Source organism: Streptomyces sp. GDS52 (assembly GCF_052246875.1).
Taxonomy (GTDB): domain Bacteria; phylum Actinomycetota; class Actinomycetes; order Streptomycetales; family Streptomycetaceae; genus Streptomyces; species Streptomyces cathayae.
Map to the genome: position 1 here is coordinate 169,632 of NZ_CM125966.1, position 451,956 is coordinate 621,587.

The window sequence follows — 451,956 nt, forward strand, 5'->3', positions numbered from 1 at the left end:
CTCGACCGCGAGTTCGACCGCGCGTAAAGAACTGCCGGACGGCCGTCCGGCAGTCGCGCGGGCCGGTGCCGGCCTCCCTCCGGGAGGAACAGGGCACCGGCCCGCGCGGTTTTCAGCCCCTCCCGGTTACGGCGTCCGTGCCGTTCCGGTGCGTGCGCCTCCCCCGTACGTCCGTCGTCCCCGTCGGTGCGCGATCTCCCCGAGGAGGATGTCGACGGCGAGGAAGGCGGCCAGCGGGATGCCGAGCAGCGGGACGAAGTAGCCCAGCACGGCGATCACCGCCAGCAGTGGGACGAGGACGTACGGCGGCACCTGCTGCCAGGCACCGCGTGGGATCGGCCGGCCGAAGGCCGAGCCCCGGCCTCGCTGCCACCACATGCGGTAACCCCACAGGATCAGCAGGATCAGCGTGGCCGCGAGCAGCATCAGCGCGATCTGGTTGGGCGGGCCGAAGAGGGTTCCGGTGTGCAGGTCGATGCCCCAGCGGCTGAGTTTGGCGAGCACCGGGTAGTCGGCCCACCGCACGACATCGGTGACCGCGCCGGTCGCCGGTTCGACGGCGACCGCGTCCTGCTTCTCGGGCCAGCTGCGCTGCACCTGCTTCACGACGTACGCGGAGACGTCGTCGGCGGGCGGGACGATCTCCACCGGGTCGTCCAGGCGCTCGGCCCGGGCCGCCGCGAGGACCTTGTCGAGGCCGACCCCGTGCTCGGCGTCGCCCCCGTTTCCGCCCGCCGCGCCGTGCCCGGCATGTTCGCCGCCCGCGGCAGCCGACACCGCGGGCGTCTCCTGGCCGAGCGAGGCGCGCAGGTCGGCGATGGTGGCACCGGTGTAGGTGGACCAGGTCAGTCCGGTCGCGGAGAGGAAGATGAAGCCGGCCGCGGCCCAGGCTCCGATGCCGCCGTGCAGGCCCAGAGTGCGCCGCCGGCCGCTGGTGCCGCGGATCTTGCGCAGCGCCCGACGGCGGGAGAACCACAGCACCAGGCCGCCGGCGGCGATCACCCACAGCCAGCTGGCCGCGAACTCGCTGTAGAGGCGGCCCGTTTCACCGAGGTGCAGATCGCGGTGGAACTCGTCGATCCAGGTGCGCAGGGGCAGTGCGCCGGTGGAGCCGTACTGCTCCAGTGCGCCGCGCACCTCCGCGGTGTACGGGTCGACGAACACGGCGAGGGTGTGGTTCGGGTCCACTCCCGGCACGCCGGACAGCATCACCCTGGTGGTCGCGTCCGCCTCGGGTGCGGGCCGGATCGCGGAGACCGCGCCCTCGGGGTGCGCCTCGCGGGCGGCGGCCACCTGCTCGGAGATCGGCAGTGCGCGGTCGCCGACGGGGACGGTCAGCTCGTGGTCGTAGACGATCTTCTCGACCTGGAAGGACGCGGCGTACAGCAGGCCGGTGAAGGCGGCGACGAGCAGGAACGGCGCCACCACCACGCCCGCGTAGAAGTGCAGGCGCAGGATCAGGGGACGCAGGGTGGCCCAGCCGGATCCGGACCGCGCGGGGGCGGGGGGTGGGGGGGCCTCGTCCGTGGTGGTCGAGGGAGCGGTGGTCATCGGTGGGCTTCTCCCGGGGCGTCTTGGCGGCCGTGGTGCTGCTCCAGTGGTCGGGGCGGCGGGGCCGTGAGTTCCCGGGCGGCGGGCGTGACCTGCGCCACTCGGCGGAACGGGGGTGTCGTGGGCACGTGTCATCCTGGCGCGATGGGAACTGTGAACGACCGTGTGCCCCTCGCCGAGCGCGTCGAGCGACTCCTCGCCGGTGCAGGGCCGTTGCCCATCGTCGCGGCCGGTGATCCGGTTCTGCGGCAGGCGTCCGAGCCCTTCGACGGCCAGTTGGACCCCATGCTGCTGGCGCGGTTCGTCGAGGCGCTGCGGGTCACCATGCACGCGGCGCCGGGGGTCGGCCTGGCCGCGCCGCAGGTGGGGGTGGGGCTGCGGATCGCGGTGATCGAGGATCCGGCGCCCGTCCCGGAGGAGGTGCGGCTGGCGCGCGGCCGGGTGCGGCAGCCCTTCCGGGTGCTGGTCAACCCGGTCTACGCGCCGGTCGGCGGCGGGCGGGCGGCCTTCTTCGAAGGCTGCCTGAGCGTGCCCGGCTACCAGGCGGTGGTGGCGCGCCACGTCGAGGTGCGGCTGACCGGACAGGACGAGCACGGGCGGGCGGTGGACGAGGTGTTCGGCGGCTGGCCCGCGCGGATCGTGCAGCACGAGACGGACCACCTCGACGGCACGCTCTATCTCGACCGGGCCGAGCCCCGCTCGCTCTCGTCCCACCAGGCGATGGCGGAGCGCTGGGCGCAGCCGACACCGGAGACGGCCGCGCGGGCACTGGGCTTCGAACTCCCGTAGAGCCGGCTCCCGTGGAACCGGCTCCCGTAGGCCCGGTCGCCCGCCTGCGTCCCGTTCTCCCTGTGGCTCAGGCGCTGTCCCGGTACGCCTCCAGCAGTCGGAGCCACGCCTCGCTGATCGTCGGGTACGACGGGACCGCGTGCCACAGGCGGGCGACCGGGACCTGGGCGACGACCGCGACGGTCGCCGAGTGGATCAGTTCGCCCACTCCGGGGCCGACGAAGGTGACGCCGCGCAGGGTCTCGCTCTCGAGGTCGACGACCATGCGGGCGCGGCCCTTGTAGTCCTCCCCGTACAGACCGGCGCCGGCGACCGAGGACAGGTCCAGGTCGACGGCCCGGACGCGGTGCCCCGCCTGTTCCGCCTCGGCCAGGGAGAGGCCGACCGAGCCCGCCTCCGGGTCGGTGAACACCACCTGGGGTACGGCGTCGTGGTCGGCGGTGGCGGCGTGCGCGCCCCATGCCTCCGCGGCGACGGGTTCCCCGGCGGCGCGCGCGGCGATGGCGGCGCCCGCGATACGGGCCTGGTACTTGCCCTGATGGGTGAGCAGGGCACGCCGGTTGACGTCGCCGACCGCGTAGAGCCAGTCCTGGCCGGTCACACGGAGGGTGTCGTCCACGGTGAGCCAGGATCCGGGTTCCAGGCCGACGGTCTCCAGGCCGATGTCGTCGGTGCGCGGGGCGCGGCCGGTGGCGAAGAGGATCTCGTCGGCCTCGATCCGCTCCCCCGTGTCGGTGACGACCACGACGGTGCCGTTCTCCCTGGTCACCGAGGTGGCGGAGGTACCGGTGCGGAGGTCCGCGCCGGCCTCGGTGAGCGCCTCGGCGACCAGCTCTCCGGCGAAGGGTTCCATCCGGGACAGCAGGCCCTTGCCGCGTACCAGGAGCGTGACCCGGGAGCCGAGCGCCTGCCAGGCCGTGGCCATCTCGGTGGCGACGACACCGCCGCCGACCACGACCAGCCTGCCGGGCACGGCCTTGGCGCTGGTGGCCTCCCTGCTCGTCCACGGCGCGACGTCGGCGAGTCCGGGCAGCGGGGGCAGCAGCGCGCGGCTGCCGGTGCAGACGGCGACGGCGTGCCGGGCGGTGAGGACGTGCCGCGTTCCGTCGCCGGCGGTGACGGTCACCGTGCGCGGGCCGGTGATCCGCCCGACGCCGCGGTGGAGCTCGACGCCGACGCTCCGAAGCCACTGGACCTGGCCGTCGTCCTTCCAGTGCGAGGTGTACTCGTCCCGGTGGGCGAGGACCGCGCTCACGTCGAGGGGTCCCTGCGCCGACCGGCTCAGGCCGGGGGTGCGGCGGGCGTCGGCCCGCGCGAGAACGGGACGCAGCAGGGCCTTGCTGGGCATGCACGCCCAGTAGGAGCACTCGCCGCCGACCAGTTCGCTCTCGACGATCGCGGTGGTCAGTCCGGCCGCGCGGGTCCGGTCGGCGACGTTCTCCCCCACGGGCCCGGCGCCGAGCACGACGACGTCGTAGTCCGTGGACTCCGGTTCCGCCGGTCCTGTCGACCCCGTCGGTGCCGTCGATCCTGTCGGTTCCGTTTGCCTCATGGGGTCAGTCTGGTGGGTGGTGTGCAGGGTGGCCACATGGGTAGGGGCGCGGAATACGTGACCCGGTCGGCCGTGTTGTGCGGACGGCTCGCCCCGACACCAGGAAGAGGGAACACCATGAGCAGCACCGTGGAGCTCACCAAGGAGAACTTCGACCAGCTGGTCACGGAGAACGAGTTCGTTCTCATCGACTTCTGGGCGTCCTGGTGCGGGCCGTGCCGTCAGTTCGCGCCCGTGTACGAGAAGGCCGCGAAGGACAACCCTGACCTGGTGTTCGGCAAGGTGGACACGGAGGCGCAGCCGGAGCTGGCCGCGGCCTTCAGCATCCAGTCGATCCCGACGCTGATGATCGTCCGCGACCAGGTGGCCGTGTTCGCCCAGCCGGGTGCCCTGCCCGAGGCCGCGCTGACGGACGTCATCGGGCAGGCCCGGAAGCTGGACATGGACGAGGTCCGCAAGTCGATCGCCGAGCAGCAGGCGAAGGCCGGCGGCGAGGCGGGGAGCCCGGGCCAGGACCGGTGACCGACCGGCCCCGGCTCGGGTCCTTCGGACACGGTTCCTTCTGGAAACCGCCTAGAAGGGGTACTGCGCGACGTCCCCGCGCACGGTGGTCCAGCGCACCTCGGTGAACGCGTCCAGGTTGGCGTCGCCGCCGAAGCGGGATCCGGTGCCGGAGGCGGCGACGCCGCCGAAGGGGGCCACGGCCTCGTCGTTCACGGTCTGGTCGTTGATGTGCACGATCCCCGTCGGGATCCGCTCCGCCAGGTCCAGGCCGCGTGCCGTGTCGGCGGTGACGATGCCCAGCGCGAGGCCGTAGGGGCTCGCGGCGGCCAGGGCGGCGGCCTCGTCGGCGTCGCCGAAGGACCGTACGGGTGCGACGGGGCCGAACACCTCCTCCGTGTACGCGGGGGTGTCGTCGCCGGTGTCCGCGAGGACGGTGGGACGGTAGAACAGCCGGTCGTGGGTGCCGCCGGCGGCGAGTTTCGCGCCGCCGGCGGTGCTGGACTCGACCAGGGCGTGGACCTTGTCGAGTTGTCCGCGGTCGATGAGCGGGCCGAGGTGGACCTGGTCGCGGTGCGGGTCGCCGACGGCGAGCGAGTCCGCCTTGGCGGCCAGCCGTTCGACGTACTCGTCGTAGAGCGAGGCGTGCACCAGGTGGCGTCCGGTCGTCATGCAGATCTGGCCCTGGTGGAAGAACGATCCCCAGGCCGCCGTGGAGATCACCGCGTCGAGGTCGGCGTCCTCCAGCACGATCAGCGCGGAGTTGCCGCCGAGTTCCAGGTGGGCCCGCTTGAGGTGACGGCCCGCGGCCTCCCCGACGTGCCGGCCGGCGCCGGTGGAGCCGGTGAAGGAGATGACGGGGATGAGCGGGTCGGCGACGAGTGCCTGGCCGGTCTCCGCGCCGCCCGGCAGGATGTGCAGCAGCCCTTCGGGCAGTCCCGCCTCGGCGAACACCGCGGCGAGCGCCAGCCCGCCGCAGACCGCGGTGCGCGGGTCCGGTTTCAGGACGACCGCGTTGCCGAGCGCGAGGGCCGGGGCGACGGAGCGGATGGACAGGATCAGCGGCGCGTTGAACGGCGCGATGACGCCCACCACACCCACCGGCACCCGCCGGGTGTACGACAGCCGGGGTCCTTCGGTGGGCAGCACCTGACCGGGCGGGCGGGAGGCCAGGGCCGCGGCCTCGTAGCACTCCTGGGCGGCGACGTGCAGTTCGAAGTCGGCCTTGCCGGGGATGTTGCCGGCTTCCCGGACCAGCCACTCCCGCAGTTCGTCGGCGTGCGCGGCGAACAGGTCGCCGGCCTTGCGGAGCACCGCGGCACGGACGAAGTGCGGGGCCTTGGCCCACTCGGTCTGGGCGGCGCGGCCCGCTTCGGCGGCGGCTCCGACGTCCTCACCGGTGGCGAGGGTGACGGTGGCCAGCTGTTCGCCGGTGGCGGGCTCCGTGACGGTGTGGTCGGGTCCCGCGAGACGGCGGGGCTGCCAGGTCGTGGCGTCGAGCAACGGCATGGGTGAGCTCTCCGATCGGTCGCCGGCGCACCGCGCGAGCGCGAGCCCGGCTGTCCTTCCGCGTACCATTTAGTTGAGTAGGCAACATTCTAGTCGCCATCCGGACGGTCCGCTTCCCCATCGTCCGACGACGCGACCGGGACTCGCATGCGGTGCGGGCAGGCACCCGGCATGCGAACGGGCCTCAGCTGGATTCGCGCTGGACCACCGACGCCCCCAGCACCTTGTGGGCCTCGGGTGCGGCGGCGGGATCGCGCACCGCTCGGTCGACGAGTTCGGCGAGTTCCCGGCCGGGCGGCAGGTCGAGATGGACGGTGGTCAGCCGGGGCCGCAGCAGCCGGCCCAGCATGAGGTTGTCGGCGCCGACCACGGCCGTCTCCTCCGGGATGCGGACGCCGACGTCGTCCAGGGCCCGCATCAGCAGCATCGCGTACTCGTCGTTGTAGGTGAACACGGCGTCGAGGCCGAGGTCGCGCCAGCCGGCGGCGAGCCGCGCGGCGGCGCCCTCGTCGTGGGCGAGGGGCAGTTCGGTGACCGTCGCGTCGGTGCCGCGCAGCGCCGCACGCACACCGGCCAGGCGAGGCGCGGAGAACGCCCCCAGACCCGGCTCGCGCGGGACGACGACGCCGATGCGGCGCCGACCGCGGTCGAACAGATGGGCGCCCGCGCTGTGGCCGACGACGTCGTGGTCCATGAGCAGGGCGTGCGCGCCCTCGACGGACTCCGGGCCGAGGGTGATCACGGCACGCGCTCCGGAGCGTTTGAGCACGGCGACACCCCGCGGGCCGAGCCCGGAGCCGGGGACCAGCACGGCCACGGGCCGCAGTTCGGCCCAGGCACGGGCGGCCTCGTCGTCGTGCACGCCGACGGTGCCGTACTGCACGACCGTGTAGTCGAGGCGGCCGAGCGCCACCTGGAGGTCGTTGACGAACTGGCTGTAGACCGGGCCGACCGGGAAGGCCGGGGCCGGCATCAGCACCATGCGGCTGTGGCCGGCCCGTAAGCTGCGGGCCGCCGCATGCGGCACGTACCCGAGTTCCCTGGCGGCGTCGTGGACGCGGCGGCGGGTGGGCTCGCTGATCCGGACGGCCTCGGCGTTGTTCAGGACGTAGGAGACGGTCGCGCGCGAGACGCCGGCCAGTCGGGCCACGTCGGCGCTCGTGGGCACGGCACGCGGCAGTGCGGCGGATGCGGGCGTGGGTGGGTTCGGTATCTGCACCATGACGCAACGCATCTTCGCAGAAGCCCGAACGGGCCCTTCGGCCGGGGGAGTTGAGAGCGTCTCAGCACGATCCCGGCCCAGTTCAGGACGCCCCGGCCGCACGGCCGGAGCCACGCGGCCGGGGTGGCGCCGTCAAGGTGGCGCGCTCCGGTACCGTGCGGCCGCGGTACGCCGGCCCGGTCAGCCGGGGGAGGCCGTGGGACCCGTCACGCGGTCGACGAGGTCCACCCACGCGGCCTCCAGCCGCTCCATCGGCATCCCGCGCTGCTGGGTCAGGTGGTGGACCAGGGCGGGGTCGAGCGGCGCCATCAGGGTGTGGGCGAGCAGTTCGCAGTCCGCTTCGGGGACTGCCTCGCGCAGCAGCAGCGACACATGGTGGATCAGCACACGGCGGGGCGGGTTGGTGAAGCGGCGGTCGGCGCACGGTTCGGCGGCGAGCTGCAGTTCCAGTTCGTCGGCCGTGCGGCGCAGCAGGGCGAGACCGAACGCCCGCAGGCGCTCCGCGGGCGGCGCCCCCGGCCCCATCGGCGGGGGTCCGGTGAGGAAGGCGGCCTGGAACTTCTTCTCGGAGTGGTCGAGCAGCGCCGACAGCAGCCCGGTGCGGTCGCCGAAGCGCCGGAAGACCGTCCCCTTGCCCACCCGGGCCGCCGCTGCCACCGCCTCCATGGTGAGGCCGTCCGCGCCGCGCTCGGCGACGAGCAGAGCGGCGGCCTCCAGCAGCCGGGCGCGGTTGCGCGCCGCGTCGGCCCGCAGGCAGGGCTCGTCGATCTCGCCGCCGAGTTGCGGCAACTCCTGCGGCTCGACGGGCTCCTGAGGTCTCGGGGCGGGCGACGGCACGACGGACATGAAGCCAGGGTAAGGCATCGGGAAGAAACTGGACCAGGGTCCGGTTAGGGTGCTAGAAAAGAAAACGGACCTCGGTCCGGATTGTTGCGGCAGTGTTTCGTCACTCCGTCGCGTCCGACCGTCGCACCGTTTGCCCCACCCATGTCCCACCCGGTATTCCACCCCCCTCAGGAGTTCTCATGTCCGTCCGCATCCTCGCCCTCGTCGGCAGCCTCCGCGCCGGTTCGCACAACCGTCAGCTCGCCGAGGCCGCGGTGAAGCTCGCGCCCGAGGGCTCCGACGTGGTGCTCTACGAGGGTCTCGCGGAGATCCCCTTCTACAACGAGGACATCGACGTCGAGGGCAGCGTCCCCGCCGCCGCCACCCGGCTGCGCGAGGCCGTGGGCAGCGCCGACGCCCTGCTGCTCTTCACGCCCGAGTACAACGGCACGATGCCGGCCGTCCTGAAGAACGCCATCGACTGGCTGTCCCGCCCGTACGGCGCCGCCGCCCTCGGTGACAAGCCCGTCGCCGTGATCGGCACCGCCTTCGGCCAGTACGGCGGCGTCTGGGCGCAGGACGAGGCCCGCAAGGCCCTGGGGATCGCGGGCGGCAAGGTGATCGAGGACATCAAGCTCTCGATCCCGGGCTCCGTGACCCGTTTCGCCGAGGTCCGCCCCGCCGACGACGCCGAGGTCGTCGGGCAGCTGACCGAGGTCGTCGTCGCCCTCAACGGCCACGCCACCGCGCCGGCCGCCGTCTGACCGCACCCCGCACGACCTGACCTGTCCCGAAGGGGCCGGTGCCGTACCGACGACGGCGCCGGCCCCTTCGGCCGTGCGGACGGGCCGCCCGCCCCGCGCTCGGACCCCGGCCGTCGCGCGTTCCTCGTGGTGGACCGGCGTCCGCGAGCCGGTCAGCGGCGTTCCCCTGCCGCCCCGCCGGGTTGCGACGGTCTCCGCCGCGATGGACAGGGCGGTCCCCTCCGGCGTACGCGCCCCGAGGACGGGCTGCGCGCGGGGGCATCCGGACGGCGGCAGGCGCGGACGACCGGTGGCGGGCCGAGCCCGCCGTCCGACGTGACGGCCGGGCGGCCGCGCGAGCGGCCGCTCCTACGGACACCGGGATTCCCCCCTCACGGCCTCTCCCGCGTTGCGGGCTCCGGCCCCCGGTGGTCGACTGATGCCGACGACGGCACTCCGGAGGAGCAGAGCGGCGACGGGCGGCCGAGTGGGGCCTCCCGACGTCAGGACGCGGTACGGGACCGGGGGCGCCGGCGGACGACCGCTTCTGCCGCACCACGGCTTTCGCACCCGCGAGACGTGGGATCCCGGCGAGGTGTTCTCACGGCGGGGCGCCGCCGGCCGCGGTCCGGCGTGACCGCCCCGGTCCGGCCGGGACGGACCAGGGCCCCGGGGAGAACACGGCCGTGCCGGGGCCGGGCCGGATGGACACAGCCGCTCCGGGGCACGCGAAAAGGCCTCGGTCGTCCCGGTCCCGTGCCGCGCGGGACCCGGTCCTCCACCACCGGAAGACGAAAGGCTGACCCATGACAGACACCCCGCCCGCCACCACGACGGACTCCGGCGCCCCGGCGGAGAGTGACGAGCACTCGCTCACCGTAGGTCCCGGGGGGCCGATCCTGCTGCACGACGCCTACCTCATCGAGCAGATGGCGCAGTTCAACCGCGAGCGGATCCCCGAACGTCAGCCGCACGCCAAGGGAAGCGGCGCCTTCGGCCACTTCGAGGTGACCCACGACGTGAGCGCCTACACCAAGGCGGCCGTCTTCCAGCCGGGCACCCGCACCGATCTGCTCGTCCGCTTCTCGACCGTCGCGGGCGAGCGCGGCAGCCCGGACACCTGGCGCGACCCGCGCGGCTTCGCGGTGAAGTTCTACACCAGCGAGGGCAACTACGACATGGTCGGCAACGACACGCCGGTGTTCTTCATCAAGGACCCGATGAAGTTCCAGCACTTCATCCGGTCGCAGAAGCGCCGCGCGGACAACAACCTGCGCGACCACGACATGCAGTGGGACTTCTGGACCCTCTCGCCGGAATCCGCCCACCAGGTCACCTGGCTCATGGGAGACCGCGGCATCCCGCGGACGTGGCGCCACATGAACGGCTACTCCTCCCACACGTACATGTGGATCAACGCCGACGGCGAGCGGTTCTGGGTGAGGTACCACTTCAAGACGGACCAGGGCATCGAGTGCTTCACCCAGCACGAGGCCGACCAGATGGCCTCCGTCGACACCGACTACCACATGCGGGACCTCTTCGAGCACATCCGCGACGGCGATTACCCGAGCTGGACCCTGCACATGCAGGTCATGCCGTACGAGGAAGCCGCGGGCTACCGGTTCAACCCCTTCGACCTGACCAAGGTGTGGCCGCACGGCGACTACCCCCTCATCCCGGTCGGCCGCATGACACTCGACCGCAACCCGACCGACAACCACGCCGAGATCGAGCAGGCGGCCTTCCAGCCCAACAACCTGGTCCCCGGCATCGGCCCGAGCCCGGACCGCATGCTGCTGGCGCGGCTCTTCTCCTACGCCGACGCCCACCGCGCCCGGATCGGCACCAACTACCAGCAGCTCCCCGTGAACGCCCCGGTCGTCGACGTCCACACCTACTCCAAGGACGGCGCGATGGCCTACCGGAAGACGGCCGACCCGGTGTACGCGCCGAACTCCAAGGGCGGTCCCGCGGCCGACACCGAGCACTACGGCACTCCGCCCAGCTGGGAGGCCGACGGGGCCCTCATGCGCACCGCCTACGTCTCCCACCCCGAGGACGACGACTGGGGCCAGCCCGGCACCCTGGTGCGCGAGGTCATGGACGACGCCGCGCGCGACCGGCTGGTCGACAACGTCGTCGGACACCTCCTCAACGGCGTGACCGAACCCGTCCTCGAGCGGGCCTTCGAGTACTGGACGAACATCGACAAGAAGATCGGTGCCCGTATCGCCCAGGGCGTGCGGGCGAAGGCGGACGAGAAGGACCCCAAGGCCGCCGAACAGGGCAATCCGGCCCGGCGCACCCTGCAGGAAAAGGCCTGACGCCTTCGGCGAAGGACGAGTGGGCGGCTTCGGTTTCCCGTCCGTGCGGGGCGTGCGTCACACGGCGCGCGCCCCGCACCTGTGTCCGCGCCTGCGGGGTCTGCCCGACTGTTCGAACGGCCGTCAGGCGACGGCCGTCGGCGCCAGTTCCCGTAGTTCGCGCAGGGCGGCCTCGACCGCCGGGCGGGCGTGGCCGCCTCCTCGCGTGCAGGTCAGCAGTTTGCGGTGCGGGTTGCCCGTACAGCGCACCCGGGTGATCGGCAGATGCGGGGACAGCTGGGCCAGCCGCGGGATCAGGGCGACGCCCAGCCCGTGCGCGACGAGATGGGCGGTGACGTTCCAGTCGAGGGCGTGGTGGACGACGTCCGGGGTGAACCCGGCGGCGCCGCACGCCGACATCACATGCGGCCGGCAGGGACTCTCCGGCACCGGCGCGATCCACGGCTCGCGCGCCGCCTCCTCGAGGCCGGCCCGCTCCCGCCCGGCCAGCGGATGCCCCTTCGGGACCACCAGGTCGAACGGGTCGTCCAGCAGCGGCCGCTGGTCGAAGCGCGCGTCGCCGAGCGGCGGGTTCCTCGGGGTGGCCTCCACGATCGCCAGATCGGTGGCCCCCTCGAAGAGCAGGTCGAAGCTCTTCGGCACCTCCGTCTCCAGGATCCGCACCGTCAGCCGCGGATGGCGCGCGCCCAGCCGGGCCGCCATGGGCGCCAGCAGCACCGAGATCGCCACCGGGAATCCGGTCACCCGCAGCAGCCCGGCGGGGGCGCCGCGGTCGGCCCGCAGGTCCAGTTCGGCCTGCTCCCAGCGGGCCTGGATGGCGTCGGCGTGCGCGAGCAGGCTCTCGGCCGCCGGGGAGAGCCGTACCCCGCGCCCCTGTGGTTCCAGCAGGTCGACGTCCAGGTCGCGGGCGAGCTGGCGGATCTGCTGGGAGGCGGCGGACGGGGTGAAGTGCAGGGCCCGGGCAGCCGCTGTGACCGTGCCGTAGTGGGCGACCGCCCTCAGGACGTGCAGCCGGCGCAGGTCAATCATGTAGCCCACGCTTCACGGTCGAGTCCACAAAGTCAACCTGGACGTGTACGGATGTTCCGGCGCACCCTGGGCTGTGTCACGACGGCCGACCGGGCCGTGTCGTCAGGGGAGCCGCACGTTCGAGAACGCGCGGGCTCGAGGCTGCGCGGGCCCGGGGATGTGAGGAGCTGAGGAGTCATCATGACCAGCACGCCCAAAAGCACCGGCGCGACCGGCGTCGTCTGCCCGTACTGCGGATGGCCGGACGACGGCGAGCCGTTCCGGCTGGTGTTGCGGCACACCACCGCGGCGGGCAGCACCGTGTGGACCCGCTGCGGCTGCGGCTCGCTCCAGGTCCGCGTCGCCGACGACCGCGGCAGCCGCGTCGTCACCCGCAGCAGGCCGCCCGCCGACGTCCCGCCGAGCCGGGCGGGCGGGGCGTGCGGTGTGGGCGGGACGGGTCACTGAACGGGGCGCCCGTTGACAGGCCGCGCACCTCGGCCGTACTAATCGGGGAGGTGAGCGGAAGGCGTGGACGTGCAGAGACTTCCCCTGTCCGGGGTCACGGTGGTCAGTCTGGAGCAGGCCGTGGCCGCTCCGTACGCCACCCGGCAGCTCGCCGATCTCGGCGCCCGTGTGATCAAGGTGGAGCGGCCGGGCGAGGGGGACTTCGCCCGTCGCTACGACACCACCGTCCACGGTCACTCCAGCTACTTCGTGTGGCTCAACCGCTCCAAGGACTCCCTCACGCTGAACCTCAAGGATCCGCGGGGCCTGGAGATCCTGCACCGGCTCCTCGCCGGTGCCGACGTGTTCGTGCAGAACCTGGCACCGGGCGCGGCCGGCCGGCTCGGCCTGGGCACCGACGAGCTCACCCGGCGCCACCCCCGGCTGATCCCCTGCACCGTCTCCGGCTACGGCACGAGCGGTCCCTGGGCCGACCGCAAGGCGTACGACCTGCTGGTGCAGTGCCAGACGGGCCTGGTGTCACTGACCGGGACCCCGGACGGCACCGCCCGGACCGGCATCTCGGTGGCCGACATCGCCGCCGGGATGTACGCGTACAGCGGTGTCCTCACCGCGCTGTACACCCGCGCGACCACCGGCACCGTCCACCCCGTGGAGGTGTCGCTGTTCGAGGCGCTCGCCGAGTGGGTGGGCCAGCCCGCCTATTACACCCGCTACGGCGGCACCCAGCCCCCGCGGCTGGGCACCCGGCACGCCACGATCGCCCCGTACGGGACGTACCCGGCCGCCGACGGGCGTGAGGTGCTGTTCTCCGTCCAGAACGAGCGCGAGTGGGCGGCCCTGTGCACGGAGTTCCTGGGCCGCCCCGAGCTGGCCGGGGATCCCCGCTTCGTCACCGGTTCCGCCCGGGTGGCGCACCGTGAGGAACTCGACGCCGTCATCACCGAGCGCTGCGCCCGCTCCGGCGCCGAGGAGCTGCTGGAGGAGCTGGAGGCCGCCGGCATCGCCTGCGCCGGGGTCAACGACGTCGCCGCCTTCCTCGACCACCCGGTCCTCGCCGCCCGCGACCGCTGGCGCGAGGTGGCCGTGCCCGGAGCGACCGTTCAGGCCCTGCTTCCGCCGGCCGACCTCGCGGGCCTGCCGCCCCGCATGGACCCGGTGCCGGCCGTCGGCGAACACACGGAGGCGATCCTCACCGAACTGGGCCACTCCCCCGCCGACATCGACGCCCTGCGCGCGGCCGACGTCGTCTGAACGGGTGCCGTCGTCCGCGCGGGCGACAGGCAGGCCACGGCGTCCGATCCGCGCCTACGAACCGGACGCCCCCTGGCGCCGGTGCAGCGCCGTCAGCACGTCCTCGTCCGTCAGCTGGTCGAAGTCCGAGTACCACTCGCCCACGGCCATGAAGCCGACGGGCCGGTGCGGGCAGACCACCTCGTCGGCCTCGGCGCGCATCCGTTCGACACTCTCCGGGGAGCCGACCGGGACGGCCAGCACGAGCCGGGCGGGCGCCTGACGCCGTACGAACCGGAGCGCGGCACGGGCCGTGGAACCGGTCGCCAGACCGTCGTCGACGACGATCACGGTACGTCCCCGCAGCTCGGGGGCGGGCCGGCCCTGGCGGTAGAGCTGTTCACGGCGCCGCAGTTCGACACGCTCCCCCTCGACCACGGAATCGAGATCGGCCTCGCTCAGGCCCAGTGCCCGCAGGGTCGACGGATCGAACAGGGGCACCTCGTCACCGGCCATCGCACCGACGCCGACCTCCCGGTGGAAGGGGGCGCCGATCTTCCGGACGACGAGTACGTCGAGCGGCGCCTCGAGCGCCTCGGCGACCTCGTGGGCCACGGGGACGCCACCGCGGGGCAGGGCGAGGACCACGGCCTCGGGCAGCGCGCCGTCGCCCTGCATCCCGCGCAGCCTCTCGGCGAGTTCCCGGCCGGCTTCCCGCCGATCACGGAACAGCATGACGGACGCCCCTCTCCGCACCGGTCCTGGCACCGGGGGCGGCTGCCCCGGTGCGGCTCCCGCGTACCCCGTCGCGGACGGTCCGAAGCACGCTCCGCCGACGAACCTCCCGCGCCGGTGCAGGAGCGCATGACCGGGGGACGAGGGGGTACCCCGGGGCGCATGACCGGTATCGACATCGGCAGTGACGCCTTCAACGACCACACGTTCATCGCGCGGCGGCACGCCTACGAGGCGGCGAACGTCTCGCCGCCGCTGGCCTGGAGCGGCGTGCCGGACGACGCGGCGGAGCTGGTCCTGCTGTGCGAGGACCCCGACGCGCCGTCGGGGACGTTCGTGCACTGGATCGTCGTGGGCATCGACCCGCACAGCGGCGGTGTCGGCGCGGGGCAGAGTCCGCCGCGGGGCACCGCGCTGGTCAACGGCTACGGGGAGCGCGGCTGGGGCGGGCCGCATCCGCCGCCCGGGGACGACGCGCACCACTACGTCTTCCGGCTCTACGCCCTCGCCGAGCCGTGTGTGCTGCCCGACGCGCCCCGCGCGGAACAGGTGCACGAGGCGGTGGACAGGGCCCGGATCGCCGACGGCACCCTGGTGGGGCTGTACCGGCGCTGAGCCCCCGCCGGGTCTCACCGGCGGGGACCGCGGCCGGGGCTGGTGAGACGGCTCGCGGCCCGCCCGCCCCGGCCGGTCCGGTGCTCAGAGCGCTCCGGGGACTTCCTCCGTGACGCCGTTCAGCGGTGACGCCGGGTCGCTGCCGTAGGGGCGGGTGATCACTTCCAGGCCGTGTCCGGCCGGGTCGCGGAAGTACACACCGCGTCCGCCGTCGTCGCGGTTGATCCGGCGCGGGTGCCGGCCGTGCGGATCGGCCTGGACGGGGACCCCGGCGTCCACGAGCCGGCCGAGGATCGGGCCGAACTCCTCCTCGGAGACGAGGAAGGCGTAGTGCTGCACGGGAATGTCGGCGTCGATGGTCGCGAAGTCCAGTGTGACGCCGTTGGCCGTCGTCACCGGCAGGAACATTCCGGCCGGTTCGCCGACCTCCAGCCCCAGGATCCGGGCGAGGAAACGGGCGGACTTCTCCCGGTCGCGGGTCAGGACAATGGTGTGGTTCAACTCGACTGACACGGTTTCCATGCCTCCACGGGCATCCGCGGCGCCTCCATGCCTCACCCTGCCGGTGACCGACACGCGATGCCGCCCGGGGATCATAGGCAGCCCGGTCGGCCGTCGTCGAGGTGTTCTCGACGCCCCCGCCGCCTACAGGGCCTCCATGGCCTCGTCGACGTGGGCGGCCACCTGGTCCAGGAAGCGGCGCACGTCGGCTGCGGGCAGCGGGAGCGCGGCCCCACGGGGACGTTCGAAGCTGTGCAGCGCGGCTTCGACGAGGGGCCGGAAAGCGGTCCCGGAACCGGCGACCGCCTTCGCCGCCCTGCGCTTGGGAAGCCACTGGTCGGTGCGGCAGAACACCAGGGAGCGGCAGCCGTTGAGCACCCTGTTGTCCGCCAGGTGGCCCTCACCGTCGGCGTGTTCGCGGACGGAGACCCGCAGCGCGGTGAGCAGTGCGGCGCGGGGCGGCTCGGCGATCACCTCCCGGGCCGGCCTGCCGAACAGCCGGCGGCCGGCCCGGGAGGCGATGGAACGGTCGATGACGTACCAGAAGTCCGCGGACTCCCCCGGGTCGAAACTCACCTTCTCCGGCAGTTCCGCGCCGGTGTTGAGGTCCATCAGGTAACCGGCCCCGCCCTCCCCCGTCCCGGCGACGGCGTCGGAGGCGTGGACGACCAGTTCCAGCCCGGCCGCGGGACACGGCAGTGCGAAGTGGCTGAGCGTCCCGGCCAGTTCGTGCAGCGCCCGGCGGGGCAGGGACGGGTCCACCACGACCATGACGTCGACGTCACTGCGCCCGTGCAGGTAGTCGCCGAGGGCGATCGAACCGACCGCGAGGACGCTCACCAGGTGAGGGCCGCAGACGGTGCGGATGCGGTGGACCTGCTCCTCCAGATAGGGGCGGAGCTCGGCGGGCACGGGCTGCGGGAAGGCGGGAGAACCAGGAGGACCAGGAGAGGCGGGGGTACGGGCCATGCGCTCAGTCTCCCCGGCGGAAAGCGCCCCCTCGCCCCTCGCCTGCCGTGCGGCGCCCGTCGCCCGTCGCCCAACGGCAGGGCCCGGCCGTCCCTGCCGGACCCCACCGGCCCCCGGGGTACCCGTCGGGGCCGTTTTCAAGCATCGGCGGCTCATCAGGGCCGTCCGGCCCTAGCCCTGGTGGTTTCCGCCGCCGACGATGGACCGATGTTCCAGAGCGATGGCTTCCGCGCACTCGATCGCCAGGAGTGCCTGCGCCTGCTGGCCAAGGTGCCGGTGGGGCGCGTCGTATACACCCGGCAGGCGCTGCCTGCCGTCCTCCCGGTCAACTTCTCCCTGGACACGGACTCCTCCGTGCTGCTGTGCACCTCGCGGGACTCCGACCTGGTGCGCGCGATCGACGGTGTCGTGGTGGCCTTCGAGGCCGACGACTTCCAGACCGGGATACGGGCCGGCTGGAGCGTGGTGATCACCGGCCGGGCCGCCGTGGTGACCGATCCCGCCGAGCACGAGCGGCTGCTGCGGGACGGTCCCGACTCCTGGATGCCGATGCGGGACGGGGTGTTCGTACGGATCGAGGCCGGCATGGTCTCGGGGCGGGAACTCACGGGCCTGGGCGTGCGCGGCACCGCGCCGACCACCTGAGAGCCGAACCGCAGGGCCGCAGGGCCACCGGGCCACCGGCCCGGTGGCACACGGCAGTTGATCACGGCCCCGGGGGCATCCCGTACGGTACGCCTGTGACCGAGTACAGCACTGAGGAAGCCCCGGGGCGCTTCGGCCCCACCGCCACCACCGAGGCCGAGCCCGGCGAGGTGGGCCGGGTACGCACGGAATACTCGCCCGCGCACGACGGTGACCCCGATCCCGGGGAGATCGTCTGGACCTGGGTGCCCTACGAGGAGAACGACGGCCGGGGCAAGGACCGTCCGGTGCTCGTCGTCGCGCGTGAGGCGGCCGGAACCGTCCTCGCCGTGCAGTTGTCGAGCAAGCGGCGCGACGGGGACCGGGACCGGGTGCCGATCGGCAGCGGGCCGTGGGACCGGTCGGGCCGGGATTCGTGGGTCGCCGTCGACCGGGTGCTGCGGCTGCACGAGGACGGCATGCGCCGCGAGGCCTGTGCCCTGGACCGGATGCGGTTCAATCTGGTGCGTCACCGGCTGCGGGAGCGCTACGGCTGGAGCTGACCTCCGCGGTGTCCGCCGTGTCCGCGGTGTCTGCCGCGTCCGCCGCCAGGTCCGCGAACGTCCGGTCGAAGGACGTGCGGATCGTTCCCCCGCGCGTGCGGTCCAGGATCCCGAAGACCACGTGCTCGAAGGCTTCCGCGAACCGGCCGCCCGGCTCCAGCAGCGCCCGGAACGCGGCCGCCACCCCTGCGGGGTCGTTGCGGAAGACCCCGCAGCCCCAGGCGCCCAGCACCAGCCGCCGGTGACCGACCGCCGCGGCGGTCTCCAGCACCCGTTCCGCCCGGACGGCCAGGGCACCGGGCACCTCACCCGCACGCTCCGGCGCCGTCCGGAGGATGACGCCCGCGTTCGGCGCGGGCGAGGTGAGGAAGCCCGCCCGGAACGGCTTCTCGAGGAGCCGGCCGCGGTCGTCGCGGAAGACGGGCACGGCGGGTGAGTGAATCACCCGGTCGGAGTAGAACGGGTCACGGTGGGTCCGGTGGTGGTCGTAGTACTCGGGGGCCCGCAGCAGGCAGGTGTGGAGCGCGGAGGCCCGGCACAGCGCCTCCTCCTGGGCCTGCGCGCCGTTGAGGTAGCCGCCGCCGGGGGTGGGGGTACCTCCCTGCTCATGGGGGTCCCTCCCGCTCGAGCGGAGCCGAGAGTGGGGGAGAAGCTGAGAGCTTGGGGGATCGCGGAGGCGAAGTTCAGCACCGCCGGCTCCCGGCGCGGCTCGCCCGGCTCCGCGTCTTCCGCGAGCCGGCGCGCGGCCTCCAGGCTGCTCTCCCCGGTGACCTCGATCCGTGTCCTGGCCGGGGAGGCCCGCTCCGGGACCTCCTTCGGACCCCGCACCGGCTCCGGCCCGTACAGCCGGGTCCCGTCCCGGGCGGCCCGGACGGCCTCCGCGAGGCGCACCTCGCGGCCGCTCGGAGCGCGGTAGGCCCCCGCCGCCACGATCTGCCCGGTCTCGCGCGCGATGCCGCGCAGACGCGCGCTCACGCCGCGACCCCCGTACGCTCCGTGACCGCGCGCCCCGCGGCTCCCCTCACCGACATCCCCACCGGCTCCCCGTGATCTCCCCGTCGTGCCCGTACGAGCATCGTGAGCGATGCTGGTGAGGCGACGCAACGGAGTTTCGCCGCTCCCGGCACGCCCCACCGGGCGCCCTTGTGCCGAGCGTCGCGAGGGTTTTGGGTGGACGGGTTGAAGCCGGACGGGACCGAAGAACCCCGGCCGGCGACATGGAGGTATCTCAGGAGGATCCCCACATGTCCGATTCGGCAAGTGGCCATACCGAGCCACGTCCCGCCGTCACCGAAGCCGAGGTGGATGCGCTGGTCCGCGGCATCTGCTTCAAGACCGGACCGCCGCGCCGCCTCGGGGTCGAGGTGGAATGGCTCGTCCACGAGCTGCGTGCCCCGCAGCTCCCCGTGACATCCCAGCGACTCGAAGCGGCCTACGCCGCACTGCGGACCGTGCCCCTGAGTTCGGCGCTCACCGTCGAACCCGGCGGCCAGCTGGAGCTCAGCTCGCCGCCCGCCGTCTCCCTCATGGAGTGCGTCGACACCGTCCGCGCCGACCTCGACGCCGTCCGCGCGGTCCTGCGCGAGGACGGTCTCACCCTCGTCGGGCTCGGCCACGATCCCTGGCACGCACCACGCCGGTTCCTGCGCGAACCGCGCTACGACGCCATGGAGGCCTGCCTGGACCGCACCGGCCCCGCCGGCCGCGCCATGATGTGCGCCTCCGCGTCCGTACAGGTGTGTCTGGACGCCGGGTACGAGGAGCCGGGCGCCCTCGGCCATGTGCGGCGCTGGTGGCTGGCGCACCAGCTCGGTCCGGTCCTGGTCGCCGCGTTCGCCAACTCCCCGCTGGCCGGTCACCGGCCGACCGGCTGGCTGTCCACCCGGCAGCTGCGCTGGGCGCAGATCGGCACCGGTCGTGCGGGCGGTCCCGTGCTGGACTCCGATCCGCGCGCGGCCTGGGCCCGCCACGTCCTGGACGCGCCGGTGATGTGCGTACGGCGCGACGCCGGCCCGTGGGACGTGCCGAAGGGGCTGACCTTCCGTGAGTGGACCAGGTCCAGGGCGCCCAGGGCGCCGACCCGGGACGATCTCGACTACCACGTGACGACGCTGTTTCCGCCGGTCAGGCCGCGCGGTCACCTGGAGCTGCGGATGATCGACGCCCAGCCCGGTGACGACGGCTGGATCGTGCCGCTGGCCGTGACGACGGCACTGTTCGACGATCCGGAGGCCGCCGAGACCGCCTACCGGGCGGTGAAGCCGCTGGCCGAACGGACCCACGGGATGCCGGCGCCGCACAATCCGCTGTGGCGGGACGCGGCCCGCGGCGGCCTGGCCGATCCGGAGCTGCGCGAGGTGGCCGCCGCCTGCTTCGCCGCGGCGCTGCGGGCGCTGCCCCGGCTGGGCGCCACGACCCCGGTCGTGGACGCGGTGGCGGCGTACCGGGACCGCTATGTCGCCCGGGGCCGCTGCCCCGCCGACGAACTGCTCGACACCCTGCGCGGCGGTGTCGCCGCCCGCGCCGACGGCACCGCCGTGTCCGGCGCGCGCACACACCCGCAGACGCACGGAGCGCCTCCGCACGGGAAGGACACCCGCTCATGACCGACCCCGCTCCCGACTCCGAGGCCCTGCGCGAGCGCGCGGCCGCCGCGCTGATCACCGCGCGCGACCGGACCACCCTGCTGACCGGCTGTGTCGACGAACCCGAGCTGACCGCACAGCACTCGCCGCTGATGTCGCCCCTGGTGTGGGACCTCGCCCACATCGGCAACCAGGAGGAGCAGTGGCTGTTGCGGGCCGTCGCCGGGCAGGAGGCGATACGGCCCGAGATCGACAGTGTCTACGACGCCTTCGAGCACCCGCGTGCCGAGCGGCCGCGGTTGCCGCTGCTGCCTCCCGAGGAGGCCCGCCGCTACGCCTCGGACGTGCGCGGCCGGGCGCTGGACGTGCTGGAGGGCACCGCGTTCCACGGCGAGCGGCTGACCGAGGCGGGCTTCGCCTTCGGGATGATCGCGCAGCACGAACAGCAGCACGACGAGACGATGCTGATCACCCATCAGCTGCGCAAGGGGCCGCAGGCGCTGACCGCTCCGGACCCGGATCCGGTGCCGCTGTTCACCGGCCCGTCCGAAGTACTGGTTCCCGGCGGCCCGTTCACCATGGGCACCTCCGACGAGCCGTGGGCGCTGGACAACGAACGTCCGGCGCACCGGCGCGAGGTGGCGCCGTTCCACATCGACACCACCCCGGTGACCAACGCCGCCTACCAGGCGTTCATCGAGGACGGCGGCTACGACGACCCGCGCTGGTGGACCGCACAGGGCTGGGCCCACATCCGCCGGAACTCCGTCACCGCCCCGCTGTTCTGGCAGCGGGACGGCACGCCCGGCGCGGGGCGGTGGCTGCGGCGCCGCTTCGGTGTCACCGAGGCCGTACCGCCCGACGAGCCCGTGCTGCACGTGTGCTGGTACGAGGCCGACGCGTACGCGCGCTGGGCCGGGCGCCGGCTGCCCACCGAGGCCGAGTGGGAGAAGGCCGCCCGCCACGACCCGGCCGGCGGCCGCTCGGCGCGCTACCCCTGGGGCGACGCCGAGCCCGGCCCGCTCCACGCCAACCTCGGCCAGCGGCACCTGCGTCCCGCGCCCGCGGGGAGCTATCCGGCCGGTGAGTCGCCGCTCGGGGTGCGCCAGTTGATCGGTGACGTGTGGGAGTGGACGTCGAGCGACTTCCTGCCGTACCCGGGGTTCAGGGCGTTCCCGTACAAGGAGTACTCGGAGGTGTTCTTCGGGCCCGGGTACAAGGTGCTGCGCGGCGGTTCGTTCGCGGTGGACGCGGTGGCCTGCCGGGGCACCTTCCGCAACTGGGACCATCCCGTCCGGCGGCAGATCTTCTCCGGCTTCCGCACGGCACGCTCGGAGAGCGTCTGATGTGCCGTCACCTCGCCTACGTGGGGCCCGAGGAGCCGCTCGGCCGGCTCCTCGTGAGCCCGCCGCACGGGTTGTACCGCCAGTCGTGGGCGCCCCGGCGCCAGCGGTACGGAACGGTCAACGCCGATGGTTTCGGCGTGGGCTGGTACGCGCCGGGAGACCCGGTGCCGGCCCGGTACCGCAGGGCCGGACCCATCTGGGCGGACCTGTCGTTCGCCGATCTCGCCCGGGTCGTCCGCACCCCGGCGCTGCTCGCCGCCGTACGGGACGCGACCCTGTCGGGCGCGGACGGTGAGGCCGCGGCGGCCCCGTTCGCCGCGGGGACCTGGCTGTTCAGCCACAACGGTGCCGTGCGGGGCTGGCCCGGCGCGCTCGCACCGCTCGCCGGGTCCCTGCCCGCCGAGGACGTGCTGTCGCTGGAGGCCCGCAGCGACTCCGCGTTCGTGTGGGCCCTCGTGCTCGCCCGGCTGCGGGCCGGGAAACCCGAGGGGCAGGCACTGGCCGACACCGTGCTGGAGGTGGCCGCGGCGGCCCCCGGTTCCCGGCTCAACCTGCTGCTCACCCAGGGCGACACCGTCACCGCGACCGCGTGGGGCGACACCTTGTGGTACCTCGCCCGGCCGGGCGGCGGCACCGTCGTCGCCTCGGAGCCCTACGACGACGATCCGCACTGGTGCGAGGTCCCCGACCGCACGCTGCTGGCGGCGAGCCGCACCGACGTGCTGCTCACCCCGATCGAGGAGCCGGACGAGGTCCTGGCGCCCACCGACCCATCGGCACCCCTGAAGGAGCTCCGCACGTGAGTCCGTTCCTGCTCACCCGCACCCTGCCCGAGGACGCCACCGACGCGGCCCTGCGCGCCGACGTCCTCCGGGGCCTCGGCGACAGGCCGAGGACGCTGCCGCCGAAGTGGTTCTACGACGCGTACGGCAGCGAGCTGTTCGAAGAGATCACCGAGCTGCCCGAGTACTACCCGACGCGGGCCGAACGCGAGATCCTGCTCGCCCGCTCCGGTGAGATCGCCGCGGCGGCCGGCGCCCGTACCCTGGTCGAACTGGGCTCCGGATCCTCGGAGAAGACCCGCCACCTGATCGACGCTCTGACCGGGCTGCACACCTACGTCCCCGTCGACGTCAGCGAGAGCGCCCTGACCCGGGCGGGGCGGGCGCTCGTCGCCGAGCGGCCGGGCCTGGCCGTACACGCGCTGATCGCCGACTTCACCGGCCGGATGACACTGCACGACACCCCGGGCCCGCGCCTGGTGGCGTTCCTCGGGGGCACGATCGGCAATCTGCTGCCCGCCGAGCGGGCCGCGTTCCTGGCCTCCGTCCGCGCGCTGCTCGCCCCGGGGGACGCGCTGCTGCTGGGCACGGACCTGGTCAAGGACGAGAAGGTACTGGTCCGGGCGTACGACGACGAGGCCGGGGTGACGGCCGCCTTCAACAAGAACGTCCTGACCGTGATCAACCGGGAGTTGGGCGCCGACTTCGATCCGGCCGCCTTCGACCACGTGGCCGTGTGGGACGCCGAGCACGAGTGGATCGAGATGCGGCTGCGCTCGCGCGGGGCACAGACGGTGAAGGTCCCCGCGCTCGGTCTCGCCGTCGACTTCGCCGCGGGCGAGGAACTGCGCACCGAGGTCTCGGCGAAGTTCCGCAAGGAAGGGGTACGTGGTGAATTGGCCGCTGCAGGGCTGGAGTTGACGCGGTGGTGGACGGACGAGGAGGGCCGGTTCGCGCTGTCGCTCAGCGTGGCGCGCTGACGGAGGACGCCCGGTACGTGCGGGCCCGGGAGACTGACATCTCGCGCTCGCGCACCGTCTGGGGCACGGTGGAAAGACGTGTGACACAGGAGGCGTCCCGCGTACCGGTGGGAGCCGCCGTCGAGAGGAGCACCCGCATGTCGAACCACACCTACCGGGTCACCGAGATCGTCGGCACCTCGCCCGACGGCGTGGACCAGGCCGTCCGCAACGGCGTCGAGCGCGCCGCGCAGACCCTGCGCAACCTGGACTGGTTCGAGGTGACCCAGGTGCGCGGCCAGATCGAGGAGGGCCGGATCGCGCACTGGCAGGTGGGCCTGAAGGTCGGCTTCCGCCTGGACGAGACGGACTGACCCCGCCCCGGAGGGGAACGGCCCCGTCCCGGAACGGGGCCGGCACGGGCCCGTGAGGAGGCACAGGACCCTGTACGTACCCGCGGGAACGTACCCGCGGGAGGGGGAGGGCGCCAGGTCCGCTCCTTCCCCCTCCTGTGCCGCCTCCGGTTCCTCCGGCGGGGCCGTCCGGCGGGCGCTTCCCGCTGTCGGTCACACCGCCCGGCCCGGACGGGGGAATGCGGCGGCGGACCAGGTGTTGAAGCAGGTGTGACCCCGTTGATCGCCCGTACCCGCTTCTCCGTTCTCGACCGGTCCCGCATCCGTGAGGGACACACCGGTCCCGAGGCGCTGCGGGACACCGTGCGGCTGGCGCGGGAGGTGGAGCGGCTCGGCTACCACCGGTTCTGGGTCTCCGAGCACCACGGCGTGCCCGGGGTGGCCGGTTCCGCGCCGACGGTGCTGGCCGCCGCCGTCGCCGCGGCAACCGGGACGATCCGCGTGGGCACTGGCGGGGTCATGCTGCCCAACCATCAGCCACTCGTCGTGGCGGAGCAGTTCGGGGTGCTGGAGTCGCTCTTCCCGGGGCGGGTGGACATGGGCCTGGGCCGCTCGGTCGGCTTCACCGACGGGGTGCGCAGGGCCCTGGGCCGCGACAAGGACGACGCCGAGGACTTCGGCGCCCAGATCGACGAGCTGCTCGGCTGGTTCCGCGGCACCTCCCCCACCGGGGTGCGCGCCCGCCCGGCCGAGGGGCTGGCCGTGCCCCCGTTCGTGCTCGCCATGGGCGAGGGGGCGGCGATCGCCGCTCGCGCGGGCCTGCCGATGGTCATCGGCGACCTGCGCGGCCGCGACCGGATGCGCCGCGGCATCGACGACTACCGCGCGCGGTTCCGCCCGTCCGCCTGGGCGAGCGAGCCGTACGTGGTGATCTCCGGCACGGTCGCCGTGGCCGGCACGTCCGAACAGGCCCGCCGGCTGCTGATCCCGGAGGCCTGGTCGATGGCGCACTCCCGTACCCGCGGCACCTTCCCGCCGCTGCCGCCCGCCGAGCGCGTCGGGTCGCTCCTCATGACGGCCAAGGAACGCGACCTGTACGAGTCCGGGCTCAGGGGCCACCTCGCCGGTACCGAGGAGCAGGTGGCCGACGAACTGGAGAGGGTGCTGAAGGAGACGGGCGCCCAGGAGGTCCTGGTCACCACCAGCACCCACGACCGTGCGGCCCTGCTGGACTCCTACCGGCGGCTCGCCGCTGTCGCCGGTCTCCCGGGGACGGACGGCGGCGCGCGCCCCGATCCGGACGGCGGCGCGGCGCGCCGGTGAGGCGCCTCACCGGCGCGCACACGGTTCCCTCCGGTCAGCCGCGGCCGCGCCGCGGAACGTCACGGCCCCGCCGGGTCGCGTCGTCGCTCCGCAGGGTGTCGTCCGGCACTCCCTCGCTCTCGATGCGCTCCTTGCGGACCCGGCCGCGTACGGTCTCGTTCTCGGTGCGCTCCTCCATGGTCAGCCGTACCCGTTCCACGGGTACCGCCCTGGTCTCCACGACGGGACGCTCCTCGTGCAGCGTGACCTCGTACTCGGCCTCGCCGATCTCGGCGCCGGAGAGCGCGGCCGCGCGGTCGGCCTCCGTGATCGGCTCGCGCACCACGTGCACCTCCTCGTGGCGCACCGGCACGATCTTCTCGACCTCCTCCGTCACGACGTACTTGCGCAGCCTGGCCCGTCCGGTCTCGCGTCGCTCGACGCGGACGTGCATCTCCTCCTCCATGCGCGTCATGGAGTCGGCGCCCGGCCCGCCGCGCGCGGTGGTCCGGCCCGCCTTCCCGGTCGCCGCCGACGTTCCCGCGGCGCCGGCCGCCGTCGTGTTCGCCGTGCGGGCTGTTCCAGCGGCACCCGGCGTCCCCGTCCTGCCCGGCGTCGTCCTGTCCGGCGTCGTTTTGCCCGGCGTCCCGGCCTTTCCGGTCGTGCCCGCCATCCCTGCCGCGCCCGCCGCGCCGGCGGCACCCGCCGCGCCGGCCGTCCCCGCCTTGCCCATACCGGGGTGCCGGTCGCCGCGGCCCTCGCCGGAGCGCCCGGTGTCGTCGCGCAGCACACCGCTCCAGTCGATGCCGTAGTACTCGTACAGCCGGTGTTCCTCCGACTCCGACAGGTGGCCCTGGGAGTCGACGTCGACGTCGGGTGCGCCCTTGACCTTGTCCTTGAGGTACGGGACTTCGAGGTGGTCCTCCACCAGTTCGGCGTCACGGATGGGGATGAACGACTCGTTGGAGCCGAACATGCCCGTCCTGACGCTCACCCACTCGGGGCGGCCGCTCATGTCGTCGAAGAAGACGTGCTTGGCCTCACCGATCCTGTTGCCCTCGCCGTCGTAGACGGGGTGATCCAGGAGGATCTTGACCTCATCGCGGGTGATCATCTGGTCTCACCCTCCTTTCAGGGTGTCACTCCCGTCCGGATGTCCTCATCAACCCCATGGAAACTTCACATAAGGGATAAAAAGCGCTTAATTTTCGACAGCGCTCACTTCTGGTGCCCCCGTCGCACGTCCTCGACCGGATGTTCCCGCCCGCAGCCGTCGGCCGGCGGCTGCGCGGCGGCGGCCAGGGCACGGCGGTCGACATGGGTGCCGGGCGGGATCGCGGCCCGTATCTCGACCTCAGCGATCAGGCCGCGGGCCGAGACCACCCGCCACAGGGACGCGAACAGGGGGTCGTCGCCGACGAAGGCCGCGGCGGTGGCCGGCGTCCCGTGCGGGCTCCGGTAGTGGATGCGGACCGGCTGGACCGGCGCCCCGGCGTCCAGTGCCGCCTGGAAGACGGCCCGGCGGAAGGAGCCCTGCCGACGGCCGCACCAGGTGCTGCCCTCGGGGAAGGCGGCGACCGCCGCGCCCTCGCGCAGCGCCCCGGCGATCCGGGCGACCGTGTCCGGCAGGGCACGCAGGCGGTCGCGGTCGATGAACAGGACGCCCGCGCGTCCGACCAGCGGCCCGGCCACCGGCCATCGCCGTATCTCGGACTTGGCCAGCATCCGGGCCGGACGGACCGCGCTCAGCAGCGGTATGTCGAGCCAGGAGATGTGGTTGGCGACGAGGAGCAGCCCGCCGGTGGGCGGGGCGGCGCCGGTGACCTGGACCCGGACCCCGGCGGCCCGCACGATCCACCGGCACCAGCGGCCCACCGGCCCCGCCGGGATCCACCGGCCGACCGGCAGCAGCGCCACCCCGACGAGGACGAGGAGGACGACCGCCATCAGGCGCAGCACCGCCCTCGGTACGGCCGTCGCGGCCCTCGTCGGCTCCACACAGCCGCTCGGGGTGCAGGGCGCTGCGGGCAGCCAGACGCTCATCAGGCCGGCACGAGGGAGAGGAAGTGCCGCAGGTAGCGCGGGTTCACCCGGTCCATCGGCAGCAGTACGTACAGGTCGGCTACGCCGAAGTCCACGTCGTGCGCGGGCTCGCCGCAGACCCAGGCGCCGAGCCGGAGGTAGCCGCGCAGCAGGGCGGGCAGCTCGGTGCGGGCCGCGGGTGCCGCGGCCGCCCCGGGGTTCGTCCGCCACGGGAGCAGGGGTCGTACGCGGTACTCCTCGGGGGCGAGGTGCTTGCCCCGCACCCGGTCCCAGGCGGCGGAGGCGAGCGCGCCGCCGTCGGCGAGCGGTATGGAGCAGCAGCCCGCCAGCCACGTGTGCCCCCGCTCGACCATGTAGCGGGCGATGCCGGCCCAGATGAGGCCGATGACCGCGCCGTCGCGGTGGTCGGGGTGCACGCAGGAGCGGCCGACCTCGACGAGGCCCGGCCGGATCGGGTCGAGCGCGCCGAGGTCGAACTCGCTCTCGGCGTACAGGCGCCCGGCGACCGCGGCGCGCTCCGGCGGCAGCAGCCGGTAGGTGCCGACGACCTGGCCGCTCACCTCCTCGCGCACGAGCAGGTGGTCGCAGTAGGCGTCGAAGGGGTCGATGTCCAGGCCCGGCTGGGAGGTGGACAGCAGGGCGCCCAGCTCGCCGGCGAAGACGTCGTGCCGCAGTCGCTGGGCGGCACGCACGTCCTCCTCGTCGCGGGCGAGGGTGACGGTGTAGCGGATGGGTGCCGCGGGCTTCGCGGGGTGGTCTGCGGTCAGCACGCCGGTCATGGCTCTCTCCTGGTCACGCGCCGGAGCGGGAAGGGGGACTCCCCTTGTTTCTCCCTACGCCGGTTGGCGTGTACGTGACCTGAGCCGGGAGTGCGGATGTGAGGATGCTGAATGCCAGGCGTCACCCGGACAGCAGACGGGACCGGGGATGAGCACCACTCCCGGTCCCGCCCGTCCGCCCCCTGGCGAACGTTCTTCCGTTGCCCGCCGGGGCGGCTACCGGCCGGTCCCCTTGCGGGTGGCCCGCAGCCACTCCTTGTTCATCCCGGTGATGGAGGTCAGCGGGATGCCCTTCGGGCAGGCGGTGGCGCACTCGCCGGCGAGGGTGCAGCCGCCGAACCCCTCCTGGTCCATCTGGGCCACCATGTCGAGCACCCGGGTCTCCCGCTCGGGCGCGCCCTGCGGCAGCACGTTGAGGTGGTTGATCTTCGCCGAGGTGAAGAGCATCGCCGCGCCGTTCGGGCAGGCCGCGACGCAGGCGCCGCAGCCGATGCACTCGGCGTGCTCGAAGGCGAAGTCCGCGTCCGGCTTCGGCACCGGTGTGGCGTGCGCCTCGGGCGCGGAGCCGGTGGGGACGCTGACGTAGCCGCCGGCCTGGATGATCCGGTCGAACGCCGACCGGTCCACCACGAGGTCCTTCACCACCGGGAAGGCCGACGCCCGCCACGGCTCGATGTCGATGGTGTCGCCGTCCTTGAAGGACCGCATGTGCAGCTGGCAGCTGGTGGTGCGCTCGGGGCCGTGGGCGTCGCCGTTGATGACCAGCGAGCAGGCGCCGCAGATGCCCTCGCGGCAGTCGTGGTCGAAGGCGACGGGGTCCTCGCCCTTGAGGGTGAGTTCCTCGTTGAGGGTGTCGAGCATCTCCAGGAAGGACATGTCGGGCGAGATGCCGTCCACCTCGTACGTGGACATGGCGCCGTCGGCATCGGCGTTCTTCTGCCGCCAGACGCGCAGGGTGAGCTTCATGCGTAGCTCCGCTGAGTGGGGTGGACGTACTCGAAGACGAGGTCTTCCTTGTGCAGGGTGGGGGCTTCGCCGGTGCCGGTGAACTCCCAGGCGGCCGCGTAGGAGAACTCCTCGTCCTTGCGGGCCGCCTCGCCCTCGGGGCTCTGGGACTCCTCACGGAAGTGGCCGCCGCAGGACTCGGAGCGGTGCAGCGCGTCGAGGCACATCAGCTCGGCGAGCTCCAGGTAGTCGACGATGCGGTTGGCCCGCTCCAGCGACTGGTTGAACTCCTCGCCGGTGCCGGGCACCTTGATCCGCCGCCAGAACTCCTCACGGATCTGCGGGATGCGCTCCAGCGCCTTGCGCAGGCCCGCCTCGGTACGGGCCATGCCGCAGAACTCCCACATGAGTTCGCCGAGTTCGCGGTGGAAGGAGTCGGGGGTGCGGTCGCCGTCCACGGACAGCAGGAGGTTGATCCGGTCCTCGGTCTCGGCCAGCACCTCCTGCACCGCCGGATGGCCGGCGTCGACCTCGTCCTTGTGCGGGTTGCGGGCGAGGTAGTCGTTGATGGTGGAGGGGAGGACGAAGTAGCCGTCCGCCAGGCCCTGCATCAGCGCGGAGGCGCCGAGGCGGTTGGCGCCGTGGTCGGAGAAGTTGGCCTCACCGACGGCGAACAGGCCGGGGACGGTGGTCTGGAGGTCGTAGTCGACCCACAGGCCGCCCATCGTGTAGTGCACCGCGGGGTAGATCCGCATCGGCACCCGGTACGGGTCCTCGTCGGTGATCCGCTGGTACATGTCGAAGAGGTTGCCGTACTTGGCCTCCACCGCCGCCCGCCCCAGGCGCTCGATGGCGTCGGCGAAGTCCAGGTAGACGCCCTGGCCGCCGGGGCCGACACCCCGGCCCTCGTCGCAGACGTTCTTCGCGGCGCGGGAGGCGATGTCGCGGGGCACCAGGTTGCCGAAGGACGGGTAGATGCGCTCCAGGTAGTAGTCGCGCTCGTCCTCGGGGATCTTGTTCGGCGGGCGGTCGTCGCCCTTCGCCTTCGGCACCCAGATGCGGCCGTCGTTGCGCAGCGACTCGCTCATCAGCGTCAGCTTGGACTGGTGGTCGCCGGTGCGCGGGATGCAGGTGGGGTGGATCTGGGTGAAGCAGGGGTTGGCGAAGTACGCGCCGCGCCGGTGCGCCCGCCAGATCGCGGTCGCGTTGGAGTTCATCGCGTTCGTCGACAGGTAGAAGACGTTGCCGTAGCCGCCGGTCGCGAGGACGACGGCGTCGGCGAAGTGGGTGTCGATCTTCCCGGTGATCAGGTCCCGGGCGACGATCCCGCGCGCCCGGCCGTCGATGACGACGAGGTCGAGCATCTCGGTGCGCGCGTGCATCTCCACGGTGCCGGCGGCGATCTGCCGGGACAGCGCCTGGTAGGCGCCGAGGAGGAGCTGCTGGCCCGTCTGGCCGCGGGCGTAGAAGGTGCGGGAGACCTGGACGCCGCCGAAGGAGCGGGTGTCGAGCAGGCCGCCGTACTCGCGGGCGAAGGGCACGCCCTGGGCCACGCACTGGTCGATGATCTCCACGGAGATCTGCGCGAGGCGGTGCACGTTGGACTCGCGCGCCCGGAAGTCGCCGCCCTTGACGGTGTCGTAGAAGAGGCGGTGGACGGAGTCGCCGTCGTTGCGGTAGTTCTTCGCCGCGTTGATGCCGCCCTGCGCGGCGATGGAGTGGGCCCGGCGCGGGGAGTCCGTGTAGCAGAACTGGATGACGCGGTAGCCCTGCTCGGCGAGCGTGGCCCCGGCCGCGCCGCCGGCCAGGCCGGTGCCGACGACGATCACGGTCTGCTTGCGCCGGTTGGCGGGGTTGACCAGCTTGGCCTCGAAGCGGCGGGTGTCCCAGCGCTCGTGGATCGGCCCGGACGGGGCCTTGGTGTCGGCGACCGGCTCACCGGTCGCGTACTCGGTGTAAGCAGCGTAGGCAGTCATTTCAGCTCACCACTCCGGTCATGACGCCCACGGGTACGGCGACGAAGCCGATCGTGAGCAGCAGCGCGAGGACGTTGGCGGCGGCTTTGAGCGCGCGGTCGCGGGTGCGGCTGCCGACGCCGAGGGTCTGGGCGGCGCTCCAGAAGCCGTGCCGGATGTGCATTCCGAGGGCGAGCACCGCGACGATGTAGATGACGTTTCCGTACCAGGTGGAGAAGGTGTCCACGACGTTCTGGTACGGCTTGCCCGTCTCGAAACCGCCGGAGTGCACGGTGCCGGTGGTCAGGTCGAGGATGTGCCAGACGATGAAGAGGGCGAGGATGATCCCGCCCCAGCGCATGGTGCGCGTGGCGTAACTGGCCCGCGCCTTCTTGTGGACGTACTTGCTGGGGCGCGCCTTGATGTCACGGCGGCTGAGCTGGTACGCGGAGACGGCGTGGGCGACGACCGCGAGGACGAGCACGACCCGGACCAGCCACAGCGCCCACTCGTAGTGCAGGAGGGGCTCGCCCAGGGTGCGCAGCCAGTGTGCGTACTCGTTGAACTCGACGGCCCCGAAGTAGATCTTCAGGTTGCCGATCATGTGGGCGACCAGGTAGAGCAGCATGACCAGACCGCTGACGGCCATCACTGTCTTCTTGCCGACGGTCGAGTCCCACACGGTGCGCGCCATGGACGGCCGTCGGTCCGTCCGCGTTGCCAGAGCCATGCCACAAGACGCTAGGGCCAAAAGACCCTATCGGTCCAAGACATGGTCCACCTCGTTTCCATAGCCTTCACCTATGGAAGGCTACAGTGGACCCATGCAGTTCCAGCAGCTCCAGTACTTCGTGGCGGTCGCCGAGACCCGGCACTTCACCCGGGCCGCCGAAACGGTCCATGTCGCGCAGCCCTCCCTCTCGCAGCAGATCAAGGCGCTGGAGCGGGAGCTGGGGGCGGACCTGTTCCTGCGGGCGCGCGGCAACATCACGCTCACCGACGCGGGCGAGGCGCTGCTGCCGCTGGCGCGGCGCATCCTGGCCGACGCCGACACGGCCCGGCACGAGGTGCAGGAGCTGGTGCAACTGCGCAGCGGCCGGGTGCGCCTGGGGGCGACACCGAGCCTGTGCACCGGTCTGCTGCCGGACGTGCTGCGTGCCTTCCACGACCGCTACCCGGGCGTCCGGCTGCTGGTCGAGGAGAGCGGCTCCCACGACCTGGTACGGGAGCTGGCCCGCGGTGCGCTCGACCTGGCCCTGGTCGTCCTGCCCCTGCCGACCCCCTCCCCCGCCCTCACCACGGTGGAGCTGCTGCGCGAGGACCTGGTGATGGTGTCCTCGCCGGACGTCCCTCAACCCGGCCGGGGCCGGCGCACCGTGCGCGTCGCCGATCTGGAGGGCGAGCGGCTGGTGATGTTCCGGCACGGCTACGACCTGCGGGAGCTGACCGTGGCCGCGTGCCGCGCGGAGGGCTTCGAACCGGACTTCGCGGTGGAGGGCGGGGAGATGGACGCCGTGCTGGGCTTCGTGCGGGCGGGGCTGGGCGTCGCCGTGGTGCCCCGCATGGTCGCCGCGCGGTCCGGGCAGGGCCTGCGGGTCACCCCCCTGGCCCGCCCCGGCCTCCACCGCACCATCGCCCTGGCCCACCGCAGCGACGTGGCCCCGCCCCGCGCGGCCCGGGAACTGCAGCGGATGCTCCTGGAGCGGTGAGCCTGCCGACCGGTGCCGCCCCGCCGCCCACCACACCCCGGCCGTACCCCGTCACCCGGCCCCGGTACCGCTCCGCACAGGCCGCACAGGCCGCACCCGCTGCACGCCGAACCCACCCCGGGCAGCACGGGCCGGAGGTCCGACGCGGTGGGTCCGAGGCGCGGCCACCGGCCCGCCGCGGCCGCCGGCGTCAGCCCGTCGCGTCGGCCAGGGCCAGGTCGTGCAGGCGTTCCGGTGGACCGGGGCGGGCGTAGTACCAGCCCTGCGCCGTGTCACAGCCGAGTATGCGGAGCTGCTCGGCCTGCGCCCCCGTCTCCACCCCCTCCACCGTGACGGCGAGGTCGAGGCTGTGGGCCAGGGAGACGATCCCCTCGACGATCTTGAGGTCGACCGGGTCGGCCGGATACTGCTGCATGCTCTGGGTGAAGGAACGGTCCAGCTTGAGGATGCTCACCGGAAGGCGGCGCAGGTTGGCGAGGTTGGAGTAGCCGGTGCCGAAGTCGTCCAGGGCGATGTCCACGCCCATCTCCGCCAGCCGCCGCAGCGGCTTCAGCAGGTCGTCGTCCGCGCCGATCAACGCCGACTCGGTCACCTCCAGGCACAGCGCGTCCGGCTCGACACCGGTGCGCTCCAGGATGTCGACGGTGTCCTGGACCAGGCCGGGGTGGGTGAGCTGGCAGGGCGAGAGGTTCACGTTGATACGCAGCGGGCCGAGCGCCTCCGCGCCACCGTGCCGCTCCTGCCAGGCGCGGGCCTGGCGCACCGACTGCTCGAGCACCCAGCGGCCCAGCGGGACGATCAGCCCGGTGTGCTCGGCGAGCGGGATGAACCGGTCCGGGGACAGCACGCCGTGCTGCGGGTGCAGCCAGCGCACCAGTGCCTCGGCGCCCCGGACGCTGCCGTCGCCGAGGTGCACCAGTGGCTGGTACTCGATGAAGAACTCGCCCCGTTCCAGGGCGGCGGGCAGTGCCGTGGTGAGTCCGTGCCGGGTGATGGCACGGGCGTCGGACTCCGGGTCGGCCAGTTCGAAGCGGTTGCCGCCCGCCGACTTGGCCCGGTACATGGTGATGTCGGCGCTGCGCAGCACCTCCGCCGGGCTGCGTTCCCCGGTCGGCCCCTCGACGATGCCGATGCTGCCGCGCACGGTCAGGTCGCGGCCGTCGACGCCGATGGGGGCGAGCAGCGCGTTCATGATGCGGGCGGCGAGCTCGTCGACCGTGTGCTCGGTGTCGGGGCCCGTGGTCAGCGCCACGAACTCGTCGCCACCGAGCCGGGCGACCATCTCGCCGGGCGCGGTGGCGCAGGACTGGAGCCGGTCGGCGACCTCGACGAGCAGCCGGTCGCCGGCCGCGTGCCCGAGACTGTCGTTGACGGTCTTGAAGCCGTCCAGGTCGAGGTAGCACAGGCCGAAGCGCTGTCCGGGGCCGGCGCTGAGCGCCTTCTCCAGCCGCTCGAAGAAGAACGTGCGGTTGGGCAGACCGGTGAGCGCGTCGTGGGTGGCCTCGTAGCGCAGCCGGAGGTTGAGCAGCCGCCGCTCGGTGGTGTCCTCCATCAGGGCGAGCTGGTACTGCGGTTGACCGTCGGCGTCACGCAGCAGGGACACCGTCAGGTTGGTCCACAGGACCGTTCCGTCGGGCCGGTAGAACGCCTTCTCGAGGTGGTAGTGCTCACGGTCGCCGCGGACCAGCTCGTCGTAGAGGTTCCAGGTCTGCGGGGCGTCGTCGGGGTGCGTCCACTCCCTGACCCTGCGGCTGCGCAGGCCCTGCCCGGACAGGCCGAACATGCGCCGCAGGGCGCCGTTGACCTGCAGGACGTTGCCGTCGAGGTCGGCGATGCCGATTCCTATCGCCGCGCCCTCGAAGACCGCGCGGAATCTGGCCTCGGTGGCGTGCAGGGCCTGCGCCACCGCGCCCTGCGCCTTCAGCGCGGCCTGGGCGACGGCCTCCTGCTCGGCCAGCGTCCGCTCCCGCAGCGCCCGCGCGAAACCGGCGGCCATGGCGTGCTGCAGTCTGGCGCTGCGCGCCCGCAGGTCCTCGCGGTCGCCGTCCCCGCCGCAGTACAGGACGAGGTAGGCGTCCACGCAGTCCAGGGACCGGCTGAGCGCCTCCGGGTCGGTGCAGTGCACCCGGATCAGGGCGGAGCCGACCGCCTGGCCGGCATCCGGGTCGAAGGCCCTGGCCAGTAGCGCTTCACTCAACCGCCGGGCCAGCGGGAGCAGTTGTTCCTCGAACTCGGGCCGGGTCGACGACGTCGAGGCCACGGGGAAGACCGCCCGGCTCCAGATCGTCGCGAACCGGCGCAGTCTGTCCTCCGGCCCGTCCGGCTCCGCGCTCACGCGGTACGCCCCACGCCCGCGAGTCCCGAGCGCTCGTAGGGGTCCTCGCCCTCCGGTGCGGTGTCCGGCCGCCACCGCGGCATCGGCACCAGTCCGGGTTCCACCATGTCGTACCCCTCGAAGAACCGCGCGATCTCGTCACGCGAGCGCATGATCAACGGGTTGCGGATGTCCTTGTACACGTCCACCGCCCCACCGGCCCGCTCCGGAGGCAACGGGATTCCCTCGTACGAGGCATGGGTGAGGATCAGCATACTGCCGGGCGCGAGGGCCTCGCGCAGTTCGGCCACCGCCGCGTACGGGTCGTCCGCGTCCTCCACGAAGTGCAGTACGGCGACGAGCAGCAGCGCCACCGGCCGGTTCAGGTCGATCAGGCGCCCCACCTCGGAACTCGCCAGGACGTCCCGGGGCTTTCGGAGATCCCCGGCGACGACGCCCGTGCCTTCGGTGCCCTCGAGAACCGCCTCGCTGTGCGCGACGGCCACCGGGTCGTGGTCGACGTAGACCACCCGCGCGCCGGGAGCGGCCGCCTGCGCCACCTCGTGGACGTTGCCGAACGTCGGGATGCCGGAACCTATGTCCAGGAACTGGGTGACGCCCTCGCCGACCGCGAACCGTACCGCCCGGCGCAGGAACGCCCTGTTCGCCTGCATGACCTTGGGCAGCCCCGGCATGAACTCCATGGCCCTGCGGGCCGCTTCCCGGTCGACCTCGAAGTTGTGCGAACCGCCCAGGTAGTAGTCGTACATCCGGGAAACACTGGGCACCGTGATGTCGATGCTCCGTGGGGCCCAGGCGGGACGCTCCATGTATCTCTCCACAGCGTAGGCGATCCGGTGTTCGAGCCGAGGCTACTGATCGCCTGCCAAGGGAGCGACCCCAAACGGAAATTGACCGTCCGTTCCCGGTCACTGCCAGTGGCACATACCACGTTGCCGCCCGTGAGAACGTCACGAAAAGTACCGGCGGCATTCCGGAGGGTTCCGGTGTGCGGTGAACGCGGGGAGAGGACCGCCGAAATTTCCACGAGTTCCGGTGAGTCACAGCAGAACGGTCCGCCCCTCCGTGCGGCGCGGAGGGGCGGACCGGGACCGGTGGCGCCGAAGTGGACGACGCCCTGGGGAGGTTGCTACTTCTCCGGTGCGCCGACCGGCTTTCCGTCGGGGCGCACGGCGTACCAGGTGCCGCCGACACCCTGGCCGTTGGTGTCACCCGGGGCCTTGTCGCCGGCGAAGGTGTAGATCGGCCAGCAGTAGATCGTCTGCTGCTCGGCACCGTTGTCCGGGCGGGTGAACTTCATGTAGTTCTTCTTCTCGATGCCCTTGGTGTCGTTGAAGTCGACCGGCGCCACCACCGGCCACTTCTCCAGGCACGCGCCGGTGCAGGCCGAGACCGGCTTCGGCCAGGCCTCGTCCTTCGTGAAGCGGTAGACCGTCATGCCGTTCTTGTCGACGACGATCTCACCGAGCTCGGGGTCCTTGCGGGTGGACAGACCGGGCAGGTCGGCCGCCTGCGCCTTCTTGCCCTCGGGGGTCAGCCCGAACCACTTGCCGCCCACGCCCTGGCCCTTGACATCGCCGGCGTTGACGTCCTTGACGTAGTGGTAGGCGGGCCAGCCGTCGACGGTGAGCTGCTTGCTGCCGTCCGCCCGGGTGACTTCGCCCAGCAGCGACGCGTCGATGCCCTTGCCGGCCTTGGCGTCGTCGGCGAGCACCGGGGGCCAGGTCTTGGCGCAGTCGCCCTCACAGTTGGACTTGGGGGGCTGCGCGGTGTCCTGGTCGAAGCGGTAGAGCGTGAGCCCGAGTTCGTCCGTCACCAGCTCGCCGAGTTCGGCGTTGGTGGAGACACCCAGCGTGCCCACGCCACCGGCGGGGGCCTTGGACGCCTCCGCACCGGCCCCCGTGTCGATGCCCCCGAGGTCTCCGGGCACGGCCGAGGCGCCGACGTTCTGACTGCTGGCCGGCGGCGCGGTGTCCTGACCGCACGCCGTCGTCAGCGTCAGCACCGCCGCGGCGCTCACCACCAGTGAGGCGGTCCGCCAGGAGGTCTTCATCTCAACTCCAGATCATCACAAGGGTATTGCAGCGCCCTGCTGCGCCGCCGCTCGACGTGGAGTACGCATGAAGGCACCTGCCGTGTTCAACGGCGGCCCATATTTCTTCCGGAACCCGTACTTCCGCCCCGATCCGCCCCCGCGCCCCCTGCCATATCGCACGCCAGTACACCTTTCCCGACGGGTGAGCGGCCCGGAACAACCGGAAAACAATGAATTTAACTCCATCGGGTCATTCATCCGGAGCCCACGCGTGTCCCGGCCCGTCCCGGCTCATGATCTCCGTCGTGCAAGGACCTGTACCGACCCGATCCGCGCTCGCCGCACGCGCGCTGGCGATGGCGACGCTGGCCTGGGCACTCGTCGGTGCCCCTGGAGCGGCGACGGCCGACGCCTGCGCCTACGCCTCGGCGGGCCCGGGGGGAACGGAGGCGGTGGCGGTCGCCGGCAGCATGACCTGGCCGCTTCCCCCGCTCTGTTCACCCCCTGCCCCGCCGCCCACGCCCACACCTCCTCCGCCGCCGCCCGAACCCACGCCGACCCCGCCTCCGCCCGCTCCCCCGCCTCCGCCGCCTTCTCCGACGCCGAAGCCCACCCCCACGGCGAAGCCCGAACCACCGCCCCCGCCACCTCCGCGTCGGGCCCGCCCCGCGCCACCGCCCGCCCGTCCGGCCCCCGTTCCTCCCCCCACACCCACGTCCGCTCCGCCGCCGCGCCCCTCGCCGGCCCCGACCCCTTCGGCCACCCCCGCCCCCACGCCGTCTCCGTCCGCGACGCCCGTGCACTACCCGCGGTACCGGGCGGCGCCCCCGGTCAAACGGCCTTCCGGCGGCGCCACGTCGCCCCTCACCTTCGTCCTGCTCATCACCACGCCCGCCGTGGTAGCCGTCGCCGCGCTGCGGCCCCGCTGAACCCGAGCGCCCGTCCAGGGCCCGTCCCGCCGTGGAGGCACCTCTTGCCGGAATGGCTTGTTCTCACCCTCGCGATGCTGGCCGTCTGCGTCGTGGTGGTCGTCATCACTCTCGTACGTCACCGCACGGCCGCCGACGACGAGGATCCCAGCGAGACCCCGGACGTCATCGAGTACATGACGATGTGGATCGGCGTGGTGTACGCCATCGTCCTGGGTCTGGCCATCGCCGGTGTCTGGGAGGGGCGCGGCGCGGCGCAGGAGCATGTGCGGGCGGAGGCGGTGGCGCTGCACGAGATCTCGGAGCGGGTACGGATCTATCCGGCCGACGTCCGTGACCGTATTCGGGGCGATGTCAACGCCTATGTCGGACACGTCGTCACCACCGAGTGGCGTGTCATGGCCGACGACGGCCGGGTCACCGAACGCGGGACGGACCTCCTCGACCGGGTCCGCCGGGACGTCACCGACTACGAACCGCGGACGGACTTCGAGGCGCAGGCCTATCAGCCGCTCGTCGACCAGGTGTCCGCCGCCGACCAGGCGCGCGCCGCGCGGGCGGAGTCGACCGGGGAGACCATGCCGGGCGTGGTGTGGTTCGGGCTGATCGCCGGGGCCGTCATCACCATCGGAATGATCTTCGCGCTGCAGATCCGCCGCACCGGCCGGGAGCTGGTCCTCGCCGGACTGTTCTCCGCGTTGATCGCCTTCCTGCTCTTTCTGATCTGGGACTTCGACGCGCCCTTCAGCCGGGGTCTCGCCGCCTCGGCCGATCCGTTCCTCCTCCTGTTCCCCCACGTCGGAGGCTGACGGGTGCCCACCACGGCACCCGCCGTGGGGGCGTGCGCCACGCCGTGCGCGTCCCCCGGCCGCCGTAACACGGTTCCCCCGCGCGGCCCACGGCGATCCCCCGTTCGCGCGACTGCGATCGCGCGATCCGGTGCGGCTTTCTAGCGTTTCGCCCATCGAGGCGCATTTCCGGCGCCAGCGGAGCAGGTCCGCCGCCGCTCCTCGGGACCCGGAGGACTCGCCATGCACGCGATACGCGTCGCTCCCGCCGCGACGGCACGGAGGACGGCTCCGCGCGGCGGGATGACACGAGTGCAGGGCTGTGCCCGGGTCCGGGCGGGATCCGGGGCACAGCCCTGAAGTCACACGTGCGGGAAACGGCCGGCGGAAGGGCTGGGGCTCAGGTCTGCCTCTCGGCACGGCGGCGCATCCAGAAGACACCGCCGGCCGCGACCGCGGCGGTCACCAGTCCGCCGCCGATGGCGATGTCGGCCGGGGTCGCCCCGCCGGTGCTGCCGCCGAGGCCGCCGCGGACCCCGCCGAGGACGGTGAGGGCGGCCGGCCGGGTCAGGCTCCGGCCGGAGCAGTGCACGGTGATGTCGTACGAGCCGGCGCGCGCGTCGAAGTCGACGGTGGTGATGCCCTTCGCGGTGTCACCTTCCCCGTGGAGGGGCCTCAGTTCGGTCCTCGGGAAGGCGTTGGACGTCGCGTGGCCGCCGTCGGGGCAGCCGTCGACGGTGATGGTCAGCTGGCCGCCGCGGGCGATGACGCTGGGCAGGGCGACGATGTTGGACGGGCCGGCGCCCCGGCCGCCGTCCGCTACGGCGACCGGGGCGGCGAGCCCGAGGACGGCGACCGCGGCGCCCGCGGATGCCAGGGCACGTGACTTGCGCATGTGTTCCTCCGCGGAAGGCGCCCCGGGGCCGGTCCCCGGTCGATCGGCGAGAAAGCGCCTCCCGACAAAACCCTCAGTTGCACTGTCCCGGCGCGCATTTCGGCAATGGTCCGTACCGGTGAGGCAGGGCCCGGACACATGCACGCATTCGAGTATCACCGCAGGTCACGGTCTGTCAGAAGATCTCCGTTCGGCGGAACCCCGGATGGCGCACCGATGACGGCCCGGCCACCCGTTCGCCTCTCCCCCGTCGCCGGTCGCGCTCGGGGCACTTAGCGTTTCTGCCATGCGCGAGTGACGCGGCGACGGCCGTGTCGAGAGGGGAAAAGCGAATGTCTGCTTTCGAGCCGGCGGAAATCGAAGAGGAGGCGCGGCGGAAGAGGCGTGCTCCGTGGGGTGTGATAGCGCTGGTTCTGCTCACCGGCCTCGCGCTCATCCGGAACGGTTCGGGGGAGTTCGACGCGGGGCCGCCGCAACCCGCCGTGGCGGCCTCCACCAACAGCCAGGCGCCCGGTGACACCGCGGGCGGCCCGGTGACACCGCTGCCGTACTCGGTGCCGGGCCGGGTCAGGATTCCGGCGATCCAGGTCGACGCGCCGGTCATGGCGGTGGGTCTGGACGCGGAGGGGTGGATCGACGCGCCACCGCCCGAGGATCCCAATCTGGCGGGCTGGTTCACCGGCGGCGTCACCCCCGGGGAGAAGGGCACGGCGGTCGTGGTCGGGCATGTCGACAACCACCAGGGACCGACCGTCTTCTACGGGCTCGGCTCGCTGCAGAAGGGCCATCACGTCGAGATCGAGCGCAAGGACGGAAAGACCGCGGATTTCGAGGTCTACGGCGTCGAGGTCTTCGCGAAGGACGACTTTCCCGGTGACCGGGTCTACAACTCGAAAGGCACGTCGGAGTTGCGGGTCATCACCTGCGGAGGCGGCTTCACCCAGCAGAACGGGTACGACGGCAACGTCGTCGTCTTCGCCCGGCTGGCCGCGGTCCGCTGAGCGGGCCCCGCCCGAGCCGGGCGGGGCGTCCGTCCGGTGTCAGGTGTCAGGTGTACGGCCGGCGGGGCACGGTGACCCGGTAGCCGGAGTCCAGCAGCCCGGGCAGATACTCACGCAGCGCCCGCACACTCTGGGACCGCTCGCCCCCGGCGTCGTGCGAGAGCACCACGACGCCGGGGGCGGCGCCGTCCTTCACCCGGTCGACGATGGCGCGGGTGCCCGGGCGGGTCCAGTCGAGGGTGTCGACGGTCCAGGCGAGGGGTTCCATGCCGAGTTCGGCGCCGAGCCGGAACGCGGCGCGGTTCCAGGCCCCGTAGGGCGCGCGGAACCACTGGGGACGCTCGCCGTACCCGTCCTCGATGACATCGCTGGTGCGTTCCATCTCGGAGCGGATCCCGCTCCGGGAGAGAGTGGTCAGCAGGGGGTGGGACCAGGTGTGGTTGCCGACGACATGCCCCTCGTCGGACATACGGGCCAGCAGGCTCTTGTGGTAGGAGGCCATCTCCCCGCACACGAAGAACATCGCCCGTACGTCGTACGCGGCGAGCGTGTCGAGGATGTCCGGGGTGTAGCGGGGGTCGGGTCCGTCGTCGAAGGTCAGCACCATGGTGCGGCCCCGTCCGGAAACGCGCAGCAGGGGTGCGCTCCGCACCCGGGTCCTGCGGGGCACGCTCCTCGGCGAGCCGTAGCCGGTGAGGGGTCTGAGACGGTACGCGGCGGGCTCGAGCGGGCGGCCGGCGGCCAGGCCTCCGGCCGCGGGCGGGGCGGGGCCTGCCGCCTCGGTGCCGGCGCCCGGCATGAGGACTCCGGCCGTGCCGGCCGCCCCCACGACGGCGGCGCCGGCGCCGGCGAGCAGCAGTCGGCGCCGGGTGAACAACTGATCCTTCTGCATGACTCATCAGTCGCCCGCCGGGGGGCGGGCCCCTCTCCGTGGCACCGGTCCGGCGGGACGATTCCACCTGCTCGGCCCAGTACTCCGCCGGTGCCGGGTTTCGACAGCCTCCGCACCGTGACGGAGCAGCGCTCCACGCGGTTCGAACGGAGCACGGACCGACCGAAGGTGACCGTGGCCGGAGTGGACGGCTCCGACTCCTCACCCCGCGCGGCGGCCTACGCGTCCGGTCGGGCGCGGCGGCGGCACGCACTGCTCGCCGTGGTGTACGCGCGGCCGGTGGCGGTGGTGCCCTGAGTTCCGCGGTGTCAGAGGGTGCGCAGGAAGCCGAGGAGGATCTCGTTGAAGACCTCGGGCTGTTCCATGCACGCGTAGTGGCCCGCACCCTCGACGGTGGCGGCGCGGCCGTCGCGCACCTCGTGGACGAGACGCTCCGCCGCCGCGGTCAGGTCGGCGGGTTCGAGTGAGCCGTTGACCGCGAGCACCGGCACGTCGATCGTCGGCACGCGGTCCCAGGTGCCGGTGACGGGGACGCGCAGGTCCTTCTCGTCCGGGGTGTGCTTGGAGATCGTGTGCAGCGCCATCTCCCGCAGTCGGCGCGGGATGTCCGGGTCGACACCGTCGGGGCCGCGGTGCTCGCCCGCCGCGACCCGCACGAAGGCGTTCAGCCAGCCCTCGATGTCCCCGGCGCCCAGGGTGCGGGCGAACTCGGCCTGGATCCGGCGGGACCACGGATCGGTGTACTCGAACTCGCTGGTGGCCGCCCCGCAGACGACGGCCGCGCGGACCAGATCCGGGTGCTCGAGGACCGTGTCGGTCGCGATGGCCCCGCCCATCGACACGCCGACCAGGACCGCGGGCCCCGCGTCGAGATGGCGCAGCAGGGCGGCGAGGTCGTCCGCCCAGCGGAAGGGCTGCGTGGCGTTGGCGGAGGAGCCGTGGCCGCGTACGTCGGGGGCGATCACCCGGTGGTGGGCGGCGAGGGCCGGGATCTGGTCCGCGAAGAGCCGGTGGTCGACGAAGCCGGAGTGGAGCAGGACGACCGGGTCTCCCGTGCCGCTGTCGTGGTAGGCGAGGTCGCCGTCGGAGGAGGTGAAGCAGCGGAGTTCCGCAACCGTATTCATGACAACCAAGGTGTCACTTCCGGCGGAATTTGACAACCAGGATGTCATGATGAGGGGGTGGACAACACCGGGAACGACCCTGACAGGCTCCTTTCACCCGAGGAGCTCGGCCCGCGCCTGATGGAGGTGTTCGACCTGATCGGGCCGCTGTACCGACGGGTGCAGCGAACAGTGGAACAGGGTGCACAGGGTGAAGTCGTCGAGAGCCTGTCCGTCGGGGTACGCGCCGTGCTGGACCTGCTGCACAGGCACGGCCCGATGACCGTGCCCCAGATGGGCCGCGCACAGGCGATCAGCCGTCAGTTCGTGCAGCGCATGGTCAACGACGCCGCGGCCCGGGGCCTGGTGGAGAGCATCCCCAACCCCGCCCACCAGCGGTCGTCGCTGATCCGGCTCACCGGCGAGGGGCGGGCGGCGATCGCGGCCGTCGTCGCCCGGGAGCACGCCGTGCTGCGGGAGGTCGGCGGCGACCTCACGGACGCCGACGTACGGACCTGCGTGCGGGTGCTCGCACAGATGCTGACGCTGTTCGACGACGTGGACGTGAACTGACCGCCGCTCCGGCGGGACGGTCTCCTCCCCCATGACCAGCCCGTCCTTCGCCGCGCCCCGGCTCAGCACCACGTCGCGGATCCGGTCGCGTACGGAGCGCACTTCGGCACCCTTCCGGAGGGCCCGGTCGAGGTTGAGCACGCGGCCGGCGTCCACGTCGAAGAGGAGGGGGACGAACTCGGCCTTCGTCACCTCCCAGCGCCCGTCCGGACGCGGAGGCGGAGCGAAGGTGAAGCGGCCCAGCGTGGACTGGTGGCCGCGGGGGTCCGGGACACCGTCGGAGCCGGTCGCCTCACCGGAGATCTGATCGCCCGTCCCGTAGACCACCCGGGTGCCGAGGATCAGGTCGATGTCGGAGCGGACCCCGGAGAGCATCGGGCGGAAGTCGTGGCCGGTCCGTCCGGCGTCGAAGCGGGCGCGGTCGATGACCGATGCGTGCGGCAGTACGTCCCCCGAGGCGACCAGGGTGAAGCCGCGGCCTCGCGCGACCGAGGCACCCGGATGGCCGGATTCCGGTGGGTGGTGGTCCCGGGCCTGGCAGGCGGCGCCCGCGGCGAGGACGACGGTGAGGGCCAGAGCCACCTGTCCACTGCGTGCAGTCATCACTTCACCCCGGTACGGATCTCTTCGCTGTCGCGCTCTTCACTGTCGTATTTACTGACAAATGGATAAGAATCAACTTCTGGCTCACCGCTGTTCCGACACGCTGTTTCAAGCCGTCCGGCGCGCGCGAACGGCCGCCGTGACCGTTCGTCGAACCGTTCGCCGACGCGATCGACCGTCCGCCGCACGCTCCTGTGCGCGCCCTGTCCCCGGGGATCGCCGTGCGCTGCCATACCGCCATGACGGCCGGAATCACACTCACGAACGGGACGACCGCCGAGCACGAACTCGCCTCCCTGCAACGCGAGCACGGCCGGCCCCTCTTCGCACTGCTGCTGCGGCTCTGCGACGGGGACCGGCAGCGCGCCGAGGACCTCGTCCAGGAGACCCTGGTACGGGCCTGGCAGCACCCCGAGGCCCTGCGCGCCGACGACTTCGATTCCGTACGGCCCTGGCTGATGACGGTGGGACGGCGGCTCGCCATCGACGCGCGGCGGGCACGGCAGGCCCGGCCCGCCGAGGTGGGCGACGCGGTACTGGAGAACGCGCGGGTGACCTCCGACCACGCCGAGCGGGCCGCGGCGGCGCTCGACGTCCGCAAGGCTGTGAAGACACTCACTCCCGAACACCGTGAAGTCCTGGTGCTGGTGTACTTCCAGGGGGCGAGTGTGGCGGAAGCCGCGGCCGCCCTCGGCATCCCGCCCGGTACCGTGAAGTCCCGCGCGTTCTACGCGCTGCGGGCCCTGCGCCGGGTGCTTCCGGGATACGCCACCGACCTGCGCTGAAACCGACGGCCGGGTCAAGCCTCCGTAAAGCGCCTTGCCGACGACCCCGGTGGGGTAATCGGCTGTCCTCATCCGTGTTGCGGACCGGGAGCCCGAATCGGGCGACGCGCACGTACCGGAGGAAGGCTGAACGGGATGCCGCACAGAGGGCAAGAGAGCACCGACGACCTCGGAGACGGTGAACTCACCGTCCCCATGGCCTGGTTGTACGCCGAGTACATCGCCGACGAACTACTGCGCAGCGGCGACCTGATGCCGCCGACGTCCTTCGAGTTCCGGGCCGGCCGGGACGCGCTGGCGCTGACCGTCTTCCTGTCCGACGCCGGGGGCGAGCTCTCCGGCATCCGGGTGATCACCCAGCTGGAGACCTGGCTGTCGCTGACCGCGTACGACCAGCCGTGGCAGGAGTGGGTGCAGGGGCGCCTGGCGGACCTGGCCGCGGAGAGTGCTGCCGCCGGGCGGAGCACGGCGCGGCCCGATCTGGAACTCGCCCGGTCGGCCTGGCGCTGGCTGCGGGAGACGGAGCTGCTCGCGCCGGATCTGAACGCGGTGCCGGGCGGCGGCACGGGGACCGGCGAGGACGAGGGACCGAAGGTGTGGACACCGGCGTGGCAGCTCGGACTGCCGCTCGGGCACCTCGCCATCCACCTTTTCTAGCCTTCCGGTGAATCGGACCAATCCGTGAGCCCGAGGGCTCCGAATCCTTTGGTCACGATTCGGTGTGCGGCTTGAGTGAATCGACTGCCTGGTGCGTACCGGTGGGAGCAAGGAGTAACCCCACCCACACCCAACGGTACGAGGATTCGGCATGAGGTCCCTGGAACGGCATCGCGACGTCGGCGCGTACGCGCTCGGCGTGCTGGACGAGGCGGAGGCGTTCCGCTTCGAGGACCACCTCATGGAGTGCCCCAGCTGCTCTGCGCAGGTGACCGAATTCGGGGTGACGACACGGCAGTTGATGCTGTACCGGCGCTCCACGCCGCCGCTGACGCATCCGATGGCCAGGCCCGGTCCGAGGATGCTGGACCGGCTGCTGTCCCAGGTGGCGGCCCGGCGGCGGGCGGAACGCCGGCGGCTGCTGTTCGCGCTGGCCGCCTCGGTGGTGCTCGCGACGACCGCGCCGGTGTTCGCCATGATGACGAGCGGCGGTGACCGGTCACCGCGCGCGAGCATCGCGGCGACCGACGAACGGTCCGGGGTGTGGGCGGAGATCACGGCGGAGGACGAGGACTGGGGCAGTCGGCTGGAGCTGAAGGTCAAGGACGGCGCGGGTCCCCGCGTCTGCCGGCTGGTGGTGGTCGGGCAGGACGGCACCGAGGAGACCGTGACCAGCTGGAGCGTGCCCCGCCACGACGCCCGGCCCAACAGCATGACGGGCGGCTCCACCCTGCACTCGGGGCAGATCATGCGCTACGAGCTGCGTTCCTCGGACGGCGAGCACCTGGTGACGCTGACGCCCACCGACCGCTGACGCCCCTGGGCACCCGCCGGCCGCCGGCACCGGCTCGGCCGTGGCCCACCGGGCGGGCCGCGGCCTCGCGGCCCGTGTCGCCCTGGACCGGACCGGTCAGCGGGAACCACGTCCCGTGTCGCCGTCGGCGTCGTGGCCGCGGTCCCCGGCGGGGGAGGTGGTCACCGCGAACTCGCCCCAGACGCACTTGCCGCCGCCCCGTGCCTCCACGCCCCATATATCGGTGAGCGTCTCGACCAGCAGCAGCCCCCGCCCGGAGACGCCCGACGCCCCCGCCTCCCGGCGGCGCGGCAGGGCACTGGAGGAGTCCGTGACCTCCAAGCGCAGTCGCCGTTCGGCGCCGGTGAGGACCCTGAGGGTGACGACGGCGGCGCCCTCGGTGTGCATCAGCACGTTGGTGATCAGCTCGTCGGCGGCCAGTTCGATCTCGTCGGCGCGGTCCCCGGCGCCCCAGGCGCCGACCCCGGCACGGATCATGCGCCGGGCCTCGGCGAGGGCCTCGGGGTCGCCGGGGGCCACGTGCTGCTGGAGCCGCCCTCCGGAGCGCGGGCTGTCCGGCGGGCGGCGGCGCAGCAGGAGCAGGGCCACGTCGTCGTCACCACCGCGTTCCTCGGCCACGTCGATGAGCCGGTCGGCGAGGTTGCGCACGTCCTCGGGGCCGGTGGCGATGAGCGCGCAGAGTGTGTCGATGCCGTCGTCGAGGTCGGTGCCGGGCTGCTCGACCAGGCCGTCGGTGCACAGCAGCATCACGTCGCCGGGATCGAGCTCCATGGTCCCGACCGGGTACTCGAGCCTGCCGAACTCGGCGGACAGGCCGAGCGGCAGTCCGCCCGTGACGAAGACGCGCCGGCAGGAGCCGTCGGTGCGGCGGACGAGCGGGTCGATGTGGCCGGCCCGGACCACCTGGAGGACACCGGTGGACAGGTCGGCCTCGGCGTAGAGGCAGGTCGCGGAGCGGTCGGTGTCGAGTTCGTGCAGGAAGACGGAGGCGCGGGCCATCACGGTGGCCGGCGGGTGCCCCTCGGCGGCGTAGGCCCGCAGCACGATGCGCAGCTGGCCCATGACGGCGGCGGCGTGGGTGTCGTGGCCCTGGACGTCGCCGATGACGGCGCCGACCCGGCCGTTGGGCAGCGGGATCAGGTCGTACCAGTCGCCGCCGATGTCCCGGCTCAGGGAGCCTCCGATGCCGGCCGCGCGATAGCGGACGGCGATGTCGGCGCCGGGCACGCTGGGGATGGTGCGGGGCAGCATGGCCTGTTGCAGGCCCTGCGCGAGGTCCATCTCCTGCTCGTAGAACATGGCCCGCTGCAGGCTCTGGGCGATGCTGCTGCACAGGGCGACGAGGATGTTGCGCTCCTCGGGGGTGAAGCCGCGCCGGTCGCTGTAGAGCAGGCCCATGGCGCCGATCGGGCGGGTCTGGACGATGAGCGGCAGGTAGGCCGCCGAGGTGATGTGCAGGTCGGTGAGGTGCGGCCACAGCACCGGGTAGCGTTCGGCGAACTCCTCCGGCGACTCGATGAAGCGCGGGCTGAGCGTCCGTACCGCCTCGCTCATCGGGTACTGCTCGTCGATCCGGGTGACGAGGGTGCCCGGGACGGAGCTGTCGGCGGGTCCCTCGGCGACCAGCCGGATGCGGCCGGCCTCGACCAGCCCCACGACGAGACTGGTGGCGCCCAGATGGGTGAGGCCGTGGGTGTCCTTGAGGGCGTCCATGACGTCCTGCACGGTGCGGGCGTGGGCGAGTGCGGCCGTGGTGAGCTGGACGACGTTGGTCTGCTCGCGCAGGGCGTCCTCCTGGGCGACCGGCTGCCGCACCGCCTCGTCGGCGCCGAGTTCCTGGGTGGCGTCCCGGACGATGCCGATGATGCGGACGGGCCGTCCGGTGTCGTCCCGGAGGATGTAGCCGTGGGTGTGGGTCCAGCGCAGGGTGCCGTCACGGCGGCGGACCCGGAAGTAGGCGCCGTAGTTCTCGCTGCCGTCCTTCATGGCCTGCGAGATGGTGGTGTCCAGGCGGGCGGTCTCCACGGTCGGCACCCGTGGCGTCAGCGACTCGGGCCGGCCGTCGAATTCGTCGGCGCGCAGGTCGAAGAGGTTTCGGGCCTGGGCGTCCATCTGAAGCATCCCGGTGTCCAGGTCCAGGTCGAAACTGCCCATGCGGTTGAGCGCCAGGATCGGATCCGGGTGGTCCGGCCAGTCGTCCGGGAGTGACAGGGCGCTCGCTCCCCGATCAGCCATGAAAGTAACTTTGTCAGGATTCACCGGATTATTCGACCGCTGCGGACTCCGGGGCGGGCGGCGGGACAATGAGGGGGAAGGAGCGCACGGCCGTGGAGTGGTTCACCGCATCCGAGTACTGGCTGAGCCGGCTGGTCTTCCAGCGGGCGCTGGCCGGCCTGTACCTGGTCGCGTTCCTGACGGCGGCGCTGCAGTTCCGTGCGCTGATCGGAGCTCGCGGCATGCTGCCGGTGCCCCGGTACGTGGAGCGGGTGCCGTTCCGGCGGGCACCGAGCCTGTTCCACCTGTACTACTCGGACCGTTTCTTCGCGCTCTGCGCGTGGGCGGGCTGCGCGGTGTCGGTGGCGCTGCTCGCGGGGCTGGACTCCCTGCTTCCGCTGGGGGGCGGGATGCTGCTGTGGCTGGTGCCGTGGGCGCTGTATCTGTCGATCGTGAACGTGGGGCAGACCTGGTACGCGTTCGGCTGGGAGTCGCTGCTGCTCGAGGTCGGGTTCCTCGCCGTGTTCCTCGGCAACGACGAGGTGGCCCCGCCGGTCGTCGTGCTGTTCCTGCTCCGGTGGGTCCTGTTCCGGGTCGAGTTCGGCGCCGGGCTGATCAAGATGCGCGGCGACGCGTGCTGGCGGAAGCTGACCTGCCTGTACCACCATCACGAGACCCAGCCGATGCCGGGACCGCTGAGCTGGTTCTTCCACCATCTGCCGAAGCCGCTGCACCGGGCCGAGGCGGCCGCGAACCATGTCACCCAACTCGTCGTGCCGTTCCTGCTGTTCGCTCCCCAGCCGATCGCCACGGCCGCCGCCACGCTGATGATCGCCACACAGCTGTGGCTGGTGCTGTCGGGCAACTTCTCCTGGCTGAACTGGATCACGATCGTGCTGGCCCTGTCCGCGGTCGCGTTCCCCGCCGAGCCGCCGGACACGGCCGGCGCCCCGCTGTGGTACCTGGTCGTCGTCCTCGCGGTGTCCGCGCTGCTGCTCTGCCTCGGTCACCGCCCGGCGCGCAACATGCTCTCCCGCCGCCAGGTGATGAACCGCTCGTTCGACCCTCTCCACCTGGTCAACACCTACGGGGCGTTCGGCAGCGTCAGCCGGATCCGGTACGAGGTGGTGATCGAGGGCACCGCCGACGAGGCGCCCCGGGCGGACTCGCACTGGCGGGAGTACGAGTTCCGGGGCAAGCCGGGTGATCCCCGGCGCTGGCCGCGCCAGTTCGCGCCGTACCATCTGCGGCTCGACTGGCTGATGTGGTTCGCCGCGCTGTCGCCGTCCTACGCCGGCCCGTGGTTCGGCGCGCTGGTGGAACGGCTGCTGGAGAACGACCGGGACACGCTGCGGCTGCTGCGCCGCTCCCCCTTCCCGCCCGGCGCGCCGCCCCGCTACGTGCGCGCCCGGCTCTTCCGGTACCGCTACACGTCCTGGCGGGAGCTGCGGGAGACGGGGGCGTGCTGGGAGCGGACGTACGTGCGCGAGTACCTGCCGCCGACCCGGCTGGCACGGGTTCCGGGAACGCCCTGAGACGGTGCTCCGGCGGCCCGGGTGTTGCGGTGATCGGCGGCGTGCGCCTATCGTCGGCCGGGTGACTGCCGGGTCGGCCTTGGGCCACACACGAAAGACGCTCCCGGCCTCGGCGTGATCCGGGCGGGGCTGTCCCCGCTCACCCCCGGCCGAGGGCAGGGCACCGCCCGCGCCCCGCCCCCTCTCCGCGTTGCCTTCCGTTGCCTTTCGTTCCTTCCCTCTTCCCGCCGCGTCCCGCGGCGCCCCGACGGAAACCGACACCCGGAGACGTACCAGCCATGCCCGACGCACCGATCACGCCCACCGCACCCGAACCTCCCACCACAGCCGTCCAGTTGAACCACACCGCCGTATACGCCCGGGACCGCCGGCTCTCGGCGGAGTTCCTCGCCGCGATACTGGGACTGGAGGTCGGCGCCCCGTTCGGGCCGTTCCTCCCCGTGGACCTGGGCAACGGGGTGACGCTCGACTACTACGAACTGCGGGACGAGCCCATCCAGTCGCAGCACTACGCGTTCCTCGTGCCCGAGGAGCGGTTCAGCGCGATGATCGACCGCCTCGAAGCGGTCGGGGTCACCTACTACGCCGACCCGAACCACACCGAACCCGGCCGGGTCAACCATCTCTTCGGCGGCCGCGGTGCCTACTTCGAGGACCCTGACGGCCACAACCTGGAGATCCTGACCCGCCCCTACGTCCGGCCCTGACGCCACCGGCCCCGGGTACCCTCCTCAAAGGCGCCCGGGACCGGGCACAGATCTCCCCCACGGCGGCGCCGCGGTGCCGCAGTGGGGGTCAGTCGACGCTGGGCAGGATGTGGGGTTCGGCGAGGTCGTCCTCGTAGCCCGCCAGGCGGATCGGGGCCGACCGGGCCCACACGTCGAGACTGCAGAGCTGCCCGGCCGGGCGGCCCGCCCGCTCGGGGCGTTCCTTGGTCGGCTGATCGCTGGTCGTCTTCTCCGGTGTCACCGCGCACTCCTTATGTGTCGGTCACCCTCGGGACGTTTCGCGCCGGTCCTGCCGCGCCCGCGTCGCACGTCCGCTCGGGCATGAGTCGAAAGCCGTTCGGACGCGGTGGCGCCGGTGACTCGTAGGAGAGCAGGCCGTTGTGAAGCGGCGTGTCCCATGACGGACCTGTGGGTGTGGGTAGGACCCCTTTACGGCTGCCCGTCCGACTCAGGTTAACCAAATGAGCGGCCCCCTGCTCGATGGGGCTCGAAACTCGCGGCACCAATCGCCCGTCGGACTGCGCTCGACGACCCTTTACAGCCTCATTTTTCCCCATCCGTACCGCTACGGCTGGTCACCCGATCGGACTACGCGGCTGTCCACGTGGTCGAGTGTTCGAGAAAATTGCATGGCCATGACGTAGTTCAAGTCCCGTTGGCCGGTACGCAAGCTCCTCATGCTGTGCTGCCGTACGGCAAACGGCTGTCTTCCAGGAGGACCGGCGCATGGAGCTGCGCAGTGTCGAGGAGCTGATGGACCTGCTGTACGCCTGCCGGGGCACCCGGGACTCCCCGGGCCCCGGCGGCGCCCCGGTCGACACGTACGACCACGCCCTGCGGACCGCCGCGCTGCTGCGCCGGGGGCGCCCCGCCGACAAGGAGCTTCAGGTGGCGGGCCTGGTGCGGCCGGTCGGACGACTGCTGCGGCCGGGGGAGCCGGACACCCGGGCGGACCGGGCCGCGGACGCGGTGCGCGCGCTGCTCGGCGAGCGGGTCGCCGGCCTGGTCCGCGGCCGGCCCCGGCCCGGCCTTCCCGCGGAGGACGACCTCCTCGCCCTGCGCGCGGCGGACGAGGAGGCCCGCACCGCCTGTTTCGACGCCGGGGTCCTGGAGGACTGGCGCACCGTGCTGGAACTGCTGGCGGCGCGCAACTCCCGGCTGGAAGCGATGGACTGACGGGGCCTCGGCCGTCACCACCTGCCGGGTGCGTAGTCCTTGAGGAAGACGCCGTACAGGTCCTCGCCCGCCTCACCGCGCACGATGGGGTCGTAGACGCGGGCCGCGCCGTCCACCAGGTCCAGGGGTGCGTGGAAGCCGGCGTCGGCGAGGCGGATCTTGTCCGGGTGGGGGCGCTCGTCGGTGATCCAGCCGGTGTCGACGGCCGTCATCAGGATGCGGTCGTTGTCGAACATCTCCTGGGCGCTGGTGCGCGTGAGCATGTTCAGGGCCGCCTTGGCCATGTTGGTGTGCGGGTGGCCCGCGCCCTTGTAGCCGCGGTCGAAGACACCCTCCATGGCGGACACGTTCACGATGTACGTCCGCTTCGCCGACGCGGCCGCCATCGCCGGACGCAGCCTGCTGATGAGCAGGAACGGCGCCGTGGAGTTGCAGAGCTGGACCTCGAGCAGCTCGACCGGGGTGACCTCCTCGACCGTCTGCACCCAGCTGTTGGTGTCGTGCAGGTCCGGGACCAGGCCGCCGGCGTCGATCGCGGTGCCCGCCGCGATGCGGTCCAGGGAGGCCGAGCCGGAGACCAGGGCCAGGCCCGTGACGTCCTGCGCGGTGAGCGCGCCGGAGCCCGCGACGGGCAGCTCGGCCACCGCGCCGGAGCCGAAGCCCCCGATCACCTCGGCGGCGGGCAGTTCGCCGGCGGGCAGCGGCGCGGACTCGGCGGCGAGCAGCTCGCTGTAGGCCCGCGGGGAGCGCCGTACGGTCTGCGCGGCGTTGTTGATCAGGATGTCCAGCGGGCCGGCGGCGGACACCGAGTCGGCCAGCGCGACGACCTGGGCCGGGTCCCGCAGGTCGATGCCGACGATCTTCAGCCGGTCGATCCACTCGTCGCTGTCGGGCTGGGCCTTGAAGCGGCGGACGGCGTCGTTCGGGAAGCGGGTGGTGATCGTGGTGTGGGCGCCGTCGCGCAGCAGTCGCAGCGCGATGTACATGCCGATCTTGGCCCGGCCGCCGGTGAGCAGCGCGCGCTTGCCGGTGAGGTCGGTCCGGGCGTCGCGCCGGGCCCGGTTCTCGGCGGCGCACTTCTGGCAGAGCTGGTGGTAGAAGTAGTCGACCTCGACATACCGCTGCTTGCAGATGTAGCAGGACCGGGGGCGCTGGAGTATCCCCGCGATCTGGCCCTCCTCGGTACGGGACGAGGGCAGGATGCCTTCCGTCTCGTCGTCGATGCGCTCGGCGGACCCGGTGGCGGTGGCCTCGGTGACCGCCTTGTCGTGGGCCGTCTTGGCGGCCCGGCGCTCCTGGCGGCGGCGCTGCTTGACCGTGCGGTAGATGTGCGAGGTGGCACGGCGGACCTTGATCGCGTCCGGGTGGTCGACGTCCAGTGTGTCGAGTTCCGCGAGCACGTCGAGGCACACGGCCAGCCGCTCCGGGTCGATGCCGGGCCCGTACGCCACGGCGTCCCCGTGCGGCACGTGCGCCACGGCGTCCCCGTGTGTCACCGCGTCCGTGGCCCGCAGGCCGTCCTCTGTCACCGTCATCGCCGTCGCCGTTCCTGGTCTGCCGTGGCGGCGCTCCGGTCGCGCCCGCTGCCGAACGGGGGATTTTACGGAGCGCCGGGCCGCAGCACCAAACCCGCGGCGGGCGACGGGTCAGGGATCACATGCGGAGATGAGCGTCGCCACCTCCTCGAAGACGGCCCCGGCGAGCCGGTCGAGGTCGGGGACGGCGGCTCCGTCGGCGACCAGCCCGTAGTGGACGCGGCCGCGGTAGGTGGAGACGGCGACCGCGAGGGAGTGCCCGGGGGCGAGCGGCGCGAGGGGGAAGACCGCGCCGAGCGGGTCGCCGCCGAGCCGCAGGCCGAAGCCGGGCAGCGGCACGCTGGTGACCAGGACGTCGAACCAGAGCCGGGCCGCCTGGCCGACCAGGGGGCCGCCGAGCCGGTGGCCGAGCGGTGGCACGTGGTCGGCGAGCAGGGCGACGGCGCCCGCGCCCCGGTTCGGGCCCGCGTCCTTGTTGCGGTCCATGGCGGTGCGCACCAGGGCGAGGCGGGCGAGCGGTTCCGCCTCGTCGACCGGCAGGCGGAGCAGGTAGCCGGAGAGCCGGTTGCCCTGGGGGTGCGCGGTGCGCGGGCGGCGCCGGGAGACGGGGACGAGGGCACGCGGGGTAACGCCCTCACTGCCGGCGCCGCGCTCGTCGAGCCAGCGGCGCAGGGCACCGGCGACGACCGCGATCAGCACGTCGTTGACGGTGCCGCCGACGCTCTTGCGGATCCGGTGCACGTCGTCGAGGTCGAGGACCGCTCCGGCGGTGCGGCGGGTGCCGCTGGGCTCGCAGGCGAGCGCGGGCGAGGAGCGCACGTCGAGGGTGGAGCGGGCCACCGCGGCGCCGATGTCCAGGGCCCGGCCCGCGTCGGACAGGAGGCCGCGGACGAGGGCGGGCACCTCTCGCACGTCCGGGAGCAGTCCGCGGGCCGGCTCGGCCGGGCGGGGCCGCGGGGCGGGCAGGTCCATCGGGTCCATCAGGGCCGCGGCGAGGGTGAGGGCCCGCAGCCCGTCGGCGAGGGCGTGGTGGAACTTGAACAGGACGGCGAAGGAGACACCGTCCTCCCCCGGCAGCACATGGGCCTCCCAGGGCGGCCGGGTGCGCTCCAGGGGCCGCTCCATGAGCCGGCCCGCCACCGAGTGGAAGTCGGCGGTCGGGGCGTGCAGCCTGACGTGGTTCTGGGGATCGAAGCCGGGGTCGGTCTCCCGCTCGGCGCCGCCGAAGGCCAGCGGCCGGCGCAGGGCCGAGGCCACGGGGCGGTGCAGAGCCGGGAACGGGGGGCGCGCGGGCAGCGGTTGCCACACGTCGCGGATGCGCATCCGCAGTCCGGGCACGGCGGCGGCGCGGGAGGCGAGCAGATCCGCCGCGTGGGCACCGGCGGTGGGCGAACGGGCCGAGAAGACCCCGAGGGCCGCGAGGTGCATGGGGTGATCGGCGGACTCGATGTTCCAGAACGCCAGGTCGAGAGGAGCGAGCGGGTCTGCGTTCAAGGCGTGCCTCGCATGACGACGGGATGGAGCAGCAGTACACCGCCCCTGACTGATTACGGTCAAGTACGATCCCGCCACAGACAGTTAACATCAGATTACGCCTCCGCCCCTCCCGTCGGTACGACGAAAGGGGCGGACTTCACCGGGCGGACGGGGTCACGGCCGTGCGGTCGGAACCTTCCGGGACGACGTCAGAAGGGGTACCCGGAACGGCGATCGGGTCGTCTCCCGGGGGAAGGCCCGGGGTGACACCCCGGGTGCCGAACGCCACCCGGACGGGCGCGGGCCGCCGGGGGAGTCGCTCATCGCGCGGCACCCTGGGCCGGGCACCCCGCGGGCCGCGCCCGGGACGCGTCCCGGATCAGGGCGTCATGGCCGGCCTTCACCCGGGCGACGTCCGGCTTCAGCACGCGTCGGTCGTAGGTGAGCAGGCCGTTCAGTTCGCCCTCCACGTCCGAGATCTGCGTGTACACGGCGCCGTTGCTGCCCCGGCAGACCAGGGCCCGTACCTCGTCGAGCTTGGTGAGGTAGTCGTCGGTGTAGGTCTCCGGGTCGACGTCGACGTACGACTGCTGCACCGACCAGGCGTGACCGGGCACCGCCAGGCCGAGGCCGCCGTACTCGCCGGTGACCAGGGCGCGCCGCCCGTCCGGGCGGGGCGGAAGCGCCGGGCTGGGATAGCCGTGCTCGTCCATGATGTCGCCGGCGTTGCCGTCGGCGCCGAGGTTGAGCCCCGACTGGTTGTTGACCAGGCGCGACGGGTCCCAGGCCTTGGCCTGCTCGGCGACGCGGCCGACGTCGTACTGGCCCCAGCCCTCGTTGAAGGTGACCCACATGACGATCGACGGGCTGCTGATGTGCTCGTCGATCATCTGCTTCATCTCGCGCTCGTAGCGGGCGCGGGCGGACCCGTCGGGGTTCACCCCGGCCCTCATGGAGGGCATGTCCTGCCACACCATCAGCCCCAGCCGGTCGGCCCAGTGGAACCAGCGGTCCGGCTCGACCTTGATGTGCTTGCGCACCGAGTTGAACCCGAGCTCCTTGTGCACGCGCAGGTCGTACGCGAGGGCCTCGTCGGTGGGCGCGGTGTGCAGGCCGTCCGGCCAGAAGCCCTGGTCGAGGGTGGCCATCAGGAAGACGGGTTCGCCGTTGAGGACCGTGCGCGGCACCCCGTCGATCTCCTCCACGGCGATGGAGCGCATCCCGAAGTAGCTGTCGACGCGGTCGGCGCCGACGGTCACCTCCAGGTCGTACAGGAACGGGTCGTCCGGCGACCACAGGCGCGGGTTCGCGATCTTCAGGGTCAGCGGCTCCCCGGTGCGGCCGGTCGCCGTGGCGACCCTGCGCCGTCCGTCGTACGCGGTCGCCCTGACCGGCAGGCCGTCGCGGACGCCCTTCGCCTCCACGGTGAGCCGCTCGCCGGGCACGTCCGGGACCAGCTTGAGGGAGTCGACGTGGTCCCGGGTGACCGGTTCCATCCAGACCGTCTGCCAGATGCCCGAACTGGGCGTGTACCAGATGCCGCTGGGGTCCAGGCGCTGCTTGCCGAGCGGCGGGTTCTCACCGTTCGCGGCGTCGGTGGGGTCGTACACGCCGACGATGAGCTCCTGGGTGCGGCCGGGCTTCAGCGCGTCGGTGATGTCGGCGCTGAACTTGTCGTACCCGCCCTCGTGGGCGGCGACCTTCGTGCCGTTGACGTACACCTCGGACCGCCAGTCGACGGCGCCGAAGTTCAGCCGCAGCCGCTTGCCGGAGCCGATGCGCCAGTCCCGGGGGACGATGAAGGTACGGCGGTACCACATGCGGTCCTCGTGCCGCTGGATGCCGGAGAGCCGGGACTCCACCGGGTACGGGACGAGGATGCGCTCCTTCAGCGTCTTCCCGACGGGTGGCCGCTCCCCCTCCTCGGCGGCGGCGAACTGCCACTGCCCGTTGAGGTTGCGCCACTGCTCCCGGGTGAGCTGGGGACGCGGGTACTCGGGGAGGGCGTTGTCCGGGCCCACCTCGTCGGCCCACTCGGTGCTCAGTTCGTGGGTGGAGCGGTTGGGCCCGCTGCTCATGAACGCGTCCACGGGGTCGCCGCCCGTGGTGGTCAGTCCGCCCCTGCCGTCGTAACGGACGTCGGCGGTGCCGCGGGCGGTGCCCGTCTTGTTGCCGACGACGGGCTCGGCGAGCGTGACGAGCAGGGCCTTGGGGTCGGCCGGGTCCGGCTCGGCCTTCGTCAGCGGCCACTGCGCACCGCCGATGACCGCGTTGACGTGCTCGGTGAGACCGGCCGGGGGTACGGCGAGCGGACGCGGGAAGTCGAGCTTCAGGGTGCGCCCGGAGCCGAGGACGGTGGCCGCGAGGGCCCCGTCGTAGTCGAAGCCGTCCGGCAGGCGGAACGCCGACTGCGGTACGGGCTGCTTGGTGCCGCCGGGTTCGGTCCAGCGCAGGTGGAGGTTGGAGCCGCCGTAGTGCTCGAAGTACTCGACCTTGATGTCGTGGGCCTTGCCGGCGGTCAGCTCGATCGGTTCGGCACTCTGTTCGCGGTCCCAGTCGTCGACCCAGTGGTCGATGGCGAGCCGGCCGTCGATCCACAGCCGGAAGCCGTTGTCGCCGATGATCGAGAAGGTGTGCGCGCCGGTCTTCTCCGGCACGATCTTCCCGGTCCAGCGGACGCTGACGTGGTCCGACCGGCCCGTGGTGAAGTTCAGCCGCGGCTCCAGGTTGTCGAAGTCGAGGTGCGGATCGAAGGCGGTGGCCTTGAGCTCGTGGAAGTCGAAGGCGCCGGGGGCGGAGTGCGTGTAGTACTCGCCCTTCAGCCCGTGGATGTCCACCGGATCGTCCTCGGCCGCGGTCGCGGTCTGGCCGGTCGCGGTGAGCCCCGCGAGCCCCAGTGCGGCGGCCAGGAAGAGTGCGAAACGGTTTCTGAGTCGTCTGATGCGCACGGATCCTCCGTCGGTGAGGAAGGTGACGGCTCTCTGCTCGGTTCTCGGTGCTCAGTGCTCGATTGCTCAGTGCTCGGTTGCGCGGTGCGTGTTCTGTTCTGTGCGTTGCACTCGCCTGTACAACGTTGTCATGAACAGCAGTTGGCATAACAGCACGGATTCCGTCGTCCGTCCAGGGACATGACAAAGGCCCGCCGGGACCGCGAGGCGCGACGGCGCCGTGCCCCCTAAGGGGAGCCACCAGGGGACCTCCGTCGTGCGGCACCCACCCAGGGGATGACGGGGCCGTCCGCGTACTCCATCGGCAGTAGGACGCATTGGGTGCTCAGGGACGACGACGGGAACAACGGGACACGGCATCGTGTTCATCATGAAAGCCGACCGATCGCCGCGCCGGGCCGAGCACCCCGGCCTCACGCGGAGGAGCTGCCGATGAGCGCCCTCGCGTTGTCCGTGCTGCTGTCGTTCGTCTCCGCCGTGGCGTACGCGGGCGGAGCGATCGTGCAGGAGCGGGTCGCGGTGTCCTCGCCCGGCGAGCAGTACGCTCCGCTGCGGCGGCCGGGCTGGTGGGCGGCGGTCGCGCTCAACGGCCTCGGCGGCCTGCTGCACGTGGTGGCGCTCGCCTACGGCCCGCTGAGCCTCGTCCAGCCGCTGGGCGCGCTGACCATCGTGTTCGCGCTGCCCATGGCCGCGCTGTTCGTCGGCCGCAGGGCAGGCGCCACGGCGTGGCGCGGCGCCCTCATGGCGACTTTCGGTCTCGCCGGTCTGCTGTCCCTGGTCGCCGCGTCCGACGCCCAGTCCCTCGACGGCGTCCAGCGGGCGGCGGCGGCGTCGGTCACGGCCGTCGCGGTCGGCGCCCTGACGGTGGCGGCCCGGACGGTGCGCCGGCATCCCGCCGTGCGCGGCATCCTCCTCGCCGTCGCCTCCGGTGTGGCCTTCGGCATGTCCTCCGTCTTCACGAAGGCCGTGGCCGTGGACTGGACCGACGGCGTCTCGGTGACGGACGTGCCGTCCCTCGCGGTGATCGGCGTGTTCGCCGCGACCGGGCTGCTGCTGTCCCAGGCCTCCTACCGGGGCGCCGGTCTCGCGGCTCCGCTGGCCACGCTGACGGTGGTGAACCCGGTGGTGGCGGCCGCGGTCGGCATCACGATGTTCGGCGAGACCTTCCGCTACGGCACGACGGGCACGGCGCTCGCGCTGAGCTGCGGCGTGGTGGCGGCCGGCGGCCTGATCCTGCTGACGACGGAACGACTGGCGCGCGAGCAGCACCAGCCGGAGCCGGCGGGCGCCGCACGGTCCGTGCCGGCCGCCGGGTCGCCGTCCGACGCCGCCGAGGAACTGCTGCCGGCCGAACTCGCCCGGCCGGTACGGGTGCCGGCCCCGGCACCCGTACCGGCCCCCGTGGGCGCCGCCCCGGAGACCGGGACCACGGTCGCGGTCGTCGAGCCGGACCCGCCCCTGACGCTGGTCGCCTACGCACCCTTCCACGGCGGCCCGTACGTACCGATGCCTGTGCCGGACCGGCAGCGCACACGGGTCACATCTTGACGCCGCCCGCCCTCAGGTAGGTGACGGGGTCGATGTCCGATCCGAAACCGGGCCCCGTCCGCACCTCGAAGTGCAGATGCGGGCCCGAGCTGTTGCCCGTCGAACCGGAACGACCGACGCCCTGGCCCGCGGCGACCGACTGGCCGCTGCGCACGGAGATCGCCGACAGGTGGGCGTACTGGCTGTAGCGGCCGTCGGCGTGCCGGACCACCACCTGGTAGCCGAACGAGCCCTCCCACCCGGCGCTGACCACGCTGCCCGCCGCGACCGACTTCACGGGTGTGCCGGTGGGCACGGGGAAGTCGACACCGGTGTGGTAGCCCTTCGACCAGGAGGAACCCGCCTGGTGGTACGGCGTGCCCAGCGGGGCGCCGACGGGTGCCACCCGGGTGGCACCACCGGACGGGGCGGCACGGTCGGCCCGTTCCTCGGTGCGCTGCGTGGGCGCCTTCTTCTCCGCGGTCCTCTTCTCGGCGGTCTTGCTCTTCGTGGCCTTGCTCTTCGCGTCCTTCTGCTCGGACGACTTGGACGAGCTGGAGGGCTTGGAGGACTTGACCGGCCCGCGCTGCCCGGACTGCTTGGATGCCTTCCCGTCGGGCAGGGTGAGGCGCTGGCCGGGCAGGATCAGGTCGGGGTCGGTGCCGATGGTCGCGCCGTTCGCCTCGTACAGCCCGCGCCAGCCGCCCCGGACCCGCTCCTCCGACGCGATGCCGGACAGGGTGTCGCCGTGGACCACGGTGTACATCTCGGCGCGGCCCGCCCGGGACTGGGGCGTGTGCTGCGGCTTGACCTCCTCGACGGTGGAGCGTCCGGTTCCCTTCACCTCGGTCCGGTCGGCGGCCGGCCGGATGTCGGGGGTCTCGCCGCCCCGGGTCAGTCCGGCCCGCTGCGAGCAGACCGGCCAGGCGCCGGGCCCCTGCCCGTCGAGCACCTTCTCGGCGACGGCGATCTGCTGGTCCCTGGTGGCCAGATCCGCGCGCGGCGCGTACCGGGTGCCGCCGAAGGCCTCCCAGGTGGACTGGGTGAACTGGAGCCCGCCGTAGTAGCCGTTGCCGGTGTTGATGTCCCAGTCGTCGCTGGACTCGCAGGCGGCGACCCTGTCCCAGGTGTCCGCGTCGGCCGCCTGGGCCACGCCGGTGCCCAGCAGGGGCAGCGCCACCCCCGCCCCGCCCGCGGTGACGGTGAGTGAGGCACGGTTGATTCGGTTCGGCTGATACCGGCGGTGCCGGCCGCGCACGGCCATGGAGTCCCTCTCGACAACGCGTCAGGAGGGGCAAAAGTAAGCGCTGCGAACTGACGGTGACAAGACGGCTATCGGCCGTGCGGATGCGCCAAGTGGCTGGTACTTTTCGCCCGTTGCGCCCCGGTTGCCACCGTCGTGCGGCCCGCTCGCACAAAGGCGCGGGCGTGCGCCGAACACGTGTGTGCGCCGGACGGGTCCGTACGGGTCCGGATGAGTACGGAGGGGGGTCCCGCCCGTATGTGGCTGCGGGGTGTCGTGGGACCCGCGCGTGCGGGCGGGGTAGCGGCACGTCAGGATGGTCGCGACGGTCACAATGGTCGACGGCGGGGCCTGCGGGCGCCGACTGGCGGCACAGGAAAGCCCGGCAGCACCACCGACCCCCCGGCAGTACCGATACCAAGGTCACTAGGAGCCACCAATGAGCAGTTCAGCGCAGATCGGCGTCACGGGACTCGCGGTCATGGGCCGTAACCTCGCACGCAACTTCGCCCGCAACGGCTACACGGTCGCGGTGCACAACCGGACGTCGGCGCGCACGCGTGCGCTGGTGGAGGAGTTCGGGCACGAGGGCGGTTTCGTAGCGGCCGAGACGGCGAAGGAGTTCGTGGCGGCGCTGGAGCGTCCGCGGCGGCTGGTCGTCATGGTGAAGGCCGGTGAGCCGACGGACGCCGTGATCGAGGAGTTCGCCCCGCTGCTGGAGCCCGGTGACATGATCATCGACGGTGGCAACGCCCACTTCGCCGACACCCGCCGCCGGGAGAAGGCGCTGCGCGAGCAGGGCATCCACTTCGTCGGCATGGGCGTCTCCGGCGGTGAGGAGGGCGCGCTGCACGGACCGAGCATCATGCCGGGCGGCCCGAAGGAGTCGTACGACTCGCTCGGCCCGATGCTGGAGAAGATCTCCGCCAAGGCGGCCGACGGCACGCCCTGCGTGTCGCACATGGGCCCGGACGGTGCCGGGCACTTCGTGAAGATGGTGCACAACGGCATCGAGTACGCCGACATGCAGCTGATCGGTGAGGCGTACCAGTTGCTGCGCGATGTCGCCGGGTACACGCCCGCGCAGATCGCGGACATCTTCCGCACCTGGAACACCGGCCGGCTGGACTCCTACCTGATCGAGATCACCGCCGAGGTGCTCTCCCACGTGGACGCCGCCACGGGCAGGCCGTTCGTCGACGTGGTGGTCGACCAGGCGGAGCAGAAGGGCACGGGGCGCTGGACCGTGCAGATCGCGCTCGACCTGGGTGTGCCGGTGTCGGGCATCGCGGAGGCGGTGTTCGCGCGCTCGCTGTCCGGTCACGCGGCGCTGCGGGAGGCCTCGCGGGGCCTCGCCGGCCCGAAGGCCGCACCGCTCGGCGAGTCGGAGGCGGCGGCGTTCGCGGACCGGGTGGAGCAGGCGCTGTACGCGTCGAAGATCGTGTCGTACACGCAGGGCTTCCACGAGATCGCCGCGGGCAGCGAGGAGTACGACTGGGACATCGACCTCGGCGCGGTCTCCGCGCTCTGGCGCGGCGGCTGCATCATCCGGGCGGCCTTCCTGGACCGCATCCGGGCCGCCTACGACGCCCGCGCCGACCTGCCGAGCCTGCTCTCCGACGAGACGTTCGCCCGGGAGATCGCCGACGCGCAGGACGACTGGCGCGAGGTGCTGATCGCCGCGACCCGCCAGGGAGTGCCGACCCCCGGCTTCGCCGCGGCCCTCGCCTACTACGACGCCCTGCGCGCGGAGCGCCTGCCGGCCGCGCTCACCCAGGGGCAGCGCGACTACTTCGGCGCGCACACCTACCGGCGTACGGACCGCGACGGCTCGTTCCACACGCTGTGGGGCGGCGACCGCTCGGAGGTCTCGGCGTAAGCGGAGGACGGCGAGCGGGCGCCCGCCGACTTGGTCGGCGGGCGCCCGCTCGCCGTACCGGCCGTCAGGTGAGCGGCGGGCCCGGCTCCGGGGCGGGGACGGGCCCGGGGCCGGGCGGAATGGGCGAGGGCGACGGTCCGGGCGGCCCCGGCGGGGGTGGCGGCGGCCCGGGGACGGGCGGGGTCGGCCCCGGAGCGGGCGGTCCCGGGGCAGGCGGTCCCGGGGCGGGGGGCGGGGGTGTCGGTCCCGGGCCGGGGGGCGGCTCGGGGGGTGGGACCGGCTCGGGGTCCGGCCCCGGGGCGGGCCCCGGGGGGACGGGGTCCGGAGCGGGCCCGGGGGTGCCGGGGTCCGGGGTGGGGCTCGGTGGGACGGGGTCCGGGTGCGGTTGCGTCATGGCGGGTGTCCTCCGGCCAGTCGGTCGACGTCGGCTCTGGACTACTCCCCCGCCTACCCGACGGCCGCGCCCCCAGTCACTCCCCCGCAGGACGGCGCGGGGCCGACCGGCGCCCTCCCCATACCGGACACCGCCGTGTCGCCCGCCTCGAAGCGGGACCGGGCGCCGTCGGCCGGACGACCCCCGGCACGGGGGTCGTCCGGCGAGGTCAGAAGCGTCCGGGGTGCGCCGCCAGCCACGCCTTCGCCGCCCGGAGGAGCTCCGGGGAGGCCGCCGGGGCCTGGTCGGGGTGCCGTTCGGCCCACTTGACGACGTACGGGCAGAGCGGGGCGACCGCGACGCCCTCACGGGCGGCCGTGGCGTACAGCTCGCGGGCCAGAGAGCCGGCGATGCCCTTGCCCTCGTGGGCGGGTTCCACGACGGTGTGGACCGGAACGATCGCGTGCTCGGGAGCTTCGAGCACGAAGTACTCGATCCGGCCGACGACCTCGCCGTCGCCCGCCACCGCCTCCAGGCGGCCCGCCGCCCGGTCGTCGCGGATCTCGATGTCGCTCATGGACACATCACGCTCCTGCCTCTGCCTGCCACCGTCCGCGCCGGTCAGGCCGTGACGGCCTGCGGGCTGCGCTGCTGGTCCGACCCCGGCACCGGCTCGGACGGGTCGGCACCCAGGGCGACGATGCGGTTGTCGGCATCCACGTGCACCACCCGGGGTTCCAGCGCCCGCGCCTCGGCGTCGGTCACCTGAGCGTAACTGATGATGATCACCAGGTCACCGGGGTGGACGAGATGCGCCGCGGCCCCGTTGATCCCGACGACACCCGAGCCCCGCTCCCCCTCGATGACGTACGTCTCCAGCCGGGCCCCGTTGGTGACGTCGACGATGTGCACGAGCTCACCGGGCAGCAGATCGGCGGCGTCGAGCAGATCGGCGTCGATCGTCACGGACCCCACATAGTGCAGGTCGGCCTGGGTGACGGTGGCGCGGTGGATCTTGGACTTGAACAGAGTACGCAGCACTTTGGACTCCTGGAAGACGGCTCCCTGCCTGCTTTGTGCAGGTCAAGGGCGGTGTCACTCTACAACTGGCACTCGCCCGAGTCGAAGATTGTGAGGAACATCGCTTCACTTCGGTGAGCCGGCTCCCTGCCTGGGCTTCCGTACGAACCAGGCTGTTGCGGCTCGCCGAACACGCCCCTACCCGAACACTCTTCGCGGAACGCGCCAGGGACCGATGCTGACGAAACGCCGACCTACCTGACGGCGCATCGGGAGCGTGAGGGCAGGGATACGAGGTGGTCGGCGTCAGTGAGCGCCGCCGACGCGATGAGGACCGACACCCCGGGCCCCGGTGAAGTTGAGGCGCGGCTGGCGTCCAACCGGCCGCATGACTCGCAGGTGCAGCGGGGGCTGGATATGCCGGCAGCTCTGCCGAGGCTTTCGACGACGCCCACTACGGGCGCGTATCGGTCCGCCACGGACACGTCCTCGTGCGGAGCCGTACTTCCAGGGTGCGCCGCGCTTTGTCGTATCCCCCCTGGTGTCAGGGGAGGTGTCGTCTAGCGTCTGGTCTGTCGCGAAGGGATGGAGGCAGTGCTGATGAGCGGGAGCGGCGGGAAACGGAGCCGTCTTTCATCCAAGGCGGTTCTCGCCGTGTGGGTGCGCAGTGGAGGCAGGTGCATGCTGTGCAACGCGTACCTGCTGGAGGGGGCGATGTCGGGACGGACGCTTCCTTTGGGGGAGGTCGCGCACATCGTCGGGCAGAGCACTGATCCGTGCTCGCCGCGCGGCGGGGATCTGTTGGAGAAGGCGTTGCGGGATGAGGCGGACAATCTGATGCTGCTGTGTGCCCAGCAGCATATAGAGATCGATGCGAAGGCCGCGCTGGACGCCTTCACCGTCGAGTCTGCGCCGTGCGAAGCAGGAGCATGAGAACCATGTCAGGCACCTGACCGCGCTGGGGCCCGAGAGGGCCACCACGGTGGTGCGGATGGTGGGGCCGGTGCAGCACTTTGGACTCCCAGAAGACGGCTCCCTGCCAACTTTCCGCAGGTCAGGCGCTTCGTTCACTGTACATCGACATGCCTGCAACTCGAAGACTCCGCACAACGTCGCGCACCGTGGCGAGTAGCCTCCCCACCTGCGCAATCTGCGCAAGGAGACTACCGTCAAGCCGTCGACCGGATGCCTTGGCGGAAGCCTGCCCCTGTCCGATGCCGATTGGATGCCGACTCACCTGATGCGACGTCATACGCCGCACTCTCCGGCGCAAGTGGAGAACCGGGCAGTGGCAGCGAGATGCAGGATCAGGACCAACCGGCACACCCCTGACTCACGCGACGCGCCACCTCCGTACCTTTTACGCCCCTTCGTTACACCGAGGACCCCAGTGAGCCCGGGCGGATCACGACAGCGCTATCGACCAGGCGAGGCCGCAGAGCGCACGGTAGCGACAGGTCACAGCCACGACACCACCCCGGGCCGCCCTCCGCGGGCAGTTGGCGACCCACTTTCCCGATCCGTCCGTCACTCCCCGTCAAACCGGGACAGCGCCGTGGGGCCACCTCAGGAGGGCGCCGAGCCGGATCGCCACAGCAACGCGGATCGTAATGACATTCATTTTCATGTATCGTCTGCCTCGCTCACCGATCGCACCCGGAGGTCTCCTCATGGCCGTACCCAAACGCAAGATGTCGCGCAGCAACACCCGACACCGTCGCGCGCAGTGGAAGGCCACGACGCCGCAGCTGGTGACGGTCACGGTGGGCGGCGTGCCGTACCGCGTCCCTCAGCGGCTGGCCAAGGCGTACGAGCGTGGCCTGCTCCGCCCCGAGGGCTGACACCGCATGAGCCACGTCCCCTCGCGGCGCCTGCCCGTCACCGTCCTGTCGGGGTTCCTCGGCGCCGGCAAGACCACCCTGCTCAACCACGTTCTCGGTAACCGCGAGGGCCTGCGTGTCGCCGTCATCGTCAACGACATGAGCGAGGTCAATATCGACGCCGCCCTGGTGCGCGGAGGCGAGGCAGCCCTGTCGCGCACCGAGGAACGCCTAGTCGAGATGACCAACGGATGCATCTGCTGCACCCTGCGCGACGATCTGCTCGAAGAGGTGGACCGGTTGGCGCGCGAGGGACAATTCGACTACCTCCTCATCGAGTCCTCCGGCATCTCGGAGCCCATGCCGGTGGCCGCCACCTTCGCCTTCGCCCGCGACGACGGCGCCACCCTCGACGAACTGGCCCGGCTGGACACGATGGTCACGGTGGTGGACGCCGCCAACTTCCTGCCCGAGCTGGCCGGAGGCGACGAACTGGCCGCACGGGGCCTGGACCAGTACGAGGACGACGAACGCACGGTCAGCGACCTGCTGATGGACCAGATCGAGTTCGCCGACGTCATCGTCCTCAACAAGCTGGATCTCGTCGACGCCGTGTCCGCCGACCGGCTGCGCGCCACCTTGGCACGGCTTAACCCCGCCGCCCGCGTGGTGCCGGCCGTGCGGGGCCGCGTACCGGTCGGCGAGGTCCTGGGCACCGACCGCTTCGACCTGGAGCGGGCGCAGCAGGCTGCGGGCTGGGTCAGGGAGCTCAACGGCGACCATGTTCCCGAGACGGAGGAGTACGGCATCTCGTCGACGGTCTTCCGCTCCGGAACACTCTTCCACCCAGGGCGGCTGTGGTCGTTCGTGACCGAATCGCTGGACAGCGGCAGCTACGGACAGGTGCTCAGGTCCAAGGGCTTCTTCACGCTGGCCAGCCGGCCCCGTGTGACGGGACTGTGGTCCCAGGCCGGCTCGGTGGCACGCTTCGAGCCCTCCTTCGCGCGTGACACCGACAGCCCCTTCGTCCAGGAACTCGTGTTCATCGGCACCCAGCTGAACGCCGAGGCCCTGCGGGCGGCCCTGACCGGCTGCCTCATGCAGCAAGGCGAAGCCCTGCCCGCTTCCGACCCCTTCCCCGCCTGGGACACCTACGCCTTCGACGAGAGCTGCGCGCACGAGCACGACCCCCTCACCACCGTGACGGGGCACTGAAACTCCGGCGGGCGGTGGTCGCAGCCACGGCACCGTCCGGCCCGGTACACACCTGTGCCGGAGAGGCCACTCATGGACAACAGGAAGAAGCCGCGCCTGGCGACGGTGCAGGAGACCCGCCTCATACCGCTGTATGCCCGCGCCGTGAGAACCGCGAGGAACACGCACTTCTGAGGGACGCACAGGCCGAAGAGATCGTCGCCTCGATCGACTACGACTTCGGACGCTTCGGCGATCTCCCGAGCCTCACCGGCGCGCTGCTGCGCACCCTCCTCTTCGACTGGTGGGTGGCGGACTCCCTGTCCGCGCACCCCGACGCCACCGCGGTCGCGATCGGCACCGGACCCAACACGCGCCACGAACGTGTCGACAACGGCCGCGCCCGGTGGTTCGACCTCGACCTGCCCGATGGGATCGGCCCACGCGGGAACTTCTTCACGGACAGCGCCCGACGGCCTCGGCGATGGACGAGGCGTGGGCCGCGGAGGTGGCCTCGCACGCCACCGGGCCATACCTGTTCGTCGCGGAGGCCGTACTGTCCTGCCTGCACGAACCCGGCGTGCGCGAGGTCATCGACCTCCTCGCCGACCACTTCCCGGGCGCCCTGCTGGCCCCGGGCACCGCCGGCCTCGGTTTCTTCGACACTCAGGAACAGCACGACGTCCTCAGCAAGGTCATGACCCGCTTGCACTGGCACTGCCCCGCCCCGCCCAACTGGCCGACTGGTGGTCGGGGCACGAGTACCCGGCGTCACACACCCTCACCAGCCTGCCCGAGGACCTGGTAGCCCAGTCGCCACTCCCCTACCAGCAGATGGTGTCCGCCATGGCCGCGCAGCGGCTCCCCCAGGCCGAGGGCTACCGGCTCAACCTCCTGCGCCTGCCCTGACATCCACTGGCACGCTCCGCGGGAGGTCCGGCCATGACTCCGCCGAGTCACAGCCGGCGGCTCCGCCCGCTGTGCGAGCGGCGCGGCTACCAGGAGGACTTGGTGACCCCGGGCAGGAAGCCGGCGTGGGCCTGCTCACGCAGGCGGACCCGTGACAGGCCGAACTTCCGCAGGTGACCGCGCGGTCGCCCGTCCACGCTGTCCCGGTTGCGCACCCGGGTGGCGCTCGCGTTGCGGGGCTGGCGCCGCAGTTCTTCCACTGCGGCCCGGCGTTCGGCGTCGGTGGAGGACGGCCGGCGAATGACTCCCTTCAGCTCGGCACGGCGGGCCGCGTACCGCTCGACGGTCGCCTTGCGCTTCTCGTTCTGGGCGATCTTGCTCTTCTTGGCCATCAGACCTTTCCCCCTCGGGCGCGGATGCGGGCCACGGCGGCCTCGATGCCGATGCTGTCGACAGTCTTGACCGCCTTCGCGCTGAGCGTCAGCCGGACATGCCGCCCCTCGCTGGGCAGCCAGTAGCGCTTGCGCTGGATGTTGGGGTCGAAACGGCGCGAAGTGCGCCGATGCGAGTGGGAGATGGTGTTGCCGAAGCCCGGCTGAGCACCGGTCAGTTGGCAGTGGGCGGACAAGGTCGTACCTGCCTCTCATCGGGGACGACTAGTTTTCGATAATGGAAACCATTCCCATATGGTAGCGCTCATGGCACGCAACGAGGTACGTCCGATCATCAAGCTCCGCTCCACCGCGGGAACCGGCTACACGTACGTCACCCGCAAGAACCGCCGCAACGACCCCGACCGCATGGTGCTGCGCAAGCACGACCCGATCGCCCGGCGCCACGTCGACTTCCGCGAGGAACGCTGACCTCCCGCCACTCCACCACCGGCCCCCGATCCCAAGGACGCCCCATGAAGCACGGAATCCACCCCGCTTACGGCCCCGTCGTCTTCCGCGACCGTGCCGCGAACTACGCGTTCCTCACCCGCTCCACCATGACCAGTGACAAGACGATCGAGTGGGAGGACGGCAACACCTACCCGGTGGTCGACGTCGAGATCTCGAACGTCAGCCACCCCTTCTATACGGGGACCGCCCGGGTCCTGGACACCGCCGGGCGAGTCGAGCGCTTCGAACGCCGGTACGGTCGGAGCGGAGCCAACTGATGGGGGACGAGACCGGGCTGCCCGTGGTCATCGTCGCCGGGCTCCATCGCGAGGCGCGCAGGAAGGTCGTGGAGGGCCTGTTGCGCCTGGTACCCGACAGCGTCGCCCTTCACCACGACCTGTCCACAGCGGCCGACGGCACCGTCCTGCGCCAGGTGCGCGATGCTTCGGGTGAACTGACACGAGGCGAGGCCCCGTTGGTCAACGACTGCGCGTGCTGTGCGCTGCGCGAGGACCTGGTCCCCGAGCTGGAACGGCTGGCGGACGCCGGCCTCAGCCGGCTCGCCGTCGTCGAACTGTGGGACTCCGTAGAACCCAAAGGGATGGCCGAGGTCATCGTCCGGCACGGTGCCGACGCGGTGCGGCTCACCAACGTAATCACGGCGGTGGACCCGGCTCTCGTACTCCCCTGCCTCGGCAACGGCGACGACCTCGCCGAGACGGGCCTCGCGGCCGCAGCCGCCGACCATCGCACGGTCGACGACACCTGGGCCAGGCAACTGGAGTACGCCCCCGTCCTCGCCGTCGCGGACAGCGAGGACGCCGACGACGAGGACCGGGCGCTCCTCACCCAACTCCACCCCACCGCCAGGCAGGTGAGCGCCGACTCTCCGGAGCTCGCCCGACTGGCCTTCGCCGGCTTCGACGCCGAAGCCGCCGCAGCAGCCCAGCACCCCGCCTGCGCCCTACTCCCCCAGGAAGCCGACGAAGCAGGCGTCACCACCTTCGTCTGGCGTCGCCACCGCCCGTTCCACCCCGAACGCCTCTACCAGGCGCTCGAAGACCTCTGCTGCGCCGCCGCCCGCAGCCGCGGACGGTTCTGGCTCGCCGACCGCCCCGACACCCTGCTCGCCTGGGACGCCGCAGGCGGAGCCCTGTGCGTAGAGAGCGCCGGCCCATGGCTCGCCTCCCTGCCGGATGCCGCCTGGGAAATGGTCCCGCCCGTACGCCGAGCGGCCGCCGCACTGGACTGGCACCCCGAACACGGGGACCGCTGCCAGCACCTCGTCTTCACCTCACCCGGCCTGGACCGTGACGGACTCGCGCGGGTGCTGGAGTCCTGCCTACTCACCGACGCCGAGTACACCGCAGGCCCCGAAGCGTGGAAACAACTGCCATCCGCCTTCGACTCTCTGCTCGACCCCGTTGCGTAGAACAGGCCCCATCCACCCCAACACAGAAGGAGCACCATGGCCCCCCGCCAAGGTCCCCGCAAGCCGCTGAAGTCCCGTCCCAACCCGCTGGACGCGGCCGGCATCACCTACATCGACTACAAGAACACCGACCTGCTGCGGAAGTTCATCTCCGACCGCGGCAAGATCCGCAGCCGCCGCGTCACCCGCGTCACGGCCCAGCAGCAACGACAGATCACCACGGCGATCAAGAACGCCCGTGAGATGGCGCTCCTTCCGTACTCGAGCCGGTGAGAAGCGACCGCTCCCCCCTGCGCAAGCCTTTCTGCAGGGAATTCGAAAGCGCACAGAATGCACCCCTAGGAGCAGGGGTGCATTCTGCATTCCTGGGAGGGGTGTCCTTGAAACAGTCAGTGAATCTTTGCCAGTAACGGATCATGACGTTGCGTGATCGTTCAGATGGTGCGGTCGTACTCGAGCTGGAGCAGGACGAGGGCTGCGGCGGCGATCTGCGTGATCCGGCTGGGGTCGAGGCTGACCCTGCGCAGGGCCTTGAAGGTGGTCTTGAGCAGGGAGTTGGCGCGCTCGCAGACGCCGTGGATGCCGCGGATGACCTTGTTGTAGGTCTGCTGGGTCTCGGTCAGCTTGCCGCCCGCGGGCTTCTTGTGCGGGTGGCGGAAGCCGTCGCCGGCGTTCTCGTAGCCGAGGTCGACCAGGGTCGGCATGTCCAGCTCGGCGGCGATGCGGCCCAGGCCGTCGATCAGGCCGTGGCGGCGGGCGCAGGTGGTGTCGTGCTCGCGGCCGGGCCGGACCGGTGAGACCCAGATCGGCCAGCCGTCCGGGGTGGCGATGACCTGCACGTTTCCTCCGTGGTGCTGGTGCTTCCCGGACCACCACAGGTCCGCGCCGTTGGGGCCGGGGGCGGCGACGCGGTCGGTGCGGATGATGGTGCCGTCGAGGTTGAGATGCGTCAGCCCGGCCGCCTTCGCGCGCTCCAGCGCGGTCGCGAGGTCCGGTGCCCCGGCGGACAGCACGGTCAGTCCTTCGTGGAGGTAGCGGTAGGCGGTGGAGGTCGACAGTCCGTTGTCGCAGGCGAGTTGGGACAGGCGGGTGCCGTCGGTGAACCAGCGCAGGATGAGCACCGCCTGCTTGAAGCAGCCCAGTGCACGCCGTCCCTTGCGGGTCCTGGCCGCGATCCGGTGGTCGTGCAGCAGTCGGGCCAGGTGCTCGGCGGTGGACCGCTTCACATCGAGTACGGCGGTGTATGTGACACTGGTCGGCACGTAAGGCCCCTCGGTCGGATCTTTCTGTCGCAAGATCGTTCCTACCAGGGGCCTTATGCCTGCCCGGACTTGGGGATGCCACGGGCCGCAGTGCCAGCATCGCGATCACAGCGAGCAACCACCGCTTACCGGGAAGGGCTCAGTGGTCGTCCCAGTGGCCCTCGTGAGCCGCGTGACGGTGGCCGTCGTGCACGTAGTCCATGTGGTCACCGTGGGGGACCGCCACGTGCCCGCAGCCCTCACCGTGCGCGTGGGCGTGTTGGGCGTGCTCACGGTGCTCGCCCGCCTCGCACTCATCCGCGTGGCCGTCGTGCTCACGGTGCAGATGCCCATCGTGCACGTAGTCGACGTGATCACCGTGGGGGACCGCCACGTGGCCGCAGCCCTCTCCGTGCGCATGACCGTGCCCTGAATGCGGCTGATGTTGCAGGGATGTCGCCACTTCACTCATCTCCATGAATCAGACCACCGCATGTTCGCGACGGCAGCTTCCAGTATCCTTCCTGTTTTCTACCCTCGCGGAGAACGCTGCCACGAAGAACACACATCAGCAAACAGGCTGATTGCACAGCGTGCTGCCGATAATGATTTTCGATGCTTTACCGGAGGATCCGTTCCGCGGTTCGCGGTGTGCACAGTCGGATCCGGGACCTGCTGAATGGCGAACCTCAGATGTGGGACGACGCTTCGGAGCTTCTCGCAGGTTTCCCCGATCCCGCGTTCGGGGCTGGACTGGGCGGTGACTTCTGCGCCCGCGCGCAGGTATGTCTCGTCGCCCCTACCGATGAGGGTGCGCAGGACGAGGGCCGCGTTGAGAGCGTCGCCGGTGCTCCCCCGGAAGACCGCGTCGCCGTACAGGCCACGGGGTCCCTCTTCGTGGCGGGCCAGGGTCCGGAGGGCGGAGCGCTTGGAGACACCGGTGGCGGTGATCGCGGGAAGAGGGAGGCGAAGACGTCCCACGGTCCCTCGTCGGGCCGCAGCCGGCCTGTCACCCGCGAGGCGGGGTGCTGTACCGAACCGCGCGGCCGGACCGCCGTGGACTCCTCGACCGCCACGGAATCGGGCCGGCACACCACGGCCGAGTAGGCGCTCGTTCTCCGCCGGGTTCGTACCGCGGGCGCGGGTGCCGGCGAGCGCCTGGGTGCTGACGCTGCCGTTCTCCCCGACCTCCAGGACGGTCTCCGGGCTGAACCCGGCTGCCCGATAGCCGCCGAGATACAGCAAGCAGGAGCGAACAAGGGTGTTGGCCCGGCGGCCCGCGAGATAGGTCGCGGGGAAGTCCATGGGTGGTCCGGCGGGCAGCGGGACCTCCGGGAGACGACGGCCTTCTCCAGAATCCCGGCACGGATGTCCTCGACAGTTCCCGCGCTTCCATAGGCGGCGGTGCCGGCCGCGATGATCCGCTCGGTCACGTCCGGAGCGGTCCCGTCCGGTGGAAGTTGCGGGGTCGTCGGCTCCGCCGGCAGGTCGGCGACCTTGCGGAGCCACGTCCCGTCCACCGCGCGGACCACGGACCGGGCGCGCAGTGCGTCGGCGAACACCGGCTTTGGCCTGCCGTCGGTGGAAGAGGTCCAGGTGTGCCCCGCCGCCCGCGCGGTGATGCCGGTCGCGTACACGGTGAGGCTCACGGCGGAGCCCGCAGCGAAGTGCCAGGTAACCGCCTGCTGCCTCGTAGACCATGTACGGGGCGGCGAGAGCGGCTTGGGCGAGGCGGGCGGCGGTGACCGCGGGGTCGTGGCAGGGCTTCAGGGGGCTTGAGCACGCGAGTGGCGGCAGGAGTCCGCCCATGAGTCCCAGGTGTTCATCAGGCCGGTGCTCATCCTGTCGTGCCTTCCCTTCGACGCCGCGGTTGTGTCCGGTGGGCCGCTGGTGCCAGGTGCGGGGTCATGACCGTGCCGCCTCCAGCCGCCAGCGGTGGGCCCGGGCCCACCGCCGCCAGAAGGACGCGTACGTGCCGGCCACCGTGACCAGGTCGTCGTGCGTGCCTCGCGCGGTGATCTCGCCGTCCTCCGGGACCAGGATCTGGTCCGCGCGCACGACGGTGCTCAGCCGGTGCGCGATGACCAGCAGCGTCTTGTGGTCGGCCAGGGTGCGCACGGCCTCGGCAAACAGCACCTCGTTCTCCTGGCCGAGTGCGGCGGTGGCCTCGTCGAGGACGAGGATCGGAGCGTCCTTTAACGGTGCGCGGGCGATGGACACGAGCCGGCGCTGCCCGCCGGACAGCCGCGCGCCTCCCTCCCTCACCTTGGTGTCCCAGCCGTCGGGCAGCTCCGCGATCGCCCGATCGAGCCCGGGCAGATCCGCGGCTGTGGACAGTCCGCCCGGGGCGGCGTCCGGGGCCGCGATCCTGACGTTCTCCTCGATTGTGCCGTCGAAGAGGTAGACGTCCCGGAAGACGAGGGAGACATGGGCGGTTGGGTTCGTCGGCGACGATCTCACGGACCCCCACGCCGCCGATGCGGACGGTGCCCTCCGTGGTGTCCCGGAAGCGGGCGATCAGGCCGGCGACCGTGGTCTCGCCGGCGCCGGGGCCCCACCAGGGCGGTCATGCCGCGCTCGGCCAGGCGGAAGGTCACGTCGTGCAGGACCGGACGTGCCGAAGCTCCGTCGGCCGTTCCGACGTCGTAGCGGAAGCCGACCCCGGTGAACTCCACGCTCGCGTCGCAAGGTGTCTTCGGCTCGGCGGGCTGCGGGAGCGGCGGTTCGTCGAGAACGGCGCCGAGCCGTTCCAGGGTGTTGCGGGCGATGCCCATGCCCGCGCCGCCCGGGCGGCGGACGACACGCTGTCGATGAAGCGGACGAGCAGGACCAACCCCCCAGGACCGCTATCTCTTTGACTCCATATTAGGGATGATTGCCATGTGCAACACCTCGCTGCGCCACCAGAGACGTCCGGTCCATGCGAGGCCCGTTCCGTCGTTGAGACCGACCCGCACGTTGGGAGGTGGGGCGTCCTGCGCGACGCACCGGCAACGCGGTCACCAGCCCCCTGGCGCCCGACACGGCAGCGGACGGCCGTGCTGAGCGCCTTGTACGAGCGCGCCGGCTTCACCTCTAAGCAGGAACTGCACGAGGCCCTCGAAGCCAAGGGCATTACCGTCGGCCTGACCACGGTCTACCGGACCCTGCACGCCCTGAACCGCTCAGGGCAGGTCGACGTCGTGCGGGACAGGACTGGGGGACGTCTCTATCGCCCGCGGCCCGCCGACGGGCACCGTCACTACCTCGTCTGCCGCGACTGCGACTCCAGCACGGCGGTCGACGCGGACCCCGTGGAACGCTGGGCGGACAACCTGGCCGAGAGCATGGGGTTCACCGAGGTGGGACACACCATTGAACTGACCGGCGTCTGCGACCGCTGCCGCGTCGGCCCGACCGCGCGGAACCCGGCCGTGCAGGACGCCTGAGCGGCGTTTCACGTCCGGCCTGCGGCGTGGGTCCCCGTCCATCGCGCTCGCCCAACCCCCACCGTGCGCAGGCCGCTCCGGCACCACGCCCGTGTCTCGCCAAGCTGCTCCGGGCGGGCGCCGCGTGGTAGCCGCCCGCAACTCCCTGTGGGCGGTGCGTCCGGGTGATCGTGCGGTGAGGCCGAGTGGTGTGAGCACCAGGAATCACGCGTTGGTGTGAGACGGGCTCACCGATGCCGTACGCCTCGTCGCGTGGACGGTCGTGCATGTCGTCCTCGGCGGATCCACACTCGTCACCGTCGTCACGGTCGCCGGTCTCCTCGGCCCCGCGCTCGCGCTCGACCTCTACGCTCCGCCCGTCGCTGCCCGGTGGACGGTGTTCACCGCCATCGTCGTTCAGGGCCTCCCGTTCCTCCTGCTCGGCGCGCTGGTCTCAGCGGCCATCGGTGCCTTCGTGCCCGAGCGCGTCTTCACCCGGCTGTTGCCGCGCAGCCAAGCCCTCGCCGTACCCGTCGCGGGCGCCGCGGAGACCGGCACATGGGTGACCGCGACAGGCACGTGGCGTCCCGAGGGCGAACTGGGTTCCCCCTCGGCCTGGCCCCCCGGTGCTGGACGCCACGCCCGTCGAACGGGTCGCGGAGCCGTCAGACCCGTACGAGGAACGCTGACAGGGGCAGCGGACGGCGCACTCGGAATCGCACGCCTGGCAAGCTACCGGTTATGACAGCGCCTGAGGTGTCACCTACTCCCGTGATCGCACAACTCAGCCGGCCCCATGACGCCACCGCAGCCGTCCGACGGGTCCTCACCGCGTGCTGGACGGCAGTCGTCAACGCCGGAGGGGCCGTCGTCCCCATGGACTGCCCGCTCCCGCCGGTGACCGAGGCGGCGCTCCGCCCGGCGGTCGGGAGAATCACCCGTGGACTGTCCCCTGAGCACAGCAGGCTCCTCCTGGCGACCATGGACGGCGCGCTCGCGGGCTGGCTGCTGCTTCGCCGCGAGCCGCATCCTCTCGTGGCGCACTGCGGCGTGGTGAACCACGTCCAGACACATGTGCACTTCCGTGGCATGGGTGTCGGAATCGCACTGATGCGGCACGCCCAGCGCGTGGGGCGTGCCGAGGTGGGGCTGGAACGGCTGCAGCTCGGCGTACGGTCCGGTTCGGGGCTGGAAGAGTTCTACCGCAAGGCGGGCTGGACGGAGGTCGGCAGGTGGCCGGGCGCGCTGCGGGTGGCGCCCGGTGACGGCCGGGACGAGATCCTGATGAGTCTGGCTCTGTGAAATGCCTTGGCCTACCCGTTCCCCGCAACGGTCCCAAGCGGCTTTCCCGGCTGCCGTCCTCAGGTCCTGAGGGGAGCGGGGAGTCCGCGCGTGTCGCCCATGATCGCCACCAGGACGGTGCTGTCGCCGAACTGCCAGACCGGCGCGACATGGGCGAAGCCCGCCCTGCGCAGCAACTCGGCGTGGCGGTGCACCGTCACCCGCTCGTCGCCCCCGCTCCCGGCGCGGACGGCCTGGCGCCGTCCGCGTTCGTCGAACAGGTCCGCCAGTTCGGGGTCCCGGGCCGCGGCGTCCCACCAGGACCGCCAGTCCTCCTGTGCGCGGCCGCCCGTACGCTCGGACCTGCGACGGCCCACATGGGCGGTGAGGTCCGCGCACTGTGCCGCGCCCGGCGGGAAGTGGTCTCCGTTGACGAGGACGCCGCCGGGGCGGAGCAGGGACGCGAGGGAGCGGTACGTGCGCAGCAGCGTCTGCTCGGGCAGGTAGTGCAGCGCGGTCGTCGAGAGGGCGGCGTCCAGGGGACGTCGCAGTCCGAGGGCCCGGGTCCAGCCCTCCTCGCCGATGACGGTGTCGACGTAGCGGGCGGCGTCGGCATGGTGGGTGCGCCCCAGCTCCAGCAGCAGGGGGTCCATGTCGGCGGCGATGATCTCCGCGCGCGGGAAGCGGGCGGCGAGCCTGGCGGCCAGGGAGCCGGGACCGCATCCCAGGTCGAGCAGGAGAGGGTGGGCACGGCCGGCGATGGTGTGCTCGACGACGTCCGCGATCACGGTGAACCGCTCCTCGCGGTCCACCGCGTACCGTTCCTGCTGCCCTTCCCAGCGCTCCACCCAGGCCCTGGCCGTCCCCATGCTCACGCCCATCGCTCGCGCCACCTCATCCGTCTCTCGTCCATCCGTGGGCACGGACGAATCTACAGGTGGAAACGGTTATCAGTTGCCGTTCACGTCAACGACGCGAGGACAGTCAGCAGGCGGTCGATCTCCTCTGCCGTGTTGTAGGCATGCAGGCTCACCCGTACGGATCCGTCCCGCTCGTCGGTGCCGGCCTGGCAGAGGCTGTCGGCGCGCACCATGAAACCGTGGCTGAAGAGGATGAACCCGAGGTCGTCGGACGGGATGTCACGGTGGCGGAAGGTGACGATGCCGTGGCGGCGCTGGGCCGCGGGCAGTGGGGAGTGGGCGGCCAGGCTCGCCGGGCAGCCGAGGACCTCGTACGGGCCGAGTTGTCCGAGCCGGTCCGTCAGCCGGGTGGTGAGCGTGGTCGTCCAGCGCGCGATCCGCTCGACTCCGGCCGCGTCGAGCCAGTCGAGTGCGGCCCGCAGCGACACGATGCCCACCGTGTTGGGCGTGCCCTGCCAGCCGCCCGGACGGAACACGGGCCCCCGCGCGTTGCGCGCCCAGACCGCGCCTGATCCGGGCAGGGCCATCGCCTTGTGCCCGGAGAAGACCACGAAGTCCACGTCCAGCGACGGATCGTCGAGGTGCACGGGCAGGTGACCGACGCTCTGCGCCGCGTCCAGGCAGATCGGTACGTCCGGGCCTACCGCCTCGCGGATGCGGTGCACGTTCATGTCGCCGCCGTAGACGTGGTGGACGTGGGTGGCGGCCACGAAGCGGGTCCGCGGGCCGATGGCCTCGGCCAGGGCCCGGTGGTCGTAGTCGCCGGAGACCGCCTGGTACGGCAGCGCCCGTACGCGGACCTCGACACCACGCTCGGCCAGCAGCCGGCGGGCCTCGAGCCAGGGGTCGAGATTGGCCCGGTGGTCGGCGTACGGCACGAGGATCTCGTCCCCGTCCCCGAGGTACGGCACGAGCCAGTCACGGGCGACGGTACGCAAACCCTCGGTGGTGCCGCTGGTGAAGTGGACGCCACAGCGGCCCGGTTCGGGGTCGTGGAGGAACTCCTTGACCCGCTCCCGAGTCGACTCCACCAGTTCCGTGGTCCGGTTGGCCCAGGGGTAGGTGCCGCGGCCCGCGTTGGCGTTCGACGTCGTGAGGTACGTCTGGACGGCCTCCAGTACGGCACGTGGCTTCTGTGACGTGGCCGCGCTGTCGAGGTATGCCAGCTCCGGATGCGCGGTGACGATGGGGAACTGTTCCCTCACCTCCTTCTGCCAGAGCGGGTTTTCGGGCTCCCCGGCGGGAAGCGGGCGCGCCGGGCTCATTCGCGTACCAGCGGTGCGCCCGCGTCCCGCCAGGCGACGATCCCGCCGGCCAGACTGCGGACGTCCGGGTGGCCCATCCGGGACAGCACGGCAGCGTAGCGCAGTGACTTCTCGCCGACGGGACAGGCCAGCAGCACGGGTGTGCGCTTGCTGAAGGGGAGCCCGCCGCGGAGCAGGTCCTCGAACACCTCGTCGACGATGTTGACCGAGCCCTCGATGTGCAGGGCGGCGTAGGCGTGCGGGCTGCGCAGGTCGACGACGAGGGGCCGGGGATCACCCTCGGCGGACCAGCGCCGGGCGTCGTCCACGTCGATGACGCGGGCCTCCGCACGGGCCTCGGCGTTGGTGACGGCCGACGCGGAGTGCCCGCGGCCGGTCCGGCCCAGGAGCTGGGGGCGTCGCTGACGCACGTAGCTGAGATAGCTCTCGGCCCGGTCGCACACGATGAACACCGCCGTCCGGCGCTGCCCCGTCCCGTCCAGCTCGGCGTCGGCGTACCGCAGCTGCCGCACCGCCCCCTGGTAGGCGGCGCCGCCGGTCGGTCCGCTCAGCATTCCGCAGCGGCGGATCAGGGTGATCATCCCGTCGATGGCCTCGTCCGAGGTCACCGACTCGATGGTGTCGTACGTCGCCGGGTCGAACAGGCCGACCTGGTGGACCTCGTCGATGGTGCGGATGCCGGGTATGAAGTCCGACTTGTGGGCCACCAGGCCGAGGACCCTCACACGCGGGTCGTGCTCGCGCAGGACCCTGGCGACACCGGTCGACGAACCCGCCGTGCCCACGCAGGCGACGAACCAGTCCGGCACCCGGCCGTCCAGGTCCTTCACTATCTCGGGACCGGTACCCTCCGCGTGCGCCTCGACGTTGCGCGGGTTGAAGTACTGGTCGGTGTGCAGGTAGGTGCTCCCCGGATCGGAGAGGGCCCGGTGGAAGTGCGTCAGCGGGTCGTCCGTGTCGGTCGGGTCGAGGCACTCGCTGCGCCCGGGAAGTTCCTCGATCTCGGCGCCGAGGAGCAGGAGGAGCTCCTTGATCTCGGGTACCCGCATCCGGTTGGTGACGCTCTTGAACCTCGCTCCGTGCATACCGGCCAGCAGGGCCAGGGCCTTGGCCGTGTTGCCGCTGGAGAGCTCCACGACCGTTCCGTCGCCGTCGGCCGCGGCCTCCAGATGGGGCCGGGCCATGTGCCAGGCGGGCCGGTCCTTGACGGACCCGAACGGATTGAGCATCTCCAGCTTGGCGTAGAGGTCGATGTTGCGCAGACCGTGTACGGCGGGATCGATGCGCACCAGAGGCGTGTTGCCTATGGCCTCGGTGATGCTGTCGTACCTCATCCGATTGCTCCCCCCAAGGGTGTGATCGGCCAGTAGTCCTCGTCCGGGCACCAGCGCCAGGAATCGTCCCGCCGCTCCACCGCCACCGTCCGCGCGACGGGCTGGCGCTGCGCGTGATGGGCGTGGAAGTCCATGGCGTATCCGGCGGTGTTGGCGAAGGCCAGCAGATCCCCCGCCCGCGGCAGCCGGGGCAGGAAGACCAGGCGGCGGGTGAGGAGATCACCTTCCAGGCACAGATTGCCGGTGAGGTAGACGCCGACCGGCTCCCCGTCGCCCGACGCCGCTTCGCCACGCGGCAGCAGGACGGGGTCCACCAGGACCCCGTGTTCCTCCAGGCTCATGTCACCCGCGTTCATGGCGAGACGCACCAGGTACTGCCCGGCGTCCATGTCCGCGGGCCGTACGTCCAGCACCCGGGCGAGCGACAGCCCGCACTGGTCGACCAGGGAGCGACCGGGTTCGATGTACAGGTCGTGGAGGTGCTCCAGCAGGAGGGTGGCGGGCGGGCGGCCCAGCACCGGCGCAGGCAGGGAGAGAAGCTCGTCGAGGTAGCCGGGTCCGGCGGTGGGGCGGTAAGCGGGGTACAGCGCGGCGGCACCGCGCACCGTGCCGCCCTCGTTGCGCAGCCCGTATCCGTGACCGCGCCAGGTCAACGGCGGACGGACGCCGAGCACCGCCTCGGTCAGCGCGGTGGTCCACCGCTCCCATTCCTCCGCCTCGGCGACGTAGCCGACACCGAATCCGCCCCCGATGTCGAGGGCGCGCGGCGCGAGTCCCCGCGCCCGGCATTCGTCCATGAACAGCACGCACTGCTCCAGCGCCCGCGCCTTCTCCTCCACACCGGTGGTGTCCATGTGGTAGGCGGCGCCAACGAACTCCACCGCGTCCGCGTTGCGTTCGAGCGCCGACAGCAGCGCCTCCGAGTCCCGCACCGGGGTGCCGAAGCGGCTGCGCCGGGAGAGCAGCCGGGTGCCCGCTCCCCCGTGGCCGGTGGCGTGCTCGAACCCCGACAGGCGTACCAGCACGGCGACTCGGCCGAGCCCGTGCGCGCGCACCAGGCCGGAGAGACGTTCCAGTTCCCCGGGCGAGTCCAGGTTGACCGTGGCTCCGACGCGCGCGGCCAGCCAGAGGAACGCGGCGTCCTTGGGTCCGGTGGCCATGATGCGGTCGCCGGTGAACCCACAACCCAGTGCGTGCCTCAGCTCCTCCGTGGAGGCGACGTCGACGCCGACGGTGGCCGGGTCCTCCGCCGCCAGTCTCCGCAGCAGGGCGCTGGACCGGTTCGCCTTGTGCGCGAAGTACGCCCGCCCGGTGAGATGGTGGCGGCGGTAGACGGCACGGAAGCGGGCGGCGTTCTCGGCCACGGCCTCGGGGAGCAGCACGTTGAGCGGCGACCCCAGCGCGTCGACGAGCGAGTGCAGGAAGGGCCGGTCCGTCAGCAGTGAGGCGAGCGGCGGATCCACCCTCGGCCTCAGATACAAGGGCACATCCATGTGAGACCCCTCCCGGTACCGGCCGACCGCCGACGCGACGATCGTTCGGGAGTAGTCGTTTCCAGGTACACCCGCCCCTAAGCGTCACTGGTCCGGCTCCCGGGGCGAAGTCCCGTGCTCAGGAGGGGGTGGTGCTGAGGATGCGGTTGAGCGCGCTGCCGGGGCGGCTTGTGAGTTCCTCCCAGGTTCCCTCTTCCGTGATGAGGCCGCCCTCCAGGACTGCGATGCGGTCGGCGCGGCGGATGGTGGCCGGGCGGTGGGCGATGAAGATCGTCGTGCGGCTCTCCTCCTGCAGCACGGTGGCGAGTTCGGCGTCGCCGGTGTTGTCCAGGTGGGCGGTGGACTCGTCGAGCACGAGGACGCGCGGTCCGGCCAGCAGCGCGCGGGCCAGGGCGATGCGGGCCCGCTGACCGCCGGACAGCGTGGCGCCCCGCTCACCGACGGGCGTGTCCAGGGGCGCGATCCGGTCGACGCCGTACAGCCGTGCCGCCTCGGCCAGCACCCGGTCGTCGGCCTCGGGCACGGCGAGCCGCAGGTTCTCGGCGAGGGTGCCGTGGAAGAGGGGGGTGTCCTGTCCCACCAGGACCACCGCCCGCCGCAGTTCCGCGTCGTCCACCTCCCTCACGTCCACGGGCTCGCCGTCGGCGGGCAGCAGCTGGACCTCACCGGCGGACGGGTCCCAGAAGCGGGCCAGCAGGTGGGCACAGGTGGACTTGCCGGCGCCGGAAGCGCCGACGAGGGCGAGTGTCCGGCCGGGGTGGACGGTGAGGTCCACGCCGTCCAGCACGGGCCCGCCGCCGTAGTCGAACCTCACTCGGTGCAGCCGGACGCCCAGTGGTCCGGGAGGCAGGGGACGTGGTGCGGTGGGCGGCGGGGCGAGGGCGGGGGCCTTGACGGCCGCGTCGACGCGAGCGGCGGCGGCGCGAAGGGCCACGGCCTGGCTCAGGGCGCGGGCCGACTCCGCGACCGGGCCGAGGACGGACAGGGCCAGCGCCATCGCGGCCGGGACCCACGCGCCGTGCAGCCGTCCGGAGGTCACGGAATGCGCCGCCGCGGCGACCACGCCGAGGACCGCGACCACGATGAGGAGGTCGCGGACGGCGGCGGCGACGGCCTCCCAGGTGGCCTCGGCACGCTGGGCGTCGCCCACCTGCCGCCCCCGCTCCGCCAGCTTGCGGCGGCGTCCGGCCAGAGCACCGAAGGCAAGCAGTTCGCGCAGCCCGTCGGCGGTCTCCACCGTGTCGGCCGACAACGCGGCCACGGCCGTGCGGGTGCGGCCGCCGCGTACCGTGCGTGCGCGGGCGTCGGCGAAGGGCGCCGCGGCAAGCAGGGCCGCGACCGGCAGCACGGCCACCGGCAGCCACGGCTCCACCAGGGCCAGAAGCACCGATCCGCCGGTGAAGACCGTTCCCGCCGCGAGCAGCTGGGCGGTGGTGTGGGCGTAGAAGAACTCCAGCGCCTCCACGTCGGCCATGGCGGTGGCGGCGAGGTCGCCGCTGCGCCGGCCCGCGACCCGGGCGGGCGCGCTGCGGGCCAGTCCGTCGAAAACACGGACCCGCAGTGCGGCCAGCACCCGGTAGGCCAGGTCGTGCGAGAGGTCCATCTCCCGCCAGGTCGTCAGGGCCCGTACGAGAACGAGGGCGACGAGCGCGGAGACGGTGCCGGCCGCGGGTGCGCGCCCTTCGATGACGGCGGTGCCCACGGTGTGCGCGGCCAGGGTCACCAGCGCGACGAGGGAGCCCTGTTCGAGGAGCGCGGCGGCACAGGTGCGGGCCGTCATGGCGCGGTGTGCCGCGAGGGCGGGCAGCAGGGCCCGCAGCGCGCCCCGCGCGGGGACGTCCGCCCCGGTGGCGGCGGGACCGGTGACGGTGCTCATGCGGCGAGTTCCCCTCGGTGGACGCGGCCGGCCTCGACGAGCCGGGTGTAGACGCCGCCGGCCTCGACCAGGCCAGTGTGGTCGCCGACGGCGTCCACCTGTCCCGCGTCGAGGACGACGATCTGGTCGGCGTGCCGCACGGCCGCGAGCCGGTGGGCGACCACCAGGACGGTCCGCCCGCCGACCGCCTTCAGCAGCTCCCGAACAATGTCCGCCTCGCGCCGCTCGTCGACCGCGCTGGTGGCCTCGTCGAGAACGAGGACCGGGGCGTCGGACAGCAGGGCCCGGGCGAGGGCGAGCCGCTGTCGCTGACCGCCGGAGAGCGTGGCGCCCCGTTCGCCGAGGACTGTGGCGTAGCCGTCCGGGAGGGCGGCGATCTCGTCGTGGATCCCGGCAGCGCGCGCCGTCCGGGTGAGCTCGTCGTCAGTGGCGCTGGGCCGCGCAAGACGCAGGTTGTCGGCGATGGTGGCATGGAACAGGTACGTCTCCTGCGAGACCACGGCGATGCCCTGCCGCAGCGAGTCGAGCGCGCACTCGGTCGTGGGGCGCCCGTCGAGGGTGATCCGCCCTTCCTTCGGGTCGTGATGGCGCAGGAGCAGGGCCAGCAGGGTCGACTTGCCCGCGCCGGACGGCCCGACGATCGCGGTGGTCCGTCCCGCTCGCGCGGTGAAGGAGACACCGTCCAGGGCGGGTGCGGGAGCACCGTCGTAGGTGAACCGGACTTTGTGAAAACGGAGTTCGGGCGGAGTGTGCCAGTGCGCGGGCGCCGTTGCGGTGTCGGGGACCGCCGGCTCGGCCGAGCGCAGGGCCGCCAGCCCGTCGGCGGCCGACACCCCCAGGTAGCCGGCGTGCCATTCCCGGGCGAGGTCGCGGACCGGGCGGAAACACTCGGAGGCCAGCAGCAGCACCAGATAGGTGCCGGCCGCGGTGGTGGATCCGGTGACGGCCGACCAGCACGCCAGGAGCGCTGCGGCGGCGGTGCCGCCCTGAATGGCGAGGTCGGTGATGCCGGTGTCGACCAGGGACACACGCAGTTTGGCGACGGTCGCGCGGTGCAGGGCCGCGGACCGCTCCTCCAGGCGTGCGCGGGTACGTCCGACGGCGCCCGCGGCGCGCAGGGCGGGCATGCCCTGGAGGGCCTCCAGGTAGTCGGCGCCCAGTCCTTCGTAGGTGTCCCAATGCTCCTTTCCGCGGGTGGCGAGGAGCCGGTCCCAGGCGCGCGGGCCCAGCAGGGCCAGGAGCAGGGCGGGGACGAGTCCGAGGAGGGCACGGGGTTCGACCACGGCGAGGACGGCGAGGACCAGGGGTGGTACCGCGAGGGTGACCAGGAGCTGGGGCAGGTAGCGGGAGACGTAGGCGTCGACCCCTTCCACCCCCTCGACCAGGGTGGTGCGGACGGCTCCCGCCCGCGCTGTGGTCAGGTACGCGGGCCCCAGCCGGCCCAGGTGGGCGAGGAGTTCGTCGCGCAGTGCCACCCTGACCCGGGCCCCGGCGCGGGTGGCGGTGCGCCGCTGCCACACGGCGAGACCGGCGCGGCCGGTGACGACGGCGAGCACCGCGGCCAGCAGCCACGGGAGTTGGCCGGTGTCACCGCGGGCCAGGCCGGCGAGCGCGAGGGCCAGCAGCACGGCCTGCGTCAGGTGGGTGAGGGTGACGGCTCCCTGCAAGAGGGCGGCCGCGAGCAGGGGACGCCGTGCGCGCCGTGCGGCGCGGCGCAGCTCGGGGTGGACGATCATGTGGAGTTCTCCTCGTCGGCGTGGCGGGTGCCGAGGGCCAGGGCGTGCACGACCCAGTCACGGCCCGGCGCGGCGCCGAGGGCGGCGCCGAGATCCGCCTGCTGCCAGGAGCCGACGGGCCGGGCCGCCAGCCCGTGGCGCAGGGCTGCGACATGGGCCAGGTGGACGGCGAAGCCGGCTCGCAGGTGGGCGCGGCGGATGTGCGCGGTGTCGGCGTCCGTGGGGCAGCCGTGGGCGAGCAGTGCGGCGCCGGCGTCCGCGAGCCACGCCTGGCCCGCGGCCCAGGCCGCGAGCGTCGGACGGGCCTCGCCGGACGCGTAGCGCCGCAGGGTCGTGCCCTCGGGGGTCAGTTCCATGAGGCCGGGCCGAGGCGGGCCGACCGCGGCGCTCCAGCGCAACAGGCCACCGCCCCCGGCCCGTTCGGCGGTCGCCAGGACTGCCCGCAGTGCATCGCGGGGTGGGAGGCCCGGCAACGGTGGCGGGGTACTGCGGCGCGCCAGCAGGTCGGCCGGGGTGGGCGGGTCCTCAGTCTCTGCAGGGCGCCTCGGGCTCCGCCCGTCGGGCGGTGGGATGCGTACGACGGCCAGGGGGTTCTCGGCGCGTCCGTCCATCCGTACGTCGGATTCGCCCACGCCCAGGACGCGGGCCGCCAGGAGCAACGCCGCGGCGGCGTGCCCGGTGTCCAGCAGCAGGAGAGGCCAGGCCCGATGGCCGTAGTGGGACACCGTGCGCTGTGCGGTGACGGAGAGTGCGGCGGTCACGCCCGGCGGCGTGCCGTCGACGGGCGGGCCGACGTGGTGGACGCGGTGGCGCAGCGGGTCGTAGCCGTAGCGGCCGGGCGGCAGGGAGCAGCCGGTGCCCACGACCAGTTCGGTGTCCACCGGGTGCAGCGCACCGGCGGAGGGGGTGGGCCTGAGGCGTCCGGAGGTGTCCGAGGCCGCCAGGGAAAGACGCAGCAGAGTCCGCAGGTCGAGGTTCGCGGGGCCGGCCTCCGGGATCGGGCGCGGCGAGCCCGCCCAGGCCCGGACGGGTGCTCCGGCGGGTGTGTCGGGGCCGGGGCGCTCCGGGGAGCGGGCCCGGGCGAGGGCGGCGACGAGGCCCGTCGGCGGGTCCTCGCGGTGGTCTTCCACAGCGGTCCTCACATGTGCGGCGGAGGTGCCAGCGTGAAATCCTCCGGCGCGCTCGGCGCGGTCACGCGCCATCCGCGCGCGACGGCGGCCTCGGCAAGGCGCGGGCAGCCGAAGTAGCCGAAGGCGGCGGGCGCGTTGGGCAGCAGTCCGGAGACGAGGACCCGGGCGACGCGCAGCGCGGTCTCCGCCACGTCCTCGGTGGTGAGATCGAAGGTCATGACACGGTGACCGCCCCCGCGCAGCGTGCTCTCCAGCCGCTCCCGACCGCCCGGCTCGACCTCTGCGACGGATACCGTCCCGAGCGCAGGCTCGGTGAACCTCCGGGCCTCGACCGCCATCCGCTCGTCAAGCCACACCTGCACGTGTGCTCCCAGGTCCCGCACGTGCTCGAACTGCTCGCCGCACACGCCGAGGTAGCGGCCGTCGGCCCGGTGCTCCAGGTACAGCCCGCGGGCGAGCAGCCCGGCCTCGACGGCCTGGAACACCCAGCCGTCGGGGTCGGTCAGGCCCTGGGTGAAAACCCAGGTGTGGACGGCTTCCAGGACGGCTTTGCGGGCGGCCTCGGCCGGATCGTACTTGCAGGCGAACCCGGCGGCGTACAGGCCGAGGCGCGGATCGTGGACGAGCGCGGCCATGCAGGGGGCGAACTCCGAGGGCATCTCGACGATGTGGACGTCGAGCGCGGAGCCGGCGAGGTCGTCGGCGAGGCCGGGCACGCTCGCCGGGTCGATGCCCCGGGTCGGGCCGTCCAGGTGCCACCACAGTTCCAGGGCGTCGCGCTCGACGATCTCCATCAGGCCGCGCTCGACAGCGTCGTCGAGGCCCTGTCCGGTGGCGATCCCGGCGTAGTTGAGGTGGTGGGTGCGGGGCAGCTCACGCAGGCCGCCTTGGCGCCAGTTGAGGTGGGTGAGCGAGACGGGTGCCCAGACCTCGGCGTCGGTCCCGTCGGGCAGTCGTTCGGTTCCTCGTGTCCACAGCGCGGGGGTGTCGGCGGTGAGCGGGCGGTAGGGGAACTTCGCGCGGGCGTACTGCCAGGGTGCGTAGGCGGGCAGATCGGCCGGGCCGTACAGGCGCAGGCCCTTGTCCGCCAGTTCGGCGGCGGTGGCGCGCAGGGGTGCGTCCGGGTGGCCGGGCGGCGGAACGCGGTTGCCGCAGTAGCGCTCCATCCCCTCGGCTATCGCGGCGACACGGGCCTGCTCGGGGTCGCCGAAGGTGGTGCCGAGGGAGACCCGGTCGGCGGGCCACAGGCCGTGTCTGCGGGCGTCGGACACCTCGGCCGTGAGCGCGGTGTAGCGGGGCGGGGCGCCCGCGGGGTGCTCGACGGGCTTGACCTTGCGGACGATTCCGCAGACGGGGTCGACGAGCGCTTCCAGCGGCAGAGCCGTCATCGCAGGATCTCCTCGGCGGGGTCGGTGGGGGCGGGACGGGACGGGAGGACGGGCAGGTTCAGCACCACGCTGTCCGGGTCGACCTTCCGCCGGGAGGCGAGCAGCTGTGCGGCCGTCATCGGGTCGTCCCCGGTGTGGGGGTTGCGGGCGTGGGCCGGGAAGTGGTGTCCGGCGATCTCCAGGCGCAGCCGGGTACCGGCCCGGAGCCGACGTGCGAGCCGGCCGAGTCCGACGGTGAACGCGGCTTCCCGGCCGGCCGGTTCGGCACGCCGGACGATACCGACGGCGAGCCGCTCGGCGGTGCCGTCCGGTGGGAGTGCGACGAGCCTGGCGGCCCAGTCGGCGGACGGTGTGTGGGCGATGGCCCGCAGCCGCACACTGACGGGGCCGACGAGGTCGAGCGGACGCGGCGACGGCGGTGTGACCAGCAGGCAGCGGTCGGGCGGGCCATCGGCGGGGACGGTCAGGTCGTCGGACCGAACGGGCCGGGCGGGGTCGGCGGTGAAGGCGGAACCGTACAGCAGGCGCGTGCGGTGGGCACGCGGTACTCCCTCGGTGTTGGCGGGCAGCCATAGGCCGGCGCAGCCGAGCGCCAGTGCGCCGTGGCGGCCGGGGGCGAGGTCGCCGGTCAGGGCGCGGCGGGCCCAGCGCACGTACAGCTCGCCGAGGTTCAGCCGGTGGGCGGGTCCCGCGTCCGGCCCCGGAGCGGCGGTCAGCGGGTGCCCCCAGGGGCCGAGCAGCAGACGCGCCGAGGATCCGCCCCAGGCGCGCCACAGAGCGACGGTCTCCTCGGTGAAGTGGTCGTGGTGGCCGCCCACCGCGAGCAGGGGCGGCCCGGCGTGCGCCGCCCGCGCCACGATGTGCCCGCGGTCGGGCCGGCGCCACAACCCCGCCCACGAGGGCAGGGCGCGTCCCAGCCGCTCGGGCAGAGCGGTCAACGGCAGGTGGGCGAGCAGGCCGGGGTCCTCGGCGAGGGCCTTGTTCAGCGCGCTTTCGTCGGAGTCGCGCCGGTCGCCGTGGGCGGCCCACCATCCGGCGCGGGAGAACAGCCGTTCCACGCCGGACGCCTCGCGGGCTGTCTCCGCCGGGCCGAGGGCGGGCACGGCCGCGATGACGGCGTCCGGCCGGGCGTCCCCGGGCGCGTCGAGGGCGAGGACGAGGGCGCAGTGGGCGGCGTAGGAGGCGCCGGCGGCCACCAGCCGCCCATCGCTCCACGGCTGTTGCCGGATCCAGCGGACGGCCGCTGTTCCGTCCGCGGTCTCGTGCGCGTACGGGTGCCACTCCCCCGGCGACGCGAACCGCCCCCGCACGTCCTGAACGACGGCGGCGAACCCGCGGCGGGCCCAGCCGCGCGCCTCGGCCTCGTGCCGGGTCCGGTCGTAGGGGGTGCGGATCAGGACGGTCGGGAAGCGGCCGTCACCGGTTGGGAGCAGGACGTAGGTGGCGAGTTTCTCCACGGCCGTGCTGAACGCCGTCATCCGTCCTTCTTCGGCATCGGGGCGACGTCGGGCACCGGCAGCACGGGGTGCTCGGTGAGGGTCAGCGTGCGCAGGTCCACCCGTCGCAGTCGGCGCCGGGCCGGGAGGCCGGCCGCGTCGGGGGCGCCGGTGGCCCACTGGCCGAGATCGTCCGCGAGCAGCGCCGCGAGCAGCATGGCGGCGGGCGCGGCGAACCGGACCGGCGCGCCGGAGGTACGCGGTCCGCTCCAGTACGCGGCCAGCTCGCGGTGAGCGGGCGTGGCGGCGAGCCGGCGGGACCGGACGTGCGCCGAGGTGACGTCCCCGGGAGCGGCGGCCACCGGCTCGACGTACACCTGCCAGCCCTCGCGGTGGCAGCGCAGCCACGCGACACCGTGCTCCGGCAGCCGGTCGGCGGCGTCCCACAAGCCGTCCGGCACGGGTCCGTCCAGGCACCAGACGACCGCGGAGGGGTTTCCGTCGAGCAGGTCCTCGATGCCCACCGGTGAGCTGCCGGAGGCGGTCACGGCCGGAGTCGTACGGGGCCGCGCGCCCAGGGCGGCCAGTTGCACGGCGAGCGGTTCGGTCAGGACCGGGTCGCCGAGGATCCTGACATCCTGGCGAGCGGCGGGCCACTCCGGGCCCAACGGCCCTTCCGCCAGATAACCGGCTTCTTCGAACGCCCGGATCACGCGGTCCATCCCCTCGTCCACCAGGGCTGTGGTCCCCCCGGTGAGCAGGGAGAGCAAGGCGTCCTCGTCGACGTTTCCTGTCCTGACACTGAAGAACTCCCCCGCGGGGGTGCGGACGGCAAGCCCTCGCCCTGGCACGGCGACGACCTCGACACCGGGGACGAGTCGGCTACGGGACACGGTGTTCCTCCTGTCGACGGGAGCGGGGACGGGCGTGGGCCCGCCCGGAAGGCATCGGGCGGGCCCACGGTCGAGGGTGGCCAGGCCCTCGCTTACTCCTCGGTGTCCTCGAAGGGGTTCTCGACGAGTGCGTTGGAGTGGGAGGCCGAGTCGTGAGCCAGCTGACCCGGGTCGGCGATCGGCGCGAAGACCTGCTCGTTGTCCATGAACTCTCCTTCATCAGCAGGGAGATACGGCGTTCGGATGAGCGCCGTGACCTCACTCTAATGAATCTGATTTTCATATTCTAGAGCCGCGATGGGGTGATCTGGGTAACACACAGGCCATCCCCCTTCCGGATCCTCACCGACCCGGCCTGCCACCTGCAGCACCTCCGCCAGCAACCCCGGCGTGACGACCCGCTTCGGCGCTCCGTCGGCCACCACACGGCCCTCCCGCAGGGCGACGATCCGCTCGGCGAACCGGGCTGCGTGGGCCAGGTCGTGCAGCACCATCACCACCGTGAGCCCGCGTTCCTCGCGCAGACGTACCACGGTCTGCAGTACGTCGAGCTGGTGGTGCAGATCCAGGTACGTGGTCGGCTCGTCGAGCAGCAGGACCTGGGTGTCCTGCGCGAGCGCCATCGCGAGCCGGACACGTTGCCGCTCGCCGCCGGACAGCGCGTCGACGTCACGGTCGGCCCAGTCCTCCACCCCGACATCACGCAGCGCCCGGCGCACGACGGGGTCGTCGCCCTCGCGCAGCATGCCCAGCGGGCCACGTGCCGCATACCGCCCCTGACGGACGAGATGACGCACTGTCATGCCCGGCACGGCCGGAGCCGACTGGTGCAGCAAGGCTGCCCTCTGGGCCGTGGCGCGTCTTGAAAGCCGCGTGACGTCGTCCTCGCCGAGCAGCACGCGCCCTTCGTCGGGGTGCAGCAGCCCGGCGGCCAGCCGCAGCAGGGTCGACTTGCCGCAGCCGTTCAGGCCGATCAGGGCGGTCAGTTCGCCCGGCCGGACGGTCAGGTCGACGCCCCGCAGCACGGGCCGTCCGGGGTAGCCGAAGTGGACCCCCTCGACGTGGATCCCCACGGACTCGATCATGCTCTGTCCTCAATTCGACGTCAGAACGTACGGCTCGGCGTGCGGCGCACGACGAGCAGCAGCAGCGCGGCGCCGAGGCAGGCGGTGAGCGCCCCGACCGGCACCGTGAGCCGTCCGGAGTCGAGCGCCGTCGCCAGTAGCCGCGAGGACAACTGCGCGGTCGCGTCGGCCCCGCACACCACAACCGCGCCTGTCAGGGCGGCGCCGGGAAGGCTCCGGCGCAGGTCCGCACCGAAGACGGCCACGGCCAGATGCGGGACGAGCAACCCGATGAAGCCCAGCGCGCCGACGGCAGCCACGGCGCCGGCGGTCAGGGCCACCGCGCATATCAGGGCCAGGGTCCGGGCCCGGCGGGCGGAGAGACCGGCGGCGAGGGCGATGTCGTCCCCGCAGCGCAGCAGGGTCAACGGCCCGGCCAGCAGCCAGGCAGCTGTCCCCCAGAGGAGCGCCCACGGCCACAGCAGGTGCCAGTGCTCCCACACCCGGCCCTCCGTAGTGCCCACCAGCCACTGCACGACGCTGCCGAGCTCACCCGGCTCCACGAGCAGCACCATGGCGGTGAGCCCGCCGAGCACCGACGACACCAGCACCCCGTGCACGGCGGTCTGCGCGGGATCTCCGCGACCGCGGCCGGCAAGCAGCCACAGCAGCGCTGCTCCGGCGCACCCGCCCGCGCAGGCGGCGAGGACCACGGCCAGGGGCGAATCCCACCCGGCGAGCCCCAGGGCGGTCGCGGTGACGGCGCCGAGCACCGCCCCCGGGGTCACGCCCGTCACCTCCGGCCCGGCCAGGGGATTACGCAGGGCGGACTGCAGGACCAGCCCCGCCACGGCCAGACAGGCGCCCGCGCCGAGGGCCACCAACAGCCTCGGCAGACGCAGTTGGAACACGATGTGGCGTTCCGTCGCGTCACCGCCACCGTTGAGGACGTCCCAGACCACCCCCGGGGACATGCCGCGCCCGGCCACCACCTCCGCTGCGGCGCATATGACGGCCAGTGCCGCGAGGGCCGTGAAACGCCGGGTCACCGTACGTCCTCCGTTCTGATCGTCCCGAGAGGCGGCGAGGTCGGACCGCCAGGCCCGGGTTCGCCCCGGTGAGCGTGATGCGGTGCCCCGGCGGGAGGTACTTCGTCCGCCACACCCGAAGCCGTCCTCCGCGGCCCGGACAGCTGCTCGCGCACCCCGGCCGAAGCGGCCGGGGTGCGCCAGGCCGCCGCCCGGCGACGGCCACCCGACCGCATCAGTGCGACGCCGGCCGGCACCCCCAGCAGGGCCGTCCACGCACCGGCAGGCGTCTCCACGGGTGCCAACACCAGCCGGGCCGGAACATCGGCGACCACCACGACGACAGCGCCCCAGGCCGCGGACCAGGGGAGCCAGCGCACCGCTCCCGCCGCGGGATCGAACCAGCGGCTCAGATGCGGGGCGAGGAAACCCACCCAGGCGACGGGCCCGCACACGGCCGTCACCGGAGCGATCAGCACCACGGCGACGGCCAGCGCTGCCAGCCGGGCGCGCTGAGCTCTCACACCGAGTGCCTCCGCGTCCTCGTCGCCCAGCCGCAGCACGGACAGCACCGGCGCGCACAGCACGAGTGCGGGCACCGCGACGAGCAGCCACGGCCACAGGCCCGTCACGTCGTCCCACGTCCGGGCGGAGAGGGAGCCGAGCAGGTAGCGGTAGATCAGCTGGAGGTCCAACTGGTCGGCCATGACCATCAGCACGAGCAGCGCGGCCTGCAACGCGGCCGCCACCGCCGCACCGGTCAGCAGCACGGCGGACGGACTGCGGCCGATCCCGGCGACGAGCAACGTGAGCCCGCCACCCAGGGCTGCCCCGCCGATGGCCAGCAGAGGCTGGACGGCGGCGGGCAGCGAGAAGGCCAGCACCAGCGGTGCGGCCACCCCCAGCGCGGCCCCGGACGACACACCCAGCATCTCCGGCACCGCCAGCGGATTGCGCAGCGCCTCCTGGAGCACCAGCCCGGCCGCCCCCAGGCAGGCTCCGGCGACCAACGCCAGCAGCAGCCGGGGCACGCGGAGTTCACTCACGACGATCCCGGCGAGGGTGGTGTCCCCCTCCAGCACAGCGGCGACCAGCCGGTACGGGGGGACGTAGGGGGTACCGAGGCTGAGCGCGCAGACCGAGAAGACAGCCAGCAACACGACCACCAGAAGCGGTTGCCACCTCCGCGCACCGCGCAACGGCCGCTCTCCGCCCGCCGCGGGGCGATCGGCTACGGCGGGCACCGGAAGGGACGTCCTCACCGCAGCGCGGCCGTGGCCTCGTCGAGCACGATGCCCAGCGAACGGGTGCCGCGCCCCTTGGCCCACACCTCTGAGTTCACCTCGTGGACGTCACCGTTCTTCACTGCGGGAATCTTGCCCCAGAGCGGGTTTCCGGCAAGCTTCTCGGACAGTTCGCCCTCCGCGTCGCCGAAGCTCAGCGTCTCGACGAACAGCACGTCGACGTCCTTGGCGAGGATCTCTTCGAGACTGTAACTGCCCTCCACACCGCGGGACTCCCACGGGTAGTCGGCGATCTTGGGGAACAGGCTGGCGGCCACGTCACCTTCGGGCGTCGCGACGCCGAAGTTCTCGTCACTGCCGTAGATGATGAGCGCGGTCTTGTCGCTCGGGGTCTTCTCGGCGGCGGCGAGCTTCGTCCGGAAGATCCTCTCCGCCTTCTCCCCCTGGGCGGTGCGGCCGGTGAGCGCGGCGGTGTCGCGCAGGTAGCCCACGCTGTCCTGCCACGTCTCGGGCTGCATGGCCCAGAACGTGGTCGCTCCCTTCAGCGCCGGGGCGAGCTTGCCGTGGGTGTCCCCGAGGCCGATCACGAGATCGGGCTTGTGGGAGAGGATCGCCTCCACCTCCGGGGCGATGAAGCCGCCGGGGATGATGTCCACCTCCTTGGCCTTCCCCTCCCCCAGGAAGTCCGGGTGGGTGAGCACCGCGCTGTTGGTGGCCGTCGGGACGATGCCCAGTTCGGTCAGGATGTCGTCGCACAGTGCGAACAGGCAGACGATCCGCTCGGGCTCCTTCTGCAAGGAGATCCTGACGCCGTTGGTGTCGGTCAACTCCGTCGACGCCTTGATGGGTTCGACGGTCACCTCCGTCTTCGCCGCGGGCTTGGCCTTGTCGTTCGCGGACTCTTCGGAGGACGAGCCGCAGCCGACCAGGAGCGAACCCACCGCCGCTGCGGTGAGCCAACTGCGAACGAATCTCGACGGTGAGCGCAGCATCGATGCCCTCGCTTCTTTTTCAGGTACCGGAAACGCACTGAAGATACATGATAATCGTTTTCACTAGATCGGTTTCTGGAGGACTCATGCCCGCTGCCACACCCGCCCTGCTCGTCTCCGACCATGTGGCCGGAGCCGTACACCTGCTGACCGTGCCCGACGGTGCCGTAGCAGGACGCCTCACCGGCCGTCACCTTTCGGAGCACGCCGGATTCCTGGCGCTGCCGGGTGGGCGGGTGGCCTGCGTCGACGACCGCCGCGGGGAACTGCTGGTGCTCAACCCCTACGCCGAGGAACTCGTGGAACGCGCGGTTCCGGTCGCCGTGCCGGCCGAGCACCTCGCCTGCGACCCGTCCGGCCGCCGACTGGCCGTCACCACCGGCCTCGGCAAGAACAGCGAACCGTGGTCGGACCTGCTGACGGTCCTCGACCTGGCCACCGGAGAGGCCGCACGGGTGCGGACGCGCGTCGGCGAACCGGGCGTAACCGTGCTGGGCGAGACCGACCCTCTGGTCGTACTGCGGCACCGGGAGCCCGGGGCGCTGGCCGTCCACCGGTTCGCCGACCTCCTCGCGGCTCCGCCTGGCTGTCCCCTGGTCACGCCTCACGCGCTCCTGCCGCTGCCGGACGACGGACACGGGGACGCACAGGCACCCGGCTCGGAGCAGGTGTTCGCGGCCACGAGCCAGGGAGTGCACCGGGCCCGCAGAAAGGGCGACATCCTCGCTGCCGAGGCGGTCATTCCGTGGGGATCGCCCGCCCGGGGCTGGTACCTCCGGCTCGACACCCGGCGTCAGGCACTGTGGACCACGCTGCGCGGCGGTGACCCGGACCCGCTGCGCTGGCCGGAGTGGACCAACCAGGCATGGCACCACGAGCTGGGAACCGGCCGGACGCTGCTCACGGACCTCGGTGCCGGGCTCGTCTTCCGGCTGGCCCTCGCCCGGCGCCACACCGCCTTCACCCGTGTCCATCCCGACGGCGACGAGTTGGTCCTGCTCGGCGCCGACGGCGCCGCCCGCCGCTGCCTCCTGCCCGGTATGGACGGTGCTCCACGTCGCGGCGGCACCCCCTGGGAGGGCGTCCAACGTCGCGCGGTGGCCGCCTCACCGGGCTCCGACTGGATCGCCGTCACCCGGGGCGGCCACGGCGAGGTGCACATCTTCGACGCGGAGACCGGCCACGAGGCGGCGCGTCCGCGGCTGAGCACACCGCTGCATCACGGCGGCCACCTGACACTACGCGCCCGGAACGACGGTGCCGACGGTGATCCCGTGGGTCGGTGACGGGACGTGTGGGCGCGCGCGGGGTCTGCCGCGACGAGCCCCTCGGCGAACGCGTACGCGTCGATGGCGAGGGAGTCACCGCCCGTCGGCGCGGCCCTGGCACGCTGGACCAACACGTGGTCCGCATCGGGACGGCGGCGTCGGTGGGGTGCGCCTACGGCAACGATGCGAAGCTGTCCGCGTGCACGTGGACCCGTCCGCCGTCGGTGGACGTGCGCACGCAGTGCGGGTACAGCTCGTGCGGGCTCCGATGAGAGCCCGAACGCCGTCCAACCCGGCAACGGAAGGGGCAACGGCTCCTCCAACGACACGGGCGAAACAGACACGGAGACGACCGTTCATCCGGCACCGGAGCGGCCGGTGATGATGCGCCCCGGCCCGCGGTTCCTCAGACAGCGACGGCTCGATGGCCCGCATCACCACCGACGACGCCCCGGTGACACTCACAGCGCGCGACGACCTGGCCGCCGGCGCCGAGGGCACCGTCAAGGTGCTCGACGCCTCGATGGGTGCCGAGATGCGGGCACTCGACCTGCCCGACGGGGCGCTGCGTACCGAACTCGCCGCGGGTGCAGGTAACTTGACGGTCTCCGGCCCGATGGGGTAATCTCTTGTGGCGCAAGGACGGGCATACGACCGTGCGCGAGTCCGGTGCCTGGTCGGCAGCAGCAGCGTGGGCCGATCACGAACGGGTGGCGGTCGCCTCCGGCCGCCACGCGCTCGCCCTGGACACGGACGGCGCCGAGTTGTGGCGGACCGAGTCCGCCGCGTCAACCGTCACCGACCTGGCCTGGATGCGGCAGGGGAGGCGTCTGGCCGTGGCAGCGCACGGGGCCGTTCGCTGCCAAGAACGGCACACCCGCAAGCCGGTGGCCACCTACCCCTACGTCGGCTCGCACCTGGCATTGGCTGGCGCACCGACCGGCAAGTGGATCTGCAGCGGCAACCCGCGCAAGCACCCTGACACCGACCACAACTGACAACTCGACCGGCTACGCGCCGCAGCCGTCGGCTCGGGCCGGCAGCTCGCCGTCCGCACGATGGACTGCCCTGGCCCCTGCGACCAGGGCAGCATCATCGTCGTCCAGCCCTCCACCGCCGGCCGCCGTGCCGGAGCCCGCGCCGTGTGGATCGGTTTCGCCGCCCCGAGAGGCACGGGCCCGTGCACGCCGGTGAATCCCTGCGAGCCACGGGCGGCCGCGGCATCATCGCGGCCGCCCGCCTTGATGAAACCACCGCGACGTCCGTCGCTGCCACGATCCAGGCCCTGGCCGCCCCCTCCCGGCTACTGATCCTCACCACCCTGCGGCACGCGCCATGCTCCGTCGGCGACCTCGCCGCCGCCGTCGGCATGGAACAGTCCGCCGTCTCCCACCAGCTGCGCCTGCTGAGCACCCTGGGCCTGGACACCGGCCGGCGCGACGGGCGCCGCATCGTCCACACCCTCTACGACAACCACGTCGCCGCGCTCCTCGACCAGGCCGTCCACCACATCGAGCACCTGCGCCTCGGCATGCGTGACATCGATTGAGCCGACATAGCCGGCTTCCGGAGCGAAGTCCTGCCCGGGAGCGCGTGGGACGCCGGGCGGATCCCCAGTACTGACCGCCCAGGGCTTGGTGTGGGTCCCCGATGGGCTCCCTCCACATATCGCATTGGAGAAAACCGCTTCCAACAGTGGTTGGCGTCGTGGTACTCGAAGTGCATCCACAGCCTCGGGGAAGAAGCGTTGGAGACCAATCACGTCGTGCTCGCCCCCGCACGAAGGACGAGGCCGAGCAGGTTCCCGGCCCTGCCGGACTGGGGGATCGCCCGCGGCCGGACCATCCCCGATCCCGGGCTGTCCAATCTCAACGGAGCCCCTGTTGTCGTTCCGAACTCTGGCTCCGCCCACCAGGCACCGCGCACGCCGAAGAGGCGGCACCCTTGCGGCGGAGCACACACGCGTGCTCATCCACCGCTTGGCCCCGCCCGAGCGGCGGACGTCCGCGTTCGCCGCCCAGTTCTCACACTCCCACGGCTGCTGACATACCGCCTGGCCGGCCGGCGCAACGCGACTGCGGGTCTCCAGCGGCCGTGATCGCTCTGGGCGCGATCCACTGACAACGACAGCCGTGTGCTTCTCAGCCCTCGACGGTCCGTCGTACGCGTCGGGACGGGCCGAACTCGTACAGGCCTACAACGTCCGGCGGTTCGGCGAGGCCCGGCCCGCCGGAACGCACCCACGCCACGATGTCGCCCGTCACGTCAGGGTCGTTGACCAGGCCCAGCGAGACCGGCCGCCCGCCTGCGGCCCGCCCGGGCGAAGACGGCTGTACGACGATGACGTTGGCCTGCTCGCACGCGTCGAGACAGTTCACCGCCCGGACCTGGGCCACCGCCCCCAGTTCGGCCCTGGGCATGGCGAGTTGGGCGGAGTGATCGGTGCCGGGAACCTTGGCCGTGCCGCAGCAACACCCCCGGCACACGGTCACCGTGCACTTCTTCTCCGCATAGACCTGCGTCAAGCGTTCAATCGCGTCATCCTGCGTGCCGAACCCGCCCTCCTCAACCTGCTTCCCCAGACCGTTGCGGAAACGGATCGTGTACGGATGCGGGCACCGGGCCGACCTGGCACAGCCGCAGTCCTTGAAGAACGACCCCATACCGCGGGCGAGCTGACGAGCCACGTGACGCACCTTCCGAGCGGGAGCCGGGCATCTGCGCTTCCAGGCACCGCGCCGCGGCGGTCACCAGGTCAGCAAGCCAGGACGCCCTCGCACCCGATGCTGACCATTTGCTGACCTGAGCGGCCCCGCTACGCCTCTGAACCGCACAAACGCCCGCATGCTAGATCTTGGCCTTGAACAGAGTACGCAGCATTTGGGACTCCTGGAAGACGGCTCCCTGCCAGCTTTCTGCAGGTCAAGGGCGTTCTTCACTCTACACTGGCGCGCGTCGGACTCGAAGATCTCGAAGAACATCGGTTCACTCCGGAGAGATGGCTCCCGGCCTGCGCTTCCGTGCGAGCCAGGCTGCTGTGACGCCGCCGGCCAATCGCCTGTTCGGACAACCGTCTCGGAATGTGCGGGGACTGATGCTGATCAGATGCTGACTTACCTGACGACACATCAGGCACATGAGGGGGCACAGGACGACTCGCTTCCCCCCGGGAGCACCCGAAGCTTCCTCGCCGTGCTCAAGGGTGGTTTCCAGCGGCCCGTTCTGCCACTCGGCCATGCCGTCCATGACCTTGTCGGTGATGGTGGAGATGGTCTGCTTGGACACCTCGGCGCCGTACACCTCGGCGAGATGAGCCGATATCTCGCCGTGCGTGAGTCCCTTCGCGGACAGGGACAGCACCATTTCATCCACCCCGGTCAGGCGCCGCTGCCGCTTCTTGACGATCTGCGGCTCGAAGCTGCCGGCGGTGTCCCGGGGCACCTTGACCTCGACCGAGCCGACGCCAGTCAGCACGGTCTTCGCCCGGGTGCCGTTGCGGCTGCTGCCGTTGTTCTTCCCCGCCGGATCGTGCTTCTCGTAGCCGAGGTGATCGGTGATCTCACCCTCCAGGGCCGACTCCAGCACCCGCTTGGTCAGCATCTGCTGGGGGTTGCCCCCTGCAGGGACAGTCCGCCCTCGCCGGTCGGCTGCAGCCCCTCACTGCGGGCCCGGTCGACCAGCATCGCGACGAGTTGCTCGTCCGACGCAGCCGACGGCATCGCACCACCGACCGGCTCCTTCACGGACTCATGCTCGATCGTCGTCTCGCTCACTTGGCGTCTCTTCCTTGATCAGCAGATCCGCCGTTGTTTAGACACTCCCCCCTGCCAAATTCTTGTGTTCAGCGACTGGTGCCAGGGGGCATGGGGTCGGGTCCCCGTCGGCTTGGCGGTGAAGCGGAGGGCGTAGACGTCCCGGTCATGGTCGGGAACGGGGCCGAGGTAGTCGTGGCCGGTCTTGTAACACCAAGCGGGCAGGTCGAGCGGGTCGGCAGGGTCGGTGGCGATGACGTGGACGACGGTGCCCGGCTCGGTGCCGTCGATCTCCTTGCGCAGGCGCATCAGGAGGGTGACGCAGAGCAAGCCGATGCCCGTCAACTGTCATGCTCAGCGCGAGGGTGTCGGGGTTCATGGGACTCATCGGCGGTACGCGGTGCCGGAGACGAGGCCGAAGTTCCAGCTGTCATCGCGCTGATGAGCTCCCTGCAATCAACCCCCGCTGCTCAGGGGTGTGACGCTCGGCCCTTCTCTGAGCCAGGTGCGGACTGTGCCGCGCAGCACGGCCAGGTTCTGGGCGACTTGGAAGGTTTGTCGCATACCCAGGCTGCACGCGGGCGCCGCAGCACCCGCGTGCAGCACTTCACTCTGGCTGCTGACCTGTCTCGCTGCTGTCGAAACGGGGCACGCTCAGCAGTCAGGTCGACACGGCAATCAAGATCGCTATGGTCAGTGACCGCCCGTCGACGTGACGTCCATTCGCTTGGTGAAGGTCTTGCCACCGTTCTTCGACTCGTAGACGCCGTCCTGTGTGGCCACCAGGACTCGCTCGGCGTCGACCGCGGTCAGCGCCTGCGGCTGGCCACCGGGGGCTGTACCCAGTTTCTTCCAGGTGTCCCCGGAGTCCGCGCTGCGATGGAGCGCTCCCGAGCCGTCGATTCCGTACAACGTGTCCGGCGCGCCCCAGGAGACGAAGTAGAGCACTGGCTCGGCACCGTCGGCAAAGGTCTTGCCGCCGTCGGTGCTCTTCGCCACGCCCGCTTCGGTGGTGGCAAGAAGCATCTGCGTGTCATCGGGGTTGACGGCGATGTCGAGGGCCGACAGTGTCGCGCGATCCTGCCACTTCACGCCGTCCTTACTGACCCGCACCTTGCCGTTCGTGCTGTCGTAGCCGTAGATGGTGCCGTCGGCGTACTCGAGCGCGTGGAAGTCGACCTCGCCGGACAACGACTTGGTCTTCCACGTCTTGCCTGCGTCGGTGCTCTCGACCAGTCCCTTGTTCGCGGGGCCCTCGGCATCGGGCGCCGGGTGTCCGCTGGCCAGGAACGTCTTGGCCTTGGCGACCGTGAAGCCCATGTAATCGTCGCGGCTGTCGCCGACCCGCTGCGGCTCGTTGTTCTCGTCCGGTGTGAAGACGCCTTCGTGGGTGGCGACGTACAGCCGGTCGTCGGCGGGGTCGATGCCGACTCCGTGGATGTGGCTGACCGTCGAAGAGGGCGATGTCTGAGCCTCTCCGGAGCCGCCGCCGTCCCCGGAACAGGCCGTCAGGGTGAGCGCGAGGGCCGCAGAAGCGGCGATGGTGAAGTACTGCTTCCTCATGGTGTCCTGTCAAGTTCGTGCAGGCCAGGCGGAAGGACGCACCGGGCCAGGTGGGAGGGGCGGATGCCGTCACGGCCTCGGTGGGACTCGCGACGGCATCCGCGGGGTGTGGGTCGGATCAGGATCAGAGCCTGTCGAGGATCTTCTGCAACTGCTCGATCTCGACGGACTGGTTCTTCACCACGTCACCGGCGAGCTTCTTCGCTGTGGCGTTCCTGCCGTCCGCCTGCTCGTCCTCAGCCATCTCGACCGCACCCTTGTGGTGGTCGATCATCAGCTGGGCGAACATCCGGTCGAACTCGGTGTCCTTGGCCGCCTTGAGCTTCTCCATGTCCTCGTCGGACATCATCCCGGCCATCCCCGAGTGGTCCATCCCGCCGGAACCATGGTCCATTCCGGGCATGCTCTCTTCGGCCGACTCCGGCTTGCCCCACGCCTTGAGCCAGGACTTCATGGTCTGGATCTCAGGATCCTGGGCCTTCTCGATCTCCTCGGCCAGAGTCTTGATCTCCGCGTCGGAGGCACGGCCGTCCGCGAGCTTCGCCATCTCCAGGGCCTGCTCGTGGTGGGGGATCATCATCTGCGCGAACATGACGTCGGCGTCGTTGAAGGCGCCCGGCGCCGGGTTCTCGCCCGCGTTCCGGGCGTTCTGGGTGGCGGACACGGAGCTCTCGCCTCCGCGGTCCGCGCCCTTCGTGTCGTTTCCGCCGCAGGCGGTGAGCAGCAGTCCTCCCGCCGCGACGACGCTGACGAGCGCGACCCGGCGGCGGTTCGAGCGGCCGAGGGCACGCTTGTAGACGATCATGTGAAAGACACCTCGTATGGTCGGTCAGGTTTGCGGATTTCGTGGCACGAGCGGGAACGCGAGCGCACTGATACGCCCGCGTGACCCGGGGGCCTATATCCGCAGGACCGACAACTGAGCGAGGACTGTTCTGGGCAGCAGCGGATCGGGCCGCGCCGGCGCTACGGCCCGCCCGGGAAGGCCGACTGCCCAGTCAATGCGGCCGATCAGCGCTGCGTACAGCAGAGCGGCGAACGCCCAGGTGCCGAGGACTGCCACGCAGAGCGCGGTCATGTCCATCCCCATCCCCGCGGGATGGGGGTCCACCGACTGCGGCGGGCTCGCGATGGCGCTTGAAGCGTGCGGCGGCAGCCCCGATGACGGACTGCTCTCGGCGGAGTCGTGCTCCACTGCTGGGGCCGGCACGTCGATGTGCGCCGATTCCGCGGCGGTGGTGTGGCCGACGCCACTCATCCCAGAGCCTGAGGCATCTTCCGGATGCCCCAGGGTGTGCATGACGAAGACACCGAGTGCGAGCACGACAACCAGCAGGAGGTGCACCAGGGCACCGCCTGCTCGCAGTCGTCTGCTCGCGTCCATGTGGCACCTCCGCCCTCGACCCTACCGAAGCCGTGGCGGACCCGTCGGGAGAGGTGGGCCGTACAAGGTCCGGCACCGGCTGAGCCAGATGTCGTCTGCGCCGCAGGTGGCCGGGCCGGTGGTCGCGGCGCGGCCCACGAGGGCGCGCAGCGCTTCGCGGGTGGTGACGAGTTCGGCCAGGTGCCGGTCGATGTCGTCCAGGTGTGCGGGGATCAGTTCGGTGACGTGGGTTCAGGGTGCATGGCCGTCGTCGCGCTGGGCGAGGATCGAGCGGATCTCGGCGAGTGTGAGGCCCGCGCGCCGGCGTCGCGGACGAACGAGAACCGGGTGACGGTGTGGTCGGGGCAGCCACGGTAGCCGCCCGGGGTGCGGGGTGGCGCAGGCAATAGACCACTGTCCCCGTGGAAGCGAATGGTCTTGGTCGTCAGCCCGGTGCGGGCAGCGAGGTCGCCGGTGCGCATATCTCCAGGCCGGCCCTTGACCTTCCTGTGCACTGGGACCTTCCTGTGCACTGGAAGGTCTACCGTCGGGTGTGGAGATCGAGCAGTGGGCCGGGAGGACGAGGCGGATGCGGATCACGGTACTCACGGTGGCGGACTGCCCGAACGCACGACCCGCGCTGGAGCGGGTGACCGCCGCGCTGGGCGGACGAGCAGCTCGGGTGGAGCTGCTCGAGGTGTCCGATGAGGCGGAGGCCGCCCGGCTGGGCATGTACGGGTCTCCGACGATCCTGGTCGACGGCACCGACCCGTTCGCGCCACCCGGTGCCGCGCCCAGCCTGTCGTGCCGTCTGTACCGGAACGCCGACGGCACCGTGTCCGGCGTGCCGGACGAGATCGCCCTGCGCCAGGCCCTTGCCGGGGCGGCGGCGCCCGGACCTTAACCCGCGTGACGAGATCACCTGCGCAGAGGCGCCGAGCGAGCGTCAGCCCTGAGGACGCAGACCCGTCAGGGTGACAGCTACGAGTCGCCGTACCGCGGCCTTGGACGGCAGCTCTCCCGCCCCGGCCAGTGCGTGCAGGCAGTACCCCGTCAGCTCGTCCGGCGTGACATCGTCCCGGACCTCGCCCGCCTGGACTCCCTCGGCCAGCAGGCCCCTGACGAAGTGGCGCAGATGCTGCTCGGCGTGGGCCGCATGGCCCCCGCGATGCAGGAGTGCCGAGAGTTCCGCCCCGTGGCCGTGCCGCTGCTGCTGGATGAACGCGTAGCGTTCCAGCACCGCCGCCAGCCGTGCGCCAGGGGTGTCGGAGCGGCCCCTGAGGTCGGCGAGTTCGTCGAGGTGGCCGGCGATCTGGCGTTCATGCCATGCAGCCATGATCGACTCGACGTCCGGGAAGTACTTGTACAACGTGGCCCGTCCGATGCCGCTGCGCTCGGCGATCCGCGACATCGTCACGCCCCGCAGCCCCTGCTCGGCCACGAGTTCGGCCGTGGTCTCCAGCACCGTGTCGCGTACGGCGCGGCGATGCTCTTCGATCGTCTCGTTCCACAGCTTCGGCACCCCAGCAGTGTACGTGACGACGGTGTCCATACATAGTGACTTGACGCAGACACTGTGTATCGATAAATCTTGTCGACATGGAAGAAGAGACACAGCCCACTCCAGGTGCGCGGAGCAGCCGCGCGGCACCACCCGGCACCCCACGCTGGGTGAAGGTCTCCGGGGCTGTCGCCCTGGCAGTGATCGCCCTGCTCCTCGCCCTGCACCTCACCGGCAGCGGCATGGGGCCCGGTATGCACGGCGGTAGCGGCTGATGGCGATGCCGCCCGCCCTGCGCAAAATCGCCCTCACCGCGCACATCGCGTCCTCGGTCGGCTGGCTCGGCTCGGTCGCCGCCTTCCTGGTGCTGGCCGTCGCCGGCCTGACCGGCCAGGACGCCCAGCGGGTCCGTGGGGCATACCTCGCCATGGAACTGACCGGCTGGTACGTGATCGTTCCCCTGGCGCTCGCCTCACTGCTGACCGGGCTCGTCCAGTCGCTGGGTACGCCGTGGGGGCTGCTGCGCCACTACTGGGTGCTGGCGAAGCTCGTACTGACCGTCGTGGCCACGTTCCTGCTCCTGCTGCACATGCAGGTGGTCGACCACATGGCGGGCGCCGCGGCGCGGGCGAACCTGTCCGGCGGCGACCTCAGCCACATGAGGTCCCCACTCGTGTTCGACGCCGCTGCGGCCGTGGCGGTGCTGCTCACGACCACGGCCCTCTCGGTCTACAAACCGCGCGGCCTCACCCGGCACGGATGGCGGGTGCGGAACGAGGGGCGAACCGATCGGGCGGGTGGCGCCACCGGATCCATGGCGGTGCCACCGGCGCGCGCTTGACCCACCCACCCGTGGTCCGACCCGGCTCGGCGCCAGCGGCCCGGCACAGTCCGTTCTCAGGTGGGGTACCAGCGGTCGAGATGAGCGCGCAGGCCCTTCCACCTGCACACCCCGTGCCACGTACCCGAAGTATCCGTCGGGGCGAACCAGGCCGTGGGAGACGTGTGGCCACCGGCTCTGCGCACCGAGCCGGTGGACGGTGAGCGGGTCCTCCCGGCCGCGGGTGACCGGGGCGAGACGCCCGCCCGGCCAGAGGTGAGGCGGCCCCGCCCGGCAATAGGTGATATCCCGGTCCGGTCGTTCTCGACCGGAGGCCGCGCGGCAGATCAGGCAGCCGGTCCCCCGCCTTCGGCCCCCGGTCTCGACTTCGCCCACCCGGGGCACCCCCATCGGGATGAACGCGGACCCGTGCTGGAGGCGGGACTGCGCCGGTAGTGGATGTCCGGCTCCGAGACCGTACGGAAGACGCGCCCGCTGTCGCCATGCCCCATACCGCCGGACGGCGAGCTGCCGCCGGGGCCGCGTGTCCGCCCGTGTGCGTCTCGTCCATGCCGTGCCTGATCTCGACGAAGACCTCGTCGGGGGCGCCGGTGACGCCGTCGATCCGGTCGTCGAGGAGGGCAACTCATTCGTCGTCGTAGGCGAGGGCCTCCTTGGGGTCCTCGACGGTCAGGGGTGCGTGCAGGCCCCGGCCGCGCTGGACGCCGACATGCGGGTGGAAGAAGTAGGTACCGGGGGCATCGACGGTGAAGCCCCCGGTCCCCTTGGTGGCTTAGCCCAGTGGCAGCCCGAACGGTCTCTGCCCACACCGCTCGCGGTGATCGCGAAGGTTCGCCGAAAGGGAAGGCCGGGGCGGTCGGCCCGCATGCCTGCCTGCCCTGCTTCTGACAGCACCACACCGAGGGGATACCCCCAGGGGGTATACTGTTGCCGTGGGTCGAGAGGGGCCGGCAACCACGCCTCTCCCGTCGACGCCCCACGCATCCGCACTTCGAGGGAGGAGCCTTGACCACCGAGACGAACTCCGGCTCCTGCTGCGGCACCGGTTCCCGCGGCTCCGACGACACGATCACCGTCCAGGGCGCTGATGTCACCACCGTCTACAAGGTGTCCGGTATGACCTGCGGCCACTGCGAGGGCGCGGTCTCGAAGGAGATATCGACCCTGGAGGGCGTGACCGCGGTCCAGGCCGTCGCCAAGACCGGCGAGGTGACCGTCACGTCCGCCGCCCCGCTCGACGAGGGGACCGTGCGCGCTGCCGTCGACGAGGTCGGCTACGAACTCGTCGGCCGCGTCTGAGTGGTCTGCCGGACTTCCGGGCCCGGCAGCACGAATTCCCTCCCGTGCCGGGACGTACCGCTCCGCTGATACGGGCGCTGTGCGCCCCGGCCTTCCTCTACTGTCTCCGGCGGCAACTGAGCACCAGGGGAGAAGAGAAACGATCATGACGAGTCACGAGCACCACCACGACGCTCAGCACGCGCTCCTCGACGACGCGCCGGCGGCCGATCACGCTGCCCACGCCGGGCACGCGGAGCATGGCATGACCGAGCACGACGGGCACCACGGGTCCGATCACGCCGGCCACGCGGGCCATGCGCACCACTCGGGTGACGGCGCCCACGGTGATCATGCAGGGCAGTTCCGGCGGCTGTTCTGGACGATGCTGGTGCTGGCCGTGCCCGTCGTGGCGTTCTCCGGCATGTTCGCCTCACTGCTGGGCTACCGGCTGCCGCAGGCCGACTGGGTGACCTGGATTTCGCCGCTGCTGGGCACCGTGATGTACCTGTGGGGCGGTCGGCCGTTCCTCACCGGTGCGGTGTCCGAGACACGGTCCCGTCGGCCGGGAATGATGCTGCTGATCTCGCTGGCCATCACGGTGGCGTTCGTCGCCTCCTGGGGCGCCAGCCTGAGCATCCTCGGTCACCACCTGGACTTCTGGTGGGAGCTGGCCCTGCTTGTCGTCATCATGCTGCTCGGGCACTGGATCGAGATGCGCTCGCTCGCCCAGACGACCTCGGCCCTGGACTCCCTGGCCGCGCTGCTGCCCGACGAGGCCGAACGGCTCGACGGCGACCAGGTCGTCACCGTGCATCCGGGTGAGCTGCGGGTGGGCGACACCGTCCTGATCCGGCCCGGTGGCAGCGTCCCCGCGGACGGCCGGATCGTTGACGGTGCGGCCGAGATGGACGAGTCGATGGTCACCGGTGAGTCCCGGACGGTACGCCGCGGCGTCGGCGACCACGTGGTGGCCGGCACCGTCGCCAGCGACTCCGGCCTGCGGGTCGAGGTCACCGCCACCGGCGAGGACACCGCGCTCGCCGGTATCAGGCGCCTGGTGACCGAGGCGCAGAACTCGTCTTCACGCGCGCAGCGGCTGGCCGACGTCGCCGCGGGGTGGCTGTTCTGGTTCGCCCTCGGCGCGGCTGTCATCACGGTCCTGGTGTGGGCCCTGCTGCTCGACCGATCGGATGACGCAGTCACCCGCACGATCACGGTGCTCGTGATCGCTTGCCCGCACGCACTCGGCCTTGCGATACCGCTGGTGGTGTCCATCGCCACCGAACGCGCCGCCCGCGGCGGAGTCCTCGTCAAGGACCGGCTCGCGTTGGAGAGCATGCGCACCGCCACCGCGGTCCTGTTCGACAAGACGGGCACCCTCACCAAGGGCGAGCCGACCGTCATCGCCGTCGAACCAGCCTCTGGACTCGCCGGCGACGAAGTGCTCGTGTTGGCCGCCGCGGCCGAAACCGACAGCGAACACCCACTGGCCAAGGCCATCGTCCGTGCGGCCCGCGAGCGCAACCTCGACATCCCTCAGGCGAACGGCTTCACCTCGGAACCGGCCCTCGGCGTCACCGCCATCGTCGACGGCCGGACGGTCAGGGTCGGCGGCCCGCTGCTGCTGGACGAGGAGCACCAGCAGGAGCTCGGGGCAGTCGAGCAGTGGCGGGAAGAGGGCGCCATCATCCTGCACGTACTGCGTGACGGTGTGGTGATCGGAGCCCTGAAACTGGCCGACGAGATCCGGCTGGAATCCCGCCAGGCCGTCGACGCGCTGCACCGGCGAGGCATCGAGGTCATCATGATCACCGGCGACGCCCGAGCGGTCGCGGAATCGGTCGGCGACCACCTCGGCATCGACCGGGTGTTCGCCGGCGTCCGGCCCGAGGACAAGGCAGCCACCGTCAAAGCGCTGCAGGTCGAGGGCAAAACGGTGGCCATGGTGGGCGACGGCGTCAACGATGCCCCCGCACTGGCCCAGGCCGACATCGGCATCGCCATCGGCGCCGGCACCGACGTGGCCATCGCCTCCGCCGGGGTCATCCTGGCCAGCGACGACCCCCGCTCCGTCCTGTCGGTGATCGACCTGTCGCAGGCCAGCTACCGCAAGATGAAGCAGAACCTGTGGTGGGCCACCGGCTACAACCTGCTCTCCGTACCACTCGCCGCCGGCGTCCTGGCCCCGATCGGGTTCGTCCTTCCCATGTCGGTCGGCGCCGTCCTCATGTCGCTGTCCACCATCGTCGTCGCCCTCAACGCCCAACTGCTGCGCAAGCTCGACCTGCGGCCAGGCGCGACCCGCGGATGACCGGGACACGGCAACGCCGTTGAGCAACGACCCTCCCGAGCGGGGGCCTGGGCAAATGCCTCGGCCTCCCCCCGCCGGCGCTGGTACCCGGCCCGCGCCGGGCAACTGACGCCGCCCGTGCCGCTGCCGGCCGACTCGCCCGCAGCGGCCCCTGCGCAAGGCCCGCTGCGGGCGCACGATGGAAGATGTACGGGCACGCCTGGAAGGTGATCGTCATGATGTGGCACGACGGTGGCTGGGGCTGGGGCGGCTGGTTCTTCATGGCCGTGTTCATGGTGCTGTTCTGGGCGCTGGTGATCGCCGGCATCGTCGCGCTCGTCCGGTACCTCACCGGCACCCACCACGACCGCCAGTCCGGAAGGCCCTACTCCACCGGCGAGCCGGGATGGGGAAGCAAACGGGCCGAGGACCTGCTCGCCGAACGGTTCGCCCGCGGGGAGATCGACGAAGACGAGTACAAACAACGGCTCACACTGCTGCGGGAGCACCGGTGAGCGCAGACCGCCGACGCGGGATGTGGCCGGCCATCGGCGGGGCGATCGCCGCGCTGGTGCTCGGCATCGCCACCACGGTGCTGCTGGCCGCCACCGGCGCTTTCCGCAGTGCGACTCCCACGGCGGCCTGGCGGGCGCCTGGTGCACGGTGCAGCGCGCCCGGCCTGCCCGGCCATGTGGTGGACGTGACTGCCGGCGACATGGGAACGGGCATGATGAGCGGCGGTCCTGGCGGGTACGGCATGCGCATGATGCGCCTGGCGCTCCAACCGTCCACGGTCCCCGCGGGCGTGATCTCGCTGCGGGTGTTCAACACCGGCTCCCTCGCGCACGAGGTGGTGATCCTGCCACTGCCCTCAGGCCACGGCGCTGGGGAGCGCCCCACCGGTCCTGACGGGAAGGTCAACGAGGCGGGCAGCCTGGGCGAGGCGTCCCGCGGCTGCGCGGCAGGCGCCGGTGACGGCATCGCCCCCGGCGCGATCGCCTGGACCAGGCTGCCCCTGCCTCCCGGGCGTTACGAGCTGGTGTGCAACTTCCCCGGCCACTACCTCGCAGGCATGTACGCCGAACTCGATGTCACCAGTCGGTAGCGGACTCCGGCAGCATCTGCCACGCCCGCAGTGGCAAGGTCACCCCGAAGTACCACACCCCACGCATCACGCTCGTCCTCCAGCTCCGCGCCGAGCTGGAGGTCAAGACCCTCGCCGACCGCGGCCCTGGCCGCCCCTGGCAGAACGAAGGTTCTTTGAAGGGCGCTATGCCCCCAGGACAACCCCCGCGTCCCGCAGGAGCGCGGCAAGGTCGTCGGGGATGGGCATGGGGGTGGTGAGCCCTACGCGGGTGCGGCCGGTGTTGCCGGTCGGGTACTGGCCCGCCGCGGAGCCGGGGGCCGCGACCATCAGCCGCACGAACTGGCCGAGGACTTCGAACGCGTCGCGGTCGCGGAGGGCGAGGCGGAGCATCACCGCGTGGGTGCGGGTGTGGGCGCCGGGTCAGGGCTGAGACAGGATGTGGGCGCGTTCGATGGCACGCCAGCGTTGGGGCATCGGCCCCGGCGTGCGGACGGTGGTCATCTCGGCGGTGTAGCCGGGTTCGAACAGCAGACCGGACCCGATGCCGAGCAGGCTGCCGACCGGCTTCGAGTCGATCAGGTAAACCAGTCCGTTGGCACCGGTGACGACGGCGTCGAGGGCGAGGAAGCGGCGCAGCATGGTCTGCGGGTGGTCGGTGCGGGAGAGCGCGCCGAGCAGGGTGGTGGCGGACATACCGATCAGCCTCCGTCGAGGTCGAAAAAGCTGGTCAGGGGCCGTGGCCTGGGCGGAGTGCGCCGCCCAGGCCACGGTGACTCCCACCTTGCCCGGTTCCGCACGAAGGGTCGATTACCACTGAGGTAATGAGGCAGGTCAGACCATGGATGCCGAATCGGGCCCGACCCGCGCGGCGGCCGCGCGAAGGGCCGCGAGCACCGGGGCCATCGGCGATGTACGTCTGGTCGGACTACGTGCGGTGGAACCAGCAGGTGGAGACCCGGGCCGTCCTGGCCGCGGGCGAGGCGTGCCGTGCCCTAGTGACCCGGCAGCAGAGCACGGGCGGGGCCCGGCCCAGGGGCCTGCAGGACGCGGGCGGCAGGGTCGGCTTCCTGATCCGCGACCGGGACGCAAAGTGCAGGCAGGCCTTCGACGCCGTGTTCGCCGACGCCGGGCTGGAGGTCGTTACCAGCGGCATCCGTATGCCCCGGATGAACTCCCCCATGGAACGGTGGATCCAGACCTGCCGGCGCGAGCTGCTGGACCGCACCTTGATCTGGAACCAAAGCCACCTCCTGCACGCGCTCCGCAAGTTCGCATCGTTCTGTAACGGACATCGGCCGCACCGGGCCCTGGGTCAGGCCGCCCCACTTCGCCCGCTGCCCGAACCACTCACCGCACCAGGACAGATCGCGCACCTGAAGATCCACCGACGAGACCGGCTCGGCGGCACCCTGCATGAGTGCCATGCATGCCGCCTGAACAGGCCGGATGATTAATCGACACCCGCAGTGCCGGAGACGGGCCGCACACTGAGGCGGCCCGCGGCGCCGCGCTGTCGCGTTGGCAGTGCTTCGGGGCTGTGAAACGCTGGCTGCAGGGCGCATATATCCGGTACCTCCATATCGATCTCGAACGGGTGAGACCGGCTGCCTCCCAGGAGTCCCCCGGCTCCAGGCTCCCGTTCGGGAGTAAGGAGCAGCCATGACGACGACCGAGCATGCTCACGACCGCGGCGAGCACAGTGACCCCACCTTGTACCGCACTCCGGCGGACGCCGTCGCCGCACCCCCGGAGAAGCTCGCCTATGTCGTCGGTTTCGACCCGGCCGCACAGCGCGCGGACGCGTTGTTCACCGTCGGCACCGACCCCGAATCCCCCGTATACGGCCGCGTGACCTCCCAGGCCGAGCTGCCCGACCTGGGCAACGAACTGCACCACTTCGGCTGGAACGCCTGCTCGAGCGCGCTGGCGCATGCCGGTCATCATCACGCTGCGCGGCGCTACCTCATCGTCCCCGGACTGCGCTCCTCCCGGCTGCACGTCCTCGACACCGGCCCCGATCCCGCCCGTCCGCGCTTGGTCAAGGTAATCGAGCCCGAGGAGCTGGCCGCCAAGGCCGGATACTCGCGCCCGCACACGCTCCACTGCGGCCCCGACGGAATGTTCCTGTCCTGCCTGGGTGGCGCGGACGGGGCGGACGGGCCCGGCGGCGTCGCGCTGCTGGACCACGAAAGCTTCGAAGTGCTGCGCGCCTGGGAGAGCGACCGCGGACCGCAGCGGCTCGCCTACGACCTCTGGTGGCACCTGCGCCAGAACATCGCTGTGACCAGCGAGTGGGGGACCCCCTCGATGATCGAGGACGGCCTCGTCCCCGAACTGCTGCTGGATCGCCGCTACGGCCACTCACTGCACTTCTGGGAGCTGGACTCCGGCCGGCACCTGCAGCGCGTCGATCTGGGGGACGAGAACCAGATGGTGCTGGAACTGCGCCCCGCGCACGACCCCGAGGCCACGTGGGGGTTCACCAACACCGTGGTCAACGTGGAGGACCTGTCGGCGTCGGTGTGGCTATGGAACCGGGAGGGCGAGGAGTTCGCCGTCCGCAAGGTGCTCACCGTCCCGGCCGAGCCCGCGCAGACGGAGGACCTGCCCCCGGCGCTGCAGCCGTTCGGCGCCGTGCCCCCATTCATCACCGACATCGACCTGTCGGTGGACGACCAGTGGCTGTACGTATCCGCCTGGGGAACCGGCGACCTGCTCCAGTACGACGTGAGCGACCCGTTCCATCCCAGGCAGACCGCGTCCGTGCGTCTCGGCGGCGTCGTCGGCCGACAGCCGCACCCCGCCGAACCGGACACTCCGCTGACCGGCGGAGCGCAGATGGTCGAGCTCAGCCGCGACGGGCGGCGCGTGTACCTGACGAACTCCCTGTACGCCGCCTGGGATGCGCAGCTCTATCCCGCGGGCATCGACCCGTGGATGGTCAAACTCGACGCCGACACCGCGCACGGCGGGCTCTCCGTCGACAGCCGCTTCTTCCCGCACGGCCCGGACTTCCTCGGCCTGTCCGTGCACCAGATACGCCTGCAAGGCGGCGACGCCTCCTCGGATTCGTACTGCTACCGCCGCTGACCGCTTGTGCTCCGCGAGCATCGGCGCCGGCGCTCGCGGCGGTTGCCGCCGCGGTGGTGAGGCCTCTGCCTGTCATGTCGGTCCCTGGGCGTTCCGGGCGTCGGACAGCACGGCAAGCCCCCTGGATGCCAGCAGCTTCGCGCTGACCGCGTGCCCCACGCCACCAGGCCACGCCGATCTCAGGCGTGCTCGACCCCTGGCAATGCCCGCCCGGAACAGCCGCAGCCTGCACAGTGAACTGCTTCCAACCTGACGGCGGCGTCCGTCAGTTGGGCGGCTCTGCAACGTGCTGAAGCTCCTGGTGGGAGGTGTCACGACCAAGATCCACCGTGCCTTGCCAGGAGCTTCGCGCGCTTGTCCACTCGTCGGCGATCGATCTGTCCACCGCGCACGTGCGCTACCTGAGCCGTGAACTGGCGACTCGACGCCGACAGATCGGGACCCGATGGCGGCGACTGACTGTGGGACGTCAGGCTCTGCTCGCCCTGGCCCACCTGAGATGCGGTGACACTCCCCCAGCCTCCGGCCGGGGGCACCCCCAACGTTCCGACGAGGCGATGGTGACGGCTCGTACGAAAGCGCACGTAATCCTCGACGGCACCGTGCGCCGCAAGGCGCTTGAAGACCGGGTGGGGGTGAAAGGACCCCGCAACCGGGCTGTCACAGCAGTCCGGTTGAAGCTGAGGGCAGCCTGATCCGGGGGACGCCGGTGAGGCATCGGACCGTTCCCTGGCGTCAGGGGGTGGTTGCTGTCGGGCTTGGTGAGGGTCAACCTGGGCGATGAAGCCCGGCGGTACGCGGTGCGCAGGTGGTCGGGGGCAGGGGGGCCGGTTCGTCCGAGGGCCGGTGGCATCAGCCCGTGGCGGCCCGCTCGATCAGATCCGCGGCCGTATGCAGTCCGTCGCGCGTCCGGATCGTCTCACCGGCCTCGGTGAGGGTGCGCCGCAGAGTCGTATCGCCGAGCAGACGGCCGATGGCACCGTGGAGTTGGGCGTCGGTGAAGCCGTACGGGTCGAGCCGGACGCCGTAACCCAGTTCGGCCATGCGCTGGGCGTTGTCGTACTGGTCCCAGAACAGCGGCAGCAGGATCATGGGTTTGCCGAAGTGGAGGGCCTCGGTGGTCGTGTTGTTGCCGCCGTGCGTGATGACGAGGTCGACCAGCGGAAGGATCTGGGGCTGCGGCAGGAACTCCTTGCCCCACATGTTCGGCGGCAGCTCGATTTCCTCGTGCAGTGGGCCCTTGGAGACGATGTAGCGGTGCGGGGTGAGGGCGAGCGAGGCGATGACCTTGCGCATGAGGTCCACGTCGGCTGAGCCGAGCGAGCCGAGGCTGAAATAGATCAGCGCACCGCCGTCGGCCAGGCCGGGCGGCAGCGTGAACCTCTCCTGCGTCTCGCGGACCGAGGAGTCCAGCCGGTGCCAGGTGGGTCCCAGCGGACGGGCGTCCGTGTAGTCGGCCGACTCGGGATAGACGTACAGGTTCAGATCGCCCTCGTGAATGAACTCCAGGTCGGGCAGCGGACGCGCGCCCTGCTCGGTCACCCAGACGCTGAAGTCGCTCCACAGGCTCCGGTGCGTGTGGTCGTACTCGGCGCGGAATTCGTCCCACTCGCTCCGGTCCCCGGCCGGATACCCGGAGAACGGCGGTGGAACGTGCTCGCCCTTCATCTCCAGCGGGTTGCAGGAAACGATTCGCACGAAAGGAACGCCCGCTGTGGTCAACGCCGGGAAGCACACGACGTTGTCTTCGACGATCACATCCGGCTGGACCCGGTCGATGATCTCCTTCATCTGCGGCTCGCAGTACCGGGCGCCGGAGATCAGTTCCTCCCACACCGGCTTGATCCAGGTGCCCAGCTGCTCGATGGTCGGCTTCCGGAACTCGGGCGCGGTGCTGCGTATGAAGTCTTTCCAGAACTGGCCCGCGTCCTGGGGTTGTTCGGGCGGCGGGGCCAGCTCGACCAAGTCCTCCTCGAAGTCGAGCGGCGCGAGGCGGCCCTTCCAGGACGCCTCCGCGGCGAACACCACACGGTGCCCCCGGCGGCGCAGGACACCCCCGATCCCTACGCAGTTGTTCGTCGGCCCGTACGCGCTCTCCGGGGCGAAGAGGATGGTCAGGGGCCGTAACGATCTTCCCGTGGGTGACAAGCCCAACTCCTTTACCCGCGACGGCGGTTCCGAAGTCTCGCACCGGATCCGGATGCCGGGCAAGACCGCCGGAACCGCCGCCCTCGGACCGCTGCGAGTGCTACCGCGACCTCTCGGGGCACGTCCAAGGAGTGCGTCGCGGCGGGTCATCCGGGCACGAGCACGGCGGCACCGCTGACCCGGTCGGCGGCCAGGTCCCTCAGAGCCTGGTCGGCACGGCTCAACGGATACGGGCTGACGGTGACCCGCATACCGATCCGCGCGGCCGTGTCCAGGAAGTCGCGGCCGTCCTGCCGGGTGTTGGAGGTGACGCTGCGCAGATTCCGCTCTTCGAAGAGGTGACGGCGGTAATCGAGCACGGGGATGTCGGTGAGATGGATGCCCGCCACGGCGAGCGTTCCCGAACGGTCCAGTGCCTCCAGCGCCACGGGCACCAGATCCCCTACCGGCGCGAACAGGATCGCCGAATCCAGTGGTTCGGGCGGGCGGTCGTAGGCGCCGCCCACGGAGGAGGCACCCAGGTCGAGGGCGAGTTCACGGGCCCGTGCCGAACGGGTCAGCACGTGCACGGTTGCCCCTTCGGCCAGAGCGACCTGCGCCGCCAGATGGGCCGAGGCCCCGAAGCCGTAGATCCCGAGCCGGCCGTCGGGTGGCAGGGCGCTGCGGCGCAGAGCCCGGTAGCCGATGATCCCGGCACACAGCAGCGGTGCCAGCAGCACGGCGTCCTGGCCGTCCGGGAGCACGTAGGCGTAGTCCGCCGGAACCAGGGTGACATCGGCGAAACCGCCGTCCGCGTCCCAGCCGGTGTAGAGGGAGGCCGGGCAGAGGTTCTCGCGACCGGCCCGGCAGTAGCGGCATCGGCCGCAGGTGCTGCGCAGCCACGCCCCACCGGCTCGGTCGCCGACCCGGAACCCCGTGACGGACTCGCCGACGGCGGCCACGCGGCCGACGATCTCATGACCGGGAACGGTCGATGCCCGGTGCGGGCGCAGGTCGCCTTCGGCAAGGTGCAGGTCCGTGCGGCAGACGCCGCACGCCTCGACCCTCAGCAACAGCTCACCGGGCCCCGGCGAGGGCACGGTACGCCGCACGGACACCAGTGGGCCGTCCGCGATCGGACCAGGACTCTCGACAGCCCACCCGGTCAGCATGTTCGAAGCCGACGCGCGCACCATGCTCCCAGCCTGGCGCCGGCCGACAGGTCCGGCAAACGCTCGCCGCAGCACGGCAGGCCGCAACCGCACGCCGCTCGGTGCGGCAACGGCCCTCGGCCGTTCGGGCAGCACTGTCATATTGGCCGGCCGGGTGGGATGATCTTCTGGTTGGTCACGCCGGGAAAGGTTCGTTCGTGCCGTCCGCGCCGCCGCCGTACAGGGGGCACCGGTACCCGGTGGAGATCATCTTCACTGCGTGTGGCGGTACTTCCGCTTCCCGCTGTCGTTCCGCGAGGTCGAGGAGCTGCTTTTGGCCCGCGGCGTCATCGTCTCCCACGAGACCGTCCGACGGTGGTGCGCGAAGTTCGGGCAGTCCTAATACTCCAGCAGTACTTCGCGTCTTGACCTGCGCGGTTGTCGAGCGGTGGGAGTGTAGCGAGCGATCGTGTGGCCCGGGCCGGTTGTCGGTTCAGAACGCTGAGCGCACGCGGGTGCCTTCGGAGTAGCGGCGCGTATTCCTCGCGGAGGGCGCCGTCACGGTTGGCCGGCGCGAGGCCCCGACCCTGACCGGTCGGGGCCTCGCGCCCCTTTGTCCGTCCGTCCCCGGTCCGAGGAAGGCCGGGCACTATGTGTATTGATCACAAGCGTTGTCGACGTTCACAGCCCGGGCCCCGCCGTTCCGCAGGCCGCATCCCGCCACCCTGACGATCTCCAGCGCGAGGTCGTCACCCGCGACGGTCAGAACCTGCTTCACGCATGCGAGGGTCGGAACGACCACCTTTCCTCGGACGTGTTCCGGTTCCTTCCTGCCCTTCACCGGGCCGTCCGCCATGCTCCCTTGTCATAGGCGTCGCGCAGGATCGTCTTGAGGGTGTGGAAGATGTTGACCTGATTCCCTCGACCGGCCCCGCCGGCCTCCAGTTCATCCAGGAAACGCTCGACCACGATCGGCATGACGGAAATCAGCTTCCGCGATCCCAGGCGCGGAACGATGTGGACGTCGATGGAGCTGTCCACGTGCCAGCCCGTGGAGTATTCGGTCATCCTGCGCTGCCGGGGCCGCCACTGCTTCGCGTACTCCGCAATCGCCTGCTGACCCAGCTCTCGGCGGGCCTCGGCAACGGAAGGCGCCGTCCGCTTCTTCTCCGCGTAGATCAGCGTCAGATGCTCGATCGCATCGTCCTGCGTCCCGAAGCCAGCCTCCTCACGCTGCCTACCGAGCGCATATCTGAAGCGAATCGCGTACGGGCACGGACAACGGGTCGGCCTGGAACAACCACATGCCTTGAAGAAGGACCCCCTCCCACGAGGGAGCTGACGAGCCACGAACCAAGCCTTCCGAGCGACGCGCCAGGCGGCGCAGCAGGCGCCCGCTTCGGGTACAGGTCAGCAAGCCGGGACACAGTCCCGTCTCATGCTGACCGTTTGCTGACCCGAGCGGCCTGACCATGCCTCTGAGCTGCACAGATACCCAGATGCTAGATCTTGGACTTGAACAGAGTACGCAGCACTTTGGATTCCTGGAAGACGGCTCCCTGCCGGCTTTTTGCAGGTCAAGGGCGTTCCTCACTGTACCCCGGCACGCGTCGGACTCGAAGAGTGTGAGGAACATCGACTCACTCTGGCAAGAAGGCTCTCTGCCTGCGCTTCCGTGCGAACCTGGCTGCTGCGACGCCGCTAATCTGACGCCTGTTCGGGCAGTCATTTCGGAAAGGCCGGGGATTGATGCTGATCAGATGCTGACTTACCTGACGGCACATCAGGTACATGAGGGGGCACAGGACGCCTCGTTTCCCCCAGGAGCACCCAAGGCTTCCTCGCCGTGATCAAGTAGCTGGCCTCCCTTGGGGGCGGGCTGCGCTCTCTGCTTCCGGGCCAGTTGCAGCGCCGAAGTGTCCGGCACGGCGATGTAATCGACCGACACGGTCCAGCCAATGTCATCGACGGCATCCGCTTGCCGCGGTTGCGCCCAGGGAAGGGGTGGTCCGCTCCTGCCTTGGAGGTTCTCGAACCGGACGGTGCACAGCTCTTCGACGTCGTCGGGGTCGACCTCGATGACGAGACGCCCTGTCGGAGCGATGAGGTCGCGGCAGCGGTGCAGCAGGCTGCGAGGGTACCCTCCGATGCCGATGTCGCCGTCGATGAGCAGAAGGGTCTGCCAGCCTCTCTCGGCCGGCAGCCGGTCGAAGACCGATCGACAGAGCGCGAGCCCGCCCAGGACACTGGTCAGGGCAACCGCGCGAGGAGCGATGTCGCCCCTGAGGGCGAAGACTCCCTGGCTCAGGAGTTCTCTGCACAACCGGCCCGGCCCGCAGCCCACGTCGAGGACGGGGCCGACGCAGCGCTCCAGCACGGTCTTGTCGGCCGCCGTGGGCCGCGCGTGCCGGCGGTGCACTGGCATCCGGATCCGGCGCCCGTCCGTCAGCCGCAGATACACCGGCTCGCGGAGCGGACGAAGGGGCGGCGCGTGACGAAGCCTGAGGGCGAAGGCCGGCGCGGAGGCAGCGAAGAGCACGCCCGTGATCGCCGGCCATCGGCCGAGGTAGCCGCCGTCGGACAGTCCAGTGTCACCGGGGTAGGGCACCGCAAGCCGAAGGATGAGGGGAAACCAGACCAGCAGGAGCAGGCTTGACAGGAAGGCGGGGACGCAGAGGTAGTTGATCCACGGCGCCGTCGGCGCGTCGGTGGCGCGATGCCGCAGTACGGAGAGGGCCGACAGGTCGGCCGGCGAGTACAGGGGCAGCAGGATCAGGTCGTGCAGGATCGCCGCACCGACGAGCCAGATCTCCCCCTCCAGGGGCCGGACGGCGAACAGGCGCACCATGGCGTAGCCGGTGAGGGCGAACGAGGCTGTCGGAACCAGAAGGTGCCGGGGGCCGGATCCGTACCAGCGGGCGAATCGTGGCATGGTCACGTCCTGTCGTCGCGCTGGGCTGTCATCACCGCGCGAAGCCGGGGCCTGGTCGGCAGCCAGTCCCTCGTGCGGGGAGTGACGCGGCTCAACCCGCCCTGGCGCGGATTGAGGCGGTGGGCTCAGCGGCAGACGCTGTCTCCCGGACGGGCGCGCTGCCCCAGCCGTTGCTCTCCTACCGGTGTTCGGGGTTTTCGTAGTCGCGGCGGCAGCCCGCGTCCCAGGCGGTGCGCTGGTTGCCGTAGGCGGGGATGCCACCCAGGTCCTTCAGCGCCCGGGCCAGGTGCAGCAGGTTCCAGGTCATGAAGGTGGTGTTGCGATGGGTGAAGTCGTTCTCCGGGCCGCCCGAGCCGGGATCGAGGTAGGAGGGACCAGGGCCCGCCTCGCCGATCCATCCGGCGTCGGCCTGCGGAGGGATGGTGTACCCCAGGTGCTGCAGGCTGTAGAGGACGTTCATGGCGCAGTGCTTGACGCCGTCCTCGTTGCCGGTGATCAGGCAGCCACCGACACGGCCGTAATAGGCGTACTGCCCGGCTTCGTTGAGCAGGCTGGAGCAGGCGTAGAGGCGTTCGACGACCTGCTTCATCACGGAGCTGTTGTCGCCGAGCCAGATAGGGCCGGCCAGTACGAGGATGTCGGCCGCCAGGACCTCCTGGTACAGATCGGGCCAGGCGTCCGTCTCCCAGCCGTGCTCACGCATGTCGGGCCACACGCCGGTCGCGATGTCGTGGTCCACGGCCCGTACGACATCGACATGGACTCCCTGCGCGTCCATGATGTTGGTGCTGCGGTCGATCAGACCTTGCGTGTTACTCGTCCCCGGCGAGCGTTTGAGGGTGCAGTTGATCACCAGGGCACGCAGGTCGTCGTACCGGGCCGGCGGTGCGTCGGTGGCGGGCGACGAAGCGGTCACACAGTCCTCCCAGACTTACTGCCGCACGAAGGGCGGCGGAGCGTTCACATCCGGATCCAGCGTCCGGGCAAGCGTCGGTAGGCGCTACCGCAGCACCTCCGAACGGACCCGGCGGTACTCGAGCTCATACGTGGCTCGCACGCCCGCCACGGGCTGCCCCGGCTGGCTGCCGATGATTGGTCGGCGGAGCCAAGGCGTGCCTACGTTCGTCCTATGGGTATCGAAGGTGCCACCGGGTCGCGGAACTCGGCAGCGGTGGAGGACGTCGCGCATCTGCTGGTGCGTTGTCTGCGGGCCGAGGGTGTGGAGTACGTCTTCGGGATTCCCGGTGAGGAGAACATCCGGTTCGTCGACGCGCTGAACGGCTCCGGGATCCGGTACATCCTCGTGCGCCACGAGCAGGCTGCCTCGTTCATGGCGGAGATCTACGGGCGGCTCACTGGTCGGGCGGGGGTGTGTTCGGCCACGCTGGGGCCCGGTGCGATCAATCTGCTGCTCGGTACCGCGGACGCCATGACCAACAGCGCGCCGATGGTGGCTCTGGCCGCCCAGGGATCGCTTCGCCGTATCCACAAGGAATCGCACCAGGTCATCGACCTGGTGTCAATGTTCGCTCCCGTCACCCAGTGGTCGGCTCGTATCGAGTGTCCGGACGCGGTGCCGGAGATGACACGCAAGGCGTTCAAGATCGCACAGAGTGAACGCCCCGGCGCCGTGTTCCTGGCCGTGCCGGAGGACATCGAAGCCGATCGCCCCGCGGAGCCGTTGGCACCCCTGCAGATCGACACGGTGCATGCCGACGCCCCCTCGCTCACCCAGATCGCGCGGGCGGCGGAGGTCCTCACCGCTGCCCGGCACCCCATCGTGCTGGCAGGCCACGGCGCCGCCAGAGCCGGCGCGTCAGCCGCTCTTGCACGCTTCGCCGAACAACTGAACGTTCCGGTGGCGACCACCTTCCACGGCAAGGGCGTTTTCCCCGACGACCACCTGAACGCGCTCGGCGCCGTCGGCTTCATGCGCCACGACTACGGCAACTTCGGCTTCGACACAGCCGACGTGCTGATCTGCGTGGGCTACGAGATCCAGGAGTTCGACCCCGCCAAAATCAATCCGAACAGCGACAAGCGCATCCTGCACGTGCACCGGTTCCCCGCCGAGGTGGACGCCCACTACCCCGTCACCGTGGGCGTCGAAGGCGACCCCTCCCAGGCGCTGGACGCGCTCGCGGCAGCACTGCCCGAGGGACTCACCTTCGACTCGGGAGGCAGCGCGAAGATCCGCACACTGCTCGACGAGGAACTCCGGTACGGACGCGACAACGACGCCTTCCCCCTGGTGCCGCAGCGCGTGGTGCACGATGTCCGCACGGCCCTGGACCGCCAGGACATCGTGCTCGCGGACACCGGCGCCGGAAAGATGTGGATGTCCCGCCTCTACCCGACCTACGAACCGGACACCTGCCTGGTCTCCAACGGCCTGTCCACCATGGGCTTCGCGCTACCGGGCGCCATCGCCGCCAAACTGGCAAGACCGGATCGACGCGTGCTGGCGATGATGGGCGACGGCTCCTTCCTGATGAACTCCCAGGAACTGGAGACCGCAGTCCGCGAGCGCGTCCCGCTGGTCGTCCTTGTCCTGGTGGACCAGGAATACGGCCTGATCACCTGGAAGATGGAACTCGAACTGGCCCGCCACAGCCATACCCGGTTCACCAACCCGGATCTGGTCACGTACGCCGAGAGTTTCGGCGCCCGCGGCTACACGATCGAGACCGCCGACCAACTGCTGCCCGTGCTGCGCCGCACCCTGGACGACGACGCGGTCTCTGTGATCGCCTGCCCCGTCGACTACACCGAGAACCTGCGACTGACCGACAAACTGGGCAGCCTCCACGGCCCGTTCTGACACGACAATGACTGCGCAGGTGGGGCAGGGCAACGGCACGGACGGCCGCGATCCACTCGTAGGGCGGCGAAGCCGCGTATTGAGATCGGCAAGTGCGGTCTTCTCCGGGCAGTCTGCGGTGATCTTCTCCAGCAGAGATGATTCCTTCGGGCGCGGGTAGCCGGGTCGGTGAGCAGGAGGCGGCTGGCTTGGGCGTGGAGTTGCGGCTCAGGTTGCTGTTGCTACGGCGCAGGTAGGCCGGCAGAGAGGGTCCTGCGCTGCCGGACCGCCACTGCTTCGCGTATTCCGCGACCGTCTGCTGACCGAGTTCCCGGCGAACCTCGGCAACGGACGGCGCCGTCTTCTTTTTCTCACCGTAGATCTGCGTCAGGCGCTTGATCGCGTCGTCCTGCGTGTCATAGCCGGCCTCCTCACGCTACTTGCCGAGAGCATCCCGGAACCGAATCGTGTACGGGTGCGAGCAGCGGGTCGGCCTGGAACAACCGCACTCCTTGAAAAAGGACTCCATCCCACGGGCAAGCTGTCGAGCCACGCATCAAGCCTTCCGAGCAGGGCGCCGGGCGGGGCAGCAGGTCCCTGCCGCGGATGCAGGTCAGCAAGCCAGACGTCGTCCGGCCCGATGCTGACCTTTTGCTGACCCGGACGCCGCAATCAGGGCTCTGACCTGCGGAAACACTCAAACGCTAGATCTTGGACTTGAACAGAGTACGCAGCACTTTGGACTCCTGGAAGACGGCTCCCTGCCTGCTTTGTGCAGGTCAAGGGCGGTCTTCACTGTACATCGCGGCACGTGTCGGACTTGAGGATTGTGAGGAACACCGTTCACTCCGAGGAGAAGGACTCCTTCCTGCACTTCCACGGGGACCGGACCGTTGTGACGCCGCCACCGGGCCGTGCCGATCGCGAGGGTCGCCGCCACCACGGCGGCGACCCTCGCGATCATCAACGATGTCTTCGTGCAGGCCTTGTCAGGCGCGGGTCCACCGTTGGTTGTTTCCGTTCGAGCAGGAGTAGAGCTGGATCAGGGTGCCGTTGGCGGTGCCGCCCCCGACGGCGTCGAGGCAGAGGCCGGACTGGACGCCGACGATGGATCCGTTGGAGTTGAGGCGCCACTTCTGGTTGTCGCCGCCCCAGCAGCTGTAGATCTGGACCTTGGCGCCGTTGCCGGTGCCGGCGGCGTCCAGGCACTTGTTGCCGTAGACCCTGAGCTCGCCGGCGTCGGTGTACGTCCACTGCTGGTTGGTGCCGTTGTGGCAGTCCCACAGGTGGAGCTGGGTGCCGTCGGCGGTGCTGGTGCCAGGCACGTCCAGGCAGCGGCCCGAACCGACGCCCTTGATCGTTCCGCCGTCCGCGGGCGGTGTGGTGGAGCCGCCGTTGAGTGCGTTGAGGACGGCGGTGTAGGCGGGCTTCTTGCTGCCGTCGTTGTTGAACAGCAGCGGCGTGTGCTCCGATCGCCAGGAGTCGCTGTCGCGCACACCCCAGGCGGTGATGCCGAGGCAGCGCGGGACGGCCAGGCAGTCGTTGACCACGTTGGCGTAGGTCGAGGCCGAGGCACCCTGGATATCGAGTTCGGTGACGGCCACGTCGACACCGAGGGCGGCGAAGTTCTGCAAGGTGGTACGGAAGTTGCTGTTGTAGGGGCTGCCGCTGTTGAAGTGCGACTGGAAGCCGACGCAGTCGATCGGCACGCCGCGCTGCTTGAAGTCCCGCACCATGGCGTACATGGCCTGGGTCTTGGCCCAGGTCCAGTCCTCGACGTTGTAGTCGTTGTAGCAGAGCTTGGCGGACGGGTCGGCGGCGCGCGCGGCGCGGAAGGCGACCTCGATCCAGTCGTTGCCGGTGCGCTGCAGGTTGGAGTCGCGACGGGCTCCGGAACTGCCGTCGGCGAAGGCCTCGTTCACCACGTCCCACTGCGCGATCTTGCCCTTGTAGTGGGCCATCACGCCGTTGATGTGGTCGATCATCGCCTGGCGCAGTGCGCTGCCGCTGAGGCTCTGCATCCAGCCGGGCTGCTGGGAGTGCCAGGCCAGGGTGTGGCCGCGCACCTGCTTGCCGTTCTGCACCGCCCAGTTGTAGACGCGGTCGGCGGCGGTGAAGTTGAACTGGCCCCGCTGCGGTTGGGTGGCGTCGATCTTCATCTCGTTCTCGGCCGTCACCGAGTTGAACTCCCGGGCCGCGATCGTCGCGTACGTCGAGTCGCTCAGCCTGTTCGCGGCGATGGCGACGCCGAAGTAGCGGCCGCTCTGCGCCGCCGCGGCGCCGAGCGTGCTCTCGGCGGCCTGAGCGGACGGCGGCGCGACCAGGACGGCGGCCACACCGAGGACGCCGGCGACCAGCGCCAACAGCAGAGCACGGATCTTCCGCCGGACAACGGGTCTGGGAAGGGCGTACAAGCCCATGGCTGTGCCTCCAAAGTAGGAATAACGGGATCACCGGACACCACGGTCACAGGGCCCGGGAGGATTTCAACCGGCACGGACGGGCCCGGTCGGCCGCCGAGTGACGTAGGCCGGGCGGCAGCGGTCTTTCGACACAGGACAGGTACGGGGGTACTCCATCGCGGCTCAGCCGGGAGGCCGTCACGCGGCGTCGCCCGCCTCTCCTGCCGCACGGAGGGTCGGGATGCGTCGGTACGAGCCTCACCGGGACGAAAAAACGGGGTGGCGCAGGTGCTTTGGTGCGCGGATCTGTCGTGCAGCTGTGCGCGACTCCGCAGTACGGCACAGGCTGCCCGGGACCAGCGTGGTTCGAAATCTCGTCCTGCGGTCGGTTTACCAAACAGGATGATTGAGAGGTTGACAGCGACTCGTCAACCCTCGCGGCAGAAAAAGTTTCTGCTTCCCTTCCGAAATTTTCGATGCCGTGTCAAGGCGGGCGGATCCCTGGAACGGTGAGCCGTACCGCACACCACCTGCGGATTCACGGTCGACACAAGGGATTGCCCCGCCCGGTGGGAGGAATGGTTTGCAGACAGATCGACGACAGACCTTGACCGGAGGGCCTCCCCTTCCTAGCTTGTGGCGTCACAGAACCGGGATCACTTCGAAACTTTCGAACCCGTCTCTGCCCGCCTCGGCGCGGCTGCCGCTCCGCAGTTCATCGGCGTCGCCTCACCCCGCCCCCCAAGGAGGCCCTCTGATGTGGTTTCGCCACCCGTCCACGGTCCGTCCAAGACGCTTACTCGGCGTCCTTGCGCCCTTGCTGCTGCTGGCCACCTTCCTCGGCGCCCAGCCCGCCGAGGCCGCGACCGTGGACCCCAACGCCTCGTACGTGCTGGTCAACCGCAACAGCGGCAAAGCCCTGGACGTCTACAACATGGCGACCGACGACGGCGCCCGTATCACCCAGTGGACCAGGAACGACCAGAACCAGCAGCAGTGGCAGTTCGTCGATTCCGGGGACGGCTACTACCGCATCAAGTCCCGCCACTCGGGCAAGGTGCTGGACGTCCACAACTGGTCCACCGCGAACGGCGGCTCGATCGTCCAGTGGGCCGACCTGAACGGCACCAACCAGCAGTGGCGGCCGGCCGACAGCTCGGACGGCTACGTGAGGCTCATCTCGCGCCACAGCAACAAGGCCCTCGAAGTACAGGGCGCCTCCACCGCCGACAACGCGAACGTCGTCCAGTACGACGACTGGGGCGGCGCCAACCAGCAGTGGCAACTCGTCAAGGTCGGCGCCGGCACCCCCGGCTCGTGCGATCTTCCGTCGAGCTACCGCTGGACATCGACGGGCGCGCTGGCGCAGCCCAAGCAGGGGTGGGCCTCGCTCAAGGACTTCACCGTCGCCCCCTACAACGGCAGACAACTCGTCTATGCGACCACGCACGACACGGGGACGAGGTGGGGTTCGATGAACTTCGGCCTGTTCACCAACTGGTCGGAGATGGCCTCGGCCGGCCAGAACACGATGTCCAGTTCCACCGTCGCACCCACGCTCTTCTACTTCGCGCCGAAGAACATCTGGGTGCTCGCCTACCAGTGGGGCGGGACCGCCTTCTCCTACCGGACGTCGAGCGACCCCACCAACCCGAATGGCTGGTCGTCCGAGCAGGTGCTCTTCTCCGGAAGCATCTCCGGCTCCGGAACAGGGCCCATCGACCAGACACTCATCGGTGACGGCACGAACATGTACCTGTTCTTCGCCGGCGACAACGGCAAGATCTACCGGGCCAGTATGCCGATCGGGAACTTCCCGGGCAGCTTCGGCTCGACCTCGACAGTGGTCATGAGCGATACGACGAACAACCTGTTCGAAGCCCCGCAGGTCTACAAGCTGCAGGGCCAGAACCGCTACCTCATGATCGTCGAGGCGATCGGCTCGCAGGGCCGGTACTTCCGCTCGTTCACGGCCACCAGCCTGAACGGCTCATGGACACCCCAAGCCGCGACCGAGAGCAATCCCTTCGCCGGCAAGGCCAACAGTGGCGCCACCTGGACCAACGACATCAGTCACGGCGAACTGATCCGCACCAGCGCCGATCAGACCATGACCGTCGATCCCTGCAATCTGCAGTTGCTCTACCAGGGCCGCAGCCCCAACTCCGGCGGCGACTACGGCCTCCTGCCCTACCGTCCGGGTCTGCTGACACTGCAGCGCTGACGGCATGACGCGGGTCCGGCTCCGGTAGGGGGCCGGGGTGGCGGGCTCGGCGGAGGGCCGAGCCCGCCACCCCGTGATCTGAACAGCTCAGGTCACCTCACCCGCCCCGTCCGCGCACCGGAGGACGTTCAGTGATCGTCCTCCGGTGCGTGGACCGTGCCGCCGAGCGGAGCACCTCCGTCGACGGCGGCGAGGGCCGTGTGCAGCATCCCGGCGACCAGATCCACCGTGAGCGCGGGCTCGGGGGCACCGAGCTGCCGGACGGCTGCGCGGAATGGTTCGACCTGTTCCAGGTGGAGTTCCATCAGCCGTTCCTGGCAGGCCGCAGAGAGGCCGGCGCCCATGAGGGCGGCGGCGGGTCGGTGTGCGCCTTCGGCGCCGAGGCGGAGGCTTTCCCTGAAGAACGCCTCGACGCGTTCCACCGGGCCGTCCGCGGCGGCCATGGCGCGGGTGAGTGCCTCGTTGGAGCGCCGGAAGGCTCCTGCCCGGGCGCGATCTCGGCGGTCGCAGGGGGCTGTCCTCGACGGAGTAGCCTCTCCGGAATTGTTGTTCCAGGCGAACGCAACCGGCCTCGTGTCGGACGTCAACGGCCGAGGGCTGAGCGGGGTCCGAGCCGCTGGATCCAGCGCCAACAGCCCGAGGCTGGTGGGGTGCGTCCTGGGAAGTGGTTCGAGGCGCTGCGTAACGCGACAGGCCGGCGCACATGACCGCGTTGGCTGGGCCGTCCCTGGGCTGTCCGAGGTCGCTCGCCAGCTGCCGATGACGACCACCAGGCACACGAGCCCACCGTTCCTGAACAGCGGAAACGCAGGTCATCAAGATCTCCGGCAAGACCCGGGGCAAGAAGACACCTGTGGGAGAGGAGCCTTGCCCACGTGGGGCCGCGCAGGTCACGAGCGGCTGTCCAACGGCACAGCGTGTGCATCATGAGGCATGGGGATCGATCTGGAGCTGCACTCATCACGGCCGGCACGCAAGAACTGGCGCGCGACGCTCGTGCAGAGCTCCTACGGACATGGAGACGCTCTGGCCGATGCCCTCGGCTCGCTTCAGCTCCTCGGAGTACCCGGGAGGCTCACTGCCGTCGATCTGTACGGGGATACGTTGATGAACAAGCAGGAGGCCGCAGCCGCCGTCCGCGAGATTCGCGATCTGAAGCAACGATGCGGTGACGAGCGTCAGCTCGCCGCATTGGACGACCTCGCAAGGATGCTGAGTGAGTGCGCAGCCACTCGGGGCAGTTACCTGTGGTTCGCGGGCGACTGAAGCTCACCTCACGCCTGCCGGAAGACTGTCTGACTGCGTGACAACACCGACGGACGGCGGCGGACGAGCGCGGACACCTGCGGACCATCGGAGCAGGTGATTCGGGCAGTTCCGCTCTACCGTGGACTTGTCCACGGTGTCGACGAGTTGGCTGCCCTCCTGGTCGGCGAGCAGGAACCTGATAGCGAGCCTCGCTGGGCCGTGACGACGGACAACCCGATCGCGGTGTGTTCGTCGCCCCACAGCCCCCGCCCCATTCCGCTCGCCCTCGGTATCACACCGGGCTAAAACCGTGTCCTACGTGGTGAGTCGGACACGGTCTTAGCTGATGCGGGCTCCTGCGCCGCCGACCCGGACGCGCCGGTCACCCGCGCGCAGTGTCACCGTGAGCTCGCCGGGGCGGCCCAGGTCCTCGCCCTGGTACAGGGTGAGGACGGCGTCCTCGGGGACCAGGCCGAGCTCACGGGCGTAGGCGCCGAACGCGGCGGCCGCGGCGCCGGTCGCCGGGTCCTCGACGACGCCGCCGACGGGGAACGGGTCACGGACGTGGAAGACGGTGGCCGACTCCCGCCACACCAACTGGGCCGTGGTCAGGTCCAAGCGGTGCATCAGGGCTTCGAGGCGTGCGAAGTCGTACGCGAGATCCGCGAGGCGGGCGCGCGTCGCCGCCGCAAGAACGAGATGGCGGGCGCCGGCGAACGCGATCCGGGGCGGGAAGCCCGGATCGAGATCGGCGGCCGGCCAGCCGAGCGCGGCGAGCGCCTCCGCGAGGTCGGTCCCTGCGATCTCCTCGACGTGCGGCTCGACACTGGTGAGCGTGGCCCGGAGCGTGCCGTCCTCCTCGGCCACCTCCACCGGCACGGTGCCGGCGCGCGTCGCGAACACCAGCGCCCCGGGACCTGTCCGCTCGGCGAGCGCGACGGCGGCTGCGACGGTGGCGTGCCCGCAGAACGGCACCTCGGCCCTGGGACTGAAATACCGGATGCTGTACGCCCGCCCCTCCTGGCCGCCGAGGCCCTCCGGGGGCGCGGTCAGGAACGCGGACTCCGAGTATCCGAGCTCTGCGGCGAGGGCCAGCATGTCGTTGTCGTCCAGGGCGGCGGCGTCCAGAACGACGCCGGCGGGGTTCCCGCCGTCGGGGGCGCTGGAGAAGGCGGTGTATCGCAACACCTCGGGCCGCGGCGCATTTTTCGTCATGCTCGTGGCAACCCGGTGCGGGCCCGCGGCTATTCCTGGACGCGGGTGGAGGCGGGTACGGGCGCCTGCGGCGGAGCCGCATATCGATACAGACCCACCCTGTCCCTTCCCGGACGGGGCCCCACTCCGACAGATGGGTTCATGGGCGTCGCCTCGGGCGGTTGCCCCAGCGGTGGGTGGTTCAGGACTGTCGGGTGAGGCTACGGACGGTGATGATCGTGTCGGCGAGGTCGAAGAAGGCGTCGATGACGGTGGCGCGGCGTTCGTGGCAGCGGGCGAGCCGGTGGAAGGCGTTCTGCCAGGCGTGGGTGCGCTCGACGTGCCACCGTCGGCTCGCCTGGATCGGTGCCTTCTCGCCCTTGTGAGCAATCCGGCCGTGCAGTCCGCGTTCGTCGAGCAGGGTGCGGGTTTTCCCCGAGTCGTAGCCGGAGTCCAGGTGCACCGTGATCTCGTCGGGCGGCGGTCCGAGATCTGCCAGGCGGTCCAGGGTCGGGGCCAGCAAGTGCGGAGTCGTGACGGTTGACCCCGGCCAGGGCACCGCCCAGCGGAATTCCATGACCAACTGTCATACCCGAGCGTTTCAGGCCTTGTTTGCCGTGGTCGACCGGTGAATGCCCGGCGACCTCACTGCCGCCGGGAGCCTTGGTGATGGATCCGTCGATCGCGATCTGGTCCAGCACGAGGCCGACGCTCCGGTCGTAGGCGTCCAGCGCGATCTGCTTGAGCCGGGCGAAGCCGCCGAGCCGGATCCATTCGTCGCGGCGACCTCGGATCGTCGTGGCCGAGCAGGTCGAATCGGCGATCGCCTGGTAGGAGCAGCCGAACCGCAGGAGTTGCAGCAGTTCGTCGAAGACGATCCGGTCGCTGATATCGACGCACGTACGGGGCAGCGCCGAGTCTGTTTTGCACGAGTCCGGCCTGTCCGGTCCGGCCTTGTCCGGTCCGGCCTGTCTGGGACGGGGGCCGACTCGGGCGGCCCGGTGACCCTTCGACAGGATCCCGGCCCCGCCCCGCTCACACCAGGACTTCCACCGCCCGCTCCGACACCCTCAGTGCGGCGGCGGTCTCCTCCGGGGACCGGTCGGAGGAGCCGTTGGAGGCCTGCCCGATGCCCGAGCTGTTCCGCTGACATCCAACGGTGACATCAACGCCCCCCGGACGGCGGCACACAGCAGCCACGTATGCGTCGGTTCACGAGGTGCGCCCCGACCAGTCCGAGGGAGGGTCGAACTCCTGAAGCGGGTGTCGAGAGCGCCAGCACTGTCCCAAAGAGGCGCCCCATGCGCTCCGCTGTCAGAACCTGGTGAGACCGGTCCCGTGAGAGTGGTGGTGCACCGACCGGCCCAGGCCCAACCCGTTGGCCCCGGCCTCGTGCATGGCACGATGCCTGATCACGGACGAGCACAAGGAGATCCCATGAACGATCAAGGCACCCCTGGCTCGGCAGATGGCTTCAGGGTTGTCGCTGTTGATGCCGACTGGCCGGAATCACGGCAGTTCATGGGTAGCGGCTACAACCACGTCACCGGCGACATTCATGTGTACCTGTGGTTCGGCTCTGCGTCCTATGACCCCCAGGTCGAGCACGTCACGGTTTTCAGCGCCTCCTCCGGCAATGCAGAGGCCGGCGAGGCCCTGGAGCGGGCTCTCGAGGACTACTGCCATCCCGACGAGGAACCCCCGGCCGGCCTGCCGGCCTCTGCGCCCGTCACCATCACCGCAGAGGGGAAACCCGTGACGTTCGAACTCTGGCGGAACAGCAGCACCCCTCACTGGGTCGCCCGGGGCCGTGTCGAGAGCACCGAAGTGGTCCTGTCCGGCTCCGAGACAGAACCCAGCGAGCTGCGCCTGGTCCGCGTGAACGACCTGGCCGCGTACTCGGCCCCGATCGGGTTCCTCCCGGCCCGGGAAGCGATCTCCGTTGCCATGGGAAGCGATCTCCAGGCGGCGGGGCCCAGCAGACAATCGCAGGTAGAGGAGGCGGACACCGCGCTGCGGGCCCTGGGCGACATCGCCGCCCGGAATGCCGCCCTCGGGGGACCCAGCCGGGAATTGCACGGCGAGGAGGCGGACACGGTGATGCGTGCCCTGCGCTACCTCGCCCAGGATGCCGGCCCCGCGGGAGAATTGGGAGCAGAGAGCTGATCAGCTCCCGCCGCCCTGGCCCACTCCTCGAAGGCCGTCGGGCTCTCGTGGCCCGCGCTCCGCGGGTCCGGTGCGGGTTCGGGTGACAGGTGCGGTCACGCGGCCTGGAGGGCCGGCGTGGTCATGACGGTCTCGCATTCGATGGGGGCCAGCCGGCCGAGTGAGGCCTGTCTGCGGCGTCGGTGGTAGGTCCGCTCGATCCAGGTCACGATCGCGATCCGGAGTTCTTCGCGGGTAGCCCAGCCCCGTCGGTCGAGGACGTTCTTCTGCGGCAGGCTGAAGAAGGACTCCATGGCCGCGTTGTCACCGGCAGCTCCAACCCTCCCCACCGCTCCGGCCATCCGGTGGCGGTCGAGCCCCCGGACGGACTTCCGGGAGCGGAACTGCGATCCGCGACCGCTGTGCAGAATGCGCCCGTCGACGTCTCCACGCCGGGCCACGGCATGGCCCAGGGCGGCCACGGCCGGGCGGGACTCCGTCCGCGCACCGATGGGGCAGCCCACGGTCCTGTTGCCGAAGGCGTCCTTGACCGCGCAGAGGTAGAGCTTGCCTTCGCCGGTGGCGTGCTCGGTGATGTCGGCGAGCCACAGCCGGTTCGCACAGGCCGCGGTGAAGTCACGGCGGACCAGGTCGTCGTGCACCGGTGGGCCGGCCTTCTCGCACGTGCCACGCTTCTTGCCGAACACGCTCCACCAGCGGTTGTCCCGGCAGATCCGCCATCCACATCCGGTCCGCCGTCACGGCCCCGGCGCCGCGCGCTCCGAGAAGGCCATCCTTCGGGACAGCCGACCTTCGGTGGGAGCGCTCGGCCACGTCCAGGTCCGCGTCGTGCTCGGCAACCAGGTCCAGCTCCTCGGTGAGGCTCTTCGACGCCTTCGCCAGGATGCGCGCCGCCTTCTCCAGCTGCGGCAGCATCTCCAGACGCTCCCGGTCCGAGGCCCGCCGCGCGGGGCTGATCAGCCGGTTCGCCATCAGCACTGCGAACAGATCCAACGCGTCGTCGACCACCTGCGCCTCCAGCTGACGCACCACCGCCGTCAGCAGCGCGGTACGCCGCGGCTGCTGCGCCCGCTCGATCGTCTGCGCCTTGCTCAGCTGCCCGTACCGGGCCGGCGTGGACAGTCGGTTCACCGGCACCCGGGACGGATCGACCCGGCCCAGCGCGAACGCGGAGATCTCCTCCACCCGCTCCATCGCCCGGACCATCGCGGTGCCCGTCGTCTTCGTCGGCGGCGTACGCAGCCGCTCCCACTCCGGGACCCGCTTGCCCTCCGGCACCACCAGCAGCTCCGCCAGCGCCGGCGCGAGCGCGGGATCGGCCCGGTCGGTGGCACGGGCCACCGCCTCATACAGTCGCCGCTCGGCCGCCGTACGGGCCTCCGACACCTGCCGGGCCAGCGCCCCCCCCCCGTAACGGGTCTGCCCCTGCTCGAAAGAACGGCCCGAGCGCCCAACAGGGCAGGGCATCCAGGCCACTTCAGATGGCGGGGTGGCGCGGCCGCACACCGGACCGCAACGGGCGACTAGCCTGCGGAACAGAGGCCGGTGCTCGGGCAGAACACAACCCCCGTGTAGTTGTAGCCGGCCCGTATGGTCACGGGATCTGGGTCGGGCGGAAAGTTGACGTATGAACCCGCGTCAGCTGTAGCGCTGAAGTGGACCGTCGTCCCGATCGGGAAGCTCGCAGTGCAGGTACCGGTCGGGGCGGGCGCCGGGTCACCGGCGTACGGATCCCACGCCGAAGTGTGGCAGTTGATCCCGGCGGGGTTGCTGGTGAGGGTTCCACCGCCCCAGCCGTCGCTGACGTACGCGTTCAGTTGAGCGGTGGACTGGGCCTCAGCCGGGGCGACGAAGCCGACCGCGGCGGCCGTGGCGAGTGCGGTGATGACTCCCGTCGCGCGCCAGGCGCGGTTTCTGTCCTTACTCATGGGCGGCCCCTCTGATCGAACCTGATCGAACCGACCCCCTGCGACTAGGCTATTCGCCCCCTTGGGGACCCACAAACCGGGCAGGTTCGCCGTCACCGCCGACGGCGGTTGCTCTCAACGGCCGCAGACACTGTGTTCACGGGAGACCGGGTTGTCCGGAGGGGTTGAGGATGATCCTTTGGAGTGGACACCCTGACAATGCATCTTGATGGTCCAGGGAGGGATGTCCAGGTGGGACGCAAGTCTCCGTATCCGGAGGAGTTCGGACAGGACGCCGTCGCGCTCTACCGCACCGCGGGTGGCAAGCGGACGTACCCGGCGGTGGCCGCGGATCCCGGCATCACCGCGGAGTTGCTGCGGACGTGGGTCCGCAAGGACGACCTCAGAGCGTGTACCACCCCGCCCAGGCGGCCGGCTCTTCCCGGGCCGTCTCGTCCCCTGGTGCCGGCGTCGGCCTGTTCGCCGCCGATGACGAACTCCCGGGGCCTGGTGACGATCGCGTGGGGGGGGGCCACGACGAACCGTTCTCCGCTGGGGCCGGGCGAAGCCGTCGCAGGTGGCTCCTGGGCGCCTGGTCACAGCCAGCCGGAGCGCTGTGCCTGCAGGGCCATCTGGAAGCGGTTCGCGGCGCCGAGACGAGCCATCAGGATCTGGAGGCGGCGGAACAGCGTACGGCGGCTGATGCCCAGTTCGCGGGCGATGACGTCGTCGGTCGCGCCGCCGGCGAGGAGACGCAGCAGGCGCCGGTCGGCGGGTGGGAGGCCGACGGGGCCGGTGGCGTGGCCGTGGAGGGGGAGGGCGTTGTGCCATGCCTGCTCGAACAGGGCCACCAGGGCGGAGAGCAGGCCGCACGGCTGCACCACCAGCATGGTGTTGTGCACGTCCGCTTCCTTGATCGACAATGACACCAGTGCGTACGCCTCATCGATGATCAAGAGCTTGACCGGCACCGATGGCAGCACCCTGGCCTGCTCGCCCGCCTCGATGCAGGGTTCGATGACGTCCTTCAGGTGGCCGGGGTGCTCCAGTGACTCCCGTGAGTAGACGACGCGTTGCGTCACCCCGCGGGCCAGCGTCGCCAGGGCGTCGTCGGTGGCGCCGGCCAGAGGGGCGTACGGCGGGGACTCGAACTGCCGGATCTGCTCGCGGGCGCTGGCCCACGCATGGCGCATCCTCGGACCGACGGCTTCGCCGGTGACGACCTCGACGAGGTCGTCGTTGTACGCGGCGAGCCGCTGGCGCCGGAACGACTCGAACGCGCCGGTGACGGCGATGCGCGACTCCTCGAGCTCGGCCGCCCGGTGCCGGGCGAGGATTTCCAGGCCCGCGGCGGGCGGCACCGGGGCCACCGTGTCCCCGTCCTCGGCTGCGGAACTGGCCAGACCGGCGTCGGCCAGCTCTCCGTACGCCGCGGCGAGACCGGCCCCGCCCAGCCCGGCTGCCGCGCCGATCGCACTCAGCGGAGCGGGAGCCAGCTCCAGCAGGGCCAGGTAGACCCGGCACGCCGTGTGATCGAGCCCCAGCCGACGGAGGGCCCCGCCGAGTTCCGCGTTCGCCATGGGGCACATTATCGATGCTTTCCGCCCGGGCCCGTGGCCGATCTGTGCCACTGGCACTGTCCGGCCCCAGCGTCTGCCGCGAGGCGGTACCGTCCGGGAGCCGCCGCCGACCGGCGGCAGCGAGGGAGCCCGGAACCCCATCGGGCGGGGCCACCCTGCCCGGACGGTGCGCTCGCCGGCCCTCGCCGCCGAGAGACGGGCTTCCTCGGAAGCACGGATAAGCCCAACGGAAAAGGTGCACGACGTGGCGAAACGCCGGAAGAACGGCCTCTACCCGGAGATCTCCGCAGAGCTGTCCGCCCTCATGCGGACGGGCTGGGCGGACACCGAACGACACGACCTCCAGCTCGCCGAGCAGGCCCCGCACGCGGCCCGCCGCCGCGCCGCGCTCTCCGCGCGGTTCCCCGGCGAACGCCTCGTGATCCCCTCGGGGAACCTCAAGGTCCGCTCGAACGACGACACCTACCCCTTCCGTCCGTACTCGGGCTACGTGCACATGGCCGGCGACCAGGTCCGGGACGGCGCGCTCGTCCTCGAACCCCGCGCGGACGGCGGCCACGACGCCTACTGCTATCAGCTGCCGCGGGACAGCAGGGACGACGACGAGTTCTGGACGGGCGCCCACGCGGAGCTGTGGACGGGCAGGCGCCGCTCACTCGCCGAGTCGGAGCGTGTACTCGGCCTGCCGTGCCGCGACGTGCGCACCGCGGCTGCCGACCTGGCTGCCGCCTCCGGAGCACCGACGCGCATCGTCCGTGGGGTCGACCCCTCCCTCGAGGCCGCCGTCACCACCGACGCGGGGCGGGACGCCGAACTCGAAGAGGCGCTCAGCGATCTCCGCCTCGTCAAGGACGCCTGGGAACTCGGGGAACTGCGCAAGGCCGTGGACTCCACCGTGCGCGGCTTCACCGACGTCGTCGCAGAACTCTCCCGGGCGATCGCGTCGTCGGAGCGGTGGATCGAGGGCACGTTCTTCCGCCGGGCGCGCCTCGAGGGCAACGCCGTGGGCTACGGCTCGATCTGCGCCGCCGGCGAGCACGCCACGATCATGCACTGGACGGACAACGACGGCCCGGTGCGCCCGGGGGACCTGCTGCTGCTCGACGCGGGCGTGGAGACGCACTCCCTCTACACCGCCGACGTCACCCGCACGCTTCCGGTCAGCGGCACCTTCACGCCCCTGCAGCGCGAGATCTACGACGCGGTGTACGAGGCCCAGGAGGCCGGCATGGCGGCGGTCAAGCCGGGCGCCCGGTACCGTGACTTCCACGAGGCGGCCCAGCGCCACCTGACGGCACGGCTGGTCGAGTGGGGTTTCATCGAGGGTCCCGTCGACCGCGCGTACGAGCTCGGCCTGCAGCGCCGCTTCACCATGGCCGGCACCGGTCACATGCTGGGCCTGGACGTCCACGACTGCGCGCAGGCCCGCACGGAGGACTACGTCGACGGTGTGCTGGAGCCGGGCATGTGCCTGACCGTCGAGCCGGGCCTGTATTTCCAGGCGGACGACCTGACGGTGCCCGAGGAGTGGCGCGGCATCGGCGTCCGGATCGAGGACGACCTGGTCGTCACCGACGACGGCCACGAGAACCTGTCGGCGGCCCTGCCACGCGCCGCGGACGAGGTCGAGGCGTGGATGGCACGCTTCTCCGGCTGAGTGCGGCGGTGGCGTCGTCGGTGCGCCAGTGCGCCGGGTGTTCGCCGTCGCCCTCGGTGACGCAGGGGACCCTGGAAACATCGCCGGGTGGAGGAACTGGCGGTCGCCGTCCAGGACTCCATCAGTGATCCGGACGGCTCCGGTGGTGACGCCGGCCGGGCGCCGGCCGGACGCGTCGGCGTCGCACCGGGCCGTCAGCCACGTCCTGACCACCGTGCGACGTCGGCGGCCGGACGTCCTGGCCAGGAGTGCCGGTGCGGCGGCGCCACCGACCCGCGCCGACCTCGGTCGGGCCCTCCCGCGGACCGGACCGCCGGCTACGCCTCGCCCTCAACGCGCACACGGGCATGCGCACGTTGCGGGCCACGGCACCGGGCGCGTGCATGGAGAGCGCGCGGAGTGCCCGTGAAGCGGCCGGGCCGCGGGACTGATCGACTCAGCCGCCGCTCTTACGCCTGAACGACCGCTGGCTCGCAGCCGGGCCGTGCGCCGCACGCACCTTCGACGCATTCGGGTTGGCGGCGACGTCGGCCGCGTCCGCCTGCGCACCGCGCTTGCGTGCCAGGGCTTCACGGAACTTGCGCTTGAGGTCGTAGTTGCCGTCGTCGTCCGGCGCCAGAGGGGACGTCTCGGAGGCAGCCGGCTCCGAGCCTTCCGTGGGTGCGGGCTCTGCGGTCATGGTGACCTCCTGGGTTCGGGGGTGGGCCAGTACAGCTTGTCATGCCGGGCGCAGTGCGGGACGCCGGCACCATCGTCCTGCTCCGTTTCGGCGGGCAGCCCTCTCGCGGCCAAGGGCGTTCGCTTCATGGGGGGCGCAGGACGGGCTTCGGGCCGGGCCGAGGGTGGTCGGTCCCGAAGCCAGGAGATTCGCTGCCCGGGCAACGGTTCTCGGCCGTTGCGACGCACGAGGGCGACCTTGCGGGCCTCGCCGGCCTTTCGGAACGTGCCACCGGCGCCGCGGGCGGTGTCCTGTGCCAGGGATGCAAGTCAACAAGCCGGACGCCGTCCGGCTCGATGCTGACCCTTTAGAGGCTCATTTGGCTGGGTGGGCGGTCGACCGTGGCAGGGTTCGTTGAGCGGCTGGTGCCGGATGAGTTGTGGGAGCTGTTCCAGCGCGTGGTGCCGGAGGAACCCTCACGGCCCCAGGGCGGCGGCCGCCGGCACGGTGACCGCGACGTGCCGGCCGCGATCGTGTTCGTGGCTACGTCGGGCTGCACGTGGCAGCAGCTGCCGGCGGAGTCGTTCGGGCCTCGGACCGGATCCGCTCGGCGTTGGCGAAGTAGATGCCGGCCTCGACGCGCAGCACGATCACTCCGGGAATCCTGCGGCTCTCGCTGTGTCTGTCGAGTGCGGCGAAGTGTCCGTTCCCGGGCAGTTGCCCCAGTTCTCTCATGACCGGGCGTGAGGAGCGGTACAGGAGCGGAAGCAGGGAGACGCCGATGCCGATGAAGAGGCCAGGCAGCGTGTCGAAGACCGTCACCCCGAGCATCGCCGCGACCGCGGCCATGAAATCCGGCCGCGCGGCCGGCCGCGCCACTCCTTCACCGCCACCCACAGCAGCAGCACGGCGAGCGCCGGGTCGAGCGCGCTGGCCCGGCCGGCCGGCTGCCCCTGGTCGCTCGCGCCGGCGCCGCCGGAGACCAGCAGCACGATCGTGCCGACCAGGGCCAGGCCCAGGGCCCAGCCCAGGAGCAGCGCCGGCCCGTTGGAGCGTGCCCTGGGGGTGGCGGGCATCAGCACCACAGCGATGATCGGGAACGCGCTCAGCGCCACGGCGACGCCGTAGGACAGAATCTGACCGATCGCCTCACCCCCGGCCGCCTCCCTCACGCCGGTTCGATCTCGCCCGGCCGCCAGCTCTTGTCGAACCAGCCGTCGAGCGGACCGTAGAGCCGCAGCATCACGAAGAATCCCTTGCCGGGTACGGTCTGGACCCAGTTCGCCTCCTGGCCCTCCGGCGCGGTGGGGCCGAAGTGGATGGCCGTGTCGCCGTTGCCCTCGGCCCGGACACCTTCCGACTGGCTGTTGACGCTCGGGTAGGGGTGGTCCGTGCGCAGCAGCGACCGGGTCTGGGGGTCGTAGGCGTTGACGGCCCAGAAGTTCTTCACCGGGATGCCGCTCGGCAGAGTGAGCGTGTAGTGCCGTCCGCCGTCGAGCCACTCGCCCGTGGAGTCCTCCGCCGTGTAGGCGTACTGCGATCCGGTGCCGACGGGCGCCGTCACCATCGCCGGTGAGGAGGCGGTCGCGAAGTAGTAGAACACCGCCCGGGAGTCCAGCAGGCGGGCGCCCTCCGCCGACAGGAACTCGTAGCTGCGGGTGGGGAACGGGGTCTTCCACGACCTGTCGGGGTAGTGGAAGAAGTCCGGGTCACGTGGCTTGAAGGCCAGTGTCCGTACGATGCCCGAGGCGATCCTGGCGGCGGTGTCGAGGATCGAGCGCATACGGTCGTCCGGCTGGAAGGGCTTGCCGCGCACGATGCCGAGGGCGGCGAGCTGCCCGGCTCGCTCGGGGTCGAGCGACTCGGCCGGCTCGGCCTGGACGATGGTGTCGATCTCCTCGAAGAAGGAGAAGTCGTTGGCGTGGATCGTGTTGAAGTCCGATTCCGCCCAGTTGACGAAGCGCTGCTCGGGCCGGTCCGCCGCGGCCGAGAGGGGGTAGATCCGTGCCGTGAGCAGGCTCTCCGTGCCCCCCAGTGCGCGCAGCAGCACCCAGGAGCCGTACGTCGCCGGCCGCACGACGAAGTAGCCGTCGGGAACGTCACCTTCGTGGCCCGGAGGCAGGAAGAGGTACCTGCCTCCTTCTCCCTTGTCGGGACCGGCGATACCCATGTCGGTGACGTAGCGCTGCCACATGTCGTCGACGACGCACAGCGAGTTCCCCGGCGCCTCGATCACGGTGGGACCGTCCTCGTCGAGCGCCAGGAAGGTCATCCCGTAGGTGGTCTCCGTGTTGCCCGTGAGCACCACCGGCGCCGAGGTGCATCGCGGGGCCGTGTAGCCGATCGTGCGGGAGTCGACGCCGATGCTCCGCAATCCGCGTCGCATCGCCACCATGGAGGCGCCGGGCACGCAGTTGAGGAACGCCTCGATCCCGCGCAGCAGATCCAGCGTGTCGTAGCTACGTGTGACCGCGTCGGGCAAGGGCATGCCGTCGAAGAAGTCCAACGCTCCGAAGACCGTCTCCAGCCGGTCCGGGCAGACGATCGACGCGAGGGTCTCGGGTGATGTGCCCGGGCTCGGGGCGTCACTGATGTGGGGCACTGGGTTCCTCCTGAGTGGGGCTTTACTTGAGAACCACGTTCCAGTCGTCCTTCACACCGACCGTCGTCCAGCCGGACCTCTCGGCCGTCGCGCGTGCCCGCTCCGCGCAGTCGGTGCAGGCGTACTCCCGGACGACGTCGTCGTGGACGACGAGCAGGGCGAACCGCGCGGACCGGAGCAGTTCGACGTCCACGTCGTCGTTGCCGGCCGCGAAGGCCGGCAGCCGGCCGGTGCGGGCGAGGACGTCCTCCGGTTTGCCGGGCCCGAGCGCGACCGGGCCGTGCGGGGTCGCCCGGCGGACCGGCGCGCCGTCCCGGTGGGCGAACTCCGGGGCCGGGCCGATGACGTTCTCCCTGGGCAGGCCCCAGGTGTCCTCGCAGATCACCCGCATGAAGTCGCGCCCGCCGCCCGAGCAGACGAACAGCCGCCAGCCGTACGCCCTGAGGCAGTCGAACAGCTCCAGCACCGGCTGGTGGACGAGACCGGAGTACGGCACGCCGGAGCGCTCGTGGCGCCAGGACTCCAGGTACCGGGCAGCCTCGGCCTCGTACCGGGCGAGCGTGGTGCCTTCCCAGGCCGATCCGATGGCCTCCACCATCGACGCCACCGCGTCGGGGTCCTGTTCGTTCAGCGCGCGGAAGTACGACTCGTCCCGGTCGACGATCGCCCGGTAGGGCTGCTCGCGGGCCGGCGACGGGTCCGCCTCCAGCCGCGCGGCCAGTTTCCCGAGGACGAACGCCCTCTGCACCGGCGTGGGCTTCTCGACCCACAGGGTTCCGTCGTTGCCGAGCACGGCGACCCGGTCCATCGGCGCGACGAAGCCCGGCGAGCCTTCCACCGCCGCGGACGTCACGAAGTCGACGCTCGCCCGCGTCGCGGCACCGTCGTTCCAACTCCCCAGCGAGGTCGTGCCCATGCGCCTCACCGTCCGGACCGTCGTTCCTCCGGAGCGCTGCCGGGCGAGGTCAATCCACCGCCTCGATCTCGCCCGGCCGCCAGGTCTTGTCGAAGAACGGCTGCAGTGGGCTGTAGAGCCGCAGGACCACGAACCATCCCCGGCCCGGTGTGGTCTGGATCCAGTTGCCCTCCGGCACGCCGTCGGGCCGGTCGGGCCCGAAGTGCACCGTGGTCGTGCCGTCCGCGTCGGGGACCGCTGCCGGGGTGGGATAGGCCTGGCTGCCGGCCCGTGGGAACCGTTGTGGGGTGTCGAGCATCGACCGCGTCTGGTTGTCGTAGACGGTGACCGACCAGAACCTCGCGGCGGGGATGTCCGGCGGAAGTACCAGTCGGTAGTACCTGCCGCCGTCGAGGGCCCGGCCCTCCTGATCCGCCAGGGAGAACACGTACTGCGAGCCGACGCCGGGCAGCGGCGCCGTGAACGCCGGGCTGATGCCCACGCCCAGGTACCACCACCAGGACCGCAGGTTGAGTTTCCGGGCGCCGTCGTTCGGGCGGGGCTCGACGCCCCTGTCGGTGATGTCCGCGGGCGGGGCCAGGAACTCGTGGCCGGACACGAGCAGGCCGTTGAGCCACCGGGAGGAGGCACCGTAGTAGTGCACCCCCTCGGCCGGACGCGGACGGCAGGCGAGGGTGCGGGCCGTGGCGTTGCCGACCGCGGCTGCCTCGGTGAGGATCTCCCGCATCCGCGCGTCCGGCTCGAAGGGCCTGCCCTTGACAATGCCGACCGCGGCCAGAGCACCGGCGATCTCGGGGTCGAGCGCCTCGGCCGGCTGGTCGTGCACGAGCTCGCTCGCGAGGTCGAAGTACGTCGCGTCCCCGGGCGGGACCGTGTTCACGGGAAGCCCTGAGCCCTCGACGAAGCGCGGCGGGTCGGGCCTGTGCAGGGCGGCGGTCCAGGTCTGAGCGGTCCACGGCAGCGGCGGGGCCGTGCCGCCGGTGACGATCTCCCCGATGCTGGTCCCGTAGAACCCGGGGACGTAGCGGTAGAGACGCAGTCCCTCCTTGACCCGCTCGACCGCCGGCTTCGGGTCATCGCCCTCCAGGAAGGCCCGACCGCCCAGGATGAGCCGCGTGGTGCGGGTCCGGAGCGTGAAGAACCCGCCCTCGGGAACAGGGCCCTCATGACCGGGTGGCACGAAGAGGTACTTGCCGCCTGCTCCGCGATCCGGACCGGCCATGCCGGGGTCCGCGACCCAGCGGAACCACATGTCGTTGAGGAAACAGAGGGCCAGGGGCGGCACTTCCACCACCAGCGGACCCTCGGTCAGGTCGAGGAAGGTCAGGAAGTAGACGGTGTCCGCGTTCCCGGTGAGCACGAGCGTCTTGGGATCCATGAACTCCGAGAAGAGCAGAACGTCGTGGTCCTGGATTCCGGCCTCCAGGAATCCCCGGCGGGCCGCCCACAGGCTGACGCCGGAATACGCGTCGAGGAACGCGCTGACCGCGCGCACGTGGCCCACATGGTCGTAAACCCGGTTCGCGGTCTCCTCGGTGGGCACACCCAGCGGGAATTCCAGAGTGCCCAGGTGGGTCTCGACCCGCTCGGGAGTCGAGATCGACTCCATGGCCCGGGGTGAGATCTGTGCGGTGTGCTGCAAGGGGTCGCTCCGTTCTCGGGAAGAGGCCGCCCTGTCGACCATGTGCCTCACCTACCGCAGACCACCACCGCACCTGGGCCATCGGAGGGGCTTCGAGTGGAGGGTGCGTGGTTCGGTTCACGGCGGGGCACGGCTGAACGACGCCGGGCAAGACCGTCACCGTGCCGTTCCTCGCCCCGGGCCGACGGGTCCCGTTCCCGGCCGCCACGTGGTCCTCACCGGGCCGGCTGCGCCTTGATCGTCAGACTCACCGTGACCAGCGTGATCGACGCGGTGGGGAGACCGCACCGGGCGAGGGCCACGGTGCCCACCAGCTTGGGCAACGCCTTCCGCGCCGGCCGGAGCGCGAGAACCCCGTGGACGGAAACCAACGGCTTGGTCCGCTGAGACGCAGCCGCATCCTGGCCGGAGGCCCTGGCGGCGCCGGGCCGGGTCACTCCCTCGCGGCCCGGAGGTCGGCAACGCCGGGACGCGGCCGCGCCCGATGCTGACTGTCTGCTGACCTCAGCCCGGCAATCACGCCTCTGACCTGCGGGAACGGCCAATCGTCAGATCTTGGACTTGAACATCACGCGAAGCACGAGGAAACTCCCGCCTTCTCCGCTCCCTGCCGGCTTCTTCCAGGTCGAGGGCGATCTCAGGAGCGTACAGCGATCCGCATGTCCGGTCAGCTGTCCCCACGTGTTCCGGGGCCCGCACTGTCCCGTTGCCGACTTTGGTGACGTGCCACCGGGCGGGCCGCGCCTGCCGCGGGCCGAGGAACCGGCGTCGAGTGGCTTCGAGGCGCCCCTGGGTGGCGATTTCGGGCATCTCACTGATTTTCATGTATCAGCCCAGTTCAGGGCACCCACGCGCACGGCGGGAGAGTCCTCACTTCGTCTGGACCTATTGTGTCTGGACCTCTTGCCCCGCCCATGATCTGCGGGCTACGTTTCCCGCTGTTCGGAGTCCTTCACGTTTCCCTCAATTCCCTTGACGGGCAAGGCCGGAAGGAGCATGTCCGCATGCAGGACCGAAGTCTGTCCAGACGAACCGTTCTCGCCTCCGCGACCGTGGTCGCCGCGAGCGCGACGGGCGTCGTGGGCGTGACGGCCACCCCCGCGGTCGCGCACAAACGCGACAACCGCCTCAAAAAGATCATCTCCAGGATGAGCATCGAGGCGAAGATCGGCCAGCTGTTCGTGCCGTACTTCTACGGTGCGTCGGCGACTTCTCCCAGCCGGTTCGACCAGGAACGCAACCTCAGGGAACTCGGCGTCCGCACGGTGGCCGAGCTCATCGCCAAGTACCACATCGGCGGTGTCATCTACTTCCACGGCTGGACCAACAACATCCAGGATCCCCGCCAGATCGCGGAGTTGACGAACGGTGTGCAGCGGGCCTCGCTCGCCCTGCCCACCCCTGTCCCGGCCCTGATCTCCATCGACCAGGAGCACGGGGTCAACGTCCGCATCGGCAGCGGCGCCACCCAGCTGCCGGGCGCGATGGCGCTCGGCGCGGGCCGCTCGCTCTCCGACGCGCGCACCGCCGGACGGATATCGGGCACCGAACTCGCCGCCCTGGGCATCCATCAGAACTTCGCCCCGGTCGCCGACGTCAACGTCAATCCGGCCAACCCCATCATCAACGTCCGCTCCTTCGGCGCCGACGCCCGCGAGGTCGGCCGCATGGTGGCGGCCCAGGTGACGGGCTATCAGCAAGCCGGCGTCGCGGCCTGCGCCAAGCACTTCCCGGGCCACGGGGACACCGGGCAGGACAGCCACACCGACCTGCCCGTGATCACCCACACCCGCGAGGAGTGGGAGCGCATCGACGCCCCGCCCTTCAGGGCCGCCATCGCCGCCGGCGTCGACTCGATCATGACCGCGCACCTCCAGGTCCCCGCGCTCGACCCCAGCAACGAACCGGCCACCCTGTCGCCCACGATCCTCCAGGGCGTGCTGCGCGACGAACTCGGCTTCGACGGCGTGATCGTCACCGACGCCCTCAACATGCACGGCGTGCGCACCAAGTACGGCGACGACCGCGTGCCCGTCCTCGCCCTGAAGGCCGGCGCCGACCAACTGCTGTTCCCGCCGGACATCTCCGTCGCCTACAACGGCGTCCTGGCCGCCGTCCGCAGCGGAGAGATCACCGAGGACCGGCTCGACGAGTCGGTCCTGCGCATCCTGCGGGTCAAGGACAAGGTCGGCCTGCTCGGCGGCAGCCCCTACGTGTCCCCGAAGGAGGTCGACCGGGTCGTCGGCGCCCGCGGGCACCGGCTCGCCGCCGCCCGGATCGCCGAGCGCACCACCACCCTGCTGGTCAACGAGGGCAAGGCGCTCCCGCTGCGCAGCAGGCAGCGGAAGCTGCTCGTGGTCGGCGCCAGCCCGGCCTTCCCGACCGACGACACCCGCACCACGGTGCCCGAGCTGGCCAGGGCGTTCGACGAACTGGGCTACCGCACCACCCACCTCGCCACCGGCCGGGCGCCCGACGCCGCGAAGGTCGACGAGGCCGTGGCCGCCGCCCGGGGACGGGACGCGGTGGTGGTCACCACCGACAACGTCGACGCCACCAGCGCCCAGCGCACCCTGGTGTCCCGGCTGCTCGCGACGGGCGTCCCCGTCGTCCACCTCGCGGTGCGCAACCCCTACGACATCGCCCACCTCGGCGGTGTCCCCGCCTCACTGGTCTCCTACTGCTGGACCGAGGTCGAACTGCGCGCCGCCGCACGGGTGATCGCCGGCCGGGTCGAGCCGCGCGGCAGGCTGCCCGTGCCCGTCCAGCGGGCCGACGACCCGGCCGAGGTCCTCTTCCGCTCCGGGCACGGCCTGTCGTACGCCGACTGACGTCCGCGCCCTCGCACGGCTTTCCGCCCCGGTGCCCCCTGAAGGGGAGCACCGGGGCGGGCCGGCCCGGTGCCGGTGACGCACCGTCCCCGGCCGTCCCGGCCCCCGCCTCACGCCTCGTCGGGTACGACCACGACCGGGCAGCCGGAGTGGTGCAGGACGGTGTGGGCGACCCGTCCGAGGCGGGGGCCGGGACGGCCGGAACGGCCGGGGCGACGTCGGCCGACGACCAGGAGGCCGGCCTCCTCCGAGGCGGCGAGGAGCACCCTGCGGGCAGGGCCCTCCACGGTGCGCCGGCGCAGTTCCACGTCCGCCGGGGCGTCGGAGAGGGCGGCCTCCAGTTCCTTGGCGGCCCGTTCCTCGTGCGGCCGCTCGGGCTCCCCGGTGAGCAGGGGGTGGCTGATCGACTCGTGCGCGGGGCACCGCCAGGCCCGTACCGCCTCCAACGGGACGCCGCGCCGCCGTGCCTCCTCGTAGGCGAAGTGCAGCGCCGCCGTCGGCACGTCGGCCACACCGACGACGATGCGGTCGTGACGTCCGCCGGTGGCCCGGTTGTCGTGGCTGCCTCGGATCACGACGACCGGGCAGTGGGCGTGGGTGGCCACGGCCAGGCTGACGGAGCCCAGCAACGCGCCGGCGAGTCCGCTGCGCCCGCGGGTACCGACGACCAGGGCGGAGGCGTTGCGGCTCTCGCGCACCAGGACGTACTCGGGTTCCTCGGGCACGACCGCGGTGGTGACGGACAGGCCGGCATGGTGGCGCCGGGCACGCCGGACGGCGGCGGCGAGGATGTCCTCGGGGGTCACGTGCCCGGAGGACTGGCCGAGTTCCGGCGCGAGCGCGGTGCCCTCGTACCGTTCCCACAGGGAGGCGAACACCACGCGCAGGGGCACGTCGCGCAGGGCGGCCTCGTCGGCCGCCCAGTCGACGGCCCGCAGGCTGGAATCGGACCCGTCGACTCCGACGACCAGGGGCAGGTGCAGGTGCAGGGACATCTTTCTCAGCCTTCCGCGCCGAGGTCGAAGACGATGCGGGCCTTGACCTGACCGCGCAGGACCTCGTCGATGGATTCGTTGACGGCGGTGAGCGGGCGGGTCTCCCGGATGACCTCGGTCCGGCCGGCCGCGTGGAGTCGGAAGACCTCGGCGAGGTCCTGGCGGGTGCCGACGATGGAGCCGATCACCGAGGTGCCGCCCAGCACGGTGTCGAAGATGGGGACCTGGATGGTGCCGTGGGCGGGCAGGGCGACCATGACGAGTTTCCCGCCACGCCGCAGGCCGGAGTTGACGGCTTCGAAGGCGGCGGGGTTCACGGCGAGGGCAAGGGCGGCATGGGCGCCTCCGTGCCGTTTCAGCTCCGCGCCGACGTCCTGGGTGCGGGCGTCGATGAGGATGTCCGCGCCCAGTTCCCGGGCGAGTTCGAGCTTGTCGTCGGTGACGTCGATGGCGGCGACGGTGGCGCCGGCGATCTTCGCGTACTGCACCGCCAGGTGGCCGAGTCCGCCCACACCGGAGACGGCGACGAGCTGGGCGGGCCGGACACCGGCGACCTTGAGAGCCTTGTACGTGGTGACGCCCGCGCAGGTCAGCGGGGCGGCGTCGACGGCGCTGACGCCCTCGGGCACGGGCTGGGCGAAGTCGGCCCGGACCAGCATCTTCTCGGCGTAGCTGCCGTCGCAGCCGTAGCCGGTGTTGACCTGGCTCTCGCAGAGCGTTTCCCAGCCGGACAGGCAGTGCTCGCACCGCCCGCACGCACTGCCGAGCCACGGCACGGCGACCCGTTGGCCGACGGCGAGGTGGGCGACGCCTTCTCCGAGTTTCTCGACGAGGCCGACGCCCTCGTGGCCGGGCACGAACGGCGGGGTGGGCTTGACGGGCCAGTCGCCGTGCGCGGCGTGGATGTCGGTGTGGCACAGCCCGGACGCCTCGACGCGGACCCGGACCTGCCCGGGGCCGGGCTCGGGGTCGGGTCGCTCCTCGATGACCAGGGGTTTGCCGAATTCCCGTACGACCGCTGCCTTCATGCTGTCCTCGTTTCCCTTCCGGGGTGAGCGCGTCAGTCGTGTGCGACGACGACGAGGAGGGTGGCGTCGCGGGAGCCGCGGATCCCTGCGGTGATCGTGCGCGCCATGGTGGCCTCCGGTATCGGGGGGTCTGACTTCAGCCTCTCGTCCGGCACGTTCCCGGGACAGGGGCCGCTGGTCCCCGGCGGGGACCGACCGGCCCTGTGCACATTCAGTGGGCCGGCAGACCGCGTTCCCGGAACTGCCCGCGGACCCGGTCCACCAGTGTCACGTCGGGGACCGGCGTGTTCCGCAGGGGGAAGGGAACGCCCAACGCGTCGTACTTGTGGGCGCCGAGCTTGTGGAACGGCAGGATGTCGACCCGCTCGACACTGCCGAGGCCCGCGAGGAAGGCGGCGAGCCCGTCGATCGCCTCCGGGGCGTCGGTCCAGCCGGGCACCAGTACGTACCTGATCCACATGCGTTTGCCCAGCCGGTCGAGACGGGTGGCGAAGTCGAGGGTGGGGGCGAGTTCGCCGCAGGTCAGCTTCCGGTACGTCGTGGCGTCGAAGGACTTGATGTCCAGCAGCACCAGGTCGGTGTCGGCGAGGAGTCCGTCCGTGGCGCGGGCGCCGAGAAAGCCGGAGGTGTCGAGGGCGGTGTGCAGACCGAGTTCCTTGCAGCGGCGGAAGACCGCGGCCGTGAACGCCGGCTGCAGGAGGGCCTCGCCGCCGGTGAGGGTCACTCCCCCGCCGGCGGTGGTGATGAAGGCCCGGTACTTCTCGATCTCGGCCATCACCTCGTCGACGGTGGCCGGTTTCCCGTCCCTCATGTGCCAGGTGTCCGGGTTGGCGCAGTACAGGCAGCGCAGGGGACAGCCGCTGACGAAGAGGACGAACCGGGTCCCGGGACCGTCCACACCGGTGGACAGGTCCCAGGAGTGGATCCGGCCGGTGACCGCGCCGTTCGCGGTGCCGGTCGCAATGTCGGTCGCAATGCCGTTCGCGATGCCGTTCACAGCGATCCGTGGAAGGTGCGGCTGATCACGTCGAGCTGCTGCTCCCGGGTCAGACGGACGAAGTTGACGGCGTATCCGGAGACCCGGACCGTCAGCTCCGGGTACTTCTCCGGGTGCTCCATGGCGTCCTCCAGGGTCGCCCGGTCCAGGACGTTGACGTTCATGTGGAAACCGCCGGAGGCCGTGTACGCGTCCAGGATGCCGACCAGGTGACCGGCGCGTTCCCCGGGGACGTGCCCCAGTCCCTCCGGGGTGATCGTGGTGGTCAGGGAGATGCCGTCCCGTGCCGCCTCGTACGGCAGCTTGGCCACCGACAGGGCCGAGGCGGCCACCCCGTGCCGGTCGCGGCCGTTCATCGGGTTGGCGCCGGGGGCGAAGGGCTGTCCGGCACGGCGGCCGTCGGGGGTGTTGCCGGTGTGCCTGCCGTAAACGACGTTGGAGGTGATGGTCAGCACGGACTGGGTGTGCTCGGCGTCGCGGTAGGTGGGGTGCCGGCGCACCTTCGCCATGAAGGACTCCACCAGGTCGACGGCGAGCGCGTCGACGCGGTCGTCGTTGTTGCCGTACGCCGGGAACTCGCCCTCGGTCCTGAAGTCCACGGCCAGTCCGGTCGCGTCGCGGAACACCCTGACCCGGGCGTGCTTGACGGCGGACAGGCTGTCCACGGCGACGGACAGACCGGCGATGCCGCAGGCCATGAAGCGGTGCACGGGGTGGTCGTGCAGGGCCATCTCGATGCGCTCGTAGGCGTACTTGTCATGCATGTAGTGGATGACGTTGAGCGCTTCCACGTACGTCCGGGCGAGCCAGTCCAGGACCCGGTCGTACGCGGCCGACAGCTCGTCGTAGTCGAGGTACTCGCCGGTCAGCGGCGGCGTCTCGGGGGTGATCTGGTCGCCGGTCATCTCGTCACGGCCGCCGTTGACCGCGTAGAGCAGGGCCTTGGCGAGGTTGACGCGGGCACCGAAGAACTGCATCTGCCTGCCGACCGCCATCGCGGAGACGCAGCAGGCGATGGCGGTGTCGTCGCCGGTGCGCGGGCGCATCAGGTCGTCGGACTCGTACTGGACGGCGCTGGTGTCGATGGACACCTGGGCGCAGAACTCCTTGAAGCCGTCCGGGAGCCGGGGCGACCACAGCACGGTCAGGTTGGGCTCGGGGGCCGGGCCGAGGTTGTAGAGGGTCTGCAGGAAGCGGAAGGAGGTGCGGGTGACCAGCGGTCGGCCGTCGGTGCCGATGCCGCCGATGGATTCCGTCACCCAGGTCGGGTCGCCGGAGAACAGGGTGTCGTACTCGGGGGTGCGCAGGAACCGCACGATGCGGAGCTTGATGACGAAGTCGTCGATCAGTTCCTGGGCACGGGTCTCGTCGAGGAGCCCTTCGTCCAGGTCCCGTTGGAGGTAGACGTCCAGGAAGGTGGAGGTGCGGCCCAGGGACATCGCGGCGCCGTTCTGCTCCTTCACCGCGGCGAGGAAGCCGAGGTAGAGCCACTGGACCGCCTCGTGCGCGGTGGTCGCGGGCCGGGTGACGTCGCAGCCGTAGGCCGCCGCCATGCGGGTCAGCTCGCCCAGCGCCCGGATCTGTTCGGCCAGTTCCTCGCGGTCGCGGATGACGTCCGCGGTGGACGGCCGGGCGTCCAGCAGGGCGCGTTCGGCGCGCTTGGCCTCCACCAGCCGGTCGGTGCCGTAGAGCGCGACGCGCCGGTAGTCGCCGATGATGCGTCCGCGCCCGTAGGCGTCCGGCAGGCCGGTGATGATGCCGACCCTGCGGGCGGCCCGCATCGCCGGGGTGTAGGCGTCGAAGACTCCGTCGTTGTGGGTCTTGCGGTAGGTCCCGAAAACCTTCGACACGAAGGGGTCGGCCTCGTAGCCGTACGCCTTCAGACCGTTCTCCACCATGCGCAGACCGCCGTTGGGCATGATCGCCCGCTTCAGCGGGGCGTCGGTCTGCAGGCCGACGATCAGCTCGCGGTCGCGGTCGATGAAGCCGGGGGCGTGGGAAGTAATCGTGGACGGGGTGGCGGTGTCCACGTCGAGGACGCCCTTGCGCCTCTCCTCGGGGAACAGCGCGCTGACCTTCTCCCAGACCGCGCGCGTGCGGTCCGTGGGGCCGGTCAGGAAGGAGGCGTCGCCTTCGTAGGGTGTGTAGTTGGCCTGGATGAAGTCGCGTACGTCGACGCGCTCACGCCATCCGCTTCCGACGAACTGCCGTCGGGCGTCGGCGGTCCGGGGGCCGGCTGTCACCGTCGCGGTCATCACAGGTCCTCTCGTCGGACGAACGGTCTCCTCATCGACGATGCTCGTCGTCCGGGCCGATGGCCGACAGTGCCGGACAGGGCACGGGACGTGCCCCTTCGGCCCCTGACCGCGCACCAGGGCGTGGGACCCGGCCGTCCTGCGTTTCCCGGAGGCCGGTGCGGGCGACCGCACGGCGGCCGGTGTGGTGGATGCCGTGGCACGGGCTCTCGGTGATCACACGTGGAGGCGACCTGGGGTCCGCCGTGCGGTGGGCAGCGGTCGGGTGTTCCGTTCGCTGAAGACGGCCGTCTCGTGACCGGCGCTTCGACCGGGAGGGCGTGGCGTCCCTCACCTGCGTCGGAAGAGCCCCTTGAGTCGGCCCGGCGTGGAGCCGCGGAATCGTTGAAGCAGAAGGCGATCCGGAAAAGCAGGTCGGTCGCGCTCCGAGCACGGACACCCCAGCCCGGGGTGAAACAGCGATACCGCTCACCCTTTGGCACAGAACCGATCAGCGTCAGGGCGTCCCTGGCCTGGGCCGCCTCCCAGAGCACGACATCGTCACCCACCAGGTCCGCCGCGCTGAGATGCCTCATCGGGTCGGTGATGCGGACGACCTCGATCAACTCGGTCTTCTCCTGAACAGGCGGAAGTATCATGCGCAAAGAATCCCCGATCAAGATCCCGCGCACCGGAGCAGGCAGACCTGGCGTGGTTCGCTGAAGGGGACGGACTCGACGCGCAGCACGTCGACCCGATGCGGTTCGGTCTGCGGGGGCCGCGGCAGGGGTCGGGCGCCTCGGCCGCCGGCCCGGGTCGGGCGGTCATTCCGTTTCGGGGGCGTGCGGGCTGCTCGCGGGGGGATCGGTCGGGCGGTCCCTGCCGCCGTCGTGGCCGGACGCCACCACCGCGAGGAGACCGATCACGACGGCCGCGGCGGCGATCCTGCCCGCGGCCCGCAGGATCCAGCCCGGCAGGGAGCCGCTCCCGGGCCGGGCCGGCGCACGCAGCCGCTCCGCCCGCCGGGCCGGCCGCAGCAGCCGGAGCAACAGCAGGACGGCGACCGGCAGTTGCAGCAGCCACAGCACGGTGCGCGGCCACTCGCCGTACCAGACGTTGGTGCCGTACAGCAGGGTGTGCCACACGCTCAGCACGTACACGACGATCACGAAGCGGTGCAGCCGGCGCCAGGTGTTCGCACCGATGCGGTGCCGGACGTAGAACAGCAGGCCCAGGGGGATCGCCAGGTACAGGGCGCCCTGGCCGAGCGGGATGGCGATGCGGCCGGTCCCGGAGTCGTACCAGCCGGGCACGAAGGCGTCCGCGAAGCCGACCCACAGCCGCCTGGCCCACCCCACCTGGGCTTCGTAGCGCACGAGTTCGGCCGAGAACATCAGCGCGTGCGCGAACATCAGCGCCATCGTGGTCAGGCTGGTGGTGCGGTGCCAGCGCTCCAGGACCTGACGGGAGACGGGCAGCCGGGCCGGGCGCGGCCCCGACAGCAGCAGCCCGAGCATGACCGTGCCCCACGCCCACAGCAGTCCCGACCAGCCGAACGCCTGGCTGAGCAGGTACATCCAGTACGTACGCGGGTCGTCCATGAACGGCATGACCGCGACCGTCGCCGAGTCGCCCGACTCCATGCGGGCCCAGAAGAACACGAACACGGCCGCCGTGAGGACGAACGCCGCGCTCGCGTCGGGCAGCGTGGCCCGCAGGTCGGCTTTCAGGGTGACGCGGTCCGCGGGGGGCCGCCGGTCAGGGGTGGGCGGCGTGGTCGTCCCGTCGTCCTCGGGCGTGGTCTCTGGCAGCATCCTGTGGGCTCCCCGGCGCGGGCCACCGTCGAACGGTGCGCAGGTGTCGTGGAGGAACAAGTGTGGCCGGTGGGGGAGGGAATGCCGAGGAGACATCCGGCCAGAGCGGTGACCGTGGCTTCGAAGGGCGCGTCGACGGCCGTTGCCCGGCTCAGCAGTGCGCGGCGTCGGGAGGGGTGCGCGACCGACGGTGCCGGGGCGCGCGGGCCGCGGGCCGAACTCTCACGTCCTCACCGGCGGTGGACGCTGACGGCGTAGCCGCCGCCGGCGTAGGGGGCGGCGTCCCAGGTGGCGAAGCGGTCGACGAGGGTGAGGCCGGCTGCGGCGCAGCAGTCGTCGTACTCGGGCAGCGTGATGCCGGGCGGCACGGGCAGGTGGGCTTCGTCCAGGCCGAAGCCGGCGACCAGCAGACCGCCCGGACGCAGGGCCTCGGCCAGGCGCCGGACCACCGTGGCCTCGGTGCCGGCGGCGAGCAGCGGGAAAATATTTCCTGCGGCGACCACGAGGTCGAAGTCCGCCGCGATGCCGAGCAGGTCCGGCTCGAAGGCGGCCAGATCGGCCTGGAACCAGGGCAGTCCCGGCGCCTGCTGCCGCGCCACCGCCAGCATCGACGCGTCGAGATCCACCCCGACACAGTCGTATCCGAGCTCCGCGAGCCGGATCATGACCCGTCCGGTGCCGCACCCGGCGTCCAGCACCCGCGCTCCTGCGGGTACGAGCGCCGCGCAGAACCCTGCCTCCCCGTGCACGTCCTTACCGCTGTGGGCCAGGGCCGCGAACCGTGCGGCGTAGTCCTCGCCGGACGTCTCCCCGGTCAACTCCCTCCAACGGCTCATGCGGCCCACTATAGGCCGACCGTGTGCCCCTCGAAGAAGCGGCCGGGCTCGCCGCGCTGAAGGCCGTCGCATGGAAGGGGCTCGAACGGGGCACCCGGTCGAGCCGGCGGAAGAGGACACCGCCTGTTGCGCGCGCCACGACCGACGCCGCGTGGCTCACCCGAGGAGTCCGCGGAGGGGCGGAGGAGGAGGGACGGAGGAGGACGAGCGGAGGAGGACGAGCGGATGAACCGGATGCCCGGCGGGGCCGCGCGGCGTCCGCGGTTGCGCTTCGACGGCTGGATCGCCGGCACGGGCACCTCCTCGGGTACGCGGATCGTGCTCGGGCACTGGCAGCGTTCACCGTTCGGGGCGTTCAGCGACGTGATGCTGGAACGGGCCGACGGGGAGCGGCTGCTGCTGGCCCCCACGCAGGAGACGGCCGACTTCGTCAGCGGTACCTACGTCTTCGACACGGTGCGTGTCGTTCCGGTCGACGTGCGTGTCACGGACGGCACCTGGACCGTCGCCGCGGGGCCGCTCGACCTGCGCTTCACCACCGGCCGGCGACGGCTTCTGGGCCTCGTCCTGCGGGCCGTTCCCGGCGTGCTCGCCCGCCGTCCGGCGTGGAGCGCGCTGACGGACCGGCCCGCCCGTCTGTTGCTCCCCGGTGTGCGGACCCGGGGCAGTGCCGGGGGAGGGCGCCGCGAGTGGTACGGCGCCCGGGACCTGCTGCCGATCCGTGCGGTGTCGGCTGCCTTCGGGAGCACCGACCTCGGTGTGATGGCACCGGTCGAACCACCCGTGCGCTTCGGGTTCGGTTCGACGCCGTCGGCCCCCGCCCTCACCCGGGTCACGACGACGGTGGCCCTCGCTCCGGGGTGACGGCGCCCGGCGCGGACGGCGTGGTGTACGGGCGGAGCGGCTGTCAGCCGGCGTACCCGCTGGCCAGGCCCGCTCCGCTCCCGCTCCACTCGCCGTCCGCTTCCCGGTCGGCTCGGCGCAGACGCACCTCGACGTCCCCCTCGACGATCCGGGTGTCGAAGGCGGGCTGCGGTGCGGTGGCCGGACCGCGGACGTTCCAGCCGTCCGAGAGGCGGAAGACGCTGCCGTGCCACGGGCACCGGACACATCCGTCGGCGACCGTGCCCTCGGACAGCGGACCGGCGAGATGGCTGCACCGCTCGGCCAGTGCGTGGATCACCCCGCCGGGTTCACGGACCACCAGGACCGGCACATCGTCCACGACGCGCCGCACGGGCTGCCCGGCCGGGAACTCGGCCACGGCACCGACCCGGTGCCAGCCCTCCCGGACGACGTGCGGAACCTCTTCCGCGTGGTTGGCTCCGGACGCCTGGCGGTAGGCCAGGTGGCCGCCCAGCAGGCCGCCGATCCCCACCGCCGTCAGCCCCAGGAAGCCGTAGGTCCGGCCGGCACCCGTACGCCCCTTGAGGCGGCAGGTGAGCGAGGTCGCGTACAGGCCCACGGCCGCCCAGTTCGCCATGGCGTGCACCAGCCCCACACGTGCCTGCTCGCGGTGCAGCTCCGCCCAGTCGACGGCGCCCGCCAGCGCGGCGGGCGCGGCCGTGGCCAGGCCGACACCGACGAGCAGGCCCGCCTCGCGGGAGCGGCCGGGCAGGGTGTCCAGCACGGCCGCGGACAGCCAGCTCCCGACCGGCACCTGCACCATCAGCGGATGGAGCGGGTGCCCCAGCCACCTGCCGTGCAGCACGTCCCGTCCGCGCCCCAGCGGCAGGGAGCGGACTGCCGACCGGAGAGCGTCGATCGCCGGGTCCGCCCGGGGCGCCCGTTCCAGACGCTCCAGGAGCCACAACATTCGGTTCTGCCTCATGCGGCGGTGGCGTGGCGTTGCAGTCATGGGCGCCGAGTCCCCACCTGCGCACAGGGCAAACGCGGGCGGGGCCCGGCGTCCGAGGCGGGACCGGGGCCCGCCGGGGCGGGCGCATCGGCGGGCCGTCCGAGCCTCAGGGCCGCTGTCGCCCCGTCGACCGGGACCGCCTCCGTACGCTTCTCGGCGAGTTCGGTGACGGGGCGTCAAGAGCCGCTGGGTTCGGGGCAGATGGATCTTCCCGGTACGACGGCGTAAACGTGACCGGGTGGTCCGGGCGGGGCGTGGCGTCCCTACACTCACGATCATGACCTCTGAAACCACCCTCTCCGGGACACCGGCCGGCGACACCGACGAACCGGCCCTCTTCGCGACCATGTCCACCATGCGGGCCATGCGGCGCCTGCGGCCCGACCCGGTGCCCGACGAGCTCCTGGACCGGCTGATACAGGCGGCCGTGTGGGGCCCCAGCGGCGGCAACATGCAGCGTTACGAGTACGTCGTCGTCACCGACCCCGCGGTCATGGCCGACCTCGCCCCGCTGTGGAAGCGGTGCGTGGACGCCTACCTGGCCACGACCGGCAAGTACGCCCCCGCCGGCATGGACGAGGCCGCGTACGGACGCATGGCCGCCGCCATCGAGTACCAGCGCGACCACTTCGCCGAGACCCCGGCACTGATCATCCCCTGCTACCGGTTCCCGGAGCCGAGGATCGAGGAGGAGGGCATGCGGCGCTACGCCGAGGAGCTCGGCGCCGAGGGGACGGCACGCATGGGGCGGATCCAGGAGCGTTTCGCCGCACTCGCGGAGGGCTCCTGCGTCTACCCGGGCGTGCAGAACCTGCTGCTCGCCGCGCGGGGCCTGGGCCTGGCCGCCAACATCACCATCTGGCATCTGATGCTGGAGGACGAGTGGAAGGCGGCCCTGGGCATTCCCGACGACATGAACACCTTCGCGGCCGTCCCGGTGGGGTGGCCGCGCGGCAGGTTCGGTCCGGTGAGCCGCCGCCCGGTCGAAGAGGTCGTGCACCGCAACCGCTGGTAGGCCACGGCCACCGGCGCGTCACCGGAACGGTGACACAGGGCGCCCACGCGCCGTCCGCTCCGGCACCCGGGGCGGACGGCGCGGGCGTCAGGCCCGGAAGTGCGAGCGATCGGCCTCCGGCGTCACTCGCGGGGCGGGCAGGTGCCTCGTGCGGCGCAGGCCGGGTTGCAGAGGCCGGCCGCGTCCCCGCCCACCACGACGGCCGCATCCAGGTTTGGTCCGTCTGCCGTCAGGTGACACAAACGCGTGTACGCGAGCCGACGAAGGGGCACACCGTGAGGCGTCATCTGGGCACGCTCCGGCACGGATGGGAGTGGCTGGGCGCTCACACCCTGATGCGGCGCGGCCGTGGCCTGGAGCTGATGCACCGGGCCCTGGGGTTCGCCACCCTGGCTCTGGTCACGCTGGCGCCCCTGCTCATCGTGGTCGCCGCCGCCGATCCGCTCGGGCGGGGCGGCTTCGCGTCCTGGCTCGCGGACGGCATGGGCCTGTCCGGCCGGTCCGCGCACCTGCTCACGGAGATCATCAGCCCGCCGCGCGAGGTGGTCGGCACCACCAGCGTGTGGGGCGGGCTGGCACTCGCCGTGTTCGGTGTCCCGCTGGGCGGGAGCATCCAGAACGGCTACGAGCGGATCTGGAACCTGCCTCCCGGGCCGTGGCACCGCATCTGGCGTCAGGCGACCTGGCTGTGCGTCCTGACCGCGTTCCTCTACCAGGAAGTGCTGACCCGCCACGCCCTGCACGGGCCTGAGCGAATCGCCCTCTCGCTGCTGACCGGCGTCCTGTTCTTCTGGTGGGGGCAGCGCTTCCTGCTGGGCGGCCAGGTCCGCTGGTGGCACCTGCTGCCGGGGGCGGTCGCCACCATGGTGGGTCTGATCGGTCTGCGGGGCTTCTCCTACTTCGTCTTCACACCGCTGATCGTCGACAACGCGATCAGCTACGGCACCGTCGGTGTCGTCCTCATCGTCGAGTCGTGGCTCATCGGCGTGGGATTCGTCATCTTCGGCGGCGCCCTGTTCGGCCACTGGCTCCTCGACCACCACGGGCACCGGTTCACCCGGAACCCGCCCGCGCGGGCGGGGACGGAACCGGCCCGGAACGACTGACGCGTACGGCACCTGGCGCAGGGCGAGGCCGTGCACGGCCTCGGCGCCTCTTCCCGGCCGTTCCGGCGGATCACCCGGAGGGCATGCCGGCGAGTGCGGTCACCCGTGCCAGTGCGTCCCCCCGGAAGAGCTCCCGCCCGCGGGCGGTCCGGCGGTCCCGGTACGCGCCGTCCGCCGACAACCGCCGCAGGGCGTGCAGCAAGGCGCCGGCGTCCGGGGCGATCTCCGAGACGCCGAGCGCCGCCATCCGTCGCACCCCCTCCCTTCCGTGCCCGGGCAGCGGGCGGTAGCCCACCACGGGCAGCCCGGAGGCGAGAGCCTGTACGGCGGTCTGACCGGCGGCGTTGTCGACCAGGACGCGGGCCGCACGCAGCAGGCCGGGCATGTCGGTGACCCAGTCCGGTACGAACGTGCCCGGAACCCCGGCCAGGCGGGCCCGCAGGCGTTCGTTCCGGCCGCACAGCACGACCGGGAGGAAACCGGCGGCGGTGAGCAGCCGAGCCGTCCCCTCCAGCGCCGAAGCCGCGCCCCAGGCTCCGGCGGAGAGCACCACGGGCGGGCGGCCGGGTGCGTACCGCTCGAAGCGCAGTCGCCACTCCGCGGCCCCGGCGGCCGGCGCGAGGAAGCCGGGTGCCACGACCGGTCCGGCCGTCTCGGCGGGCACCGCGGTGCTCCGGCCCACGTCCCGCGCGGCCTCGTCGGTGAGGCAGAGGTACAGGTCGTTGCCGGGATGCAGCCACTGCCGGTGGACGGCGAAATCGATCACGAAGACGGCGCTCGGGGGCCGCAGGCACCCCCGGGCCCTCAGGTGACCGGTCAGTTGGGCGGCCAGGTGGAAGACCGGGACCACCACGTCGGCGCCCGTCCGCTCCACGAGGTCCGTCAGACGGCCGCCCGCCAGCCGGGCGAGGGGGACGCCACTGGGGCGGCGGCCCGGACCGGGGCGGAACAGCGCGTGGTAGAGGCCCGCGTACGCCCAGGGGAAGTGCCGTACCGACGACCGGTAGAAGAGGCGCACCGCGGTGCCCAGGCCGTGCGGAAGCAGCCGCAGGAGGTCCACGACCTGTGCCTCGTGGCCCTGTTCCCGGGCACGGCGGGCGAGTTCGCCGGCCACCGTGTCGTGGCCGGCTCCCATGCTCGCGCTGACGATCAGCAGTCGCTGCCCGCCGTCCGCCGACACGCACCGGCGGGGCACCGAGGACGGTGAGTGCACGGGGTGGCGGGTCTCCTTCCGCTGTGCCGGTGAAACATGCTGTCCCGTGTTTCACCGGCGGGGCCCGGGATACTTCTCGGGGTGCCCCCGCCGAACGCCGGGAGCGGCCGCAGGGGGCGGCCTCTCGGGTGTTCTCCCTCGCAGCCAAGGTGCAGCCCATGTCTCACGCTTCTCGTGCCGGCACAGCCGACGTGTTGTTCCCCCGGACGTCCGTCGCCCCGGCCGACGCGGTGCCGGGGTCTCCGGCCGGCGGAGCCGGGCGTCCGGGCGCGGCGCTGGTGACCGGCGCCTCCTCGGGCATCGGCGCCGCCGTGGCCCGGACGCTCTCCGCGAAGGGGTGGCGTCTCGTCCTCACCGGGCGGGACGCGGCACGCCTCCACCACGTCGCGGAACGGGCCCCGGCCTCGGTCTTCCCGGCGGACCTGACCCGGCCCGGCGCCGAGCGGCAGCTGACCCGGTTCGCCCTCGAGTACGCCGGTCGAGTGGATCTTCTGGTGGCCGGCGCCGGCATCGGCTGGGCCGGGGAGTTCCGCGCCATGCCCCCGTCCGCCCTCGAGGAGGTCGTCGAGGTGGACCTCCTGGCCACGCTGCGCCTGGTCCGTGAACTGGTGCCGCACATGGTGGAGGCGGGCTCCGGGCGCGTGGTGCTCATCGGGTCCGTCGCGGGGATGGTGGGCGTGCGGGGAGAGGCCGTGTACTCGGCGGCGAAGGCGGCGCTGGCCGTCTTCGCCGACGCCCTGCGGTACGAACTGCGCGGCAGCGGCGTCGCGGTCAGCCTGGTGGTGCCGGGGGTGGTGGACACTCCGTTCTTCGAGCGGCGCGGCGCCCCCTACCGGCGGGCGTGGCCCCGGCCGGTGCCGCCCGAGCGGGTCGCCGGCGCCGTGTGGAGCGCGGTCTCCCGGAGGCGGGACGAGGTCTACGTCCCCGGCTGGCTGCGGCTGCCCGTCCGGGTGCGCGGCGCGGCACCGGCCCTGTACCGGCGGCTCGCCACCGCGTTCGACTGAACGGTGGTACGGCGTGCTGGTCGTCGTCCTGACCCTGCTGGCGGCGCTGTCCAACGCCTCGTCCTCGGTGCTGCAGCGGCGGGCCGCGGCGGAGGAACCGGAGGGAGGTGCGGGGCTGCGCCAGGCCGTCCGCTGGCTCGGGCGTGTGCTGCTGCGGCCCCATTGGGTGGCGGGTGCCGGGCTGCTCGCGCTGTCCACCGTTCTGCAGGCGGCGGCTCTGGGCATGGGCAGTCTCGCGCTGGTCCAGCCGCTCATGGCCGCCGAGTTGCTGTTCACCCTGGTCGTCGGCAGCGTGGTCTTCCACCGTCGGCCGGACCCCGGCATCTGGCTGGCGTTCGCCGCCCTGGCCGTCGGGCTGTCGCTGTTCCTGATCTCGGCCGCTCCCACCGTCGGCCGGTCCACGGCCTCCGCGGGGCTGTGGACGGTGGCCGCGGGGGTGGTGCTGGGTGCCGTGGCGGTGCTGGTGGTGACGGCCCGTGCGGTGCGGGGCGCGCCGCGCGCGGCGCTGCTGGGGCTGGCGTCCGCGGTCTGCTTCGCCCTGACCGCGGCGCTGCTCAAGGAAATGACCGGCAGGTTTTCGGACGGGCTGGGCGCCCTGCTGGCGTCGTGGCCCCCGTACGCCACCGTCGCCGCCGGAGCCGTCGCCTTTCTGCTGCTCCAGAGCGCGTTCCGGGCCGGGACGCTGGCGGCGTCCCAGCCCGCTCTGACCCTGGGTGACGCGCTGGTGAGCGTGGTGCTGGGGTGGGCGCTGTTCGGGGAGCAGATCGCGCTCGGTGTGCGGGTGGTGCCCGCGGTGGCCGGCGTGGTGCTCATGGGGGTGGGCGCCGCCGGGCTGGCCCGCGCCCCGTTGGTCTCCGGCAGCTGGGACACCGCGGCGCGGCGCCCGGGTACCGACTCGGTCCGGCCGGTGCCGTAGGAATCCCGAGCACCCCGAACACACGGCGAGGAGGCCCAGCCGATGCCCACGTCCCCCGGTCGCTCCCCCGGTCGCTCCCCCGCCCGGCGCGCGGCGGCCGTGCTGGCTCCGCCCGCCGCCGTCGCCGCGGCGCACATCGCCCCGGCGGCCACCTGGCTGCCCGTGGTGCGCCGTCGTCTCCCCCGTCTCGCCGGTGTCGGGCGTCCCGGCCACGTCGCGCTGACCTTCGACGACGGGCCCGATCCCGGGTCCACCCCGTGCTTCCTCGACGCGCTGGAGGCGCTCGGGGTCCGGGCGACCTTCTTCGTCCTGGGCGACAGCGTCGTACGGCATCCCTCCGTGGTGCGGGAGACCGTCCGCCGCGGGCACGAACTGGCCGTGCACGGCTGGAGCCACGACCGTCCCTGGCGGCCGGCCCCGGCGGACGACGTGCGTGCCCTGCTGCGGGCGGCCGGCGCGGTCCGGGAGCTGACGGGCCGGTACCCCCGCTGGTACCGCCCGCCCTACGGCGTCCTCACCTCCGGGCGCTGGGCGGCCGCCCGCGCGGCGGGTCTGCGGCCGGTGCTGTGGACCGCCTGGGGCAGGGACTGGACGGCCGGGGCCACCCCGGCGTCGGTGTGCTCGGCCGTCGCGGCCGGTCTGCGCGGCGGCGGCACCGTCCTCCTGCACGACACGGACAGGATGTCGGCCCCGGGCTGCTGGCGGGCCGCGCTCGGTGCCCTGCCCGGCATCGTGGACGGCTGCCGCGATGCGGGCCTGTCGGTCGGCCCGCTCGCCGAACACGAGGTGCCTCCCGCCGTGCCCCGGTCCCGGTCCCGGTGAGCGGACGGCGGCGTCCGGGGGCGGGCCGTACGGGTGGACGGTCGCCTCCCGGCCGCCGGCCGACTCGCCGCGACGGGCGCGGGCGCGCTGGTGCGGCCATGATCGGCGAGAGGGGGACAATCGGGGCGAACACGAGGAGGAACGATGACGGGCATGGACGGACGGCAAGGACGGCAAGGACGGCAAGGACGACAGGAACCAGAGCGGTTGCACTGTCTGGTCACCGGGGCGTCCGGGTACATCGGCGGACGTCTGGTGCCCGAACTGCTGGAGGCCGGCCATCGCGTCCGTTGCCTGGCCCGTTCCCCGGACAAACTCCGCGACCACCCCTGGGCGGGGGACGTCGAGACGGTGCGGGGCGACGTCACGGACGCGGACTCGGTCGCCGCGGCCCTGCACGGGATCGACGTCGCGTACTACCTGGTGCACGCCCTCGCGGGCGGTTCCGGCTTCGAGGAGACCGACCGCCGTGCGGCCCGTGTCTTCGCCGAGCAGGCGCACGCCGCCGGTGTGCGGCGGATCGTCTACCTGGGCGGGCTCACCCCGCCGGACATGCCCGAAGGATCGCTCTCCCCGCACCTGCGGTCGCGGGCCGAGGTCGGGCGGATCTTCCTCGACGCCCCGGTGCCCGCCACCGTGCTGCGGGCGGCGGTCGTCATCGGCTCGGGGTCGGCCTCCTTCGAGATGCTGCGCTATCTGACCGAGCGGCTGCCGGTGATGGTGACCCCCCGTTGGGTGCACACCCGGACCCAGCCCATCGGGGTGCGGGACGTACTGCACTACCTCGTCGGCTCGGCCACCATGCCGGCCGACGTCGACCGGGCGTTCGACATCGGCGGACCGGACGTCCTCACGTACCAGGACATGATGCGCCGGTACGCCAGCGTCGCCGGGCTGCGGCGGCGGCTCATCGTGTCGGTGCCGGTCCTCACCCCGCGGCTGTCCAGCCTGTGGATCGGCCTGGTCACCCCGGTGCCCGCCGCCCTCGCCCGGCCGCTGACGGAGTCGCTGCGGCACGAGGTGGTCTGCCGGGAGCACGACATCGCCCGGTACGTGCCCGACGCCCCGGGCCGGCCCCTGCCGTTCGATGAGGCGCTGGCGCTGGCCCTGCGGCGGGTGCGGGAGGCACAGGTGGCCACCCGCTGGTCGTCGGCGGCCGTGCCGGGGGCCCCGAGCGATCCGCTGCCCACCGACCCGGACTGGGCCGGCGGCAGCCTCTACCAGGACGAACGGCAGTTGTCGGTCGACGCGTCACCCGAGGCGCTGTGGAAGGTGATCGAGGGCATCGGCGGCGACAACGGCTGGTACTCCTTCCCGCTCGCCTGGGCGGTCAGGGGCTGGCTGGACCGGTTCGTCGGCGGGGTCGGGCTGCGGCGCGGACGGCGTGACGCCGAGCGCCTGCGGGCCGGGGACTCCTTGGACTTCTGGCGGGTGGAGGAGATCGAGCCCGGACGGCTGCTGCGGCTGCGGGCGGAGATGCGACTGCCGGGCCTGGCGTGGCTGGAGATGTACGCCGAGACGGACGCCGGGGGCCGTACCCGCTACCGGCAGCGCGCGCTGTTCCACCCACGCGGTCTGCCGGGCCACGCCTACTGGTGGTCCGTCGCCCCCTTCCACGCCGTCGTCTTCGGCGGCATGGCCCGCAACATCACCCAGGCCGCGGCCAAGGGCATGGGCGCGCGCGGGGCTGAATCCCCGCCGGCCCCGCCGACCGCGTCCGGCCCTCCCCCGTCGGGCGGAGCATCCGGGAACAGCGGCCATCGCACCGCTTCACGACACCAGGAGTGACACCATGACCGTCGCGGTCGTCCTGTTCACCTCGGACCTGCGTCTGCACGACCATCCCCCGCTGCGCGCCGCCCTCGCGGCGGCGGACGAGGTGGTGCCGTTGTTCGTACGCGACCCGGGTGTCCACGCGGCCGGCTTCGACGCGCCCAACCGCAGCGCCTTCCTCGCCGACTGCCTGGCCGACCTGGACGCCTCACTGCGCCGGCGCGGCGGCCGGCTGGTGGTGCGTGCGGGGCCGGTCGTACGGGAGGTCCGCGCGCTCGCCGCGGAGTGCCGAGCCGTTGAGGTGCACATGGCCGCCGGGGTCACCGGGTACGCCCAGCGCCGGGAGGAGCGGCTGCGCGAGGAACTCGGCGACCACGGCGTGGCACTGCGCGTGCACGACGGCGTGATCACCGCCGTGGCGGCGGGGGCGGTGACTCCGGCCGGCTCCGATCACTACGCCGTGTTCACGCCCTACTTCCGCCGCTGGTCGCAGGAGCGGCTGCGGGACACCTGTCCGACACCGCGCACCGTACGCGTCCCGGAGGCGGTGCGCGGTGAGCCGCTGCCGTCCCGCGACGGGCTGTCCGGCCTCTCCCCGGGCCTGCCGTCCGGCGGGGAGACACGGGGGCGTGAGCGGTTCTCCCGGTGGGCCCGCGAGGAACTGTCCGGGTACGAGGACCACCACGACGACCTGGCGGGCGACGCGACCTCCCGGTTGTCGCCGTACCTGCACTTCGGAGCCCTCTCGCCGGTGGAACTCGTCCGGCGGGCCCGCGCGCACGGCGGGCCCGGGGCGGACGCGTTCGTGCGCCAGTTGTGCTGGCGCGACTTCCACCACCAGGTGCTGGCGGCACGGCCGGCGGCCTCCGCCCTGGACTACCGCACCCGGCACGACCGGTGGCGCACCGAGGAGGAGGCGTCCGAGGACATCGCCGCGTGGCGGGAGGGCCGTACCGGGTACCCGGTCGTCGACGCGGCGATGCGCCAGCTGCGTCACGAGGGCTGGATGCACAACCGGGCACGCCTGCTGGCAGCCGGTTTCCTGGCCAAGACCCTGTACGTGGACTGGCGGATCGGCGCCCGGCACTTCCTCGACCTGCTCGTGGACGGCGACATCGTCAACAACCAGCTCAACTGGCAGTGGGTCGCCGGGACCGGCACCGACACCCGCCCCCACCGCGTGCTCAACCCGGTCACGCAGGGCAGACGCCTCGACCCGCGGGGCGCGTACGTACGCCGCTGGGTGCCGGAACTACGGGAGGTGGCGGGCAAGCGCGTCCATGAACCGTGGCTGCTGCCCGAGGACGAACGCGCGCGCCTGGACTACCCCGGGCCGCTGATCGGCCTCGCGGACGGCCTGGCGCGGTTCAAGCACGCACGCGGCCGGGACTGAGGAGAAGAACGTCGTGCCCGGCCCGCACGGCACGGGGTGCGAGCCGGGCACGACGGCCCCGGCCGCCCCGCGGCCCCGTGGTTCCGGGGCCGCGGCCGGCGGTCCTCAGCAGATCCGCGGCAGCTGCTCGCCGAGGGGCAGGTCCACCACCCTGGTGCCGCCCAGCGCGGTGCGGGCGACGACCATACCGGGGTGCGCGTCGGTCACCTCGCCGATCACCGCGGCCTCGGCGCCCAGGGGATGGGCGCGCATGGCGGCCAGGACGGCGTCCGCGTGGGCGGGCGGCACGAACGCCACGAGCTTCCCCTCGTTGGCCACGTACATCGGGTCCAGCCCCAGGACCGCGCACGCGTTGGTCACCGCGTCGGGCACCGGCACGGCGCGTTCCCGCACCACGATCCCGGTGCCGGAGGCGGCGGCGATCTCGTTGAGGGAGGCGGCCAGTCCGCCGCGGGTGGGGTCCCGCAGGGCGTGCAGGTCGGGTGTGACGGCGAGCATCGCCTCGACGAGACCGCCGAGCGGGGCGCAGTCGCTCAGGATCTCCACCCCGAACTCCAGCCCCTCCCGCACGCTCATGATCGCCACCCCGTGGACGCCGATCGCCCCGCTGACGAGGACGACGTCCCCCGGGACCACCCGCCCCGGCCGCAGGTCCACGCCCGGGGGGATCAGTCCGATGCCGGAGGTGTTGATGTAGACGCCGTCGCCGTGGCCGGCCTCGACGACCTTGGTGTCGCCGGTGACGACTTCCACCCCCGCGGCCCGGGCTGCGGCGCCCATCGCCGCGGCGATCCGTCCGACGACGTCCGTGCCGGTGCCCTCCTCGAGGATGAAGCCGCAGGACAGATAGGCGGGTCGGGCCCCGCTCATGGCGAGGTCGTTGACGGTGCCGTTGACCGCGAGGTCCCCGATGCTGCCGCCGGGGAAGAACAGCGGGCGCACCACGAAGGAGTCGGTGGAGAAGGCCAGCTTGGCCCCGCCGAGTTCCAGGGCGGCGGAATCGGTCAGCGCCTCCGGTGCCGGGCCGCCGAAGGCGGGGGTGAAGAGCTGCTCGACGAGCTCGGCGGACAGGGCTCCGCCGCCGCCGTGGCCCATGACGATCCGCGGCTGGTCGCGCAGCGGTACGGGGCAGGTCCAGTTGAGCATGTCCGGGCGGGTGTCCTCGGCCTGCCGGACGGCGCCGGGGACGGTGCCGGTGGTGTCAGACAACGGGGCTGCCCTCCAGGGACGCGGCCGGCCTCGCCGGGGTGTTCAGCTCGAGCCGCCGGTAGAGGTAGTACGCGGCGCAGGCACCCTCGCTGGAGACCATGGTGGCGCCGAGCGGTGAGCGCGGGGTGCAGGTGGTTCCGAACGCCTCGCACTCGTGCGGCTTGAGCAGCCCTTGCAGCACTTCGCCGCTGCGGCAGGCGGCCGGTTCGCGGGTGGTGATGCCGTCGACGGCGAAGCGGTGCTCGGCGTCGTAGTCGCGGTAGCGCGAGGAGAGCCGCCAGCCGCTGTCCGGGATGACGCCGATGCCGCGCCAGGCGCGGTCGGTGACCTCGAAGACGTCGTCGAGCATGGCCCGGGCCGCCGGGTTGCCCTCCGGACGCACGGCGCGCGGGTAGGCGTTGTCGACGGTGTGCTCACCGCGTTCCAGCTGGCGGACGGTACGGCGGACGCCTTCCAGGATGTCGAGCGGTTCGAACCCGGTGACGACGATGGGCACGCCGAAGCGCTCGGCGAGTCCCGGGTACTCGTCCATCCCCATGACGCTGCACACGTGTCCGGCGGCGAGGAACGCCTGCACCCGGCAGTCCGGCGACTGCATGATCGCCTCGATCGCCGGCGGCACCCGTACGTGCGAGACCAGCAGGCTGAAGTTGCGGATGCCGAGCTTGCGCGCCTGGTACACCGTCATCGCGTTGGGCGGGGCGGTCGTCTCGAAGCCGATGCCGAAGAAGACCACCTGCCGGTCCGGGTTCTGCTGGGCGACGCGCAGCGCGTCGAGCGGGGAGTAGACGACCCTGACGTCCCCGCCGGTGCCGCGCACCTGGAACAGGTCGCGTCCGGTGCCGGGCACGCGGAGCATGTCGCCGAAGGAGCAGAAGATGACGTCGGGGCGGGAGGCGATCTCCAGCGCCTTGTCGATCACCTCCAGCGGGGTGACGCAGACGGGACAGCCCGGGCCGTGGATCAGCTCGACCTCCTCGGGGAGGAGCTGGTCGATGCCGTGCCGGATGATGGTGTGGGTCTGGCCGCCGCAGACCTCCATCAGCGCCCACGGGCGGGTGACGGTGGCCCGGATGTCGTCCAGCAGCCGTTCGGCGAGGTCGGGGTCCTGGAACTCCTCGATGTACTTCACTGCTGTGCCTCCGGGGCGGTGGTGTGGTGCGGGGGCTGCTGCGCGGCGCCCTGGGCGGCCGCCTGTTCCCAGGGGTCGCCGAACTCCTCCTGGAGCATGCCGAGGTTCTCGAACAGCTCCAGGGTTCTGCGGGCCGATTCCTCGTCGAGCCGCTGGAGCGCGAACCCGACGTGGACGATGGCGTATTCACCGGCCTTCAGGTCCGGCAGGTACTCCAGGCACACCTCTTTGACGACTCCTCCGAAGTCGACCGTGGCCATCCGGGTTCCGTCCCGGTCCTCGACGTCCAGCACTCTGCCGGGTACCGCAAGACACATGCGTTCTCTCCTCACTGTCGCGGGTTCGGGTGCGGCTGCGTCACCCGGTGGCGGCGGCTCCGGTACGGGCGGCCACCATGAGCTGGCCCACGGCGAGCCCTCCGTCGCCCGGCGGGATGCGCCGGTGGCGCAGCACGGTGAAGCCGTCGGCGCGCAGCCGGGTCGCGCACGCCGACGAGAGCAGCACGTTGGCGAACACCCCTCCGGTCAGGGCCACCGTCTCCAGGCCGAGTTCGCCGCGGGCCAGACGGCACACCTCCCGCACGAGCCCGGCGACGGCGTGGTGGAAGCGCGCCGCGACCAGGGACGGCCGGACGCCGCCCCGCACGTCGTCGACGACCGCGGCCAGCAGGGGCGCGGGGTCGGCGGTGCGGGGGGTGCCGTTCCCGCCGGTGAGCCGGAAGGTGTAGCGGGCGTCGTCCGCACAGGCGTCGGCCGTCACCGCGGCGGCCTCGAGTTCGACGGCGGCCTGCGCCTCGTACCCCGCGTGGTGGCACACTCCGGCGAGGGAGGACACGGCGTCGAAGAGGCGGCCCATGCTCGAGGTGGGCGGGCAGTTCAGCCCGCGCGTCAACTGCTGCTCGAGAAGGCGGAGTTCGTCGGGCGGGCAGGCGGCCTCGCACGGCAGGTCCCCGTCCCACGGGACGCCCGCGGCGCGCAGATGGGCCAGGGCCATCCGGTACGGGCGCCGGACGGCGGTGTCCCCGCCGGGCAGCGGCACGTAGGCGAGGTGCGCGAAGCGGGAGAAGCCGGTGTAGTCCGCTGCCAGGAACTCACCGCCCCACACGGCCCGGTCGTCCCCGTGGCCGGTGCCGTCGAAGGCGACCCCGAGGACGGGGTGGCTGCCGTCGAGGCCGTGCTCGGCCATGGCGGACGCGACGTGGGCGTGGTGGTGCTGGACGCGCAGGACGGGCCGTCCGGCGGCGTGCCGTTCGGCCCAGCGGCCCGAGCGGTAGGCGGGGTGGCGGTCGGCGACCAGACGTGCGGGCCGGACCCCGGTGATCGCCTCCAGTTGCCGCTCGGCGCGGGCGAAGGCCTGTTGGGTGGCGAGGTCGTCCATGTCCCCGATGTGCGCCGACAGCCAGGCCCTGCGGTCCTCACCGAGGCAGAAGGCGTTCTTGAGGTCGCCGCCGACGGCGAGTGCCGGGGTCACGGGGACGGGCAGGGTGAGCGGCAGCGGGGCGTGGCCGCGGGAGCGGCGCAGGGTCAGCGGCTCGCCGTCGCAGATCCGCATCACCGAGTCGTCGCACGGTACGTGGATCGGCCGGTCGTGCAGCAGCCAGGCGTCCGCCAGGCCGGACAGCCGTTCCAGGGCCTCCGCGTCGTCGGTGACGATGGGTTCGCCGGCGAGGTTCCCGCTGGTCATGACCAGCAGTCGTGACGGCGTGGAGCCGTGGTCGTCGTCGGCTTCGAGCAGCAGGTGGTGCACGGGGGTGTACGGGAGCATGACGCCGAGGTCGGGGCTGCCGGGGGCGACCTCCCGGGCGGGCCACGGGCGGCCGGGGTCCTGGGCGCCGGTGCGGCGGCGCCGCATCAGGACGATGGGCCGCTCCTTGGCGGTGAGCAGCTCGCGCTCCGCCGGTCCGGCGTGGACCAGGTGGGCGATGTCGGCGACGTCCCGGGCCATCAGGGCGAACGGCTTGTCCCCGCGGGCCTTGCGGCGGCGCAGTTCGGCCACGGCCCGGGGGTCGGTCGCGTCGCAGGCCAGGTGGTAGCCGCCCAGGCCCTTCACCGCGAGGATCGCCCCGGCGGCGAGCAGGTCACGCGCGGCGCGGATCGGGTCGGCGGGTTCGGGGCCGGAGGGTTCGGGGCCGCCGCCTTTCCCGGGGGCCACGGTCAGCCGTAACCGCGGCCCGCAGGCGGGGCAGGCCACGGGCTGCGCGTGGAAGCGGCGGTCGGCCGGGTCGGCGTACTCCCGGGCGCAGTCGGCGCACAGGGGGAAGCCGGCCATGGTCGTGTGGTCGCGGTCGTAGGGGAGGCCGGTGACGATGGTGAACCGCGGCCCGCAGTGCGTGCAGGTGATGAACGGGTGCCGGTGGCGCCGGTCCGCCGGGTCGGTGAGTTCGGCGAGGCAGTCGTCGCAGGTCGCGGTGTCCGGCGAGACGAGCGTGCGGGCGGGGCCGCCGGCGCGTGAGGGGACGATGGAGAATCCGTCGGCGCCGGTGGTGGGCACCTCGGTGGCGTCGACCGACTCGACGAGCGCCAGCGGCGGGGCGTCGGGGGCGATGCGCGCGCAGAACCGGTCCACGGACGAGGGATCGCCCTCGACCTCGACGACGACGCCGTCCGCGGTGTTGGTCACATGGCCGGAGAGCCTGAGTTCGGTGGCCAGGGTGTACAGGTACGGCCGGAAGCCGACGCCCTGCACCACGCCCCGCACGACGACCCGGCTGCGCCGCGGGGCCGGCGCGCGGTCGGCCACGGGCTGGGGAGCGGTCACGCCTGCGCCCTGGCCATCACCGGGGCGTGGGGCGCGGTGCCCTGCGCCGCCGCGAGCGCCCGGTCGAGCAGCGTGCCCACGCCCGCTCCGGTGCGCACGGAGGTGAGGACCACCTCCACGCCGGGGTTGACCTGCTGGACGCCTGCGCGGAAGGCCGCCTCGTCGAAGTCCGCGGGTGCGGCCAGGTCGGTCTTGGTGACGATCACGAGCTGGGCGAGGCCGAAGGCCGTCGGGTACTTGAGCGGCTTGTCCTCCCCCTCGGTCACGGAGGCGAGCACGACCCGCAGCGACTCGCCGAGGTCGTACGAGGCCGGGCAGACCAGGTTGCCCACGTTCTCCACGAACAGCAGCCGGGTGTGCTCGGGGAGCCAGCCGTCAAGGTGCCCGGCGAGCATGTCCGCCTCCAGGTGGCACAGCCCGTCGGTGAGGACCTGCTTGACGGGGGCGCCGGAGCGGGCGAGCCGTTCGGCGTCGTTCTCGGTCGCCAGGTCCGCGGTGAGCGCGGCGACGGTGACCTGGCGTTCCCGGGCCAGCAGCAGTTCGCGTTCCAGCAGGGCGGTCTTGCCGCTGCCGGGGCTGGAGAGCAGGTTGACGACCGTGGTGCCGCGGGCGGCCAGCTCGGAGCGCAGCAGCCGGGCGACGGTCGTGTTCTTGGCGAGGACCGCCTGTTGGAGATCGACGACTTTGCACATGGTTCGGCTCACCTCGAAGACGGGTTACCTCGAAGACGGGTTCACGTGGTGCCGGCCGGCCGCGGCGTGGCCGGCGCGGACTGCCGTTCGGGGGCGGGCTGTTGTTCCCGGGCGGCCCACCGCACCTCGCTGATGCGCAGTTCGCGGCCGGAGAGCAGTTCGGCCGCGGCCTGTCCGCAGCCGGGGCACAGCAGGCGGGGAGGCATGCCGACCTCCCACACCTCGCCGCACCCGGTGCAGCGCGCCGTGCCGGGGACGGTCCGGGTGGTCAGTTCGGCACCTTCCAGGACGGTGCCGGCGCAGGCCAGTTCGAAGCAGAAGGCGAGCGCGTCCGGGACGACGCCGGCCAGTTCGCCCACGTCGAGGGCCACGTGTGCGACGCCCGTGGCCCCGGCGGGCCGGGCCGCCTGTTCCACCTGGTCGACGACGGCCAGCGCGATGGACATCTCGTGCATCGGTCTCCGTCCTGCGCCCGTGACTGCCTGTCCGGCGCCCATTACAGACGCGCCTCCCCGGGCCGGCCGACCGGCGCGCCGGGATCACACGCCTGCGTGGGCCGTTCGGTTCACATCCTGCGCATCCGCAGGTATCGCCTGACGTCGGGGAGGACTCCCCTGACGAGGACGGCGAGGGCGGTGACGGCAGTGGCCGCGGTGGCGGCGGCAGCGCCGCCGACGAGGGTCTTCTTCACGGGGTGCTCCTTGTTCCTTCTGCGGCGGTGTGTCATACGGCGGCCTCCTGCCGGACGAGGTCGGTCACCATCCGCACCGCCTCCGGTACGGCGGCGGCGACCTGGGGGCTGAGCTCGAGGGTCTCGTCGAGGCAGGCGGGTTCGCAGCCGACGACGAGGGTGCGGCGCGGGGGCGTGGCGCCGGTTCCGGCGCACAGGGTGGCGAGCAGGGCGAGGACCGCGTCGGGTGACATGCGGTGCCCGTCGAGCGGGACGTCCGCCGCCGGTCCGGTGCCGTCCGGTGTCCCGGCGTCGATCAGGTAGAGCGTTCCGGGTTCGCCGCCTCGTGCGGTCGCGTCGACGATGACGAGCGTGTCGTAGCCGTCGAGGAGCTGGTAGGCGAGGTGCACACCGCGGATGCCGATGTCGGCCACCTCGACACCGGCCGGCAGGTCCTCCCGGGCGAGCCGGCGCGCGGTCTCGACGCCGAAGCCGTCGTCCCCGAGGAAGATGTTGCCGACCCCGGCGACGAGGGTGCGGGTGCCGTGCGGTGGGGTGGGGGTCACGCGTCCTCCAGGGCTTCCACCTCGTCGGGCTGGAAGTAGAGGAACCGGCCCTGTTCGCGGCGGATGTCGGCGCCGGGGTCGTCCTCCACGGTCACCGCGATGTGCACGCCTCCGTCGACGTCGTGCAGTACGGCCTCGACCAGTGCGCTGCGGCCGCTCAGGAACAGGTCCTGCGCGTCGGTGTGCCGCAGCCGGGGCCGCAGCACGACGCGGCAGCCCGCGCGTACCTCCCGGCCGTCGACGGTGACGTGGTCACGGTCGGGATCGACCGCGGTGTCGCCGCCCGGGTCCCACCAGGGGCTCTCGGGACGGAACACGTCCTGCGGGTCGTCCCCCGCGTCCGGCGGGCCGGTGACCTCCCGCAGGCTCCGCACCGCTCCGTGCAGCCGTTCGAGGACCTCCGGCGGCATGGTGTCCGCCAGTTCGATCACGGCCGCGGCACGGGCGTCCGTGCCTCTGGCCTCGCGTTTCTCCTCGTCGGTGAGGGCGATGGTGCGCAGCGCGAGGATCTCGTCGATCTCGGTGGCGTCGTAGAGCGCGCCGGGGCTCTCGGGGGCGATGGCGGGGTGGTCCTCGAGGATGATCGGCGAGGACAGTACGAGGTCGGCACGGCCCGGTTCGCCGGCGAGCACGGGCCAGGTGTGCAGGTTCCGGCAGGCCGCGACGGCGCCCTTCGCCCACTCGGGCGGGTCGGTCATGGAGAGGAACGCCCCGGCGTCCAGGTGCAGGAGGACGTGGCTGGCGACCAGCGAGTACGGCAGCGCCGCGTCGCGGTCGTCGGTGTCCTCGGGCGTCCAGGGGCTGGTGTTCTCGACGACCACGCGCAGGCGCTGTGTGCGGTACGGGCCGTCCAGTTCGGCCGTGGAGAGCCGGACGGCGCCGCTGATCTCCTCACGGCGGCGGACCATGCGCCCGACGAGCCGCCCGTCGGCGTCCGTGACGGGCTCGGTCTCCTCGGCGGCGGCCCGGGTGAACGGGACGGTCACCCCGTCGCCGGTCAACTCCGCCACCGGTAGGGCGATCTCGACCTTCTCCTCCTGGCCCTCGTCCCAGGGGACCAGGACCCGGTCCTCCAGGTGCAGTTCGCGCACCGTCTCGTACGTCCCGTCGGCGTGCGCCTGCTGGACGGTGCGCCGTCGGGTGTGCAGGAGGCGGACCTCGACGGCGAGGGTGGCTCCGCTCTTCGGCTCCATCAGGCATTCGGTGTGCTGGACGTCGTGTTCCTCGGCCGCCGCGCACCAGGCGGGCGGTACGAGCACGCCGAACTGCCAGCGCAGCCTGTTCTTGGCGGCCGACGCCCGGTACGGGTAGAGCACATAGCCCTCGAAGAGGACGGTGTCCGCGACCTGGCGGGCGACGGCGAGGCGGGCCTCGGTGTCGGGGGTGAACGCGGTGGTGGTCATGGTGTCCTCTCCCCCGCCGCGTCGAGCAGCGTCTCGACGGTCGCCTGCCACGACGGCAGCGCGTGGCGCGACCGGTAGGCGAGCAGCGCGTCCATGGCGTCCTGCGGCAGCCGGATCCAGCCGCAGCCCGGGAAGTGCTGCTCGATCATCTCCCGCCAGGTCTTCACCGGCAGGCGGAAGGTGGCCTCCTTGTCCCAGGGGACGGGCTCCACGTGGAAGCCGCCGGCGCCGGTGAACGCGGTGCCGGAGAACAGCATCAGCAGCGGCACCTCCCCCTCGGACAGGGCCCGGAGGTACCGCGACGCCGCGATGTCCGTGTCGTACGTGCAGGGCACGACCAGGTCGGTCTCGATCTCGCCGGTGAACCCGGGGACCATCACCGAGACCTGTGCGAACTGCACGGGGTTGAGGGTGCTACCCCATCGGGAGCGTTCGCCGAAGAGGTCGGTCAGTGCCGCGGCCTCGGTGTCGTCGTAGCCGCGGCGGGCGGGTTCGATGCGGATCTGGCAGCGCAGCGCGAGCGCGTGGACGCGGGTGGCCCCGGAGGTGGTGATCCGCAGCCGGAACACCAGGGTGGGGCCTGCCGCGTAGGCGTCGGCGCGTACTCCGGTGCAGTCGAAGGAGAACCCCGAGAACCCCGGGGAACCCGAGGAGCCCGTGGAACCCAGGATCTCGGTCATGGTCTGCTCCCCTGCGGGGCGCGGGCCCGGTCGCGGACGTGGGTGAAGAAGGCCTCGAGGTCGGCCCGGGCCTCCGCTCCTCCGTCGAATCCCTGCCAGCGCAGGCGCATCCGGCCCACCAGTTCGTAGCAGAGGTCGATCGGCACCAGATAGCACTCGGTGCGGCCCTGGTGCCGGCGCAGCAGCAGGGCCTCCACGTCGGATTCGAGCAGTGCGGCGAGGCGGGTCCCGGCGAGGACGGCCTGCCAGGAGGTCGGCTCCAGTTCGCTCTCGGTGGCTCCGGCCGGGCTCGGGTAGAGCGCGACCAGCCGGTCGAGGGCGGAGTTGTGGAAGAAGAAGGCGACGCCGACCGGGATGCGCAGTCGGTCCCAGGCGGTGTCGTCGAGCCGGTGGTCGGGGTCGCTCAGGCAGCGGCCGGGCACCGCGCGGAAGCGGCTCTTGGCATCGCCGGAGCGGTCCAGCAGCTGCGCGCAGGGACCGCACGCGCAGGCCAGCGCGCGTTTCTCGGTGTCGACGAGGTGCGGGTGGCGTTCACCGGCGAGGGGCGCCCCGCACAGTTCGCACTGTTCCTCGCGGGGCGGCCGGGGAGCGGTGAAGCGGCTCAGGCCGCGGCGGTCGGCGGTGCGCCGCGGTCCGTGCGCGCTCACGGGGCGGTGGCCGGCGGCCGGCCGCCACCGGGGCTCGGCGGGGCGGTGCCGATCTGGAGCAGCACCGGTTCGCGGGAGGCGTCGGCGGGTTCCAGCTCGACGGTGGTCACCTCGGGGGCGAAGCAGGCGAGCGAGTCGGTGGCCGCCTGCCGGACGGTCTCCTGGGTGCTGGGGCAGCCGCAGCCCGTGTCGGCGGTGGCCCTGAGGCGCAGCACGCCGGCCGCCGGGTCGAAGCCCGCGTTCTCGACGGCGTGCGGGAGGCCGCCGAGGGCGCGGGCGATGCGGGTGTGCACGTCCTCGGGGTGCAGCCCGTGCAGCACGAGCAGGCTCGCGACGAGTTCGTCGCCGAGCAGCGGGTCCAGCGGGTCGCCGGACCTCCCTGCCCCCAGGAGTTCCACGGCGCGGGCGAGCCCGGCGCCGTAGAACTCCATGAGGACCCGCACCAGTTCCTCGGCGGTCCGGCTCACCTGGGGGTCGCCGGCGCCGGCGAGCCGGTCGAGGATCTCCTCGACCCGCCGGCCGGCCTGCTCCGCGGTGGTGGCACTCGTCGTGCTCATCCGGCGAGTCCGCTCAGCCCGGTGGGCACGTGCATCGACTTCACGGTCTTCCCGCCGCCGACGTACATGTGGACGCCGCAGGGCAGGCAGGGGTCGAAGCTGCGCACGGCGCGCATGATGTCGATGCCCTTGAAGTTCTCGGGCGGGTTCTCCTCGAAGATCGGCGTGTTCTGCACCGCGTCCTCGTACGGGCCGGGGGTGCCGTAGCTGTCGCGGGTCGAGGCGTTCCACGGAGTCGGCGGATACGGGTGGTAGTTGGCGATCTTGCCGTCCCTGATGACCATGTGGTGCGAGAGGACGCCGCGGACCGCCTCGGTGAACCCGACGCCGATCGCCTCGTCCGGCACCTCGAACTTCTCCCACGTCTGGGTGCGCCCGGCGCGGACCTCTTCGAGGCCCTTCTCGGCGCAGTGCAGGGCGACCGCGGCCGAGTACGCCTGGAAGTACGTGCGGGCGCGGTTGCGTTCCAGCGCGTTGCTCCACTGCGGGATCTTCCACTCGAAGGTGGTCTCCGGCTTGGTCAGTGTGCGCGGCAGGTTGATCACGACGCTGTGGCCGGTGGCCTTGACGTACCCGATGTCGACGAGACCGGACAGCGCGGTGGACCACAGCCGGGCGAGGGGGCCGCCGCCGGTGTCGAGGGCGAGGTGGTCCTTGCCGTCGAACCAGCGCGGGGACATGACCCAGCTGTACTTGTCGTCGAAGTCCCGTTTCTGCGGAGCCGGGATGGTGTGCTGGTTCCACGGGTGCCGCGGGTCGACGGGGTTGCCGAGCGGGTCGTTCGTCACGAACTGCTCCTGGCCCTGCCAGTCCTCGTAGTACGAGCTGCCCAGCAGGATGCGCATGCCGAGATTGATCTCGGTGAGGTCGCTGGTGACGAGCTTGCCGTCGACGATGATGCCGGGGGTGACGAACATCCGCCGGCCCCAGTCGGTCATGTTGGCGTAGGTGAAGTCGCAGTACTCGGGGTCGTTGAGCGCCCCCCAGCAGCCCAGCAGCACCCGGCGGCGGCCCACTTCCTCGTATCCCGGCAGCGCCTCGTAGAAGAAGTCGAACAGGTCGTCGTGGAGCGGGACGACCCGTTTCATGAACTCCACGTACCGCATGAGGCGGCTCAGGTAGTCGGTGAACAGCTGCACGCTGGCGACGGTGCCGACGCCGCCGGGGTAGAGGGTGGAGGGGTGCACGTGGCGGCCCTCCATCAGGCAGAACATCTCCCGGGTGTAGCGGCTGACCTGCAGCGCCTCGCGGTAGAACTCGCCTTCGAGGGGGTTGAGGGAGCGCATGATGTCGGCGATGGTGCGGTACCCGTGGTCGGCCGCGTGCGGGGCCTCGGTGCGCTCGGCGAGTTCGAGGACGCCGGGGTTGGTCTCGCGGACCATTTTCTCGCAGTAGTCGACCCCTACCAGGTTCTCCTGGAAGATGTTGTGGTCGAACATGTACTCGGCGGACTCGCCGAGGTTGATGATCCACTCCCCGAGGTGCGGAGGCTTCACGCCGTACGCCATGTTCTGCGCGTACACCGAGCAGGTGGCGTGGTTGTCACCGCAGATGCCGCAGATCCTGCTGGTGATGAAGTGCGCGTCGCGCGGGTCCTTTCCGCGCATGAAGACGCTGTAGCCGCGGAAGACCGACGAGGTGCTGTAGCACTCCGCGACCCGCTTCTGCTTGAAGTCGATCTTCGTGTGGATGCCGAGACTGCCCACGATCCGGGTGATCGGGTCCCAGGCCATCTCCACCAGGCCGGTTTTGTCACCGGTCGTCGTCTTTGCCATGGTGCGTGCGGTGCCCTTCGTCAGCTGGTCGCGCGGGGGGTGGGTTCGGTGTGCGGTGCTGTCACCGGTCGTGCTGTCACCACGGCGGCCGGTAGCCGGTGGTGATCTTGTCTCCCCTGTGGCGCCACCTCGGCTCCTTGTCCACGGTCCGCGCCGTGATCGTGCGGAGCTTGCGGACGACGGCGCCGTACGCGCCGCTCCCGGTGCTGGAGACCTTGGCGCCGGGGGGCTCGTCCATGAACGGCATGAACTTGTCGGGGAAGCCCGGCATGGTGCACGCGATGCAGATGCCGCCCACGTTCGGGCAGCCGCCGATGCCGTTCATCCAGCCGCGCTTGGTCACGTTGCACTTGACGACGGGTCCCCAGCAGCCGAGTTTCACCGAGCACTTGGGCGAGTCGTAGCTGGTGGCGAACTGCCCCTGCTCGTAGTAGCCGCCCCGGTCGCAGCCCTCGTGCACGGTGGCACCGAACAGCCAGGTCGGCCGGAGCTTGTCGTCGAGCGGGATCATCGGCGCCGAACCGGCGGCCTGGTAGAGCAGGTACGTCAGCGTCTCGGCGAAGTTGTCGGGCTGGATCGGACAGCCGGGCACGCACACGATGGGGATGCCCGCCTTCGACTTCCAGTCCCATCCGAGGTAGTCGGGCACGCCCATCGCGCCGGTGGGATTGCCCGCCATGGCGTGGATGCCACCGTAGGTGGCGCACGTGCCGATGGCGACGACGGCCAGGGCCTTGGGCGCCAGCCGGTCGATCCATTCGCTGGTGGTGATGGGCTGCCCGGTCTCGGGGTTGTCACCGAAGCCGCACCAGTACCCCTCCTGCTTGATGGCCTCGTTGGGGACCGAGCCCTCGACGACCAGGACGAAGGGGTCGATCTCGCCGCGTTCGCCCTTGAAGAACCATTCGATGAACGTGTCGGCTCCGCCGACCGGACCGCATTCGAAGTCGATCAGCGGCCAGTGCACCGCGATCTTCGGCAGGCCCGGCAGCCCTTGGAGCGCGATCTCCTCGATGCTCGGCTGCATGGCCGCGGTCAGGGCGACGGAGTCGCCGTCGCAGCTCAGCCCGGCGTTGATCCAGAGGATGTGGATCGGCTTCTCCTCGGAGCCGGACGTGCCCGTCGCGCCGGGCTCCTCGACCGTGGTCGGCGATGCTGCGTTCATGGGAACGCCTCCTGGAGGGTGCGGCAAGACCCGCGCTCGGATCTTCGTTCTCTGCTAACAGTCGGCCCGTTCGGCGAGGGCCGCATCCGGACCGCCTCCGTCGGTGGCTGCGGATTCCTTGCGCACGAAGGCCCGGCGCAGGGCGTGGTAGGGGGCCGCCGGGTCGTCGAAGATGCTCCGCATGCGGGCGAGTTCCTGCTCCCGGTAACGGGCGAGAGGTGAGGTGGCCTCCCGGTGCTCGGCTTCCGCCTTCTTGGCCGCGAGACGCGTCTGAACGGAGGGAAGGGCCGGGAGATGTGCGGCCGTTCGGGTGACGTCGCCGGTGAAGTCGTCCGGGCCGCAGTGCAGGACCCGGTCGACGAGCCCCATGCCGAGCGCCGCCGAGGCCGTCAGCGGCGCGGCCTCGCCGGTGAGCCGTTCCGCCGTGGCGGCGCCCACCCGGCGGGGCAGGGTGTACGTCCAGTACTCGGAGCCGTACAGACCCATGAGCCGGTAGTGCGGATTGAGGACCGAACCGGAGCGGCACCAGACCTCGTCCGCGGCCAGGGCGAGCATGACCCCGCCGGCGGCCGCGTTGCCGCCGATCGCGCTGACGACGAACCGGTCGGTCGTGGTGAGGACGGCCTCGACGAGGTCGTCCATGGCGTTGATGTTGGCCCAGGACTCGGCAGCCGGGTCGGCTGCCGCCTCGATGACGTTCAGGTGGATGCCGTTGGAGAAGAAGTCCCGGCCGCCTCCCAGTACGAGCACGCCGGTGGGGCGGAAGCAGGCCGCCCGGTAGGCGTCCAGCAGGCGGCGGCAGTGGTCGGTGCCCATGGCGCCGCCCGGGAAGGAGAAGGCCAGGAAGCCGACCGGCCCCTCCTCCCGGTAGCGGATGTCCTGCCAGGTCCGGGCTCCGGCAGGTGGCTGCGGTGCCGCGGGGACTTCGGGCAGGGCGGGCAGGCGGCCGGCGAGGGCGAGGGTGGCGGGCAGTTTGCAGGCCCGGGGGCGTCCCGGGCCGGTGCGGGCCCGCAGCTCCGGGATCCAGACCGCGCCGTCCGCCGTGGCCCGGCAGATCGCGCCGGTGCGGGTCGCCAGGAGCTCACCCGGGCGGCCGCGGAGCCGGTCCTCCGCGTGGCCGCCGTGCAGGAACCATTCACGGCCGAGAAGTTCGTCGCGCACGCCCGGCTGGGAGTCCGCGGCGCGCAGCTTGCGCAGGACGGTGTCGGTGGAGTCCGTGTCCCAGGAGATGCCCCGGTCCCGCTGTCGCAGCGGCGGCCGGGTCCTGGCACCCGGCAGGCAGGTGAAGTCGTCCTGCGGCCGGGACACGTACGTGCCGGAGGCGAACCGGTCGACCGCGAGCAGGACGGCTTCCAGCGCCGCGTCGGCCACCTCGCCCCGGTACAGGTCGCTCTTCGCCACGTCCGGCACGGCGAAGTTCGTCGTCGCCCACACGGGGCCGGCGTCCATCTCGGCCACGGCCTCCAGCACGGTGACGCCCCACTCTCCGGCTCCCTCCTGGACGGCCCAGTCGAGTGAGGACGGCCCACGGTTCCCCACGGGGCCGGGGTGGACGATCAAACAGGTCCGCGCCGTCCAGACGTCAGGCGGCACGACGGCCTTCAGCATGGGGGCCACGAGCAGATCGGGATCGTGCCGGCGCACGGCGCGACGCACGTCCTCGCCGTGCGGGGTGACCTCCACGGCGACGGAGTGGCGGCGTTCCGACAGCTCGGCGTGGACACGCTGCGTGAGGCTGTTGTACGCGCTGGCGACGAGCAGAATACGCATGGTGGCTCTCCCTGGAAGGCGCGGCCGCCTCGTACCGCGGCCGTCCGGGGATCGTCGGCCCCTTGCGTCCTCCCACGGCGGCATGACCCCCGGGGCATCGCTCGCACGGGTGACACTTCGGCTCCACCTGGCCGGGAGGCGAGCCCGCCGCCAGCGGTGACAATTGGTGTGATATCGGGTACTCGACAGGGTGGCCGACACGACAACCGACAGGGAGTCCGGCACATGTCCAGGAAAGAGAAGTCGTCGCAGCCCTCGCACGGCGAGGGCCCGAGCCGCCACAAGGGCACCGAACAGCACGGCTGGGCCCCCGACGTCGACGAGACACGCCAGCAGGACAACCCGAGCGCCCAGCGCTCCTTCCACCCGGACGAGCACGCCCCGCCCGCCGGGAAGGGGCGCAGGAAGTCCAAGCAGGAACGTGGATCCGTCCCCGGGGACACGGTCGAGAGCGGCACGAAGAGCGGCGAGGAGTACGGCGACGACGCGGAGAAGGGAATGCGCGACACCGGACGCCGGGGTCGCTCCCGGCGCCCGAGCGGCACCCGGGACGACTCCGCCTTCACCGGCGTCGACCCGGACGAGGGCGGGGAGCAGCGCCGCCCCGGCTGACGCCGGGCGTGCGGGGTGCACCGCCCCGCGCACGTCACCGGGGGCGGCCGGGAAACGGTCATCGGCCGTCCGGGCCGCGTCGCACCGGACCGGGGTCACCCCCGGGCGGCTCGACGGGCCGCCCGGGCCGTGGGCAGGTAGCACAGGCGCTCGGGCAGCAGCGGGACCACCGTGCGGACGACGGCGCCCAGGCGGCGCAGTCCGCGTTCGTCCCGTGCCGTCCAGGCCAGACCGAGGCGGTCACGGACGGTGGGCGGGAGCAGGCCGGTCGTGACGAAGACGTGCAGCCGCGCCAGGGGCGGGCGGAGCACCGGCCAGAGCCGGCGCAGGAGCACACCCGCGCCGTCCGGCGGCGGGATCGGCCGCCGCGGGTCGAGCAGTTCCGCCACGACGGCCGTCCTCTCCAGTTCCTCGCCCACCATCGCGTCGAAGTACGGCCAGAACTCCTCCGGGGTGCGCGGCATGTCGCGCTGCCTGATGCCGAGGATGGCCCCGAGACGGAGGAGTTCGTCATAGAGGCGGCGTTCGTCCGGCTCGTCGAACGGGTGGGACAGGTACTGGGCGGCCCTCAGGAAGACGGGATAGGCGGTGGCGTGCACCCAGGCGTAGTAGGCCGGGGTGAGTGCGTGGTAGGCGCGGCCCCGGGCGTCGGTGCCGCTGATGGTCCTGTGCAGCTCGCGGAGCCTGCGGCCCTCCTCGAGGGCCTGCTCGCCGCCGTAGACCCACAGCTGCAGGGAGTTCAGTGAGCGTTCGGCCCGGCCCCAGGGGTCGGTGCGGAACACGGAGTGGTCGTCGACGCCCGCGCCGACCGCCGGGTGGGCGACCTGGAGCACCAGGGCGGGCGGCAGGGAGAGCAGGATCCGGACGTCACCGGTGATGTCCCAGAGGAGGGAGCCCGGCGCGAACGGGACGGGCCCCGAGAAGGTGTCCGGGCCGGGTGCGGGGCCCGTGCCCGGCCCGGTGTGCGCGTGGTCGCCGGCCATCTCAGCACGCTCCGGTGGGCCGTCGTACTCGTCCCCTGTGCCCTGGCTGTGGGGCCGTGGGGCCGTGGGTACCGCCCTCCGTCCGGAGGGCGGTCGTCGCCGCCTTCGCGGTGTCCGGCACCGCGTTCGAGGTGCACGCCGAGGAGGTCACCGCGAACCGTGTGTCCTCCTTCCCATCCTCCATCGGCGCCGGCCGCGATGCCAAGCCGGTCCTGCCGACCGCCGTCAAGGGCGGCGCGGAGGAGATCTCTCCCGGCGCCGGGCGAGTCCGCCGAGGGCGCGTGACGAGCGCGGAGGCCCTCCGGGCGTTTCGCCGGAGGACCTCCTCACTCCACCACCCCACGGGGCGTGCGCCTCAGCCGACGCCGGCTCGCGCTGCCGCCGCGCCCGCGGAGTCCGCGGACTCCGCGGTGAGCCGCTCCATGCCGCTGGTGTCCTTCAGCGGCTTCTCCTTGATGAACAGCACCGCGATCACGGCAAGGGCCGCGACGGGCGTGGCCACGAGGAAGAGTTCCGCGGTGGCCATCCCGTAGGCGCGCTCCACGATCTCCCGCATCGGCTCGGGCAGCGTCGCCATGTCGGGCACTCCGCCCCCGCCGGCCTCGTCCGCACCGGCCGGGATGCCCGCTTCCGTCAGGCTCCTGGTCATCTCGGTGGCGACCCGGTTGGCGAGGATCGCCCCGAGCACACTGGTGCCGATGGTGCCGCCCATGCTTCGGAAGAAGGACAACACCGAGGTGGCGGCGCCCAGTTCGGTCGCGGGAACGTCGTTCTGGGCGGCCAGCACCAGGTTCTGCATCAGCATGCCGACGCCGACGCCCATGATCGCCATGTAGGCGCTGAGCAGGCCGAAGTGGGTGTCGACGTCGATGGTGGCCAGCAGTCCGAGGCCCACCGTCATGATGATGGAGCCCGCGACCAGGTACACCTTCCACCGGCCGGTCCTGGTGATGATCTGCCCGGCGACGGTCGAGGAGACGAGCAGGCCCAGGATCATGGGCAGGCTCATCAGCCCCGCGACCGTCGGGGACTTGCCCAGGGAGATCTGGAAGTACTGCGAGAGGAAGACGGTGCCGCCGAACATGGCCACACCGACGAGGAGACTGGCGACGGTGGTGAGCGTCACCGTGCGGTTGCGGAAGATGCCCAGGGGGATGACCGGTTCCGGCACGCGCGCCTCGACGACGACCGCGGCGATCAGCAGCACCACTCCCCCGCCCGCCAGTGCGGCGGTCTGCCACGAGATCCAGTCGAACTCGGTCCCCGCGAGCGTGACCCAGATGAGCAGGGCGCTGACACCCGCGACGATCAGGAAGGCGCCCAGGAAGTCGATCTTCACCTCACGGCGGACGGTGGGCAGCTTCAGGGTGCGCTGCAGCAGCACGATGGCGAGCAGCGCGAACGGCACCCCGATGAAGAAGCACCAGCGCCAGCCGAGCCAGGAGGTGTCCACCAGGACACCTCCGATGAGCGGTCCGGCCACGGTGCCGACCGCGAAGACGGCTCCGAAGATGCCCGCGTACTTGCCGAGCCGACGCGGCGGGATGATGGCCGCCATCACGACCTGCGCCAGAGCCGTGAGACCGCCCGCGCCGATGCCCTGCACCACGCGGCTGAAGATCAGCAGCCCCACTTCCTGCGAGAAGCCCGCGAGCAGCGAGCCCACGATGAAGAGGGACAGGGACAGCTGGAGCAGCAGCTTCTGGTTGAACAGGTCCGACAGCTTGCCCCACAGGGGCACCGTCGCCGTCATCGCCAGCAGTTCGGCGGTGATGACCCAGGTGTAGGAGGACTGGCTGGCCTCCAGATCGGCGATGATGCGCGGGAGCGCGTTGGCGACCACGGTGCCGGCCAGGATGGCGACGAACATGCCCGCCATCAGCCCCGACATGGCCTGGAGTATCTGCCGGTTGGTCATGGCGGTGGGGGGCGCCTCCACGGGCGCCGGTGTTGAGTTCACTTCGGTTCTTTCGCAGCAGTCGAGAGGGTGAGCAAAAGGGAAGAGCGAGAGGGACGGATCACGCGTGCCGGGGACGACGCGCAGCCGTTCCGTGAGAGACGGAGGGGGTCAGATCCCTTCGACCGGTTCGGCGGGTTCGACAGGCCCGGCGGGCTCGGCGGGCTCGACCGGTCCCTGGAGGCCGGTGGCCATGTGGTCGAACACCGACCGGAAGACCTCCTCGAAAGGGGTCTCGTCCTGTCGTACGCACCAGTGCTCCACGGCCACGCGGACCGCTGTGGTGCCGACGGCGGCCAGCAGCCTCGGATACAGCCCCAGAGCCCGCCTGCGCAGTTGGCCCTCGGCCGACCCGAGAGGGGGACGGTCCCCCGTGAACAGCGGCGATCCGGCGCCGATGCGCTCCGCGAGCGTTTCGGCCAGCAGGAACTCGTCCTCGACGTGGGCGCCGAGACTCCGCGCCAGCAGGTGCGGTGATCTGCGCAGCACCTCGGAGTGCAGGCGCCACAGCTCGTGCTGTTGTTCCACTTCCCCCAGCTCCGCGGCCAGCGCGTCCCGCAGCGCCGCCAGCGGTGGCGTGCCGGCGGGCGCGGCGAGCACCGCCTGCCGGACCCGCGCACCCGACTCCGCGCCCACCATCACGAACGCCTCGTCACGGGAGTCGAAGTAGTTGAAGAACGTGCGGGGTGAGACGCCGACCGCCTCGCTGATCGCGTCGACGGTGACGTTCTCCGCGCCGTGCTCGGCCGCCAGCCGCACTGCGGCCGCCACCAGGGCGGCACGGGTCGCCCGCTTCTTGCGTCCCCGAAGTCCGCCGTCCGCCGGGTCTCTGTCGCTCACGTCGTGCAGGATACGCAAATATGCAGAGCCTGCAAAAACACGGAACGCCTCGACCCGCCACAACCGGCCACGGCCGGCCACCCCACCGGCGGACACGACGGAGCCCGGCCACCGGTGGGGTGGCCGGGCTCCGCTGTCGGGCCGGGGCGTCAGTCGGTGATGTCGACCTTGCCGCCTGCGGGGTCCGCGGGGGCGCGCTCCGCGGGAGCCGGCACCGTCGGCGTGCCGCGCCGGGTGATCCCCTGGAGGAGTTCGCCGAGGTCGACGCCGGTGGTGGAGCTGAGGAGCTCCATGCCCTGCGCGACGTTGTCGGCGACGGTGCGCGGGAGCTGGCCCGCGCCGTCCGTGGAGATGACCGTCAGCTTGTCCACGGCGGCCAGCGGCTCGGCGGCCTTGCCGACGACCTGCGGCAGCACCTCGACCAGCATCTGGAGCACGGCCGCGTCGCCGTAGCGTTCGAAGGCGTCGGCCTTCTTGTGCATGGCGTCGGCCTCCGCCGCACCCTTCGCGGAGATCGCGGCGGCCTCGGCGTCACCCTCCAGGCGGACGGCGTCGGCGAGCGCGGCGCGGTGGGCCTTCTCACCCTCACCGGTGAGCCTGGCCCGCTCGGCGGCCGCCTCGGCCTCCTTGACCGAGGCGATCCGGCGGGCCTCGGCCTCCTGCTCGGCCTGGTAGCGGGCGGCGTCGGCGGGCTTGCGGACCTTGGTGTCGAGTTCACGGTCGGTCAGCGCGGCCTGCCGGGTGGCGACCTTCTCCTGCTCCTGCAGGACCTCCTGCTCCCGGGCGGCCTCGGCGAGCGGGCCGGCGGCGTTGGCGCGGGCGACGGCCTCGTCCGTCTCGGCCTTGATCTCGGCCTGCTTCAGCGCGAAGGTGCGCTGGGCGATCGCGATCTCCTCCTCCGCCTTGAGCCGGGCCTGCTCGGAGGCGCGCCGGGCGACGGCCTCGGCGATGTCGGCCTCCTGCTTGGCGCGGGCCGCCTCGGGCCGGCCCAGGTCCTCTAGGTAGGAGCCCTCGGTGGTGATGTCCTGGATCTGGAAGGCGTCCAGCACGAGGCCCTGTCCGGAGAGGCTGGCCTCGGCCTCCTCCGCGACCTGTCCGGCGAAGGCGGCGCGGTCACGGATGATGTCCTCGACGGACATGCGCCCCACGATGGAGCGCAGCGCGCCGGACAGCACTTCCTGGGTGAACCCGACGATGCCGTCCTGCTGGTCGAGGAAGCGCTGGGCCGCGGCGCGGATCGAGTCCTCGGTGCCGCCGACCTTGACGATGGCGACACCCTCCAGGTTCGCCTTCACCCCGCGCAGGGTGACCGCGCCCCGGACCGCGATCGGGATGTGCCGGCTGGAGAGTTCGAGGGTGAACTTCTGCTGGACGAACGGGACGACGAAGACGCCGCCGCCGACCACGACCTTCTGGCCGCTGTTGTCGGTGAAGACCCGGCCGGTCTCGGGGTCGGTGGACTGCTTGCCTCGCCGGCCGGTGACGATGAACGCCTCGCTGGGGCCGGCGACCTTGTAGCGGGTGACCACCACCAGGCCCAGCAGGACCAGGAGTACGACGACTCCCACCACGGCGATCAGTACAGGACTCATAGGTGTGGAATCCCCTCAGCCTTCCCCGGGGGACGGCGATGTGGTTCGGATGGGACGGGAAAGCGGATACTGCGGGAGCCGCCGGCGCCATCGCGGGCGTCGGCGGGTGACGTGCCGTTCCGCGGGGACGTGCCGGTCGGCACCGGTCAGCGCTCGACCGGGCGGACCGCCACCGAGGTCGCGGACAGTGCCGACTCCACCCAGACCTCGGCACCCCGCGCGACGGGCACGGCGCTCTTCGCGGACAGCTTCAGCGGCTGCCCGGCGAGATACACCAGCACCTCGCCGTAGCCCTCGGCCGGGATGGCGGTCACCACCGAGCCGGAGGTGCCGACGAGGTCGCCGCCCCGCGGGGTGGCGGCGGTCTGATCCCGCATCAGGGCCCGGCTGAACTTCCAGGTCAGCCAGCCCGCTGCGACCCCCGCCAGCACGCCGACCACCGTCGCACCGGTGACCCCGAGGTCCGTCGTGCCGAGGACGATCGCGCCGCCGAAACCGAGCATGGAGACGAACCCGGCGATCACCGGCAGCGACAGCAGCCCGTCGAACATACCGTCCAGCACACCGCCGAAGACGCCTTCCAGGAGTCCGTCGAAGATCAGTGAGAACAGCAGCAGAAGCAGTCCCGCGACGCCGAGACCCACAAACCACTCCATTCGGGCCTCACTTTCGCCGACCGGCCTCCCGCATGCGCATGCTCTCACGCATCCGGACTCGAACACATTGCCAGGACTCGGCAATCTTTACGCTTCCTTCATGCCGCCTTCCAGCGGAGACCGCCGTTCCGCTCCTGCCCGGGCCGCGGTACGCGTCACGTGGCACACGACGGACACGCCCCCGCCGTCACCGGCGTCCTTCCGGGAGCCTCCCCGCTGAACCGCGAGGGCCGAGGCCCCTGCCCGCCTCCGGCAGTTCATCCGGGTGCCGTCCAGCGGGGGGACGTCTCGGCCCAGGCCCTGTCCCAGTCGGCGAGGTTCCGGCGCCGTACGACGAGACGGGTCACGCCGTGGGCGGCGGCGCCGGTGAGGGCGACGCCGGTGCCGGAGAGAAGGGCCCAGCCCATGCTGCGGCTGCGGATCTCCGCACGCGCCAGCGGTGGCTCGGTGGCCTCGCCGTCGGTGGTCACCCAGATGCGGACCGGACTGCCCGCGGACAGACCCGGCCGCACCTCAGCCCGGGTGGTGCCGGTCCGTCCCTCGTGGGTGGTGAAGCGGACCTCGACCGGGTAGCGGGCCAGCTCCTCCTCGTCCGATCCCGGCTCCGGATGGCGCGGGGCGTCCTCGGTGAGGGTCGCGGTCGTCTCGTACCGGGTCAGGCTCTGGTGGCGGGCCGTGTCCTCGTAGTGGCGGTGGGCGAGTCGTGAGACGACGACGGTGACCACGGGCGCCACCGTCAGGACGGCGAGCAGGACAGCGAGACCGATCCAGACCCGGAGCACGTCGGTGCGGCGGCGCAGGGGGTTGCGCCGGCGGTGCCCCGGCGAAGGACCGTCGGGCGGTCCGAGAGGGTGGCCCGGGGACGGTTGCGCGGGAGGAACGGTGCCCGCCACGTCGTGACTCCTTCGGGTGTCGGGGCGCGGACGAAGGGGGAGTGCGGCTGGCGGGTCAGCCGGATCCGGTGGCCAGGGGGTGGTGGTGCGCCGCGGCGAGCAGGCCGGCGGCTCCCCGGACCGCGGCGGTGTGCGGCGACGGCACGGGCTGGACCGGGCAGCCGAGCCGGCCGGGCAGACCGTGGGTGATCTCCGGGCGCAGGGCGCCCCCGCCGGACAGGAGGATGCCCCGGCGCAGGGCGGTGCGGGTGGTGGCGCCGCGGTCCTGCCGCAGCATCGCCGTCACCATGTCGACCACCGCGTCGGTGAGGTCCCCGGGCGGGGTGCCGTAGGCGCCCAGGTCACCGACGCCCAGCGCGGTGCGCCGGGCGTCGGTGACGGCTCCCTCGGCGAGCAGCACCACCTCGGTGAGGTGCGCACCGAGGTCCACCACCAGGAGCGGTCTGGAGTGGTCGGCGCCCGCGGCGAGGGCAACCGCCCGCGCGCCCGGGACGGTGTGGACAGCGCGCGGGCGGAGGATTTCGACGGCCGTGTGGGCCGCTTCCCGGAAGGCGGGCCCGTCCAGGACCGGTGTCGTGACGACGACCAGGGGGCGGCCGAAGCGGGGCAGCCGGTGGCCGAGCAGCCGGTCGAGCATCCGGGCGGTGCCGGAGGTGTCGACGATGGCGCCGCGCTGGATGGGGTGGATGGCTCCGCTGCCCGGGAAGGTCACCGTGGGGACGTCGAGGACCATGCCCCGTCCCGCGATCCACGCGCGCGTGCGGGAGCTGCCCAGGTCGAGCGCGATGCCGGAGCACCGGCGGCACCGCGGCCAGGGGCTGCGCCGTACGGCCGACGTCCTGTACGGACGCCGGACCACGGTCATCGTCCGGTCCTTCGGCCCGTGCTCATCGCGCGGCCTCCCTCACCTGCTGGCAGCGGGCGCAGTAACGGGCCTGGGGAACTATCAGCAGCCGGTCCCGTTCGACCGGGCCGCGGCACAGGTGGCAGCGGCCGTAGCCGCCGGTGTCCATCCGGGCGAGCGCCGCCTCGACGTCGGCGAGCACCATCCGGGCGGACGCGGCGAGCCTGACGTGCACCTCGAGCCGGCCGGCGCCCTCCTCCCGGAGGGGCTCGCCGGGACCCGACCCGACGTCGGCGGCGAACTGCCGCAGCTGCTCCTGGCGGAACAGCTGCTGCTCGCGCAGGTTCGCCCGCAACGCCGCGAGGTCCTCGGATGTGAGGACCTCGTCGTGCTCGTCGATGGTCTGCTGGGTCACCACTTCATCCCCCTTGGGCAGAGCGGGAGAGGAGTACGGGCAGGGTACGGGTCAGGCGGCGCGGCTCTGGCAGGTGACGCAGTACGGGGTGTGCGGAAGGATCTCGAGACGCTCCGCCGGGACGGGCTTGGAACAGCCCAGGCAGGTGCCGTAGCTTCCGTCCTCGACGCGGAGGAACGCCGCTTCGATCTCCTTGAGGGCACGCTTGATGCCGTCCTTCTGGTTGGACATCAGGTGGTCGTCGGAACTCCCTCCTGTTTCGTCCAGGGCCTTGAGCTGGGCCAACCGCGTGGTGCGCGCGTGTTCGAGGCGCTGACGGATCTCGTCGGCGGCGGTGTGGGCGGAACGCGGTTCGGTACGCGGCAGGTCGATCGACACGGAGCGTCTCCTCTACTGACAGACGGGTGATCTCCCACCATCTCCCCTTCCGTACCCGGCGCCCATCGGGCGCGGGACCCATTTCTGTCCGTCCGGGGCCCCAGCCCGCTCGGCGTGGGTCCCCGGACGGACGGAAATGGGGTGCGGAGCCCATCAACGGAAGGGGGCCGGCTTGTACACTCTGTCCGCTGTTTCGACGTTCTCCGTTCTCCGTTTCCCGCTTCCGCTCTCCGTGGGACGACGTGGGACAAGGGGCACGCCTTCGGGGGCCGCCGCCGCACCGGTCGCTGTGGTGCCCGACAGTAGAGGCAGACGAGAAAGAGGAAGGCGTGACCCCCCGTGTCCCTGTACTGGCGGATCTTCGGGCTCAACGCGGTGGTGCTGGGCGCGGCGACCGCGCTGTTGCTGTGGGCTCCGGTGACCGTGTCCGTTCCGGTGCTGCTGACCGAGGCCGTGATCCTGGTGGGCGGCCTGGCCGTGATGCTCGTCGCGAACGCGGCCCTGCTGCGGGTCGGGCTCGCCCCGCTGGACCGGGTGACCCGGCTGATGACCACCGTCGACCTGCTGCGGCCCGGCCAGCGGCTTCCGGTGCGTGGCGGTGACGAGGTCTCCGAGTTGGTCAGCGCCTTCAACGACATGCTGGAGCGGCTGGAGAAGGAGCGCGCCGCGAGCAGCGCCCGCGCCCTGCTCGCACAGGAGGCCGAGCGGCGCCGGATCGCCGTCGAGCTGCACGACGAGGTCGGGCAGAGCATGACCGCGATCCTGCTGGCCCTGAAGCAGGCCGCCGACGAGGCGCCCGACCCGCTGCGCGGCGAGCTGCGCCAGGTGCAGGAGATCACCCGGGAGAGCCTGGACGAGGTCCGCCGGCTGGTGCGCCGACTGCGGCCGGGGGTGCTGGACGACCTCGGCCTGGTCAGCGCGGTCACCTCTCTCGCCACCGAGTTCGCCACCCACACCGGGCTGCGGGTGAAGCGCAGCTTCGACCCCGATCTGCCCACCCTCGACAACGGCACCGAGCTCGTGATCTACCGTGTGGCACAGGAGAGTCTGACCAACGCCGCCCGGCATGCCGAGGCACGGAACGCCAAAGTGAGCCTGTACCGGGAGGACGACCACGTGGTCCTCGAGGTGAGCGACGACGGCCGTGGCATCGGCGCCGCCCATGAGGGCGCCGGAATTCGCGGTATGCGTGAACGGGCCCTGCTCATCGGGGCCACACTGGACATCACTCCCGTCACCCGGACCGGTACCCGGATCCGGCTGGCCGTGCCCGCCGTCAGGAAGCAGTCATGACCCACCAGGCCCCACCGACCACGATCCGGATCCTGCTCGCCGACGACCACGCCCTGGTGCGCCGCGGCGTCCGGCTGATCCTCGACCGGGAGCCGGACCTGGAGGTCGTCGCCGAGGCCGGTGACGGCGCGGAGGCGATCTCGATGGCCCGCGCCCAGGAGGTCGACCTGGCCGTCCTGGACATCGCCATGCCCAGGATGACCGGTCTGCAGGCCGCCCGCGAACTGTCCGCGCTCAAGCCGGGATTGCGTATCCTCATGCTGACGATGCACGACAACGAGCAGTATCTGTTCCAGGCGCTCAAGGCCGGGGCCAGCGGATACGTCCTGAAATCGGTCGCCGACCGCGACCTGGTCGCCGCCTGCCGGGCCGCGATGCGGGACGAGCCGTTCCTCTACCCCGGGGCGGTCACCGCCCTGATCCGCAACTATCTCGACCGGGTCCAGCACGGCGAGGAGGCCTCCGAGCAGGTGCTGACGCCACGCGAGGAGGAAGTGCTGAAGCTCGTGGCCGAGGGGCACTCCTCGAAGGAGATCGCCGAGCTGCTCTTCATCAGCGTCAAGACGGTGCAGCGGCACCGCGAGAACATGCTGAGCAAGCTGGGTCTGCGGGACCGTCTGGATCTGACCCGGTACGCGATCCGTGCGGGGCTCGTCGAGCCTTGAGCCATGTCCTGCCGGGACCTGCCGCCCGCCTTCCCCTGCGCGTCGCCGCGGTCCTCACCGCGCTGGCCTCCGTACTGCTGACCTTCGGGTTCGGCATCCCGGACGGCCCGTGGCCCGCTCTCGAGGCGCCGTCGTACTCCGCCGGCGCCCCTGCGGCTCTCGGCCCCTTCGTCCTGGATCCGGCGGCGCCCGACGGGCCGGACCGGTCCGCGCCGGATCCCGGCACGGCTCCCGGGACCCACTCGTCCGGCGTGGGCCCGCACACCCAAGACTGCACCGCCCGTACCGCGCCCTTCCGGCCGCAGCGCGACGCCGGGGAGCGTACGGTGCCGGCCGGTCGTCTGCTGTTCACCCCCGAGCACACCCCCCGTGTGCCACCCCGGCCGGCCCGGCCCGCCCCGGCGGCCGGGCACGCGCCGCCCGCCGCCGCGCACATGCCTGCGGACCTCGGCCGGGCACCTCCCGTATCGTCCAGCGCCTGAGAGTCCTGTCACCCCCCTCTCCGCCGTGCCGTAGTCGGCCACGGCGTGCCTGCTGGAGTCATCCGTGAAAAATCCCGCCCGCTTCCGGGCGTTGTTCGCACTCATCGTGATCGCCCTGTCCGTGTACATCGCCGCCACGGTCCCCGTCCGTCTGGGCCTCGACCTGCGCGGCGGCACCCAGATCGTGCTGGAGACCCGCTCCACCGAGACCATCAAGGCCGACGGCGAGGCGACCGAGCGGACCCTCGAGGTCCTGCGCGGCCGTATCGACGCGCTCGGTGTCGCCGAGCCCACCATCGTCCGCTCCGGTGACAACCGGATCATCGTCGAGCTGCCCGGTGTGCAGGACCCGCGGAAGGCCGCGGACGTACTGGGCCGTACCGCGCAGCTCTCCGTCCACTCGGTGCTCGGCCCCGGCGCCGAGTCCGACAAGTCCCTGCCGAAGGGGGAGCGCGTCCTGGCCGACGAGTCCGGTGAGCGGCTCCACCTGGCCGCCGCCGGGCTCTCCGGTCAGGACGTGAAGGACGCCGAGGCCACCTTCGACCAGCAGAGCGGTGCCGGCTGGCTCGTCACCGTGGACTTCGCGGACGACAAGGGCTGGGCCAAGCTGACCGGCGAGGCGGCCTGCAACCCCGACGGTGACCCCAAGCGCCGGGTCGCGATCGTGCTGGACAACAAGATCATCTCGTCGCCGCAGGTCCACCTGTCCGTGGCCTGCGGGGCCGGCATCACCGGCGGGTCCACCCAGATCACCGGTTCCTTCTCCGGTGAGGAGGCCAAGGAACTCGCCCTGCTCATCAGCGGCGGTGCCCTTCCGGTGCCGGTCGAGACGGTCGAGCAGCGGACCGTGGGCCCGACGCTGGGCGCCGAGGCCATCGAGTCGAGCGCCTGGGCCGCCGCCCTGGGCACCGCCCTCACCGCGATCTTCATCATCGTCGTCTACCGGCTGATGGGTTTCCTGGCCATCGTGGCCCTGGCCTGCTACGGCGTGATCTCCTACGCCGCCCTCGCGGGCCTCGGCGCGACCCTGACCCTGCCGGGTCTGGCCGGTTTCGTCCTGGCGATCGGTATGGCCGTCGACGCCAACGTGCTGGTCTTCGAACGAGCACGCGAGGAGTACGGCAAACGCAACCGGCCCAGCAGCCGCTCGGCCCTGACCGCCGGCTTCAAGGGCGCCTTCAGCGCGATCGCCGACTCCAACATCACCACGCTCATCGCGGCGGGACTGCTGTTCCTGCTCGCCTCCGGCCCGGTGAAGGGCTTCGGCGTCACCCTGGCCATCGGTGTCCTCGCCTCCATGATCAGCTCACTGGTGATCACGCGGGTGCTGGCCGAGTTCGCGGTGGAGCGCCGCTGGGTGCACCGTCGTCCCAAGTTCACCGGTCTGGCCTCCATCGGCCGGGTCCGCGAGTACCTCACCCGCCGGAACCCGCAGCTGATGCGCCGCCCGCGCCGCTGGCTGCTGGTGTCCCTCATCGTGCTGATCGTCACCGGCTCCGGCATCGTGGTGCGCGGGCTGAACTTCGGTGTCGAGTTCACCGGCGGCCGGCTGATCGAGTACTCGACCACCAAGACCGTCGATCCGGACCAGGCCCGCACGGCCCTGGCCGACGCCGGCTTCCCGCAGGCCGTCGTGCAGTCCTCCGGGGACAACGGGCTGACGGTGCGCACCGACGAGCTGAGCAACGCCGAGGCGGTCAAGGTCGCCGAGACCATCGACAAGGTCGGCAACGGGGCGGAGAAGGTCCGCGACGAGCTGATCGGCCCGAGCCTCGGCGACGAACTGCGCCGCAACGCGCTGATCGCACTCGGCCTGGCCCTCGGCGCCCAGCTCCTGTACCTCGCCTTCCGGTTCCGCTGGATGTTCGGTACGGCGGCGGTCAGCACCCTGGCCCACGACGTGGTGATCCTCACCGGCATCTTCGCGTGGCTGGGCAAGCCGATCGACGGGGTCTTCCTGGCCGCGCTGCTCACCGTGGTCGGTTACTCGGTGAACGACTCCGTCGTGGTCTTCGACCGCGTCCGGGAACTGTGGCAGAAGAATCCCAAGACGCCTCTGGCCGAGTCCACCAACCTGGCGGTCCTGCAGACGGTGCCCCGTACGGTGAACACCGGTATCGGTGTGATCTTCATCCTGGCCTCGTTGGCTCTGCTGGGCGGCGACTCGCTCACCGACTTCGCGCTCGCCCTGCTGATCGGCATGCTGGTGGGCACGTACTCGTCGGTCCTGACCGCCTCCCCGCTCGCCATCGAGCTCGACGCGTACGCGAGCCACGGCAGCGGCGGCGGCCGTGGTCGCGGGCGCTCACGTGCCCGGAGCGGTTCCGGGCGTGGGAAGTCCGACGCCCGGGAGAGCTCGGACCTGGCGAAGGCCACCAGCCAGGGAACCTGACGCCGGGCGGCTCCCCGCGGGGAGCCGCCGTGCGCATGTGAGCGCCGCCGCCGACCCCGGGACCGGGGTCGGCGGCGGCGCTGTGTGACGGGCCGGGCGGGGCCTACACCGCCGCCGGTGCGCTGCGGTCGCGCTCCCCCCGGTCCCGGTCGCGACCGGAGTTCGCCGGCCGGGGAGCGAACCGCGCGTGGTGCAGTGCGGCGTAGCGGCCGCCGGCCTCCAGCAGTTCCTCGTGCGTGCCCCGTTCCACGATCCGGCCGGCCTCGACGACCAGGATCAGGTCCGCGGTCCGGACGGTGGACAGCCGGTGGGCGATGACGAGGGCCGTCCTGCCCTCCAGCGCCTCCGCGAGCGCCTCCTGGACGGCCGCCTCGGAGGTGTTGTCCAGGTGGGCGGTGGCCTCGTCCAGGAGGACGACCCGCTGCCGGGCCAGCAGCAGCCGGGCGATCGTCATGCGCTGGCGTTCCCCGCCGGAGAACCGGTAGCCGCGTTCTCCGACCACCGTGTCCAGACCGTCGGGCAGGGACCGTACGAGCTCGTCCAGGCGGGCGCGGCGCAGCGCGTCCCAGAGTTCGGGCTCGCCCGCCCCGGGCGCGGCCAGGAGCAGGTTGGCGCGGACCGTGTCGTGGAAGAGGTGGCCGTCCTGGGTGACCATGCCGAGGGTGTCGCGCAGCGACCGCGCGGTGAGGTCCCGGACGTCGACGCCCCCCACGCGCACCGCGCCCGAGTCGACGTCGTAGAGGCGCGGCAGCAGCTGTGCCACGGTCGACTTGCCGGCGCCGGAGGAGCCGACGAGGGCTACGGTCTGCCCGGGTTCGACGCGGAAGGAGATGCCGTGCAGGACCTCGGCGCCCTCGTTCGGGTCCAGGGTGGCGACCTCCTCCAGGGAGGCGAGCGAGACCTTGTCGGCGGCCGGGTAACCGAAGCGGACGTCGTCGAACTCGACGGACACCGGCCCCGCGGGGACGTCGCGGGCGTCCGGCTTCTCCTCGATGAGCGGCCGCAGATCCAGCACCTCGAAGACCCGTTCGAAGCTGACCAGGGCTCTCATCACCTCCACCCGCGCCCCCGCGAGCGAGGTCAGCGGCGCGTACAGGCGGGTGAGCAGCAGCGCCAGCGACACGACCGCACCGGGCTCCAGGGCGCCGCGCAGCGCGAGGTGGCCGCCCACTCCGTAGACGAGGGCCAGGGCGAGGGCGGAGACCAGGGTCAGCGCGGTGATGAACACGGTCTGGGCGGTGGCCGTCCGGACGCCGATGTCCCGCACCCGGCGGGCGCGCTCCGCGAACTCCTCCGACTCCTCCTCGGGCCGGCCGAAGAGCTTGACCAGGGTGGCTCCGGGCGCGGAGAAGCGCTCGGTCATCCGGGTGCCCATGGCCGCGTTCAGGGCGGCGGCCTCGCGCTGCATGCGGGCCATGCGGCGGCCCATGCGCCGGGCGGGGATCACGAACACCGGCAGCAGGACCAGCGCGAGCAGGGTGATCCGCCAGGACAGGGTGAGCATCACGGCCAGGGCGAGCACCAGCGTCACCACGTTGCCGACCACGGTGGACAGGGTGTTGCTGAAGGCCCGCTGGGCGCCGATCACGTCGTTGTTGAGCCGGGAGACGAGCGCGCCCGTACGCGTGCGGGTGAAGAACGCGACCGGCATCCGCTGCACATGGTCGAACACGGCGGTCCGCAGATCGAGGATGAGTTCCTCCCCGAGGGAGGCCGACAGCCTGCGGCCGAGAACGCCGAGCGCCGCCTCCGTCACCGCGATCAGCGCGATGAGCAGGGCCAGCCGGACGACCGTGGCCGAGTCGCCGCCGGTCACGACGGTGTCGACGACGCGCCCGGCCAGCACGGGGGTGGCGACGGCGAGCAGCGCGGTCGCCGATCCGAGCAGGACGAAGAGGGCCAGACGGCGGCGGTGCGGGCGGGCGAACCCGCCGATCCGGCGCAGCGTGTCCCGCGCGAGGGGACGGCGCTCCTCCTCGGCGGTCATGACGCTGCGCAACTGGGTCCAGGCCGTGGTCTCCATGCTCATACGGGAGAACGTAGAACCTCGACCTTCCTTGAGGTCAAGGCGCCCCGCCCGAACCGCCCCCACCCGTAAGCCGCCGTCCGGAACACCGCAACCCGCCGTTGGCGGGGACCGGAGAGACTCCTCGAATGTGACGCGGACGATCCGCAGGATCCTGTACGTACTGCCGCCGCTGCTCGTGACCGTGGTCGCGGTGCGGCACCGGGCGGTGCTGGCCGACGGCTTCGCCCATCTGGGCACCGCGCGGTGGCCCTGGCTGCTCGCCGCGGCCGGCACGACCTGTCTGACCTGGGTGGCCGCCGCGTGCACCCGGCAGGGAGCCGTCCTCGAACGGCTGCCCGGGCGGCGGTTGCCGGCCACCCAGTTCGCCGCGGGGGCGGCCAACCATCTGCTGCCGACCGGTCTGGGCGCGAGCGCCGTCAATCTGCGGTTCATGACGGTGTGCGGGATGTCGCTCACCCGTTCCTCGGCCGCCCTCGCGCTGTATCTGCTGGCGGAGTCCGTCGGCCGGGTGGCTCTGCTGGGTGTGCTGCTCGTCGTCTTCCCGGACGCGCTGCGCACCGGATCCCTGCTGCCCGAGGGGGTCTTCGGCCCGTTGCTGCTCGCGCTCGGCGCGGTGGCGGTCGTCGCGGCGGGCGTGCTCGTCCTCGTACGACGGGTGCGGACGGCCGTGTTCTCGTTCCTGCGTACGGCGCTGGGCGAGGCCCGGTCGGTGCACACCCGGCCGTCCAGGGCGCTGGCGTTGTGGGGCGGGGCGTTCGCCTTCCCCGCGCTGCAGGCGTCGTCACTGGTGCTGGTGGGGCTGGCGCTGGGCCTGTCGGTGCCGGTCGCGCACATGGCGGTGGCGTATCTGGCGGCGACCGTCACGGTCGCGCCGGTGCCCACGCCGGGCGGGCTCGGCTCGGTGGAGGCGGCACTGGTGGTGGCGCTGGTCGCGGTGGGCGGGGCGGCCGCGGTCGCCACGGCGGTGGTGCTCGCCTTCCGGGTCGTCACGGTGTGGCTGCCGATGCTGCCGGGAGCGCTGACACTGGGCGCACTGGTGCGGCTGAAGGTCATCTGACCTGCGTCCCGACACAGCCCCGCCGACTCCCTCGTGGTACGAACACCCCTGCCGATACGGCAAGATGAGCGACTGTGCCGACCGCGGGCCGGGCCGATCCGGCACGCCGCACCTCCCGGTCCGCACCCTCCCGGGCATCCCCGAATTCGAGCAGGTGACGAGACGTGACACGACATCACATACGGTCGACGGCCAGGATGTCCGCCGGAGGTGAGCGGTGACCCGCGCGCTCACCCTGGACGATCTGCTGTACGCCGGTATCGCGCTCGCCGCGGGTCTGCTGGCGGCGTTCCTGCTGCGGATGCTGCTGCGCTGGCTCGGCCGGCACGCCGAACGCACCAGCTGGCGCGGGGACGACGTCCTCGTGGACGCCCTGCGCATGATCGCGCCGTGGGCGGCGGTCGCGGGCGGCGCGGCCTCCGCGGCGGCGGCGCTGCCGCTGACCCGGACCGTGCAGCACAACGTCAACCAGACGCTGACGGTCCTGGTCATCGTCGCGGCGACGGTGTCGGCGGCCCGGGTGGTGGCCGGCCTGGTGCAGTCGGTGACCCAGTCCCGTTCCGGTGTCGCCGGGTCGGCCACCATCTTCACGAACATCACCCGGATCCTGGTCCTGGCGATCGGGTTCATGGTGGTGCTCCAGACGCTCGGCATCCCCATCGCCCCGATGATCACCGCCCTCGGCGTCGGCGGCCTGGCGGTCGCGCTGGCCCTCCAGGACACGCTCGCCAACCTGTTCGCGGGCATCCACATCCTCGCCTCCAAGACCGTCCAGCCCGGTGACTACATCCGGCTGAGCAGCGGCGAGGAGGGGTACGTCGAGGACATCAACTGGCGTCAGACGACCGTGCGCGCGCTCTCCAACAACCTGGTGGTCATCCCCAACGGGCAGCTCGCGAAGACGAACATGACCAACTTCATGCGTCCCGAGCAGAAGCTGACCATCCTGGTGCAGGCCGGGGTCTCCTACGACAGCGACCTGGAGCAGGTGGAGCGGGCGACCATGGAGGTGGTCGCCGAGGTGATGACGGAGATCACCGGCGCGATCCCGGAGCACGAGCCGGCGGTGCGGTTCCACACCTTCGGCGACTCCCGGATCGGGTTCACCGTGATCCTGGGCGTCGGCGAGTTCAGCGACCAGTACCGGATCAAGCACGAGTTCATCAAGCGCCTGCACCGGCGCTACCGCGAGGAGGGCATCCGCATCCCGTCGCCCGCGCGGACGGTGGCGCTGCAGCAGGGCACGGTGGTGTTCCCTCAGCAGCGGGACACCGAGCCCGAGCCGAGCGACATGACGGTGGCCCGGCCGATCTGACCGGCTGCGGCAGACCCCGGGGGACCCCGGCCGACGACGCGCGGCCGGGGATGGGGAGGGCCGGCCGGCGCATAGGGGTTCGAGCCCCTGTCGAGCCCGGACCGTGAACGGGATATCTTGATGTCGAGCAATGTTGCAGACGTGGAGCGGAGCACCCGGTGACTGACTCGACCATCATCTATACGCACACTGACGAGGCCCCGGCCCTGGCGACGTATTCCTTCCTGCCGGTGGTCCGGGCGTACGCCTCGCAGGCCGGTGTCGCCGTGGAGACGCGTGACATCTCGCTGGCCGGACGCATCATCGCCGTGTTCCCGGAGTACCTCACCGAGGACCAGCGCATCCCGGACGCCCTCGCCGAGCTCGGTGAGCTGGCCAAGACGCCCGCGGCCAACATCATCAAGCTGCCGAACATCTCGGCGTCGATCCCGCAGCTCAAGGCCGCGATCGCCGAGCTGCAGAGCCAGGGCTACGCGCTGCCGGACTACCCGGACGACCCGCAGTCCGACGAGGAGCGCGAGGTCCGCGCCCGTTACGACAAGATCAAGGGTTCCGCCGTGAACCCGGTCCTGCGCGAGGGCAACTCCGACCGGCGCGCCCCCGCCTCGGTCAAGAACTACGCCAAGACCCACCCGCACCGCATGGGCGCCTGGACCCCCGAGTCCAAGACCAACGTGGCGACCATGGGCGAGAACGACTTCCGCTCCACCGAGAAGTCCGCGGTGATCTCCGCGGACGGTGCGCTGCGCATCGAGCTGGTCGGCGACGACGGCACCACCACGGTGCTGCGCGAGTCCGTGCCCGTCCTGAAGGACGAGGTCGTCGACGCCTCCGTGATGCGGGTCGCCGCGCTGCGCGAGTTCCTGACCGCGCAGGTGGCCCGCGCCAAGCAGGAGGGTGTGCTGTTCTCCGTGCACCTGAAGGCCACGATGATGAAGGTCTCCGACCCGATCGTCTTCGGCCACGTGGTGCGCGCCTTCTTCCCGAAGACGTTCGCGCGGTACGGCGAGCAGCTCGCCGCGGCCGGCCTCAGCCCGAACGACGGCCTGGGCGGCATCTACAAGGGTCTCGAGGGCCTGCCCGAGGGCGCCGAGATCAAGGCGTCCTTCGACGCCGAGCTCGCCGAGGGCCCGGAGCTGGCGATGGTCGACTCCGACAAGGGCATCACCAACCTGCACGTCCCCTCGGACGTCATCGTGGACGCCTCCATGCCAGCCATGATCCGCACCTCCGGCCACATGTGGGGCCCCGACGGCCAGGAGGCCGACACCCTGGCCGTCCTGCCGGACTCCAGCTACTCCGGTGTCTACCAGGCCGTGATCGAGGACTGCCGTGCCCACGGCGCCCTCGACCCGTCCACGATGGGCTCGGTCCCGAACGTGGGTCTGATGGCGCAGAAGGCCGAGGAGTACGGCAGCCACGACAAGACCTTCGAGATCCCGGTCACCGGCACCGTCCGCCTGGTCGACCAGGCCGGCGAGGTCGTCCTGGAGCAGACCGTCTCCGCCGGTGACATCTTCCGTGCCTGCCAGACCAAGGACGCCCCGATCCGCGACTGGGTGAAGCTCGCCGTCACCCGTGCCCGCGCCACCGGCGTTCCGGCCGTCTTCTGGCTGGACGAGACCCGCGCCCACGACGCCAACCTGATCGCCAAGGTCGAGCAGTACCTCACGGAGCACGACACCGAGGGCCTGGACATCCGCGTCCTGAACCCGGTGGAGGCCACCAAGCTGTCGGTGGAGCGCATCCGCCGCGGCGAGGACACCATCTCGGTCACCGGCAACGTGCTGCGCGACTACCTGACCGACCTGTTCCCGATCCTGGAGCTGGGCACCAGCGCCAAGATGCTGTCGGTCGTCCCGCTGATGGCGGGCGGCGGCCTGTTCGAGACGGGTGCGGGCGGCTCCGCGCCCAAGCACGTGCAGCAGCTGGTCAAGGAGAACTACCTGCGCTGGGACTCCCTCGGTGAGTTCTTCGCGCTGGTTCCGTCCCTGGAGCAGTTCGCGACGACCACGGGCAACACCAGGGCCAAGGTCCTCGCCGACACCCTCGACCGGGCCACGGCGACCTTCCTCAACGAGGACAAGTCCCCGAGCCGTCGTCTCGGCGGTATCGACAACCGCGGCAGCCACTTCTACCTGTCCCTGTACTGGGCGCAGGAGCTGGCCGGGCAGACCGACGACGCGGACCTGGCGAAGGCCTTCGCCCCGCTCGCCGAGACGCTCGCCGCGAACGAGCAGAAGATCGTCGACGAGCTGATCGCCGTCCAGGGCGAGCCGGCCGAGATCGGCGGCTACTACCAGCCCGACCCGGCCAAGGCCACCGCCGTCATGCGTCCGTCCGCCACCTGGAACGAGGCCCTGGCCTCCCTCGGCTGACCGATCCGGACGAGGACCCCACTGGCTCCGCCCCGGCCGGCACGACGCCCGGCCGGGGCGGAGCCGTGTCCGGGCCGGGGCTCGCGCGCCGACCGGACGGCGCGGTCGGCGGGCCGCGAGCCGGGCGCGGCCCGTTCATGAATACCGTGTGAAGAGATCGACCACCTACTGAGACGCCGTCTCATTTCCCGCTCACCTGGTCGTAGGCTGGCGTCGGTGACACGCTGCCACCGGACGTACACGTGTCATCACCACGGCGTGTCGCGCGAGAGACCGGCACCCACGTCGGCACGTGGTCCTCTCCGACGCCCTGATCCCCAGGGCGTCCGGCACGCCCCGTACCCCACCGGCAGGTCCGCGGGTCCGAACGCCACCCGTGGTCCGCGCCCGCACCGCGCACGAGGAGCACATCATGAGCCAGCCCACCGAACCCGACACCGCCGCCGACACGCCCGAGGGGACGTCCAGCGGTCCCGACACGTCGGCCTGGTCGTTCGAGACCAAGCAGGTCCACGCCGGTGCCGAACCCGATCCCACGACCGGGGCCCGGGCGACGCCCATCTACCAGACGACCTCGTTCGTGTTCCGGGACACCCAGCACGCCGCCGACGTCTTCTCGCTCGCGGAGCCGGGGAACATCTACACCCGCATCCACAACCCCACCCAGGACGTCCTCGAGCAGCGCGTCGCCGCCCTGGAGGGCGGAGTGGCGGCGGTGGCCCTGTCCTCGGGGCAGGCCGCGCAGACGCTGGCCCTCCTGACGCTCGCCGGGACCGGCGACCACATCGTCTCGGCCTCCTCGCTGTACGGCGGAACGTACAACCTGTTCCGGCACACCCTGCCGAGGTTCGGCATCGAGGTGTCCTTCGTCGACGATCCCGACGACGCCGAGGCCTGGCGCGCGGCCGTGCGGCCGAACACCAAGGCGTTCTTCGCCGAGACGCTGGGCAACCCGCGGAACAACGTGCTCGACGTGCGGGCGGTCGCGGACGTGGCCCACGGCGCGGGCGTCCCGCTGGTCGTGGACAACACGATCGCCACGCCCTACCTGCTGCGTCCGCTCGAGCACGGTGCGGACATCGTGGTGCACTCGGCGACGAAGTTCCTCGGCGGGCACGGCACCACGATCGGCGGCGTGGTCGTGGACGGCGGGACCTTCGACTTCGGCGCGCACACCGAGCGGTTCCCGGACTTCACCGAGCCCGACCCCAGCTACCACGGCCTGCAGTACTGGCCGGCGCTCGGCCCCGGCGCGTTCGCGGTCAAGCTGCGTGTCCAGTTGCTGCGCGACCTCGGACCGGCGATCGCCCCGCACTCCGCGTTCCTGCTGCTGCAGGGCGTGGAGACGCTGAGCCTGCGCATGGAGCGGCAGACGGCCAACGCGCTGGCGCTGGCGAAGTGGCTGGAGCAGCGCGACGAGGTCGCGGTGGTGCACTACCCGATCCTGCCGTCCAACCGCTGGTACGAGGCGGCACGGAAGTACCTCCCCCGCGGTGCCGGCGCGGTGTTCGCCTTCGAGCTGAAGGGCGGCGTCGAGGCGGGCAAGCGGTTCGTGGACGGGGTGGAGCTGTTCAGCCACCTCGCCAACATCGGTGATGTGCGCAGTCTGATCATCCACCCCGCGTCCACCACCCACGGCCAGCTGAACGAGGAGCAGCTGGCGGCGACCGGAACCGCGCCGGGTCTGGTGCGGCTGTCGGTCGGCATCGAGAACCTCGCCGACCTCAGGGCCGACCTGGAGTCCGGTTTCCGCGCGGCCAAGGGCGCCTCCTGAACCCCTTCGCGGCCTCCGGAACATCGGTCCCCCTCCCGCCGGCCACCGGGGCCTGGCAGGAGGGGGACCCGCCCGGGCGGCGTCGATGGCATGCCCCGGGCACGCCGCTGCCATTGGAAGCGGGCGGTGAACTCCCGGGCGTGGAGATGGCGTTCGAGACCTGGGGGCGACTTGCGCCGGACGGTTCCAACGCCGTGCTGGTGCTGCACGCGCTCACCGGTGACAGCCACGCAGCCGGACCGGCCGGCCCCGGTCATCCCACGGCCGGCTGGTGGGACGGGCTGATCGGGCCCGGCCTGGCCCTCGACACCGACCGCTGGTTCGTCGTCGCCCCGAACGTGCTGGGCGGCTGCCAGGGCAGCACGGGGCCGGCCTCACCGCGCCCCGGCGGGCGGCGCCGGTGGGGCGGCGCCTTCCCGTACCTGACCCAGCGGGACCAGGTCGCCGCCGAGGCCCGGCTGGCGGACGCGCTCGGCGTGCAGCGGTGGGCGCTGGTGGTCGGCGGTTCGATGGGCGGGATGCGGGCCGTGGAATGGGCGGTGACGCATCCCGAGCGCACGGGGGCGCTGCTGCTGCTCGCCACCGCGGCGGCCGCGAGCGGTGAGCAGATCGCCTGGTCCACCCTCCAGCTGCAGGCCATCCGCAGTGATCCGCACTGGCACGGCGGCGACTACCACGACACCGGCCGGGGGCCGCACGCCGGGCTGGGGATCGCCCGGCGCATCGCCCACGTCACCTACCGCAGCGAGCCGGAGCTGTCGGCCCGGTTCGGCCGGGCGCCCCAGGGGACGGAGGACCCGTGGCGCGGCGGCCGGTACCAGGTCGAGTCGTACCTCGACCACCACGCGGCCAAGCTCGTCCGGAGGTTCGACGCGGGCAGCTACGTGGTGCTGACGGAGGCGATGAACGGCCACGACGTGGGACGCGGCAGGGGCGGCGTCCGTGCGGCCCTGCGCCGGGTGACCGCGCCCGCGCTGGTGGCCGGGGTCGACTCGGACCGTCTCTATCCGCCGTCCCAGCAGGCCGAGCTGGCCGCGCACCTTCCCGGTGCCGACCGGCTCAGAGTGGTGGAGTCGCCCTACGGACACGACGGTTTCCTCCTCGAGACGGAACAGGTCGGCGCGCTGATCCGCGAGTTGCTGGGCTGACCCTCCGCTTCCGTCGCGACGCGTCGTCGGTGGTGTGCGGCACCCTGATCATGCCGTGCACCACTGAGGGCCCTCCTGAAGCGGCCCGATGACCGGCCCCGCGGTCCTGCTGCGACACCGCCCGGTGCGCCACCGCCGGCGCTGACGAACGCCCGGTGGGGGCGGGGTGTGCAGCACGCCCGTGAACGACGCGGCGGTGGTGCGCTGATGCTCGCGCCGCACAAGGAACTCGGCGCCGGCCGGTCCCGCGCGGAGTGCTTCCGCGACGCACGAGAAAGGTCCCCACGGGCTTTCGCCCATGAGGACCCTCTGCTCTGTCGGGACGACAGGATTTGAACCTGCGACCCCTTGACCCCCAGTCAAGTGCGCTACCAAGCTGCGCCACGTCCCGATGCGCTCCGCGCGGTGAACCGCGTGATCTCGCAGGTCAACCTTACCTCATGTGGAGCGCGGCCCGTCGCCCGGCGGTGTGCCGTGGGGCGGGTCGCACAACTCGGCGCGGCGGCCGCCCGGTTCGCGGACGGAGCGGGGGAACGTCTGCCGGACGGCGTGCTCGTGCGGTCCCGTCCCGCTGAACACACCGGCGCCGACGGTGAGATCGGCGCGAGGAGGTCGACGTGGTCGAGCCGCCGCACTCCCACGCTCCGGCCGGTTCGGCCTGCGACTCCTTGACACCCTCACCCCGACACACTCAAGGTTTGTCTGGACAAGCAGGACGGATCTTGAACGGATGGCGGAACGGTCCGGGGACGGAACGGTCCGGGGAAGGGCTCTCATGGTGGATACGCTCGGTGTCGCCGTCGTCGGGTTCGGCTGGATGGGGCGGGTGCACACCCAGGCGTACGCGCGCGTGCCGCACCACTACCCGCAGCTCGCCCTGCGCCCGGAGCTGATCACGGTCGCCGAGGAGGTGCCGGGCCGGGCCGAGGAGGCCGCCGAGCGGTTCGGGTTCGCCGGCGCGACCCGCGACTGGCGCGAGGTGGCCGCCGACCCGCGGGTCCAGGCGGTCAGCATCACGGCCCCGAACTTCCTGCACCGCGAGATCGGTGTCGCGATGGCGGAGGCCGGGAAGCACATCTGGATCGAGAAGCCCGTCGGTCTCACCGCCGAGGACGCCCGCGCGGTGGCCGACGCCGCCGCCGCGGCCGGTGTCCGCAGCGCGGTCGGCTTCAACTACCGCAACGCGCCCGCCGTCGAGACGGCCCGCACCCTGATCGCCTCCGGTGACATCGGCACCGTCACCCATGCCCGCATCCGCCTGTTCAGCGACTACGCCGCCCACCCCGAATCCGCTCTGACCTGGCGCTACGAACGGGAGCGCGGCGGCAGCGGAGTCCTCGGCGACCTGGCCTCGCACGGCGCCGACCTGGCCCGCTTCCTGCTCGGCGACATCGCCTCGCTGACCGCCGACACGGCGATCTTCCTGCCGGAGCGGGCCCGTCCGGCCGGGGCCACGGCCGGCCACTCCCGCGCCGCCGGCGGCGCACTCGGCCCGGTGGAGAACGAGGACTACGTGAACTGCCTGCTGCGCTTCGCCTCCGGCGCGCGCGGGGTGCTGGAGGCCTGCCGGGTCTCGGTCGGCGAGCAGAACAACTACGGCTTCGAGGTGCACGGCACCGAGGGCGCCGTGTTCTGGGACTTCCGCCGGATGAACGAACTCGGCGTCAGCCGCGGCACCGCGTACCAGGACCAGCCGGTGAGCACGGTCTACGTCGGTCCGGGCGACGGGGAGTTCGGCGCGTTCCAGCCGGGCGCGGCGAACGCCATGGGCTACGACGACCTCAAGGTCGTCGAGGCGTACCGGTTCCTGCGCTCCGTCGCCGAGGGCGTCCCGTACGGCGCCACCCTCGCCGACGCCGTGCACAGCGCGAGCGTGCTGGACGCGATGACCCGGTCGGCCGAGCAGGGGGTGTGGGTGACGGTGGAGGCGGCCTCCTGAGCGTCAGCCGGAGGCCGCCGTCTGCCCGCGGCCCAGCCGGACCTTGACCGGGATCAGCACCAGCCACCACCACATGGCGGCGGGTCCGATCAGCAGGGCCAGCGGGATGGTCACGAGGAACACCGCCACCGTCACGCCCATGTCGACGGCGGAGAGCCTCTCGTCGCGCACGGGGGCCTCGTCGCCGCGCAGCCAGGGGCGTCGGGTGAGGAGGGCGGCCGGCGCGAGGTGGACGCCGCCGAGTGCGGCGACCGCCGCCGCGTGGATGACGACGGAGGCCCGTTCCTCGCCGTACTCCGCGATCAGTGCGGTGGGGAACGGCAGCAGTGCCGCGAGGCCCAGGCCGAGCACGGCCGGCGAGATCACCTGTCCGTCCACCTGCCGGACGGTGCGGAACAGCGTGCGGTGGTCGCGCCGGAACCCGGCCGGCACGTACAGGCTGATCCCGTAGGCGCCCAGGGGGGCAGCAGCCCGCGCAGCGCCTCGCGGTACTCCCCGGAACGCAGTCCCTGCGGAACGGAGAGGTCGAGGACGAGCAGCGTGACGGCGATGGCGAACACGCCGTCGGCGAGCGTCACCAGCCGCTCGGGACCCCCTTGTGGGGTCGGGATCCTCATGCGCACGACGGTGGGCGGCCCCGGCCCGCCGAGCCGGGGTGCACGCCCGGCCCGCCGCCCGTTCACCACGCGCCGTCACTCCGTCACGTCACGGCCTGCGGCGGCATGTTGTACGGCGTGACCACCTGGATCGGGGACGGCAGGGTGGGGCCCGCGGGCGGCAGGGCGCCGTGCGCGCGCATCACGATGTGGCAGGCCTCGCGCAGGTCCTGGCGCAGGTCGTGGTGGAGCACCGCGGACAGGCGGTGCTCGCGCAGCAGGCGGGTGTTGTCGTGGTCGAGGTCGTGCGCGACGAACACGGCGCACTCCCGCCCGGCGTCCTCGAAGGCACGCAGGGTCGCGATGTTGCCGCCGCCGATCGAGTAGACCGCGCGGATGTCCGGGTCGTGGTCCAGGGCGGCCCGGACGAGGTCGTACTGGGTGGTGTCCAGGCCCTGGCCCTCGGCGATCTCGACGAGGGCACGCCCCGGATGCCGGGCGCGCATGGCGGCCCGGAAGCCCATCTCGCGTTCCTCCTCGTTACGGAAGAATCCGCTGCTGAGGCTGGTGAGCACATGGCCGGGCCGGTCCCCCAGCCACTGGCCCACGAGATAGGCGGCGGTGGCGCCCGCGGCCCGGTTGTCGCTGCCGACACAGCCGACCCGGGCGCTCGTCGGCAGGTCGGTCACCAGGGTCACCACCGGGATGCCCGCCGCGGCGAGCCGGCCGACGGCGGCGGTGATCCCGGGGACGTCCGGCGCCTTGAGGATCACGCCCTGCGAGCCGCGCCGGGCGATCCGGTCGAGGACGGCGGTCAGCTCCTCGGCGGGGCCGGTCTCACGGAAGTGGAAGCGGGAGCGGACCACCGCCGGGTGCAGCGCGGGCAGTTCGGCCTCCAGGGCGGCGCGTACGGCGGTGGAGAACCGCTCGGGCGACTGCATCACGATGTCCACCATGAACGTGCGGCCGACCAGCCGGACCTGGGTGCGCTGCCGGTCCAGGTCGGCGATCGCACGGCGCACCTCCTGCGCGGTGCTCTCCCGTACCCCGCCGCGGCCGTTGAGGACCCGGTCGACCGTGGCCTCGCTCAGCCCTGCCTGACGTGCGATCTCCCTGATCGGGAAGGGGTGGCCCATGCGCCGGCTCCTGAGGCTTCTGAGGGGTTTTTGATGGCTGGCTGATGGTTGTTCGAAGGCTTTGTACTGACAAGAATGGCAGAGCCGAGTCCCCCCGTGACCCGAAGGGACGAACATGTCCTTCTCCACCGCTTCCACCCCGGCCCAGCCGTCCACGGAGCAGCGGCCCTGGCTGTCCGAGCAGGACTGCGACCTGGACGCCTTCCGTGCCCTGGTCGAGCAGACCACGGAAGGCGCCGACTACCCGCACGCCTCGGCCGTGGAGCGGAACGTGCTGCTCTACGACGCCGACCGGCTCGCCCTCGCCGACCGCCGCGACGCGCAGGCCGAGTTGGTGCGCGCCCTCGCCGGGGGCCCCGGCATCGTGGTCGTCCGGGGTGCCTTCCCCGACCCGGCGGTCGTGGACCGGGCCACCGCCGTGTTCGACGCCCTGATCGCCGAGCAGCGCGCCACGGGCGTCACCGCCGGCGACCACTTCGCCAAGCCGGGCGCCAACGACCGGGTGTGGAACGCCCTGGAGAAGACCGCCCTGCACGACCCGTCGGCCTTCGCGGACTACTACGCCAACGACGTGATCGCCCTGGTCTCCTCGGCCTGGCTCGGCCCCGGTTACCAGGTCACCTCCCAGATCAACGTGGTCAACCCGGGCGGCGCCGCCCAGACCGTGCACCGCGACTACCACCTGGGCTTCCTGTCCAACGAGGTCGCCGCCGCCTACCCGGCACATGTGCACCGCCTCTCCCCCGTGCTCACCCTGCAGGGCGCGGTCGCGCACTGCGACATGCCCGTCGAGTCCGGTCCCACGCTGTATCTGCCGCACTCGCAGAAGTACGGGCCCGGCTACCTCGCCTGGCGGCTCCCCGAGTTCCAGGCGTACTTCGAGGAGCACCATGTACAACTGCCGCTCGCCAAGGGCGACGCGGTCTTCTTCAACCCGGCGCTGTTCCACGCGGCCGGCGCCAACCGCTCGGCGGACATCCGGCGCATGGCCAACCTGCTCCAGGTGTCCTCCGCGTTCGGCCGGGCCATGGAGACGGTGGACCGCGAGGCCGTGACCGGAGCCGTCTACCCGGCGCTGCTCAGGGGCCGGGCGGAGGGCGCCGGCGAGCAGTGGCAGGAGAACGTGATCGCGGCGAGCGCCGAGGGCTACCCCTTCCCCACCAACCTCGACAACGACCCGCCGGCCGACGGTATGGCCCCGCCCTCGCAGGCCGACCTCGTGCGGCGGGCGCTGCGCGAGGAGTGGACCGCGCGGACGCTGCGGGACGCGCTGCGGGCCGCCGCCGGACGACGTCACAGCTGAAAGGACCCGGACCCCACGGAGCACAGTCATGGGACTTCTCGACGACAAGGTCGTCCTCGTCAACGGCGGCAGCCAGGGCGTCGGCGCCGCCGTCGCGCGGGCCGCGGTCCGCGCGGGGGCGGCCGTCGCGGTCACCGGGCGCCGGACCGAGCCCGGTGAGGCCCTGGTGGCGGAGTTGGCGGCCGCGGGCGGCGAGGCGATGTTCGTCCGCGCCGACCTGGCGGACGCCGAGCAGGCGAAGGGGTCCGTCGCCCAGGTGGTGCGGGCCCACGGCCGGGTCGACTGCCTGGTCAACTCGGCGGGGCTGACCGCGCGCGGCACGCTGCTGGACACCACACCGGAGCTGTTCGACCAGCACATCGCGATCAACCTCAGGGCACCGTTCTTCGCCATGCAGGCCGCCGTGGCGGACATGGTGCGGCGCGAGGCGCCCGGCACGGTCGTCAACATCATCACCTCGTCGGCGCACGGCGGGCAGCCGTTCCTGGCGCCCTATGTCGCCGCGAAGGCCGGGCTCATGGGCCTGACGAGGAACGCGGCGCACGCCCACCGGTGGGACCGGGTCCGGATCAACGGGCTGAACATCGGCTGGACGGCGACCGAGGGCGAGGACGCCACCCAGCGCACCTTCCACGCCGCCGGGGACGACTGGCGCGAGCGGGCCGCCGCCCGGCTGCCGATGGGCAGGCTGGGCCGGCCGGACGAGATCGCCGACTTCGTGGTCCTCCTGCTGTCCGACCGCTCCGGCGTGGTCACCGGCTCCGTGATCGACTGGGACCAGAACGTCCTCGGCGGCCTCGACTGACCTCCCCGCTCTGTCGCGGTCCGCTCGTACGCACCCCCGCACCCCCGTGTCCCCGCACCCCCACGTCCCCGCACCCCCGCACCCCCGCACCCAAGGAGCACCGCCCCATGCGCATCGGAATCCTCGGCCTCGGCCGTATCGGCGCCTTCCACGCCGAGACCCTCTCCGGGCTCGACGCCGTCGAGTCGCTCGTCGTCTCCGACCCGTTCGCGGACGCCGCGAAGGCCGCCGCCGACCGGTTCGACGCCGAGGTCGCCGACTCCCCCGAGGCCGTGCTCGCGGCCGGGGTGGACGGCGTGGTGGTCGCCGCGGCGACCGACGCCCACCCGGGGCTGATCCTCGCCTGTGTCGAGGCGGGCGTCCCCGTGTTCTGCGAGAAGCCCGTGGCCGGCACGATGGCCGAGGGCGTACGGGTGCTGAAGGCGGTCGAGGGCCGGGACGTGCCGATCCAGATCGGCTACAACCGCCGGTTCGACGCCGCCTTCGTCGCCGCGCGGGCCGCCGTGCACAGCGGCGAACTCGGCACGCTGCACACCGTGCGCTCCACCACGCTGGACCCGGCGCCGCCGCCGGCCGCGTACATCGCCGCGTCCGGCGGCATCTTCCGCGACTGCTCCGTGCACGACTTCGACATCATCCGCTGGGTGACCGGCCGGGAGGTGACCGAGGTGTACGCGGTGGGCGGCAACCGGGGTGCCGACTACATCAGGGAGGCGGGCGACGCCGACACCACCGGCGCGCTCCTCACCCTGGACGACGGCACCATCGCCGTGGTGTCCAACAGCCGCCACAACGCGCGGGGTTACGACGTCCGCATGGAGATCCACGGCTTCCAGGACTCCATCGCGGTCGGCCTGGAGGACAAGCTGCCGCTGCGGTCGGTGGAGCCGGGCACGACGTTCCCCTCCGGCACCCCGCACGACTTCTTCATGGACCGCTTCACCGCGGCCTACCGGGCCGAACTGACCGCGTTCACCGAGGTCGTGGCCGGGACCCGCCCCTCTCCGTGCACGATCGAGGACGCGCTGGAGGCAGGCTGGATCGCGGAGGCGTGCACCCTCTCGCTGCACGAGCACCGCCCCGTCACCCTCGAGGAAGTACGTCGGGCATGAGCGTGGGGGCCGTCCTTCCGAAGGACGGCCCCCACTCACGCGTCACGTCGTCTCACCGGTACAGCGGGGGCTTCTCCGCCAGTTCGACCGCGACCCGGCCGCCTTCCTCCAGGGACCGGACGCCGGCCTCGCAGACGGCGGCCGCCGCGTAGCCGTCCCAGGTGCTGGGGCCGGTGACCTCGCCCCGGCGGGTGGTGTCCACCCAGGCCTGGACCTCGTCGTCGTAGGCCTGGGCGAAGCGTTCGGCCCAGTCCTGGGCGATGGTGCCGCCCCAGCGGCCGGCCATGTGGGTGACCAGGTCGTGGCCGTCGCCGATGCGGGCGGTGCCGCGTTCGCAGACCGCCTCGGCCTGGACCTGGTAGCCGAAACCGCAGTTGACGAAGATCTCGACGTCACTGAGCGCGCCGCCGTCGGTCTCCAGGACGACGAACTGCGGGTCGCGCAGTCCGTCCGGGGCACCGGCGGAGGGGGTGGGGCGCAGGACCGTGACCGCGGTGATCTCGTGGCCCAGCAGCCAGCGGGTGGCGTCCACTTCGTGCGCCACGGAGTCGCTGATCAGCATGGAGCTGGTGAAGAACGGCGGGCTGGCCACGTTGCGGTGCCGGTTGTGCAGCATCAGGGGGCGGCCCAGCTGCCCGCTCTCCAACAGGGCTTTGAGGCGGACGTACTCGGCGTCGTAGCGGCGCATGAAGCCGACCTGGACGCGGCGGTGGCCGAGTGCCTGTTCGGCTTCCACGACCCGCAGCGCGGAGGCCGCGTCGGGGGTGAGGGGTTTCTCGCACAGTACGGGCAGGTCGTGCTCGAACGCGGTGAGCAGGGCCGCCTCGTGGGCCGGCCCCGGGGAGGCGATGAGGACGGCGTCGACGTCGGCCGCCGTCATCGCGGCGGCCGGGTCGGTGTGAGCGGTGCAGCCGTCGACGCCGGCGGCCACCGTCTCGGCCCGTTCCGCGTCGAGGTCGACGACGGCGGTGACCCGCGCGCCGCTGATGACCCGGTCGATCCGGCGCACATGGTCCGCGCCCATGCGGCCCGTGCCGATGACGGCGATTCCCAGGGGTTCCTGCCGGTTCATGTCGTCGTCTCCCCTTTCCGGGCGGTCGGGTTTCCGGGTGGCCGGGCTCCTGGCCGTCAGGCGCCGCAGGAGCGGAGGAACGTGCGGGTGCGGACCGCGATCGGCAGCGGCTTGTCCGGTTCGCAGGGGTACATGTCCTGCTCGACGATCGCGAACAGGTCCACGCCCAGCTTCTGGGCGGCCGTGAGGACCGGGCCCAGCTCCGGTACACCGGCGGGCGGTTCGCACATCACGCCGCGCTGCACGGCGGGGCCGAACGGGATCTCGTTCTCGACCACGTCGGCGAGGATCTCCGGGTCGACCTGCTTGAGGTGCAGATAGCCGATGCGTTCGCCGTAGGTCTCGATCAGCTTGACGCTGTCGCCGCCGCAGTAGGCGTAGTGGCCGGTGTCGAGGCAGAGGTTGACCAGGGAGGAGTCGGTGGAGTCGAGGAAGCGCTCGACGTGTTCCTCGGTGTCGATGTGGGTGTCGGCGTGCGGGTGGACGACGATGTCGAGACCGTAGGTGTCCCGCACCTGGCGGGCGAGGCGTTCCATGCCCCGGGTGAGGTGGCCCCACTGCTCGGTGGTGAGCTCCGGGGCCTCCAGTATCTCGGCGGTCTTGTCGTCGCGCCAGAAGGACGGGATGACGACGAGGTGCTCGGCGCCCATGGCCTGGGTGAGGGAGGCGACCCGGCCGACCTGCTCCCAGGTGGACTCCCACTCGGAGGGGCCGCGGTGCAGTCCGCAGAAGATGGTGCCGGCGGAGACCTTGAGGTCCCGCTTCTTCACCTCGTCGGCCAGGCGGGCGGGGTCGGTCGGGAGGTAGCCGTAGGGACCGAGTTCGATCCAGGAGTAGCCGGCCTCGGCGACCTCGTCGAGGAAGCGCTGCCAGGGCACCTGCTGCGGGTCGTCGGGGAACCAGACGCCCCAGGAGTCGGGGGCGGAGCCCACCCGGATGCGGTCGAGCGCGACTGCCATGTCAGGTCTTTCCTTCCGGGGATGCCGCTGCGGGGGTCTGGAGGTCCTCCGCCTCGGGGAGCTCCTCCACGTCGACGCCGCGCACCTGCGCCAGCTCGTGCTTGAGGGCGGCGAGTTCGGTGCCGCCGGCCATGTGGTGGGTGAGTTCCTCGAGGGTGACCTCGCTGCGGGCGGCGGAGAGTTCCAGGGTGCCCAGGCGCAGGACGCTGAAGTGGTCGCCGACCATGTAGGCGTGGTGCGGGTTGTGGGTGATGAAGATGACGCCGAGGCCGCGGTCGCGGGCGGCGGCGATGTACTTCAGCACCACACCGGACTGTTTGACGCCGAGCGCGGCGGTGGGCTCGTCGAGGATGAGGACGCGGGCGCCGAAGTAGACGGCACGGGCGATGGCCACGCACTGGCGCTGGCCGCCGGAGAGGGTGCCGATGGGCTGCTCCAGGTCGTCCAGGACGATGCCCATGTTGCGCAGTTCCTCGTCCGCGGTCCTCTTCATCCGGTCGATGTCGAGGCGGCGCAGGGGCCAGGGGCCCTTGGTCATCTCGGAGCCGAGGAAGAAGTTGCGCCACACCGGCATCAGCGGGACGACGGCGAGGTCCTGGTAGACGGTGGCGATGCCCTGGTCGAGGGCCTCGCGCGGGGTGGAGAAGCGTACCGGGGTGCCGTCGACGAGGAACTCGCCCTCGGTGTGCCGGTGCAGTCCGGAGATGATCTTGATGAGGGTGGACTTGCCGGCGCCGTTGTCCCCGAGGACACAGGTCACCTTGCCGGGGCGGACGTTCAGGTCGACACCGTGCAGGGCGCGGATGTTGCCGTAGGACTTGCCGGCGCCGCGGAGTTCGACCAGGGGGCGCTCCCCGTCCGGGGCGGTGTCCTGGGGGGCGGCACCGTGGGTGCCGGTCGTGTCGTCGGTCATCGCTGTCACCTCCGGGTCGCCGTGCGCTGGACCCACAGATTGATGAGGACGGCGCCGAGGAGCATGACGCCGAGGAATGCCTTGAACCAGTCGGGGTTCCAGCCGGCGTAGACGATCCCCTGCTGCACCATGCCGAACATGAAGGCGCCGAAGACCGGGCCGATCGCGGAGCCGTAGCCGCCGGTCATCAGGCAGCCGCCGATCACCGCGGCGGCGATGTAGATGAGCTCCTGGCCCACGCCCTCGCCGGACTGCACGGTGTTGAAGGAGAACAGCTGGTGCATGCCGACGAACCAGGCGCCGAAGCCGACCAGCATGTACAGGGAGATCTTGGTGAGGTTCACCGGCACGCCGACGGCGCGGGCGCTCTCCTTGTTGCCGCCGACCGCGAAAATCCAGTTGCCGTACTTGGTGCGGAGCAGCACCCAGGCGGCGAGGGCGGCGAAGACCAGCCACCACACGATGGTGATCTTCACCTGGACACCGCCCAGCTCGAAGCTGGAGGCGAAGAGGGCCTGGGCCTGGGCGAAGCCGTCCATGTCGCTGATGTCGTCGGTCGCGACGTTCCCGGTGACCGTCTTGGTCACGGCCAGGTTGATGCCCTGGAGGATCAGGAAGGTGCCGAGGGTGACCAGGAAGCTGGGCAGGCCCGTCTTCATCAGGAACCAGCCGTTGAACATGCCGACGGCGAGGGACACCGCGAGGGCGGCGATGACGCCCACCCATACGTTCATGGACAGCTGGTAGGCGAGCATGCTCGCGGTGAGCGCCGAGGTGACCACGGCGACGCCCGCCGAGAGGTCGACCTCGCCGCCGATCATCAGCAGCGCCACCGGCAGGGCCATGATGCCGATGGTCGAGGACTGGTACAGGATGTTCGCCATCGAGTTGCTGTCCCGCATCGGCGGGGCGGCGATCAGGAAGAACACCAGAACGACCACGACGCCGAGGAAGACGCCGACCTCAGGCCTGGCCAGCAGTCTGCGGGCCGGTGTGCGCCGCGCGGTGCGGCCGTCGGTCTCCTTCGGGCCGGGGGCCGGCGGTGGGGTCACCGCCGGCTCAGCCTGTCGGGTCATGCTGATCACCGAGTGCCCTTCGCGGCGTACTCGGAGACCGCGTCGACGTTGGACTTGTCGACGAACGCCGGGCCGGTCAGCACCGGCTGCTCACCGCCGCCGCTGTAGTTGCCGTTGTTCTCGTAGAGCCACAGGCCGTCGATGGCGAGGTAGCCCTGGAGGTAGGGCTGCTGGTCCACGGCGAACTCGATGTCGCCGGCCTGGATCGCCTTGGTCAGGTCCTTGTTGAGGTCGAAGGTGGCGACCTTCGCCTTGCTGCCGGCGTCGCCCACCGACTGCACCGCGGTCGGCGCGAACGGGGCGCCGAGGGTGGCGACGTAGTCGATGGCGGAGTCCTGCTTGAGCTTGGCGGTGATCGTCGACTTCACCGACGGCATGTCGACGCCGTTGACGTTGAGGATCTGGGTCTTGCCCTCGAAGGTCTTCTTCAGGCCGTCGCAGCGCTGGGTCAGGCCGACGTTGCCCTGCTCGTGGATGACGCAGACGGTGTTCTTCGCACCCACCTCGTTCAGCTTCTTGCCGAAGGCCTCACCCGCGACGGACTCGTCCTGGCCGAAGAACTCGAGCAGGCCGAGGTCCTTCCAGTCGCTCAGACCGGAGTTGATGCCGACGACGGGTATGCCGGCCTTCGTCGCCTTGCCGATGACGCTCTTGAGCGCGTCCGGCTTGGCGAGGGTGATGGCGATGCCGTCGACCTTCTGGTCGATCGCGTTCTGCACCAGGCTGGCCTGGTTGCCCGCGTTCGGGTCGGCGGAGTAGATGAGCTTGACGTTGTCCTTGGCGGCGGCGGCCTCGGCGCCCTTGCGGACGATGTCCCAGAAGGTGTCACCGGGTGCCTGGTGCGTGACGAGGGCCACCGTCATGCGGGGCGTGCTCGCCTTGCCCGTCGAGGAGGCGTCCGCGCCGTCCTCGGACTTCTTGCCACCGGAACCGCTGGAGCAGCCGGCAAGGGTCAGGGCGGCCGCCGCGGCCACCGCGACGAACGGCACGATCCTGCGGGGGCGGTGGTGAGAAGAGCGGTCCATCTTAGCCTGCACCTCACTGTGCTACGCGGAAAAAGGGCGGGTTCCGAGGATCCTCCCCGGAGCCTCGGACGTCCGGTCTGTCGTGCGAAACGGCTGTCGTGCTGGGACGGGATCAAATCCCTTGCCGAGCACTCTGTCAATACTTTGTTAAGACATCCTTTCACCAGCTAGTCCGAATGTAAGTACAAACTATTGACAGCGTCGCCCTCCGCGACCTACACCTGAGAGGCGGCAGGTCCCTGGCTTTCCACGTCCCCACCGTCGCAGGGCGCCAGGGGACCCGCATCCCCAGCAGTTCGAGGAGCTTCGCTCGATGACCGACTCAGACGCACCACAGTATTTCGACCTGATCACCTTGGGTCGCATCGGGGTCGACCTTTACCCGTTGGAGACCGGAGTTCCGCCGGCGAAGGGCGAAACATTCGGAAAGTTCCCCGGTGGTTCGGCCGCGGACGTCGCGGTGGCCGCCACCGTGCCACCGGGCGACGCGCGCCTGCCGAACCAGCCCTGAACGGAGTCCTCTCGTGAACCTCAGCATCTGTGACCTCACCGCGGTCCGGGCCCGGCATCCCGAGGCCGTCGCCGAGGCGGCGGCCCGCCGGGCGCGCCGCCCGCTGATCGGCGACAACGGGCGGCTGATGATCGTGGCCGCCGACCATCCCGCACGGGGCGCGCTCGGCATCGGCGACCGGCGGCTGGCCATGGCCGACCGCGCCGATCTGCTGGAACGTCTCTGCGTCGCGCTGTCCCGGCCCGGTGTCGACGGGGTGCTGGCCACCGCCGACGTCCTGGAGGACCTGCTGCTGCTCGGCGCGCTGGAGAACAAGGTCGTCATGGGGTCGATGAACCGCGGCGGGCTGGCGGGCTCGGCCTTCGAGATGGACGACCGCTTCACCGGCCACCGCCCCGAGGACATCGAGCGGTTCGGCTTCGACGCGGGCAAGCTGCTGGTCCGCATCGACTACGACGACCCGGGCTCCCTGACCACCCTGGAGTCCACCGCCCGCGCCGTCGACGCCATGGCCGAACGCCGGCTCCCGGTGTTCGTGGAGCCGTTCATCTCGCGCCGGGTCGACGGCAGGGTCCGCAACGACCTGTCGGCCGAGGCCGTCATCCGGTCCATCGCCATCGCCTCCGGCCTCGGCGGCACCTCCGCCTACACCTGGCTGAAACTGCCCGTCACCGAGAACGCCGACGACATGGCGGAGGTCCTGCGGAGCTCCACCCTGCCCGTGGTGCTGCTCGGCGGCGAGGTCGGCGACCAGGAGGCGGCGTACGAGCGGTGGGGCAAGGCGCTGCGGCTGCCCTCCGTGCAGGGCATGGTCGTCGGCCGCTCGCTGCTCTACCCGGCGAGCGGCACCGTGGAGTCGGCGGTGGACACGGCCGTCAGTCTGCTGTGAGAAACCCGTTGAGAAGCCCGTTGAGAAACTCGTCGAGAAGCCCGTTCCGAGACGGAGGCACGCCATGAGGTACCACCTTCCCGCGGGCAGGGCGCACGCCGGCCCCTACGTCGTCGACGTAACCCCCGAGACCGCCGGCTGGGGGTACTCCAGCCTGCGCGTGCTGGAACTGCCGCCCGGCGGCAGTCACACCTTCGACACCGGTGACAGCGAGTGGATCGTGCTGCCGCTGAGCGGCGGCTGCACGGTCGTCGCGGACGACGACTTCGGCCACGACACCTTCGAACTCACCGGCCGCACCGGTGTGTTCGACGGCGTCACCGACTTCGCCTATGTGCCGCGCGACGCCCGCGCGAGCGTGACCTCCGCCGCGGGCGGCCGGTTCGCGCTCACCGGCGCCCGCTGCACCCGCCGCCTGCCCGCCCGCTACGGACCGGCCTCCGGCGTCCCCGTGGAGCTGCGCGGCAGCGGGAGCTGCTCCCGGCAGGTCAACAACTTCGGCGCGGCGGGCACGTTCGAGTGCGACAAGCTGATCGCGGTGGAGGTGCTCACCCCGGGCGGCAACTGGTCGTCCTTCCCGCCGCACAAGCACGACGAGCACCGGCCGGGCGAGGAGTCCGTGCTGGAGGAGATCTACTACTTCGAGTTCGCCGGCCACGACGGCATCCCCGGCCTCGGCTACCAGCGGGTCTCCCCCTCCGGCCCGGACCGGGAGACGGACGTGCTCGCCGAGGTGCGCGACGGCGACGTCGTCCTCATCCCGGACGGCTGGCACGGGCCGTCCATGGCGGTGCCCGGCCACCACATGTACTACCTCAACGTCATGGCCGGCCCGGAGACCGAACGGGCCTGGCTGATCTGCGACCACCCCGACCACGCCTGGATCCGCGACACCTGGCCGGACCGGCCGGTCGACCCCCGTCTCCCCCTCTACACCGCCCCGGAGAGGTCCGCATGAGCGCCGCCACCCGCCGACTGACCACCGCCCAGGCCCTGGTGCGTTTCCTGTCCGCCCAGTACACCGAGCGGGACGGCGCACGGCACCGGCTGATCGCGGGCACCTGGGGCATCTTCGGCCACGGCAACGTGGCGGGCGTCGGGCAGGCACTCGTCGAGTACGCCGACGTCATGCCGTACCACCAGGGCCGCAACGAGCAGTCGATGGTGCACGCGGCCGTCGCCCACGCCCGCCAGCTCAACCGGCTCTCCGCGCAGGCCGTGACGACGTCCATCGGCCCCGGCGCCACCAACCTGGTCACCGGCGCCGCCCTCGCCACGATCAACCGGCTGCCGGTGCTGCTGCTGCCCGGCGACTACTTCGCCTCGCGCGCCGCCGACCCGCTGCTCCAGCAGCTGGAGCACCCGGTCGAGGCCGACGTCTCCGTCAACGACACCCTGCGCCCCGTCTCCCGCTTCTTCGACCGGATCACCCGCCCCGAGGCGCTGATCGCCTCCGCGCTGAACGCGATGCGGGTGCTCGCCGACCCGGCCGAGACCGGTGCCGTCACCCTCGCACTGCCGCAGGACGTCCAGGCCGAGGCGTACGACTGGCCCGAGGAGTTCTTCGCCGACCGCGTCTGGCCCGTACGGCGTCCGGCACCGGACCCGGCCGAGCTGGCGGCGGCCGTGGCAGCCGTACGGGCCGCCCGGCGCCCGCTGATCGTCGCGGGCGGCGGCGTCCACCACAGCGAGGCCGAGGCGGCGCTCAAGGCCCTCGTCGACGCCACCGGCATCCCGGTCGCCTCCACCCAGGCCGGCAAGGGCTCCCTGCGCCACGACCACCCGGCCGACCTGGGCGGCATCGGCCACACCGGCACCGCGGTGAGCGACGACCTCGCCCGCACCGCCGACCTGGTGATCGGCGTCGGCACCCGCTACACCGACTTCACCACCGCCTCCGGCACCCTCTTCCGCCACCCGGACGTCCGCTTCCTCAACCTCAACATCACCGGCTTCGACGCCCACAAGCTGGCGGCGCGCACCCTGGTCGGCGACGCCCGCACCGGGCTCGAGCAGCTCGCCGGAGAGCTGACCGGGCACCGTGTGGACGCGGCGTACGAGGCGGAGTACCGCGCCGGCAAGGAGCGCTGGGAGCAGGTCGTCGAGACCGCCTACCGCGCCGACGACGACAGCGCCGTACCGACCCAGACCCAGGTCCTCGGCGCGCTCGACGCGGTCGTGGGCGACACGGACGTGGTGATCAACGCGGCCGGCTCGCTCCCCGGCGACCTGCACAAGCTGTGGCGTGCGCGCAGCCCGCGCCAGTACCACCTGGAGTACGGCTACTCCTGCATGGGCTACGAGATCCCGGCCGCCCTCGGCGTCCAGCAGGCCGCGCCCGGCACCCCGGTCTGGGCGCTGGTCGGCGACGGCACGTATCTGATGATGCCGACGGAGATCGTCACGGCCGTCCAGGAGCGGCTGCCCGTCAAGATGGTCCTGATCCAGAACCACGGGTACGCCTCCATCGGCGGCCTGTCCGAGGAGACCGGCGGCGAACGCTTCGGCACCGCCTACCGCTACCGGGCCGAGGACGGCACCTTCTCCGGCGCCCCGCTGCCCGTCGACCTGGCCGCGAACGCGGCCAGCCTGGGCATGGACGTACTGCGCGCCAGGACGGTGCGGGAGGTGCGGGACGCCCTGGCGCGGGCCCGTACCGCCGACCGTCCGACGTGCGTGTACGTCGAGACGGACCCGGCCCCCACCGCTCCCCCGGCCGAGGCCTGGTGGGACGTGCCGGTGGCCGAGGTCGCCTCCCGCGAGGCCGCCGTCCGGGCCCGCGAACGCTACGACGCCCGGGTCGCCGACCGACGGCGCCACCTCTGACCAGTTCCCGAACCGACCGTCCCCGACCGCGCCCTCGACAGGGAGGCACCCCATGGCGAAGTCCGGTGACCGGCCCCGTGCCGTGACCGAATCCGCGCTCAGCACACTGGACTTCGCCCTGGACCGGGGCAGCCCGGTGCCGCTGTACCACCAGCTCGCCCAGCAACTGGAGGCGGCGATCGCACGCGGTGTCCTCGCCCCGGGCAACCTCCTGGGCAACGAGGTCGACCTCTCCGTACGCCTCGGCCTGTCCCGCCCCACCGTCCGCCAGGCCATCCAGTCCCTCGTCGACAAGGGGCTGCTGGTCCGGCGGCGGGGGGTGGGCACCCAGGTGGTGCACAGCCGGGTCAGACGGCCACTGGAACTGAGCAGCCTCTACGACGACCTGGAGGCGGCGGGGCAGGGCCCGACCACACGGGTCGTACGCCACGAGACGGTCCCGGCGCCCGCCGAGGCGGCCGCCGCGCTCGGCCTGGCAGGAGGCAGTGAGGTCGTCCTGCTGGAACGCCTGCGCCGCACCCACAACCAGCCGGTCGCCCTGCTGTGCAACTACCTCCCGTGCGACCTGCTCGACCTGGACGACGCCCGCCTGGAGTCGACCGGCCTGTACCGCATGATGCGCTCGGCCGGCATCACCCTGCACAGCGCCCGCCAGACCGTCGGCGCCCGCTCGGCCACGGCCTCGGAGGCGGCCCGCCTGGACGAGAAGGTGGGCGCCGCCCTGCTCACCATGGAGCGCACGGCCTACGACGACACGGGCCGCACGGTGGAGTACGCCACCCACGTCTACCGCGCCTCCCGCTACTCCTTCGACTTCCAGCTCCTGGTCAGGTCCTGAGGCTCGCGCTGAAGGGCGTGACCGGGCTCCGGAGGCGCTCACCGTCCACGGTGAGGTCGACCGCCTCGTTGAAGAAGGCCAGCCGCCCCCTGATCGCGGCCACGGCGGGCAGCGGATCGGTGTAGCTCCACACGATGTCCGGCGGTACGGCGCCCCCGCCGCGCCAGGACCAGTACCGGTCGGCCGTGCCCTTGTACGGGCAGTCGGTGCTGTGCTCCGTGGCCTCGAAGAGGTCCAGGCGGACGTCCTGGCGCGGCAGGTAGTACCGGGTCGGCAGGGAGGTCTCGAACAGCAGGACCGGGGACCGGGTGTCGGCAACGACCGTGCCGTCGATCCCGACCCGGACGTGACGGCTGCTCGGCATGGCATCCACCCGTTTGTACGGGTCACGGGGATGGACGAAGATCTCCTCGTCCTCCTCGTACCAGTGGTCGAGTCCCGTGTCGGTACGCCGGAACCACTCGAAGGCGATGTGGCCGGCCAGGTCGTCCGCGGGGAACGTCCAGGCCGCGTTCGGGCGCACCCCGCTGCCGGCCTCGAGGTCGTAGAAGACCGTCGAGCCGGTGTGCCTGCCCGTGGGCGGGTCCTGTGCGGGGCGGAGGAGCTCCGTGCGCACCTCCGCACGGGGGAAGGCGTACTGCGGGACGGGCAGCCGGGGCTCCCAGACGAGGAGCGGGTGGCGGCTGTCGACGACGGTGACACCGCCCGCGGTACCGCGCACCCAGCGCTCACTGGGCTCCCACAGCAGGCCTTCGGGGGTCGCGCGGATGGTACGGGCGGCGGGGTGGGTGCTCATGGCCGACGCTCCCTTTGGGTGTCCGGATGTCCGGGTGTCCCTTCCACGGTCCCACCGACGGCCCCGGACGGCTCGACGCGCCCCCTCCAGCCGGGCCCCCGAAGACACCCCGGGCAGCCCGGCCGCCGCCACGAGGACCCGGGTCCGCTCCGCCCGCCACACGGCGGTGCGTCGGGGTTCAGCGGGCAAACGGTCCGTCCAGCGCCGCCCATTGGAGCAGCATGATGGTCTTGGCGTCATTGATCTCACCGGTGCGGATCATCTCCAGCGCCCGGCGGAAAGGCAGTTCGAGGATCTCGATGTCCTCGCCCTCCTCGCCCAGCCCTCCGCCCGCGTGGGTCCGGGTCGAGAACCCGTAGGCGGCAGCGTAGAAGCTGACGCGCTCGGTGACCGAACCGGGGCTCATGTAGACGTCGAAGACGTGCCGGACGGCTCCGATGGTGTGCCCGGTCTCCTCCACCACCTCACGGCGCACGGCGATCTCCGGGTGTTCCTGCTCGTCGTCGAGCAGGCCGCCCGGTGTCTCGATCAGCATGCCGTCGGGGTGGCCGTTGGCGTACACCGGGAAGCGGAACTGGCGGGTGAGCAGCACGGTTTCACGTTCGGCGTCGTAGAGGAGCATCGTGGCGCCGTTGCCGCGGTCGTGCGTCTCGCGTTCCTGGGTGCTCCAGGTGCCGTCGGCCCGTTGGAAGTCGAAGGTCGTCGTGCGCTCGACGTACCAGTGGCTGGACAACAGTCTCACGTCCCGCACCCTCACCCGCGGGTTCCCGGTCAGATCCCGTCCGGCCTGGTCGAGTCCGGTGCGCCCCCGGCGGTCGGGGGTGTCGATGCCGGCGGTCATCGCAGGGCCGCCGGGCGGGAGGGCACGTACGGAAAGAACACATGCAGCGTGGTCATCATGCCGCCTTCTATACAACAAGTCCGCGAAACGGACGTGAGACGGCGAAGCCCCGGCGGGTGAACCCACCAAGCCGGGGCTTCCAACCTGTCTACATCTGTCTCCGCATCTCCTCTCGCGAGGTCACCACGGTCAGGCGCTCCGGCTGTTCCGAAACCCACTGCCCCGGCCCGGACTCCGGCCGCAACACCCATACAGCGCCGCCGCGCACATCCGTGACGATCCCGCACCGGTCGGCGTTCTCGGCATGGATCAAGTCGCCCACCCACGCGATCCGGTCACCGGTCATCCGCGTTCCTTCCCGTGCAGCTCTGCCCACACCCGCTTGCCCCAGGGCAGCACATCGGTGCCCCAGTCATCCGCCAGTGATCCCACGAGCACGAGACCACGTCCGCTCTCGTCCTCTTCACACGGCTCTCGGGGTTCCGGGCAAGCCCTCGACTTGTCCACGACGCCGATGTACACCCGCGTGATCTCGGGCCGGGTGACCATGACCCGGATGGTCTGGCTTCGCGCGTGTTGAACAGCATTGGCCACCAGCTCGGAGACGATCAGAGCACCGTCGTCGGCAAGTTCGTCCAAGCCCCAGACAGTCAGCGCGGCGCGCACCAAGCGCCGGGCCACGCCCGCACTTTCGGGCTGGCGCGGCAGAGTTTCGCTGTACCCGGGGCAGCCGGTACGGCGCACCCGCGTTGTAGATTGCGGCATGTCGGTCTGCTTTCTCAGATCGGCCGAGCCCCGGGACCGTTCGCGCGGTCGCCGGGGTGCTGCCTCTCATGCAAGCGACATACCGAGGACGCCGACAGGGACGTAACGTCCCACTTTCCCCACGTTATTCGCTGACCCCCAGGAACTCCGCCAACGGCCGTAGTCCCGGCGGGTGGTTGGGGAGCGCCCACAGGTCGCGCACGATGGCCACGGCCAACGTGTGGTGCCGCATCCAGGTCGGTGCCACCCTGCGCAGGGACTCCAAGGTCTTCACCGCTCCGGCCGCATCCCCCGAGTCCGTGTGCGCTCGGGCCACATCCAGCAGAAGCCACGTCCGCCAGGACGGCGGAGTGTCCTTGCTCAGCCGCATCCCCTTGGCCAATGCCAAGGCATCCTGCGGGTGCCCGTACTGGACGGCGAGACGGACGCGTTCGATACGAACCGACGACGGACTGAAGACGCTGACCATGCGGTTGTCGCCACCGTCGGGCAGCTTCGAGACTCGGGCGGCTTCCTTCTCCGCCTCCTCCATCATCGCCGCCGCCCGCTCGTAGTCACCGCTCCGCGCGGCCGACGTGGCGGCGCTCATGGTCAGCGCGCCCCACACCTTCAGGCCGTCGGCCGTCTCGGTACGGCCCGCGTCCACCAGGTCGGCGGCGGCACGAAGAGCAACGCCCAACGCGTCCGACAGACGCCCTTGCCTCTGATAGGTCCACGCCGTGGAGTTGACGATCATCGGAAGAAGCAGTGGATCGGAGGACTGCCCCGCAGCGTCCACCGCGCGCTCCAGGCTCGTCAGGGCTAGATCCGTCTTGCCCATCCGCACGGCGACATGCCCGGCGAGCTGAAGCGCCTTGCCCAGGGCCGCAAAACCGGCCCTGCGGTCCTCCTCGCTGCTCGATGCCGTGGCGGTACGCGCGTCCGAGATCAAGTCCGGCAGTGCCTTCATCACTGTGTCGAACTCGGCGGAGTGGTACTGCGTCCAGCCGTCCGCGATCTGCTCGCGCAGACGGTCCAAGGAGAACTCAGGTCTTGGCGGCTCCGGATCCGGTCCCCACAGCACGGGCATGATGGCGCGGCGCACGGCCACGAAGCGCGGTCCGTCGTTCTCGCCTGTGGAGGAAACCGCAGGCGGGTCGCCCAGAAGCGTGGTCAGTTCCACTCCGAGGCCGTTGGCCAGCGCGTGCAGCGTGGGGAGGCGCGCCGAGTGCTTCCGCCCCTGTTCGAGCTGACGGATCACATCGACGGACACCTCGGAGCGTTCGGCCAGCTCTTCTTGCGTCAGGCAGGCCAGGCGGCGCAGGCGGCGCAGAGTCCGCCCCAAGTCTTCGTTTGCCACGCTGTCACGGTACGCCGCCATCACCGGAGAGACAGCGCCGCCGAGGGTGATACCCGCAGTGGTACCCACGTCGGGGCGCTCGCCCTGCGAGCATCCACAGGCAGCAGCCGGTCGGTTCCGAAGCCCGTCGAGTGCCGCCCGGGCCGCCCTTGCGTCCCGGCGCGGTCCCGGCCCACATCGAACTCCTTGACCAGACTCAGAGGCCGGTACGCGGTCGAGCACCGGCAGCACCCGGCCAGGGGCGAGCGGCATCTTGGTGGACCCGGCCGCGATCTCGTCCGGCTCGCTGCCGTCGTCGTACAGGTACAGGCTCCCCTCGTCCTCATCCTCATCCTCATCCGAGAAGGAAGACGGGTGGGCGGTGACGATCCACTCGACGGCGACGGTCTCCGCCTCCGTCGGGGCATCGCCCGGAGTCACGTCGTACCGAGCAGGCAGCGAGGCCGTGAGGCAGCGGGTGGCCTTCTCTGCACAGGCGCGGCGCGCTGCCCGCCGACTGGCCGCAGACGGCCGGTCACACGCACGGACCACCGATCTTTCCGCCTGGTTGTACAGCAATCAACGGATTGTCTCCCGGAGCGAGTTGGGCTTGTATCAAAGGGTCCCCGGTGGGGGCCGGAGACGGATGAATCAGGGGGGTCATGCGCCGGAGGTCCAGATCCGCCATGCTCGGAATCACCGCCTCGACATGCGCCACGATGCTTCCGGCGCCCGCGGGCGCTCTCGCGTCGCCGTACCGACAGGTGAAGATCGAGGGCTCGCCCGTCCAGCGCGTCGTCGAAGGCGCACACGATCCCTCCAGGGACGCCTCCGCCGACGCCGACGAGCGGTACCTCGTCTTCGCGTCCGCCGGCAGCGGCCCGGGCGGTGACGTGTACGTCCGGAAAACGCGCTGACGGACACGTCCGACGTATCCGCGTCGGCCCACCTCACCCGGTCCGCCGCGAGGACGGTGGGCCGGGCCCGTCCCATCACACTTCGAAGGGGGAACCGCTTTGATGCGAAGCGTACTTGGAAGGACGGCCGTGACCGCCGCGGCCGCGTGCGTCGCGGTACTGCTGACGACTGCGGGGGCACCGGCCGCACCGCCCGACGCACAGCACGGGAAGCCGGGGAAGAAGCCGAGGGCCCCGCACACCCTGCGCCTCACCCAGGGCGCCGACGGGGCGTCAGAGGCCCCCTCACTCAGCGCCGACGGCCGGTATGCGGTGTTCACGTCGTCGGCGTCCAACCTGGTCCCCGGTGACACCAACGGCGCCCCGGACGTCTTTCTGTGGGACCTGAGAACCGGCCGCACACAGCGCGTCAGCACCGACGCCGCCGGAGGCCAGTCCGAGCTCGGCGCGACCGCCGGGGCGATCAGCGCGAACGGCCGGTACGTGGTCTTCGTGTCGGCCTCGGCCGATCTGATACCGGGCGAGGTCCATGACGTCCCGTCGGTCTACCGGCGGGACCTGCGGAGCGGGGAGGTGGAGTACGTCGGCAACGAGCTCGGCGGTTCCACGCGGTGGGCCCTGCACGCGTCCGCCAGCGGCGACGGCCGGTACGTCGCGTTCGCCTCGAGCTCGACCGTTCCCCGGCCGGGTGCGGGGGTGGGCGTGCGGGACATGCGCACGGGGGAGCTGGCGGTACAGCCGTCCTGCCTGCACCGTCCCCTCACCCCGCAGCTCAGCGACGACGGCCGCGCCCTGGTATACACGTGCTACGGCTTCCCGGTGCTCGCGAACCCGCCTTCCGACGTCGTGGTGGCGAACCCGACGACGGGCGCCTACCGCTCACTGCACACCACGTCCGAGGGCGCCCGCGGCAACGGCAGGGTGTCCCAGGGCGGCATCAGCGGCGACGGCCGGTACGCGTCCTTCACCTCGACGGCCACCGACCTCGGTCCCGAGGACACCAACGGCGCCGGTTCCAACGTCTTCGTCCGCGACCTGCGCACCGACGCCCTGCGCATCGTCGAGGCGCCCGATCCGACCCTCTCGACCGCCGACGGGGCACTGAGCGGCAACGGCAGGTATCTGCTCTTCCGGGCATTCGCGACCGAGGCGGAGGCGGGCACCTGGTACCTGCGCGATCTGCGCAGCGGCCGCACCAAGGTGGCGATCACGGACGCTGGCGGTACGCCGGTCCAGGCGGCCGTCGCGGCCCGGCCGCTCGACGCCCGGGCACGGACGGTGGCCTTCTCCTCGGCGGCCGACGGCCTGGCCCCGGGGCCCCGTAGTTCCGGGCCGGACGCCTACGTACGACGTCTGCCCTGACCTCACCTGATCCCCAAGAACGATCGAGGGCCGGTTTCGGATGTCTCCGAAACCGGCCCTCGATCTACGACCGTCTCCAGTCGGGACGACAGGATTTGAACCTGCGACCCCTTGACCGCTGGGAGTGAGGGCCACAGGAACTACATGCGCATATCAGGCGGAACCAGGGTGCAGGACATACGTCCCCGCGCGTACTGTTCAGGGTCGCGAGCACCGTGTGGCCCCCAACTGGTCCCCAGGTAATGGTGACAGCTTGGGTATCTGTCTGCCGTTGAGCCAGCGGTTCAGACGCACCCAGCCCATGACCAACACCCACTGCCATGATCCACGGGACATCCACGCGACTCTCTCTTTGACAGCCGCAGTGCGACAGGACACCGGATCGGCCCGTTCCGTTGGAGGCGGTCGCCTTGGAAGGCATCGCGCCCACCGATCCCGAATCTCAGCCGTCCTGGACCGCGCGTTAGCCTCGGCGGATGATTCCTGCGCGGCAACCGAGGGTGATCACACGCCACCGCGACGGGTGGATCCGTGCCTACGTGGTGGCCTCCGGCGTTCTCGGGGTGCTGGAGCCCGCCGCGGTGTTCCGGCCGCGGCCCGGCGACGAGGTCGTGGAATCGGTGGTCCGGCCCGATCTGGAGCGAGTCGTGTATACGACGCTGCACGGCGTCGTCTGCCTCACGCGCGCCTGCGACCTGGTGTGGGCATCGAACTTCGAGCCGCACTCCGACCGGCCTCATGGCCACCGGCCTGGCTGCGCGCTGTCCGCGGACGGCCGGACCGTGTGGGTCTACCGGCCGGACGCGATGGCGGGACGCGGGGGCAAAGACCAGTGGGTCGTGCACGACGCCGACAGCGGGGCGGTCCTCGCCCGCCGGGAGCTGAAGACCGTCGGGCACGGCGCCGGCCACCACGTGCACCCCGTGGGGGGCAGCATCTACCTCGACATCGGTGAGGGCCAGGACGGTTCCGTCATTCTTCGGGGTACGGCCGGGGCCGAGGGCGAGGCGGAGTTCGTGACGTACCCGTGGTGGGATCGCTGCCTGATCGACCTGGCGCCGGACGGGCAGCAGTTCATGACCGTCGACCACGGGCAGGCGGACGTCGCCTTCCACCACCACCCCAGCGGAGACATGCTCTTCACCCTGCCGGTCGAAGCCTTCGGGTACGACCCGGAGGAGACCTTCGTCGAATGGAGCGGCGGCTACCTGACACCCGAACTGGCCATCGTCACCCTGGGCGGTGAGGGCCAGGACGAGGAGGAGTGGTTCCGCCACCACTTGATCGACGTACGCACGGGCACGCTCAGCGGCGAGATCGCCGTCGAGACGACTAACCCGTACGAACTGGCGCCCCTGGGCGACGGTTCCTGGCTCACCGACGGCCCCGACGGCAACCCCGTCCGCTGGTCGCGCGCTCCGCTGCCGTCCTCACCGCCGCGCCCGGAAAGCCTGATGACCGCTCCCTCCTGTGACTGAGCGTTGTGCGCGGCCCTGAGCGTTCTTGTTGGCCAGTCACGAGCCGCGCAGTGTCCTCATCGCGCTGCTGGGTTCCCGGCCGCGGTGGCATCGAGCCCGTCACTAGGCTCGGCGGCATGACCAGTGATCACGGATTCACCTGCTCTTACTGTGGTGCGCACCACCACGAGCTGCCGATGAACTACACGGCCGAGGCCCCGGCGGTGTGGGATCCGGCCTTTGCCGGAGCCGACGACTGCCTGCTCTCGTCCGACCAGTGCGTGGTGCGCGGGCAGCACTACTTCGTCAAGGGTTTGATCGAGATACCGGTCCTCGGCAGCGACGAGGTGTTCTCCTGAGGAGTCTGGGTCTCGCTCGGCCGTGAGAGCTTCTCCCGCGCCGCGGACCTGTGGGACACCCCTGGCCGCGAGTCCGAGAAGCCGCACTTCGGCTGGCTCACCACCGAGCTGCAGGTCTATTCGCCCACGACCCTCAACCTGAAGACCCATGTCCACACCCGCCCGGTCGGCGAGCGACCCTATGTCGAGCTCGAGCCCACCGACCATCCCCTCGCGGTCGAGCAGCGCAGGGGAATCACCCTGGACCGCGTGCGGGAGATCGCTGCGGCCGTGCTCCACTCCGACGGCAGCGAGCAGCGGTGATGGCAGGCACCTCCGTATCGCCGGCCCCCGTCGCACTAAGTGGCCTGAGCCACAGAGCCCGGAATTTCGTCGAGGTGCACGGCATCTGTGTCCCTCGGCAGGGCATCCGGCACCACCGCGATGCATGGCTCGGGCACGGGATCCCCGCTGCGGAGATCGACCGGGCCTCGGCCTTCCAGGACCGCTGGGGCGGCCTCGCCCTGCCGCCGGCCCCGTTCTACGAGGGCGGCCCGCGCATTTTGGCCGCCGACTGTCCCGAGGGCTCGGCCGCGGAAGGCTGGTCGTTCCCGGCTGGGGGCTGCCGGGTGTCCATGGCCTACGGATTCATGATCGGGCCTGACGGTGAGTTCGGGATCGATGCCTCCCGCTGGACACCCTTGCATGCCGGCACGGACGGATGGGTGGAATCGTTGGCGCTGGCCTTCCACGCGGGACGCTGGGCCAGGACAGTCACAAAGATCACCGGAAATGCTGTCGAGTCCCTGGATCTGACTGGGTACGAGCCGATACCTGAAGTGCAGGGCATCACCGACACCTGGTGGCGCGGCCAGGACTCGCTCATCGCCATCTACCGCGGTGAGGCCGTTGGCCTTGACACACCTCGATGCCTTGAGGCTCACGTGTACGGCGGCCTCGACGAGTGGGGCCTTCGCGGCGGCTGACGCGGTCCCAGGGCCTGCCGGCCCCGGCGGAACCGCTACCTGCGACGATTCGCCTGTGAGCTACGACCTTGCCGTGTGGGACGGCGAACGTCCACTCGACAACCATCAAGCGGGTGCGACCTACGACGAGCTGTGCGAGCGCTACCTCGAGTCGGACGACGTCGTGCCCCCGACGCCACGCATCGTCGCCTACGTCGAAGCGCTTGCGGAGCAATACCCGGACAACGCCGACCGCAGTGTCGTGTGGGCGTCGCCACCGATCCTCGATGAGGCATCAGGTCCGGTCGTGTACCTGCTCATGTCCTACAGCACGGCTGAGGAAGTCTCCGAGTACGCCGCCTCGCTGGCCCGCGAGCACGGTCTCGTCTGCTTCGACCCGTAGGGCGAATGCCTCCGGCCGTGAGCTGCCTGTTTTCCAGCGGGCGGACCAACTGCTCGCGCCGGCCCATCCGCAGTGCGGGCACACGCCCCAGCCTCCGGCCGGGGACGCCCCCCATGCCCGGCTCCCGGCCGGGTTCGGTGCCGGCACGCCCACCGCCTACCGGTACGTCGCCGAAGCCGTCGACGTGCCGGCCATGCTCGCCCCGGACCTGGCTGCCGCGGTGAAGGCGGCAGCACCCACGGCGTATGTGATCGTGGACGGCACGCTGTTGCCGATCGACCGCATATCCGCTGACCGCCCGCTCTGTTCCGGGAAGCATGAGAAGCACGGATTGAACGTGCAGTCCTCGCCGATCCTCTCGGCCGATTGCTGTGGGCTTCGCCGGCTCTGCCCGGCGCCCTCCACGACGTCAAGGCCGCCCGCGCCCACGGCATCATCGCCGCCCTTACCGCCGCGAGTCCGGCCTGCTGGGCGGACAAGGGCCACCAGGGCGCCGGAGGCGACTTCAGGGTGCCCTTCCGGGGCAAGTGGGAGCGGCTTTCCTCAGGTCAGCGGGCCATCAACCGGGCTCACGCGCGCATCCGCGCGCTGGGCGAGCAGGCCATGGCTGCCCTGAAGCAGTGGCGCCTGCTGCGGAAACTCCGCTGCAGCACCAACCGCATCACCGACATCGTGAAGACCCTTCTCGTTCTTCACCACGCGTCAGCGTGAGGTGGGAAGCGCTCACTGACCACCACCCAGCGCCACCTGCACCCGGACGTACACAAGATCACCGCCGTTGGGGCGGCGCTCTCCACCCACCTCAGCGTGCTCCGCGCACCGCGCTCGCTGCCGAAACCGATCGTCATGACACGCTGAGGCCGGTCAAGCACGCCGGTCCCAACTGGTCCCCAACAATGATCAAAGGCCGGTTTCGGATTGCTCCGAAACCGGCCCCGATCTGCGACTCTCACGAGTCGGGACGACAGGATTTGAACCTGCGACCCCTTGACCCCCAGTCAAGTGCGCTACCAAGCTGCGCCACGTCCCGGTGCGGTCACGTGCGGTGAGGCACGTGATCACGCGGACAGCACTTTACCGCACACCGCGCCCCGTGCCGAAGCGAGGCCGGACGGGGGACAATCGGCGTATGGACAGCACGGACAGGACATCCCCGGACCGGACGGCCGCCGCGCGGGACCGGGACGGTGAGGGGCGGGCGCGCAACGCCCGGCCGCGGGACGGGCTGGGGCGGCCGCTGCCGTACGGCGCGGAGGGGGTGCCCCGGCAGCCCGAGGGGATCGTCCGGCCGCCGGAGGCCAGCGTCGCCGAGGCGCAGCGGCTGCTGGACGAGGGCAAGCCGTTCCACGCGCACGAGGTGTTCGAGGACGCCTGGAAGTCGGGGCCCGAGGAGGAGCGGGAGCTGTGGCGGGGGCTGGCCCAGCTCGCCGTGGGGCTCACCCACGCGGCGCGCGGGAACCTCACCGGCGGGGTCCGGCTGCTGCGGCGCGGGGCGGGCGCGGCGGAGGAGTGGGCCGCGGGTGCCGGGTCCGCGCGTCCGCACGGGATCGACCTCGACGGTGTCGTCGCCTGGGCCCGGGAGCTGGCGGCGGAGGTGGAGCGGGGGGACGGTGTTCCGGTGGACGCGGAAGCGCGGGCGCCACGGCTGCGGGACGCGTCCCGGCGAGGATAGTCCGGACGCGGTGCGTGGAGTGTCGGTGGCGTGCGGCAGACTCGGGGCGTGCGAAAAATCCATGTCATCGGTATCGGCGCGGGCGATCCCGACCAGTTGACCCTGCAGGCGGTCAAGGCCCTGCGCGGGACAGATGTGTTCTTCATCCTCGACAAGGGCGAGGTGAAGGCGGATCTGACCGGGCTCCGCCGGGACATGCTCGACGCACACCTGCCGGAGCGGACGTACCGCGTCGTCCAGGCGCGCGACCCGGAGCGGGACCGGAGGGCCGGCGGCGCGGCCTACTCCCCCGCCGTCGGTGACTGGCGCAGCGCCCGCGCGGACATCTACGAGCGGCTGATCGCCGAGGAGCTGGGCGAGGGCGAGGTGGGCGCGTTCCTGGTGTGGGGGGACCCGTCGCTGTACGACAGCACGCTGGGCATCCTCGAGGAGGTGCTGGCGCGGGGCGCGGTCGCCTTCGAGTACGACGTCGTGCCGGGGATCAGCAGTGTCTCGGCGCTCGTCGCCCGGCACCGCACGGGGCTCAACCGGGTGGCCCGGCCGGTCCAGATCACCACGGGCCGGCGGCTCGCGGAGGGCTTCCCCGAGGGGGTGGACGACGTCGTCGTGATGCTGGACGCCCACCAGACCTTCCGGCAGTACGCCGACCAGGCCGACCAGGAGATCGACATCTACTGGGGCGCCTACATAGGAACCCCGGACGAGATCCTCGTCTCCGGGCCGCTCGCCGAGGCCGCTCCCCGGATCGAGCGGCTGCGTGCCGAGGCCCGCGAGCGCAAGGGCTGGATCATGGACACGTATCTGCTGCGGCGGAATCCCGGGGACGGCTGAGCCGCCCGGGATCCGGCGCGTCAGAGGGGTCCCAGGCGTTCCAGGGCGCTCGTCACGTCGGGCACCGGGCTGACGTCCTGCGGCAGCGGCGGGCGGCGTACGACCACGACCGGCAGGCCGAGTTCGCGGGCCGCCGTGAGTTTGGCGGACGTCGCCGTTCCCCCGCTGTCCTTGGTCACCAGTACGTCGATGCGGTGTTCGCGCAGCAGGGCCGTCTCCTCGGCCACGGTGAACGGTCCGCGGTCCAGCAGGACGCAGGTGTGCGGCGGCAGGGGCGGCTCGGGGGGATCCACCGACCGGATCGTGAAGTGGAGCCGGGTCAGCCGGGCGAAGGCGGCGAGGCCCAGGCGGCCGGTGGTGAGGAAGGCTCTCCGTCCGAGCCGGGGCAGCAGTTCGGCGGCGGCGTCCAGGGAGGGGACCGGGTGCCAGCGGTCGTCCGGTCCGGGCTGCCAGCCGGGGCGGCGCAGGAGGACCAGGGGTACGCCGGCCGCGGTCGCGGCCCGTGCCGCGTTCGCCGTGATCCGCTCGGCGAACGGGTGCGTGGCGTCGACCAGGGCCGTCACGTCCTGGTCGCGGAGCCAGTCGGCGAGCCCTCGCGCCCCGCCGAAGCCGCCGACGCGCATCCCGCCCGCGACCGCTGCGGGCCGTGCCACCCGTCCGGCGAGCGAGGTGGTCACCCGCACTCCGGGGCGGGCGGTCAGCTCGGCGGCGAGTTCGCGTGCCTCGGTGGTACCGCCGAGGACCAGGACGTGTGCGGACATGACGCCGAGCGTACGAGGCCGGCGCCGGAGGGGGCGGGCCGGGCCCGGGAGGGGGCGTTGGAGGGACAACCCGAAGGACAGGCCGGCGGATGTCGGACATGCGCTGTGAGCAGGACTCGAATGTCGGCGACGCCCGTGCCCCCGTACGTCCTACGATGACGCCGGCGACTGGAGGAGTCATGGCCGTGGACTTGAGCAGGCGGGCCTACCGGGTCCAGCGGTGGTCCGCGCGGGTGGCGCTGGCCGCGGCCGCGCTCGCGGTGCTGTTCCCGCTCCTCTACGGAGGCATGCGGGGGCTGGCGCTGCTGCTCGGCGGCGCGGCGGGCCTCGCCGTGAGCGCCGCGGCGCTGTGGTGGACGCTGACCCTGCGGGGTCCGCTGCGCTGGGTGGCCGGGCTGGTGGCGCTGTGCGTGCCCATGGCTGTCGTCACACTGTTCGCCCTCACCCTGTTCTGGGCGCTGCCGCTGTCGCTGGCCCTGTGGGGGCTGGCCGTGTGGAGCGGCCGGTACGCGCTGCGGGGGACGGGGAGCGAGCGGCTTCGGGAGCGGCAGAGGGAGCGGCGGACACCGCCGCCCCGGCGGCCGGTGCTCATCATGAATCCCCGGTCGGGCGGCGGAAAGGTGGGCCGGTTCCGCCTGCGGGAGAAGGCGGAACGCCTGGGGGCCCGGGTCGTCCTGCTCGATCCGGAGGTGCAGAACGACGTGACCGCTCTGGCCCGGGACGCCGTCGCGGACGGCGCAGATCTGCTGGGCGCAGCCGGCGGTGACGGCACGCAGGCGTTGGTCGCGGCCGTGGCCGCCGAGCACGGCATCCCGTTCCTGGTCATCAGTGCCGGGACCCGCAACCACTTCGCCCTGGACCTGGGCCTGGACCGCGGTGATCCGGCCGCCTGTCTGGACGCGCTCACCGACGGGGTGGAGCTGCGCGTCGATCTCGGTTTCGCCGGGGACCAGCCCTTCGTGAACAACGCGTCCTTCGGCGCGTACGCGTCGATCGTGCAGAGCCCGGCCTACCGGGACGACAAGATCGGCACCAGTCTGGAGCTGCTGCCCGACCTGCTCACCGGGCAGCAGGGTCCCCGGCTGGTCGCCCGCGTCGGCGACACGACACTCGAGGCCCCGCAGGCGGTGCTGGTCAGCAACAACCCCTACCGCACCGACGATCCCTTCGGCCTGGGCCGACGGGATCGTCTCGACTCCGGCGTACTGGGTGTCCTCGGCGTCAAGGTGGAGGGCGCGGTGCACGCCGCCTCGCTGCTGCTGGACCCCGCGCCGAGCGGGCTCACCGTCCTGACCGCCTCCGAGGTCGTCATCGAGGGGGACCGCGCGGAGCTGGAGGCCGGGGTCGACGGGGAGGCCCTGATGCTGCCGGCGCCCGTCCGCTGCCGTATCGCACCCGGCGCGCTCCGGGTCCGCGTCCCCCGCAAACGGCCCGGGGTCGCGCCGGCGCGCCCGCGTCTGGACTGGCGGCGGCTGCGCAAACTGGCGGCGACGGTCGGCCGCACGGCTGCCCCCAGCCGGTTCCGGCACCAGGATCTCCCGCAGACGGAAGGCAAGGAGCCCTTTCTCGGCTCGCGGTAGGTCCGACGCCCACCGGCACCCGCCGACGCTCCCCCGGCCCCCGGCTCAGTGCAGCAGCAGTTGCACGCCGCCCACCACCGTGGCCGCGATCACCAGCCGCTCGAAGAGCACCTGGTTGATCCGGCTCACGGCCCATTTGCCGAGGAACGCGCCGGGCACGACGAACAGGACGAGCGCCGCGTCGAGCAGCAGCGATTCCGCGTTGATCAGTCCGAGGCCCACACTGAACGGCACCTTGGACGTGTTGACGATCAGGAAGAAGAAGGCCGACGTCCCCAGGAAGCCCAGCTTCCGGAAGCCCGCGGAGAGCAGGTACAGGGACATCACCGGCCCGCCCGCGTTGGCGACCATGGTGGTGAAACCGCCGAGGACGCCGTACGAGCGGGCCTTGACCTTTCCGGCCCGGGAGGTGACCGCGTCGGGTCCGTTCCCGGCGCCGTCCCCCTTCGCGGCCCTCTCCGCGGCTCGTCGCCGCCACACCGTCACCCCGGCCATCAGCAGCAGGATCGCCCCGATCGACGTCCGTACGGCCTCGTCGTCCGCCCACATCAGGAAGACGGTGCCGACCACGACGCCCGCGGCGACCGCCGGGAACAGCCGCCACAGCGTGGGCCAGTGGGCGTGCCGCCGGTAGGTGAGGACGGCGAGCACGTCCCCGGCGATCAGGATGGGCAGCAGTACGCCGGTGGAGGCACGGGCGGGCAGCATCGCCGCGAAGATGGCGAGGCTGACCGTGTTGGCCCCGCTCACGGCGGTCTTGGAGAAGCCTACGAGCAGGGCCGCGAAGGCGAGGGCGGCGAACTGCCAGCCGTTGAGGTCCCAGAGTGTCATCGTGTTCATTGCGGGGACCGATGCTATGTCCCCTGATGATCGCGGTCAGCAGCGTCTCGCCTGATGGTCCTGCCGCCCCCGCCCGCCGGACCGTGCGCGCACCACAGGGGCCGTCGTGTTTGTACCGGAGCGTCCGGGGCACCTGCGCGGTCGGACGAGAAAGACGAAAACGTGAAGGGAGCCCCCACCCCATGACCGTTGTGCGGAGCACGCTGCCCGACGAGGACCGCCGGATCGCCTGCGAGGCACTCCAGAGCACCCTGGTGGATCTCCTCGGCCTCTCACTGATCGGCAAGCAGGCGCACTGGAACGTCGTGGGTCCGCGGTTCCGTTCGGTCCACCTCCAGCTGGACGAGGTGGTCTCGGCCGCGCGCACCGGCGCCGACACGGTCGCGGAGCGCTCCGCGACGCTCGGCGTGCCGCCGGACGGCCGCCCGGAGACCGTCGCCAAGGTCTTCTCGCTGCCCGTCCCCGAAGAGGGCTGGCTGCGGGACGAGGACGCCGTGCGGGTCATGGCGGAGGCGCTGGGCACCGCGATCGTACGGCTGCGCGAGCGCGTCGACGCCACCGAGAAGGCGGACCCGGTCACCCAGGACCTGCTGATCTCCGTCACCGCCGAACTGGAGAAACTGCGCTGGATGTTCGAGGCGGAGAACACCCCCTTCGGCTCCTGACGGACCCACCCGGCGCCCCGACATCCACTTCCCCGCCCTCTCCCGCTCCCGCTCCCCCGTCCCGCTCCCCCATTCCCGGGACAGGGTGATCATCGCGCGGCACAATGACCGCGACGGCCGGATCCGGCCGGAGGAGCGAGGGAGGGCGAGAGACGTGGGTGAGAGCCGCACCCCGCCGGGGGTCCCGGCGCGACCGGACACCTCTGTCGCGCACAACGCGCGCGGGTGGGGCCAATGGATCGGTGGCGAGGACACCTACGAGGTCGACCGGCGGGCGGGTGACCAGGTCGTCCCGGCCGTCCGGGACATCGCCGCGTTCTCCCAGGAGCTGCACCCGGTCGAGCCCGGCCCGGTGTCCTGCTCTCGGCGGCGTGCCGGGGCGGAGGCCGCGGTCGCCGTGCCGCAGCAGTACGGCGCGGTGCCCGTGAAACCCTGACGCCGTACAACCCTGACGCCGTGCGGCCCCGACGCGACCGTCCGGACGCGAGCGTCGGTCCGGTCCGGCCGAGCCCCTCGAGGAGGACACACCGCCGCGGAGCGGCCGGCACCCCACAAGTCCGAACCGTTGAAAGTATGATCAAGCGATGTCTGACACGACCGAAACCACGCCGGGTTGGCTGTCCTCCGACGAGCTGGAGATGACACGTGCCCGCATGCCGATCCTGTACGTCGAGTCCGTCCCCGTCCGGGTCGACGACAGCGGCGAAGTCACCAGCGTCGGCCTGCTGTTGCGCATAGGACCCGACGGCACGGTCAGCCGGACGCTGGTCTCCGGCCGGGTGCTGCACCACGAACGGGTCCGCGACGCGCTGCTGCGCCACCTGGAGAAGGACCTCGGCCCGGTGGCGCTGCCCCGGATCCCGGCGTCGCTCCAGCCGTTCACGGTGGCGGAGTACTTCCCCACGCACGGCGTCACGCCGTACCACGACCCGCGTCAGCACGCGGTGTCCCTCGCCTACATCGTGCCGGTGACGGGTGACTGCCGGCCCCGGCAGGACGCCCTCGACCTGGTGTGGTTCAGCCCGCAGGAGGCCCTGTCGGAGGCCGTGCAGAGCGAGATGCCGGGCGGGCACGGGGTGCTGCTGAGGCAGGCGCTGGCCCACGCGGGCTGCGTGAGCTGACCCGGCGGGAACGGCGCGAGCGGTGTCAGGGGGCGTCCGTGCTCTCCGGGCGGGTGAGGTTCGCCCCGGTCGAGGGGTCGAAGACATGCGCCTTGCCCATGTCGACCCGGAGGTCCACGGGCGCTCCCTCACGGGCGCGGGTGGCGGCGTCCAGCCGGGCCACGATCTGCTGCGCGGCCCCCGCGCCGGTGTCGCGCAGTCCGGAGTCGGTGGCGAGTTCCTCCAGTTCGGTGGTGGTCACCGGTCCGCCCTCGGCGCCGAAGTGGACGTACACGTCGGAACCGAGCGACTCCAGCACGTCCACGGTGACCGTGAGGACGGGGCCGCCCGGCTCGCGGGCCAGGGCCGCGTCCTCGAAGGCCTCGGGACGCAGCCCGACGATGACGTCGCGCGGCGCGTTCCGCCGTTCCAGCGCCCGACGCGTACGGTCGTCGAGCAGCAGGTCGCCCAGCGGTGAGCGCAGCACACCCGCCTCCAGGACGGCGCCGACGAAGTTCATCGCCGGGGAGCCGATGAAGCCCGCGACGAAGAGGTTGCGCGGCAGGTCGTAGAGGTGTGCGGGCGCGCCGATCTGCTGGACCAGGCCCTGCCGCATGACCACGACCCGGTCGCCGAGGGTCATCGCCTCGGTCTGGTCGTGGGTGACGTAGACGGTGGTGGTGCCCAGGCGGCGTTGCAGCCGGGAGATCTGGGTGCGCATCTGCACCCGCAGCTTGGCGTCCAGGTTGGACAGCGGCTCGTCCATCAGGAACGCCTCGGGGTCGCGGACGATGGCCCGCCCCATCGCCACCCGCTGGCGCTGGCCGCCGGAGAGGTGGGCGGGCTTGCGGTCCAGGAACTCGCTCAGGTCGAGGACCCGCGCGGCCTCCTCGACCTTGCCGGCGATGGTGACCTTGTCCACCTTCGCCAGGCGCAGCGGGAAGCCCATGTTCTCGCGCACGCTCATGTGCGGGTACAGGGCGTAGCTCTGGAACACCATGGCGACGTCGCGCTCCTTGGGCGCGAGGTCGTTGACGACCCGGCCGCCGATGCGCAGGGTGCCCTCGGTGATGTCCTCCAGTCCGGCGATCATGTTCAGGGTGGTGGACTTGCCGCATCCGGACGGGCCGACCAGGATCACGAACTCGCCGTCGGCGACGTCGAGGTCCACGTCCTTCACGGCGACGGATCCGTCGGGGAAACGCTTGGTGACGCCCTCGAGGACGATCTCGGCCATGGGTGGTGCCTCCTTGCCTTCGTGACAGGCCTTCGCCTTCGTGACAGGCCTTCGCCTTCGTGACAGGCCTTCGCCTTCGTGACGGGCCTTCGGACGGGCCGGTTCCGGGCGGGGTGCGGGGTGGCCCGCTGCGGGCCCGGTCACCCCTTGACCGCTCCGGAGGTCAGTCCGGCCACGATCCGCCGCTGGAAGAACAGGACGAAGACGATGATGGGGATGGTGATCACCACGGCGGCGGCGGCGATCGAGCCGGTGGGCTGCTGGAACTGGGAGCTGCCGGTGAAGAACGCGATCGCGGCGGGGACCGTCCGCGCGGACTCGGTGGAGGTCAGCGAGATCGCGAACAGGAAGTCGTTCCAGCAGAAGATGAACACCAGGATGGCGGTGGTGAACACGCCCGGCGCGGCCAGTGGCACGATGACCAGCCGGAACGCCTGCGCGGGCGTGGCGCCGTCCACCTTGGCGGCCTTCTCCAGGTCCCACGGGATCTCCCGGAAGAACGCCGACAGGGTGTAGATCGCCAGCGGCAGCGAGAAGGTCATGTACGGGATGATGAGCCCGGCCCAGGTGTCGAAGATGCCGACGGCCCGCTCGATCTCGAACAGCGGCGACACCAGGGAGATCGGCGGGAACATGGCGATCAGCAGCGACATCCCGATGAGCAGCCGCTTGCCGGGGAACCGCAGCCGGGCCACGGCGTAGGCGGCCATGGTGCCCAGGATCACCGCGATCACCGTGGCGATCAGCGCGATGCCGATCGAGTTGACCAGTGCCCGGGTGAACTGGGAGGTCTCGAAGATGCCCCGGTAGTTCTCCCAGGTCCAGTCCCGGGGGATGTAGCTGCCGTCGGAGAGCGTGGCGGGGTCCTTGAACGACAGCGCGGCGATCCACCACACCGGGAACAGGGCGTACAGCACCACGACGACGTTGGCGACGCCCCAGCGGGTCGCGTGCGTCCTGCCCGCGGCGGCCATCAGGGCTTCACCTCCGCGCCGGGTGCGGCGGCGCCGAACAGCTTGACGAAGGTGAAGGCGATGATCCCGACACAGAGGAAGATCAGGACCGAGATCGCCGACCCGATGCCCAGGTTCAGCGCGGTGAACAGGTTGTTGTAGCCCAGGATCGACAGGGAGCCGGTGCCGTGGGCGCCCGAGGTCAGGACGTAGATGTTGTCGAAGATCCGGAAGGCGTCCAGGGTGCGGAAGAGCAGCGCGACGAGGATGGCCGGCTTCATCAGCGGCAGGACGACCCTGGTGAACCGCTGCCAGGCGGAGGCGCCGTCCACCATGGCCGCCTTCAGGGTCTCCTCGGGGACCAGCGCGAGGCCGGCGAGCAGCAGCAGTGCCATGAACGGGGTGGTCTTCCACACCTCGGCGAGGATGATCAGCCAGAGCGCGGGCCACTGTTCGGTGAGCGGGGCCTCTCCGCTGGGCAGCAGCTCGGCCAGGTAACCGAGGTCGGGGGTCCAGGCGTACTGCCAGGAGAAGGCGGCGACCACGGTGACGATGCCGTACGGGACGAGGACCGCGGTGCGCACCGTGCCGCGCCAGAAGAGCGTGCGGTGCATCACCAGGGCCAGTGCCATGCCGAGGACGAGTTCGACGGCCACGGACACGACGGTGATGAACAGCGTGACCCAGAAGGCGTCCCACCAGAACGGGGAGGACAGCACCGCCCCGTAGTTGCCCAGGCCCACGAACTCGGCCCGGTCCGGGAAGCGCAGGTCGTAGCGCTGGAGGGAGAGGTAGACGGCGTATCCGACGGGGTAGGCGGTCACGGCGGCCATGACGAGGACGGCCGGTGCGCACAGCAGCAGGCCGAGGCGCCGCTCCTGCCGGGCGCCGGCCGAGAGTGCCTTCCCGCTCTTGTCCGGGAGGGGGTGGTTCACGGGATCACACCCTCGGATCGCAGAGCGTCGTCGATCTGGTTCCTGATGGCGGCGACCGAGCTCTCCGGCTTGATGGCGGACGGCGGGGACAGGGTGTGGGCGATGACGATCGACACGTTCTGGTAGGCGGGGGTGGCCGGCCGCACGCTCGCCGACTCCAGGGCGGCCAGCACCTCCTTGGAGAAGGGGTACTGCTTCTCGAACGCCGGCTCGTCGTACAGGGCGCGCAGGGTGGGCGGCAGTCCGCCGTCGAGTGCGGCGGTGAGCTGGTTCTCCCGGTTGCGCAGGCACAGGGCCGCCTCGAAGGCGAGGTCCGGGTGGCGGGAGTGGGCGCTGACGGCGAGGTCGATGCCGCCGATGGTGGGCCGGGCGGGGCGGCCGGGGTCGACGCGCGGGTAGGGCGCCCAGCGGAAGTCCTCGAACAGCCGCGGGTTGTTCGCCTTCATCGACGGATAGACGAACGGGTAGTTGAGTTCGAACGCCGCCACCCCCGACTCCATGGCCAGACGGTTCTGGTCCTCCATCTGGTTGGGCAGGGAGGGGTCCGCGGCCGGTGAGCCGGCGAGGTCGCGCATGAGGGCGGCGGCCCGGACGGCCGGCGGGCCGAGGGACGGCGCGGTGGCGCTCGGGTCGAGGATGGCGCCGCCCGCGCTGTTGACCAGCGTGTTGAACCAGACCGTCAGGCCCTCGTACTGGGCGCCCTGGATCTCCACGTAGTGCGGTTTCCCCTGCCGGGCGAGCTCGCGGGACATGTCCAGCATCTCGGACCAGGTCCTCGGCGGGGTGGGCACCAGGTCCTTGCGGTACCACAGGAGCTGGGTGTTGGTGTTGTACGGGACGGCGTACAGCCTGTTCTTCCAGGTGGCGGTCCGCAGCGGGACCCGCAGCGTGCCCGCGGTGGCCCGCCGTTTCGCCTCGCCCGTCCACTCCCGGATCCAGCGGGCCTCGGCGAACTCCGCGGTCCAGGTGACGTCGAGGCCCATGATGTCGATGGATTCGTCCTGGGCGGCGAGCCTGCGCACCAGTTGCTGGCGCTGGCCGTCGGCGCCCCGCGGCAGCTTGCTGTAGCTGATCCGGTAGCGGCCGCCCGACGCCCGGCCGCACCGGTCGGCGGCCTTCTGCAGGGCGCCGGAGTCGTCGGGGAAGTTGTACCAGTTGAGCGTGGTGCGGCCGGAGCCCTCCTGTTCACCGCCGCAGGCGGCGAGCGTGGACGCCATCAGCGTCAGCGCGACCAGCACCCGCGTCCGCGGCCGTCGCACCCCCCGGGGCCGCCCGGGTCGCCGGGGTCGTCGCACCTCGCCGCGGTGGCCCGAGTCCGGTCGGCCCCCGCACATCGCGTGCACGCGCTCCCCACCTCGCTTCCGGGACGGCGGCGCGGCGGTCGGGCCCCGCGGCGGCGCTTACCCGGCGAACGTTAAGCAGCACATAGCGCGACATCAAGGACATCCACGGACGAATCACCCATGAAGCGCGTCAGACGGCCCGCCAGACGTTGTCGAAGGCCGCGTCCTCGATGCCTCGCCGCTGCCGTACGGCCTCCAGCTCCATGACGGCGTCGTGGACGGCCGCCAGGACGGTCACGACCTGATCGTCGGCGAGCTCGGCGACCAGGTCCTCGGCCGGCTGCTCCCCGATCCCCGCGGCGGCGGCGAGGCCGGCCAGCACCGGTTCGCGGGACGCCCAGCGGTCGGCCGCCCGGCTCCGTGCCGACGTCTCGGTCGGCACCGGCGGACCCGCCCGGAAGGAGAGCCGGCGGGTGTGCGGCCGGGTGACCAGCCCTTCCGACTCCAGGTCGGCGAGATGGGCGGCGGTCAGGCCGCGGCCCCGGCGCCACAACCAGTCCTCGACGGATTCGTAGGGCGCCTGTCGTGCGAGCGACGACGCGGCCTCGCGCAGCAGCCCCTCACCGTCGGCGGGCGGCAGCCCGGGTACGACGAGCTGCCCGTCCAGGGTGACGGCCTCGGCGTCCATGAGGTCGATCAGCTCCGCCCCCGCGAGCGCGAGCGACAGCTCACCCTGCGCCACGGGAGGGGCGGAGGGGGTGTCGAGGGCGACGATCATCAGGTCCCGTGCCGTGGTCATGAGCGACTCCCTGTCGATGGCTCCCCGTCAACGGCTCCCCGTCAAAAGGGTGATGGCACCCCTCCCAGAGGACACATCGTACGACCGCCACACCGGGGGACGGCGAAAAGCCGCCTCCTCATCCATGAGAAGGCGGCATCCGACCTACTACAAGCTGGCCGGGACGACAGGATGGGAACCTGCGCCCCCTTGACCCCCAGGAGTGCGGGCTACCGGGATCATCCGGATGAACCGGCTGTTCCAGGGGCGGATGCCGTGCTTCGCGGTGTGAAGTTCGGCATCGCGCTGCCGTTCGGTCCCCCACTGGTCCCCGGAACGCAGACCAGGCCCCCCATCAGGATGGCGCGCGGGACTGCCGGTGCTGCCGTTCCCGTGGAAGCCCGGCGATGACGGCGCCCCGGTGCAGTACGTCGCGGAGCAGGGCGGGGGTCAGAGTCCGGGTGGACATGTTGCGTCGGCTGGGGTGGTGTCCACCGACCAGGTGCACGTGCCGTTCACTGTTCGCGTCGGTGAGGAGGACTTCGGCACCGTGCCCGAAGGCCGGGCGGGGGCGGGGCGGCTGCCGGCCCGCGTCCGCCTGCACGGACAGCAGCGCCTGCCGGGCGAAGCCACTCAGCACCACAAGGGCCCGCAGGGTCGGGCGGAGCAGGTCCGGTTCGCGGGCGAGCCACGGGCGGCAGGTGTCGCGCTCACCGGTGGTGGGCCGGTTGCCGGGCGGCGCGCAGTGCACCGGGACGGTGATCCGCACCCCGTACAGCTCCAGCCCGTCGCCCCGGTGGGTGGCGGTGGGCCGGGAGGCCAGGTCGAGGTCGTAGAGGGCGGCGTACAGTGCGTCGCCGGTCGGGTCGCCGGTGAAGATCCGCCCGGTGCGGTTGCCGCCGTGCGCGGCCGGGGCCGAGCCGACGACGGCCGACGCCGCGTCCGGCGGGCCGAAGCCGGGCACCGGTCTGCCCCCCCCCCCGTACTCCCGGTCCCGAAACGCCCTGCGTTTGACCCTGGCGGCCTCCTCGCGCCGGGCCACCAGGCGCGGGCACGCCCGGCAGGTGGCCACCGCCGCGTCCAGTTCGCCCACAGAGCTCACCTGGAGAGCCGTCCGTGCGGGAAAATCAGGTGACTCGGGCGGGAGACGTCGGCTGGGCACAGCATGCTCCTCGTCGATACGCCGTACGGGACGCCGTCGCTCCGTGCCCGGGCGCCGGTGGGACTGACCCGGCAAAATCCCGACAGGCTCGCACGAGCCGGCCCCGATAAAATGGGCGAACCGGGACCGCCCGCTTCGCAGCAGGGCACGGAGCTGCCCACCCCGCTCGACGCCGGGGTGGCCGACCGATCTGGAAGGGCGCCATCATGGCCGAACAGATCACCTGTCGCAGAGTTTACGAGGAGACTGCGCCGAAGGACGGCAAGCGCGTGCTGGTCGACCGGGTGTGGCCCCGCGGCATGCGCAAGGAGGACGCGCATCTGGACGAGTGGCTGCGTGATGTCGCGCCGTCCAGCGAGCTGCGCAAGTGGTACGGCCACGAGCCCAGCCGCTTCACCGAATTCCGACGCCGCTATCTGGCGGAGCTGCGCGACGCCGGGCACCGCGAGGCGGCCGAACATCTGCGTGACCTTGCGGCGCACGACAGACTCATGCTGCTGACCGCCACCAAGGACGTGGACCACAGCCAGGCCGCCGTTCTCGCCGAGTGGCTGACCAAAAGCCGGTGACCGGCAGTGAGGAGCCAGCGGGGTGGCGGTCACCGCTCCAGGCGAACTCGCGCTTCCCGGGCCGCGATCGGTAGGGGTCGGCGGTCTCCTGCGCATCGTGCCGGGCATCTTGCGCCGTCCGTAGATGTGAAGAGGGGTGGCAATGCGAACGAACATCATCCGGCACGAGAACATGATGGCCAGCTACGACGTGGTCAACGGCTGGACCGTTGTCGAGGCCGACGGTGAGGTGGACGCCCACACTGCCCCCATGATCCGGGAAGGAGTGCTCAGACTCCTCGATGAGGGACACCGCCACTTCGTTCTGGAACTGGGCTTCGTCACCTTCATGGATTCGATGGGGCTGGGCGTGATCGTGGCGATCACCAAACGCATCCGTGAACACGAGGGTTCGTTGCGTATCGCGTCCGTCTCGGGCCGGATACTGAGGATCTTCGATCTGAGCGGCATGCGCGAGAGTTACGAGATCTACCCCTCAGCAGCGGAAGCGACGCAATCCGCTCCCTCGCCCGGCAGCCTCGCGCACTGGCCCCACCCGTCAGGCTGAGGAACGGCGCACAGGAACGACCTGCTTCACCAGGTCGGGGGCGGTGGCGAAGGCACTCACGGGGACGGGCCGACGTCCAGGACGGACAGGGCTTCGCGGACCATCTGATGGGTGAAGCCCCACTCGTTGTCGTACCAGCTCATGATCTTGACGAGGGTGCCGTCCACCACCCGGGTCATCGCGGCGTCGACGACCGAGGCTCTGGGGTCGCCGATGATGTCGGTGGAGACCAGCGGCTGCTCGGAGACGGCCAGGACATCGCGGTAGCGGTCGGTGCCGGCCTCCTGGCGGAAGACGTCGTTGACCTCCTCGGCAGTGGTGGGCCGGGCGGTGACGGCCACGATGTCCGCGACCGAGCCGACCGGCACCGGAACCCGGATCGCCACCCCGTCGAAGCGCCCGGCCAGTGCGGGCAGCGCCCGGGTGGTGGCCAGCGCCGCCCCGGTGGACGCGGGAACCATGTTGACGCCGGCGGCTCGGCCGCGGCGCACGTCCCGGCTGGGTCCGTCAACGAGCTGCTGGGTGGAGGTGTAGGCGTGGACGGTGGACATGATCGCCCGTTCGATCCCGATCCGGCGGTCCAGTACCTCGACCACCGGGGTGATGCAGTTGGTGGTGCAGCTCGCGCAGGAGATGACCTGCACGCCGTCCGGGGCCTGGTTCACGCCGTGCACCACGGTGGCCACCGTCTCCGTCCGGGCCGGCGCGGACAGGATGACGAAGCGCGCCCCCGCCTGGAGGTGGCGCCGCAGCTCCTCCTCGCGGCGGAAGGCTCCGGTGCACTCCAGGACCAGGTCGATGCCCAGTTCCCTCCACGGCAGCCGGGCCGGATCGCGTTCGGCGTACACCGGCACGTTGTGCCCGTCGATGCTCAGCGCGCCGTCGCTCACCGCGACCGTCCTGCCGTAGCGGCCGTAGACGCTGTCGTGCGCCAGCAGGTAGGCGAGATCGTCCACCTCGATGAGGTCGTTGACGGCCGCGAGCTCAACACCGTCCACGTCGTGCAGGATCTTCAGCGCGGCACGGCCGATACGGCCGAGCCCGTTGATGGCGACCTTCGGCATCCCAGACGTCCTTCCGGTGTTCGCTGCTGCCCTCTGCCCGTCGTACCACCGCGTGAGCGCCCCGACTGGCGGGCCTACGCCATCCGCGTGCGGGTATCCGCTCGGCTCCGCCTGTCGTATGGCCCGGAGAAGTTGCCCCGAGATCGCACGCTCTGCCCTTGTCCGGCGGTCTTGAGTAGAGAAGGCTCCCGGTGACCGGATCGACGGCCCCGGTGCCGGCACCGGCACCGGCGAAGGAAGGCCACAGACGGTGCCCCGGCTGTGATCACCCTGATCTTTCCGCTCGGGTTCCGCCTGACCTGCCACTACTACCGCAAGGCGCACTACCGCTCCTGGTGGGCGGCACCCCCGGCGGTGCGGTTCCGGAGCCGCACCGCCGCTACAGCGGGGAGACCCGCTTCCCACTACTGCTGCAGAACGTCCACCGGTACTTCCTCTACGCGGCCTCTACGCGGCCCTCGTCCTCAACCTCATCCTGACCTGGGACGCGGTCATCGCCTTCGACTTCCGCGGACGCGTCGGCATGGGTCTGGGCAGCCTGGTCCCGGTCGTCAACGCCGTTCTGCTGTGGCTGTACACCCACTCGTGCCACTCGTGCCGCCACGCGGTCGATGGCCGCCTGAACGACTTCGCCCGGCACCCCGTCCGCTATCGGGCGTGGACCTGGGGGTCGCGGCTCAATCCGCACCACGGCAGGTTCGCCCGGGCCTCGCTGGTCCGGGTCGCGCTCGCCGACGGCTCCGTACGGCTGGTCGCCAGTGGTGTGATCCAGGACCCGCGGTTCTTCTGACCTCGAATCAGCCCGCGGAAAGGGGGCATCGGCCATGGGGCGCGATCTGCTGCTCCGCGTCCGGCGCGGCGACACCTCCGGCGGCTCACTTGTGGAGTACACCGTGCCGGTCGAGGACGGTGCGGTGGTCCTGGACGCTGTCCTGCGGCTGCAGGCCACGCAGGCCGGCGACCCCACGGTGCGCTGGAACTGCAAGGCCGGCACGTGCGGCTCGTGCAGCGCCGAGATCGAGGGCCGCCCGAAACTGATGTGCAGGGCGCGGCTGTCGACACTGCCCTCCGACAGCATCACGATCACGCCGCTGCGGACCTTCCCCGTCATCCGCGACCTGGTCACCGACGTGGGCTTCCACTACGCCAGGGCCCGGCAGGTTCCCTCCTTCGCCCCGCCGCCTCATCTGCGGCCCGGCGAATACCGGATGCGGCAGGAGGAGGTGGGGCGAGCCCAGGAGTTCCGCAAGTGCATCGAGTGCCGGCTGTGCCAGGACGTCCGTCACGTCATCCGCGACCACGAGGACGACAAGCCGGCCTTCGCCGGCCCGAGGTTCTTCATCCGCCACGCCGAACTCGACATGCACCGTTCCTAGCCAGTGAGCAGGAGTGAGTCCTGGACCCATACCTGCTCACTGCGGACATCCCGAACGGTGTTGGGTGTCCTGGTCGCCCGCGTGCTCGCCGCGTCCGGCGGCACGGATCGTGTCCGTGGTCCGGGAGTGCGGGGACGGGGTCCCTCGCGCCCGAGAGCCTCCGGTCGGGCCTGGACGGTCCGATGCCCCTGCTCATCACTCCGGTGAGCAGGGGGCGGTGTCGTCCGTCGCCGGATCGGGTGCCCCTGGGCGCGTCGCCCGATCGCGATGCTCGCCGCATCGTGCCGGGTCGCCTTGCGGTGTTTGCCGGTTAAGGGCTTCTGCCAGTGCTGGGCGCCCCATTTCGAGGTGTAGGCCGGGTCGACGGCGATGATGCTGATGCCGGTCTGATCCGCCATCGAGGTGAGGCGGGCGCGGAGTCTGCCGGTGGGCATGCCGGAGATCAGGTGCCGGAACCGCTTGCGCCTCCCGTGTTTCTCGCGGGTCTTCTCGGCGGTGAAGTCGAGGTCCTCGACGGCGATCGCCTTGACGCCGCAGGTCTTCGCCCAGTGCAGCAGCCGGGACAGCGCGTGGCGGACCTGGGCGTCCCGGTGACCGGCCGACCCGCTGAGCCGGTAGGAGAAGCGGCGGGGCCGCCCGACCGGGTTGCCGTGGGCATCCAGGCGCCAGGCCGCAAGGTGGTCGGCGTTGGTGTCCACACCGATCACACCTTCGGCGAGGGCGGCGTCGATCGGGATGGTCCTGGTGGGCGGGATCTGCCACGCGGCGGTCAGGTACCAGCGTCCGCGTTCCACGTCCAGGTGGATGCGGTAGGCGACCGCCCGGTGCGCCTCCACCCGGTCCGCCCATTCCTCGCCGCGGTGCGGGAACGAGACCTTTGCGGCCAGTACGTACCGGCCGTGCCGGGCGTTCGCCAGCCCGGCGAGCGGGGCAGGGAGCCTGATACTCACCTGACCGTCCGGGGTGACGCGGATCGTCTCGTTCCCGTACCGCTTCCCGGACTCCCCGTCCGCAGCAAGGAACCAGCGCTCGGCCTCCCACCGCTCGCGCCATTGGCTCTCGGTGAGCCGCGCGGCGCCGAGGTGGTGCCGATGACGGGCCAGGCGCCTGCCGCCGCGCACGACGTGGACGACGCCGGCCTCACGGTCGGCCCGCTCTCGCTCCAGCCGCTCCTGGAGGACATGCAGACGCCGGGTCTTCTGGAACCACTCCTTCTTCGAACGGTAGCCGCCCGGAGCGCGCCTGGTGCCCTGCTGGCCGACCGGCCGGGACAGGCGGTGCCGGATCGTGGTGATACCGGCCTCAAGGCTTTGGATGTGGGCGAGTTGGCAGCGACGCGACAAGGCCCACTGGTCATGCGTGGCCTTCGTGATCGCCCCGCCCCACCGGGACGACGAGGCGGCGGTCAGCTCCCGCTTCCGCGCCGCCCAGGTCTTTGTGGAGTGGCCGAGCCCATCACGGCAGCGGGCCGCGAGATCCCTCGCGGCCAGCGACCCCAGATGCGCGCCGACCAGGCGCAGCACCTGCTCGTCCCCGGGCGTGAGGCCCTTGAGCCGGGTGCGTACCGCCACACCGGTGGGGCCCAGTGCGACGAACGGGACGTCGATCGGGCGGAGGTCAGCCATGCTCGGCGGCCTCCAACGCCTTTCGCGCCCGGTTCGCCGCCGACCTGCGGCCGTACCGGCGAGCGCAGAACGACGTCAGTGCCTCCACCATGTCGCGCACGAGGTCGTCTTCGACTTCACCTTCGTCGAGGACCAGCAGGCGGCGCCCCGACGCGGACAGTGCGGCTTCTACGAGTTCGACGTTCATACGGCCCAGCCGGTCCTTGTGCTCGACCACCATGGTGGTCACCGCCAAATCGGCAAGCATGCGACGGGCCTTGGAGCGGGCGCCGTTCATGCCGGATGCGATCTCGGACTCAACCCGCACCACCTTGATGCCGGTCTTCGCCGCCCATGCCGACAGCCGAGCGACCTGGCGCTCCAGGTCAGCCTTCTGATCGCGGGAGGAGACACGGGCATGCAGCCCGAGGCCACCCACAGCTTCCCACGCGGTGTGGGCCTCGATGTTCACCAGGATCGTGCGTGGCCCGACCCGCTGAGCCGGTACCGGCAACGTCCCCTCACGGAACCAGCGATACGCGGTCTGCGGATGCACGCCCTGCGTCTTCGCCCATTCCGTCAGGTTCACACACTGCCAACGACACTCACCCATACATGGTTACGCACACTCAACCACCCCCGAGAACCAGCAGTTGGTTACCCTCTCGACACCGCCGACCGGCGCGGGATGCTGCGCGAACAGCACGGACTGGGGCTGTGCAACATCACCAAGTGCTGCACCGAGGTCTGCCCCGCCGGCATCAAGATCACCGACAACGCGATCATCCCGATGAAGGAACGCGTCGTCGACCACCGCCATGACCCGCTCGGGCGTCTGATCCGCAGCCGGCGCCGCCGTCCGGGACGTGGGGCCGGCGAGGACTGAGCCATGCCCTGGGCCGACGTCACGGTGGCGCCCCGGGCCGCCCATTCCTCGCCGGCCCCACGCCCTGCGCACCCTGCTGCCGGCCTGACCGCCTCCCGTCCGGGCGACCGCCCGCGAACCCCGGCACGCCGAGCGGCCAGAGTGTGTCTCACCGTGCCGGGCCGTCCGAGGGGATGCGCAGGGCGAGCAGAGCGACGTCGTCGTCGAACACCTGTCGGCTCCGGCTGATCAGAGCGTCGCACAGCTCCTCCAGCGGGGCCCTGGCCAGACGGGCGGCCTGCTCGGCCAGCTCGGCCAGTCCCGTGTCGATGTCCTGGTCGCGGCGCTCGACCAGTCCGTCGGTGAACAGCAGCAGGGTGCTGCCGGGCGGGAGGGGGAGTTCGTGGCTGAACCGGGGGACGGACGCCTCGATCCCCACCGGGATCCCGTGACGGGCGGGTGCCAGGTAGCGGGTGCCGCCGTCCGCGCCGACCAGCAGCGGCGGCAGATGCCCCGCGTTGCTCCAGCCGAACGTGTACCCCCCGCCCGCTCCACCGGTGCGCTCGATGCGGCCGAACACCAGGGTGGCCGTCGGCGGATCCTCGAACATCGTCAGGGCGTGGTCCAGCCGGGACACGACCAGGGCGGGCGGCCCACCCCGGTCGAAGGCGAGCGCCCGCAGCATGTTGCGGATCTGCCCCATCAGCGGGGCGGCCTCCACGTCGTGGCCGGTCACGTCGCCCACCACGACACAGATGGCGCCGTCCGGCAGGGCCATGGCGTCGTACCAGTCCCCGCCCAGCCTGGGCAGCTCGGAGGCTGGCTCGTAGCGGGCGGCGGCCGTCAGCGGCGCAAGGTCGGGAAGTACGGGCAGCATGCGGCGCTGGAAGTGCTCGGCGGCCCGTCTGAGCTGCTCGTACAGACGGGCGTTCTCGAGACTGACGCCCGCGGCACTGGCCAGGGCCGTCAGCAGGCCCTCGTCGTCGTCATCGAAAAGCGTGCCGTCCCTCTTGTCGGCGACGTAGAGGTCACCGTAGACCGTGCCGCGCACCATGAGCGGAACGCCCAGCAGAGTCCGCATGACCGGATGCCCGGGCGGAAAACCGGCTGCACGAGGATGCCCGGCCACATCCGCCACCCGCAACGGCTCCCGGTCGTCCACCATGGTGTGCAACAGGCCGTGGCCCTGCGGCAGACCCATCGCAGCGCACAGCCGCGGATCGTCGATGCCCACGGTGATCAGGTCGATGACCTTTCCGCTCTCGTCGAGCACGCCCAGCGCCCCATAGCGCGCGGCGACGAGGTCGGCGGCCGCTTCCACGATGCGGCGCAGCACAGTGCGGGTATCCATGTCGGTGCTGACCGCCCCGACCGCGTCCAGCAGGTGCCGCAACCGGTGCCGGTCCAGAACACGCTGCTGCGATCGCGCGACCATGCCGCCCCCGGTCCGGCCCCGCTCCCATCGCTGCCACGGGTTGTGCGCCATGGTGCTTCCTCCCGGCGCCGGGCGCCGTCATCAGGTCGCCCTGCCATGTCACACTACGCGCTCACCTGGCCGGAGGCAGGCCGCAGCTTCGTCAGCGGCCCGCACCAGGGAGCGGCTGGGGAGACGTGGTCATCTTCTCCGCGTGCACCGCCGCACGAATCGGCGAGGTCTCAGGCCGCCGCGTCGGAGACATCGACACCACCCAGTGGATCTGGACCGTGCGGCGTCAGATCACACCCGCGCCCGGCGGGCTGTCCGACAGGGGCGCCAAGGGCACACAGGCCCGCAAGGTTCCCATCGGCGGGGAGATCCGTCCCCTCGCCGCCCAGCGCATCCTGTCCGCCGGCCCCGACCCGGACGCCGCCTGTTCACCGGCCCGCGTGGCGGACGCATCTCCACCGCCGTCCTGCGCGACGCCACGCACTGGGACGACGTGGTCACCGGGCTCGGCCACGAGCACCTGCGCCGCCACGACCTCCGGGACACCGGACTGACCTGGTTCGCCGACACCGGAGTCCACATCCACGTCCTCCGCAGGATCGCCGGCCACGGATCACTGACCACCACCCAGCGCCACCTGCACCCGGACGTACACAAGATCACCGCTGCCGGGGCGGCGCTCTCCACCCACCTCAGCGTGCTGCGCGCGCCGCGCTCGCTCCCGGAACCGATCGTCGTGACCCGCTGAGGCCGGTCAAGGACGCCGGTCCCCAGCTGGTCCCCAACAATGATCAAGGGCCGGTTCCGGATTGCTCCGGAACCGGCCCTTGCCTGCGACTGTCTCCAGTCGGGACGACAGGATTTGAACCTGCGACCCCTTGACCCCCAGTCAAGTGCGCTACCAAGCTGCGCCACGTCCCGATGCCCGTCTGACCTGGGGATTCCCCCGGATCAACGTGCACGGAAACAATACCGCACTCGGGAGGGTGATCGCGCACCCGTTTGCACGGCGGGGCTTGACCTGAAGTTTGGTCGAGGTTGCACGATCGCCGTATGACGATCACCGAGGAACACACACGTTCTTACGGGTTCGCGGATCTGCCGGGGCTGATGGGCCTGGTGACCGGCGGCGAGAAGCACGGACCGGCCGCCACCTCCACACTGGACGTGCTGTGGGTGCTCCACGACCGGGTGCTGCGCGTCTCGCCGGAGCGGGCGGCCGCGCTGCGGCGGGCCACCGGTACGGACGTGGTCCTCGTCGAGCCGTACCTGGCGGGCACGTCGACCGCGTCGGCCGACGACGCGTTGGCCGACGTGCCGCACCGGGTGCTGGGGCTGGGCGTGGGGCGACGGGAGCTGCGACGGTACGGGCAGCTCGAGGAGCATGTCGCCGCGCACGGTCTCGACGCCGCCTCGCTCCGGCAGCGGATCGCGGGCTTCGTCGCGGGCTGAACGAACGGCGACGCCCGTCGGTTCAGCCCATGGACGGCAGCCCCAGCCGGGGGTGTTCCTCGAGCAGCCGGGGCGGGGCCGCCTGGCGCCAGGAGTCGGCGAGGACGTCGCGCAGTTCGTCCTCGCCGTCGAGGGCGGTGAGGCGGACCCTGACCCAGGCGGACTGCGCCTCGTGGTCCGCGATCCAGAACTTCTCCGGTTCGGCGAGGGCCAGTTCGTCGCGCTCCTCCTTGGGGCAGCGCACGGCGATGGAGGTCTCGTCCTCGGGCAGGGTGGCGAACATCTTTCCCGCGACCCGGAACGTGGGCATGCTCCAGGCGATCTTCTCCGTGGTGTCCGGCAGGGACAGGGCGATCCGTCGTACGTCTTCGGCATCCGGCATGGCAGGCACCGTAGCGGCTGCCACTGACAACCGGTCACGGGACGGGGGCCGGCTGCCTACGGTGCTGCGGCGGCCTCGCTCAGCGCGTCCAGTACGGGCCGGATCAGCGGGTGTTCCTCGGCTCCCCGGCGTACGGCGGCGAAGACCCGGCGGGTGGGTGCCACACCGTCGACGGGGCGGACGACGACGCCCGTCAGGTCCGTGCCGCGCAGCGCCGAGCGCGGGACCAGGGCGACCCCCACGTCCGCCGAGGCCAGCGCCACCACCGCGCGGAAGTCGTCCGAAGTGTGCTCGAGGCGGGGCTGGAATCCGGCGTTCTCGCAGGCCAGGACGATTACGTCATGGCAGGGGTTGCCGGGGTAGGGGCCGATCCACGGGTCCTTGGCCAGCTCGGCGAGCGGCACCTCGGGCAGGTCGGCCAGCCGGTGGGTGACGGGGACGACCGCGTCGAAGGGCTCCGCGTACAGCGGCACGTGGGTCAGCCGCGGGTCGCCGGCGGACGGCGCTCCCCGGTACTCGACGGCCACGGCGACGTCGATCTGCCGGTCCAGCAGCATCGGCAGGCTGGCGTCGCCCTCGGCGTCCTGGACGTGGATGCGGATACCCGGTGCCGTGGCGGCGAGGCGGACCAGGGCGGGCACGACGACCTGGGCGATCCCGGTCGCGAAGGAGGCCACGGTGAGGGTGCCGGCCGCGCCCGAACTGTAGGCGGCGAGTTCGGCCGCGGCCCGCTCCAGCTGGGCGAGGACCGCATGGGTGTGGTCGAGCAGGATTTCGCCGGCCGGTGTCAGCCGTACCCCCTTGGCGCTGCGCTCCACCAGCCGGTGGCCGGTCTCCTGCTCCAGCGCGGTGAGTTGCTGGGACACGGCCGAGGGGGTCAGGTACAGCGCGGCGGCCGCCGCCGTGACCGTACGGTGGTCGGCCACCGCACGCAGGATGTGGAGCCGCCGTGCCTCGATCATGAGACCGGATTCTCTCAGACTCCCCCGGGCCGGACCCCCGCGAACGCCGCCGCGCGCTCCGCTCAGGCGTCGAGCTCCGCCCGCGCCGCCACGAAGGCGTCCACCGCGCGGTTCACGTCCTCGGTGGAGTGGGCCGCGGACAGCTGGACCCTGATCCGGGCCTGTCCCTCGGGCACCACGGGGTAGGAGAAGCCGATCACGTACACACCGCGTTCCAGCAGCAGCTCCGCCAGGCGTCCCGCGCGGGACGCGTCGCCGATCATCACCGGGGCGATGGGGTGGTCGCCGGGGAGGAGGTCGAAGCCCTCGGCGGTCATCCGGCGGCGGAACAGGGCGGTGTTCTCGCCCAGCCGGACCCTCAGGTCGTCCGCGGACTCCAGCAGGTCGAGGACCTTCAGCGAGGCCGCCGCGATGACCGGGGCGAGGGTGTTCGAGAACAGGTACGGCCGGGAGCGCTGGCGCAGCAGGGCGACGATCTCCGCGCGGGCGGCGACATAGCCGCCGGAGGCACCGCCGAGCGCCTTGCCGAGGGTGCCGGTGAGGATGTCGACGCGGTCCATGACGCCGTGCAGTTCGGGGGTGCCGCGCCCGCCGGACCCGACGAAGCCCACGGCGTGCGAGTCGTCGACCATGACCATGGCGTCGTGGCGGTCGGCGAGGTCGCAGATCTCGTCCAGCGGCGCGACGTGGCCGTCCATGGAGAAGACGCCGTCGGTGACGATCAGCTTGCGCCGCGCCCCGCCCTCGGTGGCCTCCTTCAACTGGCGCTCCAGGTCGGCCATGTCACGGTTGGCGTAGCGGAAGCGGCGGGCCTTGGACAGCCGGATGCCGTCGATGATCGACGCGTGGTTGAGCGCGTCGGAGATCACCGCGTCGTCCGGGCCGAGCAGTGTCTCGAACACGCCGCCGTTGGCGTCGAAGCAGGACGAGTAGAGGATCGTGTCCTCCTGGCCGAGGAACGCCGACAGCCGGGCCTCCAGCTCCTTGTGCACCTCCTGCGTGCCGCAGATGAAGCGCACCGAGGCCATGCCGTAGCCCCAGCGGTCGAGGGCCTCGTGGGCGGCGGCGAGCACCTCGGGGTGGTCGGCGAGGCCGAGGTAGTTGTTGGCGCAGAAGTTGAGGACCTCACCGGGCCGGCCGCCCGCGGTGACGTTCACGGTGGCGGACTGCGGGGTGCCGATCACCCGCTCGGGCTTGTGCAGTCCGGCGGCGCGGATCTCGTCGAGGGTGGTGCGGAGGTCGTCGCGCACGGAGTCGAACATGGGAAGGCTCCTGGTGGATGAAGGTGCTCGCGGATGAGGGGGATGCCGAGGAAGGCCCCGGGCGGGTGCGCCCGGCGCGGGGTGCCTGGACGGAGGTGCCGGGACGGAGCTGCCGGGGTCAGGACGTCCAGTCGAGGATGATCTTGCCGCCGCGGCCGCTCGCCGCGTCCTCGAACGCCGCCTCGAAGTCGCGGTGGGAGTACCGGCCGGTGATCACGGGGGCGAGGTCGAGGCCGCCCTCCAGCAGCACCGACATGGCGTACCAGGTCTCGAACATCTCCCGGCCGTAGATGCCCTTGAGGGTGATCATCGAGGTGACGATCCGGGCCCAGTCGACCGGGAACTCCTCGGCCGGCAGGCCCAGCATCGCGATCCGGCCGCCGTGGGTCATGTTGGCGATCATGTCCCGCATCGCCTCGGGGCGGCCGGACATCTCCAGGCCGACGTCGAATCCCTCGCGCAGGCCGAGGATCTGCTGCCCGTCGGCGATGGCCGACTCCCCCACGTTCAGCGCCAGGCTCACGCCGATCTTGCGGGCGAGTTCCAGACGCTCCTCACTGATGTCGGTGATCATGACATGGCGGGCTCCGGCGTGCCGGGCCACGGCGGCGGCCATCAGGCCGATCGGTCCGGCGCCGGTGATCAGGACGTCCTCCCCGACGAGCGGGAAGGACAGGGCGGTGTGCACGGCGTTGCCGAACGGGTCGAAGATCGCGGCGACGTCGAGGTCGACGGGCACGCGGTGCACCCAGACGTTGGTCGCGGGCAGCACGACGTACTCGGCGAACGCGCCGTCGCGACCGACGCCGAGCCCGACGGTGGCGCGGCACAGGTGCCGTCGTCCGGCCAGGCAGTTGCGGCACTTGCCGCACACGAGGTGGCCCTCGCCGCTGACCCGGTCGCCGGTCTTGATCTCGTCGACGTCCCGGCCCGTCTCGACGACCTCGCCGACGAATTCGTGCCCGAGGACCAGCGGAGCGCTGATCGTCTGGCGGGCCCAGCCGTCCCAGGACCGGATGTGCAGGTCGGTGCCGCAGATACCGGTGCGCAGCACCTTGATCAGTACGTCCCCGGGCCCGACGGCCGGCTCGGGAACGTCCGCGAGCCACAGCCCGGGTTCGGCCTTCTCCTTGACGAGCGCCTTCAACGCCATGGCTCCTGAGGGTGAGTCCCGGCTCCCGGGCACGCCGGAGCAGCCCAGGCCGGGAAGCGGAGTGGATTCGCACTGCAATCTGCCGTACGCCACCCTCACCGGTCCATCGAGGATTTCTTAAGCGGGGCCACAGCTTTCCTTCACGCCGTCACCCCATCGGCCCCGCCCTCGCCGCCGGGCCGCGGGCTCACCACACCGGTCTGTCGCTCTCCCCGCGGTCGAGCCGTACGACGAGATCCGCGGCCTGTTCCTTGATGGCGGTGAGCCCCGCCTGTCCCCAGGCCCGTGGCTGGATGTCGGAGACCGACACGGTGCCCAGCACCATGCCGGTGCTGTCGATGAGCGGGGCGCCCAGGTAGGAGCGCACCCCGAACTCGTCCACGACCGGATTGCCCGCGAACCGCGGATAGTCGCTCACGTCCCCCAGGGCCAGTGCCTTGCGCCGGGCCACCACATGGGGGCAGAAGCCGTGGTCGCGGGGCAGTGTCCGGCCCAGCAGGGCGCCGGTGCCGTCGCCGCGGACGACGGGCGCGACCGCCGGGGCGTGCAGACCGGCGAAGAACTGCCCTTCCTCCCCCAGGAAGTTGACCATGGCGTACGCCGCCCCGGTGAGTTCGGAGAGTCCGTACGCGAAGGCGTCGAGCAGGGGCTCGGGGCGTTCGCCCAGACCCAGCCGGCGCAGCCGCAGGGTGCGGGCCGGCGCCTCCTTGTCCTCGGGGGTGAGCAGCAGACGACCGGCCGGGCGGGGCGGGTCGTAGCTCATGGGCGGGCTCCCTGGGTGTGGGCAGAACGCATGGTTGGGCTCCGTGACGGTGTGCGGGGATCACATGTGGGCGCCATACCCCGTGGCGGGGGCCGGGGCGTGGGCGAGGAGGTGGCGTACCAGGGTCAGCAGGGTCCGGACGCCCGAACTGGAGATCCGGGCGTCGCAGCACACGACGGGGATCTCGTCGGTCAGGTCCAGGGCGGCGCGCACCTCCTGGGGGTCGTAGCGGAAGGCTCCGTCGAACTCGTTGACGGCGATGACGAAGTCGAGGCCGCGCTGCTCGAAGAAGTCGACGGCGGCGAAGCACTCCTCCAGGCGCCGGGTGTCGGCGATGACGACCGCGCCGAGGGCGCCCTCGCAGAGCTCGTCCCACATGAACCAGAACCGCTCCTGGCCCGGTGTGCCGAACAGGTACAGCACATGCTCCGGGTCCAGGGTGATACGGCCGAAGTCCATCGCCACGGTCGTCTCGACCTTGTTCTCGATTCCGTCGAGCCGGTCGGTGGCGGCACTGACCGTGGTGAGCAGTTCCTCCGTGCTGAGCGGCGCGATCTCGCTGACCGCGCCGACGAAGGTGGTCTTGCCCACGCCGAAGCCGCCCGCCACGAGGATCTTGAGCGCGGTGGGGAACGGGTCGGTGCCGGTGCCGCGGTCAGAGCTGTCGTCGTAGTCCATCGAGCACTGCCTCCAGAAGGGCCCGGTCCGTCGGGTTGTGGGCGAACACGGGGGGCTTGGTGGTGAGCCCCCCGCAGTCGACGAGGTCCGCCAGCAGCACCTTGGTGACGGCCACCGGCAGCTTGAGATGGGCGGCGACCTCGGCGACCGGGAGGGGCGCGCGGCACAGGTCGAGCGCCTGCGCGTGCTCGGGTCCGAGGTAGCCGAAAGGGGTGGCCCCGGTGGCCATCACCTGTGACATCAGGTCGAGTTCGACGGTGGGGCGGGTCCGGCCGTCGCTGACGGTGAAGGGGCGCACCAGCCGCCCGGCCGCGTCGTCCAGCCAGGGGCCGTCGCCGGCCGTCGCCACGTTCAAGGCCTCATCACCGGGGGTTCGGCGGCGGGCTGCCGGGGAGCGGTCATCAGATACGGCCGGACGCTCTTGACCAGCATCGCCATCTCGTAGCCGAGCACCGCCGCGTCGGCCTCGCGGCCGGCCAGCACCGCGAGGCAGGTGCCGGAACCGGCGGTGGAGACGAACAGCAGGGTCGAGTCGAGTTCGACGACGACCTGCCGGACGTCGCCGCCGTCGCCGAAGCGGATGCCGGCGCTGCGGCCGAGCGAGTAGAGGCCGGAGGCCAGGGCGGCCATGTGGTCGGCGCTGTCCGCGTCGAGGCCGTGCACGGACTTCACCAGCCCGTCGCAGGAGAGCAGCACGGCACTCGACGTGTGCGGTACCCGTTGTACGAGGCCGCTCATCAGCCAGTCGAGATCGGACACGTGGGCGGTCGGCGCATCGCTCGCCATGGTGGATCGACTCCTTGGGGTACGAAGGTCTGCGGGAGCGGTGGGGGTGGGTGCGGGCATGCTCATCCGGTGGGTGCACTCCCGTCGTCCCGGGCGGTGTGGTCGGTGCGGGGCGCGGGCACCCCGTCATGGGCACCACGCATTTCCCGGGACACCGCGGGCACATGGTGTGCCTCCGTGGTGTGGGACTCCATGGTGTGGGGTTCCATGGCACGGGGCTGCGTGGTGGGGAGCGGGTCCATGGGGTGGGCGTCCATGGGGTAGGCGTCCATGGGCCGTGTCGGCAGCATGGACGGCAGGGACACGGACGCCGTGGGGTCGCCCACCATGTGCTCGCCGGTGTTGTCGGGGCGCCCCATGTCGTCGCGCCCCATGTCGTCGGCGTCGGTGGGCTGTTGGGTTTCGGCGAGACTGACGCCCCGTTGGAAGGCCGCCACCAGGTGGGGATCGTGACCGGCGACGTGCTCGGTCTCCTGACGCGGTGCGGGACCGTCGCGGAGCTGGGGCACGAGGTGTTCCTGGGCGCGGCGGCGGGGCAGTCGGGGTTTGTCCGTGGTGCCGTGCACCGTGCCGTCGCGCGGGGTGAGGGGAGCGGACCCGGCCCCGTTCTCCGCGAGGGTCCGCCGGTCGTCGGGGTTGACGCCGGGAGCCGCCTCGGCCGGGTTGGCCCGTACCGCGCGGGCGCCGCGCAGCGGCAGGGGTGGCGCCACGCCGTCGGGGGGCGACGGGGCCGGAACGGCGGTCCGGTCGCGGCGGTGCGAGCGTGGTCCCGCGGTGTGCGGCACCGGGTGGCGGGGCGCCCCGGGTCCCTGCAGCGGTCCGGGCCCGGAGCCCGCCCGCGGATCGGGCAGCGGGCCGGCCCCGTACCCGGCGGGCCCGGACAGCGGGACGCCTCCGGGCGCGGGTACCGGGTGCCCGGTCCGGGGCGTCGGCCCGCCGCCGTACTCCGCGTCCGGCACCGCGTCGATCTCTCGCGGTTGTCCCATGCTCTGCCCCGCGACCCACGGCTCGGCGCCCAGCAGTGCCTGCGGCACGACGAGCACGGCCTGCACTCCGCCGTAGATGTTGCTCTGCAGCCGGACATGGATGCCGTGGCGCTTCGCAAGCTGCGAGACCACGAACAGGCCGATGCGTCCGTCGGCCAGCAGGCTGGCCACATTGACCTGGTCCGGGTCGGCGAGCAGGGCGTTCATCCGCTCCTGCTCGCCCATGGGCATGCCGAGCCCGCGGTCCTCGACCTCGACGGCGAGCCCGGAGGTGACGAGGCCGGCGCGGAGCAGCACCTGGGTGTGCGGGGCGGAGTACAGCGTGGCGTTCTCGACGAGTTCGGCCAGCAGGTGGATGACGTCGGCGACGGCGTGCCCGCGCAGGGTGCCGTCGATCGGCGGGACGAGTTTGACCCGCGAGTACTGCTCGACCTCGGCGATGGCCGAGCGCAGCACCTCGGTCATGGGGACGGGGTTGCTCCACTGCCGCCGGGAGACGGCCCCGCCGAGCACGGCGAGGTTCTCGGCGTGGCGGCGGATGCGGGTGGCGAGGTGGTCGACGTGGAAGAGGCCCTTGAGCAGGTCGGGGTCCTCGATCTCGTTCTCCATCTCGTCGAGGAGGGAGATCTCGCGGTGCACCAGGGACTGCAGGCGCCGGGCCAGGTTGACGAACACCTCGAGTTTCTGTTCGCTGCCCGCCTGGCTGGAGAGCTGGGACGCCTGCACGACGGCGGTGACGGCACCGTCGTGCGCCCGGGACAGGTCGGCGGCGAGCAGGTCGAAGTCGTCGGCGTCCTCCGGCGTCCTGTCGCGCTGCCCCCGGGGTGGCGGTCCCTCCCCCCGGCGCAGGGCGTCCACCAGGCCACCCAGGTCGGCCTCGCGCCGGGCCGTGCTCCGGCGCAGGCTCTCCACCCGCTCGTGCACGGAGCGGGCGGCTCGGTCGGCGGCCACGGCGGCGACGACGATGCCGGCCAGGGCCACCGACCCCGCGCCGCCGAGCACGCTCCACAGCGTGGCACCGGGTCGTACCCCGGTGGAGCGGACCGTGAACAGCACGGCCGCGCAGGCGCTGAGGGCGACCGCGACGGGCGGCAGCACGGCGAGCCTCAGCAGCTGGGGCCGTAACTGCGTCTCGGGGAGCTCGGGGGCGGGCCGGGAGGGCGGGCGTCCGTGCCGTCCGCCCTCCCTCCGGTCCGTGCGGGAGGCCGGAGCGCGGGAGCCGTGCATCGGTGTCCTCGAGCTGGTACTGGTCCGTGAACCGGTACTGCTCCGTGAACCGGTACTGGTCCGTCGGTTCCGGGTGCCGGTCGCGCCCGAGACGCCGGCCGGGCCCGGTCGGCGGGACTCCTCGCCCCGTCGGCTCCCTCGTCCGCCTTCTGCCTGCACGTACCGGTCCCCGCTCCCTGATCCGATCTGGTGGCCATGGCCCCGGGGCGCGACGCGCCCGACCGACACTCACCGTAGTCACCACCGCATCACGTGCGGTGGCCAGTTGACAAACTTGCCCGGACAGCGTCCCGCTCTGGTATGAGGCTTCGTACGACAGACCGATAAACCCGTCAGGCAGTCACCCGGAAACGGTCACAGTTCGATCCGACCTGGTCAGAAGCGGTCACCGGTACATGCCGAGGGCCGGGGAGCTCACGGCTCCCCGGCCCTCACCCTTCCGGCGTCCACCCACCCGCACCGTCGCGACGGCCGCGGCCCCTCCGTCACGGCGACCCCCCGGGGCCCTTCACACCCGAGGAAGGTCCACGGAATTCTCACTCTCCGTAGCAGTACAGGCCATGACTTCTGGGCTCCTGGGCTCCTGCCCCGTGTCAGTCCTCTCCCACCAGGTCCAGGTCCTCGTGGACGGCGGCGGAGGCGTCCGTGACAGGGTCGGGCAGCGGCCACTTGTGGTGCGGGACGTGTCCCACGTCCCGCCACCACGTCTTCGTCGGCAGCTCTCCCGCGGGCTCGAACGGCAGGCCCGGGACGGGGAAGGCGGCGGGCTGACCGACCGCGTCGGCGGCCGCCATCGTCCATTCGCCGGGCTCCGCCCAGGGATGCGGCGCCAGGTTGAAGGTGCCCCAGTGGATCGGCAGGAAGACACCGTCCGGGCGGCCTCTCTGCAGGTCCAGATGGGCCTGGACGCCCTCGGCCGGGTTCATGTGGATCTCGGGCCAGGAACCGGGTCCCGGGATCGGGTCCAGCCCGCCCTTGGGCCAGAAGTCCGAGTACGCGCCGATCTGGATCATCGTCGCGTCGAACGGGCCGTGGTCGGCGCCGATGTCCTGGAAGCCGTCGAAGTAGCCGGTGTCACCGCTGTGGTACACGCGGTGCTCCGCACCCGCCACGACCCAGGAGGCCCACAGGGTGTGCTGGGTGTTGCGCAGTCCCCGGCCGCAGAAATGGCGGGCCGGGGTGGCCGTGAGGGTGAGCCCGCCGACCCGCGTCGCCTCGTGCCAGTCCAGTTCGCGCAGCCGGTCGGCGGACACGCCCCAGTGCTCCAGATGGGCACCCACCCCGAGCGGCACGGCGAACAGCGTGTCCGTGCCGGCCAGTGCCTTGACGGTGGGCAGGTCCAGGTGGTCGTAGTGGTCGTGCGAGATCACCACGACGTCGACCGGGCCGAGCGCGGCCAGCGGCAGGGGCACCGGGTGCAGCCGCCGGGGCCCGACGAAGGGGAACGGGGAGCAGCGCTCGCCCCACACGGGGTCGAACAGGACCCGCTGACCGTCGATCTCCGTGAGCACGCTGGAGTGGCCCATCCAGGTGAGACGCAGCCCGGTGGCCGGCGGGCGGGCCAGGTCGGCGAGGGTGGTGGAGTGCACCGGCACGGTGCCGCGCGGCGCGCGGTGGTACCGGGTCTCCCTGTCGAAGTAGCTCTTCGCCAGGTCCCGGGCCGAGCCCTCGGACCGGGGCCGGGTGGGTCCCCCGGGGTTCTGGAACACCCCGTCCCGGTAGTGCGGGGATCTGCGGATGCGCGCCATGCGCTCCCCGCTCGGGTCCGCGCCGAAGGCCGCGGGCCGTAGCGCACGGAGCCCGGAGCTCTGGGAACGGAAACCGGCCACGATGCCTCCCAGCGGAGTCGGTCAGACATCCCATTATGGGCGGACGGGCCGAAAGCGCGGTGGCGGACGGGACAGAACCGGCCGCCCGGGGCGACGGGCCCGCCGGGCTCCGACTCCCGGGGCGGGGGGCGGGCGGCCGCCCCCGTGCCTGCCGCGCCCCCGTGCCCGCACCCTCCGCCTTCGTCCCCTCCCCCGCGCCCGCCGCGCCCCCGCCCGTCGCGTCCGTCCGGCGTTACGCCACCGAGGCGATCCGCACCTTGATGTCGTCCGGTGACAGCGTCCCCTTCGCCGTCACGTGGTCCCCCGACGACTCCCCGCGCAGTCGGCGCCCTATCCACGGCACCAGGTACTCGCGCGCCCAGTGGACGTCGTCCCGTCGGACGTCGAGGTTGCCGCGCGGCGGCAGCGGGGGCCAGGGCTGCTCCGGGTCCGCCGGGACGTCCAGGCCGAGGCTCTGGCCCGCGCGGAGCGCCACACGCGTGTGTCCCTCGGGCGACAGGTGGAGCCGGTCGGTGTCCCAGGCCCTGCGGTCCTGGACGCTCCTCAGGGACCACAGGTCGAGCACCGGGCAGCCGTACCGGTCGGCGACGGCCCGCACATGCCCGTTGTAGGTGGCGATCTTGCCGCGCAGATGCTTGAGCAGGGGCACGCCCCGGGTGTCGAACCCCGTGGTCACCAGGACCGTGCCGGAGACCGCCGTGAGCGCGGCCACAGCCCGTTCGAAACGCTCGGCCACCTCGTCGGGGTCGGTGCCGGGGCGGAGGATGTCGTTGCCGCCCGCACAGAAGGAGACCAGTGCGGGGGCCAGTTCGACGGCCCGCGGAACCTGGTCGGCCATGATCTGGTCGAGCAGTTTTCCGCGCACCGCGAGATTCGTGTACCGGAAGTCGCCTTCGGGGCGACGGTCGGCGAGAAGTACGGCGAACCGGTCGGCCCAGCCGACGAACGCCCCGCCCGGGCCGGGGTCGCCGACGCCCTCGGTGAAGCTGTCCCCCACCGCCACGTACGACCCGATCACTGATGTGCTGTCACTCTTCGAATCGTCTGCCACGAGGGGACATGATTCCCTTTCGAATGTGACCTACGCGACCGTAGGAAGGGGTTGACGCGCGGTGAGATAAGCCACTCCCGAAGCATTGCCCCGTTCCGGAATAGCCTTGGCGGAAAGAACGTTGAGGGGCCGAAACGCGCCGAAGGCCGGACCCCGGGGATCGGGGTCCGGCCTTCGGCGCGTGTCCGGCGGGTCGCCGCGGGGGTCAGACGATGGAGACGCCCTTCGCCCCGAGGTAGGCGACCGGGTCCACGTCCGAGCCGTAGTTCGGCGTGGTGCGGATCTCGAAGTGCAGGTGCGGGCCGGTCGAGTTGCCGGTGGACCCCGAGAGGCCGACCTGCTGGCCGCCGCTCACGGTCTGGCCGGCCGAGACGGACAGCGAGGACAGGTGGGCGTACTGGGCGTAGTGGCCGTCCTCGAGCTGGACGACGACCTGGTTGCCGTATGCACCGGCCCAGCCCGCGGAGACGACGGTGCCCGGGCCGACGGCCTTCAGGGAGGTGCCGGTCGGGATGGCGAAGTCGACACCCGTGTGGTAGCCGCTGGACCACATGCTGCCGGCCACCTTGTAGGCGGTGCCGAGGCCGCCACCGGGCACCGGCGAGCTGTAACCGGAGGTGTTCGCGGCCTGCTTCACGGTCGTGGCGTCGGAGGAGGCCTTCGGCGCGGACTTCTTCGGCGCGGAGGACGGAGCGGACGACGAGGGCAGCCCCAGGGAACCGGCGGGGCCGGAGGAGGGCGACTTCTTCGGCGTGCTCGTCGCGGCCTCGCCGTCGACCGAGAGCTTCAGACCGGGGTGGATGAGCGACGGGTCGTCACCCACGGCCTCCCGGTTGTCGGCGTAGAGCTGCTTCCAGCCGCCGTCGACGTTCTCGGACTCGGCGATCTTCGCCAGGTGGTCGCCGCTCTTCACGATGTACGTGCGGACGTCGCCGCTCCGGCCGCTGTCGGCCTTCTTGCCGTCAGCCTTCTCGCCGGCGACGGAGAACGACTGGACGGCCTTTTCCGGGGCCGCCTGCGCCGGGGCGGCGTTCGCGCCGGTGGCGCCGAGAAGCGGCAGGGCGAGCACGGCGCCACCGGCACCGGCGACGGCGATGGAACGAGTGAGACGCACAGCGCGGGAACGGCGGTGCTTACCCTTTGCGGGCATGACGAATTCCTCTCCGGCGCCTACGAGGTGAGCTGTCGGGTTCGGACTGGAGATGCCCGGCCGCGTCGGGACGCGGCTTAACCCCGAGCCTGTTCCGGAGACCGGAACAGGCAGTGATACCTGTGGGTCCCCCGCTCCTGCCGTACACGGGTCAGTGTGTGTGGGCTCCGGGCGGCGGCAGGATTAGGCGTCCGTCCGGATCGATGGCGAACGTAGGCGACCACGGCGCAAAGGGACAAGCGCGATGTTCGGAGCGAAGGCCCTTTTCCGTGATCCATTCACCTGAATTCCGTCACCCAGAGTCGCCCCGGATTTCCCGCACCCTCCGAATTCCCTTGCGGAACAACAGAATTACGCGAAGCACGGCGGCAACACATCGTCACCGATATGACGATGCTCACCACGCCCTCCCCACCCCCTCCCTTTCGGGGCGTTTCATGGCGAAATGCCTTAAACGGACAGAACGCCTTCAAGTGCCCGATCGGGGACGTCCCGCTCCGGCCTGACGGCGGGACCGGAACGCCCCTGCCGACCGATCCGCGGACAACTCATTGCCCCCGGCAGGCATGTCGTATCGTCGAGTGACATCCGTCGGCGCCTCCCCGTCGGCGGCGAGAGGGAGGGGCCCCCGTGACGCAGCACATCCCGTCGACCGAACCCGAGCTGACCGGAGTGCGGAACTTCCGCGATGTGGGCGGACTGCCGACCGTGGACGGCCGCCGGGTACGGCACGGCGTGCTGTTCCGCAGCGGTCACCTCGCCCACGCCACCGCGTCGGACGCCACCTTCCTGTCCTCCCTGGGACTGCACACCGTCTTCGACTTCCGCAACGCGGCCGACCAGAAGCTGGACGGCCACGACATCGAACTGCCCGGCGTGCGCCAGGTGAACCTGCCGCTGAGCGACCCGGCCGACGGCGCCCAGTTCTGGAGGATGGTCCGCGACGGCGACCTGGACCAGCTGCGCTCGATCCTCGCCGACGGCAAGGGGGCGGGCCGGATGATCGCCTCGTACCGCGTGCTCGTCAGGGAACGCACCGCCGAGCACTCCCAGGTGCTGCGCTCGCTCGCCGAGGACGGCGTCCCCGCGCTGATGCACTGCGCGGCGGGCAAGGACCGCGCGGGCCTGTCGGTGGCGGTGACGCTGCTCGCCCTGGGCGTGGAGCGGGACGCGATCTTCGACGACTACCTCAAGTCCAGCGCCACACACCGCCGCTACCGGGTGCGTCGCAGCGGCAGCTCCGCCTCGGCCTACTCCCCCGAGGTCATGGAGCTGCTCGACCCCCTGTTCGACGCCCGCGCCGAATACCTGTCGGCTGCCCTGGAAACCATCGAGGAGACCTGGGGCGGCGTGGACCCCTACCTCGAGACGGCGCTCGGACTCACCCCCGAAAACCGGGAGCGGCTGCGCGAGCGCCTGCTCGACTGAGGAACCACTGAGGAACCACCCGACCGGGCAGCGCCTCACGGAGGGGCACTGCCCGGACAGGTTCCGGGGACTACTGCTTCGCGCCCAGTGCGAACAGCAGATAGATGAAGGCCGCGAAGAGGTGCCCCACCACGACGTAGACGAACAGCCTCACCCACAGGGCGCGAGGGAACTTCTCCTCCAGGTCTTTCATGACACATCTCCATAGGTGGGGCCCAGGCACAGGGCGGCCGTGGGGCTCTGCAACAGGGTATGGACGAAGAGCAGCTCGACTCCGTCGGGGTCCTGAGCGGCGATACGGTGCGGGGTCAGCGAGTCGAAGTGCGCGCTGTCGCCCGGGGCCAGCCGGTGCAGCGCGTCCCCCAGGCGCAGCAGCAGCCGTCCCTTGAGGACGTACAGCCATTCCTCGCCCGGGTGGACCCGCACGATGCCGCTCTGGGAGCCGTGGGGAACCTCGACCCGCAGGGCCTGCATCCCGCGTCCGGGGGAGCCTGCCTGCCGGTACGTCCAGCCGCCCGCGACGGTCGGCTCCGTGTCGGCGGCGCGCAGCACCATGTCCTGGTCGGCGGTCGTCTCGCCGAGCAGTTCCGAGACGGTCGTACCGTAGACCCGGGCCAGGGAGAGCAGCATGGGCAACGAGGGCTGGCGCTGCCCGGTCTCCAGCCGGGAGAGATGGGCGGGCGACAGCCCCGCGTCGCGTGCCGCGGCCTCCAGGGTCAGGCCTGCCCGGCGGCGCAGCGCGCGCAGGTGCGGCGCGACCGCGGGAAGCGCGGCGGCCGGTTCGGCCGACGGCTCGCTCTCGGGGGTGCTCATGACCCCATTCAGCAGCATTTTTGCCCGTGGGGCAAATTTCTTGCCTCACGGGCAAAAAGGGGCGGGTGTTCACGACCCGGCAGGCAGCACGGCCGGACGGGGCCAGTGTCTCACCGGCCGGCGACCGCCTGCTTCATCAGGGTCCTGCCGAACTCCCACACCAGACCGCCGTCGTGGGCCTCGTCCATCACCGCCGTGAAGGCGCCCACGAACCGGTCCACGTCCCGCTCGTCGATGATCAGCGGCGGAATCAGTTTGATCACCTCCAGGTGATCGCCGGAGACCTGGGTGAGGATCCTGTGCCGCCGCAGCAGCGGCACGACCACCATCTGTGCGAAGAGCCCCTTGCGCGCGGCCTGCAGCGCGGTCCAGCGGCCGCGCAGCCTGAGTGACCGCGGCCGGCCGAACTCGATGCCGATCATCAGGCCCCGGCCGCGGACCTCGGCCAGCAGCTCGTACTTCCCGGTCAGTGCCGCGAGCCGGGACCGCAGCAGCTCCCCGGTGGCCCGGGCGTGCGCGACGAGGTGCTCGTTCTCCATGACCGACAGGACCGCGAGGCCCGCGGCCATCGCCTGGGCGTTGGCCCCGAAGCTGGCCGAGTGGACCAGCACCCGGTCCATCGACGAGTAGACCTTGCGGAAGATCCAGTCCTTGCCGAGCGTGGCTCCCACCGGCACATAGCCGCCGGAGAGCGCCTTGGCCACGCACACCAGGTCCGGCTCGACTCCCTCCTCGTGCTGGTAGGCGTAGAAGTCGCCGGTCCGCCCGAGGCCGGTCTGCACCTCGTCGGCGATCAGCAGCGCCTTGCGCCGGTGCAGCAGTTCCTGCGCGGCGCGCAGATAGCCGGGCGGGGCCGGGTGCACGCCCTTGCCCTGGATCGGCTCCACGATGAGGGCGGCGACATCGCCCTTGGCCAGCTCCCGCTCCAGCGCGTCCAGATCGCCGAGCGGTACCGCCGTGTCGGGCAGCAGGGGGGCGAAGCCGTCGCGGAAGCCGGACTCGCCGTTGACGGACAGGGAGCCGGTGGTCAGTCCGTGGAAGGCGTGCTCGCAGTACAGGACGCGCGGTCTGCCGGTCACGTAGCGGGCGAACTTCAGCGCGCCCTCGACCGCCTCCGTTCCGCTGTTGCCGAAGAACACCCGGTCCAGGTGAGGGCTGTGCGCGAGCAGCCGCTCGGCCAGCAGACCGGGCAGCGGCTGGCAGTCGAAGCGGGTGAGGTCGGCGAGCGAGGCGTCGAGGACGTCGTGCAGCGCCTTGCGGACCACGGGGTGGTGGCGCCCCAGGCCCATCACCCCGAATCCGGCGAGCATGTCCAGGTGGTCGTTGCCGTCCGCGTCCCAGAAGTGGGCGCCCTCGGCCCGTTCGTAGACCTTGTCGAAGCCGATGGTGTGCAGCATGCGCGGGAGCTGGTGGTTGAGGTACCGGGCGTGCAGCTCGTAGCGCTCGGCTCCCCGTTCGGCCAGCAGCGCGCCGAGGTCGAACTCCCCGGCCCGCGACGGCTTCGACTCGGACTCCGCGATGGTCATTGCGGTGACTCCTGTCGGTCCTGTGGTTGCTTCGGCGGCTCGCCCCCGGCGGGAGGGCTCGCGCTGGTCCGGCCGGTGCTCCGGACGGGCGTCAGGCCGATGCCGACCGGCACCTCGCCGCGTCCGGCGTGCGCGAGGAACTGCTCCGGGATGCCGAACCGCCGGACCGGTGCGTCGACATCGGCATCGCCCGGCACCAGGGCCACGGCGAGTTCCACCACGCCCGGGTGGGGCCCGAGACGCCCTCCGGTCCCGGCGACCGCGTGCACCAGGAACTCCCTGTTCTCTTCGGACAGTTCACCGGGTTCCGTCTCGGCCGGCGCCTTCAGGTCACGTGGGTGCCGGGTGCTCTCCACCATCGTCACGCTCGGGCCCCCTTCGGTTCCGTGCTGTTCAGCTCACGGTGACGGCCGGCTCCCCCGACACGATGCCGTCCTTCTCCATCTGCTCGGCGATCTTCAGGGCCTCCTCGATCAGCGTCTCCACGATCTTCGACTCCGGCACCGTCTTGATCACCTCGCCCTTGACGAAGATCTGCCCCTTGCCGTTGCCCGAGGCCACCCCCAGATCCGCCTCCCGCGCCTCCCCCGGACCGTTGACCACACAGCCCATCACCGCCACCCGCAGCGGCACATCCATGCCCTCCAGCCCGGCGGTCACCTCGTCCGCCAGCTTGTACACATCCACCTGCGCCCGCCCGCACGACGGACACGAGACGATCTCCAGACCCCGCTGCCGCAGATTCAGCGACTCCAGGATCTGCAGCCCCACCTTGACCTCCTCGGCCGGCGGCGCCGACAGCGACACCCGGATGGTGTCCCCGATCCCCTCCGACAACAGCGCCCCGAAGGCCACCGCCGACTTGATCGTGCCCTGGAACGCCGGACCCGCCTCGGTCACCCCCAGATGCAGCGGATAGTCGCACCGCGCCGCCAGCTGCCGGTAGGCCTCCACCATCACCACCGGGTCGTTGTGCTTCACCGAGATCTTGATGTCCCGGAAACCGTGCTCCTCGAACAGCGACGCCTCCCACAGCGCCGACTCCACCAGCGCCTCCGGGGTGGCCTTCCCGTACTTCCGCAGCAGCCGCCGGTCCAGCGACCCGGCGTTGACCCCGATCCGGATCGGCGTGCCGCGCTCGCCCGCCGCCCGCGCGATCTCCTTGACCTTGTCGTCGAACTGCTTGATGTTGCCCGGGTTGACCCGCACCGCCGCGCAGCCCGCCTCGATCGCGGCGAACACGTACTTCGGCTGGAAGTGGATGTCCGCGATCACCGGGATCTGCGACTTGCCCGCGATGACCGCCAGCGCGTCCGCGTCGTCCTGGGTGGGACAGGCCACCCGCACGATCTGACAGCCCGACGCCGTCAGCTCGGCGATCTGCTGCAGCGTCGCACCGATGTCGGAGGTACGGGTGGTGGTCATCGACTGCACCGACACCGGCGCGTCCCCGCCCACCGCCACCGACCCGACCTGGATCCTCCGGCTCCTGCGGCGCGGGGCGAGCGTCGGCGCGGGCGCCTCGGGCATCCCGAGCGATACGGCGGTCACGGCCTCACTCCCTGTTTCCCGGGTTGCCCGAGGGTCCCGAGATCGTGTCGCGCAGGGCGCGCAGGGACTCCTTGAGCGACCCCGTGGTGGCGAGGACGGCGGTGGGCTCGTATCCGCAGTGCGCCATGCAGTTGGCGCAGCGCGGGTCCTTGCCGCGGCCGTACTTGTCCCAGTCGGTCTCCTCGATCAGCTCCCGGTACGTCGGCACATAGCCGTCGCTCATCAGATAGCAGGGGCGCTGCCAGCCGAAGATCGAGTAGTTCGGGATCGCCCACGCGGTGCACGGGAAGTCGACCCTGCCCTCGAGGAAGTCCAGGAACAGCGGGGAGTGGTTCAGCCGCCAGCGGCGGCGGTTGCCGCCCGCGAAGGCCTTCCTGAACAGCTCGCGGGTCTGCTCCACGCCGAGGAAGTGCTCCTGGTCGGGGGCCTTCTCGTAGGCGTAGGCGGGCGAGATCATCATCTCGTCGACCTTGAGGTCGTCGTTGAGGTAGTCGAGCACTTCGATGACGGTCTGCGGGGTGTCGGTGTTGAAGAAGGTCGAGTTGGTGGTGACCCGGAAGCCGCGCCGCTTGGCCTCCTTGATGGCGGCCACGGCCTCGTCGAACACGCCCTCCTGGGCGACGGACTCGTCGTGCCGCTCGCGCAGCCCGTCGATGTGCACGGCGAACGCGAAGTAGGGCGAGGGCGTGAACCTGTCCATCTTCTTGCGCAGCAGCATGGCGTTGGTGCACAGGAAGACGTACTTCCTCCTGGCCACCAGCTGGCGTGCGATCTCGTCGATCTGGGGGTGCATCAGCGGCTCACCGCCGGCGATCGACACCATCGGCGCACCGGACTCCAGCACCGCGCCCACGGCCTGGGCGACCGGCATGCGCTGCTTGAGCACCCCGGCCGGGTGCTGGATCTTCCCGCAGCCCTCACACGCGAGATTGCAGGCGAAGAGCGGTTCCAGCTCGACGATGAGCGGAAACTTCTCGCGCCTGCGGAGCTTCTGTTCGGCCAAGTACGTAGCGACCTTGATGGACTGCCGCAGTGGCATGGCCATCTGGCTCACCTCCTGGGGAGCAGCAAGGAACGGTGCCATTCGAGATACGCGGGGAGAACGGAACGAAGAACGCGGAAAGCCGATATTCCACCGCGCACCGTGCCGATCCGGACCAGTTCATGTTCAGGAGCGTCCACGACCACCCGGACGGCCGCAACAGGGCGCGCGCCCACTCGGACGGCGCTCAGGAGCGTGGCCGTGGACTCCATGTCGACGGCGATCGCGCCGGTGGCGAGCAGCTCGGACCGTTCGTGCCCGCGGACGACGTGCTCGGAACCGGTGAGCGGACCGGTGTGGACGGTGCGCCCCGGGGCGACCCGGGCCAGTTCCTTCACCAGCAGCTCGGTGCCGTCGCAGGGGACGCTGCCGCGCGGGTCCCGGGTCTCCTCGGCGACCACCAGGTCGCCGGGATGCATCCCGGGGGCCAGCCCCGCGCAGAAGCCGGTGGCCAGCACGGCCGCGTCGCGCAGCACCCGTTCGGCGAGCATCCGGGTGACCGAGCGCTCGGCCGCCTCCGGCCCCATGCCCGTCCGCAGGACGGCGACCGGCCCTGCGGCCCCTGCCCGCACCCGCCGGTGCAGGGCGAGCCGCTCGATGCCGAGCGCGCAGGCGATCAGCAGCGGGGCCGGGGCCGGCCGGGCGCTCATCAGCTGCCCTTCGCCTCGGCGAGCCGCTGCTCCGGTCCGGCGCCCGGGGCACCGGCGCCCGGCACGCCGACGTCGGACGCGCCGACGCCCGGAGCGACCGGTGCGCCCGCGCCCGCCGCGCCCGCGCCCGCCTGTGCCGCGGCGGGCTTCTCGGCGAACGGTTCCCCGTTCACGTACCGGCCGAGCGCGGTGAGCGGGAAGACCTGCCGGTAGAGGTGGTAGTTGATGGAGAAGTCCCAGGGGAAACCGGTGCCGGTGAAGTGGGGCTCGTCCCAGGAGCCGTCCTCCCGCTGGGTGGCGGCCAGCCACCCGATGCCGCGCTCGACGGCCCCGGACTCCTTCTCGCCGGCCGCCAGCAGGGCCATCAGCGCCCACCCCGTCTGCGACGCGGTCGAGGCGCCCCGGCCGCTCCACTCACGGGCGTGCCGGTAGGAACGCAGGTCCTCGCCCCAGCCGCCGTCGTCGTTCTGGACCGACTCCAGCCAGGCGACGGCCCGCCGGATCGCCGGGTGCGAGCCGGGGAGCCCGGCGGCGACCAGCGCGGGCACCACGGACCCGGTGCCGTAGAGGTAGTTGACGCCCCAGCGGCCGAACCACGAGCCGTTCGGCTCCTGTTCGGCGAGCAGCCACCGGATGCCGCGCCGGGTGCGCGGGTCGTGGGCGAGTCCCTCGACGGCGAGCATCTCCACCACGTGGGCGGTGACATCGGCCGACGGCGGGTCGATGACCTCGCCGAAGTCGCAGAACGGCAGCCGGTTGGGGAACGGGCTGGTGTTGTCGACGTCGAACGCGCCCCAGGCGCCGTCGCGGGACTGCATGCCGAGGTTCCAGCGCACCCCGCGGCCGATGGCGTTGTCGACCCGCTCCGGGTCGTGGTGCTTGACCCGGCGGAGCGCGAGGACCACTTCGGCGGTGTCGTCGATGTCGGGGTAGTTGTCGTTGTGGAACTCGAACGCCCAGCCGCCGGGCGGCAGTCCGGGCCTGCGGACGGACCAGTCACCGGGTCTGACGACCTGTTCGCCGAGCATCCAGTCGGCGGCCCTGACCAGTTGCGGATGGTCGGCGGGCAGACCGGCGTCGGCCAGGGCGATGGTGGCCAGACAGGTGTCCCACACCGGGGACTGGCAGGCCTCGATCATCCGGGCGCCGTCCTCGCGCCACACGGCGAACCGGTCCAGGGACTGGAGTCCCGCGCGCATCACCGGGTGGTTCAGGTCGTAGCCGAGCAGGTGCAGGGCGATGACCGAGTACACGGCGGGCGGCTGGATGCCGCCCCAGCAGCCGTCGTTCTCCTGCCGCTCGATGATCCAGCGGGCCGCGGTGTGCATCGCCGCCCTGCGCAGCACGCGCGGGACGACCCTGCGCACCGCGTGCAGGCCCTTGTCCAGCCGCTGGAAGGCGCCGTCCCAGCTGGTCGCCGGAGCGAGCGGTACGGGAGGGTTGGGGCGGGCCGGGTCGGTGTGCAGTTCGTCCAGCGGGAACGGGGCGGGCCGTACCGGCCGCTTGGCGGAGACGATCGTCAGCGGGACGATGGTCTGCCGTGCCCAGCAGCCGAAGTCGTAGATGTTGAGCGGCACCCAGGACGGGAACCAGATCAGCTCGGGCGGGAGTTCCGGCAGGTCCTCCCACTTCCACCAGCCGAACAGGGCCAGCCAGATCCGGGTGAAGACCCGGGAGGCGGCGACCCCGCCGTGCTCGCGGACCCAGGCGGAGGCCCGCGCCATGTGCGGGGCGTCCGGCGGGTCACCGGCCAGCCGGAGGGCGACGTACGCCTCGATGGTGGCGGAGAGGTCGGCGGGGCCCTCGTGGAAGGTCGCCCAGGTGCCGTCCTCGCGCTGCTCGCCCCGGATGAACAGGGCGGCGGCGCGGGTGGTGTCCTCGTCGAGGATGCCGAGGAACTGACGCAGCAGCAGGTCCTCGGCGTCCATCGTGACGTTGGTCGCGAGGTCTCCCTTCCACCAGCCCTGGTCGTCCTGGCGGGACAGCAGGAACTCGGTGGCGCGCCGCATGGCGCCGGCGGCGATGTCGGGTGCCCCGGCCGCCACGGGGATGTCGGTGTCGTTTTCGCTGGCCGCGGTCGTTCGGGACGGCAGGGCTGCCCCGGTGCTTCCGTCGGTCGTCGCTGTCATGGCTTCCCCTTCGTGCAGTCCTGCAAGGTGTGCGTCTGCTGTGGGTCCGCCGTCGGCCGGTGCGGTACTCCTCGCCGCACCGGCCGGCGACTACGCGAGGGTTATTCGACCGATGGTGATCATCTCTTTCGTACGACGACGAAGTCCGCGAGCGCCGTGAACTGGTCCCGTACCCGGTCGGGCATGTCGACGGTGTCGAGGGCCTCGATGGCGGTGGTGTGCTGGCGACGTGCTTCCTCGGCGGTCCACTCCCGTCCTCCGGCCTGCTCGATGAGGGCCGCACGGGCCGCGAACTCCTCCTCGGAGAAGTTCGCGAAGTCACTGCTCTCGGCGTCGGCGGCGAGGATGTGGGCGAGCTGTTCGGAGGCGGGGCCGCCCGCGGCGAGCGCCGCCACGACCGGGAGGGACTTCTTGCGCTGCCGCAGGTCGCTCCAGGTCTGCTTGCCGGTGGCAGCCGGGTCGCCCCAGATGCCGAGCAGGTCGTCGACGGCCTGGAACGCCAGGCCGAGGTGGTAGCCGTAGGTCTCCAGGGTGTCGGCGGTGTGCCGGTCGGCACCGCCGAGGACGGCTCCGACGGAACTGGCGCAGGCCAGCAGGGCGCCGGTCTTGTTGCCCTCCATCTCCAGGCACTCCTCGACCCCGACCCGCTCGCGGTGCTCGTAGGAGATGTCCTGCGCCTGGCCGTCGATGAGGGAGCGGCTGGCGGTGGTCAGCCGGCGGGCGGCCCGGGCGGCCTCGGCGGTGCCGAGTTCCAGCAGCACCTCGTAGGCGAGGGCGAACAGGGCGTCGCCGACCAGGATGGCCTGGGCGGGGCCGTGCACCTTCCAGACGGTGTCGCGGTGCCTGCGCTGTTCGTCGCCGTCCATCAGGTCGTCGTGCAGCAGGGAGAAGTTGTGCACGAGTTCGACGGCGACCGCGCCGGGGACGCCGACCTCGGGGGCGGCACCGGTGACCTCGGCGGACAGCACGGCGAGCGCGGGGCGTACGGCCTTGCCGCCGTCGCCGTCGGCGGGCCGGCCCTCGGTGTCGATCCAGCCGAAGTGGTAGGCGGCGACGGTGTCCATGGGAGGCGCCAGGCGGTCGATGGCCGCCCGCAGTACCGGCATGGCCAGTGTCCGGCCGCGCTCCAGGAGCGCGGGCGCGTCCGCCGCGGTCCTTCCAGCGGCCTTCGAGGCCGGGGGCACAGTGGGCACAGTCTCTCCTCTTGTTGCGGTACCGGGGGTGCGCGGGTCTGCCGCGGCGGGTTCCTCGGCCCTCACCGGAGCCCACCTCGCACGGCGGCGCCCGGAACGCCGCGGTCGGCCGCCTCCTCCGCGAAGAGGTGGCGGGGGCGGGGCCGGCCCAGGGCGCTCAGTGCGGCGTCCGCCGCGTCGACGCCGCTGCGGACCGCGCCCTCCATGGTCGCGGGCCACCCGGTGGCGGTCCACGCTCCGGCCAGATACAGGCCGGGGGCCTTGGTGCGGGCGCCGGGCCTGAGCCGTCCGACGCCGGGTGCGGGAGCGAACGTGGCGGTGCGCTCCCGGGTGACGAAGAAGTCCCGTACGCCGGCGCCGCGGGTGCGTGGCAGCAGCCGTTCCAGTTCGGGCAGATAGCGGGCGCGCAGCGCGGCCACGGGCTCGTCGATCTCGTTCTGCGCGACCGACTGCGACACGGCCAGGTACTGCCCCTGCCGCAGACCGGACGCCTCGGTGCGGTCGAAGACCCACTGCACGGGGCTGCCGAGGGCCGCGAAGAAGGGCCGGGTGAGCACCTTGCGGTCGTAGACGACGTGGACGTCGAGGATCGGCGCGGTGCCGATGCTCAGCAGCCGCTCCGGCTCGTCGAGCGCTCCCGCGGGCAGCAGGTCGTGTGCCTCGCGCTGCGGTACGGCGAGGACGACCGCGTCCGCCTCGAGCGTCTCGCCGGGAACCTGGACGCTCCACCCCGCCTCGCCGTGCGGGGAGACGGAGGTGACGCGGGTGCGGACCTCGGTGCGCACGCCCGCGGAGTCGAGCGCCTTGCGGGCCAGCCGGTCGTGCAGGTCGCCCAGCGGGACCCGGGCCCAGCCGATGTCGGCGGCGCCCGGGTCGGACAGCAGTCCGGTCTTGAACACCATCGCGGCGAGCGCGAGGGAGGAGTCGCCCGCGACCGCGTTGAGGGTGGCGACCCCGACCAGGTCCCACAGCGCCTCGACGGCGCGTGCCGACTGGCCGTGCGCGGCCAGCCAGCTGCCGAAGTCCTGGTCGTCGAGGGCCGGGTCGGCGAGGTCGAGCCTCTTGAGCGCGAGTGCGGCCCGGACCACCCCGGCGCGCTCGGCGAGCGAGAGGTGCGGGTAGGTGGCGAGGCTGCGCCCCAGGTGCAGGGGGACGGGCAGCGCGTCGCGGCGCAGCCGGCCGAGGCGTCGGCCCTCGGGCCGGTCGGCGTCGAGAACGGGGATGTCGAGACGATTCTGCAGCGGTGCCAGGGCCGCTCCGTCGATCCGGTCGAGGAACCAGCGGTAGGCGGTGCAGCAGCGCAGGTACACGTGCTGGCCGTTGTCGACGGTCAGGTCGCCGCGCTGGAAGGAGAAGGCGAGCCCGCCGAGCCGCGGGCGGCCCTCGAGCAGGGTGACGCGCACTCCGGCGTCGGCGAGCGCGAGCGCGGCGGTGACTCCGGCGAGCCCGCCGCCGATCACGACGGCGTGCCGTCCCGCCGGGGCCCGATCGCCGGCGGGTGTGCCTTCGGGTCTGTTGACACGGGTCATGGTGCGCCCTTTCCTGCCCGGCCGCCGTACGGTCCGAAGGGTGCTCGGACGGCCGTCTCAGTACGGGACGCGGCGTGGCGGCGGAGGGTTGCCCGCCTCTTCCCGGCGGGGTCGCCGACGGGGAGCGGTGTGTCCATCAGGCGCGCCTCCTGACGGTCCGCCGGGTCGCGCTGCGGGTGTCCAGGCCGGAGAGGCCGCGCACCGCGACGTAGGCCTTCTCCCGCCCGGGCAGGGAGACCCGGCCGCGCAGCACGGCCTCGGGCTCGCGCTCGATGCGGTCGAGGAGGCGGCGGTAGATGCCGGCCATGGCGGCGACACAGGCGCCGCTGCGCCGGTCGAGCATGGGCAGCAGCCGGTAGCCCTCGGCGAACAGGGCGCGGGCCCTGCGTACTTCGAAGTGCACGAGGCCCGCGAAGTCGGAGCCCTGCGGCGGGGTCGGCCCGCTGAACCCGGCCGCGCAGCCGAACTTGGCGAGGTCGTCGGCGGGCAGGTACGTACGGCCGCCCTCGGCGTCCTCCCTGACGTCCCGGAGGATGTTGGTGAGCTGGAGCGCGAGCCCCAGCGTGTCGGCGTACTCGGCGGCGCGCTCGACGTCCCGCGCGCCGGGTTCCGTACCGAAGACGCCGAGGGAGACGCGGCCGATGGCACCCGCGACGCAGCGGCAGTAGACCTTCAGGTCGTCCCAGGTCTCGTAGGTCTCGCCGCGCACGTCCATCTGGACGCCGTCGAGGAGCTCGTCCAGGCCGCCGAGCGGAATCGGGAACCGCTGTGCGGCGTGCGTGAGGGCGACGGCGACCGGGTCGGTGTCGTCCTCGTCGACCGCGCCGTCGCGGACCCGGGCGAGCAGCCTCCGGGTGTCCTCGAGCCTGGCGACCTTGACGTCGTCCGCCAGCGGGCCGTCGCCGATGTCGTCGACGCGCCGGGAGAGCGCGTACAGCGCGGACATCGCGCGCCGCTTGGGCGTCGGCAGCAGCCGGATACCGTAGGCGAAGTTGCGCGCCTGCTGTCCGGTGACGGCCTCGCAGTACCGGTATGCGGCGAGTACCGGTGCTGACACGTGTGCTTCCGATTCCACGGTCCGGATCACCCCTCTCCTCGCAGCGTCACGCCCACCTCGCGCAGCAGCCGGACCTTTCCGGGCTTGGGCGGGCCGGTGAGTACGTCGTATTCGGCGGCGGCGATGGCGCCGAGGGCCGCCCTTCCCCCTGCCACGAATCCCGCGAGCAGCAGTTTCAGTCTCCCCTGGACGCCGGCCACGAGGGGCTCGCCCTCCGCCAGGAGGTCCCGGGCGCGTTGCGCCTGGAACGCGATCAGCGCGCGCACCGACGCGCCGGCGTGCGGCGCGGCGAGGTCCGCCTCCTGGACGTGGAAGCGCTTCATGTCCGCGGCGGGCAGGTAGACGCGGTCCCGGCCGAGGTCCTCGGCGACGTCCTGGAGGTGCTCGACGATCTGCAGGGCGGTGCAGACCGCGTCGGAACGGCGGATCCGCTCGGGGCTCGCGGTGCCGGTCACGGCGAGGACCAGGCGGCCGACCGGGTTGGCCGACAGCGCGCAGTAGGCGAGCAGGTCGTCGTAGGTCTCGTAGCGGCTGACGATCTGGTCCTGGCGGTTGGCGGCGATCAGGCCCAGGAAGGGTTCGGGGGTCAGGGCGTGGCGGCGGACCGTCGGCCGGAGCCCGCGCAGCAGCGGATGGCGCGGGACGTCGTCGAACACCCGGTGCAGATCCGCCTCGACCGCGTCCAGCAGCGCCGTCCGGTCGTCGGCCCGTTCGGGGGCGACGCCGAGCAGCCGGGCGTCGGCTCCGCCGGGGGCCAGGTCGCCGTCGCCGATGTCGTCGACCAGCCGGGCGTAGCCGTAGATCGCCATCAGGTCGTCACGCCAGGCTCCGGGCAGGAAGAACGGCGCCACCGGGAAGTTCTCGGCGGCGGCCTTGTCGAGGGTGGCGCGCTCGGGGTCGACGCCGCGCGGCGTGCCGGTTCGCGTCATCGGGGGCTGCCCTGGGCGGGGACGGCACATGCTGCGTTCAGCAGGGGAGCCTCCGTAACCATTGCCGTCACATCTCCCGTTCTACACTGCTGACCCAATTCACACTATTTCGGACACACCGCCCACGCTTTCGGCGGAACGGACCGCCGGGTGGTGTCGCGCGCTATGGCCCTGATTGCCGTCTTTGGGCACCGCTACAGCTTACGTTGTACAACGCGGTACCGACCGCCGGGGTGTCCCGTGCATCACGACAACGCACCGGTCGACGTCAAGGTTCCTGCTCGGGGTGGGAGTTGACGTCGCCTTGGCAGACACCGGGGCCCGGCGGGCCCCGCGCCCCAGGCTACTTCCCGGCGAACTTCTCGTACTCCTTGAGCACCTCGTCGGTGGGCCCGTCCATCCGCAGCTCTCCGCGCTCCAGCCACAGGACGCGGTCGCAGGTGTCCCGGATCGACTTGTTGTTGTGGCTGACCAGGAAGACGGTGCCGGCCTCCTTGCGCAGCTCCCGGATGCGCGCCTCGGAGCGCTTCTGGAACTTGCGGTCGCCCGTGGCCAGCGCCTCGTCGATCATCAGCACGTCGTGGTCCTTGGCGGCGGCGATGGAGAAGCGCAGCCGGGCGGCCATGCCGGAGGAGTAGGTACGCATCGGCAGGGTGATGAAGTCGCCCTTCTCGTTGATGCCGGAGAAGTCGACGATCTCCTGGTAGCGCTCCCGGACCTGCTCGCGGGTCATGCCCATGGCCAGCCCGCCGAGTACGACGTTCCGCTCACCGGTGAGGTCGTTCATCAGGGCGGCGTTGACGCCGAGCAGGGAGGGCTGGCCGTCGGTGTAGACCTTGCCCTGCTCCGCGGGCAGCAGACCGGCGATGGCCCGCAGCAGGGTCGACTTGCCCGAGCCGTTGGAGCCGATCAGGCCGATGGCCTCGCCCCGGTAGGCGACGAAGGAGACCCCGCGCACGGCGTGCACCCTGCGCACACCTCGTGCCGCGTCGTCCTTGCCCCGCCGGAGCATGCGGCTCAGCGCCGCCGTGGCGCTGCCCTTGCCGCCCTTGGCTCCGTTGACGCGGTAGACGATGTGCAGGTCGTCCGCGATCACGGTGGGCACGCGCGGGTCCGTGTTCACCTCAGCCACGACCGTAGGTCTCCTCGGCCTTCCAGAAGTAGACGAAACCGATCACCCCGGCCAGCAGCGCCCAGCCCACCGCGAACGCCCACACATGCGGCGGCAGATACGAGGACCCGTACCCGTCGATCAACGCGAACCGCACCAGATCCATGTAGACCGCGGCCGGATTCCACTGCAGCACGTCGGCCAGCCAGCCCGGCACGTTCTTGCCCTCCAGCATCGCCCGGATGCTGAACATCACCCCCGAGGCGTACATCCAGGTGCGCAGCACGAACGGCATCAGCTGGGCCAGATCCGGCGTCCGGCTGCCCAGCCGGGCGAAGATCAGCGCCAGCCCGGTGTTGAAGACGAACTGCAGCCCCAGCGCGGGCACCACCAGCAGCCAGGACAGCGCCGGCGGACTGCCGAACGCCACCACCACCGCCACCAGCACCACCATCGAGAACAACAGCTGCTGCAGCTGCTGCAACGCGAAGGAGACCGGCAGCGCGGCCCGCGGGAAGTGCAGCGCCCGCACCAGCCCCAGGTTCCCGGAGATCGCCCGCACCCCGGCCAGCACCGAACTCTGGGTGAAGGTGAACACGAACACCCCGGTCACCAGGAACGGCACATAGATCTCGTGCGGGATGCCCCGGCGGGCGCCCAGCAGCAGCCCGAAGATGAAGAAGTACACCGCCGCGTTCAGCAGCGGGGTCGCCACCTGCCACAGCTGGCCCAGCTTGGCCTGGCTGTACTGCGCGGTCAGCTTCGCCCGGGAGAAGGCCAGGATGAAGTGCCGCCGCGCCCACAGCTGACGGAGGTACTCGGCCGGCGACGGGCGGGCACCGCTGACCGTCAGCCCGTACCGGGCGGCGAGTTCGGCCGCCGTGAGGCCCTCGTCGGGCGGCACGGACGCGCTGGCCGCGACCGTGCCGTCGTGCGTTGTCTCACTCACTGCTGGAAGCTTTCCCTCTTCGAGATGCGCGGCCCCCGCGGGCCTGGCACGTGCCGGGAAGCCCGGGGGCGACCCCGTGGTTTCCGCCTGGTTCCGGATACGAGCTTGTCAGATGACAGGGGGCCGGCCCAGCCGGGTCAGCCGCCACACCGTACGCCACCTCATGGGCCGGCGGGGCCCGCAGGGGGTGGCCCAGCCCTCCCGGAAGCCGCCGAACCAGGCCTTCAGGGCCGGGCGGGAGGGCCTGCGCACCAGCGTGAGCAGCATCCAGACGCCCAGATAGACGGGGACCAGGGGCGCGGGGAGGTTCCGGCGGGCCAGCCAGACCCGGTTGCGGGCGACCATGCGGTGGTAGACCGCGTGCCGCGAGGGGGCGGTGGTCGGGTGGTGCAGCACCATGTCGGACCGGTAGTCGATCATCCAGCCGGCGTCGAGGGCCCGCCAGGCCAGGTCGGTTTCCTCATGGGCGTAGAAGAATTCGTCGGGCAGCCCACCGACGTCGGCGAAGACCCGGGTGCGTACGGCGTTGGCACCGCCGAGGAAGGTCGTCACCCGGGAGGAGCGCATCGGGTCGGCGGCGCGCAGCCGGGGCACGTGGCGGCGCTGGGTGGCCCCGGTGTCCGGGTCGGCGATGCGGAAGCTGATGATGCCGAGCTCCGGGTCGGCCGTGAACGCCTCCCGGCACAGCTCGGCGGTGTCGTGGCCGGGCAGGAGACCGTCGTCGTCGAGGAACAGCAGGATGTCGACGTCCTGGCCGTTCGGTCCGAAGGCCTCGATGCCGACGTTGCGGCCGCCGGGGATGCCGAGGTTCTCCGGCAGCTCGACGGTGCGCACGCCCTCGGGGACCTCGGGGACGGGCGAGCCGTTGCCCACCACGACCACCTGGACCGGGCCGCCCTCCTGCTTGGCGACGGAGTCCAGCAGGGCGCGCAGTTCGTCGGGGCGGTTGCCCATGGTGATGATCACCGCGCCGACCGTGAGGGAGGAGTCCACCGCTCTCACCTCAGCCTGCTGGAGGCGAGGATGGACACCAGGTGCAGAACGGTCTGCAGCAGGGCGATCCCGGCCAGGACGGCGGTGCCGAGCCGGGTGAAGAAGAGGTCGCCTTGGACCGCGTCCGCGATCGCGAGGACCAGGATCAGCAGGGACGCCTCGATGCCGAGGATCAGCCGGTGGAACTTCAGGGCCCCGGCGGCCCGGCGGGCCAGCGCCATGCCCGAGGAGCGCGGCTCGGAGGCGGCCTCCTTGACCGGCGGCAGCCCGCCCTGGTGGCGGGCCACGCCGACCAGGTCGGTCTCGGCCTTGACCAGGATCGCGCCGAGGGCGGCCAGCGTGCCGAGGAAGGCCCAGAGCCAGTCGATGCGCCCGGTGCCCCACAGGTCGGCCGCCCGCAGGCCCAGTCCGACCAGGACGGCGGCGTCGCACAGGTAGGCGCCGACCCGGTCCAGGTAGACCCCGCTGAGCGAGAACTGCTGCTTCCAGCGGGCGACCTCGCCGTCGACGCAGTCCAGCAGCAGGTACATCTGGACCATGACCACACCGAGGACGGCCCCCGTGATCCCCGGCACCAGCAGGGCCGGGGCCGCGAGGACACCGAAGACGGTCATCAGGTACGTGAGCTGGTTGGGCGTGACCCTGGTGTTCACCAGGTAGCGGTCCACCCGCAGGGACACCTCACGCATGTAGAGGCGTCCCATCCAGTGCTCACCGCTGCGCCGGTCCTTCACCCCCGCGGGGTGTACGACCGGGCGGAGTTCAGCTACCGATGGCCTTGACATAGTCGGCGTAGACATCCTTGATCTGTTCGGTCTTCAGGTCGAGATGTTCGAGGATCGTGTAGCGGCCGGGCCGGGTCTCCGGGGCGAATTCGACGGCCCGGACGAACTCCTCCGTCGTGAAGCCGATCTCCTGGGGCAGCACCGGCAGCCCGTGCCGGCGCAGCACCCCGGCCATGTGCACCGACTCCTCGTGCGCACCGCGCAGGTACATCGCGAAGGCCGCGCCCAGTCCGCACTGCTCCCCGTGGGCGGCGGCCCGCTTGGGGAAGAGCAGGTCGAAGGCGTGGTTGATCTCGTGGCAGGCCCCGGAGGACGGCCGTGAGTCACCGGACACCGACATGGCGATGCCGCTGAGGACCAGCGCCTCGGCGAGCACCTGGAGGAAGTCGTTGTCGCCGATGCCTCCGGGGTGGCGCAGCACGGACTCGCCGGCCTGCCGGGCCATGGCCGCGGCGAGTCCGTCGATCCGCTCGCCCTTGACCCGGCACGCCAGTTCCCAGTCCGCGACGGCGGAGACGTTGGAGACGGCGTCGCCGATCCCGGCACGTACGTAACGCACCGGGGCGTCCCGGATGATGTCCAGGTCGATGACGATGGCGATCGGGTTGGGCACCCCGTAGGAGCCGCGTCCCGCGTCGTTGTCGAGGGTGGCGACGGGCGAGCAGAGACCGTCGTGCGCGAGGTTCGTCGGTACGGCGACCAGGGGGAGGCCGACGCGTGCCGCGGCGAACTTGGCGCAGTCGATGATCTTGCCGCCGCCGAGTCCGACGACCGCGTCGTAGCGGCCGGCCTTCATGGCACCGGCCAGCCGGACCGCGTCGTCCAGGGTGCCGCCGCCGACCTCGTACCAGGTGGCGCCGGGCAGCGACGGGGCGAGCCGCTCGCGCAGTCCGGTGCCGGAGCCGCCGCTGACGGCGACGGCGAGGCGTCCGGAGTTCGAGATGCGCTCGTCGGCGAGGACACCGCCCAGGCTCTCGAGGGCGCCGGGGCGGATGTCGACGACGAGCGGGGAGGGGATCAGCCGGGTCAGGACTGGCATGTGATCTCCCTGCCGCGGGCGAGGTCGTCGTGGTTGTCGATCTCCACCCACTCGACGTCGCCGATCGGTGCCACGTCGATCCGGAAGCCGCGGTTCACGAGCTCCTGGTAGCCGTGCTCGTAGAACTGCTGCGGGTCGGCCTCCCACACGGTCCTCAGCGCGTCGGCGAGCTCGGGGGCGGCGTCCCCCTCTATGAGGGTGACGCCGATGTACTCGCCGGTCGCCTCGGCGGGGTCCATCAGCTTGGTGATCCGCGTCATTCCCTTGTCGGGGTCGGCGACGACCTTCATCTCCTCGTCGGCCAGCGACTTCACCGTGTCCAGGGCGAGGATGATCTTCTTGCCGTCGCCGCGGGCGGCGAGCAGCGTCTTCTCGACGGAGACGGGGTGCACGGTGTCGCCGTTGGCGAGGATCACCCCGTCCTTGAGGGCGTCACGGCCGCACCACAGGGAGTAGGCGTTGTTCCACTCCTCGGCCTTGTCGTTGTCGATGAGGGTGAGCTTGAGCCCGTACTTCTGCTCCAGGGCCGCCTTGCGCTCGTACACGGCCTCCTTGCGGTAGCCGACGATGACGGCCACCTCGGTGAGGCCGATCTCGGCGAAGTTGCCGAGGGTCAGGTCCAGGACCGTCGGTTCGCCCTCCACGCCCTCGGGCCCCACCGGCACCAGCGCCTTGGGCAGAGTGTCGGTGTAGGGACGCAGACGCCGTCCGGCGCCGGCCGCCAGCACGAGGCCGATCATGCGGGTTCTCCTTCATCGTGTACGGCGGGCGCGCCACCCCGGTGGGCGGCCACCCAGAAGCGGATGCTCTCGACGAGCACCAGCAGGGCCACGGCCACGGCGAGTGCCGTGAGTGCGACCGTGAACTGCGAGGCGGTGAGCAGGGCCGCCAGTACGGCGACCGTCAGTGTGCGGCCTTCGTGCCCTCCGATCGCCCGCACCAGCCAGGGCGGGGGCGCGCCCGCGTCGCCGCGGATGCGGTAGACCGTGTCGTAGTGATGGTAGGCGACAGCGGCCACCAGTCCGTAGGCAGCGGGTAGCGCTCCGTTCACCCCCGCGTGGGCCGCGAGCGCCAGCACCGTGCCGTACTCGGCGGCGCGGAAGAAGGGGGGGACCAGCCAGTCGAGGGCGCCGCCCAGGGGGCGGGCGACGGCCAGGGCGGAGGCCGGGACGTAGAGCAGGGCCGCGAGGGCGGTCCACGGTCCGCCGAAGTCGGTCAGCGCGGCCGTGGTGACGACGGCGGCGCCGCCGAGCAGGGCGACGGCGGGGGCGGTGAAGCCGGGCAGGCGCTGTGCGGTGTTGCTGAGCACGGCCGCCAGGCGCTCGGCGAGCGGCCCGGTGTCGGCGAGGTCGGCGAGGGCCCGCGTCGCGCGCTCGGTGCGGCGGCCCGTGCGGGTCCGCGAGCGCAGGACGCGGCCCGCCGTGGTGTACGTCGCCGCGAAGGCGCAGCCGATCAGCAGGGCGTAGAAGGTGATGCGGGGGGTCGTGAGGGCGGTGAGGACGGCGAGCATCGCCCAGCGCTCGCCGATCGGCAGGACGATCATGCGGCGGACCCAGACCGTCCAGCCGACGCTGTCCAGGCGGTGGGAGAGGGCGGCGGTGGGACCGGTGGGGGCGGGGTCCCCCGTGTTCGCCTCGTTGAAGGAGAAGTCCACGACGTGCCGGCAGGTCTGCAGGACCATCGCGCCGAGGGCGAGGGCCCACACGTCGTCACCACCGCGGGCCGCGCCGAGGGCGAGGCCCGCGTAGTAGGCGTACTCCTTGGCCCGGTCGAAGGTGGCGTCGAGCCAGGCGCCGAGGGTGGAGTACTGCAGGGAGTAGCGGGCGAGCTGGCCGTCGGTGCAGTCCAGTACGAAGGAGGCCAGCAGCAGGACGCCGGCGGCGACGAAGCCGCCGCGGGTTCCGGTGGCGGCGCAGCCCGCCGCTATGAGCGCGGTGAGCAGCGAGGCGGTGGTGACCTGGTTGGGGGTCAGCCCGCGGCGGGCGCACCAGCGGGCGAGGTAGCGGGAGTACGGGCTGACGCAGTAGGTGGTGAAGAAGCCGTCGCGGGCCTTGACCGCCGACTTCAGGCGGACGGCCTCGTCGTCGACCGCGGCGACGGCCTGCCTGGCCTCGTTGCGGGTCTGCGGGTCGTCGGGGACGGTGGCGACGAGGCTGCCCAGGTCGGGGCGGTACACGTCGGCACCGTCGGCGCTGTCGGCTTCGAGGGCTGCGGCGACGCGGTCGGCGAGACTGCCGGTGAGGGTGGTGCCGCCGGCCGGGCCCTCGCCGGCGGCGGAGCTCTCGCGGGCCATCGCGCGGGTCAGGGCCTGGCGGCCGGCCTGCTGGGCGGTGACGGCGCCGGGGATCGCGGCGAGCGGGAAGCGCGGGTCGGTGAGACCGAGGCGCAGCGCGTGCTCATGGCCCACGAACCGGGCGTCGACGACGGCGACCCGCCGGTCCGCGGGCACCTCGGCGAGCAGGGTCTCGGCCTCGGCGGTGTCGGCCGCGATCCGCACGTCGAAGCCGAGGGAGCGCAGGTCCGTCTCGAGTGACGAACCCGGCACCGGCTGTCCGGTGAGGATGGCGGTCGACAACCGAATCTCACTCCCTGGAGCGTCGGCGCGTCCACGCCGGTCGTGTACATGATTGAGGGCGCCCGCTGCGTCCCTCCGGGCGGCATGTCGGCTGAGGCTATCGGATGTCCTCGGACCCGTGTTCACCGCGTGTTCGACGGTTGGATCGGCGTGGTTCCCCTGGCGTCCCTGCCGCGATCATCATCAGGGATGGCGGGGCCGAGTCACAAACCGCACCCCCAGAAGGGGCATTGAGTCGAATACGGGGCGTTACGGGCCGGAAGCGGGTCGTCGGGCACGGCCCGGAGCGGCTTCGTCCGCTTCTCCGCCGGCACCCGTGTCCGACGGTCCCGGTGTGGATCTCGTCACGGAGGACGGCCGCGCCACGAGGCCCGAAGCGCTTCTGACCACTTCTGACCTGCGATCGGTTTCCGCAGGTCAGAGCACATGACAACGGTGTTCAGTGCCGCGTTGCCCCATACCCCCCACCCGTAGTTCACTGTGATCTGGACGAGCGACGAAGGGACGGTCTCCATGGGGGCTGGGCACGATCACGGGCACGCGCACGGAGCGCCCGCCGGCGGTACCGCGAGTGCGGCGTACCGCGGCAGGCTGCGGGTGGCGCTGACGATCACGCTCGGTGTCATGGTCGTCGAGATCGTCGGCGGTGTGCTGTCCGGCTCGCTGGCTCTCGTCGCCGACGCCGCTCACATGGCGACCGACGCCCTGGGGCTCGGCATGGCCCTGCTGGCGATCCATTTCGCGAACCGTCCGCCGAGCGAGCGCCGCACCTTCGGATACGCCCGTGCGGAGATCCTCGCCGCCCTGGCGAACTGCCTGCTGCTGCTCGGGGTGGGCGGCTATGTGCTGTTCGAGGCGGTCCAGCGGTTCGTCTCGCCGGCCGAGACCGAGGGCGGGCTGACCCTGGTGTTCGGCGCGATCGGCCTCGTCGCCAACATGGTGTCGCTGGCGCTGCTGATGCGCGGGCAGAAGGAGAGCCTGAACGTGCGGGGGGCGTTCCTGGAGGTGGCCGCCGACGCGCTCGGCTCGCTCGCGGTGATCGTGTCCGCTCTGGTCGTCATGGCCACCGGCTGGGCGGCCGCCGACCCGATCGCCTCCCTCCTGATCGCCCTGATGATCGTGCCCCGCAGTTTCAAGCTGCTGCGCGAGACACTGGACGTCCTGCTGGAGGCGGCGCCCAAGGACGTGGACATGGCCCAGGTCCGCGCGCACATCCTGGCCACGGACGGCGTCGAGGACGTCCACGACCTGCACGCCTGGACGATCACCTCGGGCATGCCGGTGCTCTCCGCCCATGTGGTGGTCCGCCCCGAGGTCCTCGACGCCCTCGGGCACGAGAAGATGCTGCACGAGCTCCAGAGCTGTCTGGGCGACCACTTCGACGTGGAGCACTGCACCTTCCAGCTGGAGCCGCGCGGCCACGCGGAGCACGAGGCGCGGCTCTGCCACTGAGCCTGAGGTTCGACGTCGAGCCGGGGCGGCGCCACCGGCGTGCCCGGGGCGTGGGGCCGGGGGCCGTGCGCCGGGGGAACGCATCCTTTCGCCCCCCGTTCCGGCGCCCTCCCCTCCTACCGTGCCGCCTCGGACGGTTCTCCGGCGGCCGGCCCGGGCACGATCGCTCACCGAGCCCCCTCCCGGTGTCCGGGCGGCGCCACCGGCCGGTCGCGCCGTCCTCGGGACATGCGGGCGGGCCGGGGAGTGTCGGGAGTGCCGGATCCGTGCGGCAGACTGGGGCGCGAAGACCGAGTGAAGGATGGGTATGCCGATCACACCTGCCAACGCGACGCACAGTCCGTCGAGCGGTACCGCCGAGGCGATCTTGCTGGAGCTGGTCGACGACGAGGGCGTGACGATCGGCACCTCGGAGAAGCTGGCGGCCCACCAGCCCCCGGGACAGCTGCACCGGGCGTTCTCGGTGTTCCTGTTCGACGAGCACGGGCGGCTGCTGATCCAGCAGCGGGCGCTGGGCAAGTACCACTCCCCCGGTGTGTGGTCCAACACCTGCTGCGGTCACCCCTACCCCGGTGAGGCGCCGTTCGCGGCGGCGGCCCGGCGGACCTTCGAGGAGCTGGGCCTGTCCCCGTCCCTGCTCGCCGAGGCCGGCACGGTCCGCTACAACCACCCGGACCCGGCTTCGGGCCTGGTGGAGCAGGAGTACAACCATCTGTTCGTCGGCATGGTGCAGGCACCGCTGCGGGTGGACCCGGAGGAGGTGGCGTCGACGGCGTTCGTGACCCCGGACGAGCTGGCCCGGCGGCACGCCGAGGACACCTTCTCGGTGTGGTTCATGACCGTCCTGGACGCCGCCCGCCCGGCGATCCGGGAGCTGACGGGGCCGTCGGCGGGCTGGTGACCGTGCCGGTCACCCGCCGGTGACCGGTTTCAGAGCCGCACGGGTTTGAGCGGCAGGGCGGCCCAGACCACCTTGCCGCCGCTCGCGGTGTGCTCGACGTCGCACAGACCGCCCGCCTCGTGGGTGATCTCGCGCACCAGGAGCAGCCCGCGGCCGCCGGTGCGGCCGTGGTCGGTCTCCAGGGCGGTCGGGCGGTAGGGGTGGTTGTCCTCCACGGACACCCGGACCCACTCGGCACCGACGGCCACCTCGACGGCGAGCGTCGGGGAGAGCAGCGCCGCGTGCCGTACGGCGTTGGTGACCAGTTCCGAGACGATCAGCAGCAGCCCCTGGACCACGTCGTCGGCGACCGGCACCCCCTGGCGCAGCAGCAGGTCCCGTACGGCGTGGCGCGCCTGCGGGACCGAGGCGTCCACGGCGGACGCGGTGAAGCGCCAGACACCCTCGTACGGAAGCGGTGCCGCGGTGCCCGCCTCGACGGGTCTCTCCCCGTCCTCCGGGCGTGGGCCGGGGCCGCTCCCCTGGTCGTCCATCGTCAGGTCGCCACCCTCGCACTCGATTGTCACCACACGTCGAGTGTTGGTAACGATCCGCGTCCCCCCGGAGCACTGAACAGAAGTCAGCGGATATCGAGCGTTTCCGACCGCCGACGTTTGTCACCGTCCATCGCGGGATCGTTTCTGCCCGCCCGGTGTCGCCTCGACGAACTCTTCGGGTTGTATGGCTTCACCTTCGCGCTCTCCCTCGTCGTGGGCGCTCCCCCCCGGTCGGCGCCCCGACCGGGACGGATAGCATCCGGCCCCATGGAGCCCCGGTTGCTGCACGGCGTCATCGACGCGGTCGCCACGGTCGTCATCCGCCACCCGGCGAAGCGCAACGCCATGACGACCGCGATGTGGCGCGCGCTGCCGCCGCTGCTCGACACGCTGGCGGGTGACCCCGCGGTACGCGCACTGGTGCTCACCGGCGAGGGCGGGACGTTCTGCGCCGGGGCGGACATCTCCACGCTCCGGGGGTCGCCGCGGGAGGCGCAGCGGCTCGCCGTGGCGGCCGAGGAGGCGCTCGCCTCCTTCCCCAAGCCGACGCTGGCGGCGATCCGGGGTCACTGCGTCGGCGGCGGGGCGCAGCTGGCGGCGGCCTGCGACCTGCGGTTCGCCCAGGAGGGAGCGGTGTTCGGGGTGACACCGGCCCGGCTCGGTATCGTCTACCCGGCCTCCTCCACCCGGCGGCTGGTGTCGCTGGTGGGTCCGTCCACCGCCAAGTACCTGCTGTTCTCGGGTGAATTGATCGACACCGGGCGGGCTCTGCGCGCCGGACTGGTCGACGAGGTGCTGCCCGAGGGCGAACTGGACCGGCGGGTCGCGGAGTTCACCCGAATCCTGGCATCCCGTTCGCAGTTGACGCAGGCCGCGGCGAAGGAGTTCGCGAACGGGCGCACCGACCGCGACGACCACTGGAACGAGCGGGCGCACGGGAACGGCGACACCGCGGAGGGGGTCGCCGCGTTCCTGGACCGCAGGCCGCCCCGGTTCACCTGGAGCCTTTCGGACCGACGGCAGGACACCGCGGGGCAGTCGTAGCGGCACGGCGCGCACGCGGTACGCGTACAGCGCGTATACAGCGTGCATGTCGAGGCGTTGACGAGGTACACGGAGGTCCACACGGTCCGTTCCGGCCGAAGACGGTCGGGGATGAAAGGGGAAACACGTGTTCCGTGCCATCGCGGATGTCCTGCGCCAGATCGGCGGCGCCGTCGCCACCGTCGTGACGCTGCCGTTCCGGGCTCTGGCCCGGCTCTTCGGCGGTGCCTCGTCCGCCGGGCACGGCCGGCGCGCCTGACCCGGCGCGCGCCACGTCCCGGCGAGTCACCGCCCTGATCCCCGATTGTCGGCGCCACCTGCCACAATTGCCGCGCAACCTCAGCGAAGAAGGCGGTACGGGATCGTGACGACACCCCCCACAGGGTCCATCGAAGGCAGGATCGCCGGGGAGCTCGGCGTACAGGAGCGACAGGTCAGAGCCGCCGTGGAGCTGCTCGACGGCGGTTCGACGGTGCCCTTCATCGCCCGCTACCGCAAGGAAGCGACCGAGATGCTCGACGATGCGCAGCTGCGCACGCTCGAGGAGCGGCTGCGCTATCTGCGGGAGCTCGAGGAGCGTCGCACGGCGATCCTGGAATCGGTGCGTGAGCAGGGCAAGCTCACCGAGGAGCTCGAGGAGCGGATCCGGGGCGCGGAGACCAAGGCGCGCCTGGAGGACGTCTATCTGCCGTACAAGCCCAAGCGGCGTACCAAGGCGCAGATCGCGCGTGAGGCGGGGCTGGAACCGCTGGCGGACGGGCTGCTCGGTGATCCGGGCGTCGAGCCCCTCGCCGCGGCCGCCGCGTTCGTGGACGCGGACAAGGGCGTCGCCGACCCGCAGGCCGCCCTGGACGGGGCGCGGGCCGTCCTCACCGAGCGGTTCTCGGAGGACGCCGACCTGATCGGCGAGCTGCGGGAGCGCATGTGGGTGCGCGGGCGGCTCACCGCCAAGGTGCGCGACGGCAAGGAGGAGGCGGGCGCCAAGTTCGCCGACTACTTCGACTTCGCCGAGCCGTTCACCGAGCTGCCCTCGCACCGGATCCTGGCGATGCTGCGCGGGGAGAAGGAGGAGGTCCTCGACCTCGTCCTCGAGCCGGAGGAGGCGACGGACGGCCCGTCCTCGTACGAGGGCATGGTGGCCCACCGGTTCGGGATCGGCGACCGGGGCCGTCCCGGGGACAAGTGGCTGCTCGACACGGTCCGCTGGGCCTGGCGTACGCGCATTCTGGTGCATCTCGGCATCGACCTGCGGCTGAGGCTGCGTACGGCGGCCGAGGACGAGGCGGTGCGGGTGTTCGCGGCCAATCTGCGGGACCTGCTGCTCGCCGCCCCGGCCGGCACCCGTGCGACGCTCGGGCTCGACCCCGGGTTCCGTACGGGTGTGAAGGTCGCCGTGGTGGACGCGACCGGCAAGGTGGTCGCCACCGACGTGATCCACCCGCACGTCCCGGCGAACCGGTGGGACGAGGCGATCGCCAAGCTGGCCCGGCTGGCCGAGGAGCACGCGGTCGAGCTGATCGCGATCGGCAACGGCACCGCGTCCCGGGAGACCGACAAGCTCGCCGGCGACCTCATCACCCGGCACCCCGAGCTGAAGCTGACGAAGGTCATGGTGTCCGAGGCGGGCGCCTCCGTGTACTCGGCGTCCGCGTTCGCCTCGCAGGAGCTGCCGGACATGGACGTGTCGCTGCGCGGCGCGGTGTCGATCGCGCGGCGGCTCCAGGACCCGCTGGCCGAGCTGGTGAAGATCGACCCGAAGTCGATCGGTGTCGGTCAGTACCAGCACGACCTGTCCGAGGTGAAGCTGTCGCGTTCGCTGGACGCGGTGGTGGAGGACTGTGTGAACGGCGTGGGCGTGGACGTCAACACGGCGTCGGCGCCGCTGCTCGCCCGGGTCTCCGGCATCACGTCCGGGCTCGCCGAGAACATCGTGGCCCACCGGGACGGCAACGGGCCGTTCGGGTCCCGCCGCGAGCTGAAGAAGGTGCCGCGGCTCGGCCCCAAGGCGTTCGAGCAGTGCGCTGGCTTCCTCAGGATCCGCGGCGGCGACGACCCGCTGGACGCCTCCAGCGTGCACCCGGAGGCCTACCCGGTCGTGCGGCGCATGGTGAAGAGCTCCGGTCAGGAGGTCGCCTCGCTGGTCGGCAACACCGCCGTGCTGCGCTCGCTGCGGCCGGAGGACTTCGTGGACGAGACGTTCGGTCTGCCGACCGTCGGGGACATCCTGCGGGAACTGGAGAAGCCCGGACGCGACCCGCGGCCGGCCTTCAGGACCGCCGTCTTCAAGGAGGGCGTGGAGAAGATCTCCGACCTGTCGTCCGGGATGATCCTGGAGGGCGTGGTGACGAACGTGGCGGCCTTCGGCGCGTTCGTCGACGTCGGCGTCCACCAGGACGGCCTGGTCCATGTCTCCGCCATGTCGAAGACGTTCGTCAAGGACCCGCGGGACGTGGCGAAACCGGGCGACATCGTCAAGGTGAAGGTCCTCGACGTCGACATCCCGCGCAAGCGGATCTCGCTGACGCTGCGGCTGGACGACGAGGCCACGGAGCCGGGGGACGCCTCCGGCGGGCGCCGGCAGCGCGGCGGGGGACGCCCGCCCCAGCAGCGCCAGGGGCAGGGTCAGAAGCAGGGGCAGAGCCGCGGCGGTGGCGGCGGTCGCGGAGGCACCGTCGCGCGTCAGGCGCCCGCGCCGGCGAACAGCGCGATGGCCGACGCCCTGCGCCGTGCGGGCCTGGTCGACCCCAAGAACGGCAGGCGCTGACCCGCTGTTGCCCGGGCCCGGCCGCTCACCCCGCGGGGTGAGCGGCCGGGCCCGGTCAGTACTCCGTCACCTTGCCGTCGGCCACTTCCAGGCGGCGGGTGACGTGCACCGCGTCGAGCATGCGCCGGTCGTGGGTGACGAGCAGGAGGGTGCCCTCGTAGGAGTCCAGGGCCGACTCCAGCTGCTCGATGGCGGGCAGGTCGAGGTGGTTGGTCGGCTCGTCGAGGACGAGGAGGTTGACGCCCCGGCCCTGGAGGAGGGCGAGGGCGGCGCGGGTGCGTTCCCCCGGGGAGAGGGTGACGGCCGGCCGCATCACCTGGTCCGCCTTGAGGCCGAACTTGGCCAGCAGGGTGCGGATCTCGGCCGGTTCGGTCTCCGGCACCCCGGCGCGGAAGGCGTCGAGCAGGGTGTCGGTGCCGTGGAACAGGGCGCGGGCCTGGTCGACCTCGCCGAGCAGGACGCCCGAGCCGAGGACGGCGTGCCCGGCGTCGAGCGGGACACGGCCCAGCAGGGCGGCCAGCAGGGTGGACTTGCCGGCGCCGTTCGCGCCCGTGACGGCCACCCGGTCCGCCCAGTCGACCTGCAGCGAGACCGGCCCGAGCACGAAGTCGCCGCGGCGCACCTCGGCGTCCCGCAGCGTCGCCACCACCGCGCCGGAGCGCGGGGCCGCCGCGATCTCCATGCGCAGCTCCCACTCCTTGCGCGGCTCCTCGACCACGTCCAGGCGCTCGATCATGCGCTGGGTCTGGCGGGCCTTGGCGGCCTGTTTCTCGCTCGCCTCGCTGCGGAACTTGCGGCCGATCTTGTCGTTGTCGCCGCCCGCCTTGCGACGCGCGTTCTTCACGCCCTTGTCCATCCAGGACCGCTGCATCTGGGCGCGGTCCTGGAGCGCGGACCTCTTGTCGGCGTACTCCTCGTACTCGTCCCGGGCGTGCCGGCGGGCCATCTCCCGTTCCTCCAGGTAGGCCGCGTAGCCGCCGCCGTAGAGGTTGATCTGCCGCTGGGCGAGGTCGAGCTCGAGGACCTTGGTGACGGTGCGGGTGAGGAACTCGCGGTCGTGGCTGACCACGACCGTCCCGGCGCGCAGCCCGCTCACGAAGCGTTCGAGGCGCTCCAGACCGTCCAGGTCGAGGTCGTTGGTCGGTTCGTCGAGCAGGAAGACGTCGTAGCGGGACAGGAGGAGCGAGGCGAGGCCGACCCGGGCCGCCTGACCGCCGGACAGGGCGGTCATGAGGTGGTCGGGGCCGACGGTCAGGCCGAGGGAGGCGGTGACCTCCTCGGCGCGCTCCTCGAGGTCGGCGCCGCCCAGGCCCAGCCACCGCTCCAGGGCGTCGGCGTACGCGTCGTCGGCGCCGGGCGCCCCGTCGACCAGGGCCTGGGTCGTCTCGTCCATGGTCCGCTGGGCCTCGGCGACACCGGTACGCCGGGCCAGGAACTCACCGACGGTCTCGCCGGGCCGGCGCTCCGGCTCCTGCGGGAGGTGTCCGACGGTCGCCGTGGGCGGGGAGAGCCGCAGCTCTCCCCGCTCCGGCGCGCTGAGGCCGGCGAGCAGGCGCAGCAGGGTGGACTTGCCGGCGCCGTTGGCGCCGACCAGGCCGATCACGTCGCCGGGGGCGACGACGAGGTCGAGGCCGCTGAACAGGGAGCGGTCGCCATGGCCGGCGGAGAGGTTCTTGGCGACGAGGGTGGCAGTCATCAGACCGCCGATCCTAGCCCTCGGGTTCATCCGCCGGTGTGCCGGTCCGGCCGGCGCACGGGCGTCGTCCGTACCGCCCCGGCGGTGCGGGCCACCAGGTAGGACTCCCCTCTCACCGTCTTCACGTCCAGGGGGATGCGGTGGCGTCCCGGTTCCAGGACACCGTCGAAGAGTTCGTGGGTGTGGGTGCGGGAGAGGCGGTCGACGCGGTACGCGGTGAGCCGTACCCGGCAGGACGAGGTGACCTCGATCTCCGCCACGGCACCGGCCGCGGAGAGCGGGGCGCTCAGAGCGGTGAGGCGGCGCTGCTCGGGCGGGCTGCGGTCCAGGGCGTGTTCGGTCTGGGCGACGAGGAGGGGGACGACCGGGGCGAGGCCGTCGACGCAGGGCACGTGGACGCCGGCGGTGGCGAACGCGCGGCGTACGGCGTCCCGCTGGGCGGCGCCGGCCGACCGGCCGAAGACCACGGCGCTGTAGCCGCGCAGTTCGTCGGCGGGGACGCCGTCGGCGTCCTGGGCGATGTCGGCGCCGACCCCGATGGTGCGCAGGGCCGCGGCGAGCCTGGCGAGCAGGGCGACGCGGGCTCCGATCAGCAGGACACGGCGGCGGGTGCCGCCGGCGCCGTCCAGCAGGGCGGCGAGGGCCGTGCGGTAGTCGGTGCCGCGGAAGCGGAACGGGCCCAGGCCGTGGTAGCCGTTGCGTTCCAGGTCGGCGTGCTCCTCGGTCTGCCAGGCGAAGTCCCGCCAGATGTAGTCCTCGCCGTCCCGTTCGATGGCCGCGGTCACCGCGCCGCAGGCGAGGTCCTCGCAGTCGGGGCAGCCGTAGACGATGTACCGGCCGAACGGCAGCGGGGCCTCGGTCTCCAGCAGCAGGCTGCGGACCTGGGCGGTGAAGATGGCGGGCGGCACGTCGGAGGCGAGCGGGGAGACGGCGTCGAGGTCGCAGAGGCGGAACAGCAGCGGGCGTCCGTCGACGACGAAGTCGACGAAGTCCCGGTGGACCTGGTGGTCACCGCCGGAGAGGATTCCACCGGCGCGGATCGCCGGTGTCAGGCCGAAGGTCGCGTACTCGGCAGACATGCTGTGAGTATTGCCGCAGTGGGGCGGTGACGGGTACGGCATGACATATTCCGTCAAGGCCGCACGGGGCGGGCCGGGCGGTGGACGGGCCGGCCACCCCGCTTCCACGGGGGTGGCCGGCCCGTCCACCGCCGCCGGGGGCGGCCGAAGCGGCGTCGGCGGTCATTGCCTGCCGATCGGGTCTCCCTCCACGTCCGGCCCCGGGCCGGGGCCGATACGGAGTTCGAATTCGCCGTCGTACTTCGCGTGACCCGCGATGACGGCCATGTCGACGGCCTCGGAGGCCATCTCGCCCCGCACGATGAGCGGGTCGCGGCGCAGATCGCGCATGAGCGCCACGCACATCACGATCATCACGAGGACGAACGGGGCCGCCGCGAGGATCGTGAGGTTCTGCAGGCCGGTCAGCGCGTCGCCCTGGCCGCTGCCCACCAGCAGCATGATCGCGGCGACGGCGCCGGTGACCACGCCCCAGAACACCACCACCAGGCGGCCCGGTTCCAGCGTCCCGTGCTGGGAGAGGGAACCCATGACGACCGAGGCCGCGTCCGCGCCCGAGACGAAGAAGATGCCGACGAGGATCATCACCAGCAGACTCGAGGCCGTGGCGATGGGGTACTCCTGGAGCACCGCGAACAGCCGGCCCTCCGGGGTCGACGCCGCACCGAGCCGGCCCTGCTCCTGGAGCCGCATCGCGGTACCGCCGAAGACCGCGAACCAGACCAGGCTGACCGTGCTGGGGACGAGGATGACCCCGCCGATGAACTGACGGATCGTACGGCCCCGGCTGATGCGGGCGATGAACATACCGACGAACGGCGTCCAGGAGATCCACCAGGCCCAGTAGAAGACGGTCCAGCTGCCCAGCCATTCCGCCACCCCCTCGCCGGCGCTGATCTCCGTACGGCCGGCCAGCTGGGGCAGCTCGCCCAGGTAGCCGAAGACGGAGGTGGGCAGCAGGTCGAGGACGAGGATCGTCGGGCCGGCCACGAACACGAACACGGCGAGCACCAGTGCCAGCACCATGTTGGTGTTGGACAGCCACTGGATGCCCCGCTCCACGCCCGACACGGCGGAGGCGATGAACGCGACCGTGAGCACCGCGATGATGCCGACCAGCAGCCCCGTGCTGACCTTGTCCATCCAGTTCAGTTCCTGCATGCCGGAGCCGATCTGCAGCGCGCCGAGGCCCAGGGAGGCCGCCGAGCCGAAGATGGTCGCCACGATCGCGAGGATGTCGATGACGCGGCCGGGGGCGCCGTTGGCGTGCTTCGCCCCGATGAGCGGGGTGAAGACCGCGCTGATGGTCTGCCGGCGCCGCCTGCGGAAGGTGCTGTAGGCGATGCCCAGGCCGACCACGGCGTAGATCCCCCACGGGTGCAGGGTCCAGTGGAAGAGCGTGGTCGCCATGGCCAGTTCCATGCGCTCGCCCGAGTCGGCCGGGCTGGTGCCCGGCGGCGCGGTGATGTAGTGCGCCAGGGGCTCACTGACGCCGTAGAACATCAGGCCGATACCCATGCCCGCGCTGAACATCATCGCGACCCACGAGACCGTGCGGAACTCCGGTTCCTCGCCCTCGGCGCCGAGGTGGATCTTTCCGTAGCGGCTGATCGCGAGCCAGAGGGCGAAGACGACGAAGCCGGAGGCGGCCAGCATGAACGCCCAGCCGCCGTTGTGCATCAGACCGGTGAGCGCGCGGCTCGAGACCTTCTCGAGCGATTCGGTCGCCGTGGCGCCCCACACGACGAACGCGACGGTGAGCACGGCCGTGACACCGAACACCACCCGGTCGGTGCGAGGGCTCTCACGTTTGGTGAGTTTCGTTCCCGAAACCGGCTCCGGGCCTGCCGTACGGTCCTTGTCGCCGGGTTGGTCCTGCGTCACAGGCGGCACCTTTCCTCGAGCCGATGGGCGGAGGCTCACCCCCCAGACAAGCCCCTACCACGTATGGCGTGAAATTCACCTCCCGGCGGTCGTCGTCCTGTCGATCGACAACCCGATCGTGACCGGCGGGCGGGGTGGCCGAGGTGTCGCACGGATGATGGGACAGTGATACTGCTGCACATGACGACCGACATCGAGGAACCGGCCCTCACGATCGACGAGCTGGCGGCGAAGGCCAAGGTCACGGTGCGGACGGTCCGGTTCTACGGCAGCAGAGGGCTGCTGCCGCCCCCGGCGATCGGGCCGCGTCGCGTCGGTCATTACGGGCCGGCGCACCTGGCCCGGCTGGCGCTGATCGAGGAGTTGCAGCGGCAGGGCATGACGCTGGCGGCCATCGAACGGTATCTGGGGCGGTTGCCGGCGGATCTGAGCGTGCGGGAGCTGGCGATCCAGCGTGCGGTGGTGGCCTCCTGGGCGCCCGACACGGTGGAGAGCGTGTCGCGTGAGGAACTGGAGCGGCGCGCGGGGCGGGCGCTGGACGAGGAGGACCTGCGGCGGCTGGCCGCGCTGGACGTCGTCGAGCGGGACGGCGAGGGCTTCCGGGTCGACGCGGGTCTGCTGCGGCTCGGCCTCGAGCTGCTGGACGTACCGCTGGCGCACGAGACGATCCTCGCCGCCCGCGCGGCGCTCACCGGGCATGCGCGCGCGGCCGCCCAGGACCTGTCGCGTCTGCTGCGGGACGCGGTGGCGGAGCGGGACACGCGGGACGTGAAGTCGCTGTCCGCCCATATGCATCCGCTCGTGGTGCAGGCGCTGCTGACGTCGTTCCAGCGGTCGCTGCGCGAGGAGCTGCGGGAGTGGCTCGACGGCGGGGAGTGAACGGGGAGGCGGGCCGGACGAGGTGACGGGCCGGAGGACGGGCGGGGGACGGGGCGGGCCAGAACACGGCCGGGAGGCCGGGCCGGGAGACCGAGCCAGGAGACCGAGCCGAGCCGGGAGCGGGAGACGAGCCGGGAGACCGGGAGCGGGGAGACGAGCCGGGAGGCCGGGAGCGGGGGGACGGGCCGGGAGGCCGGGGGACGGGGCCGCGTTCCCGGCCTCCCGCCGGGGCTCCTCGGGCGTCTCAGTCGGCGTCCGTGAACCGCTCTCCCTGCTCCGCCTTGGCCACCAGCAGCGCCGGCGGCGCGAAGCGCTCGCCGTAGCGCTCGGCGAGTTCACGTGCGCGTGCCACGAACCCGGGCAGGCCCGTCTCTTCCCCGGCTCCCCCCTCGTAGCCGTTGATGTACTGCAGGACGCCGCCGGTCCAGCCGGGGAAGCCGATGCCGAGGACGGAGCCGATGTTGGCGTCGGCGACCGAGGTCAGCACGCCCTCCTCCAGCAGCCGGACCGTGTCCAGCGCCTCGGAGAACAACATCCGCTCCTGCATGTCCCGGAACGGGATCTCGTGGCCGGGCTCGGTGAAGTGCTCCCGCAGGCCGGGCCACAGGACGTCGCGCCCGCCGTCCTCCCGGTACGTGTAGAAGCCGGCGCCGGCGGCGCGGCCGGGGCGGTCGTACTCGTCGACCATGCGGTCGACGACGGCGTCGGCGGGGTGCCCGGTCCAGGTGCCGCCGGCCTCCTCGACGGCCCGCCTGGACTCGGTCCGGATCTTGCGCAGCAGGGTGAGGTTCAGCTCGTCCACCAGGGACAGCACCTTGGCGGGGTAGCCCGCCTGGGCGGCCGCCTGTTCGACGGAGGCGGGCTCGACGCCCTCGCCGACCATGGCGATGCCCTCGTTGATGAACTGCCCGATGACGCGGGAGGTGAAGAAGCCGCGCGAGTCGTTGACGACGATCGGCGTCTTCTTGATCTGCCGGACCAGGTCGAAGGCGCGGGCGAGCGCCTCGTCCCCCGTCCGCTCGCCCTTGATGATCTCGACGAGCGGCATCTTGTCGACGGGCGAGAAGAAGTGCAGCCCGATGAAGTCGTCCTGGCGTTCGACGCCTTCGGCGAGGGCGGTGATGGGCAGGGTGGAGGTGTTGGAGCACAGGAGCGCGTCGGGGGCGACGACGTTCTGGATCTCCTGGAACACCTTGTGCTTGAGGGCGGTGTCCTCGAAGACGGCCTCGATGACCGCGTCGCAGCCGGCCAGGTCCTGCGCCTCGGCGGTGGGCGTGATCCGCGCGAGCAGCGCGTCGGCCTTCTCCTGGGTCGTCCGGCCCTTGGCGACGGCCTTGGCGCACAGCTTCTCGGAGTAGCCCTTGCCCTTGACGGCCGCCTCCAAGGAGACGTCCTTCAGGACGACGTCGATCCCCGCGCGGGCGCACGAGTGGGCGATGCCGGCGCCCATCATCCCGGCGCCGAGCACGGCGACCCTGCGGACCTGGCGGGGCTCGACGCCCTGGGGGCGGTTGGCTCCGGCGTTGACGGCCTGGAGGTCGAAGAAGAACGCCTGGATCATGTTCTTCGACGTCTGTCCGGCGGCCAGCTCGACGAAGTAGCGGGCCTCGATGACCTGGGCGGTCTCGAAGTCGACCTGGGCGCCCTCGACGGCGGCGGCGAGGATGGTGCGCGGTGCCGGGTAGGGGGCGCCGTTGGTCTGCTTGCGCAGGTTGGCCGGGAAGGCGGGCAGGTTGGCGGCGAACTTGGGGTGGGACGGGGTGCCGCCGGGGATGCGGTGGCCGGGCCGGTCCCAGGGCTGGGCGGACTCGGGGTGGGCGTCGATGAAGGCGCGGGCCTTGGCCAGCAGCTCCTCGCGGGTGTCGGCCACCTCGTCGACGAGGCCGTTCTCCAGGGCGCGCCGCGGGCTGTACTGGGTGCCCTGGAGCAGCACCTTCAGCAGGGCGTCGGTGATGCCGAGCAGGCGGACGGTGCGGACGACGCCGCCGCCTCCGGGGAGCAGGCCGAGGGTGACCTCGGGCAGGCCGATCCTGGAGCCGGGGGCGTCGAGGGCGACGCGGTGGTGGCAGGCCAGGGCCAGTTCGTAACCGCCGCCCAGGGCGGCGCCGTTGATCGCCGCGACGACCGGCTTGCCGAGCGTCTCGATGCGGCGCAGCTGCCGCTTGATCGCCAGACCGCCGTCGAACAGGTCCTGCGCCGTGTCGGGGGTGACCCGGATCAGGTCGCGCAGGTCGCCGCCCGCGAAGAAGGTCTTCTTGGCGGAGGTGAGGATGATGCCGCGGACGGAGTCCGGGTCGGCCCGGAGTTCCGCCTCCAGACGGTCGGTGATCACGGCGAGCGAGTCGCGGAACGCCTGGTTCATGGTGTTCGCGGACTGGTTCGGATCGTCGAGGACGAGGGTGACGACGCCGGTGTCGTCCTGTTCCCAGCGGATGGTGGTGCTCTCGGTCATGAGGGGTCTCCGTAGAAGTCGCGGGTGGGTCGCCGGGTTCAGAGGCGTTCGACGACGGTGGCGATGCCCATCCCGCCGCCCACGCACAGCGTGGCCAGGCCGTAGCGCCGGTCGCGGCGTTCGAGTTCGTCGACGAGGGTGCCGAGGATCATCGCGCCGGTGGCGCCCAGCGGGTGGCCCAGCGCGATCGCGCCGCCGTTGACGTTGACCTTCTCCAGCGACAGGCCCATGTCCTTGACGAAGCGCAGCACCACCGCCGCGAACGCCTCGTTGATCTCCACGAGGTCGATGTCGTCGATGGTCAGCCCGGCCCTGGCCAGCGCCTTGCGGGTGGCGGGGGCGGGGCCGGTGAGCATGATGGTGGGCTCGGAGCCGGACACCGCGGCGGAGACGATCCGGGCGCGCGGGGTCAGCCCGTACCGCTCCCCGATTTCCTTGGAGCCGACGGCGACCAGGGCGGCGCCGTCCACGATGCCGGAGGAGTTGCCCGCGTGGTGGACGTGGTCGATCCGCTCCACCCAGTGGTACTTCTGCAGCGCCACCGCGTCGAAGCCGCCCAGCTCACCGATGTCGGCGAAGGACGGCTTGAGCCCGGCGAGGGAGTCGGCGGTGGTGCCGGGGCGTGGATGCTCGTCGTGGTCCAGCACGACCAGTCCGCTGCGGTCCCTGACCGGGACCACGGACCGCGCGAAGCGGTTCTCCTTCCAGGCGGTGGCCGCCCGCTCCTGGGAGAGGGCCGCGTACTCGTCGACGTCCCGGCGCGAGAAGCCCTCGACGGTGGCGATCAGGTCGGCGCCGATGCCCTGCGGGACGAAGTTCGTGGCGAGGTTGGTCATCGGGTCGTTGAACCAGGCGCCGCCGTCGGAGGCCATCGGCACCCGGGACATGGACTCCACGCCGCCGGCCAGCACGAGGTCCTCCCAGCCGGAACGGACCTTGGCGGCGGCCAGGTTGACGGCCTCGAGGCCGGAGGCGCAGAAGCGGTTCTCCTGGACGCCGGCGACGGTGTCGGGCAGTCCGGCGGCGATGGCGGCGATCCGGGCGATGTCGGAGCCCTGGTCGCCGACGGGGCCCACGACGCCGAGCACGATGTCGTCGACGGCGGCCGGGTCGAGGTCGGGGAAGCGGTCGCGGATCTCGTGGATGAGGCCGACGACCAGGTCGACGGGCTTGGTGCCGTGCAGGGCACCGCTGGCCTTGCCGCGACCGCGCGGGGTGCGGATCGCGTCGTACACGTACGCTTCGGTGCTCACGGGATGGCCTTTCACTGAGGGGGTCGGGGCGCGGATCGCTGAGGGTCTCGGGGCGCGGACAGCAGTCGGGGGACGTCCCAGTCGCGGGCCACGTCGTCGGTGTCGGCGCCCGGCCGGGCGGGCCCGGTGCGCACGGTGGTGGGGGTGGCGGAGAACCGCGGGGCCGGTGCGGGCTGGGTGATGCCGTCGTGGTCGGTGAAGGTGCCGCGGGCGGCGAGGTGCGGGTCGTGCGGGGCCTCGCGCAGCGACAGGACGGGGGCCACGCACGCGTCGGAGCCGTCGAAGACGGCGGTCCACTCGTCGCGGGTACGGGCCTTGAAGCGGGCGGCGACGTGCTCGCGGAGCGTGGGCCACCTGGCGACGTCCCGGTGGGCGTCCGCCTGGTCCTCGATGCCGAGGAGCCGCAGGAACTCGGCGTAGAACTGCGGCTCCAGCGCGCCGACCGCCATGGCTCCGCCGTCGGCCGTCTCGTAGGTGCCGTAGTACGGGCAGCCGCCGTCGAGGAGGTTGCCGCCGCGCCGGTCCTGCCAGCTGCCGGCGGCGAGCATGCCGTGGATCATCGCGGACAGGTGGGCGGTGCCGTCCACGACGGCGGCGTCCACGACCTGCCCGGTGCCGCCCGCGCGCACGTGGTGCAGCGCGGCGAGGACGCCGACGACCAGGTAGAGGGAGCCGCCCGCGTAGTCGCCGAGCAGGTTGGCCGGGACGGCCGGTGGCCGGTCGGGGCCGCCGATCATGCCGAGGGCGCCGGTGCGGGCGATGTACGCGATGTCGTGCCCCGCGCGGTCGGCGAGCGGGCCCTGCTGGCCCCAGCCGGTCATGCGGCCGTAGACGAGGCGCGGGTTGCGGGCGTGGCAGTCCCCGGGGCCGACACCGAGGCGCTCGGCGACGCCGGGGCGGTAGCCCTCGAGGAGGACGTCGGCACGCTCGGCCAGGTCGAGGACGCGGTCGGCTCCGTCGGGGGCCTTCAGGTCGACGACCACGGAGCGCTTGTTGCGGTTGGTGACGTCGTACGCGGCCTCGATCGCGAGCACCGGGGCGTGGGGGCGGTCCACGCGGACGACGTCGGCGCCCAGGTCGGCGAGGAGCATGGCGGCGAACGGGCCGGGGCCGATCCCGGCCAGCTCGACCACGCGCACGCCGGTGAGCGGCCCCTGTGCCGGTACCTTCGTCATCGCACCCCCAGCTGTGACACAACTGATGTAACACCAGTGATGCTAAGAACACGTTCCATCCGGCACAAGAGGCCGAGCAAGCGCTTGGCCAGCGTTTCGGTCACTCTACGGCGCGGTCCGCGCCGCGCTCCCGCTCGGCCCGGCGTTTGCACCGCGGTCGTCGGGTTCCGCACCCTCACGCTAGCCTCGGCCACCGACAGCGGCACGACCGCGGAGCCAGGGGCGTCACGATCGCGGGGTGCGCCCACGACAAGGGGTGTCATGAACGGGCTGAACAGGACGGGTGACCGTCCCTACGACATCGTGCTCTTCGGGGCCACCGGCTTCGTCGGGACGCTCACCGCCGAGTACCTCGCCGCCCACGCGCCCTCCGGTCTGCGCTGGGCGATCGCGGGCCGCTCCCCCGAGAAGCTGGAGCGCCTGCGGGAGCGGCTGGAACGGTCCTTCGGCGATCCGGGGATCGGGGTGCTGCGGGCGGACGTGTCCGACCCGGCCTCGTTGCGCACGCTCGCCGAGCACGCGCGCGTGGTGGCCACGACCGTGGGCCCCTACGTGACCTACGGCGAGGGACTCGTCGCCGCCTGCGCGGACACCGGCACCGACTACCTCGACCTCACCGGTGAACCGGAGTTCGTGGACCTGATGTACGTCCGCCACGACGCACGCGCGCGGGAGACCGGCGCGCGCCTGGTGCACGCCTGCGGCTTCGACTCGGTCCCGCACGACCTGGGCGCGTATTTCACCGTGCGGCAGCTGCCGGAGGGGGTGCCGCTGGCGGTGGACGGTTTCGTGACCGCCGACGCCGCCTTCTCGGGCGGGACCTTCGCCTCGGCGCTGGGCCAGTTCGCCCGGCCCCGGCAGCTCCGCGCGGCGGCCCGGGACCGGCGGCGGCACGAGCCGCGGCTGATGGGGCGCCGGGTGTCGACGCCGTCGGGCGGGCCGCGCCACGCCCCCGAGGTCGGCGCCTGGGCCCTGCCCCTGCCGACCATCGACGCGCGGATCGTGCGCCGGTCGGCGAAGGCGCTCGACCGGTACGGGCCCGACTTCCGCTACCGGCACTACGCGGCCGTCCGGCACCTGCCGTCCGCGGTGGGCGGGGTCGCGGCCGTGGCCGCGCTGGTCGCGGCGGCCCAGCTGCCGCCCCTGCGGCGCCGCCTGTCCGACCGGCTGGCACCCGGTGACGGGCCGGGACCCGAGAAGCGCGCCAGGAGCTGGTTCACCGTCCGTTTCGTGGGCGAGGGCGGCGGACGGCGGGTCTTCACGGAGGTCGCGGGCGGCGACCCCGGCTACGACGAGACGGCGAAGATGCTCGCCGAGGCGGCGCTCTGCCTGGCCTTCGACGACCTCCCGCCGGCCTCGGGACAGGTCACCACCGCGGTGTCGATGGGCGATGCGCTGATCGAGCGGCTGCGGGCCGCGGGCATCCGCTTCCGCGTCGCCGCGACCCGCCCCTCCTGAGCCCGGGTCGAGACTTTTCGACGCTCGCCTCCCGCAAGCCCGGCACGCCGTTCACCCAAGTCTCAAAGGGGAGTTCAATGAAACAATCGAGGGCATGCGATTTCTTCTCGAAGTGAGCATGGACGACGAGGCGTTGGCCGAGGATCCCGCGGGTGAGCTGGGGCGGATCCTGCGGTACTGGGGCGGGAACCTGCGCCACTACCCGATGAAGCCCGGGGACGGAGCGGAGATCTACGACTCGGAGTACCGCGAGGTGGGGCGCTGGCGCATCGAGCAGGGCGAGCAGGACCAGCGGCGGGGAACCGCCTAGGCGCCGGTGTCCCCCGCGTCCCGCGCCTCCCCCGCCTCCCGCAGGGCCCGGCGGCACAGGGCGTCCGCTCTGCGGGTGGTCTCCGGGAGGCGGTACGCGGGGGTCAGCGCGAGGGTGTGGGCGCGGGCGTCGGCGAGGGTCACGCGGTGGCCGACCGAGACGAAGACCGGCTTGACGGCGTCCCGGGTGCGCAGGGCCAGGCCGACCTCCTCGGCCCCGGCGAGCAGCGGAGCCGTGCTGCCGCGCGGGGTCGCCGGGGTCGTGAAGGTGAAGGTGAAGGGGTTCTTGGCGACGCCGATCGTCGGCAGTCCGGTGAGCACCCCGAGGTGACTGGCGAGGCCGAAGCGGCGGGGGTGGGCGAGTCCGTAGCCGTCGCAGACGACCAGTCCCGGCGGGCACGGCAGGGCGTCGAGGGCGGCCAGGACGGCGGGGATCTCCCGGAAGGCCAGCAGACCCGGAACGTACGGGAAGGAGATCCGGCCGACGGCCGTGGCCTCGGCGACGACCTCCAGGCTGCCCGCGTCCAGGACCACGGCCGCCGCCGCGACGAGGTCCCGCTCGTCGTCGTACGCCACGTCCACCCCGGTGACCCGGCCCGTTCCGGGCGGCGGGCCGGGCTCGTCGAGCACCACCCGCCCGCGCAGTCCGTCCTGGACCGCGCGGGCCTGCTCCTCGGTCGTGGGCCAGTCCGCCGGGATGCGTACGCTCGTCATGGTGACGACGAGCCTACGGGCCCGGGGTCCTGTCGCGGCGGGGCGGGGCCCCGCGCAGGCCGTCCATACCACCCGCCGGGAGACTTCGGCCACTCGGACGCATGGAGGCGGTGACAGAGGTCACTCTGTTCTGGTGGGCACGGATTGGCTGATTCCGTCGTCTCTTTGAGTAGGCCGCCCTATCCGCCCGGAAGCCGTTCAGCCGTCGTTCAGCCGTCACGAGGGAGCAAGGCGTTGTCCACCGTCATCGAGCAGCCCGTCGAAGCCCGGCTCGTCGCCGCCGCGCCGCGGATGCCGAGCATTCCCGCCACGTTGCACTACGACCGGAGCGACCCGTTCGCCGTGCGTATGACCTTCCCGGCCCCCGCCACCCTGGAGGGCGTCGAGGTCTGCTGGACCTTCGCCCGCGAACTGCTCACCGCGGGGCTGCACGAACCCGAGGGCCACGGCGACGTACGGGTGCGGCCGTACGGCTACGACCGGACGGTGCTGGAGTTCCACGCGCCCGAGGGAACCGCCGTCGTCCATGTCCGCTCGGGCGAGATCCGCAGATTCCTCGAGGCCGCCGGCGAACTCGTACCGGTCGGCCTGGAGCACCTTCAACTCGACCTGGACCACGATCTCGCGGAACTGATCCGCGATGCCTGCTGAGCCACGGCGTGGGGCGAGCCGGGCACCCGGCGGGCGCCCGTGCCCGGAAAAACGTTTGCGGACCGCCCACCCGGTTGACAGCCTGCGGTCATGAGCACCCCTGGCCCCCGCGACCCCCGCGACCCCGCACCCGAGAGCACGCCGGCGCCTTCGGCAGAGGGCTGGGTCACCACCCCGCTCACCGAGGAGCTGCTGCGTGGCGCGCTCGAACTGGAGCGGACCGCGCGGGGAGTGCAGCCGCACCGGTTGCCCGCCCGGGCCCGCGCGCAGGGTGCCGACGGTCAGCTGAACATGGCGGAGGCGCAGCCGTCCGGCGTCCGGCTGGTGTTCCGCACCCGGGCCACCGCCGTCGAACTGGACGTGCTCCGCACCAAGATGGCCTACGAGGGCGCCCCGCCCCGCCCGGACGGCCGCTACGACCTGCTGATCGACGGCGAACCGGCCGGGCAGACCGAGGTCACCGGTGGGAACGTCCTGCTGATGGACATGGCCACGGGCTCCGCCGACCTGCGGCCGGGCCCCGTCGGCACCGCCCGCTTCACCGGGCTGCCGGACCGTGACAAGCGCGTCGAGATCTGGCTCCCGCACAACGAGATGACCCAGCTGGTCGCCCTGCGCACCGACGCCCCCGTGGAGCCGGTGGCCGGTGGGGACCGCAGGGTGTGGCTGCACCACGGCAGCTCGATCAGCCACGGTTCCGACGCCGCGAGCCCGACCACCACCTGGCCGGCGCTGGCCGCCTCCCTCGGCGGGGTGGACCTGGTCAATCTGGGGCTGGCCGGCAGCGCACTGCTCGACCCGTTCACCGCGCGGGCGATGCGGGACACCCCCGCGGACCTGATCAGTGTCAAGATCGGGATCAATCTGGTCAACGCCGATCTGCTGCGGCTGCGTGCCTTCGTACCGGCGGTGCACGGCTTCCTCGACACCATCCGCGACGGCCGGCCGAAGACGCCGCTGCTGGTCGTCTCGCCGATCCTGTGCCCCCTCCACGAGGACACCCCGGGCCCGAGCGTCCCCGACCTCAGCACCATCGGCGAGGGCCGGCTCCGGTTCGCGGCCATGGGGAAGCCGGAGGAACGGGCCGCCGGCAAGCTCACCCTCAACGTCATCCGGGAGGAGCTGGCCCGGCTGGTGGAGCAGCGGGCCGCCGACGACCCGAACCTGTACTACCTGGACGGCCGTGAGCTCTACGGCGAGGCGGACCACGCCGAGCTGCCGCTGCCCGACGCGCTGCACCCGGACGCCGCCACGCACCGCCGCATCGGCGAGCGCTTCGCGCAGATGGTCTTCGGCGACGGCGGGCCGTTCGCCGGCTGAGCCGCCCGGCTCCCGCTCCGTCCCCCCTCCTTCCCTCCTCTCCCCTCCTGCCCGCCGCTCCGCCGCTTCGAAATCGCGTTGACAGCGAATCCGGCCCCTCGTAGCGTTGTCAGCGCTTCTGTTGCCGTCGATCGGAGAAGGACGTTGCTCGTCTGAGGTCCTGAGACACCGCGTCACACCCGTGGGGTGTGCACGTCGCGTGCGACCTCGGCGTACGAGCCGTCCTTGCGGGACAGGGCTTTTCTCATGCCCGGACCCTCCCGCCCGGCCTGTCGTCCCGCGGTGTCTCGATACGCGTTCGCACCCGACCGCATCACGCAACCGCGCGGAGGCCCGTATGACCGCATCCCTCACCTGTACCTCCCTGTCCTTCACCTGGCCCGACGGCACCCCCGTCTTCGAGGGCCTCGACGCCTCCTTCGGTCCCGGCCGGACCGGGCTCATCGGCGTCAACGGGTCAGGAAAATCAACCCTGTTGAAGCTCATCGCCGGTGAACTCCGGCCGGTCGACGGCGCCGTACGCGTCGCCGGCGAGGTGGGCTACCTGCCGCAGAACGTGACGCTCGACACCGCGCTGAGGGTCGACGACGCGCTCGGCATCGCCGCGCAGCGCGCCGCACTGCACGCCATCGAGGCGGGCGACGTGGCCGAGGCGCACTTCGAGACCGTCGGCGACGACTGGGACGTGGAGGAGCGCGCCCTGGCCGCCCTCGGTGAACTCGGTCTCGGACACATCGGGTTGGACCGCACCATCGGCGAGGTCTCGGGCGGCGAGTCGGTGCTGCTGCGGCTGGCCGCGCTGCTGCTGGGCCGGCCCGACGTACTGCTGCTCGACGAACCCACCAACAACCTCGACCTGTACGCACGCAGACGGCTGTACACGGCCGTCGAGGACTGGCCGGGCCTCATGGTCGTGGTCAGCCACGACCGTGAACTCCTGGAACTGGTCGACCAGATCGCCGATCTGCGCTCGGGAGAGGTCACCTGGTACGGCGGCAACTACTCGGCCTACGAGGAGGCGCTCACGACCGAACAGGAGGCGGCCGAACGCATGGTGCGGGTCGCCGAGTCGGATCTGCGCAAGCAGAAGCGCGAACTGGCGGACGCCCAGGTCAAACTGGCCCGCCGCAAGCGGTACGGGCAGAAGATGTGGGACAGCAAGCGCGAACCCAAGATCGTGATGGGCGCCCGCAAGCGCGCGGCACAGGAGTCCGCGGGCAAGCACCGCATCATGCACGAGGAGAAGCTCGCCGGGGCCAAGGAGCGGCTCGACGAGGCGGTGGAGGCCGTACGGGACGACGACGAGATCCGTGTCGACCTGCCGCACACCGCCGTACCACCGGGGCGCACCGTCCTCACCCTCAAGGGTCTGGAACTCGCGTACGGCTCTCGGGTGGAGGGCCACGTCGAGCTGCGGGGCCCCGAGCGGGTCGCGCTGATCGGGCGCAACGGCGCGGGCAAGACGACGCTGCTGCGCACCGTCGCGGGCGAGCTCCCGCCGGTGGCCGGCGAGGCGACGGCCCAGGTCCCGCTGCGGTTCCTGCCGCAACGGCTCGATGTCCTCGACGGCGAACTCAGCGTCGCCGAGAACGTGGCCCGCTTCGCGCCGGGTGCCACCGACAACCGGATCCGGGCGAGGCTCGCCCGCTTCCTGTTCCGGGGTGCCCGCGCCGACCGGAAGGCGCTGACGCTCTCCGGCGGCGAGCGTTTCCGGGCGGCACTGGCCGCGCTGATGCTGGCCGAGCCCGCGCCCCAGCTGCTGATGCTGGACGAGCCGACCAACAACCTCGACATCGCGAGCGTCCGCCAGCTCACCACGGCTCTGGAGTCCTACGAGGGGGCGCTGATCGTGGCCAGTCACGACCTGCCGTTCCTGGAGTCGGTCGGGATCACGCGCTGGCTGCTGCTGGAGGGGGGAGAACTGCGGGAGACCACACCGGACGCCATCGGCTGACCGGCCCGGCCCTCCACCGGCTGGGACCAGGACGGCAGGGAGCAGGACAGCGGGGAGCAGGACGGCCCGGCTGGTCACCGGCGGTGGATCTCATCGCCGCCAGGGGTGGTCCCGACCGGCTTCTCCCTGCATGATGGCTGCGCCGTCATCCGTGGGAGACCGGCCGGCCCACCGCGCCCTCCGCGGCGGTGCCGGACCGCCCCGTCCGATCCGGAGTCACGCTCGTGCCCAGCAAGAAGGCCCTCGTCCGCCGTCCCGGCCCCCGACTGGCCGAAGGGCTGGTGACCCACATCGAGCGGGAGCGCGTCGACGTCGGCCGCGCGGTGGAGCAGTGGGAGGCGTACACCGAGGCACTGCGCGGCCACGGCTGGGAGACGGTCGAGGTGGACCCGGCCGACGACTGCCCCGACTCCGTGTTCGTCGAGGACACGGTCGTCATGTACCGGAACGTGGCCCTGATCGCCCGGTCCGGTGCCGCGTCCCGGCGCGCGGAGACCGCCGGGGTCGAGGAGGCCGTGGCCGCGCTGGGCTGTTCGGTGAACCGGATCCGGGAGCCGGGCACCCTGGACGGCGGGGACGTGCTCAAGATCGGCGACACCGTGTACGTGGGCCGGGGCGGGAGGACCGACGCGGCCGGGATCCAACAGCTCCGGGCGACGTTCGAACCGCTGGGCGCCCGGGTCGTCGCCGTGCCCGTGAGCAAGGTGCTGCATCTGAAGTCGGCGGTGACGGCGCTGCCGGACGGGACGGTGCTCGGCCACCTCCCCAATCTGGACGCGCCGTCGCTGTTCCCCCGTCTCCTGCCGGTGCCGGAGGAGTCCGGTGCGCACGTGGTGCTGCTCGGCGGGGACCGGCTGCTGCTGGCGGCGAGCGCGCCGAGGACCGCGGAGCTGTTCGCGGACCTCGGTTATGCGCCGGTGCCGGTGGACATCGGGGAGTTCGAGAAGCTCGAGGGCTGCGTCACCTGCCTCTCGGTCCGGCTCCGGGACCTGTACGCCTGAGGGGGCCTCCTTCCCCCGTACGGCCCCTGGACGACACGCGGAGCCCCCCCCTGATCTGCGGCCTTTACAGCGCGCTTAACCTACGGTTTCGTAACCTACGGTTTCGTAGCCTACGATCCCGTAAGTTGCCGGCGCCGCCCGCCGACACCCCTTGTCTGTCACGTCCCCCTGGAGTACCCCATGTCGATCACTTCTCCCCACCTCGGCAGCCCGGCCGTGTGGACCGACGCCCGGCTGTTGTACGCACTGGAGGAAGTGGTCGAGAAGGAGCTCAACCGTCACCTGAAGGTCGCCAAGGACTGGATGCCGCACGAGTACGTGCCGTTCAGCGACGCCCGTAACTTCCCCGGCTTCTTCGAGGACGGCGAGGCATGGGAGAAGGAGCAGTCCAAGGTCACCGAGGTCGGCCGGGTCGCCCTGGTGGTGAACCTGCTGACCGAGGACAACCTCCCGAGCTACCACCACGAGATCGCCACGCTGTTCGGCCGGGAGGGCGCCTGGGGCACCTGGGTGCACCGCTGGACCGCGGAGGAGGGCCGGCACGGCATCGTGATGCGGGACTACCTGCTCGCCTCACGGGCGGTGGACCCGGACAAGCTCGAGCAGTTCCGCATGTCCCACATGAGCGAGGGCTTCGAGTCGGACAACCGCCACTCGATGCTGCACTCGATCGCCTACGTCGCGTTCCAGGAGCTGGCCACCCGTGTCTCGCACCGCAACACCGGCCACCACTCCGGTGACCCGGTCTGCGACCGGATGCTGGCCCGCATCGCGACCGACGAGAACCTGCACATGGTCTTCTACCGCAACCTGCTCAAGGCTGCCTTCGAGCTCGCCCCCGACCTCACGATGCAGGCGGTGCGGGACGTCGTCGTGAACTTCCGGATGCCGGGGCACGGCATTCCCGGCTTCGAGCGGGCGGCGGCGCAGATGGCGATCGGCGAGGTCTACAACCTGCGCATCCACCGCGACGACGTGCTCCTGCCGGTGATCCGCCACCTGAAGGTCATGGAGATCGACGGGCTGGGCGCCGAGGGCCTTCAGGCCCAGGAGGAGCTCGGGATGTTCCTCGGCGGTCTGGACTCCGAGGCGGCGAAGTTCGACGAGAAGCTCGCCGCCCGCAAGGCCCGGATGGCGGCGCGCGCGGCCGGCTGACCCCGCACCCCCCGCAGACACCGGCGGGCCGACCCGGGCAGACCGGGCGGCCCGCTGTTCTGTCTAGCGGGACGCACGCCGTAGCTCCAGCCGTTCCTTCTCCGACAGTCCGCCCCAGACACCGAAGCGCATGTCGTGGGTCAGGGCGTAGTCGAGGCAGGTGGCGCGGATGGGGCACAGGGCGCAGATCCGTTTGGCCTCACGCACCGAACTGCCGGGCTCGGGGAAGAAGAAGTCGCCTCCGGTCTGCGCGCACAGGGCCTCTTGCTGCCAGGCGAGTTCGGGCGGCGCGATGGTGTCGATGTGCATGGCCGAAAGCGTGCCGACCATCGAAAAACGTTCGCTCAACGCCGGATCAACGCGCCGCGCCGAGGACCTCCGGCCTCCACCGGCTCCCCTCGCCCACCGCCGACCACCGCACGAACGATGCCCGCACGGATGCCGGAACGCACGGCGGCGCGCGGAGACACGTCACGCGGAGGCGCGGCGTACCAGCGTCGTCGGGAGGACCACACCGGCGGGGTCGCCCCCCGCGGTGTCGTGCGTGCGGGCGGTGCGGTCGAGGCCGCGCAGGAGGAGCCGGGCCATCAGCCGGCCCATCTCCAGGATGTCCTGACGGACCGTGGTCAGCGGGGGGTCGGTCTGCTCGGCGAACGGCAGCATGTCGTCGAAGCCGACCACCGCCACGTCGTCCGGCACCCGCCGCCCGTGCTCGCGCAGCACCCGCAGCGCGCCCGCTGCCGTGAGGTCGTTGGCGGCGAACACCGCGTCCAGGCCGGGGCAGCGCTCCAGGAGTTCCCGCATCGCCCGCTCGCCGCCGGCCACGGTGAAGTCGCCCTCCGCCACGAGCCGCGGGTCGGCGTCGGCCACGGCGTCCCGGAAGCCGTCCAGCCGGTCCACCGCCGAGGTCTGGTCCAGGGCGCCGGTGATGTGCGCGACCCGGCTGCGGCCGAGGCCGAGCAGGTGCCGTACGGCGTCGCGGGCGCCGCCCCGGTTGTCGCTGTCGACGTACACGACGCCGTCCCTGCCGCCGGACCAGCCGGGCCGGCCGCCGAACACCGTCGGGACGCCCGCGCGCTGGATCAGTTCGGGCAGCGGGTCGTCGCGGTGGAGCGAGAACACCAGCGCGCCGTCGACATGGCCGCCGGCCAGGTAGCGGGCGACCCGGGCGTGGTCGGCACGGCCCTCGGTGAGCAGCAGCACGAGCTGGTTGTCGTGGGCCGTCAGCTCCTTGCTGATGCCGCGCAGCTGGCGGGCGAAGAAGGGGTCGGAGAAGACCCGGCTCTCCGGTTCGGCGACGATGACGGCGATGGCGTCGTGGCGGTTGGTCACCAGGCTGCGGGCCGCCTGGTTGGGCACGTAGCCGAGTTCGTCCACCGCCTGCCGCACACGCTCGGCCAGGGGCTCGGTGACGCCGTCGGCGCCGTTGACCACGCGGGAGACGGTGGCCCGCGAGACCCCGGCCCGCGCGGCCACGGCCTCCAGTGTGGGGCGCTGCACTGTCTCGGTCACGTCGGCGGCTCCTCACCTGCGGTTGCGGATCAGGATAGCCCCGGCCGCGGCAGAGGTGAGAGCGCTCTCGCGGGTGCTCCCCGTCAGTGCTCGTGCGCCTCGCCCTCCCCCGCGGACCCGTGGCCGTGCTCGTGCGGGTCGTGGCCGGGGATCGTGCCGTCCGGCTTCTTCACCAGGAACATCCCGGTCATCCCCATGTCGGAGTGGCTCTGCACGTGGCAGTGGTACATCCAGGCACCCGCTCCCACCCCCTCCCCCGCGATGATCTGGAAGCCGAAGGAGTCCGCCGGACCCACGATCTTGTTGTCGATGACCTGGCTCGGGTCGTCGGGGCCGGTGAGCATGCCGGTCCGGTTGTCGGCCCAGCGGTGACCGTGCATGTGGAAGGTGTGGTAGTACTCGCCGTGCGTGATCATGACGATCTCGACACGGTCCCCGACGGTGGCCTCGAAGTCGGGGCCGGTGTGGGCGGGCCTGTTGTTGATCGTCATGTCGTTGAAGACGATCGTGTGCGTCCGGTCCGGCAGGACGTCTCCCTTGCGCCGCACGATCACCGGGCCGTACAGGCCGTTGCGGATGCCGCCGGTTCCGTGTTCCGTGCCGACCACGTGGTCGTGGTAGTGCCAGTAGCCGGCGCTGCCGGACCGCCAGGTGCCGTCCGGGCGCCGTCCGGGCTTGTGGGTGCGCCAGGTGTAGGTGCGGGTGTCACCGGGTGCCACGTCGCTGCGGTTCATCTTGGTGCCGTCGCTGGAGATCTCGTAGTCCAGGCCGTGGACGTGCAGGCTCACCGGCACGTCCATGGTGTTCTCGAACTCGATGTGCAGCGTGTCGCCTTCGTTGAGCTCGATCAGGGGGCCGGGGACGGACGCCTTGCCCTTCTCCAGGCCGTAGCCCATTTTTCCGCCGTCCAGTCGTTCGGCGTACAGCTTGACGCGCTTCACCTCGCCGCCGGCGGGCGCGGTCTTCGCCGGCGTGGCGGCGCCGACCGCCTCGGGCCCCAGAGACATCGATGTCGCGACGACCGCGCCGCCCAGCAGCACCCGCCGGTTGAAGTCGCGTCTTTGCATGCCGAACTCTCCCTGCTCGTAAGGGACTTGATGGTGCGGATCTGTGAGAGACGTGAGCACAACGGCCGTGATATTGCTGTCATGAACCTGTGAAACCGTACCGGCCACCCTCCCGTTCATCCACACTCAGGACAAAGTTCGTTCCATTGCGGCCATAGGTATTGGCGTGTGACGCAAAGAGGTCTAGCTTCCTTGACGCTGTCGCTGCGACCGAGGAGGGGTGGGTGGCCACATGCGGTTCACATCGCATCAAGAACCCATGCGCTTAAAGGGGTTGAGTGCAAGAAGCACAAGAGGCACCAGGAGCACCGGAAGCGTGAGAAGGACCGGAGCGGGGCGAAGGGCGTGGGCGGCGACCGTCACCGCCTCGGTCGTCGCCGCCGGACTGCTGTCGGGTCCCGCCGCCAGCGCGCGCCCGGACGACGACCCGGCTCTGACAACGATGTCGATCAAGTCGCCTCCGGGCGGCGCGGACGTACGGGTGCTGCTCTTCCACGGTTCCGCCGCGGGCGGTGACGAGTCACCGGTGGTGAACGCCGGGATCGAGGCGATCGAGAGGATCGGGCTGTCCGGCCCGGCGAACCAGCGGTTCGAGGTCACCGCGACGGACGACGCCTCGGTCTTCACCAACGACAGGAGGCTGGGCCGCTTCAACGCGATCGTGTTCCTCACCGGCGGCGGGGACGTCCTCGACCCGGCCCAGGAGGCGGGCCTGGAGGCCTACATGGAGGCCGGCGGCGGGTTCGTCGGCATTCACGACGCGGCCCGTGCGGAGCCGTACTCGGACTGGTTCACCGGTCTCATCGGCGCCCGTCCGGCCGCGTCCGGCCCGGCCGGTGTCCAGCGCGCGACCGTCGAGGTCGGTGACCGGCGGCACCCGGCGACCAAGAGCCTGCCGCAGGAGTGGAAGCGGCCCGACAAGTGGCTGAACTGGACGAAGAACCCGTCCGGCGAGGTGCACACCGTGGCCAGGGTCCGCGAGTCGACCTACCAGCCCGGAGCGAGCGCCAACGGCGCCGACCACCCGGTGAGCTGGTGCCGTGACTACGACGGCGGCCGGTCCTTCTACACCGGGATGGGCGGCACGGTGTCGTCGTACGACGAGACCGAGTTCCGTGACCATCTGCGCGGCGCCCTGCTGTGGACCACACGGCTCGTCCAGGCGGACTGCAAGGCGACGATCAACAAGAACTACGCGGCGGAGCGGCTCACCCGGCCCAACCAGCCGGGCCAGAACGACCAGATCGGCGAGCCGCACGGACTGGTCACCGCCCCCGACGGCCGCGTCTTCTACATCGGCCGCGGCGGCGCCGACTCCTCCCAGCCGGTGATCACCGACTGGAACGATCCCGACATCGGCAAGGGCAGGGGCGAGATCCACGTCTACGACCCCGAGACCGGGAAGGTCACCCTGGCCGGCGCGCTCACCGTCTTCGGGAACAAGGGCGGCGGCGACGAACTGGTCAAGGTCGAGGAGGGGCTGCTCGGCATCGAGCTGGACCCGGAGTTCGAGCGGAACGGATGGGTGTATCTGCACTACACCCCCCACTCGGAGATCGACCGCGTCAAGCGCATGGCCGACCGGCGGGTCTCCCGCTTCACGTTCGACGAGTCCACCGGCAGACTGGACCTGCGCAGCGAGAAGGTGCTGCTCGACTGGCCGGTGCAGATCCACAGCTGCTGCCATGCGGGCGGCGGGCTGGCCTGGGACTCCGAGGACAACCTGTACATCGCCACCGGTGACAACAACTCCAGTGGCTTCAGCAGTGGTTACTCGGGCAACAACCCCGAGCCGAACTTCAAGGGCGTCTCCTTCGCGGACGCGCGCCGTACATCCGGCAACACCAACAACCTCAACGGCAAGATCCTGCGCATCCACCCGGAGCCGGACGGCACGTACACCCTCCCCGAGGGCAATCTGTTCACCGGTGAGGAGACCGCGGAGGGCGGCGGCAAGACGCGCGGCGAGATCTACGTGATGGGGGTGCGCAACCCGGCGCGCATCTTCGTCGACCCGGTGACCGACGTGCTCTACGCCGGCTGGGTCGGCCCGGACGCGGGGCAGCCGTCGACGACCTGGGGCCCGGCCAAGTACGACACCTTCGCCGCGATCACCGAGGCGTCCAACCGCGGCTGGCCGTACTGCATGGGCAACAAGCAGCCCTACCGGGACCGCAATCTGCCCGATCCGTCCCAGCCGCTGGGCTGGTACGACTGCGACCGCCCGAAGAACGAGTCGCCGAACAACGACGGCCTGGTCAACCTGCCGCCGGTGACCGGCAACAACATCTGGTACTCGCCGCAGGGCGGCGGCCCGGACTTCCCCCGGGACACGAACGGCGTCCCCTCCTACAAGCAGGACGAGGCCACCTACAGGCTGCCCTGGCTCAAGGGCGGCGGGCAGGCCGCGATGAACGGGCCCGTCTACCGCTTCGACGGGGCGAGCGACAGTGACACCAAATGGCCGGCCTACTGGGACGGCAAGTGGTTCGTCGGCGACTTCTACGACGCCGACCAGCCGCGCAACGCGGTGCTCATGAACCCGAAGACGCAGGGCGACGGCGGGCTGCCGGTGCACTCGGAGTCCCTGAAGAAGATCGTGCCGGTCGGGAACGACGGCATCAAGAACCTGATGGACTGGAAGTTCGGTCCGGACGGCGCGCTGTACGTCCTCGACTACGGCCGCGGCTTCTTCACCTCGGACGCCAAGTCCGCGCTGTGGCGGGTCACCTACACGGGCGGCGGCCCGACCCCGGCCGTCGGCCGGCTGGCGAGGGGAACCGAGTGATACGGCAACGCAGAATCTGGGCCGCCCTGCTGGCCGCCCTGCTCATGATGTTCGGCCTGCAGACCGTCTCCGCGGCCGACGACACCGAGGCCCCCGGGGCCGAGGCGGCGGAACAGGTGCTCACCTGGACCGCGGGCAACGACATCGACAAGTACCTCTCGGCACCGGCGACCGCGGTGGCCGGACCGGCGACGATCGTCTTCGAGAACAGCGTGGCCACCGGCAACACCACCGGCATGCCGCACACGTTGACGTTCGTCACCTCGGACCCCGAGTTCAACGACGACGTCCAGCTCAATATCCTGGCCAACCCCAACGACGCCCAGAAAGGCCGGTACACCGCCGAGGTCACGCTCACCCCGGGCCGCTACTTCTACCACTGCACGATCCCCGGCCACGGCCAGATGCAGGGCATCCTGGTGGTGACCGAGGGCAGCGGTGAGGACACCACGGCGCCCGAGGCGACCGCCAAGGTGACCGGCACGCAGAACGCCGAGGGCGCCTACGTCGGTTCGGCGAGTGTCGCCGTCACGGCGACCGACGCGGGTTCGGGCGTCGACCGGATCGAGTACGCGATCGGCGCCGACGGCGCCTGGCAGCCGTACACCGCGCCGGTCGTCGTCGACCAGGTCGGTACGCACACGGTGCGCTACCGCGCCCTGGACAAGGCGGGCAACGTCTCGGCGGAGCAGAGCGTCGGGTTCACCGTCGTCGCCCCGCCGACGGACGACACCACCGCACCGGAGACCTCGGCGACGGTCGCCGGGCAGAAGAACGCCGACGGCGCGTACATCGACATGGCGACCGTCACCGTCACCGCCTCCGACACGGGCTCCGGCGTCAACACCATCGAGTACGCGATCGGTTCCGGCGCCTGGCAGGTCTACACCGGCCCGGTGATGGTGCACCAGGTGGGCACGCACACCGTGCGTTACCGCGCCACGGACAAGGCGGGCAACGCGGCGGCCGAGAAGAGCGTCGCGTTCACCGTCGTCTCCGCGCCCCCGCAGGACACCACCCCGCCGGTGACCGGCGTGACCGTCGAGGGTTCGAAGAACTCCGCCGGGGCGTACGTCGGCAGCGCGAAGGTGACCGTCAGCGCCACCGACGGGCACGGTTCCGGTGTCGCCGGCATCGAGTACTCGCTCGACGGCGGGCCCTACCTGGCGTACACGGCGCCCGTGGTCGTCGACCGGGCGGGCAGGCACACCCTGGCGTACCGGGCGAGCGACAAGGCGGGCAACACCTCCGCCCCGCTCACGGTGAGCTTCACGGTCGTGTCGGGCCAGGTTCCCCCGCCCCCCTGCCCGGAGTTCGACGAGCGGCCGACGGTGTTCGTCGGCGAGGTCGACTCGGGTGTGCCCAACCGGGTCACCGACAACCGGTGCCGGGTCGGCGAGCTGATCGAGGACGAGAAGGAGTGGACGTCCCACGCGCTGTTCCTGAAGCACGTCAGGGGCGTGCTGGACAAGCTCGAGAAGGAAGGGGTCGTCGACCGGCGGGAGTACCGGGCGATCGACCGGGCGGCCCGTCAGTCCGGGATCGGCACGCCGGGCCAGACCGAGGGCTACCGCACGATCCTCGACGGCAGTGCGGACTCGCTCGCCAAGTGGCAGCAGGTGGGCGGGGGTTCGTTCGGGCTGAACCCGGACGGGTCGATCACCTCCGGCACCACCAGGGCCGGACTCGGCATGCTGTGGTTCCCCGAGCGCAAGTACGGCGACTTCTCGCTGAAGCTGCAGTGGCGGGACGACGCGCCGGGCACCGGCAACGCCAACTCCGGTGTGTTCGTGCGGTTCCCGCAGGTGCACGACCATCCGGAGGAGACGCGGCCGGAGTGGGTCGCCATCAAGTACGGGCACGAGGTGCAGGTGTTCGACTCCCCCGTCGGCGACATGTACAAGACGGGCTCGGTCTACGGCTTCGACCGGGTGGGCCTGGCCGGTGCGGGCGTGACGCAGAAGGGCACCTGGAACGACTACGAGATCCGCGTGGTGGACCAGCACTACTCGGTCTACCGCAACGGTGTGCTGATCAACGAGTTCGACAACACCGGCGGGCAGGACTTCACCCCGCCGCGCTCGGACGACCCGGGCACGGACGGGCGGCGGTTCGCCTCCGGCTACGTCGGACTCCAGGTCCACGGCACCACCGACGTGGTCTCGTACCGGGACGTCCGGATCAAGGAACTGCCGTGACACGGCACTGACCGGAAACCGGCCGGCAGGGGGCCGGGAAGCCGCGGACCCGCGGCTTCCCGGCCCCCTGCCCTGCCGCCCAAACCTCACGGCTGCATGAGCACCTTGACCGCGCCGTCCTGCTTGTGCTGGAACATCTCGTAGGCCCGGGGCGCGTCCGACAGCGGTACGCGGTGGGTGGCGAAGTCCTCGACGCCGAGGGGGTCGTCGTCCGTGAGGTGGGGGATGATCTCGTCGCTCCAGCGGCGTACGTTCGCCTGCCCCATGCGCATCTGGATCTGCTTGTCGAACAGGGTGAGCATGGGCATCGGGTCGGCCATGCCGCCGTAGACGCCGGTGATCGAGATGGTGCCGCCGCGCCGCACGAGCTCGATCGCGGTGTGGAGGGCGGCGAGCCGGTCCACGCTGAGGCGTTCCGCCAGGGGACCGCTCAGTTTGCGGGGGAGCAGCGCGGAGGCGTTCTGCACCATGCGGGCCGCCGCGCTGCCGTGCGCCTCGGTGCCCACGGCGTCGATCACGGCGTCGGGACCGCGGCCGTCGGTCCGGTCGCGGATGGCGGTGACGAGTTCCTTCTCGTCGTCGAAGGAGCGCAGGTCGAAGGTCTCCACGCCCCGGTCGCGCGCCCGGCGCAGGCGTTCCGGGACCAGGTCCACCCCGAAGACCTGGCCGGCTCCCCTGAGCCGGGCGATCCTGCAGGCCATGTCGCCGATGGGGCCGAGACCGAGCACGGCGATGCTGCCGCCCTTCGGGACCTCGGCGTAGGCGACCGCCTGCCAGGCGGTGGGCAGCACGTCGGAGAGGTAGACGAACCGGTCGTCGGGCGGCCCCTGGGGGACCTTGATGGGGCCGAACTGGGCCTGCGGGACCCGCAGGTACTCGGCCTGGCCGCCCGGTACCGCGCCGTAGAGGCGGGTGTAGCCGAACAGGGCCGCGCCCATGCCCTCGGCGCTGACCTGAGTGGTCTCGCACTGGGTGGGCAGGCCGGTGAGGCACATCCAGCAGTTGCCGCAGGCGATCTGGAACGGCACCACGACCCGGTCGCCGGCCTGGAGGTCCGGCACGGCGGCGCCGACCTCCTCGACGATGCCCATCGGCTCGTGGCCGAGGATGTCGCCCGGGGTCATGAACGGGGTGAGCACCTCGTACAGATGCAGGTCGGAGCCGCACAGGCCGGTGGAGGTGATCCGGATGACGGCGTCCGTGGGTTCCTCGATCCGGGGATCGGGCACGTTCTCCACCCTCACGTCCCGCTTTCCCTGCCAGGTCACTGCCCTCATCGCCGCCCGCTCCCTTCGTGGTGGCCGGTGTGCCGTTGCCGCTGTGCCTCTTCGCGGCTTCCTCGCGGCTTCCTCGTGCGGGGCCCGGGTACCCGAGCGGTCCGTGCCGAACCGCGCCGCTGGGCCGATCGGCGGAAGCCACCGTGCGGGACCACCGCTGATCAGCGATGGCCATCGACGATCAAAAAAGCGCACAATCAAGACAACTGATGATTCAGGGCGGGCAGGGTGGCGACGGTGGGCATGGGACGAGGAACGCGCGCACGACGTGCGGCACGTACGCGGCGCACGACACGCACACGGGGCACGGCAACGGCGAGAGCACTGCTGACGGTGTTCCTGGCGGCCGGCCTGGCGGCCGGCTGCACGGCCTCCGGCAGCCCGGACGACGACGGCCGCGGAGAGTCCTGGCCGTCGCCGCTCGAGCCGCGGCCGGAGGGGGCCGGCGGCTCTCAGGTGCTCGCCGTGAAGCTCGACAACACTCCCGCGGCCCGGCCGCAGACCGGCCTGGACGCGGCGGACGTGGTGTACGTCGAGCAGGTCGAGGGCGGGCTGAGCAGGCTGATGGCGGTCTACGCCACCCGGCTGCCCGAGTCCGTGGGGCCGGTGCGCAGCGCCCGGGAGGCCGATCTGGAGCTGCTGCGCCAGTTCGACCGGCCGATCCTGGCGTTCTCCGGGGCGCAGAGCAGACTGCTGCCACTGATCGGCGAGGCTCCGCTGGAGGCCCTGACCCCGGGGACGCCCGGCTCCGAGGCGGGTGTCTACAGTCGGGCCACCGACCGGTCCTCCCCGCACAACCTCTATCTCCACCCCCGGCGGCTCCTGGACGACCCGCCCGGGCCCTCCGCGCTGACCACCGGCTTCCACCGCGGTCCGCCGCCCCCGGACGGCACACCCGAGGCCACGCACACGGTGCGCTATCCGGCGGCCCGCTTCGCCTTCACCTGGTCCGACGCCCGCGACCGCTGGCTGGTCTCGATGGACGGCGATCCCGCGGTCACCCCGCGGGGCGAGCGGCTGGCGCCCGCGACCGTCGTCGTGCAGTACGTGACCGTCCGCCCCTCCGACTACCGCGACTACCTCGGCAACAACACTCCGTACACCGAGACGGTGGGCTCCGGGGAGGCCACCGTGCTGCGCGACGGGCGCGCCCACGAGGTCCGCTGGAGCAGGCCGGACGCCACGGACGGCACCTCGTTCACGACGGACGACGGCGCTCCGGTGAACTTCGCGCGGGGGCAGGTGTGGGTGGTCTACGCGAAGGCCCCCTGATCAGCGCGGGGCCGTCACCCGGCGTCGCGACCGCGGCGCGGCGTCACCGCGCCACCGCGTCACCGGTTCGACGGGGCGGCGGGATGGCGCAGCTCCTCGGCCGCGTCCGCCACCCGGCGGATCAGCTCGAAGAAGGCGGCCTGCTCCTCGTCGCCCAGCGGGGCCAGGAAGACCTGGTTCATCCGGGCGGTGCGCACCGCCAGCCTGCGGTGGGCGCGCAGACCGTCGTCCGTGAGCCGGAGCAGGAAGCGGCGGCCGTCCCGCGGATCACGGACCTTGTCCAGCAGGTCCCGCCGGAGGAGCCGGGCGACCACCTCGGCGATGGTGGACCGGTCGAGCCCCACCCGCTCCCCCACCGTGCGCTGGTCCAGGCCGGGCTCGGCGACGAGCGCGTTGAGGACCGCGAACTGCGGCGAGGTGATCTCCTCGGAGACCATCGTGTTCCACAGCAGGTGGTGCGCCTGCTGGAGCCGCCGGGCCAGATGCCCGGGATGGCCGGTGAGGTCCACCGCTGCCGTGTACGCCCCCACAGCACTCTCCTCTTTTTTCGTCGGTGCACTGAACGATACCCGCGCGGAGGTGAACCTGTCTGCGACTCCTGAAGGCATTGTCACTGGATGGAAGAGGGTATTGACGCTTCCGTCCGACGATGGCAGCGTAAAGAACTGCAACAAGAATACTCAGTGCCCTGACTATCTCGGTATCTACGACATACGGCGGTGGACCGGTGCGCATCCGGCCGGCCGGACTGGAAGGGATGGGGTTTCCCGATGGACAAGGTGTGGGCCGCTACCGCGGAGGGACTGTCGTGACGAACGCACTCACCCAGCACGACATCGACCAGGAGATCGCGGCCGAGCACGCCGCGTACGAGAAGCGGGTGGCGGACGGCGCCCCCGTCGAGCATCATCCGCGCCGCGGCTACGCCCCGTACCGCTCCTCGGTGCTGCGCCACCCCGAGCAGCCGGCGATCGCCGTCGACGTGTCCAAGGACCCGGAGCTGGTGGAGCTGGCCTCCCCCGCCTGGGGCGAGCGGGACCTCACCGCCGTCGACAACGACCTCACCCGCCACCACGACGGCGAGCCCGTCGGTGAGCGCATCACCGTCTCCGGGCGGCTGCTGGACCGCGACGGGCGCCCCGTGCGCGGCCAGCTGGTGGAGATCTGGCAGGCCAACTCGGCCGGCCGGTACGCCCATCAGCGGGAGCAGCACGACGCCCCGCTGGACCCCAACTTCACCGGCGCCGGCCGCACCCTGACCGACGCCGACGGCTTCTACCGCTTCACGACCATCCAGCCGGGCCCGTACCCGTGGCGCAACCACGTCAACGCGTGGCGCCCGGCGCACATCCACTTCTCCGTCTTCGGCTCCGCTTTCACCCAGCGGCTGGTGACGCAGATGTACTTCCCGGGCGATCCGCTCTTCCCCTACGACCCGATCCTGCAGTCGGTGACCGACGACGCGGCCCGGCAGCGACTGGTGGCGACCTACGACCACGGCCTGTCGGTGCCGGAGTTCTCCCTCGGCTACCACTGGGACATCGTGCTCGACGGACCGCGGGCCACCTGGATGGAAGAAGGGCGCTGACCACCATGACGAAGATCGACACGAGCAGCCCGGAGAACGTGCTGCCCACCCCCTCGCACACCGTCGGCCCGTTCTACGGCTACGCGCTGCCCTTCCGCGGCGGCGAGGACATCGCGCCGCTCGGCCACCCGGACACCGTCACCGTGCACGGGTACGTGTACGACGGCGAGGGCAAGCCGCTGCCGGACGCGCTGCTGGAGGTGTGGGGCGCCGATCCGAAGGGCGACCTGCCGACGGCCGACGGCTCGATGCGGCGGGACCCGGCGAGCGGCGACCACCTGGGCCGCAACGGGGTGGAGTTCACCGGCTTCGGCCGGATCCAGACCGATGCCGACGGCCACTGGTACGTGCGCACGCTGCGGCCGGGGGCGCGCGGACAGCACGCGCCGTACCTCAGTGTGTGCGTGTTCGCGCGGGGCCTGCTGATGCATCTGTTCACCCGGATCCACCTGCCCGGCGACGAGGCCGTGCTCGCGGCGGACCCGCTGCTGTCCCGGCTCGACGCGGACCGCCGCTCCACGCTGATCGCGGTGGACGAGGGCCACGGGACGTACCGTTTCGACATCCGCCTCCAGGGCGAGGGCGAGACGGTCTTCCTGGAGTTCCAGTGACCTCACCCGATACCGGTACCGGCCTGCTCGCCCCCGGGTGGGCCGGTTCCCCGGCCGCCGCCGAGACCGGTGACGGCGCCTTTCTGCGTGCCCTGCTGGACGCCGAGGCCGCGCTGACCCGGGCGCAGGCGACCGCGGGGCTGGTCCCCGCCGAGGCCGCGACGGTGGTCACGGAGGTGGCCGCCGAGCCCGGTCGCTTCGATCCCGCGTCCCTCGCCGAGCGTGCGCGGGGCGGCGGGAACCCGGTGATCCCGCTGGTCGCGGATCTGACCCGGGCGGTCGGCGAGGAGCACGGCCCCTTTGTGCACCGGGGTGCGACCAGCCAGGACATCATGGACACGGCGATGATGCTGGTCGCCCACCGCGCCCTGGGCCCGCTCCTCGACGACCTCGACCGCTGTCAGCGGGCGCTGGCCGTTCTCGCCGCCGAGCACCGCGACACGGTGCTGCCGGGGCGGACGCTGACCCAGCACGCGGTGCCGACGACGTTCGGGCTGAAGGCCGCCGGGTGGCGGTCGCTGGTGCTCGACGCCCGCGACCGGGCGACGGCCGTACGCGCCTCACTGCCGGCCCAGCTCGGCGGTGCCGCCGGCACCCTGGCGGCCTTCACGGCGTACGGGGCGACGGACGCGACCGCGCTGCCCGCGATCTACGCCCGGGAGCTCGGACTGTGCCCGCCCGCTCTCCCCTGGCACACGCTGCGCACTCCGGTGGCCGATCTCGCCGGCGCCCTCGCCTTCACCACGGGGGCGCTGGGCAAGCTCGCGGCGGACGTGCTCACCGCCTCCCGCACCGAGATCGCGGAGCTCTCCGAGGGCAGCGGCGGCGGCTCCTCGGCCATGCCGCACAAGGCCAATCCGGTGCGTTCGACGCTGATCGCGGCGGCGGCCCGGCGCGCACCGCAGCTCGCGGCCACGCTGTACGGCTCGCTGGTGGCCGAGGACGAGCGGCCGGCGGGTGCCTGGCACGCCGAGTGGGAACCACTGCGGGACCTGCTCCGCCTGGCCGGTGGCGCGGCCCGGGACGCCGCCGAACTCTCCGAGGGGCTGCGGGTGCACCCGGACGTGATGCGTGAACACCTCGGCCTCACCCACGGGTTGATCGTCTCCGAGCGGCTGTCCGCGGAGCTGGCACCCGTACTCGGCCGCAGCCGGGCGAAGGAACTGCTCACCCGCCTGGCACGGCGCGCCTACGGCGAGGGCCACGACCTCGGTGAACTCCTCGCCGAACAGGTCGAGTCGGGCGAACTGCCGGAACTGAAGAACACCGGCACCTCCGAGATCGCCGCCCTGACCGATCCCACCCGTTACACCGGCTCCGCCGGACCCCTCACCGACCGTGCACTGGAGCGCTCGTGACCGACACCGTCCTCAACCACCGTGCCGAGGGGCCGAGTTCCGCTCCCCCGCTGCTGCTCGGTCCCTCGTTGGGCACGTCGTACGCCCTGTGGGACAAGGTGGCGCCCGAGCTGTCGATCACGCACCGGGTGGTCCGCTGGGACCTGCCGGGGCACGGCGGTTCGGCGGCCGGGCTGATCGGGCCCGGCGCGACCGTCGGTGAGCTGGCGGACCTGGTGATCGGGCTCGCCGACACGCTCGGCATCGAGCGGTTCGCCTATGCGGGCGTGTCGCTGGGCGGAGCGGTGGGGCTGGAGCTGGCCGTGCGCCACCCGGAGCGGGTGACGTCACTGGCCGTGATCTGCTCCTCGGCGCACTTCAACGGCGCGAAGGCGTGGGAGGAGCGGGCGGCGCTGGTGCGGAGCGAGGGCCTTTCGGGGCTCGCGGAGAGTGCGGACGCCCGCTGGTTCACGCCCGGTTTCACGGTGCCGGGGCTGGTCCGCGACCACCGGGACGCCGATCCCGGGGCGTATGCCGCCTGCTGCGACGCGCTGGCCGCGTTCGATCTGCGGGAGCACCTCGCACAGATCCGGGTGCCGACCCTGCTGGTGGCCGGCCGGGAGGACCCGGCGACGCCCCCGGCGCATCTGCGCGAGATCGCCGACGCGGTGCCGGGCGCGGGGCTCGTGGAGATCCCGGGCGCCTCTCATCTGGCGCCGGCGGAGCGTCCCGAGGCGGTGCTGACGGCGCTGCGGGCCCACTTCGGCGGGGACGCGGCGAGCGGGATGCGGGTACGGCGCGAGGTCCTCGGGGACGCGCACGTGGACCGGGCCCAGGCCCGGCAGACGGCGTTCACCGCGCAGTTCCAGGACTTCATCTCGCGCTACGCCTGGGGGGAGATCTGGACCGATCCGACGCTCACCCGCCGCGAACGCAGCATGATCACGCTCACCGCGCTGGTCGCGCACGGCCACTACGACGAGCTGGCCATGCACGTCCGCGCGGCCCTGCGCAACGGGCTCACCGCCGAGGAGATCGGAGCGGTGCTGATGCAGACGGCGGTGTACTGCGGCGTACCGGCGGCCAACTCGGCCTTCGCGACGGCCCAGCGGGTACTGGCGGAGGAGACCGACGGCACGTCGTGACGGGCCCGGGGCCCGGGCGTTACGGCGGTCGTGCGGGCCCGGGCATTACGGCGGTCGTGCGGGGGCGGGGCATTACGGCCGGCCGTCCTGGCCCCGCCCACCGTCCGGGGCCAGAGTCAGGGGCCGGGGCCAGGAGCCGGGGCCGGGGCCAGGAGCCGGGGCCGGGGCCAGGAGCCGGGGCCAGGGTCCCGGAGCCAGAGCCAGAGCCAGGAGCCGGAGTCAGAGTCCCGGGGCCAGGGTCCCGGGGCCAGGAGCCGGAGCCGAGGCCAGGGTCCCGGGCCAGGAGCCGGAGCCAGAGCCAGGAGCCGGGGCCGGGAGGCAGGAGCCGGGGCCAGGGTCCCGGAGCCAGAGCCAGAGCCAGGAGCCGGAGTCAGAGTCCCGGGGCCAGGGTCCCGGGGCCAGGAGCCGGAGCCGAGGCCAGGGTCCCGGGCCAGGAGCCGGAGCCAGAGCCAGGAGCCGGGGCCGGGAGGCAGGGGCTACGGCCGGTTGTCCGGGACACGCCCGCCGGCCGGGGCCGGTGTGGCGGTCGGCGCCGGTCCGGTGACCGAGGCCAGTTCGGCCCGGGCCCGCGCGGCCAGCCCGTCCGCGCCGCAGGACCGGGCGAGCGCCAGACCGCGCTCCAGGTCGGCCTTCGAGCGGGCGAGGATGCCGTACTCGACGCGGGCGACGGCGTGTTCGTACTGGCAGGGCGAGGACTCCAGGTAGGCGACGGCCTGGGCGGCGAGCCGTACCGCCCGCTGGCCGGTCTCCAGAGCGGCGGCACAGCGCAGGGCCTCCCCTATGGCGGTGTCTGTGCCGAAGCGTTCGGCCTGCCTGCGGTACTCCACGGCGAGCCGGGCGGCACGGGCCGGGTCCGTCCCGGCGAGGGCGCGGGCGAGGTCGGCGGCCCAGAAGACGTGGACGGGGTTGTGGTGGCCGCGGGAGGCCGCCGCCTTCTCTGCGGCCTCCAGTTCGTTGACGCCGTCCTCGGTGCGGCCGGCCGCGAGCAGCAGTCTGCCGCGCACCGAGCGGAGGTCGGGGAGCACGATGGTGGACGGGTAGGGTGGTGCGAAGCCGTGCCGCTCGGCGACCGCCCGGGCTTCGTCCACGTGCCCGCGGGCGAGCAGGGTGTCGACCAGGTTGCAGGTCGCCGTCCAGTACAGGGGCAGACCGCGGCCGACGCGTTCGGCCAGGCGCAGGGACTCGCGCAACGATTTCTCCGCCGCCACCAGGCGGCCCCGTCTGCGGTGCCCGAGACCGACGTAGGCGTGGGCGAGGGCCAGGTGGCCGCCGCTCCAGCCTGCCGTCTCGTAGGCGCGCAGGGCCTCGTTGTAGAGGCTTTCGGCGCGGTCCAGGCGGTCGGTGTAGGCGTAGACCCCGGCCAGCATCAGCAGCAGTTCGACGCCCCATTCGGAGTCGGTCCAGCCGAAGCCGGGAGCGAGGCGGCCGTTGACGAGGGCGCGGTCGCAGATCTCGGCGACCTCCTCGGCGTTCTCGCCGCACATCATGGCGTCGAAGCCGCGCAGGACGAGCAGTGCGCGCTCCGAGTTGTCGCGGCCGGTGCAGGTGGCGGCGAGGTCGGCCAGGCGTTCGCTGCGGCCGGGTGTGCTGGTCTCGCCGGCGTGGACGCCCTCCCACATGAACCGCACGGCCTGCAGCTTCATCCGGGCGGGTCCCGGCTCCAGCCGGGCGGCCTCCGCCTCGACGGTGCGCAGGGCCTCCTCCGTCTGGTTGTTGTGCAGCAGCGCCTGCGAGAGCCGGACCACGGCGTCCACCCGCGCGGCGCCGTCGAGACCGGACATGCCGAGCGCGGTCCGCAGATGGCCGATGGTCCGGGCGGGCGCGGTGAGGAAGGTGGCGCGGCCCAGTTCGTAGAGCACGTGCGCGTGGACCTCGGGGCGGGGCGGTTCCTCCAGTGCGCGTTCCAGGCAGCGGCGGGCCGCGTCCGGGGCGCCGGTGGCGAGGTGTTCGCGGGCGGCCTCACGCAGTTGCCACACGAGTTCCTCGTCGTCGTCCGGGTGGACTTCGAGGAGGTGCCGGGAGGCGGACGCGGCGCCGCGTCCGGAGTCGGTGACGATCCGGGCGGCGATGCCGTGCATGGCCCGGCGCAGGGCGTCGGGGATGGAGTTGTAGACGGCGGTGGCGATGAGCGGGTGGACGAACTCGAGGTCGGCCACGCCGGTACGGCCGGTGCCGGGGTCGGGGACGGTGAGGATGCGGGCGCCGCGCAGGAGTTCGGCGCAGCGGACGGCGTCGTCACGGTTCAGGGTGGCGAGCCGGGCCACCAGGTCGACGGTGATGTCGGTGCCGATGATGGCGGCGGCCCAGGCGAACCGGGTGGAGTCTATGCCGAGTTGTTCCAGGCGGGCCACGAGTCCGCCGCCGCGGGCGGAGCGGTTCAGCGCGCGCAGTTCGCCCGCGTGGGTCTCGACGGGTTCGAGTTCGCTGTCCTGGACCTTGGCGAGGAGTTCGACGGTCTCGTACGGGTTGCCGCCGGTGACGGCCCACACCTCGCGGCAGAACGCGGCGTCCGCGTTCTCGCCCAGGGTGGCGCGGGTGAGTCCGGCCGTGGCGAGCGGGGTCAGGGCGCTGAGCACGGTGACGGGGTGCTCGGCCGCCTCGGCGACGGCATCCAGGTGGCGGGCGCTCACCCCGGAGACCTCGCCCGGTCTGCGGGCGACCACGACGAGGACGGGCACCTCCGCCAGGCGTTCGGCGAGGACGGCGAGCCAGTGCAGGGTCTCCTGGTCGGCCCAGTGGACGTCGTCGACGGTCAGCACCAGCGGCCAGTCCCGGCGGGCCAGCCGGCGCACCGCGGCGGTCAGCCCCTCGCAGACGCCCTGCGGGTCGATGTGCCGGTCACCGGGCTCCGCGACGCCGAGGGCGGGGCCGGCGATGTCGTACCAGTCGCCGAGGTACTCGCGGACCTCCTCCGGCAGCATCGACACCAGTGCGGGCTGGAGGAGTTGGCGTACGACGTTGAAGGGGACGGAGCGCAGGGTCTCGCCGCCGCGGGCCGACCAGACGGTGCAGCCGCGCTGTTCGGCGATGCGCCGGGTCTCGGCGAGCAGCGCGGTCTTGCCGAGCCCCGCCTCGCCCCGGAGCACCAGCAGGTTTCCGGGTGAGGACCGGTCCGCGCACAGGGTGTCGACCACCGCGGTGATGGCGGCGACCTCCTCGTCCCGCTCCCAGAGCGAGGGCGAGGCCTCGCCCGTGGGCCGTACCTCCGTCATCCCGCTGCCTCCCCAAGTCGCCCGAACGACGTACAGCCGTCGAGCGTAGTCCTCCGACGGCCCTGATGGAGCAGTACCGTGCCCGCTCTTGCCGTGACGGGTGACACGCGGTACAGAGGTCGACGCGTCCCGCCGCCCACCTGGGGATGAGGAGTCAACAGCTGTCTGCGGATGTGATGGTGACGGCCCGTCGGATCATTTTCGCAGGAGCGCGCCGAGGAGGGGAAGGCCCGCGGCGAAGCGGCGGCGCACCGGCCGTACAGGAGTGCGCGGAGGGCGGCCGGTCACCGGAGGTGACGGACCTCTCCCCTCCGGTCCCGTCCGGTCTCATCCGGCTTTCATCGACGCCTCATACGGTGGGGGCATGACGCAGGCGACTCCTCCCGGGTGGCATCCCGACCCCGGGCAGACGAATGACGGACCGGCCACCGAGCGCTGGTGGGACGGCACCGCCTGGACGGACCAGGTCCGGCCGACGGGCTCGGCATCCGCCTGGGGCCCTCCGGCACCGGGCACGGCGGCCCACCCGGCGTACCCGGCCCATCCGGCGTACCCGGGGTATCCGGTGCACCAGGGGTATCCCGGGACCGTGCGGTCCGGCTCGGGCTCCGGACGGCGGCGCGGGCTGCTGATCGGCATCGCCGTGGCCGCGGCCGTCGCGGTGCTGGCGAGCATCGGGATCGGCGTGTACGCGCTGCCCGGCGACAGCGGCGGCGGCAACTCCGCGACCGCGCAGGGTCCGGGTGGTTCGGAAGGCGGTCCTGAGGGCGGCCCCGACGGAAAGGACTCCGGCCCGGACACCTCGAAGCCGCCGCGGGTGGAGAGCGGGTCGGTGACCGACGGGCTGAGCGGAATCAGCCTGCCCATCCCGGACGGCTGGTACGGCCAGGAGGGCCAAGTGGGCGCCCAGATCATGTCGGACGACACCTACGAATGCCCCGGCAACACCTCCAGCACCTGCACCAAGGGCGGGGCCTACTCGATGCCGGCGCCGGCCCTCGGCATCCGCGGCTCCACCGCCGAGGAGGTCGCCAAGGCGGACATCGCCGCCAATGCCGAGGAGTCGTACGGCGGCGATTCCTACGGGAGGATCACCTCGCACGAGGTCCTCGAGTCGAAGGCGGTGGACGTCGCCGGGCAGAAGGGCTACCTGGTGCGCTGGAAGGCGGTCACCAGCAAGGGCTCCGACGGGTACGTCCAGTCGCTGGCCCTCCCCTCCCCCGCGCAGCCGAAGCAGATCGTCGTGATCCGCTTCGGTCTGGACACCGACCAGAAGCAGTCGCTCCTCGACGACATCATCGGGGGCATCGAGAAGGCGGAGGGCCGCGGCGGCAACGGCCAGGACATATGACCCGCTGAGGCGGGCGACGGCCGGGTGGCGCTCAAGCGGCGAGAAGCAGGACGCCGAGAACCAGGAGCGCCACCGCCTTGATGGTCTCGAGCCCCACGTAGTGCCAGTGGGCGTGGGAGCGGGGCAGTCGCTCTCCGGCGAGCACCCGGTCGGACCGGTGGTTGAGCCGGGGCCGGATCACACCGAGTTGAGCTGCCAGCACCACGGCCACCACGACGGTGAGCACGGCCACCGGGGTGCCGGGCCCGCCGGCCGCCACGGCGGCAAGGGTGATCACGACGAGGACGATCTCGACGAGATGGAGCGCCCGGAAGACGATGCGGCCGATACCGAGGCCGATCGGGATCGTCACCCCCGGCGCCCGGAACTTCAACGGCGCCTCCAGGAAGGAGATCGCCAGCACCATGCCGAGCCAGACGAAGACGGCGGCGCCCGCTGTGGCGGCCGATACGGAGTTCACTGCCGGACTGTCCTTCCTCTACGCGGCGCGCGCTGGGACGAAATGGGCGTGACAGACGTCGGGTTCGGCGAACGGCACCAGCCGGCCGGCGGCGACGGGCGCGTCCAGTGCGGCCAACGCGCCCGCCATCAGGCCCAAATGGAGCGGGCAGACGATCTGCCGGTACTCCTCGGCGAGTTCGAGGAACGGACAGTGCCGCAGACGGATGACGTCGGGCACCTCATCGGACCCGTCGTTCACCGGGCCCGCCTGGCTCACAGGGGCCACAGGGGCCACAGGGGCCACAGGATCGAAGCCGAGGTCGGCGAGGAGTGCGACCAGCCGGTCGACCGCTTCGCGGCCGGTCACGGTGTGGAAGGGCGGCGCCGGGTCGACCAGGTGCCGCCCCCAGGCCCGGCCGGCCTCCACGGCCTCCGCCTCGGCTCCGGCGCCGGCCGTCGCGAGCCGGCTGAGCAGCATCCGGGCCAGCAGCCGGTACTCGCGCCGCCCTCCGCGGTCCATTCCGCGCCGCGGCGCGTACACCGCGCGGGGACGCCCCCGCCCGGACGGCGCCTCCAGGGTCCGCTCCACCGCCCCGCGCGTCACCAGCGAATCCAGGTGGAAGCGCGCCGTGTTGGCGTGGACCCCCACCCGCTCCGCCACCTCGTTGACGCCGAGCGGCGCGCCGGCGGTGCGCAGCACCTCGAGCACGGCACGGCGGCGCGGGGTCACCGGGTCGCCGTCCCCGGCGCGCTCCCCGGAGGTCACGCCGCGCCGTCCTGCGGCGGCAGCGCGGCGATCAGCGGGTGGTCCCGCTCGATCAGCCCCAGCTTGGAGGCCCCGCCGGGCGAGCCGAGGTCGTCGAAGAACTCGACGTTCGCCTTGTAGTAGTCCTTCCACTCCTCGGGAGTGTCGTCCTCGTAGAAGATGGCCTCGACCGGGCAGACCGGCTCGCAGGCGCCGCAGTCGACACACTCGTCCGGATGGATGTACAGGGACCGCCGGCCCTCGTAGATGCAGTCGACCGGGCACTCGTCGACGCACGCCTTGTCCTTCACGTCGACACAGGGCTGCGCGATCACATAGGTCACGACGTCCTCCTCCCCGAATTCTCACTAATCCTCTCTGTGAGAATAGTGCTTCACGGCATCCTTCCACCACCGGCGACGCCCGGGAATCACAGGAAACAGGGCACCGTCCGGGCGAGGCAGCCGATTCCCCGTGAAGCGCGATCGCGCTCCAGCCCAGGAGGCACGGCACTCACCGGCAGATCGAGGCGCCCTGCGGTGCACCGATCGTGCAAGCCCGTCCGGCGCACCGCGAGCGGGCACACCGGGCGCCCTCGGCTTTCGATCTCCCCCGGAGGGGGATACCTTTCGAGGGCAAGCAGGCTCGTGTTCCGACATATGCGCATACGCGGCATTCTGGAGGAGCTGTGGAACTCTTTCCCTCGCTGCCCTACGCCGAATGGCGGGCGACCAAGGAGACACTGCACCGGTTCGCGCAGGTGGTCGGAAAGGTGCGGCTCGCGGCCTCGCCCCGCCGCAACCACTGGTGGAACGTTCCCCACCATCTCACCGGACGTGGCATCACCACCCGCCCGATGGGACTGGACGACCAGGGCCGCTTCTTCTGCATCGACTTCGACTTCGTCGACCACCGGCTTCTCGTCACGACCGGTGCGGGTCGCGAGGTGTCCTTCCCGCTGCCCGGCCTCTCGGTGGCCGACTTCTACCGTCTGCTGCAGTCGGCGCTCACCGAACTCGACGTCTCCGTGCGCATCGGGCTACCGCACCCCTTCGACCTCCCGGATTCCGGCCGCCCCTTCGACCAGGACACGGAACACCGCGCCTACGACCAGGAGTCGGTGAGCCGCTACTGGGTCATCCTGTCCCAGGTCAACCTGGTCCTGGAGGAGTACGCCGCCGAGTGGTCCGGAAAGACGAGTCCGGTGCACCACTTCTGGCACACCTTCGACATCGCGGTGACCAGGTTCTCCGACACCCCCGTCGCCCACTCCGCCTCCGTCGATCCGGTCACCAGGGAGGCGTACTCCCGTGAGGTGATCAGCGCGGGTTTCTGGTTCGGCGACCCGGCCTTCCCGAAGGCGGCGTTCTACTCCTACACCGCGCCCGAACCGGCCGGGCTGGAACGCCGTCCGCTGCGGCCCGCCGCCGCCTCGTGGGTCGAACGCGGCGCCGGCAGCCATCTGGCGATCCTCGACTACGAGCAGGCCAGGACCACCCCCTCACCACGCGCCGACGTGCTCGCCTTCCTGCGGAGCGCCTACCGGGCCGGCGCGGAGACGGCGGGCTGGGACCTCGAACGGAACGCCTGCCCGGGAGGCGTGACCGACCCCGCCGCCGCACAGCGGACCTGAGCAGCGGCGGGGTCGCACGGGAGAACGTCAGGAAAGGTATGCCTCAACTTCGCTGAACTGGGCCGCCGGCCAGCCGGTGTTGCCGGTGACGCGCAGCCGGAGGTGGCGCAGGTCGGTGCCGTCCGGCAGGGGCACGGTGACCGTGTTGCCGGTGGCCGGGTCGAAGCGGTACTCCTGGGCGGCGAGGACCGTCGTGTACGCGGAGCCGTCGGTGCTGCCCTGGACGGCGAGGGTCTGGGTGCGGGTCTGCCACGCGGGCTGCGGGGGCAGCTTCAGCACCAGCCGCCGGACGGCCAGGCGGGAGCCGAGGTCCACCGTCAGTGCCTGCGGGAAGGCGTGGTTGGCGGACTCCCAGTAGGTGTGCGCGTCGCCGTCGACCGCCTTGGCCGGCGTGTAGACGTCCTGGGAGCCGGTGGCGGTCGCGGTGCGGCCCCGGGCGAGGTTGCGGTCCGGGCCGGGGTCGGGGTTGCCCGCACCGGGATCCGGCCAGGTGGAGCAGTCCGACCAGGTGCTGTCCCAGCCGGAGTTGCCGCCGCCGTCGGTGAGGGTGAAGGTGCCCGAGCCGGCCGGATAGGGGCAGTTGTAGGTACCGGCCGCGCCGACGCCGGTGGCGGTGACGTTCCGGAAGGTGGCGGCGCCCGGCGTCTCGGCCTGGACGACGACCGTACCGGCCCCGGCGACGGTGGCGCCGTCGACGGTGATGTTCTTCGCGGCGTGGCCGCGCCCGCTGCCGGAGACGAACTCGAAGGCGCTGTACGGGCTGTCGGTGATGGTGGTGTCGGTGATCCTGACCTGCGCCTCGATGGCACTGTCGTAGGAGTCGACGCGCAGGGCGCCCATGGGGTGGTTCCAGTTGGGGTTCATGGCACCGGTGCGGACCAGGGTGTTGCCGTCGACGGTGATCGTGCCGGCCAGCGGGTGGAACGGGTCGAGGAACTTCTGGTTGGAGATCGCGATGCCGCTGCCCAGCGCGTTGGTGTCGGCGATCAGGTTGCCCCTGACGGTGATGTCGGTGCCGCCGTAGATCGCGATGCCGTTGGCGAGGTTCGGCTGCGAGATGGTGTTGTTCTCGAAACTGCTGTTGACGTTGGGCCCGTACAGCGACCACATGGCGAGCGAGTCGTCGCCCTGGTTGCGCAGGAAGTTGCCGCGGACCTTCACCCCGCGTGCGGTGCCGTTGAGGTTGAGGCCGTCCGCCGTCATGTCGTAGAAGCGGCTGTTCTCCACGATCAGGTTGTCGTTGTTGCCGGTCAGCCAGAGGCCCACCTTGAGGTGCTGGAGCCACATGCCGGAGACGGACGAGTTCGGGCCGAGTGAGCCGTTGACGAAGTTGTCGGGGTTCGAGTCGACCCGCTCGGTGACCTCGCCGATGACGGCGAAGTCCTTGATGTGGACGTTGCCGGCGGAGTTCGACTGGTCGATGAAGCGGGAGGAGCGCACGACGGAGTGCCAGTGGCCCGCGCCCTGGAGGGTGACGTTCTGGACGCCGCCCAGTGCGGAGGTGAGCCGGTACTCGCCCTGCGGTATCCAGACCACCCCGCCCCGGGCCGCGGAGACGGCCTCCCGGAAGGCCTGCGTGGAGTCGCCCCGGCCGCTGGGGTCGGCGCCCTTGTCGGTGACGGAGACCGAACCGGCCGGCCTGGCGGCGGGCGCGGCCACCTGCTCGAAGTCGGCCACGTCGACGGTGACCTGGACACCCGTGGCCTGAAGGGCGACCGTGTCACCGGCCCGGATGTCCCGGTCGAGCAGCAGGCGCGCGTTGTCGAAGAAGTGATGGGACCTGGAGCCCGCGATCCAACCGGTGTCGACGTGGGAGTACTTGGAGGTCACCGGCAGGGTCTTGGCCAGCTTCTCGCCGTTGACGTAGACGTCGAGCGAGCCGGACTGCCCGTCGGGGACGCTGTAGGCGACGTTCACGGCGTTGGCCGCGCGCGGCACCGTGAACTCGACCCGCTGACCGGCGTCGAGCCGGACGGCCTGACGGCCCGAGGCCTCGGAGGCGAGGGTGCCCTGGGTGTGGTCGGGGCCGATCCTCGCCCCCGTGGTGCGGGCGGACTCGGCCTCGACCGAGGTGAAGGGGAGGGTGGCGCCCGCGGCGGCGTGGACGGGCGCGGGCGCGAGGGCGACGAGCATGCCGGCGGCGACGGCGACGACCGTACCTACGGCCGACATGCCCCTGACAGGCGATCTGGAGGTGCGCATGGCTGGTCCCTTCGTGGTGGGGGGTGCGGGAACAAGCGGGTGCGGGAACAAGCGGGTGCGGTCTCAGGCGCGCAGCCAGACCGCCGTGTCCTTCGGCAGGCGTCCGTCGGGGTCGAGGGGGCCGCTGCCGAGGAGCAGTCCGGTGTGGGGCGGGAGGGCGGCGGGCGTGTCCGCGAGGTTCACCACGCAGAGGGCGCCGCCGTCCGCGCGGGTGAAGGCGAGTACGCCGTCGGCAGTGGGCAGCCAGGCGAACGGGCCGTCCTCGAAGGCCGGGCGCAGGCGGATCGCCTCGCGGTACAGGACGAGCAGGGAGCCGGGGTCCCGGGCCTGCCGGTCGGCGGCGTACGCGGCCCAGCCGGCGGGCTGCGGCAGCCACGGTACGCCGCCGAAACCGGCGTGCGGCGCGTCGGCCGTCCACGGCAGCGGCACCCTGCATCCGTCACGTCCGGGGTCGGTGCCCCCGGAGCGGGCGTGCATGGGGTCCTCGATACGGTCGAGCGGGATGTCGGCCTCGGGCAGGCCGAGTTCCTCGCCCTGGTAGACGTAGACCGCGCCGGGAAGCGCCAGCGACAGCAGGGCGGCGGCGCGGGCCCGGCGGGTGCCCAGGGGCAGGTCGGTCGGGGTGCCGAAGGCCTTGGTGGCGAAGTCGAAGCCGGTGTCCGAGCGGCCGTAGCGGGTGACCGTACGGGTCACGTCGTGGTTGCACAGCACCCAGGTGGCGGGTGCGCCGATCGGGGCGTGCTCGGCCAGGGTCTCGTCGATGGAGGTGCGCAGCCGTGCCGCGTCCCAGGGGCAGGTCATGAAGGAGAAGTTGAACGCGGTGTGCAGTTCGTCGGGGCGCAGATAGCGGGCGAAGCGTTCGGCGTCCGGGAGCCAGACCTCGCCGACGAAGAAGGCCCCGTACTCGTCGGCGACGGCCCGCCAGCCGCGGTAGACGTCGTGGAGCTCGTCGCGGTCCACGTACGGGTGCGGGTCGAGGCCCTCGGTGAGGTCGGGCAGCAGGGGGTCCTTCGCCGGCAGCGCGGCGGAGTCGACGCGCACGCCGGCCACGCCCCGCTCGAACCAGAACCGCAGGATGTCCTCGTGTTCCTGGCGCACCGCCGGATGCGCCCAGTTGAGGTCGGGCTGCTCGGGGGCGAACAGGTGGAGGTACCAGTCGCCGTCGTCCAGCCTTGCCCAGGCGGGGCCGCCGAACTCCGACCGCCAGTCGTTGGGCGGCAGTTCGCCGCGCTCCCCCCGGCCCGGGCGGAAGTGGAACAGGTCGCGCTCGGGGCCGCCGGCGAGGGCGGCACGGAACCAGGGGTGCTGGTCGGAGACGTGGTTCGGCACGATGTCGACGATCGTGCGGATGCCCAGCCCCCGCGCCTCGGTGATGAGTTTCTCCGCCTCGGCGAGGGTACCGAAGGCCGGGTCGATCGCCCGGTAGTCGGCGACGTCGTAGCCGCCGTCCTTCATCGGGGACAGGTACCAGGGGGTGAACCACAGGGCGTCCACGCCGAGTTCTGCGAGGTAGGGCAGCTTGGCGCGGACTCCGGCGAGATCACCGGTGCCGTCGCCGTCGCCGTCGGCGAAGCTGCGGACGTACACCTGGTAGATGACGGCGGAGCGCCACCAGTCGTCGTCGTGTCGGGCGGGGGTGGGCTGTCCCACGGCGGGTGCCTTTCTTCTGGGTGGACGGATTCGGTGTCAGCCCTTGGAGCCGCCCGCGCTGATCCCGGCGATGATGTGCCGCTGGAAGACGAGGAACAGCGCGACCATGGGGATGCTGGCGATCACCATCGCGGCGATGAGCACGGTCAGCTGGACGTTCTGCGACAACTGCACCAGGGCCACGCTGATCGGCTGTTTCCCGGTGTCGGAGAAGACCATCAGCGGCCACAGGAAGTCCTGCCACACGGCGACCAGCGCGAAGATCGACACCACGCCGAGCACCGGGCGCGACAGGGGCAGGACGATCGACCACAGGGTGCGCAGTCTCCCGGCGCCGTCGATGGCGGCGGCTTCCAGCACGTCCCGGGGCAGGTGGTCGAAGAACCGCTTGAGCAGGTAGAGGTTGAAGGCGTTGGCGACGGCCGGCAGCCAGATGGCGAGGGGGTCGTTGAGGAGGCCGAGGTCCGCCACGGTCAGGTACTTCGGTACGACGAGGGCCTGCGCCGGGACCATCAGGGTGGCGAGGATGCCGCCGAGGATCACCTTGCCGAAGGCGGGCCGGAGCCTGGACAGCGCGTAGGCGGCGGCCGTGCAGAACACCAGCTGGAACAGCCAGGCGCCGGCTGCCTGCACCACCGTGTTCCACAGGTGGGCCGGCAGCTGCATCAGGTCCCAGGCGTCGGTGTACCCGCTGGTGCTCCATCGCTCCGGGAGGAGGGTGGGCGGGGTGCGCGCCACCTCGTCCGGCGACTTCATCGCACCGCTCACCATCCAGTGGACGGGGAAGAGGAAGGCGAGCGTGAACAGGACGACGACGCCGGTGAACACGGCCCAGTAGACGGCCCTGCCGGGCTGCCGGGCCAGGACCGCCGGGGAGACGAGGGTGCGGGTGCTGCTCACGTCGTCTCCTTCGGGGAGCCGGTGAGTCGGAGGTAGAGGGCGGAGAACAGGCCGAGCAGGGCGAGGAGCATCACGCTCAGCGCGCAGGCGCCGCCGAAGTCGTTGTAGAGGAAGGCGTACTTGTAGATGAGGTAGAGGACGGTGACGGTGGAGTTCTCCGGTCCGCCGCCGGTGATCACGAAGGGTTCGGTGAACACCTGCATCGTGGCGATGATCTGAAGCAGCATCAGCATGAGGATGACGAACCTGGTCTGGGGGACCGTCACATGACGGATGCGCTGGAGCAGGTTCGCGCCGTCGAGTTCGGCGGCCTCGTACAGTTCGCCGGGGATGGACTGGAGGGCGGCGAGGTAGATCAGGACGGTGCCGCCCATGGTGGCCCAGGTGGCGACGACGACCAGGGAGACCAGGGCGGTGTCGGCGCCGTTGGACCAGTTCGAGGTGGGCAGGTGCAGGAACCGCAGCGCCTCGTTGGCGAGGCCGGTGCCGGGGTCGTAGAACCATTTCCACAGCAGGGCGCTGACCACCGGCGGGATCATCACCGGCAGGTAGACGACGACGCGGAAGAACGCCTTGGCGTGCCGGAGTTCGTTCAGCACCAGGGCCAGGACGAACGGGACGGCGAAGCCGAGGAGCAGGGCGAGCAGGGTGAAGCCGAGGGTGTTGCGCCAGGCCGCGCCGAACTCGGGGTCGTGCAGGACCCGGGTGAAGTTGGCGGTGCCGACCCATTCGGGCGGTGAGCCCGGTGTGTACCTCTGGAACGCGATCACGACCGCGCGGATCGCCGGGTACCAGGAGAACAGGGCGAAGCAGACGAGGCCGCCGAGGAGGAAGCCGTAGGCGTGCAGTTGGTCGGTGAGGCGGCGGCGTCTTCGGCTCCCGGCCGGTGGCCGGGCCGGCACCGGGCGCAGTTCGACGGCCTCGGCGGGCCGGCGGGCGACCGTCTTCATCGCCGGTCAGCCCCGGGCCAGGATGCCGTCGATCTTGCCGGAGGCGTCCTTCAGGAGCCGGTCGATGTCGGCGTCCTCCTTGGTGAGCACCGCGGAGACGACGCCGTCGAGGACGGAGTAGAGCTGCTGTGCCCGCGGCGGCTCGATCTTCATCTCCAGGCTCTGGTTGCCGTCGAGGAAGGCCTGGTAGTTCTCCACCGGGACGTTGGCGTTGGCCTTCTTGGCCTGCTGGTCCTCGGCGTCGGCGGCGCCGGTGAACAGCCGGGGCTCGGGCAGGCCGACCGGCGCGTCGTTCTTCCCGGCGCGGGCGTAGTCGCCGAGGAAGCCGTCGCCGGGGGTGAGGAACATGTGGTCGAGCCACTTGAGGCCGGCCCTGATCTGCTCGGGTGAGGCCTTCTTGTCGATCATGTAGCCGTCGCCGCCGATGAGGGTGGCCTTGCCGCCGGGCATGGGGGCGAGGGCGAGGTCCTCGTACTCGGCTCCCTTCTCCTTCACCAGGATCGGGATGTTGTCGGGGGCGGCGAGATACATGCCGAGCTTGCCGGCGCCCATCATCTGCTGGACGTCGTTGATCACGAGCAGTTGCTTGCTGCCCATGGAGTCGTCCTTCCACCGCATGTCGTGCAGGGTCTGCAGCACGGCGCGGCCTTCGGGCGAGTCGACGGCCGCCTCCTCGCCGTCGGGGGTGACGACGTCCCCGCCCCGGGAGTACAGCTCCGCGGTGAAGTGCCAGCCGCCCTGGTTCTGGGCGCTGTAGTCGGCGTAGCCGACGGTGCCGTCGCCGAGTGCGGCGATCCGCTTGGCGGCGGCGCGGACCTCGGCCCAGGTGGTGGGCGGCCGGTCGGGATCGAGGCCGGCCTTCTCGAAGAGCGCCCGGTGGTAGACCAGCCCCATGGAGTAGCCGGTGCGGGGTACGCCGTAGATCCTGCCGTCGACGGTGTAGATGTCCCGCAGCTGCTGCTGGATCGTCCCGTAGCTCTTCGACTCCTTGAGGTACGGGGTGAGATCGGCTGCCTGGTTGATGTCGACGACATGCCCGGCGTCGGTGAAGTAGGTGTAGAAGACGTCCTCCATCTGCCCTCCGGCGAGCTTGGCGTCGAAGGTCTTCGGGTCCTGGCAGGGGAAGGCGTCGTGCGGGACGACGTCGATGTCCGGGTTCTCCTTCTCGAAGGCGGCGATCTCCTCCTCGAAGAACCGGCGGTCGACCTCCGCGCTCTTGGGCGGCATGCAGTTGACCGTGATGCGGGTCTTGCCGTCGGCCGCCCGGTCGTCGTGCGAGCCGCAGGCGGTGAGGGTGAGGGCGCCGACGCCTAGCGCGACGAGGGTGCGGCGGATCCCGGTGCTTCTCATCGGTGGTCCCCTCTGGGACAGGAGCGGGTGAACCCCTCGGACAGGAGCGGTGGGCGGGGCACACTCAAGCACCGACGCCATGGGTCCGCAAGATGTCGCGCACATTTTGAAATTATTCGACAGTTGTCCGGAAGGAGTCGGCCCTCAGGGGCGGGGTGCCTGCGCCGTCGACCCCCGCACCACCAGCTCGGGCTCGAACAACAGCTCCTCGGCGGCCACCGGGCGCCCGTTGATCTGTGCGTTCAGCAGCTCCACCACGGCCTTGCCCATGGCCTCGATGGGCTGGCGGACGGTGGTGAGCGGCGGCTCGGTGCAGTTCATCAGGGCCGAGTCGTCGTACCCCACGACCGAGATCCGCGCGGGGACGTCCAGCCCTTTGCGGCGGGCGGCCCGGACCACGCCGAGGGCGAGGGGGTCGCTGGCGCAGATGAAGCCGGTGACGCCCCGGTCGATGAGCCGGGCGGCGGCGGCGTGCCCGCCCTCGATGGAGAACATGGCGCGGGCGACGTGCGCGTCGGGCACCTCCGCGGCGAACGCACGGGCGGCGGCCAGTTTGCGGGCCGACGGCACGTGGTCGGCGGGGCCGAGCACCAGACCGATCCGCTCGTGACCGAGCGAGGCCAGATGCCGCCACGCCTGTTCCACGGCCACGGCGTCGTCGCAGGAGACGCCCGGAAAACCCAGGTGCTCTATGGCCGCGTTGACGAGGACGACGGGGATGTTCCGCTCGGCGAGCTGCCGGTAGTGGTCGTGGGGAGCGTCCGCCTGGGCGTAGAGCCCGCCGGCGAAGACGACGCCGGACACCTGCTGCTGGAGCAGCAGCGACACGTAGTCCGCCTCGGAGACACCGCCCCGCGTCTGGGTGCACAGCACCGGCGTCAGCCCGAGCTGGGCCAGCGCGCCGCCGATGACCTCCGCGAAGGCGGGGAAGATCGGGTTCTGCAGCTCGGGCAGCACCAGGCCGACCAGCCGGGCGCGCTCACCGCGCAGCTGGGTGGGCCGCTCGTAGCCGAGCACGTCCAGCGCGGAGAGCACCGCCTGCCGGGTGGCCGCGGAGACTCCCGGCTTGCCGTTGAGCACTCGGCTGACCGTGGCCTCGCTGACCCCGACCTTCTTCGCCACCACAGCAAGTCGTCGCGTCATGAACGCAAGAATAGCGCAAGGAACGCAAATTTTTGCGTGAAGGGCTGCGTGGTGAGTTGCGCGAAGGGCGGGGAGTGATCAGGCCACGGCGGCACCGCGCGCCGGGGTTCAGTCGACCGCCGACACGACGCTGAGGTGGGAGGCGGCGCGACGGCGCCCGCGGCGGCGGGACGGGGCGCGGGGCGTCTCGCGCAGGACCAGGGTGAGCCGGGTGCAGTCCATGCCCTCGAGGATTCTGGTCGTCTCCACGACGAGACGGCAGTCGGTGACTCCCCAGCGCGGATCGGGATGGCGCAACAGCCGTACCGCGCCGTCGTGTTCGGCGGCCTGCTCGCCGACGGCGCGGAGCCAGTGCGGCAGCCCCTGCCGGTAGGCCGCCTCCATGATGGGGTCCTGGGCGATGTCCCGGCGGATGGCCTGCAGCCCGTGGTCGTGGCCGTCCCGCTCCACCGTCTTGGCGAAGTGGGCCAGCATCGGCAGGCACCAGCTCGACTCGTGTTCGCCCAGCACCGTGGGGGCGTCCGGGTGGAAGAGGACGAACCGGAGGAAGTTGTCGCCGGGCATGGCCGTCGGATGCGGTTCGACATCCCGGAAAAGTGTCCGGAAAGCAGCGTTCGCCAGCAGGACGTCCCAGCGGTGGTCGACCACCAGGGAGGGGAAGGGGACCGCGTTCAGGAACACGGCGTAGTCCTCCAGATAGGCCTGCGCCTCGGGAGTCTCGAGGACGGGCGGCCGCGGTGTCGGCCGCTGCCCTCCTGCCTGATGTGCCATCGGGAGGTCACCCCTCTTGCCTGTGCGGCCTTGACGCGGCGTCCCGATCCTGCTGCCCTGACGCGATGTGTGTCAACTATCGTGGCATTCCACACCTGTTGACGGCTGAAATGGGACACAGTTGTGGCGAGACCTGGATGTGAGTTCGAGACACGGGCTAGTCTCCGTGAAGTTCATGGCAAACGCTCGTGAGAAACCTGTGAGAGACGTAGGAGATCTGTCGGTGACGGGTGGCTTCGAGGGTCCGGACACCGCGCCGACGACCGCGCTGTCGGCCGTCGTCGCCCGCGTCACCGCACTCGCCGACCGGCTCGAGGTGCCGCACGCCGAGATCTTCGACGTCGGCCGGCTGTCCGCGGCGTCCGGTGTTCCGGAACCGGTGGTCAAGGCTCTGCTGAGCGGCCGGCCCGCGGGCGAGCCCGAGGTGCAGACCCGGTTCGTGCAGCGCCTGGACCTGCTGCGCCGCACCCGGCTCAAGCCGAACAGCCGCAAGTACACGCAGCAGGAGATCGCGGACGGCGCGGGCATGTCCCGCCAGCAGGCCGGTGCCCTGATCAACGGCGACCGGCGTCCCACCATGGAACACTGCGACGCCATCCAGCGGTTCTTCCGGGTGCACGCCGGATTCCTCACCGCCGAGGACCCCGAAGCGCTCGCCATCGCCCTCCAGCACACCGAGCAGGAACTGCTGCAGACTCTCGCGGACCGTGAGCGGCGGGCCGCCGCGGCGGCCGACGACCCGCTGGAGCGGCTGCTGCGGGACCACGGCGTGCGCGGAATCGCGTGGCGGGCCGCGCAACTCCCCACCGACCAGCACCGCGACAAGGTCGCGGAGTGGCTGGACATGCTCCTGGAGAGCGTCCAGCGGCCCCACTCCTGACCTGCGGCACGCGGGTGGGACGCTGCTCCGCCGGACGGGCGGGCCGGCGGGCGGCACATCCCGGTGGTCCGCGGTGGACGGCAGGCTGGAGGCGTGCCCGCACTGTGCGGGACGTCCGCTGCCGGACCGCGCCCCGGGGAGAGCCGGGCGATGCCCACCGCCGTACCGGCCGACCACGAGCGCACCGCCGTCCAGGCCTGTCTGCGGCTGCTGCACACGGTGCGCGCCGCCCACGACGCGAAGAGCGGCCCGCCGGACACCCGCAGGCCCGGTCGTCGTGCCCTCGGTCCTCGCGGAGGCGGACACCCTTGGCCCGGATCAGGCCGGGCCGACCGGCCACGAGGAGACCTTCTTCCGGATGCTCCGCGACCGGCACCCGGAGCCGTGACCGAAAGAACCGGACCGGGTCGGCGCCCGTGCCGAAACCGCACGGCAGCGGGACGCGCCGCGGCGTCCCCGTCAGCCGTGGGGTACGGCGACCGCCGTCGCGACCAGGCCGCTCTCGGCGGTCCAGCGGCCCGTGAAGTGGTCGAGGCGGCGGTCGCCCACCCACGGGCCGGGGACCAGGAGCGCCGCCCGGAAACCGCCGCGCGTCCGTTCGCCCGGGTCGGTGGACAACTCGATGTCGGCCTCCATGAAGTCCAGCCACTTCCCGGTGAGCGGGAACCACGCCTTGTAGACGGCCTCCTTGGCGCTGAACAGCAGCCGGTCCCAGTGCACCTCGGGCCGGTCCACGGCCAGCCGGCCGATCCGCTCCGCCTCCCCGGGCAGGGCGACGGAGGACAGCACCCCCTCGGGCAGCGGCCCCTGGACCTCCGCGTCGATGCCGAGGGAGGCCAGGTCGTCGGCCCGGACGAGGGCGGCGGCGCAGTAGCCCGTGCAGTGGGTCATGCTGCCGGCCAGCCCGGCCGGCCAGCCCGGTGCGCCGCGCTCGCCGGGCAGCACGGGCTGCGGGGGTACTCCGAGCTTCTCCATGGCCCGCCGGGCGCAGGAGCGCACCGCCCGGAACTCCCGGCGGCGCTTCTCGACCGCCCGCTCCATGAGCGCCGCCTCCTGCGGGTAGAGCGGGGCGTCGGCGCCCTCGTCGCCGCGGGCCTCCATGACGACGACTGTGGCCGGCAGCAGTTCCTCGATCATCGGGACCCTCCCTCGGGTTCCTCGGGCTCGTCCTTGCCCGCGTGTGCGTGTCCGCCCGGCACGATCCGGCGCAGCCGTCCCGGTGGCGTCGCCCGCTTGCGCCATTCGCGGGGGTAGCCCACGGACACCTCCTCGAAGGGGACGCCGTCCCGGCGGGTGCTGCGCGGGATGTGGAGATGTCCGTAGACCATCGTGTGGACGTTGAACCTGCGGTGCCAGTCGTCGGTCAGCTCGGTGCCGCACCACATGGCGAACTCGGGGTACCACAGGACGTCCGTGGGATGCCGGTGCAGCGGGTAGTGGTTGACGAGGACGACGGGCAGGTCGTCCGGCAGTTCGGCGAGCCGGCGTCCGGTCTCCTCGACCCGGGCCCGGCACCAGGCCTCCCGGCTCGGGTACGGGTCGGGGTGCAGCAGGTGCTCGTCGGTGCAGACGACGCCGGTGCCGTGCGCGTACGCCAGCCCCTCGTCCTTGGTGGCGCAGCCGGCGGGCAGGAACGTGTAGTCGTACAGCAGGAACAGCGGGGCCACGGCCACCGGACCGCCGGGGCCGTCCCAGACGGGGTAGGGGTCCTCGGGGGTGGTCACGCCGAGTTCCCGGCACTGTTCGACGAGGTGGTCGTAGCGGGCGACGCCGCGCAGGGTGACGGTGTCCCTCGGGTGGGTCCACAGTTCGTGGTTGCCGGGTGCCCAGAGGACCTTCCGGAACCGGCCGGTGAGTGTCTTGAGCGCCCAGCGGATGTCGTCCACCGTCTCCGCGACGTCCCCGGCCACGAGGAGCCAGTCCTCGTCCGACCCGGGGCGCATCCGCTCGACCAGCGCACGGTTCTCGTCGTAACCGATGTGCAGGTCGCTGATCGCCCACATCTGTCCGTCGCCACCGGCCGTGGACGTCACTCTTCGCCTCCTGGGGATGAACGGACAACCCGTACGGACAGCATGCACCCCCCGGGCTCTTCGAGCAGGGAGAACCCGGTGTCCGCGGACTTTCCCTGGGGATCACATCCGTGCCGCCCGGACGAGGGCGGTTCTCCCGGAGCCCCCCGCGCCTCCCCCGTGGCTCCCTGTGTCTCCCCGTGTCTCCCGGGAACCCGTGACACGCCCGTGGTTCGGTCCCGGGTGCCGAAGCCGTATCATCGGCCCCGACACCACCGTGACGAGGAGCCCTTCACACAGGGCCGTTCGGTGACCCTCCACACCCTTTGCCCGGGCACGGGCCGCTGAGGCCTGCCCGCATACCGTGAAAGGCGGCCTGCATGGCCTCATGCGTACGCGTATGGCTCAACCGCACGTACGCGGAGAACGTGTTCTTCATCGATCAGGTGAGAAGGAATCCCCACGATCGGGCCGTCGAGATCCATGCCACGCACGGCGACCCCGACTCCCCCGTACTGGCCGCGGCCGACACCGCCGAGCTGGAACCCGAGAACCTGTCCCCGGCGGCGTACGTCGAGTACGCGCTCGCCCAGTGTGCGCGGCGCGGCATCGACGTGTTCGTGCCCCGGCTGCACCAGGGGGCCGTCGTCGCGCACCGCGCGGAGTTCGAGGCGGCCGGTACGGCGCTGCTGGCGCCGCCGCCCGAGGCCGTGGCCGTCTTCCACGACAAGGCGATCGCCTACGAGGCCGTGCAGGCGATCGGGGTGTCCGTGCCGCCGTGGTGGCGGGTGCGGTCGGCGGACGAGCTGGTGCGTGCTGTGGAGGAGCTGGAGGCGCTGGGGTACCGGGCGTGCTTCAAGCCCGCCTCCGGCGCGGGCGGTGTGGGCTTCCGGGTGATCACCCGTGCCCCCTTCAGCCTCGGGCAGCTGAGCGGTTTCCCCAGCTCGCAGGTGCCGCTCGATCTGGTGGTGGCGGCGGTGCGGCAGGCGGAGAAGCCGGTGGACTGGCTGGTGATGCCGGTGCTCGAGGAGCCGGAGGTGTCGGTGGACTGCCTCACCGGGACGGACAACCGGGTCCGGCTGTCCGTCGGCCGCACCAAGAACGGCCGCCGCAGGGGGTTCACCCTGCACGAGCGGTGGCTGGAGCCGGCCCGGCGGATCGCGGAGGGTTTCGGCCTGCACCACCTGTCCAACATCCAGTTCCGGATGTTCGGCGAACAGCCGGTGCTGATGGACGTCAACACCCGCCCGGCCGGTGGCCTGCACCAGCTGTCGCTGTGCGGGGTGAACGCGCCGTGGGCCGCCGTGCGGCTGGCGCTCGGCGAGGACCCGGGCGAGATCTCCCCGCCGTTCCTGGGCCAGGACTACTCGGTGGTGTCCGGCCCGCGTCCGCTGCGTCCCGTGTCGGCGCCGCAGCGGCTCCCCGACCTGCCCGCGGAGCTGCCCGCGCCCGCGCTGAGCGGTGTGCCGGCCGCGGCGGTGGCCGGGGACGCCGTGGCCGGTGGCCCGGCCTGGGGCCCGGGCCACCGGTAGGGTCGGCCGGCCGGCGTCACGGGTGGGGCGACCGGCTGCCCCGGTGCACACGGTGCGCGGGCGGTCAGTCCCGGTTCCGGTTCCGGTTCCGGTCCACCGCCAGCCGCAGGGTCAGCACCTGGAACGGACGCAGGGCCACGGGCACGCTGTCGCCGTCGGTGTCCGCCGGTTCCAGCGGCCGCTCCAGCAGGTCGGTCACCTGGGCCCCGCCGAGGGGGAAGCCGGTGCGCAGGGTGCCGGTGGCGCGTCCGCCGCGGGATTCGTAGAGGCGGACGACGACATCGCCGGAGGCGTCGTCGGCGAGCTTGACCGCCTCGACGGTCACGCCCTCGCCGTCCACCGAGACCACCGGGTCCGGTGCGCCCGCCGCCCGGGCCACGCGCAACGGCAGGTTGAGCGCGTAGCCCTCCGCGACGGCGTCCTCGATGCGCGCGCCGGGCAGCAGCGCGTAGGTGAAGCGGTGCGTGCCCTGGTCGGCCCCGGGGTCCGGGATCCGCGGGGCGCGCACCAGGCTGAGGCGGACCGTCGTGGTCGTGCCCCCGTCGTCGCGGACCGTGCGGGTCACGTCGTGGCCGTAGGTCGAGTCGCTCAGGACGGCGACGCCGTAGCCGGGTTCGCCGAGGTGCACCCAGCGGTGGCCGGAGACCTCGAAACGGGCCGCCTCCCAGCTGGTGTTGGTGTGGGTGGGGCGCTGGACGTGACCGAACTGGATCTCCGCGGAGGAGTGCGGGGCCCGGATGTCGACCGGGAAGCCGGCCTTGAGGATCTTCTCGGCCTCGTGCCAGTCGATCTCGGTCTCGAAGTCGATCCGGGGGCTGCCGGCGCGCAGGGTGATCGTCTGGGTGATCCGTGAGCCGTTGCCGAAGGCGCGCTCCACCCGCACCGCGCAGGCCAGCGGGTCCCGGGCGACGACGGTGACGGAGCCGGCGGCGGGCAGCTCGGTGAACCGGTTCCGGTAGTGCTGGTCGATGTCCCAGGCGTCCCAGTGGTTGGGGAGGTCCGTGTGCAGCCGGAGCAGGTTGCCCGGACCGGCCAGCACCTCGCGGTCCGCGCGGAGGTCCCGGACGGACGCCAGTGTGCCGTCGTCCGCCAGCCGGACCCGCACCGTCCCGTTGTCGAGCACCCGTTCCGTGACGGTCACCGGCTGAGGGCGGGGGGAGCCGGCCGGTGCCGCCAGGGGTGCGCTGCCGTTCGCGGGCACGGTCGTCCACACCGGCGCTCCCCCGGGTGTCCGGACCACCTCGGCGCGGTCGTACGGGCTGGTGTTGAACACCCGGGGGCCGGGGCCCTCCCCGAGGGCGGTGATCGCCTCCCCGGTCAGTGCCTCCAGCTCCGCTGCGACCCTGGCGTACTCCGCCTCCGCCTCCCGGTGCACCCAGGCGATGGACGAGCCGGGCAGGATGTCGTGGAACTGGTGCAGCAGGACCGTCTTCCACAGCCGGTCGAGCGCGTCGTACGGGTAGAGATAGGTCTGCGCGTGCAGTGCCGCCGTGGTGGCCCACAACTCGGCCTCGCGCAGCAGGTGTTCGCTGCGCCGGTTGCCCTGTTTGGTGCGGGCCTGGCTGGTGTAGGTGGCGCGGTGCAGTTCCAGGTAGAGCTCGCCGTTCCAGACCGGGGCGTCGGGGTACTCCTCGCGGGCCTTGGCGAAGAAGGCGTCGGGGTGTTCGACGACGACCTTCGGGGAGCCCTCCAGGTCGGCCAGCCGGCGGGCCCGTTCCATGTGCTCGCGGGTGGGGCCGCCGCCGCCGTCGCCCCAGCCGAACGGTGCGAGCGAGCGGGTACCGCCGCCCTTCTCCCGGTAGTTGCGCACGGCGCGGGCCATCTCCTCACCGGTGAGGGCCGCGTTGTAGGTGTCGACCGGCGGGAAGTGGGTGAAGATGCGGGTGCCGTCGATGCCCTCCCACCAGAAGGTGTGGTGCGGGAACCTGTTGGTCTGGTTCCAGGAGATCTTCTGGGTGAGGAACCACTCGTTGCCGGCGAGCTTGGCCAGTTGCGGGTAGGCGGCGCTGTAGCCGAAGGAGTCGGGCAGCCAGACGCCCTTGGTCTCGATGCCGAAGTGCTCGAGGAAGAACCTTTTGCCGTGGACCAGTTGGCGGGCGAGGGCCTCGCCGCCGGGCAGATTGCCGTCGGCCTCCACCCACATGCCGCCGACCGGCGCCCACTGGCCCTTGCCGACGGCCTTCTTGATCCCCTCCCACACCTGCGGGTGGTGGTCGCGCACCCACGCGTACTGCTGGGCCTGCGAGCAGGCGAAGACGAAGTCGTCGTACTCCTCGGCGAGCGCGGTGGCGTTGGAGAAGGTGCGGGACGTCTTGCGCCGGGTCTCGCGCAGCGGCCACAGCCAGGCGGAGTCGATGTGGGCGTGCCCGACGCCGGAGACGGTGTGTGCGCTGGCGTGCGCGGGCCTGGCGAGGACGGGGGCGAGGGCCGCGCGGGCGGCGGGGGCGCTGCCGGAGACGTCGTCGAGGTCGAGGGCGTCCATGGCCCGGTCCAGGGCGTGCGCGATCTCGTGCCGGCGCGGCTCGTGTCCGCCCAGTTCGGCCATGAGTTCGCGCAGCACGCACAGGTCGAGGTCGAGGTGCCAGACCGGTTCGTCGAGGACGGCGAGATCGGCTCCGTGGAACACGTACAGCGGGGTGTCGCCCGCCGTGTGCCGGTCGCCGAGCGGGGTCGGGCGGGCGAAGCCGTCGGCGAGGATGTCGGGGTTGGAGGCCGCCTCGACCAGGTAGTCGATCTCCTCGCCGCCCGCGGCCCGGCGGGCGACCGGGACGTACCGGTTGAGCGGGTTGACCGCCTTCAGCGGGGTGCCGTCGGTCAGGTGCACCAGGGCTTCGGCCTGGAAGCCCGGTCCGGCGCCGGTGAAGCCGAGGTCGATGACCGCCTCGACGCGCCGGCCGGCCCAGGCGGCGGGGACCCGCCCGCGCATCCGGAACCAGGTGGTGCCCCAGGGCGGGCCCCACGGGGTGTTCCTGGCGAAGGGCTCGTAGGGGGCGGCCGCGGCCTCTGCGAAGGGGACCGGCTCGCCCGGCGCGTGCCAGGCCTCGACGGTGAGCGGGACGGTCGCGGCGTAGACCGCGGGCTTGACGCGCTGGGTGTGGACGCGTTCGACGCGGCCCTCGATCCGATGGCGTTCGTCATGCATGAAGTGCTCTCCTCACAGGGCTACTTGAGGTGGGCGAGGCCGGGATGGACAGCGGTGTAGCCCTCGACGAGGCGGCGGGCCACGTTCACGGAGTCGACGAGCGGGTGGAGGGCGAAGGCCTTGACCGCCCGGGCGCGGGAGCCGGACTCGGTGGCCTGGAGCACCTCGCGCTCGACCGCCTTGACCGCGCAGACCAGGCCGGTGGCGTGGCCCGGCAGCGGGTCGACGGAGACGGGGTGCGCGCCGCCGGCGTCGACGAGGCACGGGACTTCGATGACGGCTTCCGTGTCGAGTGCCGAAAGGGTGCTGCGGTTGCGGACGTTGAGGATCAGGGTGGTCCGTTCGTCGCGGGCGACGGCCCGCATCAGTGCGAGGGCCACCTTCTCGTAGCCGCCGGACAGGTCGTCCTCGTCGCGGTCTCCGGCGCCGGCGGTCTCGCGGTTCTCCGCCATGTAGGTGGCCTCGCGTTCGGCGCGGGTGCGGTTCCAGGTGTCCAGAGCGGGGGTGCCGGTGGCGTCGGGGTCGCTCACCTGCGCGTAGAAGCGGGCCTGCTGGTCGTGGAGGAAGGCGCCGCGGGTCTTCTCCGCCTGCCGGTAGGCGCGTACGGTCTCCCGGTTGAAGTAGTAGTAGTGCAGGTACTCGTTGGGGATCGCGCCGAGGGACTGGAGCCAGTCGGCGCCGAAGAGCCTGCCCTCCTCGAAGGAGCCGAGCAGGTGGTGGTCGGCGAGCAGGCGCGGGAGTTCGTCGCGGCCCTTGACCCGCAGGCCGCGCACCCAGCCGAGGTGGTTGAGGCCGACGTAGTCGATCCACGCCTCCCGCGGGTCCGCGCCGAGCACCCGGGCGACGCGGCGGCCGAGGCCGACCGGCGAGTCGCAGATGCCGATGACGCGATCGCCGAGATGGCGGGACATGGCCTCGGTGACCAGGCCCGCCGGGTTGGTGAAGTTGATGACCCAGGCGTCGGGGGCGAGGCGGGCCACCCGGCGGGCGATGTCGACGGCGACGGGGACGGTGCGCAGTCCGTAGGCGATGCCGCCCGCGCCGACCGTCTCCTGACCGAGGACGCCCTCGGCGAGCGCGACCCGTTCGTCGTGCGCGCGGCCCTCGAGGCCGCCGACCCGGATCGCGGAGAAGACGAAGTCGGCGCCGCGCAGGGCGTCGTCCAGATCGGTGGTGGTGGTCACCTCGGGGGCGTCGGGCACCCCGGCCGCCTGGTCGGCCAGCACCCGGGCGATCGCGTACAGCCGGCGGTCGTCCACATCGTGGAGGACGACCCGGGTCACCCGCCCCTCGGCGTGGTCCTCGAGGAGCGCGCCGTACACCAGCGGTACCCGGAATCCTCCGCCGCCCAGAATCGTCAGTTTCACGTCTGCACCCTTCCCGCCTCGGCGTCACCGATGCCGTTGACACCCTCGACACCAGCATGTCCGGCCAAGGGGGGCGGAGCGAGCACCGGGGTACGGACCGTCCGCGCACCGGCGACGTGGCGCGGTTGCACCCGTTCGCGTCGATTCACGGGATGAACTCTCCCCGCCCGGAAGGACTTTCTCGGTTACACCTCTTGACGGCCACAGGGCCGCAGAGCACATTGGCGACACTCTGAGAGCGCTCTCAGAACCATCGGGCCGAGCTCTCCGAGCACTCCCCCGTGCATCCGTATCCGTATCCGTATCCACCTCCGCATCCGTTCTCATCTCCGCGTCCGTCTCCACATCCGAGAGGCAGCCCCCACATGAGTGACACCTCCGGCACCCCCCGCAGCTTCCGGCCCCTCCGCAGACCCCGCCCGCTGCGGCGGGCGCTGCTCGCCGTCGTCGGCACCCTCGGGCTCACCGCGGCCGCCGTCACGGCCGCCGTCCCGTCGGCGAGCGCCGCCGCCCCGCCCCCGCCGTCGGGCTGGAGCCAGGTCTTCGTCGACGACTTCAACGGCGCCGCGGGCAGCGGGATCAACACCGCCGACTGGCGGTACGCGACCGGCAGGGGATACCCGGGCGGCCCCGCCAACTGGGGCACCGGCGAGATCGAGACGATGACGTCGAACCCGGAGAACGTCTCCCTCGACGGCAACGGCAACCTCCGTATCACCCCGCGACGGGACGCCTCCGGCAACTGGACCTCGGGCCGCGTCGAGACCAACCGTGCCGACTTCCAGCCGCCCGCCGGGGGCACGCTGCGCGTCGAGAGCCGCATCCAGGTGCCGAACGTGACCGGCGCCGCCGCCAAGGGCTACTGGCCGGCGTTCTGGATGCTGGGCGCGCCCTACCGGGGCAACTACTGGAACTGGCCGTCCGTGGGCGAGCTCGACATCATGGAGAACACCCAGGGCAACAACACCGTCTTCGCCACGATGCACTGCGGCACCGCACCCGGCGGGCCGTGCAACGAGAACAGCGGCATCGGCGGTTCGACCACCTGTCAGGGCACGACCTGCCAGGCCGGTTTCCACACCTACCGGCTGGAGTGGGACCGCTCCTCGAGCGTGGAGCAGATCCGCTTCTACCTCGACGGAAACAACTTCCACACCGTGCGGGAGAACCAGGTCGACGCGACGACCTGGAGGAACGCCACCGACCACGGCTTCTTCGTCATCCTCAACGTGGCGATGGGCGGCGGCTTCCCCGACGCCTTCGGCGGCGGCCCGGACGGCGGTACCCAGCCCGGCCACTCGATGCTCGTCGACTACGTCCAGGTGCTCAGTTCCGGCGGCGGTGGCACCACGCCCCCGCCGGCCGGCAACCGGGACGCCTACGGCACCCTCCAGGCCGAGTCCTTCGACGCCCAGTCCGGCACGATGACGGAGACCACCTCGGACTCCGGCGGCGGCCAGAACGTGGGGGCGCTGGCGGGCGGTGACTGGCTGCAGTACAAGGGCGTCGACTTCGGCTCCTCCGCGGCCCGGCAGTTCTCCGCCCGGGTGGCGAGCGGCGCGCCGGCCGGGGTCAGCGGTCTGGTCGAGGTACGGCTGGACAGCCGGGGCAACGCTCCCATCGGGAGTTTCGCGGTGGGCAACACGGGCGGCTGGCAGTCGTGGCGGACGATCCCGGCGAACATCACCTCCGTGACGGGAAAGCACGACGTGTACCTGACCTTCACCAGCGGCCAGCCGCAGGACTTCGTGAACGTCAACTGGTTCACCTTCAGCCGCTGACCACCCACGGTGAGGGGGTCCCCCGTACGCGGGGACCCCCTCACCCATGCGGTCGGCCACCGGGAACCAGCGCCTCGAGGCGTCCCTCCACCTGAAACGTCACACTTTCACCATTGAAGGTGAAGTGACAGTCACTCCTTCGGACCTAAGACTCCCCGAGGACCAGCGGGCGAAAAGCACGGGCGCGGGTCCCGCCTGGATCTCTCGGAGGTGAAGGTTCCCGCTTCCCAGGACACCCTGTAGGGGGAAGGCCCTCGACACCAAGGGAGCGGACGCGGAATGACCGAGGAGACGGGCGAGGCCGAAGGCGGAGGCGAGAACGGGGCCGGGGCCGGCCGGCCCGACCCCCTGCACGCCCCCCGCGACCGTCGGCTCCCCCGGGTCACCGGCTTTTCCCCCGGTCGGCTTCGCCCGCCGGGGCCGGGCGGACCAGGACGTCGCGCAGGCGGTGCGCGACGCGGTCGAGGAGCACCCCCGCACCCCGTTCCGCGAGCAGGTCCGGCAGTGGCTCGCCGCGGACACGCGGGGCGTGCCGGGCGACTTCGACGACGACCCCACGTCCGGGCAACCGCGCACGGCCGTTCCGGCGAGTCGTTCACCGAGTGCGGCCCAAAGACGTGCGAACGGCTCATCCTGGATGTCCTGCCGGGGGACACCCACCTGTTCCCCCGTCATCAGGAAGTGGAAGAGTCCTGGAGGATCCTCGACCCGGTCGAGGAGCACCGGGCGTCCCACGGCAGGCCCGCGCGGTACACCTCGGGCAGCCGGGGATCCGCACAAGCCGGCGGGATGCCCGCACGAGACGGACGGAGCTGGCGCAGGCCATGAAGATAGACCTCACCGACACCACGGCAAGCGATGTCAACAAGGCGCTGGTGCGGGGCCGCCGTGCCATCGGCACCCCCGCCGTGGGCATGGTCCTGACGATGGTGATCGTCACGGACGAGGAGAACGCCTACGACTCGATCAAGGCCGCCGAGAAGGCCTCGCACGAGCACCCCTCGCGCATGCTCGTCGTCATCCGGCGCCACGCCCGCAACTTGCGTGAACGCACCCACCCGCGTCTCGACGCCGAGGTGCGGGTGGGTTCGGAGGCCGGCGCCGGCGAGACCGTGGTCCTGCGGACCTACGGCGAGGTGTCCGACCACGCCGACTCCGTGGTGCTGCCGCTGCTGCTGCCGGACGCCCCGGTGGTGGTCTGGTGGCCCGCGGACGGGCCCGAGCACCCGTCGAGGGACCCGCTGGGCGCGCTGGCCCAGCGCAGGATCACCGACCTGTACGCGGTCGAGCATCCCCTGGAGGTGCTGGCCACCCGGAGTCGCTGCTACGCGCCCGGCGACACCGACCTGGCCTGGACCAGGCTGACGCCGTGGCGGTCCATGCTGGCCGCCGCGCTGGACCAGACCCGGCTGACGGTGACGTCGGCGGCCGTGGAGAGCGAGGCCGACAATCCGAGCGCGGAGCTGCTGGCGCGCTGGCTGGAGGCCCGGCTGAAGGTGCCGGTCGAGCGGGTGGAGACGGCCGGCCCGGTGGTCACCGGCGTGCGCCTGGGCACGGTGGACGGCGAGATCGCCATCGACCGCCCGGAGGGCCCGATGGCCACGCTGTCGCTGCCGGGGCAGCCGTCGCGGCGGCTCGCACTGAAGGTACGTCCCCTCCCCGAGCTGATCGCGGAGGAGCTCAGGCGTCTCGACGCGGACGAGATGTACGCCGTCGCCCTGCGCGGCGGGGCCACCGGGGAGGTCCCCGCCCATGCCTGACGCCCCCTCCCCCGCACCGACCCGGCGCCCCCCGGTGGGCCGCCCTGTCCGAACCCAGGAAGTGAACTGACATGCAGATCGGCCTTGTTGGTCTCGGCAAGATGGGCGGCAACATGCGTGAGCGCATCCGTGCCGCCGGACACACCGTCGTCGGCTACGACACGAACCCCGACCGCTCCGACGTCGGCCACCTGTCCGACCTCATCGACCGGCTCGACGTGCCGCGCGTCGTCTGGGTGATGGTCCCGGCCGGCGCGGTCACCCAGCACGTCATCGATCAGCTGGGGAGCCTGCTCAAGCCCGGCGATCTCGTCGTCGACGGCGGCAACTCCCGGTGGACGGACGACGAGAAGCACGCCAGGGAGCTGGGTGCCCGGGGCATCGGTTTCGTCGACGCGGGTGTCTCGGGCGGTGTGTGGGGGCTGGAACACGGCTACGCCCTCATGGTCGGCGGCGACGAGGAGCACGTGGAGCGGCTGAAGCCGATCTTCGACGCGCTCAAGCCGGAGGGCCCGTACGGCTACGTCCACGCGGGCGAGGTCGGTGCCGGGCACTTCGCGAAGATGGTCCACAACGGCATCGAGTACGCCATGATGCAGGCCTACGCCGAGGGCTGGGAGCTGCTGGAGAAGGTCCACTCGGTGGACAACGTCCGCGAGGTGTTCCGCTCCTGGCAGCAGGGCACGGTCATCCGCTCCTGGCTGCTCGACCTGGCGGTCGACGCGCTCGACGAGGACCCCCACCTGGAGAAGCTGCGCGGCTACGCCGAGGACTCGGGCGAGGGCCGCTGGACCGTGGAGGCCGCCATCGACCACGCGGTGCCGCTGCCGGCGATCACCGCCTCCCTGTTCGCGCGGTTCGCCTCCCGGCAGGAGGACTCGCCGCAGATGAAGATGGTCGCGGCGCTGCGCAACCAGTTCGGCGGCCACGCGGTCGAGTCCGCGGACCGGGACGGCCTGGATCAGAAGCGTGACCAGAGCCAGGAGCAGGAGGACTGGGCGTAGCGGTCGTGGGAGATCTCCTGCTGGCCCGGCACGGTGAGACGGAGTGGAGCAGGGCGGGACGGCACACCGGGGCCACCGATTTGCCCCTGACCCCGGGCGGCGAGGACCAGGCCAGGTCCCTGGCCCCGCTGCTCGCGGGCCGCGCCTTCGCGCTCGTGCTCACCAGTCCGCTGCTCCGCGCCCGGCGCACCGCCGAACTCGCGGGGCTGGCGGGGGCGGTGCCGGAGCCGGACCTGCGGGAGTGGGACTACGGCGGTTACGAGGGTGTCACCAGCACGGACATCCGACGCGCCCGGCCCGGCTGGGATCTGTGGACCGACGGGGTGCCGTCCGGTCCGGAGTCTCCCGGCGAGTCCGCGGCGCAGGTCGGCGAGCGGGCCGACCGGGTGCTGTCCCGGGTGGCCGGGGCGCTCGAGACGGGTGATGTGGTGCTCGTGGCGCACGGCCACCTGCTGCGGGTGCTGACCGCGCGGCGGCTGGGCCTGCCGCCCACGGACGGGCGGCTGTTCCGGCTGGAGACGGGAACGCTGGGCCGGCTGTCGCTGGAGCACGGCAGCCCGGTGCTCGCGGAGTGGAACACCCGCCCCTGAGGTCCCGACGCCGGCGCCCTGCCTTGAGAACTCCGAACGCCATGGGCGTCCGATCAGCTCACGGCGTCATGGGGGTCCCCCTGTTCGAGCGGAGCCGAGAGCTTGGGGGGAGTGCGTGCCGGACGCCGCGAGCCGGGCGCCCATGGTGTTCGGAGCCCTAAGGCTGGGAGGTGAGGGCGGTCGGGGTCCGGACGGCGTGCTGGGCGGCCAGCCGTACCGGTGCGTTGCGGGCGCCGTAGCCGCGGTGGCCGCCGTCGCGCTGGAGGAGTTCGAAGAACACCCGGCCGACGGTGCGGGTGTAGCAGTGCCGCAGGGTGCCGTGCTCGTCGTGGTCGTAGAGGATGCCCAGTTCGCGGTAGGTCTCCAGTTCTCCGTCGGCGAACTCGTGGCGGGCGGCGAGGTCGTCGTAGTAGTTCGCCGGGATCGGCAGCAACGGGACGCCCGCGTCGCGCAGCCGGCGGGCCGCGGCGACCACGTCGTCGGTGGCGAACGCGATGTGCTGGGCGTGCACGGTGTCGTCGCCGGGTGCGGCCTGGACGGTGAGGACGATCCGGACGGTGCCGTCGGCGTTGCTGACCGCGCGGCTGCGCTGCAGCCCGTAGGGGTCGGCGACGTCGACGCTGTCCTCGGCCCGCAGCCCGAGCACACCGCGGTGGAAGAGGGCCGCCTCGTCGAAGTGGTGCCAGGGCTGGGTGAGCGCGAGGTGGTCGATGCCCCGGACCCCCGGGGCGGCGACCGCGGCAGGCTCCCCCACGTCCTCGAAGTCGGCCCGCCAGTCGGCGAGTCGGGCGTCGCAGAAGAACAGTTCCGTACCGTCGGGGGCGGCGACGGCGTCCAGCGGGGCGTCCTTCGGGGCGCGGCGGCGCGGCAGGACGGGCGCCAGCAGGGCCTCGGCGCGGGCGGCGGCCCCGGGGGGGTCGGGTGACTCCAGGCCGACGGCGGCGAGTCGGGTGCCGTCGCGGCGCACGGCCGTACCGGTGTTGACGAGGAGGCGGGCCTCGCCCTGCTGCCACAGGTCGACGGGTTTGCTCCGGTGCCGGGCGGTGCGGGTGAAGCCGAGGCCGCCCAGCAGTGCGGTGAGGGGTTCGGCGTCGGCGGTGACGAGTTCGGCGAAGGCGACACCGGTGGGGACGACGGGGGCGGGCGGCTGCGCCACCCCCACCTCCTCCTGCAGGACGAGCAGGGAGCGCCGGGCGTCCACCGCGGTCGGGGCGGCCTCGGCCTGCCGGAACACGTCGTTGAACACCTCCAGGGAGAGCGGCCCGTCGTAGCCGGTGCGCAGGACGTGCCGGACGAGTCCGGCGACGTCGAAGCCGCCCTGCCCGGGGAAGCAGCGGTGGTGGCGGCTCCACTGGAGGACGTCCATCGCGGGCAGCGGGGCGTCGGCGAGCTGGAGGAAGAAGATCTTCTCGCCGGGGATGTCCTCGATGCCCTTGGGGTCGGAGCCCCTGGAGAGGATGTGGAAGCTGTCCAGGCAGGTGCCGAGCGCCGGGTGCCCGGCCGCCTCGACGATGCGCCAGGCATGGTCGTACGTGCTGACGTGCCGTCCCCAGGCCAGCGCCTCGTACGCGACCCGGATGCCGAAGCCCTGCGCCAGGTCGGCGAGTTCGCGCAGCTGTGCGGCGGCGAGGGCGTCGTCGTCGATCGCCTCGGGGTCGACGCTGGAGCAGACCAGCACGGTGTCGGCGCCGAGTTCGCCCATCAGCTCGAACTTGTGCCGGGCGCGGCGCAGGTTGCGGGCGAACGCCTCGGCGGGCACGGCCTCGATGTCCCGCAGCGGCTGGTAGAGGTCGATGCCGAGTCCGAGGTCGAGGCAGCGGGCGCGGATCTCCCGTGGCGTGAGCGGGCTGGCGAGCAGGTCGTTCTCGAAGATCTCCACGCCGTCGAAGCCGGCGCGGGCGGCGGCCGTGAGTTTCTCGGTGAGGGTGCCGCTGAGGGAGACGGTGGCGATGGACGTACGCACGTCGGTACCTCTGTTTCCGTGAAGTGCCGTGCTCTGGGGACTGAGGGCCCTGGGGCCTGAGGGCTTGGGGACTCTGGGGACTCTGAGGGCTCTGAGGGCTCTGGCGCTATTGGGGTGCTGCGACGGGGCCGGTGAGTTCGGTGAGGTCCGCGAGCATGCGGGCCCGGTCGGGTTCCCGCCCGGTGAACAGGCGGAACGCGTCCGCGGCCTGGAAGGCGGCCATGCCGCCGCCGTCGAGGGTGGCGCAGCCCGCCGCGCGGGCGGTGCGCAGGAGCTCGGTCTCCAGGGGACGGTAGACGACCTCGGCGACCCACAGCCCGGGGTGCAGCAGCTCCGCGGGCAGCGGCAGTCCCGGGTGGGCGGCCATGCCGGTGGGGGTCGCGTGCACCAGGCCGCCGCTGCCGTCGGCGGCGGCCAGCAGCTCCGGCAGCCGGTCCAGGGGTGCGGCGGCGGCGCGGTCCGCCCCGAAGGTCCGGTTCAGGGAGCCGGCGAGTTCGTCGGCCCGTTCGGGCAGGGCGTCGGCCACGGTGACCCGTCCGGCGCCGAGGGTGAGCACGGCGTGCGCGACGGCGGCACCGGCGCCGCCCGCGCCGAGCTGCACCACCCGCTCCAGCGGCACGTCGGGCAGGCCGCGGGCGAAGGAGGCGGCGAAACCGGTGACGTCCGTGTTGTGGCCGACGGCCCGGCCGCCCTCGAAGACGACGGTGTTGACCGCGCCGAGCGCCTCGGCCTGCGGATCGAGTGCGTCGAGATGCTCGACGACGAGCCGTTTGCACGGGTGGGTGATGTTGAGCCCGTCGAATCCGAGCAGCCGCGCGGCGCGCAGCAGCTCGCCCACCGCCTCGGGCGGTACGCCGATCGTGTCGAGGTCGAGGAGCCGGTACAGACAGCGCAGGCCCTGCCGGTCGGCCTCCCGCTCGTGCAGCGCGGGGCTGAGCGACGGGCCGATGCCGGAGCCGATCAGCCCGACGAGATACGAGTCCTTGAGCACCGGGGCCTCCAGAAGACCACTCACTAATGTACGAACCAGTACGTTAGCTATATCAGCCGGTCGGGGGCTCATGGAAGCCCCGGCCGGCCGGTGACGGCTCCCTTCTAGAATCACCGGCACTGCCCGACCTCGCCCGAAGGAACCCCATGACCAGCGTCGAAGAACCGGCACGGCCCGGCGAGCGCATCCGTGACGCCGCCCGCACCAGGGCCGAGATCCTCGACGTGGCGACCCGGGAGTTCGCACGGGCCGGCTACGACGGGGCCCGCGTCGACGAGATCGCCGCCCGCACCAGCACCACCAAGCGGATGATCTACTACTACTTCGGCGGCAAGGAAAAGCTGTTCACGGCCGTGCTGGAGCGCGCGTACGGCGTGATCCGCGAGGCCGAGCAGCAGCTGGACGTCGACCACCTGGACCCGGTGGCGGCCATCCGGCGGCTGGCGGAGGTGACCTTCGACCACCATGAGCGGCACCCGGACTTCATCCGCCTGGTGAGCATCGAGAACATCCACGACGCGGAGCACATCGCGGCCTCCGAGGAGCTCGGCCGGATGGGCTCGCCGGCGCTCGACGTGATCCGCCGGATCCTGGCCGCGGGGCAGGAGTCGGGCCTGTTCACGGCCGATGTGGACGCCGTCGACCTGCACGCGATGATCAGCTCGTTCTGCTTCTTCCGGGTGTCCAACCGGCACACCTTCGGCGCGCTGTTCGGCCGCGACCTGGTCGCCCCGGACCGGCGCGAGCACTACCGGGCGATGCTGGGCGACATGGTGATCGCGTACCTGACGGCGGAGCGGGCCGCGGACTGACCGGCGCGGGGCCTCGCCCCCGCGCCCCGGCGGCTCCCGGGCCGATTCCGCACGACGCCACCCCTTGACACCGGGGGCCGTCGGGCGCAGCATCCCTTTTCAGCCGCGACTAACTATCCAGTGGGTTAATTAGCGCACCGGCTTCTCCCCTCCGTTCTTCCTCCGCGTACCGTCGTGGAGTCCCCTCGAAGGAGCCCGCCGTGTCCGTCCCCGCACCGCCCCGCGACGCCTCCCCTCCCGGACAGCCGAAGAAGGCGGCGACCGCCGCCTGGATCGGCAGCGCCCTGGAGTACTACGACTTCTTCATCTACGGCAGCGCGGCGGCGCTGATCTTCCCGGAGGTGTTCTTCGACGACTCCGACCCGGCCACCGCGACCCTGCTGTCGCTGGCCACGTTCGGTGTCGCGTACGCGGCCCGTCCCGTCGGCGCGCTGTTCCTCGGCCACTACGGGGACCGGGTCGGCCGTAAGAAGATCATGGTCTTCACGCTGATGCTGATGGGCGTGTCGACGTTCCTCATCGGCTGTCTGCCCACCCGTGACCAGGTCGGCACCCTCGCGCCGGTCCTGCTGGTGCTGTGCCGCATCCTGCAGGGCATCTCGGCGGCCGGCGAACAGGCCAGCGCGAACTCGATGACCCTGGAACACGCGCCACCCCACCGGCGCGGCTTCTTCAGCAGTTTCACCCTGAGCGGTACGCAGGGCGGCCAGCTGCTGGCCACGCTGGTCTTCATCCCGGTGGCCGCGATGCCCGAGGAGCAGTTGCTCTCCTGGGGCTGGCGGGTGCCGTTCTGGATGAGCGTCGCGGTCGCCGTGGTCGGGTACGTCATCCGCCGCAAGCTGGACGAGACCCCGGCCTTCGAGCAGCAGACCGCCACCGAGGGTGTCGTGAAGATGCCCCTGGCCGTGCTGCTGCGCGAGCACTGGGCGGACGTCCTGCGGGTGGTCGCGGGTGCGCTGATCGCCTCGGTCAGCACGATCTTCACGGTGTGGGCGCTGGCGTACGCGACCAGTGACGCGGTCGGCATGTCCCGCACGTCGATGCTGTGGGTGGCCGCGCTGGCGAACGTCGCCGCGCTCGCCGCGATCCCCCTGTGGGCCGTGCTCTCCGACCGGATCGGCCGCCGCCCGGTCTTCCTGGTCGGCGCCGTCGGCAGCGCGGTGATGATGTTCCTGTACCTGTGGGTCGTCTCCACCGGCAACTTCGCCCTGACGATGCTGCTGGGCATCCTCACCTTCGGTGTCGTCTACAGCGCCGCGAACGGGGTGTGGCCGTCCTTCTACGGCGAGATGTTCCCGACCCGGGTGCGGCTCTCGGGTATGGCGATCGGCACCCAGATCGGCTTCGCCGTGGCCGGCTTCGCGGTCACCTTCGCCGCGCAGATCGCGGGCCCGGACGGCGACGACTGGACGGCGGTGGCCCTCTTCACGGCCGCCCTGTGCGTCCCGCCGGTGATCGCGGCGCTCTCCGCCCGGGAGACCCACCGCATCCCGACCGAACTCCTCGGCGAACGCACGGCCGACGGCACACCCCGGCCGGAGAAAGTGACGGCCTGACCTCGCTCGTCCCGACCCCCGGAGCCGCCACCCGGCCCCGGGGGTCTCGCGTCGTCGAGGCCCCGCCCGCCCCCGCCTATCGGTTGGACCACCCGCGCCGGCACAGCACCAGCCGGTAGCCGTCGGGGTCCTCGAGGGTGACGCCCCACTCGTTCCAGTACGGATTGGGGGACGGCACCGCCGTACCGCCGTGCTGTTCGAGCCGGCCGACCAGGTCGTCCGGGACCGGGCCGTCGAGGTAGACCACCAGCAGGTCCTCCTCGGTGGGCCGGGGCTCGACGGGCCGCCCGGGTTCGTGCACGAGCTCGAGGTGCCAGTCGGCATCCGGCCACCCCAGCATCAGCAGGTCGTGCCCGCCGGGCGGGGCGCCGCCCTCGGTCCGCCACACCACGCTCAGTCCGAGCCCGCCGCACCAGAACCGCTCGGCCGCGGCGAGGTCCCGGGACGGGCGGGCGATACGGATGTGACTGCGGCCGTCGACGGACATGACGTCCTCTCCCCTGGGGTGCGCTCCTCGGCGCCGGAACCGGCGCCGATCCGTTCCGCAGCGTAGACACCCCACGATCACCGGACCATCGGCCGTCCGGCGGGGGCCCCGGGTCCTACACCCCTGCCCCCGGGTCCTACACCCCCGCCACCGGGGTCCTACGCCCCGCCGCCGAGGGCCCTACGACTCGCCGCGCCGGGGGATCCCGTACGCCCGTTCCACCCGCAGGCGCAGGACGAGGCGGTGGTCGCGGACCATGGCGGCGCGGTAGTCGTCCCAGTCGGGGTGTTCGCCGTTGACGTCGCGGTAGAGCCGGATCAGTTCCTGCACCGTCTCGTCGTGCGGGTCGGCGGCGACGGGGGACAGTTCGGCGGTGCCCTCGGCGACCGTGTACGCCCACCGGTCGGGGGTGGTCACGTGGTAGGACGCCCGGGGGTCCCGCCGCAGGTTGCGGGTCTTGGCCCGGCCGTCCGTGAGCGAGACACGGATCAACCGCTCGTCGGGGTAGTAGGCGTGGTTGACGTTCGACAGCTGGGGACGGCCGTCCCGTTTCAGCGTGACGAGCACGCCACCGTTGTGGTCACCGATCAGTGCGAGCAGTGCGGGCAGTGTGTCCTGTGTCATAACCCGTGCAACGCCCGCACCGGCCCCGGCGTTCCCGTCGTTCTCGCCGTCTGCCCGGATCCGCCGCTGTGTTCACCCGGTCCGACGAGGTCTGACCTGCTCCGGACGGGGTATCCCGGACTCAGCTCGGGAGCGTGATCGAAGGAGTGGGCGATGGGACTGCTGCGGCAAGAGGCCGACCCGGCGGAGTGCGGACTGGACGCGCAGGCGCTGGACCGGCTGGACCGGCACTTCGCGCACGAGGTCGACGCGGGGCGGCTGCCCGGCTTCCTCGTCGCCGTCGCACGGGGCGGGCGGGTCGCGCACCTGACGGCGTACGGGCGGCGGGACGTCGCGGCCGGGCTGCCGGTGGAGAGCGACACGCTGTGGCGGATCTACTCCATGACCAAGCCGGTGACCGCCGTCGCCGCGCTGCTCCTCGTGGAGGAGGGCCGGCTGTCGCTGGACGATCCGGTCGGCCGTCACCTGCCGGCGTTCGCCGCACCGCGGGTGTACGAGAGCGGCTCCGGTGCCGGGATGCGCACGCGTCCCGCGGCCGGCCCCCTGCTCGTACGGCATCTGATGACCCACACCGCCGGGCTGACGTTCGCCTTCTACCACGCCCATCCGGTGGACGCGCTGTACCGCGAGGCCGGGCTGGACTCGTCGGTGGCGCCGGGTGCGGACCTCGCCCGGACGGTCGACGTGTACGCCGGTCTGCCGCTGCAGTTCGATCCGGGGACGCAGTGGAACTACTCGGTCGCCTCCAACGTGCTGGGGCGGATCGTCGAGGTGGTGTCCGGGCAGCCGCTCGACGTCTTCTTCGCCGAGCGGATCTTCGGCCCGCTGGGAATGGCGGACGCCGGTTTCCAGGTCGGTGACGAACAGGCGGGGCGGCTCGCGGAGTTGTACGGCGAGACGGACACCGGCGGCATCGAGCCCGTCGAGGGGCTGCCGCTGCGGGGCCGTCCCCGGTTCCTGTCCGGCAGCGGAGGGCTGGCGGCCTCCGCCCACGACATGCACCGCTTCATGGAACTGCTGCGCCGGCGGGGCGAACTGGACGGTGTCCGGCTGCTCGCCCCGGACACGGTGGACCTGATGACCCGCAACCACCTTCCCGACGGCGCCGATCTGCGCGCCTTCGGCAGCCGACCGGCCCACGACGAGCCCGGCAACGAGGGTGTCGGCTTCGGCCTCGGGGTCTCCGTCGTCGTCGACCCGTCCCGTACGCGGGCCCCGTCCGGCCTCGGCACGTACGGCTGGACCGGGGTCGCCACCACCGCGTTCTGGGTCGACCCGGGCCGCGACCTGACCGTGCAGTTCTACACGCAGGTGCGGCCCCGGTCCTCCCACTCGGTCTTCCCGGACCTCAGGCGGCTGGTGCACGAGGCCGTGACCGGCTGAACGCCGGCCGTCCGGACGCCGGTCCGCCGCCGGGGTCGCCGGGGCCGGCGGGCCGTCAGGACCAGTGCGCCACCGCGTCCAGGTGGGGCAGGTCGTGGTCGAGGCGTTCCCGCTTGGTCCGCAGGTAGGTGATGTTGCTCTCGCACGGCGGTATCAACAGCGGCACCTGCTCGGCGACCTGGACACCGTGCCGTACCAACGCCTCGTGCTTGCGGGGGTTGTTGGACATCAGCCGCACCGACCGTACGCCCAGGTCCTGGAGCATGCCGGCGGCGACACCGTAGTCGCGGGCGTCCACCGGCAGGCCGAGGGCGAGGTTCGCCTCGACGGTGTCCAGGCCCTCCGCCTGCAGGGCCATCGCGCGCAGCTTCGCCAGCAGGCCGATGCCGCGGCCCTCGTGCCCTCTCAAGTAGAGGACGACACCGGCCCCTTCGGCGGCCACCGCACGCAGTGCGGCGGCGAGCTGGTCGCCGCACTCGCAGTGCTGGGAGCCGAACGCGTCGCCGGTCAGGCACTCCGAGTGCAGCCGGGTGAGGACCCGGTCCGTGCCGATGTCGCCGTGGACCAGGGCGACTTGCTCGTCACCGCGGTCGTGGTCGAGGTAGCCGACCGCCTGGAACTTTCCGTACACGGTGGGCAACGGCGCATTCACGACACGTTCCACACCGGTCTGCTGGGGTGACTTCTTGGCGAGTACGCCTATGTTTTCTGTCATGATTCTCGAGTTCCTAAGCAGAGACGAAAGGCCGTGAGGGCATGAGTGGTTCACAAAAGCGGTCGGCGGCATACGGCCCGGTCCACGGTCTGTTGCCGGCGGATACTACAGAAGATGTACGGAATCGGGGGGCCGGCGTCTCACGGCAGATCGCGGTCCTTCCCGTCGGGAGTTTCGAGCAGCACGGCCCGTTCCTGCCGCTGGTGACCGACACCCTGATGGCGTGTGCCATCGCCGGGGAGATCGCCGACGCGTACCCGGTGCATCTCCTCCCTCCGGTGACGATCTCGTGCTCGCACGAGCACGCGGCCTGGCCGGGAACCGTCTCCATCTCCTCCGTGACCCTCCACGCGGTGGTGCGGGACATCGCCGACTCGCTGCGCCGGTCCGGTGTGGACACCCTGGTGCTGGTCAACGGGCACGGCGGGAACTACGTACTCGGCAACGTCGTTCAGGAATCCTCCGCCCGCGGCGAGCACATGGCGCTGTTCCCGGCGCCGGAGGACTGGGAGACCGCGCGCCGGCACGCCGGCGTGGTCACCTCGCTGCTCACCGACATGCACGCGGGGGAAATCGAGACCTCCGTCCTTCTGCACACTCATCCCGAATTGCTCCGTACCGGTTACCAGACCTCCGATCACGTCGCCGACGACCGGCGCCGGTTGCTCACTCTGGGAATGGCCGCCTATACCGATTCCGGTGTCATCGGACGCCCTTCACTGGGCTCCGCGGAAAAGGGCAGAGAGCTTCTGGTGAGCCTCGTGGATTCCTTCGGCGCGTATTTCTCGATGCTCACCTCCGAAAGCACCGCGACGGAGGCGGCGGACGCCACCGCTGCGGCCGGCGCGCTGGGCGACGGCACCGACGGCGCGTAGGCCGTGTGCTTCCGGGCGCCGGGGACGGCGGCGGTGGTGGCCGTCCGGCGCCCGGCGCGCAGTCCCGTGTACCAGCGGGCGAGGAGCACGATCACCCCGGGCAGGCTCGCCACGAGGCTGAGCACCCCGTAGACCACGGCGACGGCCAGTCCCCGGCCCGCGCCCAGTCCCGCGGCGCCGAACGCCCAGGCGGCGACGCCCTCCCGGGGGCCCCAGCCGCCGACGTTCAGCGGAAGCGCCATGGCGAGCAGCGCCAGTACGCCCAGCGGCAGCAGCTCGGTGACCGCCGCGCCGACTCCGGCGACGCGGGCGGCGAGGACGAACATCGCCAGGTATCCGGCGAGCACGACGAGGGAGGCGAGCAGCACGCCCGGTCCGTTGCGCCGGGACAGCAGCCCCTCGCGGGCCTCGGCGAGCAACCGCCGCGGCGCCCGGTCCCGGCGTGCGGACGCCGGCCGGTTCATCCGCAGGGCGAGGACGACGGCGCAGGCGCCGAGTGCGGCCAGGCCCACCAGCGGGACGGCCTGGCGCATGTCGTCCCGGACCGGGGACGGCATGGTCAGCAGCATCACGGCCCCGGCGGCGAACAGCGCCAGCTGTCCCGCGGCCCGCTCCAGCACCACGGACCGCACCCCGCGACCCAGGTCACCGGTGCTCTGCCCGTGGCGCACCGCGCGGTGGACGTCGCCGAGGACGCCACCGGGCAGGGCCGCGTTCAGGAACAGGGCGCGGTAGTAGTCGGCGACGGCCGGGCCGAGCGGCAGCCGGATCCTCAGGCCCCGGGCCACCAGGGCCCAGCGCCAGGCGCTGAACACCGTGGTCACCAGCCCGATCCCGAGCGCCGCCAGCACGGCGGGCCCGTCGATCCGGCGCAGCCCGTCGAGGAGGACACCGGTGCCCAGGCGCCACAGCAGGACGGTGAGGATGAGGACGCCAGCGGCGCTGCCGAGGCGGGTGCGCACGGCGGGGGTGCCCAGTCGGGCGAGGAGAGCGCGCGGGGCGCTGCCGGGGCGCGGTACCGGGGTGTCCAGGACCGGTGTCTCCACCGTCCGGGCACTCACGCCGCGGCGCCCGACGGCCGGCACAGGGCGAGCAGGTCGTGGTGGTGGACGACGACCCGCAGTTCGCCCGCCGCGCAGGCCTCCAGACGCTCGGTCAGGTAACGGCCCGCGGGCTCCGCCAGTTCGGGGCGTTCCTCGACCGCCGCGCCGACCCAGCCCCGCAGCCACTGCGCGGTCAGTTCGGCCTGCCCGGGGCCGAGCCGCCAGGGGCTCGGGTCGAGCCGTACGGTCGCGCCGTGTGCGGCGAAGGCCTCCGCGGCGACGGTGGCCGCGTCCGGGCCGAGCAGTCCGTCCCGGCGCTGGTGGGCGTTGAACGCCTCGGCGATCTCCTGGTCCAGCGGGTGCGGCGCGGTCAGTTCGACGCGTCCGGCCACCGAGAGCGTGAGCAGCGCCGGGCAGCCGGCTCCGGCGCAGGCGGCGGCGAGGGCGTCGACGTCCTCGCGGGTGAGGACGTCGAGCAGTGCGGACGCGGTCACCAGGGAGGCGCCGGCCAGGGCCTCCGGGGTGAGCCGGGCGACGTCGCCGCGCCGGGTCTCCACGCTGACGCGGCTGCCGTCGGCGGCGGACCGCGGGGAGGCGACGGCGGCGAAGTGCAGGAGGTAGGGGTCCCGGTCGTGCAGGATCCAGTGCTGGGCGCCGTCCAGCCGGGGCGCGAGCCAGCGGCCCATGGAGCCGGTGCCGCAGCCGATGTCGTGGACGACGAAACCGCCGGCCCGCTGCGGCAGGTTGGCGAGCCGGATGCGCAGCGGGTCGAGCAGGTCGTGGGCGCGTGCGGAGGCGTCGGCGGGCTCACGCAGTTGGAGCCACTCGGGCGCGTACCGGGGAGGTTCCTCGGTGGCGGCGGTGGCGGCCTCCCGCAGCCGGAGGGTGTCCCGTTCCCCGGGACGGAGCGCGGGGCCGGCCCCGGGGATGACGGACTGCCGGGCGGCGGGGCCGCCCGGTCCGGCCGGTGCCGCTTGGACCGCCTGGGCCGGCTGCGCCGTCTGCGTGGTCTGCGTGGTTGACGGGCTGGTCATGCGGCCCTCCGGGAGTCGGTCGGAAGCCGGCGCAGTACCGCCGCCAGGCTCTGTGCGGTGCTCGCCCAGCCGCCGAGGGCGGCACGCCGGCCGCGGGCGGCCGCCTTCAGCCGGCGGCGGACGTCCGCCTCGCCGAACCAGCCGCGGAGCTCGACGGCGATGGCGGCGGGGTTCTCCGGCGGTACGAGGATGCCGGGCACCCCGCCGTCGGGGGCGCGGCCGACCGCCTCGGGCAGGCCGCCGACATCGGTGGCCAGCACCGGGATGCCGCGCGCCAGCGCCTCGGTGACGGCCATGCCGTACGTCTCGGCGTACGAGGTGAGGACCATCAGGTCGGCGGTGGCGTAACTGGCGTCGAGTTCGGCGCCGGATTTCGCTCCCGCCAGCTCCAGCCGGTCCTGGAGGCCGTACCGGCCGATCAGGGACCGCAGATGGGCGACGTACTCGGGGTCGTGGCCGAGCCCGCCGACCAGCGCGCAGCTCCACGGCAGGTCGGACACCGCCGCCAGCGCCTCGACCAGCCGGTGCTGGCCCTTGCGCGGGGTGAGGGCGGCGACGCACAGCAGCCGGGAGACGCCGTCGGTGCCGGAGGCCAGGGGTGCGATGTCGGCGCCGGGAGCGGCGACGTGGACGCGGTCGGGTGCGAGCCCGTGGTGGGAGACGAGGCGGCGTACCGCCCAGTCGCTGGTGGCGATGACGGCCGGCACCGCGCGCAGCACCGTACGCTCGCGGGCGTCCAGGTCGGCGGCGACCGCCGGGTCGAGCCCGGTCTCGTCGCCGAGCGGGAGGTGCACGAGGACGGCCATCCGCAGCCGTTCCGCCTCCGGGACGATGATCTCGGGGACCCCGCAGGCGACCAGTCCGTCCAGCAGGACGACGGCGTCGTCGGGCAGTTCGCGCAGCGTGCGGGCGAGCGCGGTGCGGGCGGCGGCGTCCGGGCGGGGCCAGTCACCGGCGACGGCGTGCCGCTGCACCTGCCAGCCGAAGCCGGGCAGGTCCAGGCAGACGCGCCGGTCGTAGGCGTTGCCGCCGCTCGGTGCGGCCGGGTCGTCGACGCCGCCCGGCATCAGGAAGTGCACGGAGCGCAGGGACATGGGGATGATCCCTCCGTTCCCCGGGAAGGAGGCCTGCTGGGGGACGTAGTCCAGGCGGGCCCGCCGGGTGGCCGGGTCGGTCACGGTGACAGTGGCGGTGTCGGTCACGGTGGCGGTGTCTGTCACGGTGGCGGTGGCGTCGTTCACAGCTCACGCTCGTAACTCGCCCAGGCGATGTGCGACTCGTGCAGGGTGACCGTGAGCCCCTTGATGCCCTTGGCGTTCTCGCCCAGCGCGCCCTTGTGGATGCGCTCGGCCAGCCGGTCGGCGACGATCTTGGCCAGGAACTCCGTGGAGGTGTTGGTCCCCGCGAAGTCGGGTTCGTTGTCGAGGTTGCGGTAGTTCAGCTCGCCGACGACGGCACCGAGTTCCTGCGTCGCGAGGCCGATGTCGACGACGAGGTTGTCCTCGTCCAACTGTTCGCGCCGGAACGTGGCGTCCACGAGGAACGTGGCCCCGTGCAGGCGCTGGGCCGGTCCGAAGACCTCGCCATGGAAGCTGTGGGCGATCATGATGTGATCGCGGACGGTGATGCTGAACAACGGACGACCCTCCAGGTGCGGCGCGTCTGCTCCCCGGCCGATCGCCGCCGGGGATGTCGTGTAGTACGGCCGTCCGCCGTGCGGCGTTCAGCCTCCGGTCCGTCTTTTCTCAGGTCAGACGGTGGCCCTTCGGTCAGGGCGTGACGTGGTCGTAGCGGACGAGGTGGCACAGGGCCGGGATCTCGCCGGAGGCGAGGCGGGGCATGACGCCGGGCAGCTCCTCGAACGCGGACTCGCCGGTGATCAGCGCGTCGAGCGCGGGGTCGGCCAGCAGGTCGAGGGCGAGGGTGAGCCGGTCGGCGTAGCTGCGGCCGGGGCGGGCCGGGGAGACCGTGCCGACCTGGCTGCTGCGGACGGTGAGCCGCCGGGAGTGGAAGGCCTCGCCCAGCGGGAGGCTCACCTTCCGGTCGCCGTACCAGCTCAGTTCGATCACCGTGCCCTCGGCGCCGAGCAGTTCGAGTGCCCGGGTGAGCCCCTGCTCGGTGGCGCTGGCGTGCACCACCAGGTCGCAGTCGCCCAGGGCGTCCTCGGGCCGTGCGAAGCCGACGCCGAGGGCCTCGGCGGTCTCGGCGCGCGCGGGGTCGGCGTCGACGAGCTGGACGCGCACGCCGGGGAAACGGGCCAGCAGCGCGGCCACCGAGCTGCCGACCATGCCGCCGCCGACGACGGCGATCCGGTCGCCGATCAGCGGCGCCGCGTCCCACAGGGCGTTGACGGCGGTCTCCACGGTGCCGGCCAGCACGGCCCGGCCGGCGGGCACCTGGTCGGGCACGGGGGTCACGGCGCTCGCCGGGACGACGTAGCGGGTCTGGTGCGGGTAGAGGCAGAAGACCGTGCGCCCGACGAGTGCCGCCGGCCCCTCCTCCACCACGCCCACGTTGAGGTAGCCGTACTTCACCGGCCCCGGGAAGTCGCCCTCCTGGAACGGCGCGCGCATCGCCGTGTGCTGGCTCTCGGGCACCCCGCCGCGGAAGACGAGGGTCTCCGTGCCGCGGCTCACCCCGGAGTACAGCGAGCGCACCAGTACCTCGTCCTCGCCGGGAGTGGGCAGGGCGGTCTCGCGGATCTCACCTCGGCCGGGCGAGGCGAGCCAGAAGGCACGCGCGGTGTGGTTCATCGAATTCCTCCTGAACGAACGGCAAGTTGCACCCGTACCGAGTGGTGCACAGGCCGCGCACAAGGTAGCGGCGTTGATCGACTCTGTCACACGGCCGGAGGGTGTTCGGTGGCCCTGAACAACAGTTACGACGCGAGGCTCCTGCAGCAGGAGACCGCCGTGGGGGCGGGCCTGCAGGTCCTGCTGCTGGCGCTTCTCGGTACGGCGATCGGCATGGGCCCGGCGGGCTGGCTGACCGGCCTCGCGTTCGCGATCGCCACCTGGGCGGTGCTCTCCCGGGCCCTGCACCGGTCCCGGCCGCGCTCGTTCGGCCCGGCCAACCGGGTGACGCTCGGCCGGGCGATCCTGGTGGGCGGGGTGACCGCGCTGGTCGCCGACTCCTTCCAGGACACTCCGCCCGTCTCCCTCTTCGTCGGCCTGACCGCCGTGGCCCTCGTCCTCGACGGGGTGGACGGCAAGGTGGCCCGCAGGACCGGCACGTCGACCGCGCTGGGCGCCCGTTTCGACATGGAGGTCGACGCGTTCCTCATCCTGGTGCTGAGCGTGTACGTGTCGATGGCGATGGGCCCCTGGGTGCTGCTGATCGGCGTCATGCGGTACGTCTTCGTCGCCGCGGCCCGGGTGTGGCCGTGGCTGAACGCCGCCCTCCCGCCGAGCACGGCCCGCAAGACGGTGGCCGCGCTGCAGGGCGTCCTCCTGCTGGTGGCGGCCGCGGACCTGCTGCCGCACCTGGTCAACGTCGGGGTGGTGGCGCTGGCCCTGGGCCTGCTGCTGTGGTCGTTCGGCCGCGACGTCCTGTGGCTGTGGCGCACCTCGCGGCTGCGGCCCGCCGCCCGCGCCGAACAGCCGGTACGCGAACTCGTCGCGGGGTGACACCTCCTCGACCCGTAAGCATGAGGTGGCGCCGACACGCCCCGAAGTGTTTGACACCACCCGAGCCCGCCCCTGAACCTACCGACATGACATTCGTTTTCAAGACGGTGGAGTGCCGATGAGGATCGCGTTCGTCGGCAAGGGCGGCAGCGGCAAGACGACGCTGTCCGCCCTCTTCTCCCGTCACCTGGCGAGCACCGGCGCCCCGGTCCTCGCCGTCGACGGCGACATCAACCAGCACCTGGCCGAGGCCCTCGCCCCCGCCGAGAACACCCCGGTGACGCCCCCTCCCCTGGGCCCGCGCCTGCACGACATCAAGACCTACCTGCGCGGCACCAACCCCCGCATCACCTCCACCGAGTCGATGATCAAGACGACCCCGCCCGGCCGCGGTTCACGCCTCCTGCGCCTGCTGGGCGACGACGAACTGCACGCGCGGCACGTCGTCCGGGCCGGCGGTGTCCCGCTGATGGCGACGGGTCAGTTCGACGACAGCGACCTGGGCGTGGCCTGCTACCACTCCAAGCTCGGCGCGGTGGAGCTGTACCTGGGCCACCTGGTCGACGGCCCCGGCGAATACGTGGTGGTCGACATGACCGCGGGCGCCGACGCCTTCGCCTCCGGCCTGTTCACCCGCTTCGACCTCACCTTCCTGGTCGCCGAACCCACCCGCAAGGGCGTCTCCGTCTACCGCCAGTACCGGGACCACGCCCGCGAGTTCGGCATCCGTATCGCGGTCGTCGGCAACAAGGTGACCTGCGAGGACGACCTCCTCTTCCTCAAGAACCAGGTGGGCGACGACCTCCTGACCCACCTCGTGCACTCGGACTGGGTCCGAGCCGCGGAACAGGGCAGAACCCCACCCCCGAGCCCCGCCACCCCGAACACCCCGGACGCCTCGGACCCCCTGAGCGCCCTGGAACCCCACAACCGCCACGCCCTGACCGTCCTGTGCAAGGCCGTCGACTCCCACCCCCGCGACTGGGACCGCCTCCACCGCCACGCCGTCGAGTTCCACCTCCGCAACGCCCACTCCTGGGCCGACGCCCGCACCGGCGAGAACCTGTCCTCCCAGATCGACCCGGACTTCACCCCCGGCCCGACGACCCTCCTGCCCTGCCCCTGACCCTGCGGTGGTCGCGTCAGCCGGACTGTGCCTGGGCGACGACGCTGGTGACGAACTGCTCCGCCCTCTCGCCCCGGGACCGGACCAACAGACGTAAGGACTGCGGTAGTTGGTGGGGTAGGTCGGTGGGGGCTGTCACCAGCCAGTGCGTGTGCAGCGTCTTTCCCGCCCGGAGAGCGGTGGGGCGGATCGTGTGCTGGGGAAGGGCTTTCCAGTTGTCGGGGACGAGCAGGTGCGGGCTGACGACTGTGGTGGCTATCGCCGTGACGGTGGTGGTGACCTTCACGGCCCTGCCCGGCTCCACGGGGACGAGGCCGTTCGACGGTGTCTCGACGGTGAGGGTGAGCCGGGGGTCTTCCGTCCGCCATGACTGCCAGGCGGCGACTCCCACGGCGCCGCCCGAGGTACGTGTGGCGGTGAGTCTGAGGGCGGTGGTGGTGACGGCCCTCTCCAGGAGGATCCGGTTGAGGGTTCCCGGCCGGGGGGCCTGCGGGGTGCGGAGTTGGCCGGGCAGGGGATGCCATCCGCCGTCCTGGCCGAGGTGGTGGAGTTCGTAGGAGTCGGGGGTGCGGACTCCGCCGCCGTCGTCGTAGAAGGAGATCCGCAGGTCCGACACGGGCGTGGGGACGCCGAAGTCCACGGCGAGCCAGTCGTCCGCGTGGGGACTGCCGTAGTTGGTCCACCGCGATGACGGTGTGTCGAGGTGAAGGTCCTGTCCGTCGATGGCCTTGGCCGGGCTGTCGAGGTGGAACGTGTACGAGGCACTCGCGAGGGGATGGCCCTTCTGCTCGACGTTGGCCAGGTCGTCGACCTCGCGGGGCAGGGTGTGCTGTCTGGCCCTGCCGATGGTGAGCGTCACCGGCTCCAGGTCGTCCTGCCGGTGGATGCGCCGGCCGTCCAGCCAGACGCTCAGGCCGGCTCCGTGTCCGTAGTGCCGGCCGCTGCGGTCGAAGAGCACGCTGAGGTTGTGGCCGTGGTAGGGGAGGTTCTCCACGGCGAAGTGATCCCATTCGCGCGGCACCAGCGGCGCGAGGGAAACAGTGGCGTCGGACTGGGAACGGATCCCGAACAGCCCCGACAGGACCAGGTCGTTGAAGGTGGAGTGGTTGTAGTCCTCACTGTGCCCTCGGCCGTCGTAGATCCAGCGGTCCTCGTCGGGGTGGTGCGCCTCGGCGACATACGGCTTGCCGTCCTTGCGATGGGTCAGGGCATAGGCGCGGAGCACGGCGTAGTAGTCGGCGCGGTCGACGTGGGACTGGGCGGGGTAGTCGATGAGGAGGTTGGCCAGGGCGGTGAGCGTCTGACTGGTGGCGAACGGCCAGCTCGGACCGTTCCAGCGGCAGCAGCCCTCGAGCGCCTGGTGCATGAACCACGGGCTGCGCCGCTCGACCGTGGTGGGACCGAAGGGCGCGGAGAACCCCTCGGGATCGCGCAGTTGGGCCCATGCTGCGGCGTTGTCCGCCGGAGCCATGTGGAAGTACCAGGGCAGGAAGCCGATCTGCTCGCGGTCGGCGAGCCTGCGCCGCTCGGGATTCCCGTCCCGCATGACGTGCTTGTAGAACTGGTGCTTTTCGTCCCACAGCCAGCGCTCCTGCTGCGCCCGCAGGGCACGGGCCCGCTCGTCGTAGCGGTCGGCCTTCGCCTCGTCGCCCCGGTGGCCGCGGCGCCGCAGGAGTGCGGCGATCGCCTTGGCGTCGCCGTACTGGTAGGCGTTGAGAGTGGGGCGGAACCCCTCACCACCGTGGTACGGGTCGTCGCTCTGGTAGGAGCTCGCGGTGTACTCCATCGCGTCCCACACCGGTGTCTGCCAGTAGAGGCCGACTTCGTCGTCGAACTGCGGGGCCCAGCGCCCCCATTGGCGTTCCAATTCGTCGAGCAGACCCAGGGCCTGCTCCCATCTGCCGTCGGTCGACGCCCGGGCCACCACGGCGTCCGCGATCCAGAAGGAGTACTGGTGCGCCCAGTCGGTGGTGTTCTTGTTGAGGAAGTCCGTGGCCGGTTTGGGTCCCGAGCCGCTGCCGCGCAGCCAGTAGCCGATGTAGTCGTCGAGGTAGCGGTGGTCGCGCAGCCAGCGTGCCTCGCGGATGTGGTGAGCGGCGGCGGCGTTGATCCCGCCGTGCGGCGCGGAGTAGCCGACCGGGCCCAGGAACTCCGAGAGGATCCAACCTTCCCTGGGCCCGGTGTACTTCAGGGCGTGCTTGATCACGCGCCACCGGTAGTAGTAGGTGTCCCGGATGGCGGCGTCGGGCAGGTCGACGAAGGGGATGTTCGCCTCGTACCACTCGGCCTCCGGCAGGTCCCCCAGCAGTGACCGGTGGTCCAGGAAGGCCGTTCCGGGACCCACCACCGGATACAGCGGAGACGCGCTCGCCCCCTTGCCGCCTGCGGGCGCCCCGCCCGCAGGACTGCCGACCGCACCCGCCGACGTGGCCGCGCCGGGCGGCACCGCACCGCTCAGGGCCACCGCGCCCAGGGCCGCTGCGCCGCTGTGAAGAAGCCGCCGACGATCGAGGGCCATGCGAGTGCTCCTCTGCGAGAACGAGTCGACAGGGCTGCCCGAGCGTCTGACGGACCGCGCCTGACAGCGTTGTCCGCCAGAGGTTCTCGGCTCAGACTGCCATGGGCGGGTCTACATCTGAAGAGTCCGTGCAACGTTGGAAAGAGGGAGACGCGAGGCGCGCATCACCACTCACCGCACGGATCGAGCAGTCGGGCATGCGGCCGGGCCGCATCGGCGCGGGCCACGTCATGCGTCAGGGGAAGCGGGCGGTGCCGGGGAGACCGCCCGGTCGGCCGGGTTCGGCCGGGTTCGGTCGTTGCCTCGGTTCCGTGGGCCTCGGCGATGGAGCGGACGATGGCGAGACCGAGTCCGCGGCCGGTGGTGCCGACACGGTCCTGGGTACGGCGGCGGAAGGGCCCGAAGAGGTCCGGTATCCGGTCGGCGGACACGGTGGGCCCGGTGTTGGCCACGGTCAGCGTGTGACCTTCGAGCCGTACACGGCCCGGCCGCCGGGGTGGTTGTACTGAAACACCCGGCCGGTGAAAGCCGGTCATCCCGATGGCTGTCGATCAGGGTCGGAGTGGTGTCGGCGGCACCTTGCGGCGGCGGTCGGCACCCCACAGGGCGCGGGTTCGGGGCGGCCGCTCGAACGGCTGCCCCGAACCCGCGGGCCGGTCAGTTGACGGCCAGGACCGCCGTGTTGTTCGCGAGGTCCGGGTCGAAGGCGAAGGGGTACTCGCCGAACTCGCCGTACGAAGGGTGGATGCTCACGGCACCGGTCGCGCCGGGCACCACGGTGTCGATGTGCACGGAGAACGCGAACGTGTGCCGGGTGTCCTCCAGCACCCAGTACCGCAGGTTGCAGTCGTAGCGCGGGGCGCCCGTACGCTTCGGGTAGTAGCCGCCGTCGAGGGTGCGGGGGGAGCAGCCGGACGGCACGCCGGTGACCTCGGTGCCCTCGGGCACGACCAGCCGGACCTTGGCGACCGGGTCGCCGGAGCCGAGGTTGCCGAGCCAGGCCGGGCCGTTGTTCTTGAACGTGAGCTCGGCCGTGACCGTCTCGCCCGCCGTGCTGGAGACTGTGTCACCGGTCACGGAGAAGTCCGCGGTGTTTTCCGCGCCGATCTGGAGGATCGTGTAGTCGTTCTCGGAGTCGATGTCCTGGGCACCGTCGCCCGGCTCGACGTCGATGTCGAGCCGCTCGTTCAGCGCGTGCGGGGCGAGTCGCACCGTCAGCGGTTCGGGCAGTTCGAAGGAGTCGCCCGGCGCCAGCACCTGGTCGAACGTGCAGACTGCCCTGTTCGACGGTGCGTAGTCGTTGCCGTCCGTCGTGGTGTAGGTGCAGGCGTCGTACCGGGTCAGATCCGTCAGGCCGTACGAGGCGTGCAGCTTGACGGTGAACCCGTTCGCGCTCTCGTTGCCGTTGTTGGTGATCCTGAACGGGATCGTCCGCTCGTCGCCGGGCCGGCCGGCCTCGATGTCGGCGACGGGGTCGATGGCGAGGTCGGGCCCGGCGCCGACGGTGAGCGTGGTGTCGAAGCTCTCGTGCGGCGCGGTGAGCGTGCCGTCGGGGCCGCCGGTGGCCGTCGCCTCGTAGGTGATCCTGCCCTGTGCGCCGACTTCGGCGCCGTCGGCCGCGCGCACCGTCAGCAACACCTGGTGCTTGTAGTCGCTCCCGATCGTGGGCACCACGGGAACGTCGCACACCGCACTCGTGCCGCTCGGCGTGCAGGTGTCGGGCCAGGTCACCTCGGCGACCCCGGTGAGGTCGGAGACGTCGACGGTGAGCCTGCCGTCGGTCACCGTGAAGTTCTCGTTGTCGTGGGAGAGGCCGACGCGGAGAGTGCGGGACTGCGGCTGGCCGCCGTCGGTGCCGAGCGGCAGCGTCTGCTCGTACGGCTTGTTGATCCACAACTGGTCGGTCTGCGGCGGGTCGTCGTCGGCGAACGCGGGCGCGGCGAGGCCGGCGGTCAGCAGGCCGGCCGCCGCCACCACGGCGGCGCCGGATCTGAGCCGTACCGGGCGTCCAGCGGAGAACAACAGTCTCATTGCTACCCCCCAAGGGTGTGGTAACGCGACTGACGCGCCGGCAGCCCCGGCGCACCGGCAAGATCATCACATGGCAGGGCAGTCCGCCGCGCCCCGGTTTCCGACCCTGTCGGAGAACACCCTTATGTCGGCCAACTCCTGGCCGCCGAGAAGGACTTCGACAACCTGGAGGGGTGGACCCTCCACCGGCTCAGCCCACCCTCTTCCACTCCTGGCACCGGTTGGTCTTGAAGTACTCGCCGGTGTTGAGGGTCACCCGGCCCAGGCCGTTCAGGTTGTTGTTGGCGATGATGGAGCCGAACTCGCCGCTGGCGTCCTTGGCCCGTTCCCAGTAGCAGCCGAAGTCGCCGTCGGCCCCGGCCGTCTTGTACGTGCCGGCCTTGATGTCCTCGCCGACGACGTACTCGCCCTCTCCCGAGAAGCTGGTCGCCGGGCCCGGCGCCTTGGTCTTCTTCGGCTTGGCGGTGACCGTCTTGGTCTCGGTGACGGTGGGGGCGGGGGCGGGCTTGGCGTCACCGCCGCCGTTGGCCTTGGCGGTTTCGGTGACGGTGACCGTCGGCCTCGGCTCCGACTTGGTGTCGGCGGCTGTCGTGTCCGCTGCCGCCGTGCCGTCGCCGCTGCTTCCGATGCCGACCCCGATGAACAGGGAGACGAAGGCGACCGCCCCGTACTTCAGCCACCGGCCGCGCTGCTTCGGGGGCCGCGCCGGGCCGGTGGGGGTGCCGAGGCCAAAGGGGCCCTGGGTGCCGGGCCCGGGCTGCGGAGAGGGGGAGTGGAAAGGCTGCTGGAAGGACATGGTCATGCTCCGTTTCCGTGTGATGCGTGCGTGGGATCACGATGCGTGCGTGGGATCGCGATGCGCGCATGCGTGTGATGCGTGCGTGGGATCGCGATGCGGGATGAGGTGGAGTCGAGAGGCGCGTGGGCGTGGTGCCCGGGTTCAGCGGCCCCGGATCTTGCGGCCCGCCTCGGTCGCCGGGTAGAGGATCGCGTCGGCGACCCGGCCGCCCGAGTCCTTCACCCCGCCGCTGAAGTTGAGGCGTCCCGAGGTGCCGGTCTTGGCGGCGATGCCGTCCCAGTACTTCGCCTCGCGCTCCCAGTGGACGTCGTCGAGGAGGCGGATCAGGTCCTCCACGCGGAACGCGGAGGCCGATTCGGTCCACGGCATCGTGTGGTGGACGGCGATCCCCAGCCCGGCGAGGACGGCGGGTGCCGTGAGGGCGCTGCGGTCGGTCAGGTGCTGCGCGTAGCGGTCGATCAGCCGGCCGAGCACCGGGACGACGGCGGCCTCCACCTGCACGGACCGGCTGCCGCCCGGCAGTTCGTCCTCGTGCACCGACTCGGCGGACCGCTGGAGTCCGGCGCGTCCGTAGAGCGTGGCGACGACGAGGGCGCGCAGTGCGGAGAGCGTGACGACCTCGCGGTCGCCGGCCGACACCTGCCGCTTGGTGGCGTTGACGAGCCGCGCGAACGGTACCCGCTGCCCGTCCACGTCGACGCGTACGGAGTCGGCGACGAGGTGGGCGAGCCGGGTGCCGAAGTCGCGCTGGTCCATGGACATCGCCAGGTTCTTGGCGACGGCGACGCCCTGCACGTTGCGGTCGTAGAAGATCTGCCGCGCGTCGGCCGGGGCGAGGTCGATGTACATCTCGAACGGCAGGCGCACCTGGGCGAGTTCGGGGTACGTCAGGCCGTACGCCTCGGGGTCGTCGTAGAGGTCGTGCCAGGCGGTGGTCTGGGTCTCGCCGTCGATGGCGACGACCATCGTGCCGGGTGCGACGGTGAGGGTGCGCAGGCCGCTGCCGGGGACGAGTTCGTCGCTGAGCGCGGCGAGCGGTCCGGCGTGCCAGAGCGTGACCGGCGGGGTGGACCAGGCGGCGCCGAGTTCGCCCTTGAGGCCGGCGGCGATGTACTCGGCGTACGGCGTGACGTTCTTGCCCTTCTGCGAGGACTTCAGCGTGCGCTGCACGGTGGCCCGCAGTTCGGCGTGCCGGCGCACCAGGCCGGAGGCGGCCTTCAGCCTCCTGGGGTCCTCCTCGGCGCGCGGTGACGGTACGAGCTGGACGAGCGCGGGCACGGACATCGTCCCGACGACGGCGTCGTCGCGGAACGGCATCACGGTGAGCTGGGTTCCTTCGACGACACCTGTCGGCATGGTCAGGCGCATGGTGACTCCCCCGGAGTTTCGGACAGGCGTGGGACGCGAGAGATCACGCAGGAAGCACGGACCGTGCGGCCGGGCTGCACGGCAGCACTCCCTGCGGAAGCGTCACCAGAGAAGCAGAGCCGGGAAAGCATTGTCAAACATCACACCTGACTTGACGGGTGCTGTAGGTTGTTGACGTCCGCTACGAGAGGTCCAGGTCTTCCGTCATGCCCCAGCAGCCGTCCGCGCAGGTGACCGCCGCCGAGATCTCCCGCATCGCCGGGGTCACGCGCGCCACCGTCAGCAACTGGCGTCGCCGGTACGACGACTTCCCCGACCCGTCCGGCGGCACGGAGAGCAGCCCCCTGTACGACCTGGAGACGGTCAGGGCCTGGCTCGCCTCGCGCGGCCACGCCTCGGCGGCCAGCCCGGCCGAGGAACTGCGCACGACCCTCCGCCTCAACCCCCCGAGCACGGACGGCGACGACGGCGGCACGGCGGACCTGCTGCTCCTCGTCCTGGCGGCGGCCCGCCGCACCCCGGAGCAGCTCACGGCCGCGGCACAGCTCCCGGACGAGGAACTCGCCCTGCGCGCCGAGCGCGACGCGGCGGGCGTCGCCGACGCCGTACCGAGCGCGGGCGCCGTGCGCTTCGCCGGCACCGACGCCGCCGTGCTCCGCGCGCTGTACGTGTGCGTACGGGACGAGGGCGGCCCGGCCACGCTGGGCGTGCTCGCGGAACGGGAGCTGGAGGAGAGCGCGGCGAGCGGCGCGTACGGCACGCCGGCCCCGCTCGCCGACCTCCTCGCGCGCCTCGTCCCCGGCACCCCGGTCCGCGTCCTCGACCCGGCCTGCGGCAGCGGCACCCTGCTGGAGGCCGCCGCCCGCCGGGGCGCGACCGAGCTGTACGGCCAGGACGTGCTCCCCGTGCAGGCGCGGCGCAGCGCGGTGGGCCTGATGCTCGCGGCGCCCGAGGCCACGGTCACCGTGCGCGCCGCCGACAGCCTGCGCGCGGACGCCTTCCCCGGCCTGGACGCCGACGCGGTGCTGTGCACCCCGCCGTTCGGCGTCCGGGACTGGGGGCACGACGAGCTGGCGTACGACCCGCGCTGGGCGTACGGCGTACCGGCCCGCGCCGAGTCGGAACTGGCCTGGGTGCAGCACGCCCTCGCCCACCTGACCCCCGGCGGCCACGCGGTCCTGGTCCTGCCGCCCGCGACGGCCGGCCGCGCCTCGGGCCGCCGGGTACGGGCCGAACTGGTCCGCAGCGGCGCCCTGCGCGCGGTGCTGGCGCTGCCGGTCGGCGCGTCGGTGCCGTTCCACGTGGGCCTGCAGATCTGGGTCCTGCGACGGCCCGAACCGGGCGGCGCGGCGGGCAAGTCGGTGCTCTTCGTCGACACGGCAGAGACCGCGGCCGGTGCGAAGACGGATGCCCGGACGGGCCCGCGCACCCGCGGCGGCAGCCGGTCCGCCTCGCTGGACTGGGAGCGGATCACCGCACAGGCGCTGGACGCCTGGCACGCCTTCACCCGGGACCCGGACGCCTTCGAGGGCGAGCCCGGCGTCGCCCGCGCGGTCGATGTCGTCGACCTGCTGGACGAGACCGTGGACCTGACGCCGACCCGTCTCGTCCGCGCCTCACGCACCGACGTGGACCCGGCGAAGCTGGCGGCGGAGGCCGACGCGACGCGCCGGAATCTGTTCGAGGCCGCCAAGTCCCTCGTCCGGGCCGCCGGTTACGACGGCTGGGACCCGGCGGGCGACTCGGCCCGGCAGTGGCGTACGGCGACCGCGTCCGACCTGGCGCGCGGCGGCGCGCTCACGGTGCTGCGGACCCTGCCGGAGGGGGCCCGGAGCCGCGCGGAAGAAGGAGCCGGCACCGCGGAGCAGCCGAGCGTCCGCGCGGTCCTCACCGGATCGGACATCTCACGCGGCTCGGGCCCCACGGGCGACCCGGCGGAGCTGCGCAGCGGCGCGGCGCCCGTGATCGCCGTCGGGGACGTCCTCGTACGGGCGGTCGCGAGCAAGGACGGCCCGATGTCCCGGGTCGCGGGCGACGCGGAGGCGGGCGCACTGCTCGGCCCCCACGTCCACCTCTTCCGGCCGGACCCGGCCCGCCTGGACGCCTGGTTCCTGGCCGGGTTCCTCGGCGCCGAGGACAACATCGCGGGCGCGTCCACCGGCAGCACGGTGCTGCAGGTCAGCCCCGGCCGGCTGCGCGTACCGCTGCTGCCGCTGGAGGAGCAACGGCGGTACGGGGAGGCGTTCCGCCGCGTCCACGAACTGCGGGCGGAGGCGCAGCGGGCGACCCGGCTGGCGGAGGAGACGGCACGGCTGCTGGCGGGCGGGCTCACGGGCGGGCAGTTGCTGCCGTCGGGGCAGGCGTCCTCCCGTGCACCACGGGGCAATCCGCCCCATTGACGGACATTCGATGACCATCACCGCATTCATGCACCGGTCACGAGTCTTCACGAGCTCCTCACCTCAAGGCGTTGATATCCCCATCCTGCAATCGGTGTCCCTGGTCCCGGCCCCATCCACTACCGTGTCTTCAGGCGCGCATCGCGGCTGATCAGACGCCCGCCATGACCGAATGTCGAGGACGCACGTGCAGATCACGCCTCTGAACCCCGAGGACCCGCCCTCACTGGGCGACTTCGAGCTCCTCGGCCGGATCGGCCAGGGAGGCATGGGCCAGGTCTTCCTGGGTGAGTCGCCCGGTGGTGAGCCCGCCGCGGTGAAGGTGATCAAGCCGTCGGTCGTGGACTCCGTGTCCCGGCTGCGGTTCGCGCAGGAGATCGAGGTGCTCAAGACCATCTGGGGTGCGCGCCTCGCGGCGTTCCTGGGCGCCGACGCGGAAGCGGAACAACCATGGCTGGCCACCGAGTACGTGGACGGCCCGGACCTCGCCCGGCACCTGAGGACGCACGGACCGCTGCCGTCCGTCCTCACCGCCGCGCTCGGCGCGATCCTCGCCGAGGCGCTGTCGGCCGTGCACACGCAGGGCCTGCTCCACCGCGACCTCAAGCCGGCCAACGTCCTGCTCGGACCGAACGGCCCGAAGATCATCGACTTCGGCCTGGCGGCCTTCACCGAGGCGAGCAGTTCCCTCACCGCCCCCCACCAGGTCGTCGGCACCCCGGTCTGCATGGCTCCCGAGCAGGCCGCCGGGGTGAAGCCGCTGACGGCGGCCGTGGACGTGTACGCGCTGGGCGCGCTGCTGCTCTTCGCCGCGACGGGCCACTATCCGCACGAGGCGGCGACCCCGTACATGGTGTTCCACCTCGTCACCGACCCCGACACGGCACCGGACCTGTCCGGTGCGCCCGACGCCCTGGTGCCGCTCCTGACGGGCATGCTCGCCCAGAACGCCGGGGACCGGCCGTCGCTGACCGAGGTGGTGCAGCAGTGCCGCTCGGTGATCGAGGCCCAGGGCATGAAGATCGCCCAGGCGCGCCGCAGACTCACCGCGCACACCGCGGGGCAACGGCACAAGGCGGCCTCCGCCGACGCCTCCACCCTCTCCGCCTGGCCCGCCCCCGTGAGCGACGCCCCGGGCACGGAGGTCACCCCGGCCGACCTGGACACGCCTGCCCCGTTCGATGCGCCGGAGCCCTCCCCCACCGTGCTCGACGCCCCCGGCCCCGCCGACCCGACGGTTCAGGACTCCCCCGGCCCCGTGCCTCCCGCCCCTCCCGCCCAGCGGGATCCCTCCGGCGGCTCCCGTCGTGAGCAGCCGGCACCGGACCGCCGCCCGCCCACGGCGCCCAGGCGGCCCAAGGAGGCGACGCACACGCTGCGGCATTCCGTGCAGGCCCGCAAGACAGCAGCGCGCCTCCGTGCCGCGTACGCGGCGAAGGCTCCGTTCTGAGCCCCGCGCCCGCCCGTCGCACCGAGCCCCACCGCCCCTCCCCTCCCCCGACCCCGCGTCCCGCCGGTCCGACGGTGGCCCCACCGGCCGCCCTCCACCCGTCGCCCGCCACGGGACGCACCCAGCCCACCGACGTGAACGCCCAGGAGGCCCCCGCGTGACCGCCGACTTGAGTACCGCCCCCGCGACGCGCGGCGAGGACGCCCTGTTCCCGCCGGGCGCCCAGATCCTCGTACGGGACGAGGTGTGGCTGGTCCGCAACGCGACGCGGACCGAGCACGACGGCGCCCGGATCGAGGCGGTCGGCGCCTCGGACTTCGTGCGCGACCAGGAGGCCGTGTTCTTCACCGGGCTGGACCGGATCGAACTGCTCGACCCGCGGCGCACCCGCCTGGTGCGGGACGACTCGCCGAACTTCCGCCGCTCGCGCCTGTTCCTGGAGGCGGTCCTGCGCAAGACGCCGCTGCCGCAGGCCGAGCGCGGCCTCGCGCTCGCGGACTCCTTCCTCCTGGACTCCCTCCCCTACCAGCAGCGTCCCGCGCAACTCGCCCTGTCGGGCCGCAACCTGCGCCCCCGCCTGCTCATCGCGGACGTCGTCGGCCTCGGCAAGACCCTGGAGATCGGCCTGACCCTCGCCGAGCTGATCCGCCGCGGCCGGGGCGAGCGCATCCTCGTCGTCACCCCGCAGCACGTCCTGGAGCAGTTCCAGCACGAGCTGTGGACGCGGTTCGCGATCCCGCTGGTGCGGCTGGACTCGGTGGGCATCGAGCGGATCCAGCGGGAGATCCCGGCGGGCCGCAACCCGTTCACGTACTTCAAGCGGGTCATCGTCTCCATCGACACCCTGAAGAACACCGACCAGTACAAGCACCACCTGGAGCGCATCAACTGGGACGCGGTCGTCATCGACGAGTCGCACAACCTCATCAACAAGGGCTCCCTGCGCAACCAGCTCGCCCGCACGCTCGCCCCGCACACGGACGCCCTCCTGCTGGCCTCCGCGACCCCGCACAACGGTGACGCCCGCTCCTTCGCCGAGCTGATCTCCCTCCTCGACCCGGCCGCGATCCGCGACCCGGAGCACTACCGCGCCGAGGACATCAAGCACCTGTTCATCCGCCGCACCAAGGTCAGCCCCGAGGTGCGGGAGCAGATGAAGGGCCAGTGGGCGGACCGCGGCCCCTCCCGTTCGATCCGGGTGACGGCCACGCCCGCCGAGGAGAAGGTCTTCGAGGAGCTGGCCGCGGTCTGGCTGCCGTCCGACGGCTCCAAGTCGGTCAGTGACGTCCCCCTGTTCCCGTACACGCTGCTGAAGTCCTTCCTCTCCTCCCACGCGGCGCTGAAGGCCACGGTCACCACGCGCATCAGGACGCTGGAGAAGAAGGACGACCCGGAGTCGACGGCCGCCGAACGCGCGGCCCTGCACCGGCTGCTGGAGCTGGCGTCGGGCATGACGGAGGCCGACTCGGGCAAGCTCGGGGCCCTGCTGGAGCAGTTGCGGGAGATCGGCGTCGGGCCGAAGTCGGACACCCGGGTCGTGGTCTTCTCCGAGCGGGTGCAGACCCTGGAGTGGCTGGCGCGGACCGTGCCGGGGGCCCTCGGCTTCAAGGGGAAGGCCGCCCAGGAGGCCGCCCGGGTCATGCACGGCGGCCTGTCCGACGAGCAGCAGATGCAGTGCGTGGAGGACTTCGGCCTCGCGGACACACCGGTACGCATGCTGTTCACCGGCGACGTCGCCTCCGAGGGCGTCAACCTGCACCGCCAGTGCCACCAGCTCGTCCACTACGACGTGCCCTGGTCGCTCATCCGCATCGAGCAGCGCAACGGCCGCATCGACCGCTACGGGCAGCCGCACCAGCCGCAGTTCCGGGCGCTGATCCTCACCAGCTCCGTCGACGGCGCCAAGGACGACACCCTCGTCTCGGAGCGCCTGCTGGAGCGCGAGGCGCAGGCCCACCAGGCGCTGGGCACGGCCGAGGCGGTGTCCGGCCTGTACCGGGCGGAGGCCGAGGAGAAGTCCCTCATCCAGGACCTGCTGCGGGGCCGCACCGTGGACGAGTCCCTGGACGCCGACCGCGCCTCCGGCGCCGACGGCGACGACGGCGTGGACGACTTCCTCGCCGACTTCTTCGGCGCCGTGAACGACGAACCGGAGGACGACGTCGCCGCCGCCTCCGACGCGGGCGGCGGCGACGGCACCGGGACGGTCCCCAGGGCGCACGTGCCCCGGCTGTTCGCCTCCGCCCGCGAGTTCCTCGACGAGGCGCTGCGCGAGGTCTACCCGGACGCCCACGACCGGCTCGACCTGTCCACCGACCCCGAGACGGGCCTGCTCTCCTTCGTCCCGCCCTCCGACCTGGTCCACCGCCTCAAGGCGCTGCCCCCGGACTACGTCCGCGAGCAGGGCCTGCGGGACCGCCTGAAGGTCACCTTCAACCGTCGGCTCGCCGACAGCAGCCTCACGCGCGCCCGCGCCTCGGCGACGTCGAGCTGGCCCGACATCTCCCTGCTGACCGACCTGCACCCGGTCATGGAGTGGCTCACGGACAAGGTCCTGGTCCGCCTGGACCGCCAGGAGGCGCCGGTCCTGACCGCCGACGTGTCCCGGCCCACCTACCTCGTCCAGGGCATCTACTCCAACGCCCTCGGCCGCCCGACCGTCGTCAAGTGGATGGCGGTCACCGCGGACGGCGAGGTCGACGACGACATGGTGGCGGTGCTGCGCCGCGCCCAGGTCGGCCCGACGATGGCCAACCCCGGCCTCGCCCACGACACGGCCCGCCTCGCCGAGGCGATCCCCGGCGTCCTGGACACCGCGGAGGCGTTCCTGGAGCAGCACCGCGAGGCGTGGGACGAACCACTCAGGGCGCCCATCGAGGAGTACAAGGCCCGCCTGGGCGCGTGGGAGCAGCCGGCGCTGACGAACGGCGGCGCCGCGCCCACCCACACCCGCGAACGCCTCGCCTCCCTCGCGGACTCCCTCCTCACCACCGGCCGCCCGATGCTGCGCGTACTCGCCGTCCTCGCCCCGGCCACCGCCACCGCCGCCTGACCGATCACCCAGAGGTTCCCACGATGACGTTCGACTCCCTGGTCAACCGCGGCGACTACTTCTCCGCGCACTACCTCGCCGAGGTCCTCCCCAAGGACCTCAAGTCCGGTCTGCTCGCCCAGTGGAAGCAGCGCGAGGAGGACGCCGTCGGCGCCGAGCGCCCCGAGGGCGCCCTGCCGGTCACCCCGCGCGCGGGTCTGCGGGCGCTGCGCCGCCCCTACTTCGCGGCCCGCTCCTACTTCACGATGGACGAGGAGCACGCGGCGACCGGCGACGACGCCGTGACGTACGACGCCCCCGAGTGGCGCGACCGCGTCCGCACGCTCAACGCGGAGGTGCTGCACGCCCTCGGCTTCGACGCCAAGCCGGGCACGCTCACCGTCGTCCGCGCCGACCAGTCCCACGAGGTGACGGTCGCCCACGCGGAAAAGGACCTCGTCGCCCTGGACTGCGGCTGGTCCGCCGAGCCGGACGACGCCCTGGACCCCGACGGCGCCGGACGCCTCCTCGACGAGCTGCGCCTGGACGGCCGGCACACCCTCACCACCGGCTCCAAGCTCGCCTCCTTCCTCTTCGCCTGCGAGGACGCCCCCCGTTACGTCCTGCTGCTGGTCGGCGGTGTCGTCGTCCTCGCCGACCGGGCCGCCTGGGGCGAGGGCCGCTACCTGGCGGTGTCGCTGGACACGGCGCTGGAGCGCAACGACATCAAGGCGGGCGGCGAACTCGACACGGTGGCCGCCCTGTTCGGCGCCGACTCGCTGCGCACCCCGGAGGAGGGCGGCGAGAACCCGCTCGCCGCGCTCCTCGACAAGTCGACCAAGCACGCGGTGGGCGTCTCCAGCGAGCTGCGCGACGGCCTGCGGCTGAGCGTCGAGCTGATCGCCAACGAGGTCCTGGACCGGATCCGCGAGGCCGGCGTCCGCCCGGAGGAGGTCAAGGAACTCCCCGAGCTGGGCCGCCAGTTGACCCGCGAGTCGCTGCGCTACCTGTACCGGGTCCTGTTCCTGCTGTACGCGGAGGCCCGCCCCGAACTGGGCATCCTGCCCTCGGACTACCCCGAGTACCAGATGGGCTACGGCCTCGGCCGCCTCGGCGAACTGGTCGCCGAACGCGATCTGGTCGACGAGAAGTCCCGCCAGGGCTTCTACCTGTACGAGTCACTGGACCTGCTGTTCCGCAAGGTCCAGGAGGGCCACCGCCCGCGCCGCACCCACGGCGCGGACGCGGAGTCGGCCGACGCCGTGACCGCGAAGACGTCGGAGGACGTGGGCCTGCGCTTCGAGCCGCTGCACTCCAAGCTGTTCGAACCGGACGCGATCCGGCTGATCGGCCGGCACGCCGTCCCCGACCCGCGCGTCGACAGCGAGGCCGGTGCCGAGGGCGGGGAGCGCTTCATCGACACCCGCCTGCGCAACGAGACCCTGTACCGGGTGCTGCGCCTGCTGATGCTGACCCGCGGCAAGAAGCGCGAGCGCGGCGGCTTCATCTCCTACGCCCAGCTCGGTATCAACCAGCTCGGCGCCGTGTACGAGGGCCTGATGTCCTACTCGGGCTTCGTCGCGGGCGAGGAGCTGTACGAGGTCGCGAAGAACGGCGACCCGAAGGACGGCTCCTGGCTGGTCCCGGCGACGAAGGCCGACGAGTACCCCGACGCGGTGTTCGTCCGGCACAAGGACGAGGACACCGGCGAGGAGCGGCGCGTACGGTACGCGCCGGGTGCGTTCGTGTACCGCCTGTCGGGGCGCGACCGTCAGACCTCGGCCTCTTACTACACCCCGGAGTCCCTGACCCGGGTGACGGTCCAGCTCGCGTTGCAGCACCGCCTGGACCAGGACGACACGGTCACCGAGGCGCGCGAGCTGCTGGAGTGGAAGATCTGCGAGCCGGCCCTCGGCTCGGGCGCGTTCCTCAACGAGGCGATCAACCAGGTCGCGGCGGAGTACCTGCGGCGCCGCCAGGACGAGCTGGGCGTCGCCATCGACACCGAGAAGTACGCGGTCGAGCTCCAGAAGGCCAAGGCGTACATCGCCCTGCACAACTCCTACGGCGTCGACCTCAACAACACGGCCGTGGAGCTGGCGGAGGTGTCCCTGTGGCTGAACACCATGCACCCCGGCATGGAGGCCCCGTGGTTCGGCCTGCACCTGCGGCGCGGCAACTCGCTGATCGGTGGGCGTAGGGAGGTGTACTCGGCCGAGCGCCTGAAGAAGGGCGGCTGGCTGGGCACAACGCCGGAACGCTTCCCGCTGTCGGAGGCGTTGGCGGGCACCCCGCTGCCCGAGGGCGCGGTGCACCACTTCTTGCTCCCGGCGAAGGAGTGGGGCGCAGTCGCGGCCGAGAAGGAGGCCAAGGCGCTGGCCCCGGCGGAGGCGAAGGCGCTCGCCGCTTGGCGCAAGGCGATCACCAAGTCCCCCAACACCACGCAGACCAAGCGTTTGCAGGGTCTGGCACGGCGGGCGGAGTACCTGTGGGAGCTGGTCGTCCGCCGGCTGGAGATCTCCGAGCGGGAGATCTCGCGGCGGATCGACGTGTGGGGCGCGGAGGACGGCTGGCTGCGCTCGCCCAAGGTCGCGGTCCCGAGGGAAAAGGTCAAGGCGGACCTGGAGGCGGTCGACACCCCGTACTGGCGCCTGAAGACGCTGATGGACGCGTGGTGCGCGCTGTGGTTCTGGCCGGTGCAGGAGGCTGCGCTGCTGGACGGTTCGCATGAGTCGTACGTGCGAGCGGCGGAGGTCGCCTCGCAGTCGGCGGGGTGGACCGTGTCGGCGGCCCCGGTCCCGGCCCAGTCGGCCGCGCCTGCGCGAGAGACGTACGAGAAGGAGGACTTCTTCGGCGGAGTTGAGGTCGTCGAGGTCAAGTCGAAGGGCACGCGGGGCGGCAGCCGCAAGGAGCAGATCCGGGGCGAGCGCCGCCCGGTGATCGCGCTGGCCTCCCTGGACGACTGGCTGGACTTCGCCGAGTCGCTACTGGGCACGCAGGACGTGGCCGCAGACTCGCTGGTGGCCCAATTCGACACGCTGGACGAACTGGAGCGGTACGAGGACGAGTTGCCCGAGTGGATGGGCATGGAGCGGTTCACCTCGCTGGAGTCGCGGTATCCGTGGGCGGGGGTGGCTCGGGATGTGGCTGAGCGGCAGGGGTTCTTCCACTGGGAGCTGGAGTTCGGGCAAGTTTTCAGCGCGCAAGGTGGCTTTGATCTGCAGGTGGGGAATCCACCTTGGGTACGGCCGGACTGGAATGAGGACGCTGTACTGGCTGAGCTTGAGCCATGGTTCAAGCTGTCGGAGAAGCCGAGTGCTGAAGAGTGGCGCCTACGCAAGGCTGAAGCCATGGAGGACCAGGCGAACGTCGCCTTCGTCCTCAACGACCTGGCGGGCATCACCGCCACAGCTACATTGCTCACCTCCCAGTCGGCGTACCCCCTGCTGAACAAGACCCGTCCGGACCTCTACCGCGCGTTTATGACCCAAGTCTGGCGACACACGAACATGATGGGCATGGCAGGGCTCATCCATCCGGACACACACTTCGGAGGCGTAAAGGAAGGACCGCTACGGGCGGCGGCTTACCAGCATCTACGGGCTCACGCCCACTTCCACAACCGCACCGGCATCTTCCCCGAGATCCACGCGAACACCGAGTTCAGCGTGAACGTCTACGGCGTACCATCTGCGGTCGACTTCACCCACCTGAGCTGGCTCTTCTCGCCCGACACACTCACCGCGTCCCTCCACCACGACGGCAAAGGTCCATTGCCCGGCATCAAGCACGACGGCAAGTGGGACATCCGCCCCCACCGTGCCCGTCTCGTCAACGTCGATGCGGCTCGTCTCGCCGAGTGGAACCGACTGTCCGGTGAGAGTGAAATACCAGACGCTGAAGCCTCCATGTTGTATCCGGTGACATCCGCTGAGCAGGAAGCTGTCAACGCGCTCTCCGCATTTCCCAGTCGTCTCGCTGAGGAGCGATCCCGCCCGCACATCACAGTAGGCATGTTCGAGAACCTTGCGACGAAGAAACTCGGCCTATATCACTGGGGCACATCAGATCTGGATAATCCGCGAGATCTCATCCTTCAAGGACCACATCTAGGCGTGGGGCTTCCCTTCAACAAGCACCCCAACAACCCCTGCCGAACCAATCGCGACTGGTCAGCCATGGACCTACGCGCTCTCCCGGCGCACGCCGTCCCCCGCACCAACTATGTCCGCGCCTGCTCCGAGGCCGACTACCGTGCCGCGCAGGACGTTTGGAACGCAGACGAGGAACTACGCTACACGGACTACTTCCGGGTGGCGTGGCGCCGAATGATCCCGTTCGACACGGAGCGGAGCCTCTTCGCCGCTCTGATCCCACCAGGCCCCGCACACGTCGACGCCGTGCATTCCATGGCGCTGGCGAACAATCGTCTGACCTCACTCACCGCAGGCTTCTGGGCCGCCCTCCCCTTGGACTACCTCCTCCGCATCACCGGCCGCTCGGACCTCAGGGTCGCCGAGGCGCACAAGATGCCCGCCGCCGACCCTACCCATCCCCTCGCGTCCGCCCTCCTCCTCCGCACCCTCCGCCTCAACGCCCTCACCACCTACTACGCCCCGCTATGGGACGAACTCTTCGACCCCCGCTGGGTAGGCTACGAGGACTGGGCCAACGCCAACTGGCCGAACCTCAAGCCCCTCGCGGCCGATCTCACGGCCACATGGGAGTACAGCACCCCCCTCCGCACCGAATACGAGCGCCGCGCCGCGCTCGTCGAACTAGACGCACTCGTCTCGGTCTGGCTCGACATCACCGCCGACCAACTCGTCGCGATTTACAAGTCGCGCTACCCGATCCTGTACGACTACGAGGCCGTCACGTACTTCGACGCCAACGGTCGCAAGATCGCAGGCAACCACAACACCTATGGCTTCAACCAGAGCAAGCAGGACTACCTTGATCTCCTCGCCCACCTGGAGAACCCGGAGACCACTCCACCCCCGGCCGGCTACACCGCCCCCTTCTACAAGGCGGACCGCGAGGCCGAGATGCGCGCCGCGCACGCGTACTTCCAAGCTCGCTTGGACAAAGAGATCGCTGCTGGCCGCTGGACTCCGCCTGAGAACCGTGAGACCTGAGTGCCGTTCCTCATAGCGAAGGTGGGCGTTTCCTTGAGAGAAGCGCCCACCTCGCGAGCCGCCGTACGTCTCCGTTCAGCTGGCCATGGACGACCGACTCACGACGGCAACAAGCTCACATCGCCTCAAGCAATGCCGACCACGCCGCCGAGCCGACCTTCAGCACAGGCCCGCCCTGCACCACGCACTTTGAATCACGCACATACACACCGATAGCCGCAAGGGCGACCTCAACACACTCGCCACCCGACCCCGTGCTGTAACTGCTGGTGCGCCAGGACAGCTTGGACTCACCGTGCGTCGCGTCTTCCGCGTTCATAGTTCTCCCAGCATCTTCTCGAGTAGCCCCAGGGACTCGCGCGGAGTCAGGGCCTGAGCACGCAGGATGCCGTACTGCTCCTCATACTCGCGCACCGACCTCCGCTCAGTGAAGAGGCGGCTGTCGTTCCGCGCCTCAACATAGGCGAGCCGCTGCCCCTTCTGCGTCTCGTACAGGGTGAACGGCCCATCCAGCGCGGCATGTTCCACACATCCGACAGGCATGATCTGTACGACCACGTTCCTCTGCTGCGCGCGAAGCAGTACTTCCTCCAACTGGCCCCGCATGACGTGCCACCCGCCAAGAGGCCTCCGCAGCACGTGCTCCTCGATGACGAAGCTGATGGTGGGGAGGGGCTGTCGGTCGTAGATCATTTGGCGTGCGAGACGGGAGCCCACCCGCTGGTTGATGATCTCCGCGTCCATCAGCGGCAGCCACATCTCACAGACCGCCCGCGCATACTCCTCAGTCTGCAACAGCCCCGGAACGGCCTTGCTGGCATAAACATGCAGCTCAACCGCCTCCGCCTCCAGCTTCGCCGCATCCCGGAAGAACGCGGGGTACCGGGCCCTGGCCACCTCCTCCTTCATCACCGTCAGCAGCCCGCCGGCCTCCAGCACCGCATCCGCCCGGTCGATGAACTCCGGTTTCGGGATGCGCCGCCCCAGTTCCACCGAGGCGACCATGTCCTCGCCGTAACTGAGCTTCGCACCCAACTCCGCCCGCGTCAGCCCTCTGCTCGTCCGCAGCAGCCGCAGCATCTGCCCGAAGCACCGCAGGATGCCCGTCTCGCCCTCACCGTGAGCCGTAGTCACCGGTGACCTCACCTCATCCGCCCGCACAGTGGCGCCCACCCCATGTCCCGCAGCAGGCACCACACCCGACCGTCACTCACAGCTCACAGTAGAGACACACATCGTAGCTTTCGCGTCACTTGCCCCCGCTTCCCCCGTACCGGGTACAAGCGCCTGCGGCTCCCCCGTACAGCCCTCGCCGGTACGCCGCTCCCCGTACCGATCGTTCAGCAAGTGCACGGAGACAATGAACCTCTCACCAACCGCCGACGCCATCACTCAGGTGAGCAGCAACGCCGAGGGCGACAAGAAGCCACAGGGACGCAGCATTACACGCGACGAGCGACCGACTCCGTGAACCGGACCATCGCCCGGTGGTACGTGGCCCTCTCCGGATTCGGGAACCGGACGTTGTGACGGTAGTAGCGGTGAAAGGCGATGATCAGGGCCGCATGCTCAATTTCCAGAGGAAGCAGTGCGCGGTCTGTGGCGGTGAAGGGGCGTCTCTTCTCATAGCCATCGAGCAGGGTGTGGAGGCGGTCGGTGGCCAGGAGGCCGGCCTCGTCCTGGGCAAGGCCTACGGCTGCCATGCCCAGGTCCAGCAGAGGATCGTCAAGGGAAACCGTCTCCCAGTCCAGAACAGAGAGTCCGCCGTCGTCCCGGACGATGATGTTGTCGTCAAAGAGGTCTCCGTGGATCAGGCAGGGTGCCCGGAGGTTGTCAGCCTCGGCGGCTCGAACGCGGTCAAGCCGGGACGTGAGCCACCGCGCGAATTCCCGGTCGTCGAATGCGGGGATCTCAGCGAGGTGCTCCGAGGAGAGACGGCGAGAACCGACGGGAACGCCGTCGAGGCCTTCGGCCTCGGGGGCAAGGATGTGGATACGGGCAAGGAGTTCGCCCACCTCGGTAAGGAGGGTGTGTGGCAACGGTTGCTGAACGGTGCCTTCGATCCACTTCTTCACCATGAGGAGGCGGTCGCCGATCGGGGCGATGAGTGAACCGTCGGCGGCGGGGACGACCTCGCTGGTCGGAACGCCGAGCCGGTGAAGGGCCCGCGTGTGACGGGCCAGGGTGCTCGCGGATGCCTCGTCGTGGTTGTCGAGCGAGGTCAGCACATACTCGCCCTGGTCGGACGCGAGCCGGAAACTGGAGTTCGCCGCCCCGCCGGAGAGGGGGACGACGGACACCCCTGTCAACCTGTACCTGTCGGCAACGACGGCGAGATCGATCTGGTCGGCTGTGGTGTAGTGCGCCATCTGGTTCAAGCTCCTTGGTGTGCTGCCGACTCCTGTCGGCGGTCCTCGACGAGGCCGACCCAGCGCGCCCGCACCTGAGCGGTGCTGTCCAGCCAATCGGCACGAGGGAGACCAGCGGGCGGATCTTCGTCGGCCATCAGGTAGGTCAGTTCGGCGAGGTACGCGAACTCGGCCCCGTTGACACAGTCCGTCATCAAACGCTCCCGGGCCTGGGCGAGCGCCTCGGGGGTACCGGCCACGAGGGCATGCAGGCACTCGGCGAAGCGGACGTAGGCGACGGACGACGTCAGGCCCGCCTCCACGGCCTCCACAGCCACGGCCTCGGCACGCTCTGGCAGGTCACGGACGATACCTGCGTCCCTCAGCAGTCCCGCGATGCGCGTCTGTGTCTCCGCCCACCGGATCGACACGCCGGCGAGGAGTTCCTCTGCCCGGGCAATCTGCTCGGCCGCCCGGGGGCGGTCCTGGAAGGCGGCGGCGAAGGCGAGGCATGCCTGTGACAGGGCCGCTTCGCCGACCTGCCCGGCGGCCAGAGCCTGGTCACGGCCGACCGCATAGGACGAGCATGCCAAGGCGATGGATCCCTGTGGCCACCACAGGTCACCGAGGACACGATCCTGACGGCCCTCTGCTCCCAGGTGAAGTGCGGCTTCCCTGGCCTGCGGGAAGTCGCCGATCCGGCGGGCGAGGTGGATCAGCCCTCGGCGGGCGGTGGGAGCGAGGCGCCCTCCCAGGTCGACGACGCGCTGCATGCCGTTCAGGGACTCTTGGAAGTTGCCCAGGTCCCGGTTGCACTCGGCCAAGAAGTAGCGCGGCAGCTCCTCCAGACTTGACGGCAGGACGCCGGCTTCCAAGACCTCATGGAGCTGCCGCGCAGTACTGCTGCGGTGGCGGCGCTGCCGTTGGGTAATCGCGGAGAGAACCGCGGCAAGTGCTTGAGCCGGGGTGGGATCGGCGCTGTCCAGCACACCGGCGGGCGGCTCGATGGGTTCCCAGACGAAGTCGCCGACGTACTGGAACGCGGCGCCTTCGAGCCAGCCGAGCGGAAGACCGAACTGGTGAGACAGTGCCATGCCTTGCCGGAGAGCCGAGACCAGGCGCGCGCGATGGGACTTGTCCTCTGCACCGAGAGCTTCGAAGACTCGTTGTGCAGCGCGCTGCCAGTCGGCACTCGTCCATCGGTCGTCGCTGGTCGAGTCCGCCTCCCGCACCGCGTCCCGAACCAGGGCATGCAGGCGGTAGGGCCACGGCGCGCCAGGGTCATGGTCGACGAACGGCCGGTCCACCAGGCTCTGAGCCGGGGCATCGTGGTCGAAGCCGGCCGCGGCCGAGGCAAGCGGCACGGAGAAGGTCTCCAGAAGGCTCACGGATCGCACCACACGCCTCACGTCCGGAGGCAGGTCACGGAAAGTCCGGGCGACCAGAGCGGGAAAATCAAAGTTGAAGTCGTGCACAGAGGGAGCGTTGCCCGACCGACGGTAGAGATCAAGGAACCGCATCGCCGCCAGGTCGAGGTAGAGCGGCAAACCGTGGGAGTTCGCCGTGATGAGGCGGCGGGTAGCGACGTCCATCATCGGTCGGCCGTCACGCGTCAGACGCTGGGAGAGGTACGTCTCGCAGTCACCGGCGGACAGGTAGCCGACCGTATGCTGACGGGGCTCATGCGTCGCGCCACCCACCAGCTGGGGCCAGCATTCCGGACCTGCCCAGTCCAGCTGCCCCTCGAGCTGCGGGTCGTCCCACTGGAGACGGTTGCGACCCGTGATGACGAACAGGACGTTCGGCATCAGCCACACAACCCGCTGGATGAGGCGCTCCAGATCACGATGGACGCGGTCCCCCACATCCTCGAACGTGTCCAGCAAGACTACCAGAGTCGCCCTGCGCTTGATGGGAAGGCTTGCCAGATCCCAGGCGAGAAGGTGCGGGTAGTAGCTGAGCGCGTCCTGGTCGGGAGTGGCCTCCAGGAGATCGGCGAATCTGCGGCACTCCGCGAGTGCCCTGACCCGGTGGTGTCTCTCCCGCAACGCGCGAACGAAGGTCCGTAGGCCCTGGCCGACCATCTGACCCATCGTGCCGGGAAGCGCCACCGCCTGTGCCACGTCCGCCAACGCCGACTGCATTTGGCCCGACAGGTTCCGAGCACCGGGAAGGGAACTCAATCGGGTACGGCGACGTACGTATTCGTCGAGCGGTTCACCGGGATGGTTGTGTTCCCAATACCGTTGCAGGGCCAAGTCGAATGTCGGCATCGGCTGTCCGATCTCCGCCGCGGCCAGCCGGATGGCCAGGACGAGTGACTCGAAATCGACGCCGGACTCGCGCGCCAGATCTACGCGGACCGGTACGACGGGACCGACGCGCTCGTCCAGTGGCGGCCAGTCGCCCTGGGCTGAGACCTCTCCCGATAAGTGCTTGGCCACGCACCGAGACAGCGTCGACTTGCCGATGCCACCGACGCCGTAGAACGTGAGCACATTGCGGCGGGGCTCCTCAAGGTCTTGCACGTCGAAGCCTTCGGCACGGACGGCGTTGAAGAGATGGGAGAGGCTGTACGCCACCGAGTCCCACTCATCACGCCTGTCCGCGAAGTAGTCGACCGCCTTGACTTCGCGATCGTTCGAGCGAAACAGCGCTCTCAGGTCCTGTCGGCTCACCAGCGCCCCTCTGCATCGACAACGGTGCCAGAAGAGCAGCGGGCCTGAAGCACCGTCAAATTTCGGTGCATGAGGGCGGGCATATCCGGTCTGACCGCCTCGAGGAGTTCGGTACCCGTTACTGAACCGCCGCTGGCTGCCGGGCCCCGCCCGGGGGCTACTCTCACAAACGCAGGTCGGCGCCCCGCAAGAGAAGCGCCGGCCTCGCGAGCCGTTGTCTGCCCTGCACGATCGAGGTGGAACGGCCAACTCACATCGCGTCGAGCAAAGCCGACCACGCCACCGACCCAACCGTCAGCACAGGCCCGCACCCCAACACCTGCTTCGAGTCACGCACATGGACGGCGACGCTGTCGATGGCAACCTCGACGCATTCCCCGCCCTCCTCACTGCTGTAGCTGCTCTTGAACCAGCGCAGGCGGCCATCCGCTCCTGGCGCTTCCTTGTAGATGCTCACAGCTCTCCCAACAACTTCTCGACGTACGCGAGTGATTCGCGAGGCGTCAGCGCCTGAGCGCGCAGCGTTCCGTACTTGGCTTCCAGAGCCCGTACCGATTCCCGATCACTGTGCACCCGGCTGACGTTCTGCACCTCCACGTACGCGATCCTGCGCTCTCCCGTCGTCTCGATCAAGGTGAACGGACCGGCCATTCCTGCGTTCTCGTCACGGTTCAGCGGCATGACCTGCACTTCGACGTGCCTCATGTGGCTGACGAGCAACACCTGCTCCAACTGCCCCCGCAATACGTCACGTCCGCCAATGGGACGGCGCAGCACAGACTCGTCGATGACGAAGCTCATCAGCGGATGCGGCCTGCGGTGAAAGATCTCCTGGCGTGCCAGCCTCGCGGCAACGCGCTCGTTGACGACCCCATCATCCAGCGGCGGCCGCAGCACCCCGAACACCGCCCGCGCATACTCCTCCGTCTGCAACAACCCCGGCACGGCCTGGTTGGCGTACACATGCAGCTCCACCGCCTCCGCCTCCAACTTCGCCGCGTCCCGGAAGAAGGCCGGGTACCGCGCCCTGGCCACCTCCTCCTTCATCACCGTCAGCAGACCGCCGGCCTCCAGCACCGCGTCCGCCCGCTCGATGAACTCCGGCTTCGGGATGCGCCGCCCCAACTCCACCGAGGCGACCATGTCCTCGCCGTAACTGAGCTTCGCACCCAACTCCGCCCGCGTCAGCCCCCTGCTCGCCCGCAGCAACCGCAACTGCTGCCCGAAACACCGAAGGATGCCCGTCTCGCCCTCACCGTGAGCCGTAGTCACCGGTGACCTCACCTCACCCACCCGCACAGTGGCGCCCGCCCCACACCCCGGCACAGGCACCCGACCGTCACTCCAGGATCACTCTAGGTATACACATCGTGGCGGTCGCCCCACTTCGCCCCGCTTCCCCCGTACCGGGGACGAGCCCTCGTCCTCTCCCCGTACGGCCCTCGTCTGTACATCGGAACGCGTGCTGCCCTCCGCTGAGCTTGACTCTGTCGGGGATCTTGGAGTTTCCCGGTGCGACAGCGTGATCAACGGGCATGCTCGGGTGGTTCCTCCGATCGATGCAGCTGTCGAGGTGCCCGTTGTCCCTCCACCCCCGTTCCGGTGAGCATGTCCCGCCTCTGACCGCGCAGGTCGCGCGGGCGAGCAATCCGGGCGGTACGACGGCGATGTGGGTGAGAGACCGGCTTGACGGGCTATGGGCCGACGAGGACTTCGCGGGCTGGTACCCGCGCGACGGACGCCCCGGTATCTCGCCCGCTCAGCTGGCCACCGTCTGTGTGCTGCAGTTCCTGCTCGGCCTGTCGGACCGGCAGGCCGCCGAGTCGGTCCGCTGCCGCATCGACTTCAAGTACGCCCTGGCCATGGAGCTGGACGATCCCGGTTTCCATCACAGCGTGCTGGCCGACTTCCGCGACCGGCTCGCCGAAGACGGCCGTGCCGACCGGCTCCTCGACCTCGCGCTGGCCCGTTTCAAGGAGGCTGGCCTGGTGCGCGAACGCACCACGCAGCGCACCGACTCCACCCATGTCCTAGCCGCGGTGCGTGACCTGACCCGCCTGGAGCTGATCACCGAAGCGGTCCGTGCCGCACTCGAAGAAGTCGCCGGCACGTCCCCGCACCTGCTGGACGAGCTGGTCGATGAGGACTGGGGGCTCCGCTACGGCCGACCGGTCCGGCTGGGCAAGAACCCCACCAAGCCCAAGACCAGGATCCTCGCCACCGGAAACGATGCCGTCCGGCTCCTGGAACACCTCGACCGGCACGGAACCAAACGCACCTCCGGTCCCCGTGTCCAGGCCCTACGCCAGATCATGGTGCAGAACTACCACTATGACGCCGCAGGACACCTGTGCTGGCGCACCGCCGAGAAGGAAGGCGGCCCTGGGCTGCCGCCCTCGTCCCGGGCGATCGTCTCTCCCTACGACACCTCGGCCCGCTACGCACGGCACGGCCACATCATCAGCTGGAAGGGATTCTCCGCCCATCTGACCGAGACCTGCGCTCCCGACGGACCCAACGTGATCACGGACGTGGCCACCACCGCGGCAACCACCCACGACAGTCAGGTCCTGCCCGGCATCCACACACGCCTGGCGCGTCGCGGACTGCTGCCCGCCGAGCACCTGGTCGATGCCGGCTACACCTCCCTGCCCCACTTGGAACAAGCCACCCGTGAACACCAGGTCACCGTCTCCGGGCCGCTGCGGAGCAACCCCACCCGTCAGCACCGCCAGAACGAGGGCTTCGCCCGGGACGACTTCCACATCGACTACGACCGTCGGCAGGTCACCTGCCCCCAGGGACAAGTCAGCCAGGGCTGGCATGGCCCCTACCCGACCTCCTCGCCCACTGCGGCCCCGCTGATCGTGGCACGGTTCACCAAGAGCCAGTGCCGCCCCTGCCCCGTCCGATCCCGCTGCACGTCTACCGTCGACAGCGCCCGCACCGTGGGTTTTCCCCCGCGCGAACTCCGCGACCTGCAGCTCCGCGTCCGCACCGAGCAGCAGACGCCCCAGTGGAAGGCCCGTTACGCGGTCCGCTCCGGAGTGGAGGGCACGGTCAACGAGTTCGCTCACGGACACGGCATGCGCCGCTGCCGCTACCGAGGACAGGGAAAGGCACACGTCCAGCATGTTCTGACGGCCATCGCCGTCAACAACGAACGCCTCAGCGGACTTCCCCCCACCGAGGAAGCCTCCATGCCCCGCCGGCCAACCGCCTTCCAGAACTACCTCGACCGGCGCGAGATCCCCCGGCCGAAGTCGTGGCGAAGCCTGGGCAGCTGACCCCTACGACTCCAAGATCCCCGACAGAGTCAAGCTTAGAGGCGGCGCGGATCAGGCTGCGGTCATGGTCGGCAGTTCGGGCGGTCGTCCCAGCGGTGGGTTGTCCAGGCCCGCCGGATCGGACTGCGCACGGTGATGATCGAGTCGGCGAGGTCGAAGAATGCCTCGACGACGGTGGCGCGCCGCTCGTAGCAGCGGGCGAGCCGGTGGAAGGCGTTCTGCCAGGCGTGGGTGCGCTCCACGTGCCACCGCCGGCTGGCCTGGATGGGCGCCTTCTCGCCCTTGTGAGCAATCCGGCCGCGCAGGCCGCGTTCGCCGAGCAGAGTACGGGTGGTGTCCGAGTCGTAACCGGCGTCCAGATGCACCGCGACATCGTCGGGCAACGGCCCCAGGTCGTCCAGCCGGTCCAGGGTCGGGGCCAGCAGCGGGGAGTCGTGGCGGTTGGCGCCGGCCAGGACACGACCCAGCGGTATGCCGTATCCGTCCGTCATGCCGGAGCGTTTCAGGCCCTGTTTGCCGCGGTCGACCGGGGAACGCCCGGCCACCTCGCCACCTCCGGGCGCCTTGGTGATGGAGCCGTCCACGGCGATCTGGTCAAGGACGAGACCGACGATCCGGTCGTAGGAGTCGAGCGCGATCTGCTGGAGCCGGGCGAAAACACCCAGTCGTATCCACTCGTCGCGGCGGCTGCGGATCGTGGTGGCCGAGCAGGTCGTGTCGGCGATCGCCTCGTAAGGACAGCCGAAGCGCAACAATTGCAGGAGCTTGTCGAAGACGATCCGGTCGCTGATGCGCCGGCGGTGGCAGCCCAGTGGATGGTCCGGGTGGTACGCCGGCCGCGCGGGCAGCAGGGCCGCGAATTGGTCCCAGAGCGGTTCGGTCAGCCATGAGGGAAGCGCGGGCACAGGTCTCCCAGTGATCACAGAGCGTCGCAACTCCATGATCGCCGGGACCTGTGCCCGTGCTGCCGCCAAGGTCTCCCACCGCATCCGATTGCGCGACTCTGCGGAGCAGTGGCGGGCCGGGCAGCGGGGCTCAGCGTCGCGTCGCCGTGACGAGCCAGGCGGAGGTGCGGAGGTGGACGCCTGCGGGCTGCTCATGGGCGGCAAGGGCGACGGTGAACGCGGCTCGCACGCTGTCGGCGCCGCTCGCTCGGTCCGCGCTGTCGACGCTGCTCGCGGAGTCGAGCAGCTGGACCAGGTGCCGGCCGGGGCCTGATCCGAGCAGGTGCTCGGCTGCGTCGTGGGCGTCGCGTCCGAAGTCACTGAGGGTCTCGACGGGCTCGGTGCGCACCTTGTCGAAGCCGGCCGTGTCCAGGATCCGGTGGATGACAGAGGGGTCGGCGAGCGAGAACATCCCTGGCCCGTCGGGGGCGGCCGGCTCCTCGGCGGGCAGGGGCAGATGGGCGCGTGCCGCGCCGAACACGGGCACCCACTCGCTGCGGGTCGGGTCGGCCATGCAGACGAAGGCGAGTCGGCCGCCGAGGCGAAGGGCCCGGCCGATGTTGCTGAACGCGGCGACCGGGTCGTCGAAGAACATGACCCCGAACCGGCTGATGGCGACGTCGAACGCGGATGGGGGCAGAGGATGGACCTGGGCATCGCCCTGCTCGAAGGTGATCCGGTCCAGGCCCTCCTCGGCGGCCTGGGCGCGTGCCCTGGTGAGCATCGGCCCGGAGAGGTCGAGGCCGAGAGCGGCGCCGCGGGAGGCAGTCCTGGCGGCGAGCCGGGTGGTCTGGCCCGCGCCGCAGCCGATGTCGAGCACCCGGTCCGCGGGGCCGATCCCGGCGGCTTCGAGCAGCGGTTGATTGAAGCCCTGGTTGATCGCGTTCCAGCGGTCGTGGTGATCGCTCCAGTGCCGGCCTTCGTCGCCGTTCCAGGCCTCGAACTGTGCGGTGTTGACGAGCTCGTGCATCGGATCGTTCCCGTCGGAGAGATAGTATGGGCGTCTGCCCATATCCAAGGTATGGACAGACGCCCATACCGGCAACTCGACCTGGAGGCCCCGATGTCACCGCGTGGTGTGGCGACCCCCGACGTCCGTGAGCGGCTGTTCACCGCGGCCGAGCGGGTGCTCGCCCGCGAGGGAGCGGCCGGGCTGACCAACCGGGCCGTCACGGAGGAGGCGGGCTGCGCCAAGGGGCTGCTGTACAACCACTTCGCCAACCTGGACGACTTCGTGGCGCAGCTCGTCCTGGACCGCTTCGAGCGGATCGCCACCGAGGTCCGGCCCTTGCCGGAGCGTGCGGGGGAGGGCGACGTGCGGGAAAACCTGATCAGCGCGGCCCTCACGCTGCTGGGCACGAGCGGTCCGGCGATCGCGGCAGCGGCAATCTCCCGACAGGCGGTGACTGAGCGGGTACGCCGGGCATGGGCCGCCGGTGCCCCCGGCCCCGGAGCCGTCGAGGAAGCCATGGCCCGCTACGTGGAGGGCGAGCAGCGCCTCGGACGCATCCCCACCGACGCCGACGGCGCGATGCTCGCGCTCGCCCTGGCGGGAACCGTCCACCACCTGCTGATGCACGGCAGTCCCCAGCCAGGAGAAAACGCCCGGCTCGTCCGCCGCCTGGTGGCCGCCTTGGTGCCAACAGCGAACGGGCTGGGGGCATCTGCCTGATCCAACGTTGCTCGACGGCATCACCGTGCATCTGGACGCCGGTTACGACTCGGACACCACCCGCGCCCTGCTCGGCGAACGCGGTCTCCGCGGCCGCATCGCGCACAAAGGTGAGAAGGCACCGATCCAGGCCAGCCGGCGGTGGCACGTCGAACGCACGCACGCCTGACAGAACGCCTTCCTCCGGCTCGCCCGCTGCTACGAGCGGCGCGCCACCGTCATCAACGCCTTCCTCGACCTCGCCGACATGATCATCACCGTGCGTAGTCCGATCCGGCGGGCCTGGACAACCCACCGCTGGGGCGAACGCCCGAACCGCCGACCATGACCCCACCCCTTATCCGCGCGAGCTCTAAGCCATCGCACCCTCACCGGCATTCGAACACGCTTCACCTTCAAGCGTTTCCAATTGACAACGCTTTCACTGTCGTGGCTAGGTGCTCACGCTTCCAGTGGTGACTGGGGTGCCACCGGGAGCACCAGCACCCCAATGCCCGATGGGCACCTGAGCACCAACGCGCCGCCCCGCCCAGCGCCCCGCCGCCGGAGCCACGGCCTCGGATGCGGTCCTCACGCCCCAGAGCCGGGCATTCCGTCCCCACACGTCAGGAAAGTCCGTGAAGATCAAGCGCGTCCGCATCGAGAACTTCTGCTGCCTTCGCAGCCTCGACGTTTCCTTCGACTCCAGCGCGCGCTGATCATCGCCACGCTCCGGTACCTCTCGGAGTGCCGCCGTCCCGAGAGCGGCACGCGTTCCCTGTGCCTGGCGATCGAGGAGCCCGAACTGTTCCAGCACCCGGCGCAGACCAGGGTCTTCGCGCAGGTTCGGCTTCACCTGGCGCCCCACCGCGAGGGACGAGGACGGGCGTCAGATCCGCGTCGGCGGTAACTGGCCCATCCTCGTCGACCCGGACACCGGCGCCTGCCGACTCGTGAAGGGGGCGAGCGAGTTCGCGGCGCTCCAGCAGCACATCGCCGGTTCGCAACACCCTCCAGGGCCTGCCCCTTTGACTTCACGCTGATCGGGCCACGTGCGAGGGTAGCGGCCATGCCACATCTTGGTCACCACCTCCGATCCCTCAGGTTCACGTTCGGACTGGACCCGACGTGCTTCACGGCATGCCGGGAGACAGGTGCCCCTGCTCTGGAGCACGCCTTGGCGGACAAGGCGACGCTCTGCGGCATCCCTCGGCGTCAGGTGACGGTCTACCGGCATCTGTTCGTCGCGAAGAGGTCCGGAAGGTGCTCGGACTGCCGGGCGCAGGCAGTCGACGCCACGTCCAGGCCCTGAGTCAGACATTCCCTGGCACGTGGGCGACCTCAGCTTTCCGTGATCGCGTCCAGAGCAAGGCGGCTGCGAGGTGGAGTGCGCTCTCGTAGGCGAGGGAGAGCTTGTCCGTCGGAGCCCACCAGCTCGACCGGCCATCAGACGGACGGCTCACGACTGCATCAGGCTCACATCGCTTCGAACAAAGCCGACCACGCCGCCGAGCCGACCTTCAGCACGGGCCCGCCCTGCGCCACGCGCTTCGGATCACGCACATGTACGCCGCCGGCCGTCAGCGCGGCCTCAACGCACTCCCCGCCCGACCCCATGCTGTAACTGCTCGCACGCCAAGGCAGATTGGTCTCACCGTACGCCGTTTCTTCCGCGTTCGTGGTTCTCCCGGCACCTTCTCGAGGGGTCCCAGGGAGTCGCATGGTGTCAGGGACTGAGCACGCAGGATGCCGTACCGCTCCCCGCACTCGCGTACCGACCTCCGCTCGCTGAGGAGCCGGCTGCCGTTGCATACCTCAACGCTCGAAACAATCTTTTTAGCCGAAGAGGTGATCTTCTTCAGCAAAACAGACATGCCTCCGGTACAACCCTTCCTCCCCATGCGGCGTCAAACAAGGCACTGGGTACAGGAACCGGACCTATCCGGACACCCCTCACACCCCTGAGCCAGCCGGTCATACCTGCGCCAAGGAGCCGCTCATGCGCAAGCACCGCTCGGCCGCCGTCGCGGCGGCATCGTTTCTCCTCGTGACGGGCGCGGTCATCGCGACCGCTCCGAGCGCCTACGCCGGAACACCCGGCGGAACACACGCCGACGACCGCAACACCGACTTCAACGGCGACGGATACGACGACGTGCTCGTCGGCGCCCCCGGGGCGACGGTCGGCGGGCGCAAGGGCGCCGGCATGGTGACCGTGCAGTACGGCGGACCCAAGGGCATCGGCACGACCAGGGGCAGGGCCTTCAGCCAGAACTCCACGGGCGTCCCCGGCACCGCCGAGACCGGTGACAACTTCGGCAAGTCGCTGGCCACCGGCGACCTGGACGGCGACGGCTACGACGACGCGATCATCGGTATCCCCGGCGAGGACATCGGCGCCGTCGCCGACGCGGGCGCCGCGGTCGTCCTGTGGGGCACGCCGAAAGGCCTCACCGGATCGGCCGGCAACTGGCTGCAGTCCGACGACCTCACCACGGGCGGCAGGTTCGGCGCCTCGCTCGCCGCGGCCCGCTTCGACGACACCACTCCCGGCGACTCCCTCGCCGTCATGGACTCGGTCGGGCTGACGGTCTATACCTTCGAGCCCTCCCCCCAGCCCACCGCCAAGAGCGCGGACGCGCAGGCGCGGCGGCCGGTGCAGAAGTCGCGCACCACGCTCACCTCGCCTCCGCGCAAGACGCTCAGCAAGGCCTCCGCCGCCAACGCGCCGGGCATCCGGCCCAAGTCGATGACCACGGGCGACTACGACAACAACGGCTTCGCCGACCTGGTCGTCTCCGGCACCAGCGTGGGCGCCGAGCCGGGCCACGGCTGGTCGTACATCCTGCCCGGCACCGCGTCGAACGACGAGCCGCTGCCGATCACCGCGGTGCGCGGCGGCCCGGTCGTCGCGTCCGGCGACATCAACCGCGACGGCTACGACGACCTGGTCACCGGCGAGCCGCACAGCCCGGACGACGGCGGCGAGAACATGACCGGCGGCGTGGTCGGCGTCTACTACGGCAGTGCGGACGGGGCGGCCGGCCGGGAGGGGCCGGGCACCCCTCCCGTGTGGTGGACCCAGAACTCGGCAGGCGTGCCGGGTACGAACGAGCGGGGCGACGGCTTCGGCACCGACCTCTCCGTCGGCGACAGCAACGGCGACGGATACGCGGACGTGGCGATCGGTGTCGCGGGCGAGGACATCGGCGCCGTCGCCGACGCGGGCGCCGTCACGGTCCTGCGCGGCTCGGCCAAGGGCATGACGTCCACCGGCGCACTGTCCGTGAACCAGGGCACCAAGAACGTCCCGGGCGCCGTCGAGAAGGGCGACAAGTTCGGCGGCCAGGTCTCCTTCACCGACCCGAACAACGACGGCCGCTTCGGCCTGCTCGCCTCGGCACCCGGTGAGAACACGAACGACGGCTACGTCTGGGTGTTCTCCGCGGGCCGCTCGGGCCTGACCACCTCCGGCTCCTGGAACTACGGCCCGCGCGCGTTCGGCGGCCTGCCGACGGACGCGCTGTACGGGGCGGCGATCGACGACTAGGGAGTGTGCCGGGACAGTACCGGCTCGGTGCGTTGTCGGCGGGCGATGACACGGCCGGCGTCCGCCGGCGGAAACCGGGTGCCGGTGATCGTCCGGCTGCTCACGGCGTCCCGTTTCCCGCCGGCGGGCCGGACGAACCGTCGCCCAGCCTCGCTCTGCCCGAAACCTGGTGGCGTCACCTGCCGTTTCGGAGTGGGCCCGGGGCCCGCCCGCGAAGCCACAAGCCGAGTACGGCGTCGCGTCCCTCGGGTCAAGGCTGCGTATGCCTGCCCGGCCGGAGCCGGGGATACGCGCCCGATCGCCCATCGCGAACCGGCAGGCGTAGCCATGGAGGCCCTGGCACTGGACCTGGCCGACCGGGCGGCCCGACTGTCGGGCCGCGCCGTTACAGTCGCCTGCATGACGAAGCCGCTGATCCGGGCCACCGAGGCCGGCGGGAAGTCCATCGACGACCCGTCGGAGGTGGCCGTCCACGACCTGCTCGCCGACATGAATCTGTCGCACCCGTTCGTGATCGTCGAGCGGACCGACAGGGAACCGGTGGACCAGCACTTCATGCAGGCCACCTGAACGATGACTTCAGCTACCAGGTCGAGTACCGCGAGGGCGGTGACCACCTGCACTTCGAGGCGCACGTGCCGTGGCAGGGGGACATCGTCGGGCCCGAGCCGGTGGCCAAGGTCATCGGGGACTGGATGCGCGGCGGCGACAGCTGGCGCACGGCACTGCCCTGGACTCCGCTCTTTCCGGCAGGCAAGGACCGGCTGCAGAGCGGGGGCCCGGGGCCCGACGGCCGCTGAGTGGCATTGTCATCCCTGAAGGAGCGGGGGGACAGCGTCTGCGGTACGGCTACCGGTGGCTCAACGCGGTCGACGACCCCGACCCCGACCTCGCTCTCCTCGACCGGCCGGACCTCGACGCCGTCGAGCGGCAGCTCCCCGGCGCCCGCGACCGCCACCCCGACGGCTTCGCCACCCGCGAGGGCTCCGGTGCCCGCCCCCTCACCGACCGACTGGTGGCAGCACCTGACCGGCGCCCCGGCTCGTCGACCGATCACCCAACCCCGACCGCGCCACCGCAAGATACTGGATCCGTGGCCTCCTCCACCCTCTCGTCCCCGCCCGGAGAGCCGTTCGCGTCCACCGTGCCGTACTACGCCGCCTTCCGTCCCCGCTACGCGCCCGAGTTCTACACCCTGCTCGCCGACCGCTTCCACCTGACCGGCAGCCGGCGCGTCCTCGACCTCGGCGCCGGCCCCGGCACCCTCGCCCTCGACCTCGCCCCCCTCGTCGGCGAGGTCATCGCCGTCGACCCCCAGAAGGGCATGCTCGACGAGGGCCGCCGCCTGGCCGCCGAGCACGGCATCACCAACATCACCTGGCGCGAGGGCGACTCCACCCTGCTCCCGGCGATGGACCTCGGGCCCGTGCTGCTCACCGTCATGGGCGCGGCGTACCACTGGATGGACCGCGACCGGGTCGCCCGGGACCTCGACCGGATCATCGAGCCGGGCGGAGCGATCGTCCTCGCCTCCCGCGGCGCCCCCGGCGACTTCGAGCCCGCCCCCTGGCGGCAGGTCGTCGACGAGGTCCGCGCCCGCCACCTCGGCCCCGGGCGCCGCGCCGGCTCCGGCGCCTGCTCCCACCCTGAGGAACCCCACCGGGACGTCCTCGCCCGCAGCCCGTTCTCCCGGGTCGACACCGCGCGCTGGGAGCACATCCTGACCCGCACCGTGGACGAGGTCCTCGGCTGGGTCTTCAGCCTCTCCTACTCGAGCCCCGCCCGGCTCGGCGCGAAGAAGGACGCCTTCGAGCAGGACCTGCGCGCGGCGCTGCTCGCCTTCGCCCCGTCCGGCCGGTTCGACGAGGTGATCCACACCGAGGCGGTCATCGCCACCAGGCCCTGAAGGTCGCGGGCGGTTCGGGGGCGTCGAGGCCGAAGTGGATGTCGAGCGTGCGGATGGCCGGTATCACCACAGAATCGCGTTTCCTGCACAGGTACCAGCAAAGTGTGACAATCGGAAGGTGATCGGGGGACGCATCGGCGCGCATGCCACGGAGGGGCCATGACCGCGACCGCCTCGCGCGAGACCGTCGTCCTGGTAGCCGAGCGGAGCTGGGACGGGCTGGCCGAGACACCGTCCGGCCACACCGAGATCGCGGTCCGCGACGGGCGTGTCACCGAGGTCGGCGACCATGTGGAGCGAGGCGCGGGGCAGGTGGTCGACCTCGGTGAGCGCATGCTGCTGCCCGGCTTCATCGACTGCCACGTCCACACCACGATGGACCCTTCCGCCCTGCTCACCGCGTTCGCCGCCGACCCGGCCACGGTCATCGCCCTACGAGCCCTGCCGGTGCTGCGCGATCTGCTCGCCCGCGGGTTCACCACGGTGCGCGACCTGGCCACCTTCGCCGACCAACCGATCACGCTCCACCTGCGCGATGCCCTCGCCCAGGGCCTGATCACCGGGCCGCGCATGCTCGTGGCCCCGCACCTGATCTCGGCCCGCGGCGCACACGGGGACCTCTCCACGCTGCTCGCCCCCGAGCACGGCCGCGAGATCGGCGTACTCGCCGACGGGCCCGCCGCCGTCGCCCGAGCCGTGCGCGAGGAGATCCGCGCCGGCGCGGACTGGATCAAGTTCGGTGCCACCGGCGGGTTCGGCACCCCCACCGACGATCCCGGGCAGGCCACCTACTCCCAGGCCGAGATGGACTCGCTGGTGGCCACCGCCACCGACCTGGGCGTGCCGTGCACCCCGCACGCCTACGGCGACGAGGGCGTCGCCCGCGCCGTACGGGCCGGGGTGCGGTCCGTCGAGCACGGCAACCTCGCCTCGGCCGAGACACTGTCCCTCATGCAACAGCGAGGGGTGTTCCTCGTCCCCACCCAGTTCATGGTCGTCGACGCGCTCGATCACCTCGACGACGATGACTACTGGCAGGGCAAGGACCCCGCCGAGCGGGAGAAGTTCCACCGCTACGCCGGCCGACTCCGTGACAGCGCCCGCAACGTCGCCGCCAGCGACGTGCGCATCGCCTTCGGCACCGACGCCGGCATGTTCCCCCACCACCGGAACGGGAACGAGTTCCCCGCCATGGTGGAGAGTGGCATCACCCCGCTACGGGCGCTGCGCGCCGCCACCAGCACCGCCGCCGACCTGCTGCGACGGCCCGACCTGGGCCGCATCCGGTCCGGCGCCACCGCAGACCTGATCGCCCTGCCCGGCGACCCCTTCGACGACATCGACGCCACCACCGGCGTCGACTTCGTCATGCACGACGGCACTCTCCACCGCGGGGCCGTCCCGGCATGAGGCGCCGGGGGAACAGTCCCTCGGTCGCGGTCGCCCACGGCGACGACGGTGTCCAGCTCGTAGGCGCCCTGGGTGACTGCCGCGCCGATGAGGACCGACTCGGCGCAGGGTCCGCCGGTGAAGTGGTAGGCGTTCACCGCGGTCACCTGCTCCCTCACCGCGATGTGCGGCCGGGGACCAGTGGGGCCCGGCGTCGGCGCGCCGGGCCCGATGGCAGGGTCGCCGTGGTCAACTCACGAAGTCCACGATAACGCCGGCGGTTCCCGCAACGTGGTCGGTATCTCCTGCGTAGCTGACGGCGTAGTGGTATCAGCCCGGCAGGGGCGGGCTGTCGCGGAACGTGAAAGTGCCGCCGGCTGCCACGGAGACGCCCACCCACGAGTGTCAGGACGTCAGCATTCGGGGCAAGAGCCCTGCTTCTCCTGCTCGTTGACCGCTTTCCTCCCCGCCCCCACTTCCCCGTGTCGCCTCAGACGTACAACGCATTCCCGTACAGGCGTCGCTGCTGGTGGCGCGCCCGTCGCAGCCGCCACGCTGGCGGCATGCACAGCCCTTCCTCCCAGCGGCACCGGTCCTCCGGCCCCGCGGCCCCCACCGAGTTCGCCATGGCCTTCACCTCCACCCCGCGAGGCGCCCGTCTGGCCCGGCTCTTCGTCTCGCACTGCCTGGACTCCTGGGGCCACCCCTACGCCAGCGACGTCAACGAGACGCTGACCCTGCTCACAGCCGAGTTGTGTGCCAACGCCGTGCAGCACGGGCGGGTCCCCGGCCGGGACTTCCACGTCCGGCTGACCACCGAGGCGGACGGCGGGCCGGCGTTCCGCGCGGAGGTCTCCGACACCCGCGCGGAACGCCGGCCCGCCGTCACCCCTCCCGCGGACCCCGACGCCGAGTCCGGCCGCGGGCTCCTCCTCGTCGCCGCCCTGGCCGACGACTGGGGCGTCACCGACCGTCGCTCCGGGCCCGGCAAGACGGTGTGGGCATCCGTGAGCGTGATCCGCCCTCCAGCGAAATGACCCCACCGAGCGCGCGGCCCGAGGTCGGCGGTCCCGAGGACTGCCAGCGGAATTCGTGTTCGTGGTAACGGCAGGAACGCAGCTGTCCGTTCCCAAAAAGAGCTGAAGGATGAGGTGTCTCTGAGCTGGGCCTTGTCAGTTCTGCTGGGACGGCTCGAAAGCGGGTGGGAGCAATCGTCAAGACCTGTGGATCGGTTTCTCTCACTTTCGCTGTGGTGACGTGATCGCGACGAGTTCGACCTCGAAGCCGTCGTCGTTCTCCAGGTAGGCGGCGTAGTGCCGTTCGCCGCCGGCGTGTGGATGCCGGTCCGGGAACAGCAGGTGCCAGCCGTGGTTCGCCGCGTCGGCGGTCAGCCGTTCGACCGTGACGTCGTCCTCGACGTGAAAGGCCAGGTGGTTCAGCCCTGGCCGGCATCGGTCGTGCCGGTCGGCGGTGAGGGCCCGGGACTGCTCAAGGACCAGGTAGGTCGGCCCGAGGTGCCAGCTGCGGCCGTTGTCCCAGCTCTGGGTGAGGGTGTAGCCCAGTGCCTCCAGCAGCCAGCCGAGAGAGGTGAGCGCGCGGTCGAGGTCCGGCACCCAGAGTTCGACGTGATGCAGCGTGCCGCCGGCCGGCCGGCTCACGCGGCCACCGCCTCAGGGCGTTCGACGAGGTGATCTCGTTCGAAGCGGGCGCCTTTCCGGGCGATCTCGTCGATCAGGAAGGAGCCGTCGGCGGTGGTGCCGTCGGCGGTGGTGCCGTCGGCGGTGGTGCCGTCGGCGGTGGTGCCGTCGGCGGTGACTGCGCTGAGCACGGGTGTGCCTTCCCGGTCGGTGCTACGCACACCGGCCTGCTCGGTGACCTTCAATCGATCACTCGGGAAGGTACGCCCTTCGCGCGCCGACCCGAGCCCGATCCACAGATCTCGAGCATCACTCGGCGGCGAAGGACCTGTTCGGCCTCCATAGTGCCCAGATGCAGGGCGGTGGCGTATCCGGTCATCTGATCGTACTGCTGGGCGATCAGGTCTCACATCAGGAGCTGGCCGGGTGCCAGGTCGAGGGCAGGCTGAGTCCGGTCGGCAAGGGTGATCCGCTCCAGCGGCACCCGCCGCTGCGGACCCACGGTCTGGTGGCAAGTTGCTGCCGGCTTCATTCCGGCGTCGTGATCAGCACGGAGTTCGACACGACGGGAGGCGGATGCGGCAGCTGGACATAGCCCGTCTCGGGGTCTGTCGTCGCCTTCACCGATCGGTAGGTGTCGCTGTTCATCAGCAGTACGGAAACGGTGCGCTCGGACCCTGGTGTCGTCGTACGGAGAACAGCGTCATAGGCGTAGTCGCCCGGCCCCTGGTTCAGGGCGCTTCGCAGCGTGTAGTGCACGCGCGAGTCGGCAGCCGTACCGGTGACCTTCCGCACCACCCAGGCCAGGTGGTCACCGGGTGCGGGGACACAGGACACCGTGGCGACCACGCGTGCCGCCGTACGGCTCGGCTTCCCGTCCAGTGCGAGAACGACGTCATCGCCCGACGTGCCGCAGGGGGAGGAAGAAGCAGCCGAAGGGCTCGGCACACCGGGCGGCGAGCCCGAAACGGTCGGCCGCGGTGACTCCGAGCCGCCGAACTGCTCTCGGAGATCTTTCCAGACCCCCAGGAACTGCCCCACCACACCGACGACGAGCGCCAGAAAGGTGAACGTGGCGGTGGCCACCTTCACCCAGCGGGCGACAGTCCCGTCAGCGTCTCTCGCCGGTGGTCGGGGCCGACGGAGACGGGGGCGGTTTCCGCCTGTGGCCGGGCTCCTCCGTCGCCGTGACATGCTGTCAGTTTTCCCTGATCCGCTCCGAATGCAACCCTTGCGCCGCCACCGTCCGGGCCTCTCACGGACAGAAGGGAGAACACGGCAGCGCGGTCAACGCATCCGCCGCACTGCCCCGCACCGCGATCACCGACCCGATAGGTTTCGGCCCATGCCTGGCCGTCTCCTCGAACTGCGCGTCGAGAACTTCCGCAGTCTGCGCGACGTGACCGTGCCGCTCGGTCCGCTCACGGTGTTGGTGGGCCCGAACGGCGCGGGCAAGTCCAACGTGCTGAAGGTGTTCGACTTCCTCGCCGACATCATCCGCACCGACCTCCAACCGGCACTCGACGCGCGCGGCGGGCTCGACGAGGTGGCCTTCTGGGGCGGGGCCAAGCCGCCGACCACCATGCGCGTCCAGCTCAAGGCGACCTGGAACTCGTCGTGCAGCGGCTGCGCGAGGCCGCCGAGCGGACGCAGTTCATCGTGGCCACCCACTCCCCCGCGCTCGTCAACCGCCTGTATCCGGAGGAGTTCGTCGTCTGCGACCGCGACGAGGACGGCGCGTCGATCATCCCGGCCCTCACGGTCGGCGAGGTGAAGGACATCGTCGAGGCGTCCGGTGAACAGCCGCTCGGGGAACTGTGGTTCTCCGGAGTGCTGGGCGGCGACCTCACCGGAGGTGAGCTGTGACCCTGAAGGGGCGGCAGGACGGCGGGCGGGCGTCCCGGGCACAGGAACGGGGCGTCGTCGTACCGGCCGGCGAGGACCGGAACGACTGCGAGATCCTGGCCGCGCTGATACGCGCGCACCGACCCGAGCCGGGCGCGACGGCCAAGCTGGTCCGTATCAACGATCCGGTGCGGCTGCGCAGGAAGTCCGGCCCGAAGCTCGCCGCTGTCATGGGCGCTCGACTCGCCGGTCTTCCAGGAGAGCGACGGCCCCGCGATCGCCCGCGAGGCGCTCAAGCACCGGCTGATCCCCTCCCCGCTCGGCAGCAACCGCTCCTACGCGGACTTCGTCGTCTGCGGGGACGACGGTTTCCGGGAGCGTCGACCGGCCGCGACCTGGCCAAGAGCTGTGCTCGTACGGAATCAGCAGCCGGGTCACAGGTCGTTGAAGTTCCAGAACAGGCCGACCTCGGTGTTCGAGACGACGACGAGGCCGCAATCCTCCGTGAAGACACTCATCAGGCTGTACCCCATGCTCTCCAACGTGAAGTCGAGTGTGCCGGGTGCGCTGCCGCGCTTGCTGACGTTGGTGTGATATGTGGCCTCATCCCCGTACCGCGCGAGAATCGTGCGTGCCATCGCCCGCAGTTCGTCCGGGGACTCGGTGAAGTACTGGAGGTTGGACAGGGTGCAGCCGCCCTCGGTGAGGGCCAGGAGCAGGCTCTCGGCACTGTCCCGGTCGATCTCCTTGAGTCGCGGCGCGACGTACTCCGGGGGGTGGGCGGCGAAGGGCCACGTGGGGTTCCCCACGCGCTCGGGGTCCTTCTCCGCGTCGTCGACGCGAGCCCAACCCCGGGGGTCCGACACGGCCCGGGCCATCAGCGCGAGGACGTCGAGCGTCCAGTCCTCGTGGCGGCGCGGGCCGGTGGCGATGTACGCGGTCGCGTCCCTGTACAGGTGGCGTACCGCAGCGTCCCAGGACGTCTGGTCGGCGGACATGTGGTGTGGGCCTTTCTCTGCGGGGCTAGGGCTTGTAGAGCATCGACGTCATGACGGTGAACGGCAGGGTCCGGCTGCTGTCGTACCTGAGGCGTGTGTCGATACCGTTCACGTCGTACACCTTGGCGTTCATCCCGCCCTCCTTGTGCCCGGACAGCGGGTCGTTCGGGTCCACCGGCCGCTTGGACGAACTGCGGCCACTGGACGAACCGGCCGAGTCGGTTACGGGCGCGGGGAGCACGCACGGTGCACGCCCCAGGGGCCGAGCCGAGCGGCTGAGCGGCCGATCCCGCCGGCCCCGTAGCGCGCGGTTCTCCTCACCGAGGTGAGAGGGTCGCCGCGCCGGTTCAGTGACCGCCGGCCCACGCGCTGCCGGACGGGGCGCGGTCGGAACGTGAGCGCGTGGATGTGACCACCGTAACCAACTGCCGCATTTGCCCTGTTGACCCCTTTTGCGGAGGTCCGGGATTCGACCAGGTGGGTGTCGTTGTCCGAGGTGGCCGTTATGTTGGGGGCTGATCGTCACGGTGCCGATGCCCGGTTGTCGCGGTGGTGCGTAGTGGCGTTCGTGGTGACCGTCCTGCCCGAAAGGTCCTCGTGAAGCCCACCCTGGCCGCCGCGCAGCTCCGCGGCAGTCTGACGCAGTACCTCACGACGACGTACGCCCTGGCCGACGAGGACACGCGGGTCACTCTGGAACGCTTCCTCGAGGATCCGGAGACGGGCATCTTCCGGGGGCCCTATCTGCGGATCAGGACGCCGTTCCACCCCGCCGACGACGGGTGGCGGTCGGCGCTGGAGTGGCAGCCGTCGTTCACTCCGTGGCGGCACCAGGCGAAGGCGTGGCAGCGGCTGAGCACGTACCAGGGTGCGGCCGAGCCGACGCTCGTGACGACCGGCACCGGGTCCGGCAAGACCGAGTCGTTCCTGATCCCGGTGCTCGACCACTGCCGGCGGCAGAAGGCGCTGGGCCGGCGCGGGGTGAAGGCCGTGCTGCTGTACCCGATGAACGCGCTCGCCACCGACCAGGCCGGCCGCATCGGCGGCTACCTGGCGCAGCCGGAGCTGGCGCAGGTGACGGCCGGTCTCTACATCGGTGACAAGCCGGACACGGACTTCCGGCGGGTGATGACGCGGCGCGAGGAGATGCGCGTCTCGCCGCCGGACGTGCTGATCACCAACTACAAGATGCTGGACCTACTGCTCCAGCGGGCCGAGGACCGGCCGCTGTGGGAGGGCGCGGACCCGGCGTACGTGGTGCTGGACGAGTTCCACACGTACGACGGCGCGCAGGGCACCGACGTGGCGATGCTGCTGCGGCGCCTCGCGTCCGCCGTGGGCGCCTCCAAGCCGGAGCGGCCGCTCGGTGCGATCTGCCCGGTGGCGACCTCGGCGACCCTCGGTGAGGGCGGGGGCGACACCGGCGGCATCCTCACCGTCGCCGAGCAGGTGTTCGGCGTGCCGTTCGGTGCGGACGCGGTGATCGGCGAGGAGCGGCTGAGCGCCGACGACTTCGTCGGCGACATCGACTACGAGCTGCCCGAGCCTCCCGACCCCAAGGAGGTCATCGAGGTCTCGGGCGGGCCGGGCGTGGAGTCCGACCCGGACCGGCTCGACCTGGACGGGCTCGCCGAGCGGCTGCTGGGGCGGCGCGGCCTGGACGCCTTCCAGATCGGGCGGCTGCTGAAGAAGCACGACTTCACCCACGGGGTGCTCGCGCTGCTGAACGGCGAGCCGCTCGACGAGTGGGGGCTTCGGGACCGCATGGCCCGCTTCGGGTACGCGTGGGCGCGCACCGCGCGGGAGAAGCCGCGGCTCGCGCTGGAGGCGCTGTCGCGGTTCGTGGCGCTGCTGTCGTCCGCGCGGGACCCGGAGTCCGACGCGCGCCGGCCGCGTCCGCTGCTGCACATCGAGGCGCACCTGTGGGTCCGTCCGGTGGGGCGGGTGCTGAGCGGGGTGAGCGGCCGGCCGGAGTTCCGCTGGTACGAGGACGAGCGGACCGTCGCGCGGCGCTCCGCGCTCACCGCGGCGTCCGCGTCCGAGGACGCCTCCGAGGGCGACGACTGGCCGACGGCGGACTCGCGGCGGCCCCGGGCGCTGCCGGGTTCGGACACCGTGCAGCGGCCGGCCCAGGCCCATCTGCCCGCGATCTACTGCCGTGTGTGCGGCCGTTCGGGCTGGGCGGCGCTGTCCCCGGAGGCCGATCCGCAGAAGCTGGAGACCGGTCCGCCGAAGATCTGGCAGGCCGCCGTCGGACGGGACAAGCGGCGGCTGCGGTACTTCATCGCGGCGACCCCGGCCGAGGCGCGGGACGCCCTCGCGGCGCTCACCGGCACCGCGCCCCAGCAGGCGGGCGGCGTCGATCCGCACTCCGTCGTGGTGCTGGACGGGGCGCAGAGCACCTACCGCATGCCGGTCGCCGGGGACGGGGAGGGGCTGCAGGACGCCTGGTTCGCGCGGGCCCTCCTGGACAAGAAGACCGCCGACCAGGCCGCCCGGGACGACACCTGCCCGGCCTGCAACACGGACAACGGCATCAGGTTCCTCGGCACCGCGCTCGCCGCGCTGGCCTCCGCGACGGTCACCCAGTTGTTCACCGGCGGCCAGGAGATCGCGCTGGCGCCGGAGGAGCGCAAGACGCTGCTGTTCAACGACTCCACGCAGGACGCGGCACACCGGGCCGGGTACGTCGCCAACGCCTCGTACAAGTTCTCGCTGCGCTCGCTGCTCGCGCACCGGCTGGACGACACCGGTGCGCCGCTCCCGCTCAACGACCTCATCGGCGACGTCCTGGACTCCGTGGACGACCCGCAGGCCCTGGCCGCCGTCGTCCCGCCGGACCTGCACGACGAACCGGGCGTGGACCGGCTCCTGTCGGGGCGCGGCACCGGGGACGCGCGGACCTGGAAGCTCATCGGGGAACGGCTCGCGTTCGCGACCGTCATGGAGTTCGGGCTGCGCTCCCGGCTCGGACGCACCCTGGAACTGACCCGGACCACGGCCGCGGAGGTGGTGGTCGCCGACCCGGACCGGATCGTCGCGCTCGCCCGAGACCTGCACCTCACGCTGCCGGGGCAGCTGGGGCTGGACGGCGGTCTGCCCACGCCCGAGCGGTACCTGGCGTACGTGCGGGGGCTGCTGGAGCGGCTGCGGATGCGCGGTGGCGTGCGGCACCGGTGGCTGGAGACCTGGATCAAGGAAGCCGGTGTCAACCAGTACCTCATCTCCGGGCAGCGGCCGGAGGGGATGCCCGCCTTCCCCGAGGGGTACGTGGCGCCGCCGAGGTTCCTGCTCGACGGCCCCAAGGAGAAGTCGAAGTTCGACACGATCACCGGCCGCGGCACCTGGTACCAGGACTGGACGCGGCGCTGCCTCGGCCTGGACACGGCGCAGACGACCGAGTACCTGCGCAGACTGCTGCCCGTCCTCGCGGACGAGGGCGTGCTGTCGGTGCGCACCGCCAAGGACCGCACGACCCGCGTCTACGGGCTGCAGCCGGGCCACATCCACGTGCGGCTCCTGACGGACGACCTGGTCAACAAGGCGTTCGTGTCCTGCGAGGAGTGCGGCTGGCAGCAGGTGGTGCCACCCGAGCGGCGCACCCGCTGGTACGGGCACCCCTGCCCGCGCTGGCGCTGCACCGGCCTGCTCACCCCGCCGCAGCACGGCGTGTCGTCGACCGGGGCGGGCAGCGGCGGCTTCGGCGGGAAGCTGGAGCGTGACTACCGGGACGACTACTACCGCCGCCTGTATCTGACCGGCGGCACCTACCGGGTCGTCACGGCCGAGCACACCGGCATGCTGACCCGGCCCGAACGGGAGCGCGTGGAGCGCACGTTCCGGCAGGGCAGCCACTACACCGACCCCAACGTGCTGTCCTGCACGCCCACCCTGGAACTGGGCATCGACATCGGCGACCTGTCGGCGGTGCTGCTCGGTTCGCTGCCGGGCGGCCCGGCGAACTACGTGCAGCGGGCCGGGCGGGCCGGACGCAGGACCGGCAACGCGCTGGTGGTCGCCTTCGGCGGGCGCCGGGCCCGCGACCGGTACTACCTGGACGACCCGACCGAGATGATCGCCGGTGACATCGTGCCGCCGGGCTGCTACCTGTCGGCCGTGGAGATCCTGCGCCGCCAGTACACGGCGCACCTGCTGGACCGGGCGGCGCGCGGCGAGCTGACCACGGCGGACGGCGAGCCGCTCATGCCGGTGCCACGCCTGTCGTCGGCGCTGTTCGGCACGGAGAGCTGGTGCCAGGACCTGTCGGAGGCGGCGCTCACCCACGGGGCGCGGCTGGTGGAGGAGTTCCTGGCGCTGTTCCCGCAGGCGCCCGGCGGCCCGGACGACGACCGGGGGGTGTCCGCGCACGCCGCGGGCGAGCTGCGCGCCTACGCCACCGGCGGCATCGCGCGCGCCCTGCAGGAGGCCGAGGAGGAGTGGACGGCGCGCCGCGAGGAGCTGCGCCGCCGTATCGCCGCCATCGACACCGCCGTGGACGGGCTGCTCGCCGAGGACCGTGAACAGGGCGCGGAGCGGCGCGAGTTGCTTGCGGAACGACGCGCCACGGGCGAGTTGCTGCGCCAGCTGAGCCAGACCAGCGCCCACGGCGCCCTCGTCGAACTGGGGCTGCTGCCGAACTACAGCCTCACCGACACGACGACGTCGCTGGAGGCCACGCTCTACTGGAAGGAGGCGTCCGGGGAGGACGGGGACGGCGAGGACGGCGAGGCCCCAGAGGGCGACGACGACCGCCGGAACCAGGTGTACCGCAGCGAGATGCGCGACTACGAGCGCTCCCGCAAGCTGGCCCTGACCGAACTCGCGCCCGGCAACAGCTTCTACGTCAACGGCTACCGGCACGTCGTGCGCGCCCTGGACATCGGCAGCCCGGAGCGGCGCGCCTGGGCGGTATGGCGCCTCTGCCCGGCCTGCGGGTACGCGCGCACGCACGGCGATCCGAAGAACGACACCTCGCCGTGCCCGCGGTGCGGTTCCCGGGAGATCGCCGACGCGGGCTGCGTGCACCACGTCCTGGAGCCCCGGCGGGTGCTGTCCCGGGACAAGCGGGACGACGCCCGGGTCCGGGACGACCGCGACGAGCGGGACCGGAGGCGGTACGCGGTCCTCACCACCGTCGACATCGACCCGGCGCACCTGGCGGCCGGATCGTGGCGGCACGACACCGCGGTCTTCGGCGCCGACTTCACCCGCAAGGCCGTCGTGCGCACCCTGAACCTGGGGGTCGACCGGCAGGACGGCAGCAGCACGGTTCCGCTGGCCGGGGACGACGTACGCCTGAACCCGTTCTACGTGTGTGCGAGTTGCGGCGGTGCGACGGCCGACGGCCGACCGGTCGTCGACCAGTCGCAGCACGCGCTCACGGCATCGCTCGCCCGTTCCACCCGGGCGAGCGCCCACCACCAGTTGTGGTGCCCGCGCCGACGGCTGCGCGGCAGCGGGGAGGAGCAGGGCGCCGGACTGGACGTGCCGCTGCTGCTGGCGCACGAGTTGACGACGGAGGCCGTCCGCATCCTGCTGCCGGCGTCCGTGGCGCGGGCCGGGGAGCGGCTCGCCTCGTTCACCGCCGCGTTGTTCACGGGCATAGCGGCCCGCTACGGCGGCGACCCCGACCACATCGACATCACCGCCGCGTCCATGCCGGACGGCGAGGACCGCGACTGGCCGCGCCGGTTCCTCGTGGTGTACGACCGGCTGCCCGGCGGCACCGGTTACCTGCACCGCCTGGCGACCTCCGACGGATTCCGCGAGGTCCTGCTGAAGGCCCGTGAGGTGATCGAGAGCTGCGACTGTCTGAGGAAGGGGCTCGACGGCTGCCACCGCTGCCTGCTGCGCCGGGTACCGCCGGCCGCCTACGACAAGGTCAGCCGCAACGAGGTCCGGCAGATGCTCGACGAGCTGCTCGGTGCGGACGGCGAGCGCTGGCGCACCTCGTCCGTCGCCACCACCCAGCACATCCCGATGCACCAACAGGCCGAGAGCGACCTCGAGGTCCTGTTCATCGACACGCTGCGAGAGTGGGCCAAACTCCCGGAGAGCCGTGCGAGCGGTGACGCCTACATCACTCCGGCCGGCACCCACGCGCTGGACCTGCGGCTGACCGCGGCCGACGGCACCACGCTGAGCTGGCGGGTGTCGCAGCAGCGCGTCCTCGACGGCACCCGTCCCGACGTCCTCTTCGAACGGGTCGACGCGCCCGGCCCGCGCGTGGCGGTCTACCTGGACGGATACGAGTTCCACGCCGGCCGGGAGCACAACCGTGTCGGCGACGACGCCGACAAGCGCGCCCGGCTGCGCGCGGAAGGGCTCAGGGTCTTCCAGCTCACCTACGGCGACGTGACGGGGTGGCAGCGCCACGTCCGGGACACCGGTCACACGGGCGCGGGACCGGCCGACCCGGTGTGGGAGCCGTACGACGACCGGGCCCGCGGCACGGCCCGCGGCTACTACGCCAAGGTGTGGGGCGCCCTGCCCGGTGAGCTCGCGGAGACGGTGTGGGTCAATCCGGCCGTCCAGCTCATGGAGTACCTGCGCCGGCCGGACGCGAAGCTCTGGCAGGGGCGGGCGGAGGCCGCCCTGGCGGGCTTCAGGGGCGCCGGGGCCCACCCCGTCGCGCTGCCGCCGGACGTGCTCGGCGAGCAGATCACGGCGGCGCTGCGCGGAGGGACGCCCACCGGGCCGCCCGGCCCGGTGCATCTGTTCACGGTCACCGACCGGTCGGGGCTGCCGCTGGTGTTCGCCGCGGACGGCCGGGTGAAGCCCCCCGCGTGGACCGGCATCGCCCTCCTCGACGACGCATCGGGCGTCCACGCCCAGGAGGAGGCGCACAAGCGCCGCTGGCGGGCCTGGCTGTACTGGTCCAACCTGCTGCAGTTCCTGGACACCGGCGGCGGTGACGCCGTCCAGCTCACGACCGGCCGTCTCGACGGGTTCCCGGTCGAGATCCTGGCGGTCACGGGCGGCAGCGGTGTCCTGGAGAGTGTCCGCGTCACCCTCGCCGCCACCGCCACCGCGACCGTCGGCGGAACGTCCGTGCCGGCCGGGACCGCCGTGCCGTCGCCGCAGGTCCCGGCCGTCGCGGAGGTGTCCCGGGCGGACGCCGCCGCGCCCGTGCGGGACGCGGCGTGGGACCGGGTCGTCGAATATCTCGACGCGGACGAGCCCGGTCTGCTCGCGCTCGCCGAGGCCCTCGCCGCACGAGGTGTCCCGGTCCCCGAGGACGGCCACGAGCTCGACGAGAACGGCTGGCTGGCCGAGTTGGCCTGGCCCGCCGCACGCGTCGGTGTGGTCCTCGCCCCGCGCCCGCCGGAAGGCGAGGACGAGGATCCGGAGGCCGTCGACCGCGACCGCGCGTTCGCCGCGGCCGGCTGGGAGGTGCGGCCCGCCGCCGACTGGACCGTGGACGACCTCGCGGATCGCCTCGACGGCGCACCACCGGCACCGCCGTCCGGCGACCGGAACCATCCTGACCGGCCCGACGGCACCACCACGGAGAACGGGGAGAACGAACAGACGTGACCGGCAAGAACGTGACGCTGCGCCTGCTCGACAAGGCGGACCGGGAGATCCTCAGGCTCCCCCGCCCGGTCAAGGGCGCGATCTACGACTTCCAGCACAAGTTCAAGACCAACCCCGACTCCGCGGGTCTGCGTCTCAAGCAACTGCAGGGTCACGACAAGCTGTACTCGGCACGCGTCAACGACGAGTACCGCGCGCTGCTGCTGCGCCTGGCGGACGACGACTGGCTGATCGTCTCGGTCAAGCACCGCAAGGACGTGTACGCGCACCTGGACCGGCTCACGTACTCGGTCAACCGCGTCACCGGCGGCATCGAGTACGTGGACCTGCAGGTCGTGCAGGCGGAAGTGCTCACTCCCCCGGCCCCGCGGACCACCGCACCGACCGCCGAGCCCGCCGGGCCTGCCCGGCCCGCCGAGCCGGCCGCTCCCGAGCCACTGTTCACGAAGTGGTCGCAGCAGCAGCTCACCGATCTGGGTGTGGCCCCGTCCCTGCTCCCGGTCGTCGCCGCACTGACCACCGAGGACCAGCTCCTCGGACTCGCCGAGTACGCGCCCCAGCTCACCGGCGAGGTGCTGCTGGCGCTGTACGACGGCAAGGAGTACGACGACGTCCTGGAACAGGTGACCGCCCCCGTCGCGGCGCCGGAACCCGTGGACCCCGAAGACTTCCGGGCCGCCGCCGAACGTCCCGCCACCATCGTCACCACCACCGACGACGCGCTGCGTGAGGCGCTGGAGGGCGAGGACTTCGGGCGCTGGAAGGTGTTCCTGCACCCCACGCAGGCCAAGCTCGTCTCGCGGGACCACAGCGGTCCCGCCCGCGTGGGAGGCGGGCCTGGCACCGGCAAGACGATCGTGGCGCTGCACCGGGTCAGGCACCTGGTCGAGCGGCTCCCGGCCGGCCGGAACAAGCCGGTCCTGCTGACCACGTACAACAAGAACCTCGCGGCGGACCTGCGTTCACGGCTGCTCGCCCTGGGCGGCGAAGCGCTGCTGTCGCGTGTCGAGATCAGCCACGTCGACCAGCTCGCGCTGCGGACCGTCCGGGAGGCGGAGCCCGGCAACCGCAAGCGGATCATCGACGAGGCGCAGGCGGTCCGCGAGTGGCGCTCACTCCTGGACGAGCTCGGCGAGGACGGCTGGGACGCGGAGTTCCTGAACGACGAGTGGACGCAGGTGATCCTCGGCCAGGCCGTCACCTCCCGCGCGGAGTACTTCCGGGTGCGCCGCGCCGGCCGTGGCGGCACCGTCACCCGTGCCCAGCGCGCCGAGATCTGGCAACTCGCCGAGCGGTTCACCCAGCGCCTGGACCGGCTCGGAGCCCAGACGTGGGACCAGGTCGCGGAGCGGGCCGCGCAGTTGGAGGCGGCGCGCGCCCGGCGTATCCAGGCCGTCGACCGCCGGCGGGAGGAAGCGGGCGGCCTGGACAACATCCACGTGGCCGACGGTTCGGGAGGCTGGCTGCGCTACCGGTACCGGCACATCGTGGTCGACGAGGCGCAGGACCTGCGGCCCGCGCACTGGAAGATGCTGCGTGCGATGACCGCTCCGGACCGCAACGACCTCTTTCTGGTCGGTGACACCCACCAGCGCATCTACAAGAACCAGGTGACCCTCGGCAGTCTCGGCATCAACATCCGCGGCCGGTCGTCGAAGCTGTCGCTGAGCTACCGCACCACCCGGCAGATCCTGCGCTCCGCGCTGAACGTGCTCGGCGAGGAGATGTACGACGACCTCGACGGCAGCACCGAGACGCTGGCCGGGTACCGGTCCGTGCTCAGCGGTGCCGTTCCGGACCTGCACCGGCTGGACGACTGGGAGGACGAGCGCGAGGCGATCGCCGCGCTGATCGAGTCCTGGGGTGAGGTGCCGCACGAGCAGATCGCCATCGCCGTGCCGAGCAACCTGATGGCGAGCGAAGCCGCGAACACGTTGCTTCAGCACGGTATCCAGGCGCTGGAGATAGGCCCGGACGGGCCCCGCGGCGACAGCGGCGTCCACATCGGCACGATGTTCCGGTTCAAGGGGCTCGAGTACCAGCGCATGATCATCGCCGGGGTGACCGACGGGCTGGTGCCGCATGCGAGCGTCCAGCAGCGGCGGACCACGGACCCGGCGCGCTACCGGACGGAGATGCAGCGCGCCCGGTCCCTGCTCTTCGTGGCGACCACGCGCGCCCGGGACAGCCTGGACGTCTTCTGGCACGGGGAGCCGAGCCCGTTCCTCAAGGAACTGATCGAGGTCCGGCCGCCGGTCGGGGCATGACCGGCCCTTGGGGCACGAGGAACGGCCGCCGAGGGTCCTCCGGCGGCATCCTGTGGGTCGCGCGTACCGGATCCGGAGCCGGCAGGTGCGGGGCGAGGGCGGCGTACGCCTCCACCGCCCCGCCGGGGCGGTCCTCGGGACGCTTGGCGAGCAGTGCGTGCAGCAGGTCCTGGAGCGCGGCCGGGGCGTCGACGCCGCATCCGGCCAGCCGGGGCGGGGGCGCGGTGAGGTGCTGAGTCGCCAGCTCGGCGGGGCCCCCGCTGTGGAAGGGAGGGCGGCCGGTGAGCATGTGGTGCAGCAGGCAGCCCACCGCGTACAGGTCGCTGCGACCGTCCAGCGGCTGTTCGCCGGCCAGGAGTTCGGGCGAGGCGTAGGCGATGTTGCCGAGTGTCTCGCCCGTCATGGTGAGCTGTGGATCGGTGTCCGAGAGCACCTTCACGAGGCCGAAGTCGAGGATCTTCACCAGACCGCTGGTGCGGACCATGACGTTCTGCGGCTTGAGGTCGCGGTGCACCAGGCCGGCCGCGTGCGCGGCGGACAGCCCCGAGCACAGTTGCGCGGCCACGGAGACCGCGGCAGACATGGGCAGGCGGCCGTCGTCGGCGCCGTCGACGACGTTGTCGAGGGTCGTCCCGTCGACGAGCTGCATCACCAGGCAGCAGACGTCCTCGGTGACGGCCGCGTCGTACACGGTGGTGATGTTGGCGTGGTCCAGGCGGGCGGCGGCCTTGGCCTCCCTCTCGAAGCGCGCCAGGGCGGTACGACGCCAGTCGGGCAGGGCGAGCAGATCCGCGGCGACGGTCTTGACCGCGACAGGGCGGTCCAGATACACGTCCGTCCCCTGCCAGACGTGCCCCATCGCCCCTCTGCCCAGAATCCGGTCCAACCGGTACCTGCCGCGCAGAACCTTGCCCGCAGCGAACTGCTCCACGTCCACTTCCTTCGGTGAGCCCCAGCGGCATGTCGGTGCACGAACCGCCCGGCCGAAGGCCCGCCGTCGACCGCCCGTGCAGAAGAAGTCAACCAGCCTCGCACACACCTGACCCGGGACAGCCTGTAGGTCTCCTGGTCGAACGAGCCCGGTCCGTTCCTGACGGAGACGGGTGGGCGAGGGCGAAGGCCGGAGGTCCGAGATCAGGACGGCCCTGCCCGACCGTCTGGACCGGGCGACCGGCCGGGTCGTGCGCCGCTAAGGCTTGCGTGCCACGCCGCCGAAGTCGTCGACCTCGACGGCCGGATCGCCGGACCGGCCGGGACGCCACCGGGAGACGGAGACGACACCGGGATCCAGCAACTCCAAACCGACGAAGAACCGGGCGAGTTGCTCCGGGCTGCGGTTGATGCGGGGGTTGTCGCTCGCCGCGTTCCACTGCTCGATCATCTCGCGCATCTGCCGCGGGTCGAGGACCTCGGTGTCGTCGCAGAGCACGAGGTGGCTGCCGGAGGGCAGAGCGTCCATCAGCCGGCCGACGAGGCCGTAGACGGTGTCGTCGGTGATGTGGGCGGTGACACCCAGCAGTATCAGTGCGACCGGCTGTGTGAAGTCCAGTGTCCTGGCGGCCTGTTCCAGGATGTTCTCCGGGTCGCGCAGGTCGGCGTCGATGTAGTCCGCCGCACCTTCGCGCGTGCTGGTGAGCAGCGCCGCGGCATGGGCCAGGACAACCGGGTCTGCCGAGTAGCCCACCCGCTTGCCGAACTCCGGTTACTCCAGGCCCGCTCGGATGCGCAGCAGCTTCAACTGCCGTCCGAACGCGGTCACCGCCCCCGCCCCCGGCTCGTCCCCGGGCCTCCGGCTCCCCCACCCCTGGCCGCCCTGGACCGGCACCACCGCCTGCCCCTCACCAGCCTCTTCGCCCCGTACCGTCGTCATGCCTTACGCCTCCCCGTTCCGTACACCGCCGCCCGCCGCCGCGTACGAAAGGGGTCGCGTCGGCGCGTCACCACTGGTCACGCCAGGCCACGGCACACCACCGTGAGTACATGACCGCAGTACGACCACCCCTGACGGTGAACGGCTCACGCTGCGGCTGAACCGGAGCCGTGCCGCAGGCCGGCAGTCGGCGCCCGGAAGAACCCACGCCGTTCCCGCCCTCCAGGAGGCATCGATGTTCGCCCACTCCGACCGGCTCCCCACCGGGACGCCGCTGCCCGACGGCACCACCACCCCCGCGCCGTGGGGGCTGCGCCGCATGGCGCCCTACCCCGCCCTCGCCCCCCCCGTACGCCCGCGTCGAGCTGGACCCGGCCACCCAGACCGGCCGCTACCTCGACGCCGCCGGACAGGTCATGGAGATGCCCGGCCACGAGACCAGCACCGGCACCCGGCCCGCCACCAACACCGGCAACCCCTCCGACGGGTCGAGGCCCGGCGGCAGCGGTGGCGGCGACCAGGACTCCGGGAACGACACCGACCAGTGACCGACACCAGCCCGGTTCTGGTCGTCACCAACCTGGACGACCCCACGACCGACCTGGTGATCGACGAACTGCACCGCCGGAGCGTCCCGGTGGTGCGGTTCGACTCCGGGGACTTCCCCACCACCCTGTCGTTCCCGGCCACCCTCACGGCGCACGGGATCAAGGGCACGCTGACCACGCCCACGCCCACGCGCACGGCGGACCTGTCCCGCGTCCGCTCCCTGTGCTACCGCAGGCCCTCCGGGTTCACCTTCCCCCACCTCGACCCCCAGACCGAGCGCTTCGCCCTCACCCAGGCCCGCTACGGCCTCGGCGGGGTGATGGCGTCGCTGCCCGGCTGCCGGTACGTCAACCACCCGCACCGCATCGGCGACGCCGAGTTCAAGCCTGCCGGGCTCGCCGCCGCGGCCGCGTGCGGATTCCGTCTGCCACCCACGACGATCACCTCCTGCCCGCTCGCCGCACGCGCCTTCGCCGAGACCCACGGCCCGGTGATCTACAAGCCGCTGTCCACGCCGCTGTACCGGATCGACGGCGTCTCCTGCACGGTCGAGGTGCGCGAGGTCACCGCCGACGAGATCGACGACACGGTGACCGGCACCGCCCACCTCTTCCAGCAGCGGATCGACAAGACCGGCGACGTGCGCGTGACCGTCATCGGCGACCGGGTCTTCTGCGTCCGTGCCGGCCGGCAGGAATCTGGAGGTCGAGGCGGACCAGGTGCCGGGCTTCCTGCGCGAGATCGCCCTGCTGCGCGCCCCTCTCGATCCGATCGCCTTCGGCACCGGGCACCCGCGGACGGCCGAGGAGCACGGGGAGCAGAGCCGGCTCCGGCGCGGGTCATCGGGGAAGCCGCTCTGCGAGCCCTGGGGATCGGCGGCGGTGTTCTCGTCCGGTGACGTACGGGAAGCGGTGGCGTACGGAAACCGCCGCCCCGCTCGGGCGGTGACCGAGCGGGGCGGCGGACGGGACGAGGGGAGGGCGGCGGGGACCTGGGCCCCTCTCCTCGGGACTGTGCCGGGGGTCACCCCATCTCCTCCAGCGCCTTGCCCTTCGTCTCCTTGACGAACTTCAGGACGAACGGGATGGAGAGCGCCGCGAAGAACGTGTAGATCAGGTAGGTGCCGGAGAGGTTCCAGTCGGCCAGCGACGGGAAGCTCACGGTGATCATCCAGTTGGCGACCCACTGGGCGGAGGCGGCCACGCCCAGGGCGGCGGCGCGGATCTTGTTCGGGAACATCTCGCCGAGCAGCACCCAGACGACCACACCCCAGGACAGGGCGAAGAAGAGGACGAAGAGGTGGGCGGCGACCAGGGCGACCAGGCCCTGGGTGGCCGGCAGCTTGCCGTCGACCAAAGGGTGCGAGAACGCCCAGGCCTCCAGGGCCAGGCCGACGACCATGCCGGAGGAGCCGATGAGCGCGAGCGGCCTGCGGCCGATGCGGTCCACGAAGATCATCGCGATCACGGTGCCGATGATGTTGATGATCGATGTCGTGAACGAGTAGAGGAACGAGTCCGTCGGGTTGATGCCGACCGACTGCCACAGCGTCGCGGAGTAGTAGAACGCGACGTTGATGCCGACGAACTGCTGGAACGCGGACAGGCCGATGCCGATCCAGACGATCCGCTTGAAGAGGAAGCTGTTGCCGAGCAGGTCCTTGAAGGTGGACTTGTGCTCGCGCTTCATGGCGTGCTCGATCTCGGCCACGCGGGCGTCGAGGTCGACGCCCTTGCCCTCGACCTCGGCGAGGATCTCGCGGGCGCGCTCGCGGCGGCCGACGGAGAGCAGGAAGCGCGGGGACTCGGGAATGACGAAGGAGAGCATCCCGTACAGCACGGCCGGGACGACCATCACGCCCAGCATGACCTGCCAGGCCTCCAGGCCCAGCAGCTCACCGCGCTGGTCGCCGCCGGCGGCGTGGAGCAGACCCCAGTTGATCAGCTGGGAGGTGGCGATACCGACGACGATCGCGGCCTGCTGGAAGGAGCCGAGGCGGCCGCGGTAGGCGGGCGGGGAGACCTCGGCGATGTAGGCCGGGCCGATGACGGAGGCCATGCCGATGGCGAAGCCGCCGACGATGCGCCAGAAGGCGAGGTCCCACAGGGCGAAGGGCAGGGCCGAGCCGATGGCGCTGGCGGCGAACAGGGTCGCGGCGATCTGCATGCACCGGATGCGGCCGATGCGGTCGGCTATGCGGCCCGCGGTCGCGGCGCCGACGGCGCAGCCGATCAGGGCGATGGCGATGACCTGGGCCAGCTCGGCGGATCCGATGCCGTAGCGGCTCCGGATGGCCTCGACGGCGCCGTTGATCACGGAGCTGTCGTAACCGAAGAGGAAACCGCCCATGGCGGCCGACGCCGCGATGAAGATGACGTGCCCGAGATGTTCGGGATGAGCCGTACCGGCTCCTGGCCCGGGGGCCTGCTCTGTGCTGGTCACGTGTGCTCCTCGGGCGCCCCGGCGACGCTACCGGGGTGGGGTCGGCCCTTCCAGGTGAAACCTGAAGGCAAAAGCAACGCCGCAGAGAGAATGACTTCACATATCGAAGTCAATACCCTTACTGCTGCGGGATTTCACCGCCCGCCAGCGGGCTTGAGTTCAAATACTGTAGTCAAGTGTCGGACACGATCCGACTACCCCGAAGTCGCGGAGGCACACGGGGTTCGTGACACAGGAGTTCCCAGGCAGTGGGGCCTCGGCCCGGGCCCCCCGCAGTGGAATGCGGAGCAGCCACCGCAGCAAAGCTGCCATCGGGTACCGCCCCGTACAACGTCCGCGCCCGCCCCGTACCAATCACCGGAAGCAGCGCGTCACCACTGGTCACGCTGTGCCACGAAGCGCCACCGTACGTGCATGACCGCAACACGATCACCCCTCACGGCACATCAGTTCACGATGCGCTTCAGCTCCACCCCGCGTGGCGCCCGTCTCGCCAGACGGCTGTGCGGGCACCGCCTCGACGCCTGGGGCATCCCGTACGGCAGCGACGCGCACGACGTCGTCACACTCGTCGCGGCCGAGCTGTGCGCCAACGCCGTACGGCACGGGCACGTGGCCGGCCGTGACTTCCACCTGCTGCTGACGGCCGACACCGCGACCGGAACCGTACGCATCGAGGTGAGCGACACCCGTGGGGAACGTCTGCCGACGCCTCCGACTCCGCGGGCGGCGAGGAGACGGCCGTACGGATCGGGACCATGCACTCGTTCAAGGGGCTGGAGTTCCGCTGTGTCGCGGTCATCGGCGTCAGTGACGAGGCGCTGCCGTTCGCGAAGGCGGTCACCTCGCCGGAGGTGGACCCCAAGCAGCACGAGACGGACCTGATGTCCGAACGCTGCCTGCTGTTCGTGGCCTGCACGCGGGCCCGGGACAGCCTGTACGTGTCCTGGTCGGGCGACCCGAGTTCCTTCTTGGCGGAGGCGGGTGTATCGAAGCAACGAGCTGCCTGAGCCGTTTCTGCCATGATGTGTCGGGCAAGCTTTCCACCGCGCCGTCAGATCGAGGTGGGGCGCGCACCATGTGGCAGGAGGGCCGACCATGGGCGCTCGGGACCCGCAGTTCCCGGATGTGGAGCTCATCGAAAGCACGAGGACCCACGTTCGCTGGACGTTGCAGCAGTACTCCGCGCCCGTTTCGTTCCCCTGCCATCAGTGCCGACGAACGGTCACGGACAGTGTTGTCGCCATCAAGACCACGAGCTCGGGCAGAGAACTCCCCCACTGCACGGACTGTCACCGGCGGAAAGTCACCACCGCTCTCGACGCCCATGATCGTCACACCGCCTCCGAAGCCACTGCTCCAGAACTCGGCAGCACTGGAAGCGAAGCAGCCGAGGACCCCGAACAAGAGGTTGTGATCCAGCAGGCCGACCCCGGCCGACCGCACGATGTGGTCAAAACGGAGTCAGGTCTCCAATGGACATTCGTGCTGCGCCAACATCACCTGGACCACGCGTACTGCCCACTGCCCGCACAGGCGGTGCGCCGCATGCGGACGGTGAAAGTGGTGCACCTCGACCACGGCCGTCCCCTTCCCACCGTCCTGCCGGCCACTCTCGGGAAGAAGATCACAGGGAACCGTCTCCGGGGCATGCGATGGCCGCGGTCCCCAGTCATGCCGGGCCTGCGCATCACGGCCGAGCTCGACCGGAGCCGGCTGCGTCTGTCACTCACCCCTCTGGAACGGCCTGTCCGCGTCGCGAGAAGACAGTTTCTCCACGATTACGACCCGCGGGTCATCGCCAGGGAGCTGCCGGCGATCACACAGCCGGACGGGAAGGGCGTCGCTTCCTCACTCGACCTTCTGGTCCAGGAGACCATCCGCAAGCTCGGCTATCTCGACGAGGAGGGCCGCGCGCTACTGCCGATGCAGAACCTGATCACCAACGTTCGCAGCCACCGCGGCCCGCAGGACTGGTCGGTCGAAGCCGTTCGTGCCGCGGTGAACGGACTCATCAGTCGTCAGCGTCTCAGGTGGGCCACAGGGAGCTGCGCTGCCGACGGCATCCTCCACTACCCGGCGCGTCCAGGTGAGAGAACAATTCGCCTCGTCTGTTACACGCCCTTCGTGCTTCCCGTGCGTAAGAAGGAACAGCTACGGGTCGTGCATCTGCCGAGCGCATCTTCCCAGCATGGAGTGGCCGGGCATCTGATGAGAATCGAGCACCTGGGCAAGCAGGCCAGCGACGAAGCTCGTGCCGCGTACTCAGAGGCTCACCGGAAGACAGGCCTCACCGGCAGCCACAAGCTGCCGAAGGGCCACACGTACGTGAGGCCCCACAAGCGTGGAGGCACATGGTGAAACTCGATCTTGGCGCCGCTGCTCATCGGCTGGTCGCTGATGGCGATGTTGGTCGCCCAGTCCCTCGCCCTGCTCCGCAGCGCAACGATGTAGAGCAGCTTGAAGAACGGATGCGTGGAGTACTTCTGCTCCAGGTCCCTCGGATGCAGAGCGGGGGCCGGAAGCTCGGCGGAGCAACTCGGCAAACAGGAGTTGGCCAAGCGGCTGCAGGAGGTCCAGGCCGAGCGGGAGGAACTGCTGATCGCCGAGCGGGTCCTGAACCGGCTGACCGAGCAGGACCGGGCCGCGGCGGAGGCCGCCGCGGCCGTCGCCCCGACTCCCGCCCGGGTGGCGGGGCGGGCGGTCCTGCTGATCCCGCACCGCAGCGAGACTCCCGACGACGCCGCGCTGCCCGCTGACCACCGCAAGATCCTGGCGATCGTGCGGGCCGCCGACGGCCCCGTCCAGGTAAGGGCGGTGGGCGAGGAACTGGGCCTTCAGGTGACGGTGCGCGGCAAGCTGGAACCGCTGCCCGCGAAGATGACCAAGCTCGCCGACCACGGCCGGCTGCGCAAGCGAGGCGACGGGTGGTTCACCGCACGTTCCCAGTAGCAGCGGCATAGAACCTGGAACGCTTCAGATGCCGCCCACCGTGTGGTGCCTGCTCAGATCTGGTTCGCGCCACCGTCGACGTAGATGTTCGCGCCGACGACGTAGCTGCTCTGTTCCGAGGCCAGGAAGGCCACGACTGCGGCGGCCTCCTCAGGCTGACCCATGCGGCCCTTGGCCACGGTCGCGGCGACATTCTCCTTGACGGCCCGGGCGGTCTCCTCGTCGCCGAAAGCGGCGGTGCCCCCGGGAGTCTCGATCCACGCCGGCGAGACCACGTTGACCCGGATGCCACGGCCCTTGAGCTCGTTGGACCACGTCCGCGCCAAGGACCGGACGGCCGCCTTCGACGCCGCGTACGCGCCGAACGCCTCTACTCCACGGTCGCCGGCCGTCGAACCGACCAGGACGATCGAGGCTCCGTCGTTGAGCAGCGGCAACGCCTTCTGCACGGTGAACAGCGTGCCTCGGACGTTGACCCCGAAGGTCTGGTCGAAGTGCTCCTCGGTGGTCTGTTCCAGCGTCACGAACGCAGCGACCGCCGCGTTCGCCACGAGCACGTCCACACCCTTGCCTCGCGCCCGGACCGCCTCGTAGAGCCGGTCCAGGTCCTCCGGCTTCGAGATGTCGCCGACGACCGCGGTGGCCCGGTCTGCTCCGACGGTCTTGACGGCGGCCTCCAGCTCGGACTCGCGTCGGCCGGTGACGAACACGTACGAGCCCTCGTCCGCCAGCCGTACGGCGGTGGCCAGACCGATACCGGTGCTGCCCCCGGTGACCACCGACGTCTTGCCTTCCAGCTGTCCCATGTGGGTGTCTCCATCACTCTCTCGATGCCGATCCGTTCGACATCGATACTGCGGGAGATCGGGGACACTATCCATGATGCAGAGTCCGGAATTCTTTACGTATCGTCCAGGAGGTGTCGTCGGTGCTCGGATTTCGGGATCCAGTGGCTGACGCGATCGGTCTGCTCCGGCCCCGCACGGTGATCGGGCCCAATCTCCGGGCCGCGGGAGAGTGGGCTCTGCGCTTCGACACGTTCTTGCACGTGCGGATCGGGGGCCTCGTGCGCGGCACGTGCTGGTTGATCCTCGAAGGGCACGAGCCGGTGCTCCTGCAGGAGGGTGACACCTTCATGCTGGGCAACCCGCCGCCTTACGTGCTGGCCAGCACGCTCGACGCAAGCCCGCGCCCTGCGGAGCCGGTGTGGGCGGGTGCCGAAGACGGGTTCGTGCGGATCGGCCCGGAGTCCGAGGAGGACCTCTACCTCTGCGCCGGGCACATCGCGTTCGACGACAGGAACGCGGCCCTCCTGACCGATCTTCTGCCGCCGCTCGTGATCGTCCGCGTGGCCGATCCTCATGGCAGCCGGCTCGCGCAGCTGATCGATCTCCTGGCCACCGAGGTCGGGCTCGTCGCCGCCGGCGGCCCGCTGGTGCAGAACCACCTCGCACAGATCCTGCTCGTGCACATGCTGCGCGCTCACGCCGGTCAGACAGACCGGCCCACCGGCTGGCTGGGCGCCCTGAACGAGGACGGCATCGGTGCCGCCCTGCGTGCCGTGCACGCGGACGTGGCCCACTCCTGGAGCCTCAAGGAGCTCGCCGAGATCAGCCACATGTCGCGTTCCGCGTTCGCCCATGCTTTCAAGAGCCACGTCGGGATCCCGCCGTCGGAGTACCTGATCCAATGGCGCATGAGCCTCGCGCGCGATGCCCTCGCCCGCGACACTCTGTCGATCTCCGAGCTCGCACGGGCCACGGGCTACCTGTCCGAGAGCGCGTTCAGCACCGCGTTCCGCCGCGTGGTCGGCTCATCGCCCGCACAGTTCCGGAACCAGGCACGGCAGCCACCGCGCTCGGCCGCGAACGGAAGCTGAAGAAGGCGTCCTGTGCTCAGCTGCGCCGCTCACACCGGCGACGAAGACACCAGCTCACCGCCAAGCTGCGGGCGGCGGGACTCGGGGCCCTCGCAGACCTGGGATTCGTCGGCCTCGACGACAATGATCCCGACGCCGACCCGGCGATGATCACCGGCCACAAAGCCGCCCGGAACCGACCCCTGACGCGAGGTCAGAAGCTGTCCGACAAGGCGCTGGCGGCCGTGAAGGGGCCGGTCGAGCACGGCTTCGCCCACCTGAAGAACTGGCGGGTCCTCGGCAAGGGCCGCACCGACCCGACATGGGCAACTGCCCTGCGTCCTCGCCGAGAAGATGGTCGAAGCCCACGAAGCCTGGCGGCACAGCCTCGCCGCGACCTCGCTCGCCGAGATCACCGCCGCCCTGCCCCCGTCGGCCCCGTCCCGCACCCGCCTGCGCCTGACCGGGACGCCGTAGCGCATCCGCCGCCCCGGGCAGCGCCTCGGAGGCCGCGCGGACGGGCGGCCGGTCAGGCCCGCGCGAACCCCGGTGGGTCGAGGGCCTCGACAATGCGGTGACACCGGGGAGTTCACATCTGCCAGGCCCCGCGTACGAAGGGTTCGTGTCGGCGCGTCACCACTGGTCACGCCAGGCCACGGCACACCACCGTGAGTACATGACCGCAGCAGGACCACCCCTGACGGTGAACGGTTCACGCTGCGGCTGAACCGGAGCCGCGCCACAGGCCGGCAGTCGTCGCCCGGAAGAACCCACGACACCACGACATTCCCACCCACCAGAGGGAATGGTCCGGTCGATCGCCGGGTTCATGAGTCGGTACCCACGATCCCCAAGGAGCCGACATGTCCGACGAACCTGCCGTCCGCGAACTCCGCTTGGTGGTCACGGCGGCCGACTACGATGCGGCGCTGCACTTCTACCGCGATGTCCTCGGCCTGACCGAGCGCGGCGCGTTTTCCTCCCCCGACGGGCGGGTCACCCTTCTCGACGCCGGCCGGGCCACCTTGGAGCTGACTGACCCGAACCACGCTGCCTTCATCGACGAAGTCGAGGTCGGGCGACGAGTAGCCGGCCACATTCGGGTCGCCTTCCAGGTCGACGACTCCGTCGCCACCACGTCGAAGCTGGCCGCCGCCGGAGCCCAGGTGGTCGCCGAGCCGACGCGCACCCCGTGGAACTCACTGAACTCCCGGCTCGAGGCACCGGGCGCTCTCCAGTTGACTCTCTTCACCGAGCTCGACGAGTAGGCGTTGTACGGCCATGCTGGTCACAGCCACTCACACTCATGGCCGCACCGGGCCTTGAAGAACCTGCACGGGCCCGGTCGGGGTCATGTTCGGCAAGTTCTACGCGGGAGAACCAGGGTGCCCTCACCCACACCACCGCCCCCGAGACCGCCACCACGGTCCTCACCGCCCCCGCCGACACCCACATCCAAGCGCATCCGGCCGCCGACGTCTGGGGCCTGGGCGCCTCCCTGTTCTGGTGCTGGACCGGCCACCGCCCCGTCCCCCACCCCGATGACGTCGGCCGGACGGAAAAGCTGCGCGCCATCGCCAGGGGCAGTACCACGGCCGTCCGTGACGTCCGGCCGTGGCCGTTCGCCGCCTTCGAGGAAACTCTCACCGCCTGCCTGTCCGCAGACCCCGCCGCCCGTCCCACCACCGGGGAACCGGCCGCGCCATGGTGACTCTGCGAGACCTGGTCCCCGACGACGCCCTGGCTCTCCAGCGCGTCCACAGCGGAGCCTCGACCCGCTCCACGACCGGCAGGGCCGCCGAAGTCCGTCGCGGACACTGGGGGTTCGACGGGCTGGTGGTTCAACAACCGCTGGTCGGCCCGTTACTCGTACCGGTACTTCAGCGAATCCGCCTCCGCCTGCTCGATGTCGGCGATCGTCAGCTCCGGCACCCGCAGCTGGGCCAGCGTCACCTCGGCCGAGGTCGGCTGGGCGTCCGCCGGCAGCCACTGCTCCGGCTTCCAGGCCCCGCTGCGCAGGAGCGACTTGGGACAGTGCGGGTAGACCTCCTCGATCCCCAGCACCAGCGCACTGGCCGGCGGCTTGCCCACGGCGGTCAGCTGCGACAGCAGCTCCGGGCGGGTGGAGACGCAGGCCCGGCCGTTCACCCTGAGCGTCGTGGTGCGCCCCGGGATGACGAACAGCAGCCCGGCCCGCCCGGTGGCGATGACGTTCTGCAGGGTGTCCAGGCGCTTGTTGCCGGTCGCGTCCGGTATCGCCACCGTCCGTGAGTCCAGGACGGAGACGAACCCGGCGGGGCCGCCGCGCGGGGAGACGTCGCAGTTGCCCTCGGCGTCCGCGCTGGCGACCAGGACCAGCGATGAGCATCCGATCAACCGCCGGGTCTGTTCGGTGAGTTCGGTCATCTGCTTGCGCACGGCCGTGTCGCTGGGGAGTCCGTAGGCCCGGCGCAGCGCCTCCCGGTCCGGCACGGCGTCGAGGCGGAGCGAGTCGAAGGCACTGGTGGCAAGGGGTGTCGTCATGCCCCGGACCCTAACGGGCCGACCTGCGATTGATCTCGGTCGGTGCGTGCGGGGACAGAGACACCCGCGCGGAGCGCCGGCCCGCCGTCACCGCTCCCACGGCTCCCGACGCGGAGTCCGAGTCCGGCCGCGGCCTCCTCCTCGTCGCCGCACTGGCCGACGGCTGGGGCGTCACCGACCGCCGCTCCGGCCCCGGCAAGACGGTGTGGGCGGTGGTGAGTACCGCGCCGAGCGACCGGCTCGGCGTTCTCCGCCAGGTGCCCGCCACATCGCCTCACCGGCCTGCCGCCGAGCCCGTGACCACCGGTCCCGTGCGGAGGGAAGCGACTCACCGGACCGGCGACGCACCGGAGGCAGCGAACCGCGGACACGATGTCAGTGGCCCGGCCTGATCTGCTCGCCATGCCGGGTCGCCTCGCACCGGCCCGCACCGCCGACGCCGTTCGGACCGCGCACGGACAGGACGGGAACACAGCAGCGCGGACCCTGTACTTCGCCCACTCCCCCGCAGCACGCTCACCGACTCGACGGGTTTCGTGCCATGCCTGGCCCTGTCCTCGAACCGCGCGTCGGGAGCTTCCGCGGCCGTCGCTCTCAGTTCACGGTGGGGCTGCGGCGCTCGACGAGGACGACGTCGCGCCACGTGCCGTGGTGGCGGCCGATGCGCTCGCGAGTGCCGATGACGCGGAACCCGGCCCGCCGGTGCAGGGCCAGGCTGGCGGTGTTCTCCGGGAAGATGCCGGACTGCACCGTCCAGATGCCCGCGGCGTCGGTGGAGGACAGCAGCGCGTCGAGGAGCGCCCGGCCGACCCCGCGGCCACGGGCGTCGGGGTGGGCGTAGACGGAGTGCTCGACGACGCCGGCGTACGCGCACCGGTCGGAGACCGGCACCACGGCGGCCCAGCCCAGCACCCGGCCGCCCTCGTCCAGGGCGACCAGGCGGTGTCGGGGCAGCTTGGCGGTGTCGAACGCCTCCCAGGTCGGGGCGGTGGTCTCGAAGGTGGCGTTGCCCTCGTCGATGCCCGACTGGTAGATCTCCAGGACCTGTTCGGCGTGTTCCGGCCCCATCGGCGCGATGTGCGGGACGGTCACGCCGCCGACTCGATGCCGAGTTCGGCGAGCAGGCCGCGGATGCGCCGCTCGATCTCGTCGCGGATCGGCCGGACCGCCGCGACGCCCTGGCCGGCCGGGTCGTCGAGCTGCCAGTCCAGGTACCGCTTGCCGGGGAAGTACGGGCAGGCGTCGCCGCAGCCCATGGTGATCACCACGTCCGAGGACCGCACCGCCGCCACGGTGAGGACCTTGGGAGTCTCGGCCGAGATGTCGATGCCGGCCTCGTTCATGGCCTCCACCACGGCGGGGTTGACGGCGTCGGCGGGGGCGGATCCGGCCGAGCGGACCTGGACCCGGTCACCGCCGAGGTGGGTGAGGAAGGCGGCGGCCATCTGGGAGCGGCCGGCGTTGTGCACGCAGACGAACAGCACGGAGGGGGCGGCGGGGACGGCGGGGGTGCTCATCGGGTCAGGGCGCTTTCTTCGGCGGAACGGGTGGGGGCTGCGGGCTGCTGCCCGGCGTGGGGGACGACGGCCTCGTCCTCGCTCCCGGGGGCCTGGCGGCCGAAGCAGGCGGTGACCAGGCCGAGGCCGACGGCGGTGCCGGCCAGCTGGGCGGCGAGGAAGGGGGCCACGGAGGTGGGGGCGATGCCGGCGAAGGTGTCGGTGAACGCGCGGCCGATGGTCACCGCCGGGTTGGCGAAGCTGGTGGAGGAGGTGAACCAGTACGCCGCCCCGATGTAGGAGGCGACCGCGACCGGTGCGAGGTGCGCGCGGCCCGCGCGGGCCAGGCCGAAGACGAGCCAGACCAGCCCGGCGGTGGCCACGACCTCGCCCAGCCACAGGTGACCGGCGAACCGGTCGCGGGTGGAGAAGTGCGCCAGCGGCTGTCCGAACACGGCGTCGGCCAGCACCGCGCCGACGATCGCACCGGCGATCTGGGCGGGCACGTACACCGCGAGGTCGCGCAGACCGGTGGCGTCGCCGCTGCGGCGCCCGGTGCGGCGGCCGGTGAACCAGGCGGCGAGGGTGACCGCCGGGTTGAAGTGCGCCCCGGACACCGGGGCGAGCAGGGCGATCAGCACCCCGAGGCCGAGGACGGTGGCCAGGGAGTTGGCCAGCAGCTGCACCCCGACGTCGCGGGTCAGTTCGGTGGCCTGGATGCCGGAGCCGACCACCACCGCGACCAGCCCGGCCGTGCCGAGCCCCTCGACGACCGCCCGCCTCGCCAGCGGTGCCGGGCCGGTCACGCGGGGGCCTGCGCGGGCACGGAGGGGGTCTCGAGCAGGGCGGACAGCTTCGCCAGGGCCGCGGGCAGCACCCAGTAGTACACCCAGGTGCCGCGCCGCTCGGAGCCGACCAGCCCGGCCTCCCGCAGCACCTTCAGGTGGTGGGAGATGGTCGGCTGGGAGACGTCGAACGGGCCGGTGAGGTCACACACGCACGCCTCGCCGCCCTCGTGGGAGGCGATCAGCGACAGCAGCCGCAGCCGGATCGGGTCCGACAGCGCCTTGAACATCCGCGACAGCTCGGTCGCGTCCTGTTCGCCCAGCGGCTCGCGGACCATCGGCGCACAGCACGCCGCATCGTCCTGTCCGAGCACCGGCAGACCAGCTTGTTTCGACATGCCTCTATGTTGACAGCCATCTAATCGAGTGGCAACCTCGACTGTATCGACAGACGTCGAAACAAAGTGGTTCCAGATGGGAGACCGTCATGTCCCGCGTTCAGCTCGCCCTGCGTGTCGCCGACCTCGAAGCCTCGATCGCCTTCTACTCCAGGCTGTTCGGCGCCGAGCCCGCCAAGCGCCGCGAGGGCTACGCCAACTTCGCCATCGCCGAGCCCCCGCTGAAGCTGGTCCTCATCGAGGGCGAGACGGGTGAGGACACCCGCCTGGACCACCTCGGCGTCGAGGTCGCCTCCACCGAGGAGGTCACCGCGGCCACCACCCGGCTCAAGGAGACGGGCCTGGCGACCTTCGAGGAGAACGACACCTCCTGCTGCTACGCCCTGCAGGACAAGGTGTGGGTCACCGGTCCCGGCAAGGAGCCGTGGGAGGTCTACGTCGTCAAGGCCGACGCCGGCAGCCTCGGCAAGAGCGCCGCGTCCACCCCCGAGGCCTGCTGCGGCACCACCGCCTGCGGCACCCCCGACGAACAGGCTGCCGACCCGGCGCGGACCCCGGCCGAGGCCAAGGCCGCCACCGGCTGCGCCTGCGGCAGCTGACCCGGCGCCCGGTCAGCCCTCCGCGCCGCCCTCCTGCCGGTGACGGTCATCGCCTGGCTGGTGATGGCCCCTCCTCCAAGGCCCTGCGCAGGGAGCGGACCGAGCGCGAGGGCCGCATCCTGCGCCGCTAGTCGACGGCGGCGCACGGCGGCCACGTGCCCGAGCGCACCTGGCGCCGGCGACTGGAGCGGATGCGCTCCTACCCCTCGAAGAAGCAGGTGGCCCAGAGCACCACTGTGCCCGGCTCCCACGAGGACGCCCCGGAGCGGTTCCACCGGAACGAGTTGTCCGTCGCTCCCGGCTGGAAGGTCGGCGGCTGGACCCTCTGGGGCCTCATCGACCCGGGCCCCAGGTCTGCGCCACCTGCGGCACCGAACGGCGTCACCGCCGGGTGCGGCGTCGGTGGAGGTCCCGGGGTGGTCGTGGCCCGCTGCCGCGACCGCAGCGGCGCGGGGCGCTGTGGAAGGGGGAAGCTGTGGAAGGGGACGCTATCGCTGCTGTGCGAGCCACTCGTCGAAGGTGGTCGGCGCGAGGCGGGCGCCCGCACGGGGCAGCAGCACCTCACCGGCCATCGCCGGGCCGAACAGTGCCGACCACGTCGGTACGAGCTTGACCGTACGGCCGCGCGCGTCGTTGGTGCGCCGGGCCATGTCCACCAGGTCCTGCGGCTCGGGACCGGCGACCTCGCGGTAACGCCCCTGCGGTGCGCCCGTGGCGATCTCGGCGAGGATGTCGGCCACGTCCGCGGGCGCGATCGGCTGGATGAGCAGGGGCGCGACGGTGGCGGTGCCGTCCCGCTCGGTCCAGCTCGTCACCATCGCGGCGAAGTCGTGGAACTGGGTGGCCGGGACGATCGTCCACGGCACCGGCCCCTCGGTCACGAGACGCTCCTGCTCGCGCTTGCCGGCGTAGTGCGCGTTGCCTTCGACACGGTCGAGGGCAACGATCGAGAGCAGCACGTGGTGGCGGACACCGGCCCGTTCCCCGGCGGCGAGCAGCGCCCGGGTGGTGGTGCCGAAGTACGCCACCGCTTCGTCCCGGTCGGTCGCCGTGCAGTTGGTGGCGTCCACGACGGCCTCGACTCCGGTCAGGGCGGCGTCGAGGCCGTCGCCGGTGGTCAGGTCCACGCCGAGGGAGCGGCTGATGCGCACGACGTGGTGTCCGGCCTGTTCCAGGGCGGCGACGGTGAGGGCCCCGATGTTCCCGGTCGCTCCGGCGACGGCGATCCGCATGGTCCGCACGGTGATCTCTCCTCTGTCTCTCGCGGCCGGTCAGGCTCGCGCGAATCCCGGTGGGTCGAGAGCCTCGACGATGTGGGCCGCCGCCTCGCCCAGGGCCTGCCGCTGCTCGGGCGTGAGCCTGTCGAACACGTAGCGGCGCACGGCGTCGACGTGCTCGGGTGCCGCGGCGGCGACCTTGTGCCATCCCTCGTCGGTCAGCCTGGCGAGGGTGTACCGGCCGTCGGTGGGGTCCGGGACGCGCCGCACCCAGCCGGCCTTCTCCAGGCGCGACACGACACGCGACAGGTGGGACAGCGTCATGTTCGCGACGGCCGCGAGCTCGCTGAGCCGGAGCGTCCGGTCCGGCGCCATCGAGATCTGCGAGAGCGCGTGGTACTCGGGGAGGCTCAGGGCGGAGTCCTGGCGGAGCTGCGCGTCCAGCCGCACGGGCAGCCACACCGTCATCGTCCAGAGCGCGAGCCACGCCTCGGACTCCTCCGGCGCGAGCCAGCGCGCTTCCTGCTCGGACTCCATGACTGACACCCTAGCAGTCACTTGACACGGAAAGTCATTGGTTCATACAGTTACTTTCCGAGGCAAGTGATAATTCCGTGACCTGAGGGCGGGAAACCCCCTCGGGGACAGCACGACACGCACCACAGCAAGGAGCTCCACGTGACAGCCGGCGTCCAGACCGATCTCGTCTCCGTCCCGCGCACCGATTTCACCTCGGTTCCGCTCGTCCTCGGCGGCAACACCTTCGGCTGGACCTCCGGCCGTGAGGAGTCGTTCGCCGTGCTCGACGCCTACGTCCGGGCCGGCGGCACACTCGTCGACACGGCCGACGTCTACTCGGTCTGGGCGGAGGGCCACACCGGCGGCGAGTCCGAGACGATCCTGGGTGACTGGATGGCCGCACGCGGCAACCGCGACGACGTCGTCGTCGCCACCAAGGTCGGCATGCTCCCGCCGTTCGACAAGCAGGACCGCGGCACCGTCACCCGGGCGCTCGACGCCTCCCTGAAGCGCCTGCGCACCGACCACGTCGACCTCTTCTACTCCCACCAGGACGACGAGAACGTCGCGATCGAGGACCAGGCCGCGACCTACGACGCGCTCGTCCGCTCCGGCAAGGTCCGTCACATCGCGCTCTCCAACCACACGCCCGAGCGCATGCTCCGCTGGTTCGAGCACGCGACCGCGGAGAACCTCGCCGTGCCGGTGGCGATCCAGCCGCAGTACAACCTCGTCTTCCGCAAGGACCACGAGCAGGGCTACCGTCCGGTCGCCGAGCGGTTCGACGCCGCCGTCTTCCCCTACTTCTCCCTGGCCGCGGGCTTCCTGACCGGCAAGTACCGTTCCCTCGCCGACCTCGAGGGCCGGGCCCGCCAGGGCCAGGCCCACGGTTACGTCTCCGAACCCGGCCTGAAGGTCGTCGCCGAGGTCGTCCGCGTCGCCGAGGCGCACGCCGCCGAGCCGGCCACGGTCGCCCTCGCGTGGCTGCTCGCGAAGGGCGTCACCGCGCCCATCGCCTCGGCCCGCACCGTCGAGCAGCTTCCGGCTCTCCTGGCCGCGCCGTCGCTGCGGCTCACCGAGGCCGACCTCGCCGCTCTCGACGCCGTGTCGCAGCCCTTCGCCTGAGCGCCGCCGCCCACCGGGTCGCTCCCCGGCCGGCCCGGCCGCTTCGAGATCCGTCCGGCCGGACCGCGGCCCTCCCCCCACGAACGGAGATCCCGCCCATGACCATGCCCCCCACCCCCACCACGCCAGGACTCGGACTGACCGACCTGCCCGTGAACGGTGGCACCGTCCTGGTCGCCGGAGACGGCGGCCTCATCGGCAGCTACGCCGCCCGCGAGTACACCCGCCTGGGGTGGACCGTCCACGGCGTGAGCCGCCGTGCCCTCGACGACGTGCCCTGGCAGCACCACAGCGTCGACCTGCTCGACCCCGAGAGCGCGACGAGCGGCCTCGCCGGCCTCCGCGACGTCACGCACCTCGTCTTCGCCGCCTACGTCGAGAAGCCGACCGACGCCGAACTCATCGAGGTCAACGACGCGCTCCTGCGCAACACCCTCGACGCGCTGCGAGCCGCCGGCGCGCCGCTCCGCCACGTCACGCTCTACCAGGGCGGCAAGGCCTACGGCCACCACCTCGGGTACTTCACGACGCCGGCGAAGGAGAGCGACCCGCGGCTCGTCGCCCCGCACTTCTACTCCACCCAGGAGGACCTCCTGCGGCAGGCCGCCGCCGAACGCGGTTTCACGTTCACCGCGCTGCGTCCCGAGGGAGTGACCGGCTACGCGACCGGAAACCCGATGAACCTCCTGCTCGTCATCGGGGTCTACGCCGCGATCTGCAAGGAACTCGGCCTGCCGATGCGGTTCCCCGGCACCCGCGCCGCCTACGACGTGCTGTACCAGACCACCGACGCCGAGCTGCTCGCCCGGGCGACCGTGTGGGCGGGCTCAGCCGACAGCGCCGCCGGTCAGGTCTTCAACGTGACCAACGGCGACCAGTTCCGCTGGTCCGGCCTCTGGCCGCGGTTCGCCGAGCACTTCGGCATGGACTACGCCCCGCCCCAGCAGATGTCGCTCACCGAGGCGATGCCGACCCGCGCGGACGTGTGGCGACGACTCGTCGACCGTCACGGACTGGTCCCCACACCGTACGAGAAGCTCGTCGCCTGGCCGGTCGGGGACTTCCTGTTCCACCACGAGGCGGACAACATCACCTCCACCGTGAAGATCCGTCAGGCGGGATTCGCGGACGCCCTCGACACCGAGACGCGGCTGCTGCAACGGTTCGACCGCCTGGTGGAGCAGAAAGTGCTGCCGCCGTTCCACGACCGGTGACCACTCGGGTCCGTGGTCGCGGGTGAGGGCCAGGGGCATCCGGCGAAGAGGCCGTCCTGTACCGCCGCATGTCCCTGGTGCAGGAACGACTTCGGATCCCGCAGGGCGTGCCACAGTCCCGCTGCGAGCGGTACGACCGTCAGGGCGAAGAGGACCCAGAACACGAACTCGGCCTCAGGCGTGAGGTCGCGGACGGTGCCGTCCTCCCACTGGCAGGAGGCCCGCGGCGGAAACGGGGTGGAGACTCCCGATCCCTTCCCGCGCCCGAGGACGCCCTCCCCCGTCGGCTCCCTGAGGCAGGGATCGGTCTCCGGAAACAGGAAGGGATCGTCCGCCACCATGATCACGACCCAGGTGACGGCACCGAGCGGCACCGTCCAGAACACCGAGGTCCGCACCCACAGCGGCAGCAGCGGATGCGCCAGCAGCCCGCGCAGCGCGACCCAGCCGACCACGAGCCCGACGAAGACCGGGAGCAGCGTCATGACACCGCCGCGGCCTTCCGGGCGCGGACCTCGGTGGCGTAGCCCGCGCCGATGACGAGCAGGGCGGCGGCCAGGGCGAGGGAAGCGGTCGCCCCGTTCATCCACACGTAGCCGGGCTCACTGGAGTAGACGGTGCCGTCGTCGCGGACGCAGTCGAAGCGGAGCGGCAGGTACGAGGACCGGTGGTAGGAGAGGCCCTGTCTCGTCTCCGCGTCGAAGCTGTCGCGGCAGGCCGGGGCCGGAATCGAGTCCGCGCCGTTGTTGAACCCGTGCTCCGACAGCAGAACGCCGGAGAGCCCCAGGGAGTAGACGGCCACGGCCGCCCACCCGGCCGCTGCCGCCGCGCGGCGCAGCAGATACACCGCCCAGGGCTCGGGCCGGCCAGGGAACGCCATCGCGACGACCCCCACCGCGGCGACGAGCACGCCGACGGCGCAGACCACGGAGAGACCTAAACCCGCCAGCAGCACGCCCGTCACCCCCGTCCGAGCGGGAGCGGGGCTTGAGCGAAGAGGGGCACGGCACGCATGCGGTCACCTCATCAGCACCGCACCGGACCGTCTGTGGCGAAAGCCACTCCTCCGGTCACGGTCACGTCACAGCGGGCGGAGGCCCCTGGGGGTCCGTGCGGGGTGGGCCGCGAGGGCATCGCCCCGTCCCGGCTCGGAAAACTGGATGCACGGGTGCCGCGTGCCGCCGGATGCGTCAGAAACGGGGCGCGGCTCGCCGGTCCTTCGGGAGAGCGACGGTCCCGCGGTCGCCCGCGAGGCACCGGAGCACGGCTGATCCCCTCACCGCGCGTCAGCGACCGACCGGTACGACCACACCCGGCTCCACGGTGAAATAAGGCACATTTCACCCACCGGACACGAAGCCTCCAACCGCTACCTGAGCACGGCGAAAGCCCAGGTCACAGCCGACGTCTGAGATCTCTGCCGAATCCGAGCGACTCACGGAGATCATTTCGTTAGGCGTTCTAATGGCTAGGTGGGGCCCCACGACAGAGCGCCCACTGTGCACGGCCTCCCCCATCCCTTCGGATCGAGGCCGCGGACGTCTGCCCACGCCGGCGCCCGCCTGAACCCGTCGCCGACAGGAGGAGGACTGCATGCCCGAAGCCGTACACACGCCCCGCCCCGGAGGCGAGCCTCCGAAGGCCCCGATCGAACGCCGCCACCTCGGCGGCACCGAACGGCGGCGCCCAGGCCAGGAGGCCGAGAACCGTCCTCCCGTCTCCAGTCAGGAACTCAGCAAGGCCCCCGCGGAACTCATCGAGGAGCCCGGCCCCAAGGTCAACTGGCGCGTCTTCGTCATCTCCTCGGCCGTCATCGTCGCCTTCTCCCTCTGGGCCATGTTCGCGCCCGGGCACGCCGCCGACACCATGCGGGCCATGGTGGCCTGGATCGCGGAGAACCTCGGCTGGTTCTACGTCCTGACCATCACCGTGGTGATCGTGTTCGTCCTCTGGGTCGCGCTGTCCAAGGAGGGCTCCGTCCGGCTCGGCCCCGACCACTCCCGGCCGCAGTACAAGCTCTTCACCTGGGTGGCCATGCTGTTCGCCGCCGGTGTGGGCATCGACATGCTCTTCTACTCCGTCACCGGGCCCATCACCCAGTACATGGCTCCACCGACGGGCGAGGGCCAGACCGGCGCGGCCGCCCAGGACGCCGTGGTCTGGACCATGTTCCACTACGGCGTGGCCGGCTGGGCCATGTACTCGCTGCTCGGCATGGCCATGGGCTACTTCGCCTACCGATGGGGCATGCCGCTGTCCATCCGGGCCGCCCTGTACCCCCTGCTCGGCAAGCGCGTCCGCGGCGGGATCGGCGACACCATCGACATCGTCACCCTGGTCGGCACCGTCTTCGGCGTCGCCACCTCCATGGGCATCGGCGTCGTGCTGCTGAACGTCGGCTTCGCCTGGCTGTTCGGCCTCCCGGAGGGCCTGGCCCTGCAGATCGCGCTGGTGGTCGTGGCCGTGATCATGACCATCGCCGCCTGCACCTCGGGCATGGACAAGGGGATCCGGCTGATCTCCGAGCTGAACATCTGGAGCGCGGCGGCCATGCTGCTGTACATCCTGGTGACCGGAGAGTCGGCGTTCCTGCTCAACGCGCTGGTGGAGAACATCGGCCGGTTCGTCTTCTCGCTGCCGGAGCGGACCCTGCAGACCTTCGCCTACCAGGAGGGGGGCTCCGAGTGGATGGCCGGCTGGACCCTGTTCTTCTGGGCGTTCTGGCTGGCCTGGGGCCCGTTCGTGGGCCTGTTCCTCGCTCGCATCTCCCGCGGCCGCACCCTGCGCGAGTTCGTCATCGCCGCCGTCACCGCCCCGGTGCTCTGCGACTTCCTGCTCGTGAGCATCTTCGGCAACAGCGCCATGCGCCAGGTCCTGGACGGGAACACGGAGTTCGCCCAGCAGGCCGTGGACAGCCCGGAGAAGGGCTGGTTCGCGCTGCTGGAGATGTTCCCCGGCGCCGCCTTCCTGATCGGCCTCGGCACGCTGTCCGGCCTGCTGTTCTACCTCACCAGCGCCAACTCCGGCGCCATGGTGATGTCCAACTTCTCCTCCTCGATCCCCAAACCGTCGCAGGACGGGGCGAAGTGGCTGCGCGTCTTCTGGGCGGTGCTCACCGCGGTGCTGACCATCGCGATGCTGGTGGCCGGCGGGGTCACCACCATGGAGTACGCGACGCTCATCTTCGCCCTGCCGGTGACGGTCATCGCCTGGCTGGTGATGGCCTCCTTCTCCAAGGCCCTGCGCATGGAGCGGGCCGAGCGAGAGGGCCGGATCCTGCGCCGGCAGTCGACGGCGGCGCACGGCGGCCACGTGCCCGAGCGCACCTGGCGCCAGCGACTGGAGCGGATGCGTTCCTACCCCTCGAAGAAGCAGGTGGCCCAGTTCATGGAGCGCACCGTGCAGCCGGCGCTGGCCGACGTGGTCCGCGAATTCGGAAAGCAGGACCACCAGGCCACACTGGACCCGGTCCCGAACGAGCACACCGACATCTCCGGCCACGCACTGGTGGTCACGATCCCCGAGCACCGCGACTTCCACTACCAGGTACAGGCCGTCGAGGCCCCGGTGCCGATGTTCGGCGGACGCATGTCCCGCCAGACGGACGTCTACTACCGGGTCGAGGTGTTCACCCAGACCGGCTCCGAGGGATACGACCTCATGGGCCTGTCCCACCAGCAGGTGATCGACGACGTCCTGGACCGCTACGAGGCCCACCTGGGCTTCCTCACCTACTCCACCCAGCACGACTACGCCTCGGTACTCACACCGTCACCCGCGACCACCACGGGCGCCACCCCGGTGGTGGAGCCCGCGGAGCCGCAGAACGGCGCCGGCACGGACACGGCGGACAGCCGACCGAAGGCGTAGGCACCGCTCCACCGGAGCGGCCGGTGCCCGCGCCGGCCGCTCCGCACCCCACGCCTTCGCTCAGGTGCACGGTGGCGGGCACCGCCCGGGCCCCTGGGGCCACCCCCACGACAGCCGGCCGCGTCCCCAGGAGTTCGTCGTCTGCGACCGCGACGAGGACGGCGCGGGATCGCCCCGGCCCCACGGTCGACGAAGTGAGGGGCGCCGTCTAGCGTTCCGCTTTTTCCCAGGGTCTGACCCCGAGCTTTCCGGTGGTTCCGAGGTCGAGGTGCGGGGTCACCGTTACCGGGTCGGCGCCCTCCTTCGCCCGGACCCGCACGTGGGGCACGTTCACCGGCGTACCGAACTCGGTGGTGTTGCGCCAGAGCAGGCCGGCGGTCGCCGACTCGCCGGGCTCGAGCGTGACGGGCCGGGGCGGTTCGTCGGGCCCGGCGCCGGTGGTGATCTCGCCGCTGCCGTCGAGGATCTCGACGCCGTCGACGGGCTCGAGGTCCTCGTCCAGGAGTTCCAGCAGCGGGTAGCCCTCGACGGTGTAGGCGCGCGTGCCGCAGTTGTCGAGGTGCAGGCCCACGACGCGCAGTCCCATGGCCGCGTCGCCCTCGTCGGTGCTGATCCGGATTCCGGAGGCGGGGCACGTGCCCGGTTCGGCCGGTGCCTCGCCCGCGGGGACCTTGGTCACTTCGAGCACCTCGGCCTGCGTCACCCGCGGCGCGGTGGGCGGCAGTTCCCCGGCCCGGACCGCGCCCCGCACGATCTGGCCGGGGCCGACGTCGCGCACGGTCTCGGTCTGGTTGGTCACGGCCCCGCCGTCGCCGCTCTTGAAGGTGAAGACGATCGAGTAGGTCAGGATCTCGGTGCCCTCATTGGTGACCTCGTAGCCGGCGGAGACCCCCGAGTCCGCGTCCGACCCCGTGGTGAGCCCTTCGGCGGAGACGGAGCGGCTGCGGGTGGGCGAGGGCGAGGCCGACGGGAGGGTCAGCGAAATGATCCGGACACCGTCCTTGCCCGGATCGTCGGTCTGTGTTCCCTTCTGCGACGCGGCCGTGCCCGCGCCGGTGCTCCCGGCACCCGCGCGCTCCGTCCCACAGGCCGTGAGCAGCAGAGCGGTCGCGACGAGAACCGACAGTAAGGGGGTGGTGGCGGCGAGAGCCGGGCGGAGGTCGGTGGGTCTGCTCATCCGGTCATCCCATCAGGGTGTGGCCCCTGCGCGTGCGACGGGGCCACAGTTCCGGTCACAGGGGCGTCACAAGCGGGGGCGGGGAGACATCCGGGAGACGTCGGGGAAATGCGGCCCCAGAAGCGGCCACTCCCCGTTCGTCGATTCCCCCGGTCCATGCTCGGCCCGACGAGCGACCGGGACAGCAGCCGCAAAATCGGCCGACCAGACCGATTCACCGGACCAACCCCTCCAACCCCTCCAACTCCTCGGCGAACAGGTTGACTTACCGCTTCCGGTTCTCCGCCTCCACCACGGTCTCGAGCATACGCAGCCCCTGACACACCCCTCTGACCGCAGGCCTCCCGGGACCCGCGTACACCCGGGAGGCCCACAGACTCGGGGCTGCGGACACGTGTCGCGCAGGGTGCGTACGGCCCGGTGCGGGGCCTCGGCCGTACGGGCGACGTCTGCCCCGATCACGTCGTCGATGTGCCACAGCGAGCCGACCGACGGGAGGGAAGCCCGCCGTCCGAAAAGCGCTGACGATGTGGACGGCTCGTCGGCGTGCTCTAGGGACTCCCCTAACTCCGCCGAGGGAACTGCTGCGCACACGTCAAAGTTCGGCATTCTGGGCCCGTCCGCGCATGAGGAGACCGATCCTCCACGCACTTCGCAGTTCGGAGACAGCATTGCGATCGATACGCATGGCCCTGCTGGGCCTCGTGGCCCTCGTGGGCGGCCTGCTCGCGGCGACGCCCGCGCAGGCGGCGCCCCTCTTCAAGGCACCCTTCGCCTGTGGCCAGAAATGGACGTACAGCCACCACTCGGCCGAGGTCCGTCGCGCGCTGGACTTCGTCCGCAGTGACGGCGGCACCACCAACGGCTCGCCCGTGCTCGCCTCGGCCTCCGGAACCGCCACCCGGCACTACCAGGCGAACGGCGCCGGCAACTACATCAAGATCGACCACGGCGGCGGCTGGCAGACGTACTACTTCCACCTGAGCGCCTTCTCCGTCGCCAGCGGCTCGTACGTCGGCCAGGGGCAGCGGATCGGCACCACCGGCAACACCGGCAACAGCTTCGGCGCACACATCCACTACGAGCAGCTCTACAACGGCGTCGGCCAGAACATCAAGATCAACGGAACCTCGCTCGCCTACCCCGGCTCGTACGGCAGCTACCACCTGACCAGCGACAACGGCTGCGGCACCGGCACCGGTACGTACTGGGTCGACACCTTCACCAACGCCACGGGCTACGCGCAGCCGAACACCAACGACGCGCAGGGAGTGCTGAACGCGGGTACCCACTACGTGTACTGCAAGGTGTGGGGCCAGGAGATCCGCGGCGCGAACGGCACCTACAACCACTGGTGGCTGAAGACGGACCTCGACACCACCTACGCGGGCAAGAACGGGCGTGGAGCGTACGTCTCCGCGTACTACCTGTCGCGCTGGGGCAACGACGAAGCACGTGACAACAACGGCACCGTGATCCCGAACTGCTGACGTCTCGTCACCGAATGTACCGGGTTCGGCCGCTCCCTCGTGAGCGGCCGGGCCCGGTGTGCGGGGCGCCGGCCCTCGTCCCGCGGGCGTCACCGTCCGGGCGTGGACGCCGCAGTGGGCCGGCGCTAAGGCTTGCGTGCCACGCCGCCGAAGTCGTCGACCTCGACGGCCGGCTCGCCGGACCGGCCGGGACGCCACCGGGAGACGGAGACGACGCCGGGATCCAGCAACTCCAAACCGGCGAAGAACCGGGTGAGTTGCTTCGGGCTGCGGTTGATGCGGGGGTTGTCGCTCGCCGCGTTCCACTGCTCGATCATCTCGCGCATCTGCTGCGGGTCGAGGACCTCGGTGTCGTCGCAGAGCACGAGGTGGCTGCCGGAGGGCAGAGCGTCCATCAGACGGCCGACGAGGCCGTAGACGGTGTCGTCGGTGATGTGGGCGGTGACACCCAGCAGTATCAGTGCGACCGGCTGTGTGAAGTCCAGTGTCCTGGTGGCCTGTTCCAGGATGTTCTCCGGGTCGCGCAGGTCGGCGTCGATGTAGTCCGTCGCGCCTTCGCGGGTGCTGGTGAGCAGCGCCGCGGCGTGGGCCAGGACGACCGGGTCGTGGTCGACGTAGACGATCCGGGCCTCGGGGGCGAGCCGCTGGGCGACCTCGTGGGTGTTGTCCGCGGTGGGCAGGCCGGTACCCACGTCCAGGAACTGGCGGATGCCTGCCTCGCCGACGAGGTACTCCACCGCCCGGACGAGGAACGCCCGCTGCGCCACGGCGATGTCGAGGATCTCGGGGTTGGCGCTCGCGATCCGGTCCCCGACCTCCTCGTCGACCCCGTAGTGGTCCTTGCCGCCGAGCCAGTAGTTCCAGATCCGGGCGGAGTGCGGCACGCTGCTGTTGATGACCGGACGCTCAAGTGACATACGTACTCCACGAGTTGGGTGGACGATACTCCAGAACATAGGTGTTCGGGCCATCGGGCACCCGGTGAATCGGATCTCCGGTGGCCGGAGGCCGAGTTCCGCTCCGCCCGTCAGCGCGCGGCGCGGGGAGCTGCGCGGTCCCGGGGCCGCGAGGCCGGGGACGGGTGCCGTGCGGAAAAGCGTGAGCAGTCGGCGGACAGGTGTCATGTGAGCACTCGAATGAGCGGCATCGGGACAGTGGTGGCCGAAGTGCTCACGCTTTCGGGACGGTGTGCCCTCCCCGGGGGGCGTGGGTGAGTGTCCCGGTGTCGCACGTGTCGAGGCTGCCGAGCGGCACGGCCGGTCCCGGCCCTCGGTGGCACCTTCAGATCCCTTGCACCACCCGCAGGGGCACCGCCCTGGCGTCAGGGCGGTTCGTGCGCACGAGGGGCTCTCCGGCATCCGCCGGAAGGGAGCCTCCGGGGGCGCTCGCACCGTCAAGACGCGAAGACATAACGGGGTTTAGGTCCGGTACCACCCGCCCGCCGTGTTCAAAGTATTGACACGTGCATTACAGCGGCTTTACGTTCCGGCCACCTGAGAGCGCTCTCAGACTCCCCCCTGTCACGACGTGAGGTGCCCCATGCCATCCCCCCGCGCCCGCACCAGACCGGCAGTAGTGCTGCTGCTGTCCTCAGCCCTCGCCGTCGTCGGCCTGGGCCCGGCCGCCACACCGGCGGCCGCCGCCACCGTCCCCGTGGGCTCCGGCAGTTACTCCGACACCCGGCCCGCCGGTACGTCGGGTCCCACCACCAACACCGGTGCCCCGGTCACGCCCAAGCTGACCGCCGCCGCCCGGAACCGGCCCGTGCCCACCAACGACTGGTGGTCCTCCCTGGCCTTCCAGCGCTACGGCGACAACCCGTACTCGACCCCCATGTACGGCCACCCCCTCACCTACCAGGCCACATCCGGCGGGCTCGACGTCGGCTACCCGACGACCCCCGCGATCGTCGGTGACGGCCGCCAGTACGAGTACGCCCACAAGCGCGACCTCACCATCGGACTGACCGGCCTCAACTCCCCCGACACCAAGGCCGACGACTGGTCCGACTGGACGGTCACCCCCTACTGGTCCGACGGCGCCCGCACCCTGCGCACCACCATCGGCCACGGCTCCCCGTTCGTGTACGCCAAGGGCTCCGGCGGCAACGCCCAGATCACCACCGCCGGCGCGCCCACCGTCTTCGCCGACCAGGGCAACGTCCTCGGCATCACCGTCGCCGGGCATCACTACGCCCTCTTCGCGCCGACCGGCAGCGACTGGAACGTCGCCGGTTCCACCGTCACCGCGGGTCTCGGCTCCAAGGACTACTTCTCCGTCGCCGTGCTGCCGTCCACCGGCGCGCTGGCGACCTTCAAGAAGTACGCCTACAGCTTCGTCACCGACTCCAAGGCCACCTGGAACTACACCGGGGGCACCGTCAAGGCCACCTACACGCTCACCACCGAGGCGAAGGAAGGCACCGAGCGCGGCACGCTCCAGGCCCTCTACCGCCACCAGTGGCTGAACACCACGGACCCCCTCACCTCCCACACCTACGTCTCACCGCGCGGCACCATGAAGGTCCGCGAGTCGGCCTCCTTCACCACCAGCCAGAAGGCCGCGGCGGTGCTGCCCGCGCTGCCCAAGTCGAACGGCGTGGACGCCGCCCGACTGCGCGGGTACCTGAACGACGTCGTGAACGCCTCCGACCCCTTCTCCGGCGCCACGGACACCTACTGGACCGGCAAGGCCCTCGGCCGCCTCGCCCAGCTCGTCCCGGTGGCCGACCAGATCGGCGAGACCGGCATCCGCGACCGGCTGCTCGGCCTGATGAAGGGCAAGCTCCAGGACTGGTTCACCGCGGGAGGCGCGAACGAGTTCAGCTACGACAAGGACTGGAAGACGCTCACCGGCTACCCCGCCTCCTACGGCAGCGACACCGAGCTCAACGACCACCACTTCCACTACAGCTACTACGTCTACGCGGCGGCGATCGTCGCCCAGTACGACCAGGGCTGGGCCGCCGAGTCCGCCTGGGGCGGCATGGTCAAGACCCTCGTCCGGGACACCGCCAACCCCAGCCGCACCGACACCGCCTTCCCCTTCCTGCGCGGCTTCGACGTCTACGCGGGCCACAGCTGGGCCTCCGGGCACCAGGGCTTCGCCGCCGGCAACAACCAGGAGTCCTCCTCCGAGTCCACCAACCTCAGCGCGGCCCTCGTCCTGTGGGGCTCCGCCACGGGTGACACCTCGCTGCGTGACCTCGGCACCTTCCTGCTGACCACCGAGTCGGAGTCGATCGCCCAGTACTGGTTCGACGCCGACGAGCAGGTCTTCCCGTCCTCCTTCGGCCACGACACGGCCGGCATGGTGTGGGGCAGCGGCGCCGCCTACGCCACCTGGTGGACCGCCAACCCCGAGGAGATCCACGGCATCAACGTCCTGCCCGTGACCGGCGGTTCGCTGCACCTCGGTGGTGAGAAGGCCGCGATCCGGCGCAACATCGCCGAGATGGAGCGGGAGAACGGCGGCCCGGCCGTCGAATGGCGCGACCTCCTCTGGGAGTTCGAGTCCTTCGCGGACCCGGCCGCGGCCAAGGCGAAGTGGGACGCGGGCCACGCCGGCTACACCCCGGAGGAAGGGGAGTCGAAGGCGCACACCTACCACTGGATCAACACCCTCGCCGCCCTCGGTGCCCCGGACGCCACCGTGACCGGTGACATCCCCACCTCCGCCGTCTTCACCAAGGGAACGGCCCGCACCTACGCGGCCCACAACCACGGAGCCACGGCGCGCACCGTGACCTTCTCCGACGGCAAGACCCTCTCCGTGCCGGCCCGTTCCACCGCGACCGGCACCGGAACCGGGTCCACGGACCCCGACCCCGACCCCGAGCCGGAACCGCCGACCGGCAACACCTTCCAGCTGCGCAGCGGTGGCGCCCTGACCACGGCGACCGGTGGCACGGCGGGCAGTGACACCATCGCCTCCGCCGGCGGCACCAACCGCGACGGCACCCCGTACCAGCCCCTGGTCTACGAGGTCCGCGGCGTCAACGGCACGCTCGCCCCGGGCGCGCAGACCGCCTTCCGGCTCCAGGTGGACGCCGGCACCACGGTCGGCCTCGGCCAACAGGCGCGGATCAGCTACGACTTCACCGGCGACGGCAGCTTCGACCGGACCGAGACGTACCACTACTTCGCGACCGACCCGGTCACCGGCTGGGAGGAGTACACACAGGCACGCGGCCTCAGGGCGTCCACGGGCACACCGGGCAACCTGAACGGCGGCACCGTACGCCTCGAGGTGTGGAGCGCCAT

Annotated in this window: 393 protein-coding genes, 3 tRNA genes, 38 pseudogenes and 1 riboswitch (2 of these 435 running past the window's edge); of the genes and pseudogenes, 179 read left to right on the forward strand and 255 right to left on the reverse strand. The window is 71.6% G+C overall.

The window, feature by feature from the left end; all coding sequences use genetic code 11:
- Positions 1-27: the final stretch of a tetratricopeptide repeat protein gene (locus ACTWJ9_RS00800; RefSeq protein ID WP_279332053.1), read on the forward strand. Its footprint begins 348 nt before the window's first position; only the last 27 of its 375 coding nucleotides appear in the window; the start codon falls outside the window, past its left edge; the stop codon is at positions 25-27.
- Positions 28-126: 99 nt separating this feature from the next.
- On the opposite strand, the gene ACTWJ9_RS00805 is transcribed toward ACTWJ9_RS00800, so the two are convergent.
- Positions 127-1,551: a PepSY-associated TM helix domain-containing protein gene (locus tag ACTWJ9_RS00805; protein ID WP_443295041.1), complete on the reverse strand. Its 1,425-nt coding sequence runs from the start codon at positions 1,549-1,551 to the stop codon at positions 127-129.
- A gap of 144 nt (positions 1,552-1,695) precedes the next feature.
- Here ACTWJ9_RS00805 and ACTWJ9_RS00810 point away from each other — a divergent pair, with 144 nt between their 5' ends.
- Positions 1,696-2,340 carry a peptide deformylase gene (locus tag ACTWJ9_RS00810; protein WP_279332056.1) on the forward strand — a complete coding sequence of 215 codons (645 nt, stop codon included), beginning with the start codon at positions 1,696-1,698 and terminating at the stop codon, positions 2,338-2,340.
- Between the two features lie 67 nt (positions 2,341-2,407).
- Here the strand turns inward: ACTWJ9_RS00810 and ACTWJ9_RS00815 are convergent, their stop codons facing one another.
- The gene (locus ACTWJ9_RS00815; protein ID WP_279332057.1) at positions 2,408-3,892 is read right to left on the reverse strand and encodes a dihydrolipoyl dehydrogenase family protein; all 1,485 of its coding nucleotides are present in this window, start codon (positions 3,890-3,892) and stop codon (positions 2,408-2,410) included.
- 117 nt (positions 3,893-4,009) lie between these two features.
- Here ACTWJ9_RS00815 and trxA point away from each other — a divergent pair, with 117 nt between their 5' ends.
- A complete protein-coding gene (trxA, locus tag ACTWJ9_RS00820; protein WP_279332058.1) occupies positions 4,010-4,414 on the forward strand; it encodes a thioredoxin in 405 nt (134 codons plus the stop codon).
- 51 nt (positions 4,415-4,465) lie between these two features.
- On the opposite strand, the gene ACTWJ9_RS00825 is transcribed toward trxA, so the two are convergent.
- The 3 genes from ACTWJ9_RS00825 to ACTWJ9_RS00835 all read right to left on the reverse strand — a co-directional run bounded on the left by ACTWJ9_RS00825 (position 4,466) and on the right by ACTWJ9_RS00835 (position 7,970).
- A complete protein-coding gene (locus ACTWJ9_RS00825; RefSeq protein ID WP_279332059.1) occupies positions 4,466-5,902 on the reverse strand; it encodes an aldehyde dehydrogenase family protein in 1,437 nt (478 codons plus the stop codon).
- Between the two features lie 184 nt (positions 5,903-6,086).
- On the reverse strand, positions 6,087-7,124 hold the full coding sequence (locus ACTWJ9_RS00830) for a LacI family DNA-binding transcriptional regulator (protein ID WP_279332061.1): 1,038 nt from the start codon (positions 7,122-7,124) through the stop codon (positions 6,087-6,089).
- Between the two features lie 180 nt (positions 7,125-7,304).
- Entirely contained in the window at positions 7,305-7,970 is a 666-nt protein-coding gene (locus ACTWJ9_RS00835) for a TetR/AcrR family transcriptional regulator (protein WP_279332062.1), read from the reverse strand.
- A 179-nt stretch (positions 7,971-8,149) separates the two neighbouring features.
- Here ACTWJ9_RS00835 and ACTWJ9_RS00840 point away from each other — a divergent pair, with 179 nt between their 5' ends.
- Complete coding sequence (locus ACTWJ9_RS00840) at positions 8,150-8,713, forward strand: NAD(P)H-dependent oxidoreductase (RefSeq protein ID WP_387040252.1); 564 nt, start codon at positions 8,150-8,152, stop codon at positions 8,711-8,713.
- Between the two features lie 105 nt (positions 8,714-8,818).
- Here ACTWJ9_RS00840 and ACTWJ9_RS00845 read toward each other — a convergent pair.
- Positions 8,819-8,953, reverse strand: a pseudogene (locus tag ACTWJ9_RS00845) (XdhC/CoxI family protein); the annotation flags it as partial.
- A 545-nt stretch (positions 8,954-9,498) separates the two neighbouring features.
- On the opposite strand from ACTWJ9_RS00845, the gene ACTWJ9_RS00850 reads away from it, so the two are divergent.
- Positions 9,499-11,019 carry a catalase gene (locus ACTWJ9_RS00850; RefSeq protein ID WP_279332065.1) on the forward strand — a complete coding sequence of 507 codons (1,521 nt, stop codon included), beginning with the start codon at positions 9,499-9,501 and terminating at the stop codon, positions 11,017-11,019.
- Positions 11,020-11,142: 123 nt separating this feature from the next.
- Here ACTWJ9_RS00850 and ACTWJ9_RS00855 read toward each other — a convergent pair whose 3' ends face one another.
- The gene (locus ACTWJ9_RS00855) at positions 11,143-12,048 is read right to left on the reverse strand and encodes a LysR family transcriptional regulator (RefSeq protein WP_279332066.1); all 906 of its coding nucleotides are present in this window, start codon (positions 12,046-12,048) and stop codon (positions 11,143-11,145) included.
- A gap of 180 nt (positions 12,049-12,228) precedes the next feature.
- Here ACTWJ9_RS00855 and ACTWJ9_RS00860 point away from each other — a divergent pair, with 180 nt between their 5' ends.
- Positions 12,229-12,495, forward strand: coding sequence for a hypothetical protein (locus ACTWJ9_RS00860; RefSeq protein ID WP_443295043.1), 267 nt, complete (start codon positions 12,229-12,231; stop codon positions 12,493-12,495).
- A 63-nt stretch (positions 12,496-12,558) separates the two neighbouring features.
- A complete protein-coding gene (locus ACTWJ9_RS00865) occupies positions 12,559-13,749 on the forward strand; it encodes a CaiB/BaiF CoA transferase family protein (protein WP_388707358.1) in 1,191 nt (396 codons plus the stop codon).
- 54 nt (positions 13,750-13,803) lie between these two features.
- On the opposite strand, the gene ACTWJ9_RS00870 is transcribed toward ACTWJ9_RS00865, so the two are convergent.
- Entirely contained in the window at positions 13,804-14,463 is a 660-nt protein-coding gene (locus ACTWJ9_RS00870; RefSeq protein WP_279332070.1) for a phosphoribosyltransferase, read from the reverse strand.
- 162 nt (positions 14,464-14,625) lie between these two features.
- On the opposite strand from ACTWJ9_RS00870, the gene ACTWJ9_RS00875 reads away from it, so the two are divergent.
- A complete protein-coding gene (locus ACTWJ9_RS00875; RefSeq protein ID WP_109382302.1) occupies positions 14,626-15,078 on the forward strand; it encodes a YbhB/YbcL family Raf kinase inhibitor-like protein in 453 nt (150 codons plus the stop codon).
- Between the two features lie 84 nt (positions 15,079-15,162).
- On the opposite strand, the gene ACTWJ9_RS00880 is transcribed toward ACTWJ9_RS00875, so the two are convergent.
- Positions 15,163-15,591, reverse strand: coding sequence for a VOC family protein (locus ACTWJ9_RS00880; RefSeq protein WP_279332072.1), 429 nt, complete (start codon positions 15,589-15,591; stop codon positions 15,163-15,165).
- A 132-nt stretch (positions 15,592-15,723) separates the two neighbouring features.
- Positions 15,724-16,548, reverse strand: coding sequence for an aminoglycoside adenylyltransferase domain-containing protein (locus ACTWJ9_RS00885; RefSeq protein ID WP_443295044.1), 825 nt, complete (start codon positions 16,546-16,548; stop codon positions 15,724-15,726).
- Positions 16,549-16,755: 207 nt separating this feature from the next.
- Between ACTWJ9_RS00885 and ACTWJ9_RS00890 the strand changes: the two genes are divergently transcribed.
- Positions 16,756-17,193 (forward strand): pyridoxamine 5'-phosphate oxidase family protein, encoded by a 438-nt coding sequence (locus ACTWJ9_RS00890; RefSeq protein ID WP_279332074.1) that lies wholly within the window; start codon positions 16,756-16,758, stop codon positions 17,191-17,193.
- 95 nt (positions 17,194-17,288) lie between these two features.
- The gene (locus ACTWJ9_RS00895; RefSeq protein ID WP_279332075.1) at positions 17,289-17,735 is read left to right on the forward strand and encodes a type II toxin-antitoxin system PemK/MazF family toxin; all 447 of its coding nucleotides are present in this window, start codon (positions 17,289-17,291) and stop codon (positions 17,733-17,735) included.
- Here ACTWJ9_RS00895 and ACTWJ9_RS00900 read toward each other — a convergent pair.
- Positions 17,689-18,710: pseudogene (locus ACTWJ9_RS00900) on the reverse strand (TIGR02452 family protein). The gene ACTWJ9_RS00895 and the pseudogene ACTWJ9_RS00900 sit on opposite strands and share 47 nt — an antisense overlap.
- Before the next feature lie 269 nt (positions 18,711-18,979).
- Here ACTWJ9_RS00900 and egtA point away from each other — a divergent pair.
- The 6 genes from egtA to ACTWJ9_RS00930 all read left to right on the forward strand — a co-directional run bounded on the left by egtA (position 18,980) and on the right by ACTWJ9_RS00930 (position 25,083).
- Positions 18,980-20,341, forward strand: a complete 1,362-nt coding sequence (gene egtA / locus ACTWJ9_RS00905; RefSeq protein ID WP_279332076.1) for an ergothioneine biosynthesis glutamate--cysteine ligase EgtA — start codon at positions 18,980-18,982, stop codon at positions 20,339-20,341.
- Positions 20,338-21,666 (forward strand): ergothioneine biosynthesis protein EgtB, encoded by a 1,329-nt coding sequence (gene egtB, locus ACTWJ9_RS00910; RefSeq protein ID WP_279332077.1) that lies wholly within the window; start codon positions 20,338-20,340, stop codon positions 21,664-21,666. Before egtA ends, egtB begins: the two co-directional genes overlap by 4 nt.
- Complete coding sequence (gene egtC, locus ACTWJ9_RS00915) at positions 21,666-22,469, forward strand: ergothioneine biosynthesis protein EgtC (protein ID WP_279332078.1); 804 nt, start codon at positions 21,666-21,668, stop codon at positions 22,467-22,469. The genes egtB and egtC overlap by 1 nt, the downstream gene beginning before the upstream one ends.
- Positions 22,466-23,428 (forward strand): L-histidine N(alpha)-methyltransferase, encoded by a 963-nt coding sequence (gene egtD / locus ACTWJ9_RS00920; protein ID WP_443295045.1) that lies wholly within the window; start codon positions 22,466-22,468, stop codon positions 23,426-23,428. The genes egtC and egtD overlap by 4 nt, the downstream gene beginning before the upstream one ends.
- A 137-nt stretch (positions 23,429-23,565) precedes the next feature.
- Entirely contained in the window at positions 23,566-23,781 is a 216-nt protein-coding gene (locus tag ACTWJ9_RS00925) for a dodecin (protein WP_279332081.1), read from the forward strand.
- Between the two features lie 249 nt (positions 23,782-24,030).
- Positions 24,031-25,083: an LLM class flavin-dependent oxidoreductase gene (locus ACTWJ9_RS00930; protein WP_443295046.1), complete on the forward strand. Its 1,053-nt coding sequence runs from the start codon at positions 24,031-24,033 to the stop codon at positions 25,081-25,083.
- Positions 25,084-25,117: 34 nt separating this feature from the next.
- Here ACTWJ9_RS00930 and ACTWJ9_RS00935 read toward each other — a convergent pair whose 3' ends face one another.
- From ACTWJ9_RS00935 to ACTWJ9_RS00960, 6 genes are all read right to left on the reverse strand, one after another.
- Positions 25,118-26,176 carry a DUF2382 domain-containing protein gene (locus tag ACTWJ9_RS00935; protein ID WP_443295047.1) on the reverse strand — a complete coding sequence of 353 codons (1,059 nt, stop codon included), beginning with the start codon at positions 26,174-26,176 and terminating at the stop codon, positions 25,118-25,120.
- Between the two features lie 104 nt (positions 26,177-26,280).
- Positions 26,281-27,105 (reverse strand): lysophospholipid acyltransferase family protein, encoded by an 825-nt coding sequence (locus ACTWJ9_RS00940; RefSeq protein WP_443295048.1) that lies wholly within the window; start codon positions 27,103-27,105, stop codon positions 26,281-26,283.
- On the reverse strand, positions 27,105-27,884 hold the full coding sequence (locus ACTWJ9_RS00945; protein ID WP_279332085.1) for a GNAT family N-acetyltransferase: 780 nt from the start codon (positions 27,882-27,884) through the stop codon (positions 27,105-27,107). Before ACTWJ9_RS00945 ends, ACTWJ9_RS00940 begins: the two co-directional genes overlap by 1 nt.
- Before the next feature lie 216 nt (positions 27,885-28,100).
- Positions 28,101-28,850, reverse strand: coding sequence for a succinate dehydrogenase/fumarate reductase iron-sulfur subunit (locus ACTWJ9_RS00950; protein ID WP_279332086.1), 750 nt, complete (start codon positions 28,848-28,850; stop codon positions 28,101-28,103).
- Positions 28,847-30,805, reverse strand: a complete 1,959-nt coding sequence (locus ACTWJ9_RS00955) for a fumarate reductase/succinate dehydrogenase flavoprotein subunit (protein ID WP_279332087.1) — start codon at positions 30,803-30,805, stop codon at positions 28,847-28,849. The genes ACTWJ9_RS00950 and ACTWJ9_RS00955 overlap by 4 nt, the downstream gene beginning before the upstream one ends.
- Before the next feature lies 1 nt (position 30,806).
- Positions 30,807-31,478 (reverse strand): succinate dehydrogenase, encoded by a 672-nt coding sequence (locus tag ACTWJ9_RS00960; protein ID WP_279337826.1) that lies wholly within the window; start codon positions 31,476-31,478, stop codon positions 30,807-30,809.
- 130 nt (positions 31,479-31,608) lie between these two features.
- Here ACTWJ9_RS00960 and ACTWJ9_RS00965 point away from each other — a divergent pair, with 130 nt between their 5' ends.
- Entirely contained in the window at positions 31,609-32,493 is an 885-nt protein-coding gene (locus ACTWJ9_RS00965) for a LysR family transcriptional regulator (protein ID WP_279332089.1), read from the forward strand.
- Between the two features lie 190 nt (positions 32,494-32,683).
- Here the strand turns inward: ACTWJ9_RS00965 and ACTWJ9_RS00970 are convergent, their stop codons facing one another.
- The 3 genes from ACTWJ9_RS00970 to ACTWJ9_RS00980 form a co-directional block, all read right to left on the reverse strand.
- A complete protein-coding gene (locus tag ACTWJ9_RS00970; protein WP_279332091.1) occupies positions 32,684-34,828 on the reverse strand; it encodes a putative bifunctional diguanylate cyclase/phosphodiesterase in 2,145 nt (714 codons plus the stop codon).
- Complete coding sequence (locus ACTWJ9_RS00975) at positions 34,825-35,637, reverse strand: SAM-dependent methyltransferase (protein ID WP_279332092.1); 813 nt, start codon at positions 35,635-35,637, stop codon at positions 34,825-34,827. The genes ACTWJ9_RS00970 and ACTWJ9_RS00975 overlap by 4 nt, the downstream gene beginning before the upstream one ends.
- Before the next feature lie 320 nt (positions 35,638-35,957).
- Entirely contained in the window at positions 35,958-36,881 is a 924-nt protein-coding gene (locus ACTWJ9_RS00980; RefSeq protein ID WP_387037004.1) for an SCO0930 family lipoprotein, read from the reverse strand.
- Between the two features lie 779 nt (positions 36,882-37,660).
- Here ACTWJ9_RS00980 and ACTWJ9_RS00985 point away from each other — a divergent pair.
- The gene (locus ACTWJ9_RS00985; protein ID WP_258308644.1) at positions 37,661-37,792 is read left to right on the forward strand and encodes a hypothetical protein; all 132 of its coding nucleotides are present in this window, start codon (positions 37,661-37,663) and stop codon (positions 37,790-37,792) included.
- A 44-nt stretch (positions 37,793-37,836) separates the two neighbouring features.
- Positions 37,837-38,601 (forward strand): bestrophin-like domain, encoded by a 765-nt coding sequence (locus ACTWJ9_RS00990; protein ID WP_279332094.1) that lies wholly within the window; start codon positions 37,837-37,839, stop codon positions 38,599-38,601.
- Positions 38,602-38,980: 379 nt separating this feature from the next.
- Here the strand turns inward: ACTWJ9_RS00990 and ACTWJ9_RS00995 are convergent, their stop codons facing one another.
- Entirely contained in the window at positions 38,981-39,475 is a 495-nt protein-coding gene (locus tag ACTWJ9_RS00995; protein WP_279332095.1) for a hypothetical protein, read from the reverse strand.
- A gap of 332 nt (positions 39,476-39,807) precedes the next feature.
- On the opposite strand from ACTWJ9_RS00995, the gene ACTWJ9_RS01000 reads away from it, so the two are divergent.
- Positions 39,808-40,476, forward strand: coding sequence for a class F sortase (locus tag ACTWJ9_RS01000; RefSeq protein ID WP_279332096.1), 669 nt, complete (start codon positions 39,808-39,810; stop codon positions 40,474-40,476).
- Positions 40,477-40,522: 46 nt separating this feature from the next.
- On the opposite strand, the gene ACTWJ9_RS01005 is transcribed toward ACTWJ9_RS01000, so the two are convergent.
- Positions 40,523-41,368 (reverse strand): polysaccharide deacetylase family protein, encoded by an 846-nt coding sequence (locus ACTWJ9_RS01005; RefSeq protein WP_279332097.1) that lies wholly within the window; start codon positions 41,366-41,368, stop codon positions 40,523-40,525.
- Between the two features lie 117 nt (positions 41,369-41,485).
- Here ACTWJ9_RS01005 and ACTWJ9_RS01010 point away from each other — a divergent pair.
- A pseudogene (locus ACTWJ9_RS01010) lies at positions 41,486-41,650 on the forward strand (universal stress protein); the annotation flags it as partial.
- Between the two features lie 26 nt (positions 41,651-41,676).
- Here ACTWJ9_RS01010 and ACTWJ9_RS01015 read toward each other — a convergent pair.
- A complete protein-coding gene (locus tag ACTWJ9_RS01015; protein WP_279332098.1) occupies positions 41,677-42,492 on the reverse strand; it encodes an alpha/beta fold hydrolase in 816 nt (271 codons plus the stop codon).
- A 120-nt stretch (positions 42,493-42,612) separates the two neighbouring features.
- Here ACTWJ9_RS01015 and ACTWJ9_RS01020 point away from each other — a divergent pair, with 120 nt between their 5' ends.
- On the forward strand, positions 42,613-43,044 hold the full coding sequence (locus ACTWJ9_RS01020) for a MarR family winged helix-turn-helix transcriptional regulator (protein ID WP_279337827.1): 432 nt from the start codon (positions 42,613-42,615) through the stop codon (positions 43,042-43,044).
- 24 nt (positions 43,045-43,068) lie between these two features.
- Here the strand turns inward: ACTWJ9_RS01020 and ACTWJ9_RS01025 are convergent.
- Positions 43,069-43,647, reverse strand: a pseudogene (locus tag ACTWJ9_RS01025) (hypothetical protein); the annotation flags it as partial.
- 239 nt (positions 43,648-43,886) lie between these two features.
- Here ACTWJ9_RS01025 and ACTWJ9_RS01030 point away from each other — a divergent pair.
- The 3 genes from ACTWJ9_RS01030 (at position 43,887) to ACTWJ9_RS01040 (ending at position 45,903) form a co-directional block, all read left to right on the forward strand.
- Entirely contained in the window at positions 43,887-44,432 is a 546-nt protein-coding gene (locus ACTWJ9_RS01030) for a sigma-70 family RNA polymerase sigma factor (RefSeq protein ID WP_279332099.1), read from the forward strand.
- A gap of 135 nt (positions 44,433-44,567) precedes the next feature.
- Entirely contained in the window at positions 44,568-45,089 is a 522-nt protein-coding gene (locus ACTWJ9_RS01035) for a hypothetical protein (RefSeq protein WP_279332100.1), read from the forward strand.
- Between the two features lie 151 nt (positions 45,090-45,240).
- Positions 45,241-45,903 (forward strand): zf-HC2 domain-containing protein, encoded by a 663-nt coding sequence (locus ACTWJ9_RS01040; RefSeq protein WP_279332101.1) that lies wholly within the window; start codon positions 45,241-45,243, stop codon positions 45,901-45,903.
- A 96-nt stretch (positions 45,904-45,999) separates the two neighbouring features.
- On the opposite strand, the gene ACTWJ9_RS01045 is transcribed toward ACTWJ9_RS01040, so the two are convergent.
- Positions 46,000-48,138, reverse strand: coding sequence for a SpoIIE family protein phosphatase (locus tag ACTWJ9_RS01045; protein ID WP_279332102.1), 2,139 nt, complete (start codon positions 48,136-48,138; stop codon positions 46,000-46,002).
- A 92-nt stretch (positions 48,139-48,230) separates the two neighbouring features.
- Here ACTWJ9_RS01045 and ACTWJ9_RS01050 point away from each other — a divergent pair, with 92 nt between their 5' ends.
- Both ACTWJ9_RS01050 and ACTWJ9_RS01055 read left to right on the forward strand, forming a co-directional pair.
- Positions 48,231-49,652 carry a lipase maturation factor family protein gene (locus tag ACTWJ9_RS01050; RefSeq protein WP_387039958.1) on the forward strand — a complete coding sequence of 474 codons (1,422 nt, stop codon included), beginning with the start codon at positions 48,231-48,233 and terminating at the stop codon, positions 49,650-49,652.
- A gap of 278 nt (positions 49,653-49,930) precedes the next feature.
- Positions 49,931-50,359, forward strand: coding sequence for a VOC family protein (locus ACTWJ9_RS01055; RefSeq protein ID WP_279332105.1), 429 nt, complete (start codon positions 49,931-49,933; stop codon positions 50,357-50,359).
- Between the two features lie 88 nt (positions 50,360-50,447).
- Here the strand turns inward: ACTWJ9_RS01055 and ACTWJ9_RS01060 are convergent, their stop codons facing one another.
- Positions 50,448-50,621, reverse strand: coding sequence for a hypothetical protein (locus tag ACTWJ9_RS01060; protein WP_202281012.1), 174 nt, complete (start codon positions 50,619-50,621; stop codon positions 50,448-50,450).
- A gap of 485 nt (positions 50,622-51,106) precedes the next feature.
- On the opposite strand from ACTWJ9_RS01060, the gene ACTWJ9_RS01065 reads away from it, so the two are divergent.
- Positions 51,107-51,556 (forward strand): hypothetical protein, encoded by a 450-nt coding sequence (locus tag ACTWJ9_RS01065; RefSeq protein ID WP_279332107.1) that lies wholly within the window; start codon positions 51,107-51,109, stop codon positions 51,554-51,556.
- A 14-nt stretch (positions 51,557-51,570) separates the two neighbouring features.
- Here the strand turns inward: ACTWJ9_RS01065 and ACTWJ9_RS01070 are convergent, their stop codons facing one another.
- The 3 genes from ACTWJ9_RS01070 to ACTWJ9_RS01080 form a co-directional block, all read right to left on the reverse strand.
- The gene (locus ACTWJ9_RS01070) at positions 51,571-53,091 is read right to left on the reverse strand and encodes an SDR family NAD(P)-dependent oxidoreductase (RefSeq protein WP_279332109.1); all 1,521 of its coding nucleotides are present in this window, start codon (positions 53,089-53,091) and stop codon (positions 51,571-51,573) included.
- Between the two features lie 111 nt (positions 53,092-53,202).
- Positions 53,203-54,585, reverse strand: a complete 1,383-nt coding sequence (locus tag ACTWJ9_RS01075; protein ID WP_279332111.1) for a wax ester/triacylglycerol synthase family O-acyltransferase — start codon at positions 54,583-54,585, stop codon at positions 53,203-53,205.
- A 302-nt stretch (positions 54,586-54,887) separates the two neighbouring features.
- Positions 54,888-57,515, reverse strand: coding sequence for a PA14 domain-containing protein (locus ACTWJ9_RS01080; protein WP_279332113.1), 2,628 nt, complete (start codon positions 57,513-57,515; stop codon positions 54,888-54,890).
- A gap of 432 nt (positions 57,516-57,947) precedes the next feature.
- Here ACTWJ9_RS01080 and ACTWJ9_RS01085 point away from each other — a divergent pair, with 432 nt between their 5' ends.
- Positions 57,948-59,063, forward strand: a complete 1,116-nt coding sequence (locus tag ACTWJ9_RS01085; protein WP_443295049.1) for a DMT family transporter — start codon at positions 57,948-57,950, stop codon at positions 59,061-59,063.
- Here ACTWJ9_RS01085 and ACTWJ9_RS01090 read toward each other — a convergent pair.
- Positions 59,053-59,448, reverse strand: a pseudogene (locus ACTWJ9_RS01090) (M23 family metallopeptidase); the annotation flags it as partial. The gene ACTWJ9_RS01085 and the pseudogene ACTWJ9_RS01090 sit on opposite strands and share 11 nt — an antisense overlap.
- 209 nt (positions 59,449-59,657) lie before the next feature.
- A pseudogene (locus ACTWJ9_RS01095) lies at positions 59,658-60,306 on the reverse strand (transglycosylase family protein); the annotation flags it as partial.
- Positions 60,307-60,724: 418 nt separating this feature from the next.
- Here ACTWJ9_RS01095 and gndA point away from each other — a divergent pair.
- Positions 60,725-62,164 (forward strand): NADP-dependent phosphogluconate dehydrogenase, encoded by a 1,440-nt coding sequence (gndA, locus tag ACTWJ9_RS01100; RefSeq protein WP_388707234.1) that lies wholly within the window; start codon positions 60,725-60,727, stop codon positions 62,162-62,164.
- Between the two features lie 602 nt (positions 62,165-62,766).
- Here the strand turns inward: gndA and ACTWJ9_RS01105 are convergent.
- Complete coding sequence (locus ACTWJ9_RS01105) at positions 62,767-63,114, reverse strand: GNAT family N-acetyltransferase (RefSeq protein ID WP_279332121.1); 348 nt, start codon at positions 63,112-63,114, stop codon at positions 62,767-62,769.
- A 44-nt stretch (positions 63,115-63,158) separates the two neighbouring features.
- Positions 63,159-63,578, reverse strand: coding sequence for an aspartate 1-decarboxylase (gene panD / locus ACTWJ9_RS01110; protein ID WP_279332123.1), 420 nt, complete (start codon positions 63,576-63,578; stop codon positions 63,159-63,161).
- 660 nt (positions 63,579-64,238) lie between these two features.
- Here panD and ACTWJ9_RS01115 point away from each other — a divergent pair.
- From ACTWJ9_RS01115 to ACTWJ9_RS01130, 4 genes are all read left to right on the forward strand, one after another.
- On the forward strand, positions 64,239-64,490 hold the full coding sequence (locus tag ACTWJ9_RS01115) for a hypothetical protein (protein WP_279332126.1): 252 nt from the start codon (positions 64,239-64,241) through the stop codon (positions 64,488-64,490).
- Positions 64,491-65,227: 737 nt separating this feature from the next.
- Positions 65,228-65,398, forward strand: coding sequence for a 50S ribosomal protein L32 (rpmF, locus tag ACTWJ9_RS01120; RefSeq protein WP_279332128.1), 171 nt, complete (start codon positions 65,228-65,230; stop codon positions 65,396-65,398).
- Positions 65,399-65,404: 6 nt separating this feature from the next.
- Positions 65,405-66,592, forward strand: a complete 1,188-nt coding sequence (locus ACTWJ9_RS01125; protein WP_387037649.1) for a GTP-binding protein — start codon at positions 65,405-65,407, stop codon at positions 66,590-66,592.
- A gap of 463 nt (positions 66,593-67,055) precedes the next feature.
- On the forward strand, positions 67,056-67,379 hold the full coding sequence (locus tag ACTWJ9_RS01130) for a hypothetical protein (RefSeq protein ID WP_279332133.1): 324 nt from the start codon (positions 67,056-67,058) through the stop codon (positions 67,377-67,379).
- A gap of 187 nt (positions 67,380-67,566) precedes the next feature.
- On the opposite strand, the gene rpsN is transcribed toward ACTWJ9_RS01130, so the two are convergent.
- Together rpsN and rpmB are read right to left on the reverse strand one after the other, a co-directional pair.
- On the reverse strand, positions 67,567-67,872 hold the full coding sequence (rpsN, locus tag ACTWJ9_RS01135; protein ID WP_279332135.1) for a 30S ribosomal protein S14: 306 nt from the start codon (positions 67,870-67,872) through the stop codon (positions 67,567-67,569).
- Positions 67,872-68,108 carry a 50S ribosomal protein L28 gene (rpmB, locus tag ACTWJ9_RS01140; protein ID WP_279332138.1) on the reverse strand — a complete coding sequence of 79 codons (237 nt, stop codon included), beginning with the start codon at positions 68,106-68,108 and terminating at the stop codon, positions 67,872-67,874. Before rpmB ends, rpsN begins: the two co-directional genes overlap by 1 nt.
- Positions 68,109-68,178: 70 nt before the next feature.
- Between rpmB and rpmG the strand changes: the two genes are divergently transcribed.
- From rpmG to rpsR, 4 genes are read left to right on the forward strand one after another with little or no spacing between them, the layout of a single operon-like run.
- Positions 68,179-68,343 carry a 50S ribosomal protein L33 gene (rpmG, locus tag ACTWJ9_RS01145; RefSeq protein ID WP_279332140.1) on the forward strand — a complete coding sequence of 55 codons (165 nt, stop codon included), beginning with the start codon at positions 68,179-68,181 and terminating at the stop codon, positions 68,341-68,343.
- Between the two features lie 44 nt (positions 68,344-68,387).
- Positions 68,388-68,642, forward strand: a complete 255-nt coding sequence (locus ACTWJ9_RS01150; RefSeq protein ID WP_279332142.1) for a type B 50S ribosomal protein L31 — start codon at positions 68,388-68,390, stop codon at positions 68,640-68,642.
- Complete coding sequence (locus tag ACTWJ9_RS01155) at positions 68,642-69,796, forward strand: CobW family GTP-binding protein (RefSeq protein WP_443295050.1); 1,155 nt, start codon at positions 68,642-68,644, stop codon at positions 69,794-69,796. Before ACTWJ9_RS01150 ends, ACTWJ9_RS01155 begins: the two co-directional genes overlap by 1 nt.
- A gap of 36 nt (positions 69,797-69,832) precedes the next feature.
- A complete protein-coding gene (gene rpsR / locus ACTWJ9_RS01160; RefSeq protein ID WP_279332144.1) occupies positions 69,833-70,069 on the forward strand; it encodes a 30S ribosomal protein S18 in 237 nt (78 codons plus the stop codon).
- Positions 70,070-70,230: 161 nt separating this feature from the next.
- Here the strand turns inward: rpsR and ACTWJ9_RS01165 are convergent, their stop codons facing one another.
- The 5 genes and pseudogenes from ACTWJ9_RS01165 to ACTWJ9_RS01185 all read right to left on the reverse strand — a co-directional run bounded on the left by ACTWJ9_RS01165 (position 70,231) and on the right by ACTWJ9_RS01185 (position 73,497).
- On the reverse strand, positions 70,231-71,058 hold the full coding sequence (locus ACTWJ9_RS01165) for an HARBI1 family protein (protein ID WP_279334668.1): 828 nt from the start codon (positions 71,056-71,058) through the stop codon (positions 70,231-70,233).
- Positions 71,059-71,197: 139 nt separating this feature from the next.
- On the reverse strand, positions 71,198-71,509 hold the full coding sequence (locus ACTWJ9_RS01170) for a hypothetical protein (protein WP_279332145.1): 312 nt from the start codon (positions 71,507-71,509) through the stop codon (positions 71,198-71,200).
- Positions 71,510-71,568: 59 nt separating this feature from the next.
- A pseudogene (locus tag ACTWJ9_RS01175) lies at positions 71,569-72,134 on the reverse strand (chorismate-binding protein).
- 67 nt (positions 72,135-72,201) lie between these two features.
- Positions 72,202-72,846, reverse strand: a pseudogene (locus tag ACTWJ9_RS01180) (hypothetical protein); the annotation flags it as partial.
- Positions 72,847-72,942: 96 nt separating this feature from the next.
- Positions 72,943-73,497: an ATP-binding cassette domain-containing protein gene (locus ACTWJ9_RS01185; RefSeq protein WP_387037644.1), complete on the reverse strand. Its 555-nt coding sequence runs from the start codon at positions 73,495-73,497 to the stop codon at positions 72,943-72,945.
- Positions 73,498-74,012: 515 nt separating this feature from the next.
- Here ACTWJ9_RS01185 and ACTWJ9_RS01190 point away from each other — a divergent pair.
- The 3 genes and pseudogenes from ACTWJ9_RS01190 (at position 74,013) to ACTWJ9_RS01200 (ending at position 75,746) form a co-directional block, all read left to right on the forward strand.
- Positions 74,013-74,465, forward strand: a complete 453-nt coding sequence (locus ACTWJ9_RS01190) for a Fur family transcriptional regulator (RefSeq protein WP_443295935.1) — start codon at positions 74,013-74,015, stop codon at positions 74,463-74,465.
- Between the two features lie 262 nt (positions 74,466-74,727).
- Positions 74,728-74,991, forward strand: a pseudogene (locus ACTWJ9_RS01195) (permease); the annotation flags it as partial.
- Between the two features lie 194 nt (positions 74,992-75,185).
- Positions 75,186-75,746: a GNAT family N-acetyltransferase gene (locus tag ACTWJ9_RS01200; protein WP_279332147.1), complete on the forward strand. Its 561-nt coding sequence runs from the start codon at positions 75,186-75,188 to the stop codon at positions 75,744-75,746.
- Between the two features lie 59 nt (positions 75,747-75,805).
- On the opposite strand, the gene ACTWJ9_RS01205 is transcribed toward ACTWJ9_RS01200, so the two are convergent.
- The 15 genes from ACTWJ9_RS01205 to ACTWJ9_RS01275 all read right to left on the reverse strand — a co-directional run bounded on the left by ACTWJ9_RS01205 (position 75,806) and on the right by ACTWJ9_RS01275 (position 93,524).
- Positions 75,806-76,606: a class I SAM-dependent methyltransferase gene (locus tag ACTWJ9_RS01205; protein ID WP_279332148.1), complete on the reverse strand. Its 801-nt coding sequence runs from the start codon at positions 76,604-76,606 to the stop codon at positions 75,806-75,808.
- A gap of 80 nt (positions 76,607-76,686) precedes the next feature.
- Positions 76,687-77,910, reverse strand: a complete 1,224-nt coding sequence (locus tag ACTWJ9_RS01210; RefSeq protein ID WP_279332149.1) for an aminotransferase class V-fold PLP-dependent enzyme — start codon at positions 77,908-77,910, stop codon at positions 76,687-76,689.
- On the reverse strand, positions 77,907-79,244 hold the full coding sequence (locus tag ACTWJ9_RS01215; protein ID WP_279332150.1) for a pyridoxal-phosphate dependent enzyme: 1,338 nt from the start codon (positions 79,242-79,244) through the stop codon (positions 77,907-77,909). Before ACTWJ9_RS01215 ends, ACTWJ9_RS01210 begins: the two co-directional genes overlap by 4 nt.
- Positions 79,241-80,737, reverse strand: coding sequence for a Y4yA family PLP-dependent enzyme (locus ACTWJ9_RS01220; RefSeq protein WP_279332152.1), 1,497 nt, complete (start codon positions 80,735-80,737; stop codon positions 79,241-79,243). The genes ACTWJ9_RS01215 and ACTWJ9_RS01220 overlap by 4 nt, the downstream gene beginning before the upstream one ends.
- Before the next feature lie 118 nt (positions 80,738-80,855).
- The gene (locus ACTWJ9_RS01225; RefSeq protein ID WP_443295051.1) at positions 80,856-82,613 is read right to left on the reverse strand and encodes an ABC transporter ATP-binding protein; all 1,758 of its coding nucleotides are present in this window, start codon (positions 82,611-82,613) and stop codon (positions 80,856-80,858) included.
- On the reverse strand, positions 82,610-84,349 hold the full coding sequence (locus ACTWJ9_RS01230; RefSeq protein ID WP_387037637.1) for an ABC transporter ATP-binding protein/permease: 1,740 nt from the start codon (positions 84,347-84,349) through the stop codon (positions 82,610-82,612). Before ACTWJ9_RS01230 ends, ACTWJ9_RS01225 begins: the two co-directional genes overlap by 4 nt.
- Complete coding sequence (locus ACTWJ9_RS01235) at positions 84,346-85,479, reverse strand: SagB/ThcOx family dehydrogenase (RefSeq protein WP_279332157.1); 1,134 nt, start codon at positions 85,477-85,479, stop codon at positions 84,346-84,348. The genes ACTWJ9_RS01230 and ACTWJ9_RS01235 overlap by 4 nt, the downstream gene beginning before the upstream one ends.
- Positions 85,480-85,487: 8 nt before the next feature.
- Positions 85,488-86,867: a YcaO-like family protein gene (locus ACTWJ9_RS01240; RefSeq protein ID WP_279332158.1), complete on the reverse strand. Its 1,380-nt coding sequence runs from the start codon at positions 86,865-86,867 to the stop codon at positions 85,488-85,490.
- Entirely contained in the window at positions 86,864-88,345 is a 1,482-nt protein-coding gene (locus ACTWJ9_RS01245) for a CocE/NonD family hydrolase (protein WP_279332160.1), read from the reverse strand. The genes ACTWJ9_RS01240 and ACTWJ9_RS01245 overlap by 4 nt, the downstream gene beginning before the upstream one ends.
- Positions 88,342-89,196 carry a hypothetical protein gene (locus ACTWJ9_RS01250; protein WP_387037633.1) on the reverse strand — a complete coding sequence of 285 codons (855 nt, stop codon included), beginning with the start codon at positions 89,194-89,196 and terminating at the stop codon, positions 88,342-88,344. The genes ACTWJ9_RS01245 and ACTWJ9_RS01250 overlap by 4 nt, the downstream gene beginning before the upstream one ends.
- 92 nt (positions 89,197-89,288) lie before the next feature.
- Positions 89,289-89,402: a streptamidine family RiPP gene (gene amiA / locus ACTWJ9_RS01255; protein WP_241270818.1), complete on the reverse strand. Its 114-nt coding sequence runs from the start codon at positions 89,400-89,402 to the stop codon at positions 89,289-89,291.
- Positions 89,403-89,459: 57 nt separating this feature from the next.
- Positions 89,460-90,281: an ABC transporter ATP-binding protein gene (locus ACTWJ9_RS01260; RefSeq protein ID WP_279332168.1), complete on the reverse strand. Its 822-nt coding sequence runs from the start codon at positions 90,279-90,281 to the stop codon at positions 89,460-89,462.
- Positions 90,282-90,301: 20 nt separating this feature from the next.
- Entirely contained in the window at positions 90,302-91,309 is a 1,008-nt protein-coding gene (locus ACTWJ9_RS01265; RefSeq protein WP_279332170.1) for a FecCD family ABC transporter permease, read from the reverse strand.
- The gene (locus tag ACTWJ9_RS01270) at positions 91,306-92,454 is read right to left on the reverse strand and encodes a FecCD family ABC transporter permease (RefSeq protein WP_279332172.1); all 1,149 of its coding nucleotides are present in this window, start codon (positions 92,452-92,454) and stop codon (positions 91,306-91,308) included. The genes ACTWJ9_RS01265 and ACTWJ9_RS01270 overlap by 4 nt, the downstream gene beginning before the upstream one ends.
- A 92-nt stretch (positions 92,455-92,546) precedes the next feature.
- Positions 92,547-93,524, reverse strand: coding sequence for an ABC transporter substrate-binding protein (locus tag ACTWJ9_RS01275; RefSeq protein WP_279332174.1), 978 nt, complete (start codon positions 93,522-93,524; stop codon positions 92,547-92,549).
- 86 nt (positions 93,525-93,610) lie between these two features.
- On the opposite strand from ACTWJ9_RS01275, the gene ACTWJ9_RS01280 reads away from it, so the two are divergent.
- The 4 genes from ACTWJ9_RS01280 to ACTWJ9_RS01295 all read left to right on the forward strand — a co-directional run bounded on the left by ACTWJ9_RS01280 (position 93,611) and on the right by ACTWJ9_RS01295 (position 96,341).
- A complete protein-coding gene (locus ACTWJ9_RS01280; RefSeq protein WP_279332176.1) occupies positions 93,611-94,810 on the forward strand; it encodes a hypothetical protein in 1,200 nt (399 codons plus the stop codon).
- 406 nt (positions 94,811-95,216) lie between these two features.
- Positions 95,217-95,417 carry a hypothetical protein gene (locus ACTWJ9_RS01285; protein WP_279332178.1) on the forward strand — a complete coding sequence of 67 codons (201 nt, stop codon included), beginning with the start codon at positions 95,217-95,219 and terminating at the stop codon, positions 95,415-95,417.
- 31 nt (positions 95,418-95,448) lie between these two features.
- On the forward strand, positions 95,449-95,790 hold the full coding sequence (locus ACTWJ9_RS01290; RefSeq protein ID WP_387037625.1) for a hypothetical protein: 342 nt from the start codon (positions 95,449-95,451) through the stop codon (positions 95,788-95,790).
- 182 nt (positions 95,791-95,972) lie between these two features.
- On the forward strand, positions 95,973-96,341 hold the full coding sequence (locus ACTWJ9_RS01295; protein WP_388708790.1) for an ArsR/SmtB family transcription factor: 369 nt from the start codon (positions 95,973-95,975) through the stop codon (positions 96,339-96,341).
- Between the two features lie 592 nt (positions 96,342-96,933).
- On the opposite strand, the gene ACTWJ9_RS01300 is transcribed toward ACTWJ9_RS01295, so the two are convergent.
- From ACTWJ9_RS01300 to ACTWJ9_RS01335, 8 genes and pseudogenes are all read right to left on the reverse strand, one after another.
- Positions 96,934-97,326, reverse strand: coding sequence for a (2Fe-2S) ferredoxin domain-containing protein (locus ACTWJ9_RS01300; RefSeq protein WP_387037653.1), 393 nt, complete (start codon positions 97,324-97,326; stop codon positions 96,934-96,936).
- A gap of 673 nt (positions 97,327-97,999) precedes the next feature.
- Positions 98,000-98,392, reverse strand: a pseudogene (locus tag ACTWJ9_RS01305) (transposase); the annotation flags it as partial.
- Positions 98,386-98,565, reverse strand: a complete 180-nt coding sequence (locus ACTWJ9_RS01310; RefSeq protein ID WP_387037623.1) for a hypothetical protein — start codon at positions 98,563-98,565, stop codon at positions 98,386-98,388. The gene ACTWJ9_RS01310 and the pseudogene ACTWJ9_RS01305, both read right to left, overlap by 7 nt.
- Positions 98,566-98,583: 18 nt before the next feature.
- Positions 98,584-98,889, reverse strand: coding sequence for a sulfurtransferase TusA family protein (locus ACTWJ9_RS01315; RefSeq protein ID WP_279332184.1), 306 nt, complete (start codon positions 98,887-98,889; stop codon positions 98,584-98,586).
- Between the two features lie 348 nt (positions 98,890-99,237).
- Positions 99,238-100,107, reverse strand: coding sequence for a F510_1955 family glycosylhydrolase (locus tag ACTWJ9_RS01320; RefSeq protein ID WP_387037619.1), 870 nt, complete (start codon positions 100,105-100,107; stop codon positions 99,238-99,240).
- Between the two features lie 124 nt (positions 100,108-100,231).
- A complete protein-coding gene (locus ACTWJ9_RS01325) occupies positions 100,232-100,912 on the reverse strand; it encodes a DUF305 domain-containing protein (RefSeq protein WP_279332187.1) in 681 nt (226 codons plus the stop codon).
- A 93-nt stretch (positions 100,913-101,005) separates the two neighbouring features.
- Entirely contained in the window at positions 101,006-101,491 is a 486-nt protein-coding gene (locus ACTWJ9_RS01330) for a hypothetical protein (RefSeq protein WP_279332189.1), read from the reverse strand.
- A gap of 212 nt (positions 101,492-101,703) precedes the next feature.
- Positions 101,704-101,952: a MerR family DNA-binding transcriptional regulator gene (locus tag ACTWJ9_RS01335; protein ID WP_387037616.1), complete on the reverse strand. Its 249-nt coding sequence runs from the start codon at positions 101,950-101,952 to the stop codon at positions 101,704-101,706.
- Between the two features lie 107 nt (positions 101,953-102,059).
- On the opposite strand from ACTWJ9_RS01335, the gene ACTWJ9_RS01340 reads away from it, so the two are divergent.
- Positions 102,060-102,374: a hypothetical protein gene (locus ACTWJ9_RS01340; protein WP_279332192.1), complete on the forward strand. Its 315-nt coding sequence runs from the start codon at positions 102,060-102,062 to the stop codon at positions 102,372-102,374.
- A gap of 42 nt (positions 102,375-102,416) precedes the next feature.
- Here the strand turns inward: ACTWJ9_RS01340 and ACTWJ9_RS01345 are convergent, their stop codons facing one another.
- Entirely contained in the window at positions 102,417-102,992 is a 576-nt protein-coding gene (locus ACTWJ9_RS01345) for a TetR/AcrR family transcriptional regulator (protein ID WP_279332194.1), read from the reverse strand.
- Between the two features lie 77 nt (positions 102,993-103,069).
- On the opposite strand from ACTWJ9_RS01345, the gene ACTWJ9_RS01350 reads away from it, so the two are divergent.
- Together ACTWJ9_RS01350 and ACTWJ9_RS01355 are read left to right on the forward strand one after the other, a co-directional pair.
- On the forward strand, positions 103,070-103,246 hold the full coding sequence (locus ACTWJ9_RS01350) for a hypothetical protein (RefSeq protein WP_279332196.1): 177 nt from the start codon (positions 103,070-103,072) through the stop codon (positions 103,244-103,246).
- Positions 103,246-103,812, forward strand: coding sequence for a hypothetical protein (locus ACTWJ9_RS01355; protein WP_443295052.1), 567 nt, complete (start codon positions 103,246-103,248; stop codon positions 103,810-103,812). The genes ACTWJ9_RS01350 and ACTWJ9_RS01355 overlap by 1 nt, the downstream gene beginning before the upstream one ends.
- Positions 103,813-104,437: 625 nt before the next feature.
- Here the strand turns inward: ACTWJ9_RS01355 and ACTWJ9_RS01360 are convergent.
- Positions 104,438-104,518 (reverse strand): annotated as a pseudogene (locus tag ACTWJ9_RS01360) (hypothetical protein); the annotation flags it as partial.
- 299 nt (positions 104,519-104,817) lie between these two features.
- On the opposite strand from ACTWJ9_RS01360, the gene ACTWJ9_RS01365 reads away from it, so the two are divergent.
- The 4 genes from ACTWJ9_RS01365 (at position 104,818) to ACTWJ9_RS01380 (ending at position 108,488) form a co-directional block, all read left to right on the forward strand.
- Positions 104,818-105,111, forward strand: a complete 294-nt coding sequence (locus tag ACTWJ9_RS01365; protein WP_387041067.1) for a heavy-metal-associated domain-containing protein — start codon at positions 104,818-104,820, stop codon at positions 105,109-105,111.
- Positions 105,112-105,256: 145 nt separating this feature from the next.
- Positions 105,257-107,404, forward strand: coding sequence for a heavy metal translocating P-type ATPase (locus tag ACTWJ9_RS01370; RefSeq protein WP_443295053.1), 2,148 nt, complete (start codon positions 105,257-105,259; stop codon positions 107,402-107,404).
- 215 nt (positions 107,405-107,619) lie between these two features.
- The gene (locus ACTWJ9_RS01375; RefSeq protein WP_279332202.1) at positions 107,620-107,898 is read left to right on the forward strand and encodes an SHOCT domain-containing protein; all 279 of its coding nucleotides are present in this window, start codon (positions 107,620-107,622) and stop codon (positions 107,896-107,898) included.
- On the forward strand, positions 107,895-108,488 hold the full coding sequence (locus tag ACTWJ9_RS01380) for a sulfocyanin-like copper-binding protein (RefSeq protein WP_279332204.1): 594 nt from the start codon (positions 107,895-107,897) through the stop codon (positions 108,486-108,488). Before ACTWJ9_RS01375 ends, ACTWJ9_RS01380 begins: the two co-directional genes overlap by 4 nt.
- Before the next feature lie 165 nt (positions 108,489-108,653).
- Here the strand turns inward: ACTWJ9_RS01380 and ACTWJ9_RS01385 are convergent.
- Both ACTWJ9_RS01385 and ACTWJ9_RS01390 read right to left on the reverse strand, forming a co-directional pair.
- A pseudogene (locus ACTWJ9_RS01385) lies at positions 108,654-108,875 on the reverse strand (DUF3703 domain-containing protein); the annotation flags it as partial.
- Positions 108,876-108,890: 15 nt separating this feature from the next.
- Entirely contained in the window at positions 108,891-109,163 is a 273-nt protein-coding gene (locus ACTWJ9_RS01390) for a hypothetical protein (RefSeq protein WP_279338167.1), read from the reverse strand.
- A 344-nt stretch (positions 109,164-109,507) separates the two neighbouring features.
- On the opposite strand from ACTWJ9_RS01390, the pseudogene ACTWJ9_RS01395 reads away from it, so the two are divergent.
- From ACTWJ9_RS01395 to ACTWJ9_RS01405, 3 genes and pseudogenes are all read left to right on the forward strand, one after another.
- Positions 109,508-109,924, forward strand: a pseudogene (locus tag ACTWJ9_RS01395) (integrase core domain-containing protein); the annotation flags it as partial.
- A 205-nt stretch (positions 109,925-110,129) separates the two neighbouring features.
- Positions 110,130-111,560: a selenium-binding protein SBP56-related protein gene (locus ACTWJ9_RS01400; RefSeq protein ID WP_279332206.1), complete on the forward strand. Its 1,431-nt coding sequence runs from the start codon at positions 110,130-110,132 to the stop codon at positions 111,558-111,560.
- Between the two features lie 371 nt (positions 111,561-111,931).
- A pseudogene (locus tag ACTWJ9_RS01405) lies at positions 111,932-112,072 on the forward strand (IS5/IS1182 family transposase); the annotation flags it as partial.
- Positions 112,073-112,412: 340 nt separating this feature from the next.
- Here the strand turns inward: ACTWJ9_RS01405 and ACTWJ9_RS01410 are convergent.
- On the reverse strand, positions 112,413-113,708 hold the full coding sequence (locus tag ACTWJ9_RS01410) for a glycosyltransferase (protein WP_279332208.1): 1,296 nt from the start codon (positions 113,706-113,708) through the stop codon (positions 112,413-112,415).
- A 146-nt stretch (positions 113,709-113,854) separates the two neighbouring features.
- On the reverse strand, positions 113,855-114,883 hold the full coding sequence (locus ACTWJ9_RS01415) for a zinc-binding alcohol dehydrogenase family protein (RefSeq protein ID WP_443295054.1): 1,029 nt from the start codon (positions 114,881-114,883) through the stop codon (positions 113,855-113,857).
- 173 nt (positions 114,884-115,056) lie between these two features.
- Between ACTWJ9_RS01415 and ACTWJ9_RS01420 the strand changes: the two are divergent.
- Positions 115,057-115,232, forward strand: a pseudogene (locus tag ACTWJ9_RS01420) (IS6 family transposase); the annotation flags it as partial.
- 255 nt (positions 115,233-115,487) lie between these two features.
- Here the strand turns inward: ACTWJ9_RS01420 and ACTWJ9_RS01425 are convergent.
- The 4 genes from ACTWJ9_RS01425 to ACTWJ9_RS01440 all read right to left on the reverse strand — a co-directional run bounded on the left by ACTWJ9_RS01425 (position 115,488) and on the right by ACTWJ9_RS01440 (position 118,686).
- Entirely contained in the window at positions 115,488-115,616 is a 129-nt protein-coding gene (locus tag ACTWJ9_RS01425) for a hypothetical protein (protein ID WP_388705316.1), read from the reverse strand.
- Positions 115,617-115,675: 59 nt separating this feature from the next.
- Positions 115,676-116,188, reverse strand: coding sequence for a hypothetical protein (locus ACTWJ9_RS01430; RefSeq protein ID WP_279332210.1), 513 nt, complete (start codon positions 116,186-116,188; stop codon positions 115,676-115,678).
- 433 nt (positions 116,189-116,621) lie between these two features.
- The gene (locus ACTWJ9_RS01435; protein WP_279332211.1) at positions 116,622-117,686 is read right to left on the reverse strand and encodes a class I SAM-dependent methyltransferase; all 1,065 of its coding nucleotides are present in this window, start codon (positions 117,684-117,686) and stop codon (positions 116,622-116,624) included.
- A 262-nt stretch (positions 117,687-117,948) separates the two neighbouring features.
- Positions 117,949-118,686 carry a flavodoxin family protein gene (locus tag ACTWJ9_RS01440; RefSeq protein WP_279332213.1) on the reverse strand — a complete coding sequence of 246 codons (738 nt, stop codon included), beginning with the start codon at positions 118,684-118,686 and terminating at the stop codon, positions 117,949-117,951.
- 213 nt (positions 118,687-118,899) lie between these two features.
- On the opposite strand from ACTWJ9_RS01440, the gene ACTWJ9_RS01445 reads away from it, so the two are divergent.
- Positions 118,900-120,591, forward strand: coding sequence for an acetolactate synthase large subunit (locus ACTWJ9_RS01445; RefSeq protein WP_279332214.1), 1,692 nt, complete (start codon positions 118,900-118,902; stop codon positions 120,589-120,591).
- A gap of 968 nt (positions 120,592-121,559) precedes the next feature.
- On the opposite strand, the gene ACTWJ9_RS01450 is transcribed toward ACTWJ9_RS01445, so the two are convergent.
- A complete protein-coding gene (locus ACTWJ9_RS01450) occupies positions 121,560-122,990 on the reverse strand; it encodes an endo-1,4-beta-xylanase (RefSeq protein WP_279332216.1) in 1,431 nt (476 codons plus the stop codon).
- Positions 122,991-123,729: 739 nt separating this feature from the next.
- Between ACTWJ9_RS01450 and ACTWJ9_RS01455 the strand changes: the two genes are divergently transcribed.
- The gene (locus ACTWJ9_RS01455; RefSeq protein ID WP_279332218.1) at positions 123,730-125,196 is read left to right on the forward strand and encodes a non-reducing end alpha-L-arabinofuranosidase family hydrolase; all 1,467 of its coding nucleotides are present in this window, start codon (positions 123,730-123,732) and stop codon (positions 125,194-125,196) included.
- Positions 125,197-125,324: 128 nt separating this feature from the next.
- On the opposite strand, the pseudogene ACTWJ9_RS01460 reads toward ACTWJ9_RS01455, so the two are convergent.
- Positions 125,325-125,675: pseudogene (locus ACTWJ9_RS01460) on the reverse strand (TetR/AcrR family transcriptional regulator); the annotation flags it as partial.
- A 454-nt stretch (positions 125,676-126,129) separates the two neighbouring features.
- On the opposite strand from ACTWJ9_RS01460, the gene ACTWJ9_RS01465 reads away from it, so the two are divergent.
- Positions 126,130-126,462: a hypothetical protein gene (locus ACTWJ9_RS01465; RefSeq protein ID WP_443295056.1), complete on the forward strand. Its 333-nt coding sequence runs from the start codon at positions 126,130-126,132 to the stop codon at positions 126,460-126,462.
- A 321-nt stretch (positions 126,463-126,783) separates the two neighbouring features.
- Here ACTWJ9_RS01465 and ACTWJ9_RS01470 read toward each other — a convergent pair whose 3' ends face one another.
- Both ACTWJ9_RS01470 and ACTWJ9_RS01475 read right to left on the reverse strand, forming a co-directional pair.
- Positions 126,784-127,659, reverse strand: coding sequence for a PhzF family phenazine biosynthesis protein (locus ACTWJ9_RS01470; RefSeq protein ID WP_443295057.1), 876 nt, complete (start codon positions 127,657-127,659; stop codon positions 126,784-126,786).
- A gap of 181 nt (positions 127,660-127,840) precedes the next feature.
- Positions 127,841-128,528: pseudogene (locus tag ACTWJ9_RS01475) on the reverse strand (IS5 family transposase); the annotation flags it as partial.
- Positions 128,529-129,075: 547 nt separating this feature from the next.
- On the opposite strand from ACTWJ9_RS01475, the gene ACTWJ9_RS01480 reads away from it, so the two are divergent.
- Positions 129,076-129,804, forward strand: coding sequence for a hypothetical protein (locus ACTWJ9_RS01480; protein ID WP_443295058.1), 729 nt, complete (start codon positions 129,076-129,078; stop codon positions 129,802-129,804).
- 95 nt (positions 129,805-129,899) lie between these two features.
- Here ACTWJ9_RS01480 and ACTWJ9_RS01485 read toward each other — a convergent pair.
- From ACTWJ9_RS01485 to ACTWJ9_RS01495, 3 genes and pseudogenes are all read right to left on the reverse strand, one after another.
- A pseudogene (locus ACTWJ9_RS01485) lies at positions 129,900-130,520 on the reverse strand (DDE-type integrase/transposase/recombinase); the annotation flags it as partial.
- Positions 130,420-131,145 (reverse strand): hypothetical protein, encoded by a 726-nt coding sequence (locus ACTWJ9_RS01490; protein ID WP_443295059.1) that lies wholly within the window; start codon positions 131,143-131,145, stop codon positions 130,420-130,422. The gene ACTWJ9_RS01490 and the pseudogene ACTWJ9_RS01485, both read right to left, overlap by 101 nt.
- Before the next feature lie 182 nt (positions 131,146-131,327).
- Positions 131,328-131,732 carry a hypothetical protein gene (locus tag ACTWJ9_RS01495; RefSeq protein WP_279332227.1) on the reverse strand — a complete coding sequence of 135 codons (405 nt, stop codon included), beginning with the start codon at positions 131,730-131,732 and terminating at the stop codon, positions 131,328-131,330.
- A gap of 231 nt (positions 131,733-131,963) precedes the next feature.
- Between ACTWJ9_RS01495 and ACTWJ9_RS01500 the strand changes: the two are divergent.
- Positions 131,964-132,110, forward strand: a pseudogene (locus ACTWJ9_RS01500) (IS3-like element ISRhosp1 family transposase); the annotation flags it as partial.
- A 197-nt stretch (positions 132,111-132,307) separates the two neighbouring features.
- Here the strand turns inward: ACTWJ9_RS01500 and ACTWJ9_RS01505 are convergent.
- Complete coding sequence (locus tag ACTWJ9_RS01505; RefSeq protein ID WP_279332229.1) at positions 132,308-133,291, reverse strand: helix-turn-helix transcriptional regulator; 984 nt, start codon at positions 133,289-133,291, stop codon at positions 132,308-132,310.
- Positions 133,292-133,535: 244 nt separating this feature from the next.
- Between ACTWJ9_RS01505 and ACTWJ9_RS01510 the strand changes: the two genes are divergently transcribed.
- Positions 133,536-134,948, forward strand: a complete 1,413-nt coding sequence (locus tag ACTWJ9_RS01510; RefSeq protein WP_443295060.1) for an aminopeptidase P family protein — start codon at positions 133,536-133,538, stop codon at positions 134,946-134,948.
- A gap of 436 nt (positions 134,949-135,384) precedes the next feature.
- On the opposite strand, the gene ACTWJ9_RS01515 is transcribed toward ACTWJ9_RS01510, so the two are convergent.
- Positions 135,385-135,627, reverse strand: a complete 243-nt coding sequence (locus ACTWJ9_RS01515) for a DUF5302 domain-containing protein (protein ID WP_279332232.1) — start codon at positions 135,625-135,627, stop codon at positions 135,385-135,387.
- 380 nt (positions 135,628-136,007) lie between these two features.
- On the opposite strand from ACTWJ9_RS01515, the pseudogene ACTWJ9_RS01520 reads away from it, so the two are divergent.
- Positions 136,008-136,181, forward strand: a pseudogene (locus tag ACTWJ9_RS01520) (transposase); the annotation flags it as partial.
- Here the strand turns inward: ACTWJ9_RS01520 and ACTWJ9_RS01525 are convergent.
- The 5 genes from ACTWJ9_RS01525 to ACTWJ9_RS01545 are packed head-to-tail and all read right to left on the reverse strand — an operon-like array spanning position 136,150 to position 140,766.
- Positions 136,150-136,455 carry a hypothetical protein gene (locus tag ACTWJ9_RS01525; protein ID WP_279338168.1) on the reverse strand — a complete coding sequence of 102 codons (306 nt, stop codon included), beginning with the start codon at positions 136,453-136,455 and terminating at the stop codon, positions 136,150-136,152. The pseudogene ACTWJ9_RS01520 and the gene ACTWJ9_RS01525 sit on opposite strands and share 32 nt — an antisense overlap.
- Positions 136,425-136,778 (reverse strand): GAP family protein, encoded by a 354-nt coding sequence (locus ACTWJ9_RS01530; RefSeq protein ID WP_279332234.1) that lies wholly within the window; start codon positions 136,776-136,778, stop codon positions 136,425-136,427. The genes ACTWJ9_RS01525 and ACTWJ9_RS01530 overlap by 31 nt, the downstream gene beginning before the upstream one ends.
- The gene (locus tag ACTWJ9_RS01535; RefSeq protein WP_443295061.1) at positions 136,775-138,208 is read right to left on the reverse strand and encodes a DUF1254 domain-containing protein; all 1,434 of its coding nucleotides are present in this window, start codon (positions 138,206-138,208) and stop codon (positions 136,775-136,777) included. Before ACTWJ9_RS01535 ends, ACTWJ9_RS01530 begins: the two co-directional genes overlap by 4 nt.
- 22 nt (positions 138,209-138,230) lie before the next feature.
- Positions 138,231-139,124, reverse strand: a complete 894-nt coding sequence (locus ACTWJ9_RS01540; RefSeq protein ID WP_443295062.1) for a haloacid dehalogenase-like hydrolase — start codon at positions 139,122-139,124, stop codon at positions 138,231-138,233.
- 49 nt (positions 139,125-139,173) lie between these two features.
- A complete protein-coding gene (locus ACTWJ9_RS01545; protein WP_388705341.1) occupies positions 139,174-140,766 on the reverse strand; it encodes a DUF1254 domain-containing protein in 1,593 nt (530 codons plus the stop codon).
- Positions 140,767-141,770: 1,004 nt separating this feature from the next.
- Here ACTWJ9_RS01545 and ACTWJ9_RS01550 point away from each other — a divergent pair.
- The gene (locus ACTWJ9_RS01550) at positions 141,771-143,597 is read left to right on the forward strand and encodes a glycoside hydrolase family 3 protein (RefSeq protein ID WP_388705344.1); all 1,827 of its coding nucleotides are present in this window, start codon (positions 141,771-141,773) and stop codon (positions 143,595-143,597) included.
- A gap of 110 nt (positions 143,598-143,707) precedes the next feature.
- On the opposite strand, the gene ACTWJ9_RS01555 is transcribed toward ACTWJ9_RS01550, so the two are convergent.
- The 6 genes from ACTWJ9_RS01555 to ACTWJ9_RS01580 form a co-directional block, all read right to left on the reverse strand.
- Positions 143,708-144,592 carry a universal stress protein gene (locus tag ACTWJ9_RS01555; protein ID WP_388705347.1) on the reverse strand — a complete coding sequence of 295 codons (885 nt, stop codon included), beginning with the start codon at positions 144,590-144,592 and terminating at the stop codon, positions 143,708-143,710.
- 5 nt (positions 144,593-144,597) lie between these two features.
- Entirely contained in the window at positions 144,598-145,620 is a 1,023-nt protein-coding gene (locus ACTWJ9_RS01560; RefSeq protein ID WP_279332245.1) for a zinc-dependent alcohol dehydrogenase, read from the reverse strand.
- Between the two features lie 211 nt (positions 145,621-145,831).
- Positions 145,832-146,608, reverse strand: a complete 777-nt coding sequence (gene pflA, locus ACTWJ9_RS01565; protein ID WP_279337831.1) for a pyruvate formate-lyase-activating protein — start codon at positions 146,606-146,608, stop codon at positions 145,832-145,834.
- Between the two features lie 5 nt (positions 146,609-146,613).
- A complete protein-coding gene (gene pflB / locus ACTWJ9_RS01570) occupies positions 146,614-148,872 on the reverse strand; it encodes a formate C-acetyltransferase (protein ID WP_388705350.1) in 2,259 nt (752 codons plus the stop codon).
- A gap of 803 nt (positions 148,873-149,675) precedes the next feature.
- Positions 149,676-150,665, reverse strand: a complete 990-nt coding sequence (locus ACTWJ9_RS01575) for a ferric reductase-like transmembrane domain-containing protein (RefSeq protein WP_443295063.1) — start codon at positions 150,663-150,665, stop codon at positions 149,676-149,678.
- A 230-nt stretch (positions 150,666-150,895) separates the two neighbouring features.
- Positions 150,896-151,501: a class I SAM-dependent methyltransferase gene (locus ACTWJ9_RS01580; RefSeq protein WP_279332248.1), complete on the reverse strand. Its 606-nt coding sequence runs from the start codon at positions 151,499-151,501 to the stop codon at positions 150,896-150,898.
- Between the two features lie 225 nt (positions 151,502-151,726).
- Between ACTWJ9_RS01580 and ACTWJ9_RS01585 the strand changes: the two genes are divergently transcribed.
- Entirely contained in the window at positions 151,727-152,365 is a 639-nt protein-coding gene (locus ACTWJ9_RS01585) for a hypothetical protein (RefSeq protein WP_279332249.1), read from the forward strand.
- Positions 152,366-152,408: 43 nt separating this feature from the next.
- Here the strand turns inward: ACTWJ9_RS01585 and ACTWJ9_RS01590 are convergent, their stop codons facing one another.
- Positions 152,409-153,332 carry a Rieske (2Fe-2S) protein gene (locus ACTWJ9_RS01590; RefSeq protein WP_279332250.1) on the reverse strand — a complete coding sequence of 308 codons (924 nt, stop codon included), beginning with the start codon at positions 153,330-153,332 and terminating at the stop codon, positions 152,409-152,411.
- Between the two features lie 304 nt (positions 153,333-153,636).
- Between ACTWJ9_RS01590 and ACTWJ9_RS01595 the strand changes: the two genes are divergently transcribed.
- Both ACTWJ9_RS01595 and ACTWJ9_RS01600 read left to right on the forward strand, forming a co-directional pair.
- Positions 153,637-154,374: a nitroreductase family protein gene (locus ACTWJ9_RS01595; protein WP_279332251.1), complete on the forward strand. Its 738-nt coding sequence runs from the start codon at positions 153,637-153,639 to the stop codon at positions 154,372-154,374.
- Between the two features lie 335 nt (positions 154,375-154,709).
- Complete coding sequence (locus tag ACTWJ9_RS01600; RefSeq protein ID WP_279337832.1) at positions 154,710-155,480, forward strand: ribonuclease BN; 771 nt, start codon at positions 154,710-154,712, stop codon at positions 155,478-155,480.
- Positions 155,481-155,550: 70 nt separating this feature from the next.
- On the opposite strand, the gene ACTWJ9_RS01605 is transcribed toward ACTWJ9_RS01600, so the two are convergent.
- On the reverse strand, positions 155,551-156,615 hold the full coding sequence (locus tag ACTWJ9_RS01605) for an MGDG synthase family glycosyltransferase (protein ID WP_279337833.1): 1,065 nt from the start codon (positions 156,613-156,615) through the stop codon (positions 155,551-155,553).
- A 236-nt stretch (positions 156,616-156,851) separates the two neighbouring features.
- Between ACTWJ9_RS01605 and ACTWJ9_RS01610 the strand changes: the two genes are divergently transcribed.
- The 5 genes from ACTWJ9_RS01610 to ACTWJ9_RS01630 all read left to right on the forward strand — a co-directional run bounded on the left by ACTWJ9_RS01610 (position 156,852) and on the right by ACTWJ9_RS01630 (position 162,601).
- Positions 156,852-157,697: an SDR family NAD(P)-dependent oxidoreductase gene (locus ACTWJ9_RS01610; protein WP_279332252.1), complete on the forward strand. Its 846-nt coding sequence runs from the start codon at positions 156,852-156,854 to the stop codon at positions 157,695-157,697.
- Positions 157,698-157,710: 13 nt separating this feature from the next.
- Positions 157,711-158,613 (forward strand): DMT family transporter, encoded by a 903-nt coding sequence (locus ACTWJ9_RS01615; protein ID WP_279332253.1) that lies wholly within the window; start codon positions 157,711-157,713, stop codon positions 158,611-158,613.
- Positions 158,614-158,655: 42 nt separating this feature from the next.
- Positions 158,656-159,435: a polysaccharide deacetylase family protein gene (locus tag ACTWJ9_RS01620; RefSeq protein ID WP_279332254.1), complete on the forward strand. Its 780-nt coding sequence runs from the start codon at positions 158,656-158,658 to the stop codon at positions 159,433-159,435.
- A 153-nt stretch (positions 159,436-159,588) separates the two neighbouring features.
- A complete protein-coding gene (locus tag ACTWJ9_RS01625; protein WP_279332255.1) occupies positions 159,589-161,223 on the forward strand; it encodes an SDR family oxidoreductase in 1,635 nt (544 codons plus the stop codon).
- Positions 161,224-161,227: 4 nt separating this feature from the next.
- Positions 161,228-162,601, forward strand: a complete 1,374-nt coding sequence (locus ACTWJ9_RS01630) for a cryptochrome/photolyase family protein (RefSeq protein ID WP_279332256.1) — start codon at positions 161,228-161,230, stop codon at positions 162,599-162,601.
- Between the two features lie 105 nt (positions 162,602-162,706).
- On the opposite strand, the gene hypE is transcribed toward ACTWJ9_RS01630, so the two are convergent.
- The 15 genes from hypE to ACTWJ9_RS01705 all read right to left on the reverse strand — a co-directional run bounded on the left by hypE (position 162,707) and on the right by ACTWJ9_RS01705 (position 177,624).
- Positions 162,707-163,810 (reverse strand): hydrogenase expression/formation protein HypE, encoded by a 1,104-nt coding sequence (gene hypE / locus ACTWJ9_RS01635; protein ID WP_387036550.1) that lies wholly within the window; start codon positions 163,808-163,810, stop codon positions 162,707-162,709.
- On the reverse strand, positions 163,803-164,942 hold the full coding sequence (hypD, locus tag ACTWJ9_RS01640; protein WP_279332257.1) for a hydrogenase formation protein HypD: 1,140 nt from the start codon (positions 164,940-164,942) through the stop codon (positions 163,803-163,805). Before hypD ends, hypE begins: the two co-directional genes overlap by 8 nt.
- A complete protein-coding gene (locus ACTWJ9_RS01645; protein WP_279332258.1) occupies positions 164,939-165,259 on the reverse strand; it encodes a HypC/HybG/HupF family hydrogenase formation chaperone in 321 nt (106 codons plus the stop codon). The genes hypD and ACTWJ9_RS01645 overlap by 4 nt, the downstream gene beginning before the upstream one ends.
- 40 nt (positions 165,260-165,299) lie before the next feature.
- Positions 165,300-167,699, reverse strand: coding sequence for a carbamoyltransferase HypF (gene hypF / locus ACTWJ9_RS01650; protein ID WP_279332259.1), 2,400 nt, complete (start codon positions 167,697-167,699; stop codon positions 165,300-165,302).
- Entirely contained in the window at positions 167,696-168,391 is a 696-nt protein-coding gene (gene hypB, locus ACTWJ9_RS01655) for a hydrogenase nickel incorporation protein HypB (protein ID WP_279332260.1), read from the reverse strand. Before hypB ends, hypF begins: the two co-directional genes overlap by 4 nt.
- Positions 168,392-168,432: 41 nt before the next feature.
- Positions 168,433-168,846 (reverse strand): hydrogenase maturation nickel metallochaperone HypA/HybF, encoded by a 414-nt coding sequence (locus tag ACTWJ9_RS01660; RefSeq protein WP_279332261.1) that lies wholly within the window; start codon positions 168,844-168,846, stop codon positions 168,433-168,435.
- Positions 168,847-168,956: 110 nt separating this feature from the next.
- On the reverse strand, positions 168,957-169,082 hold the full coding sequence (locus tag ACTWJ9_RS01665; RefSeq protein ID WP_279332262.1) for a DUF6893 family small protein: 126 nt from the start codon (positions 169,080-169,082) through the stop codon (positions 168,957-168,959).
- A 32-nt stretch (positions 169,083-169,114) separates the two neighbouring features.
- Complete coding sequence (locus ACTWJ9_RS01670) at positions 169,115-169,627, reverse strand: hydrogenase maturation protease (RefSeq protein ID WP_279332263.1); 513 nt, start codon at positions 169,625-169,627, stop codon at positions 169,115-169,117.
- The gene (locus tag ACTWJ9_RS01675) at positions 169,624-171,030 is read right to left on the reverse strand and encodes a hypothetical protein (protein WP_443295064.1); all 1,407 of its coding nucleotides are present in this window, start codon (positions 171,028-171,030) and stop codon (positions 169,624-169,626) included. The genes ACTWJ9_RS01670 and ACTWJ9_RS01675 overlap by 4 nt, the downstream gene beginning before the upstream one ends.
- Complete coding sequence (locus ACTWJ9_RS01680; protein WP_388705379.1) at positions 171,027-171,710, reverse strand: DUF6084 family protein; 684 nt, start codon at positions 171,708-171,710, stop codon at positions 171,027-171,029. The genes ACTWJ9_RS01675 and ACTWJ9_RS01680 overlap by 4 nt, the downstream gene beginning before the upstream one ends.
- A complete protein-coding gene (locus ACTWJ9_RS01685) occupies positions 171,707-172,357 on the reverse strand; it encodes a DUF5947 family protein (RefSeq protein ID WP_279332266.1) in 651 nt (216 codons plus the stop codon). The genes ACTWJ9_RS01680 and ACTWJ9_RS01685 overlap by 4 nt, the downstream gene beginning before the upstream one ends.
- Complete coding sequence (locus ACTWJ9_RS01690; protein ID WP_388705382.1) at positions 172,354-172,914, reverse strand: hypothetical protein; 561 nt, start codon at positions 172,912-172,914, stop codon at positions 172,354-172,356. The genes ACTWJ9_RS01685 and ACTWJ9_RS01690 overlap by 4 nt, the downstream gene beginning before the upstream one ends.
- Positions 172,911-174,689 (reverse strand): nickel-dependent hydrogenase large subunit, encoded by a 1,779-nt coding sequence (locus tag ACTWJ9_RS01695; RefSeq protein WP_279332268.1) that lies wholly within the window; start codon positions 174,687-174,689, stop codon positions 172,911-172,913. Before ACTWJ9_RS01695 ends, ACTWJ9_RS01690 begins: the two co-directional genes overlap by 4 nt.
- Before the next feature lie 76 nt (positions 174,690-174,765).
- A complete protein-coding gene (locus tag ACTWJ9_RS01700) occupies positions 174,766-175,854 on the reverse strand; it encodes a hydrogenase expression protein HypE (protein ID WP_279332269.1) in 1,089 nt (362 codons plus the stop codon).
- A gap of 54 nt (positions 175,855-175,908) precedes the next feature.
- Positions 175,909-177,624, reverse strand: coding sequence for a hydrogenase maturation protein (locus tag ACTWJ9_RS01705; RefSeq protein ID WP_443295065.1), 1,716 nt, complete (start codon positions 177,622-177,624; stop codon positions 175,909-175,911).
- 225 nt (positions 177,625-177,849) lie between these two features.
- On the opposite strand from ACTWJ9_RS01705, the gene ACTWJ9_RS01710 reads away from it, so the two are divergent.
- On the forward strand, positions 177,850-178,236 hold the full coding sequence (locus tag ACTWJ9_RS01710) for a hypothetical protein (protein WP_279332271.1): 387 nt from the start codon (positions 177,850-177,852) through the stop codon (positions 178,234-178,236).
- 95 nt (positions 178,237-178,331) lie between these two features.
- Here ACTWJ9_RS01710 and ACTWJ9_RS01715 read toward each other — a convergent pair whose 3' ends face one another.
- From ACTWJ9_RS01715 to ACTWJ9_RS01755, 9 genes are all read right to left on the reverse strand, one after another.
- Positions 178,332-179,219, reverse strand: coding sequence for an oxygenase MpaB family protein (locus tag ACTWJ9_RS01715; RefSeq protein ID WP_443295066.1), 888 nt, complete (start codon positions 179,217-179,219; stop codon positions 178,332-178,334).
- Positions 179,220-179,574: 355 nt separating this feature from the next.
- A complete protein-coding gene (locus ACTWJ9_RS01720) occupies positions 179,575-181,179 on the reverse strand; it encodes an MDR family MFS transporter (RefSeq protein ID WP_443295067.1) in 1,605 nt (534 codons plus the stop codon).
- A gap of 108 nt (positions 181,180-181,287) precedes the next feature.
- Positions 181,288-182,025 carry a TetR family transcriptional regulator gene (locus ACTWJ9_RS01725; protein ID WP_443295936.1) on the reverse strand — a complete coding sequence of 246 codons (738 nt, stop codon included), beginning with the start codon at positions 182,023-182,025 and terminating at the stop codon, positions 181,288-181,290.
- A 140-nt stretch (positions 182,026-182,165) separates the two neighbouring features.
- Positions 182,166-183,608 carry a flotillin family protein gene (locus ACTWJ9_RS01730; RefSeq protein WP_279332273.1) on the reverse strand — a complete coding sequence of 481 codons (1,443 nt, stop codon included), beginning with the start codon at positions 183,606-183,608 and terminating at the stop codon, positions 182,166-182,168.
- A 146-nt stretch (positions 183,609-183,754) separates the two neighbouring features.
- Complete coding sequence (locus tag ACTWJ9_RS01735; RefSeq protein WP_279332274.1) at positions 183,755-184,264, reverse strand: hypothetical protein; 510 nt, start codon at positions 184,262-184,264, stop codon at positions 183,755-183,757.
- A gap of 257 nt (positions 184,265-184,521) precedes the next feature.
- A complete protein-coding gene (locus ACTWJ9_RS01740) occupies positions 184,522-185,157 on the reverse strand; it encodes an Rv1733c family protein (RefSeq protein ID WP_279332275.1) in 636 nt (211 codons plus the stop codon).
- 55 nt (positions 185,158-185,212) lie between these two features.
- The gene (locus tag ACTWJ9_RS01745; RefSeq protein ID WP_279332276.1) at positions 185,213-186,022 is read right to left on the reverse strand and encodes a rod shape-determining protein; all 810 of its coding nucleotides are present in this window, start codon (positions 186,020-186,022) and stop codon (positions 185,213-185,215) included.
- A 22-nt stretch (positions 186,023-186,044) separates the two neighbouring features.
- Positions 186,045-186,419 carry a TraR/DksA family transcriptional regulator gene (locus ACTWJ9_RS01750; RefSeq protein ID WP_384201417.1) on the reverse strand — a complete coding sequence of 125 codons (375 nt, stop codon included), beginning with the start codon at positions 186,417-186,419 and terminating at the stop codon, positions 186,045-186,047.
- Between the two features lie 48 nt (positions 186,420-186,467).
- Complete coding sequence (locus ACTWJ9_RS01755; protein WP_279332278.1) at positions 186,468-186,794, reverse strand: TraR/DksA family transcriptional regulator; 327 nt, start codon at positions 186,792-186,794, stop codon at positions 186,468-186,470.
- 339 nt (positions 186,795-187,133) lie between these two features.
- Here ACTWJ9_RS01755 and ACTWJ9_RS01760 point away from each other — a divergent pair, with 339 nt between their 5' ends.
- The 4 genes from ACTWJ9_RS01760 (at position 187,134) to secD (ending at position 191,626) form a co-directional block, all read left to right on the forward strand.
- On the forward strand, positions 187,134-188,087 hold the full coding sequence (locus ACTWJ9_RS01760) for a HAMP domain-containing sensor histidine kinase (RefSeq protein ID WP_387042282.1): 954 nt from the start codon (positions 187,134-187,136) through the stop codon (positions 188,085-188,087).
- Positions 188,084-188,752 (forward strand): response regulator transcription factor, encoded by a 669-nt coding sequence (locus ACTWJ9_RS01765; RefSeq protein WP_279332280.1) that lies wholly within the window; start codon positions 188,084-188,086, stop codon positions 188,750-188,752. The genes ACTWJ9_RS01760 and ACTWJ9_RS01765 overlap by 4 nt, the downstream gene beginning before the upstream one ends.
- A complete protein-coding gene (locus tag ACTWJ9_RS01770) occupies positions 188,749-189,234 on the forward strand; it encodes a hypothetical protein (RefSeq protein ID WP_279332281.1) in 486 nt (161 codons plus the stop codon). Before ACTWJ9_RS01765 ends, ACTWJ9_RS01770 begins: the two co-directional genes overlap by 4 nt.
- 64 nt (positions 189,235-189,298) lie before the next feature.
- Positions 189,299-191,626: a protein translocase subunit SecD gene (gene secD / locus ACTWJ9_RS01775; protein ID WP_387042288.1), complete on the forward strand. Its 2,328-nt coding sequence runs from the start codon at positions 189,299-189,301 to the stop codon at positions 191,624-191,626.
- 103 nt (positions 191,627-191,729) lie between these two features.
- Here secD and ACTWJ9_RS01780 read toward each other — a convergent pair whose 3' ends face one another.
- The gene (locus tag ACTWJ9_RS01780; protein ID WP_443295069.1) at positions 191,730-193,655 is read right to left on the reverse strand and encodes an ABC transporter ATP-binding protein; all 1,926 of its coding nucleotides are present in this window, start codon (positions 193,653-193,655) and stop codon (positions 191,730-191,732) included.
- A gap of 181 nt (positions 193,656-193,836) precedes the next feature.
- Here ACTWJ9_RS01780 and ACTWJ9_RS01785 point away from each other — a divergent pair, with 181 nt between their 5' ends.
- From ACTWJ9_RS01785 to metX, 5 genes are all read left to right on the forward strand, one after another.
- Complete coding sequence (locus ACTWJ9_RS01785; RefSeq protein ID WP_443295937.1) at positions 193,837-194,712, forward strand: lysylphosphatidylglycerol synthase domain-containing protein; 876 nt, start codon at positions 193,837-193,839, stop codon at positions 194,710-194,712.
- 217 nt (positions 194,713-194,929) lie between these two features.
- Positions 194,930-196,027: a mechanosensitive ion channel family protein gene (locus tag ACTWJ9_RS01790; protein ID WP_279332284.1), complete on the forward strand. Its 1,098-nt coding sequence runs from the start codon at positions 194,930-194,932 to the stop codon at positions 196,025-196,027.
- Positions 196,028-196,185: 158 nt separating this feature from the next.
- On the forward strand, positions 196,186-198,405 hold the full coding sequence (locus ACTWJ9_RS01795) for an NADP-dependent isocitrate dehydrogenase (RefSeq protein ID WP_443295070.1): 2,220 nt from the start codon (positions 196,186-196,188) through the stop codon (positions 198,403-198,405).
- Positions 198,406-198,817: 412 nt separating this feature from the next.
- Positions 198,818-200,179 (forward strand): bifunctional o-acetylhomoserine/o-acetylserine sulfhydrylase, encoded by a 1,362-nt coding sequence (locus ACTWJ9_RS01800; RefSeq protein ID WP_443295071.1) that lies wholly within the window; start codon positions 198,818-198,820, stop codon positions 200,177-200,179.
- Positions 200,176-201,327: a homoserine O-acetyltransferase MetX gene (gene metX / locus ACTWJ9_RS01805; RefSeq protein WP_279337839.1), complete on the forward strand. Its 1,152-nt coding sequence runs from the start codon at positions 200,176-200,178 to the stop codon at positions 201,325-201,327. The genes ACTWJ9_RS01800 and metX overlap by 4 nt, the downstream gene beginning before the upstream one ends.
- A gap of 317 nt (positions 201,328-201,644) precedes the next feature.
- Here metX and ACTWJ9_RS01810 read toward each other — a convergent pair.
- A tRNA-Pro gene (locus ACTWJ9_RS01810) sits at positions 201,645-201,718 on the reverse strand.
- A gap of 384 nt (positions 201,719-202,102) precedes the next feature.
- On the opposite strand from ACTWJ9_RS01810, the gene ACTWJ9_RS01815 reads away from it, so the two are divergent.
- Positions 202,103-203,266, forward strand: a complete 1,164-nt coding sequence (locus tag ACTWJ9_RS01815; RefSeq protein WP_279332287.1) for a Gfo/Idh/MocA family protein — start codon at positions 202,103-202,105, stop codon at positions 203,264-203,266.
- Between the two features lie 3 nt (positions 203,267-203,269).
- Here ACTWJ9_RS01815 and ACTWJ9_RS01820 read toward each other — a convergent pair whose 3' ends face one another.
- The 3 genes from ACTWJ9_RS01820 to ACTWJ9_RS01830 form a co-directional block, all read right to left on the reverse strand.
- Positions 203,270-203,644, reverse strand: a complete 375-nt coding sequence (locus ACTWJ9_RS01820) for a hypothetical protein (protein ID WP_443295072.1) — start codon at positions 203,642-203,644, stop codon at positions 203,270-203,272.
- Positions 203,629-203,883: a TMEM175 family protein gene (locus ACTWJ9_RS01825; protein ID WP_443295073.1), complete on the reverse strand. Its 255-nt coding sequence runs from the start codon at positions 203,881-203,883 to the stop codon at positions 203,629-203,631. Before ACTWJ9_RS01825 ends, ACTWJ9_RS01820 begins: the two co-directional genes overlap by 16 nt.
- Before the next feature lie 83 nt (positions 203,884-203,966).
- Positions 203,967-204,998: a LacI family DNA-binding transcriptional regulator gene (locus ACTWJ9_RS01830; protein ID WP_279332288.1), complete on the reverse strand. Its 1,032-nt coding sequence runs from the start codon at positions 204,996-204,998 to the stop codon at positions 203,967-203,969.
- Between the two features lie 115 nt (positions 204,999-205,113).
- On the opposite strand from ACTWJ9_RS01830, the gene ACTWJ9_RS01835 reads away from it, so the two are divergent.
- The 3 genes from ACTWJ9_RS01835 (at position 205,114) to ACTWJ9_RS01845 (ending at position 208,218) form a co-directional block, all read left to right on the forward strand.
- On the forward strand, positions 205,114-206,301 hold the full coding sequence (locus tag ACTWJ9_RS01835) for a phytanoyl-CoA dioxygenase family protein (protein ID WP_279332289.1): 1,188 nt from the start codon (positions 205,114-205,116) through the stop codon (positions 206,299-206,301).
- 28 nt (positions 206,302-206,329) lie between these two features.
- The gene (locus tag ACTWJ9_RS01840; RefSeq protein WP_279332290.1) at positions 206,330-207,106 is read left to right on the forward strand and encodes an SDR family oxidoreductase; all 777 of its coding nucleotides are present in this window, start codon (positions 206,330-206,332) and stop codon (positions 207,104-207,106) included.
- 107 nt (positions 207,107-207,213) lie between these two features.
- Positions 207,214-208,218 carry a Gfo/Idh/MocA family protein gene (locus ACTWJ9_RS01845; protein WP_387035976.1) on the forward strand — a complete coding sequence of 335 codons (1,005 nt, stop codon included), beginning with the start codon at positions 207,214-207,216 and terminating at the stop codon, positions 208,216-208,218.
- Positions 208,219-208,270: 52 nt separating this feature from the next.
- Here the strand turns inward: ACTWJ9_RS01845 and ACTWJ9_RS01850 are convergent, their stop codons facing one another.
- Genes ACTWJ9_RS01850 through ACTWJ9_RS01870 form a run of 5 tightly spaced genes read right to left on the reverse strand, consistent with a single transcriptional unit; the run spans position 208,271 to position 213,263 of the window.
- The gene (locus ACTWJ9_RS01850; RefSeq protein WP_387035974.1) at positions 208,271-209,290 is read right to left on the reverse strand and encodes a Gfo/Idh/MocA family protein; all 1,020 of its coding nucleotides are present in this window, start codon (positions 209,288-209,290) and stop codon (positions 208,271-208,273) included.
- Between the two features lie 56 nt (positions 209,291-209,346).
- On the reverse strand, positions 209,347-210,249 hold the full coding sequence (locus ACTWJ9_RS01855) for a sugar phosphate isomerase/epimerase family protein (protein ID WP_387035972.1): 903 nt from the start codon (positions 210,247-210,249) through the stop codon (positions 209,347-209,349).
- A gap of 1 nt (position 210,250) precedes the next feature.
- Positions 210,251-211,162 (reverse strand): ATP-binding cassette domain-containing protein, encoded by a 912-nt coding sequence (locus ACTWJ9_RS01860; RefSeq protein WP_443295074.1) that lies wholly within the window; start codon positions 211,160-211,162, stop codon positions 210,251-210,253.
- Positions 211,163-211,167: 5 nt separating this feature from the next.
- Positions 211,168-212,244 (reverse strand): ABC transporter permease, encoded by a 1,077-nt coding sequence (locus tag ACTWJ9_RS01865; RefSeq protein ID WP_443295938.1) that lies wholly within the window; start codon positions 212,242-212,244, stop codon positions 211,168-211,170.
- On the reverse strand, positions 212,244-213,263 hold the full coding sequence (locus ACTWJ9_RS01870) for a sugar ABC transporter substrate-binding protein (protein WP_443295076.1): 1,020 nt from the start codon (positions 213,261-213,263) through the stop codon (positions 212,244-212,246). The genes ACTWJ9_RS01865 and ACTWJ9_RS01870 overlap by 1 nt, the downstream gene beginning before the upstream one ends.
- 313 nt (positions 213,264-213,576) lie before the next feature.
- On the opposite strand from ACTWJ9_RS01870, the pseudogene ACTWJ9_RS01875 reads away from it, so the two are divergent.
- From ACTWJ9_RS01875 to ACTWJ9_RS01895, 5 genes and pseudogenes are all read left to right on the forward strand, one after another.
- Positions 213,577-213,732 (forward strand): annotated as a pseudogene (locus ACTWJ9_RS01875) (5-dehydro-2-deoxygluconokinase); the annotation flags it as partial.
- 55 nt (positions 213,733-213,787) lie between these two features.
- On the forward strand, positions 213,788-214,663 hold the full coding sequence (locus tag ACTWJ9_RS01880) for a Cgl0159 family (beta/alpha)8-fold protein (protein ID WP_443295077.1): 876 nt from the start codon (positions 213,788-213,790) through the stop codon (positions 214,661-214,663).
- Positions 214,664-214,727: 64 nt separating this feature from the next.
- Positions 214,728-215,621: a 5-deoxy-glucuronate isomerase gene (gene iolB, locus ACTWJ9_RS01885; RefSeq protein WP_387035969.1), complete on the forward strand. Its 894-nt coding sequence runs from the start codon at positions 214,728-214,730 to the stop codon at positions 215,619-215,621.
- The gene (iolD, locus tag ACTWJ9_RS01890) at positions 215,618-217,489 is read left to right on the forward strand and encodes a 3D-(3,5/4)-trihydroxycyclohexane-1,2-dione acylhydrolase (decyclizing) (RefSeq protein ID WP_443295079.1); all 1,872 of its coding nucleotides are present in this window, start codon (positions 215,618-215,620) and stop codon (positions 217,487-217,489) included. Before iolB ends, iolD begins: the two co-directional genes overlap by 4 nt.
- 52 nt (positions 217,490-217,541) lie before the next feature.
- The gene (locus ACTWJ9_RS01895; protein ID WP_279332300.1) at positions 217,542-218,327 is read left to right on the forward strand and encodes a GntR family transcriptional regulator; all 786 of its coding nucleotides are present in this window, start codon (positions 217,542-217,544) and stop codon (positions 218,325-218,327) included.
- On the opposite strand, the gene ACTWJ9_RS01900 is transcribed toward ACTWJ9_RS01895, so the two are convergent.
- The 5 genes from ACTWJ9_RS01900 to ACTWJ9_RS01920 all read right to left on the reverse strand — a co-directional run bounded on the left by ACTWJ9_RS01900 (position 218,317) and on the right by ACTWJ9_RS01920 (position 222,068).
- Complete coding sequence (locus tag ACTWJ9_RS01900; RefSeq protein ID WP_443295081.1) at positions 218,317-219,123, reverse strand: DUF427 domain-containing protein; 807 nt, start codon at positions 219,121-219,123, stop codon at positions 218,317-218,319. The two genes, ACTWJ9_RS01895 and ACTWJ9_RS01900, sit on opposite strands and share 11 nt — an antisense overlap.
- A 178-nt stretch (positions 219,124-219,301) precedes the next feature.
- Entirely contained in the window at positions 219,302-219,964 is a 663-nt protein-coding gene (locus ACTWJ9_RS01905; protein ID WP_387035961.1) for an NUDIX domain-containing protein, read from the reverse strand.
- Positions 219,965-220,112: 148 nt separating this feature from the next.
- The gene (locus ACTWJ9_RS01910; RefSeq protein ID WP_387035959.1) at positions 220,113-220,310 is read right to left on the reverse strand and encodes a hypothetical protein; all 198 of its coding nucleotides are present in this window, start codon (positions 220,308-220,310) and stop codon (positions 220,113-220,115) included.
- Entirely contained in the window at positions 220,307-220,729 is a 423-nt protein-coding gene (locus ACTWJ9_RS01915) for an ATP-binding protein (RefSeq protein ID WP_387035957.1), read from the reverse strand. Before ACTWJ9_RS01915 ends, ACTWJ9_RS01910 begins: the two co-directional genes overlap by 4 nt.
- Before the next feature lie 124 nt (positions 220,730-220,853).
- Positions 220,854-222,068 (reverse strand): helix-turn-helix domain-containing protein, encoded by a 1,215-nt coding sequence (locus ACTWJ9_RS01920; protein WP_387035987.1) that lies wholly within the window; start codon positions 222,066-222,068, stop codon positions 220,854-220,856.
- A 665-nt stretch (positions 222,069-222,733) separates the two neighbouring features.
- Here ACTWJ9_RS01920 and ACTWJ9_RS01925 point away from each other — a divergent pair.
- The 7 genes and pseudogenes from ACTWJ9_RS01925 to ACTWJ9_RS01955 all read left to right on the forward strand — a co-directional run bounded on the left by ACTWJ9_RS01925 (position 222,734) and on the right by ACTWJ9_RS01955 (position 228,200).
- Positions 222,734-222,964 (forward strand): hypothetical protein, encoded by a 231-nt coding sequence (locus ACTWJ9_RS01925; RefSeq protein WP_387035955.1) that lies wholly within the window; start codon positions 222,734-222,736, stop codon positions 222,962-222,964.
- A 129-nt stretch (positions 222,965-223,093) separates the two neighbouring features.
- Positions 223,094-224,326, forward strand: a complete 1,233-nt coding sequence (locus ACTWJ9_RS01930; RefSeq protein WP_443295083.1) for a TolB family protein — start codon at positions 223,094-223,096, stop codon at positions 224,324-224,326.
- 476 nt (positions 224,327-224,802) lie between these two features.
- Complete coding sequence (locus ACTWJ9_RS01935; RefSeq protein ID WP_443295084.1) at positions 224,803-225,804, forward strand: hypothetical protein; 1,002 nt, start codon at positions 224,803-224,805, stop codon at positions 225,802-225,804.
- A gap of 176 nt (positions 225,805-225,980) precedes the next feature.
- A pseudogene (locus tag ACTWJ9_RS01940) lies at positions 225,981-226,445 on the forward strand (DUF2199 domain-containing protein).
- Entirely contained in the window at positions 226,445-227,107 is a 663-nt protein-coding gene (locus ACTWJ9_RS01945; protein ID WP_443295085.1) for a hypothetical protein, read from the forward strand. The pseudogene ACTWJ9_RS01940 and the gene ACTWJ9_RS01945 overlap by 1 nt, the downstream one beginning before the upstream one ends.
- 55 nt (positions 227,108-227,162) lie before the next feature.
- A complete protein-coding gene (locus tag ACTWJ9_RS01950; RefSeq protein WP_443295086.1) occupies positions 227,163-227,489 on the forward strand; it encodes a hypothetical protein in 327 nt (108 codons plus the stop codon).
- Positions 227,422-228,200: pseudogene (locus ACTWJ9_RS01955) on the forward strand (transposase family protein). The gene ACTWJ9_RS01950 and the pseudogene ACTWJ9_RS01955 overlap by 68 nt, the downstream one beginning before the upstream one ends.
- A 245-nt stretch (positions 228,201-228,445) precedes the next feature.
- On the opposite strand, the gene ACTWJ9_RS01960 reads toward ACTWJ9_RS01955, so the two are convergent.
- A tRNA-Pro gene (locus ACTWJ9_RS01960) sits at positions 228,446-228,519 on the reverse strand.
- 99 nt (positions 228,520-228,618) lie between these two features.
- On the opposite strand from ACTWJ9_RS01960, the gene ACTWJ9_RS01965 reads away from it, so the two are divergent.
- Together ACTWJ9_RS01965 and cobF are read left to right on the forward strand one after the other, a co-directional pair.
- Entirely contained in the window at positions 228,619-229,161 is a 543-nt protein-coding gene (locus tag ACTWJ9_RS01965) for a DUF309 domain-containing protein (RefSeq protein WP_387035947.1), read from the forward strand.
- Between the two features lie 48 nt (positions 229,162-229,209).
- The gene (cobF, locus tag ACTWJ9_RS01970; protein WP_279332303.1) at positions 229,210-229,992 is read left to right on the forward strand and encodes a precorrin-6A synthase (deacetylating); all 783 of its coding nucleotides are present in this window, start codon (positions 229,210-229,212) and stop codon (positions 229,990-229,992) included.
- Positions 229,993-230,012: 20 nt separating this feature from the next.
- Here cobF and ACTWJ9_RS01975 read toward each other — a convergent pair whose 3' ends face one another.
- Complete coding sequence (locus ACTWJ9_RS01975) at positions 230,013-230,753, reverse strand: cobalt-precorrin-6A reductase (RefSeq protein WP_387035944.1); 741 nt, start codon at positions 230,751-230,753, stop codon at positions 230,013-230,015.
- Between the two features lie 179 nt (positions 230,754-230,932).
- Between ACTWJ9_RS01975 and ACTWJ9_RS01980 the strand changes: the two genes are divergently transcribed.
- A complete protein-coding gene (locus ACTWJ9_RS01980; protein WP_443295087.1) occupies positions 230,933-232,333 on the forward strand; it encodes a diacylglycerol/lipid kinase family protein in 1,401 nt (466 codons plus the stop codon).
- Between the two features lie 45 nt (positions 232,334-232,378).
- Here the strand turns inward: ACTWJ9_RS01980 and ACTWJ9_RS01985 are convergent, their stop codons facing one another.
- Positions 232,379-233,173, reverse strand: coding sequence for a sulfite exporter TauE/SafE family protein (locus ACTWJ9_RS01985; RefSeq protein ID WP_279332306.1), 795 nt, complete (start codon positions 233,171-233,173; stop codon positions 232,379-232,381).
- Positions 233,174-233,355: 182 nt separating this feature from the next.
- On the opposite strand from ACTWJ9_RS01985, the gene ACTWJ9_RS01990 reads away from it, so the two are divergent.
- The 3 genes from ACTWJ9_RS01990 to ACTWJ9_RS02000 all read left to right on the forward strand — a co-directional run bounded on the left by ACTWJ9_RS01990 (position 233,356) and on the right by ACTWJ9_RS02000 (position 234,959).
- Positions 233,356-233,838 carry a Dps family protein gene (locus ACTWJ9_RS01990; RefSeq protein WP_279332307.1) on the forward strand — a complete coding sequence of 161 codons (483 nt, stop codon included), beginning with the start codon at positions 233,356-233,358 and terminating at the stop codon, positions 233,836-233,838.
- Positions 233,839-233,992: 154 nt separating this feature from the next.
- Complete coding sequence (locus tag ACTWJ9_RS01995) at positions 233,993-234,274, forward strand: SAM-dependent methyltransferase (RefSeq protein ID WP_443295088.1); 282 nt, start codon at positions 233,993-233,995, stop codon at positions 234,272-234,274.
- 148 nt (positions 234,275-234,422) lie between these two features.
- Positions 234,423-234,959: an NUDIX hydrolase family protein gene (locus tag ACTWJ9_RS02000; RefSeq protein WP_279332309.1), complete on the forward strand. Its 537-nt coding sequence runs from the start codon at positions 234,423-234,425 to the stop codon at positions 234,957-234,959.
- Between the two features lie 25 nt (positions 234,960-234,984).
- On the opposite strand, the gene ACTWJ9_RS02005 is transcribed toward ACTWJ9_RS02000, so the two are convergent.
- The 6 genes from ACTWJ9_RS02005 to ACTWJ9_RS02030 all read right to left on the reverse strand — a co-directional run bounded on the left by ACTWJ9_RS02005 (position 234,985) and on the right by ACTWJ9_RS02030 (position 241,226).
- Positions 234,985-236,175, reverse strand: coding sequence for an ABC transporter ATP-binding protein (locus ACTWJ9_RS02005; protein ID WP_387035938.1), 1,191 nt, complete (start codon positions 236,173-236,175; stop codon positions 234,985-234,987).
- A 140-nt stretch (positions 236,176-236,315) separates the two neighbouring features.
- Complete coding sequence (locus ACTWJ9_RS02010) at positions 236,316-237,149, reverse strand: carbohydrate ABC transporter permease (RefSeq protein WP_279332311.1); 834 nt, start codon at positions 237,147-237,149, stop codon at positions 236,316-236,318.
- The gene (locus tag ACTWJ9_RS02015; protein WP_279332312.1) at positions 237,149-238,063 is read right to left on the reverse strand and encodes a carbohydrate ABC transporter permease; all 915 of its coding nucleotides are present in this window, start codon (positions 238,061-238,063) and stop codon (positions 237,149-237,151) included. Before ACTWJ9_RS02015 ends, ACTWJ9_RS02010 begins: the two co-directional genes overlap by 1 nt.
- Complete coding sequence (locus tag ACTWJ9_RS02020) at positions 238,060-239,301, reverse strand: ABC transporter substrate-binding protein (RefSeq protein ID WP_279332313.1); 1,242 nt, start codon at positions 239,299-239,301, stop codon at positions 238,060-238,062. The genes ACTWJ9_RS02015 and ACTWJ9_RS02020 overlap by 4 nt, the downstream gene beginning before the upstream one ends.
- Positions 239,302-239,536: 235 nt before the next feature.
- Positions 239,537-240,145: a GOLPH3/VPS74 family protein gene (locus ACTWJ9_RS02025; RefSeq protein ID WP_279332314.1), complete on the reverse strand. Its 609-nt coding sequence runs from the start codon at positions 240,143-240,145 to the stop codon at positions 239,537-239,539.
- Positions 240,146-240,479: 334 nt separating this feature from the next.
- Positions 240,480-241,226, reverse strand: a complete 747-nt coding sequence (locus ACTWJ9_RS02030) for a uracil-DNA glycosylase family protein (protein ID WP_443295089.1) — start codon at positions 241,224-241,226, stop codon at positions 240,480-240,482.
- Between the two features lie 266 nt (positions 241,227-241,492).
- On the opposite strand from ACTWJ9_RS02030, the gene ACTWJ9_RS02035 reads away from it, so the two are divergent.
- Both ACTWJ9_RS02035 and ACTWJ9_RS02040 read left to right on the forward strand, forming a co-directional pair.
- On the forward strand, positions 241,493-241,855 hold the full coding sequence (locus tag ACTWJ9_RS02035; RefSeq protein ID WP_279332316.1) for a DUF488 domain-containing protein: 363 nt from the start codon (positions 241,493-241,495) through the stop codon (positions 241,853-241,855).
- A 142-nt stretch (positions 241,856-241,997) separates the two neighbouring features.
- The gene (locus tag ACTWJ9_RS02040) at positions 241,998-242,402 is read left to right on the forward strand and encodes an STAS domain-containing protein (RefSeq protein ID WP_279332317.1); all 405 of its coding nucleotides are present in this window, start codon (positions 241,998-242,000) and stop codon (positions 242,400-242,402) included.
- A 56-nt stretch (positions 242,403-242,458) separates the two neighbouring features.
- On the opposite strand, the gene gap is transcribed toward ACTWJ9_RS02040, so the two are convergent.
- On the reverse strand, positions 242,459-243,466 hold the full coding sequence (gene gap, locus ACTWJ9_RS02045; protein WP_279332318.1) for a type I glyceraldehyde-3-phosphate dehydrogenase: 1,008 nt from the start codon (positions 243,464-243,466) through the stop codon (positions 242,459-242,461).
- 252 nt (positions 243,467-243,718) lie between these two features.
- Here gap and ACTWJ9_RS02050 point away from each other — a divergent pair.
- Positions 243,719-244,256 (forward strand): annotated as a pseudogene (locus ACTWJ9_RS02050) (hypothetical protein); the annotation flags it as partial.
- Between the two features lie 34 nt (positions 244,257-244,290).
- Positions 244,291-244,833 (forward strand): annotated as a pseudogene (locus ACTWJ9_RS02055) (succinate dehydrogenase/fumarate reductase iron-sulfur subunit); the annotation flags it as partial.
- A gap of 5 nt (positions 244,834-244,838) precedes the next feature.
- Here ACTWJ9_RS02055 and ACTWJ9_RS02060 read toward each other — a convergent pair.
- Both ACTWJ9_RS02060 and ACTWJ9_RS02065 read right to left on the reverse strand, forming a co-directional pair.
- Positions 244,839-246,467, reverse strand: a complete 1,629-nt coding sequence (locus ACTWJ9_RS02060) for a transposase (RefSeq protein WP_279332319.1) — start codon at positions 246,465-246,467, stop codon at positions 244,839-244,841.
- Positions 246,460-247,035: an IS607 family transposase gene (locus ACTWJ9_RS02065; protein ID WP_279332320.1), complete on the reverse strand. Its 576-nt coding sequence runs from the start codon at positions 247,033-247,035 to the stop codon at positions 246,460-246,462. The genes ACTWJ9_RS02060 and ACTWJ9_RS02065 overlap by 8 nt, the downstream gene beginning before the upstream one ends.
- 69 nt (positions 247,036-247,104) lie before the next feature.
- Between ACTWJ9_RS02065 and ACTWJ9_RS02070 the strand changes: the two are divergent.
- Positions 247,105-247,332: pseudogene (locus ACTWJ9_RS02070) on the forward strand (succinate dehydrogenase/fumarate reductase iron-sulfur subunit); the annotation flags it as partial.
- A 148-nt stretch (positions 247,333-247,480) separates the two neighbouring features.
- Here ACTWJ9_RS02070 and ACTWJ9_RS02075 read toward each other — a convergent pair.
- Positions 247,481-248,797, reverse strand: a complete 1,317-nt coding sequence (locus ACTWJ9_RS02075) for a PP2C family protein-serine/threonine phosphatase (RefSeq protein ID WP_387035931.1) — start codon at positions 248,795-248,797, stop codon at positions 247,481-247,483.
- 113 nt (positions 248,798-248,910) lie between these two features.
- Between ACTWJ9_RS02075 and ACTWJ9_RS02080 the strand changes: the two are divergent.
- Positions 248,911-249,485: pseudogene (locus ACTWJ9_RS02080) on the forward strand (tyrosine-type recombinase/integrase); the annotation flags it as partial.
- A gap of 99 nt (positions 249,486-249,584) precedes the next feature.
- Here the strand turns inward: ACTWJ9_RS02080 and ACTWJ9_RS02085 are convergent.
- Positions 249,585-249,658 (reverse strand) — tRNA-Pro (locus tag ACTWJ9_RS02085).
- Positions 249,659-249,790: 132 nt separating this feature from the next.
- Between ACTWJ9_RS02085 and ACTWJ9_RS02090 the strand changes: the two are divergent.
- Positions 249,791-249,961, forward strand: a pseudogene (locus ACTWJ9_RS02090) (transketolase); the annotation flags it as partial.
- A 250-nt stretch (positions 249,962-250,211) separates the two neighbouring features.
- Here ACTWJ9_RS02090 and ACTWJ9_RS02095 read toward each other — a convergent pair.
- The 12 genes from ACTWJ9_RS02095 to ACTWJ9_RS02150 form a co-directional block, all read right to left on the reverse strand.
- Positions 250,212-250,571, reverse strand: coding sequence for an MmcQ/YjbR family DNA-binding protein (locus ACTWJ9_RS02095; RefSeq protein ID WP_279332323.1), 360 nt, complete (start codon positions 250,569-250,571; stop codon positions 250,212-250,214).
- 56 nt (positions 250,572-250,627) lie between these two features.
- A complete protein-coding gene (locus ACTWJ9_RS02100; protein ID WP_279332324.1) occupies positions 250,628-251,533 on the reverse strand; it encodes a LysR family transcriptional regulator in 906 nt (301 codons plus the stop codon).
- A gap of 62 nt (positions 251,534-251,595) precedes the next feature.
- Positions 251,596-252,795, reverse strand: coding sequence for a glycine C-acetyltransferase (locus ACTWJ9_RS02105; protein ID WP_279332325.1), 1,200 nt, complete (start codon positions 252,793-252,795; stop codon positions 251,596-251,598).
- Positions 252,796-252,913: 118 nt separating this feature from the next.
- On the reverse strand, positions 252,914-253,942 hold the full coding sequence (tdh, locus tag ACTWJ9_RS02110) for an L-threonine 3-dehydrogenase (protein ID WP_279337841.1): 1,029 nt from the start codon (positions 253,940-253,942) through the stop codon (positions 252,914-252,916).
- A 193-nt stretch (positions 253,943-254,135) separates the two neighbouring features.
- On the reverse strand, positions 254,136-254,711 hold the full coding sequence (locus ACTWJ9_RS02115; RefSeq protein ID WP_279332326.1) for a GAF domain-containing protein: 576 nt from the start codon (positions 254,709-254,711) through the stop codon (positions 254,136-254,138).
- A gap of 60 nt (positions 254,712-254,771) precedes the next feature.
- The gene (locus tag ACTWJ9_RS02120; protein ID WP_279332327.1) at positions 254,772-255,389 is read right to left on the reverse strand and encodes a GTP-binding protein; all 618 of its coding nucleotides are present in this window, start codon (positions 255,387-255,389) and stop codon (positions 254,772-254,774) included.
- Positions 255,367-255,738 carry a DUF742 domain-containing protein gene (locus tag ACTWJ9_RS02125; RefSeq protein ID WP_279332328.1) on the reverse strand — a complete coding sequence of 124 codons (372 nt, stop codon included), beginning with the start codon at positions 255,736-255,738 and terminating at the stop codon, positions 255,367-255,369. The genes ACTWJ9_RS02120 and ACTWJ9_RS02125 overlap by 23 nt, the downstream gene beginning before the upstream one ends.
- 2 nt (positions 255,739-255,740) lie before the next feature.
- Entirely contained in the window at positions 255,741-256,175 is a 435-nt protein-coding gene (locus ACTWJ9_RS02130) for a roadblock/LC7 domain-containing protein (RefSeq protein ID WP_279332329.1), read from the reverse strand.
- Between the two features lie 62 nt (positions 256,176-256,237).
- On the reverse strand, positions 256,238-258,388 hold the full coding sequence (locus ACTWJ9_RS02135) for a sensor histidine kinase (RefSeq protein ID WP_387035927.1): 2,151 nt from the start codon (positions 258,386-258,388) through the stop codon (positions 256,238-256,240).
- A gap of 593 nt (positions 258,389-258,981) precedes the next feature.
- Entirely contained in the window at positions 258,982-260,217 is a 1,236-nt protein-coding gene (locus ACTWJ9_RS02140; protein ID WP_279332331.1) for an MBL fold metallo-hydrolase, read from the reverse strand.
- 232 nt (positions 260,218-260,449) lie between these two features.
- Complete coding sequence (locus tag ACTWJ9_RS02145; protein WP_443295939.1) at positions 260,450-261,235, reverse strand: SGNH/GDSL hydrolase family protein; 786 nt, start codon at positions 261,233-261,235, stop codon at positions 260,450-260,452.
- Between the two features lie 238 nt (positions 261,236-261,473).
- Positions 261,474-262,418 (reverse strand): M23 family metallopeptidase, encoded by a 945-nt coding sequence (locus ACTWJ9_RS02150; protein ID WP_279332332.1) that lies wholly within the window; start codon positions 262,416-262,418, stop codon positions 261,474-261,476.
- Between the two features lie 2 nt (positions 262,419-262,420).
- Positions 262,421-262,585, reverse strand: a riboswitch (cyclic di-AMP (ydaO/yuaA leader).
- 463 nt (positions 262,586-263,048) lie between these two features.
- Between ACTWJ9_RS02150 and ACTWJ9_RS02155 the strand changes: the two genes are divergently transcribed.
- Positions 263,049-263,846 (forward strand): tyrosine-protein phosphatase, encoded by a 798-nt coding sequence (locus ACTWJ9_RS02155; protein ID WP_279332333.1) that lies wholly within the window; start codon positions 263,049-263,051, stop codon positions 263,844-263,846.
- Between the two features lie 70 nt (positions 263,847-263,916).
- Here ACTWJ9_RS02155 and ACTWJ9_RS02160 read toward each other — a convergent pair whose 3' ends face one another.
- From ACTWJ9_RS02160 to ACTWJ9_RS02255, 20 genes are all read right to left on the reverse strand, one after another.
- Entirely contained in the window at positions 263,917-264,039 is a 123-nt protein-coding gene (locus tag ACTWJ9_RS02160; protein ID WP_202280217.1) for a DUF6126 family protein, read from the reverse strand.
- Positions 264,036-264,659, reverse strand: a complete 624-nt coding sequence (locus ACTWJ9_RS02165; RefSeq protein ID WP_279332334.1) for a helix-turn-helix domain-containing protein — start codon at positions 264,657-264,659, stop codon at positions 264,036-264,038. The genes ACTWJ9_RS02160 and ACTWJ9_RS02165 overlap by 4 nt, the downstream gene beginning before the upstream one ends.
- Before the next feature lie 110 nt (positions 264,660-264,769).
- On the reverse strand, positions 264,770-266,185 hold the full coding sequence (locus ACTWJ9_RS02170; RefSeq protein ID WP_279332335.1) for an aspartate aminotransferase family protein: 1,416 nt from the start codon (positions 266,183-266,185) through the stop codon (positions 264,770-264,772).
- Positions 266,182-266,544, reverse strand: coding sequence for a 1-deoxy-D-xylulose-5-phosphate synthase N-terminal domain-containing protein (locus ACTWJ9_RS02175; protein ID WP_423836149.1), 363 nt, complete (start codon positions 266,542-266,544; stop codon positions 266,182-266,184). Before ACTWJ9_RS02175 ends, ACTWJ9_RS02170 begins: the two co-directional genes overlap by 4 nt.
- A 34-nt stretch (positions 266,545-266,578) precedes the next feature.
- Positions 266,579-267,736, reverse strand: coding sequence for a flavodoxin-dependent (E)-4-hydroxy-3-methylbut-2-enyl-diphosphate synthase (gene ispG / locus ACTWJ9_RS02180; protein WP_279332336.1), 1,158 nt, complete (start codon positions 267,734-267,736; stop codon positions 266,579-266,581).
- Between the two features lie 4 nt (positions 267,737-267,740).
- The gene (gene hpnH / locus ACTWJ9_RS02185; RefSeq protein WP_279332337.1) at positions 267,741-268,781 is read right to left on the reverse strand and encodes an adenosyl-hopene transferase HpnH; all 1,041 of its coding nucleotides are present in this window, start codon (positions 268,779-268,781) and stop codon (positions 267,741-267,743) included.
- Positions 268,782-268,786: 5 nt separating this feature from the next.
- Complete coding sequence (locus tag ACTWJ9_RS02190) at positions 268,787-269,428, reverse strand: phosphorylase family protein (protein ID WP_387042626.1); 642 nt, start codon at positions 269,426-269,428, stop codon at positions 268,787-268,789.
- Entirely contained in the window at positions 269,428-271,557 is a 2,130-nt protein-coding gene (gene shc / locus ACTWJ9_RS02195) for a squalene--hopene cyclase (protein ID WP_279332339.1), read from the reverse strand. Before shc ends, ACTWJ9_RS02190 begins: the two co-directional genes overlap by 1 nt.
- 119 nt (positions 271,558-271,676) lie before the next feature.
- The gene (locus ACTWJ9_RS02200; protein WP_387039995.1) at positions 271,677-272,741 is read right to left on the reverse strand and encodes a polyprenyl synthetase family protein; all 1,065 of its coding nucleotides are present in this window, start codon (positions 272,739-272,741) and stop codon (positions 271,677-271,679) included.
- A 71-nt stretch (positions 272,742-272,812) separates the two neighbouring features.
- Positions 272,813-274,279, reverse strand: a complete 1,467-nt coding sequence (hpnE, locus tag ACTWJ9_RS02205; protein WP_279332341.1) for a hydroxysqualene dehydroxylase HpnE — start codon at positions 274,277-274,279, stop codon at positions 272,813-272,815.
- Positions 274,276-274,416, reverse strand: coding sequence for a DUF6380 family protein (locus ACTWJ9_RS02210; RefSeq protein WP_341483659.1), 141 nt, complete (start codon positions 274,414-274,416; stop codon positions 274,276-274,278). Before ACTWJ9_RS02210 ends, hpnE begins: the two co-directional genes overlap by 4 nt.
- Entirely contained in the window at positions 274,416-275,366 is a 951-nt protein-coding gene (hpnD, locus tag ACTWJ9_RS02215; protein WP_279332342.1) for a presqualene diphosphate synthase HpnD, read from the reverse strand. The genes ACTWJ9_RS02210 and hpnD overlap by 1 nt, the downstream gene beginning before the upstream one ends.
- Positions 275,363-276,265 carry a squalene synthase HpnC gene (gene hpnC / locus ACTWJ9_RS02220; RefSeq protein ID WP_388705479.1) on the reverse strand — a complete coding sequence of 301 codons (903 nt, stop codon included), beginning with the start codon at positions 276,263-276,265 and terminating at the stop codon, positions 275,363-275,365. Before hpnC ends, hpnD begins: the two co-directional genes overlap by 4 nt.
- A gap of 343 nt (positions 276,266-276,608) precedes the next feature.
- A complete protein-coding gene (locus ACTWJ9_RS02225; protein ID WP_279332344.1) occupies positions 276,609-277,397 on the reverse strand; it encodes an ABC transporter ATP-binding protein in 789 nt (262 codons plus the stop codon).
- On the reverse strand, positions 277,390-278,325 hold the full coding sequence (locus ACTWJ9_RS02230; protein ID WP_387039994.1) for an ABC transporter permease: 936 nt from the start codon (positions 278,323-278,325) through the stop codon (positions 277,390-277,392). Before ACTWJ9_RS02230 ends, ACTWJ9_RS02225 begins: the two co-directional genes overlap by 8 nt.
- A gap of 108 nt (positions 278,326-278,433) precedes the next feature.
- The gene (locus tag ACTWJ9_RS02235; RefSeq protein WP_279337843.1) at positions 278,434-279,279 is read right to left on the reverse strand and encodes a glycosyltransferase family 2 protein; all 846 of its coding nucleotides are present in this window, start codon (positions 279,277-279,279) and stop codon (positions 278,434-278,436) included.
- A gap of 44 nt (positions 279,280-279,323) precedes the next feature.
- Positions 279,324-280,103 carry a CDP-alcohol phosphatidyltransferase family protein gene (locus tag ACTWJ9_RS02240; protein ID WP_279332347.1) on the reverse strand — a complete coding sequence of 260 codons (780 nt, stop codon included), beginning with the start codon at positions 280,101-280,103 and terminating at the stop codon, positions 279,324-279,326.
- Positions 280,081-281,142 carry an iron-containing alcohol dehydrogenase family protein gene (locus tag ACTWJ9_RS02245; RefSeq protein ID WP_279332348.1) on the reverse strand — a complete coding sequence of 354 codons (1,062 nt, stop codon included), beginning with the start codon at positions 281,140-281,142 and terminating at the stop codon, positions 280,081-280,083. The genes ACTWJ9_RS02240 and ACTWJ9_RS02245 overlap by 23 nt, the downstream gene beginning before the upstream one ends.
- On the reverse strand, positions 281,130-281,882 hold the full coding sequence (locus ACTWJ9_RS02250; protein ID WP_279332349.1) for a phosphocholine cytidylyltransferase family protein: 753 nt from the start codon (positions 281,880-281,882) through the stop codon (positions 281,130-281,132). Before ACTWJ9_RS02250 ends, ACTWJ9_RS02245 begins: the two co-directional genes overlap by 13 nt.
- Positions 281,879-283,717: a DUF5941 domain-containing protein gene (locus ACTWJ9_RS02255; RefSeq protein ID WP_387039993.1), complete on the reverse strand. Its 1,839-nt coding sequence runs from the start codon at positions 283,715-283,717 to the stop codon at positions 281,879-281,881. The genes ACTWJ9_RS02250 and ACTWJ9_RS02255 overlap by 4 nt, the downstream gene beginning before the upstream one ends.
- A 513-nt stretch (positions 283,718-284,230) precedes the next feature.
- Between ACTWJ9_RS02255 and ACTWJ9_RS02260 the strand changes: the two genes are divergently transcribed.
- Together ACTWJ9_RS02260 and idi are read left to right on the forward strand one after the other, a co-directional pair.
- The gene (locus ACTWJ9_RS02260) at positions 284,231-285,169 is read left to right on the forward strand and encodes a cation diffusion facilitator family transporter (RefSeq protein ID WP_279332351.1); all 939 of its coding nucleotides are present in this window, start codon (positions 284,231-284,233) and stop codon (positions 285,167-285,169) included.
- Between the two features lie 307 nt (positions 285,170-285,476).
- A complete protein-coding gene (idi, locus tag ACTWJ9_RS02265; RefSeq protein WP_279332352.1) occupies positions 285,477-286,070 on the forward strand; it encodes an isopentenyl-diphosphate Delta-isomerase in 594 nt (197 codons plus the stop codon).
- 29 nt (positions 286,071-286,099) lie between these two features.
- On the opposite strand, the gene ACTWJ9_RS02270 is transcribed toward idi, so the two are convergent.
- On the reverse strand, positions 286,100-286,603 hold the full coding sequence (locus tag ACTWJ9_RS02270; RefSeq protein ID WP_279337844.1) for an ATP-binding protein: 504 nt from the start codon (positions 286,601-286,603) through the stop codon (positions 286,100-286,102).
- Between the two features lie 270 nt (positions 286,604-286,873).
- Between ACTWJ9_RS02270 and ACTWJ9_RS02275 the strand changes: the two genes are divergently transcribed.
- From ACTWJ9_RS02275 to ACTWJ9_RS02285, 3 genes are all read left to right on the forward strand, one after another.
- Positions 286,874-287,650, forward strand: a complete 777-nt coding sequence (locus ACTWJ9_RS02275; RefSeq protein ID WP_443295091.1) for an enoyl-CoA hydratase/isomerase family protein — start codon at positions 286,874-286,876, stop codon at positions 287,648-287,650.
- A 127-nt stretch (positions 287,651-287,777) separates the two neighbouring features.
- Complete coding sequence (locus ACTWJ9_RS02280; protein WP_279332354.1) at positions 287,778-287,909, forward strand: LPFR motif small protein; 132 nt, start codon at positions 287,778-287,780, stop codon at positions 287,907-287,909.
- 105 nt (positions 287,910-288,014) lie between these two features.
- On the forward strand, positions 288,015-290,414 hold the full coding sequence (locus tag ACTWJ9_RS02285) for a Tex family protein (protein WP_388705490.1): 2,400 nt from the start codon (positions 288,015-288,017) through the stop codon (positions 290,412-290,414).
- A gap of 55 nt (positions 290,415-290,469) precedes the next feature.
- Here ACTWJ9_RS02285 and ACTWJ9_RS02290 read toward each other — a convergent pair whose 3' ends face one another.
- From ACTWJ9_RS02290 to ACTWJ9_RS02300, 3 genes are all read right to left on the reverse strand, one after another.
- Positions 290,470-292,110: an ABC-F family ATP-binding cassette domain-containing protein gene (locus ACTWJ9_RS02290; RefSeq protein ID WP_279332356.1), complete on the reverse strand. Its 1,641-nt coding sequence runs from the start codon at positions 292,108-292,110 to the stop codon at positions 290,470-290,472.
- Positions 292,111-292,136: 26 nt separating this feature from the next.
- Complete coding sequence (locus tag ACTWJ9_RS02295) at positions 292,137-293,189, reverse strand: oxidoreductase (protein WP_387042725.1); 1,053 nt, start codon at positions 293,187-293,189, stop codon at positions 292,137-292,139.
- Between the two features lie 162 nt (positions 293,190-293,351).
- Positions 293,352-295,073: a BCCT family transporter gene (locus ACTWJ9_RS02300; protein WP_279332359.1), complete on the reverse strand. Its 1,722-nt coding sequence runs from the start codon at positions 295,071-295,073 to the stop codon at positions 293,352-293,354.
- A 180-nt stretch (positions 295,074-295,253) separates the two neighbouring features.
- Between ACTWJ9_RS02300 and ACTWJ9_RS02305 the strand changes: the two genes are divergently transcribed.
- Positions 295,254-295,952 carry a MerR family transcriptional regulator gene (locus ACTWJ9_RS02305; RefSeq protein WP_388705499.1) on the forward strand — a complete coding sequence of 233 codons (699 nt, stop codon included), beginning with the start codon at positions 295,254-295,256 and terminating at the stop codon, positions 295,950-295,952.
- Between the two features lie 244 nt (positions 295,953-296,196).
- Here the strand turns inward: ACTWJ9_RS02305 and ACTWJ9_RS02310 are convergent, their stop codons facing one another.
- From ACTWJ9_RS02310 to ACTWJ9_RS02320, 3 genes are read right to left on the reverse strand one after another with little or no spacing between them, the layout of a single operon-like run.
- The gene (locus ACTWJ9_RS02310; protein WP_279332361.1) at positions 296,197-298,404 is read right to left on the reverse strand and encodes a 3-hydroxyacyl-CoA dehydrogenase NAD-binding domain-containing protein; all 2,208 of its coding nucleotides are present in this window, start codon (positions 298,402-298,404) and stop codon (positions 296,197-296,199) included.
- A gap of 38 nt (positions 298,405-298,442) precedes the next feature.
- Positions 298,443-299,657: an acetyl-CoA C-acetyltransferase gene (locus ACTWJ9_RS02315; RefSeq protein WP_443295092.1), complete on the reverse strand. Its 1,215-nt coding sequence runs from the start codon at positions 299,655-299,657 to the stop codon at positions 298,443-298,445.
- A gap of 11 nt (positions 299,658-299,668) precedes the next feature.
- Complete coding sequence (locus tag ACTWJ9_RS02320) at positions 299,669-300,832, reverse strand: CaiB/BaiF CoA transferase family protein (RefSeq protein WP_279332363.1); 1,164 nt, start codon at positions 300,830-300,832, stop codon at positions 299,669-299,671.
- A gap of 261 nt (positions 300,833-301,093) precedes the next feature.
- Here ACTWJ9_RS02320 and ACTWJ9_RS02325 point away from each other — a divergent pair, with 261 nt between their 5' ends.
- Together ACTWJ9_RS02325 and ACTWJ9_RS02330 are read left to right on the forward strand one after the other, a co-directional pair.
- Positions 301,094-302,290, forward strand: coding sequence for a saccharopine dehydrogenase family protein (locus ACTWJ9_RS02325; protein WP_387039561.1), 1,197 nt, complete (start codon positions 301,094-301,096; stop codon positions 302,288-302,290).
- A gap of 94 nt (positions 302,291-302,384) precedes the next feature.
- On the forward strand, positions 302,385-302,600 hold the full coding sequence (locus ACTWJ9_RS02330; RefSeq protein WP_443295093.1) for a hypothetical protein: 216 nt from the start codon (positions 302,385-302,387) through the stop codon (positions 302,598-302,600).
- Here ACTWJ9_RS02330 and ACTWJ9_RS02335 read toward each other — a convergent pair.
- Positions 302,597-303,313: an endonuclease V gene (locus tag ACTWJ9_RS02335; RefSeq protein ID WP_443295094.1), complete on the reverse strand. Its 717-nt coding sequence runs from the start codon at positions 303,311-303,313 to the stop codon at positions 302,597-302,599. The two genes, ACTWJ9_RS02330 and ACTWJ9_RS02335, sit on opposite strands and share 4 nt — an antisense overlap.
- A gap of 234 nt (positions 303,314-303,547) precedes the next feature.
- On the opposite strand from ACTWJ9_RS02335, the gene ACTWJ9_RS02340 reads away from it, so the two are divergent.
- The 5 genes from ACTWJ9_RS02340 to ACTWJ9_RS02360 all read left to right on the forward strand — a co-directional run bounded on the left by ACTWJ9_RS02340 (position 303,548) and on the right by ACTWJ9_RS02360 (position 309,394).
- A complete protein-coding gene (locus ACTWJ9_RS02340) occupies positions 303,548-303,964 on the forward strand; it encodes an SsgA family sporulation/cell division regulator (protein WP_279332367.1) in 417 nt (138 codons plus the stop codon).
- Between the two features lie 90 nt (positions 303,965-304,054).
- The gene (locus ACTWJ9_RS02345; protein ID WP_387039565.1) at positions 304,055-305,284 is read left to right on the forward strand and encodes a GDSL-type esterase/lipase family protein; all 1,230 of its coding nucleotides are present in this window, start codon (positions 304,055-304,057) and stop codon (positions 305,282-305,284) included.
- A 337-nt stretch (positions 305,285-305,621) separates the two neighbouring features.
- Positions 305,622-307,238, forward strand: coding sequence for an ABC-F family ATP-binding cassette domain-containing protein (locus tag ACTWJ9_RS02350; RefSeq protein ID WP_387039567.1), 1,617 nt, complete (start codon positions 305,622-305,624; stop codon positions 307,236-307,238).
- A gap of 224 nt (positions 307,239-307,462) precedes the next feature.
- Positions 307,463-308,239 carry a dimethylargininase gene (gene ddaH / locus ACTWJ9_RS02355; protein WP_387039569.1) on the forward strand — a complete coding sequence of 259 codons (777 nt, stop codon included), beginning with the start codon at positions 307,463-307,465 and terminating at the stop codon, positions 308,237-308,239.
- A 180-nt stretch (positions 308,240-308,419) separates the two neighbouring features.
- Complete coding sequence (locus ACTWJ9_RS02360) at positions 308,420-309,394, forward strand: acyl-ACP desaturase (RefSeq protein ID WP_279332371.1); 975 nt, start codon at positions 308,420-308,422, stop codon at positions 309,392-309,394.
- 63 nt (positions 309,395-309,457) lie between these two features.
- Here ACTWJ9_RS02360 and ACTWJ9_RS02365 read toward each other — a convergent pair whose 3' ends face one another.
- The 3 genes from ACTWJ9_RS02365 to ACTWJ9_RS02375 all read right to left on the reverse strand — a co-directional run bounded on the left by ACTWJ9_RS02365 (position 309,458) and on the right by ACTWJ9_RS02375 (position 311,973).
- Positions 309,458-309,703, reverse strand: a complete 246-nt coding sequence (locus ACTWJ9_RS02365; protein WP_279332372.1) for a WhiB family transcriptional regulator — start codon at positions 309,701-309,703, stop codon at positions 309,458-309,460.
- 162 nt (positions 309,704-309,865) lie between these two features.
- Positions 309,866-310,906: a LacI family DNA-binding transcriptional regulator gene (locus ACTWJ9_RS02370; RefSeq protein ID WP_387039572.1), complete on the reverse strand. Its 1,041-nt coding sequence runs from the start codon at positions 310,904-310,906 to the stop codon at positions 309,866-309,868.
- Between the two features lie 83 nt (positions 310,907-310,989).
- Positions 310,990-311,973 (reverse strand): multicopper oxidase domain-containing protein, encoded by a 984-nt coding sequence (locus ACTWJ9_RS02375; RefSeq protein WP_387039574.1) that lies wholly within the window; start codon positions 311,971-311,973, stop codon positions 310,990-310,992.
- A 259-nt stretch (positions 311,974-312,232) separates the two neighbouring features.
- Here ACTWJ9_RS02375 and ACTWJ9_RS02380 point away from each other — a divergent pair, with 259 nt between their 5' ends.
- On the forward strand, positions 312,233-314,761 hold the full coding sequence (locus ACTWJ9_RS02380; protein WP_387039576.1) for a ThuA domain-containing protein: 2,529 nt from the start codon (positions 312,233-312,235) through the stop codon (positions 314,759-314,761).
- Between the two features lie 44 nt (positions 314,762-314,805).
- Complete coding sequence (locus ACTWJ9_RS02385) at positions 314,806-316,959, forward strand: OmpL47-type beta-barrel domain-containing protein (protein WP_387039578.1); 2,154 nt, start codon at positions 314,806-314,808, stop codon at positions 316,957-316,959.
- An 86-nt stretch (positions 316,960-317,045) separates the two neighbouring features.
- Here the strand turns inward: ACTWJ9_RS02385 and ACTWJ9_RS02390 are convergent, their stop codons facing one another.
- Positions 317,046-318,236, reverse strand: a complete 1,191-nt coding sequence (locus tag ACTWJ9_RS02390; protein ID WP_387035301.1) for a zinc-dependent alcohol dehydrogenase — start codon at positions 318,234-318,236, stop codon at positions 317,046-317,048.
- A 243-nt stretch (positions 318,237-318,479) separates the two neighbouring features.
- Between ACTWJ9_RS02390 and ACTWJ9_RS02395 the strand changes: the two genes are divergently transcribed.
- Entirely contained in the window at positions 318,480-319,508 is a 1,029-nt protein-coding gene (locus ACTWJ9_RS02395) for a DUF3048 domain-containing protein (protein ID WP_443295095.1), read from the forward strand.
- A 59-nt stretch (positions 319,509-319,567) separates the two neighbouring features.
- On the opposite strand, the gene ACTWJ9_RS02400 is transcribed toward ACTWJ9_RS02395, so the two are convergent.
- Positions 319,568-320,038 (reverse strand): MarR family winged helix-turn-helix transcriptional regulator, encoded by a 471-nt coding sequence (locus tag ACTWJ9_RS02400; protein WP_279332378.1) that lies wholly within the window; start codon positions 320,036-320,038, stop codon positions 319,568-319,570.
- Positions 320,039-320,316: 278 nt separating this feature from the next.
- Here ACTWJ9_RS02400 and pcaH point away from each other — a divergent pair, with 278 nt between their 5' ends.
- The 4 genes from pcaH to pcaDC are packed head-to-tail and all read left to right on the forward strand — an operon-like array spanning position 320,317 to position 324,189.
- On the forward strand, positions 320,317-321,096 hold the full coding sequence (gene pcaH / locus ACTWJ9_RS02405; protein WP_279332379.1) for a protocatechuate 3,4-dioxygenase subunit beta: 780 nt from the start codon (positions 320,317-320,319) through the stop codon (positions 321,094-321,096).
- A 5-nt stretch (positions 321,097-321,101) separates the two neighbouring features.
- Positions 321,102-321,707 (forward strand): protocatechuate 3,4-dioxygenase subunit alpha, encoded by a 606-nt coding sequence (pcaG, locus tag ACTWJ9_RS02410; protein WP_279332380.1) that lies wholly within the window; start codon positions 321,102-321,104, stop codon positions 321,705-321,707.
- Positions 321,704-323,065 carry a 3-carboxy-cis,cis-muconate cycloisomerase gene (gene pcaB / locus ACTWJ9_RS02415; protein WP_443295096.1) on the forward strand — a complete coding sequence of 454 codons (1,362 nt, stop codon included), beginning with the start codon at positions 321,704-321,706 and terminating at the stop codon, positions 323,063-323,065. Before pcaG ends, pcaB begins: the two co-directional genes overlap by 4 nt.
- Positions 323,062-324,189 carry a bifunctional 3-oxoadipate enol-lactonase/4-carboxymuconolactone decarboxylase PcaDC gene (gene pcaDC / locus ACTWJ9_RS02420; protein WP_387035295.1) on the forward strand — a complete coding sequence of 376 codons (1,128 nt, stop codon included), beginning with the start codon at positions 323,062-323,064 and terminating at the stop codon, positions 324,187-324,189. The genes pcaB and pcaDC overlap by 4 nt, the downstream gene beginning before the upstream one ends.
- A 476-nt stretch (positions 324,190-324,665) precedes the next feature.
- Here the strand turns inward: pcaDC and ACTWJ9_RS02425 are convergent, their stop codons facing one another.
- Positions 324,666-327,401: an ATP-binding protein gene (locus ACTWJ9_RS02425; protein ID WP_443295097.1), complete on the reverse strand. Its 2,736-nt coding sequence runs from the start codon at positions 327,399-327,401 to the stop codon at positions 324,666-324,668.
- A 364-nt stretch (positions 327,402-327,765) separates the two neighbouring features.
- Here ACTWJ9_RS02425 and ACTWJ9_RS02430 point away from each other — a divergent pair, with 364 nt between their 5' ends.
- Complete coding sequence (locus ACTWJ9_RS02430) at positions 327,766-328,752, forward strand: DUF2510 domain-containing protein (protein ID WP_443295098.1); 987 nt, start codon at positions 327,766-327,768, stop codon at positions 328,750-328,752.
- A gap of 31 nt (positions 328,753-328,783) precedes the next feature.
- Here the strand turns inward: ACTWJ9_RS02430 and ACTWJ9_RS02435 are convergent, their stop codons facing one another.
- From ACTWJ9_RS02435 to fdxA, 3 genes are read right to left on the reverse strand one after another with little or no spacing between them, the layout of a single operon-like run.
- Complete coding sequence (locus ACTWJ9_RS02435) at positions 328,784-329,212, reverse strand: hypothetical protein (protein ID WP_279332385.1); 429 nt, start codon at positions 329,210-329,212, stop codon at positions 328,784-328,786.
- Between the two features lie 18 nt (positions 329,213-329,230).
- Positions 329,231-329,959, reverse strand: a complete 729-nt coding sequence (locus tag ACTWJ9_RS02440; protein WP_443295099.1) for a helix-turn-helix transcriptional regulator — start codon at positions 329,957-329,959, stop codon at positions 329,231-329,233.
- The gene (gene fdxA / locus ACTWJ9_RS02445; protein ID WP_279332387.1) at positions 329,956-330,282 is read right to left on the reverse strand and encodes a ferredoxin; all 327 of its coding nucleotides are present in this window, start codon (positions 330,280-330,282) and stop codon (positions 329,956-329,958) included. The genes ACTWJ9_RS02440 and fdxA overlap by 4 nt, the downstream gene beginning before the upstream one ends.
- A gap of 344 nt (positions 330,283-330,626) precedes the next feature.
- Between fdxA and ACTWJ9_RS02450 the strand changes: the two genes are divergently transcribed.
- Positions 330,627-331,571: a DUF5996 family protein gene (locus ACTWJ9_RS02450; protein ID WP_443295100.1), complete on the forward strand. Its 945-nt coding sequence runs from the start codon at positions 330,627-330,629 to the stop codon at positions 331,569-331,571.
- A 27-nt stretch (positions 331,572-331,598) separates the two neighbouring features.
- Here the strand turns inward: ACTWJ9_RS02450 and ACTWJ9_RS02455 are convergent, their stop codons facing one another.
- The 7 genes from ACTWJ9_RS02455 to ACTWJ9_RS02485 all read right to left on the reverse strand — a co-directional run bounded on the left by ACTWJ9_RS02455 (position 331,599) and on the right by ACTWJ9_RS02485 (position 340,537).
- On the reverse strand, positions 331,599-333,773 hold the full coding sequence (locus ACTWJ9_RS02455; protein WP_279332389.1) for a discoidin domain-containing protein: 2,175 nt from the start codon (positions 333,771-333,773) through the stop codon (positions 331,599-331,601).
- Positions 333,774-333,836: 63 nt separating this feature from the next.
- A complete protein-coding gene (locus tag ACTWJ9_RS02460) occupies positions 333,837-335,423 on the reverse strand; it encodes a glycoside hydrolase family 13 protein (RefSeq protein ID WP_443295101.1) in 1,587 nt (528 codons plus the stop codon).
- A gap of 36 nt (positions 335,424-335,459) precedes the next feature.
- Positions 335,460-336,323: a carbohydrate ABC transporter permease gene (locus tag ACTWJ9_RS02465; RefSeq protein ID WP_279332391.1), complete on the reverse strand. Its 864-nt coding sequence runs from the start codon at positions 336,321-336,323 to the stop codon at positions 335,460-335,462.
- Positions 336,320-337,273: a carbohydrate ABC transporter permease gene (locus tag ACTWJ9_RS02470; RefSeq protein ID WP_279332392.1), complete on the reverse strand. Its 954-nt coding sequence runs from the start codon at positions 337,271-337,273 to the stop codon at positions 336,320-336,322. Before ACTWJ9_RS02470 ends, ACTWJ9_RS02465 begins: the two co-directional genes overlap by 4 nt.
- A 6-nt stretch (positions 337,274-337,279) precedes the next feature.
- Complete coding sequence (locus ACTWJ9_RS02475; protein ID WP_387035283.1) at positions 337,280-338,623, reverse strand: ABC transporter substrate-binding protein; 1,344 nt, start codon at positions 338,621-338,623, stop codon at positions 337,280-337,282.
- Between the two features lie 144 nt (positions 338,624-338,767).
- On the reverse strand, positions 338,768-339,766 hold the full coding sequence (locus ACTWJ9_RS02480) for a LacI family DNA-binding transcriptional regulator (RefSeq protein ID WP_384201163.1): 999 nt from the start codon (positions 339,764-339,766) through the stop codon (positions 338,768-338,770).
- Between the two features lie 108 nt (positions 339,767-339,874).
- Entirely contained in the window at positions 339,875-340,537 is a 663-nt protein-coding gene (locus tag ACTWJ9_RS02485; protein WP_387035281.1) for an MmyB family transcriptional regulator, read from the reverse strand.
- A 223-nt stretch (positions 340,538-340,760) separates the two neighbouring features.
- Between ACTWJ9_RS02485 and ACTWJ9_RS02490 the strand changes: the two genes are divergently transcribed.
- Entirely contained in the window at positions 340,761-341,417 is a 657-nt protein-coding gene (locus ACTWJ9_RS02490; RefSeq protein WP_279332396.1) for a helix-turn-helix domain-containing protein, read from the forward strand.
- 459 nt (positions 341,418-341,876) lie between these two features.
- On the opposite strand, the gene ACTWJ9_RS02495 is transcribed toward ACTWJ9_RS02490, so the two are convergent.
- The gene (locus ACTWJ9_RS02495; RefSeq protein WP_279332397.1) at positions 341,877-342,554 is read right to left on the reverse strand and encodes a 4'-phosphopantetheinyl transferase family protein; all 678 of its coding nucleotides are present in this window, start codon (positions 342,552-342,554) and stop codon (positions 341,877-341,879) included.
- Positions 342,551-343,450, reverse strand: coding sequence for a metallophosphoesterase family protein (locus ACTWJ9_RS02500; RefSeq protein ID WP_387035280.1), 900 nt, complete (start codon positions 343,448-343,450; stop codon positions 342,551-342,553). The genes ACTWJ9_RS02495 and ACTWJ9_RS02500 overlap by 4 nt, the downstream gene beginning before the upstream one ends.
- A 359-nt stretch (positions 343,451-343,809) precedes the next feature.
- On the opposite strand from ACTWJ9_RS02500, the gene ACTWJ9_RS02505 reads away from it, so the two are divergent.
- Positions 343,810-344,961, forward strand: a complete 1,152-nt coding sequence (locus tag ACTWJ9_RS02505) for an ATP-grasp domain-containing protein (protein WP_387035279.1) — start codon at positions 343,810-343,812, stop codon at positions 344,959-344,961.
- A 64-nt stretch (positions 344,962-345,025) separates the two neighbouring features.
- On the opposite strand, the gene ACTWJ9_RS02510 is transcribed toward ACTWJ9_RS02505, so the two are convergent.
- Both ACTWJ9_RS02510 and ACTWJ9_RS02515 read right to left on the reverse strand, forming a co-directional pair.
- Positions 345,026-348,103 (reverse strand): alpha-mannosidase, encoded by a 3,078-nt coding sequence (locus tag ACTWJ9_RS02510; protein ID WP_279332400.1) that lies wholly within the window; start codon positions 348,101-348,103, stop codon positions 345,026-345,028.
- A 20-nt stretch (positions 348,104-348,123) separates the two neighbouring features.
- Entirely contained in the window at positions 348,124-349,470 is a 1,347-nt protein-coding gene (locus ACTWJ9_RS02515) for a 6-phospho-beta-glucosidase (protein ID WP_279332401.1), read from the reverse strand.
- Positions 349,471-349,835: 365 nt separating this feature from the next.
- On the opposite strand from ACTWJ9_RS02515, the gene ACTWJ9_RS02520 reads away from it, so the two are divergent.
- Positions 349,836-351,251, forward strand: coding sequence for a glycoside hydrolase family 16 protein (locus tag ACTWJ9_RS02520; RefSeq protein ID WP_443295102.1), 1,416 nt, complete (start codon positions 349,836-349,838; stop codon positions 351,249-351,251).
- A 382-nt stretch (positions 351,252-351,633) separates the two neighbouring features.
- Here the strand turns inward: ACTWJ9_RS02520 and ACTWJ9_RS02525 are convergent, their stop codons facing one another.
- A complete protein-coding gene (locus tag ACTWJ9_RS02525; RefSeq protein ID WP_387035307.1) occupies positions 351,634-351,819 on the reverse strand; it encodes a hypothetical protein in 186 nt (61 codons plus the stop codon).
- A 17-nt stretch (positions 351,820-351,836) separates the two neighbouring features.
- Between ACTWJ9_RS02525 and ACTWJ9_RS02530 the strand changes: the two are divergent.
- From ACTWJ9_RS02530 to ACTWJ9_RS02545, 4 genes and pseudogenes are all read left to right on the forward strand, one after another.
- A pseudogene (locus ACTWJ9_RS02530) lies at positions 351,837-352,079 on the forward strand (glucose-6-phosphate dehydrogenase); the annotation flags it as partial.
- Entirely contained in the window at positions 352,076-353,011 is a 936-nt protein-coding gene (gene opcA, locus ACTWJ9_RS02535; RefSeq protein WP_443295103.1) for a glucose-6-phosphate dehydrogenase assembly protein OpcA, read from the forward strand. The pseudogene ACTWJ9_RS02530 and the gene opcA, both read left to right, overlap by 4 nt.
- 71 nt (positions 353,012-353,082) lie before the next feature.
- Positions 353,083-354,015, forward strand: a complete 933-nt coding sequence (gnd, locus tag ACTWJ9_RS02540) for a phosphogluconate dehydrogenase (NAD(+)-dependent, decarboxylating) (protein WP_279332404.1) — start codon at positions 353,083-353,085, stop codon at positions 354,013-354,015.
- A gap of 5 nt (positions 354,016-354,020) precedes the next feature.
- On the forward strand, positions 354,021-354,605 hold the full coding sequence (locus ACTWJ9_RS02545) for a histidine phosphatase family protein (protein WP_387035271.1): 585 nt from the start codon (positions 354,021-354,023) through the stop codon (positions 354,603-354,605).
- Positions 354,606-354,762: 157 nt separating this feature from the next.
- On the opposite strand, the gene ACTWJ9_RS02550 is transcribed toward ACTWJ9_RS02545, so the two are convergent.
- Both ACTWJ9_RS02550 and ACTWJ9_RS02555 read right to left on the reverse strand, forming a co-directional pair.
- Complete coding sequence (locus ACTWJ9_RS02550; protein WP_279332406.1) at positions 354,763-356,568, reverse strand: bifunctional sugar phosphate isomerase/epimerase/4-hydroxyphenylpyruvate dioxygenase family protein; 1,806 nt, start codon at positions 356,566-356,568, stop codon at positions 354,763-354,765.
- A 106-nt stretch (positions 356,569-356,674) separates the two neighbouring features.
- Entirely contained in the window at positions 356,675-357,559 is an 885-nt protein-coding gene (locus tag ACTWJ9_RS02555) for a shikimate dehydrogenase (protein WP_279337846.1), read from the reverse strand.
- 146 nt (positions 357,560-357,705) lie between these two features.
- Here ACTWJ9_RS02555 and ACTWJ9_RS02560 point away from each other — a divergent pair, with 146 nt between their 5' ends.
- Together ACTWJ9_RS02560 and ACTWJ9_RS02565 are read left to right on the forward strand one after the other, a co-directional pair.
- Complete coding sequence (locus ACTWJ9_RS02560; RefSeq protein ID WP_279332407.1) at positions 357,706-358,371, forward strand: TetR/AcrR family transcriptional regulator; 666 nt, start codon at positions 357,706-357,708, stop codon at positions 358,369-358,371.
- A gap of 200 nt (positions 358,372-358,571) precedes the next feature.
- Positions 358,572-359,927, forward strand: a complete 1,356-nt coding sequence (locus ACTWJ9_RS02565) for an MFS transporter (protein WP_279332408.1) — start codon at positions 358,572-358,574, stop codon at positions 359,925-359,927.
- A 76-nt stretch (positions 359,928-360,003) separates the two neighbouring features.
- Here ACTWJ9_RS02565 and ACTWJ9_RS02570 read toward each other — a convergent pair whose 3' ends face one another.
- Positions 360,004-360,414, reverse strand: a complete 411-nt coding sequence (locus ACTWJ9_RS02570) for a VOC family protein (RefSeq protein ID WP_279332409.1) — start codon at positions 360,412-360,414, stop codon at positions 360,004-360,006.
- Positions 360,415-360,594: 180 nt separating this feature from the next.
- On the reverse strand, positions 360,595-361,038 hold the full coding sequence (locus tag ACTWJ9_RS02575) for a PPOX class F420-dependent oxidoreductase (RefSeq protein WP_279332410.1): 444 nt from the start codon (positions 361,036-361,038) through the stop codon (positions 360,595-360,597).
- 153 nt (positions 361,039-361,191) lie between these two features.
- Between ACTWJ9_RS02575 and ACTWJ9_RS02580 the strand changes: the two genes are divergently transcribed.
- Positions 361,192-362,421 (forward strand): serine hydrolase domain-containing protein, encoded by a 1,230-nt coding sequence (locus ACTWJ9_RS02580; RefSeq protein ID WP_279332411.1) that lies wholly within the window; start codon positions 361,192-361,194, stop codon positions 362,419-362,421.
- 55 nt (positions 362,422-362,476) lie between these two features.
- Here the strand turns inward: ACTWJ9_RS02580 and ribA are convergent, their stop codons facing one another.
- Complete coding sequence (ribA, locus tag ACTWJ9_RS02585; RefSeq protein WP_384201127.1) at positions 362,477-363,136, reverse strand: GTP cyclohydrolase II; 660 nt, start codon at positions 363,134-363,136, stop codon at positions 362,477-362,479.
- Positions 363,137-363,177: 41 nt separating this feature from the next.
- Between ribA and ACTWJ9_RS02590 the strand changes: the two are divergent.
- A pseudogene (locus ACTWJ9_RS02590) lies at positions 363,178-363,849 on the forward strand (creatininase family protein); the annotation flags it as partial.
- Here ACTWJ9_RS02590 and ACTWJ9_RS02595 read toward each other — a convergent pair.
- The 5 genes from ACTWJ9_RS02595 to ACTWJ9_RS02615 form a co-directional block, all read right to left on the reverse strand.
- Positions 363,822-365,072 carry a lysylphosphatidylglycerol synthase transmembrane domain-containing protein gene (locus ACTWJ9_RS02595; RefSeq protein WP_443295104.1) on the reverse strand — a complete coding sequence of 417 codons (1,251 nt, stop codon included), beginning with the start codon at positions 365,070-365,072 and terminating at the stop codon, positions 363,822-363,824. The pseudogene ACTWJ9_RS02590 and the gene ACTWJ9_RS02595 overlap by 28 nt on opposite strands.
- Entirely contained in the window at positions 365,069-366,088 is a 1,020-nt protein-coding gene (locus ACTWJ9_RS02600) for a class I SAM-dependent methyltransferase (protein ID WP_388705576.1), read from the reverse strand. Before ACTWJ9_RS02600 ends, ACTWJ9_RS02595 begins: the two co-directional genes overlap by 4 nt.
- Entirely contained in the window at positions 366,085-367,290 is a 1,206-nt protein-coding gene (locus ACTWJ9_RS02605) for a glycosyltransferase family 4 protein (RefSeq protein ID WP_443295845.1), read from the reverse strand. Before ACTWJ9_RS02605 ends, ACTWJ9_RS02600 begins: the two co-directional genes overlap by 4 nt.
- 35 nt (positions 367,291-367,325) lie before the next feature.
- A complete protein-coding gene (locus tag ACTWJ9_RS02610) occupies positions 367,326-367,724 on the reverse strand; it encodes a 6-pyruvoyl trahydropterin synthase family protein (protein ID WP_388705578.1) in 399 nt (132 codons plus the stop codon).
- A gap of 133 nt (positions 367,725-367,857) precedes the next feature.
- Positions 367,858-368,841: a zinc-dependent alcohol dehydrogenase gene (locus ACTWJ9_RS02615; RefSeq protein ID WP_388705581.1), complete on the reverse strand. Its 984-nt coding sequence runs from the start codon at positions 368,839-368,841 to the stop codon at positions 367,858-367,860.
- A gap of 108 nt (positions 368,842-368,949) precedes the next feature.
- Here ACTWJ9_RS02615 and ACTWJ9_RS02620 point away from each other — a divergent pair, with 108 nt between their 5' ends.
- Both ACTWJ9_RS02620 and ACTWJ9_RS02625 read left to right on the forward strand, forming a co-directional pair.
- The gene (locus ACTWJ9_RS02620) at positions 368,950-369,714 is read left to right on the forward strand and encodes a CDP-alcohol phosphatidyltransferase family protein (RefSeq protein ID WP_279332416.1); all 765 of its coding nucleotides are present in this window, start codon (positions 368,950-368,952) and stop codon (positions 369,712-369,714) included.
- A gap of 118 nt (positions 369,715-369,832) precedes the next feature.
- Positions 369,833-370,840: a nucleotide-binding protein gene (locus ACTWJ9_RS02625; RefSeq protein WP_443295105.1), complete on the forward strand. Its 1,008-nt coding sequence runs from the start codon at positions 369,833-369,835 to the stop codon at positions 370,838-370,840.
- Between the two features lie 16 nt (positions 370,841-370,856).
- Here ACTWJ9_RS02625 and ACTWJ9_RS02630 read toward each other — a convergent pair whose 3' ends face one another.
- The 5 genes from ACTWJ9_RS02630 to ACTWJ9_RS02650 form a co-directional block, all read right to left on the reverse strand.
- Positions 370,857-373,358, reverse strand: coding sequence for an MGH1-like glycoside hydrolase domain-containing protein (locus ACTWJ9_RS02630; protein ID WP_443295106.1), 2,502 nt, complete (start codon positions 373,356-373,358; stop codon positions 370,857-370,859).
- A 164-nt stretch (positions 373,359-373,522) separates the two neighbouring features.
- Positions 373,523-373,810 (reverse strand): ATP-binding protein, encoded by a 288-nt coding sequence (locus ACTWJ9_RS02635; protein WP_387035250.1) that lies wholly within the window; start codon positions 373,808-373,810, stop codon positions 373,523-373,525.
- 205 nt (positions 373,811-374,015) lie between these two features.
- Positions 374,016-375,389: a hypothetical protein gene (locus tag ACTWJ9_RS02640; protein ID WP_443295107.1), complete on the reverse strand. Its 1,374-nt coding sequence runs from the start codon at positions 375,387-375,389 to the stop codon at positions 374,016-374,018.
- Positions 375,390-375,579: 190 nt separating this feature from the next.
- Positions 375,580-376,191: a hypothetical protein gene (locus tag ACTWJ9_RS02645; protein ID WP_443295108.1), complete on the reverse strand. Its 612-nt coding sequence runs from the start codon at positions 376,189-376,191 to the stop codon at positions 375,580-375,582.
- A gap of 138 nt (positions 376,192-376,329) precedes the next feature.
- The gene (locus tag ACTWJ9_RS02650; RefSeq protein ID WP_443295109.1) at positions 376,330-377,556 is read right to left on the reverse strand and encodes a DNA sulfur modification protein DndB; all 1,227 of its coding nucleotides are present in this window, start codon (positions 377,554-377,556) and stop codon (positions 376,330-376,332) included.
- 206 nt (positions 377,557-377,762) lie between these two features.
- Between ACTWJ9_RS02650 and ACTWJ9_RS02655 the strand changes: the two genes are divergently transcribed.
- From ACTWJ9_RS02655 to ACTWJ9_RS02670, 4 genes are all read left to right on the forward strand, one after another.
- A complete protein-coding gene (locus ACTWJ9_RS02655) occupies positions 377,763-379,955 on the forward strand; it encodes an N-6 DNA methylase (protein WP_443295110.1) in 2,193 nt (730 codons plus the stop codon).
- Between the two features lie 187 nt (positions 379,956-380,142).
- Entirely contained in the window at positions 380,143-381,405 is a 1,263-nt protein-coding gene (locus ACTWJ9_RS02660; RefSeq protein WP_443295111.1) for a serine/threonine-protein kinase, read from the forward strand.
- Between the two features lie 157 nt (positions 381,406-381,562).
- On the forward strand, positions 381,563-384,457 hold the full coding sequence (locus ACTWJ9_RS02665; RefSeq protein WP_443295112.1) for an SNF2-related protein: 2,895 nt from the start codon (positions 381,563-381,565) through the stop codon (positions 384,455-384,457).
- A 23-nt stretch (positions 384,458-384,480) separates the two neighbouring features.
- Positions 384,481-389,574, forward strand: a complete 5,094-nt coding sequence (locus ACTWJ9_RS02670; protein ID WP_387035235.1) for a class I SAM-dependent DNA methyltransferase — start codon at positions 384,481-384,483, stop codon at positions 389,572-389,574.
- Between the two features lie 115 nt (positions 389,575-389,689).
- On the opposite strand, the gene ACTWJ9_RS02675 is transcribed toward ACTWJ9_RS02670, so the two are convergent.
- From ACTWJ9_RS02675 to ACTWJ9_RS02700, 6 genes are all read right to left on the reverse strand, one after another.
- Complete coding sequence (locus tag ACTWJ9_RS02675) at positions 389,690-389,893, reverse strand: DUF397 domain-containing protein (RefSeq protein WP_387035233.1); 204 nt, start codon at positions 389,891-389,893, stop codon at positions 389,690-389,692.
- Entirely contained in the window at positions 389,890-390,654 is a 765-nt protein-coding gene (locus tag ACTWJ9_RS02680; protein ID WP_443295113.1) for a helix-turn-helix domain-containing protein, read from the reverse strand. Before ACTWJ9_RS02680 ends, ACTWJ9_RS02675 begins: the two co-directional genes overlap by 4 nt.
- Positions 390,655-391,016: 362 nt before the next feature.
- Complete coding sequence (locus tag ACTWJ9_RS02685) at positions 391,017-391,943, reverse strand: phosphotransferase (protein ID WP_387035229.1); 927 nt, start codon at positions 391,941-391,943, stop codon at positions 391,017-391,019.
- Positions 391,944-391,948: 5 nt separating this feature from the next.
- Positions 391,949-394,600 (reverse strand): ATP/GTP-binding protein, encoded by a 2,652-nt coding sequence (locus ACTWJ9_RS02690; protein WP_443295114.1) that lies wholly within the window; start codon positions 394,598-394,600, stop codon positions 391,949-391,951.
- A 250-nt stretch (positions 394,601-394,850) separates the two neighbouring features.
- Positions 394,851-395,057, reverse strand: a complete 207-nt coding sequence (locus ACTWJ9_RS02695; RefSeq protein ID WP_387035225.1) for a DUF397 domain-containing protein — start codon at positions 395,055-395,057, stop codon at positions 394,851-394,853.
- Positions 395,054-395,872 (reverse strand): helix-turn-helix domain-containing protein, encoded by an 819-nt coding sequence (locus ACTWJ9_RS02700; protein WP_387035223.1) that lies wholly within the window; start codon positions 395,870-395,872, stop codon positions 395,054-395,056. The genes ACTWJ9_RS02695 and ACTWJ9_RS02700 overlap by 4 nt, the downstream gene beginning before the upstream one ends.
- A gap of 395 nt (positions 395,873-396,267) precedes the next feature.
- Here ACTWJ9_RS02700 and ACTWJ9_RS02705 point away from each other — a divergent pair, with 395 nt between their 5' ends.
- Positions 396,268-397,887 (forward strand): IS1182 family transposase, encoded by a 1,620-nt coding sequence (locus ACTWJ9_RS02705; protein WP_387035303.1) that lies wholly within the window; start codon positions 396,268-396,270, stop codon positions 397,885-397,887.
- Positions 397,888-397,949: 62 nt separating this feature from the next.
- Here ACTWJ9_RS02705 and ACTWJ9_RS02710 read toward each other — a convergent pair whose 3' ends face one another.
- Entirely contained in the window at positions 397,950-398,792 is an 843-nt protein-coding gene (locus tag ACTWJ9_RS02710; RefSeq protein ID WP_387035221.1) for an IS5 family transposase, read from the reverse strand.
- 130 nt (positions 398,793-398,922) lie between these two features.
- Entirely contained in the window at positions 398,923-399,801 is an 879-nt protein-coding gene (locus ACTWJ9_RS02715) for a class I SAM-dependent methyltransferase (protein ID WP_387035219.1), read from the reverse strand.
- A 93-nt stretch (positions 399,802-399,894) separates the two neighbouring features.
- Between ACTWJ9_RS02715 and ACTWJ9_RS02720 the strand changes: the two are divergent.
- Positions 399,895-400,059: pseudogene (locus ACTWJ9_RS02720) on the forward strand (TetR family transcriptional regulator); the annotation flags it as partial.
- A gap of 210 nt (positions 400,060-400,269) precedes the next feature.
- Positions 400,270-400,831: pseudogene (locus ACTWJ9_RS02725) on the forward strand (hypothetical protein); the annotation flags it as partial.
- Between the two features lie 1,127 nt (positions 400,832-401,958).
- On the opposite strand, the gene ACTWJ9_RS02730 reads toward ACTWJ9_RS02725, so the two are convergent.
- Entirely contained in the window at positions 401,959-402,294 is a 336-nt protein-coding gene (locus ACTWJ9_RS02730) for a DUF397 domain-containing protein (protein WP_443295115.1), read from the reverse strand.
- Between the two features lie 187 nt (positions 402,295-402,481).
- On the opposite strand from ACTWJ9_RS02730, the gene ACTWJ9_RS02735 reads away from it, so the two are divergent.
- The 5 genes from ACTWJ9_RS02735 to ACTWJ9_RS02755 all read left to right on the forward strand — a co-directional run bounded on the left by ACTWJ9_RS02735 (position 402,482) and on the right by ACTWJ9_RS02755 (position 407,348).
- Positions 402,482-404,032: an esterase gene (locus ACTWJ9_RS02735; protein ID WP_387035215.1), complete on the forward strand. Its 1,551-nt coding sequence runs from the start codon at positions 402,482-402,484 to the stop codon at positions 404,030-404,032.
- 399 nt (positions 404,033-404,431) lie between these two features.
- Positions 404,432-404,602, forward strand: coding sequence for a hypothetical protein (locus ACTWJ9_RS02740; protein WP_387035213.1), 171 nt, complete (start codon positions 404,432-404,434; stop codon positions 404,600-404,602).
- A gap of 65 nt (positions 404,603-404,667) precedes the next feature.
- A complete protein-coding gene (locus tag ACTWJ9_RS02745) occupies positions 404,668-404,832 on the forward strand; it encodes a hypothetical protein (RefSeq protein ID WP_387035211.1) in 165 nt (54 codons plus the stop codon).
- A 293-nt stretch (positions 404,833-405,125) separates the two neighbouring features.
- Positions 405,126-405,938: a class I SAM-dependent methyltransferase gene (locus ACTWJ9_RS02750; RefSeq protein ID WP_387035209.1), complete on the forward strand. Its 813-nt coding sequence runs from the start codon at positions 405,126-405,128 to the stop codon at positions 405,936-405,938.
- Between the two features lie 159 nt (positions 405,939-406,097).
- Entirely contained in the window at positions 406,098-407,348 is a 1,251-nt protein-coding gene (locus ACTWJ9_RS02755) for a metal-dependent hydrolase family protein (RefSeq protein WP_387035207.1), read from the forward strand.
- Between the two features lie 5 nt (positions 407,349-407,353).
- Here ACTWJ9_RS02755 and ACTWJ9_RS02760 read toward each other — a convergent pair.
- Positions 407,354-407,494: pseudogene (locus ACTWJ9_RS02760) on the reverse strand (cytidine deaminase); the annotation flags it as partial.
- Between the two features lie 396 nt (positions 407,495-407,890).
- Here ACTWJ9_RS02760 and ACTWJ9_RS02765 point away from each other — a divergent pair.
- Positions 407,891-408,364 carry an ATP-binding protein gene (locus tag ACTWJ9_RS02765; protein WP_443295116.1) on the forward strand — a complete coding sequence of 158 codons (474 nt, stop codon included), beginning with the start codon at positions 407,891-407,893 and terminating at the stop codon, positions 408,362-408,364.
- A gap of 201 nt (positions 408,365-408,565) precedes the next feature.
- On the opposite strand, the gene ACTWJ9_RS02770 is transcribed toward ACTWJ9_RS02765, so the two are convergent.
- The 3 genes from ACTWJ9_RS02770 to ACTWJ9_RS02780 all read right to left on the reverse strand — a co-directional run bounded on the left by ACTWJ9_RS02770 (position 408,566) and on the right by ACTWJ9_RS02780 (position 410,056).
- The gene (locus tag ACTWJ9_RS02770; protein ID WP_443295117.1) at positions 408,566-408,985 is read right to left on the reverse strand and encodes a VOC family protein; all 420 of its coding nucleotides are present in this window, start codon (positions 408,983-408,985) and stop codon (positions 408,566-408,568) included.
- Complete coding sequence (locus tag ACTWJ9_RS02775) at positions 408,982-409,155, reverse strand: hypothetical protein (protein ID WP_443295118.1); 174 nt, start codon at positions 409,153-409,155, stop codon at positions 408,982-408,984. The genes ACTWJ9_RS02770 and ACTWJ9_RS02775 overlap by 4 nt, the downstream gene beginning before the upstream one ends.
- A 337-nt stretch (positions 409,156-409,492) precedes the next feature.
- Positions 409,493-410,056: a hypothetical protein gene (locus tag ACTWJ9_RS02780; protein ID WP_387040240.1), complete on the reverse strand. Its 564-nt coding sequence runs from the start codon at positions 410,054-410,056 to the stop codon at positions 409,493-409,495.
- A gap of 253 nt (positions 410,057-410,309) precedes the next feature.
- Here ACTWJ9_RS02780 and ACTWJ9_RS02785 point away from each other — a divergent pair.
- A pseudogene (locus tag ACTWJ9_RS02785) lies at positions 410,310-410,830 on the forward strand (AAA family ATPase).
- Between the two features lie 413 nt (positions 410,831-411,243).
- Here the strand turns inward: ACTWJ9_RS02785 and ACTWJ9_RS02790 are convergent.
- On the reverse strand, positions 411,244-411,807 hold the full coding sequence (locus ACTWJ9_RS02790) for a hypothetical protein (RefSeq protein ID WP_384209535.1): 564 nt from the start codon (positions 411,805-411,807) through the stop codon (positions 411,244-411,246).
- A 597-nt stretch (positions 411,808-412,404) separates the two neighbouring features.
- Here ACTWJ9_RS02790 and ACTWJ9_RS02795 point away from each other — a divergent pair.
- Both ACTWJ9_RS02795 and ACTWJ9_RS02800 read left to right on the forward strand, forming a co-directional pair.
- A complete protein-coding gene (locus ACTWJ9_RS02795; protein WP_443295119.1) occupies positions 412,405-419,343 on the forward strand; it encodes a DEAD/DEAH box helicase in 6,939 nt (2,312 codons plus the stop codon).
- On the forward strand, positions 419,340-421,610 hold the full coding sequence (locus ACTWJ9_RS02800; protein WP_443295120.1) for a UvrD-helicase domain-containing protein: 2,271 nt from the start codon (positions 419,340-419,342) through the stop codon (positions 421,608-421,610). Before ACTWJ9_RS02795 ends, ACTWJ9_RS02800 begins: the two co-directional genes overlap by 4 nt.
- Here ACTWJ9_RS02800 and ACTWJ9_RS02805 read toward each other — a convergent pair.
- The 3 genes and pseudogenes from ACTWJ9_RS02805 to ACTWJ9_RS02815 form a co-directional block, all read right to left on the reverse strand.
- Positions 421,570-422,541: a serine/threonine-protein kinase gene (locus ACTWJ9_RS02805; RefSeq protein ID WP_387040235.1), complete on the reverse strand. Its 972-nt coding sequence runs from the start codon at positions 422,539-422,541 to the stop codon at positions 421,570-421,572. The genes ACTWJ9_RS02800 and ACTWJ9_RS02805 overlap by 41 nt on opposite strands.
- Before the next feature lie 258 nt (positions 422,542-422,799).
- Positions 422,800-423,279, reverse strand: a pseudogene (locus tag ACTWJ9_RS02810) (SAM-dependent methyltransferase); the annotation flags it as partial.
- Between the two features lie 33 nt (positions 423,280-423,312).
- Positions 423,313-423,480 carry a hypothetical protein gene (locus ACTWJ9_RS02815; RefSeq protein WP_387040231.1) on the reverse strand — a complete coding sequence of 56 codons (168 nt, stop codon included), beginning with the start codon at positions 423,478-423,480 and terminating at the stop codon, positions 423,313-423,315.
- Between the two features lie 235 nt (positions 423,481-423,715).
- On the opposite strand from ACTWJ9_RS02815, the pseudogene tgmA reads away from it, so the two are divergent.
- Positions 423,716-424,028 (forward strand): annotated as a pseudogene (gene tgmA / locus ACTWJ9_RS02820) (putative ATP-grasp-modified RiPP).
- Positions 424,025-424,927, forward strand: coding sequence for an MvdC/MvdD family ATP grasp protein (locus tag ACTWJ9_RS02825; RefSeq protein WP_443295121.1), 903 nt, complete (start codon positions 424,025-424,027; stop codon positions 424,925-424,927). Before tgmA ends, ACTWJ9_RS02825 begins: the two are co-directional and overlap by 4 nt.
- Before the next feature lie 125 nt (positions 424,928-425,052).
- Here the strand turns inward: ACTWJ9_RS02825 and ACTWJ9_RS02830 are convergent, their stop codons facing one another.
- A complete protein-coding gene (locus ACTWJ9_RS02830) occupies positions 425,053-426,471 on the reverse strand; it encodes a sugar porter family MFS transporter (protein ID WP_443295122.1) in 1,419 nt (472 codons plus the stop codon).
- A gap of 414 nt (positions 426,472-426,885) precedes the next feature.
- Here ACTWJ9_RS02830 and ACTWJ9_RS02835 point away from each other — a divergent pair.
- The 4 genes and pseudogenes from ACTWJ9_RS02835 to ACTWJ9_RS02850 form a co-directional block, all read left to right on the forward strand.
- Positions 426,886-427,194 (forward strand): annotated as a pseudogene (locus ACTWJ9_RS02835) (ATP-binding protein); the annotation flags it as partial.
- A pseudogene (locus ACTWJ9_RS02840) lies at positions 427,182-427,481 on the forward strand (3'-5' exonuclease); the annotation flags it as partial. The pseudogenes ACTWJ9_RS02835 and ACTWJ9_RS02840, both read left to right, overlap by 13 nt.
- 88 nt (positions 427,482-427,569) lie before the next feature.
- Positions 427,570-428,832 (forward strand): hypothetical protein, encoded by a 1,263-nt coding sequence (locus ACTWJ9_RS02845; RefSeq protein ID WP_443295123.1) that lies wholly within the window; start codon positions 427,570-427,572, stop codon positions 428,830-428,832.
- 99 nt (positions 428,833-428,931) lie between these two features.
- Positions 428,932-429,423: a hypothetical protein gene (locus tag ACTWJ9_RS02850; RefSeq protein WP_443295124.1), complete on the forward strand. Its 492-nt coding sequence runs from the start codon at positions 428,932-428,934 to the stop codon at positions 429,421-429,423.
- Positions 429,424-429,476: 53 nt separating this feature from the next.
- On the opposite strand, the gene ACTWJ9_RS02855 is transcribed toward ACTWJ9_RS02850, so the two are convergent.
- Positions 429,477-430,229: an SDR family NAD(P)-dependent oxidoreductase gene (locus ACTWJ9_RS02855; protein ID WP_443295125.1), complete on the reverse strand. Its 753-nt coding sequence runs from the start codon at positions 430,227-430,229 to the stop codon at positions 429,477-429,479.
- Positions 430,230-430,342: 113 nt separating this feature from the next.
- On the opposite strand from ACTWJ9_RS02855, the gene ACTWJ9_RS02860 reads away from it, so the two are divergent.
- Complete coding sequence (locus tag ACTWJ9_RS02860) at positions 430,343-431,302, forward strand: AraC family transcriptional regulator (RefSeq protein WP_387040041.1); 960 nt, start codon at positions 430,343-430,345, stop codon at positions 431,300-431,302.
- A 29-nt stretch (positions 431,303-431,331) separates the two neighbouring features.
- On the opposite strand, the gene ACTWJ9_RS02865 is transcribed toward ACTWJ9_RS02860, so the two are convergent.
- Positions 431,332-431,559 carry a hypothetical protein gene (locus ACTWJ9_RS02865; RefSeq protein ID WP_388705651.1) on the reverse strand — a complete coding sequence of 76 codons (228 nt, stop codon included), beginning with the start codon at positions 431,557-431,559 and terminating at the stop codon, positions 431,332-431,334.
- Between the two features lie 76 nt (positions 431,560-431,635).
- Here ACTWJ9_RS02865 and ACTWJ9_RS02870 point away from each other — a divergent pair, with 76 nt between their 5' ends.
- The 3 genes from ACTWJ9_RS02870 to ACTWJ9_RS02880 all read left to right on the forward strand — a co-directional run bounded on the left by ACTWJ9_RS02870 (position 431,636) and on the right by ACTWJ9_RS02880 (position 432,992).
- On the forward strand, positions 431,636-431,758 hold the full coding sequence (locus tag ACTWJ9_RS02870; protein WP_443295126.1) for a hypothetical protein: 123 nt from the start codon (positions 431,636-431,638) through the stop codon (positions 431,756-431,758).
- 386 nt (positions 431,759-432,144) lie between these two features.
- A complete protein-coding gene (locus tag ACTWJ9_RS02875; protein ID WP_384203854.1) occupies positions 432,145-432,549 on the forward strand; it encodes a VOC family protein in 405 nt (134 codons plus the stop codon).
- Positions 432,550-432,587: 38 nt separating this feature from the next.
- Complete coding sequence (locus ACTWJ9_RS02880) at positions 432,588-432,992, forward strand: hypothetical protein (RefSeq protein WP_279332443.1); 405 nt, start codon at positions 432,588-432,590, stop codon at positions 432,990-432,992.
- A 152-nt stretch (positions 432,993-433,144) separates the two neighbouring features.
- On the opposite strand, the gene ACTWJ9_RS02885 is transcribed toward ACTWJ9_RS02880, so the two are convergent.
- From ACTWJ9_RS02885 to ACTWJ9_RS02905, 5 genes are all read right to left on the reverse strand, one after another.
- Positions 433,145-433,804: an MSMEG_1061 family FMN-dependent PPOX-type flavoprotein gene (locus tag ACTWJ9_RS02885; protein WP_443295127.1), complete on the reverse strand. Its 660-nt coding sequence runs from the start codon at positions 433,802-433,804 to the stop codon at positions 433,145-433,147.
- A gap of 594 nt (positions 433,805-434,398) precedes the next feature.
- Positions 434,399-434,872 carry a GNAT family N-acetyltransferase gene (locus tag ACTWJ9_RS02890; protein ID WP_443295846.1) on the reverse strand — a complete coding sequence of 158 codons (474 nt, stop codon included), beginning with the start codon at positions 434,870-434,872 and terminating at the stop codon, positions 434,399-434,401.
- A 20-nt stretch (positions 434,873-434,892) separates the two neighbouring features.
- Positions 434,893-435,321 (reverse strand): arsenate reductase ArsC, encoded by a 429-nt coding sequence (locus tag ACTWJ9_RS02895; protein WP_443295128.1) that lies wholly within the window; start codon positions 435,319-435,321, stop codon positions 434,893-434,895.
- Positions 435,318-436,106, reverse strand: coding sequence for an aquaporin (locus tag ACTWJ9_RS02900; RefSeq protein ID WP_443295129.1), 789 nt, complete (start codon positions 436,104-436,106; stop codon positions 435,318-435,320). Before ACTWJ9_RS02900 ends, ACTWJ9_RS02895 begins: the two co-directional genes overlap by 4 nt.
- Positions 436,103-436,483 carry an ArsR/SmtB family transcription factor gene (locus ACTWJ9_RS02905; protein WP_279332447.1) on the reverse strand — a complete coding sequence of 127 codons (381 nt, stop codon included), beginning with the start codon at positions 436,481-436,483 and terminating at the stop codon, positions 436,103-436,105. Before ACTWJ9_RS02905 ends, ACTWJ9_RS02900 begins: the two co-directional genes overlap by 4 nt.
- Positions 436,484-436,572: 89 nt before the next feature.
- Between ACTWJ9_RS02905 and ACTWJ9_RS02910 the strand changes: the two genes are divergently transcribed.
- Positions 436,573-437,082, forward strand: a complete 510-nt coding sequence (locus tag ACTWJ9_RS02910; protein ID WP_443295130.1) for an ArsI/CadI family heavy metal resistance metalloenzyme — start codon at positions 436,573-436,575, stop codon at positions 437,080-437,082.
- Positions 437,083-437,570: 488 nt separating this feature from the next.
- Here ACTWJ9_RS02910 and ACTWJ9_RS02915 read toward each other — a convergent pair whose 3' ends face one another.
- Both ACTWJ9_RS02915 and ACTWJ9_RS02920 read right to left on the reverse strand, forming a co-directional pair.
- On the reverse strand, positions 437,571-438,314 hold the full coding sequence (locus ACTWJ9_RS02915; RefSeq protein ID WP_279337852.1) for an SDR family oxidoreductase: 744 nt from the start codon (positions 438,312-438,314) through the stop codon (positions 437,571-437,573).
- Positions 438,315-438,353: 39 nt separating this feature from the next.
- Positions 438,354-438,836: a MarR family winged helix-turn-helix transcriptional regulator gene (locus ACTWJ9_RS02920; RefSeq protein ID WP_384203834.1), complete on the reverse strand. Its 483-nt coding sequence runs from the start codon at positions 438,834-438,836 to the stop codon at positions 438,354-438,356.
- A 141-nt stretch (positions 438,837-438,977) separates the two neighbouring features.
- Between ACTWJ9_RS02920 and ACTWJ9_RS02925 the strand changes: the two genes are divergently transcribed.
- Together ACTWJ9_RS02925 and ACTWJ9_RS02930 are read left to right on the forward strand one after the other, a co-directional pair.
- The gene (locus tag ACTWJ9_RS02925; protein ID WP_279332450.1) at positions 438,978-439,943 is read left to right on the forward strand and encodes an aldo/keto reductase; all 966 of its coding nucleotides are present in this window, start codon (positions 438,978-438,980) and stop codon (positions 439,941-439,943) included.
- Positions 439,944-440,041: 98 nt separating this feature from the next.
- Entirely contained in the window at positions 440,042-441,157 is a 1,116-nt protein-coding gene (locus ACTWJ9_RS02930; protein WP_279332451.1) for an SDR family oxidoreductase, read from the forward strand.
- On the opposite strand, the gene ACTWJ9_RS02935 is transcribed toward ACTWJ9_RS02930, so the two are convergent.
- Together ACTWJ9_RS02935 and ACTWJ9_RS02940 are read right to left on the reverse strand one after the other, a co-directional pair.
- On the reverse strand, positions 441,055-441,642 hold the full coding sequence (locus tag ACTWJ9_RS02935; protein ID WP_443295131.1) for a hypothetical protein: 588 nt from the start codon (positions 441,640-441,642) through the stop codon (positions 441,055-441,057). The two genes, ACTWJ9_RS02930 and ACTWJ9_RS02935, sit on opposite strands and share 103 nt — an antisense overlap.
- Positions 441,639-442,112, reverse strand: coding sequence for a hypothetical protein (locus tag ACTWJ9_RS02940; RefSeq protein ID WP_443295132.1), 474 nt, complete (start codon positions 442,110-442,112; stop codon positions 441,639-441,641). Before ACTWJ9_RS02940 ends, ACTWJ9_RS02935 begins: the two co-directional genes overlap by 4 nt.
- Positions 442,113-442,750: 638 nt before the next feature.
- On the opposite strand from ACTWJ9_RS02940, the gene betT reads away from it, so the two are divergent.
- Positions 442,751-445,027: a choline BCCT transporter BetT gene (gene betT / locus ACTWJ9_RS02945; protein ID WP_279332454.1), complete on the forward strand. Its 2,277-nt coding sequence runs from the start codon at positions 442,751-442,753 to the stop codon at positions 445,025-445,027.
- A gap of 208 nt (positions 445,028-445,235) precedes the next feature.
- Here the strand turns inward: betT and ACTWJ9_RS02950 are convergent, their stop codons facing one another.
- Entirely contained in the window at positions 445,236-446,204 is a 969-nt protein-coding gene (locus ACTWJ9_RS02950; RefSeq protein ID WP_387034486.1) for a DUF4232 domain-containing protein, read from the reverse strand.
- A gap of 686 nt (positions 446,205-446,890) precedes the next feature.
- Between ACTWJ9_RS02950 and ACTWJ9_RS02955 the strand changes: the two genes are divergently transcribed.
- A complete protein-coding gene (locus tag ACTWJ9_RS02955) occupies positions 446,891-447,694 on the forward strand; it encodes a M23 family metallopeptidase (protein WP_387034701.1) in 804 nt (267 codons plus the stop codon).
- A 125-nt stretch (positions 447,695-447,819) separates the two neighbouring features.
- Here the strand turns inward: ACTWJ9_RS02955 and ACTWJ9_RS02960 are convergent, their stop codons facing one another.
- Positions 447,820-448,611: an SAM-dependent methyltransferase gene (locus tag ACTWJ9_RS02960; protein WP_387034488.1), complete on the reverse strand. Its 792-nt coding sequence runs from the start codon at positions 448,609-448,611 to the stop codon at positions 447,820-447,822.
- Positions 448,612-449,233: 622 nt separating this feature from the next.
- On the opposite strand from ACTWJ9_RS02960, the gene ACTWJ9_RS02965 reads away from it, so the two are divergent.
- On the forward strand, positions 449,234-451,956 hold the 5' portion of the coding sequence (locus tag ACTWJ9_RS02965; RefSeq protein ID WP_387034490.1) for a glycosyl hydrolase. Its footprint extends 67 nt past the window's final position; 2,723 of the gene's 2,790 nt are visible here — the first part of the coding sequence; its start codon is at positions 449,234-449,236; its stop codon lies off the right edge, out of view.

Bases quoted from the DNA above. Each gene is read 5' to 3' on its own strand.
- ACTWJ9_RS00805 (WP_443295041.1), bottom strand. From the start codon at position 1,551: ATGACCACCGCTCCCTCGACCACCACGGACGAGGCCCCCCCACCCCCC.
- ACTWJ9_RS00810 (WP_279332056.1), top strand. From the start codon at position 1,696: ATGGGAACTGTGAACGACCGTGTGCCCCTCGCCGAGCGCGTCGAGCGA.
- ACTWJ9_RS00815 (WP_279332057.1), bottom strand. From the start codon at position 3,892: ATGAGGCAAACGGAACCGACAGGATCGACGGCACCGACGGGGTCGACA.
- trxA (WP_279332058.1), top strand. From the start codon at position 4,010: ATGAGCAGCACCGTGGAGCTCACCAAGGAGAACTTCGACCAGCTGGTC.
- ACTWJ9_RS00825 (WP_279332059.1), bottom strand. From the start codon at position 5,902: ATGCCGTTGCTCGACGCCACGACCTGGCAGCCCCGCCGTCTCGCGGGA.
- ACTWJ9_RS00830 (WP_279332061.1), bottom strand. From the start codon at position 7,124: ATGGTGCAGATACCGAACCCACCCACGCCCGCATCCGCCGCACTGCCG.
- ACTWJ9_RS00835 (WP_279332062.1), bottom strand. From the start codon at position 7,970: ATGTCCGTCGTGCCGTCGCCCGCCCCGAGACCTCAGGAGCCCGTCGAG.
- ACTWJ9_RS00840 (WP_387040252.1), top strand. From the start codon at position 8,150: ATGTCCGTCCGCATCCTCGCCCTCGTCGGCAGCCTCCGCGCCGGTTCG.
- ACTWJ9_RS00850 (WP_279332065.1), top strand. From the start codon at position 9,499: ATGACAGACACCCCGCCCGCCACCACGACGGACTCCGGCGCCCCGGCG.
- ACTWJ9_RS00855 (WP_279332066.1), bottom strand. From the start codon at position 12,048: ATGATTGACCTGCGCCGGCTGCACGTCCTGAGGGCGGTCGCCCACTAC.
- ACTWJ9_RS00860 (WP_443295043.1), top strand. From the start codon at position 12,229: ATGACCAGCACGCCCAAAAGCACCGGCGCGACCGGCGTCGTCTGCCCG.
- ACTWJ9_RS00870 (WP_279332070.1), bottom strand. From the start codon at position 14,463: ATGCTGTTCCGTGATCGGCGGGAAGCCGGCCGGGAACTCGCCGAGAGG.
- ACTWJ9_RS00875 (WP_109382302.1), top strand. From the start codon at position 14,626: ATGACCGGTATCGACATCGGCAGTGACGCCTTCAACGACCACACGTTC.
- ACTWJ9_RS00885 (WP_443295044.1), bottom strand. From the start codon at position 16,548: ATGGCCCGTACCCCCGCCTCTCCTGGTCCTCCTGGTTCTCCCGCCTTC.
- ACTWJ9_RS00890 (WP_279332074.1), top strand. From the start codon at position 16,756: ATGTTCCAGAGCGATGGCTTCCGCGCACTCGATCGCCAGGAGTGCCTG.
- egtA (WP_279332076.1), top strand. From the start codon at position 18,980: ATGTCCGATTCGGCAAGTGGCCATACCGAGCCACGTCCCGCCGTCACC.
- egtB (WP_279332077.1), top strand. From the start codon at position 20,338: ATGACCGACCCCGCTCCCGACTCCGAGGCCCTGCGCGAGCGCGCGGCC.
- egtC (WP_279332078.1), top strand. From the start codon at position 21,666: ATGTGCCGTCACCTCGCCTACGTGGGGCCCGAGGAGCCGCTCGGCCGG.
- ACTWJ9_RS00925 (WP_279332081.1), top strand. From the start codon at position 23,566: ATGTCGAACCACACCTACCGGGTCACCGAGATCGTCGGCACCTCGCCC.
- ACTWJ9_RS00935 (WP_443295047.1), bottom strand. From the start codon at position 26,176: ATGATCACCCGCGATGAGGTCAAGATCCTCCTGGATCACCCCGTCTAC.
- ACTWJ9_RS00940 (WP_443295048.1), bottom strand. From the start codon at position 27,105: ATGAGCGTCTGGCTGCCCGCAGCGCCCTGCACCCCGAGCGGCTGTGTG.
- ACTWJ9_RS00945 (WP_279332085.1), bottom strand. From the start codon at position 27,884: ATGACCGGCGTGCTGACCGCAGACCACCCCGCGAAGCCCGCGGCACCC.
- ACTWJ9_RS00950 (WP_279332086.1), bottom strand. From the start codon at position 28,850: ATGAAGCTCACCCTGCGCGTCTGGCGGCAGAAGAACGCCGATGCCGAC.
- ACTWJ9_RS00955 (WP_279332087.1), bottom strand. From the start codon at position 30,805: ATGACTGCCTACGCTGCTTACACCGAGTACGCGACCGGTGAGCCGGTC.
- ACTWJ9_RS00960 (WP_279337826.1), bottom strand. From the start codon at position 31,478: ATGGCGCGCACCGTGTGGGACTCGACCGTCGGCAAGAAGACAGTGATG.
- ACTWJ9_RS00965 (WP_279332089.1), top strand. From the start codon at position 31,609: ATGCAGTTCCAGCAGCTCCAGTACTTCGTGGCGGTCGCCGAGACCCGG.
- ACTWJ9_RS00975 (WP_279332092.1), bottom strand. From the start codon at position 35,637: ATGGAGCGTCCCGCCTGGGCCCCACGGAGCATCGACATCACGGTGCCC.
- ACTWJ9_RS00980 (WP_387037004.1), bottom strand. From the start codon at position 36,881: ATGAAGACCTCCTGGCGGACCGCCTCACTGGTGGTGAGCGCCGCGGCG.
- ACTWJ9_RS00995 (WP_279332095.1), bottom strand. From the start codon at position 39,475: ATGCGCAAGTCACGTGCCCTGGCATCCGCGGGCGCCGCGGTCGCCGTC.
- ACTWJ9_RS01000 (WP_279332096.1), top strand. From the start codon at position 39,808: ATGTCTGCTTTCGAGCCGGCGGAAATCGAAGAGGAGGCGCGGCGGAAG.
- ACTWJ9_RS01005 (WP_279332097.1), bottom strand. From the start codon at position 41,368: ATGCAGAAGGATCAGTTGTTCACCCGGCGCCGACTGCTGCTCGCCGGC.
- ACTWJ9_RS01015 (WP_279332098.1), bottom strand. From the start codon at position 42,492: ATGAATACGGTTGCGGAACTCCGCTGCTTCACCTCCTCCGACGGCGAC.
- ACTWJ9_RS01020 (WP_279337827.1), top strand. From the start codon at position 42,613: ATGGAGGTGTTCGACCTGATCGGGCCGCTGTACCGACGGGTGCAGCGA.
- ACTWJ9_RS01030 (WP_279332099.1), top strand. From the start codon at position 43,887: ATGACGGCCGGAATCACACTCACGAACGGGACGACCGCCGAGCACGAA.
- ACTWJ9_RS01035 (WP_279332100.1), top strand. From the start codon at position 44,568: ATGCCGCACAGAGGGCAAGAGAGCACCGACGACCTCGGAGACGGTGAA.
- ACTWJ9_RS01040 (WP_279332101.1), top strand. From the start codon at position 45,241: ATGAGGTCCCTGGAACGGCATCGCGACGTCGGCGCGTACGCGCTCGGC.
- ACTWJ9_RS01045 (WP_279332102.1), bottom strand. From the start codon at position 48,138: ATGGCTGATCGGGGAGCGAGCGCCCTGTCACTCCCGGACGACTGGCCG.
- ACTWJ9_RS01055 (WP_279332105.1), top strand. From the start codon at position 49,931: ATGCCCGACGCACCGATCACGCCCACCGCACCCGAACCTCCCACCACA.
- ACTWJ9_RS01065 (WP_279332107.1), top strand. From the start codon at position 51,107: ATGGAGCTGCGCAGTGTCGAGGAGCTGATGGACCTGCTGTACGCCTGC.
- ACTWJ9_RS01070 (WP_279332109.1), bottom strand. From the start codon at position 53,091: ATGACGGTGACAGAGGACGGCCTGCGGGCCACGGACGCGGTGACACAC.
- ACTWJ9_RS01085 (WP_443295049.1), top strand. From the start codon at position 57,948: ATGAGCGCCCTCGCGTTGTCCGTGCTGCTGTCGTTCGTCTCCGCCGTG.
- gndA (WP_388707234.1), top strand. From the start codon at position 60,725: ATGAGCAGTTCAGCGCAGATCGGCGTCACGGGACTCGCGGTCATGGGC.
- ACTWJ9_RS01105 (WP_279332121.1), bottom strand. From the start codon at position 63,114: ATGAGCGACATCGAGATCCGCGACGACCGGGCGGCGGGCCGCCTGGAG.
- ACTWJ9_RS01115 (WP_279332126.1), top strand. From the start codon at position 64,239: ATGCTGTGCAACGCGTACCTGCTGGAGGGGGCGATGTCGGGACGGACG.
- rpmF (WP_279332128.1), top strand. From the start codon at position 65,228: ATGGCCGTACCCAAACGCAAGATGTCGCGCAGCAACACCCGACACCGT.
- ACTWJ9_RS01125 (WP_387037649.1), top strand. From the start codon at position 65,405: ATGAGCCACGTCCCCTCGCGGCGCCTGCCCGTCACCGTCCTGTCGGGG.
- ACTWJ9_RS01130 (WP_279332133.1), top strand. From the start codon at position 67,056: ATGGACGAGGCGTGGGCCGCGGAGGTGGCCTCGCACGCCACCGGGCCA.
- rpsN (WP_279332135.1), bottom strand. From the start codon at position 67,872: ATGGCCAAGAAGAGCAAGATCGCCCAGAACGAGAAGCGCAAGGCGACC.
- rpmG (WP_279332140.1), top strand. From the start codon at position 68,179: ATGGCACGCAACGAGGTACGTCCGATCATCAAGCTCCGCTCCACCGCG.
- ACTWJ9_RS01150 (WP_279332142.1), top strand. From the start codon at position 68,388: ATGAAGCACGGAATCCACCCCGCTTACGGCCCCGTCGTCTTCCGCGAC.
- ACTWJ9_RS01155 (WP_443295050.1), top strand. From the start codon at position 68,642: ATGGGGGACGAGACCGGGCTGCCCGTGGTCATCGTCGCCGGGCTCCAT.
- rpsR (WP_279332144.1), top strand. From the start codon at position 69,833: ATGGCCCCCCGCCAAGGTCCCCGCAAGCCGCTGAAGTCCCGTCCCAAC.
- ACTWJ9_RS01170 (WP_279332145.1), bottom strand. From the start codon at position 71,509: ATGAGTGAAGTGGCGACATCCCTGCAACATCAGCCGCATTCAGGGCAC.
- ACTWJ9_RS01200 (WP_279332147.1), top strand. From the start codon at position 75,186: ATGACAGCGCCTGAGGTGTCACCTACTCCCGTGATCGCACAACTCAGC.
- ACTWJ9_RS01205 (WP_279332148.1), bottom strand. From the start codon at position 76,606: ATGGGCGTGAGCATGGGGACGGCCAGGGCCTGGGTGGAGCGCTGGGAA.
- ACTWJ9_RS01210 (WP_279332149.1), bottom strand. From the start codon at position 77,910: ATGAGCCCGGCGCGCCCGCTTCCCGCCGGGGAGCCCGAAAACCCGCTC.
- ACTWJ9_RS01215 (WP_279332150.1), bottom strand. From the start codon at position 79,244: ATGAGGTACGACAGCATCACCGAGGCCATAGGCAACACGCCTCTGGTG.
- ACTWJ9_RS01220 (WP_279332152.1), bottom strand. From the start codon at position 80,737: ATGGATGTGCCCTTGTATCTGAGGCCGAGGGTGGATCCGCCGCTCGCC.
- ACTWJ9_RS01225 (WP_443295051.1), bottom strand. From the start codon at position 82,613: ATGAGCACCGTCACCGGTCCCGCCGCCACCGGGGCGGACGTCCCCGCG.
- ACTWJ9_RS01230 (WP_387037637.1), bottom strand. From the start codon at position 84,349: ATGATCGTCCACCCCGAGCTGCGCCGCGCCGCACGGCGCGCACGGCGT.
- ACTWJ9_RS01240 (WP_279332158.1), bottom strand. From the start codon at position 86,867: ATGACGGCTCTGCCGCTGGAAGCGCTCGTCGACCCCGTCTGCGGAATC.
- ACTWJ9_RS01245 (WP_279332160.1), bottom strand. From the start codon at position 88,345: ATGACGGCGTTCAGCACGGCCGTGGAGAAACTCGCCACCTACGTCCTG.
- amiA (WP_241270818.1), bottom strand. From the start codon at position 89,402: ATGGACAACGAGCAGGTCTTCGCGCCGATCGCCGACCCGGGTCAGCTG.
- ACTWJ9_RS01260 (WP_279332168.1), bottom strand. From the start codon at position 90,281: ATGATCGAGTCCGTGGGGATCCACGTCGAGGGGGTCCACTTCGGCTAC.
- ACTWJ9_RS01275 (WP_279332174.1), bottom strand. From the start codon at position 93,524: ATGCTGCGCTCACCGTCGAGATTCGTTCGCAGTTGGCTCACCGCAGCG.
- ACTWJ9_RS01280 (WP_279332176.1), top strand. From the start codon at position 93,611: ATGCCCGCTGCCACACCCGCCCTGCTCGTCTCCGACCATGTGGCCGGA.
- ACTWJ9_RS01285 (WP_279332178.1), top strand. From the start codon at position 95,217: ATGGCCCGCATCACCACCGACGACGCCCCGGTGACACTCACAGCGCGC.
- ACTWJ9_RS01320 (WP_387037619.1), bottom strand. From the start codon at position 100,107: ATGAGGAAGCAGTACTTCACCATCGCCGCTTCTGCGGCCCTCGCGCTC.
- ACTWJ9_RS01325 (WP_279332187.1), bottom strand. From the start codon at position 100,912: ATGATCGTCTACAAGCGTGCCCTCGGCCGCTCGAACCGCCGCCGGGTC.
- ACTWJ9_RS01330 (WP_279332189.1), bottom strand. From the start codon at position 101,491: ATGGACGCGAGCAGACGACTGCGAGCAGGCGGTGCCCTGGTGCACCTC.
- ACTWJ9_RS01335 (WP_387037616.1), bottom strand. From the start codon at position 101,952: ATGCGCACCGGCGACCTCGCTGCCCGCACCGGGCTGACGACCAAGACC.
- ACTWJ9_RS01340 (WP_279332192.1), top strand. From the start codon at position 102,060: ATGCGGATCACGGTACTCACGGTGGCGGACTGCCCGAACGCACGACCC.
- ACTWJ9_RS01350 (WP_279332196.1), top strand. From the start codon at position 103,070: ATGGAAGAAGAGACACAGCCCACTCCAGGTGCGCGGAGCAGCCGCGCG.
- ACTWJ9_RS01355 (WP_443295052.1), top strand. From the start codon at position 103,246: ATGGCGATGCCGCCCGCCCTGCGCAAAATCGCCCTCACCGCGCACATC.
- ACTWJ9_RS01370 (WP_443295053.1), top strand. From the start codon at position 105,257: ATGACGAGTCACGAGCACCACCACGACGCTCAGCACGCGCTCCTCGAC.
- ACTWJ9_RS01375 (WP_279332202.1), top strand. From the start codon at position 107,620: ATGATGTGGCACGACGGTGGCTGGGGCTGGGGCGGCTGGTTCTTCATG.
- ACTWJ9_RS01390 (WP_279338167.1), bottom strand. From the start codon at position 109,163: ATGTCCGCCACCACCCTGCTCGGCGCGCTCTCCCGCACCGACCACCCG.
- ACTWJ9_RS01400 (WP_279332206.1), top strand. From the start codon at position 110,130: ATGACGACGACCGAGCATGCTCACGACCGCGGCGAGCACAGTGACCCC.
- ACTWJ9_RS01415 (WP_443295054.1), bottom strand. From the start codon at position 114,883: ATGGTGCGCGCGTCGGCTTCGAACATGCTGACCGGGTGGGCTGTCGAG.
- ACTWJ9_RS01435 (WP_279332211.1), bottom strand. From the start codon at position 117,686: ATGGTGCGCCTGTTCGCCGTCCGGCCCCTGGAGGGGGAGATCTGGCTC.
- ACTWJ9_RS01445 (WP_279332214.1), top strand. From the start codon at position 118,900: ATGGGTATCGAAGGTGCCACCGGGTCGCGGAACTCGGCAGCGGTGGAG.
- ACTWJ9_RS01450 (WP_279332216.1), bottom strand. From the start codon at position 122,990: ATGGGCTTGTACGCCCTTCCCAGACCCGTTGTCCGGCGGAAGATCCGT.
- ACTWJ9_RS01455 (WP_279332218.1), top strand. From the start codon at position 123,730: ATGTGGTTTCGCCACCCGTCCACGGTCCGTCCAAGACGCTTACTCGGC.
- ACTWJ9_RS01465 (WP_443295056.1), top strand. From the start codon at position 126,130: ATGGGGATCGATCTGGAGCTGCACTCATCACGGCCGGCACGCAAGAAC.
- ACTWJ9_RS01470 (WP_443295057.1), bottom strand. From the start codon at position 127,659: ATGACGAAAAATGCGCCGCGGCCCGAGGTGTTGCGATACACCGCCTTC.
- ACTWJ9_RS01480 (WP_443295058.1), top strand. From the start codon at position 129,076: ATGAACGATCAAGGCACCCCTGGCTCGGCAGATGGCTTCAGGGTTGTC.
- ACTWJ9_RS01495 (WP_279332227.1), bottom strand. From the start codon at position 131,732: ATGAGTAAGGACAGAAACCGCGCCTGGCGCGCGACGGGAGTCATCACC.
- ACTWJ9_RS01505 (WP_279332229.1), bottom strand. From the start codon at position 133,291: ATGGCGAACGCGGAACTCGGCGGGGCCCTCCGTCGGCTGGGGCTCGAT.
- ACTWJ9_RS01515 (WP_279332232.1), bottom strand. From the start codon at position 135,627: ATGACCGCAGAGCCCGCACCCACGGAAGGCTCGGAGCCGGCTGCCTCC.
- ACTWJ9_RS01525 (WP_279338168.1), bottom strand. From the start codon at position 136,455: ATGGCCGCGGTCGCGGCGATGCTCGGGGTGACGGTCTTCGACACGCTG.
- ACTWJ9_RS01540 (WP_443295062.1), bottom strand. From the start codon at position 139,124: ATGGGCACGACCTCGCTGGGGAGTTGGAACGACGGTGCCGCGACGCGG.
- ACTWJ9_RS01550 (WP_388705344.1), top strand. From the start codon at position 141,771: ATGCAGGACCGAAGTCTGTCCAGACGAACCGTTCTCGCCTCCGCGACC.
- ACTWJ9_RS01555 (WP_388705347.1), bottom strand. From the start codon at position 144,592: ATGTCCCTGCACCTGCACCTGCCCCTGGTCGTCGGAGTCGACGGGTCC.
- ACTWJ9_RS01560 (WP_279332245.1), bottom strand. From the start codon at position 145,620: ATGAAGGCAGCGGTCGTACGGGAATTCGGCAAACCCCTGGTCATCGAG.
- pflB (WP_388705350.1), bottom strand. From the start codon at position 148,872: ATGACCGCGACGGTGACAGCCGGCCCCCGGACCGCCGACGCCCGACGG.
- ACTWJ9_RS01575 (WP_443295063.1), bottom strand. From the start codon at position 150,665: ATGCTGCCAGAGACCACGCCCGAGGACGACGGGACGACCACGCCGCCC.
- ACTWJ9_RS01580 (WP_279332248.1), bottom strand. From the start codon at position 151,501: ATGAGCCGTTGGAGGGAGTTGACCGGGGAGACGTCCGGCGAGGACTAC.
- ACTWJ9_RS01585 (WP_279332249.1), top strand. From the start codon at position 151,727: ATGAACCGGATGCCCGGCGGGGCCGCGCGGCGTCCGCGGTTGCGCTTC.
- ACTWJ9_RS01590 (WP_279332250.1), bottom strand. From the start codon at position 153,332: ATGAGGCAGAACCGAATGTTGTGGCTCCTGGAGCGTCTGGAACGGGCG.
- ACTWJ9_RS01595 (WP_279332251.1), top strand. From the start codon at position 153,637: ATGACCTCTGAAACCACCCTCTCCGGGACACCGGCCGGCGACACCGAC.
- ACTWJ9_RS01600 (WP_279337832.1), top strand. From the start codon at position 154,710: ATGCGGCGCGGCCGTGGCCTGGAGCTGATGCACCGGGCCCTGGGGTTC.
- ACTWJ9_RS01605 (WP_279337833.1), bottom strand. From the start codon at position 156,615: ATGGGAGCCGGCCACGACACGGTGGCCGGCGAACTCGCCCGCCGTGCC.
- ACTWJ9_RS01610 (WP_279332252.1), top strand. From the start codon at position 156,852: ATGTCTCACGCTTCTCGTGCCGGCACAGCCGACGTGTTGTTCCCCCGG.
- ACTWJ9_RS01620 (WP_279332254.1), top strand. From the start codon at position 158,656: ATGCCCACGTCCCCCGGTCGCTCCCCCGGTCGCTCCCCCGCCCGGCGC.
- ACTWJ9_RS01625 (WP_279332255.1), top strand. From the start codon at position 159,589: ATGGACGGACGGCAAGGACGGCAAGGACGGCAAGGACGACAGGAACCA.
- ACTWJ9_RS01630 (WP_279332256.1), top strand. From the start codon at position 161,228: ATGACCGTCGCGGTCGTCCTGTTCACCTCGGACCTGCGTCTGCACGAC.
- ACTWJ9_RS01645 (WP_279332258.1), bottom strand. From the start codon at position 165,259: ATGTGTCTTGCGGTACCCGGCAGAGTGCTGGACGTCGAGGACCGGGAC.
- hypB (WP_279332260.1), bottom strand. From the start codon at position 168,391: ATGTGCAAAGTCGTCGATCTCCAACAGGCGGTCCTCGCCAAGAACACG.
- ACTWJ9_RS01660 (WP_279332261.1), bottom strand. From the start codon at position 168,846: ATGCACGAGATGTCCATCGCGCTGGCCGTCGTCGACCAGGTGGAACAG.
- ACTWJ9_RS01675 (WP_443295064.1), bottom strand. From the start codon at position 171,030: ATGACCACCACCGCGTTCACCCCCGACACCGAGGCCCGCCTCGCCGTC.
- ACTWJ9_RS01680 (WP_388705379.1), bottom strand. From the start codon at position 171,710: ATGACCGAGATCCTGGGTTCCACGGGCTCCTCGGGTTCCCCGGGGTTC.
- ACTWJ9_RS01690 (WP_388705382.1), bottom strand. From the start codon at position 172,914: ATGAGCACGACGAGTGCCACCACCGCGGAGCAGGCCGGCCGGCGGGTC.
- ACTWJ9_RS01695 (WP_279332268.1), bottom strand. From the start codon at position 174,689: ATGGCAAAGACGACGACCGGTGACAAAACCGGCCTGGTGGAGATGGCC.
- ACTWJ9_RS01700 (WP_279332269.1), bottom strand. From the start codon at position 175,854: ATGAACGCAGCATCGCCGACCACGGTCGAGGAGCCCGGCGCGACGGGC.
- ACTWJ9_RS01705 (WP_443295065.1), bottom strand. From the start codon at position 177,624: ATGCGTATTCTGCTCGTCGCCAGCGCGTACAACAGCCTCACGCAGCGT.
- ACTWJ9_RS01710 (WP_279332271.1), top strand. From the start codon at position 177,850: ATGTCCAGGAAAGAGAAGTCGTCGCAGCCCTCGCACGGCGAGGGCCCG.
- ACTWJ9_RS01715 (WP_443295066.1), bottom strand. From the start codon at position 179,219: ATGGCCGGCGACCACGCGCACACCGGGCCGGGCACGGGCCCCGCACCC.
- ACTWJ9_RS01730 (WP_279332273.1), bottom strand. From the start codon at position 183,608: ATGAGTCCTGTACTGATCGCCGTGGTGGGAGTCGTCGTACTCCTGGTC.
- ACTWJ9_RS01735 (WP_279332274.1), bottom strand. From the start codon at position 184,264: ATGGAGTGGTTTGTGGGTCTCGGCGTCGCGGGACTGCTTCTGCTGCTG.
- ACTWJ9_RS01745 (WP_279332276.1), bottom strand. From the start codon at position 186,022: ATGACCGTGGTCCGGCGTCCGTACAGGACGTCGGCCGTACGGCGCAGC.
- ACTWJ9_RS01765 (WP_279332280.1), top strand. From the start codon at position 188,084: ATGACCCACCAGGCCCCACCGACCACGATCCGGATCCTGCTCGCCGAC.
- ACTWJ9_RS01780 (WP_443295069.1), bottom strand. From the start codon at position 193,655: ATGAGCATGGAGACCACGGCCTGGACCCAGTTGCGCAGCGTCATGACC.
- ACTWJ9_RS01800 (WP_443295071.1), top strand. From the start codon at position 198,818: ATGAGCCAGCCCACCGAACCCGACACCGCCGCCGACACGCCCGAGGGG.
- ACTWJ9_RS01815 (WP_279332287.1), top strand. From the start codon at position 202,103: ATGGTGGATACGCTCGGTGTCGCCGTCGTCGGGTTCGGCTGGATGGGG.
- ACTWJ9_RS01825 (WP_443295073.1), bottom strand. From the start codon at position 203,883: ATGAGGATCCCGACCCCACAAGGGGGTCCCGAGCGGCTGGTGACGCTC.
- ACTWJ9_RS01830 (WP_279332288.1), bottom strand. From the start codon at position 204,998: ATGGGCCACCCCTTCCCGATCAGGGAGATCGCACGTCAGGCAGGGCTG.
- ACTWJ9_RS01835 (WP_279332289.1), top strand. From the start codon at position 205,114: ATGTCCTTCTCCACCGCTTCCACCCCGGCCCAGCCGTCCACGGAGCAG.
- ACTWJ9_RS01840 (WP_279332290.1), top strand. From the start codon at position 206,330: ATGGGACTTCTCGACGACAAGGTCGTCCTCGTCAACGGCGGCAGCCAG.
- ACTWJ9_RS01845 (WP_387035976.1), top strand. From the start codon at position 207,214: ATGCGCATCGGAATCCTCGGCCTCGGCCGTATCGGCGCCTTCCACGCC.
- ACTWJ9_RS01850 (WP_387035974.1), bottom strand. From the start codon at position 209,290: ATGAACCGGCAGGAACCCCTGGGAATCGCCGTCATCGGCACGGGCCGC.
- ACTWJ9_RS01855 (WP_387035972.1), bottom strand. From the start codon at position 210,249: ATGGCAGTCGCGCTCGACCGCATCCGGGTGGGCTCCGCCCCCGACTCC.
- ACTWJ9_RS01860 (WP_443295074.1), bottom strand. From the start codon at position 211,162: ATGACCGACGACACGACCGGCACCCACGGTGCCGCCCCCCAGGACACC.
- ACTWJ9_RS01870 (WP_443295076.1), bottom strand. From the start codon at position 213,263: ATGGACCGCTCTTCTCACCACCGCCCCCGCAGGATCGTGCCGTTCGTC.
- iolB (WP_387035969.1), top strand. From the start codon at position 214,728: ATGAGGTACCACCTTCCCGCGGGCAGGGCGCACGCCGGCCCCTACGTC.
- iolD (WP_443295079.1), top strand. From the start codon at position 215,618: ATGAGCGCCGCCACCCGCCGACTGACCACCGCCCAGGCCCTGGTGCGT.
- ACTWJ9_RS01895 (WP_279332300.1), top strand. From the start codon at position 217,542: ATGGCGAAGTCCGGTGACCGGCCCCGTGCCGTGACCGAATCCGCGCTC.
- ACTWJ9_RS01900 (WP_443295081.1), bottom strand. From the start codon at position 219,123: ATGAGCACCCACCCCGCCGCCCGTACCATCCGCGCGACCCCCGAAGGC.
- ACTWJ9_RS01905 (WP_387035961.1), bottom strand. From the start codon at position 219,964: ATGACCGCCGGCATCGACACCCCCGACCGCCGGGGGCGCACCGGACTC.
- ACTWJ9_RS01910 (WP_387035959.1), bottom strand. From the start codon at position 220,310: ATGACCGGTGACCGGATCGCGTGGGTGGGCGACTTGATCCATGCCGAG.
- ACTWJ9_RS01915 (WP_387035957.1), bottom strand. From the start codon at position 220,729: ATGCCGCAATCTACAACGCGGGTGCGCCGTACCGGCTGCCCCGGGTAC.
- ACTWJ9_RS01925 (WP_387035955.1), top strand. From the start codon at position 222,734: ATGCTCGGAATCACCGCCTCGACATGCGCCACGATGCTTCCGGCGCCC.
- ACTWJ9_RS01935 (WP_443295084.1), top strand. From the start codon at position 224,803: ATGATTCCTGCGCGGCAACCGAGGGTGATCACACGCCACCGCGACGGG.
- ACTWJ9_RS01945 (WP_443295085.1), top strand. From the start codon at position 226,445: ATGGCAGGCACCTCCGTATCGCCGGCCCCCGTCGCACTAAGTGGCCTG.
- ACTWJ9_RS01965 (WP_387035947.1), top strand. From the start codon at position 228,619: ATGGACAGCACGGACAGGACATCCCCGGACCGGACGGCCGCCGCGCGG.
- ACTWJ9_RS01975 (WP_387035944.1), bottom strand. From the start codon at position 230,753: ATGTCCGCACACGTCCTGGTCCTCGGCGGTACCACCGAGGCACGCGAA.
- ACTWJ9_RS01980 (WP_443295087.1), top strand. From the start codon at position 230,933: ATGGCCGTGGACTTGAGCAGGCGGGCCTACCGGGTCCAGCGGTGGTCC.
- ACTWJ9_RS01985 (WP_279332306.1), bottom strand. From the start codon at position 233,173: ATGAACACGATGACACTCTGGGACCTCAACGGCTGGCAGTTCGCCGCC.
- ACTWJ9_RS01990 (WP_279332307.1), top strand. From the start codon at position 233,356: ATGACCGTTGTGCGGAGCACGCTGCCCGACGAGGACCGCCGGATCGCC.
- ACTWJ9_RS02000 (WP_279332309.1), top strand. From the start codon at position 234,423: ATGTCTGACACGACCGAAACCACGCCGGGTTGGCTGTCCTCCGACGAG.
- ACTWJ9_RS02005 (WP_387035938.1), bottom strand. From the start codon at position 236,175: ATGGCCGAGATCGTCCTCGAGGGCGTCACCAAGCGTTTCCCCGACGGA.
- ACTWJ9_RS02010 (WP_279332311.1), bottom strand. From the start codon at position 237,149: ATGGCCGCCGCGGGCAGGACGCACGCGACCCGCTGGGGCGTCGCCAAC.
- ACTWJ9_RS02025 (WP_279332314.1), bottom strand. From the start codon at position 240,145: ATGACCACGGCACGGGACCTGATGATCGTCGCCCTCGACACCCCCTCC.
- ACTWJ9_RS02035 (WP_279332316.1), top strand. From the start codon at position 241,493: ATGGCCGAACAGATCACCTGTCGCAGAGTTTACGAGGAGACTGCGCCG.
- ACTWJ9_RS02040 (WP_279332317.1), top strand. From the start codon at position 241,998: ATGCGAACGAACATCATCCGGCACGAGAACATGATGGCCAGCTACGAC.
- gap (WP_279332318.1), bottom strand. From the start codon at position 243,466: ATGCCGAAGGTCGCCATCAACGGGCTCGGCCGTATCGGCCGTGCCGCG.
- ACTWJ9_RS02060 (WP_279332319.1), bottom strand. From the start codon at position 246,467: ATGGCTGACCTCCGCCCGATCGACGTCCCGTTCGTCGCACTGGGCCCC.
- ACTWJ9_RS02075 (WP_387035931.1), bottom strand. From the start codon at position 248,797: ATGGCGCACAACCCGTGGCAGCGATGGGAGCGGGGCCGGACCGGGGGC.
- ACTWJ9_RS02095 (WP_279332323.1), bottom strand. From the start codon at position 250,571: ATGCCGGATGCCGAAGACGTACGACGGATCGCCCTGTCCCTGCCGGAC.
- ACTWJ9_RS02100 (WP_279332324.1), bottom strand. From the start codon at position 251,533: ATGATCGAGGCACGGCGGCTCCACATCCTGCGTGCGGTGGCCGACCAC.
- ACTWJ9_RS02105 (WP_279332325.1), bottom strand. From the start codon at position 252,795: ATGTTCGACTCCGTGCGCGACGACCTCCGCACCACCCTCGACGAGATC.
- ACTWJ9_RS02115 (WP_279332326.1), bottom strand. From the start codon at position 254,711: ATGAGCTACGACCCGCCCCGCCCGGCCGGTCGTCTGCTGCTCACCCCC.
- ACTWJ9_RS02120 (WP_279332327.1), bottom strand. From the start codon at position 255,389: ATGGACTACGACGACAGCTCTGACCGCGGCACCGGCACCGACCCGTTC.
- ACTWJ9_RS02130 (WP_279332329.1), bottom strand. From the start codon at position 256,175: ATGGCGAGCGATGCGCCGACCGCCCACGTGTCCGATCTCGACTGGCTG.
- ACTWJ9_RS02135 (WP_387035927.1), bottom strand. From the start codon at position 258,388: ATGCACGGCTCCCGCGCTCCGGCCTCCCGCACGGACCGGAGGGAGGGC.
- ACTWJ9_RS02150 (WP_279332332.1), bottom strand. From the start codon at position 262,418: ATGCCCGCAAAGGGTAAGCACCGCCGTTCCCGCGCTGTGCGTCTCACT.
- ACTWJ9_RS02160 (WP_202280217.1), bottom strand. From the start codon at position 264,039: ATGAAAGACCTGGAGGAGAAGTTCCCTCGCGCCCTGTGGGTGAGGCTG.
- ACTWJ9_RS02165 (WP_279332334.1), bottom strand. From the start codon at position 264,659: ATGAGCACCCCCGAGAGCGAGCCGTCGGCCGAACCGGCCGCCGCGCTT.
- ACTWJ9_RS02170 (WP_279332335.1), bottom strand. From the start codon at position 266,185: ATGACCATCGCGGAGTCCGAGTCGAAGCCGTCGCGGGCCGGGGAGTTC.
- ACTWJ9_RS02175 (WP_423836149.1), bottom strand. From the start codon at position 266,544: ATGGTGGAGAGCACCCGGCACCCACGTGACCTGAAGGCGCCGGCCGAG.
- hpnH (WP_279332337.1), bottom strand. From the start codon at position 268,781: ATGGCCATGCCACTGCGGCAGTCCATCAAGGTCGCTACGTACTTGGCC.
- ACTWJ9_RS02190 (WP_387042626.1), bottom strand. From the start codon at position 269,428: ATGAGCGCCCGGCCGGCCCCGGCCCCGCTGCTGATCGCCTGCGCGCTC.
- shc (WP_279332339.1), bottom strand. From the start codon at position 271,557: ATGACAGCGACGACCGACGGAAGCACCGGGGCAGCCCTGCCGTCCCGA.
- hpnE (WP_279332341.1), bottom strand. From the start codon at position 274,279: ATGACCCGTGTCAACAGACCCGAAGGCACACCCGCCGGCGATCGGGCC.
- ACTWJ9_RS02210 (WP_341483659.1), bottom strand. From the start codon at position 274,416: ATGGACACACCGCTCCCCGTCGGCGACCCCGCCGGGAAGAGGCGGGCA.
- hpnC (WP_388705479.1), bottom strand. From the start codon at position 276,265: ATGACGCGAACCGGCACGCCGCGCGGCGTCGACCCCGAGCGCGCCACC.
- ACTWJ9_RS02235 (WP_279337843.1), bottom strand. From the start codon at position 279,279: ATGGGCAACCGCCCCGACGAACTGCGCGCCCTGCTGGACTCCGTCGCC.
- ACTWJ9_RS02240 (WP_279332347.1), bottom strand. From the start codon at position 280,103: ATGTCAAGGCCATCGGTAGCTGAACTCCGCCCGGTCGTACACCCCGCG.
- ACTWJ9_RS02245 (WP_279332348.1), bottom strand. From the start codon at position 281,142: ATGCCAGTCCTGACCCGGCTGATCCCCTCCCCGCTCGTCGTCGACATC.
- ACTWJ9_RS02250 (WP_279332349.1), bottom strand. From the start codon at position 281,882: ATGATCGGCCTCGTGCTGGCGGCCGGCGCCGGACGGCGTCTGCGTCCC.
- ACTWJ9_RS02260 (WP_279332351.1), top strand. From the start codon at position 284,231: ATGGGGGCTGGGCACGATCACGGGCACGCGCACGGAGCGCCCGCCGGC.
- idi (WP_279332352.1), top strand. From the start codon at position 285,477: ATGCCGATCACACCTGCCAACGCGACGCACAGTCCGTCGAGCGGTACC.
- ACTWJ9_RS02270 (WP_279337844.1), bottom strand. From the start codon at position 286,603: ATGGACGACCAGGGGAGCGGCCCCGGCCCACGCCCGGAGGACGGGGAG.
- ACTWJ9_RS02275 (WP_443295091.1), top strand. From the start codon at position 286,874: ATGGAGCCCCGGTTGCTGCACGGCGTCATCGACGCGGTCGCCACGGTC.
- ACTWJ9_RS02290 (WP_279332356.1), bottom strand. From the start codon at position 292,110: ATGACTGCCACCCTCGTCGCCAAGAACCTCTCCGCCGGCCATGGCGAC.
- ACTWJ9_RS02295 (WP_387042725.1), bottom strand. From the start codon at position 293,189: ATGTCTGCCGAGTACGCGACCTTCGGCCTGACACCGGCGATCCGCGCC.
- ACTWJ9_RS02305 (WP_388705499.1), top strand. From the start codon at position 295,254: ATGACGACCGACATCGAGGAACCGGCCCTCACGATCGACGAGCTGGCG.
- ACTWJ9_RS02310 (WP_279332361.1), bottom strand. From the start codon at position 298,404: ATGACCGAGAGCACCACCATCCGCTGGGAACAGGACGACACCGGCGTC.
- ACTWJ9_RS02320 (WP_279332363.1), bottom strand. From the start codon at position 300,832: ATGACGAAGGTACCGGCACAGGGGCCGCTCACCGGCGTGCGCGTGGTC.
- ACTWJ9_RS02325 (WP_387039561.1), top strand. From the start codon at position 301,094: ATGAACGGGCTGAACAGGACGGGTGACCGTCCCTACGACATCGTGCTC.
- ACTWJ9_RS02330 (WP_443295093.1), top strand. From the start codon at position 302,385: ATGCGATTTCTTCTCGAAGTGAGCATGGACGACGAGGCGTTGGCCGAG.
- ACTWJ9_RS02335 (WP_443295094.1), bottom strand. From the start codon at position 303,313: ATGACGAGCGTACGCATCCCGGCGGACTGGCCCACGACCGAGGAGCAG.
- ACTWJ9_RS02345 (WP_387039565.1), top strand. From the start codon at position 304,055: ATGAGCACCCCTGGCCCCCGCGACCCCCGCGACCCCGCACCCGAGAGC.
- ACTWJ9_RS02350 (WP_387039567.1), top strand. From the start codon at position 305,622: ATGACCGCATCCCTCACCTGTACCTCCCTGTCCTTCACCTGGCCCGAC.
- ACTWJ9_RS02360 (WP_279332371.1), top strand. From the start codon at position 308,420: ATGTCGATCACTTCTCCCCACCTCGGCAGCCCGGCCGTGTGGACCGAC.
- ACTWJ9_RS02365 (WP_279332372.1), bottom strand. From the start codon at position 309,703: ATGCACATCGACACCATCGCGCCGCCCGAACTCGCCTGGCAGCAAGAG.
- ACTWJ9_RS02375 (WP_387039574.1), bottom strand. From the start codon at position 311,973: ATGCAAAGACGCGACTTCAACCGGCGGGTGCTGCTGGGCGGCGCGGTC.
- ACTWJ9_RS02380 (WP_387039576.1), top strand. From the start codon at position 312,233: ATGCGCTTAAAGGGGTTGAGTGCAAGAAGCACAAGAGGCACCAGGAGC.
- ACTWJ9_RS02385 (WP_387039578.1), top strand. From the start codon at position 314,806: ATGATGTTCGGCCTGCAGACCGTCTCCGCGGCCGACGACACCGAGGCC.
- ACTWJ9_RS02390 (WP_387035301.1), bottom strand. From the start codon at position 318,236: ATGAGGGCAGTGACCTGGCAGGGAAAGCGGGACGTGAGGGTGGAGAAC.
- ACTWJ9_RS02395 (WP_443295095.1), top strand. From the start codon at position 318,480: ATGGGACGAGGAACGCGCGCACGACGTGCGGCACGTACGCGGCGCACG.
- pcaG (WP_279332380.1), top strand. From the start codon at position 321,102: ATGACGAAGATCGACACGAGCAGCCCGGAGAACGTGCTGCCCACCCCC.
- ACTWJ9_RS02425 (WP_443295097.1), bottom strand. From the start codon at position 327,401: ATGACGGAGGTACGGCCCACGGGCGAGGCCTCGCCCTCGCTCTGGGAG.
- ACTWJ9_RS02430 (WP_443295098.1), top strand. From the start codon at position 327,766: ATGACGCAGGCGACTCCTCCCGGGTGGCATCCCGACCCCGGGCAGACG.
- ACTWJ9_RS02455 (WP_279332389.1), bottom strand. From the start codon at position 333,773: ATGCGCACCTCCAGATCGCCTGTCAGGGGCATGTCGGCCGTAGGTACG.
- ACTWJ9_RS02470 (WP_279332392.1), bottom strand. From the start codon at position 337,273: ATGAAGACGGTCGCCCGCCGGCCCGCCGAGGCCGTCGAACTGCGCCCG.
- ACTWJ9_RS02475 (WP_387035283.1), bottom strand. From the start codon at position 338,623: ATGAGAAGCACCGGGATCCGCCGCACCCTCGTCGCGCTAGGCGTCGGC.
- ACTWJ9_RS02480 (WP_384201163.1), bottom strand. From the start codon at position 339,766: ATGACGCGACGACTTGCTGTGGTGGCGAAGAAGGTCGGGGTCAGCGAG.
- ACTWJ9_RS02485 (WP_387035281.1), bottom strand. From the start codon at position 340,537: ATGGCACATCAGGCAGGAGGGCAGCGGCCGACACCGCGGCCGCCCGTC.
- ACTWJ9_RS02495 (WP_279332397.1), bottom strand. From the start codon at position 342,554: ATGATCGAGGAACTGCTGCCGGCCACAGTCGTCGTCATGGAGGCCCGC.
- ACTWJ9_RS02505 (WP_387035279.1), top strand. From the start codon at position 343,810: ATGGCCTCATGCGTACGCGTATGGCTCAACCGCACGTACGCGGAGAAC.
- ACTWJ9_RS02510 (WP_279332400.1), bottom strand. From the start codon at position 348,103: ATGCATGACGAACGCCATCGGATCGAGGGCCGCGTCGAACGCGTCCAC.
- ACTWJ9_RS02520 (WP_443295102.1), top strand. From the start codon at position 349,836: ATGAGTGACACCTCCGGCACCCCCCGCAGCTTCCGGCCCCTCCGCAGA.
- opcA (WP_443295103.1), top strand. From the start codon at position 352,076: ATGAAGATAGACCTCACCGACACCACGGCAAGCGATGTCAACAAGGCG.
- gnd (WP_279332404.1), top strand. From the start codon at position 353,083: ATGCAGATCGGCCTTGTTGGTCTCGGCAAGATGGGCGGCAACATGCGT.
- ACTWJ9_RS02560 (WP_279332407.1), top strand. From the start codon at position 357,706: ATGACCAGCGTCGAAGAACCGGCACGGCCCGGCGAGCGCATCCGTGAC.
- ACTWJ9_RS02570 (WP_279332409.1), bottom strand. From the start codon at position 360,414: ATGTCCGTCGACGGCCGCAGTCACATCCGTATCGCCCGCCCGTCCCGG.
- ACTWJ9_RS02575 (WP_279332410.1), bottom strand. From the start codon at position 361,038: ATGACACAGGACACACTGCCCGCACTGCTCGCACTGATCGGTGACCAC.
- ACTWJ9_RS02580 (WP_279332411.1), top strand. From the start codon at position 361,192: ATGGGACTGCTGCGGCAAGAGGCCGACCCGGCGGAGTGCGGACTGGAC.
- ribA (WP_384201127.1), bottom strand. From the start codon at position 363,136: ATGACAGAAAACATAGGCGTACTCGCCAAGAAGTCACCCCAGCAGACC.
- ACTWJ9_RS02600 (WP_388705576.1), bottom strand. From the start codon at position 366,088: ATGACCAGCCCGTCAACCACGCAGACCACGCAGACGGCGCAGCCGGCC.
- ACTWJ9_RS02615 (WP_388705581.1), bottom strand. From the start codon at position 368,841: ATGAACCACACCGCGCGTGCCTTCTGGCTCGCCTCGCCCGGCCGAGGT.
- ACTWJ9_RS02625 (WP_443295105.1), top strand. From the start codon at position 369,833: ATGAGGATCGCGTTCGTCGGCAAGGGCGGCAGCGGCAAGACGACGCTG.
- ACTWJ9_RS02630 (WP_443295106.1), bottom strand. From the start codon at position 373,358: ATGGCCCTCGATCGTCGGCGGCTTCTTCACAGCGGCGCAGCGGCCCTG.
- ACTWJ9_RS02640 (WP_443295107.1), bottom strand. From the start codon at position 375,389: ATGAGACTGTTGTTCTCCGCTGGACGCCCGGTACGGCTCAGATCCGGC.
- ACTWJ9_RS02645 (WP_443295108.1), bottom strand. From the start codon at position 376,191: ATGACCATGTCCTTCCAGCAGCCTTTCCACTCCCCCTCTCCGCAGCCC.
- ACTWJ9_RS02650 (WP_443295109.1), bottom strand. From the start codon at position 377,556: ATGCGCCTGACCATGCCGACAGGTGTCGTCGAAGGAACCCAGCTCACC.
- ACTWJ9_RS02655 (WP_443295110.1), top strand. From the start codon at position 377,763: ATGCCCCAGCAGCCGTCCGCGCAGGTGACCGCCGCCGAGATCTCCCGC.
- ACTWJ9_RS02670 (WP_387035235.1), top strand. From the start codon at position 384,481: ATGACGTTCGACTCCCTGGTCAACCGCGGCGACTACTTCTCCGCGCAC.
- ACTWJ9_RS02675 (WP_387035233.1), bottom strand. From the start codon at position 389,893: ATGAACGCGGAAGACGCGACGCACGGTGAGTCCAAGCTGTCCTGGCGC.
- ACTWJ9_RS02680 (WP_443295113.1), bottom strand. From the start codon at position 390,654: ATGCTGCGGCTGCTGCGGACGAGCAGAGGGCTGACGCGGGCGGAGTTG.
- ACTWJ9_RS02685 (WP_387035229.1), bottom strand. From the start codon at position 391,943: ATGGCGCACTACACCACAGCCGACCAGATCGATCTCGCCGTCGTTGCC.
- ACTWJ9_RS02705 (WP_387035303.1), top strand. From the start codon at position 396,268: ATGTGGGTGAGAGACCGGCTTGACGGGCTATGGGCCGACGAGGACTTC.
- ACTWJ9_RS02715 (WP_387035219.1), bottom strand. From the start codon at position 399,801: ATGCACGAGCTCGTCAACACCGCACAGTTCGAGGCCTGGAACGGCGAC.
- ACTWJ9_RS02730 (WP_443295115.1), bottom strand. From the start codon at position 402,294: ATGCAACGGCAGCCGGCTCCTCAGCGAGCGGAGGTCGGTACGCGAGTG.
- ACTWJ9_RS02735 (WP_387035215.1), top strand. From the start codon at position 402,482: ATGCGCAAGCACCGCTCGGCCGCCGTCGCGGCGGCATCGTTTCTCCTC.
- ACTWJ9_RS02740 (WP_387035213.1), top strand. From the start codon at position 404,432: ATGACGAAGCCGCTGATCCGGGCCACCGAGGCCGGCGGGAAGTCCATC.
- ACTWJ9_RS02755 (WP_387035207.1), top strand. From the start codon at position 406,098: ATGACCGCGACCGCCTCGCGCGAGACCGTCGTCCTGGTAGCCGAGCGG.
- ACTWJ9_RS02765 (WP_443295116.1), top strand. From the start codon at position 407,891: ATGCACAGCCCTTCCTCCCAGCGGCACCGGTCCTCCGGCCCCGCGGCC.
- ACTWJ9_RS02790 (WP_384209535.1), bottom strand. From the start codon at position 411,807: ATGTCCGCCGACCAGACGTCCTGGGACGCTGCGGTACGCCACCTGTAC.
- ACTWJ9_RS02815 (WP_387040231.1), bottom strand. From the start codon at position 423,480: ATGACGACGGTACGGGGCGAAGAGGCTGGTGAGGGGCAGGCGGTGGTG.
- ACTWJ9_RS02845 (WP_443295123.1), top strand. From the start codon at position 427,570: ATGGGCGCTCGGGACCCGCAGTTCCCGGATGTGGAGCTCATCGAAAGC.
- ACTWJ9_RS02855 (WP_443295125.1), bottom strand. From the start codon at position 430,229: ATGGGACAGCTGGAAGGCAAGACGTCGGTGGTCACCGGGGGCAGCACC.
- ACTWJ9_RS02870 (WP_443295126.1), top strand. From the start codon at position 431,636: ATGGTCGAAGCCCACGAAGCCTGGCGGCACAGCCTCGCCGCGACCTCG.
- ACTWJ9_RS02875 (WP_384203854.1), top strand. From the start codon at position 432,145: ATGTCCGACGAACCTGCCGTCCGCGAACTCCGCTTGGTGGTCACGGCG.
- ACTWJ9_RS02880 (WP_279332443.1), top strand. From the start codon at position 432,588: ATGGCCGCACCGGGCCTTGAAGAACCTGCACGGGCCCGGTCGGGGTCA.
- ACTWJ9_RS02885 (WP_443295127.1), bottom strand. From the start codon at position 433,804: ATGACGACACCCCTTGCCACCAGTGCCTTCGACTCGCTCCGCCTCGAC.
- ACTWJ9_RS02890 (WP_443295846.1), bottom strand. From the start codon at position 434,872: ATGGGGCCGGAACACGCCGAACAGGTCCTGGAGATCTACCAGTCGGGC.
- ACTWJ9_RS02895 (WP_443295128.1), bottom strand. From the start codon at position 435,321: ATGAGCACCCCCGCCGTCCCCGCCGCCCCCTCCGTGCTGTTCGTCTGC.
- ACTWJ9_RS02905 (WP_279332447.1), bottom strand. From the start codon at position 436,483: ATGTCGAAACAAGCTGGTCTGCCGGTGCTCGGACAGGACGATGCGGCG.
- ACTWJ9_RS02910 (WP_443295130.1), top strand. From the start codon at position 436,573: ATGTCCCGCGTTCAGCTCGCCCTGCGTGTCGCCGACCTCGAAGCCTCG.
- ACTWJ9_RS02915 (WP_279337852.1), bottom strand. From the start codon at position 438,314: ATGCGGATCGCCGTCGCCGGAGCGACCGGGAACATCGGGGCCCTCACC.
- ACTWJ9_RS02920 (WP_384203834.1), bottom strand. From the start codon at position 438,836: ATGGAGTCCGAGCAGGAAGCGCGCTGGCTCGCGCCGGAGGAGTCCGAG.
- ACTWJ9_RS02930 (WP_279332451.1), top strand. From the start codon at position 440,042: ATGACCATGCCCCCCACCCCCACCACGCCAGGACTCGGACTGACCGAC.
- ACTWJ9_RS02935 (WP_443295131.1), bottom strand. From the start codon at position 441,642: ATGACGCTGCTCCCGGTCTTCGTCGGGCTCGTGGTCGGCTGGGTCGCG.
- betT (WP_279332454.1), top strand. From the start codon at position 442,751: ATGCCCGAAGCCGTACACACGCCCCGCCCCGGAGGCGAGCCTCCGAAG.
- ACTWJ9_RS02950 (WP_387034486.1), bottom strand. From the start codon at position 446,204: ATGAGCAGACCCACCGACCTCCGCCCGGCTCTCGCCGCCACCACCCCC.
- ACTWJ9_RS02955 (WP_387034701.1), top strand. From the start codon at position 446,891: ATGGCCCTGCTGGGCCTCGTGGCCCTCGTGGGCGGCCTGCTCGCGGCG.
- ACTWJ9_RS02960 (WP_387034488.1), bottom strand. From the start codon at position 448,611: ATGTCACTTGAGCGTCCGGTCATCAACAGCAGCGTGCCGCACTCCGCC.